Origin of the sequence: Nonomuraea sp. NPDC049624 (genome assembly GCF_040675255.1) — a bacterium.
Taxonomy (GTDB): Bacteria; Actinomycetota; Actinomycetes; order Streptosporangiales; family Streptosporangiaceae; genus Nonomuraea.
The window spans coordinates 1-368,656 of record NZ_JBFAOR010000010.1 but is presented as its reverse complement, the minus strand read 5'-3'; the positions used below and the strand labels follow the sequence as shown (position 1 = coordinate 368,656).

Below are 368,656 nucleotides of genomic sequence, written 5' to 3'. Positions count from 1 at the left end.
GCATGTGTTTCATGCACTGGCTTTTAACACACTGTTGAGTTCTCAAGAAACGGACGCGTACTTCCTCACCAGAACCCGTTCCCGGATCCCCGCTCAGAGGCGCTCACATTTCATTTCCTTCAGTCTACCAGATCCGGACGATTCTTGTCAAACCGCCCGATCCGGGAGCTTCCGGACCCGCTCCGTTTCGGAGCAACCCTGCTAACTTACTCTAACTTCCGGCCTTTGTCCACCGCCAGGTCAGACAGCCCGAAAGTCGGGGTTGATCAGAAGGGGTGTCGGGGCCGATCGGCCTCGCGTTGAAAACTCTAGCAGCCCTGAGGACGTCGAAGGTCCATCTTCGGTAACGAATGGACCTTCCCCGCGTTCGTATGCTCTAAACCCCGAGCCCGGACAGCTGTGCCTCAAGCCGCGCGATGTCCGCGGCGGCCTGCTCGGCCCGGCCCCGGACCTTGGCGACCACGTCGTCGGGCGCCTTGGACATGAACTGCTCGTTGCCCAGCTTGCCGGCCGCCTGCGCGGCTTCCTTCCGGGCGGCGGCCAGATCCTTCTCCAGGCGCTTGCGCTCGGCGACGACGTCGATGGCGCCCGCGGTGTCGATCTCCACGGTCACCGCGCCCACGCTGAGGCGCGCTGTGGCGTTGAACGTCTCCGCCGGCTCGGTCAGCCGCAGCAACGCGCGGATCGCCCTCTCCTGGGTCTCCAGCGGCGTGCCGGACAACCCCAGACGGGCGGCCACCTTCTGGCCAGGCTTGAGCCCCTGGTCGGAACGGAACCTGCGGACCTCGGTGACGAGCTCCTGCAGGGCGTCGATCTCGGCCTCGGCCGCCGGATCCGCGTAGCGCGCGTCGGTCTGGGGCCAGGGGGCCACGACGATCGACTCGCCACCCGTCACCGCTCGCCACAACTCCTCGGTGACGAACGGCACCAGCGGATGCATCAGCCGCAGCAGCGCGTCGAGCACATGCCCGAGCACGAGCCGGGTGTGTTCGAGCCCCTCCCCGAGCTGGATCTTGGCCAGCTCCAGGTACCAGTCGCAGACCTCGTCCCAGGCGAAGTGGTAGAGCAGGTCGGAGGCCTTGGCGAACTCGTACTCGTCGAAGGCCGCGTCGGCGGCGCTGACCACGGTCTGCAGGCGGGACAGGATCCAGCGGTCGGCGGCGGTGAGGTCGAGCCCGTCGAGCGAGCCCACTGCCGCGCCGTTCATCAGCGCGAACCTGGTGGCGTTCCAGATCTTGTTGCAGAAGTTGCGCGAGCCGGCCGCCCATTCCTCGCTCACCGCCACGTCGGCGCCGGGGTTGGCGCCGCGCAGCAGCGTGAAGCGGGTGGCGTCGGCGCCGAAGCGCTCGACCCAGTCGAGCGGGTCGACCACGTTGCCGAACGACTTCGACATCTTCTTGCCGTACTGGTCGCGGACCATGCCGTGCAGGGCCACGGTCTGGAACGGCGGACGGCCGTCCATGGCGTAGAGACCGAACATCATCATCCTGGCCACCCAGAAGAACAGGATGTCGTAGCCGGTGACGAGCACGGAGGTCGGATAGAACTTCTCCAGCTCCGGGGTGGAGTCGGGCCAGCCGAGCGTGGAGAACGGCCACAGTCCGGAGGAGAACCAGGTGTCGAGGACGTCGGAGTCCTGGGTGTAGCCGGCCGGCGGTTCCTCGTCGGGGCCGACGCAGACGACCTCGCCGCCCGGGCCGTACCAGACCGGGATGCGGTGGCCCCACCACAGCTGACGGGAGATGCACCAGTCGTGCATGTCGTCGACCCAGTCGAAGTAGCGCTTGGCCAGCTCCGGCGGGTGGATGCGGGTGCGGCCGTCGCGCACGGCGTCGCCGGCGGCCTTGGCCAGCGGCGAGACGTTGACGAACCACTGCAGCGACAGCCGCGGCTCCACCACGGTCTTGCAGCGCGAGCAATGACCGACCGAGTGCAGGTAGGGGCGCTTCTCGGCGACGATGCGGCCCTCGGCGCGCAGCGCGGCGACCACGGCCGGGCGTGCCTCGAAGCGGTCGAGCCCCTGGAAGGGACCGTGGGCGGTGATGACCCCGCGTTCATCCATGACGGTGAGGGACGGCAGCGAATGGCGGCGGCCGATCTCGAAGTCGTTGGGGTCGTGGGCCGGGGTGACCTTGACCGCGCCGGTGCCGAAGGCCGGGTCGACGTGCTCGTCGGCGACCACGGGGATCATGCGGCCGGTCAGCGGCACCTCGACCATCGTGCCGACCAGGTGGGCGTAGCGCTCGTCGGAGGGATGGACGGCCACGGCCGTGTCGCCGAGCATGGTCTCGGCGCGGGTGGTGGCCACGACGATCTCGTCGGAGTAGCGGATCGAGACCAGCTCGCCTTCGTCCTCGCTGTGCTCGACCTCGATGTCGGACAGCGCGGTGAGGCAGCGCGGGCACCAGTTGATGATGCGCTCGGCGCGGTAGATGAGCCCGTCGTCGAAGAGCTTCTTGAAGATGGTCTGGACGGCCCGCGACAGCCCCGGGTCCATGGTGAAGCGCTCGCGCTCCCAGTCGACGCCGTCGCCGAGCTTGCGCATCTGGCCGAGGATCCGGCCGCCGGACTCTTCCTTCCACTCCCAGACGCGCTCGACGAACGCCTCGCGGCCCAGGTCGTGGCGGGACAGGCCCTGCTTGGCCAGCTCGCGCTCAACGACGTTCTGGGTGGCGATGCCGGCGTGGTCCATGCCGGGCAGCCACAACGTCTCGCGGCCCTGCATGCGGGCGCGGCGGGTCAGCGCGTCCTGGATGGAGTGGTCGAGCGCGTGACCGATGTGCAGGACGCCCGTCACGTTGGGCGGCGGGAGGACGATGCTGTACGGCACGCGCGAGCTGCCCGGGTCGGCGTGGAAGTAGCCTTCGGACACCCAGCGCTCGTAGCTACGGGTCTCGACGTCGGCCGGCGTGTATTGGGTGGGCAGCTCTTGCGTGGTCACAAGGACCAATTCTAGGGAGCCGGACAAGCGAAACGCCCCCAGGACGAACCCGGGGGCGTTTTTCGCGGACGGTCAGGCCGACTTCTCGCGCGGCGTGCGCTGCTGCTTGGCGGCGAGCTGGTCGCGCGGGACGAGCGTCGGGATCGCGTGTTCCAGCACCGACTCGCGGGTGATGACCACGCGGGCGACGTCCTGGCGGGAGGGCACCTCGTACATGACGGACTGGAGCACCTCCTCCAGGATCGCGCGCAACCCGCGGGCGCCGGTGCCGCGCAGGATGGCCTGGTCGGCGATGGCCTCCAGGGCGCCGTCGGTGAACTCCAGCTCCACGCCGTCGAGCTCCAGCAGCTTGCGGTACTGCTTGACCAGCGCGTTGCGGGGCTCGGTGAGGATCTGGATGAGAGCCTCGCGGTCGAGGTTGTGGACCGAGGTGATGACCGGCAGGCGGCCGACGAACTCGGGGATCATGCCGAACTTCAGCAGGTCTTCGGGCATCACGTCGCCGAAGATGTCGGCCGTGTCGACCTCTTCCTTCGAGCGGATGATGGCGTTGAAGCCGATGCCCTTCTTGCCGATGCGCGACTCGATGATCTTCTCGAGGCCGGCGAAGGCTCCACCGCAGATGAACAGCACGTTGGTGGTGTCGATCTGGATGAACTCCTGGTGCGGGTGCTTGCGCCCGCCCTGCGGCGGCACCGAGGCCGTCGTGCCTTCGAGGATCTTCAGCAGCGCCTGCTGCACGCCCTCGCCGGAGACGTCGCGGGTGATCGACGGGTTCTCGCTCTTGCGGGCGATCTTGTCGACCTCGTCGATGTAGATGATGCCCGTCTCGGCCTTCTTGACGTCGTAGTCGGCGGCCTGGATGAGCTTGAGCAGGATGTTCTCGACATCCTCGCCGACGTAACCGGCCTCGGTGAGGGCCGTCGCGTCGGCGATGGCGAAGGGCACGTTGAGCATCTTCGCCAGAGTCTGTGCGAGGAGAGTCTTTCCCGACCCGGTCGGCCCGAGCAACAAGATGTTGCTCTTGGCCAGCTCAAGGCCGTCGTCTCTACCCCGGTCGCCGGACTGCACCCGCTTGTAGTGGTTGTAGACCGCCACCGAGAGCGCCTTCTTCGCCTTGTCCTGTCCGATGACGTAGGCGTCGAGGAACTCGTAGATTTCCCTCGGCTTGGGCAGGTTGTCCCACTTGAGCTCGGAGGACTCGGAGAGCTCCTCCTCGATGATCTCGTTGCAGAGATCGATGCACTCATCGCAGATGTAGACGCCTGGACCGGCAATGAGCTTTTTGACTTGCTTCTGACTCTTCCCGCAGAAAGAGCACTTCAGCAGGTCTCCCCCGTCGCCGATGCGTGCCACCCCAGATACTCCTTTGCGTGGGACCGCCCTGCTCACGCGAGCAGTGTCTCCGGACATCCTCCGGACTAGGCCGAACCGCTCAGGTTTCGACGTTACCGTCTTCTGGGCCCTCAGTGAGCCCCCTAGCGGCGAGTCGCACCGGAACGTGCCCTATTGGGCAGCGCTCCGGTGCGTCACATCTCAACTAGGAAGCGACGGCCTGAGCTCGTTTCTTCCTGGTCGGGATGATGTCGTCGATCAGACCATACGCCTTTGCCTCGTCCGCGTTGAGAATTTTGTCGCGTTCGATGTCCTTGCGGATGTCGGCGGAGGCCTTGCCCGTGTGCTTCGCCACGATGTCCTCAAGGAGGGATCGCATGCGAAGGATCTCGCGGGCCTGGATCTCGATGTCGCTTCCCTGGCCACCGCCCTCGGTGGAGGGCTGGTGGATCAGCACCCGGGCGTTGGGCAGCGCGAAGCGCTTGCCCGGGGTTCCGCCGGCCAGCAGCACGGCCGCGGCGGACGCGGCCTGGCCGAGGCAGACGGTCTGGATCTCCGGCCGGACGAACTGCATCGTGTCGTAGATCGCCGTCATGGCCGTGAACGAGCCGCCGGGCGAGTTGATGTAGATGCTGATGTCACGGTCGGGGTCGAGCGACTCCAGCGTCAGCAGCTGGGCCATCACGTCGTTGGCCGACGCGTCGTCGATCTGCACTCCGAGGAAGATGATGCGGTCCTCGAAGAGCTTGTTGTACGGGTTCATCTCCTTCACGCCGTAGGACGTGCGCTCGACGAAGGAGGGGAGAACGTAACGGCTCTGGATGTTCATGTCAGCTCCCCCTAGGAGACCGGGCCCACGGAGGGCACCTGCCGCGCGCTGCGGACCACGTGATCGATGAAGCCGTAGTCCTTCGCCTCCTCGGCCGTGAACCAGCGGTCGCGGTCGGAGTCGGACTCGATCTGGTCCAGCGGCTGCCCGGTGTGGAAGGCGATCCGCTCGGCGAGCGTCTTCTTCACGTAGAGCATCTGCTCCGCCTGGATGGCGATGTCGGCCGCGGTGCCGCCGATGCCGCCGGACGGCTGGTGCATCATGACGCGGGCGTGCGGCAGGCCGTAGCGCTTGCCGCGGGCGCCGGCGGTGAGCAGGAACTGCCCCATGGAGGCGGCCATGCCCATCACCACCGTGGACACGTCGTTAGGCACATATTCCATCATGTCGTAAATCGCCATACCGGCACTCACCGAGCCCCCCGGCGAGTTGATGTACAGCGTGATGTCGCGCTCGGGGTCGTCGGCCGCGAGCAGCAACAGCTCGGCGCAGATCCGGTTGGCGATCTCGTCGTTGACCTCCTGACCGAGCACGATGATGCGCTCACGCAGCAGGCGCTGGTAAAGCTGGTCCTCAAGCCGGAAGGACGAGCCGTTCTCACGGCCTCGCGACTCAGGCTGATAGAAGGTCGGCGGGCTGGTCACAGCGTCACCTTCCGATGCGTCGTAAGTGATTGGCTTTGCTTGTGACCTTAACGCGCGACGCCCACAGGTCATGCCCGGTCCCCCGTACTGTTCGCTGACGGCGCAGGTCTGGGTGGCCGGTCTTCTGCCAGCCTACGCCGTTCCTCCACGTCCAGCTCATGGTCCGGCTCTGTGGGCGTTTCGGCGGGGTCGGTTCCGTGCTGGTGGGGCTCGTGGAGCTTGGGGGATTGCGTACCGGTGGATGCCGCCCGTGGCCGGGGAAGCGGTCGCGCGGACGGTGGCGGTGAGGGGCTGTCGAGCGGTCGGAGGGCGGCCCCCGTGCCTGAGGGGCCGTTCGCGCCCCGCGGGACCGTCAGGTGCCTTCTGGGCGCGTACACGCGCTCGGCCGCGCTCGCGGACGCGCACGGCGCGCCGACGCGGCCCGGAAAACACGAAGCCCCCGGACCCATCGGGTCCGGGGACTTCGGGGAAGATCAGGCTTCGGCCTTCTCCTCGGACTCGGCGGCCTCGTCGGCCTCGTCCTCGACCGGGGCGCCGTTGATCTCGGCGTAGATGGCCTTGAGGTCGACCTCGTTGCCCTCGCTGTCGACGACCTTGGCGGCGTCGCCCAGCACGGACTTGGCCTTGTCACGGACGATCTCGACCATGGCCAGCGTGAGCTGGTCGTTGTCGGCCAGGTGCTTGGCCAGCTCGTTGGGCTGGACGCCCATCTCCATGGCGCGGCGCACCACGAAGTTGGTCAGCTCCTGCTCGTTGACGCCCAGCTCCTCCTGCTTGACGATCTTGTCAAGCACGAAGCCGACCTTGAGCGCCTTGGCGGCGTTGCTGTCGAACTCGGCGAAACGCTCCTCCTCCGTCGTCTGGTAGAGACGGAAGAAGGCGTCGCGGCTGAGGCCGCTCTCGGCGATCTGGTGGTCGAGGTTGTGCTTGCGGGCATCGACCTCGGCCTTGAGCGCGCTCTCGGGCAGCGGGATGTCGATCTTCTCGAGCAGCGCGTCGAGGGCCTTCTCGCGGGCCTGGACGACCTGGTCGATGAGCTTGTTGCGGCGGGCCTGCTCGCGAATGCTGGCCTTGAGCTCGTCGAGCGTGTCGAACTCGCTGGCGAGCTGGGCGAACTCGTCGTCGAGCTCGGGCAGGACCTTCTCCTTGACCGACTTGACGTTGATGATCACGTCGGCCTCCTCGCCGGCGTTCTCGCCGCCGACGAGCTCGGTCTTGAAGCTCTTCTCCTCGCCCGCGGACATGCCCGCGAGGGCGTCGTCGAGGCCCTGGAGCACCGAACCGGCGCCGACCTCGTAGGAGACCTCGCTGGCCTGCTGCTCCTCGATGTTCTCGCCGTTGATCTCGGCGCGCAGGTCCATCACCACGAAGTCGCCGTTGGCGGCCGCGCGCTCGACGCCGGTCAGCGTCGCGAAGCGCTGGCGCAGCGAGTCGAGCTGGGCGTCGACGTCTTCGTCGGAGACCTCGGCGGAGTCGACGGTGACCTCGGCGCCCTGGTAGTCGGGCACCTCGAAGCTGGGCCGGATGTCGACCTCGGCGGTGAACTCGATCTGCTCACCGTCGTCGATCTTCGTGACCTCGATGTCGGGCTGGCTCACCGGGAACACGTCGACCTCGTCGACGGCCTGGCCGTAGAGCTTGGGCACCGCGTCGTTGAGGGTCTCCTCCAGCACTACCGCCCGGCCGAAGCGCTGCTCGATGATGCGGGCCGGAACCTTGCCAGGCCGGAACCCGGGGACGCGCACCTGCTGCGCGACCTTCTTGTACGCCGCATCCATGCTCGGGCGCAGCTCTTCGAACGGCACCTCGACGGTGAGCTTGACCCGGGTCGGGCTGAGCTCCTCGACAGCGGTCTTCACGGAATGGTCTCCTTGATCAAGCTACGAGTGATCGCGGGCGCGTCCATTCGGTACGGCTCACGCGCCGCGCCCACATGAGCGGCGTTGGGCATGCTCCGCCACGGCGGGATCCAACGCCGATGGCCAGTCTAGGGCAGATGCGTACCGAACAACGACGCCGTCGCCGTCAGAACTCCTCGGCGATCGTCCGCAGCAGATCGATCGTCTCATCAGGAGTGGTGCTCACGGCGCACAGCCGCTCCATGACCTCCGTGTATCGGTCCACGTCCTCACGCTTGTCCAGGTACAGCGCGCTGGCCAGTTGCTCGACGTAGACGACGTCGGGCAGGTCGCGGTCGGGGAAGCGCAGGATGCTGAAGGCGCCGCCCTCGGCGCTGTGGCCGCCGAAGCTGAACGGCATGATCTGGATGGTGATGCTGGGCTGCCGCATGAGGTCGATGAGGTGTTCGAGCTGGGCGCGCATCACCTCGACGCCGCCGATGGGCCGGCGCAGCGCCGCCTCGTCGATCACGGCCCAGAAGACGGGGCCGTCCGGCCGGTCGAAGATGCGCTGACGTTCGAGCCTGAGGTCGACCCTCCTGGCGATCTCCTCCGCCGCGATGCCCGCCGCTCCGGCGGTGACGACCGCCCGGGCGTACTCCTTGGTCTGGAGCAGTCCCGGGACGAACTGGACCTCGTAGGTCCTGATCCGGGCGGCGGCCTCCTCAAGGCCGACGTACGCCTGGAACCACGTGGGCAGGACGTCGTTGAACCGGTGCCACCAGCCGGGTTCGTTCGCGGTGGCCACCAGGTCGAGGACGGCGGCTCGCGCCTGCGGGTCCACGACGCCGTACAGGGTGAGCAGGTCGGCGACGTCACGTTCCTTGAACCCCACCCGGCCCAGCTCCATGCGGCTGATCTTGGATTCGGAGCCCCTGATGAGGTGCCCCGCCTCCTCGCGGGTGACGTTCTTCGCCTCCCTGAGCTTTCGCAGCTGGGAGCCCAGGAGGATGCGCAGCGCCGTCGGCCCGGAACCCGGCTGGTTCTGCGTCACTTTGCCTCCTATCAAGGTCCGCACACACAGTGACACCACATTGCCGGGTATGACAAGGTCTCAACCTCGTGTCCGATTAGGAGAGATTTGCCCCAAAAGGCGCATGCTGTTGCACATTGCAGCTGCACGTGCATTTGGGTCTTGCAGCCGCAGCGTTCGTGACCCATGATGGCTTAGTGCATTGTGGGCCAAACATGCACTAAACCGAGGGCTACGGGGAGGTATCGGCGGCATGGTGGAGGATCCTCTGGCCACTGCCGATTGCCTGCAGATCACCCGTGAGGTGGGGTTCGACCACCTGCTCAAGGGCGGGAAGCCGAACACGACCGCGTGCCCCCTGCCCTTCCAGGCCGACTCGGTGAAGACCGCCAGGGACGTGACCCGCTCCACGCTGCGGGGATGGGGCCTGCACGAGCTGAGCGACGACGCCGCGCTCGTGGTGTCCGAGCTGGTGACCAACGCCGTCAGATACGCCATGTACGCGGCCGGCCGCCGAGAGATCGAGCTCTTGCTGATGCGCGTGTCGCCGCACGTGCTGCTGGCGGTGGCGGACCCGAGCGACGAGGTGCCGCGCCGCAAGGAGCCGGACTTCATCTCCGAGAACGGGCGCGGCCTCTACATCGTCGAGACCTACAGCCAGTGCTGGGGCTGGGACCCGCTCGACCGCGGCGGCAAGGCCGTGTGGGCGTTGTTCCGCGCCGAGGAGAGCCCCGAAGAGGGCTGACCCCTCGCCCCTCTCGGCCTGGCCGCCACTCTGACCCTTCGGCCTGGCCGCCACTCTGGCCCCTCGGGCTGGCCGCTACTCGCCTGTGGCGCCGTCGATGCGCTCGCGCAGCAGGTCGGCGTGGCCGTTGTGGCGCGCGTACTCCTCGATCATGTGGACGAGGATCCAGCGGTGGGTGCAGTCCTGGCCGTTCCGGTCGGCCACGGCGTCGAGGGGTTTGGCGGCCGAGATGGCGCGGGCGCGCTCGATCTCGTCCTGCCAGGTGGCGAACGCCTCCTCCACCGAGGCGTCGTCCACGTCGTTGAAGTCGGCGTCGTTGTCGACGTCCTTGTTCCACAGGCGGGGGATGTCCTCGCCGTTCAGCACGCGGCGGAACCAGACGCGCTCCACGTGCGCCAGGTGCCGGACCAGACCGAGCAGCGACATGCTGGACGGCTCGGCGGAGCGGAGCCTCAGCTGCTCGTCGGTGAGGCCGGCGCATTTGACGGCCAACGTGCCGCGATGCCATTCGAGCCAGTTGCCGAGCACGGTGCGTTCGTCGCCGGTGAGGGGTGGGGGCACACGGTTGTCTGTCACGCCTCGACCTTAATGGGCACTTCGTCCGGGGCCGCGAACCAAGAAGCCCCCTCCGCGCCGGAGGGGGCCGATGACCTGGTCGGGGCGACAGGATGCGAACAGCAGGTCAGCTCACTGGTGGCAGGGCGATCTCGGCGACCCATAAAATCACCCGCATCGGTCGTCCCGGCTGGGGCTCCGCGTGCAGCGCGTGCCACTCCGAATCGTTGAGCAGGCAGGAGCTTCGAGCATGGCAGAAGACCTACCCGCTTCCGCTGCAAGGCCGTCTCAGGCAGACACGATGCTCGGGCCTGCCGAGTACATTGAGCAGCGCCTGGAGCAGTACAGAGGCTGGTACGACGGCAAGGCGGTCAAGACCAAGGCTCTCCACCTCCGCCTCAGAACCTTGGCTGTGGTTGGAGCAGCGGTTGTCCCTGTGCTCGTGAACATCAAGCTGCCCTATGTCGAGATCGCTACGACGCTCATCAGCCTGATGGTCGTGATCTTGGTATCGCTGGAGAGCGTGTACCACTACAGAGAGCAGTGGAAGAACTATCGGTCCACCGAGCAGGCGCTCGGCCAGGAACTGTTTCACTACAAGACCCGGACGGGTGTGTTCGAGGGCCTCGAGGACGAAGCCGCCTTCAAGGTGCTGGTCGAGCGCGTGGAGAACGCCATCGCCTCCGAGAACGCGTCCACCCTCAGCACCATGACTTTGGCCAGCCAGTCCTCCCACCAATCCCTGCAATGAGCCGCAGCACGCCCCTGATGATGGCTTGGGCTCCACGATGCCCTGCGACCGGAGCACTCCCGCTGCCTGGCGGACGGTCGGCAGGCTGACCTTGAAGCGCCCTGCCGGAGCCGCTTCCGCGGGGAGTCGTTCGCCGGGTTCGTAGCGGCCTTCCGGTTCCGCCTCGGCCGAGGCCGGCTACCGCAGGCAGATCCGCCCGATTTCCAAGGCCGGTGCCATCGCCATGGACCGCATCTTCGCGAGAGGCGAGGAGACATGATCTCCGGCTCAGTCACTCAGAAGGCCCCACCCGGATCGAATGGGGCCTTCTGGCTGGTCGGGGCGACAGGATTTGAACCTGCGACTTCTTGCTCCCAAAGCAAGCGCGCTGCCAAGCTGCGCCACGCCCCGCCTCGCCGGGTGCGCATGCGGTCCGTGACTCCGGTACGCTTACGCCCTGACGACCGGATGAAGTCTAGACCAGAGTTCGACCGGTTCGCGCGGACGTAGCTCAATGGTAGAGCCCTAGTCTTCCAAACTAGCTACGCGGGTTCGATTCCCGTCGTCCGCTCCAGGCACGAAGGCCCAGGTCCGGGAGATGATCCCGAGCCTGGGCCTTACTGTTATGCGATCTTGTCCGTCCGAGCTGACGAGACTCGCGCTTCCCCTGGATCACCGCGTCGGCCTTCGTCCGGCACAGACCCGCTGTGGTCGATGCGGTCCTCAAGGGGCCGGGAGCCCGGCCGCATGTGATCTTCGGGGGCGTAGGCTGGCGTCGATGCGTGCACGTCCGATCTCGCGGGAGGCGCTCGTCGAGGAGCTGGCCGAGCTCGTCGCCGCGCGGCCCAGGGACGCCTGGGTGCGGGTGGCGGTCGACGGGGCGCCCGCGGCGGGGCCTGGCGCGCTGGCCGACGAGCTGGTGGCGCCGCTGCGGTTGCGCGGCCGGCCCGTGTTGCGGGTGTCGGCGGGCGATTTCCTGCGGCCGGCCTCGCTGCGGCTGGAACACGGCCGGACCGATCCCGACGTCTTCTACGAGGACTGGCTCGACGTCAAGGGCCTGCTGCGCGAGGTGCTCGAACCCTTGGAGCCGGGCGGCTCGGGGCGGGTGCTGCCGGCGTTGTGGGACAGCGGGATCGATCGCGCGTACCGGCTGCCGTACCGGGAGCTGGCGCCGGGCGGGGTGGTGCTCGTGGACGGGACGCTGCTGCTGGGGCGGGGGCTGCCGTTCGAGGTGAGCGTGCACGTGTGGCTGTCGGCGGGGGCGCTGGTGCGGCGCACGCCGCCGGACGAGCGGTGGCGACTGCCGGCCTACGAGCGGTACGAACGCGAGGCCCGCCCGCAGCGGGCCGCCGACGTGGTGGTCAGGGCCGATCATCCGGACCGGCCGGCGGTGCTGACGGACGGCTGAGCCCGAGCAGCGCGTCCAGCTCGGCGACGGCCTGGGCGTTCGAGGTGAAGTGCACGGCGTGCAGGCCGGCCGCGCGGGCGCCCTCGACGTACGGCTCGTGGTCGTCGAGGAACACCGTGGCGGCGGGGTCGGCGCCGAGGGCGTCGCAGGCCGTCCGGTAGATGCGCGGGTCCGGTTTGCGCACGCCCGCCTCGTGCGAGTAGACGATGTGGTCCACCAGGCCGGCGTATCCGTACGCGGCCTGCTCGCGTTCCCTGGCGCCGACGTAGCTGTTGCTCACCAGGCCCGTGCGGTAGCGCGGACGCAGGGCGCCCAGGTACGCCATGAGCTCGGCGTTGGGGGTGCCGAGGTACTCCGTCCAGACGTCGGCCATGAACGCCCCCGCGTGCGCGCCGAGCACCTTGGCCACCTCGGCATCGGCCTGCTCCTCCGTGATCTCGCCGACCATCCCGGCCAGCCAGGTCGGCTCCAGCTGCGCGTCGATGTGCCCGGCGGCCAGGCCGAGCCGCTCCTCCCATCTGGCCGTCACGCCCAGGGACGGCGTCAGCTCCAGCACTCCGCCGATGTCGAACACGACCGCATCGATTTTCATACACTCCTCCTGTGAACTGTTTCAACCAAGGTAAAGAAGGAACGTGTCCGTGTCCATACCCTTGACGGCTCACAGAGGCGGCTCAAACTGAAACGGTGATCCCTGGCAACTGGTACAACATCGTTCCCGATCTTCCCGTGCCGCCTCCGCCGCCCCTGCACCCCGGCACCCGCCGTCCTGTCGGGCCGGACGACCTCGCGCCGCTGTTCCCCATGGAGCTCATCGCGCAGGAGGTCAGCGGCGACCGCTACGTGCCCATCCCCAAGGAGGTCATCGACGTCTACCGGCTGTGGCGGCCCACGCCGCTGATCAGGGCGCACCGGCTGGAGAAGGCCCTCGACACGCCGGCCCGCATCTACTACAAGTACGAGGGCGTCTCACCGGCCGGGTCGCACAAGGCGAACACCGCCGTGCCGCAGGCGTACTACAACGCCAAGGAAGGCGTGCGGCTGCTGACCACGGAGACCGGCGCGGGACAGTGGGGGTCGGCCCTGGCGTTCGCCTGCGCCCAGTTCGACGTCGAATGCCGGATCTGGATGGTTCGGGCGTCCTACGACCAGAAGCCGTACCGGCGCTCGCTCATGCGCGTGTACGGCGCCACCGTCAACCCCAGCCCCTCACCCCTCACCGGCGCGGGCAGCAAGGCGCTGGCCGACGACCCCGCCTCCCCCGGCAGCCTGGGCCTGGCGATCAGCGAGGCGGTCGAGGTGGCCGCCGCGACCCCCGAGGCCCGGTACGCGCTCGGCTCGGTGCTGAACCACGTCCTGATGCACCAGACGGTGATCGGCGAGGAGGCCCTGGCGCAGCTGCCGGAGCTGCCGGACCTGGTCATCGGCTGCACCGGCGGCGGCTCCAACTTCGCCGGTCTCGCCTTCCCCTTCCTGCGGGAGAAGCTGGCCGGACGGATCGGCATCCGGTTCAGGGCCGTCGAGCCGGCCGCCTGCCCGTCGTTCACCCGCGGCGTGTACGCCTACGACTTCGGCGACACCGCCGGGCTGACGCCGCTGCTGAAGATGCACACCCTCGGGCACTCCTTCGTCCCCGACCCGATCCACGCCGGCGGGCTGCGCTATCACGGCATGGCGCCGCTGCTGTCCCACATGTACGAGCTGGGCCTGTTCGAGGCGGTGACCCGTACCCAGAGCGAGTGTTTCGAGGCGGGTGTGCGCTTCGCACGGACCGAGGGCATCGTCCCGGCCCCCGAGCCCACGCACGCGCTGGCCGAGACCATCGCCGAAGCGCTGCGCTGCAAGGAGAGCGGCGAGGAGAAGGTGATCCTCACCGCGCTGTGCGGGCACGGCCACTTCGACCTGGCCGCCTACGACCGCCACCTGGCCGGCGAACTGGAGGACTACTCGCTTCCGCAGGAGCGCCTCGACCAGGCGCTCACCGAACTGCCCGGCTGAAGACGACATGGGTGGCCGCGAGAGCGCGGCCACCCGTGTTCAGTTCGCGTTCGGGCGCTTCCTGTGGTTCGCCTTCTTCTTCTTGCGCGCCCTGCCCTTGCGTGCACGTTTCGCCATGGGCTCACCTCCAGCGGTCGGGATCGTGACCCTCAAGGTCTCCCCTGCCCGCGGCTCGCACAAGCGATACGCCGTGACCTAACATTCCTCAACAAACTCGTGTCATAATTTGGTGGAATCTGTTGGAAGGGGTGGGCGTGCTCGCACAGCAGCGTCAGCAGACGATCCTGGAACGCGTACGCAGCAGCGGCGGCGTCCGGGTGGCCGACCTCGTGCGCGAGCTCGGCGTCTCCGACATGACGATACGCCGCGACCTTGAGGTGCTGGCCGAGCGCGGGCTGCTGGAGAAGGTTCATGGCGGCGCGACGGCCCTCGGCCCCGGCTCGACCGAGGAGCCGGGCTTCACCGCCAAGTCCGCCCGCCAGCAGCAGGAGAAGGAGGCCATCGCGCGGCACGCGGCCACTCTCGTCCGGCCGGGCACCGCCGTGGCGCTCTCCGCCGGCACCACCATATGGGCGCTGGCCCACCATCTGGTCGCGGTGCCCGAGCTGACCGTGATCACCAATTCGATCCCCGTCGCCGAGGTCTTCCACCGCAACCCGCGCGCCGACCGCACGGTCGTGCTGACCGGCGGCGTGCGCACCCCCTCCGACGCGCTCGTCGGCCCCGTGGCGGTGGCGGCCATCCGCCGCCTGCACGTGGACACGCTCTTCCTCGGGGTGCACGGCATGAGCCTGCGCGCCGGGTTCACCACGCCCAACCTGCTGGAGTCCGAGACCGACAGGGAGCTGGTGGCCGCGGCGCACCGGCTGGTGGTCCCCGCCGACCACACCAAGTGGAACACGGTCGGCATCAGCACGATCGCCGAGCTGACCGAGGCCGACGTGGTCATCAGCGACGCGGGGCTGCCCGAGGAAGCACGCACCGAACTGGCCGAACGGGCCGGAGAACTGATCATCGCGGAGGGCACGCCTTGAAGCGCACCATCACCCACCTGGCAGACGGCCGAGAGCTGATCTACTTCGACCGGCGCGACGACGCCGACCGGAGCGCGATCGACCGGCGGCCGCTCGACCCGCGGCCGGTGGCCTCCGAGCTGCGTTACGACCCGCTGACCGAGGAGTGGATCGCGATCGCCGGCCATCGGCAGACACGCACGTTCCTGCCGCCGGCCGACGAGTGCCCGTTGTGCCCGTCGTCCGACACGCGGGCGTCGGAGATCCCGGCCCACGACTATGACGTGGTGGTGTTCGAGAACCGCTTTCCCTCTTTCTCCGGAAATTTTGGGACTTACGGGGATGTCGGCGGCCTGAGTGAGGTGCGGCCGGGTGTCGGGCGGTGTGAGGTGGTCTGCTTCACCTCCGACCACTCCTCCTCCTTCTCCAGGCTCTCCAACGCCCAGGTCAGGCTGGTGATGGAGGCGTGGGCCGACCGCACGGCCGAGCTGTCCGGCATCGAGGGCGTCGAGCAGGTGTTCTGCTTCGAGAACAGGGGTGAGGAGATCGGCATCACGCTCCCCCACCCGCACGGGCAGATCTACGCCTACCCCTACGTGACCCCGCGCACCAAGCTCCAGCTCGGGGCCGCCTCGCGGCACACGGGCGGCAACCTGTTCGCCGACGTGCTGGCCGCCGAGCGGGCCGCCGGCACGCGGGTGGTGGCCGCCAACGAGCTCTGGACGGCGTTCGTCCCGGCCGCCGCGCGCTGGCCGTTCGAGGTGCACGTGTATCCGCACCGGCAGGTGCCCGACCTGGCGGCGCTGTCGGAGGAGGAGCGGGCCGCGTTCGCGCCGCTGTACACCTCGGTGCTGCGGGCGCTCGACGCGCTGTTCGGGGTGGCGATGCCGTACATCTCGGCCTGGCACCAGGCGCCGGTGCGGTACGGCCGCGAGCTGGCCTACCTGCACCTGGAGCTGTTCAGCATCAGGCGGGCGCCCGGGAAGCTGAAGTACCTGGCGGGCTCGGAGTCGGCCATGGGTGCCTTCGTCAACGACGTGCTGCCGGAGGAGGCGGCACGCATGTTGCGATCACGAATTGATCACTAATTGGTTTCTCATTAAAGTCGCATGACTCGTGATCTACCACTAATATCCCGTTAGACACCGGCCATAACGGTCGTTGTACGCCTAATCCCGGGCGTGTTGCCCGGGAGCCGGGGACCCATCGCATCCGGGGTGAATCCGCGCAAGTGGTAGGGAATGCTCCCGTGCCCGAACCCGTCAGCTAACCCGGCCGGCAGAGGGAGAGGAACAACCACGTGGCGGCTTCGTCCCCCGCGAGTCTTGCCGTCGGTCTCATCACCGCCACCGCCCTGCTCGTCCAGCCGGCCGCCGCCTCAGTCTCGGCGTCAGCCGCGCCCAAGCCGTCGGAGGCGCAGCTGCGGGCCCAGCTCAAGCAGCTCAACCGCAAGGTCGACAAGCTGATCGAGACGTACAACCTCAAGCGGGTCGAGCTGGCCAAGGCCCAGCAGGCCGCTACCGCGGCCCAGCAGCGGCTCACCGCCGCCGAGCAGGCGGTCGCCACGGCCGAGCAGCGGGTCGCCGAGATCGCCCGGCTGCGCTACCAGAGCCGCGACGCCTCCCTGCCGGGCTTCATGCTGACCCCGGACGGCGGCGGCGCGGCCGTGCTCGAACAGCTCACCGCCGAGCAGCAGGCGGTCGTGGACAGCGTGGCCAAGGCCCGCGACGACCAGAAGAAGGCCGCCACGGCCGCCGCCGCGCTCGCGACGCAGCTGAAGGCGGGCACGGCGGAGGTGGCCGAGCAGCGCGACGACGCCCAGGACGTCATCGACGACATCAAGAAGAAGCTCCAGGACCTCGTGCCGTTCGGGCCGGGCAAGAAGTCCGACGGGAGCTGGGCGCCCGAGCTGCCGGCCGGCTCGGACAACATCACGCCGCGCACCCGGCTGATGCGCGCGCAGGTGCAGAAGAACTTCTCGCTGCCGTACGAGGTGGGCTGCTTCCGGGCCGGCTCCAGCGGCGAGCACCCGCTCGGCCGGGCCTGCGACTTCATGATGAGCACGGGCGGCACCATGCCGAGCGCCGTCAACAACGCGCTCGGCGACCGGCTGGCCGACTGGGCCCTGAAGAACAAGGCCAAGCTGGGCGTCAAGTACGTGATCTGGAAGCAGCGCATCAACCAGGGCTCGGGCTGGCGCTCGATGTCCGACCGCGGCAGCATCACCGAGAACCACTACGACCACGTGCACATCTCGATGAACTAGCCGCGGGGCCGGCGGCTCAGCGGATGCCGGTCAGCTTGTCGGGGTTGGTGACGGAGTAGACGGCGGCGATCCGGTCGCCCTCGGGCGTGAGATCGACGACGACCACGGCCAGCGGGCCGTCACCGGAGAAGACCAGCGCGCACGGATCCCCGGCCACCCGCCGGTAGCGCAGGTCCACCGCGCCGGGGGTCAGCGTCGCGGCCACGGACATGAAGATCGCGGCCACCTCGTCCCGGCCGTGGACCGGGTGCAGGCTGGTGGCGGGCCCCTTGCCGCCGCCGTCGGTCCACAGGGTCACCTCCGGCGCCAGCACCTCCAGCAAAGCCCGCAGGTCACCGCCGAGGGCCGCCGCGGCGAACCGCTCGGTCACCTCGGCGTGCACGCCGGGCTCGGTCCGGTGACGCGGACGGCGGGCATGAACGTGGCGACGGGCGCGGGCCGCGAGCTGCCGGACGGCCGCCGGCGTGCGCCCGAGGATGTCGGCCGTCTCCGGATGGCTGAACCCGAACACCTCGTGCAGCACGAAGACGGCTCGTTCCAGCGGTGACAGCGTCTCCAGCACGACCAGCACCGCCATCGACAACGACTCCCCGCTCCCGGCGGCGCCCCCGGCGTTGTCCGGGGCCGTGACCAGCGGTTCCGGCAGCCACGGGCCGACGTAGGTCTCCTGCCGGCGGCTCAGGTCCGCCCGCCGGGCGAGCGCCTGGTTCACCGCGATCCGCACCAGATAGGCCCGGACGTTCTCCACCGGTCCGGCGTCCGGCCTGCGGTGCCGGGCGGACCAGGCCAGCCACGCCTCCTGCAGCACGTCCTCGGTGTCGGCGACGCTGCCGAGCATGTTGTAGACCACGGAGAACAGCAGTTCCCGGTAGCCGAGGAACTGCTCGGTGGCGGCGTCGGCGGGCTGCCGCGGGGTCGGTGTCATGGCGGGCCTCCTCATCTGTCGCAACCGAAGAGTCCCGACGGGCGGAGATTGTGACATGAAGCCATCAAGCGTGATCTATGCCACTCATGTCACAGTTCCCGGCCGGTTGCCCCTCTGTGGTGGCGTCCGAGGGTTCACGACACACGAGGGAGAGCTTCGATGCGTACATTGATCCGCGACGTCAGGGTGTTCGACGGCGAGCACACCATCGCGACGGCCGACGTGGTGATCGAGAACGATCTGATCGCCGCCGTCGGCTCCGGCGCGGACCACCCGGCCGATGCCGAGGTGGACGGCACGGGCAGGACGCTGCTGCCCGGCCTGATCGACGCGCACACCCACGTGTTCGACGGCAGCCTGGCCCAGGCCCTGCGGTACGGGGTCACCACCGAGCTCGACATGTTCTGCCTCCCGCAGATGCTCGCCGGGCAGCGGCGGCTGGCCGCCGAGAACGACGACGTGGCCGACCTGCGCAGCGCCGGCACGCTGGCCACCGCGCCCGGCGGGCACCCGACCCAGCTGCTGGCGGCCCTGGCGGGCACCGTCCTGGACGGGCTCGACGGCACGGCGATCGACTTCGTCTCCGACCCGGCGCAGGCGCCGGCGTTCGTCCGGGCCAGGCTGGCCGAGGGGGCCGACTACCTCAAGATCGTCATCGACGACGGCGCCGTGCACGGGGCCGACCTGCCCGTCATGACGGCGGAGGTCGCCGCCGCCCTGGCAGCGGCGGCGCACGAGGCGGGCCTGCTGGTCATCGCCCACGCGATCACCGCCGCCGAGGTGGGGATCGCGCTGGACGCCGGCGTCGACGGCCTGGCTCACGTGTGGACCGACCTGGCGCCGGACGACCCGGCCTCGCCGCGCCTGGCCGGGCGCGTGCGCGACCAGGGTGTCTTCGTGGTGACGACGCTGGCCTACTTCGAGGCGATCACTGCTCAGCACGTCGAGACCGCCGACTGCGCCCGCCCCGGCAGCTCCGCCAACGCCGTCGGCGCGCTGCGGGCCCTGCGTCACGCGGGTGTGCCGCTGCTCGCCGGGACCGACGCCACCCCGTTCGTGCCCGCCCACGGCGCCGGTCTGCACCGCGAGCTGCGGTTGCTCACCGAGGCCGGGCTCGGCGGGGAGGAGGCGCTGGCCGCCGCGACCAGCGTGCCGGCCCGGCACTTCGGACTGGCCGACCGCGGCCGGATCGCCCCCGGCCTGCGCGCGGACCTGGTGCTGGTCGAGGGCGACGCCACCCGGGACGTCACCGCCGTGGGCGACATCGCCGAGGTCTGGCGTCGCGGGGTGCGTCAGGCCCGGTAGCCCCCTGCCCGTGGCGGGCGGCCGGCTCAGCCGAGCGTGAGGGGGTTGACCAGGTCGGCGTAGACCAGCAGACCGGCCATGATGATCAGCACGAACGCCATCGCGTACGTGAGCGGCAGCACCTTGGCGATGTCGACGTAGCGGGGCTCGGGGCGGCGCATGATCTTGGCGTAGCCGCGCTTGACGCCCTCCCACAGGCCGCCCGCGATGTGGCCGCCGTCGAGGGGCAGCAGCGGGATCAGGTTGAACAGGCCGATCGCCAGGTTGAACCCGGCCAGCAGGCTGACGAAGGTGAACAGCTTGCTCTTGTTGGACATGTCGGAGGCCAGGATCTCGCCGCCGAGCCGGCCCGCGCCCACCACGCCGACCGGGCCCTCGGGGTCGCGCTTGTCGCCGGAGAAGGCGGCGTTCCAGACGCCGACCATCTTCGCCGGCAGGTTGACCATCGAGCCCACCACGCGGCCGGTCAGGTCGGTCATGTAGCCCGGCACCTGGCCGATGCTCTGCTGCTCGAAGACCTGGGAGGGCACGACGCCGAGGAACCCGACGCCCTTGTCGATCTTGGTCTCGTCGGCCGGGTTCGCCATGTCGCGGGCGATGAGCGTGACGTCGAGCGTCATCGGCCTGCCGTCGCGGACGATGCCCAGCTTGACGGGGCCGGCGCCGTGGCCGCGGATCAGGCGGGTGGCGTCCTGCCAGGTCTGGATCTTCTGGCCGTCGAGGGAGACGATGTGGTCGCCGACCCTGACGCCCGCCTTGGCGGCCGGGGTGCGCTCGTCGGTGGGCGCGCACGTCTTGCGCACCTCGGTGGTGGGGATCACGCACGTGTTGGTGTCGGGCGACACGATCGGGGCGGTCTTGGGCAGGCCGATGCCGACCAGCAGGATGCTGAAGAAGATGAAGGCGAGCACGAAGTTCATCGCCGGGCCGCCCGACATGATGATGATCTTCTGCCACCACTTCTTGCGGTAGAAGACGCGGTCCTCGTCGCCGGGCCGCACCTCCTCCATGGCGGCTTCGCGGGCGGTCTCGATCAGGCCCTGCCATGGCCCGGTCGACGCGCTCCGCAGCCTGCCGGGGTCGTCGCCGGGACGCGGCGGCAGCATGCCGATCATGCGGATGTAGCCGCCGAGCGGCAGCCACTTGATGCCGTACTCGGTCTCGCCCCTGCGGATGGACCAGGCCGTCGAGCCGAAGCCGACCATGTACTGGGTGACCCGGACGCCGAAGATCTTGGCCGGCACGAGATGGCCCACCTCGTGCAGGCCGACGGAGACCATCAACCCCACCAGGAAAAGAAGGATCCCGGCGACAAAGAGCCAGTTCATCTACGCGCGCTCCAGGCAGACAGACGGTCTCGACGTTCCCAGACTAGTCGAACTCTGCACAACCCTCGGGCTTGCCCGCACTTTGGTGAATCAACGGACCGCATTGACAGTAAGCGATCAGCCGATCACCCTGGGAGACGATGGAGGGGGACGTCTTGATCCGCATACTTATCGCCGAACACCTGCCCTTGGTGCGACGCGGTCTGCAGGCCACGCTCGAAGCCGAGCCCGACCTGCGGGTGGTCGCCGAGACGGGCTGCCCCGACGGTGTGCTGCCGGCCGCGCGGTCGAGCGCGCCCGACGTCGCGATCGTCGACCTCGACCTGCCGGGCCTGCCGGTCGCCACCCAGCTGACCGAGCAGGTCCCCCGCTGCTCGGTGCTGATCCTCTCCGCGCGGCCGAGCCCCGGCCAGGTGCGCAGGGCGTTCAACGGCAGCGTGCTGGGGTTCATGAGCCTGCGCGTGGCGCCCGAGCGGCTGGCCGAGGGGGTGCGCCAGGTCGCCGCGGGCGGACGGGCGGTGGAGGCGGAGCTCGCGGTGGCGGCCCTGCAGTCGGCCGCCAACCCGCTCACCCGGCGCGAGCTCGACGTGCTGCGCATCGCGGCGGGCGGGGCGAGATCGACCGAGATCGCCGATCAGTTGTTCCTGTCGGTCGGCACCGTCCGCAACCATCTGTCGCGGATCATGTGCAAGACGGGCGCCCGCAACCGGCTCGACGCCGTGCGCATCGCCAGCGACAGCGGCTGGTTGTAGCGGCTGGTCGTGCGGAACCCGACGAGATGACGGGCCCGGTGGAGCCGCGCCGCTCCGCCGGGACCCGAACAGTCGAATGATCTCAGCCCGCCGAACCCGTGGCCAGTGACCGCCATCACGACCTGACCCGTGTGAAACGTCACTACGGACGCCAGATCAACACCAGCGCGCAGTCGTCGTTGTGGCCCGAGGACATCGCGTTGACCAGCGCCCTGGCGCCGTCGCGGAAACCGGAGGGCAGCAGCCGTTCGGCCTCGCCGAGCAGCCGGTCGAGGCCGGCGTCGATGTCGCGCCCCGGCTGCTCGATCAGGCCGTCGGTGTAGAGCAGCAGCGCGTCGCCCTTGCGCAGGGTGCCGCTGTCGGGCTCGCAGTGGAGGTCGGGCACCACGCCGAGCACCACGCCCTTGGCCGAGGCGACCTGCCAATTGCCGGTGCCCGAGTCGAGCTTGACCACCGGCGGATGGCCGGCCGAGGTGATCGTGTAGTCGCCGGTGGCGAGGTCGAGGCGGACGTGCACGGCCGTCACGAAGCCCTCGTCGCCGCGCTGGCGGTGGAGGTAGGCGTTGCAGGCGGGCAGGAAGTCGTCGACCGAGCCGAGCAGCCCGCCGAACGTGCCCGACAGCAGCAGCGCGCGGGTGCCGGCGTCGACCCCCTTGCCGGAGACGTCGACCAGGGCGATCTCCACGGAGTCGCCGTCGCGCATGGAGACCAGGAAGTCGCCGCCGAACGACGAGCCCCCGGCCTGCTTGAGCACCACCTTGCCGCCCCAGTCCTTCGGCAGCGGGGGCAGCTCGCCCTGGCTCCTGAGCCGGTCACGCAGCTCCAGCAGCATCGCGTCGCCGCGCAGCCCCTGCACGCCCAGCTTGCCCCTGGTACGGGCCATGAGCACGGCGAGCACGGTGGTGAACACGATCGTCACCGTGAGCCCCAGCCCCACCCGCGCCACCCCGAGCGTGGCCGCGACGTAGGTCAGCGCGACGCCCACCGCCACCAGCAGCTTGACCAGGCTGCGCAGCCGCAGCTGCAGCCCGCCGATCAGGGTCACCAGGATGAGCAGCGACGGCGAGAACCACTCGGTGGACACCTTCGCCGCCAGCAGCCCGATGACGAGCGAGAGCACGGTGAGCGTGATGAGCAGGTTGCGGTCACGGGCCAGCGGCCCCCTCCGGACGAACCGGACGGCGGACACCAGGAACGGCACCCGAACCAGGACCGCACGGACCCGTGGCGGAATCAGCGGCGCCGGACGGGAACTCATGATGCGTGTGACTGTATCGGTCTGACCCCTGTTTGGGCAGCCCACTTGACCAAGGCCTTGATCATTAAGCACGGATATTGGGTGGCCGTCCCCCTTTGCCCCCTCCTACCGTGGACGGATGACCTATCCGATCCGTCCCATTGACGAATCCGAGTGGCCGGGCTTCGCCGGCGTGCTCGCAGAGGGGTTCGGCTGGACGCCGCATCCCACCCAGGACGAGCGGTACAAGGCCGCCACGGAGTTCGACCGCACCCTGGTCGCCTTCGACGGCAGCACCATGGCGGGCGTCACGTCCGTCTTCAGCCTGACGATGACCGTCCCCGGCGGACGTCAGATCCCCGTGGGCGGCGTGACCGCGGTCAGCGTGCTTCCCTCGCACCGCCGCCGCGGCGTGCTGTCGGCGCTGATGCGCCGGCAGCTGTCCGACATCCGCGACCGCGGCGAGTCGGTGGCCGCCCTCTACGCCTCCGAGTCGCTGATCTACGGCAGGTTCGGTTACGGCAGGGCGGCCAGCGAACTGTCGTACAAGATCGACAAGCACCGCTCGGCCTTCGTGCGGGACGCCCCCACCGACCCGGCGCTCCGGCTCAGGGTGGTCTCCCCCACCGAGGCCAGGGCCGATTTCGAGAAGCTGTTCGCCGCCGTCGTGACCCGGCGTCCTGGCCGGTACGAGCGCACCCGGCACGTCTGGGACGCCTTCCTGGCCGACGAGGAGCACGACAGGGGCGGCTGGGGCTCGCTGCGCGCGGTGCTCGCCGAGGACGACCAGGAGGTGCGCGGTTACGCGCTGTTCCGCACCAAGTCGGCATGGGACGCCAACGGCGTGCCCAGCGGCGAACTGCGGGTGTTCGAGCTGGAGGCGACCGATCCGGCGGCCTACGCCCTGCTGTGGCGCGACATGCTGGACCGTGACCTGATCACCAGGCTGGAGGCGTACGCCCGGCCGGTGGACGACGCCCTGATCGCGCTGCTCGCCGACTCCCGCCAGTTGCGCGCGACCTGGTCCGACGAGCTTTGGGTGCGCCTGGTCGACGTCGACAGGGCCCTGACCGCCCGCGCCTACGCGGCCCCCGTGGACCTGGTGATCGAGATCGAGGACGACGTGTGCCCGTGGAACGCCGGCCGCCGGCGGCTCACCGCCGACGCCACCGGCGCGGAGTGCAAGCCGGTGGACGACGAGCCGCACCTGACGGTGCCGGTGTCCGCGCTCGGCTCGGCGTACATGGGCGACGGACTGCTCGGCGCGCAGCTCGACGCGGGCCTGCTGCGCGAGCACACGCCGGGCGCGGTGCGGGCGCTGGCCGCGGCCATGGCGTGGAGCCCCAAGCCGCTGGCCGGGCTGGTGTTCTGAGACACAGGACGTAGGCTCGGAGCATGGCCCTGCAAAGTCTGCAGATCACCGCGACCATCGCCATGCGGGCCCGCGACGTGTCCAGGCCGTCGAAGGAGCAGCAGGAGGCCGCCGACCGGCGGCCCCTGCGCGACGAGATGCCCCGGCGCGAGGCCAGGCGCAAGACCTAGGGCAGCGAGGGCAGCTGGCCGATCGTCTCGTAGGTGGTCAGCTGCGCGATGCGCCTGCTGTGGCGCTCGCTGCCGGAGAAGGAGGTGGTCAGGAAGACCTCGACGAACCTGGTCGCCTCCTCGGTCGTGTGCATGCGCGCGCCGATGCTGACGACGTTGGCGTTGTTGTGCTCGCGGGCCAGCGAGGCGGTCTCCTCGCTCCAGGCCAGGGCCGCGCGGATGCCGCGCACCTTGTTGGCCGCGATCTGCTCGCCGTTGCCCGAGCCGCCGATCACCACCCCCAGGCTGCCAGGGTCGCCGCCGACGCCCTCGGCGGCGCGCAGGACGAACGCCGGATAGTCGTCCTCGGCGTCGTAGACGAAGGGACCGCAGTCGGTCACCTCGTGGCCGTGGTCCTTGAGCCAGGACACGAGGTGGTTCTTGAGCTCATAGCCGGCATGGTCGGCACCGATGTAGACACGCACCCGCCCAGTCTTCCACAGCCCCGCCGATCCCACTCGCTGGCTAGAGTAAGGACCCCTACCGTTCCCCAGTCCTTACGAAAGTGGAGACGCATGCGTGAGATCCGCGTCATCGGCGATCCGGTGCTGCGCACGCCCGCCGAGCCCGTCACCGACTTCGACCGCGAGCTGCGCCGCCTGATCGAGGAGATGTTCCAGGCGATGTACGCGGTCAACGGCGTGGGCCTGGCCGGTCCGCAGATCGGCGTGTCGCGGCGGCTGTTCGTCTACGACATCGCCGGGCGCAAGGGCCATGTCGCCAACCCCGTCCTCACCGTCGACGACGCCGAGGAGGTCGCCGACGAGGAGGGCTGCCTGTCGGTGCCCGACCGCCGCACCCGCACGCCGATCTACGCCCCCGTCGCGCGGGCCGCCGGCGTCACCGTCGAGGGCGTCGACCGGCTGCAGCGGCCCGTGCGCATCAAGGCCCGCGGCTCGCTGGCACGCTGTTTCCAGCACGAGACCGAGCACCTCGACGGCAAGCTGTACGTCGACCGCCTGCCCAAGGACGAGGCCCGCAGGATCATGCTGCGCGCGTAGCCCGCGGCGGGCCGGGGGCCTACAGCTGCAGCGACTTGATCTCCAGGTACTCCTCCAGGCCGAACTCGCCCAGCTCGCGGCCCACGCCCGACTGCTTGTACCCGCCGAAGGGGGCCAGCGGGTTGAACTGGCCGCCGTTGACGACGACCTGGCCGGTGCGCAGCCTGCGGGCGACCGCGACCGCGCGCTCCTGGCTGCCCGACCAGACCGCGCCGGCCAGGCCGTACCTGGTGTCGTTGGCGATCTCCACGGCCTGGCCCTCGCTCGTGTACGGGATCAGCGCCAGCACGGGCCCGAAGATCTCCTCCTGCTCGATCGTCATGCCCGGCTCGACCGCGGCGAAGACCGTTGGCTCGACGTAGAAGCCGCGCTCGCGGGGGCGCTCGGTGCCGCCGGCGACAAGCCTGGCGCCCTCCTCCTGGCCCCGGTTGATGTAGCGGACCACCCGATCGCGCTGGGCCGCCGACACCAGGGGCCCGACCCTGGTGGCCTCGTCGAAGGGGTCGCCGACGGTGTACTTGCGGGTCGCCTCGACGGCCAGGCGGACGGCGTCGTCGTACTGGTCGCGGTGGACGATCATGCGGGTCCAGGCCGAGCAGGTCTGGCCGGCGTTGATGAAGCAGTTGGCCACGCCGACCTTGACGGCGGTGGCCAGGTCGGCGTCGGGCAGGATGATGTTGGCCGACTTGCCGCCGAGCTCCAGCGCCACCCGCTTGACGGTCTCGGCGGCGAGCGCGGCGACCCGGCGGCCGGCCACGGTCGAGCCGGTGAAGGAGACCATGTCCACCTCGGGATGGGCGGCCATCGCCTCGCCGACGACCTGGCCGCGCCCGCTGACCAGGTTGAACACCCCGGGCGGCAGGCCCACCTCGTCGAAGATCTCGGCCAGCGCGTACGCCGCCAGCGGCGCCACCTCGCTGGGCTTGAGCACCACCGTGCAGCCGGCGGCCAGCGCGGGGCCGACCTTGCAGATGATCTGGTGCAGCGGGTAGTTCCAGGGCGTGATCGCCGCGACGACCCCGATCGGCTCCTTGACCAGCAGGGAGTTGCCGATGCGGGACTCGCGCGGGTAGCTCTCGGCCAGCTGCGCGTAGGAGGACAGGACGGCCGCGGGCATCAGCGTCTGCACCTTGAGCGCGAAGCCGAGGGGCGCGCCCATGTCGGTGGCGATCGTCGCCGCGACGCTCTCGGCGCGCTGTTTGAGCAGCTCGGCCGCGTCGCCGAGGAGCTTCCCGCGCTGGGCAGCCGAGGTGTCGGACCAGGCGGGGAACGCCGCCCGCGCCGCCGACACCGCCGCCTCGACGTCGTCGGGGGTGCCCGCCGGCACCCGGTCGATGATCTCCTCCGTGGCCGGGTTGGCGACCTCGATGGACTCGTCTGACGTAGAGGCGTTCCAGGAACCGCCGATATACAGCTGGCGCATGGGGCCATCCTCGCGTGCACGTCGTGGGGCTGGCGAGACCATGGATCGGGCGGAGGGGGATTCCTCATCCTCCGCGCGCCCGAGAACCTACCGCCAGGGTAGGAGTCTTACCCCGGCGGTGGAGGACATATCTAGTCGAAGGTGGGCTGTCTGGTTCGAGTGCGCTTGAGCTCGAAGAAGTCGTCGAACTCGGTGACGAGCAGCACGCCGTCCCAGAGCCTGCCCGCGTCCTCGCCCTTCGGGATGGACGTGATCACGGGGCCGAAGAAGGCGTTGGCGCCGACGCGGATGACCGGGGTGCCGACGTCCTGGCCGACCAGCGTGATGCCCTCCTGGTGGGAGGCGCGCACGGCGTCGTCCCACTCGGTGGAGTGGGCGGCGGCGACGAGGTCGCGGCTGAGGCCGACGGCCTCCAGGGAGTCCTCGATCAGCTCGCCGAGGCGGCTGAGGTCCTTCATCCCGCGCTCGTTGTGCAGGCGCGTGCCGAGCTCGGTGTAGAGCGGGCCGACGACCGCGTCGCCGTGCGCGGCCCGCGCGGCGGCCACCACGCGGACGGGTTCGATGGCCCTGGCGATGGCCTCACGGTAGGACTCGGGCACGTCCTTGCCCTCGTTGAGGACGTTGAGGCTCATGACGTGCCAGCGCGGTTCGATGGCGCGTACCTTCTCCACTTCGAGAAGCCATCGTGACGTCGCCCAGGCAAATGGGCAGAAAGGATCGAACCACAGGTCCACGGGAATCTTCTCAGTCACGTGGGGCCATAACCTGAGGGTGTCGAGGTCCTATTCCCGGCGTGGCAGGATACCGACAAACTACAACGAAGTGGTGAAAAGGAGCGCAACTTGGCAGGCAACCTGACCCGGGACGAGGCTCGCGAGCGTGCCCGGCTGTTGAAGGTCGAGTCGTACGAGGTCGCACTCGACCTGACGGAGGGGGACGAGCGCTTCGAGAGCGTCACGACGGTGCGCTTCACCAGCACCAGCCCGGGCGCCTCCACCTTCATCGACCTGCACGGCGCCAACGTGCGCAAGGTCACCCTCAACGGCACCGACCTCGACGTCTCCTCCTACGACGCCGACAAGGGCCGCTTCCCGCTCCCCTCGCTGGCGGAGTCCAACGAGCTGCTGGTCGACGCCGACTGCAGCTACATGCGCACGGGCGAGGGTCTCCACCGCTTCGTGGACCCGGTCGACCAGAAGGTCTACCTGCACAGCCAGTTCGAGACGGCCGACGCCCACCGCATGTACGCCTGCTTCGACCAGCCCGACCTCAAGGCCGTCTTCCAGCTCACCGTGCTGGCCCCCGCCGACTGGGAGGTCATCTCCAACGGCGCCGCGGCCAAGGTCGAGGACCTCGAAGGGCAGTCCGGCCGCCACGGCGGCGTCCAGGCGGCCAGGCGCTGGGAGTTCGAGCCGACGCCGGTGATCTCGACGTACATCACCGCGCTGGTGGCCGGGCCGTACTACAAGGTCACCTCCGAGCACGACGGCATCCCCCTCGGGCTCTACTGCCGCGCCTCGCTCGGCGAGCACCTCGACGCCGACAACCTCTTCGAGGTCACCAGGCAGGGCTTCGACTTCTTCCACCGGGTGTTCGGCGTCCGCTACCCCTTCACCAAGTACGACCAGCTCTTCGTGCCCGAGTTCAACGCCGGCGCGATGGAGAACGCCGGTTGCGTGACGTTCCTGGAGGACTACGTCTTCCGCTCCCGCGTGACCGACGCGGTCGTCGAGCGGCGCGCCGAGACGATCCTGCACGAGATGGCCCACATGTGGTTCGGCGACCTGGTCACCATGCGCTGGTGGGACGACCTGTGGCTGAACGAGTCCTTCGCCACGTACGTGTCCGTGCTGGCCCAGGCCGAGGCCACCCGCTGGGGCAACGGCGCGTGGACCACGTTCGCCAACGTGGAGAAGTCCTGGGCCTACCGCCAGGACCAGCTTCCCTCCACCCACCCGATCGCCGCCGACATCCCCGACATGCAGGCGGTCGAGGTCAACTTCGACGGCATCACGTACGCCAAGGGCGCCTCGGTGCTCAAGCAGCTCGTCGCCTACGTCGGCCTGGACAACTTCCTGGCCGGGGTGCGCGACTACTTCGCCGAGCACGCCTGGGGCAACACCGAGCTGAAGGACCTGCTCGCCGCCCTCGAGCGCACCTCGGGCCGCGACCTGTCGTCGTGGTCGAAGGAGTGGCTGGAGACCGCGTGGGTCAACACGCTGCGGCCCTCCTTCGAGGTGTCCGACGGCCGCTTCACCTCCTTCGAGGTGCTGCAGGAGGCCCCGGCCGACTACCCGACGCTGCGCTCGCACCGCATCGCCATCGGCCTGTACTCGCTGATCGACGGCGTGCTCACCCGCACCAAGCGGGTCGAGCTCGACGTGGTGGGCGCCCGTACCGGCGTGGCCGAGCTGGTCGGCGTCGAGCAGCCCGACCTGGTGCTGCTCAACGACGACGACCTGACCTACGCCAAGATCAGGCTGGACGAGCGTTCCCTGCGCACGCTCGTCGAGGGCGGCATCGCGGCCTTCACCGAGTCGCTGCCGCGCGCCCTGTGCTGGTCGGCGGCCTGGGACATGACCCGCGACGGCGAGATGTCCACCCGCGACTACGTCAAGCTGGTCATCTCGGGCGCGGGCACGGTCTCCGACATCACGGTCCTGCAGGCGGTGCTGCGCCAGGCGCGCCAGGCCGTCCAGCAGTACGCCGCCCCGGCCTGGCGGGCCGAGGGCGAGGCGCTGCTGGCCGCCGAGCTGCGCTCGCTGCTCGGCTCGGCCGCGCCCGGCTCCGACCACCAGCTCGCCTTCCTCCAGGCGTTCGCCCCGGTGGCGGTCGCCGATGCCGACCTCGACCTGCTGCAGGCCATCCTCGACGGCACCGGCGTGCCCGAGGGGCTGACCGTCGACGCCGACCTGCGCTGGACGCTGGTGGCCGCGCTGGTCTCCGGCGGCCGGCTGGGCGAGCCCGACATCGCCGCCGAGCTGGAGCGCGACCCTACGGCGACGGGTGAGCGGTCGGCCGCGCTGTGCCGGGCCGCGATCCCGACGGCCGAGGCCAAGGCGGCGGCCTGGGACCGGATCGTGGGCGGCGACCTGGCCAACCACATCGCCCGCAACACCATCGCCGGTTTCCAGGACGCGCACCACGCCGAGCTGCTGGAGCCGTACCGGGAGAAGTACTTCGCCGAGGTCGGGCGCGTCTACCGCGAGTGGACGTTCGAGAAGGCCTCGACGTTCGCCATGAACTGCTTCCCCGTGCTGCTCATCGAGCCCGCCACGGTCAAGGCCGCCCAGGACTTCCTGGCCGCCGAGCAGCCGCCGCAGGCCCTGCGCAGGCTGATCCTGGAGGGCGCCGACGGCGTCAGCCGCGCTCTGCGCAACCGCGAGACCGACGCCGCGTCGGCCTGATCCGTCCGGCTCCCCGCCGAGCCCGGCGGGGAGCCGGCTTCGCGCTGCGCCGAATACGGCCTGAGCACGGAGACCGGGTGTTAGCCTCAAGTACGTGCTAGGCGCCGGTACCACGCTCAACGACCGCTACGTGCTGGCCGACCGCCTCGGCGGCGGCGGCATGGGCGAGGTCTGGCGTGCCGACGACCTGGTGCTGGGCCGGGCCGTCGCGGTCAAGGTGATGATGCCGGCCCTGTCAGAGAACCCCACCTTCACCCAGCGCTTCCAGAACGAGGCCAGAGCCATGGCCACGCTCAGGCACCGCGGCGTGGTCGGCGTCTACGACTACGGCGTCCACGAGGCCGACGGGCGCCGGGTCAGCTACCTGGTGATGGAATACGTCCGGGGCGAGTCGCTCGACCGGGTCCTGCGGCGCGGCCCGCTCGGCGCGCAGGAGGCCATGCGCCTGGTCGCCGAGGTGGGCGACGCGCTGGCCGCGGCCCACGCCCAGGGCATCGTCCACCGCGACGTCAAGCCGGCCAACCTCATGGTCCGGTCCGACGGGCAGGTCGCGCTGACCGACTTCGGGGTCGCCCACTCCGCCTCGGCCGGTCACCTCACGGCCACGGGCACCATGCTCGGCTCGGCCGCCTACTGCGCGCCGGAGATGGCCGCGGGCAACGAGGTCACCCCGGCGGTCGACGTCTACGCGCTGGGCGTGGTGGCCTACGAGTGCCTGACCGGGCGGCTGCCGTACCAGGGGGACACCCCGGTGCAGATCATCTTCAAGCATCTCAACGCGCCCGTGCCCGAGCCGCCCGCCGACCTGCCGCAGGCCGTGCGCCAGGTGGTGACGCGGGCGCTGCAGAAGGCCCCGGCGCAGCGCTGGGCGTCGGCGTCCGACATGGCGCGGGCGGCCCGCGCGTCGGTCAGCGGCGCGGCCCTGCCCGTCCCGCCGCCCACCGCGTCTTCTTCGGCCACCCCGCCCACGACGGGCGCCCACACGGGCCTGTCCACGGGCTCCTACACGGGTCTTTCCACGGACCCCCACACGGGTCTCCCCATCGGCTCCTCCTACGCGGGTCTTCCCACGGGTTCCCAGCCGGGCCTCCAGCCGACGGGCGTCATGCCCGTGGCCGAGAGCGGATCGCCGCTCACCATGCCCTCGGCCCCCGCCGGCGGCAGCTCCCGCCGGCGTCGCACGCTGACGGCCCTGGCCACGATGGCGGCCGCCGTCGTGGTCTCGGCCGCGGTGGCGGGGTCGGTGTGGCTGCGTCCGGCCGAGCCCGCCAGCACGGGCCAGGTGCTGCCGCCCCCCGACGAGACCACGCAGGTCCACAGCCCGAGCAGCCCCGAGCACACCACCAGGGAGCCCGCGCCGCCGACCAAGGCCGTGCCGAGCGCCAAGCCGAGCGGCACCATCAGCGCGACCCCCGGCCCCACCGTGGCCCCCACCACCCCGAGCGCCACGCCCACCGTCTCGCCGAAGCCCACGCCGACCGTGACCACCTCCGAGCCGGAGCCGACCCAGGAGCCCACCCAGCCCCCTGAGGAGCCCACGGACGAGCCCACGGTCACCAGCCCGCCCGAAGACGTCCAATGCGTACGCGCCCCGTGCCCGTAACCACCCCGGAACGTCTGATGTGCGCGCGCCCCGTGCCCGCTCGCCTTCCAGGACGTACGCGGCATACACGCCCCGAGCCCCTGACCATTCCAGGACGCCCAGGGCGTACGCGCCCCGACCCCGTGACCGCTTCAGGGCGTCCGGTGCCTGCGTGCCCCGTGTCCGTGACTGCTGCAAGATCGTGAGAAAGTCTTCGCGTGGATTCGACTCGTGAGCTGCTGATCGCCCTCGCCCGCCGGTACGCCTTCGCCGATCTGGGGGCGCTCGCCCCCACGGCCGAGATCTCCGACGTGTGCGAGTTCGGGCAGCGGCTGCTCTCGCTCGACGCCGAGGACTTCGCCGCCGAGGCTCGATCCGTACCGGCCGACCTGCGCCGGCTCGCCCGCGCCTGCCACATGCCGCAGACGCCGCGGGAACAGCCGCGCGGAGCCCTGGAGTCGCTCAAGCCCGCCTACGGCCTGCTGCTCGAGGCGATCGCCGTCCGCTGGCACCGGCGCGAGCTGAGCCCCATGATCGCGGCCGTGCACATCGCCAGCGAATACCTGCCGCTGCTGGCGTTCGAGCCGCAGCTCGGCCACGCCGGCGACCCGGCCCGCTGGCCCGCCGGGCTGAGCGCGCCCGGGAGCAGGTTCGGCGTGATCGGCGACCGCGAGTGCGACCACACCAAGTCCGAGCAGTCGGCCACCAACCGCACGCTGCGGGTGTCGGTCGAACCCGGCGAGGGCTGGCGGGCCTACTTCGACCGGCAGCACAGCCAGCTGGCGGGCGCGCTCGCGGTCTGCGTCGCGACCTGCCGCAACCCCTGCACGGCCATGGACTGGATCGACCCCGAGCCCCGCGCCGACCTGCAGGTACGCGCCCGTACCGCGCTGACCTTCGCCGAGACGCCGCTCGTCCGGCTGCGGCACGCCGCGCCCGTGGGGCACGGGTTCGGGGTGCCGTCGCCGGAGGAGGTGCTCGACGCCTGGGAGCGCAGCCGGACGGCGCTGGACAAGAACGCGGTGGGCGCCGCCGCCGCCAAGGACGACGGTTTCCCGCTGCCGGGGCTGCCCGCGCTGTTCTCGGCCGTGGCCGGAGCGCCGATCGAACCGTCCAGCCTGCTCGCCGGCGTCAGCGACCACGTCGTCACCCTGCTGCAACGCACCTGACCACACCGCCCGAACACACCTGGCCCCCTCCGGTCCAGGCGGGCGGCGCACCTGACGGCCCCGAGGCACAGGTCGGTGTGCCCGGGTTCGAGGGGGCGGGTCAGTGGTGGGGGGTGGCCTGGGCGCCGAGGGCGGTGATGCCGTACAGGAGGCCGCCGATCAGGTCGCCTGCGCTGAAGGCGGTGGCCATCGACAGGGCGGTGAGCCGGCAGGCGCCGTCGCTCAGCCGCCGCCTCGCGTTCGCGCCGGTCACGATCTCCAGAGCGTGTCCCGCCGGATCGACGAACACCACCACGGCGTCGGCCGACTCGGCGCCCAGGGCGGCGTGCAGGCGCTCGGCGAAGTGCCGTCGCGCGCCGACCGCCTCGCCCAGGAACAGGCCGAAGCGCAACCCGCTGCGCAGCTCGGCCTTCTGGACGGCCCTCCTGAGATCGTCGACCTGAGCCGTCGTCAGCGCCCGCCTCGGCGACCGGGCCAGCGTCCGCATCGGCGACTGCGCAGAAGCCTGTGCCGAAACCTGTGTCGGGGTCCGTTCCAAGGGCTGCCCTGACGCCTGTGTCGGGGGCCGTTCCGAGGGCCGCCCTGACGCCTGTGTCGGTGCCTGCAAGGAGGGCTGCTCAGAAGGCTGGTTCGCGGGGGGCATCGCTGACTCACCAGCCTGCCGAGGCGCCGCCGAGGTGTTCGTCCGGCTCGACGGTCGTGGCCATGGCCGCCCAGTCGGGTTGGGGTGTCTGCGCCCAGGGGGCGGCGCCGTCGGCCAGGATCCGTGCCGACGTGCTCACGCCGTGCTCGCTCCCGGACGGCCCGCCCAGCCACACCGGACCAGGCTCCACCACCCCGGACGAACTCCGCCCCGGCACCATGACCACCAGGCTGATCAGGACGAACAGCCCCAAGGACACCCCGATGAGAAGGAGCAGACTTTCCGCCGCGCTGTTCACACGACGAACGTAATCCTCCGGCGGGCGCCCGGCCAGACCCGTACGGGGCCCTCCTACCAGACGGACGGCCGCCGCTCCCCCCAGAACCCGCCCACGGCCGCCTCGACCTGGGCCGACAGCGAGATCAGGGTGCCCTCCCCGCCGATCCGCCCGGCCAGCATGACGCCGATCGGCAGGCCCTCGGCGCTCCAGTGCAGCGGCAGGTTCACCGCGGGCTGGCCGCTGACGTTGTAGATCGCCGGGAAGGCGGCGAAGCGCTTCATGCGTTCGAACGTCTCCTCGACGTCGTCCACGTCCTCGAACCAGCCGACCGGCCGGGGCGGCTGGGTGAGGGTCGGGGTGAGCACCGCGTCGTAGGCGTTCGTGATCGTGAGCGCGCCCCGGGTGGCGAGCTGGAGGGCGGCCTGGGCCTGGAGGAACGCGGGGGCGGTGGTGGCCAGGCCGCGCTCGCGCAGCCAGCGGGTGAGCGGCCTGAGCAGGTGCCGCTGGTCGTCGGCGACCGGGTGCATGCAGGCGAAGGTGTACCAGAGGGTGACGAACTGCGGCACGAGGTCCGCGCCGAACGGCCTGGGGATCTCCACGACCTCGTGCCCGAGGCCGGCGAGGGTCTCGGCGGCGCCCTCGTACGCGGCCAGCACCTCGGGATCGACCTCGGCCCCCGGCACGACGGGGTCGGCGTAGCGGGCGATGCGCAGCCGTCCGGGGTCGCGGCCGGCGCAGGCGAGGTACGTGCCCTCGTGCCGGGGTGCGAGGTAGAGGTCGCCGGGCTCGTTGTGCGCCATGACGTCGAGCAGGGCCGCGGCGTCGGCCACGGTACGGGCGATCGGGCCGTTCGTGGACATGCCGGCCAGGTCGGGGATGATCGGTGCGAAGCTGATCCGGCCGCGGGTGGGCTTGATGCCGTACAGGCCGCACGCGGAGGCCGGGATGCGGATCGAGCCCGCGCCGTCGCTGCCCTGGGCGGCCGGCGCCAGCCCGGCGGCCACGGCGGCGGCCGCTCCCCCGCTGGACCCGCCGGCCGACGTGCCGAGGTCCCAGGGCGAGCGGGCGGGCGGCGAGACGTCGGTCTCGGTGTAGCAGGGCAGCCCGAACTCGGGGGTGGCGGTCTTGCCCAGCATGACCGTGCCCGCCTCGCGCAGCCGCGTCACGACCGTGTCGTCCACCGGCGCGACGAACCCCCGGTAGGCCGCCGAGCCGAAGGTGATCGGCACGTCCTTGACCAGATTGAGGTCCTTGACCGGGATCGGCACCCCGGCCAGCGGCCCGTCAGGCAGCTCCTTCTCCAGGCGGCGCGCCTGGTCGAGCGCCTGTTCGGCGGTCACGGTGACGTACGCGCCGACCGAGGGGTCGAGCCGCTCGATCCGGTCGAGATAGTGCTGCGCGAGCTCGACCGGTGAGACGTCACGGTCGCGGACGGCCCGGGCCTGCTCGAGCGCGGAAAGCTCGTGAATTTCTCGCACGATCGGCACACTAGGCATCTCTAGAGAAGAACGTAAGACATACCCCGAAAACATGAGTGGAACACGATGAGCTGGGCCATAAAACTATGGACAGGTCAACACTAGGAATCGTTCCGATCTCCGAGCTACGGTGAGTTACGTGGACTCCGACAACCAGCGAGAAGACGGTCACAACGCGTCACCCATCTGGGTGAGCGACCGGCCAGAGGGCGAGCGCACCGCCGCCGCGACACCATCGGCGCCCACCACCACCTACGCGCCCGTGGAACGCGCGTCCGTGCGTGACCTGCTCCAGGAGCCGCGGTTCCGGCGCATGCGCAAGCGCGCGATCGTGGCGATCGGCGTGGCGATCGTGGTGGGTTTCCTGCTGCGCGACTGGCGTCTGGGGGTGACCGCCGGGGTGGTCGCGGCCGTCTTCGAGGCGGTCTACCGCGCCCGTTCGCACTCCACGGTGCCGGCGTGGCGGCGCGCGTCCGTGGCCGAGCGGCGCACCGAGGGGCAGCTCCGCAGGCTGGAGCGCAGCGGCTACCGCACCCTGCACGCCAGGGCGATCCCCGGCAGCGAGGCCCAGATCGACCACCTCGTGGTGGGTCCGACCGGCGTCTACGCCGTGGACTCCGAGAAGTGGGACAAACGGCTTCCCGTCCGCGTCCAGTCGGGCAAGAAGCTCTTCCACGGCCCCTTCGACATGAAGCCGCGGCTGACCGAGGCCAAGTGGGAGGCGTCCCAGGCCAGCGAGCTGATCAGCAAGGCGTTCGGCCGCGAGGTCGTCGTCGTGCCCTCCCTGGCCATCTACGGGCCGCCCGTACCGTGGAAGATCATGACCATCCGCGGCGTGGACGTCTACCAGGGCGACCGGGCGCGCAAGTGGATCACCAAGCGCGAGCGGGCGCTGACCCCGGCCGAGATCGACCGGCTCTACGACATCGCCGCCCAGGTCCTGCCCGCCCGGTACGGCGAGGGCTAGGACGACCGGACGACCGGCCTGACCCCGCGGAGTCACGCTCCGCGGGGCTTTTTCACGCCCGCAGAAGCACCCTCCGAAGCACCCGCCGAAGAGCCCGCCGAAGAGCCCGCCGACAGCCGGGCGCCGAAGGCGTCCAGTTCGGCGGCCAGCACGCCGCTGGGCGGCAGCGCGTCCGGCAGGCGGGACAGCAGGGCCGTGCCCACCCCGGCGATGCGGACGATGTGGTCGATCAGCGCTTCCCGGTCCTCGGGCCAGGGGAAGGACGGCTGGGCGATGAGCAGCGAGACGCAGCCGTGCACGGCCGACCAGAGGCCGAGCGCCAGCTCCTCGGGGTCGCCTTCGAGCACGCGGGCCGCCACGCAGGCGGCGACGGCGTCCACCATGTGACGGAAGCACGCCGCGGCGGCCGGCGGCACGCCCTGCACGGCCGAGGGCCGCATCATCAGCACCCGGTACTGCACGGGATGGTCGAGGGCGAAGCGGGCGTAGGCCCGTCCGCAGCGGCCGAGCGCGAGGAACGGGTCGCCGGTCAGGTTCTCGCTGAACATGCGGCCGAACTCGTCCCACACGCGCAGGCAGACGGCCTCCAGCAGCGCCTCCCTGTCGGCGAAGTGCAGGTAGACCGAGGGCGTGGACACCCCGGCGCGCTGGGCGACGGCGCGCAGGGTGAGGGCGTCCTCGCTGCCGGATTCGGTCAGCAGGTGCTCGGCCGCGCGCAGGATCTCCTCCCGCAGCAGGCCGCCTTCTCCGCGCCGGGCGCGCACACGTCTCGCAGCGGTCATGGATCTCAGATTGACGCCGTCAGGTTGACGGTGTCAATCTGACCTTCTGCTGAACGGATATCTGAAGGGATATCGCGAAAAATGGGGACTTTCGGGGAGGCGACCGCGCTGGTCGCCCGCGGCACGGACGAGTTCGGCGCCACGCTGGACGCCCAGTGGAGCGTGGGCACCAAGCTGCACGGCGGCTACCTGCTGGCGGTGCTGGCCCGTGCCGCCTGCCAGAGCGGCGCCGGCGAGCGGCACCCGCACGTGACCGCCGTGAGCGGCGCCTTCGTCGAGCCGCCCGCGCCCGGCCCGGCGGACGTGCGCGTGGAGCCGCTGCGGATCGGCCGGAGCCTGGCCCAGGTGCGGGTCTCGCTGGCCCAGGAGGGCAGGGTACGCGTCGAGTCGCACGTCACGCTCGGCGTCCTGGACGACGGCGACGCCTGGTGGACCTCGCTCCCGCCGGTCGAGCTGCCGGCCGAGGAGGACTGTTTCCTCGCGCCCATCGACCCGCCCGGCGCGGACTTCGCCGTGCCGCTGATGGCCGTGGTCGAGGAGCGCGTCGATCCGGCGCATCTGGCGTTCGCGTTCGGGGCGCCGACCAGGAAGGGCGAGATCGCGAGCTGGCAGCGCCTGGCCGACGGCTCCGACTGGGACCCGCTGAGCCTGCTGGTGGCGCTCGACCCGGTGCCGCCGGTCTCGTTCGACCTCGGGCTGTCCGGCTGGGTGCCGACGATTCAGCTCTCGGCCTACATCCGCCGGCTGCCCGCCCCCGGCCCGATCAGGGTCCGCCTGTCGGCCACGGACGTCGGCGGCGACCGGATGGACGAGGTGGCCCACGTGTGGGACTCCAAGGGCCGGCTGGTGGCCCAGGCGACCCAGCTCGCGGCCGTACGGTTGCCGGACTGAGCCGTCCGGGTAGTGGACACGCGTCTCAGGTGCCGGGCGGGTGGCCGTAACATGTGAAGACTCGCCTCATGATGGGAGAAGCACAATGCCGGCCCTCAGGTCACGTACGGTCACCCACGGCAGGAACATGGTCGGCGCCCGGGCCCTGCTCCGGGCGACCGGCGTAGCCGGGAGCGACTTCGGCAAACCCATCATCGCGGTGGCCAACAGCTTCACCCAGTTCGTCCCGGGCCACGTGCACCTGCGCGAGGTCGGCGACGTCGTCTCGGCCGCGATCCGCGAGGCGGGGGCGATCCCGCGCGAGTTCAACACGATCGCCGTCGACGACGGCATCGCGATGGGCCACGGCGGCATGCTCTACTCGCTGCCGTCCCGCGAGCTGATCGCCGACGCCGTGGAGTACATGGTCAACGCCCACTGCGCCGACGCGCTGATCTGCGTCTCCAACTGCGACAAGATCACGCCGGGCATGCTGCTGGCCGCGTTCCGGCTGAACATCCCCACGATCTTCGTCTCCGGCGGCCCCATGGAGGCCGGCAAGACGCCGGGCCGCAAGCTCGACCTCGTCGACCCGATGGTCGCCGCCGCCGACGAGTCGGTGACCGACGCCGAGCTGCTGGAGATGGAGGAGAACGCCTGCCCGACCTGCGGTTCCTGCTCGGGCATGTTCACCGCCAACTCCATGAACTGCCTGACCGAGGCCATGGGCCTGGCCCTGCCCGGCAACGGCACGATCCTGGCCACCCACAAGCGGCGCAAGCAGCTCTTCGAGGACGCCGGCCGCCAGCTCGTCGAGATCACCCGCCGCTACTACGAGGACGGCGACGAGTCGGTGCTGCCGCGCTCGGTCGCCAGTCGCGCGGCGTTCGAGAACGCGATGGCGCTCGACGTGGCGATGGGCGGCTCGACCAACACGATCCTGCACATCCTGGCCGCGGCCCGCGAGGCCGAGGTCGACTTCGGCCTCAAGGAGATCAACGAGATCTCGCTGCGGGTGCCCTGCCTGTGCAAGGTCGCCCCGGCCACCAGCAAGTACCACGTCGAGGATGTCCACCGCGCCGGCGGCATCCCGGCCATCCTGGGCGAGCTCGACCGGGCCGGGCTGCTGCACCGCGACGTGCCCACGGTCAACGGGGGCACGCTGGCCGACACGCTGGCCGCCTGGGACGTCAAGTCGCCCACCGTGCTGCCCGAGGCCGTCGAGCTGTGGCACGCGGCGCCGGGCAACGTGCGCACGGTGAAGGCGTACTCGCAGGACAACCGCTGGGACTCCCTCGACCTCGACCGGGCGCAGGGGTGCATCCGCGACCTGGAGCACGCCTACAGCGCCGACGGCGGCCTGGCCGTGCTCTACGGCAACATCTCGCGCGACGGCGCGGTGGTGAAGACCGCGGGGGTCGACGAGTCGATCTGGAAGTTCAGCGGGCCCGCGGTGGTGTTCGAGTCGCAGGAGCAGGCCGTCGAGGGCATCCTCGGCGGGCGGGTCAAGGAGGGCGACGTGGTGGTCATCCGCTACGAGGGCCCCAAGGGCGGCCCCGGCATGCAGGAGATGCTCTACCCGACCTCCTTCCTCAAGGGCAAGGGCCTGGGCAAGGCGTGCGCGCTGGTCACCGACGGCCGCTTCTCCGGCGGCACGTCCGGGCTGTCGATCGGGCACGCCTCGCCGGAGGCGGCCGAGGGCGGCACGATCGCGCTGGTCGAGGACGGCGACGTCATCGACATCGACATCCCCGGCCGATCGATGGAGCTGCGGGTGCCCGAGGCCGAGCTGGCCGCGCGGCGCGAGCGGCTGCTGGCCGACCTGGGCGGCTACCGGCCGCGCGACCGCAACCGTCCGGTGAGCGTGGCGCTGCAGGCGTACGCGGCGATGACCACGTCGGCCTCGACCGGCGCCTCGCGTGATCTGTCGCAGCTGTCCCGATAGTTAGGGTGCGGTGGACCCCCGGTCCACCGCACAGATTTTCGAAAATTGTCGGTGGTCGTCCCTATTCTTGGGGTATGACGACAGTCGTGAAGGACGAGACTCGCCCGCTGACGACCGCCGAGATCGCCGCCATCGCCCTCTCCCTCGCTCACCTCGGAGCGGGCCCGCAGGCCGTCGCCGCACGGCGCGGCCTGCAACACGCGCTCGAGCACCTGGAGCTCGACGACGACGTCATCGCGACCACGCTCGCGACCCTGACCGAGCCGCTGCCCGTGGAGACCGCCTCCCGGGCCAGGCTCATCGCCGACGCCATCACCAGCCGCCTCATGATCCGCCTCCACTACCGCGACGCCTCGGGGACCGTCACCTCCCGCGACGTCGAGCCGGTGACCTGCCTGGTCCACCGCGAATACTGGTACCTGGTCGGCGTATGCCGGATGCGGCGGGCCATCAGGGCGTTCCGGTTCGACCGCATCATCGCGGTCGAACCCACCCTGACCCCGTCGCGGCCGCACCTGGCCGACCGGTTCCTGCCCTTCCAGCGCCGCCGCCGGCGGACCACCGCGGCGTGAGCCGCGAAAAAACCACCGCGGCGTGAGCCGCGGGCAGAGCACTGCGGCGTAACCTGCCGCAAGCTTGACCCTCGGGCCCCCGGGCGTTGGTGCGGGGCGTGACAGGCTCGCGCACATGCGCGTCCGGGGGATCTCGCTCATCGCCGCCCTGCTGCCCGTCGTCGTGCCCGTCGTGTCCGCCTGCGCGGCGGGCCCGCGTCCGGCTCCGCTCCCGATCGTGGCGCACCGCCAGGCGGTGGCCGTGGAGCGCCTGTTGCCGCCGGCCACGCGGCGGGCGCTCGACCGGGCGCTGGAACGTCAGCTGCGGGGCCGTCCGGGGCGGGTGGCGCTGTCGGTGTACGACCGCGCGACGGGCGTGCGGTACTCCTACGCCGAGGGCAGGCCGTTCGTGCTGGCCAGCGTGGCCAAGGTGGACATCCTGCTCGCCCTGCTGCTGCTCAGGCAGAGCGAGCACCGGCGGCTCGGCGCGTACGAACGCAGGCTCGCCTCCCGGATGATCCGCCAGAGCCACAACGAGAGCGCGCACGAGCTGTACATGACGGTCGGCGGCCAGGAGGGGCTCACCCGGGTCCTGGGCGCGCTGGAGGTGCGCGACACCAGGCCGGGCGCGGGCCTGTCATGGGGCATGACCCTCAGCCACCCGTCGGACCAGGTGCGGGTGCTGGAGCGGCTCACCGACCCCGCCGGGCCGGTGCCGGCCGCGAGCCGCCGCTGGGCGCTGGGGCTCATGTCGTCGGTGGACCGGTCGCAGGCGTGGGGCGTCAGCGCCGCCGGCGGCGAGGTGGCGCTCAAGAACGGCTGGCTGCCGGTGGACGCGCACGACGGCCGGTGGACGGTCAACAGCGTGGGCCGGATCGTCCTGAACGGGCACGAACTGCTCATCGCCGTGTTGTCGGAGCGCAGCCCGGACATGGCGACGGGCGTGGCGACCGTGGAACGGGCGGCCCGGCTCGCCGTGGAGGCGTTCACCCGGGCCCGCCGGTCACGAGGAGCAGCAACCTCCGCCGCAGCAGCCGCCACCGCCGCCACCGGCCGGAGGGGGAGCGGCGGCGCCACCGGTCATGGAGACGGTGGACAGCAGCTTGACCGTGTCGCCGTGGCCCTGCGGGCAGGTCGCCGGCTCGTCTGAGGCCGACATGGGACGGGAGACCTCGAACGTGGAGCCGCAGGCGCGGCAGCGGAAGTCGTAACGCGGCATGCGGTAAGCCTAACCCGCTGTGGCCGGTGAGCGGGAGCCGGCGTAGGTCAGGTGCGCATGGTCGGAGACGGGCTCGTAGCCGATCGACCGGTAGATCGCGTTGCTGGTCGGGTTGTCCAGGTCGGTGAAGAGCACGACCTGCTCGGACCGCTCGGCCAGCGCCACTTCGCTGGCGTAGGCGGTGACCGCGGCGCCGTAGCCCTTCCTGCGGCACGACGGTGGCGTGTAGACCGGTCCGACGCGGCACACGCCGCCGGCCGCCCGGCCGAGCCCGGCCACCGAGACCGGCACGCCCCCGGCCTCCCACACGAACAGCTCGCGCCCGGCCACCCGCTGGGCGACGCGCTCGGCGACGTCGTGCGCCTCGCCGAGCCCGACCTCGGCGCCGAACGCCTGGTACCAGCTCACCATCAGCGGGAAGTCGCCGGGCCCGGCGAGCCGGCCGCGGCCGGGCACGGACGGGACGGCGAGCGCGCCGAGACGGTAGAGCCGTTCGGACACCGTCCGGTCGGGCTCGCCGAGCAGCCGGACGACCTCGGACGTCACCTCGACCGGCCCCACGACCATGGGCACGTCGCCGCCGAGCGCCTCGACCAGCGGGGCGACGGCCTCGGCGGGCATGCGCGTGAGGCTCAGGGGGGCGGGCGGCGTGCGAAAGGCGGCGGCGCGCACCTGGCCCCCGGCGGTCCACCAGGCGAAGAAGGCGTCCTGGGCGGGATGGCCGGCGCGCAGGTTGGCGAGGACGGTCAGCGGAACCGTGTTGCCGACCGGGTCGCCGAGCAGGAACGGCTCGGCGACCGCGGCGAATTCCTCCGGATCGGAGGTGAAGGTCCACATACCCGTCATGGTGGCAGGCGGCGGCCTCCGGCTTCAAAAGGGATTGTCAGGCCGCCGCCTCCAGGTAGGGCGCCCATTGAGGATCGCCGACGAGCGAGGCGCCGATGAGCCGCCAGTGGGCGCCCCTAGGCACCGCCGGGAGGACGCGCAGCGTCCATCCCAGCTCCTCCAGGTATTTGTCGGCCTTGCGGTGGTTGCAGGTCGTGCACGAGGCGACGCAGTTCTCCCACGTGTGGGTGCCGCCGCGCGATCTCGGGATGACGTGGTCGATGGTCTCGGCCCGCTGCCCGCAGTAGGCGCAGCGGTAGTCGTCGCGCCGCATGAGGGCGGCCCTGGTCAACGGGATCCGGGACCGGTAGGGGATGCGGACGTATCTGCGGAGCCTGATCACCGAAGGCACGTCGAGGGTGCAACTCGCCGAGCGGAGCTGGGCGCCCCGCCCGTCGCGGTGCACGACGTCGGCCTTCTCCCGCAGCACCAGCACGATGGCCCGGTGGAGCGAGAGCGTGGTGAGCGGCTCGTAGGTGGCGTTGAGCAGCAGGACCTGGCGCGTCATCGGGCCTCTCCCTGCCGCGCGGGTATCAAAGGGGACATGCCGTGGCATGTCCCGCCTGTCGGCCCCTCCTGGGGCACTGTTGCTTCCGTCACATGGACCTCCGCCGGACGGTCCAGCGGATGGTCACCACGGCACCGTCCTGTCACCAAGTCTGGCGTTAGCCGTAGCGTCCCCGCCACCCCATAATCTTCAAGCCGGAATGACCAGAGGGACACACGTTACGTTTTATGCCCGCTTCACCAGCGCTTTACGCCCCCACCTTGGCAGTAGGGTTCCTGGCATGACGCGAGAGCCTTATCCGACGGCACGCCGCGAAGACGTCGTCGACATCCTGCACGAAACGCCCGTCCCCGACCCGTACCGGTGGCTGGAGGACCCTGACAGCCCGGACACCAAGGAGTGGCTGCTCGCGCAGGCCGAGCTGTTCAACGCCAGCCGTGGCGAGCAGCGGTTCAAGGACCGCATCGCCGAGCTGCTGCGGTCCGGCTCGGTGGGGGCTCCGGCCTGGCGCGGGGAGCGCCGGTTCTTCTCCCGCCGCACGCCCGACCAGGAGCACGCGGTCTACTACGTGGTCGAGGCCGACGGCACCGAGCGGGCGCTGATCGACCCGATGGAGATCGACCCGTCCGGTCTCACCACGCTCGACGCCGTGCAGCCCGACAAGGAAGGGCGGCTGCTGGCGTACCAGATCTCGGTGGGCGGCGACGAGGAGTCGGTCCTCTACGTCCTCGACGTCGCCACCGGGATGCGCGTCGAGGGCCCGATCGACCGCTGCCGCTACTCCCCCATCGCCTGGCTGCCCGGCGGCGAGGCGTTCTACTACGTGCGCAGGCTGCCGCGCACCGAGGTGCCGGAGAACGAGGCGCAGTTCCACCGCCGCGTCTACCTCCACCGCGTCGGCACCTCGACCGAGGACGACGTGATGATCTTCGGCCAGGGGCTGAAGATGACCAACTACTACGGCGTCTCCGTCTCGCGCGACGGCCACTGGCTCCAGGTCTCGGCGCACGAGGGCACCGCGCCGCGCAACGACCTGTGGGTGGCCGACCTGACCGCCTCGCCCGCCGACTCCCCTGACCTGAAGGTCGTGCAGGAGGGCGTCGACGCGCAGACCGCCCTGGTGTTCGGCCGCGACGGCCGGCTCTACGTCCACACCGACAGGGACGCCCCCCGCGGCCGGGTGTGCGTGACCGACCCGGCCGACCCCCGCTACGAGACCTGGCGCGACCTGATCCCCGAGGACCCCGAGGCGGTGCTGTCCGACTTCGCGATCCTCGACGACCTGGAGCGCCCGGTCATGCTGGTGGGCTGGACCCGCCACGCGATCAGCGAGATCACCGTCCACGACCTGGCGACCGGCGAGCGAGTCGGCTCGGTGCCGACGCCGGGGCTGGGCACGATCGGCGGCATCTCCGAGCGTCCCGAGGGCGGCTTCGAGGCGTGGTTCGGCTACACCGACAACACCACGCCGCCGACGATCCAGCGCTACGACGCCCGCACCGGCGAGACCACGCTGTGGGCCGCCTCGCCGGGCGCGGTCGAGGTGCCGCCGGTGCGCACGTCGCAGGTGGTGTACCGGTCCAAGGACGGCACCGACGTCCGGATGCTGATCATCTCCCCCGCCGACGAGCGGCCCGGCCCCCGGCCCACCATCCTGTACGGCTACGGCGGCTTCGGCCTGTCGATGACCCCCGGCTACTCGGCCTCGATCCTGGCCTGGGTCGAGGCGGGCGGCGTCTACGCCATCGCCAACCTGCGCGGCGGCGGCGAGGAGGGCGAGGACTGGCACCGCGCGGGCATGCTGGCCAACAAGCAGAACGTGTTCGACGACTTCCACGCCGCGGCCGAGCACCTCATCGAGGCCGGCGTCACCACCCGCGAGCAGCTCGGCATCTCCGGCGGCTCCAACGGCGGCCTGCTGGTCGGCGCCGCGCTGACGCAGCGCCCCGACCTGTACGCGGCGGTGGTCTGCTCGGCGCCGCTGCTCGACATGATCAGGTACGAGAAGTTCGGCCTCGGCGCGACCTGGAACGTCGAGTACGGCAGCGCCGACGACCCCGAGCAGTTCGGCTGGTTGTGGGGGTATTCGCCCTACCACCGGGTCGAGGAGTCGGTGGCCTACCCGGCGACGTTGTTCACCGTCTTCCAGTCCGACACGCGGGTGCACCCGCTGCACGCCTGGAAGATGTGCGCGGCGTTGCAGCACGCCTCGACGGCCGGGCGGCCGGTGCTGCTGCGCAACGAGGCCGAGGTGGGCCACGGCGCCCGCTCGGTGAGCCGGACGGTCGACCTGTCGGCCGACACGCTGACCTTCCTCGCCCGGCACACCGGTCTGTAGTGTCGCAGGCATGAGCAGCCTGGGGCCGGCCATCGTCGAGGCCGTCCCCAGCGCTGGGCTGCGGCCGTACGTCACCCGGCTCTGCGCCTACAGCGAGCACTATCCGGCGCCCGTCACGCGCGCCGAGGCCGCCCTTCCCGGGGCGGTGCTCATCCTGGGCGTCGGCGCGCCGATGGAGGCGTACGGGCAGCGGGTCAGGGCGTTCGCGGGCGGGCTCGCCGACCGGTTCGCGGTCACCCGCGTCACCGGGCCGTGCGAGGGCGTGCAGGTGGTGCTCACGCCGTTCGGGGCGCGGCGGCTGTACGGGCTGCCGATGCGCCACCTGACGAGCCGGGTGGTCCCGGTGGAGACGGTGCTCGGGCCCTGGGCCGGGGAGCTGCTCGACCGGCTGGCCGCGACGCCGTCGTGGCGGGAGCGGCTGGCCCTGACCGACCGGCTGCTGACCGAGCGCATCCTGGCCGGGCCGCGGGTGGGCCCCGAGCTGCCGTGGGCGTGGGCGCGGCTGCTGGAGTCGGGCGGGCGGCTCGGCGTGTCGTCGCTGGCCGCGTCGCTGGGCTGGAGCCACCGGCATCTGGTGGCCCGCTTCCACGACCAGGTCGGGCTGGCCCCCAAGACGGCCGCCCGGGTGATCAGGTTCGGCCGGGCGGCGCGGCTGCTGCGCTCCGGCCACCCGATCGCCGCGGTCGCGGCCGAGTGCGGCTTCTACGACCAGGCCCATCTCAACCGCGAGTTCCGGGCGCTCGGCGGCACCACGCCCGGTCAGATTCGTCCAAGACCGGCGGGCGGGCCGCCGCGCATGCTGGAGCCATGAAACGCACTGTCTACGCACTGGCCCGCTACGAGCACCCGCAGGCGGCCCTCGACTTCCTGACCGGGGCGTTCGGGTTCCGGGTGCACGAGTCGTCGAAGGACGAGTCGGGAGTCGTCGAGCACGCCGAGCTGTTCGTCGAGGACGACCTGATCATGATCGGCCGGGGGAAGCCGGGCGGGCCCGGCGTCTACATCGCGGTCGACGGCGTCGACGCCCATCACGATCGCGCCAGGGCCGCGGGGGCCGTGATCACCATGCAGCTCACCGACCAGCCGTACGGTTCGCGCGAGTACGCCTGCAGGGACCCCGAAGGCAACTCCTGGTTCTTCGGGACCTACCGCCCGTAACCCCCCGGAAAGGGGTCAGCGGGGGAAGACGACGGTCTTGTGGCCGTCGAGCAGGACGCGCTGCTCGGCGTGCCACTGGACCGCGCGGGCCAGCGCCACGCACTCCACGTCGCGCCCGATGCGCACGAGGTCGTCCGGGGAGTGGCTGTGGTTGACCCGGGCGACCTCCTGCTCGATGATCGGCCCCTCGTCGAGGTCGGAGGTCACGTAGTGGGCGGTGGCGCCGATGAGCTTGACGCCCCGGTTGTGGGCCTGGTGGTAGGGCTTGGCGCCCTTGAACGACGGCAGGAACGAGTGGTGGATGTTGATCGCCCGCCCGGCCAGCTTCTCGCACAGGTCCTCCGACAGCACCTGCATGTAGCGGGCCAGCACCACCAGGTCGACCTGGTAGTGCTCGACCAGCGCCAGCACCTCGGCCTCCTGCCTCGGCTTGGTCTCGGGCGTGATCGGCAGGTGGTGGTAGTCGATGCCGTACGACTGCGTGAGCGGGCGCAGGTCGGGGTGGTTGGAGGCGACCGCGACGACCTCGATGCCGAGCGTCTTCGACCTGACCCGGTAGAGCAGGTCGTTGAGGCAGTGGTCGAACCGGCTGACCATGATCAGCACGCGCGGCTTCCTGGCCACGTCGCGCAGCCTGAACTCCATGGCGAAGTCGGGGGCCAGGGCGGCGAAGGCGGCGCCCAGCTCGTCCTCGCCGAGCGGGCCGGAGAACTGCACGCGCATGAAGAACCGCTGGGCGACCCGGTCGCCGAACTGCTGGCTCTCGATGATGTTGCACCCGTGCGCCGCCAGCAGGCCGGAGACGGCGGCCACCACGCCGGGGCGGTCGGGGCAGGACAGGGTCAGGATGTACTCGGCGTGGCTGCTCATGCCTTCACTCTCGCGGACGTGGGATCGTAGGGCGCCTTCAGGCTGATCTGGGCAGAGTACAGGTCGCCGGCCACGTCGACCTCCACCTTCTCCAGCGTGACGCCGCCTTCCTGCGAGACCTCGGTGACGAAGCCCAGCGCCACGGACCTGCCGAGCGTGGGGCTGTGGGCCGCCGAGGTGACGTAGCCCACCGGGACGCCGTCGGACAGCAGGGACTCGCCGCCCCACAGGTGTGCGGCGGGGTCGTCCAGCACGATCGAGACTACCCTGCGCGACGGCGTCTCCAGAGCGTGCCGCGCTCCGCGGTAGCCGCCGCCCTTCTTGCAGGTGAAACGCAGCCCGGCGGCGGCGGGGGTGACCTCGGGGCCCAGCTCGCGGCTCCAGGCGCGGTAGCCCTTCTCGATGCGCATGGCCTCGATGGCGTAGTGACCGGCCTGGGTCAGCCCGCCGGCGCCCATGAGCGTCTCGTGCACGGTGACGGCGAACTCGGCGGGCACGTACAACTCCCAGCCCAGCTCGCCCACGTACGTGACGCGGGTGGCGCGCACGGTGGCGTGGCCGAGGTCGACCAGGCGGGACGTGCCGAAGTCGAAGGCGGAGAAGTCGGACCTGGACACCGACTGCAGGATCGTCCTGGACGAGGGGCCCATCACGCCGAAGACCGCGTACGCGCCGGTGACGTCCACCAGGGCTGCCCGCCGGTCGCCGAGGCCCTTGGAGATGTGGTCGAAGTCCCTGGTGGTCTGGGCCGAGCCGGTCACGATCAGGTACTCGTCGCGGGCCACGCGCGTCACCGTCAGGTCCGACTCGTAGCCGCCCCGGTCGTTGAGCAGGCCGGTGTAGACGACCCGGCCGGGCTCGACGTCCACGTCGGCGGTGCACAGCCACTGCAACGCCTCCATGGCCTCGGGGCCCTTGAGGACGAACTTGGAGAAGGCCGTCTGGTCGAACAGCGCCGCCGCGTTCCGGCAGGCCGCCACCTCGGCGTCCACGTACGGCTGCCATCCCGGCCGCCCGAACGTGGAGGACGTGGCGGGCCCGAAGTAGTTGACCCGCTCCCAGCCCATCTTCGACCCGAAGCGCGCCCCGGCCTGCGCCAGCAGGTGGTGGACCGGCGAGCGGCGCAGCGGCCGGGCGGTCTCCAGTTCCCGGTCCGGCCAGGACATCGCGTAGTGCAGCCCCAGCGTCTCGGTGACCCGGTCGCGCAGCCAGGTGTCGTTGCCGGCCCAGCGGGCGAAGCGCCGGATGTCGGCGGGCCACAGGTCGCCGGTCGGCTCGCCGTTCACGATCCACTCGGCCAGCGCGCGGCCGGCGCCGCCCGCCGAGGCGATGCCGGCCGAGTTGAACCCGGCGGCGACGAACAGGCCGCGCACCTCGGGGGTCTCCCCCAGCAGGAACATGTTGTCGGGCGTGAAGCTCTCCGGCCCGTTGTAGAACATCCTGACCCCGGCGCTCTCCAACGCCGGGACGCGCCGGATCGCGTTCTCCATGATGATCGCGAACTGGTCCCAGTCCTCCTCCAGGAGCTGGAACTCGAAGGGGTGGGGGATGCCGTCCATGCCCCAGGGTTTGGCGTCCGGCTCGAAGCCGCCCACGACCAGGCCGCCGACCTCCTCCTTGAGGTAGGCGTAGCCGTCGGGGTCGCGCAGCACGGGCAGGTCGGGGCGCACGCCGGGGATGCGTTCGGTGACCACGTAGTAGTGCTCGGCCGAGTGCAGCGGGACGGTCGCGCCGGCCATCCTGCCGACCTCCTTGGCCCACTGCCCGGCGCAGTTGACCAGCACCTCGGTCTCGATGTGGCCCTCGGAGGTGTGCACGCCGCGCACGGCGCCGTCGCGCACGGTGACGCCGGTGACGCGGACCCGCTCGATCACCTGGACGCCGTGCCGCTGCGCGCCCCGGGCCAGCGCCTGCGTGAGGTCCGACGGGTTGGCCTTGCCGTCGCCGGGCAGCCAGACGCCGCCCACCAGGTCGTCGGTGCGCATGACCGGCCACAGCTCGCCCGCCTCGCGCGCGCTGACCACCTCGGCCTGGACGCCGTAGTTCCGGGCGGCGGCCGCGGTGCGCCGCAGCTGGATCATGCGTTCGGGGGTGCGGGCCACGCTGAGGCTGCCGCACTGCTTCCAGCCGGTGCCGAAGCCGGTCTCGGCCTCCAGGCGGGCGTACAGGTCGGTGCTGTACTTGATCAGCCTGGTCATGCTCTCGGTGCTGCGGAGCTGGCCGACGAGCCCGGCGGCGTGCCAGGTGGTGCCGCAGGAGAGCTGCCCCTGTTCGAGCAGCACGACGTCGGTCCAGCCCAGCTGGGCCAGGTGGTAGGCCACGCTGCAGCCCGCGATGCCGCCGCCGATGATCACGACCTGTGCCCGGGAGGGCAGGGATGTCACGAGATGCTCCTCAAGCGATTGATCCCCGGCCAGCTGCGGACGTTGCGCAGCATGGCGATGAACGCCTGCTCGGCGGGCCCCAGCAACCGGTCGCGGCGGTGGGCCAGCACGATGGGGCGCGGCTTGGGCGCGGGCAGCACCTCCAGGGCCGCCAGCCGCCCGTCGGCGAGCTCCTGCTCGACGCAGTGCTCGGACACCAGCGAGACGCCGAGCCCCGCGGCGACCGCCTGTTTGATCGTCTCCGGGCCCCAGATCTCGCTGCGGCCGGCCTCTTCGAGCCCCCACGTCTCCAGCGCCTGCTCCTGCAGCTCGCGGGTGGAGGAGCCGGGCTCGCGGATGAGGAAGAACTCGCCCGTCAGGTCGGCGGGCTCGGCGCGGCCTCTGCTGGACAGCCGGTGGCCCGGCTGGGTGATGACGACGAGCCGGTCCTCCAGGATCGGCTCGCTGACGAGCTGCGCCGCGCCGGGCTCGCCGGCCAGCACCGCGACGCCGATCTCGCCGTCCACCAGGCCGCGCTCGACCCGCTGGCCGTTGCCGACCTGGATGCCGAGCTCGATGCCCGGATGACGGTCGCGGAAGGCGGCCAGCAACGGCGGCAGGAGGTACGTGCCGACGGTGGTGGTGCCTCCCGCGACCAGCTTGCCGGTCTGCAGCCCGGAGACCTGCCGGATGGCGGCCACGGCCTCGTCGGCCAGCAGGAAGACCCGCCTGGCGTACTCCAGCATCACCTCGCCCTCGGGGGTGAGCCTGATGCGGGCGCCGCTGCGGTCGATCAGCGTGGCGCGCAGCGCCTGCTCAAGCTGCCTGACCTGGTGTGACACGGACGGCTGGCTGAGGTAGAGCTTCTGCGCGGCGGCCGAGAAGCCGCCGCACTCCACGACCGTCATGAAGATCCAGAGCCGGTGCAGGTTGAGCTGCATGTCGCCGTTAACCCCTAGCTGCCTCGATCGACTCTCGGAGCGCGTCCTCGAGCTGTTCCAGCCGGTGCCAGGGAATCTCGCCCATCGTGCAGATCCTGAAGAAGTCCGCCGAAAGTTGCCCCTGACCGGCATAGATAACGTAACCGCGCTTTTTGAGCTCATCGTGAAGCGCCGCATAAGTTACGTTTTCGGGGAGATGAAGCATTGTTACGGTGTTTGATCTGAATTGTTCATCAACGAGGATTTTCAGGCCGAGCCGGGCGAACTGCCCGCGGACGAGGGCCGCCCGCTCGCGGTACAGCCGGGTCCGCGCCACGAAGCCGCCCGCCTCCTCGTACTCCTTGATCGCCTCGTCCAGGGAGTAGCAGACCTGCACGGCCGGGGTGAACGGCACGTCGCCCTTGCGCTGACCGGCCAGGTAGCTGGCGGCGTTGAGGTAGAGGCTGCGCGCGGGCGCCTCCTGGATCCGCTCGATCGCGGCCTCGCTGCACAGGATGAACGACATGCCGGGCAGCCCGTGCAGGCCCTTGTTGGCGGTGCCGCAGACGACGTCCGCCCTGACCTGCGCCAGGTCCTGGTCCTCGATCGCGGTGCCGCTGATCGCGTCGATCACGAACAGCGCGCCGTGCTCGGCCACCACCTCGCCGATCTCCTTGATCGGGTTGATCAGGCCGGTCGTGGTCTCGTGGTGCACGCAGACCACGGCGTCCACGTCGTCGCGCCCGGCGAGGGCCGCCCGGACGGCCTCGGGGTCGGCCGGGACCGTCCAGTCGCTCCTGACCTCGTGGAACGGGATGCCGTGCGCCTTCGCGATCTTGATCATCCGGTCGCCGTAGACGCCGTTGTTCACCACGAGCACGCCGCGTCCCGCGCGGACGGAGCTGATGACCGCCATCTCCATGGCCGCGGTTCCCGACCCGGTGACCAGCAGCGCCTCGTGCGTGCCGCCGAGGTTCAGGCACCGGGGCAGGGCCTCGCGGATCCTGAACAGCAACTCCGTGAACTCGGGCTCGCGGTGGCAGAGGTCGCCGCGAAGCAGGGCGTCCTTGACCCGCTTCGACGTACCTGCGGGCCCGGGATTCAACAGAATGAGTTCTTCGTCCATCAATCCACTCGATCTTGGGTAGTTATCCGGCATTACGGACGCTATCCGGGGTGGCGCCGCAGGGGCAGCCGCCTTTCCTCTATGAGGGCCATAAGGGAATCGCGCTTGTCCGTGCCGAGCAGCGCCGACTGGGATGGGACACGTGCCGTTGGGGACCGTCGTACTGATCGGGGTCGCGGGGCTGTTCGCCGTCGTGTCCGGGATCAACGACGGCGGGGCGCTGCTGGCGACCGGGCTCAAGCTGCCGGTGATCAGGCCGGCCGTCGGCATCCTCGCGCTGGTGCTGCTCGTCACGGTGGTCCCGCTGGTCACCCACCAGGTGGCGCTGACGTTCGTGAACCGGCTGGCGGGCTTCCACGCCCCGGGTGGCCAGGCCGCGATGACGGTGGCCGTGCTCTGCGCACTGGCGGTGGTTTTCACGCTCAGCGCGAAGGGCCGGCCGACCAGCCTCACGCTGGCCGTGGTGGGCGGGCTCACCGGGGCCGGGCTGGGGTGGGGGCTGCCGGTGTCGGGCGGCTCGGTGGCGCTCGTGCTGGTCTTCGGGCTGGCCGCGCCGTTCGTGGGGGCGCTGCTGTCGTGGCTGCTCATCCGGCTGCTCGTCCGGGTGACCGACGCGCCCGGCCTGGCCCGCTGGCACTGGGCCGGGTTCCTGCTCCAGACGCTCGCCTACGCGGCCAACGACGGGCAGAAGATGCTGGCTGTCTTCATGATCGCGCTCGGCTTCCAGGGCGCGCCCCTGGCCTGCACCTCGCTGGTGGCGGTGCTGTTCGGGCTCGGCGCGCTCTACGGGCTGCCCAGGGCGGGCCGTACGCTCAGCCGCGAGATCATCGTCTCCCGGCCCGCGCACGGCGTCGCCGCCGAACTGGCCGCGGGCACCGCCGTGCTCGGCTGCGCCGCGCTGGGTATGCCCGTGAGCATGACGCAGGCCGTGGCCGGCGGGCTGGTCGGCGCCGGGGTCGCGCAGGGCGGCGGCCGGGTCCGCTGGTACGCCGCCGTCAAGATCGTCGTCGCCTGGCTGCTGACGCTCCCGCTGAGCGGCCTGCTGGCCGCGACGGCGGCGTTCGTCCTGAAGGGGCTGAGGGGGACGTGGTGAAGCGGTGGCGCCGGATCCGGGACCTCATGACCGGCCGCATGGACGGCGCGCTCACCGGCGCCCTGCTCGGCCAGCTCAAGGCCACCAAGCAGGGCGCGTGGCTGGCGATGGCCATGATCGGCGGCGAGGTCGGCAGGACCGGCGCGCACGAGCGGATGCGCGCGATCGAGCACCTCGGCGACGAGGAGCGCGCCCGCCTGGTCGAGGAGCTCAAGACCGCGCTGGTCACGCCCATCGACCCCGAGGACCTGTTCCGCCTGTCGCGCTCGATCGACGACGTGCTGGACTCGCTGCGGGACTTCGTGCGCGAGTCGCACCTGTACCGGGTGCCCGACCAGATCCGCTTCACGCCGCTGCTCGACCAGGTGATCGTGGGCATCGACGCCCTGGAGAGCGCCGTGCGCGGCCTGGCCGCCCGGCCCTCGGCGGTGGTGCAGGACGCCCTGGAGGCCAAGAAGGCCGGCGGCGCGATCCGGCGCATGTACCAGTACGAGATCTCCCGGATCTTCTCCGGCGAGGTCACCTCGGACGCGCTCAAGCAGCGCGAGCTGGTGCGCCGCCTGGAGATCGTGGGCATGGCCATCGGCGAGGCGGCGGACGCCATCGCCGACGGCGCCATGAAACGCTGACCGTCAGGCCGCCCGTCCGGCGAAGGCGTCGACGCCGGTCAGCTCGGCCGACAGCCGCCACAGGCGGGCGGCCTGCTCGGGGTCGGTGGCATGGGGATGCACGCCGCCGCCGGAGCCGTCGGCGGGCTCGGCGATGTCGCAGTCCTCGCAGTAGACGCCGCCCATGCCGTCGAGCTGCGGGGAGGTGGCCGCCCACACCTGGGTGGCGGCGCCCTGCTCAGGGGTCTTAAAGCTGGTGTTGAGCTGGTTGCCCTGCTCGTCGATCCAGCCCGCCTCGACCATCTCCTGCTTGGTCAGGTGACGCTGGAGCGGGGTCAGGATGCCGCCGGGGTGCACCGCGAACGCCCGCACGCCCGCGTCCTCGGCCAGGGCGTCGAGGTGCACGGCGAACAGCACGTTGGCGGTCTTCGCCTGGCCGTAGGCCTGCCACTTGTCGTAGCCGCGTTCGAACATCACGTCGTCCCAGCGCATGCCGGAGCGCCGGTGGCCGGCGGAGGAGACGGCCACGACCCGGCCGCCGCCGCGCTCGACGGCCGGCCACAGGCGGTTGACCAGCGCGTAGTGGCCGAGGTGGTTGGTGGCGAACTGGGCCTCCCAGCCCGGCCCGACCCGCGTCTCGGGACAGGCCATGATGCCGGCGTTGTTGATCACGAGGTGCAGGTCGCGGCCGGAGGCCAGGAACTCCTCGGCGAAGCGCCGCACGCTGTCGAGGTCGCCCAGGTCGAGCTCGCCCACCTCGACGCGGTCGAGGCCGGCCAGGGCCTCCTCGGCCGCGTCGCGACGCCGGGCCGGGACGACGACCTGGGCTCCGGCCTCGCTGAGCGCGCGGGTGGTCTGCAGGCCGAGGCCGGAGTAGCCGCCGGTGACGAGCGCGACCCTGCCGGTGAGGTCGATGCCCTTGAGCACCTCGTCCGCGGTGCTTCTCGCGCCGAAACCCGAACCGATCCTGTGCTGAGGCGTTGTCATGGGACCGACGTTACGAATTGAAGTGCGCTCTAAGTCAAACCGACCCGCCGGGACCGCCCGGATCAGAGGCCGAGCGCCGGGGCCAGGCGCTGGAGCCGGCTCAGGGCGTCGTCGAGGTCGGGCGCGCCCGGCGACAGCGGCTGGACGGCCACGTGGTCGGCCCCCGCGTCGAGGTGGGCCCGCAGCCGCGCGGCGACCTGCCCTTCGTCGCCCCAGGCCACGATGGCGTCGGCCAGCCGGTCGCTGCCGCCGCCCGCGAAGTCGGCGTCGGTGAAGCCCAGGGCGCGCAGGTTGCCCAGGTAGTTGGGCAGGGTCAGGTAGTAGGCCAGGTGGGCGCGGGCGATCTCGCGGGCCCTTGCCGGGTCGGTCTCCAGCACCACGGCCTGCTCGGGCACCAGCAGCCGGTTCGCGCCGAGGACGCGGCGGGCCTGCTCGGTATGCTCGGGCGGCACGAAGTAGGTGTGGGCGCCGTCGGCCCGGTCTCTGGACAGCTCCAGCATCCGGGGCCGCAGCGCCGCCAGCAGCCGGGGCGCCCGCGCCTCGGGCAGGCCCTCCTCGGCGGCGTCCATGCCGTCGAGGTAGGCGCGCATCGCGCTCAGCGGCTTGTCGTAGGCGTGCCCGCGGCTGCCGACCAGCGGGCCGTGGCTGACCCCGATGCCCAGCACGAACCGGCCGGGGAAGGCGTCGGCCAGCGTCTTCGCGCCCGCTGTCATGCCCGTCGCGTCGCGGCCCCAGATGCTGGCGATGCCGGTCGCGACCGCGACGCGGGTGGTGGCGGCCAGCAGGACGGCCGCGGTGGTGAGCGGCTCCTTGCTCTGCCGGCCCTCGTTGATCCACACGGAGCCGTAGCCCAGCCGCTCGATCTCGGCCGCCGCGCGCCGCGCCTGCTCGGCGGGGGCCTTGCCGATCAGCGGATGCCACACCCCGAAGTGCCCGGTCTCCATGGCCGCTCCCTCGACTAGAATGTTCGATCGAGATGGAACACTACACCAATGTTCGACCACCATCGAACAGAACACGCGGCCTGACCCACACCTCGCCCGTCGAGGTGTCGCTGCAGGCCGCCCTCGACGCGCTCGGCGACCCGGTCCGCCGCCGCATCGTCCGCGAGCTGGCCGGGGAGCCCGACTGGGCGCGCGCCTGCGGCACGTTCGCCCACCTGCCGGTGGCCAAGTCCACGCTCAGCCACCACTTCGGGGTGCTGCGCCAGGTCGGCCTGCTGGAGCAGCGCGACGAAGGCGCCCGCCGGCTCAACCGGCTGCGCCGCGCGGAGTTCGACCAACGGTTCCCCGGCCTGCTCGCCCTCGTCGTCGAGGAGCCGGAGGGCGCCTAGGGCATGCGCCGGCCCAGGCGGGTAGGGGCAGGCCCATGCAGATGCGCCCGTTCGCCCGCAACCTCCTCGCCACCACGGCCGCGGTCACCGCCACGGCCACCCTCGGCAGCCTGGCCACCTCCTCCGGCTCGGCCTGGTACCGCCGGCTGCGCAAGCCCCGCTGGCAGCCGCCCACGCAGGCGTTCGGCCTGGTCTGGACGCCGGTCTACGCCCTGATCGCCTACGCCGGAGCCCGCGCGCTGACCAGCGGAGACGACCGGGCCGGCCTGGCCCGCGCCCTGGGCGCCAACCTCGCGCTCAACGCCGCCTGGACCCCGCTGTTCTTCGGCGCCCGCTCCCCGCGCCTGGCGCTGGCCGACATCGTCGCGCTCGACGCGGCCAACCTCGTGCTGCTGCGCCGCTTCCTGCGCGCCGACCGCCGCGCCGGGCTGGCACTGCTGCCCTACGTCGGCTGGACCGCCTTCGCCACCGCGCTCAACGCCTCCATCGCCGCCCGCAACCCCTGACCGGAACCCCGCCCGAAGGCGGGGCCCCGCTCGCGCGGTCAGGAGACGCGCAGGTCGTCCACCGCCCAGTACCAGTTGTTGGTCGCGTCGAAGTAGTGGAACTTGACCCTCATCGACCTCGCCCCGGCCGGCACGGTCACCTTCAGCGACTCGTTCCTGGCGATCGCGTCGGCCGTGTAGTTCTTGACCAGCGTGTCCGCGCCGCCGTCGAACGACACGAGCACCTGCGCCTTCTGCGCGCCGTCCACGCGGTAGTGGGTGGCGTAGGCGAGCGTGACGGACGCCCGGCCGGTCACGGTGTAGGCGGGCGAGACGAGCGTCGAGTCGAACGGGCCGGTCCCGTGCGACTTGTCGTCCCATTCGTCGGAGTCGGCCACCGCGAAGGTGCCCCTGGCCCGGACGTTCAGCTCCCGCTGCTGGTCACGGGCCGTCCGCGACCAGAACTCGTCCGTGGTGAACGCCCAGCCGCGCCACTCCTGGACGCCCCCCGACGGCATCCTGGACGCGTCCACCGACCAGCCCGCGGGCGGCGTGTGCGAGTAGCCGAGCACGCCGGCCGGGACGCCGGTCTCGTCGGTCCTGCCGGACAGCGCGACGCCCTCGAACGGGTCGCCGGTCCTGGTGTCGACGCGCCGCCCGTCGATCCCGTCCGGCACGGCCAGGCCCAGCCCGGTGAAGACCGCGGCCGTCACGTCCACCAGGCGCGTGTCGGCCGGCCGCGCCCCGGCGGCCAGGCCCGGCCCGGAGGCCAGGACGAACGTGCGGCGCTCCTCGATCGAGGACCCGCCGTGCCCGCCCGCGTCGGTGTGCCCGTGGTCGGTGGCCACGATCACCGTCCAGCGCTCGGCCGCGTACGTCGGCCTGGCCCTGACCGCGGCCAGCAGCCGGCCGATCCGGGTGTCGGCGTCGTGGATCGCGGCCAGGTAGGCGGCCGAGCCTGCGCCGCTGTTGTGCCCGGCGATGTCGATCGCGCCCAGGTAGACGAAGGCGGCGTCCGGGTTCTTCGTGCGCAGGACGGTCTCGCTGACCTGGGTGAGGCGTTCGTCCTCGGCCGGGTAGCCGTCGGCGTCGCCGTCCAGGACCACCCTGGCGTCGATCCGGGGGCCGAACGTGCCCTGGTCGGCGAGCGGCTTCCAGTCGAGGGCCGCGTAGGTGGAGTGGCCGGCGCCGGTGTTCTCCAGCCGGGTCAGGAAGTCGGGGTAGCGGTCGTAGTGCTTGCCGGCGAAGGTGTTGTCCTTGACACCGTGCAGGTCGGGCCAGACGCCGGTGGCGATCGTGGACCAGCCGGGGCCGCTGGAGGTGGCGGCCATCGGGCTGGTGTAGAGCAGGCTCGTGCCGAACGTGCCGCCGCTGATCAGGGCGTCGAGGTTGGGGGCGTCGGCGGGGGCGATGCGGTCGTGGCGTAACCCGTCGAGGCCGATGACCAGGACCTTGTCGCTGCTGATGCCGTTCGGGACGTCGGGCACGGGCACGGGCGCGGCCAGGGCGGTCGCGCCGTTGAGCACCTTGCCCTCGGGAGCGGGTGCGGGATCGGCCGCCTGGTTCGCCAGGGCCGCCGGCGCGGGGACCGACACGGCCGCGGCCACGAGAGCGGGCAGGATGCGCCATCGTTGCATGGACGTACTCCTCGCTGAGTGCTGGGGTGATCCGGCTGCAGGATCTCCAGCGTCGGGCGGGTGCGTGAATAGCGTCTTTCCGATGGACGCCATAGAGGGAAAAGGGGGCCCAAATGGGCAGCAGCCAACGTCCCGCCGCCCGCGTCGTCTGCCTCGACCGCGACGGGCGCGTCCTGCTCATGCACTGGTACGACCCGGTCAGCGGCGCGGACGTCTGGGAACCGCCGGGCGGCGGCCTCGACCCGGGCGAGACGCCGCTGGAGGCCGCCCGGCGGGAGCTGACCGAGGAGACCGGGCTGCCCGGCTCGGCCGTCGGCGAGCACCGGGTGGACGTCGAGCGCGACTTCTCCTGGCTGGGCGTGCGCTACGTGAAGACCGAGCCGTTCTTCCTGGCCACCTTCGACCAGGCGCGCCCGCCGGTGACCCCCGCCGCGCTCACCGAGGAGGAGCTCGGCGTCTACCGCGGTCACACCTGGGCCGAGGAGCTGCCGGACGGCGTCGAGCCGCCGGAGCTGGCCGCCGTGGTGGCCGCCCTGCGCGCCGCCGCGCGCCGCTGACCCCACCGCCGACCCCGCCGCCGACCCGCCGCCGAACCCGCCGCTACGGCGGACGGGCCGGTGTCGCCGGTGTAGGCGATCACCCGGCCGCCCGCGCTCAGCCGCAGCCCGGCGTTGGGCACGTGGTGCGGCAGTGAGAAGGCGTCGAGCCGGAAGGGGCCGAGCTCGCGCGGCGTGCCCGGCTCCAGGTCGTGCAGCTCGAAGCTGCCGGCCAGCATGCCGCGCCGGTCGAGCGCGAGCACGGCGTCGAGCGCGCCGGGCGGCGCGTGCACGGGCAGCGCGGCCAGCAGCGGGTTGAGGTCGGAGCAGTGGTCGGGATGGCCGTGGCTGACCAGGACGGCGTCGACCCGCTCGGCCGGCGTGGTTTCGAGCAGCCGCGGCAGCGTGGCGTAGCCGGGATCGACGAGCACGCGGAACCCGTCGTGCTCGACGAGGTAACCGTTGCACGCCTGACCCGCCGCCGACCACGCCCCGCACCCGCCCAGCACCGTGATCCGCATGATCCCCGACTCTAGCGGGGCTGATGCCCCAGCTCGGCCAGCGTGGTGGACATCAGGCCGCGCAGCAGCGGGCCGGCCAGGCCCTCGTGCACGGACTCGACCGGCAGGCCCTGCGCGATGCGGGCGTGGTAGGACTCGCGGTCGCGCTCGCCGGTGTAGGGCAGCGCGGTCATCGCCACGACCACGGTGGCCCGGGTGCCGCCGCGCGGCAGGACGGCGACGGCGTGGGTGCGCAGGCAGGTCTCGTCGGGGGCGCCGTACCAGCCGCACTTGACGCCGGCCTCGGGCGAGCCGAGCGCCTCGCGGGCGCCGAACGTCTGCTCGCCCGCCACCTGCCGCATCCACGCCAGGACGGTGGCCGCCACCGGGTCGCCCGCCGCCGCGGCCTGCGCGAACACGGCGTAGGCGGCGGCGACCTCCTCGGCCGAGACCTCCACCGAGCCGAAGCGCGACGGGTCGCCGCCCGGCTGGGCCCACCGTACGCCGGTGCGCCGGTAGAGGTCGTCCAGCAGCACGCGGGGGCCGATGGACAGCCAGAGGCTGAGCGTGTCGGCGTTGGAGGAGACGACCACGGCGGGCTCGGCGTGGCGGCGCCAGCGGTCGGCGTCGTCGATGTGGGCGGCGGCCACCCAGGCGTAGAGCGGCTTGAGCAGCGAGGCGCAGCGCAACCGGGCGGGGCCGGAGCGCACGCTCATCGTCCGGGCGGGCGGGCCGCCGTAGCCGCGCCTGATGCCCGCGGCCTGTGCTCCGGCGCTGTCTTGGAGGTCTTTCAGCAGGTCATTGAAGGCCACCGTCCCACCGTAGACCTACGGGGCGGTCCGCCAGCGCCCTTCGTACCACTCCGCGCTGGGTGGCTCGCCGGGCAGCGGGGTCGCGCCGGGGGCGCGCAGGCCGTCGAGCGCGATGGCCAGCAGGCGTTCCTTGACCCGCTGGTGCTCCTCGCTCGGCGGGCCGGGGGCGGGCCTGCTGAACTGCTCGATGAGCAGCGAGACGTCGAGCGTGGTGACGTCGGGCCGCAGCGCCCCGGCCTCGCGGGCCCTGGCGACGAGGGTGCCGGCCAGCTCGGTGGCCCGGCGGGAGGTGCGCCACATCTCGTCGGTGACCTCGATCGTGCCCGCCACCGGGGCCAGCGCGCCGGAGCGGCCGGCGACGCAGGCGCGCACGTACGCCTCCAGCCCGGTCCACGGGTCGGGCTCGGCCAGGGCCGACTCCAGGTTGTCGACCACGCGTTCCATGGCGATCAGGCAGAGCCGCTGCAGCAGCTCCTCCTTGGTGCGGTAGCGCCGGTAGAGGCTGCCCATGCCGACGCCGGCCTGCCTGGCGATGGCCGAGACCGGCGCGTCGAACCCCTGGGTCGTGAACACCTCGTGGGCCGCCTGGAGCAGCCGCAGATCGTTCCGCGCCGCCTCGGCCTGCCTGCCGCGTCCTGCCATGCCGTACAGGATATTGCGGAGCGTTGCGCTCCGATATACGGTTCCTTTCGGAGCGAAGCGCTCCGATAAAGGAGGAATGTCATGCGTGCGGTGGTTCTGCGGGAGGTCGGCGGTCCGGGGGCGCTGGTGGCGGAGGAGGTGCCCGACCCCGTTCCGGGGCCGGGTCAGGTGCTGGTCGAGGTGGCGGTCGCGGGCGTCACGTTCGTGGAGACGCAGGTGCGCGCAGGACGGGGGCCGCGCGCGGCCGAGCTGCCCGCGGTCCTGGGCAACGGGGTGGCGGGCACCGTCCTTTCGGTGGGCGAGGGCGTGGACGCGGCGCTGACGGGCTCCCTGGTCGTCACCACGCTCGGCGGCTACGGCGGTTACGCCGAGCTGGCGGTGGCCGCCGCCGAGGACCTGATCCCGGTGCCCGCCGGGCTGTCGCCGCGCGAGGCCGTGGCGTTGCTGGCCGACGGGCGCACCGCCGTGGGGCTCGTCCGCGCCGCCGCGCCGCAGCCCGGCGAGTGGGTGCTGGTGGAGGCGGCCGGCGGCGGGGTGGGCAGCCTGCTGGTGCAGCTCGCCCGCGCCGCGGGCGCGCGCGTGGTCGGCGCGGCCGGCAGCGCCGCCAAGCGCGACCTGGCCGCACGCCTCGGCGCCGAGCTGACGGTCGACTACACCGCCCCCGGCTGGGCCGACGAGGTGCGCGCCGCGACCGGCGGCCTGGACGTCGTCTTCGACGGCGTGGGCGGCGAGATCGGCGCCCAGGCGCAGGATCTGCTGAAGGACGGCGGCCGCTTCAGCGCGTACGGCATGGCCGGCGGCCCGATGACCACCCCCGGCCCGCGCGTGACCGCCGTCGCCTGGCCCGCGGCCGACCCGCGCGAGCTGGCCCGCGAGGCCCTCGACCTGGCCGCCGCCGGCCGCCTGCGTGCCACGGTCGGCAACGTGCTCCCCCTGGAGTCGGCGGCCGAGGCGCACGCCGCCGTCGAGGCCCGCGCGGTCACCGGGAAGACCCTGCTGCTGCCCGCGCGGGCCAGGACGATCCTGGTCACCGGCGCCACCGGCAACCAGGGCGGCGCGGTGGCCCGGACCCTGCTGGCCCGCGGCTGGGCGGTCCGCGCCCTGGTCAGGGACCCCGCCTCGGACGCCGCCCAGGCCCTGGCAGCGCTCGGCGCCACCCTGGCCAAGGGCGACCTGGACGACCCCGCCTCGCTCCGGGCGGCCATGACCGGCGTGCACGGCGTGTTCAGCGTGCAGGCCCTGGCCGTGACGAGGGAGGAACTGGCCCGCGAGGTGCGCCAGGGCGTCGCGGTCGCCGACGTGGCCGCCGGGCTGGGCCTGGCGCACCTGGTCTACAGCTCGGTCGGCGGCGCCGAACGCGACACCGGCATAGAGCACTTCGCCGGCAAATGGGAGATCGAGCGGCACGTCGCCGGGCTGGGCCTGCGGGCGACGGTGCTGCGCCCGGCGTTCTTCATGACGAACCTGCTGTACTACGCCGAGCCCGCCGGGGACGAGCGGGTCATCGCGCTGCCGTTCCGGCGCATGCAGCTCGTCGCGCCCGACGACATCGCCCACTTCGCGGCGGAGGCGTTCGAGCGTCCGGCGGAGTACGCGGGCCGGGCGCTGGAGATCGCCAGCGACGAGCTCACCGGCGCCGAGATCGCCGAGGTCTACCAGCGGGTCACCGGCACGCCCACCCGGTTCGAGCAGACCGCGCCCGGCGGGGAGCGCATGTACGAGTGGTTCCTGGAGAGCGGCTACCAGGCCGACATGGCCGCGCTCCGCGCCCGCCACCCCGGCCTGCGCACGTTCGAGTCCTTCCTGCGCGAGCGGCTGGCCCGCTGACCGCCGCCGTCCCGAGTCAGGACAGCGCCGCCTCGAAGCGGGACCGCAGCTCCGACAGGCGGCCGACCGGCTCGGCGCTGTAGACGAGCCGGACGTACCGGGGGGCCACGCTCTCCCCCCAGGCCGTCATGGGGGTGGCCGCCACGCGTCCGCGGTCCAGCAGCCGGGCCGACAGGTCCTCCGCGGTCAGCCCCATGGCCCCGGCGTCCACCAGGACGGACCAGCCGCCGCCCGCCCGGACCACCGGCAGCCCGTCGAGCTGGGCGAGCACGGTGTCGTGGCGGGCCTGGTACTCGGCCGCCGCCTCCGCCACCCCCGCGCCCGCCGGGTCGGTGAGCGCGGCGGCGGCGCCGTACTGGTGGTATCCGCTGGCCACGGTGGTGTTGTAGATGGTCGCGACCATGATCCGGGACATGATGTCGGCGGGGCCGGCGACCCAGCCGATCCGCCAGCCGATCATCCGGTACTCCTTGGACATCGACCCGATGATGATCGTGCGCTCGGCCAGGCCGTCCACCTGGCAGGGGTTGATCCGCGGGTGTCCGTCGAAGACGATGCGCTCCATGGCGGCGTCATAGATCAGGTACGCGCCCGTACGCTCGCACACCCGCGCGACCGCCTGCCAGTCCTCCCGGTCGAAGACCACGCCCGACGGCATGGACGGGCTCATCAGCAGCAGCGCCGCCGCGGCGGGCACCCGGGCGAGCGCCTCGCGGTCCAGCCGCCAGCGCCCGTCCTGCACCAGCAGCGGCACCAGGTGCGGACGCGCACCCGACAGCCGCACCCGCTGCAGCAGGCCGGCGTAGGTGGGGTCGGTGAGCAGCACGGGCTCGCCCGGCTCGGTCGTGGCCAGCAGCACGGGCATCACCGCCGACGTCCCGCCGGAGGTGATGCACACCTGCCGCAGAGGGTCGTAGTCGAGCCCGGTACGCGCCCGCAGCTCGGCGGCGACCGCCTGGCACAACACCGGCAGCCCGGTGAACGGCAGCCAGCTGTTGCCCGTCCCCTCCTCCAGTGACCGCCTGGTCGCGGCCACGGCGGACGGCGGGGGCGGGACGTCGGTGTCGAGGTTCTCCAGGCGCAGGACGTCGGCGTCCGCCCCGGCGGCCGCGGCCACCTTGTCGATGTCGAACGGCTGCACCTGCGCGAACCGGGAATTGGGCCGCATGACCGCACCTCCGAGCTTCGTTCCGTATATGGAACACCTTGGGGCATCCACGCTCCTCCAGTGGGGACGCGGGTGTCAAGGGGCGGCGCGGAGGCGCCGTCGGCGGTCAGGCCGGGCCGGGTCAGGCCAGCGTGCGGTCGGCCGGGCCGTCGTAGTGGTCCGGCCCCTGCATCGACAGGTCCAGCGGCTGGACCATGTCGGAGTTGGCGGAGGCCCGCCAGCCCTTCTCCCTGGTCATCTCCTCGATCGAGTGCGCGCACAGCGACAACGACCTGCACACGATGAACATGGCCTTGAGCTGCAGCGGCTCGTAGCCCATGTCGAGGCCGACACAGCCCATCGAGCCGGGGCCGTTGAGCCAGATCCGGCGGCCGAAGACGCCTTCGGTGGCCTCCTCCATCGCGCGGGCGATGCGGACGTACCGGCCGGTGACGCCCAGCTCGTCCGACAGCTCCAGCAGGCGGGCGGTACGCGGGTCGCGGATGTGCTGGGCGTGGTGGAACCCGGGCATGCGCTCGCGGCGTTCGCGCATCTCGGCGACGACCTTGGCGGCGGCCTCCTCGTCGCTCAGCCCGTCGCGCTCGGCCCGCTCACCGACCGAGAGGAACATCTCGGCGGGCCGGTCGGCGGTGCCGTGCAGCCGGCCGATGCCGGCGACGCCCGCCGCGACGGCCGCGTTCAGCTCGGCTCCGCCGGAGGTGGCGAAGCGCACGGTGGCCGAGGAGGGCGACATGGCGTGCTCGGCCATGTTCACCAGGATCGCCTCGGTCATCCGGCCCACCTCGGGGGTCGGCAGCTCGCCGCGCAGCACCAGGTGGAAGTGCTCGGCGAAGGAGATGTTGCCGGTCAGCTCGTTCACATCGTACCCGCGCACGACGATCCGGTCCTTGTTCTTCCAGGCGATCGCCGTCTCCCAGGCGAACGGCTTCTTGTCGGTCAACGGGCTTTCCTTTCAGGGAAGTACACGCACGCCGGGTCGATCTCCTCGCGCAGCAGGCGGAGGTCCTCGGGGTCCGGCGGCATCACAATTTCCAACGAATCCCGAAATTTCGGGGTAAAGCCGGTGTTGTTGAGTACGTCCGTGACGCTCGCCCCCGGCATGAGCGCCGTCACGGTCAGCGCCGAGTCCTCGGCCTCCATCACGCACAGGTCGGTGACGACCTTGACGCGCAACGGCCCGAGCCCGGCCTTGGCCCGCTCCCCCGGCCCGCCCAGGAACCCCGGGCTGGTGACGTAGTCGCAGCGGGCGGGGAAGCGCCGCTTCTCGTGGTCGGTCAGGATCACCACCTGCCGGCAGTGGCTGGCGATGTCGTTGGCGCCGCCGCTGCCGGGCAGCCGCACCCGCGAGCCGTCCGGTCTCGGAACCCAGGTGGAGTTGATGTTGGCGTACTCGTCCACCTGGGCCCCGCCGAGGAAGCCCGTACGGACCAGCCCGCGCTGCACCAGCCCGCCCAGCGCCTCGAACAGCGACCCGTGCCGCGCGGCGCCGCGCATCAGCCGCGGGTCGACCACGGACACCGGCGTCGGCACGACCTTCGGGAACATCACCCCCGACTCGATGACGAGCTTGGCCTGCGGCGCGTGGGTGCGCTGGGCGAGCGTGGCGGCCAGCAGCGGCAGGCCGGTGCCGACGATCACCAGGTCGCCGTCGCGGATCTGCCGGGCGCCCTCGACGACCAGCAGTTCCCGCGGCAGGGCGGTCCACTGCGCGCTCACACCAGCCTCCCCATCTGCTCGGTCAGCGCGGCCCTGAGCGTGCCCGCCGGGTCGCGGGCCCTGAGGTGGTCGTCAAAGGACGCGCCCAGGTTGGCCCCGATCCACTCGCGCAGCTCGGCGTCCCCGGCCCGGCCCAGCGCCTGGTACTCCTTGATCTCCGGCTCGGCGAAGTCGTACGCGCGGTAGACGGAGGTCGGGAAGGCGCCGAAGGGCTGGTGGACGACCGCCGTCACGTACGCCTCCGGGATGGTGACCCGCTCGGGCCGGTCGGCGAACGCCCCGGCGGGCAGCACCTCCTCCGCCGACACGATCGTGGCGCGGGCGGCCCTGACCATGTCCACCTCGTGGGAGGTGACCCCCTCGATCACGACGTTCCCGGCCAGGTCGGCGCGGTTCGCGTGGATGATCGCCACGTCCGGCGTCATCGCCCGCAGCAGCACGACCGGCCGGCCGGTCCAGGGATCGGCCGACTCCACCGCCACCCCGTCCGCGACCAGGTCGGCCAGCAGGTCGGTGCCGAGCAGGCTGCGCGTCGGCAGGAAGGGCACCCCGACGGCCCCCGCGGCGAAGCGGGTGGCCATCGCCAGGTGCGAGTGGTCGCCGACGCCGACCTCGCCGCGCTCGACGGCCCGGCGCCAGGCGAACAGCGTGCCGTAACGTTCCAGGTTGCCGGTGCCCTGCTCGGTGCGGACCACCAGGCCCGCGGCCACCAGCATGTCGAGCGGCAGCGACAGGTTGCAGCCGACCACGGTCAGCCCGCCGATCCCCTGCCTGATCACCTCGTGCACCAGCGCCATCGGGCAGCGGTTGATGTTCTGGCCGCCCATCCCGACGACGGCCCCGGCGGGGACGTGCCGGGCGACGGCCTCGGCGGCCGTCAGTAACTTATGCACGCCGACCGCCACTCGGTGTAGAAGTCCCAGACCTGCGGCGAGCACTCGGGCGGGCCGAACTGCGACAGCTTGGCGCCCATGTGCGGCAGGTGCGCGTACGCGCCGACGCCGGGCCGGTTGACGTGCAGCATGCCCGCCTCGAAGCGGTCCAGGGCCTCGAAGATGGTCGCCGGGTCCTGGGTGAAGATCGTGCCGCTCATGCCGTACCTGACCGAGTTGGAGATGCGCATGGCGTCGTCGAAGCCGTCGCAGTCCACCACGGACAACACCGGGCCGAAGATCTCCTCCTGGGCGATCTCGCTGTCCCAGGGCACGTCGCGCAGCACGGTCGGCTGCACGTAGCAGCCGTCGGGCACGCCCTCGGTGTGCCGCTCGCCGCCGACGGCGACCTTGGCGCCGGCCTCCTGCGCGGCCTTGACCGCGTCCAGGCAGGCGCGCATGCGGGTCTCGTTCACCACCGGGCCGATCGTGGCCTCCTCCGACAGGCCCGGCCCCACCTTGAGCCGGGCCACCTCGGCGACCAGCCGCGACAGGAACTCCTCCTTGACGGCCCGGTCGACGATCACCCGGGAGGTGGCGCTGCACCGCTGCCCCGACTGCCCGAACGCGCCGAACACGGTGGCCTTTACCGCCTTGTCCAGGTCGGCGTCCGCGAGCACCAGGACCGCGTTCTTGCCGCCCAGTTCGAGCTGGGTGCGCAGCAGCCGCGGCGCGCCGGCCTGGTGGATGGCCAGCCCCACGGGCAGCGAGCCGGTGAAGCTGATCCCGGCCACGCGGGGGTGCGTCACCAGCGCCTCGCCCGCCGCGATGTCACCCTGCACGAGGTTGAGCACCCCGGCCGGGACGCCCGCGTCCACGAACGCCTCCACCAGCAGCGCCGAGGTCAGCGGCGTGAACGGCGACGGCTTGAGCACCGCCCCGCACCCGGCCAGCAGCGCGGGGGCGACCTTCCACATGGGGATGGCGAGCGGGAAGTTCCACGGCGTCACCAGGCCCACCACGCCGATGGGCGCGCGGAAGGTGTAGGAGAACGTGCGCGGCTCCTCGGCGGGCAGGGTCTCGCCCTTCAGCCTGCGCCCCTCGCCCGCGGTGAAGTCGAGGATGGCCAGGGCCCGCCTGACCTCGCCGCGCGCCTCCTTGATGAGCTTGCCCTGCTCGCGCGTGATCGCCTGGGCGAAGTCCTCGGCCCGCTCCTCGATCAGGCGCTCGGCGGCGCGCAGGTACTCGGCGCGCTTGATCGGCCCGAGTCCCTTCCACGCCGGCATCGCCGCCGCGGCGGCCTCCACGGCCAGCTCGACGTCCGCGCCACCGGACTCGGCGAAGTCCCCGATGTGGTCGGAGAGGTCGCCGGGGTTGATGTTCGGCCGGGTCTGCCCGCTCTCGGGGGCACGCCATTCGCCGCCGATGTGGTTGAGCAGGTAGCGACTCGGGATCGTCGCCATCGGGTTCCTTTCCGGTCAACTTCTGATACGGCAAAGCCTCACGGCCTGGGATGTTCCGGACAAGGGGGATTAGACCGATGCCCCCGATAGGCAGCCGTTATATGGCTCCGCCTATAGCGGCGATAGGCAAATCACGCATTGGCCGGACCGGTCCGCTGCACTAGACATGCCGGGGAAAAGACCTGCTCACGGCACTTGTCGAATTCACCCGGAATTAACCGAGGGTCCATATGAAGCATCGCACATGGGCGGTAATTGCCGCCTCATCCCTTTTCGCCCTCACCGCGTGCGGCAGTTCGGCCGGCGCCGGTGAATACGACTGGTCGGCCGCCCCGGACACCGGCAAGATCGCCGCCCAGGGCAAGGACCTGCCGACCTACGGCCTGGCCCCCGACTGGGCCAACTACGGCGAGGTCGTCAAGACGTTCTGCGCCAAGTACCAGGCCACCTGCGCCCACAAGGACACCGACATGTCCTCCTCGGAGGAGATCGTCAAGTTCGACGCCGAGAAGGACAACCCGATCGGCACGGCCAGCGACATCGGCCTCATGTGGGGGCCGGTGGCCGAGGCCAAGGGCGTGGTGCCGGCGTACCTGCCGCCGTCGGCGGGCAAGCTGAAGGACTGGCAGAAGGGCAAGGGCGGCTGGGTCGCCACGTTCGTGGGCGCGCCCGCGTTCGTCGTCAACACCGACAAGGTGGGCAACCCCCCCAAGAGCTGGCAGGACCTGCTCAAGCCCGAGTACAAGGGCCAGATCGCCATCAAGAACCCGGCCTCCTCCGGCACCGGCCAGGCCATGGTCGTCGCCGCCGCGGTCGCGGCCGGCGGCTCGGTGGACGACCTGACCCCCGCCTACACCTACTTCAAGAAGCTCAAGGACGCCGGCAACCTCAGCGACGTCAAGATGAGCGAGGAGACCCTGGAGAAGGGCGAGGCCCCCATCCAGATCAACTACGACTTCAACGGCCTGGCCCAGAAGGCGGCGCTGAAGGCCAAGAACGTCAACGTGGAGGTGATCATCCCCTCCGACGGCTCGGTCTGGTCGCCGTCCGGAATGATGATCAACAAGTACAACACGGCCAAGGGCGACTTCCTCAAGGGCCTGCTCGACTACGTGCTCTCCGACGAGGCCCAGACGCTGTTCGCCAAGTTCGGCGCCCGGCCCGTCCGCGCGCTCAACGGCGACCTGCAGCTCCCGGCCGAGGCCAAGGCCAACTGGCTGCCCGAGGAGTCGTACGCGCCGGTCAAGGAGATCGAGATCACGAAGGTCAATCCCGAGCAGATCGTCGCCGACTGGGAGGCGAAGGTCCTCGCGTGACGTCCCACATCACGGAGTCCGTGGCGGCTCCACCGGCCGCCGCCCGCCGCCGGTCCCCGGGCAGGCTGTTCACCGCCTGGGGCCCGGCCCTGCCGCTGCTGCTGTTCACGCTGGCCACGCTGGTGCTGCCGGCGCTGCGGCTGCTGCACGACACCTTCGCCCTGCCGGGCGGCGGCTACGGCTTCGACCACATCGTCAAGGTGGCGCGGAACCCGGTGGACCGCCAGGCCATCGGCGGCTCGCTCGCGCTCGGCCTGACCCAGGCCACGCTGGCCACCGCGCTCGGCGCGCCCGCCGCCTGGCTGATCACCCGGATGCGCCTCGGCGGCCGGGCCTTCTGGCTGTCGCTGATGAACGTCGCCTCCAACTTCGCCGGCATCGGCCTGGCCTTCGGCTTCGTCGCGCTGATCGGCTCGACCGGCATGCTGACGCTCGTGCTCAAGGGCCTGTTCGGGATCGAGGACAACCCGTTCCCCTCGCTCGGCTCCTTCAACGGCATGAACGTCGTCTACCTGTACTTCAACGTCCCGATGTTCGTGCTGCTCACGCTGCCCGCGCTCAGCGTGCTCAAGGACGACTGGCAGGAGGCCGCCGCGGTCTGCCACGCCACCCGATGGCAGTTCTGGCGGTACGTCGGCCTGCCGGTGCTCGCGCCGTTCGTGATCGCGGGCTGGCTGCTGGTCTTCACCTGGACGATCGGCGTCTACGCCGTCGCGTACGCCATCGGCTCCTCCCCCAGCGCGACCAAGCTCATCACCCTGCAGATCGGCAGCACGCTGGAGTCCTCGGTGTTCGGCCTCGGCCGGGCCGCCGTGCTGTCGGTGCTGCTCATGATCCTGGCCATCGGGGCGACCCTGCTCTACCGGCTCTCGCTCAGGCGCGCTGCGAGGTGGCTGTGAGAAGGCGCGTCTTCCTCGGCCTGCTGGCGGTCTACTTCGGGCTGCCGCTGCTGGCCGCCCTGCTGTACTCGGTGGCCACCCGCTGGACCGACACGCCGCTGCCCGACGGCTACACCCTGGCCCACTGGGCCGGCGTGTTCGCCGAGCCGGACGTCATGGCCGCCCTCGGGCGCTCGCTCGTGCTCTCGGCGGTCGTCGTGGTGATCGAGATCGTGCTGGTCGTGCCGGCCGCGTACTGGTCGGTCGTGCACAACCCGCGCATCGGGTCGATCGTGCAGACCATCGCGGTGATCCCGTTCGCCGTCCCGTGGGTGGTCGTCGGGGCGGGGATCCAGCTCGTCACCAAGTCGGTCGCGCCCGAGCTGTTCGGCACGTTCTGGCTGCTGGCCGCGGCCACCGCGGCGATCGCGTTCCCGTTCATGTACCGGGCGGTGGAGAGCTCGCTGCTGGCGGCGGGGGCCGTCCAGCTCAGCGAGGCCGCCGCCACGTGCGGCGCCGGGCCCGCCCGCACGCTGGTCGGCGTGATCCTGCCGGCGATCCGCGGCGGCGTCGTCTCCGGCGCGCTGCTGGTCATCGCGACCGCCATGAACGAGTTCGCGCTCGCCAAGATCCTCACCGGCGTCAGCTACGAGACGCTGCCGCTCTGGTCGGCCAGGCAGTTCGTCTCCCGGACGCTCGGCGACCCCAACGCGCTGGCCGTCGTCACCATCTTCACCTTCGGCCTGCTGTTCGCGCTGTCCGCGCTGGTCGTCTGGCTCGGCCGCGGCCGGGTGAGCGCGTCCATGGCCACCGCTCCGGTCCAGAAGGGCACCATTCCATGAGCCACGTCGTCCTCGACCGCATCACCAAGCGCTACGCCGGGCACACCGCGCTGAACGGCGTGAGCGTCAGCGTCGAGCAGGGTGAGCTGCTGGCCCTGCTCGGCCCGTCGGGCTGCGGCAAGACCACGCTGCTGCGCTGCATCGCGGGCCTGACCGGGTTCGACGGCGGGCGGCTGACGATCGGCGGCGCCGACATGGCCGGCGTGCCGGTGCGCAGGCGGCCCATCGGCATGGTCTTCCAGTCCTACGCGCTGTTCCCGAACCTCACCGTGGGCGGCAACGTCGCCTTCCCCCTGACCGTCAGGAAGCGGCCGAAGGGGGAGGTCAGGGACCGCGTGGCCGAGATGCTCGACCTCGTCGGCCTCGACCACCTCGCCGACCGCCTGCCGAACCAGCTCTCCGGCGGCCAGCAGCAGCGCGTCGCCCTGGCCCGCGCACTCTCCCCCCGTCCCGAGGTGCTGCTGCTGGACGAGCCCCTGTCCGCCCTGGACGCCCAGGTACGCCACCGCCTGCGCGACGAGGTGCGCCGCATCCAGCACCAGGTCGGCATCACCACCGTCTTCGTCACCCACGACCAGGCCGAGGCCCTGGCCATCTCCGACCGGGTCGCGGTGATGAACGCCGGCGACATCGAGCAGTGCGGGCCGCCCGCGGAGATCTACACCGCGCCCTCCACCCGCTTCGCCGCCGGCTTCGTCGGCAACCGCAACACCCTCGAACTCGACGCGGTCGGCGGCCGGGTCACCGCGGGCGGCGCGTTCGACGTCGAGGCGCCCGCGCCGCGCGTCCTGTGCATGTTCCGCCCCGAGGACGTCGAACTGGCCGCGGACGGCCCCGGCGCGCGGGCGGTCGTGGACGTGACGGTGTTCCTGGGCGCCACCACCCGCGTGTACGCCCAGGCGGGCCCCTCGGTGATCTTCGCCGACGTGCCGTCCAGGGCCGCCGCCGGCCTGTCGCCAGGAGACGAGGTACGCCTGCGGGTCGCCGCCGACCACGTCCAGGTGTTCCCCGCCTGACCCGGCCCGGGGCCGCCGGTCCCGGGGGTCAGCCGCCGAGCCCGAACCAGAGCACGGCGAACACCCCGCACGGCAGGCCGGCCAGCACCAGCGCGATCAGCACCCGCCACCGCAACGCGAGCCCCGGCCCGGTCACGAACGCCGCGACGGCCCCCGCCCCGGCGAACACGACCGCGGCGCCCACGGCCTGCGCGGCGGTGTACGGCACCGACGGCAGCAGCTTCCCGGCCGCCCAGAACGCCACCGCCGCCCCGGCGGCCACCAGGGCGGCGCGCCGCGCGGGCCGCACGTCCACGCGTTCCAGCACGTACGCGGCTCCGGCGAGCATGACCAGGCTGATCGCCAGCAGCGTGCCGAGTGCCGGGGCCAGGCAGTCCCAGTCGGCGCAGCCGACGCCCGCCCACGCCAGCCGGGCGGTGGCCCACCACAACACCCCCAGTGCCCCGCACACCCCCGCGGCTCGCCCTATACGCCCCGTCATGCATTAATCGTCCCACTGTCAGGAGGAGGCGGCCGCGCGGAGCTCGTCGGCCTCCGCCTCGGCGGTCCTGCCCAGGGCGCGCAGGGCGACGGCGCGGTTGGCGTACAGGTCGGGCTGCGGGTCCAGTTCGACGGCCCGGGTGAGGTCGGCGAGCGCGCCTTCGGCGTCGCCCGTGGCGTAACGCAGCACGCCCCGGTTGCCCCAGGCGGCGGCCAGCTCGGGGGCGTGCTCCAGGGCCAGGTCCAGGGCCGCGGCGGCCTCGTCGAAGCGGCCCGCCGCCGTCTCGAGCTGGCCGAGCACGGTCAGCAGGTGCGGGTTCTCCGGCGCGCGGGCGAGCCCGGCCGTGACGTCGGCCCTGGCCTCCTCGTCCCGCTCCGCCGCCGCCAGCAGCCCGGCGCGGTTGACGTAGGCGTCCAGGTAGCCGGGGTCCAGCTCGATCACCGTGCCGAGGTCGGCGAGCGCCCCCTCCACGTCACCCCGCACGGTACGCAGCTCCGCCCGGTTGTAGTACGCCTCCGGCAGCGGCGGCCCGGCCCGCATGGCCCGTTCGTAGTCGGCCAGCGCCTCCTCCGACTCGCCCAGCCGGAACAGCAGGTTGCCGCGTTCCAGGTAGGTGTCGGGGAAGCCGGGGTCGAGGGCGATGGCGGCGGCGTAGTCCTCCAGGGCCTCCTTGGGGCGGCCGAGCGCGCCGAGCAGCTGGGCCCGGTTGGTCAGCAGCACCATCCGGTGCAGCGGGTGCCGGTCGCCCAGCTCGCCGGCCAGCTCGACGGCCGACTCCACCAGCGACAGCGCGGCTTCCAGCCGTCCGTGCCGCAGCTCGACCAGGGCCAGGCCGTTGCGGTCGAAGCCGAGTTTGAAGGCCCGTTCCAGGGGGTCGGGCAGCAGCCTGGAGATGGCGATGGCCTCGTTGAGCCAGCGGCGGGCCCTGGCCAGGTCGCGCTGCGCCGGGTCGGGGTGGCGGGCGTCGAGCATGGCCGTCCCGTACGCGGCGGCGGCGTGCACGACCGGGTCCTGGCTGGCCGCGCGGGCCCGGTCCCACAGCGTGCGCGCCTCCTGGACGCGGCCGAGCCCGCCGAGCGCGGTGGCGGTGCGCTGGGCGAAGCGCCACCACCGGGCCTCCCCCGGTTCGGTCCGGGCCAGGCCGAGCTCGCCCAGCTCGGCGGCGGCGTGCAGGAAACCCTCGCGCATGCAGCGGTCCACCAGGGACCACAGCTCGTCGGCGCTGCGCTCGTCAGCAGGCGGCTCCGGGCCCTCCGCGTGGACCGTGACGGCCAGCGTGCCGGCCGGGACGCGCCGGGTCAGGACGTCGAGCAGCTCGGTGTCGGTGGGGTCGGCGTGCGCGCCGTTGCACACCGCGAGCCTCGCGCCCGGCCGCACGGCCGCGCGGACGAACTCGGCGATCCCGTTGGCCAGCCTCAGCGTACGGCGGGGCGCCGGCACCAGGATGCGCTCCTCGTCCGGCAGCCCGGCCTCGATGGTCGTCCGCCGGACGGGCACCTGCCCGGCCAGCTCGGGCGCGACCGCCCGGATCTCGATGTCGTAGGCCGCGACCAGCTCGCGCGGGGCGTCCGGCACCAGGTGCCGCAGCAGCGCGGCGCCCACGGTGTAGGGGCCGCGCGGCCGGCGATGCGCGTCGATGACCGGCATCAGCAGCCGCCCGGCCCCCCATCGGGCGGGTGGGCCGCCCTGGACGCCGAGGTGGGAGCTGTGCCCGGTCACCCCTTGTGGATGACGCCTGCGGTCCCTGCGAGCCTCGCGGTGCCTGGCTTACGGACGACGATGCGCTTCATGACGTGCCTCTCCGATGGGTGTGAATATCCATTATTCGGACACCCAACCGGATATCAAGATTTATGGTGAATAAGTGGCGGTTTAACCATTAAGAAGCACCTGGCATTTGCGCGCGTCCCGCAGCCTATTGGGACCGAAACCAATGATCGACCGCCGCGACCCGCGCCTGTTCCGATTCCTCCATCAACGTGCACAGGCACCGCCCGACCAGCGTGACGGACTGGCAGCAGCCGGGCCCCGGCAGTTTCTTGGCTCGCACGATCGCGGTCGCCCGCTCGATCAGCCGCTCCAGGCTCGGCTCCCCGCCGCCCTTGAGCGCGTGGGCGTTCCACGGGCACGCCTCGACGTCCTTGCACGCGCTCTTGGCGATGAACGGCGCCGTCCCCGGCTCGAACCGCAGCCGGTCCTCACGCTTGATCCGCAGGTCGGCCAGCACCAGCGCGGCGCGGCGGGAGACCTCCAGCAGGTCGCGCCTGTCCGGCCGGCTCTCTTTTCCCCCGGCCGCCCGATCGGGCAGAGCCAGCAGCATCGCCGCGGCCATCAGCCCGCCGCCCATCACCATGCTCCAGCCCACCTGCTCGTGGAACCAGATCACCGCGATGGCGGCCACCCAGAGGGGCTGCGAGGACATCATGATCGCGCTCGGCACGGCCGGCACGTGCTTCTGCCCGTACGAGCGGGCCAGGAACCCCAGCGCGCACGACACCACGGCCAGGTGCGCCAGGATCGCCCAGTCGGGCAGGCTGGACGGCAGCGTGATCCCGCCGCGCAGCGCGAAGCCGCCGGTGAGGATGCCGATCGTGAAGAGCTGGATCGTGGTCAGCGCGTACGCGGGGAAACGCTCGCCCTTCTTGGACAGCTCGGCGAGCATGAGCGTGTGGGCCGAGTAGAGCGCCGCGGCCGTGAGCGTGACGCCGAGCGCGAGCAGCGAGACCTCGTGGTCCTCGACCCCGCGCAGCAGCGTGAACACGGTCATCCCCGCCATGGCGAGCACCACCCCGGCCCACACCCGCCGCGGCGCCCGGTTCCTGAACATCACCAGCGCCAGGACCGGGGTGATCACCACGCTGCACCCGACGGCGAACCCCGACACCGCCGAGGGCAGGCTGTGCAGCGCGAGCGCCTGGGCGGTCTGCCCGACGCCGAACAGCAGCCCCAGCACGAGCCCGTTGACCCACGTCCGGCGCGACAGCCCCCGCAGCGAGCGCGGCCGGATGACGAGCAGCGTCACCGCGGCGATGAGATACCGCTCGGCCAGCAGGTCCTCGACCGGTAACCGGAGGATGAGATCCTTCATCAGCGGGAACGCCGACCCCCAAGCGGCGCTGACGAACAACAGAAGCACGGCTCCCAGGAGGGGTCGGGAAGCGGGCACGACTGCCATGGAGCAGAGCATGCCACTACTAAATGCATTCGCCAGAGCACGCGGAGAAGCCGGTGAGGTTACTGTTCCACTTGGAGTTAAGACCCTCACTCCAGGCCCGAAACATCCATACCGGCGGCGGCGAAAACAGCTCTTTCCTGCGGTTACTGCCTGGTACGGCCGAGCTCTCCACATTCGCACTGTGTACGGACGCATACGCGTACCGTGCGAACGGGCCGATGCCTCGCCCCGGAGATGGTCACTCTCCGCGATCAGTCTGAGGCGGTGTGGTCACGCCTGAGCGTAGAGGTCGCAGGAGCCCCGCGGGGGCGGAAAGGGGGAACAAGCCAGGGCCCCAGGAGGGGATGGGGCGTGGCCGCCGGATCCGGAAGCGTCGGACCCCGGCGTCGTCGTCGGAGCTAGAGCTCCATGGCCGGCGCGGGCGCCAGCCGTTTCTCGCCGTAGATGACGACGAGGTCGCCCACCTGGCGGCGCGACAGCTCACGCCAGCCCTGGCGGGCGTACAGCGCGAGGGCCGCGCCCTGGCTGAGCGTGGTGTCACCGCGCAGGCTGCTGAAGCCGAGCTCCAGGGCGCGGTCTTCGAGGGCCGAGAGCATGACGCCGCCGTAGCCGCGCCGCTGGAACTCGGGATGCACCCTGAGCCTGCACACCTCGGCGGTCTCCCGGTCGACGGGCTTCAGGCCGCCCATGGCGACCACCCGCGAGCCGGTCTCGCCCACGATGAAGTCACCTCCGCAGGCCAGGTAGATCTCCTGGATGCGGGGGAAGTCGTCGTCGTAGTAGACGCCGTCGCCGGGTTGGAGACCCACCTCGGCGAGGCAGATCCGGTGCAGCGCGAGGATGGTGTCGAGATCGGACCAGCGGTACCGCCGGATCTTCAACGTCATCCACCGCTCCCTTCCTTCTGGGCCAACTTCCGACGCCGCAGCTGGGCGCTGAATTCAGCCAGCATCTGATGTTTGTCGTCCTTTTTCATGATCTGCTGCTCCAGCGCGAGCGCCGGGCGGATGATGAGGTCCGTAAGGTATTCATCCCCCAGATTGCGCAAGGCGTTCGTACCAATTTGTAGGGCTTCGTCGATGTCACCCTCCAGGAGGCGGCACTGGGCCTGGTCGAGCCTGATCAGGGTCTGGTCGAGGACGTGGTCCTCGTACTTGCCGAGCGCCTGGTCGAGCACCACCTCGGCCTCGATGGTCTGGCCGAGCTTGGTGAGCACGTCGCCCTGGTAGAAGTAGAGCTGCTTCTCGGTGTAGCCGAAGGCCATGTCCTCCTGCTCCTCGCTCTTCATGTGCGAGAAGGCGCTCCTGGCCCGGGCCAGCGCGCGCTTGGCCTGGTCGACGACCTCCTTCTTGCTGTCGGTGCCGGAGAGCATGGCCAGGGCCCGCGCCTCCACGACCGGCGCCATGGCCTGGGCCACGCACGGCGTGGCGCCCGCCAGGTCGCGGCTCTTCTTGGCCAGGTTGAGCGCCTCGCGGGCGTCGCCGTAGTAGAGGGGGACGAGCGACTCCCTGGCCGTGATCCAGGCCCGCAGGGCGCGGTCGCCGGTCTCGTCGGCGGCGATGCGGCCGGTGCGGAAGAACGACCGGGCCAGCCGGTGGTCGCCCAGGTTGATCATCACCATGCCGCTCAGGCCGGCCAGCTGCGCGGCCATGCGGCACAACCGGTCCTGGAGGTCGATCGGCTGACGCCTGGACAACGCCGTGCGGACCGCGCTCAGCTCCAGCAGCACGTCGCACAACAACCGCAGCGGGGGCGTCGTGGTGTACTGGCGGCCGAAGGCCAGCGTCGCCTCCTCCCACTGGTCGAGCATGCCGCCCGACACGGTGGCCGAGACCAGCGTCTCGTCCATCCGCCGCCGGATGCCCTCGCACGCCCCCAGCACCGGCCCGTCGAACTGCTGCTTGAACGACACGTCGGTGTCCAGCAGATTTAACAACGTGCGCCGCAGGATGTTCTCGTCCTCCTGGGCGTCGGCCTCGACGGTCATCGGGTGGATCACCAGGTCGCGCGGCAGCGACGCCGACCCCGCCACGCGATTGGCGGGCTCGCCGAGCACGCCGGGCATCCGGTGGCCGTGGCCGCAGATGCAGGGCCCGTCGAAGCCGAGCTCGATGGGCTCGACCCGGTAGACCGAGCACAGGTAGTGGAGGTATTCGGGGCCCGGCCGCTTGAGCCCGCTCTCGTACGCCGACAGCAACGTCTCGCCGATGCCCGGCGGCGCCTTGGCGTCGCGCTCGAACAACGCCCGCACCTGCTCGATCACGTCCGCGAGCGCGATGCCGTAGGACAGGCGGTGCGCTTTGATGCGGGTCGTGCTGAACTGCGGCGAGCACGCCTCGTGGATCTCTTCAGCTATCTGGGCGGAGGTGCGCCCGGTGGCAAGGCCCTTGGCCCTGATCCGCCGGGCGATCTCCGTTTCCCTGTGCTGCCTGCCGGACATCCCGGCCCCTCTCCCGATGTCTCGACCCGTCAAGACTGGTGACTCAGCGTAGCCCTCAGGTAGCTCTTCGCCTAGAGACGACTATGAAGCAGTGAGGACCGTTTGGAAACGTGCTCATCAAGCCTACGGTTAAGGATCGTCCTCCGAGGGACTGTTTCTTACAACCCATGAGGGAATAGCCACTCCCTGTGATCAGCAGGATGGCGTTGCGTGTGCTGTTGACTTGAGCCATGTTTGGCCCACCAGCAACGATTCCCAGGGAGGACGAGAAGGTGACGGACGACAAGATCGGACATCTGCAGCGCCTCGTAGCCGAGCTCGGCGCTCGCGGTCTGCTCGCACGAGTGGTCCAGACCCAGAGCGGCCGGCAGTTCGTCCGCGTCATCAACCCGAAGGCGACGAGCCTGTCCGAGAACGTCACCTGCCGGCCGGCGAACGCCTCGGACCTTCCCGACTGGTGGTACTGCTGGTCCTGGGGCGAACCCATGCACACGGCCGACGACCCGGCCGGTGCCGCGACCAAGGTCGCACGCGTGCTCGCCGCGGTGGGAGAGTGACCACGCGGTGATCCGGGTGGAGCGCAGCCACCACGGGTCACCGCCCCCACGGCGGCCCCGCGGGGCCGGCGGGACGATCGGTGCGGAGGGCGTCCGGGTTGCCGGGCCCCTGATCGTCCCGCCGGTTCCGGCCCCTTCGCACGGGCGCACGCCCGTGCGCGCAGATCAGCCCGGCGGGTGCGCCCGCCGGGTGCCGGGGGGATCACCTCCCCCCCTTGGAACCGGAACGGGCCATGCTTCCGGGTGTGTGGCCCGTCCGAGCCGACCGTCATCGGAGCGTCCGGTCTCTCCCTCCGCGGCCCAGAGACCGGGCGACCCCGTCTTCCCCGGCGTGATGTGACGGCGGCCGGTTCGGTCAGCGGTATTTTTAGATCCAATTGGACTGATTTGCCGCTGACCGAACCGCTTCCTGAGGGGGAATCCACCCAGTGTTCCTGTTGGTGACATCAGGGCCATCGCCTACGCCCACGCCGGCAGAGTCGTCGCTCGTGCAGGACTTGGACAAAGTGAGCTCGCAGATGGCCCAGGCCTGTCAAGGTGACACGGTGATCTGTGGTCCTCTGGTCGACTGGCTGGGCAACGTGTCATGGGCGCCGTTGCTGGCCAGCTTGATCACCATCGTCCTGATCCTGGTGTTCGGGTTCGTCGTGCGGAACATCTCGCACCGGCTGATCACCAAGGTGGTGAACCGGGCGGCCACCGGCGGCTCGCTCACCAACAGGTTCCGCCGCAACGCGGCCACCGACGGCATCGACGCGCTGCTGCACGAGCGCCGCAAGCAGCGGGCCGAGACCATGGGGTCGGTGCTCAAGCACATCGCCTCCATCGTCGTCCTCGGCACCGCCATCCTGACCGTGCTCGACCGGCTGACGATCCCCATCGCCCCCCTGCTGACCAGCGTCGGCATCCTGGGCGTCGCGATCGGCTTCGGGGCGCAGGAGCTGGTGAAGGACTTCATCGCCGGCATGTTCATGCTGCTGGAGGACCAGTACGGCGTGGGCGACGTGATCGACGCCGGCGCCGCCGTCGGCACCGTCGAGGCGGTCACCCTGCGGGTCACCCGGCTGCGCGACGCCGACGGCCGCGTCTGGTACGTGCGCAACGGCACGATCACCCGCGTCGGCAACGAGTCGCAGGGCTGGTCGCGGGCCTACTTCGACGTCCCGGTGCCCTACGACGCCGACATCACCGCCGTGCGCGCGGCGCTGGAGATCGTGGCCGAGGAGATCTGGGCCGACCCCGAGTTCCGCGAGAGCGTGATCGTGGAGGAGCCCCAGGTGTACGGCGTGGAGCAGCTCTCCGACAGCGCGCTGGTGTTCCGCATCACCGCCAAGACGCTGCCCTCCCGCCAGGCCGAGGTCGCCCGGGAGATCCGGCTCAGGGTGAAGGCCGCCCTGGACTCCGCCGGAATCCCCATGGTCGCCATTGCATAAGGTGAGAACGTGACAGAGACCTCCTTCTACGACGCCGTAGGCGGCGAGGAGACCTTCCGCCGCCTCGTCCACCGTTTCTACGAAGGTGTCGCGGAAGACCCCCTGCTGCGGCCGCTCTACCCCGAGCCCGACCTGACGGGCGCCGAGGACCGGCTGCGCGGATTCCTGATCCAGTACTGGGGCGGCCCCAACACCTACAGCCAGGAGCGGGGCCATCCCCGGCTGCGCATGCGGCACGTGCCGTTCGTGATCGGGGAGGCCGAGCGCGACGCCTGGCTGCGGCACATGCGTGACGCGGTCGACTCGCTCGGCCTGCCCGACGATCAGGCGACCAGACTCTGGGACTATCTGGTCTACGCGGCCCACAGCTTGGTGAACTCGCCGACATAACGGGCATGACGCCCACATGGATATCCCCTGGTGGCGTGATGCCGTCGTCTACGAGATCTACGTTCGCAGCTTCGCCGACGCCTCCGGAGACGGCGTCGGCGACCTGGCCGGGGTGCGGGAGCGGATTCCGTACCTGAGGAGGCTGGGGGTCGACGCCATCTGGCTGACGCCGTTCTACCCCTCTCCGATGGCCGACGGCGGTTACGACGTGGCGGACTACCGTGGCGTCGACCCGCTGTTCGGCACGCTGGCCGACTTCGACGCGCTGGTGGCCGAGGCCCACGGGCACGGGCTGAAGGTGCTGGTGGACATCGTCCCCAACCACAGCTCCTCCCAGCACCCCTGGTTCCAGGCCGCACTGCGGGGCGAGAAACGCGACCGGTACATCTTCCGCGACACGACCAACAACTGGCAGTCCACCTTCAGCGGCCCAGCCTGGACCCAGGTCCCCGACGGGCAGTGGTACCTGCACCTGTTCGCCCCCGAACAGCCCGACTTCAACTGGCGCAACCCCGAGGTGCACGCGGAGTTCCTCGACGTCCTGCGCTTCTGGCTGGACAAGGGCGTGGACGGCTTCCGCATCGACGTGGCGATGGGCCTGTACAAGGCCGAGGGGCTGCCGGACGTCGGCGACCAGTCGTTCACGTCGGTCTCGCCGGTCTGGGGGCAGCCGGAGGTGCACGGCGTCTACCGCGACTGGCGCAAGGTGCTGGACAGTTACCCCGGCGAGCGTATGGCCGTCGGCGAGGTCTGGACCGACAGCGCCGAGGACCTCGCCCTCTACGTCCGCCCCGACGAGCTGCACCAGAGCTTCAACTTCGCCTGGCTGCAGGCGCCGTGGTCGCCGACCGCGTTCAAGAAGGTGATCGACGACACCCTGGCCTCGGTGCCGTACGCCACCTGGGTGTTGTCCAACCACGACGTCGTACGCCACCGCACCCGCTACGAGACCGCCGATCCGGGCACGGGTCTGGCGCGGGCCAGGGCGGCGCTGCTCACGATGCTGGCGCTGCCCGGCTCGGCCTACCTCTACCAGGGCGAGGAGCTGGGCCTGCCGGAGGTGACCGACCTGCCGGCCGAGGCCAGGCAGGACCCGGTGTTCTTCCAGTCGGAGGGCAAGCTGCCGGGCCGCGACGGCTGCCGGGTGCCGCTGCCGTGGTCGGCGGAGTCGCCCTCGTACGGGTTCTCGCCGCCCGGCGTGCGGCCCTGGCTGCCGCAGCCGGCCGCCTTCGCCGAGCTGACGGCCGAGAAGCAGGAGGGCGACGCGGACTCGACGCTGGAGTTCTACCGCCGGGCCCTGGCCTGCCGCCGCGAGCTGGCGGGTGTGATTCCGTACACCCTGGAGTGGCTGGACTCCCCCGAGGGAGCGCTTTTCTTCTCCCGGGGCCCGCTGATCTGCGCGATCAACTGCGGGATGGAGCCCGTACGGCTGCTGGCGCACGACGGGGTGCTGCTGTCCAGCGGCCCGGTCCAGGGCGGGACGCTGCCGCCGGACACCGCCGTGTGGCTGCGCGGGCAGTCATGACCGAGGGCCGGCCCGCTGCTCGCCGCGGAAGGGGATGACGGGCAGCGACACCAGCGCGCAGGCCAGGCCGGCCGCGTACGCCGCCCAGTAGCCCGTCCCGGTGATCAGCGCCCCGGCCAGCGGCGTCACCCCCAGGGCGACGACGTTCTGGACGGTGTTGTGGGTGCCGAGCACCTTGCCCGCCCAGGCGGGGCCGGCCAGCTCGCCCGCTCTCAGGTAGGCCAGCCCGTTGCCGGACACGGTGAGCACCGAGGCCGTCGCGAGCGCCACCGGGCCGAGCAGGCTGTCCGTCGCCGTGCCCACGACCAGCAGGGCGAGCACGGCCAGGCAGGCGCAGGTGAGCAGCAGCAGGGGACGCATCCGCAGGCCGACCCGGTCGGACCAGCGGCCGACGGCCACCCGGACCACGGCTCCGGCGACGGCCGACAGGCCGAAGAGCTGGCCGGCGGCCACGGCGTCCCAGCCGTACAGGCCGACCAGACAGGTGACGCCGTACGTGCTGACCACGATCTGCGGCACCGCGTGCAGCCCGCTGGTCGCGTGCACCCGCCACAGCGCCAGCTGCCGGTACGGCGACCGCTCGGGCCCCGCGCTCCCCCCGGCGATCGAGTGCGGCGGCTCGGCCAGGAACAACGCGGCCAGGACGGCGGCCAGCAGGCTGACGGCGGAGCAGACCAGCAGCACGCCGGGCAGCCCGTGCGCCCGCGCGACGGGCGGCAGCACGAACGCCGCGACGGCCATGCCGAGGGTGTAGGACACCTGGCGCAGGCCCATGGCGACCCCACGCTCGGGCGGCTGGAACCAGCGCAGGACGATCCGGCCGCCGCCGACCATGGCCGCCGACCCGGCCGCGCCCGCCAGCGCCAGCAGCGCGATCACCGCCCAGGCGGGCCCGGCGAAGGCGACGGCGGCGAGCAGCACGGCCGCCAGGCCGACGCCGATGCCGAGCACCAGGCGCTCGCCGTGCCGGTCGGCCAGCGCGCCCCAGGCGACGAGCGCCACCAGAACGCCGATTCCCGGGGCATTCCCAATGACTCCGGCCACTGCCAGCGGAACACCGAAATGTCGCTCAATCTCCGGCATGACGAGAGGCAGGCCGAACAGTCCTAAGGTGACGCTCGCATGGGCGTTGACGCCCAGCGCGAGCATCAGCCAGCGCTTCCTGCCCGGACCGGAGGGCGGCTGCGGTTCCAGGGCGGTCAGCCCTGGGCCGAGTAACGCTTGAGCAGGACGAGCTCGTCCTCGCTGAGCCGGCGCGGCGCGGCCCGCTCGACGTTGTAGGCCACGATCACCGAGGTGGCGGTCGCGTAGACCTGGTCGTCGTCGCGGATCTCGTAGGCCAGGGTGAAGCGGACCGGCCTGAGCTGCGTGACCCAGGTCTCGACCCTGACCGGTTCGGGCCGCAGGCCGAGCGGGCGGCGGTAGTCGATCTCGTGGCGGGTGACCACGAGCCCTCCGAAGGGCGCCTCGCCCGCCCTGACCGGATCGATCGCGAACATGCCGAAGCGGGCGTCCTCCAGGTAGTCGAGGAAGCGCACGTTGTTCACATGCCCTTGGGAGTCGATGTCGGCGAATCTGACCATGCGGAGGAAGACGTGCCGGTGCGCCGGGGAGGGTTCTGCCACGTCCGCCACGGTACCCGTACCGTTCGGCCCGCTGGTCACCGGGCCTTGCGGCGGGCCAGGCAGGCCAGCACGGTCAGCACCGAGATCGCGGCCATGCAGGCGAGCGCCCAGCGGTAGCCGGTCACGAGCAGGCCGACCGCGTCGCCGGAGAGCTCCGACAGCGTCCCGGCGAAGACGCGCCGGTGCAGCACGGCGGGCAGCGGCGCGGTGATGATCGACAACACCAGGCCGGTGCCGACCACGTTGCCGGTGTTCTGCAGCATGAGGCGCATGGCGTTGACGATGCCGAGGCGTTCGGAGGGCAGGCCGTCCAGGATGGCGGTGGTGTTGGAGGGCAGGAAGACGCCCGAGCCGAGGCCGATGAGCACGAGCCCCGCGGCCACCGCCGGGTACGGCGTGCTCGCCGACATCGTGCCGAGCAGCGCCAGCAGCCCGCAGGTCGTGGTGGCGGCCCCGGCGACCGCCAGGGTGCGCGCGCTGGTCAGCCGCTGGAGGAAGCCCGACGTCACCGACGCGACCATGGCCGCCACCGCCAGCGGCAGCACCTTCAGCCCGGCCTGTACGGGATCGTCCCCTCGCACGGCCTGGAAGTAGAGCGCGACGAGGAAGACCATGCCCATCCGCGCGACGGCGTTGAGGAAGGAGGCGAGCGTGCCGAAGGCGAAGGCCCGGTCGTGGAACAGCCGCAGGTCCACCACGGGATGAGCGGCCCGCCGCTCCCTGGCCACGAACAGCGGCAGGCCCACGGCGAACGCGGCGAGCCCGGCGGCCACCACCGGATGCCCCCACCCCAGTCTGCCGAACTCCGACAACGCCAGCAGCAGCCCGCCGAGCGTGACCAGCACGAGCACGCTGCCCGGCAGGTCGAGCCCGCGCTCGCGCCCGGCCGGCTCGACCCGCCGCAGCGTGAGCGCGCCCCACACCAGGCAGACCACCCCGATGGGCACGTTGAACCAGAACACCCAGCGCCAGCCCAGGTTCGAGGCGAGCACGCCGCCGAGCGTCGGGCCGATCAGCCCGGCGATGGAGAAGGAGGCCACGTAGACGCCCATGCCCTCGCCCAGCCGCTCGCGCGGGAAGGCGTCGCTGACCAGGGCGGCGCTGTTGGTGAGCAACATCGCGGCCCCGGCGGCCTGCACGACCCGCATGGCCACGATCATCCACGCGCCGGGGGCCAGCCCGGCGAGCAGGGCGGCCCCGGTGTAGACGGCCAGCCCGATCAGGTACATCCTGCGCCTGCCGAACATGTCCGCCAACCGGCCGAACACCACCATGAGGACGGTCGTGGTCAACTGGAAGCCCAGCAGGATCCAGCCCGCGGCCGTGGCGTCGGCCCCGGTGTGCCGGGCGATCTCGGGCAGCGCGACGTTGATCGCGCTGCCGCCCAGCCCGGTCAGCACGCTGGCCAGGCTCACGACCGACAGCGTGCGCCAGGCGTGGCCGACGGGAGCGGGGGTCGTCGTCACCAAGGGCCTGTCCTTTCTAGATTTTGATACTAGAATCCAGTTCAAATCGTCGGCCGGTCAAGGATCGAGGTGTCGGATGAGCGGGATCGTCGAAGGTCGCGTGGTGATCGTCACGGGTGCGGCCAGGGGCATCGGGCGCGGGCACGCCCTGGAGTTCGCCAGGCAGGGCGCGAAGGTGGTGGTCAACGACCTGGGCGCGGAGGTGGACGGCACGGGCTCGTCCGGGGCCGCCGCCGAGGTGGTGGCCGAGATCGAGGCCATGGGCGGCCAGGCGATCGTCAACGGCGAGGACGTCTCCGACTTCGACGGCGCGAAGCGCCTGATCGGGGCGGCCGTCGAGCATTTCGGCGACCTGCACGTGCTGGTCAACAACGCCGGGATCCTGCGCGACCGCATGCTGGTCAACATGACCGCCGACGAGTGGGACGCGGTGATCAGGGTGCACCTGCGCGGCACGTTCGCACCCCTGCGGCACGCCGCCGCCTACTGGCGGTCCAAGGCCAAGTCCGGCGAGCGGGTCGACGCCAGGATCATCAACACGACGTCGTCCTCCGGCATCTACGGAAACCCGGGCCAGGGCAACTATGGCGCGGCCAAGGCGGGCATCGCCGGGCTGACCGTGATCGCCGCCAGGGAGCTGGAACGCTACGGCGTGACGGTCAACGCCATCGCCCCCGCCGCGCTCACCCGCATGACGGAGAACCTGATCCCGGCCGGGGCGACCGGCGCCGACCCCGACGACATCGCGCCGCTGGTGGTCTGGCTGGCCAGCGCCGAGGCGCGCGGCGTCACCGGGCGGGTGTTCAACGTGCGCGGCGGCATGATCAGCGTGGCCGAGGGCTGGCACGCCGGCCCCGGAGTGGACAAGGGCGGCCGCTGGGACCCGGCCGAGCTGGGCGCGGTCATCCCCGCCCTGGTGGACAAGGCCGCGCCCAACGCCCTGACCAACGGCCGCATCCCCGGGCGGGAGGACTGACATGCCGCTCGACCACTCGCTGATCGGCGTCGAGGGCCCGGCCCACGAGCGCACCTGGACCGCCGAGGACACCATGCTGTACGCGCTCGGCGTCGGCTCGGGCCTGGACGAGCTGGAGTTCGCCACCGAGAAGGGGCAGCGGGTGCTGCCGACGTTCGCGGTGCTGGCGGCGCAGTCGCCGGGACGGCGGCTGGGCGACTTCGACCCGGCCCTGCTGGTCCACGCCGAGCAGGGCTTCGAGCTGCACCGGGAGCTGCCGCCCGCGGGCGGCGTACGGACGACGTCGAAGGTGACCGGCATCTACGACAAGGGCTCGGGCGCGCTGGTGACCACCGAGGCCAGGGCCGTGGACCTGGAGACCGGCGAGCTGGTGATCGCCTCGCGCAGCTCGGTGTTCATCCGGGGCGAGGGCGGCTTCGGCGGCGACCGGGGGCCCCGCGACGAGTGGGCGGCCCCGGACCGGGCGCCCGACCACAAGGTGACCTACCCGACCCGGCCGGACCAGGCGCTGCTCTACCGGCTGTCCGGCGACCGCAACCCGCTGCACAGCGATCCGGAGTTCGCCGCCAGGGCCGGGTTCGACCGGCCGATCCTGCACGGCTTGTGCACGTACGGCGTGACCGGGCGGGCGTTGCTGCACACGCTCGCCGGGTCGGACCCGTCACGGTTCAGGGCGATGTCGGGCCGGTTCAGCAGCCCGGTGTTCCCCGGCGAGCCGCTGACCGTCTCCATCTGGGCCGACGGCGACGACGTGCTGTTCCGCACCGCCAAGGACGACGGGACGGTGGTGATCGACCGGGGCCGGGCGACGATCAGTCGTCACTGAGCCCCCTGAGGGGATCGAGGCGGTGGATGAGCTTCATCGCCGCCTCGATGATCTCCCTCGCCTCCTCCTCGGTGTCGGAGGTGGCCACCTCGCGGGCGGCCTCGCCGATGATGCTGGTCAGCACCGCGACCGTGAACCGGTCGAGGGGGTCTCCGCCGGCGCCGAGCAGGACGGCGTTCTGGCGCACCCACTCGCGCCCGCGGGTGCGGCGGATCAGCTCGAAGCCGGGCGGGCCGTCGCCGTCGATGAAGAGCCGGACCAGGTCGCGCCGGTCCCAGGCGCCGTCGAGGTAGGCGCGGGCCCCGGCGATCAGCAGCTCGACGGGGTCGCTGACGCCCTCCTTCTTGGCCTTGGCGACGCTGGCGGCCGACGCCTGCTCGTGGGCCGCCTGGTGGTCCTCGTAGAGGGCGAGGAACAGCTCGGTCTTGCCGCCGAAGTGGTGGTAGAGGCTGCCGACGCTGGAGCCGGCGCGGGCCACGACCTCCGAGACGTTGGAGTCGGCGAAGCCGTGCTCGCTGAAGACCTCACGGGCCGCCTGCAACATGCTCTTGCGCGTCTGAGCCGTACGGCTCCACTCCCACGAGGACTTGCGTGCCATGCCAGGCATTCTATCGCGCCGAATTCTAGAATCTGATTCTTGACCAGTGCCGCGCGGGGGTTAGAATCGCGTACTAGAGACTGATTCTAGAAATTCAGGAGGCGGCCGTGGACTTCTCGCTCAGCCCGGAGGAACGGCAGATCCGCGACACCGTGCGTGCCTTCATCGAGAAAGAGGTCATGCCGCTGGAGCCGGAGGTCCTGCGCAACGAGCGCGAAGGGCGTCCGGGGCTCGATCCCGAGGTCGTGCGCGACCTGCGCGCCAAGGCCAGGAAGTCGGGCTTCTGGGGCATCAACACCCCCGAGGAGTACGGCGGCGCGGCGCTCGGCCCGATCATGTCCGCCATCATCGCCATGGAGATGGGCCGCACATTCGTGCCCTTCTCCTTCGGCGGCAGCGCCGACAACATCCTCTACGCCGGCACCGACGAGCAGAAGCAGCGCTACCTCCTCCCGACCATCGAGGGCGAACGGCGGTCCTGCTTCGCGATCACCGAGCCGGGCGCCGGCTCCGACGCCCGCAACATCCGCACCCGCGCCACCCGCGACGGCGCCGAGTGGGTGATCAACGGCGAGAAGACGTTCATCACCGGCGGCAGCGAGGCCGACTTCGTCATGGTGTTCGCGGTGGCCGAGGGCCACGGCGTGACCTGCTTCCTGGTCGACCGGGACATGGGCTGGAAGTCCGAGCCCATCCCGACCATGGGCGAGTGGGGGCCCGCGGCGCTGGTGTTCCAGGACGTGCGGGTGCCCGAGGAGAACATCCTGGGCGAGCTCGGCAAGGGCTTCGAGCTTGCCATGCAGTGGATCGGGCAAGGACGGTACATGATCCCGGCCCGTGCCATCGGCTCCGCCGAGCGCATGCTCCAGATGGCCATCGACTACGCCAAGATCCGCAAGTCGATGGGCCAGGCCATCTCGGAGTACCAGGCCATCCAGTGGATGATCGCCGACTCCCAGGTGGAGATCGAGGCGGCCAAGTGGCTCACCCTCCACGCGGCCTGGCAGGTGCAGCAGGGCATGGACGCCAGGCACGCCTCCTCCATCGCCAAGCTCAACGGCGCCGTGATGGCCAACCAGGTCGTGGACCGGGTGCTGCAGATCCACGGCGGCATGGGATACACCAAGGAGCTGCCGGTCGAGCGGTGGTACCGGGAGCTGCGCCTGCTGCGCATCTTCGAGGGCACCGACGAGATCCAGCGCCGCACGATCGCCCGCAACCTCATCAAGGGCCACGCCAGGCTCGGCCTGATCGGAGAGTAGTCCATGTCGGTCGAGGCACTGTTCAACCCGCGCTCGATCGCCCTGGTGGGGGCCACGGACAAGTCGGGCTGGTCGGTCAGCACGCTGCTGAACCTGCGCACCCACGGCTTCTCCGGGCCCGTCCACCTGGTCAACCCCAGGGGCGGGGTGGTGCACGGGTCGCCGGCCTTCCGCAGCCTGAGCGAGATCCCCTCCCCCGTCGACCTGGCCTACGTCATGGTGCCGACGGCCGCCGTGCTCGGCGTGCTGAAGGAGGGCGCCAAGCTGGGCATCGGCTGTTACGTGATCCTCACGGCGGGGTTCGGGGAGGCCGGCGCGGAGGGCGCGCGGCTGGAGGCGGAGATCGCCGGGTTCGCCCGCGAGAACGGCCTGACGATCCTCGGGCCGAACGGCAACGGCTACATCAACGCCGCCGCCGACGTGACCCCGTACGGGCTGCCCATCCCCGAGCCGCTGCTGCGCGGGTCGGTCGGCGTGGTGCTGCAGAGCGGCGCGCTGGCCAGCTCGGTGCTCGGCTTCGCCCAGGCCCGCAACGTCGGCGTCAGCCTGCTGACCTCGATGGGCAACGAGTCGGTCGTCACGGTCACCGACGTCGTCGACTACCTCGTGGACGACCCGGCGACCCGGGTCATCGCCCTGTTCCTGGAGACGATCAGGAATCCGGCCGAGTTCTCCCGGGTCGCCCGCCGGGCGCTGCTGGCGGGCAAGCCGATCGTCGCGCTCAAGATCGGCCGCAGCCGGCTCGCCTCGCGCACCGCGCAGGCCCACACGGGCGCGCTCGTGGGCGACGACGACGTCATCGACGCCGCGATGCGCCAGCTCGGCGTGATCAGGGTGCGCTCGCTGGAGGACCTGATCATCACCTCCGGGCTGCTGGCCGCCACCGGCCCGCTGCCCGGCCGCCGGGTGGGCGTCGTCACCCCGTCGGGCGGCGCGTCCGAGATCATCGCGGACCGGGCCGAGGACGAGGGCCTGGAGCTGCCGCCCTTCTCCGCGGCCACGGTCGAGACGCTGGCCGGGATCGTGCCGTCGTTCGGCACCGTGCAGAACCCGCTCGACGTCACCGGCTATGTCCTCGTCGACCGCACCCTGCTCGGCCGCGCCCTGGAGACGGTGACCGCCGATCCCGGCATCGACCTGGTCATGCTGCTGTCCGAACCGCCCAGGATCGCCCCCGCGGACCCCGCGCCCGTCCTGGCCATGTACGAGGCCAGCGCGCGGCGCATCGCCGAGTCGCCGGTGCCGGTCGTGGTGGTGAGCAACGTGCTGACCGACGTCACGGAGTTCGGGCGGCAGGTGCAGCGGGAGACCGGGTTCCCGTACGTCATGGGCGGGATCGAGCACGGCCTGACCGCGCTCGGCGCGGCGGTGCGCTGGTCGGAGGCCCACCGCAGGGCCCTGACCGGCGACGGCCCGGCCGGGCGGGCGGCGGTCGGCGGCGCATCCTGGGTTGCATCCGGGGGCGCGCCCGAGGGTGCGCACGGCGTGTGGGCCGAGCACCGGGCCGCCGCCCTGCTCGCCGCCGCGGGGCTGCCCGTGGTGCCGTCCGAGACCGCAGCGGACGAGGCGGCGGCGGTGGCCGCGGCCGAACGGTTCGGCTACCCGGTGGTGCTCAAGGCCGCCGCCGAAGGGCTCGGGCACAAGAGCGACATCGGCGGGGTGCGGCTCGGGCTGTCCGGCCCGGAGGAGGTGCGGCAGGCCTATCGGGAGGTGGTGGCCGCGGCGCGGGCGCACGCCCCCGACGCGGGCGTGCTGGTCCAGCCGCAGCGCGGCAGCGGGATCGAGCTGCTGGCGGGCGTGGTGCGCGACCCGGCCTGGGGGCTCACCCTGGCGGTCGGGCTCGGCGGCGTCTGGGTGGAGGTGCTGCGGGACGCGGCCCTGCGCGTGCTGCCGGTGGACGCCGGCGAGGTCCGCCGGGCCCTGTCCGAGCTGCGCGGCGCGGCCCTGCTGGACGGCGCCAGGGGCACCGAGCCCGCCGACCTGGACGCGGTGGCCGACGTGGTGGCCGGCATCGCCGCGTTCGCCGAGAGCCTGGGCGACGACCTGGAGTCCCTGGAGATCAACCCGCTCCTGGTCACCGGCTCCCGCGTCGAGGCCCTGGACGCGCTCATCACCTGGCGTCCGCCGCCCTCCTGACCTGCCCTGGCAGCTCGGGCGCCCTTGCTCAGTGCCCGAGGCTCTTCAGCAGGATCATCACGGCTCCCAGGGCGCCCGAGCCGGCTCCGCAGAGCAACCGGATCCAGAGCCGGTCGGTCTTGGGCGCCGCCGCGAAGAAGCCGAGCACGGTGAGCAGGACGACGGACACGCCGATCTCCAGGTACACCGACGCGTCCACGGACATCACGCCGGTCATCGCCAGGCACAGGATCACCGTGAGCGGGACCAGCCCCCACAACATGCCCGTGGACCGCGTCACCGCGCCGCGCACCGCCGTGCGCACGTCCGGCGACCGGTCGCCGACGATCTCGGCGAACGCGTGCGCGATCCAGAACACGATGACCGTGCCGATCGCGGTCGCCAGCAGCTCGGCCGGGTCGGCGATCCAGTGCGAGAGCCCGGAGACGGCGCCGGCCGTCAGGATGGTCCCGTAGACCGACTCTCCGTTGACGAACCGCCCCACCCCGCGCGCGGCTCCCGTGCTCACCCGACGAATCTAGTACGGCCCCCGCGCGCTGCCGGGCACCCGACGCGCCCGCCCGAACGGTTTTTCGCGCCCGTCTGGACGGTGTTTCGCCCCCTCTCGCGGCAGCTTTCGCGCCCTCGCCCGCCCTTGACCTCGTGGCTCGGGCGCGTGTCGGTGGCGGCCGCCCGTGCCCGCAGCAGCGCGGGCGGCCGTCACCGGTCCGGGGGGCCAGGTGGTGGCTACTCGACCTCGATGGGCAGCTCGTAGACCTCCGTCGTGGGGTGGCCGGCCTTCTCGTGCACCCGCATCACCGCCTCCTTCGACGGCCCCGACGACAGGCAGAACACCTTGCCCGAGTCCGGATCGAGCCAGGCCCGCTCGAAGTGCACGCCCTCGGCCCCCTCGACCGCCAGGTCCCGCTCGTGGGCCTCGCGCAACTGCTCCTCGGTGACACCGACGAAACCACTGTGCACGTCCATGAACTTCGGCATCGCCGTCTCCTCTTCTCAGGATCTTCCGCTTCCGATGGAGAGGCGTTCCATTCCGTTCCATCCCGTTCCATCGGCCCGTCCGGGCCCGCCTGCCCGCAGGGCCGGGTGCGGAACCTAGGGCAACCGGGAGGCCAGGACGAGGGTGGCGGCGGAGGCGAACATGCCGCCGTTGCCCAGCACCACGCTCACCTCCACGTCCGGCACCTGCGCCGCGGCCTCGCCCCGGAGCTGCCGCACCGACTCCTGGATGGCGAACATGCCGTACATGCCGGTGTGCGTGTAGGACAGGCCGCCGCCGTTGGTGTTCATCGGCAGCCGGCCGCCGGGCGAGGTGTGGCCTTCGGCGATGAACGCCCCCGCCTCGCCCCGGCCGACGAAGCCCAGGTCCTCCAGGCCGTAGACGGGCACGTGGGCGAAGGCGTCGTACACCATCAGGTGGTCGACGTCGTGGTGGGAGATCTCGGCCTCGGCGAAGGCGGCCTGCCCGGACAGGCGGAAGCCCTTGGAGGTGGTGAAGTCCTCCATCTGCGAGACCATCGGCGCGTCCATGGCCTCGCCGGAGCCGAGCAGGTACACCGGCGGGCGGCGCGACAGCTCCTCGGAGGTGACGACCAGCGCGCCGCCGCCGTCCGTCACCAGGCAGCATTCCAGCAGGTGGAAGGGGTAGGCGACGAGCTTCGACGCGAGCACGTCCTCGACCGTGATCAGGTCGCGGTACATGGCCCGCGGGTTCCGGGAGGCCCAGCGGCGCTGCGCGACCGCCACCTCGGCCAGTTGCTCGTGGGTGAGGCCGGTCTCCTTCATGTGGCGCAGCGCCGTGACGGTGAACGACGTCGGCGGCCCGACCACCCCGTACGGCAGCTCGAACTGCCCGAGCAGCGAGTCCGCGCCCAGCCCCCACCGGCCGGCGCCGACGCGCGACCGTCCCGACTCGCCGTGCGTGATCAGCACGGTACGGCACAGCCCGGCCCGGATGGCGGCGGCGGCGTGCCGGACGTGGAACAGGAAGGACGACCCGCCCACGCCCGTGCCGTCGAGCCAGGAGGGCGTGATGCCGAGGGCGTGGGCGACCTGGATGGGGCCGGGCGTGCCGACCGTGGCGATGCCGTCGATGTCGTGTTTCGTCATGCCCGCGTCGGCGAGGGCGTTGCGCGCGGCCTCCAGGTGCAGCTGGAAGGTGGAGCGGTCCGGCAGGCGGCCGATCTCGTCGGTCTCGGCCGCCCCGGCGATCACGATGTTCATCGGGCGCCCTCCACGGGCTCGAAGAGCGGCACGTGCACGTCGCCGCGCCGCTCGAACACCACCCGCAGCTCCATGTCCAGCGGCAGGTTCTCGGGGGTGTTGGGCACGCCGACGATGTTGCTCATCATCCGCACGCCCTCCTCCAGCTCCACGACGGCGATGGCGTAGGGCCCATCGCCCTCGAAACCGGGCGCGGGGCGGTGGTTGATCACGTACGAGTACAGGGTCGCGCGGCCCGTCGCGCGCACCCACTCCACGTCGCCGCCGCCGCAGTGGGGGCAGCTCGGCCGGGGGTAGAAGTAGTGCCGCGCGCACGTCTGGCAGCGCTGGATCCTGAGCTCTCCCGCGGCCGTGCCGTCCCAGAACGGCTGGGTCTCGGGCGTTGGCTTCGGTGCCGGTTTCATGGGCCTCCCCATTCTAGTTCTAGAATTGCACTCTAGAGCTAGGTTCGGTTCCGGGGAAGCCTCCGCCGACTCAGGGGCTGGGAATGCCGTCGCCGTTGCGGCCGCGTCCCGCCAGCACCTCCGCCAGCGTCGGGCGGGCCTCGTCCGGGTCACGCAACCCCGGACAGGCGAGCTGGATCAGCACGCCGTGCGCCTCCTTGGGGTGCAGGAACACCTCCTGCCAGCGCACGTCGGCCCTGTTGAGGCCGTGCAGCCGGTAGCCGCGCGCGGTGAGCCGGGCGACGGCCGCGTCCATGTCCCCGACGTGGAAGTTGAGATGATGGACGCCGCCCCGCCCCCGCGTCAGCTCGAAGAAGCTGTCGAAGAACGTGGACCCGGTCAGCGGCTCCATGAGCTCGACCTTGCTCCCGTTGGAGTAGGTGAGCTGCAGCGTGCGGTACCCGCTGACCCGGTTGTCCCCGCCGCCGCCCAGATGGCGGCCGCCGAGCAGGTCGCGGTAGATCGGCAGCAGGTCCCTGATCCGGGGAGCGGCCACGGCCGTGTGGTCGAAGGTCACGTCGAGGCCGTCAAGTTCCAGGTCCACGCCCGGCTCCTTACTACGAACGAATCCTAGAATTTGATTCTAATCATCTGATACCGGGTACGCACTCTTGACGCCGGCCGACGTGAGGAGCAGCATCTCAGAAATGGATTCTAGAGCTAATTTCTAGAACTCATGACGGGGGCCTAGGCTCGACAGAAAGGCGTGTCATGAGGCTGTCCTACGTCCGCGAGCTCGACGAGTACCCGACCGGCGCCCGCCGGATGAAGATCCTCACCATGGCCGTCCTGGCCATCCTCATCGGCTCCTACGAAGGGCAGATCGCGCCCGTCGTACCCCTGCTGCTCAAAGATCTGAACATGTCGCTGGCCACGTACGGCGCGGTGTCGGGGGCGGCGGCGGTGGCCGGGGCCGTGGCGTCCATCCTGGGCGGCCGGCTCACCGACCGGGTCGGCCGGGTCCGCCTGCTCATCCCGCTCATGGCCCTGACCGCCGTGTGCTGCTTCGCCATGACGCTCGTGCACAGCCCGCGCGACCTGCTGATCGCCCGCATCCTGCTGGCCTTCGTGGACGGCGTCGCCATGGCCTCCACCGCCCCGCTGATCCGTGACTTCTCGCCACGACTCGGACGGGCGCAGGCGTTCGGGTTCTGGACGTGGGGCCCGGTGGGCGCGAACTTCCTGGCCGCCGCCGTCGCCGGCTGGACACTGCCGATCTTCGACGAGTCGTGGCGGTCGCAGTTCGTCATCATGGGCTGCTTCTCGCTGGTGATCTCGGCCGTCATCGCGTTCAACATCGCCGACCTGTCCCCCGAACTGCGGGCCAGGATCCAGCACACCGAACGCGCCGCCGAGGAGGTCGTCGACCTGAGGCGCCCGCCCACCGTCCGGTCGTTGTTCGCCCGGCGCAACATCTGGGCCCACGTCGTCGGCATCTCGCTCTGGCTGGTCCTCTACATCACGCTGTCGCTGTTCGGCCAGACGATGCTGGTGGGCGCGCTCGGCATCAGCAGCGCGCAGGCGTCCACGATCATGGCCGCGTTCTGGAGCCTGAACCTGGTCACGCTGATCGTCACCGGCCGCCTGTCGGACCGCCTGCAACTGCGCAAGCCGTTCTCGCTCGCCGGGACCATCGCCGCGGTGCTGGTCACCGCCTACCTCGCCGTCGCGCTCGGCCAGGAAGGCGTCTCCACCGGCACGCTGATGGTGGTCGGCGCCCTGCTCGGCGGCTCACTCGGCGTCGCCTACGCCCCCTGGATGGCCAACTACTCCGAGGACGCCGAGGACGCCGACCCGCGCCTGCAGGGCACGGCCTGGGGGTTGTTCGGCTTCCTGAGCAAGGCGATCGCGGTGGTCGGGCTGCTGGTCATCCCGCATGTGGTGGCGGCCACGAGCTGGCAGACCTGGCTGTTCGTGGCGCTGGGCTGCCTCGTGCTGTTCATCCCCGCGATCCTGCTCTTCAACGGCCCCTGGCGCCGCACCGCCCCGGCTCCCGTACAGGTGCCCCTGACCGAAGCCGAACGCTGACCGTCCCAGCCGAGGCCGAACACTGCGCAGTCCGGCGGCCGAGGCCGACCACTGACCCGTCCCAACGGTGGCCGAACGTTGATCGGCCCTGCCGGGACACGCGAAAAGCGGCGCGCCCCGAAGGGGCCCGCCGCTCGTCGCAGGAATGAGACCTATGTCCCGGTGCCGGGACGAGACGTGTCCGTCAGTCCCGGTGCCGGGACGAGACGTGTCCGTCAGTCCCGGTGCCGGGATGAGACGTCAGTCCCGGTGCAGCTTCCGGTACGTCACCCGGTGGGGACGGGCCGCGTCGGCGCCGAGACGCTCGATCTTGTTCTTCTCGTAGTCGGCGAAGTTGCCCTCGAACCAGAACCAGTTCGAGCCTTCCTCCCACGCGAGGATGTGAGTGGCGATGCGGTCGAGGAACCACCGGTCGTGCGAGGTGATCACGGCGCAGCCCGGGAAGTCGAGCAGCGCGTTCTCCAGCGACGACAGCGTCTCGGTGTCGAGGTCGTTGGTCGGCTCGTCGAGCAGCAGCACGTTGCCGCCCTGCTTGAGGGTGAGCGCCAGGTTGAGCCGGTTACGCTCGCCGCCCGACAGCACCCCCGCCTTCTTCTGCTGGTCGGGCCCCTTGAACCCGAACGCCGCGATGTAGGCCCGCGACGGCATCTCGACGTTGCCGACCTTGATGTGGTCGAGCCCGTCGGAGACGACCTCCCAGACGTTCTTGCTCGGGTCGATGCCGCCCCGGCTCTGGTCGGCGTAGGAGATCTTCACGGTGTCGCCGATCGTGATCGACCCCGTGTCCGGCGTCTCCCCACCCGTGATCATGCGGAACAGCGTGGTCTTGCCGACGCCGTTGGGGCCGATGACGCCGACGATGCCGTTACGCGGCAGGTCGAACGTCAGGCTCTCCATCAGCAGGCGGTCGCCGAAGCCCTTGGTGAGCTGGTCCGCCTTGATCACCGTGGTGCCCAGACGCGGGCCCGGCGGGATCTGGATCTCCTCGAAGTCCAGCTTGCGGAACTTGTCGGCCTCGGCGGCCATCTCCTCGTACCGCTGGAGACGGGCCTTGCTCTTGGTCTGGCGGGCCTTGGGGTTGGAGCGCACCCACTCCAGCTCGTCCTCCAGGCGCTTCTTGCGCTTGGCATCCTTCTGGCCCTCGACCTTCAGGCGCTGGGCCTTCATGTCGAGGTAGGTGGAGTAGTTGCCCTCGTAGGGGTAGCAGCGGCCGCGGTCGAGCTCCAGGATCCAGGTGGCCACGTTGTCCAGGAAGTACCGGTCGTGGGTGACGGCCAGCACCGTGCCGGCGTACTTCTCCAGGTGCGACTCCAGCCACTGCACGCTCTCGGCGTCGAGGTGGTTGGTGGGCTCGTCGAGCAGCAGCAGGTCGGGGGCCTCAAGCAGCAGCTTGCACAGCGCCACGCGGCGGCGCTCACCACCGGACAGCTTGCTCACCTCGGCGTCGGGCGGCGGGCAGCGCAGGGCGTCCATCGCCTGCTCCAGCTGGCTGTCGAGGTCCCACGCGTTGCGGTGCTCCAGCTGGTCCTGGAGCTTGCCCATCTCCTCCAGCAGCTCGTCGCTGTAGTCGGTGGCCATCTGCTCGGCGATCTGGTTGTAGCGCTCGAGCATCGCCATCGTCTCGGCGACACCCTCCTGCACGTTGCCCAGAACGGTCTTTTCCTCGTTGAGCGGCGGCTCCTGCTGGAGCATGCCGACCGTGAAGCCCGGCATCAGCTTGGCGTCGCCATTGGACGGCTGCTCCAGGCCGGCCATCATCCGGAGCAGCGTCGACTTCCCGGTGCCGTTCGGCCCCAGGACACCGATCTTGGCTCCGGGCAGGAACGACAGCGTGACGTCGTCAAGGACAACCTTGTCGCCGTGCGCCTTGCGCACGCGCTGCAGCGTGTAGATGTACTCCGGCATGCTCCCTAGCTTAGAGGCTGCACACGCAGGCTTCCGCCGCCCAGCCCCTTTCACCTCCGCCCTTCCCCGCTCCGCCCTGCACCCCCACCCCTCCAACCCCACGTCCCCCGAACGCCTTGACGTCCGTGGGCCGCCCCCTGGCCACCCTCGCGCAGAAGAACGCCATGACGTCCCATGCCCGGCCCCCGCTTCGGGGGCGGGCGCTGCTCGCACCCCCGACCTCAGCTGACCGCGACCTCTGTCACCCCTCCTTGCCCCCCTTGGTCACGGCCTCCCGCGCGACAGCCGCCTTCACCACGGGCCTTGCGCGCCACGGTTTCCTAAGCCGCGGCCTCCTAGGTCGCGGCGCCTGCGGTGGTCCCCGTGATGGTCCCCCGCGTTGCGAGGAGGGCGGTGGCTGCGGCTCGTGCCTGTTGTGCCGGGTGGGTCGAGTGTTCACGTACTGCCGTGACGATGGCCCCGTCCACCAGCAGGACGAACAGGTGCGCCAGCTCGGCGGCGTCGTCGCGACCGTCGCGCTCGAGCAGCCCCGCGACGTACGCCCGCACGCGCTCCTTGTGCTCGGCCGCCACCCGATGAGCCGCACTGTCCGGATCCGCCGTCTCGATCATGGTGTTGATGAAGGCGCACCCACGGAAATCCGCCCGCGCGAACCGTTCGGCCAGGGCGTCGAAGACGTCCAGCGGATGCCCGCCCAGAGCCTCCACGCGTTCGGCCAGCCAGGCCCGCCACCGCTCGTCCCGCCGCCGCAGTACGGCCACGACCAGGTCGTCCTTGCTCGGGAAGTGCCGGTAGAAGGAGGCGCGGCCCACTCCCGAGACACTCAGGATCCGCTCGACGCCCACCGCCCTGATCCCCTCCGCGTAGAAGAGGTCCTCGGCGGCGTCGAGCAGGCGTTCACGTGCACGTGTGGGCATACCGCCAAGCTATCCCGAACTTCCCTAAAACGGAACCGTTCGGTATCGTCTTGTCTCGATGGAACCGATCAGTACCGTTTTGGAGACGTCATGCCCCGCCTTCCGCAACTGACAGAAGACAATGACGGTTTGCTCGACCAGACCCGCCGCCAGCTCGGCAAGGTCCCCAACCTGTACGCCGCCCTCGCCAACGGCCCAGCCGCCCTGGCCGGATACCTCGCGATGCGCGAGCACCTCAGCTCGGGCGTCCTCACCCCGAGGCTGAGGGAGCAGATCGCGCTGCTGGTCGCCCAGGAGAACCACTGCACGTACTGCGTGAGCGCCCACACCATGCGCGGACGCCGTATGGGCATGTCCGACGAGGAACTTCTCAAGACGCGCCAGGGCTCGGACGACGAGCCGCACGCGGCCGCAGTCCTGGCGATCACTCAGGCGATCATGCACACGGGCGGCGCGGTGAGCGACGCGGAACTGGACGCCGCACGGGCCGCCGGCGTCTCGGGCGCGGAACTCGCCGAGATCGTGGGCCACATCGCCCTGAACACCTTGTCCAACTACTTCAACCACCTCGCCCAGCCCGAGCTGGACTTCCCGGAGGTGCAGGCATGAACCCCACCTGGAGAAACGGCACCGTCGAACTCGTCGACGGCTACACGCTGACCGACTCCGAGGGCCGCCGGGTGTCGACCGTGGAAGGAGTGCGGTTCGCCGTCGAGGGCGGGTATCTCAACGTCGAGGTCCCCGGCGTGCCTCACGTCCAGATCGTCTCGGCTCCCGCCGTCCGCCTGGTCACCTGCGACAGCGTCACCACGCTCTGACGCCCGAGGCGCACCGGCCACGACCCGAGGGCAGGCCCCTGACCCGTTCCCCCTCAGGCGCCTGCCCGCACCCTCGCACATCACACCGTGTGCCTCACGGCAGGTCACACGGCTTGCTCCTCGGGCGACGGCGGTTGTGGCGGCTGGACGACGGGGATGCAGACACGGTCCCGGCCCAGTTCCTTGGCCCGATAGAGAGCCAGATCGGCGGCGGCCAGCAGGTCGATCAGATCGTCGCCGTGCACGCACATCAACGCGACCCCGACCGAGATCGTGATCCGGATCAGAGCCTCGTCCACCGGGATGGCCATGTGCCCGATGTGCGTACGAAGTCGCTCGGCGACCTGCCGCGCCTCGTCGACGTCCGCCCCCGGCAGCAGGACGACGAACTCCTCGCCGCCGAACCGCCCCACCACGTCGGAGTCCCGCAACTCCCTGCGCAGCATGGCTGCCACTCCGGCCAGCACCTCGTCGCCGACCAGGTGCCCGTGGGCGTCGTTCACCCGCTTGAAGTGGTCGATGTCGATGATCAGCAGCGCCAGCGTGTCACCGCTGCGGCGCGCCCGCAGGATCTCGGTGTCGGCCTCCCGCTGCCAGGCGGCCGCGTTGAGCAGCCCGGTCTTCGAGTCGGTACGGGCGGCGGCCTGCAACTGCGCATGCAACAGACTGCGTTGCAGCAGGACGACCGGCGGCAACGCGAGCACCAGCAGAGCCAGATTGAGCCCGCACCCGATCGAGACCGTGACGCCGAGGCACAGCTCGACGACGTCCAGCAGGACGCTCTCCCGGTTCCACAACACCTCCTGCCACGACCCCTCAGGATCGGACGTGTGCGCCGCGACCGCGATGAGACCGATGTTGAGCAGGGAGAACAGCACGGCGGCCGCAACCGCGTAGGCGATCGGCGGCCCACTCCCCCGCGTCAGCACCCAGGGATCGGGCACGACCCAGTGGAAGGCGACCGACGCCGTGCAGCCGGCCAGGCCGATGGCCGCCGAGCTGAACACCCGGCGGTAGAGAACTGTGGCGCGCACGCGCACCTGGAGAAGGATCTGCAGCACGATCGGCGCGAAGAGGGCGTAGACCGGCGGCAGGAGCAGGGCGACCGGCAGCCACCAGGCCGACAACAGGTCACGCGAGACTCCGGCGGGCATGCCCAGACGCCTGCTGGCCTCGATGCAGACCGCGCCGCACGCCATGAGAGCGGCAAAGGTCAGCAAATCCGGCCAGTGGAAATCGGTGGATCTCGTGAACAAGATGATCGCGACGGCATCTAGGGCGACAATGGCGCACAGATACGCCACAAGGGGGCGCCGTTGCCCGAGCAATGGCCAACGACCGGCCAGTCTTGACACACCGTCGCGAGACTTGATCGTGGCGTGACTGGTCGCCGCCATCTCGTCTCCTCCCTGACTAACGATGTGTAACACAATAATTGCGGAGTGTGCGTTATGCGATGGGAACCGCTACGTTGAAACGACCACGCCCGCTCACTCCGCGAGCGGGCAGTGCCGGAAAGGAGCAACCATGGTGCGGGGAGTGACCTGGACATGATCCATGCTCTAGGTATCTGACACGGACAACCACCCCATCGGCCCCCCTTCGGGGTGACATCGGGGCCATCAGCCGATGCCCCTCCCCCTCCCCCTCCCCTCTGGCCGTCCCCTGCGCGGGGCGCCGACCATCGGCTGCTGCCCTCCGCCCCGATCGCCTTCCCCCTGACCCATGGCAGGTGAACCGTCGGTCGTACCACTCCTTCATCCGGTCCATCGGCGAACTCGATGACCAGCAGGTCTGGGCCTACGCGGCACCAAGGAGTGCGTCAAGGCAAGCGGCAGGGCCGGGATCCCGCCTCGCCATTGCGCCAGGCCGGCACTGGCCGCCCGCGTATCTGGGCATCACCGGCAGGCGACTCCTGTGGGCGACGCCTGCCTACAGGCGGCTGATCACGGGCCCCCGCGTCCTCGATATGGGCACACCTGGCGGGTGTGGTTGTGGGGGCGTCGAGGCAAGCAGGCTGCTCGAGTTGGGGGCGGGTGTCTTCACGGCGGTTGAGTAGGTCGCCATGAAGACGCCCGCCTTCGTGGGCAACGGCCACGTATCCGTCACGACGGGCGCATCCACCGGCGTAGATGCTCAAGCCGTCAGGTGACGTCGGTGTCAGGCTGCGGCCTTCTCCGGGGTCTGTGTCTTCGTCCGGGGCTTGCTGGACGCGCCCAGGACGCGGACCGTGGCCGCCTTGGCCGACGAAGCGCGGCCCGGATGCTCCGGCGTGACCGTGTCAGGCGTGGTGTCGTCCGCCACGGCGGGGTCGGGCTGGGGCTCGGGACGGGCGGCGGGTTGCGGGGTGGCGGCGTCGGGGTCGGTGGCCGCTATGGCCAGCGCCGTGTGGCCGGCGTCCGGGCCGGCGTCACCGTCGTGGGGCTGCGCGGGAGCGCTTCGCAGGGCGTCGGCGGCCGCGGGGACCGACGGGTGGGCGCTCGGGTGGGGGGAAGACGGGCGGACGGGCTTGGTGCCCATCGCCCAGTCCTGGGTCTCCTCGTCGAGGCGTTCGCGCATCTCCTTGGTCATCGAGCCCAGGCCGCCCCCGCGCTCCGGCTTGGTGAAGACGCCGGTGCCCCAGCGCAGGTCGTGCCCGACCGCGCTGGCCTCGATCTCCGGCATGAACCGGCGGTCGCCTTCCGCGCCGAACTCGCGGATGCGGAGCTTGCCGGACACGACGACGGGCTGCCCCGCCCGTACGCAGTCGGCGACGTTGTCGCCCAGCGCACGCCAGCAGCGGACCGTGAAGCAGACACGCTCACCGTCGGTCCATTGCCCGGTCTTCCTGTCGAAGTAGCGGTGCGAGGTGAACACCTTCAGCGACGTGACCCTCGTGCCGTCGTCGAAGCTGTACTGCCGTGGCTCTGCTGCGACGTTTCCGGTGAGCGTGATGTAGATGTCGTTCATCCGTGCCTCCCATGCGGCGGGCGGACTGCCCGCGACCTGGGAACACGGTGCCTGAAGCAGGCCGGGCGGGGCGGGGCCGAACGCCGTTCTGTGGATGACGGGACGACGAGGCAGGACGGCTGTGGACGAAGGACAGTGACACAGGGGGCGTACGAGAAGAGAGGCGTCAGGCCGAGAGGTCGCGCAGGGCCGTGTAGAAGGCGTGGTGCCGGCCCAGCTCGCGTTCGACGGGCTCCACCACCATCTTCACCGACACCGTCGACACCCTGCGGCGCATCTCCCGCTCCAGACGTTCCCGCTCGCGCGAGGCCCCCAGCTCCACGAAGTTGCGCGAGGCGATGCCCGACAACGCGCCCAGCCCCAGGACGGAGGCCATCATGAGCGCCACCCACGGCAGCGCCGCGCCGTCGCCGACCAGTTGCAGGGTCGCGGGCAGCTGGGCGGGCACGGTCAGCCCGGCCACCAGCCACACCACCCCGGCCACGAACGCCACCACCAGCAGGTACTGCCAGACCTTGAGCAACCGCCACCAGCCGGGCACCCGGTCGAGGCGCGGCGCCACCTCCGTGAGCTCCTCGGTCAGCGCCTTCGGCAGCCGGGACGCGTGCGAGCGCGCGGCCTGTTGCACCGCGGTCCGCCACACCGGGTCCATCCCGGCCGACAGCCCGTCGGTGAGCGCCTGCACGGCGTTGGCCACCTCGGCGGAATGCGCGCTCACCGAGCCGGTCGTGATGCCGCGGATCTCGTCGCTGACATCTTCCAGACGCAGGCTCTTCAACGGATCCGGACGGAACTTGGCGAACCACCGCGGATACGGCCAGCCGACCCACTGGCTGGAACGCTCGGCGTAGACGTTCTCCATGGCCTCGCCGACGGCGGGGACGCCGATCGCGTCGCAGAGCGCATCGGTGAGCCCCATCCTGCGCGCCTCGTCGACCGACGACGGCACGAGCAGCGCGTCGCCTAGCGGCATGGCCTCGCCGAGCCGCTGCTCCATCCGCTGGAGGTCGGCCTCCAGCTTCTGGATGGCGGCGCGGCGGCGGCCGACGGCGGTCGCGATCACGCTCTTGAGGCTCTCGACGCCGCGCCCGGTGACGGCCGAGGTGGGAACGACGCTGGGGTGCTCGACGCCTTCCCGGCGCAGCAGGTCGTTGAGGTCGATGACCAGCTCGGCCAGCTCCGCCGCGGAGAGCTTGTCGGCCTGGTTGAGCGCGAACACGGTCACCGCGTCGTGCCCGGCCAGTTCGGTCACGTAGCGCCGGTGGGTGGAGGCGTCGGCGTACTTCTGCGGGTCGAGCACCCACACCACCAGGTCGGCCAGCCCGATGAGCCGGTCGGCCTCGTTGTCGGTGAGCGCCCGGATGGAGTCGTGGTCGGGCAGGTCGAGCAGGATCAGCCCGTGGAGCTGGCTGTCGCCCTTGTCGAGCGCGCTGGTCCGGGAGAAGCGGTGGCGCGGCTGGATCTGCAGCCAGTCGAGCAGCGGCGCCGAGCCCTCCAGCCCCCACACGCAGGCATGGGTGCGGGCCGTCGTCGGACGGCGGACGCCCGTGGGCGACAGCTCAAGCCCCGAAATGGCGTTGAACAGGGACGACTTGCCGCTCCCGGTGCCGCCCGCGAGGGCCACCACGGTGTGCTCGGACGACAGCTTGAGCCGGTCGCCGGCCCGCGTCAGCAGCGCGCCGGCCTCGGTGAGCAGTTTCTGATCGAGCCGCCCGGGACCGAGCTCCACCACCTTGTTGAGCGCGGACAACCTCGGCGCGAGGCCCGCCCTCGGGGGCGTGGTCGTCGTCATCGGGCGACCTCAAGGTTGTACGTCGCCTGGTAGAGGCGGGTCGCGACGGACTCGTCCGGGATGCCCGCCGAGTCGAGAGCGTGTACGTAACGCATGGATTCCTCGTCGAACAGCATGCCGATCCTGGCTCGCAGGTCACTGAGCGCCTTGGCGCCGATGCCGCGCAGCGACTCCGCGCCGAGCAGCGCGTTGACGAGCCGGTGCGGCACGCCCGACCCGTCGCCACCGCTGAACATGGCGACCGTGAAGATCAGGGAGAGCGCGTCGGGATCGAACGAGACGAGCTTGGACACCGAGCGCTTGGTCACGCCCTCGGTGCGTACGAGCTCGTTCAGGTGGTCCTGCCAGGACGCGATGGCGCGCCCGGCGTGCCGCAGCAGGTTGTCCGACGGGCGGTCGAGCCCGTCGGCGAGCTTGGCGCCCAGCTCGGAACGGTGCCGCCAGCGCGCGACCACCTCCTCGGCGGCGCGGTTGGCCGCGGCGACGATCACCGACTCCAGCCCGGCCCGGATCGCCGCCTTGAACGCCGTCACCCGCTCGGGCGTCTGCCTGCCCGCCTTGCCGCTCCTGCCGAACTGCAGCGAGCGCATGAGGTCGCCGGAGCCCGCGAAGTCCTGCCAGCGAGCCAGCACCTCGCCGTGCAGCAGCGAGCCGTTCTTGGACGCCTTGTCGATCTCGGCCAGCGCGCCCAGGTAGGCGGCCTCGACGTCGCTGCGCAGCTCGGCCCGGAACGCCGCCTGGCCCTCCAGATGCCTGGCCAGCGCGGGCACGCGGGTGCGGAAGCTGTTGAGCACTCCGTTCAGGGTCTCCTGCACGGCCTGCGCCCGGCGCGCCTCGTCGACCGAGAGCTCGGCCAGCCACATGCGCAGGTCGGTGACCTCGCTGTCGGGCAGCCTGCCGTCGGTCACCGTCGCCTCGTGGATCACGAACCGGTCGATGTCGCCCAGGCCGTATTCGGTCAGCATGCGGACGAAGTGCTTGAGCACGACGTCGGCCGACCGGGGCTGCACCCGCGACAACACGATGGCCAGCCGGGCGCCGCGCTCCTTGGCCAGGCGCAGGAGGCTCCAGGCGGGCGCGTCGGCGTAGCGGGCGGCGGTGGTCACGAAGATCCACAGATCGGCGGCGTCGAGCATGCGGTGGGCGATCTCGTGGTGCTCCTCGACGACCGAGTCGATGTCGGGGGTGTCCAGCAGCGCGACGCCCTGCGGAAGCTTCTCGGTCGTCACGACGACCAGGCCGCTCGTGTCACTGTCGGGCGAGGGCCGGTCCAGCCGTTCGAGCCCGCTGAGCAGCTCGCCCTCCGCGAACCACTTCCTGTCGTCGGGGTGGCAGGCCAGGATGGGCGTGCCGGTGGTCGGGCGGCGCACTCCGGTGCGGGAGATGTTCCGCTCGGCCAGGGAGTTGACCAGGGTGGACTTGCCCGCGCCGGTGGAACCCGCGATCACGATCAGCGCGGGGGCCGTGTTGGTGCGCACCCTCGGCAGGACGTAGTTCTCCAGCTGGGCCAGCAGGTCGGCCCGCGCCTGCCTGGCCTCCTCGGCTCCCGGCAGGTCGAGGCTGAAGCGCAGGTCGGACACGCTTTCGCGCAACGCGCTCAGCGCCGACGTCATCGCCTCGACGACCTCGGCCGGCAGCTCCTCGACCCGCTGCCCTCCCTCCGGCACGCCTCCCGCCTCCGACCCGGCACCGTCCTCAACGCCAGTGTCGGCGTCGCTGTCGGTGTCGGTGTCCGCGTCGATGTCGGTTTCAGCGTCGGCGGCGGCGTTCGCCTGGACGACGGCATCCTCGTCGGAATCCGCGTCGGCGGCGGCGGTTTCGGCGTTCGCCTGGGCGAGGGCATCCTCGTCGGGGTGGACGTCCGGGTCGGTGTCGGTGTCCAGGCCCGCGTCGGTGGTCAGGCCGTCGTCGGAGCCCTGGCCGCCGCCGGTTGCGGCGTCGGCGTCGGCGTCCGCGGCGGTTTCGGCGTCGACTTGGGCGGAGGCGTCCGCGTCGGTGTTCGGGGCGGCGTTGGGGACGGTCTCGCCGCTGTTGGCTACGGCGTCGGAGCCCGCTTCGGTGTCATCGGTCTCTACGGCGGACGTGACGTCGTCGGCGTCGGCGTCGGGCTCGTCCTCCGCCAGGTCTCCTGGGTCGGTCGGGTAGTCGGCGCCCAGGGGGACATCGACAGCCGGGGAGAAGGCGTCGAAGCCGGTGAGGGCTTCAGCTGAGGTGCTGGGGTCGGCGTCGCCTTCCGCAAGGGGCGCCGCTTCGACTTCGGGAGCGGGGGCGTCATCGGGCCGGGGAGTGTCGGCCTGAGGACGGTTCCCGGCATCGGCAGCGGCGTCGGCGTCCTCGGCGGCGGAGGGGGCGGCCTCGTCGTCGTCAGGGGCGGTGTCCGCCGGGGGCGGCGGCTGCTCGGCGTCGGAAGGCGCCTCTCCGCTGTCGGCGGCGGTGGCGTCCGGGGACGCGGGCGTCGGCTCGATCTCCGAGGACGGGGCGGCGTCCTGTTCCTGGGGGCCTCGTTCCCAGAAGGCAGCGGGCCTCGGATGCGTTCCGTCCCCCTCACGCGGCTCGGCGGCGCGCGCGGGGGTGAAGAGGCTCGGACGGTCGGCCGGACGGGACGGCGTGAAGAGGCTGGGCCCCGTGGACGGGCCGGGCTCGTCCGTACCGGCGGAGGGCTCCTGCGAAGCGGCCGGGAGCTGTGGAGCGGTGGGCCGCCGAGGCTGGACGGCCTCGTCAGCGCGCGGCGGCGGCTGGAAGAGCGACGGCCGGGCAGCCGCGGACGACGGCTCCCCCGAGGCCGACGGCCCCCCGGAAGCCGCAGACGGCGAGCCCGAGGGCGCAGCGGGCGGGGCTGAGGGGGCAGCGGGCGGGGAAGGCGTGGGGGTCCGGGGATCGGGCAGGTCGTCGTCCGTCACCGGGCGGAAGCTCAACGTCTGCTCCCCCAGCGACTCGTGCCGCCCGTCATCCATGGCGGTGTTCACGGCAAGCGCTCCGCTCGAACCATCTCGACCTCCTGGCCGACCCGCACGACGTCGCCGACGATGACGATCGCCGGAGGCCGTATCCCAGCCGCGGACACGCGGTCGGCCACGGTGGAAAGCGGTGCGATTACCGCCCGCTGGGTCGGAAGGGTACCGTCCTGTACCACCATTACGGGAGTCTCCGGCGCACGTCCGTCTCGAAGCAGCGCCTCGGCCACCTTCGGCAGCCGTTCGACGGCCATCATGAGCACCAGCGTGCCCTGGGATCGGGCCAGGGCGGGCCAGTCGACGGTGGAGGCCGGGTGGTCGGGCGCGACGTGCACCGAGACGACGTGGAACTCCTGGCTCACGCCGCGATGCGTCACCGGCACCCCGGCCGCGGCCGGGACCGCGACGGCGCTGGTGATGCCGGGGACGACGAGCACCGGGATGCCGGCCTGGGCGCAGGCGATCATCTCCTCGCCGCCGCGCCCGAACACGAACGGGTCGCCGCCCTTGAGCCGGACGACGAACTTGCCCTGCCTGGCCCGGTCGACCAGCAGCTCGTTGATCTTCTCCTGGGACAGCGACCTGCCGTAGGGCACCTTGGCGGCGTCGATCAGCTCGACGTCGGGGGCGAGCTCGTCGAGCAGCGCCCGGGGGGCGAGCCGGTCGGCCACCACGACGTCGGCCTGGGCGAGGAGCTGCCGCCCGCGCACGGTGATCAGGCCGGGGTCGCCGGGGCCGCCGCCGACCAGGGCCACCCCGACGGGCTTGGTGCGGTTGCGGCGGGCGTCGACCGTGCCGTCGCGCAGCGCGCCGACGACCGCGTCGCGGATGCCCGCGGCCCGGCGCGGGTCGCCGCCCGCGGTGACGGCCACGCTGATCTCGTCGACCCGGCCGGAGGCCGGGGTCCAGGCGGCGGAGGCGTCACGGTCGTCGGCGCGCACGCACCACACCCGCTTGGCCTCGGCCTCGGCGGCGACCGCGGCGTTGACGGACCTGACGTCGGTGCAGGCCTGCACGAGCCAGGCGCCGTCGCAGTCGCCCACCTCGTACGGGCGCGCGTGCCAGGTGACCCGGCCGGTCGCGATCAGGTCGTCGAGGGCCGGGGTGACGGCCGGGGACACCACGGTGACCTCCGCACCGGCCTCGAGCAGCGCAGGGACGCGCCGCTGCGCGACGCGGCCGCCGCCCACGACGAGCACCCGGCGGCCGGAAAGCCGCAGGCCGAGGAGGTAGGGACCCATGGGGGGAATCTCCCGTTCGCGAAGGTTGTGTTTGGAGGTAAACCTACCGGCTCACCGTGCGTCGTTCGCTGCGCATGGCTCAACGGCCGTCAAGAAGAGGCTGCGACGGGTCCCAGCGTGGCCCGCCCTGTGCGTCCTTGCGGCGTCTGGCCATGGCCGAGAGTGCCTCAAGAATAACGCGGTTCCCGAGGAACGCGGTGATGTCGGCGTGGTCGTACGGCGGCGAGACCTCGACCACCTCCATCCCGGCCACGGGCAGTTCGTAGCAGATCCGGCGCACGGCGTCGAGGAGCTGCCTGGCCGACAGGCCGCCGGGCTCGGGCGTGCCGGTGCCGGGGGCGTGCCCGGGGTCGCAGACGTCGATGTCCACGGACAGGAAGACCTGGTCGCACTCGTCGAGCGCGATCCCGAACGACTCCGTCAGGCACTCCTCCAGCCCGCGCGTCACGATCTCGGTCATCTCGTACGAGCGCATGCGCTGCGCCGCCATCCAGTCGAGCGTCTCGGGCTCGGGCCAGTAGCCGCGCAGCCCGATCTGCAGGAACCTGTCGCCCCGGATGGCGCCGGACTCGATGAGCCGCCGCATCGGCTGGCCGTGCCCGTGCAGGTGCCCGAACTCGATGTCGCCGGTGTCGGCGTGCGCGTCGAAGTGGATCATCGAGGTCCGGCCCGGCGCGTACGCCCTGGCGGTGCCCCGCGCGTCCGGCAGCGCGACGGTGTGGTCGCCGCCGAGCACCACCGGCACGGCCCCGGAGGAGGCGATCCGGTGCACCGCGTCCTCGATGGCGGCCAGCGATCCCTCGACGTCGCCGGAGTAGCACTCGACGTCGCCCGCGTCGAGCACCCGCAGGTCGCGCAGGGCGTCGACGCGCAAAGCCAGGCTCGGACGTGACCCGTTGTGCGGCAGGTAGCAGGTCTGGCGCAGCGCCATCGGCCCGAACCTGGCGCCCGGCCGGTTGGAGGTGCCCCCGTCGAAGGGCGCACCGATGATCACCACGTCCGCGCCGGCGTAACTGGCCGGGTCGGCGATGTCGCAGCGGTCCACGCCGAGGAACGTGATGTCAGGGCCGAACATGGGACCGTACCGGGACACTGCTCACCTCACGTGCTGTTTCGAGTGTCCCCCATCATCACACGGGCTTTTCCGTGACCCCCGCCGAGTCGAACGTCGCCACGTCGTGCATCACCCGTACGGCCGCGCACACCAGCGGGTGCGCGAGCAGGCCGCCGGTGCCCTCGCCGAGCCGCAGCTCCAGGTCGACCAGCGGGCGCAGCCCGAGATGGTCGAGCGCGGCGGCGTGGCCGGGCTCGGCCGAGCGGTGTCCGGCCACGCAGTGACCGCTGACGTGGGGGTCGAGGGCGGCGGCGACCAGGGCGGCCGAGCCGGCGATGACGCCGTCGAGGATCACCGGCACCCGGTTCGCCGCGCCGCACAGCACGAAGCCCGCGATGGCCGCGTGCTCGAAGCCGCCCACGGCGGCCAGCGCGCGCAGGGCGTCGCTCGGCCCGGTGCCGCCGGGCAGGCCGTTCACCCGCAGCGCCTCCCGGACGACCGCCACCTTGCGGTCGTAGGTCGCGTCGTCGATCCCGGTGCCCCTGCCGGTCACCTCGGCCGGGTCCTTGCCGGTGAACACCGAGATCAGCGCGGCGGAAGCGGTGGTGTTGCCGATGCCCATGTCGCCGGTGATCAGGCAGCGGGCGCCCCCGTCGATCAGCTCCTGCGCCACGGCGATGCCCGCCTCCAGCGCCCTGACGGCCTGGTCGACGCTCATGGCGGGGCCGCGCGACAGGTCGGCGGTGCCGTACGCGACCTTGCGCTTGACCAGGTCGGACGCGTCGGGCAGGTCGGCGGCGACGCCGACGTCCACCACCGTCACGGACGCGCCCACCTGGGCGGCGAAGGCGTTGGCGACCGCGCCGCCGGCCAGGAAGTTGGCGACCATCTGCGTCGTGACCTCCTGCGGCCACGGGCTGACGCCGCGCGCGTGCACGCCGTGGTCGGCCGCGAAGATGGCCAGGGCGGCCGGCTGCGGCATGGGCGGCGGGCAGACGCCGGCCGCGCCCGCCAGGCGTACGGCCACCTCCTCCAGGGCCCCGAGCGCGCCGCGCGGCTTGGTGAGCCGGTCCTGGTGGGCGCGGGCCTCGGCGAGCGCCTCGGGGTCGGCGGGACGGATGGCCGCCAGGGTCTCGGCGAGCACGGACACCTCCACTTGGTGACACTTGGCGAACGAGCTGGAGCGTTGGCGAACGAACTGAACGAGCTTGAGCATCAGTGGACGAGCTGGAGCGCTTCCTCGTACCGGTCGATCACGACGTCGGCCAGCGTCTCGCAGTCGCCGATCACCTCGGCGCAGCGGATGTCGAGGTCGGGATGGCCCGCGCCGTACGCCAGGGCCTGCGCCCACACGCGCTCCAGCAGGCCGCCCGCGAACAGCAGGTACGGCACCACGATCACCCGCTTGGCGCCCAGCCGGCGGCAGCGTTCGAGCCCGCCGGGCACGCCGGGCGGCGTCACCGAGACGAACGCGGTCTCGACGGTCATGTAGTCGTAGGCGTGCGTCTCCCAGAACAGCCGCGACACCCGGTGGACCTCGGCGTTGGCGGCGGCGTCGGTCGAGCCCTCGCCGACCAGCACGACCGCCGTCTCACCCGGCTCGACCTGGCCGGGGACGTCGTCGAGGGCCGGGGTGTCGACGGCGCGCAGCCGGGGCCGGGCGCCGACCAGCTCCAGGGGGCGCGGCCTGGCCATCTCGGCGGCGGCCTCGCCGAGCCGGTCGGCCAGCAGCGCCAGCACGCGCGGGTCGGGGCCGAGGGGGCGGCCGTAGTCGTACATGAGGGTGGGGTGGCGCTGCTGTTCGAGCGCCATCGCGGCCGGGAACTCCTCATCCACCCTGCTGAGGCTGAGCGGCAGCGCGACGAGACGGTGATGGCCGCGGGCCATCAGGGACGCCACGGAGTCGCTCAGGCGCGGCGTGGCGCGTTCCAGGTAGCCGCCGGAGACGTCGACGGCCGTGTGGTCGAGACGGCAGCGCAGCCGGTGTACGAACCTTCCGAACTCCGCGGCGTAGGCGTCATCGTTCGAGCCCTGCCCGATCAGCAGGAGCGGCGGCTTCATTGAGGGATTCTCCGGTGCGTAGACAAAGTCACGCGAGGATAACCGATACGTGCCCGTGGGGGACAGGTCACGCTGCGTGCGCGGGTCTGGCGTGCACGACGAAGACGGGATCCGCGGCGGTCAGGCGGGGGGAACCGCCGGCGCCGGACGTCAGCGCGGACGCCTGGATCCGCGTGCCCTCGCCGCGGTAACCGAGCTCGCGCAGCAGCTCCAGCACGGCCACCGCCCGCTCGGCCGTGCCGAGCGCGCACACCAGCGCGCGGGGGCCGCGGGCGGCGCACGCCGCGACCACGTCGTCGCCGCCCCCGCCGACGAAGACGGCGTCGGGGTCGGGCAGCGGTTCGAGCGCGGCCGGCGCCTGTCCCCTGGTCAGGGCGACCTTGACGCCGTGGGCCAGCACGTTGGCCCGCAGCCGCGCGCAGGCGGCCTGGTCGCCTTCGACCGCCACGACGGCCGCGCCCAGCCTGGCGCACTCGACGGCGATCCCGCCCTCGCCCGCGCCGACGTCCCAGACCAGGTCGCCGAGCCGGGGACCCAGCTTGGCCAGGACGAACGCCCGCACCTCGGCGGGCATCCCGCTCTCCCACGGCAGCGCCCACTCCGCCGGGCCGGGTTGCGCCCCGGCCACCCAGCCGGGCTTCCCGGGCCGGTGCAGCGGGTCGATGACGAGGACCACGTCGGGGTCCTTCCAGGGCCGGGTGGTGGCCTCGCCCATGCGGCTGTGCGTGACGCGCTGCCCGGGGCCGCCGAGGTCCTCGAAGACGATCAGGGCGCGCGGCGTGGTCGGCGCCAGCTCCCTGGCGATCTCGGCGGGGCCGACGCCGGGCGCGACGAGCAGCGCGACCTTGGGGTGGGCGCGGCAGGCGTTCACCACGCGGGCGAGCCGGCCGGGGCCGGAGGGGGCGACGACGAGGGCGTCCTCCCAGTTGAGCCCGGCGCAGGCGAAGGCGCGGCTGATCAGCGAGGTGGCCGGCAGGACGTCCGGCCGCAGGCCGTGCGCCCGTAAGGTGCGGACGACTCCGAAGAAGCCGGGATCGCCCTCGGCGACCACGACGGCCGGGCCCCGGTCCGGGCCGAGATGGCCGTCGAGCGCCTGGAGCAGGTCGCCGTCGTCGGCGGCGCGTCCGTCGACCCCGAGCCGGCCGAGAATGGCGGCGGGGCCCACGACGAGCTCCGCCTCACGCAGCCTGCCCGCGGCCCCGGCCGGCAGCTCGACCCCGTCCCAGCCGACAACCGTGATCATTCAGCCTCACCGTCCTCACCCCCAGGGTGACGGTTCCCGCCGGGTTTCACCATGGGCCGTCGAGGCCAGTCCGCTGTGCCCTCAGGCCAGGTCGGACGGGACCAGGCTGTAGACGATCAGGTCCTCGCCGTCGAGGGCGGCGCGGGCCACGCCCTCGCGGGTGAAGCCGGCCTTCTCCGCCACGCGTTGCGAGGCCGGGTTCGACACCGCGGCCCGCAGTTGCAGCCGGCGGAAGCCGTGGCGCTCGAACAGCCAGCGGGCGATCGCGGTCACGGCCTCGCCCGCGTAGCCCCGGCCGCGGGCCTAGGGCGCGGTCATGTAGCCGACCTCGGCCGTGCCGTTGCGCCAGTCGAGGTCCCTGAGGTCCACGTTGGCCACGAAACGGGTGGTGGTGAACTCCTCCACGGTGAACGCGATGCCCGCGCCCCTCATCCGCATCCGTTCGCAGATGTCGACGAACGCGCGGGCGTGCTCCTCGGTGTAGTCGCGCGGTACGCCGGTCCTGGCCTGGGTGAGCGGGTCGGCGCCGGTGGCGGCCAGGCCGGGCACGTCGGCGGGGACGGGCTGCCGCAGCAGCAGCCGGGGCGTGCGCAGCTCGGTCTTCGGCAAGGCGGGCGCGGGCTCGCCGGAGTCCTCGCGCAGCAGGCCGAGGACGACCAGGTCGTGCGGGCCGTCCTCCTCCAGCACGGCGGCGCGCAGCACGCCTTCCCAGGTGAAGCCCGCTTTCAGCGCGACGCGCAGGGAGGCCGGGTTGTCCAGGTTCGCGGTGAGGTCCACCCTGCGCAGGGCGGTGGTGGCGAACACCCAGGCGGTCAGGGCGCGGACGGCCTCGGTGGCGTAGCCGCGGCCCCGGTACGCCGGGTGGACGCCGTAGCCGACCTCGGTGGTGCCCGCCGTCCACGACGTCCTGAACAGGCTGATGGCGCCCACGATGCGGTCGTCGGCCTCGGTCATGGCCAGGTGCAGGCCCTGCTGCGAGCGGTACAGCTCGTGCACGCCGTGCGCGAGCCACTGGCCGACGCCGGAGGCGTGGACGGGCGCGCCCGGCGGGAGGAAACGGTCGCCGGGCTCCACCGTCTCCACCACCGACCGCACGCGGGCGGCGTCACGGGGGTCGAACCGCCGCAGCACGAGCCGTGCGGCGGCGATGTGCGCATCGGGATCGAACACGTGCGCACCCTACACACTCACGATGTTTGCCCACGAAAGCGGGGGTAGGGGCCGATTCGAGAGGAGTGAGGGAACTATGGAACGTGGGAGCGACAAGCACGGTCCGCGCCTGGACGATCAGCAGAAGCACGAGACCGAGGGCATGGTCCGCGGCGGCGGCAGCACGCACGCCGAGGAGTGGAAGGAGACCGAGTCCATGCCCGGGCCCGGCGAGGAGTCAGGGCAGTCGTACCCCCCGGGACACGAGCCCGGCACCCCCCAGGGCATCACCCAGCGCGGCGTCGACATCCGCAGCGACCTGGCCAAATGGCTCAGCGACACCCCTTGGCCCGCCTCCAAGGACGACCTGCTCCAGCACGCCGAGGACGTGGACGCCCCCGACCAGGTGGCCGACATGGTGCGATCCCTTCCCGACCGCCGTTTTGTGAACATCGCCGACGTGGCCAAGGCGCTCGGCCTCGGCATGGAAGAGCGGAGGTGGTGACCTGTGCGTCTCGACTTCATCAGGCCGCTGTACGAGCGGCGCGGCCCGTACGCCTCGGTCTACCTGGGCGCGCTCACCGAGCCGCAGCGGGAGACGCACTGGCACAGCGTGCGTGACCAGCTCGACGGGACCGACCCCGAGACCATCGACGCCCTGGAGGTGGCCGCCAACCGGCCGGCTCCGGGCCAGGCGCTGTTCGCCACGCACGGCGCGGTGGTGCTGGCCGAGCCGCTGGCGCGGGCGCCGTACGAGATGGCGACCGTGTCGCCGCTGCCGCACGTCACGCCGATGCTGAGGCAGCGCGGCGAGAACGTGCCGCACCTGCGGGTCATCGTGGACCACGCCGGGGCCGAGCTGTCGGTGTTCGGCGGCGGCGCGCCGCGCACGACCACCGTGGCGGCGGCCGACTGGCCGCTGCAGAAGACCGCCCAGGGCGGCTGGTCGCAGAAGCGGTACGAGCGGGGCGCCGAGGAGACGTGGGAGAAGAACGCGGTCGCCGTCGCCCGCGAGATCGACGAGCAGGTACGCAGGATCGGCGCCGAGCTGATCATCGTGGCCGGCGAGCCGAAGTCACGCTCCTACCTGCTGCAACATCTCAGCACCAAGTCCGCCGACCGGGTGATGATGGTCGAGCACGGCAGCCGCTCCGACCACGGCCAGTTCGAGGCCGACGTCGAGCGCGCGCTGGACGACTGGCTCGAACGCCGCCGCGCCGAGCTGCTCGACCGACACCGCGAGTCCTCGGGCCCGGCCGGCCTGTCCCAGGTCGCGCACGCCCTGCGCGAGGGCAGGGTGCACGCGGTGCTCATGCCCGCCCAGCTCGACCGGACCGTGTGGACCGGCGAAGGCGGCACCCAGCTCTCCACCGACCAGGGCGAGCTGCGGCGCTGGGGCGTCGAGCAGCCCGTCGAGGAACGCGCGGACTCGGCCGTGGTCAGGGCCGCCGCCATGACGGACGCCGAACTGTGGTTCACCGACGACGTGCAGGACGTGGCGGCCGTCCTCAGGTACTGACCACCCGGGACGTGCTGATGATCACTTCGAGGGTGCGGGGGCCGTGCACGCCCTCGACCCGGTTCAGCTCGATGTCGCTGGTCGCCGACGGGCCGCTGATCCAGGTGAGCGGGCGGGCCGGCTCGAGCCTGGCCACCGCCTCGGGCACGCCCGCCACGATCTGGTCGGCCCGCACGACGCACACGTGGTGGTCGGGGATCAGCGTCTGCGCCCTGGCGCCCTGGCCGGGCCCGTGGTCGAGGACGATGGTCCCGGTCTCGGCTATGGCCACCGCGCAGGCGGTGATCACCCCGTCGGCGGCGTCGAGGGTGTCCCAGCGCCGGTCGGCGCCGGCGTCCGGGCTGCTCGGGGCCGCCCAGGCGAAGCCGTCCGGGACGATCATGCGGCGGCCGGCGGCCAGCTCGGCCAGCTTGCCGGGCACGTCCGCGTCGGGCAGCACGTGCACGACGGCCCGGTAGTCGCGCACCCGCTCGGCGAACAGGCCCACCACGTCGTCCACGTCCGGGCGGGTGCGGTAGTGCCGGACGACCTCCGTCTCGGGCGCGTCCGCCACCGCCTTCCTGACCTTGGCCAGGATCTCCTCACGCGCGCCCATCGTTCCGCTCCCACCAGTCTCTGAAGGATTCTTCCGGGATGTCGGGCACGTCCCGGGTGTCGGTCCAGGCCGCCAGCGGGCCGGGCAGCCGCCGTCTGGGCACCAGCCTGCGCAGCCGGGCGGCCAGCCGCTGGGCCCTGGCCAGCCGGGCCTGGTCGTCCAGCACCCAGCCGGCGGCCTTCATGCCCGCGCGCTCTGCCGCCGCGTGCGGCGCCCTGGCCCGCAGGTCCACCAGCACCTCGGGGATGTCGATGGCCACCGGGCAGACCTCCAGGCAGGCCCCGCACAGGCTGGAGGCGAACGGCAGCGAGGCGTCCAGGTCCGAGGACATGCCCCTGAGCTGCGGGGTGAGGATGGCCCCGATCGGCCCGGGGTAGACCGAGCCGTACGCGTGGCCGCCCGCGCGTTCGTAGACCGGGCACACGTTCAGGCAGGCCGAGCAGCGGATGCAGCGCAGCGCCTGGCGGCCCACCTCGTCGGCGAGCACGTCGGTGCGGCCATTGTCGAGCAGCACCAGGTGGAAGTCCTGGCCCTCGGTGGCGCCGGTCCACGTGCTGGTGTACGGATTCATCCGCTCACCTGTGGAGCTGCGCGGAAGAAGCTGGAGGAAGACCTCCAGATCCCGCCAGGTCGGCAGCAGCTTCTCGATGCCGACGACGCTGATGAGCGTCTCGGGGAGGGTCAGGCACATGCGGCCGTTGCCCTCCGACTCCAGCACGACCAGCGTGCCGGTCTCGGCGATCATGAAGTTCGCCCCGGAGACGGCGACCTTGCTCCTGAGGAAGCGTTCGCGCAGGTGGAGCCGCGCGGCCTCGGCCAGGGCGGGCGGTTCGTCGGTCAGGCCGTCGGGCACGCCGGGCATGCGGTCGAGGAAGATCTCGCGGATCTCCGACCGGTTGCGGTGGATCGCGGGCACCAGGATGTGGCTGGGGAAGTCGTCCCCGAGCTGCACGATCAGCTCGGCCAGGTCCGTCTCGTACGCGGTGATGCCGCGCCGGGCCAGCGCCTCGTTGAGCCCGATCTCCTGGGTGGCCATCGACTTGACCTTGACCACCTCGGTCTCGCCGGTGGCCGCGACCAGGTCGCCGACGATGCGGTTGGCCTCCTCGGCGTCCCTGGCCCAGTGGACGGTGCCGCCCGCCCGCCGCACGGCCTCCTCCAGCTGGAGGAGGTAACGGTCGAGGTGGCGGAGCGTGTGATCCTTGACGGCCTTGCCGGCCGCGCGCAGCTCGGCCCAGTCGGGCAGCTCGCCGACGACGCCGGCGCGCTTGCCGCGAATGGTGTGGGTGGCTTTCCGGAGGTTGAACCGCAGTTGCGAATCCTCCACGGCCTTCGCCGCATTTTTCGGGAAATTTCCGGGCATGCCGAGGAATGTCGCGCTCATCGGGTCTCCTCCGTGGCTGCGAGGATCTCCGCCAGGTGCATCGTCCTGACCCCCGTCTTCTGGCGGCTCAGGGTGCCGCCGATGTGCATCAGGCAGGAGTTGTCGGCCGCGCAGATCACCTCGGCGCCCGTGTCGAGGATGCCGCGCACCTTGTCGGCCCCCATGGCGGCCGACACCGCCGGGTTCTTGACCGCGAACGTGCCGCCGAAGCCGCAGCACTCCTCCGCGCCCGGCAGCGGCACGAGCTCCAGACCTCGGACCTTCCGCAGCAGCCGGGTGGGCCGGTCGCCCAGATGCAGCCCGCGCAGCGAATGGCACGTCGGGTGATATGTCACCCGGTGCGGGAAATATGCGCCAACGTCGTCGACTTTCAGGACGTCCAGCAGGAACTCGCTCAGCTCGTACACCTTGGGCACGACCTCGGCCACGGCCGCCGCGCCCCTGCTGCCCGGCCGCACCAGCTTCGGGTACTGCTCGCGCACCATGGCCGCGCACGACCCCGACGGCGCCACGACGGCGTCGTACCCGGCGAACACCTCGGTGAACTTCCTGGCCAGCCGCACGCCCTCCGCCCGGTAACCGGTGTTGACGTGCATCTGCCCGCAGCACGTCTGGGCGACGGGGAAGTCCACGTCGCAGCCCAGCCTGCGCAGCAGCGACACGACGGCCTTGCCGGTGCCCGGGAAGAGCGTGTCGTTCACGCACGTGATGAACAGGGCGACTCGCACGACTCTCCCAACGAATGGTCCGACCACTGTATGGTCAGACCATACCTAACCCCACAGTTCCGGGCCAGCACCGGGGAGGCATCGGTGAAACGCACACGGGCGTTCGAGGACGTGCTCGCCCAGATCGAACGGCGCATCGCCGAGGACGGCCTGACCGTGGGCGACCGGCTGCCCGGCGAACGTCAGCTCGCCGAGCAACTGGGCGTCGGCCGCTCGTCCGTACGGGAGGCGCTGCGCGTCCTGGAGACCCTGGGCGTGGTGTCCTCGCAGGTGGGACGGGGTCCGGACGCGGGAGCCGTACTGACCTCGCGGCCCGACACGGCGCTCACCGACCTGCTCCGGCTCAACCTGGGCCTGGCCACCCTGGAGCAGCGCGAGGTCGTCGACGCCCGGCTGATGATCGAACGCTGGTCGGCCGCGCACGCGGCGGCGACCCGGGCCGGCACGGCGGAGCTGGCCGCCGCGATCGAGGGCATGGACCGGGCGGCCACGGCGGAGGAGTTCGTGGAGCACGACACCGCCTTCCACTGCGCGATCGCGGACGCCTCGGGCAACCGGCTCATCGCCGCCATCATGCGCTCACTCCGGGACGCGATGCGCAGGAACGCCATCGAAGCGGTCGAACGCCTCGGCGACCTTTCCGTGCTGCGCGCCGACCACGAGCGCATCCGCGCGGCCGTCGCGGCGGGCGACCCGGAGGAGGCCCAGCAGGCGGTGACCGACCACCTGGCGCACGCCTACCCCGCCCTGTTCCCCGGTCACTGACGCGCGTCGGCCTCCCGGCAGCCCGCCCCCGAGCAGGCCCGCATCGCCTGGAGCCGGGCGTCGAGGCCGGCCAGCAGCGCCGGGTCGGCGGTGGCCGCGAGGTTGTCGAGCTGGTACGGGTCGGCGGCCAGGTCGTAGAGCTGCCGCTCCCCCGTGTCGTACCTGACGTAGGTGTAGCGCTCGGTGCGCAGCGCCTGGTAGGAGGGCACCGGGGTCTGGGCCGCCGACGACCGGTTGACCGGCCTGTTGAACTCGACCAGCACGTTCTTGCGCCACTGGGCGGGCGGGCTGCCGCGCAGCAGCGGCACCAGCGAGCGCCCCTCGCTGAACGCCGGCACGGCGGCCCCGCCCAGCTCGGCGATCGTCGGCGCGATGTCCACGGTCGCGCCGAGCTGCCCGATCGTGGCCCCCGCCCGGATCCCCGGCCCGCGCACCACGAACGGAACCTTGATCGCCTCCTCGAACGGCGTCGTCTTGCCCTGCGCCAGCCGGTGGGTGCCGAGATGGAAGCCGTTGTCGGAGGTGAAGATGATGTAGGTGTTGTCGAGCTTGCCGGACGCCTGCAGCGCCTCGATCACCGAGCGGACCAGGTCGTCGACGCCCAGCATCGACCGCAGCCGCCTGCGGTGGCGCTCGTCGACCCGGTCGATGTCCTCCTGCGTCAGCGAGGGCAGGGAGCTCAGCCACAGCGGCTCCTTGCTCACGTCGGCCTGGTTGAACGAAGGCGTGCGCGGCGCGGTGACCTCGGGCAGGTCGGCGACGTGCCGGACCGCCGGGTTGGCCGGGTTGTGCGGGCCGATGGGCGTCAGGTAGAGGAAGAACGGCTCGTCGGCGCCGGTGATGAAGTCGCGGGCCTTGTCGGCCAGCACGTCGGACAGGTAGTCCTCCTCCGACCAGCCGTAGTCGTACAGGTCGCCGTTCTCGTTGAGGCGGTAGCCGTACTCCTCGTAGAGCTTGCGGACCGGGACGTCCCATTCGTCCCAGCCGGGCGGCACGTAGGAGGCGTCGGCGGTGGCGCCGGGATAGTGGTTGAGGAACTTGCCCATCAGCGCGGTGCGGTAGCCGGCCTGCTGCATCCAGGTGCCGATCGTGGAACGTTCCAGATCGAGGGAGTGGAAGCGGTCGAACCCCCCTTCGGGGGCGGTGTTGGTCAGTACGCCGTGGCTGTGGACGTACTGGGAACGCAGGATCGACGTGCGCGACGGGCAGCACCAGGAGTTCGTCACGAAGAAGCGGCTGAAGGAGGTGCCCTTCGCCACCAGCTCCGAACTGATGGCCGGGAAGTGGGGCAGCGTGCCGCTCTCCAGGTCGTCGGCCATCACGAACACGATGTTCGGCCGCGAGGCGCTCACGGCCATCGTCGGCTCGGTCGCCGGCGACAGCAGGAGCAGCAGGCAGAAGAGACGGCAGAGACTCTTGAGCACAATGTCTGATCTCCCCGGGAGATCACGCATTGACACTGCGGCCTCGGTAATGGAACTTTATTCCGGAGGTGCGTATGAAGCTCGGCCTGAACCTCGGCTACTGGCAGCGCGACGCCGACGACGCCACGGAGACCGTCCTCGCCGCCGAACGCCTCGGCTACGACTCGGTGTGGACCGCCGAGGCGTACGGCAGCGACGTGTTCACCCCGCTGGCCTGGTACGGGGCGCGTACGAGCCGGATCAAGCTGGGCACGTCGGTGGCGCAGATCTCGGCCCGCCCGCCGGTCACGACCGCGATGACCGCGATGACGCTCGACCACCTGACCGGCGGCCGGCTGCTGCTCGGCATCGGCGCCTCCGGCCCGCAGGTCGTGGAGGGCTGGTACGGGCAGCCGTTCGCCAGGCCCCTGGCCAGGACCCGCGAGTACGTCGAGATCATGCGCCGCGTGTGGCGCCGCGAGGAGCCCGTGACCAGCGACGGCGACCACTACCCGCTGCCCCTGCCGGGCGGCCTGGGCAAGCCGCTCAAGCTCATCACCCACCCGCTGCGCCGCGACATCCCCGTTTACCTCGGCGCGGAGGGCCCCAAGAACGTCGCCCTGGCCGCCGAGGTCGCGCAGGGCTGGCTGCCGCTGTTCGCCTTCCCCGGCAAGATCGAGGAGATGTACGGCGACGCGCTGGCCGGCCGCGACCCCGGCTTCGAGATCGCCGCCATGGTGATGGTCGTCATCTCCGACGACGTCAGGGCCGCCCTCGACGGCGTCAAGATGATGCTCACGCTCTACATCGGCGGCATGGGCGCCAAGCAGCGCAACTTCCACGCCGACATCATCGGCCGCATGGGCTTCGCCGCGGCGGCCGAGCACATCCAGGCGCTCTACCTGGCCGGCCGCAAGGACGAGGCGTTCCGGGCGATCCCCGACGAGCTGGCCGACGGCATCTCGCTCGTCGGCCCGCCCGGCCGGATCAGGGAACGGCTCGACCTGTGGCACAAGAGCCCGGTCACCAGCCTGCTGGTGATGGGACCGCGCGACGAGCAGTCGCTGCGCACGGTCCGCGACCTCGTGCTCGGCTGATCCGTGCCGAGCTGACCCGTGCCGAGCTGACCCGTGCCGGACCGGGCCGGGTCCGGCCGGGCGGTCAGTCCGGCCGGGCGGTCAGTCCGGCCGGGCGGTCAGTCCGGCCGGGGCGCCGGGTCGTCGGTCACCGAGCGCAGCAGCGGCCTGCTCAGCGCGCCCGCGCCGATCACGCCCGCGAAGCCGGCGCCCACGCAGACCAGCAGCGTGACCACGCCGCTCGTGCTCACCCCACCGATCATGAACGGCATCGCGCAGAACGCGCCCACCAGGATCGCGCCGCCGCCCATCACGGCCATCGGGATCAGCGTCTCGGCCCGCCTGGCCCGGTCCAGGACCTCCAGGGGCGTGCCCGCCAGCCGCAGCAGCGCGTACGTCTGCCGCCGGTCCAGCACCGACGAGGCCGCGGTGATGCCCGCGCTGGCGATCGCCACCAGGAACGACACCGACAGCACCACGATCGTGCCCACCCGCACGTCGGCCAGGATCTGCAGGCCGAAGCGCTGGTCGTCGGCCTTCGTCGTCGGGGTGCGACCCGGCACGAGGTCGCTCAGCGCGGTGCGCGCCCGGTCGACCACGACGTCGTCGGCGCCGCTGCCGAGCGCCGCGACCACGGTGTGCTTGACGGTCTTCACCGTGGCCGTGATGCCCGCTCCCGCGAGCCGGTCGCGGGCCTGGTCGGCCACCTTCGAGGCCTCGCCCGCCGGTGCCACGACGCTGAGCTGGGCGGGCCCGGCGTCCCCGCCGAACGCGCCGGGGCTGAGCAGGCCGAGGAACCCGGCCACGAAGCCGGTCAGGGCCACGCCGCTGACGGTCCGCCAGGCCGAGCGCGGGTCATCCACCAGCCTGCGGGCCGCCAGCAGCCGCGCGGGCCGGCGCGCGGTCCCGGCCGCGACCTTGCCGATGAGGCCGACCACCCACGGTCCGGCCAGGTTCAGGCACAGGAACGCCAGCCCGAGCGCCACGGCCACGATCGCCACGCTGGTCCCCCTGGTGAGCAGCGGGAACACGGCCAGCACCGCGAGCAGCGCGAGCACGCGGACGAACCGCATGCCGGGCGGCGTCTCCCGCTTGGCCACGCCGAGCGGGCTGACCACGACCCGGCGCAGCCCGACCACCGCCGACAGCCCCACCAGCAGCGGCACCGCGACCAGCACGCCGGCCAGGATCAGCAGGTTCGGGAACAGGTCGGCGACGAACCAGGTGCCGCCCTGGATCGGGATGCGCGCCAGCAGCGGCACGGCCGCCCCGAACGCGACGGCCCCGGCCAGGGCGCCGGCGAAGGCCACCAGCACGGCCTCGGCCACCGTCATGCCGACCACCTGGCCCGGCGTCGCGCCGACCAGCCTGAGCGCGGCCAGCCGCTGGTCGCGCCGGGCGACCGTGAGCCTGGCCGCCGCGCCGCCGAACACCAGCAGCGGCACCACCATGAGCACGCTGGCGATCAGCGCCAGCACCTGGTACGCCTCGGCGTCCTCGCTGGGCGTGCCGGCCAGGGTCGCGACCTTCACCGGCGGCTTGCCGAGGATCCAGTCGTCGCTGCGCTCGGCGGTCATCGCGGGCGCGTCCGGCGCGTGGCCGACCACCGCGACCAGCTCCTCGGGCTGGACCAGCGCCTCCTCGCCGAGCACGCCCTTCGGCGCCGGGTAACGCTTGGCCAGCCGGTCGGCGGGCAGGTCGGCGGCCAGCTCGGACAGGGCGGGCGACAGCCACACCTCGCCGGGGGCCGGGAAGCGCGGCATACCGGGCGGGGCGGGCGCCCCCGGCTTGAGCGCGGCCAGGTCGACGACGGTGATCGTCTTGCCGTCCACGTAGTCGAAGCGGCTCGCCTCGACGGCCACCGCGTCCTTCTGGGCCGCCGCCACGGGGTTGCGCCAGGCGCTGCGGTCGGCCCTGGCGCCGAAGGCGACGTTCGCGGCGACGGCGAACAGCAGCAGCGCCGTGGCCACCGCGACCGCGCCGAAGGTGAGCCAGGTGCCCAGCATGCCCCTGCGGCCGCCGCCCTTGAGCAGCCGCCAGGTCAGGTCGAGGTTCACGCGGTCACCCCGTGGGCGAGCAGGCGGCCGTCGCGGACCTCGACCGTGCGGTCGCACCAGGCGGCCACGTTGGGGTCGTGCGTGACGACGATCAGGCAGGCCCCGTTGTGCCTGGTCGCCTCGGTGAGCAGGCGCATGGTGTCCTGGCCGGTCTGCTGGTCGAGCGCGCCGGTCGGCTCGTCGGCGAAGACCACGGCGGGCTTGCTCACCAGCGCCCTGGCGATGGCCACGCGCTGGGCCTGGCCGCCGGACAGCTCGCCGGGCCGCCGGGTCTCCATCTGGTGCAGGCCGAGCAGCGGGAACCACTCGCGGGCCTGCCGTACGGCCTGGGCGCGCGGCACGCCGCCCAGCATGAGCGGCAGCGCCACGTTCTCCTCGGCGGGCAGCTCGGGCAGGAGCTGGCCGAACTGGAAGACGAAGCCGAAGCGGGTGCGGCGCAGGGCGCTGCGCTGCCGCTCGCCCATGGCGTCGATGCGCTGGCCCAGCAGGTGGACCTCGCCGTCGTCCGGCTTCATGATCCCGGCCAGGCAGTGGAGGAGGGTCGACTTGCCGGAACCGCTCGGGCCCATGATGGCCACGGCCTCTCCCGCCCGTACCGTGATGTCCACGCCGCCCAGGGCGACCGTCTGCCCGAACCGCTTGGCCAGGGCTCGTCCAACAAGCACGTCGTTCATGGGCTCCACCCTTCCGCGGCGGGGGGTGGCGGCGGATCGGCCGTGCGTCCATTTCGGCCTCGGCCGAACGGCTGATCCTTAGAGTTGAGCCGTGACTATTCGGGTTCTCATCGCCGACGACCAGCAGCTGGTGCGCACCGGCTTTCAAATGATCTTGGACGCTCAACCGGACATGGAGGTCGTGGCCGCCGTGGCCGACGGCGCCGAGGCCGTGGCCGAGGCCAGGCGGCTGCGGCCGGACGTGTGCCTGCTCGACATCAGGATGCCCAAGCTCGACGGACTGGAGGTGACCCGCGTGCTGGCCGGGCCGGGCGTGGAGAACCCGATGCGGGTGGTCATCGTCACCACCTTCGACCTCGACGAGTACGTCTACGGCGCGCTGCGCGCCGGGGCCACCGGCTTCCTGCTCAAGGACAGCGGCCCCACGCTGCTCATCGAGGCGGTCAGGGCCGCCGCCGGGGGCGACGCGCTGGTGTCGCCGTCGGTCACCGTACGGCTGCTGCAGCACCTGACCCAGCCCAGGCGGGCGGCCGAGCCGCCGAACGGCCCGCTGACCGACCGCGAGCTCGACGTCGTGCGCCTGGTGGCCAGGGGGCGCACCAACCAGGAGGTGGCCGCCGAGCTGTTCGTGTCGCTGTCGACGGTGAAGACGCACCTGGGCAGCATCCAGGCGAAACTCGGTGTCCGCAATCGGGTGGGAATCGCGGCTTGGGCGTGGGAATCCGGCGTGGTGAGCTGATTAACAGCGGTGCTGACGGGATACAAGTGAGTCAGAACCTCAGCGCATGGCCCGGGGGGAGAACATCGTGCGCTACGCCCAGGCACCGCCAACCAAAGCTGCTTCCGCCGTATATGTGACGCTTGCCGCGCAGGTCCTCTCCCTGGGCGCCCTCGTGGTCTTCGAGCGGTCCCGCGGCCGTCATCTCGCCGTCCAGCTCGCCGCGTTCGGCGGCCGTCCCCACGGGGCGCAGGCGGAGGCGGTCGTGGGGGCGGTGACGACGTTCGCGGTGCTGATGATGCTGGTCGCGGGCACCTCCGTCGCCGCCGGGGCCGCCTACGTGACCTGGCTGGTGCGCGCCCGTCAGGTGAAGGACCGTTCCAGCCCCACCGGGCCGGTCGCGGCCGCCTGGCTGATCCCCGTCGTCAACCTGGTCGCGCCCGCGCTGCTGGTCGACGACATCTGGCGGCGGGCCAAGCCGCCGTCCGGGCGGCGCGGGCGGTGGCTGGTGCTGCTGACGGCGTGGTGGCTGAGCTGGCTGGGCATGCTGACGCTGGTCACGGTCCGCCTCCCGCTGGAGTCCGCCTCCGACGGGCTGACCGGGGTGGGGTTGCTGGAGCTGGGCGGCGCGGTGGTGGCGGCCCTGCTGTGCGCCGCCACCGTCCGCGAGGTCACCCGCGTCCAGCGGCTCGACGTGGCCGGACGGCTGCGCGCGTCGGTCGCCGAGTCCGCGCCCGGCCCCGAGATCGTGACCCGGCTGACCAGCCGGCCCGCCCAGGGCTCGGCCCCGTTCGGCCACACCGGCTGACGGCCGCCGCGCGCCCGGGTACGGGGTCAGGCCGCCGTCGGGCCGGAGCTGCCGGGGCTGGCGTGCCAGAGCTGCCGGGGCGGGGCGGCGATGGCGGGGCCGAGGTCGGAGTAGGGCGAGAGCCGGAAGCCGTTGGCGTACTCGATCCTGCGTCCGCCGACGCCGGGCCGCTCTTCCGGGGCCCGGTCGAGCAGGGCGCGGACGGCCTCCACACCCTCCGCCCGCCACAGCGCGTCCAGGTCGGTCAGGTTCCAGCAGTCGACGGCGCGCATGGAGACCGCGCGGGCCCCCGTACGGCGGACCACTCCCCTGGCCAGCATGAGCCACGAGCCGAACACCGTTGCCGCGCACCTGCCCTGCACCGACTCGAAGAAGGTCAGGTCGACCGGCCCCGTCGAGTCGTCGAGGGTGGTGAAGATGACCCGCTGCCCCGAGCGCACGGCGGGCGTCTGGGTGGCCACCTTCACCCCCGCGACCAGCACCTCCGCGCCGTTGCGCTGGGCGAGCAGGTCCTTGGAGCGCACCACCCCGAGCGCGTCGAGCAGCTCGTCGTGGAAGCTGATGACGTGCCGGCTGACGTCGATGCCGAGGATCTCCAGCTCGGCCTCGACCATCTCCGTCTCCGTCATCTCGGGCAGCTCGCCCGGCGGCAGGTGCTCGCCGAAGCCGAGCGGCAGCTGCGTGGACGGCGGCTCGGCCCGGGGGCGCGGCGGCGCCGCGGTGTAGCGCCTGGACCGGGGCGCGGCCGAGCGCACGCCGATCGACGACGCCCGTTCCAGCGCCCCCACCTGGGCGATCAGGTCGCGCCTGGTCAGCTCGCCCGGACGCCAGCGGGGGCCGCCGGGACGCAGGCCGTGCAGCGCGTCGAGGCCGCCGACCTGGACGATGCGCTCGATGGTCGGCCGCGAGGGCCTGGCCCGGTCCCAGAAGTCGGCCAGCGACGTGTACGGCTGCCCGGCCACCATGCGTTCGACCTCGGCCTCGCTCACCCCCTTGATCGCCGAGAACGGCACCCGCAGCGCGTAACCGCGGCCGATCTCCCCGATCCTGAACTCCTGCCGCACCGGACGCCGCTCCTCCCCCAGCTCCGACGGGCTCACCCGGAGCCGCAGCGGCGGGCGCGGGCCGAGCCGTTCCACCCGCCAGTCCTTGCCGGACCCGTTGACGTCGAGCGGCAGGATCTCGACCCCGCACTGCCGGGCCTCGTCGATGATGACGCGCGGCGGGTACATGCCGGGCTCGTGGGTGAGCACCCCGGCGAAGAACGCCGCCGCGTGGTGCCGCTTGAGCCAGGCCGACTGGTAGGTGGGCAGCGCGAACGCCGCCGCGTGCGCCTTGCAGAACCCGAAGGCGCCGAACGCGTCGAGCACCTTCCAGGCCCGCTCCACCGCCGCGTCGCCGAACCCGTTGGCCCTGGCCAGCGGCACGAACGCCTTGCGCACCCGCTCCCGGCCCTCCGGCGTGCCGAGGGTGCGCCGCAGGGTCTCGGCGAAGGACAGGTCGCGTCCCGTCATCACCGAAATGATCTTCAGCACCTGCTCGTGGAAGACGACCACGCCGTGCGTCTCCTTCAGCGCCTCGCGCAGCCGGGCGTGCGGGTAGTACGGCTGCCGCCACCCGTGCCTGGCCTCCAGGTAGGGGGTGACCATGTCGGAGTTGACCGGCCCCGGCCGGAACAGGGAGATGTCCACGATCAGGTCGTGCATCCGGCGCGGCTCCAGCTTGGCCACCAGCTCCCGCTGGCCCGGCGACTCGATCTGGAAGCAGCCGAGCGTGCGGCTGGCGCAGATCATGTCGTAGGTCTCCTGGTCGTCGTGCGGGACGTACTCGACGCCGGGGTCGTCGCCGGCCTGCTCGTCCAGCCTGACCTCGATGTCGTCCACGCGTTTGATCTCGCTCAGCGTGTACGCCATGGCCGACTGCATCCGCACGCCCAGCACGTCCAGCTTGAGCAGGCCGGCCTCCTCCACGTCGTCCTTGTCGAACTGGGACATCGGGAACTCCAGCAGGCTGCGTTCCACCGGCGTCCTGTCGCGCAGGCCCGAGTTGCCGACCAGCACGCCGCACGGGTGCAGCGCGATGTGCCTGGGCAGGCCGTCGAGCTTCTCGGCCAGCCGGAACACCCGGTCGAGCCCGGCCTCGCCGAGCCGGCTCTCGCGCAGCTCGGGCAGGTCGGCCAGGGACGCGGTGATCTGCCTGGCCCTGATGTGCGGGAACGCCTTGGCGATGGCGTCGATCTCGTGCGGCGGCAGGCCCATCGCGCCGGCGACGTCCCTGATGGCGCTGCGCGCGCGGTAGGTCTCCATCATGGACACGCAGGCCACGCGGGCCTCGCCGTAGCGTTCGAAGATGGCCTTGTAGCAGTCGAGCCGGCGGGCCGACTCCACGTCCACGTCGATGTCGGGCAGGCCGACGCGGCCCTCCGACAGGAAACGCTCCATGAGCAGGCCGTGTTCGAGCGGGTTCACCTCGCCGATGCCGATGAGGTAGTTGACCAGGCTGCCGGCGCCCGAGCCGCGGATGGCGCAGCGGATGTCCATGCCGCGGATCATGTCGGTGATGCCGGCCACGGCGATGAAGTACCCCGACAGACGCTTGCGCTCGATGACGTCCAGCTCGGCCCGCAGGCGTTCCCTGGCCTCCCCCGAACGGTCGAGGCCGCGCCTGACCAGGCCGTCCTCGACGCGGTTGCGCAGCAGCGGCACCGGGTCGCGGCCGACCTCGGGCAGATTGAGGTCGGGCGGGTCGTTCCTGAGCGCGAGCAGCCGCAGCGGGTCCATCGAGCACGCCTCGGCCAGGCGCCTGGTGGTGAACAGCAGCCGGGCCACCCGCTCCCGGTCGGCGCCGCAGACCTTGGCCGCCACCTGCCACATCTCCTTGGTGCTCTTGAGGTAGGCGTGCGAGGTGGTGCTCTCCAGGTGCCGCGGGTGCAGCGGGACGAGCCGGCGGGCCGCGTCGAGCACGTCGCCGACCTGGTGGTCGGCCGGGTCGAGGTAGCGGACGGCGTTGGTCAGCACGGCCGGCACGCCGGCGGACTCGGCCAGGCCGAGCATGCGGACGGCCGTGGTGGCGTCGCGGAAGCCGTACTGGTCGACCAGTTCGATCACCACGCCGGGGACGGCGGCGCGCCACCGGCCGAGCAGCGTCCTGGCCTGCTCGTCGCGGCGTTCGGCGATCGCGCGGCCGACGTCGGAGCGCGGCCCGAGCAGCACCACGAGCCCGTCCTCGGCGCCGAACCCGTGGTCGCCGCCCGCCGGGCCGGCCCAGGCGCCGACCAGCTCGCGGGTCGCCTTGGGCGCGCCGCGCTCACCGGCGGCGTGCGCGGCGGTGACCAGGCGGCACAGCCGCGACCAGCCGCCGGAGCGCGCGAGCACGGTGATCCGGTCCTCGGCGGCCGGCCCGGTCCTGGGCCGCGGCGCGCGCATGCCGGGCGCCGCCGGGACGGCCGGGACGTCGAGCGCCAGGTTCACGCCGACCACGGGGGCGATCCCGGCGTCGGCGCACGCCTGGACGTGCTTGACCGCGCCGTAGAGCCCGTCGCGGTCGGTCAGCGCGAGGATGTCCATGCCGTGTTCTGCGGCCCGTTCCACCAGGGCGTGCGGGAAGGCGGTGCCGTACCTCATGGAGTAGGCCGAGGCCACGTCGAGGTGCGGGAACGGGGGCGCCATCAGTCCCACGCCCGCAGCAGCAGCCAGCCGTCGCCGGCGGTGTCGTAGCGCAGCTCGTACGAGCCGACCTCGCGTCCCGGGCTCGCCTCCACCCGCCAGAAGCGGCGCTCGCCGGGGTCGCCCTCGCCGGTCTTCCACCACTCGCGCGCCACGACCCAGTGGTCGAGCACGTTGCGGACGAGGTAGAGCCGGTCGCGCCAGACGAACTGGGTCGGCTCGCCGTCTCTGGTCCACACCTCTATCGGATCGCCATAGAGTCTGCTCAAGACGCTTCTCCCCGCGGCTCTGGTTCCTTTGCTGAGCCACCCGGGGGAAGACGGGCGCTTATGTATCGAACATATGTTCTTACGGCCCGAAGCGCAAGTCGCCCGCCCGCCGCGTCAGGGGGTTGGCGCCGATCGAGTTGCGGATGCTGAAGGTGACGCTGCCCGCCCGGTAGCGGTCGTCGGAGGACTCCACCGGGCGGCCCTCGTGCGTGGTGGTGACGCGGCGCTGGCGCAGGAGCGGGCTGCCGCGCCGCACGCCCAGCAGCCGGGCGTCCCCGGCGCCGGCGGGCACGGCGTCGATGAGGTGCTCGCCGTAGGCGAAGATCAGGCCGACGGACTCGTACAGGGCCTCGGTGACGGACGCGCAGTCGGCGGCCAGCGCCTCGACGGCGGGAGCCACCCACTCGGCGTAGACGGTCCGCTCGACCAGGACCGGCTCGCCCTCCAGCGAGCGCAGGCGCAGCACCTCCAGCACCTCGTCCCCGCCGAACCTGGCCGACTCGGGCGCGGTGGCGGCCCGGCGGCGCTGGGAGATCACCTGGCCGCCGATGCGGTAGCCGTTGGCCCTGGCCCACTGGGCGAAGCTGTGCAGCTCGGCGAAGCTCTGGCTGCGCGCGTTGCCGAGCACGATGCGCCTGGCGCCCTGCCTCGATCCCACCAGCCCCTCGGCGACCAGCACGGCCACCGCCTGCCGCACGGTCCCGCGCGCCGCCCGGTGCCGGGTGGCCAGCTCGGCCTCGCTCGGAAGCTGGGAGCCGACCGGGTACGCGCCCGCCAGGATGTCATCACGCAGCTCAGCGGCTATCCGTTCATAGCGCGCAACCATTCGCGACCTTCTCCATTCACGAAAGAGCAATGTTTATGCGACTTACTGGTGCTCGCTTGTTTGTACAAGTTCCCCTAAGTTCTTTCCACACCCCCCGGAGAGTGGAGGCGACGTGTTCACACCTCGCGCCCGTGCGGCCGGCGTCATCGCGGCCCTTACCGTTGTCACCGCGGCGTGTGGCGCCGCCCCGAGCAGCCAGCAGACCACCAAGACGGCCGAAGGCGGGGCGAACGCGGCGACCGCCGCCTCCGCCGCCGACTTCGGCGGCTTCGACAAGCTCGTCGAGGCCGCCAAGAAGGAGGGCAACCTCCACGTCATCGCGCTGCCGCCCGACTGGGCCAACTACGGCGAGATCATCAAGTCGTTCGAGGCCAAGTACGGCATCAAGATCGAGAGCGAGACGCCCGACGCGGCCAGCGCGGACGAGATCAACGCCGTCAAGACCCGCAAGGGCCAGGACCGCGCGCCCGACGTGCTCGACCTCGGCCAGTCGTTCGCGATCAGCGGCGCCAAGGAAGGGCTGTTCGCGCCGTACAAGGTGCAGTCGTTCGACAAGATCCCCGAGGGGCAGAAGGAGCCGACCGGGCTCTGGACCAACGACTACGGCGGCTACGTCTCGATCGGCTGCGACGCCAAGAAGATCGCCAACTGCCCGACCAGCTACGCCGACCTGCTCAAGCCCGAGTACAAGGGCAAGGTCGCGATGAACGGCAACCCCACCAAGTCCGGCTCGGCCTTCGCCGGCGTGTACGCCGCCGCGATCGCCAGCGGCGGCTCCTTCGACGACATCCAGCCCGGCATCGACTTCTTCAAGAAGCTCAAGGACGCCGGCAACTACAACCCGGTCGAGACGACCCCGGCGACCATCGAGAAGGGCGAGACCCAGATCAGCATCGACTGGGACTACAACAACGCCGCCTACGCCCCCCAGATGGCCGCCAAGGGCCTCGACTGGAAGGTGAACGTGCCGACCGACGGCAAGTACTTCCAGATGTACGCCCAGGCGATCAACAAGGACGCCCCGCACCCGGCGGCGGCCAGGCTGTGGCAGGAGTACCTCTACAGCGCCGAGGGCCAGAACCTCTACCTCAAGGGCTTCGCCCGTCCGGTGCTGCTGCCGTCCATGACCTCCGACGGCACGGTGGACAAGGCGCTGGCCGCGAAGCTGCCCCAGGTCGAGGGCACGCCCGAGTTCCCCACGCCCGAGCAGGTCGACGCGGCCAAGGCCAAGCTGGCCAGCGGCTGGGACGCCGCGATCTCGGGATGACCCGCCCGCGTTCCAGGGGCTGGGCCGGCGCCCTGCCCCTGCTGGCCTTCTTCGCCCTCGTCTTCGGGGTCCCGGCGGTCGCGCTGGTCGCGGGGGCCTTCACCGTCCAGGGACGGCCGAGCCTGGCCAACCTCGCGCAGAGCCTCCAGGGCGGCTACCTGGTCGCCATGGCCGGGAGCGTCAAGCTGTCGGCCGTGGTGGCGCTGGCCGGGGCCGTCCTCGGCACGTTCCTCGCCTACGCCGTGGTGACCTCGCGCTTCACGCTGCTGCGCGAGGCCGTGCTGACCGCCTCGGGCGTGCTGGCCAACTTCGGCGGGGTGCCCCTGGCGTTCTTCTGGATCGCCACGCTGGGCAACTCGGGCGTGATCAGCGGCCTGGTGGGGCTGCCCTCGGGGTCGTTGTACACGTTCTGGGGGCTGGTGATCGTCTACCTGTACTTCGCGATCCCGCTGATGGTGCTGGTCATGGCGCCCGCGCTGGACGGGCTGAGGCCCCAGTGGCGCGAGGCCGCCGCCAACAGCGGCGCGACCGCCTGGCACTACTGGCGTCTCGTCGCGCTGCCGGTGCTCGCGCCCGCGATGCTGGGCGGGGTGGTGCTGCTGTTCGGGTCGGCGTTCTCGGCGTACGCGACCGCCAACGCCATGGTGGGCACCGTCGTGCCGCTGGTCACCCTGAAGATCGCCAGCGCGCTGACCGGTGACGTGCTGGTCGGCTACGAGAACATCGCGCTGGCGCTCAGCCTGGACATGATCGTGGTGGCCGGGCTGGTGATGGCGATCTACCTGCCGCTGCAGAGGAGGAGCTCCCGATGGCTGCGCTGACCGGGCTGGAGCCCGTCGCCGCGGCGGCGGCGAAGGCGCCCGCCCGGCCCCGCTGGTGGCGCGGCCTGGTGTTCGCCCTGGCCGCGGCCTACTTCCTGATCCCGCTCGGCGCCTCGCTCTGGTACACGGTGCACAACCCGGCCACCGGGGTCTCGTTCTCCGCCTACGGCGAGCTGCTGACGGCCGAGGGCTTCGCGCGCTCGCTGCTGCTGTCGCTGTCGCTGGCCGCCGCGACGATCGTGCTGGTCCTGCTGCTGGCGCTGCCGGCCATGCTGGCCGTACGGCTGTTCGCGCCGCGGCTGCGGCCGGTGATGGAGGTGCTGTGCACGCTGCCGCTGGTGGTGCCGCCGATCACGTTCGTGGCCGGGCTGACGACCTCGTTGCGTGACGGGGCCGACATCCTGGCGCCGACGCCGTTCTGGGGCACGCTGATCGCGATCCAGGACCCGGGGTTCCCCGTCGTGCTCGTGCTCGCGTACGTCGTGCTGGTGCTGCCGTTCGTCTACCGCTCGCTGGACGCCGGGCTGCGCACCATGGACGTGCGCACGCTGGTCGAGGCCGCCCGGAACCTGGGCGCGTCCTGGCCGCACGTGCTGCTGCGGGTCGTGGTGCCGAACCTGCGCTCGGCCCTGGCCAGCGCGTCGTTCCTGACGCTCGCGCTGGTGCTGGGCGAGTACACGGTGGCCAGCCTGCTCGGCTACGAGCCGTTCGCGGTCTGGATCGTGACCGTCTCCGGCTCCAAGGGGCAGTTGTCCGTCGCGGTCTCCATCCTCAGCCTGCTGCTCATCTGGGCGTTGCTGCTCGCCGTCTCCACCGTCTTCAGTGGAAGGAAGAAATCATGACCGCTGCGGTGGAGTTCCGCGGGCTGCGCCGGGTGTTCGGCAGGACGGTCGCGCTCGACGGGTTCGACCTGACCATCGCCCCCGGCGAGTTCGTCGCCCTGCTGGGGCCGTCGGGCTGCGGCAAGACGACGGCGCTGCGCTGCGTGGCCGGGTTCGAGCGGCCCGACTCCGGCGCGGTGCTGCTGGACGGCAAGGACATCACGAACGTGCCCGCCAACAAGCGCGACGCCGGGATGGTCTTCCAGTCCTACTCGCTCTTCCCCAACCTCAACGCCCGCGACAACGTGGCCTTCGGCCTGCGCGTCCGCAAGGCGCCCGCGGCCGTCCGGCACGCCAGGGCCGCCGAGCTGCTCGAACTCGTCGGCCTCCCCACCCACGCCGACCGTTTCCCGCACCAGCTCTCCGGCGGCCAGCAGCAGCGCGTCGCCCTGGCCCGCGCGCTCGCGCTGGAACCGCGCGTGCTGCTGCTGGACGAGCCGCTGTCGGCGCTCGACGCCAAGGTGCGGGTGACGTTGCGCGAGGAGATCCGCCGGTTGCAGCTCGACCTCGGCATCACCACCGTCTTCGTCACCCACGACCAGGAGGAGGCCCTGTCGATCGCCGACCGGGTCGCGGTGCTGCGCGAGGGACGGCTGGAGCAGTGCGGGCCGCCCGCCGAGGTCTACGACCGGCCGGCCACGCCGTTCGTCGCCGAGTTCGTCGGGGCCATGAACCACCTGGCCGGGCGGCTGTCCGGGGACGGCGTCACCGTGCTCGGCCAGCTCCTCCCCGTGGACGGCCCGGCGCCCGCCGAGCCCGACGTGGACGTGCTGATCCGGCCCGAGGCCGTCCGGGTCACGCCCGACCCGGAGGGCGGCGCCGAGGTGCTGGCCGCGTCCTTCCGGGGCGCCTCGGTGCGGCTGCGGCTGTCGCTGGAGGGCGGCGAGGTGCTGGCCGACGTGCCGGGGCACGAGGCGGCCCGGCTGGGGGCGGGGGCCCGCGTCACGGTCCGGCTGGTGGAGCGTCCGGTGCTGGTGGCCGCCCGTACGGTGACGGCGCCCGCGCCGGTGTTGTCGGCCGATGCCTGACAGGCCCGCCGACGCGGCCCTGTCCTCTGCGGACGGCACGCCGGACGCGACCCTGTCCTGTGTGGACGGCACGCCGGACGCGGTTCTGTTCGACATGGACGGCACGCTGGTGGACACCGAAGGGCTCTGGTGGCAGGCCGCGGCGTCGGTGGCCCGGTCGCTGGGCCGGGCGCTGACGGCCGCCGACGCGCCGCACGTGACGGGCCGCACGGTGGGCGACACGGCCGCGTACCTGGTGGACGGGGTCAGTGGAGCGAGCGGCGGGACGAGCGCGGAAGGGGTGGCGGGCGCGCTCACCGAGGCGTTCGCCGAGCGGGTCAGGACCGGGCTGACGGTCGTGCCGGGGGCGCCGGAGCTGCTGGCCGAGCTGGCCGCGGCGGGCGTCCCGACCGCTCTGGTGACCGCCTCCCCCCGCAGCATCGCGGAGCTCGTGCTGCCCCGGCTCGGGCACGCGTTCGACCTGGTGATCGCCGACGAGGACACCGTCCGGGGCAAGCCGCACCCGGACCCGTACCTGGAGGCGGCCCGCAGGCTGCGGGTGGCCCCGGCGCGGTGCGTGGCCGTCGAGGACAGCCCGGCGGGCGTGGCCGCGGCCACCGCCGCGGGCTGCCGCGTGCTGGTGGTGGACCCCGCACACGGGCTGGCCCGGGTGCGGGCCGGGCTGCGCGGCGCTCCCCCGCACGGGGGATGAGCCCGCCTCCCGCAGGGGAGGGACGGGCCCGCGGGCGTCGGCAGGATGTCGTGCATGACCCCGCACGTGAAGATTGTCAGGACGCCCGCCGTCGCGCTCGCGCTGGTCGTCCTCTACGGCGGCCTGCGCGTCTACTGGGAGCTCGGCCACATGCCCGAGCGGATGTCGCCGATCGGGTCGGACCTGATCGTGTTCACCGGCTGGGCCGCGGTGGGCCTGTGCGCGGCGGCCGCGGCGGCGCTGGTCGGCCTGATGGCCGCGCGCCCGGACGGCCCGCTGGGATGGGCGCCACCGGCGCTGGCGTGGGCGGTGGGCGGCGCGCTCAACGTGTCGGGGGCGCTGCTGCTGCTCGACGTGGTGTCCGCGGTCGTCCCGGGGCTCGGCATGCCGTTCTCGTGGGCGGGGGCGCTCAGCAAGGCGGCCTGCGTGGGCTCGGGGGTGCTGCTCTGGCGGTCCGCCGCGGCCTACCGGCGGCGGGCCGCGGGGGCCTGCGCGGCGTGCGGGCGGCGTTCGTCCCGGGTGCTCGCGCGTACGCCGGGGTGGGCCTTCGCCGCGGCCTACGTCTCCGTGGCCGGCTGCCTGGCGCGGATCGCGGCGCAGGCGGCCGTCGGGTTCGACGTCGTGCCGTACCGGGCCGGGGCGGTGGCGTTCGAGATCGAGTTCCTGCTCGCCGGGACGTTGCTGCCGCTGGCGCTCGTCCACCGGTTCGGGCGGGTGTGGCCGGGATGGGTGCCGTGGCTGGCCGGGCGTCCGGTGCCGCGCCGGCTGGTGTTGTGGCCCGGGGTGGGGGTGTCCGGCGGGCTGCTGGCCTACTTCGGGGTGGCGCTCGGGCAGATGGCCGCCGAACGGCTCAGCGGGGGCGTGCCGTTCTCCGGCGGCGATCTGCCCGAGGCGTTCTTCTGGGTGGCCGTGCCCGGGTACGTGGTGTGGGGCGCCGGGATGGCCGGGGCGGCCTGGTCGTACGCGCGGCGTACGCGCGTCGCGTGCGCGTCCTGCGGGCGATAGCCGCCAATCGGTAAGCTGGGCCGCCGTGAGCGGTGAAATATCCCAGATCGGGCGCTACCGGCTGCTGAGCGTGCTCGGGCGGGGTGGCATGGGCACGGTCCACCTCGCCGAGGATCCCGCCGGGCAGCAGGTCGCCATCAAGGTGATCAATCCGGAGCTCAGTCAGCACGAGCAGTTCCGGATGCGCTTCCGCCGGGAGGCCGACGCCGCTCGCCGCGTCCGCAGGTTCTGCACCGCCGCGGTGCTCGAGGCCGCGCTCGACGGCGACCTGCTCTACGTGGTCACCGAGTACGTGCCCGGCCCCAACCTGGAGGAGGCCGTCCGCCGGTCGGGACCGCTGCGCGGGTCCAGCCTCGACGCGCTGGCGGTCAGCGTGGCCACCGCGCTCACCGCCATCCACGGCGCCGCGGTGGTCCACCGCGACCTCAAGCCGTCGAACGTGCTGCTGTCCCCCGTCGGGCCGCGCGTGATCGACTTCGGCATCGCGCGGGCGCTCGACACGCTGGGCGGCGTCACCGGCACCGGCGAGCTGGTCGGCACACCCCGGTACATGGCCCCCGAGGTGCTGCGTGGCGAGCCGGTCTCGCCCGCCTGCGACGTGTTCTCGTGGGGCTGCCTGATCGCGTTCGCGGCGAGCGGGCGGGCGCCGTTCGGCGGCGACACGCTGCCCTCCATCGTCTACCAGGTGCTCAACGCCGAGCCCCGCCTCGACGACGTCGATCCCGGCCTGCGCGAGCTGGTCGGGGCCGCGCTGCGCAAGGACCCGGCCGCGCGGCCCACCGCTCAGCAGCTCCTCGACCACCTCGTGGGCCGCTCGGCGGCGCCGGAGCAGGCGGCGCACACCGTGCAGGTGGCCTGGCAGCACGCCACCACGCCGTTCACCGACGTCGCGCCCACGGCAGCCGGCACAGCGGCCCACACGGCGGCCGGCACGGCGGCGAAGCGGCGCGGCAGGCTGATCGGGATCGGCGCGGCCGCCGCGGCGGTGCTGGTGGCCGGCGCGGCGACGGCCTGGGCGGTGCTCACCCCGGGCGGGCCGCCCGACGACCTGGGCGTCCTGTACCGGGAGGACTTCACGCAGACCTCCGGCGGCTGGCCGGGCACGTACGACCCCGACGCCACGGGCAGCAAGGGCTACCGCGCGGACGGCACGTACGGGCTCGACGTGGAGGACGGCCGCGAGGAACAGCGGGCCAAGGCCCCCATCCCCTTCCTCGTCGCCACGCCCACGACCACCCCCGACCCCTCGGCCACGCCCACGCCGATGTTGCCGTCGTCAGTGGTCGTCGGCGTCACCGCCGAGGTCGGGGAGTACGCGGGCAACGGCGAGTACGGCCTGTACTGCCACAACTCCGACGACGACGACACCTACTACGAGTTCGGCCTCGACACCGAGGGGAACGCCCGGATCCGCCGCGTGTACGACGGCGCGGGCGGCACGCTGACCCAGCCCGCCAAGGTGGCCAAGCCGGAGGGCCGGATGCGCATCGTGGCCTCGTGCGAGCAGCGCGGCGCCGGGGTGCGGCTGACGATGTGGGTGAACGACAAGCGGGTGCAGCAGGCCGACGACCCCAACGGGCTCGGCAACGGGTACGTCGGGCTGTTCGCGCGTACGCCCAAGGACACCCAGTCGCTGCTGAAGATGACGTTCGACGACTTCGAGCTGCGGGGGCAGAAGGAGCCCTAGACCGGCGGGCCCGCGTTCCCGGCGGTCATCGGGGTAGGGGATGTGCATGGCGAAGCTCATGGACCGGGTGCGCGCGTACCTGCGCAGCCCTGAAGGCAGGCAGACCGTCGAGAAGGCCAAGCGCATGGCCAGAGACCCGCAGAACCAGGAGAAGGCCCGGCGTTTCCTCGACCGGTTCCGCACCCGGCGCCCCTGACCAGCCCTGCGGCCGCCCCTTCCAGGCGGCCGCTCCCGTCGGGCCCCTTTTCCAGGTGCTGCTCTGATCGGGGGCTCAGAGGATTCCGGCGCGGGCGGCGGCCAGGGCGGCGTCGGCGGCGCGGTCGGCGTCCCGCTCGCTCACCGGCTCGTGCGCGACGAACAGCCGGTAGTAGACCGGGGCGACGGCCACCCTGATCACCTCCCGGACGTCGACGACGTCGGGCAGCTCGCCGCGGGCGATCGCGCGCCGCACCACCTCGGCCGACTGGTCGTGCCGGGCGGCGAAGAACTCGTGCAGGGCCCGCGCCGCCTCCGGGCTCTGGACGGCCGCCGCCACGAACGCCGACGACACCGGCCCCAGCTCCGGGTCGGCGAACCCGCCGCGCACGAGCTGGACGACCGCCCGCAGGTCGCCCTCGACGCTGCCGGTGTCGGGGATCGGCCACGGCTCGTCCCTGGCCAGCTCCAGGGCGTCGGAGATGAGGCCCTCCACGTTGCCCCACCGCCGGTAGACGGTGGTCTTGTGCACGCCTGACCGCTCGGCCACGTTCTCGACCGTCAGGCCGCGGAATCCATGGGCCGCCAGCTCGGCCAGGGTCGCCTGGCGCACGGCGTCGCGAACTCGCGCGCTGCGCCCTCCCGGACGTCTGCCAGTTTCCAAAAACTACTCCAGTTGCGTTTGCGGCTTCACTTGTGTCAGACTAACGCTACAACAGTTGCGATTGGAGTTCCATCCTGATCAACGTTCGAAGGCTCGGCAAGTCGTACGGCGACCGCGTCGTGCTCACCGATGTGTCCCTGTCCGTGGGTCCCGGCGAGCGCTTGGCCGTCGTCGGCGAGAACGGCTCCGGCAAGTCCACCCTGCTCCGCCTGCTGGCGGGCGTCGAACAGCCCGACGGCGGCGAGATCACCATCACCGGCGGCGTCCCGGGCGATGCCACCGGCGGCGTGACCGCCGGCGGCATCGGCGTCACCGGCGATGTCTGCGATGTCGGTCACCTCGGCCAGACGCTCGGCCTGCCGCCCGGTCACACCGTCCAGCAGGCGGTCGACCACGCGCTGGCCGGCCTGCGGGCCATGGAGCGAAGGCTGCGCGAGCTGGAGTCGGCGCTCACCGACGACGTCATGGGCGAATACGGCGAGCTGCTGACCGCCTACGAGGCCCGCGGCGGCTACGCGGCCGACGCGCGCGTCGACAAGGCCCTCCACGGCCTCGGCCTGGCGCACGTCGCCCGCGACCGGGTGCTGTCGAGCCTGTCGGGCGGCGAGCGCGCCCGGCTGGGTCTGGCCTGCGTGCTGGCCGCCGACCCCGCCACGCTGCTGCTCGACGAGCCGACCAACCACCTCGACGAGCCGGCGCTGACCTGGCTCGAAGAGCGGCTGCGCGGTCACCGGGGGCCGGTGGTCGTGGTCTCCCACGACCGGGTCTTCCTCGACCGGGTGGCCACCGCCGTCATGGAGGTCGAGGAGGGGGCCGTCACCCGGTTCGGCGGCGGGTACAGCGGCTACCTGGCCGCCAAGGCGGCGGCGCGGGCTCGGTGGGAGCAGGCGTACGCGGCCTGGTGCGAGGAGGTCCGGCAGGTGCGTGAGCACGCCGCCACCACCGCCCACCGCGTGGCGGCCGGGCGGGCCATGAAGGACAACAACAAGATGGCCTACGACCGCAACGCGGGCCGCGTCCAGAGCTCGGTGGCCACCCGCGTGCGCAACGCCCACGAGCGGCTGCGCCGCCTGGAGGAGGACCCGGTCCCCCGCCCGCCGGCCCCGCTCCGCTTCCGGGCCGCCTTCCGCGCTCCCGCTCCGACGGGCAACGGCCCGGCGGGCGCCAATCCGACGGGCGGCGATCCGGCGGGCGGCGATCCGGCGGGCGGCGGGCCGGTCACGCCCGCGCCTCTGGTGGAGCTGCGTGACGTGCACGTCGGCGACCGGCTCCACGTCGAGTCGCTGACCGTCCGGCCGGGCGAGCGGGTGCTGGTGAGCGGGCCCAACGGGGCGGGCAAGTCCACCTTGCTGCGGGTGCTGGCCGAGCGCGCCGAGTGCCGGGCCGGCCACCTCGCCCAGGACGACGACCTCGACCCCGGCCTGCCCGTGCTTGCCGCGTTCGGGCACGACGGCTACGCCGACGAGCGGCGCGCGGCCCTGCTGGACACCGGCCTCTTCCCCGCGCACGCGCTCGACCGGCGGGTGGGCGAGCTCTCGGTCGGCCAGCGGCGCCGGCTGTCGCTGGCCAGGCTGCTCATCGGGGAGCACGACCTGCTGCTGCTCGACGAGCCGACCAACCATCTGTCGCCCGTCCTGGCCGACGAGCTCGACCACGCGCTCGCCGCCTACCAGGGGGCGGTGGTCATGGTCACGCACGACCGGGCGCTGAGGCGCCGCTTCACGGGCACCGAGATCCGACTGACAGGGGGACACCTATGTTGACCATGATTTCCGCAGGCTCGCCCTACGGCGTGGCCACCGCCACCGACGGCGCGCTGTGGTTCACGCTCGTCCATCAGGGCCGTGTCGGCAGGCTGGTGCCGGGGCAAGAACCGGTGATCCACCAGCTCGACCCGGCCGACGGGCAGCCCGGCGTGATCGTGCCCGGCCACGACGGCGCGATGTGGTTCACCGAGGGCAAGGGCGGCCGGGTCTGCCGCATCACCGATGACGGCCAGGTCACCGCGTACTCGGCCGACTCGCCGTACGGGATCGTCGCCGGGCCCGACGGGGCGATGTGGTTCACCCAGATGGGCAGCGGGCGCATCGGGCGCATCGGCGCCGACGGCGAGCGGTCCGACTTCGACGTGCCGGTGGAGGGCGGCATGCCCGCCTTCATCACGGTGGGCGGCGACGACGCGCTGTGGTTCTCGATCAACCAGGGTCACGCCGTCGGCCGGATCTCGATGTCCGGGGAGGTCACCGTGCATCCGCTGCCCACCGAGGGGGCCGGCCCCGTGGGCATCACGCTCGGGCCCGACGGGGCGGTGTGGTTCGTGGAGATCGGCGCGGGGCAGGTGGGCCGGATCGATCCGGCCGGCAAGATCACCGAGTTCCCGCTGCCCGATCGGGCCTGCCGTCCGCACGCCATCGTGGCCGGTCCCGACGGCGCGCTCTGGTTCACCGAGTGGGCCGCCGGGCGTCTCGGCCGCATCACGGTCGACGGCGCGATCGAGGAGCACCCGCTGCCCTCGGTGCCGCTGCCGCCGTCCTCGGTGCCGCCGTCCGCGACCGCCGGGCAGGACGAGCCGGAGGCCGCCGAGCAGGGCGAGCCGGAGGCCGCTGGGCAGGGCGAGCCGGGCGCCGCCGGAGGCAGCGAGCCGCACGGGCTGACGGTCGGGCCCGACGGCGCGATCTGGGTGGCCCTCGAAGCCGGCGCCCTGGCCCGCATCATCCCCGCCTCAACCACACCCAACCAGTGACGGCCGCGCCCAGCCGGTGGTGGCCCCGTCCGGCCGGTAGCGGCCCCGTCCGGCCGGTGGCGGGTGCGGTCGGCCCGTGAGCTGCGGGGGTGGGGGCCGGTGGGCGTGGCGGGTGATGCCGGCCCCGGGGCCTGCTGGCGGTGTGGTGGGGGCGGGGTGGCGGGGGGCGGCCGGGGCGGAGTTGACTGGGGGTATGCATGCCATCATCGTCTCCGCCCAGGGCGGTCCAGAGGTTCTCGAATACGTCGAGCGTCCCGATCCGGCGCCGGGTGACGGGGAGGTCGTGGTCGACGTCGCGGCCAGCGGGGTCAACTTCATCGACATCTACCACCGTTCCGGCGCCTACCCGCTGCCGGTGCCGACCCCGATCGGGTCCGAGGGCGCCGGGGTGGTCTCGGCCGTCGGCCCGGGGGTGGACGGGCTGACCGTCGGCGACACCGTGGCGTGGGCCGGCGTGCTGGGAAGCTACGCGGAGAAGGCCGTGGTGCCGGCCGACCGGCTGGTGCCGGTGCCCGACGGCGTGTCCGCCGAGCTGGCGGCGGCGGCGATGCTCCAGGGCATGACCGCCCACTACCTCACCCACTCGACGTACCAGGTCAAGGAGGGCGACCAGGTGCTGGTGCACGCCGGCGCCGGCGGCATGGGCCAGCTGCTGATCCAGGTCGCCAAGCTGCGCGGCGCCAAGGTCTACAGCACGGTCTCCACGCCGGAGAAGGAGAAGCTGGCCCGCGCGGCCGGGGCGGACGAGGTGCTGGGCTACGACGAGTTCGCCGACACGTTGCGCGGCCGGATCCACGTCGTCTACGACGGCGTCGGCAAAACGACGTTCGACGGCGGCCTGGAGGCGCTGCGCCCGCGCGGGCTCATGGCCCTCTACGGCGCGGCCAGCGGCCCGGTCCCGCCGTTCGATCCGCAGGTGCTCAACCGCGCCGGCTCGCTCTTCCTGACCAGGCCCACGCTCGTCCATTACGTCGCCGAGCGGGAGGAGCTGCTCTGGCGGGCCGCCGACCTGTTCGGCTGGATCTCCTCCGGCCAGCTCAGGATCAGCGTGTCCGAGCGTTACCCGCTGGCCGAGGCGCGACGGGCCCACGAGGACCTGGCCGCCCGGCGTACGACCGGAAAGTTGCTGTTGATTCCCTAGCGCTACGCTCGCCCCTTGTGGACATCACTTCGGCGGTCTGGTCGTTCGCTGCCGTCGTCGCGCTCCTGACGATCACGCCGGGGCTCGACACGGCTCTCACCCTGCGCACGTCGCTGCTCACCGGCAGGCGGGCGGCCTGGGGGGTGGTGCTGGGCATCCAGCTCGGCACGCTGGTCTGGGGCGTGCTCACCGCGGCGGGGCTGTCGGCGCTGCTGGCGGCCTCGCGGTTCGCCTACGACGTCCTGCGCTGGGCGGGGGCGGCGTACCTGGTGTGGATGGGGGTGCGCATGCTCCTCGCCAAGGCGCGGGCGGGCGAGGAGGAGGACGGGCAGCGGGCGTTCGGCTTCGGCAAGGGGTTCCGGCGCGGCCTGCTCACGAACCTGCTCAATCCCAAGGTCGGGGCGTTCTACGTGGCGATGTTGCCGCACTTCATCCCGGCCGGCGCGCCGCACGCGGCGATGGGGCTGCTGCTGGCCGGGGTGCACGTGGCCGAGGGGCTGGCGTGGAGCGCGGTGCTGATCGGGTTCGCCTCGCTGATGAGCGACGTCCTGCGGTCGGCCCAGGTACGGCGGATCCTCGACCGGGTGACCGGCGTGGTCATCGTCGGGTTCGGGCTCCGGCTCGCCCTTCACGACTGATCCCACGGCCAGTCCAGCAGCCGCGCGCCCAGGACCGCGGTCTCCAGGGTGAAGCGCTGGGTGGGGTCGTCGGGTGAGAAGCCGGTCAGCCGGCGGATGCGTTCCAGCCGGTACGTCACCGCCCGCGGGCTGATCCGCAGCCTGCGGGCGGCCGCCGCCTGGTTGCCGTGCGCGGCGAAGACCGCCTCCAGCGTCTCGACCAGCGGCTCGTGTCCGCCCCTGGCGTGCAGCAGCGGGCTCAGCACGCTGGTCACCAGGTCCTCGATCGCGCCGCGGTCGCGCAGCAGCACGGGGAAGACCAGCAGGTCGGCGGCCTTGACCACGTCGAGCGTGAGCCGCAGCGCGTCGGCCAGCTCCAGTGCGCCGGCCGCCTCCCTGAAGGAGGTCACGACGCCGCCCGGCCCGCGGTGCGGCCGTCCCACGCCGACCCGCCACCCGGCCGGGAAGCGGGCGCGTACGTGATGGGTGAACTCCCCCACGGCGGCGGGCAGCGTGGCGGGCACGACGCACACCAGCAGCCCCTCGCGCACCGCCACCAGCACGTTGTGCGAGCCGAACCGGGCGATCAGGTCGCGCTCGATGCGGTCCTGGTCCCCGTCGCGCAGCCCGCGGGCGGCGGCCACCACGTACGACTCGGCCAGCCGGAGGCCGAAGTGCTCGGCCCGTTCGGCCAGCCGCTCGGCCCGTCCCTGGAGCAGGTCGTCCACGAACTCCCTGCGGGCCGTCTCCTCGCCCCTGAGGGCGGCGAGCTGGGCCAGCTCGTACCCCTCCATGAGCGCCGAGACGGCCCTGCGCAGCGCGGGCAGCACGTCCGGCAGCCCCTCGGCGGCGGCGAGCGCGCCGTCGACCAGCGTGCGCAGCGGGACGCCCTGTTCGGCGGCGCGCGTGCCGTCGGCGCGGCAGGCGTCGAGCGCCGCCCGCGAGGGCGGACGCCCGGCGGCCGCCCCGGCCAGCACCTGACGATGCCCGCCGAGCAGGTCGGCGGGCATCCTGGAGAGCACCATCACACTCCTACGTCACGCCTGTCGAAGGACAGGATCGCGGTGAGCACGAGCACTGCCGTCGCTCCCGCCAGCACAAGGTAGTCCCCGACCGGCAGGCCCTCATAGAGCGGCCGGCCCTCGGCGTAGTAGTGGAACGGCGAGAGCCACTTCAGCCAGGCGATGGCCGCCACGCCGCGGCCGAGCGTGACGACGATGTACCCGGCCGCCACCCACACGCCGACGACGGCCGAGGCGATCATCCTGCGGCCGGTCACCGCGCCCACGGTCAGGGCCACGGTCCCGAAGAACAGCGCGAGCAGCAGCACCCCGACGTGCGCGGCCAGGACGCGGTCGAACGGCACCCCGAGCTCGGCCGCGTCACCGGCCGCCCACGCCACGGCCAGCGTCACGGCGAACACCGCCAGCAGCGCCAGCGCCAGCGCGCAGAACCGCTGGAGCACCAGCCGCTTGCGGTCCACCGGCAGCGTGACGACGAGCTCCAGCGTCCCGGCCTCCTCCGGCTGGGCGATCGCCCGGTTGGCCATCATGGTGGCGAGCACGACGAACAACATCGGGACGAAGAGCTGGTAGACGACCGTCTGCAGGAAGTTGACGCCGAGCGCCAGGTCGGGCATGCCGCCCATGAGGTCCCTGAGCGGGCCGGGGTACTTGGCCAGGGCCTGCTGGTTGAACGTCCTCGGGTCCTGGCTGACGCTCCGGAAGATGCTGATGTAGAGGGCCATGAACGCGCTGATGCCGACGGTCCACCAGATCAGGGCCCGGCGGTGGTCACGCAGACTCTTGGTGATCATGGTGCCGGTCCTCCTCGCTGTAGTAGGTCAGGAAGATCTCTTCCAGGTCGGGCTCGGCGCTGACCAGGTGCACGACGGTGAACCGGGCGGCGGCCTTGACCAGGGCGTCCGGGCGGCCGTCGATCGTGCACCGGACGCTGGCGCCCTCCACGCGCAGGTCGCGCACCCCCGGCAGGCGCTCGAACGCCGACGCCGGCACCGGGGCGTCGAAGTGCAGCTCCATCCGGCGTACGGCCTTCTCGCGCAGCGCGGCCACGTTCTCCACGGTCACCAGGCGGCCCGCGCGGACGATGCCGACCCGGTCGGAGACGCTCTCCACCTCGGCCAGCACGTGCGAGGACATGAGCACGGTCCGGCCGGCCGCCCGCACCTCCCGGACCATGGCCAGGAACTCCTGCTGGACGAGCGGGTCGAGCCCGCTGGTCGGCTCGTCGAGGATGAGGAACTCCGGCTCGTGCATGAACGCCTGGATCAGCCCGACCTTCTGCTTGTTGCCCTTGGAGAGCTTGCGCATCGGCACCGACAGGTCGGCGTCGAACCGTTCGGCCAGCTCCTCGATGCGGCTGCCCGGCACCCCGCCGCGCACGCGGCCGAGGAAGGCCAGGTAGTCGCGGGCCCGGTCGCGGCCTTCGAGCGCCAGCTCGCCGGGCAGGTAGCCGATGCGGGCTCGGGTGGCGGCGGCGCGCGGGTCGTGGCCGAACACGCGGACCGTGCCGCGGGTGGGCCTGATCACGTCGAGGAGCAGCCTGATCGTGGTGGTCTTGCCGGCGCCGTTGGGCCCGAGGTAGCCGAAGATCTCGCCGGGCCGGATCTCCAGCGTGAGGTCTTCGAGCCCGCGCCGCCCGCCGTAGTACTTGGTCAGCCCTTCGGCCTGTACCACTGCTGTCATGCCGGAATCGTCCCGCCGGGGCGGCGGCGGGGTCACTGGCCGAAGTCGGCAGCGTCCCGGCCGGTTCCCTTCCGGGACACGGCAACGAGAATGGGCCGCGGGCAAGGGGCCCGTGACATGGGCACCGTGACATGGGCGCCGTGAATTGGGCAGGGTGAGGAACGTGGAGACGGCGTTCGTGCTCGGTGGCGGTGGCGTGCTGGGTGCTCACGAGGTGGGCATGCTCCAGGCGCTCGACGACTTCGGCATCCGGCCCGACGTGGTCGTCGGCACGTCGGTGGGGGCGCTCAACGGCGCGCTCATCGCCGCCGACCCGGCGCGGGCGGTCGACCGGCTGACCTCGTTGTGGCGGTCCGACGTCGTGCGCACGGCGTTCGCCGGGTCGTGGGTGACGCGGCTGTCCACGCTGGCCAGGACCGGCACCCACCTGCACCCCAACGGTCCCCTGCGGGAGGTGCTGGCCGCGGCGGTGCGCACGGAGCTGATCGAGGAGCTGGCGGTGCCGTTCCAGTGCGTGGCGGCGTCGGTCGAGCGCGCCGCGGCCCACTGGTTCGCCAGCGGGCCGCTGGTGGAGGCGGTGCTGGCGTCGTGCGCGGTGCCGGGGCTGCTGCCGCCCGTGAAGATCGGCGGGGAGCACTTCTTCGACGGCGGGCTGGTGCACAGCATCCCGGTCGGCCGGGCCGTGCAGCTGGGGGCCAGGCGGGTCTACGTGCTGCACGTCGGCCGGATCGAGCGGCCGCTGACGGCGCCCCGGCGGTTCTGGGAGGTGGGGATGGTGGCGTTCGAGATCGCGCGCCGCCACCGGTTCGCCGAGGAGATGGCCACGTTGCCGCCGGGGGTGGAGGTGCACGTGCTGCCGGCCGGGGTCGCCGCGCCGCTGTCCACCCTGCGCTACCGCGACCTGTCCCAGATCTCCGCCTACATCGAGCGGGCGTACCAGGCTTCTTCCCGCTACCTGCGGACAAGAGGAGGATGAAGGGAGGACCTCAGGGAAGGCAGACCTCGGGGAGGCGCCGTTGTTCCCACCGCGTATCGTGCGCCGGATCGTCCTGGCTCCGCTCGTCGTCGTGGTCACGGTGGTGGTGCTGGTGACGTTGCCGCTGTGGCTGCTGGTCACGTTCGCGGCGTCCTTGCGGCTGCCGCCGCCGCAGCGCAGGGGGCTGCGGTTCGTCTGGTTCGGCGCGGCCTGGCTGACGCTGGAGTCGGCGGTGCTCATCGCCTGCCTCGGGCTGTGGTTGTCGGGGGCGTTCGGGCGGGCCCGGCGCCAGGAGCGGCACTACGCGCTGATCCGCTGGTTCCTGGCCAAGGTGTACGCGGCGGCGGTGCGGATCTTCCGGCTGACCGTGGACGTCGAGGAGCCCGCGCCGACCCCGCAGGAGCGCGCCGCCCGGCTGAGCCGCCCGATCGTGGTGCTGTCCCGGCACGCCGGGCCGGGCGACTCCTTCCTGCTGATCTATCACCTGCTGGCGGTGTACCGGCGGCACCCGCGGATCGTCATGAAGGCCGCCCTCCAGTACGACCCGTCGCTCGACGTCGTGGTCAACCGCCTGCCGAACGCCTTCGTGCCGCGGCGGTCCGGCCGCGGGCGGGTGATCGAGGAGATCCGGCGGCTGTCGGCCACCATGGACGACCGCGACGCGCTGGTGATCTTCCCCGAGGGCGGCAACTTCACCCCGCGCCGGCGGCGGCTGGCGATCCGCCGGCTGGAGGACAAGGGCCTGGCCGAGGAGGCGGAGCGGGCGCGCGGCATGACCCACCTGCTGCCGCCCAAGCCGGGCGGGGCCATCGCCGCGATCACCGCCTGCCCGGAGGCCGACGTGGTCTTCGTCGCGCACACCGGCCTGGACGACCTGGTCACGATCGGCGACGTGTGGCGCAGGCTGCCGTACGCGGCGCGGATCACGGCCAGGTGGTGGCGGGTGCCGGCGGCCGAGGTGCCCAGGGACGACCGGGAGAGCCAGGTCCGCTGGCTGTACTCGCACTGGGAGGAGATCGACGCCTGGATCACCGCCGAGGCCGAGCGTTCCCGGCGGGATCAGGCCGAGGGGGCGCCCGGCGGCAGGTAGGGCACGGGGGCGGGGCCGTCGCGCAGCAGGCCGAGCAGGGCGTCGGTGTCCAGGTGCTGCTCGACCAGATCGCCCAGGGCGTCGAGGCGGGCCTCGCGCAGGCGGCCGAAGTCGGTGTCCGGGGCGGGGACGAAGGCGCGCCCGGCGCGTTCGGCGACGTCGGCCAGGAAGGCCCGGCGGAAGGCGTCGTTCTCCAGGGCGCCGTGCCAGGTGGTGCCCCACACGTCGCCGGCGCGGCAGCCGTCCAGGAAGGGCTCGCCGCCCTCGACGGTCGCCCGGCCGTGGTGGATCTCGTACGCGCTGACCGGCTGCCCGTAGGCCCGTCCGACCGGCCGGGCGAGCCGCTTGTCCGGCGCGAACTCGACGCGCACCGGCAGCAGCCCGAGCCCGTCCACCCGGCCCGCCCGCGACTCGACCTCGTCCACGATCTCCCGGCCGAGCATCTGGAACCCGCCGCAGATCCCGAGGACGGGCCCGCGCCGCGCGAGCAGGGCGTCGGCCAGGCCGGTGCGCCGCAGCCAGGCCAGGTCCTCGACCGTGGCCCGCGAGCCCGGCAGCACCACCAGGTCGGCGTCGTCCAGCTCGACCGGGTCGGTCACGAAGCGCACCAGCACGCCGGGCTCGGCGGCGAGGGCGTCCAGGTCGGTGAAGTTGGAGATCCGGGGCAGCCGGACGACCGCCACGCGCAACGTCTGCCTGCCCAGCGGCCGGCCGGTCGCGACCCGGCGGTTGTCCAGCGCGAGGGAGTCCTCGACGTCCAGCCAGAGGCCGTCGAGCCAGGGCAGCACGCCGTACACCGACCGGCCGGTGAGCTTCCTGATCATGTCGAGGCCGGGTTCGAGCAGCTCGCGGGCGCCCCGGAACTTGTTGACCACGAACCCTGAGACGAGGGCCTGGTCGGCCGCGTCCAGCAGCGCGACCGTGCCGTGGAAGGCGGCGAACACGCCGCCCCTGTCGATGTCGCCGACCACGACGACGGGCAGCCCGGCGGCCCTGGCCAGGCCCATGTTCGCGATGTCGCCGCGGCGCAGGTTGATCTCCGCGGGGCTGCCGGCGCCCTCGCAGATCACCACGTCGTACTGGGCCCGCAGCCGTTCCAGGGACGCCAGGGCGGTGGTCCGCAGGAGGTCCTTCAGCGCGCCGTACTCCATGGCGTCCACGTCCGCGACGGGCTCGCCGAGGAGCACGACCTGGCTGCGGCGGTCGCTGCCCGGCTTGAGCAGGACGGGGTTCATGTCGGCGACCGGTTCCAGCCCGGCGGCCTGGGCCTGCATGGCCTGGGCGCGGCCGATCTCGGCGCCGCCGGCGGTGACGTAGGAGTTGAGCGACATGTTCTGGGCCTTGAAGGGCGCCACGCGCACGCCCTGGCGGGCCAGCCAGCGGCAGATCCCGGCGGTGACCACGCTCTTGCCCGCGTCGGAGGTGGTGCCGGCGACCAGCATCGCGCCCGTGACCTGCCCAGCATTCATGCGATCACCGTACATGAGCCCCAAACTGCGAAATTTCCCAGAAACCGCCCATTTACGAATCGTGTGACTTCTGCCACTCTGGCTAGAACGTTCGCCTAGAACAGCATTCTAGATTTTCCTACGGGAAGGGTGGGCATGGTCAGGACGTTGGGTTCGCCGCGTGCCGGCGTCATCGACGCGGGGACCAGGGCGCCGTTCGGCTGGGCGCCGCTGGTCGTGCTCTTCATCGTCGGGCTCGTGGACCGCATGGAGTACAACCTGCTGTCGGGGGTGCTGCCGCTCGTCCAGAAGGAGTGGGGCTTCAGCGACACCGCCGCGGGCTCGATCCCGACCGCCGCGGCGCTGGCCGCCGCGATCGTCTCCCTGCCGGCGGGCTTCCTGGCCGACCGGTTCAGCCGCACGCGGATCATCGCGGTGGTCGTGCTGCTGTGGGCCGTCGCCACGCTCGGCTCGGGCCTGGCCACCGGCTTCGTGATGTTCTACCTGATGCGGGTGCTGCTCGCGGCGGCCGAGAACATCGACAACCCGGCGGCCGGCAGCCTGCTCGCCGACTACTACCCGCCGGTCAGCCGGGCCAAGGCGTACGGACTGACCCGCGTCACGACCTACCTCGGCGGCATCGGCACGCTGCTGGGCGGCGTGCTGGCCGAGGTGTTCTCCTGGCGCACCGCGTTCCTGGTGATGGTGGTGCCCGGCGTGCTCACAGCGGTGCTCGTCTGGTTCCTGCGCGAGCCGGGCCGCGGCGACCTGGACCGGATGGTCGCCGGAGCCCCCGTCGAGAGCGCCGGATCGTCCGCGGGCGCCGCGGCGCCCAAGGCGCCCTTCTGGCAGCAGTTCGGGCAGGTCATCCGCATCCCGACGCTGCTGTTCGTCTGCGTCGGGCTGGGCCTGCTCACCCTCGGCCTGGCCGGGATCTTCTACTGGCTGCCCACGCTCATGGTCCGCGAGTACGGCGTCGGCGTCGGCGCCGCCGGCTCGCTGAGCGGCCTGATCACCATCGCCGGGACGCTGGCCGGCACCCTGGTCGGCTCCTGGCTCGGCCGCAGGTGGCACGGCACCCGCAAGGGCGGCAGGCTGCTGGCCGGCGGCGGCGGCATCACGGCGGGCGCGGCCGTGCTGGCCGGCGCGCTGGCCATGGACTCGATCGGCCCGATGACCGCGCTGGTCCTGCTGGCCTGCTCGCTCATGTCCATCGCGATCCCGAACATGACGGCCTGCCTGGCCGACGTCGTCCCGGCCGCCGCGCGCGGTCTCGGCTTCGCCGTCCTGCAACTGCTCATCACGGCGGCCGGGGCGTTCGGCTCGCTCGTCGTCGGCATCGCCTCCGACCGGTTCGGCTCGCTGATCGGCGGCATGTACCTGCTGGTCGTCCCCATGATCGTGGGCGGCCTCCTGACGCTCGGCGCCCGCGCCTCCTTCGAGCGCGACGCCGGACGGGTCATGGACGCCGCCCGCGCCGGCTAGGACGGCAGGCAGACGGTCAGCGCGCCCGGGGCCACCTTCGCCTTGATCTTGGTGGTGGCCTCGCGGTCGCCGCCGTCCAGCTCGTACGTCATCGGCGAGCCGAACCGGGCCGACACCTTGCGCGCCCGGGTGATGCGCACGAACGGCGAGTCCTCCGACCGTCCGGCGGCCATCTTGCCCATCACCCGGGCCCACTGGATCGGCCCCTTGGCCGTGGAGAGCCCGACCTCCAGCCAGCCGTCGTCGGGCCGGGCGTCGTCGAACGCCTCGACCCCGCCGGCGATCGTGCCCACATTGCCGAGCAGCAGGCAGCTCGCCTCCCCCTCGAACCAGGTGGACCCGTCGACCTTGACCGTCATCGGCACCAGCGGCCCGCCGACGTGCCGGACGGCGGCCTTGACGTAGCTCAGCTTGCCGAACTTCCGCTTGGCCTTGCCGTCGGCCTCGGCGATCATCTCGGCCTCGAACCCGGCGCCGGCCATGACCGCGAAGTGCTCGCCGTTGAGCACCCCGAGGTCCAGCTCGGCACGGCGGCCCTCGAAGCCGATCCGTACGGACTCCTCCAGATCGGTGGGGATGCCCAGGTTGCCGGCGAACAGGTTCGCCGTCCCGGCGGGCAGGATCGCCATCGGCACGCCGGAGCCGGCCATGGCGTCGGCGCAGCGTTGCACCATGCCGTCACCGCCCCAGACGAACACCAGCTCCGCGCCCGCCTTGAGCGCCTTGCGCACCTTCTTGGGCGCCTTCTTGCTCTTGGGCACCTCGTGCCAGATCAGCTCGCCGACGTCCCGCTCGGTGAGCAGCACGCGCAGCCGGTCCAGGCCGGCGCCGAGGATCTTCTTCTGATGTGCGACAACCGCGATAGTGGGGGACACTCCTCCCTCACTACCCGGCCTTGACCGGGTTATTAAGGGCTTTCATGCGGGTAGCGGTGGCCGAATGCGCATCCAGGACTGGTTCCTCACCGAGGAGGAACGCGACAACCGGGCGACCGGCCTCGACGCGTGGTCCAGCGGCAACGACGTACGGCCGCTGATCCACGGCGCCACGTACTTCGCGGAGCTGAAGACCTGTCTGGAAGCGCTGGGCAAGGACGACCTGCTGCTGTTCGCCGACTGGCGCGGCGACCCCGACGAGCGGCTGACCGACGACGGCCCCACGGTGAGCGCCGCCCTCGGGGCCGCGGCCGAGCGCGGCGCCATCGTCAGGGGCCTCATCTGGCGCTCCCACCTGGACCGCCTGCGGTTCAGCGCGGCCGAGAACCGCCACCTGGGCGAGAAGATCGAGAACGCGCACGGGCAGGCGCTGCTGGACACCCGGACCAAGCCGGGCGGCTCCCACCACCAGAAGTTCGTCATCCTCCGCCACGACCGCGACCCCTCGGCGGACGTGGCCTTCGTCGGCGGCATCGACCTGTGCCACAGCCGCCGCGACGACGCCGAGCACCTGGGTGACCCGCAGTCCTGCCCGATGCCCGACGTGTACGGCCCCCGCCCGCCCTGGCACGACATCCAGCTCGCCATCCACGGGCCGGCGGTCGCCGAGGTGGAGAAGACCTTCTGCGAACGCTGGGAGGACCCGGCCCCCGAGACCAGGGACCCGCTGCGCCGCCTGCGCGACCACTTCAGCAAGCTGGACGACGCTCCCCCGCTGCCCGAGCCGGGCCCGCCGCCCCCGCGCGCGGGCACGCACCACGTGCAGCTCCTGCGCACCTACCCGGCCCGGCACAGCGCGTACCCGTTCGCGCCGGACGGCGAGCGCAGCATCGCGCACGCCTACCACAAGGTGCTCGGCAGGGCCAGGTCGCTGGTGTACCTGGAGGACCAGTACCTGTGGTCCACGGACGTGATCGAGCCGTTCGCCCAGGCGCTGGAGCGCGAGCCGGAGCTGCGCATGATCATCGTGGTGCCGCGCCACCCCGACCAGGACGGCTGGCTGGCCGGCCCGGCGAGCCTGATCGGCCGGGTCGAGGCGCTGGACCGGCTGATGCGGGCCGGCGGCGACCGGGTCGCGATCTACGACCTGGAGAACCACCAGGGCACCCCCGTCTACGTGCACGCCAAGGTGTGCGTGGTGGACGACGTGTGGGCGTCGGTCGGGTCGGACAACGTCAACCTGCGCTCATGGACCTACGACTCGGAGCTGAGCTGCGCCGTCCTGGACGAGCGGGAGGACCCGAGGCCGCCGCACGGCGCCCTGCGGTTCGCCCGCGACCTGCGGCTGGCGCTCATGGCCGAGCACCTGGACGAGGAGTCGGAGTCCGGCCGGGACGAGCTGTGCGACCCGGTCGCCGCGTTCGACGCGTTCGCCGAGTCGGCGGCCCGGCTGGAGGCCTGGCACTCGGCCGGCTGCCGGGGCCCGCGCCCGTCCGGCCGGTTACGCCCCCACCCGGCCCCCACGTTGTCCCGGGTGCGCAGGGCGATGGCCATGCCGCTCTACCGGTTCGCCGTCGACCCCGACGGCCGGCCGCCGGAGCTGCGCAGATCGCGGAGGTTCTGATGAAGACATTCCTGCTCGACAGGCTGGGACCACGGATGACGGTCGCGGCGCTCGCCGTCGCGCTCATCATGATCCCCTTCTCCCTGCTGCTCGTCGTGGCCAAGATGCCGCTCAACCGGCTCGACGCCGGGGTGGCCCGCGAACTGCACGAGTACGCGCTCGCCCATCCCGGCGTGACCCGGGTGCTGATCGTCTGGACCGACCTGTTCGGGCCGTGGCCGTGGCGCGTCGCGGTGGCGGCGTTCACGGTCTGGCTGCTGGTGCGCGGCAGGCGCAGGCTGGCCCTGTGGGCGATCACGACCGTGACCGCGGGCGGCCTGATCGGGCTCGGCCTCAAGATCCTCGTCGCGCGGGTGCGGCCGCACCTGCCCGACCCCGTCGCGCTGGCGCCCGGCGACTCCTTCCCCTCCGGCCACGCGGTCAACGTGACGCTCGGGGCCGGGGTCGTCACCCTGCTCCTGCTGCCGATGCTGCCCCGGTGGGGGCGCCGGCTCGCCTGGGTGCTGGCCTGTTTCGTGGTGGTCTCGGTGGGCTTCACCAGGATCGCCCTCGGCGTGCACTGGGTGAGCGACGTCGTGGCGGGGATCGTGCTGGGCGTGGCGGTGATCGCCGCGACCGCGGCGGCGTTCGAGACGTGGCGGCGCGACACGGGCCGCCGGCCCACCGCGCCGCTGACCGAAGGTATGGAACCCGAACCGGTGAAGGTGCCCGATGAGCAGAGCTGAGCATGTCCGGTACTACGCGTTGTCGCTGGTGTTACCTCTGGTGCTGATGGGCGCCGTCACGTACGGCATGGGGCTGCTCATCGTCGGCGTCCCGCAGCCCGGCGACGTGGCCGTGAGCAAGGACTTCGCCTCGATCCGCACGTCGCTGTGGAACACGCTCACCGACTACGGCACCAGCCTGTCGGACACGCCCTACGTCGTGGCGTTCACGGCGGTGGCGGTGGTCCTGTTCCGGCTGGTCTACAAGCGCTGGCGGGAGTCGATCTTCATGATCGCGGCGGTCTGGGGCCAGTCGCTGGTCTTCCTGGCCACCACCGAGCCCGTCGGCCGCAGCCGTCCGCCGGTGCCCCACCTCGACCCCGCGCCGCCCACGTCCAGCTTCCCCTCGGGGCACGTCAGCGCCGCCGTCGCGTTCTACTGCGGGCTGGCGCTGGTGCTGACGACGCACGTGCGCAACCGGGCCCTGCAGGTGGTGATCTGGACGATCGGGATCGCCGCCCCGCTGATCGTCGCCTTCTCCCGGCTCTACCGCGGCATGCACTTCTTCTCGGACGTGACGTGGGGGCTGCTGCTCGGGGTGTTCTGCGTGGTGGTGGCCGCGCGGTCCATCCTCTACCGCACCTGGGACCGACGGCCGGCGGCCGCGGAGGGCGACCGCCGGCGTCCCGCCTCCGTCCGGGACTAGCGCCGGTGGTGGGCGGGCTCGCGGCGCGCCCGCCGGCGGCCGGTCGGCCGTCCGGCGGGCCGCCCGGCCCGCCTCCTCCGCCGTCCGAGCAGGTAGGCGGCGGCCATGATCGCCAGCCCCCACGGGGTACGGGCCAGCCAGCGCGCCACGAAGATCTTCATGAACTTCCTCATGCCCGCCCGCTGCCCCCACCGGGCCCCGTGATGCGAAAGCCCGGCCCCACCAGGGACCATGCCGCCGCGGCGCCTACCATACGGCCCATGACCACGCACGGATTCACGCTCACCGCGAAGGGCCCGTTCGACTTCGGCGCCGCGCTGCGCTTCGTCGAGGACTGGCCCGCCACCAGCGCGCTGCCCTCCGACGGCCGGACGCTGCGCTTCGCCTACTGCGCCGAGTCCGACTGGCTGCCGATCGGGGTGAGCGTGACCGCCGCGCCGGGCGGCGTCGCCGTCACCACCACCCGCGCCCCCGGCCCGGCGATCCGGGGCGAGATCGCGCGCATCCTGTCCCTCGACGTGGACGGCACCGGCTTCGCCCGACTCGGCGAAGCCGACCCGGTGCTCGGCGACGTGCAGCGGGACCGCCCGGGGCTGCGGCCGGTGTGCTTCTGGAGCCCGTGGGAGGCGGCCTGCTGGGCGGTGATCGTGCAGCGCTCGTCGATGCTCATTGCCTCGCGCGTCAAGCAGCGCATCGCCGACCGGTACGGCGCCGCCGTCACCGTGGACGGGCAGGCGTACCAGGCGTTCCCGCCGCCCGTGAGCCTGGTGGACGCGGGCGGTCTCGGCCTGCCCGCGCAGAAGGAGGAGTGGCTGCGCGGCCTGGCGCAGGCGGCGCTCGACGGCGTGCTCACCACCGAGCACCTGCGCTCGCTCACCCCCGAGGACGCCCTGGCCGAACTGCGGGCGCTGCCCGGCGTGGGGCCGTTCTCGGCCGGGCTGATCCTGATCCGCGGAGCCGGCGCGCCCGACGCGTTCCCCGGCGAAGAACCCCGGCTGTTCGGCATCCTGCGCGAGGCGTACGGGCTGCCCGAGGACGCCCCCGCGGGCGCCTACCGCAGGCTCGCCGAGTCGTGGCGGCCCTACCGGTCCTGGGCCTCCTTCCTGTTCCGCGCCACCGGCTACCGGGCCGCCGCGGACTGACCGGGCCCGCGCGCATGGCCCGCGCGCCCGATGATCCTTAGAGTGGTCGCCATGACGGACGACGCCGACATCCGGGCCGGCGACCACGACCGCGACCAGGTGGCCGACAGGCTGCGGCAGGCGGTCGCCGAAGGCCGCATCAGCCTCGACGAGTTGCACGAGCGCATCGACCGCGCGTACGCCGCCAGGACGGTCGGCGAGCTCGGCGCCCTCGTCGCCGACCTGCCCGCTCTCTCCCCCGTCCCCGCCGCCGCCTCCGCCTCCGACGTGCTGGCGATGCACACCGAGCACTGGCGGGTGAGCAGGACCGGGCGGTGGGTGGTGCCGCCGCGCATCGACGTCCGGCTCGGCGTGTGGGGCACCGCGAAGCTCGACTTCCTGGCCGCCGAGTGTCCCCATCCCGAGGTGCTGGTGCAGGTGGCGATCACCTCGTGGTTCGGCGACCTGCATCTGAAGGTGCCGCACGGCTGGCGGGTGCGCGCCGACGAGGTGGTCTCCCCCGGGCTCGGGCGGGTCCACAACAAACCGGTCGAACCGCCCGCCGCCGACGCGGTGGTCCTCCGCCTCTCCGGCCACAGCCGAGGCGACATCTGGATCCGCTACCGGCCCTCCATGACCGGCTGAACACCCTCTCCCGCCGTGCCGACGGCGGGCCGCCGTCCGGGCCTGGGCGTGGTCGTCACAGGGAGGTCAGGGCGGCGAGCTCGCGCCACTCCGGGAGGGGCAGGTCGCCGGGGTCGTCGGTGAGGACCTGGAGGCACACGTGGTCGGCGCCCGCGTCGAGGTGGGCCCGTACGCGCTTCTCGATCGCCGCCGCGTCGCCGTGGGCCACGATCGCGTCCACCAGCCGGTCGCTGCCGTGCTCGATCTCGTCCTCGCCGAAGCCGAGCCTGCGCAGGCTGGCGGCCTGGTGGGGCGCCCCGGTGCGGTAGAAGGAGACGTGCTCCGTGGCCAGCTCGCGGGCCCTGGCCGGGTCCCGGTGCAGCACGACGGCCTGCTCGACGGCCAGCAACGCGCCGGGGCCCATCGCCTCCCTGGCCCGCGCGGTGTGCTCGACGGGCACGAAGTACGTGTGGGCGCCGAGCGTCCGCCGCGCCGCCAGGCCCAGCATCTTCGGGCCGAGCGCGGCCAGCACGCGGCGCGGCGCGTGCGCCGGGGCCGCCGAGCCCAGCGGGACGGCGTCCATGGCGTCGAGGTAGCCGCCCATCGTGGTCACCGCCCGGCCCAGGCTGGGGATCTGGTAGCCGTCCATCTGGATCGGCTCGTCGCTGATGCGGTGGCCGCCGAGGCCGAGGAGATACCGGCCGGGGTGGGCCTCGTTGAGCGCCCGTTCGGCGGCGGCCATCGCGATCGGGTCGCGCAGGGCGATGTTGGCGATGCCGGCGGCCACCGTGATCCGGCTGGTCGCCGAGAGCAGCAGCCACGACTGGCTCACCGAGTCGCGGCCGAACCCCTCGCCGAACCACAGGGCGCCGTACCCCAGCTCCTCGATCTCGGCCGCGGCCTCTTGCGCCACCCCGGCGGGGTGGGCCTCGAGGGCGAACGTCCACAGGCCCACCTTGCCCAGGCGGGGTCCGTCGTGGTGGTGGACGTCGTCGGTCATGGGTCACCGTCCCGTCTATGCGGAGAGCTTCTCCGGTTACGTCGGGGACTATAATCGGAGACGTTCTCCGATTCAACCCGCGGGAGTGTCCAGTGCCGGCACGGGCCATGCGCGCCGACGCGCGCCGCAACTACGAGCAACTGGTGACGGCGGCCATCGCCGTGGTCGCCGAGGAGGGGCCCGACGCCTCGCTCAACGAGATCGCCAGACGGGCCGGCGTCGGGGCGGGCACGCTCTACCGGCACTTCCCCACCCGCGAGGCGCTGCTCGCGGCCGTGTTCGAGGGGCGGCTGACCCGGCTGTGCGCGCGGGCGGAGGAGGCGGGCCGGACGCTGCCGCCCGGCGAGGCGCTGGTGGCCTGGCTGCGGTCGCTGGTCGCGCACGCCATGACCGACCGGGGGCTCGGGGCCCGGATGATGCTCACGCAGGACGGGGCGGGGGTCGACTGCTGGGCGATGTTGCGCGCCGCCGCCACCCGGCTGCTGCTGCCCGCCCAGGAGGCGGGGGCTGTGCGGGCGGACGTCGAGGTCGCCGACCTGGTCGAGCTGGCGGCGGGCATCGCCCAGGCCACCCCCGACCCGGCCCGCGCCGACCGCCTCCTCACCCTCACCCTGGACGGCCTGCACCCCCGTCCCTGAAGCCCGTACGGCCCGTCAGCGGGCCGCCGTCGTGAACGCGGACATCCCGGCGGTCCAGGCGGCCTCGATGTCGGCGCCGGGCGGGAAACGGCCGTCGAGTTCGAGCATGACCAGCCCGTGGGCCAGCCCCCAGACCGCGCGGGCGGCGGCCTCGCCCCGCACGATCCGCACCAGCGGCAGCGCCGCCCGCTCCTCCACCCCGGCGGGCAGCAGGTCCCGCGGCAGCGCCCCCGCGCTCATCAGCCGGTACAGATGCGGATGGCCCAGCGCGTACGCCCGATAGGCCCGCCCGAGCACCGCCAGCCCGCCCCCGCCGCTGTCGTGCTCGGCGCGTTCGAGGGCGGCGGCCAGTTCGCCGAGGGCGATGGCGATGAGTTCGGCCTCCACGGCGGACTTGTCGGGAAAGTGCTTGTAGAGCGAGGGCGCGCGGATCCCGAGCCGCGCGGCCAGCGCGCGCATGGTCAGCGCCTCCGCCCCGCCCTCCTCGACCAGCTCCCGCGCCGCCGCGACGATCTGTCCCGCGCGCGACGACAGCTCAGCCACGCGCGCTCCGCGGACCGTGCCCGAGGAGACGGGCGACCGCGACGTACGTCAGCCAGGCCAGCCCCGCCGTGAAGACCGGCACCCAGCCCAGCGGCGAGACCGAGTAGCCGACCAGGACGGCCAGCGGGATCCACGGACGGTGGGCGAGGTCGTGCACCACCGCCGGCCCGCCGAACCTGGTCGCGTACGGCGCCAGCACGAACAACGCCGAGCTGACCGGCGTGGCGCCGCCGTGCTTGGCCACCTCGAAGACGAGGAACGCCAGGCAGAAGGCGGCGAGCGCCGCCCACCCTGAACGGCCGGCCACTCGCCTGACGGTCACCGCGGTCATGATGCCCTCCCCAGAAGCTAACGCTGTTAGCCAGACTCTAGGCTAACGACGTTAGCCTGTCCAGGAGCAAATAAGGTGGAACCATGATCGATCGGGAGGTGGCCGTCCTCATCGGCCTGCAGGCCTCCGGCAAGTCCACCTTCTACCGGCGCTGCCTGGCCACCACGCACGCGCACGTGAGCAAGGACGACTTCCCCAACGCGCGCCGCCGTCAGCACCGCCAGCTCCGGCTGATCCGCGAGGCGCTGGAGGAGGACCGGAACGTGGCCGTGGACAACACCAACGCCTCGCCCGAGGAGTGGCAGCCGCTCATCGTGGCCGGCCGCGAGCACGGCGCGCGGGTGGTGGCCTACTGGTTCCCGCCCAACGTCAAGGCCTCGCTCCAGCGCAACGCCGAACGCACGGGCCGGGCCCGGGTCCCCGAGGTGGGCGTCTTCGCCACGCTCAGACGGCTGCGCCGGCCGCGCGCCGCCGACGGCTTCGACGCGGTGTACGCGGTGGAGTTCGACGGCCGCGGCGGCTTCCTCGTCCGCAGACAGGACGGCTGAACCGACGCCGGCTCAGGGACGGCGGGTGGCGAAGCGGTAGGCGATCTTGGCGGGGGTCAGCCAGCGCACGTGGGCGCCGTTCCGCGCCCGGCCGACCACCCGTTCGGCCAGCCACGGCGCCACCGTCTCCACCGGGTCGGCGAGGATCGCGAAGATGCGGGCCGAGCGTTGCCGCTCCGCCTGGGAGTAGCCGTGCGTCAGCAGGTCGGTGAGCACCATGCCGGGGCTGAGCAGGCCCGCCGTCACCCCGTCGGGGGCCTCCTTGGCCAGCGCCCTGGTCAGGTACGTCACGGCCCGCTTGGTGGCGCCGTAGACGGCGAGTCCGGGCACCGTGCGGCCGTCGCCGCCCAGCCCCTCCATGTTCCAGACGTGGCCGCCGCCGTCCTGCGCCGCCATGCCCGCCACCGCCACCGCGCAGCCGTTGACCGTGCCCAGCAGGTTGACCTCGGTCACCGCGCGGGCCTCGGCGGCGGGCAGCCGCCACAACGGGAGGCGGTCGTGGGAGATGCCGGCGTTGTTGACCCAGATGTCCACCCGGCCGTGCCGCCGTACGGCCTCGTCCCAGAGCTCCTGGAGGCGGGCGCGGTCGGCGACGTCGGCCACGACGGCCGGCCCGCCGAGCTCGGCCCCCGCCGCGGCCACGCGGTCCGGGTCGGTGCCGCACACGGCGACCCGGTGGCCGAGGGCGGTCAGCGAGCGGGCGAGGCCGAGACCGAGCCCGCGGGTGCCGCCGGTGATCACGATCGACCGGGACGCGCTCACGCCTCGTGCTCCTTCCTGGCCGCCACGGTCGCCTCGATCGCGTCCGCGAGGAACCTGCCGACGACCTCCCGCTCCGCCGGGGTGAAGGCGTCGATCGCCGCGGTGAGGCGCCGGACGAGCGGCGCGAAGAACGCGCCCGCCAGCTCGACGGCCTGCTCGTTCAGAACGACCTCGACCCTGCGGCGGTCGCCCTCGTCGCGCCGCCGCACGACGTGGCCGGCCTGCTCCAGCCGGCCGAGGAGGGCGGTCGTGGCGGGGGCCGAGAGGTTCAGCGCGGCCCCCAGCCCGCCGGGCGAGAGCGGCCGGCCGGCGAGGTGGGCGTCGAGGATGACCACCAGGGCGTTCATGTCGGTCCTGTGCAGCCGGTGCCCGACCGCGAAGCCCTCCACGAACCGGTCGCTCTCCACGTTGAGCCGGCGGATGAGGACCATCAGGTCGTAGGCCGTCATGTCACCCCTTATATTTCTATCGTGGAAGTATTCCATCGTGGAAAGAAAACGTTAGCCGCGATCCGCCCCGAGACGGTACTCCTCGCGGGGGTGGTCGCGAGCGCCGTCCTGACCGGCCTGATCTGGTTCCTGGGCCGGTGGCTGGACGACGTCGTGCTGCTGCCCGACCAGGGCGCGTCCTGGTACTACTGGAAACTGCCCGAGCCCACCGTGTGGACCAGGCTGTCGGCCTGGGCCGGTTACGCCGCCCACCAGCTCGTGTTCTGGTGGCTCATCCACCACGCCCAGACCCGGGTCCGCCGCTACTCCGCCGGCCTCCACCCGGTCAACGTCGTCGCGCTGGCGGTGAACGCCGGGTTCGTCGCCCTGCACACCGTCCAGACCCAGCTGTTCTACGACGGCCTGGCCCAGGACGTGTCGATCTACAGCTCCCAGGGCTCGGTCGTCCTCCTGCTGGTCGTCGTCCTGATCATGGAGAACCGGCGGCGCGGCCTGTTCCTCGGCAGGCCCGCGCCCATCAGGCGGGAGATCGTCGACTTCGCCCGCCGCTACCACGGCTACCTGTTCAGCTGGGCGGCGGTCTACACCTTCTGGTACCACCCGGCCGAGTCCACGCCCGGCCACCTGATCGGCTTCTTCTACATGTTCCTGCTGCTGCTCCAGGGCAGCCTCTTCCTCACCAGGGCGCACACCAACCGCTACTGGACGGTGACGCTGGAGCTGGCCGTCGTGGTCCACGGCACCCTGGTGGCCGTCATGACCTCGGGCCCGGACGGATTGTGGCCGATGTTCCTGTTCGGCTTCCTCGGCGTCTTCGTGATCACCCAGATGCACGGCCTGGGCCTGTCCCGCGCCGTCCGCTGGGCGCTGACCGGCTGCTACGCGGCGGCCCTGCTCGCCGTGTACGCCCTGCGCGGCGACCTGGCCGGCACGAACGAGGCGATCAGGATCCCGGCCATCGAATACCTGCTGGCCGGCGTGCTGGCCCTGCTCGCCTGGGGAGCCGGCCGCCTGTGGGCGCTCAGAGCGGGAGCGGGATCCGGTCGAGGAACCAGTACAGGCTGACCGCCACGATGGACAGCGACACCGCGGCCACCGTCCAGCGGGCCGCGGCCGTCCGCCGCAGCAGCACGAGCAGCGGGAAGAGCACCGCGATGATCGCGAGCTGGGTCACCTCGATCCCGACGTTGAAGCTCAGCAGCGACAGCAGCAGCTCCCACGACCCGCTCTCGCGGATGTCGAGCGCGCCCGCGAACCCCAGCCCGTGCACCAGTCCGAAGGCGAAGACGACGGGCAGCCGCCAGGCTCCCGGCCGGTCGCGGCCCAGCAGGTTCGCCAGCGCGACGACGACGATCGAGGCGGCGATCACCGGCTCGACCACCGCCGCCGGCACGGCCACCACGCCCATGGCGGCCAGCAGGAACGTGATGCTGTGGGCGACCGTGAAGGCCGAGGCGGTGACCACGACGTCACGCGCGCCGCGGGCGCCGATGATCAGGGTGAGCAGGAAGAAGACGTGGTCCAGCCCGAGCACGAGGTGCTCGACGCCGAGCAGGAAGAACTCCCCGACCTGGCCGGCCGCCGCCCGTTCGGCCAGGCGCAGGGTCGGGCTCGCGGCGGTCAGGACGGCCGACCCCCGCTCGCCGGCGAGGTCGTAGCGCAGGAGCGTCTGGGTGCTGTGGACGAAGGTCTCGGCGTCGGGGAACAGGGCGCTGGAGATCGTGTGCTCGCCGCCGTCCACCGCCGGGCAGGCGTAGGCGAGGGTCAGCGTGGCGAAGGCGGCCTTGCCGCGCGGGTGCACGTCCGCCCCGCCCACCTGCCGGGGGACGCACGGCCGGCCGGCGCGGGCGACGGCGAAGCGGCGGGTGACGTAGCCGAACACGGCGTCGCGGTTGACCGCGAGCTGCCGCAGCTGCTCGGCCCGCTCCACGGCCTCGTACGCCTCGGCATAGAGCCAGGCGGACTTCATCAGCAGGTCGTACTCCAGGTCGAGCACGACCCTGACGTCGGTGGCCGTGCCGGTCACCTCGGCGTGGGCCTTCGTGGTCGCGTCGTGCGCCGCCGCCGGGGCGGGATGCAGCAGGTCGGCCAGCGCCGCGCAGAGGATGACGGCCAGGACGACGGCGTACGGCCAGCGCCAGCGAGGCATGTCTCGGGTCTCCAGGATCAGGGGGAAGGGCGCCGCCCCGGGCGCGGGCCCGGGGCGGCGAGGGGGACGGATCAGCGGGTGAACCAGCGGTACATGGGCGAGTCCTTGTCCCACTTGCCGGGACGGCCGTGCTCGTCCTTGGTGACGAAGACGCTGGGCTCGGACGCGGTGACGCCGCCGCCCGCGGAACGGGCCGTGACGAACCAGGCGTAGGCCGTGTCGTCCTTGAGGTGCCGCCACGTCACCGAGGCGACCTGGCCCGAGGCCGCGGTGCTCCGGCCGATGATCTTCGTCGGCTTGTAGAGCGCCAGGGAGTCGGTCCTGAAGGTCGTCGTCCGGGTGGTGAGGTCCACGGGCAGGACCATGTTGTCCTCGCGCCCGTCGTAGCGGCGCAGCGGGTCGAACTCGCCGGCGCCGAAGTCGCCGAGCAGCGGCGAGTAGGTGTCCACGCTCAGCTCGGCCCGCTTGACGTCGAACTGCAGCAGCCGGAAGTAACTGGCCCCGAACTGGAGCTGGTCCTCCGGCTTGTAGCCGCCGACCTCCGTGAGCCCGAGCCGGTCGGCCGAGACCGTGTAGAACTGGTAGTCGGCCAGCAGCTCGACCACGCCGTTGCCGACCTGGCCGACCTTCGGTTTCACGTTGGTGCCCACGCCGTGCTCGTGACCGGCCAGGATGAGGAAGACGTTCGGGTTCTTCTCCACCACCGTCTTGTAGAGCATCGAGCCGTCGGGGGCGGAGAAGGCGGCGCCGCGGCCGTCGGGATGGGTGCTCGGCACGAGGTAGTCGTGCGAGAGCAGGATGCCGTTGCGGCCCGGGAACTTCTTGAAGACCGAGTCGGCCCACTCGGCCTCCTCCCTGGTCACGCCGTACGACAGGCCGACGACCACGAAGTCCAGGCCGCCCGCGGAGAACAGGTCGTAGTGGTTCTGGTTGTCGCCCTCCTTCCACGGGCCGCCGTACTTCGCGTGCCGCCAGCCCTGGGAGGCGTCCTGGTAGCGGGACGGGCCGTAGTACTTGTTGTAGATCGCGCCGGGGCCGTCCTCGGTGCCCGACTGGTTGTCGTGGTTGCCGGCGATGACGCCGTTCGGGATGTTGGCCTGGTCCAGCACGCGCTGCTGCTTCGACGACACCTCGAACTCGCCGACGACCTCGCGCTGCGTGGCCTCGTCGGCGGGCTTGCGGATGTTGTTCTCGATGATGTCGCCGGTGTGGGCGACGTAGGAGATCTTGCGCTGGTCCTTGTTGGCGGTGATCCAGTTGACGATGCCGGCGTAGGCCGACTCCCATACCGCGCGCTCCTGCGGGGTCTCCTGCTCCACCGCGCCCTCGGAGATGTACTGGGTGTCGGTGAAGTGCACGATCGAGAAGTCGTACGTGGCGGGGTCGGCGAAGCCGTTCGGGTTGCCGGGGTCTATGTCGTCGGCGAACGGGTCCTCGCCGGTCACCATGACGTGCACCTGCTGCCGGTCCACGTACTCGGGGCCGACGACGGCGGTCAGGACCGTCCTGCCGTCGGCCCCGCCGCGGGCGCTGGTCAGCAGGTCCCACGCCTTGGCCTCGGTGGTCCAGGCCCGCAGCGAGGCCAGGCGCTCGGGATCGACGACGCCCTCCCAGCGCAGCACGGGCGCGTCCACGTGGCCCTGCACCTTGACGTCGAAGCGCTGGTAGACGAGGTCGCGGCCGGTGGGGGCGTCGAGCGTGCGGCCGTCGCCGGGCTCCAGCCCGTCGGCCCTGATCCGCTGCTCGCCCGGCACCTTGAGCGTCGTGGGCAGCGTCGTGGCCGTGCCCTGGTACGCCTCGTCCGGGGTGAGGATCCTGGCCTCGGAGAAGGTGGCCGTCACCGGGCCGCCGCCGGGCTCGCCGACCTTGGCCGACAGCGTGACGGGGTCGGTCACGTCGGCCGTCCCGGAGGCCGGGGTCAGCTCGGCGGGGGCGTCCGGGATGCCGGCCGACTCGAAGACGATCTCCCGGGCCGCGGTGTTGCCGAGCCCGTCGGCGCCGGTGACCGACAGCGTGTGCCGGCCCGCCTTCAGCCCGGGGCCGATCCGGGCGCCCAGCTCCACGGCCTGGCCGTCGAGCTTGACGTCCGGCCCGGACACCACGCCGGAGGCGTCTTCGAGCCTGACGTCCAGGACGACCGTCGCGGTGATCTTCTCGTCCGCGGCGGGGACGCTGCGCGCGACCTTCGGCGCGGAGTTGTCGGTGATCAGGACGCGTTCGGCGGTCTGGCCGGAGGTGGACCTGGCCGCCAGGGTGTGCCGGCCGTCCTTGATCGCGGTGGTGTCCAGGTCGGCGCGCAGGCCGCGAGCCGGGGCGTCCACCAGGAACTCCAGGTCGATCTCCGTCAGCAGGTTCGCGGTGTCGCCGCAGTTGCCGTCGCCCATGCTGTAGGACGGCTTGACCATCTGCCCGGCCGCGGTGCCCTGCGCCGGGGTGAGGACGATGTTCGAGATCGCGAAGTCGTCCCGGTTGGCGCCGCAGGACGTCGGGTACGTGCCGGCCACGAAGTCGATCGTGTTCCAGCCGGGCACGAGGTACTCGTTCGGGATCGGCAGGTCCACCCGGCGGCTCACGAAGTCGCCGTCGAGCACCACCTTCTGGCCGTTGACCAGCACGAAGTTCTGGTAGCGGGCCTCGATCGAGTTGCTGCCCACCGTGAAGCCGAGCGTCGCCCGGCCCGCGCCGAGCGTCTCGGTGACGTGCACGGCGGGGGCGTCGATCGTGTAGCGCAGCTCGGCCTCGCGCGGGAGGGCCTGGTCGCTGCCGCAGTCGCCGTCGCCCAGCGCGTACGAGGGCTTGACGTCCTTCCCGGTCACCGTGGCGCCGTCCAGGGTCAGGGCGAGGTTCGCGATCGTGAAGTCGTCCCGGTTGACGCCGCAGGCGTCCTTGTAGTCGCCGGTGACGACCTTGATCGTGTTCTCGCCCGGCGTCAGGAACCTGGCCGGGACCGCGACGGTCACGCGCCGGCTCGCCCAGGTGCCGCCCAGGTCGATGCGCTTGCCGTTGACCAGCAGGAAGTCGTCGTACTTGTCGTCGATCGAGTCCGCGCCGACGTCGAAGGCGAGCATGGCGGCGCCGTTGCCGAGCGTGGCCCTGGTGACCGGCTTGCCGCCGTCCACGGTCAGCGACTCGACGCCGCCCGCGCCGGCCGCCGGGACGGTCGCGTTCACCGTCTTGACGCCGGCCACGAGGGTGCCGTCGGTGGGCAGCAGCCGCGGCGCGCCGGCCGGGGCGTTGTTCACCGTCACGGTGTTCCGGACGGTCGCGCCCGCCGCGGTGGCGGCGCTGAGGACGTGCTCGCCGTTGGCCAGTTCGGTGGTGTCCAGGTCGGCGGCGAGGCCGGTCGTGCCCCGCGGGTCGGACTGGGTGAAGAACGTGAGCGTGGCGCGCTTGAGCAGCGTGGGGTTGCTGCCGCAGTTGCCGTCGCCGAAGTTGAGCGTGTACGGGTTGTCCTCGCCGTCGGCCACCTCGCCGAGCAGTTCGAGGCCCACGTCCGAGAGCACGAAGTCGTCATAGTTCTGCCCGCAGGACGACTGGATCGTGCCGACCACGATCTCGACCGTGTTCTCGCCCTTGACCAGGTGTTCGTTCGGGATCTCGATGATGGCCCGCTGGTTGGCGAAGTTGCCGATCTCGGCCTTGTAGGCGCCGTTGACCTGCACGTAGCTGTGGTACTGCGCCTCGGTGGAGTTCGAGCCGACGTCGAAGGCCAGCTTGGAGACGCCCACCGTCGCGGTGGCGGTGACGGGGTTGCCGTCGAGGTCGAGCTTCGTGACGCTGTCGCCGGCCGTGACCGGGACGGCGGCGACCTTCGCGGTGCCCTCCAGGTAGGAGCCGGTGGCGGGGGTGAGGGCGGGCGGGGCGGGGGTGCTCGTGGGGGTGGGGGTCGGCCGTCCGCGGCCCTGCTCACCCGGGTCGGCGTACGCCGCCGTCACGAAGCCGCCCACCAGCACCGCCGCGAGCGCGGTGGTGACGGCGAGCCGTCCCCTGCTCCTCGAACCGCCTGATAACTGTCGTGCTGCCATCGGCTGCATCGGGTCCTTCCATGACGTTCACGGGCAGCCGATGAGGCGGCGTGCCCTTCGAGCGGACACGTTGGAGCGCACGGGTGAACGTTGTGCATGGAGAGACTGAAGGGGCGGGGAACTGTCTCCTCATTCTGGTCATCTGTCCACAGACAGGAACAACCCCGACAAGAGAGACGGCGTGACCCGCGGCCCGAAGGCCGGGTGTCACGCCGTCGTGCCGGTCAGGCTCAGCTCTGGTGCCCCGGGAGGTTCTTGCCGTCCTGGGGCTTGTTGCCGGAGGACTTCTTGTCGGCGCCGGTGCGGCTCTGGCTCGAGGAGCTCCGGCTCTTGTCCTTGTCCTTGTCGCCCGTCTTCGTCTTGCGGGCCTTGCTCTGCGCCATGACGGTTCCTTTCTTCGATACGCGGAGTCAGCGGGTCGCTTGGCTCCGTAACTGCGCGTGCCCGTGGCCCGGACGGTCATACGGCAGGCCGGTCAAGCTTTCCTCAATAGGCCGAAATATCCATACATGTGCCGCCGGGCGTCAGATCTCGATCACGGCCTTCCCCGGCACCCCGCCGCGCTTGTCACGGAACGCCCGCCCGGTCTCGGCCAGCGGGTACACCGCGCCGACGTGGGCGCGCAGCAGCCCCGCCCCGGCCCGCGCGGCCAGCTCGGCGAGCTGGGCGCGGTCGGGCTCGACGATGAAGAACACCGCCCGCCCGCCCTCGGGCACGACCGGCGGCGGCGCGGTGATCGAGACCAGCGCGCCGCCCGGCTTCACCTTGGCCGCCGAGCGGGCGAGCAGGTCGCCGCCGATCGTGTCGAAGATCAGGTCCACCGGCTCGACCGCCTCCTCGAACGACTGCCGCTCCAGGTCGACGAACTCGTGCGCCCCCAGCTCCACCGCCAGGCCCGCGACGCGCCCCCGTCCGGTGGCGACGACGTGCGCGCCGGCCCGGCGGGCGAGCTGGACGGCGAGCGTGCCCGTGCCGCCGCCCGCGCCGTGGACGACGACCGTCCGGCCCGCCTCCAGGCCGCCGTGCGTGAACAGGCCCTGCCAGGCGGTCAGCCCGGCCAGGGGCAGCGCGGCCGCCTCGGTGAAGGTGACGTTCGCGGGGATCGGGGCCAGGTCGCGCGCCTCGACCGCGACGTACTCCGCCGCGCCGCCGTCACGGTGCCAGTCGGTCAGTCCGAAGACACGGTCGCCCACGGACAGGCCGGTGGTGCCGTAGGCGACCTCGGACACCACGCCGGCCACCTCGTGGGCGGGCACGGACGGCGCCCGGTCCCGTCCGGCCCGGTCGGTCCAGGTGCCCGGCCAGTCCAGCTCGTCGGGCACGAAACCGGCCGCGTGCACGCGCACCACCACGTCACCGGTGGCCGGGCGCGGCACGGGCACGTCCTCCAGGGTCAGGTCGCCGCCGGGCCGGTGAACGCGTATCGCTCTCATGGTCATCGCCTCTCCGTTCCTCGTCATTGTCGGCGACAGGACGGGACAGCGGCCCGGAGTGTGACAGCGACGCGCCGGTCAGGGCCAGGCCCACCGGATGCCGACCAGGCCCGGCTGGAGGGCGGCGGCCATCAGGTGGACGGCGTGCTGGGCGTTCAGCGTCAGCTCGGAGGCGGTCAGCTCGCCGCCGCCCGGTCCGCGGCGGGCGAAGCGGTGGATGCGCACCGGCAGCTCGACCGGGTCGAAGGCGACGCGCAGCACGTACTGGCCGGCCGGGAAGCGGAAGCCGCGCTCGTAGAAGCAGGACTCGGCGCCGCTGAGGTCGGTGATCTCGTACCGCAGCACGTGGGTGTCGCCGACCCGCAGCGACCGGTCGAACAGCAGCTCGGCGACCACCGTGGCGGTCTCGCCGTCCCTGGTGACGCGGCCGACGCGGCAGTCCTCCAGGGCGGCGACGGTGACCCGGTCCACGTCGCAGCCGGCGTCGCCGCGGTAGATCATGATGTAGCGGTCGGCGCCCTCCTCGTGGGCCTGCACCACCTGCGTGGTCTCGCGGGTGGTGAGGCTGCGGTCGGGGCCGATGCGCAGCGACTCGTACATCACGGCGATGTGCAGGCGGCGGTCGTCGGCAACCGCGTCCAGCTCGTCCAGCATGGCGGAGACCACCTGGGCGGGCCGGAACAGGGTCGAGTACGCCACCCCGGGCGCGCGGCCGCGCGGCCTCGGCGGCCCGAGCAGCCCGACCAGCGAGCGCGGCGGCAGGTCGAGGATCTCCTCCAGGGCTCCCACGGCCCGCAACGACTCCTCGCGCTCCGGCCGGCGCAGGCCCTGCTGCCAGTAGCTCAGCGTGCTCACCCCGACGTGCAGGCCGCGCTGCGCCAGCCGGTGGCGCAGCCGTTCGAGGGTCAGCCCCCGCGCTCCGACCGCGGCCCGCAGGGCGACGTGAAAGGGGCCGGCGCGCAGCGCGGCCTGGAGCTCATCCGCCACGTTGTGAATGTTCACAGATTTCCACAGATTCGTCATCACTTCATGAACGTCATGAAATGTCACCTTCCACAGTGATCTGTCAGGGAAATCCGCTCCCCCTTGTACGGCCATCTCCGCAGGTCGAACATCCTTCGCAGCACCCCCCAGCAGAAGGAGCGCCTATGTTCCGCCTCGCCGTGGCCCTCGCCCTAGCGGCGGCCACCTGGATCGCGAGCAGCCCCCCGGCCGAGGCCGCGACCTCGTACAAGCTGAACTTCACCCAGCAGTCGCAGCAGTACTCCAACTGGTGCTGGGCCGCGACGGGCAACTCCGTCGCCGCCTACTACGGGTACTCCTACAGCCAGAACCAGTTCTGCAACCTGGCCTTCAACCGCGGCGTCAACACCAGCTGCCCGAACAACCAGGCCACCCTCGGCAACGACCAGACCGCCTTCCGCCAGATCGGCATCAACCCCGGCGTGTACGTCTACGACTACCTGACCTACGCCGCCATCGTCCGGGAGATCGACGCCCAACGCCCGATCATGGCCCGCATCCAGTGGACCAGCGGCGGCGGCCACATGGAGGTCATCTACGGCTACGACAAGACCTCGTCGTACGTGTACTGGAGCAACCCGTGGCCGTCCAGCACCCGCTACAACTGGTCCACCTACAACTACTACGTCTCCAACTCCTCGTTCTTCTGGACCCACTCGCTCGACTACATCGGCGCGTGAGGGAGGCCATCGACATGAAGCTCTTCGCAGCGGTCGCAGCCCTGACCGCGCTGTTCCTGTGGGTCCCGAGCCCGGCGCTGGCCGACCCCGGCGCGCCCACCCAGGCCGACGTCGACGCCGCCCGGGCCGCGGCCGCGGGCGCCGGCGACACGGTCGGCCGCTTCTTCGCCGGCCAGGGCAGGCAGACCAGCCTGGCGCCGGTGGCGGCGCGGGTCGACGGCCCGACGGTCGCCGTCAACGACCTCAACCCGGACTTCGTGAGCGGACGGTCGGCGGAGATCGCCCGCTTCGCCTTCCTCGCCACCGGCGCCACCGCGCCGGACGGGCAGACCGCCTCCGTCTGGACCACCCGCGACCGCCGGGGAACGTGGGTGGTCAGCAACATCGCCAGCGGCGGCGACGAACAGCGGTACGCGGGCCAGACCGGCACCGTGTTCCGCGAGCCGCAGCTCAACGCCTGGTACGCCCTGCGCGACGGCACGGTCGTGCCGCTCAACGACGAGGCAGCGCAGTCGGTGGGCCGGGCGGGCGTCCCCGTGGCCGACTACCGGCGGCTGGCGCAGCAGCGCTACGCCGCCAAGCTCCCCGGCAGCTCCTATGCCAGGGACGGCTACGCGGGCGGCTACGGCGTCCCCGGCCCCGGGGGCACCCCCCTGCCCTGGGTCGTGGGCGCCGTGGTCCTGCTCGGCGCGGCGATCACCATTCGCCTGCTGCGCGGGCGCCGCACCTGACAAGATCCGGTGCACGGCCCGCGCCTCCGACGGCCATCTCGGCGGAGGCGCGGGCCGCCTTTTTCTGAGTAGCCCTTACTCATGCCGTCCCCCGCCGCCCGCCCGCACCATGGCGGCACAGCTCATCCACGAGGGGGACGACCATGGCAGACATCCACAGCGCGGCGGCCGCGGGGCCGCCGTCCCCGCCGGCCGCGCCGGTGCTGGACAACTCGGCGCGGGAGGTACTGAAGGGCACGCTCGTCCCGCTGCGGGTGCCCAGCGCGCACGACGACGCACCCGGCGGCGGGGGCGCGGGCGGGGGCATCGTCAAGCTGGGGGCGGTCCGGCAGCTCGCGCTGGCCCCCGGCGACACCGACGCGGTCCGTGACCGCCTCCGGGCCGGGGACGACCCGGAAGGCGTCTCCGCCGAGGCGTTCGACCTGCTCAGGCGCTTCGAGGAGCAGCCCGTCGCGGCGCTGCGCCCCGACCCCGCCGCGCTGGCGCGGGTGCCGGCCGCCGAGCTGGCGCTGTTCGCCGGGACGCTCGTCGAGCTGCGCGCCGAACGCCTGCGCGAGGCGGAGGGCGCGGGCGCCAGGGAGGCGGCCGGCCGGGCCGCGCAGGCGCTCAACACCGCCGCGGTGGCCCTGCGCGGCCTGGCGGTCAACACCGCCGCGCCGCCCATCGGCATGCTCAACCTGGAACGCATCGAGATGGTGCCGGTCGGCATCCAGCGCGGCGAGCTCGTCTCGACCATCCCGCTCGCGCCCGGCGAGGTGACCGCGGTCACGCACAAGGAGTGGTCGGTCACCTCGAAGGAGTTCACCACCATCGTCACCGACTCGCTGGAGGAGGTCAGCGAGACGGGCGTGACCGACAACACCGACCTGTCGCAGTCGACGTCGTCGCAGAGCCAGCACTCCAACCAGTTCAACATCACCGGCACGGTCCAGGGCGGCATCCCGATCATCTCCGGTTCGAGCACCACCGGGTTCACCGCCCAGGGCTCGGAGTCGGCCTCGGCCGCCGAGAGCATCAAGCACGCCCGCGCCACCACGCAGAAGGCGTCCTCGCGCTCCCGCCGCGAGCACAAGGTGACCATCTCCACCACCACCGTGACGGGGTCGGAGGAGACCTCGACCCGGGTGCTGAGGAACACCGGCAACGACCCCGTCCGGATCGACTACTTCAGCCTGATGCGCAAGTGGCGGGTCCGGCTCTACCGGTACGGGCTGCGCCTGACGTACGACATCGCGGTCCCCGAGCCGGGGGCGTCGATGCGGCGGGCGTACGCGGAGCTGGAACTGCTGCGCTCGCAGCAGGGCCCCTTCGAGTTCCCGGTCAAGCACGCCGACATCACCACGGAACTGGTCGACCAGGACGGCCACCCGTCGCCGACCGGCGTCCCGAAGTACCAGTGGCTGGCCGACCGGCACGGCGTGACCGTCCGGCCGCACCCCGAGGCGCCGACGCCGCTGACCGTCAGCTCGCACGTCAACACCGACGGGAACTGGTGGTTCCTGGACCTGGAGTTCGACGTGCCCGGCGGCACGCACATCCGGGAGATCATGCTGGACGCGCAGGTCGGCAAGGACGACTCCGACGACAAGATGAACTTCGACGTCATCGGGGCCCGCTCCGAGCCGACGTGGCGCAACCTGTCGGACGCGCTCATCATCCGCGACCACCGGATCATGTCCTTCGACGGCGCCACGCCCTACATGCGCGGCTTCACCGGCCGCCACAAGATCACGTTCTTCTTCCACCACTCCGAGCGGGTGTTCGTCGGGCTCGGCGTGCGGCTCGACCTCACGGACGAGGCCGTCGAGCAGTGGCGCACCGACGTCTGGAACACCCTCTACAACGCCGCCCAGACCAGGTACTTCGCCGAGCAGGAGGACATCGCCGCGCGCATCGCGGCCATCGAGGACAAACTGGCGAACGTCGACACCCTGACGCTGCGGCGCGAGGAGAGCGACGAGATCATGAAGTGCGTCCTGCGGTTCATCCTCGGCAGCGACTTCGACTTCATGCCCGCCGACGTCCTGGCCGCCTTCCTGGCCGCGCACGTCGACCTCCAGCACGGCATCGGCTTCGACGGGCCGAGCCTCGGGCTCACCGCCGAGCAGTGGACGCTGCTGCGCCGGCACGAGGACCTGGTGCGCTTCATCAACCAGGCGATCGAGTGGGAGAACGTGGTGACGTTCCTCTACTCCTACTTCTGGGACGTCCCGCCGAGCTGGCCGTTCGTCCGGCAGTTGCGGCACCCGGACCCGACCAGGCAGGCGTTCCTGCGGGCCGGCAGCGCGCGGATCGTCCTGACCGTGCGCAAGGGCTGGGAGGAGGAGTGGATGCGCTTCGCCGAGGGGGGCGCGGTCGGCGCGCCGATCCCGGCGCCCTACCTGACGATCGCGCAGGAGATCGCGGCCTACGACGACCGCAACTATCCCGGCATCCCGCCCGCCAACCCCGAACGGGCGGCCGCCCGGCTCCAGGACGCCGCCTTCACCACGTCCTCGTCGGACCTGGCGCCGAGCCCGAACCCGGTGAACATCAAGGTCGGCAACAGCTCGGCGTTCGTCGTCGGGCTGCCGGTCGTGCTGGACGCCGAGGACGACCGCCGCGTCCAGGAGGCCCAGCTCGTCGTCGCCATCCCGGACGCCACCCACCTCACGGTCGAGCGGCTGAGCTTCGCCCACCGCGGCACGCAGGCCCCCGTGCCGATCCTCCAGCCGGGCGAGAAGGGGGCGCTCATCGCCGAGTGGCACGAGTACACGCCGTCGTCCGGCACCGACATCGCGCTCACGTCCAACCTCGCGACGATCTCGTAGGGCGGCGGACGGCCCGATGACGTACTTCTGCTTCCAGAGAAGCCAGAACGACCGGGTCTCCCGGATCTCCCTCACCGTCGGCGAGGAGACCCAGCCGATGATGTGGAAGGGCGAGCAGCCCGACGACAATGTGCACGGCGTGCTCTTCCACCACACCTCCGGCCTGGTGTTCCTGGAGGAGACCCGGGCCTCCTACGGCCCGCAGGGCTCCTACCGGGTGTTCGCGCTGACCGGCAGGACACCCGGATCGGGCCGGTTCGAGGCCATAGAGGTGCCTAGGACGGGCGCCCTGCGCACGCTCGGCCGGTTCGACCTCGACGTCCGCGACCCCGCCGACGACCAGGCCGACCTGGTCTACACCGGCAAGTTCCTGTACTGGCGCAGATCCATGCCCGCCTCACTCCAGGGCTCCGGCACGCTGCTGTACGCGGCCACGTCCGGCCTGGTGGGACACCAGATCGGCACCATGCAGAACAGCAAGGACCACGGCCCGCTGCCGGAGGGTCTGTACACGTTCTTCACCCACGTCGATCCCCGGCAGAACTCCGTCGAGGCGGCGAACCAGCGGGGCGACAAGGCCGTCTCCAACCCCGGGGAGGGCATCCAGTTCCTGCCCGTGGGCGGCAGAGGCCCGGTCTTCCCCGACTGGGGCACCTTCCGCGTCCGGCTCACCCCGATCCAGGGGAACATGTACGGGCGTGGCGGCTTCTACCTGCACAACTCGCACAAGGGGTACAGCCACGGCTGCGTGGAGGTCGGGGTGAACGCCGACGGCCTCGACTTCTTCTCGGGCCTGCTGGCCTACGCCGGCAGCCAGCCGCGCAAGGCCAAGCTCGTGCTGCGCGTCCGGTACTCCTACCCCGAGCAGGGCACCCTCGGCAGAACCCTGCGCTGAACCCTGCCCTGAACCGTCGGCCCGCGTCGCGGGGTCACCAGTGACACCGTGCGCGGGCTGCGGAGACCGTCACCTCGTGGGTGTCGTCGGCCGTGACGGGCTGGTTGCCGACCAGGACGGTGAGCCGGCCCGGGGCCGGCACCCGCCAGGTGCCGAGCGGGGCCCAGCGCCCCCGGAAGGCGCGCTGGTCCACGGTCACCGGCGGGCCGAGGTGCGGCGGGTCGGTGTCGTCGTCGTCCAGGTGGTAGAAGGCCAGGCCGGACGAGCGGGGGTCGTCGGGGATGTGCACGTCGATCGTGCAGCGGGCGCCGCCGCGGGTGTCGAAGTACCAGTTGACGACCTGGTTGAAGTGGGCCGGCTCGTTCCCGACCCGCAGCGCCAGCGCCGCGCCCACGCAGCCGTCGCCCTTCCATCCGCCGGTTACGGGACGCCAGGCGGGATCGGCGTAGAACCACTCGGCCGCGCACCGGGGGCCGTGCACCGCCTGCCACCGGACGGGGCCCGTGGGGGCGGGGCCGGGGGGCGGCTGGGTGACCACCACGGTTGCGGGATCGTCCGCCACGGTCGCCCGGACGGCCGCCGGGCCGCCCTTCGTGGTGGGGGTGGGGGTGGGGGTGGAGGTGGTCGTGGGCGTGGTGAGCCGGGGCAACAGGACAGCGGCCGTCACGCCCAGGGCCAGCAGAACGGCCCCGGCCGCCAGCGCGCGGCCCGGCCAGGCCGCCCGCGCGGGCCGCGTCGCCCCAGTGAGGCCGCCCTCGACCGGGTCGCCCTTGGCCGCCTTGCCCACGGCGGGGTCGTGTCCCTTGGGGGCGCTCTCGGCCGGTTCGTCTTCGGTGGGGCCGGTTTCGGCGACCAGGGCCTGGTACTCCGCGTCCCCGGCCCAGGACAGCGGGCCCATGGCGCTTCCGGCGAGGGCCGCCGCCCGGTCGGACGTGATCCGCTCCGCCGGGTCGCGTGCGGCGCACGAGCGGATCAGGCCGGCGAGCGCGGGCTCGACGCCGTCCACGTCGATGTCGGCGTTCAGGCTGCTGTAGAGCACCGCCATCGGCTCGCCGCGCCCGAACGGCGGACGGCCGGTGGCGGCGTAGGCGATCGTGCCGGCCAGCGCGAAGACGTCCGCCGCCGCCGTGACGGGCTCCTGACGTACGGCCTCGGGAGCGATGTAGCCGGGCGTGCCGACGATCTCCCCCGACGTCGTGATCGTGCTCTGACCGGGGGCCCGCGCGATGCCGAAGTCGATCAGCCGCGGGCCCTGCGGCGACAGGATGACGTTGTGCGGCTTGAGGTCGCGGTGCTGCACGCCGTGCCGGTGCACGTCGGCCAGGGCGGCGGCCAGCCCGGCGAGCAACCGACGGCACAGCTCCGGCGGCAACGGCCCCCGTTCCGCAACCGCCCGCAACAACGTCGGCCCTCGCACGTACGCCGTCGCCAGCCAGTACGGCGGCGCCGTCACCCCGGCGTCCACCAGCGGCGCCACGTACGGGCTGCGCAGGCCGCGCAGGGTGGCGGCCTCGCGGCGGAACCGTTCCATGGCCTCGGGGTCGGCCGGGTCGTGCTTGATGACCTTGATGGCCACCAGGCCCAGGCGGAGGCTCCTGGCCAGGTACACGACGCCCATGCCGCCCGCGCCGAGGCGCCCGAGCAGCCGGTGGCCGCCGATCTCGGGTGGGTCCGTCGCCTGTAACGCCTGCACGCTCATCCCAGTCGATCATGACAGACCGGGCGTCCGGGAGGCAGCCCCCGTCACGGCCGGATCGGGGTGGGGCGGGAGGCGGCGTGAAGGGCGGGGGGTGGGGCGTTTGGGGGGTTATGCCGTTGGGGCGCGGTGGGTGGTTCGGGTTTCTTGGGGGTGATGTCTGGCTTATTCGATATCGGGGTGGTTTTGTTCTGGATATCGGTACTAGTCCAGAGATTGCGTGAAAGTTCGTGGTTACTCGGGCTTGATGAATACCACAATTCCCTCGTTCTCGCCCGCCCGTTGCCACCCCAGACGCTCGTACAGGCGAATGGCGTCGGGGGCGTTCACGGAGGTCAGCAGCCAGCTTCGGGAATCGCCGCACAGAAGGTCCAGAATGCGTCCGGCCAGACCGCGGCCGCGGGCGCGTGGAGCCACCGCCAGTTCGTCCACCTGGAGCGCGCCGGCCAGCATCCGGGCCACCCCGTCCGGGCCGAGCGCCGCGAGCACCTTGCCGTAGCTGCGAGTCCGCGGCAGCGGGGTCTCCGTCGGCCAGGCCGTCCCGAACCCGCACGGGCCCGCGTCGTCCACGGCCAGCACCGCGCGGAAACCGGGCCGGGCGGCGTCGGCGGCGAACCGGACGCCGAACTCGGCCACCTCGCCCTCCCCCTCGTTCCACGGCGGCCCGGTGAACACCTCGCGGTAGAGGTCGATCAGCTCCGCCCGGCGCGCGAGCGCCTGCTCGCCGGTCAGCAGTTCCAGCCGCACGTCCGTACGTTCCGTCACACTCAACCTCACTGTCTAGTTGAAGTACGACAGTGACGATAGCGGACGTCCGGCCAAACCGGCACCCCCGCGTCCGCGGCGCGGGCCGCCCGGAGCGCATGTTCCCGGCAGCGCCGCATTTTCGGGGCGACAGTGCTAGGGAATGATCGAGTCACAGTAAAGCGACACCACCGCTTCTTGTCGCAATAAAACTGGACAAGTCGGCTGTAAGGGCCTGGTAAATCTGGTCAAGCTTTAGGAGCTCATGCCTGTCTTGTCAGAACTCCGAACTCAATGCGCGGGTAAGACTGCTCATGCCGGAGACCGACGGCAGTCGAGAAGTCCCGCGGCGGTTCTGGAAACTTCTGAACGGAAAGCGCGATGAAATCAATGATGAAGAAGCCGGCGGCCGTGCTCGCCACGAGCGCGTGCCTGCTGCTTGGTGGCGGCCAGATGCCGGCCGCCCAGGCCAGCACGGCCGGCACGGCGTCGTATCAGAGCCCAGCCGATGAGAAGCCGGTCCTCCGGGGCGGCTGCGGCTGGCGTCACTGCGGTCCTCGCTGGTGGGGCCCGCGTTGGGGCGGCTGGTGGGGCGGCGGTCACCACCACGACCACGACCACGACCACCACCACCGCGTGGGCCCGCGTGGTCCCCAGGGCCCGCGTGGTCCGGAAGGCCCTCCCGGCCGCTCCGTCCACAAGCCGGACCGCCACGACGACGACCACGGCCGCGACGACCATGGCCACGACGACGACCACAACGAGGACGACGACTGGGGCGAGTGGGGCGAGAACTTCGACGGGTTCTAAATGACCCGCGGCGAAGTTCCCGCTGACACACCAGCACGCTGAACGGCGGGGTTCCCGGCGACATGCGCACATCGGCCGTCCGGACGAAGACCGGCTCCCGGTCCGGCGACCGGCCACGCGCCCCTGTCCCGGCGAACCCCGCCCTGCAGCCCCCGCCCAGCACTCCTCCGCACGCCCCCGCCCCGTACGCCCCGCCTCCGCATGTGCCGCACTCCCCCGCACGCCCCCGCCTCCGCACGTGCCGCACCCCCCCGCCGCTGCGGCCCCCCCACCAGCACCGGAAGTCCCTCCGGACGCCCCTGCCCCGCCTCCCCGTCGCCCGCGCGCCGTGCCGCCGGAACGGGAAACCGGACGGTAATGCCTTTTCTCACCGGCTGGGCTATGGTCGGCCTTATGACGGGACCGTGCAGAACGCCACGAGGCCCCATCGCGCTGTGCTGCGTGGTGGGCCTGGTTCTGCTGTCCCTGCTGGTCGCCGGCCCTTCCTACGCCGACGACCAGACGACCCCGCGCCCACTGTCCGCCGGCCACGAATGGACCCCGGACAAGAGCGGCGACCGGATGCCGAGCCTGCCACCCCAGGCGTCCAGCGGCCGTGAGCACCACGTGTTGTCGTTGTGGCCGCCGCTGCGCGGCGCGCGGCACGCCGAGGCCGCCCACCTCGCGCTGCTTCCCGCGCCCGGTTCCGACGCGGCCGCGATCCGCGACCCGCAGCAGGTCGGGCACCGCACCGCGGGCTCGCGCAGCCCGCCGCTGATCTAGCTCCCTCCCTCTTCACGAGTCGCCGCCTCCCGGCCCGCCTTGCGCGCCGCGGGGCCGGTCGTCGCGCCCGGCCCCAGCACGGCCGGGTCCACGCGTTGCCCGGCCGCCCGCGGGTTCCGCGCGTTCCGGTACGGCCGGAGGTCGCCGTCGTCGCGTGCCCGCGTGCGGGATGCGCCCTTTTCTCTCGTCTTTCGCGTACGAGTTCTCCGCGTCAGAGCAAGGAGCCGATCATCGTCATGTCCGACGCCGGATCAGTCCACGAACACTCACCGCGAACATCCGCGGTGCACCGCGCCCACGTGGTGCTCGACCTGGGCACCTCACGCACCCGTTCGCTGTCCCTGGACGGGTTCGCCATCGCCGACCGTCCCTCGGCGGTCGTCGTCCCGTCGCCGGAGAGCGCGGCCGGGGTCCCGGTCCGCCCGATCCGCCGGGGCATGGTCGTCGACCCGGGCGCCTGCCTGCGGCTGGTGCATCTCGTGCTGCAGGACGCCTGGCTGGCCGGCGGCCGGCCGCTGGAGCACGTGATGGCCGCGGTGCCGAGGGCCGCGACGGGCAGCGACCGCCAGGCGGTGCGCGCGGCCGTCGCCGAGGCGGCCGGCTGCCAGGTGACGCTGGTCGAGGCACCGCTGGCCGCCGCCGCCGGCGCCGGTCTGGACGTCGCGGGGCCGGGGCCGTACCTGCTGCTGGACGTCGGGGCGGGCATCGTCGAGGCCGTCGTCGTCAGCGGCGGCGCGGTCAGCGACGCGGCTGCGCTCCAGCTCAGCGCCACGACCAGCGCGGGCCTGCTGCCGGACGCGCTGGACGGCGTCGTGGAGATGACCGCGGGCCTGCTGCGCCGCCAGCCGGCCCACCTCCGCCCGGCCGTCCGCGACAACGGCCTGACCGTCACCGGCGGGGGCGCGCTCCAGACGCGGCTGCTGGATCGCCTGCACACCGCCCTTCGCACGCGGATCAACGCCGCGCCGGAGCCGCAGCACGCCACCGTCCGCGGCCTGCTGCGGCTGTGCCTGCGCCCTGCGGCGCCCGTCATCGCCCTCTGAACCCCCGCAATCACCGCGCGGAAAGGAAACCACCATGACCGACCACCTGAGCACCGTGCAGCTCCAGTCCCTGCGCCAGGACATCGACGAGCAGCTGGAGCGGCGCAGCCGTCACCTGCTCGGCCTGCAGGCCGCGGCCCAGGACGGCAACGGCGCGGACGACACCTGGCAGGAGCTGCTGGCCTCCCTGGCCACCGCCGACCGGGCCATCGCCGAGCTCACCGAGGCCCGCGACCGGCTGACGGCCGGCTCGTACGGCCGCTGCTCGCACTGCGAGGCGGGCATCCCGTTCGAACGGCTCAAGATCCGGCCGCTGGCCCGGTTCTGCATCAACTGCCAGCGCCGGCACGAAGCCGCCTGACCCACGGGACCGGCCGCCCCTCGCGACGTCGGGCGGCCGGTCCACCGCCCGCGGCCGTTGGACAGGAATATGCAGACCGGTCTAGTGTGTGCCGCATGGCGGTCAAGGGGGACGAGACACGGGCGCGCATCGTCGCGGCCGCCCGCACGCTGGTGGAGGCCCAGGGCAGCCACGGCACCGGTCTCAACGAGGTGCTGGCGGTGGCCGGCGCGCCGCGCGGGTCGCTCTACCACCACTTCCCCGGCGGCAAGGACCAGCTGGTGGGCGAGGCGCTCGCCGCCGCCGGGCGCGAGGTCGACGCCATGATCGACGATCTGGCCGGCACGCTGCCGAGCGCCCGTGACCTCGTGCCGGCCGTCCTCGACGCGCTGGCCGACAGGATGGTGGCGGCCGGGTACGCCAAGGGCTGCCCGGTGGCGACCGTGGCCCTGGAGGTCTCCTCCTCCAACGAGCAACTCCAACGCGTCTGCGCCGGCATCTACGAGGGCTGGCAGCGCAGACTGGCCGACGCCCTGCGCGCCGACGGGCTTGCCGCGGCCGACGCCCCGCAGCCCGACGCCCCGCAGCCCGACGAGCACGACATGGCCGGCGACCGGCGCGACACGGCCGACGATCTGGCGGCGACCGTGCTCGCGCTGATCGAGGGCGCGCTGCTGCTGGCCCGCGCGAGCCGTTCCCGGCTGCCCGTCGAACGGGTCCGCCGCCAGGTCGTCAGGCTGCTGGCCTGAGCCGGCGGTTTTTCATGCCCGCAGAATATGTAGATCGGTCTAGAGAGGAAGAGTCATGGAAGACGCCGTGGTGTTCGGCGCGACCGGCTTCATCGGCAGATGGACGGTCCTGCACCTGCTGGAACAGGGCCGCGCCGTGACGGCCGTCGTCCGCCGCGCGGACGGCGGGCTCGGCCGCTGGCTGCGCGAGCGCGGCGCGCCCGGCGCGCGGCTCACCGTCGTCGAGGGCGACGTCACGGCCGGGCCCGGCCTGGGGCTGAGCGGGCCCGCCGAAGGGGCGGCGGGCGTGCGGGACGTGTTCAACGCCGCCGGCGTCTACCGCTTCGGCATGGAACGCGAGGAGGCCAGGGCGGTCAACGTCGAAGGCGCGCTCAACGTGCTGAACTGGGCCGCCGCCCGGCCCGCGCTGCGCCGGCTGGTGCACGTGTCGGGCTACCGCGTCGGGCTGGACCCGCGGCCGCGCCATCCGCTGCCGGAGGCCGAACTGGCGGCCCTGTACCGGGACAAAGGAGCGTACGAGGGCTCCAAGGCCGAAGGGGACGCCGCCGTACGGGTCGCCGCGGCCCGGCTCGGCGTGCCGCTGACCGTGGTGAACCCGAGCAGCGTCATCGGCCATTCGCTGACCGGCGAGGCCGGCCAGTACGTCGGGCCGACCTCGCTGGTCCGCGACCTGTGGGCGGGGCGGCTGCCCGCGCTGCCGGGCGGCGCCCGTACGTTCGTCCCGGTGGTGACGGTGGACGATTTCGCCCGGTTCATGGCCGCCGTGCCCGAACACGACCCCGAGCCGGGCGGCCTGCACTGGGTGCTCGATCCCGCCACGCCCGACCTGCCCGACCTGATCCGGCTGCTCGCGGACCACCTCGGCGTACGCGCGCCGCGCATCCGCGTGCCGGTGGGCGTGATCCGCCGCCTGCCGTCCGCGCTGACCGGCGCCGAGCCCGAGACGCTGGGCTTCCTGACCGAGGACCGGTACGACACCGGCTCGGCCGACCGGGTCGCCGCGTCCGCGCGGCTCCGGCGGCCACCCGTGGAGGACGCGTTGCGCCGCTGGGCCGACCGGCTGGTCGCCGACCGCTTCGGGGCCGCTCCGGCCGCACGTCCCGGCGGTTTCCACAGCGTGGCGGGGTCGCGCACGTACGTGGCGGGTGAGCGTACGTCGCCACGGCTGGTGTTGCTGCACGGGCTGCCGCTCGACGGCGACTCCTGGCACGGCGTGCTCGACGAACTGGACAGCGCCCCGCCCGCGACCCGCCCCGGAACCGCCGCGGACCGGTTCCCCGAGCTTGCCGCCGGCTCCCCTGCTCCGGACCGCTCTCCCACGCTTGCCGCCGGCTCCCCTGCTCCGGACCGCTCTCCCACGCTTGCCGCCGGCTCCCCCGCTCCGGACCACTTCCCCGGGCTCGTCGCCGGGTTCCCCGCTTCGGACCGGTTTCCCGCGCTCGTCGCCGATCTGCCGGGGCTGGGGCGTTCCTCGCCCGCCGGGGCCGCGGCGTCGGACTGGCTGGCCGAGTTGCTGGCGCCCGTGCGCACCCGTCCGGTGATCGTCGCGCACTCGGCCGCCGCCGCCCCTGCGCTGCGGTACGCCGCCGCCCATCCGGGCCGGGTCGCCGCCCTGATCCTGCTGTCGCCGTACTTCCTCCAGCGCCGGCCGTCCGCGCTCACTCTGCTCCTCGCGGCCCCGGTCCTCGGCAGGATGGGCCCCGACCGGCTCGCGGCCACCCTCCTCGGCCCGGCGTCCCCGCCCGAGGGCGCGCGGCGGGCGGTCGCGAGCGCCGCGGCCGGGCTGGCGCGTCCCGGGGTCGCCCGGCGCACCGCCCGCGTGCTGCGCGCCGCGCACCGCCCCGCCGAGCGCGCCGCCCTCCGCACGCTGCTCGGCGGCCCCGTCCCCGTGCACCTCGTGGCGGGCGAGCTGGACCCGCTGACCGACAGCCCCGCCCCTGTGACGGTCATCCCGGGGGCCGGGCACCACCCGCACCTCACCCACCCGGCCGCCGTCGCGGAGATCGTGCGGCACATCCTCCTCCGGCCCGGCGTGGACGATTTCCCTCCGCCGCCCACGCCTGACATCATGACCGGCCCACTTCCTCACCACCCCAGGACATCATGAGCTCCGTCACCTACGCCGAGCCCGCCGAGCCGCAACCCGAGATCCCGCTCACCGGCGGCGACGTCACCGAAGGCGTCGTACGCGTCGGCGACACCGTGCGCCGCACCGTGGGACCCAACGCCCCGCTGGTCCACGCCCTGCTGGGGCACCTGGAGGAGGCCGGGTTCGCGGGCGCGCCGCGGTTCCTCGGCATCGACGCCGCCGGCCGCGAGGTGCTGACCTTCGTGCCCGGGGAGGTCGCCGGGCAGCCGCGGCCCGCGTGGCTGGCCGACGAGGAGCGGCTGGCGTCCGTGGGCCGGCTGATCCGGGCCTACCACGAGGCCGTGGCGGGGTTCGTCCCACCCGACGGCGTGCGGGCGGACTTCGGGTTCACCGAGCCGCCGGGCATGCCGCCCGCGCCGCCGTACCCGCCGGAGCTGGTCGGGCACCTGGACTACACGCCGGACAACATCGTGTTCCGCGACGGCGTGGCGGCCGGGCTGATCGACTTCGACATCGCCAGGCCGTCCACCCGGGTGGAGGAGCTGATGAGCGCGATGGTGTACTGGGCGCCGCTGGCCGACCCGGCCGACGCCGACCCGCCCCTGCGCGGGCTGGACGTGCCGCGCCGCTGCCGGCTGCTCGCCGACGCGTACGGGATGTCCGGCGTCGACCGTTCGCGCCTGGTCGAGGTGGCCGTGCTGCGTACCCGGCGGTCGTGGTTCTCGATGCGGCAGATCGCCGAGGAGCGGGGCGGCGGCTGGGCCCGGATGTGGGAGGAGGGCGTCGGCGACCTGATTAAGCGGCGCGAGGCGTGGCTGGAGCGCCACGGCCCGGCGATCGACGCCGCGCTCACCGCTCCCTGAGCGCCCCGGTTCCGGAGGCGGCTTCCGTCCTACTGCCCGGGCGGCGGCAGGCGCAGGGCGAGCAGCGCGATGTCGTCGGTACGCGGCGACGGCGCCAGCGCGAGCACCTGCTCGCAGAAGTCCTGGAGCGGGCGGCGGGCCAGCGTCGCGGCGTGCCGGCGCAGCCGGGCCAGGCTGTTGTCCAGGTTGACGCCGGGCACCTCGACCAGCCCGTCGGTGTAGAGCAGCAGCGTGCTGCCCGGCGGCAGCGGCGCCAGGGCGTCGTGGCGGGTCACGTCGTCGAGATGCACGCCCAGCAGCAGCGACTGGCCCTCCTCCAGGTAGCGGGCCTGCCCCTGCGCGGTGACCAGCAACGGCGGCAGGTGGCCGGCGCTGGCCCAGCGCAGCATCCGCGTGTCCGGGTCGCCTTCCGGCTGGGGCGGCTCGATCCTGGCCAGGATGGCCGAGGCCGTGAGGGCGTCGCTGGCCACGGCCATGACCTTGTTGAGCCGGTCGAGGATCAGGCTGGGCGACTCCTTGTGGTCGCAGGCCAGGGCGCGCAGCATGTTGCGGAGCTGGGCCATCTGCCCGGCGGCCTCCAGGTCGTGGCCGGCGACGTCGCCGATGGCCAGCGCGGTGACGCCGTCGGGGAGCACGAACGCGTCGTACCAGTCGCCGCCCACCTGCGAGCCGGCCGGGGCCGCCAGGTAGCGGGCGGCGAGCTGGAGGTGATCGACCTGGGGCAGCGCGGTCAGCAGGTGGCGCTGCATGGTGTCGACGATGTCGCGCTGCTGGCCGAACAGGCAGGCGTTGTCGGCGGCCAGCGCCGCGGTGCGGGCGATGTCGGCCACCAGTTCCACGTCGGCCTCCGTGTACGACCGCGCCGGGTCGGTGCGCGCCACCGTCAGCGCGCCCAGCACGCGGCGCGGGGTTCGCAGCGGCGCCACGATCGCCGACGAGCCGCCCAGCACGTTGAACAGGGAGTCGTGGGCGGCGGCCAGCGGCCCGTCGGGCGGCGCGGCGATCTGCTCGGGCCCCAGCAGCAGGGCCTGCTCCCCGCGCAGCACCCGGACCAGCGCCGACCGCGAGGGGCCCTTCGGCAACGACGGCAGCTCGGCGAACCACGAGGGGTCAACCGGCGCGGCCCCGGCGCAGGCCATGGCCAGGCGGCGCAGCTCGCGCGGCCCGAGGAACATGTCCACCGCCGCCCAGTCGGCCAGGCGCGGCACCAGCAGCCGGCCGAGCCGCGTCATCGCCTCGCGCACGTCCAGCGTCTGGGTGAGGACGGTGCTGATCTCGGTCAGCAGGCGGAACTGCTCGGTCAGCTTCTGGGCGCGGACGAGCTCTTCGGCCTGCCGGCCGGCCGCGTCGAGGCGTTCGACGACGTCGATGAAGACCACGACGACGCCGGCCGGCTCGCCGTCGTGGTGGAGGGGCGAGGCCAGCCAGGCGACCGGGAGCAGCCGGCCGCCCGCGGTGGCGAAGGTGGCGAACTCGCTGCGTACGTGCCTGTCCTCCCGGCACACCGTCACCAGCTCGCAGCCGGAGCGGGGCGGGAGGCTGCCGTCGAGGCGGCGGTGCAGCGTCCGGTGCGCGTCGGCGCCGCGCAGCTCGTCGGCGGTGAAGCCGAGCAGGGCCGCCGCGCCCGGGTTGACCCACGTGATGCGGCCGGCGAGATCGGTGAGGTAGATGCCCATGCCCGTGCCGTCGAAGGCCGCCCGCAGCAGCCACTCCGCCGGCTGGGCGCCGGAACCGGAGCCGTCCGGCCGGTGTCCGATGTCGCCCCGATCAGCCATCATCACACTACGTTATCGGATGATTACTGACATGCCGACTTCGTGTACCCGGCAAGGTGCCGGGCCGGCGTCCTCCGGGCTAGGACCAGGGGAAGGCGCCGCCGGCCATGGTGCTGCTGAGACGGCGATCGGCGGCGCCGGGGGTCTCCGCGGGCACCAGCATGCGCAGGCGCAGCCGCGAGCCGAGGCCGGTGCACTCCAGCGCGACCGAGTCGCACAACTGCTGGATCACCCACAGGCCGAACCCCTGGGACGCGGTCGGGTCGACGCCCGCGGCGCCGAGGTGGTCGGGGGTCAGGCGGCCCGCGGTGTCCAGGATCTCCACGCAGACGCCGATCGGGTCCCGGGTCGCGGTGACCAGGCCGGCCGAACCGCCATGGTCGAGGACGTTGGTGACGGCCTCGTTCACCGCGAGCACCAGGTCCTCCAGCCGCTCGCCGGACAATCCGCTGTGGTGGCCGTGGATGCGCACCAGGTCGCGGATGAAGGCCAGATCAGCGCTGATGGGACAGCGCAGCTCGAACTCCACAAGCATGATCGTCTCGTCTGTCGGAGGTCGGAAAGGGGTACGCCGGCCTCGTTCAGCTTTCCCGTCGAGTGATCGTCAAACGCGCCGGCCGCTCGCCGTCGAGCTCCCGGGGCGGATCACGGGATGATCGCCTGGGCGAGGGCGATGCCGCACCAGGCCGCTCCGAGGCCGGCCGCGACGCCGGCCACGGCGTTGAGCGCGGCGTAGGTGCGGGCGCCGTTCTGCAGCAGCCGCAGGGTCTCGTAACCGAAGGTGGAGTACGTGGTCAGCGCTCCGCACAGGCCCGTGCCCAGGAGCGCCTGGACTGCGCCGGCGGCGGGCAGCGCCAGCAGGAAGCCGAGCAGCGCCGACCCGGTCACGTTCACGGTGAAGGTGCCCCACGGGAACAGGCTGTCGTGCCGGGCCTGGACGGCGCGGTCGATCAGGTAGCGGGCCGGCGCCCCCACGGCGGCGCCCAGCACCACCAGCAGCAACGTCATCACGGACGCCTCCCACCGCGCAGAGCCCGCCCGGCCTGGTCGCGAGCGCCCTGGTCGCGAGCGCCCTGGTCGGGGGCGGTCTCGGCGGTGGCTGTGTCGGCGGCAGTGGCGAACCGGCTGAACAGTGCGCGGCCGAGCGTCTGGCCCAGGAAGACCGCCACCAGGGCCGCGACCAGCGTGACCGCCAGGTAGGCGAGCGCCGTGCGGGGCTGCCCCGCGGCCAGCGCTCCTTGGGCGTCGGCGATGGAGGTGGAGAACGTGGTGAACCCGCCCAGCACCCCCACCCCCAGGAACGGCCGGGTGAGCGGATGGGCCTGCCAGACCTCGGTGATGGCCACCATCAGCAGCCCGACCAGCAGGCAGCCGGTGACGTTGACGGCCAGCGTCGGCCAGGCGAACCCGCCCGGCGGCACCGGGAAGGCGGTCAGGACGGCGTAGCGGGCGAGCGCGCCCAGCACGCCGCCGGCCGCGATGACGGCCAGCGTGGCGACCGGGGCGCGGGCCAGCTCGCCGCGCTGGGCGGGCACGTGGAGGTCGACGTCGGGATCGACCGCGGCCCGCGGATCGACCTGCGCACCCCCGACGCCGCCGGGGCCTCCGGCGGCATGCGCGCCGGCGATCTCCAGCCCCTCGGCGGCGTGCACGCGGCCGGGGCCGGATCCAAGGCCGGGTCCGGGTCCGGGTCCTGGTTCGGGGGGACGAGCTTGGGGCATGAGGCATCTCCTACCAGCACATGAGCGTGGCACATCTCTGGCAGGGACCGTTGGCGGCGACACCGCGGTTACCCCCGGACGAACGGGAGGCGGCGGGCCCCACCGCCGCGGCTCCCGGCACGGGAAGCCGCCCCCATCATACCGGCGACCACTTCAGCCCCTGCCGCCGAGGAGCCTCCACGCGGCCCGGAATCGCCGCCCGCCGAGGCACGTCCACCGGCCCGGAATCGCCCACCGCCGAGCTGCTTCCTTCCGGCCGCGACCCCCCGCCGCCGGGAGGCGTCCCCCACAGGCGACCGGCCGCTCAACCGCTGAGCGACAACCAGATGCGGTCGGGCAGGACGCGGGCCGCCTCGTCCAGGTCGATGTCCGGCGCGCCCGCCAGCCACCGTCTGCTCACCTCGGCCACCGGCCCGATCAGCAGCATCTCCACCTGCGCCGCCGGCAGCCGTGCCACCGCCCCCTCCGCCATGCGCGCGCCCATCCAGGCGTTCAGCCGGGCCAGCCGGGACGCCTTGGCCGCGGCGATGCGCTCGGCGTACGGGCCGAGGTCCAGCGCGTACGGCGCCGCGTGGATGAAGCGGGCCTTGTCCGGGTGCGAGGCGGTGAAGCCGAGGTAGGCCGTCACCGCGCGGCGCACGCCGTCACGGGCGTCGGCGGTCTCCTCGGTGACGGTGACCAGCGTGTCGAGCAGCTCGTCCATGCACCGGCCGTACAGCGCGGCGGCCAGCCCTTCGAGGCTGCCGAAGTGGTGGTAGACGCTGCCCATGCTGACGCCGCTGCGCGTGGTCACCGCCCGGAGGGTGAAGTCGGCCGGGTAGACCTCCAGGGCGGTGTCCAGGAGCCTGCGCACGGTCTCCTCGCTGCGCCGGTGCCGGGTCATCGCACCCCGGCCAGCGCCTCGGCCTCGTCCCAGACGCGCCTGGCCAGGCCGGCGTCCAGCGCCGGGCCCTGCAACGGGACCTCGCGGTCCTGGTCGAAGTACCGGCCGGTGCCGGGAGCCGCGGCCAGGGAGACGACGTGCCGCGCGCCTTCCTCGGGCGCGGCCCAGCTGCGCTTGGCGGCCTTGAGCAGCCAGCCGAGCGGGCCGCGGCGGTCGCCGAGCCCGGTGCGGATGACGCCGGGGTGCACGGCGTCGATCGTGATCCCGGCCGTCCGCCAGCGGTCGGCGAACAGGGGCACGGTCAGCAGGTTGCACAGCTTGGTGTCGGCGTACGTGCGCATCGGCGAGAAGGCGGCGCCCACGGCCGTGCGTCCGGGTTCGGCCCGGCCCTTGGCGTACAGGCCGGCGGTGACCTGCACGACGCGTCCGAGCCGGTCCTCCAGCAGGTGGTTGAGCAGGAACGGCGCCAGGTGGTTGACCGCGAACGACTCCTCCAGTCCGTCCTCGGTCAGGACGCGGCGGGCGGGCCACAGGCCGGCGTTGTGGACCAGCACGTCGATGCGCGGGCAGCGGTCCAGCAGGTCGCCGGCCAGCCGCCGGACCGACTCCGCCGTGCTGAGGTCGCCCGCCACGGCCTGGACGTCGCCCCCGATCCGCGCGGCGGCCTGCCGGCCCCGCTCCGCGTCCCGCGCGACCAGCAGCACCTTGTGCCCGTCGCCGGCCAGCCGTTCGCACACCGCGTACCCGATGCCCCGGTTGCCGCCGGTCACCACCATGATCGACATATCAGAGCATTTTTCTAGAGAAATGATCTAATTTCAAGAAGACAGCCGGTCCGGCTTGACCTGGAGTTCGCTCCAGCCCTCAGACTCCCGTTCCGGGGCCTCGTACAGAACGTGACGAACTGGGGAGAACAGCATGAAGTACCGGACGATCGGCACGAACCCGGACACCCGCCGCGAGGTGAGCGTGCTCGCCCTCGGGGCGATGTTGTTCGGCTCGGTGACCGACGAGAAGACGTCGTTCGCCATCCTCGACCGCTACGCCGAGGCCGGCGGGACGTTCATCGACACGTCCGACAACTACGCCTTCTGGGTGGACGGCGGCCAGGGCGGGCAGAGCGAGGAGCTGCTCGGCCGCTGGCGGCGCAGCAGCGGCGCCGGGGACGAGATCGTGATCGCCACCAAGCTGGGCGCGCGGCCGCTCGCGCCGGGCACCAGCTACGTCGACAACGCCGAGGGCCTGTCCGCCAAGATCATCACGGAGTCGGCCGAGCGCAGCCGCGAACGCCTCGGCGTGGACCGCATCGACCTGCTCTACGCCCACATCGAGGACCGCTCGGTGGAGGTGGCCGAGACCGTCGAGGGCTTCGGCGCCCTGGTGGCCGAGGGCACGGTCGGCCTGCTCGGGGCGAGCAACCACGCGATCTGGCGGGTGGAGCGGGCCCGCGCGCTGGCCGCCGCGTCGGGGGTGGCCGGGTACGAGGTGCTGCAGTACCAGCACAGCCTGCTGCGCCCGCGCTTCGACATGCCGGAGTCGATCTTCCAGGACGGCAGCCTCGGCCACGCCGGCGCCGAGTTGCTGAGCTACCTGCGCGCCGAGCCCGCCCTCACGCTGGTCGCCTACTCGCCGCTGCTCGGCGGGGCCTACACCCGGCAGGACAAGCCGGTGCCGCCGGACTACGACCACCCCGGCACCCCGGCCCGCATGGCGGTGCTGCGCGAGGTCGCGAAGGAGTGCGGGGCGAGCATGAACCAGGTGGTGCTGGCCTGGCAGATCGGCTCGGCGTTCCCGGTGATCCCGCTGGTCGGGGCGTCGTCGGTGGCCCAGCTTGAGGAGAACCTGGCCGCCGTGGACCTGGAGCTGACCGACGACCAGCGCGCCCGCCTGGACGCCGCCCACTGAACCGCCGCCGCCCCGGCGCCGCCCGCTGAACCGGGCCCGCCCGACGCCGCGCCTGAGCCCGGTTCGCGCGGGTAAGGATGGGGCTCATGTTCATCAAAGCGTGTCTGAACGGAAGCCGGGCGGCCGACGAGCATCCCCGGCTGCCCCTGACGCCCGCCGAGCTGGCCGCCGACGCCGTGGCCGTGCGGCGGGCGGGGGCGGGGGCGGTACACCTCCATCCGCGGGACGCGGCGGGACGCGAGTCGCTGGCCGCCGCCGACGTCGGGGCGGCGACGTCGGCCGTCAGGGCGGCGGCGCCGGGGCTGCCCGTGGGCGTGTCCACCGGGCTGTGGATCACGGGCGGCGACGCCGCGGCCCGCCTGGACGCGGTGACCGCCTGGGCGGAGCTGCCCGCCGGCGCCCGTCCGGACTTCGCGTCGGTGAACCTGTCGGAGCCGGGGTTCGGCGAGCTGGCGCGGACGTTGCTGGCGGCGGGGATCGGGGTCGAGGCGGGGGTGTGGACGCCGGCCGACGCCGCGACGCTGACCGCCTCGGGGCTGGCCGGGCGGATGACGCGCATCCTCGTCGAGGTGATCGACGCGCCGGCCGAGGAGGCGATCCCCCGGGCCGCGGCCATTCTCGACCGCCTGGACGGGTCGCCGGCCCCCCGCCTGCTGCACGGCGAGGGGCCGGCGACGTGGCCGCTGGTGGCCGAGGCCGTACGGCGGGGCCTCGCGACCCGGATCGGCCTGGAGGACACGCTGCTCGACCCGGACGGCGGCCCGGCCGAGGACAACGCCGCCCTCGTCGGCCACGTCCTGGCCATCGCCCGCCCCGGCGGGTAGCGGGCGACGCGCGCGCCGGGCGGTAGGGACAACCCCCGCACGAGGGCGGGTGGTGCCGTGACTGTGCCGAAGCCGCTGATTCGCCACAGTCGGGACAGAGCTTGATCGACGCGACAAGGAGTCCCGATGCCTTCCTCCACCGCCCGGCGCGCACTCGCCCTGCTCGTGATCGTCCCGCTGGCGCTCGCACCGGTGGCTCCGGCGTTCGCCGCCGAGCGTGCGCCGTCGTTGCAGTCGCGGCTGGACGCCCTCACCGCCTCCCCCGACGTGCCCGGCGCCGTGGCCTACGTCCGCCACCCGGACGGCCGGACCACGACGGTCGTCTCCGGCACCGCGCGGCGCGGCACCAAGCAGCCCATGCCCGGCGCGGACGGCCGGTTCAGGATCGCCAGCGTGAGCAAGTCGATCATCGCGGCCACCGTGCTCAAGCTGGCCGGCCAGGGCAAGGTGAACCTGGACGAGCCGGTCGAGACGTACCTGCCGGGGGTCGTCCGCGGCAAGGGCATCGACGGACGGGACATCACCGTGAAGATGCTCCTGCAGCAGACCAGCGGCCTGCCGGACTTCACCCCCGCCGCCGACTGGTCGAAGATCGGCAAGCAGGACCTGCTCAAGCTGGCCCTCTCCCTCGAACCGACGCCCCGCGGCCGGTTCGCCTACTCCAACACCAACTACCTGGTCCTCGGCCTGGTCGCGCAGGCGGTGACCGGCCGCGACTTCCGCGCGGTCAGCCGCGACCTGGTGCTGAGGCCGCTGGGCATGCGGGACACGTACTGGCCGGCCGAGGGCGAGACCGGCATCCGCGGGCCGCACGCGCACACCTACGGCGTGCACCCGCTGCGTCCCAAGGACGGCGTCGTCGACCTGACCCGGCTGCCCGGCCACGCGTTCGGCGCCAGCGGCGGGCTGGTCTCGACGCCGCGCGACCTGAACACGTTCTGGCGGGCGCAGTCCGTCACATCCGGTTCGTACGTCGACATCGACCGGCCCGGCTGGCCCAAGGGCGCCCGGTACGGCTACGGCGTCATGGAGATCCCGCTGAGCTGCGGCGGGAAGTTGTGGGGGCACGGCGGCGACGTCCCGGGCGTGTCCACCTTCAGCGGCCGCGACCGCGCGGGCCGCGCGGTCACCGTCTACACCACGGGCTCGGCCAACGGCGGCAAGGCCCGCGACCTCCTGATCGCCGCCTTCGACACCGCCCTGTGCACCCGCTGACCGGGGTCCCGCCGGCCCCCGCGCGCCCGCTGAACGGCGGGGTCAGCGGTTCATGTCGCGGCGCAGGGCCGGGAGCCGGGGCTCCTCGTCGGTCCAGGCGGCCGTCCTGATCGCCTCGTACGAGCGGTCCTGGCCGATCGTCGACTCCAGGGCCAGCGGCAGGCCGGTGGCGGTGTCCACGACGAACCGGTACCGCTCGCCCGGCCCGGCCGGCCGGCTGACCGCGTGGCCCTTGCGGCCGAGCGGGTCGGTGGCCTCGCTCTCCGCGCTCACCCCCGGGAGCGCGGCCAGCATGCGGTACGTCGCCGCCCGCACCTCCGGCGAGGTCGGGAAGTTCATGACGAGCCGCACGCCGGTCTCGAACAGCTGGGCGTTCATGTCCACCCGCTCCTTGCCGTACCCCTTGGACACGAGGCGTTCGAGGGTGTCGCGCAGCGCCTCCGGGGTGGTCGGCAGGGCGTTCAGGGTGGCGGGCGTCATGGGCGTGCCGAGCAGGGTGAGGGTCTTGCCGCTGTCGTCGCGTACGGCGTCGCGCTCCCCCGGGCCGGCCTGCAGTTTCACCGGGGGCGTGCCCCGGCTCAGGGTCCAGGTCCGGGGGGAGCCCGCGGCGCGCCAGGCCGTCTCGTCCTCGGGCGTCGCCGGCTCGGCGCCGAGGTCCTGGCGGATCACCCAGGTGGGGCGGCCGGCCGCCTTGGGGAGCCAGAGCTCGATCGAGCGGCTGGTCTTGAGGGTGTAGTGGCCGCCGGGCGCGCGTTCGTACCGGCCGGCGACGCCGTCGCGCCTCCAGTACGCGCCGTCGCCCGCGTCGGGGGTGACCGAGCCGGCGGCGGCCAGCAGGATCTCACCGGCCGAGAGCCGGGCGGGCGCCGCGGACGCCGCGGGTGTCGCGGGTGTCGAAGGCGTCGAGGGTGCGGTGAGGAAGGTGGCGGCCAGGGTGACGGCGGCCGCCCCGGCCAGGCTCGCCCCCACGAGCGGCCAGCGCCGCCGGCCCCTCCCGCCGTCCGGCAGCGCCCGCAGCGGGGGCCGCCGCTCCTCCCGGCGGACGCCGGCGTCCATGGAGGAGGCGTAGGCGTCGGCGAGGCGGGCCCGGCCGTCGGCCAGCACCTCGGGGGTGGGGGGCGGGGCCGCGTAGAGGTCGCGGATCAGGGTCAGGTCCTGGTTCAGGTCAGCCACGGGAGTCTCCAAGCAGGGGATTGACGCCGCCCAGGGCGGCGCGAAGCTTCCTTCTGATGCGGTTCAGCCGGGAACCGACCGTTCCCGAGGGGATGTCGAGGGCCTGGCCGATCTCCTGGTAGCTCAGATCGGCCAGCGCCAGCAGCAGCAGGACGTCGCGGTCGGCGTCCGGCATCGCCTGCAGGGCCGCCACCAGGTCGTCCTTGACGCCCGCCGCCGCCAGCCGTCCGGCGACCAGGTCCTCGTGCCCGTCCTCGGCCTGTTCGCCGGTGAGCGTCCCTTCCGGGGCCCGTTGCATCGCCTGCAACCGGCGCAGCTCGCTCCGGCGGTGCTGGGCGACGACGTTGGTGGCGATGCCGTACAGCCAGCCGCGGACCACCCCACGGCCGGAGTCGAAGCCGGCCCGGCCGTGGAAGGCGGCCAGGAAGATCTCCGCGGTGAGGTCGTCGGCGGCCTGGGTGCCGAGGCGGCCGGCGACGTACCGGTGGATCTCGGGAAAGTAGCGGTCGTAGAGCACCCCGAACCTCTCGGGGAGGCGCAGGGACTCGGCGATCGCCTGCTCGTCCTCGACCGTCATGGTTTGTGTCACACCCCTACTTGGCGGGAGCGCCCGTCCTTCTTCACGCCCTCTCAGCCCGTGAAGAGGGGGCGGGCATTCCGCCAAGAAGACATGTGATCCTCAGAACGACAGCGGTCTCGCTGACCATCGCCCTCCTCGGAGCCGTCCCCTCCGGCCTGCCGGCCCCGCCGGGCGGCCCCGCCCGTACCGTGACGCTGATCACGGGAGACCGGGTGAGCCTCGTCGCCGACGGCGTGCGCGTCGCGCCGGGCAAGGGCCGTACGGGCGTCGTCTTCAGCACGGAGAAGATCGGCGACCGGCTCCGCGTCATCCCGGGCGACGCCGTCCCCCTGCTGGCCGCCGGCCGGCTCGACCCCCGCCTGTTCGACGTGACGACCCTGCTGGAGTACGCCCCCGGCGCCCTGCCCCTCATCGTCGCGGGCCCGGACGCCGCCCGCCGGCCGGGCCTGGCCGCCCATGGCATGGCGGTGACCCGCGACCTGCCGGCCGTGAACGGCGCCGCCGTACGCTTCGACGCCGCCGCCGGCTCCTGGCCGGACCTCAAGGCCTCGCTCACCTCAGGCACGGGGAAGATCTGGCTCGACGGCCGGGCGACCCTGTCGCTGGACGGCAGCGTCAAGCAGATCGGCGCCCCCGCCGCCTGGGAGAAGGGCTACACGGGCGCCGGGGTGAAGGTCGCCGTCCTGGACTCCGGCATCGACGACACCCACCCCGACCTGGCCGGCAAGGTGGCGGCCCGCCGGAACTTCACCGGCACGGACACCGCGGCCGACCTCACCGGGCACGGCACCCATGTGGCCTCGACCATCGCCGGGACCGGCGAGCGTTACCGCGGTGTCGCGCCGGGCGCCACCCTCCTGGACGCCAAGGTGTGCGCCGACCGCTGGTGCGCGGAGTCGGCGATCCTGGCCGGCATGCAGTGGGCCGCCGAGCAGGGGGCCAAGGTGGCCAACCTCAGCCTCGGCTCGCCGGACGTCCCCGGCCTGGACCCGCTGGAGGAGGCCGTCCGGACGCTGACCGAGCGGTACGGCGTGCTGTTCGTCGTGGCCGCCGGGAACTACGGCAAGCCGGGCACCGTCTCCTCGCCCTCCACCGCGGACGCCGCCCTGTCGGTCGGCGCGGTGGACCGTGCCGACCGTCTGGCCGTCTTCTCCAGCGCCGGTCCCCGCGCGGGCGACTCGGCGTTGAAGCCCGACCTCACCGCGCCGGGCGTCGCCATCCGCGCCGCGCGTGGCAAGGACTCCCCCGGCGACGGCCCGTACGTCGAGATGTCGGGCACCTCCATGGCGGCCCCGCACGCGGCGGGATCGGCCGCGATCCTGGCCGGGCTGCGCCCGGACTGGACGCCCGAGCAGCTCAAGGCGGCCCTCATGGCCTCCGCCCGGCCGCAGCCCGGCACCGGCATCTACGCCCAGGGCGCGGGGCGCCTCGACGTGGGCCGCGCGATCGGCCAGACGGTGACCGCCTCCCCCGCGTCGGTCAGCTTCGGCGTGCTCGCCTGGCCGCACGACGACGACCAGCCGGTCACCAGGAAGCTCGCCTACCGTAACGACGGCCCTGAGCCGGTGACGCTGCGCCTGTCGGCGCGGGCCGGCGCGGACGTGTTCGAGGTGTCGCCCGGCACGCTGACCGTCCCCGCCGGCGGCCGGGCGGAGGCGACCGTCACCGCCGACACCCGCGGCGACGCGGCCGACGGGCCGCTCGGCGGCTACCTGGAGGCCACCGCCGAGGACGGCACGACCGTGAGCACGCCGCTCGCCGTGGTCAAGGAGGTCGAGAGCTACGACCTGACCCTCGACCGGCCGGGCGCCGCCGACGCGCTGACCACCCTCTACCGGACCGACGTCGCCCGCAAGGACTGGAACCCGGTCACCGTCCAGGCGGGCGGCAGGGTCACGCTGCGGCTGGCCAAGGGCACCTACGTCGTCGACAGCCGGACCACCGACGGCGAAGGTCTGACCATGCTCGTCCATCCCGGCCTGCGCCTGGACCGGGATCAGTCGCTGCGGCTGGACCCGGCTCGGGCGCGGCCGGTGTCCATCGCGCCGCCCGACCCGGCGGCCAGGCACCTGATGACCGAGGTGACCTACGGCGGCCGCACGCTCGACGGCTTCCCCTACTACCTGGGCGCGGAGGCCACCATGTTCGACGCCGCGCCCGGCATCCGCACCGCGCAGGTCGGGTCCGGCCGGTACGACCTGCTGACCAGGGTCGCCGGCCAGTGGGCGGTGCCGGGCCCGGACGGCGACCTGGCGGGCAGCGCTCAGGCGTACCGGCTGGCGTGGTTCGTCCAGGGCCAGGTGCCGACCGGCTTCAGCCGCCGGGTCGGGCGCGCGGACCTGGCCACGATCCGCAGGGACTACGGCGCGCCGGCGGCCGGCACGGACGCCGGCGCCGCGAGCGCCGCCTGGCCCGCGGAGGGACGGTTCTTCGGCATCATGTTCGTGACCGACTTCCGGCCCCCCTTCACGCACACCGAGTACGTCAACACCGGCGGCGGCCTCCGCTGGCAGAACGTCTACACGGAAATGGGCCCGACGTGGGGAGCCGACCTGATCTCGACCCCCCGCAGGTACGAGGCGGGACACGCCTACGACGAGACCTGGAACCGCGGCGTCTTCGGTCCCGCGCCGGTCACCGAGGACGGCACTCCTCCCGTCTCCCGCATGGGTGACGTGATCTCCGCATTCCCCGCGCTGTACGCCGACGGGGCCGGTCATCCGGGGATGTCGAGCGTGTCCGGCGCGCGGACCGCCCTCTACCGCGACGGCGAGCTGGTGGCGGAGGAGCCCGGTCTGGGGGCGCGGTTCGATGTGCCGGCCGGGGAGGCGGCCTACCGGCTGGAGATGGCGGCCGAGCGCGGCCCGGAGCTGCTCTCCACCCGTACGGCGGTCGCCTGGACGTTCCGCTCGGCCGGTGGCCGGGACGGCGCGCTGCCGCTGCCGGTCGTCGCCTTCTCGCCCGCGCTGGACCCGGCGAGCGGCGCGCCCGCCGGCCGGGCGTTCGCGGTGCCGGTGTCCGTGCGCGGGCAGGCGGGGGCGGTGCGGGAACTGGCCGTGGAGGTCTCCTACGACGACGGCCGCACCTGGCGCGCGGCGAAGGTCGCGGGCGGCGCCGTACGGCTGCGCCACCCGGCCGGGGCGGGCTTCGTCTCCCTGCGCGCCCGCGCCGCCGACACCGGGGGCAACACCGTGGAGCAGACGGTGATCCGCGCCTACCGGATCGGGTGACCCGCCGGTTCGGCGGAGGGCTCGGGGCGCACAGAGCACTCGGGCGACTTTGAGGAAATTTCCGATTTTGCCGTCATTTCCATCCATAAACCGCGATGATCAAGCTCGGCCGGATGCCCACGGGGGGCGCACCGGCCGTTGATTGGAGCCCTATTTTGCGGAGAAGACTCCCACTGTTCGCCACCGCCTTCGTGGCGCTGGCGACCTTGATCCCGGTTCCGGCGGCCAACGCGGCGACGACCGCGAAACCCGCCACGACCACGACGAACGCCATCACCTGGGCGCCCTGCGAGGAGGAGCCCAGCGCCGAGTGCGGCAAGCTCACCGTGCCCATCGACTGGGCCCAGCCGAGCGGGCCCTCGATCGACCTCGCGGTCGCCCGGCGCAAGGCCACCGACCCGGCCGCCAGGGTCGGCTCGCTGGTGATCAACCCCGGCGGCCCTGGCGGGTCCGGCGTGGAGGCCGTCTACGGCGCTCCCGGGTCCTACACCGAGGAGCTGCAGCAGCGGTTCGACATCGTCGGCTTCGACCCGCGCGGCGTGGGCCGCAGCCACCCGGTCATCTGCTCGGCGTCGGTCTACAACCAGATGCCGCCGACCGTCATGCGCAGCCAGGCCGACTTCGACGCCTGGAACGCCTTCACCAAGAAGCTGCACCCGGACTGCCGGGCCCGTACCGGCCCGCTCTACGACCACGTGGACTCCGTCTCCGTGGCCCGTGACATGGACGCCCTCCGCGCCGCCCTCGGCGAGGAGAAGCTCACCTACTACGGCATCTCGTACGGCACCCTGATCGGCCAGATGTACGCCGAGCTGTTCCCCGGCCGCATCCGGGCGCTCGCCCTCGACAGCAACATGGACCACAGCCTCGGCGTGAAGGGCTTCTTCGCCACCGAGGCCCTGGCCGTCGAGGACGGCTTCGACCAGTTCGTCGGCTGGTGCCAGCAGGACACCAGCTGCGTGCTGAACGGCCGCGACATCCGCGCGATCTGGAAGAGCCTGCTGGACAAGGCCCGCCGCGGCGAGCTGGTCTACCCCAGCACCGGTCAGCGGATGACCGAGCTGCAGGTCATCTACAACGCCGCGCTGGGCAACGAGGGGCCCGACTGGCGCACGCTGAGCGAAGTGATCAACTGGCTGAACGGCGGCCCGGCCCCCGAGTGGGTGCCCCCGCTGCCCGGCCGGGGCCCGGTGGAGGGCGACGTCGCCGAACTGCCGACCCGGATCCTCTGCCAGGACTACAACCTCAAGGTGAACAGCTACGCCGAGTACGCCGCACTCATGCGCACCGCCGGCCTGCTGGCGCCGGACACGAAGTACCACCCCTACCCGACCGACGACCTGCCCATCTGCATGAACTCGGGCGCCCCCGTCAACCCGCCGCACTCGCTGCGGTACACCGGCCAGGCCCCGCTGCTGCTCGGCAACTCGATCCACGACCCGGCCACGCCGTGGATCTGGGCGGCCAACGTCAACCGCCAGCTCGGCTCGAAGGCCGTGCTGCTCACGTACGAGGGCTGGGGTCACCGCATCTACGGCAAGGACAAGTGCCAGACCGACATCATCGACCAGTACCTCATCGATCTGAAGGTTCCGCCGCAGGGCACCCGCTGCGCCGTGGGCACGCCTGAGGAGACGTTCAGGAAGCAGACGAAGCGGGCGTGGCCGTCCGACTCGCTGCCCTGGGCCGGATAGTCCGCACGACACGGGTACGGCCCCGCTCGCGGGCCGTACCCGTCCCCACAAAGGGATATTTGCCCTGGCCAACCCCTCGGTATGGACAATTCAGCGTAAGAAGGTAGCTGACGAGGGGGTGAGCCATGATCGAGGTCAAGAGCATCGACAAGCCCGACGAGCGGCGGGACTTCCCGAAGGGCCACCTGGAGATCTGCGAGCTGAGCGGCCTGACTTTCGGGGTCGCCACGTTCGAGCCGGGATGGCGGTGGTCGGAGTCCGTCAGGCCGATCGCCGGCACGTCGTCCTGCCAGGTGCACCACAACGGCTTCGTGGTCTCGGGCCGGATGCGCCTGCGCATGGACGACGGCACCGAGGCCGAGGCGGGGCCGGGCGAGGTCTTCGTCTGCCCGCCCGGACACGACGCCTGGGTGGTCGGGGACGAACAGGTCGTCCTGTACGACTTCGCGGGCGGCGCCGCCGACTACGCCAAGGCGAGTGACGGCTGACGCCGCACGCTCCGGACGGACGCCGCCTAGGCGGGCGCGTGCGTCCGTCTGGGAATGATCTCCTCCAGCGCCTCGGCGACGGTGGCGCGTACGCCGAGACGCCCTTCCAGGCCGGTGATCCGCATCAGTCTGGCCGGTTGCGGGGTCGGCGCGGCGACCATCACCGTCCGTCCCGTGGCGGTGATGCGTTTCCACGCGCCGATCAGCGCGCCGAGTCCGGCCGAATCCATGAAGCCGACGTCGGACAGATCGATCAAAGTGACGGCGGCCGGCGTGCCGTCGAGATAGCCGGTCGCCCAATCCTCGATGGCGCCGGCGGTGTGCAGGTCAAGGTCCCCGGCCGGATGCAGAACGACCGTTTCTCCTGCGGAGTTCGCCAGGAGCCGGAAAGTGTCCACTTTCACTGCTATCACTTCCCTTCTTGGTCCGCTCTCCCCTGCCCACCGGCCGACAAACCCCGTGACCTGCCCGCCGGGCGCAGCGCCGCTGCTCAATGCGGATTTTTTCGCGAAGCAATTAGCGATGCTCCGCGCGGCCATTCCGGATGCGAATGCGCGGCCATTTCTTCGACGCCGGACGCATGCCCATACATGAGTAAAGAAATGCTGGGCAGCGGCAATGAAACGTGATCGCCGACGTTCGAGGAGAGTGAGAACCATGGTCCTGCTCGGCCTGCTGCTCATGGTCGCCGGGTCGGCCGCCGTGGTCGTCCTGTTCACCCAGACGACGACCACCGCCACCGCCGCGCTGACGCTCATGGGCGTCACCTTCCGGGTAGGTGACCTGGAGCTGTTCGCCGCGGGGGCGGCCACCGCCGCCGCGTTCATCTTCGGCGCCTTCCTGATCGCCGCCGGGATCGGCCGCAGGCTGGCCCGCCGCCGCGAACTGCGCCGTCTGCTGGCCGAGCGGGCCGACGACCGGCCCGCCACGGACCAGGACGAGCGCCGCACGACGGACCAGCCCGCCGACCGCCTGGTGGCCACCACCGGGCCCACCACCGGGCCCACCACTGGGCGAACCAGTGGGCGCACCGCCGACCGGCAGCCCGACTCCGCCCCCGCCGCGCGTCACCGGACGCCGGCCGACCGCCTGGTCGCCGGCCGCCGCCGCCCGGCCACCGGCTGACCCCGCGACCGCCCGCCCGGCCCCGAACCGCCACGGGACCGGGCCGGGACCGGGCCGGGACCGGCCGGAACGGGGACGGTCAGGCGGGCAGGGCGTCGATCGTGGGGACCACCAGGCCGAACAGGTCGCCGATCGTCGTCAGGGCGGCCTCGTGCAGCACGTCGGCGGCCAGCGGCGCGCCGCCGGGGCCGGCCAGGGTGCGGGTGGCGCAGGCGTCGGCGACGACCGTGGGGCGGTAGCCCAGCCGGAAGGCCCCCTGGGCGGTGAAGGTGACGCACATGTGGGTCATGAACCCCGCCAGGACCAGGTCGGGCCCGGCCGCCAGGCCCTCCAGGACGTCCTGGAGCCCGGTCTGGTGGAAGGCGTCGGGGAACGTCTTGACCACCACCGGCTCCCCGTCGCGCGGCGCGACCGGCGCGCTGATCGCCCCGATCTCGGCGCGGACGTCGTACGGGCTGCCGGGGCCGCCGTCGTTGACGACGTGCACGACGCGGGCACCGGCGGCTCGGGCGCGCTCCAGCAGGCGGGCGCCGGCCGCGAGGGCCCGGTCGGCGTCCGGCAGGGCCATGACGCCGGTGCGGTAGGTGTTCTGGTAGTCGATCAGCACGAGGGTCGAGTCGGCCAGCCGGGCGGGCTCGGCCGGCAGGCCGACGACCTGGCGCAGGGTGGGCGAGACGGTGCTGCTCATGGCAGGGGTTTCCTTTCGGGCAGGTTCGCGCCGCCGCCCGGCTCGGACGGCGCACGCAGGCAGATGCGGGATCAGGCCACCGTGTGGAAACGGCGGCGGTAGGTGCCGGGGCCGGTGCCCAGACGGCGGCGGAAGGCGCGGTGCAGGGTCTCCACCGAGCCGAGCCCGCTGTCGGCGGCCACCCGGGGCAGCGGCAGGTCGGTGGTCTCCAGCAGCCGGCGCGCCACCTCGACACGCGCCGACTCGACGTACGCGGCCGGGGTGAAGCCGGTCTGCTGCCGGAACACCCGGGTGAACTGGCGCTGGCTCAGCCCCATCCGCGCCGCCAGCTCGACCGTCGTCAGCTCCTCGGCGAGGTGCTCGGCGATCCACAGGCGCAGGTCGTCGATGTCGCGGCGGCCCGAGGCGGCCCGGGTCAGCGGGACGCTGAACTGGCTCTGGCCGCCCTGGCGCTTGAGGTAGACGACCAGTTCGCGGGCCACCGCGAGGGCCGTCTCCTCGCCGTGGTCCTCGGCCACCAGCGCGAGGGTCAGGTCGAGGCAGGCGCTGATGCCCGCGCCCGTCCAGATCCGGCCGCTGGAGCGCAGGAAGATCGGATCGGGATCGACGGTGACCCGGGGGTGGTCGGCGGCCAGTTGCCCGGCGGTGGACCAGTGGGTGGTGGCGGTCAGGCCGTCCAGGAGGCCGGCCTCGGCCAGGATGTGCGCGCCGACGCACACCGAGGCCACCCGGCGGGCGCCCGGAGCGGTCCGCCGTACCCAGGCGACCACCTCGGCGTCCGTCAGGGCGCGGGGCCCGTCGGGCGTGACGGTCACCGCGCCGGGCACCACCAGGGTGTCCACCTGGTCGCCGACCTGGTCGAACGTCAGGTCGGCGACCAGCCGCACCCCGGCGGACGTGGTGACCTGGCCGCCCTGGGGCCCGGCCAGCCGCACGTCGTACAGGGCGCGACCGGGGACCCGGTTGGCCAGGGCGAACACCTCGGCCGGGCCGGTGACGTCGAGCAGGTCGACGTCCGGGAAGAGCGCGATGACGACGCGGTGAGCAGCGGGCATGACCCGATTCTCACCGAACTGGCGGAATGTCCGCAACGACAGTTATCTGTCATATCTGGCCATCGACCAGGCGGCCGGGCCGGTCAGCCGACGTGCAGGTCGGCCGGTTCGCCGAGCCGCAGGGCCAGCAGGGCGACGTCGTCGGTGAAGCCCTCGCCCCGGTGCACGAGCAGCAGCTCGCACATCTCCTCCAGGGGCAGGTGGCGCAGCCGGGAGGCGGTGCGGATCAGGCTCTCCATGCCCCGGTCGAGGCCGTGCGCGGGGTCCTCGACGAGCCCGTCGGTGTAGAGCAGCAGCGTGGACCCGGCCGGGATGACCTGCTCGTGGTCGGGCCGGGGCAGGTCGGGGGTGACGCCGAGGGGGTGGCCGCCCTCGGCCCGCAGGTAGCGGGCGGGGCCCTCGACGGGGAGCAGCAGCGGGGGCAGGTGCCCGGCGGTGGCCCACCTCAGCCGCCAGTCGGTGCCGCCGTACTCCTCCAGGCGGGCCAGCAGCACCGTCGCCATCGGGCCGCCGTGCAGGGCGTGCAGGATCTCGTCGAGGCGGCGCAGGATGTGGGACGGCGGCTCGCAGTGCTCGTAGGCGAGCACCCGCAACATGTTGCTGATCTGGCTCATGACGGTGGCCGAGCGCAGGTCGTGGCCCATCACGTCGCCGACCATCAGGCAGGGCACGCCGTCGGGCAGGACGATCGCGTCGTACCAGTCGCCGCCGATGCGCGGGACGGTGCTGGAGGGCAGGTAGCGGGCGCAGGCCCACAGGCCGTTCAGGTCGGGCAGCGACGGGAGCAGGCTGCTCTGGAACTCCTCGGTGTTGCGGCGGATGCGCTCGTAGAGGCGGGCGTTCTCGATGGCGACGCCGGCCGCGCTGGCCAGCGCCGCGACGATCCGCTCGTCGTCGCCGGTGAACGGCAGGCCCGACCGTTTGTCGGCGAAGTACAGGTTGCCGTACACGGTGCCGCGGACCAGGATCGGCGTGCCCAGCAGGGTGTGCATCACCGGATGGCCGGGAGGGTACTCGCGGAAGCCGGGATGGGCGAGCACGTCGTCCACGCGCAGCGGCCGCGGCCGGGCCATCAGCTCCTGGAGCAGGCCGTGGCTGGTCGGCAGGCGGCCGATGGCGTCGTGCACGTCCTCGGTGACGCCGTAGGTGAACAGGTCGGCGAACTCGCCCTCGTCGTTGAGCACGCCGAGGGCGCCGTACCGGGCGTCCACCAGGTCGGCCGAGACCTCCACGATCGTGCGGAGGGCCGCGTTCAGCTCCAGCTCGGAACTGATCGCGAGGACGGCCTCCAGCAGGCGCGCCATCCGGCCGTGCAGATCCTCGATCTGCGTCAGGCTCGCCTGCAGCCGCCGGAGCTTCTCGGCGCCGAACGGCCCCAGGTCTCCGCCGTACGCGCCGCCCTCCGGCCGCTGTCCGCCCACCCCACCCCCCGAGATGCCCTTGCCCAGGTCATGCCCCCGGTCACCGGCATGACACCTGGTCACGGGCACTGCGGGAGGGCGCTCAGAGCACCTTGGAGGAGGCAGCCGCCCAGGTGTTGCAGGAGCCCGGGTCTCCGGTGGCGAAGCCCTGCTTGATCCAGGAGCGGATGGTGGCGCTCTTGCCGTACCAGCTGTACCTGCCCTCGTTGTCGCCCAAGGGGAGGGCGACGAAGTAGTCCCAGTCCTTCTTGGACCGGCCCTGCAGAGGCCAGACGCTCTTGATGAACGCGCCGGACAGGCAGTCGGTCTGGAGGTTGCCGCGCCGGCCCTGCTCACGCCCCTCGGCCTTGCCGGAGTACGGGATCACGTCGATGGCGTCGGAGATCCCGACGAGGTTCTGCACGTGGTAGGCGTACATCGAGGCCGCCATGTGCAGCAGCCACAGGTCGCTCGGGTCGTCGGTCAAGCTCTTGCCGATCTGGAAGACGAGCGTGCGTGTCTTGTCGCAGTACCACGTCCGCGAGTCGTCGCTGCTCGCCGGGATGCCGCAGTAGTTCTTGGGGATGCGGTTCATGTGCCGGACCTTCACCGGCTCGTACGGCAGCCCCGCCGCGGTCAGGTGCTGCTGCCAGGTGGTCTCCAGGCAGGCGATGACGGCGTCCACGTAGGCGCGGGCCTGCTTGACGTTGTGGCGCTTGACCCGCGGCTCGGCGCAGGTGGTCGTGGGCAGCGGGCCCGCCTCGTAGAGGGGGTTGGCGATCAGCTTGGGGTGCTTGACCGGGTAGGCCGCACTCTCGGCGGCGGCCGTGCCGGCCAGGGAGGCCGTGAGCACGCCCGCCATCGTCAAGATCATGAGGGGTTTCACGAAGGGTGACAATAGGGCCAGAACCCCGCCGCCACAAGCTGGTCAGCCCGTCACGGTGGTGACGTTCAGTTGCGGGGCGGAGCGGATCTCGGCGTCGGTGAAGCGTTCCGTGACCCAGCCTCCCCGGGAGAACAGGGCGGTCTGGTCGGTGTGGTGGGGGGAGCTCGGGTCGGCGGACAGGGAGTAGGTCAGGACGGTGCGGGTGCGCGGCCCGTCCGGGGTGAGCTCGACGGCCATCATGAAGCTGGAGCCGGTGTTCACATCGGGGTAGCGGCCGTCCTTGCCGAGCGGGCCGGAGTTGCGGACGCGGTCGAAGCAGCCCTCCCCCTCGGTGCAGCCGGGGATCGGGACCGACGCGTAGTGCTGGGCCTGGCCGGTGGTCAGGGTCAGGGGCAGGCGGTTGTCGCGGAAGAACAGCACGGCGTCGGCCAGGGCGCGCCGCACGGCGGGGTCGTCCCGCTTGAGGCCGCGCGGCGTGGTGAGCGGGCGGGCGGGGTCGAACGGCACCCGCCACCAGCTCTGCGGCGGCTCTCCGGGCTTGACGGGGGCCTGCAGCCCGTCGAAGAACCGCCGCCATAACACGGCCCCCTCGCCGTCCAGGGTGGCGCGCCCGTCCCAGCGGGTCAGGGTCCGGCAGGCGTCCCGTACGTCGACCCGCTCCCCCGAGGAGGCCCGCAGCTCGCGACGGTCCCGGCACAACGCCTTCAGGTCCGTGCGCATGAGCTCGAAGCCGAGGTTGCGCTTGCTCCGCGCGGTGGCCTGGAGCGTCTCCAGGGTGAAGCCGGGCGCGCCGAGCCCGTCGGCGCCCTTGAGCCGCCGGTCGATCATGTCCAGGCTGACCCGGGGCCGCAGCTCCACGTCGGTCCGTACGGTGCCCCAGACCTGGTCGTAGCCGGTCAGCGGCGCGGCCGGGTTCGTCATCCACGGGCTGTTGTTGGAGTTGGCGACGTAGTCGGCGCGGGTCAGGCCGGGCTGGTTGCCGGGGCCGAAGATGCCCGGCACGACGGCGTCGGCGTCCTTGCCCCACAGGCACGCCGAGGTCGAGCCGTCCAGGACGAAGGCGTCGATCGACGGGTCGGGCGACGGCTTGGCGCACCGGCGGGCCTGGGCGTCGGTGACGTGCGGAACGACGGAGGCGTCGGCGAAGGACGCCGTCCCCCCGACGTCCGCGGCCAGCGTGTAGACGAACGGCAGGCCCTGGTGGGCGTCCTGGGCGGCGCGCAGCCCGCGCAGGTCGCCGGCCTTGGCCATCGCCAGCCACTCGTCGGCCGCCCGCAGGTTGGCGGCGTTGACGTCGGCCAGCGCGTACGCGTACTCCTCGCCGCGCCCGGCGGCCAGCACCGGGCCGTAGCGGGAGGTGAACAGGGTGCGGGAGACGAGGGTGCCGTCCTGGAGCGGGACCACGACCTCCTGGCGGCCCATCGGCTCTGGCCGGCCGTCGACCAGGTAGGTGGTGGGGTCGCCCTGCGCCAGTCGGAGCCGGTAGAGGGTGAACCGCTGGGCGTGGGAGACGGTGTGGGTCCAGGCGACGGTCCTGTTGTGGCCGATCTGCACGACGGGGGTGCCGTACAGGCTGCCGCCGGCGACGTCCAGCACGCCGGGGATGGTGAGCTGCACCTGGTAGAAACGGCGGACGCCGTTCCACGGGAAGTGCGGGTCGGCCAGCAGCATGCCGCGGCCGTCGCGGGTGGCCTCGCGGCCCAGCGCCCAGCCGTTGCTGCCGGGGGCGCGGCGCGGGCCGTCGTCCCCGCCGCCGCCGCCGACGATGGCCTCCTTGAGCGCCGAGCTGCCCGACATGCGGCCGAGGTCGAGGAGGTTGGCCCAGACGTCGTCGGCGGTGATCGGGCCGACCCACGACTTGCCGCGGCAGGTGGGGTCGGGCAGGTCGGCCACGCCGGTGTCGTCGAGGTAGCGGTTGTAGCCGGCCACGTACCCGTCGACCAGCTCGCGCAGCTCCGCGCTCGGCCCGATGGGGGCGGGCCTGGCCAGCAGCCGCCGGACGACGCCGGAGTCGGCGACGCTGCGGTGGTAGAGGTCGCTGGTGAGGTTGGCGACCGGGCGCACCGGGTCGTCGGACAGGGCCCGCGGGCCGAAGTGGCGGGATCGTTCGCCGCGCAACGTCACCACCCACGAGGCCAGCACGCACAGGTTGTCCTGGGCGAAGGCGTACCCGTAGCCGAAGCCGAGGCCGCCGTGGTCCTTGGCGGACACGTGCGGGATGCCGTACTCGGTGCGCCGGATCTCGGCCGAGTAGCGGCCGGCGGCGGCCGCGACCGGCGGGGCCGGCGGGGCCGTGAGCAGGCCGGCGAGCACGGCGAGCACGATCGCCGCGCAGGACGCTCGCAGCTTCATGGGGCTCCTATTCGAAACGCGCGTTGTCGGGCGAGGTCATGCGCCGCAGCAGCGGCAGGACGGTCGAGATCACCAGCAGGGAGGCCACCAGCCCGCCGCCGACGCCGGCGAAGTACGCGGGCCCCGGCATCGCCAGGGAGGCCCCCTTCATGGCGAGGGCGTCGATGAACGGCGCCGCCACCCCGAACCCGGCCCCGGCCGCCACGACGGCCGCCAGGACGAGCGGCAACGCCGACTCCAGCAGCACGACCGCGCCCAGGGTGCGGCCGGGGGTGCCGGCCAGCCGCAGCAGCGTGAACGGCTGGCGGCGTTCCACCAGCCCGCCGCCGACCGCCACCAGCAGGCTGCAGCCGCCGGCGAGCAGCGTCAGCGCGACCATGGCCAGCGCGACGTTCTCGGCCTGCGTGTAGAGCGCCGCCCGGACCTGGGCGACCTCGTCGAACGTCATCGGCGGGCCGGTGCTCTGCCCGGCCAGCAGGGTGCGGATCTCCTCCAGCGTCGCCGGGTCGGCCATGGTGACCAGCACGGAGGCCAGATTGAGCCCGTCGGCGGAGACCGGCTCGCTGCCGGGCCCGGCGAGGGGGATCAGCTTGTCGATGGTGAGCGGGTTGTCGGCCTCCACCACCCGGTCGAACCGTCCGGCGACCGCCCGCGCGCCCGGCGGGCACTGCCCGAGCGCCGGGAAGCGGGCCAGGTCGGCGCACTCGACGACCGCGCGGGGCGGCGGCGGCCGCTCGGGGTCGATCACCCGGTCCTCCGCCTCCTCCTTCGCGGCGTGGATCGGCAGCACGCCGACGCCCGGATACGCGCGCAGCCGGGCCACCAGCTCGGCCCCGGCCTGCGGCGACAACCCGCCGCCGCCGAGGTCGCCGAGCGGGGCGCGCAGCACGCCGGACAGCGTGCCGCCGGCCACCGCCCGCTGGCCGTCCACCACGGCGGGCACGATCCCGGCGATCGCCGTCCCGATGAACACCGCGAGGACGAGCCCGCTCACCGACCTGAAGGCGGCCTTCGGGTCGGCGGCCAGCCGCCGGGCGGCCAGCAGCGTCGCCGCTCCGCCGGTCAGCCGGGCGGCCAGGCGGGCGGCCAGCATCGTCAGCCAGGGGCCGGCCAGGATGAGCCCGATCATGATCAGCGCCAGGCCCGCCGAGGCCGGCCCGGCGTCCGGCTTGCGGTCGTCGGTCTGGAACATCGGCACCGCGAACAGCGCCAGCCCGGCCAGCAGCGGGATCGCCCGCCAGGCGCGCGGCGGCCGTGGGGCGCCCTTCCTGAGCGCGCCCAGCGGCGAGATCCGGACCCGGCGCAGCGACCACAGCGCGCTCACCCCGGCCAGCAGCGGGACGCCGGCGAGCACGGCCGCGTACTGCCAGGCGGCCGGGGTCACCGTGTCGGGGAAGAACCGGGAGCCGGTGACGCGGATGCCGGCGACGGCCGGACGTACCAGGAGGAAGAGCACGATCCCGGCGAGCGTGCCGGTCAGCGCGCCGAGCGCGGAGTCCACCGCGGCGAACAGGTTGACCTGCCGGGACGTGCCGCCCACCAGCCGGATCGCGGCGAAGCGCGCCTCGCGGCGGGCGGCGGCCAACCGGGTGGCGGTGTTGACCAGCACCAGCAGCGGCAGCAGCAGCCCGACGGCCGCGATCGCGAACCCGAAGTGGTAGACGTCGGCGTCGCCGTCGACGGCGGGCTCGTCGGCCGTCGTGTCGACCTGCCGGGTGCCGCGCAGGGCGGCGACCTGCTCGGGCGTGCGGCCGATCACGATGGTCAGGTCGTCGGGGCCGGTGAGCGCGGCGCGGCCGATCGTCCCTGCCCTCGTGCCGGGGAAGCGGTCGGCGAGCTGCGCGCGCGGCGCCGAGTCCAGCAGCCCGGCCAGCGCCGGGGAGACGTAGTACTGGCCCGGCGCGGGCATGCGCGACAGCCCGGGGACGACGGGAGCCTGACCGCCGAGCGCGGCGGCGTCGAGCCGCCTGATCGGGCGTCCGGCGTAGTAGTCCTCGTGGTAGTTCCACAGGGCGCCGGTGGCGGTGGCGTCGAGGGCCCAGCCGCTGGGGGCGGTGCCGCGGGTGCACTCCCAGCAGGTGCGCTCGCCGGCCGTCTGGAAGGCGTTGAACAGGGAGAGCGTGGCCAGCAGCACCGTCACGCCGACCGCCACGCCCGCGACGATCAGCGCGAGCCGGGCGGCCGCCTCCCTGCCTCCGGCCAGCGACAGCCGCAGGCCGAGGGCGATCACCGTACGACCTGACCGGCGAAGGGGTCGGTGAGCCGGCCGTCGCGGACGATGACCTCCCGGTCGGCGCAGGAGGCGACGCGGGCGTCGTGGGTCACCACGAGCACGGTCGTGCCCTCCTCGCGCGCCAGGCCGACCAGCAGTTCCATGACGTGCTCGCCGGTCAGCGAGTCGAGCGAGCCGGTCGGCTCGTCGGCGAACAACACCCGCGGCCCGGTCACCAGCGCCCTGGCGATCGCCACCCGCTGCGCCTGCCCGCCGGACAGCTCGCCGATGCGCCGCCCGCCCAGCTCGGCCAGCTCCAGCCGCTCCAGCCAGCCCGCCGCCCGCCGGTACGCCTCCTTGCGCCCGGTACGCGCGAGCAGCAGCGGCAGGGCGACGTTGTCGGCCGCGGTGAGCTCCGGCACGAGCTGCCCGAACTGGAACACGAAGCCGAACGCGGTGCGCCGCAGCCGGGTGCGCCGGTCGTCGCTCATGGTGTCCAGGCGGCTGCCGTCGAACCACACCTCGCCGCTGTCGGGGGTGAAGATCCCGGCCAGGCAGTGCAGCAACGTCGACTTGCCCGAGCCGCTCGGGCCCATGACCGCCACGATCTCGCCCGCCGCCACCTCCAGGCTCGCCTCCCGCAGCGCCGGGGTGCGGCCGAAGGAGCGGCTGATCCCGCGGGCCTCCAGGATCACGACGACCCCCGCACCAGCTCGGCCAGCGCGTCCAGCCGCGCCTGCGTGACGTCGATCCAGCGCAGGTCGGCTTCCAGGTGGAACATGCCGTGGTCGGCGAGCAGCGCGTCGGCGAGCGAGTCCCCTCGCTTGATCTGCGCGAACTCGCGCATGCGCCGCAGGTGGGTGGCGCGCTGGAGGTCGAGGTAGGCCGCCGCGTCGCGGCCCAGCATCAGCGCCAGCACGACCTTGGTGAACAGCACGGTCTGCAGGTACGGCTCGGCCGCGACCGGCTCGCTCAGCCACGCCTCGACCTCACGCGCGCCGACGGGGGTGATCGCGTAGCGCTTGCGCTCGGGGCCGTCGCCGGGCTCGCTCTCCCCAGCGGTGACCTTGCCGTCCCTAGCCAGCCGGCCGAGGGTGGAGTACACCTGGCCGAAGGGCAGGGACTTGCCGCGGCCGAAATAGGTGTCGTAGTCGCGCTTCAGGTCGTAGCCGTGGCTCGGCTCCCGCTCAAGGAGTCCGAGCAGCGCAAGAGGAACGCTCATGCTCCCGCACTATATACCGAGGGTATATACGGGGGGCATAATCGCGTCGAGCTCGGTCGGCGTCCCTCGGTCGGCGTCCCTCAGGAGGTGGCGCTGGGTGACGGCGTGGGGCGGTGGTCGCCGTGCCGGGGGCCGCCCTTGTCGCCGTGCCAGTCGCCGTTCCTGTCGCCGTTCCGGTCGTCCCAGCGGTCGTCGCCGTGGGGGTGCCGGCCGCGGCCGTCGCGGGCGGTCACGTCGTGGACGGTGACGGCGGTGGCCGTGCCGCCGGTGACCTTGGCGCTGACCATGACCTTCTGGCCGGTCTTGATCGCGTCGATACCCTGGTCGCGGTTGATCCGGGTGCCTGCGTCGACGACGTACTGCTTGGTGTAGCCGTCCGCGCTCTTGACCGTGACGGAGTTCTGGCCGACGGCGGTGACGTCGCCGTACTGGGTGGCCACCGTCACGTACGCGCCCTGCCCGTCGGGCACGACGAACTCGCCGTGGACGGGCGGGCCGCCGAACCCGCGCCCCCAGCCGCGTCCCTTGTCGGACGGCGAGCCCGGCGGGACGGCCGACGGGCTCGCCGCGGGCGGGGGCGTCCCGGTGGGCGACGGCGCCGGCGAGAGCGCCGAGGCGGCGGCCACGCCGGCGCCGGTGGCCAGGACGACCGCGGTGGTCGCGGCGAGCAGTACGGAGCGGGGGAATCGGCGCCTGGGCGGTTCGTGCTCCAGGGTCTCCGCCTTGCCGAATCCGTCAGGCCCAGAGGTCATGGTCTTTCCTCTCCATGGGATACAACACCACAACCCTGCCCCGAACCGCCTAAAACGGTCGTAAACGCCCATCGACCTGCGGCCCGCGTCCCCGCGCGCGGGCCGCGGCCGCGTCAGGAGGCCGAGACGCGCACGAGCGCGCGGTCCCCGTCACGCAGGACGGCGATCCGGGTGCCGGTGTCGGGCACCTTCACCCCGAGCTGCGGCAGATCGGGGTGCCAGTAGACGCCCCGGTGGTCGTCGAACACCGGAACGCCCGGACGCGCCGGGAACACGGCGGGAACGCCCGCCGAGTGCAGCCGCAGCCGGTCCGTGCGGGCATTGCCGAACGGCGCGTCGAACACCTGGAGCCGCGCCCCGGCCGCCGCCCCACTGGCCCAGCGCAGCGGCTCGGGCCGGGCGTCGACGGGCAGGATCATGCCCTCGCCGGGGTGGTCGCGGGTGGTGTTGTCGCCGTACCAGGCGTCCCAGAGCCAGATGAGCACGCCCTGCTGGTACGGGTAGTGCTCGACCCGCTGGCTGCCGGTCCACCCGAAGTTGTACGGCCCGGTCCGCAGGTAGGCGTTGTACCCGGTGTAACGCCGGTTCTCGGCGAGGTAGGCCCGGGAGAAGCGCTGCACGCCCACCTCGCCGCTGCGGGCGAAGCCCACCGCCGTCCACTCGTCCTCACCCTGCTCGACGTCGTCGGCGAACACGCCGGGCACCTGGACGTCGTCCAGCCGGAAGCCGGACTCGGAGGTGTTGGAGTCGGTCGAGTAGCGGAAGCGGAACCAGATCCTGCCGCCCGCGTACGGGCTCAGATCGTAGGCGATCTCCCGCCAGTCCGAGCTTCCGGTGAGCGGCTGCCCGACCGGCGTCCAGGCCGCGCCGTCGCGGGAGACCTCGGCGTACAGGAAGTCGTAGCCCTGCTCGATCGCGTAGGCCGCGTGCGCCCTGAGCGTCGGCTCCGTGGCCCGGGAGAGGTCGATCTGCCGGGTGAGCGTCTGCTCAAGGTTGTCGCCCTTGCCGCTCCACCACTGCCACTCCCCCTGGTACGGCCGGCCCAGCGGGGTGCTGATCTCGCGCGCCGGCAGGTCCACCACGAGCCCCTGCGGATCACGGGTGTTGTAGGAGCCGACGCCGAGGGTGTGCGTGGAGGGGGTGGCGGCGCGGGCCCGGTCGTAGGCCAGCCAGCCGAGCTGGAGCTTGCTCCAGGCGTCCAGGTCGCCGGCGTACTCGCCGAGCGGGCCGGTCCGCGAGCTCAGGTAGGAGCCGGACGACATCAGCGACCAGAAGTTGACCGAGTTGTCGCCGCCGCCCGCGTACAGGTCGGGCAGGCCGAGGTCGTGGCCGAACTCGTGGGCGGTCAGGCCGACGCCGCTGTTCTCGCCGACCGTCAGGTAGTCGCCGACCCAGATGCCGGTGTCGCCGATCTGGGTGCCGCCGTTGCGGTTGCCCTCGGGGCCGGCCTGGCCGCGCTCGGGCCAGTAGGCGAAGTAGCGGTGGGCCCAGACGGCGTCCGCGCCCTGCGCGCCGCCGCCCCAGGTCTCGTCCACGCCGGCGTGCACGACCTGGTAGTGGTCCAGGTAGCCGTCGGGCTCGTCGAAGTCGCCGTCGTTGTCGTGGTCGTAGCGGTCCCAGACGTCGTACTTGGCCAGTTCTGCGCGGATCTGCTCCACCGTCCTGCCCTTGGCCTTCTCGGCCTCGTACCAGGCGTTGGCCGAGTCGCGGACCAGGTCCCAGTTGTTCCAGCAGATGCCGCCCTCCTCGGGGGCGCACCGGTCGCTGCCGTAGCGGGCCTCGTTGTACGGCACGCGTACCCAGTCGCTGACGTAGCCGTCGAGGTCGTAGCGGCCGGAGGACTGGAGGCGGTAGTAGTCGCGCAGGGAGTTGCCGCCGGTGGCGAAGTAGGACTTCGCGTAGGAGGCGCGGTCGAAGTCGGGACGCCAGAGGGTGTGGTTGTCGTCGGTGCCGCGCGGGTCGGGGATCGCGTTGTGGCGGGGGCCGGGCTGACCGCCGTACTTGATCTGGCCGTCGATCTTCGTCTCGTTGTCCACCTTGTCGCCGAACTCGGCCAGGACGACGAAGACCTGGTCCTTGCGCTCCTGGGCGAGCTCGACGTAGCGGTGGCCGACCTTGACCGAGCGGCCGGGCCGCGCCTTGGCCGCCGCCGCGTCCGGGGATAAGACGCCTTCGACGGCCTGCCTGCGCAGCGCCGCCTGCTCGCGTTGCTGCGGGCTGAGCGGGGAGATCTCCCTGCTCACCTTCTTCGCGGGCGCCGCCGCGGGCTCCGCCGCGGCGGAGACGGAAGGGACGCCGAGCGCGGCGATCGCCAGGAGGGCGGCCGCCGCGGAGAGAGTGATTCGCATGGCATGTAACATGTCACACTTCAAGTCTCCCGTCTCTACCTCCGGCCGATCTTCCGGGGAGGCAGATTGCGTCACTCGACGATCAGGTTGACCGGGATGTTGCCGCGGGTGGCGTTGGAGTACGGGCAGACCAGGTGGGTGGCCTCGACCAGCTCGCGGGCGACCTCGGGGGCGATGTCGTCGGGCAGCTCGACGCGGAGCGTGGCGTCGAGCTGGAACCCGCCCGCACCGTTGGGCGACAGGCCGATCTCCGCCGTGACGGCGGCGTCGGAGACGTCGATCCGCTTCTGCCCGGCCACCAGCCGCATGGCCGAGGCGAAACAGGCGGCGTAGCCGGCGGCGAAGAGCTGCTCGGGGTTGGTGCCCTCGCCGTCGCCGCCCAGCTCCTTCTGCAGGGCCAGCTTGACGTCCAGCCTGCCGTCGGAGGAGACCGCGCGCCCGTCGCGGCCCGCCGAGGTGGCGATGGCGGTGTACATGCTCATGACCGGTTGCCCTTCGCTCTATCAGACAGACCTGTCTGTCTAGTTCGTTGAGCCTGAGACTAGACAGGTCTGTCTGGTAGCGTCAAGGGGTGAGCGCAGAGACGGTGAAGGAACCCCGCCCGAGCCCGGCCCGCACCCGGGTCCTGGAGACCGCGGCGCGGCTGTTCTACGCCGAGGGCGTGCACTCGGTGGGGATCGACCGGATCATCGCGGCGGCGGGCGTCGCGAAGGCGACCTTCTACCACCACTTCCCGAGCAAGGACGAGCTGGTCCGGGCGTACATCGCCGAGCAGGGCTCGATGCAGCGGGCCATGGTTGACACGCTGCGCGCTGACTCACCCCGGGAGACGCTGACGGCCGTCTTCGCGTTCATGTGCGAGTTCGGGTCCGGCCCGGGTTACCGCGGCTGCCCGTTCGTCAACACGGCGGCCGAGTACCCGGATCCGGCGCATCCCGTACGGAAGGCCATCGCCGAGCACCGGCGCTGGCACCGCGACCTGTACCGCGACCTCCTGGCCGCCGACGGCCACGCCGACGCCGAACGCACCGCCGACATCCTCCTCCTGGTCAGGGACGGCCTGGTAGTGGGCTTCGACCTGGACGACCCGGCCACCGTCCGCACCACCGTCCAGGAAACCCTGACCCGCATCCTCCCCCCTGACCCACCCCACCCCCGAGACGGCGACCACAGACGCGCAGCGAATTCGAGGCCAGAGCCGGAAGCCGAAGCCCGAGGTCGGACGCTAGAGCCAGGACCGGGCGCCTGAACCATGGGTCGAAGGCGGGGACCGAGGGCCGGGAAGCGCGCCGCGCCCTTCGCGAGCCCACCTTGACATTCCCACGCTCACATCCCTTCGCCTTCGGCGACCCTCGGCTTCTGCACCCTCCGCCTTCTGCGCCTCCCGCGCTCATCCGCCCGCCCCCTCAGCACCCTTGGCGCCCGCCGCGCCCTCCGCGTTCTCCGGGCCTTTCCCCCTCCATCCCCTTCGCTCTTCGCGCCCGAGGCTGCTGAGCTGCGGTGATGGGTGGGGTGGGTGTGGGAGGTTTTGTGCTTTGTGGGTAGTTTGTCTGGTATTAGTGGGCAGCGCCGTTGCTCTCCTACCACCGCTTACGAGGCAGTCATGTCGTTGTCCCGAAATATCAGGAGATGTGTGGCTGCGGCGGTGGCCGCCATCCTCGCTCTGCTCACCGCCTCCCCCACGCCCCCGGCGTCCGCCGACACCCCGCCGGCCCAGCCGAACATCATCTTCTTCCTGGTGGACGACCTGTCCGCCGACCTACTGCCCTACATGGACACGGTCCGCGGGCTCGCCGAGGGCGGCACCACGTTCACCGACTACTACGTGTCCGACTCGCTCTGCTGCCCCTCCCGCGCCTCGATGTTCACCGGCCTGTTCCCCCACAACACCGGCGTACGGACCAACCAGGGCTACGACCGCGGCGGCTACGAGGCGTTCGCCCGGCACGAGGGCCGCACCTACGCCGTCCCCCTCCACCAGGCCGGCTACCGCACGGGCTACCTGGGCAAGTACATCAACGAGTACCCGGCCCGCCCCGGCTACCAGGTGCCGGACGGCTGGGACGAATGGCACGTCTCCGCGGGCGGCGGCTACAACGAGTTCAGGTACCAGCTCACCCGCTACATCAGGGAGGAGTCGGGCGACCGGCGCCCGATCGCCCCCTCCAGGGGCGACTACCTGGTCGACGAGCTGGCCCAGCGGGCGACCGGCTTCATCGAGCGCTCCCGCGAGCACGCCCCCGGCAAGCCGTTCTTCCTCCAGGTCTCGCCCTTCTCCCCGCACAACCGGGTGGACGTCAGGCCCGGCGACACCGAACCGCGTTTCCCGCCCGCGCCGCGCGACCGTCCGAAGGACCGCTTCCCGGACGGCGAGTTCCCGCACGGCGACTGCGGCGGCCCCGACTGCGCCGGCATCGACGTGACCGCCCTGCCCTCCTTCGACGAGGACACCGCCGACAAACCCTCCTGGGTCCGCCGGGCCCCGATCGAGGCCAAACGCGCCGAGGAGCTGCGCGAGGACTTCCGTGACCGGATCCGCATGGTCCAGTCGGTCGACGACATGGTGGGACGGGTGTTGTCCACGCTCACCGAGCCCGAGCGCCGCAACACCTACGTCGTGTTCGCCAGCGACAACGGCTTCCACCTCGGCCAGCACCGGCTGGTCCGCGGCAAGTCCACCGCCTACGACCACGACGTACGGGTCCCGCTGCTGGTCAGGCGGCCGGTCACCGGAGAGCGCGACCGGCTGGTGAGCGGCGCCATCGCCCAGAACGTGGACCTGTTCGCGACCTTCCTCGACATGGCCGGCATCGCCCCGGCGATCCGCGACAGCCGGGACGGCCGCAGCCTGCTCCCCCTCATCCAGGGCCGGCAGGTCGCGGACTGGCGGCAGGCGGCGCTGGTCGAGCACGTCAAGCCCGACCCGCGCACGCCCGGCAGGCCCGACCCCGACGCCGACCGGCTGAGGCAGGGCAACGCGCAACCGCCCACCTACAACGCCGTACGAACCGCGGGCGAGCTGTACGTCGAGTACGAGAACGACCCGAAACCCGAGTACTACAACACCGTCACCGACCCCCGCCAGGAGTCCAACGACCCCGGCAACGCCCGGACGGCGTACCTGGCCGGAGTCCTGCGCGGGCTGACGACGTGCGGCAGATCGGGCACGCCCGACTGCTGGACGGCCGCGCACCTCCACTGAGGCGTACAGCAGAAGCTGAGCCGTACGGCAGAAGCTGGGAACGTACGGCAGAAGTTGACCTCCTTCGGTCCGGCGGTTGACGCGCCGGCCGCCGGTCCCCTCGTAAATTGGGGCGGTCGGGAGCCCGAACCGAAGGAGAGCGATGCGGTTCACGTCCGCCCTTGCCGGATTACTGATGTTCGCAGGCACGTTCGCAGGCACGGGGGTGGCGCAGGCGGCGCCCGCACCGGCGGCCACCCAGTCGGCCGGGTGCGCGGCCGTGCTGCCCCGGCCCGACGGCCATGGCATCACCTGCGTCGACGTACGACGTCGCCCGCAGAGCGACGGCTCGGAGCTGCGGGACGTCACGATGACCTCGACGGCGATCTTCCAGGCGTCCGGCGGCACCCCGGTCATCGACCCGCTGTCGCGCCCGATCAGCGTCCGCGTCTACCTGCCGAAGGACTACGACCCCTCGCGCGCCACCCCCTACCGGGCGCTCTACCTGCTCAACGGCGGCGGCGACAACTACGACTCGTGGACCACCAAGGCCGACCTGGTCTCCCTCGTCCGCAAGGCGGGCTCCTTCGACGGCATCGTGGTGATGCCGACCGGCGGGATGACCGGCTGGTACGCGGACTGGGCCGGCCGTACGGACGGATATTTCGCACCGAAGTGGGAGACGTACCACATCGACCAGCTCATCCCGTGGATCGACGCCAACTTCAACACCGTCGCCGACCGGTCAGGACGCGGCCTGGCGGGCCTGTCCATGGGCGGCTACGGCACGCTGCGGTACGCGGCCGCGCACCCCGACGTCTTCTCGGTGATCGGCGCGTTCTCGCCCGGCATCGACCTGCGCGCCAGGCCCGCCCAGCGCACGATCTCCGACTCCATGTGGCAGTCGGGCGCCGCGATCGAGCTGACCGACCTGGGCGAGTTCCGCGTCAACAAGTACGACAACGGCAGCCCGCTGCCCGTCCTCGACCAGGAGGTGCAGCGCCGCTACCGCCTGGACACGCTGTTCGGCCCGCACACCACCACGGTCTTCCACGGCCGCACGGTCGACGACTGGCCCGCCGCCAACCCCGCCGACCTGGTCACCCAGGGCAGGTACGCCCCCTATGACGGGCGGCTGGCCCTGTACGCCGGCGGCTGCGCGAGCCTCCCGCGCGTCCCGGACGGCACCGAGCCCGCCCCCGCCGCGTGCGGCTACGACACCAGGGCGAGCGACGACGCCGCAGGCGTCAGCGAGCCGATCCTCGGCGCGTACGCGAGCGAGTTCGACGCCACGCTGACCGGCCTCGGCGTCGGCCACCGCTACTGCTACAGCAGGGGCGGCCACGACTGGAACGCCTGGTCGGCCTACCTGGTCGACTTCCTCCGGTACGCCTACGGCGCCGCCCCCGCCCGCTGCCCCGCACTCTGACGCCTCAGCCCGCTTCCAAGTCGGCCACAAGTACCGGCCGGTAGTCCTGGACCGGTGACGAACCATCTTCCGACCCGCGTCCTGACCGCCCTGGGCGCCGCCGTCCTCACGCTGACCGCGCTGAGCACGGCGGCCGCCGCCGACACAGCCGCCGACACCGCCGCCGATCCCGCGAGCTGGAGGTGGGGCGCCCTGCACTCCACCGACGGCCTGGCGACCGCCCGGGGCAAGGTCGTGGCCGGCCAGTCGGGGCTGGCCGTGACCGGCACCCTCGACGACGACCGCGGCAAGGACTGCTCGTGGGTGCTGATCAGGTACCAGAGCGCGAGCAACGGCCGCTGGCGCACGCACGGCGTCTACAACTGCCTGCCGGGCACCGGCTCCTTCCGCAAGAACGTCGGCGGCGCGCTGCAGATCCGGGCGCAGGTGTGCCGCGGCAACGGCGCGCGGCCCGTCGGCCGGTGCTCACGATGGCGGACGATCTACACCCAGGGCGGCTGACGGCCGCCCCGCCGTCCCCCGGGCGTCAGTCGGCGCGCTTCTTGCTGGCGATGATGTAGAGCACCAGCTCGCCGCAGGCGCGGCAGACCGTCCTGTCCCCGTCGGCGCCCAGGTGGGCGGGCACGGCCCGCGCGCCGCAGAAGGCGCACGGCCGCTCCACCGGCTCCCGCTCGCCCCGCATCGCCCCGGCCGTCGCCAGCAGCGCGCAGCCCAGGCAGAGCGAGACCGACTTGCCGACGACGAGATCGGCGGGGTCGGGCGTCGAGCCGCAGAATCCGCACTGGAACACCGCCGTCACCCCGATCCAGTCGCTCGGGCGCGCGTGCTCGCCGGACAGGACCATTCGCAGGATGCGCAGGCAGCGGCCGGCGACCTCGTCCGTGACGCCCGCCCGCTCAAGTTCGGCCCGCAGCTCCGCGCGCGCGCCGGGGTCCTCGGGCGGGAGCGCCTTCAGCAGGCAGAGCAGCGCCTCGTCGAGCGCGCGCAGGGCCTCCGCGGCGGAGGCGACGAGATCACTCATGCCGCGCCGCCGGCGAGCGGCGGTCCCGGAATGCCAGGCGCTTCCTCGCGCCCGGTCCATTTGCCTGTGCGACTTATGCGTAATATCGCGACCGGCCTCCGTCGCGCGTTATCGCCGACCGCATGGGAAACGCTTCCCGGCGATGACCGTTCTAGAATTCCGCACCACCCCGAGTCAATGGACGGGACCTCCGGGCCGAAGGGCATGAATTCATGCGCCCGGAAATCGGCGGCGAACTCGGGGCGGCCGGCGCGAAGGAGCGCCGTGGCGCCGGGCGCTGGCCTCATCTGCTCAGCCCCTGCCACCACCCGCCAAGAACCCGCAGTTCACGGCCATGTTCCGGCGCTCGGCGGGCACGCCGGCAGGCGCCCCGGGGTGTCGAGTATTCGCATCCTTAAGCAGGGTCACGCATTCCCCCATTTCCGGCGGAGGCGCAAGCGCCCCTTTCGCGGCCATCATCGCCCCGGCCCAATAAAGCGTCAACGGGCGACGGCCCTACATTTTCCCTATATTGCGGCGTGGCGCCGTCTTGCGCGCCCCGGGTTGTCCCGGCACGCTGGCAGACGTGGCGGATAACCGTACTGGAAAGAGCCGCGCGCGAGCGGCGCGCAGATGGTCGGCCGCGCCGCGCAGCCAAATGTTCAGCCTTCCGGAAATCCTCGCCAAGATCGCCGACCCCGACGTCGAGGCGCCCGGCGACCCGGAGCTGCGTGACTTGTTCGAACGCGACCAGCACGACCGGCGCGACGGCGTGCCCGGCGACGGCGGCGAGCGCGGCCTGGCCCGGCGGGCACGCTGCATGGAGAAGTTCGCGGCCGGAGAGGTGCGCTCGCCGGGCGACTACTACCACCTGGCCGCGGTGATGCAGCACGGCGGGCTGGCCGAGCACTACCACCTGGCCTTCGAGCTGGCGCGGCGGGCGGCCGGCGCCGGTTGCCGGCCCGCCCGCAGGCTGGCCGCCTCGGCCCTCGACCGGTGGTTGCTGCAGATGGGCCTGCCCCAGCGGTACGGCACCCAGTACGTCGACATCGGCGGCCGCTGGTGCCTCTACCGCGTCGACCCCGTCACCACGGACGCCGAACGCACGGTCTGGGACGTCCCGCCCCTGGCCGAGGCGCTGGCCCGGGCGGAGGAGATGAACCACGCCGACGGCCTGGGCTGACGTCCGCACCTGAAGGGCGAACGGCCGCCCGCGCCGCCTCTCATCAGAAACCGGACACGACCTTTGCCACTGGTTTTCCCGGAATTCCCGGGCCGCGGCGGGCCGGCGGGCGAACCTGACCATGACATGTTCCCGTCCCGGTCGAAACAGGCAGGTTCCCATGGTCAGACGGGCTCTCGGGGCGCCGGTCCCGCTCGCTCTCTCGCTGGTCGCCGTTCTCGCGGTCGCGCCGCCGGCCCAGGCGGTGACGCTGGAGGAGAAGCTCGCCGCACTCTCGGGGTTCACGCAGCCCACCGCGTCCAGCGCCGAGGCCTGGCGGGACGCCTGGGCCGACCAGGGGTCGTGGGCCGACTTCGACTTCGACTGGTCGAGCGACGGCTGTACGAGCAGCCCCGACCAGCCGCTCGGCTTCGACTTCTCGATCCCGTGCCGGCGACACGACTTCGGCTACCGGAACTACCAGGCCGTCGGCGACTTCCCGGCGAACAAGGAGCACATCGACAAGGCGTTCTACTTCGACCTCAAGCAGGTGTGCACCCAGTACTCGCTCTTCCGTCAGCCGAGCTGCAACGCGCTGGCCAAGCTGTACCACCAGGCGGTCCGCCACTACGGCACCCCTCGCGGCACCGGCGGGGAGATCGTACGCGTGCCGGACAGGGACGCGCTAAGGCAGCAGGGCCCCGCTGAGCCCGCAGACGGCGGTGACAAGATGTTCGCCCAGAGCCCGCCAGGATTCTTCGACTGAACCGGCGGCGGCGTGGCCGGCCGCCAGGTCGGCCTCCAGCTCGGCGCTCATGTGCACGACGAGCAGCCGGATCATCGCCGCCTGCCGCTCGGACAGCTGGCGCTCCCGGTCGCGCATCGACGGCGGGCGCAGCAGCTCCAGCCGGCGGAACGAGGGCGTGCTCAACGTCACCCGCGCCGTGTACTCGCGCAGGGACGGCTCCACGACGGCCTGGGCGAGGAACCGCCCGTACCAGGACGGGGTGCCCAGCTCGATGTGGTGCTCGATGCTCGGCGCGATCGCGCACGTGATCCAGTCGCGCAGCGACACCTCGCCCGACGTCTCCAGCGCGGCCACCATCGGCAGGCGGTGCCGGTCGACGGCGGCCGCGTGACGGGACAGGATCGCGTGGATCAGCTCGTCACGGGTGCTGAAGTGGTATTGGACGGCGGACTTGTTCCGCTGGCCCGCGGCCTCGCGGATCATCCTGATCGACACGTGCGCGAAGCCGTGCTCGGCGTAGAGCCGCTCCGCGGTCTGCATGATCCTGTCCTTGGCCCGGATCGAGCGGGGAGACGGCGCGGCGACCGCCGTACTGACGTCCATGACCGGTCCTCGATCTCGTTTCCACCACCGTCCCCGAACGCTATCCCATGCCACCGGCCGAGGTCAGGGGGTCACCAGGTGACCCACACGTCCTGGAGGCCGCCGGACAGGCCGCCCGTGCGCAGCCGCAGCTCGGCGGGGTCGTCGCGGAGCCGCAGGCCGGGCAGCCGCCGCGCCAGCAGGCCCAGGACGACCTGCAGCTCCAGCCTGGCCAGCGGCTGGCCGAGGCAGTAGTGGCGGCCGGCGCCGAAGGTGAGGTGCTGGCTGCTGTTCTCCCGGCGCGGGTCGAACCGGTCGGGGTCGGCGAACTTGGCCGGGTCGCGGTTGGCGGCCGGGATGTTGGGGATCAGCGTGCTGCCGGCGGGCACGGTGATCTCGCTCAGCTCGACGTCCTCGGTGATGAACCGGGGCACGCCGCCGATGGCCGACAACGTGCTGTCCAGCCGCAGGACCTCCTCCACGGTGCCCGGGATCAGGTCGGGGTCGTCGATCACGGCCTCGTAGCGCTGCCGGTCGGACAGCAGCATCGCCGTCATGATGGCGATCATGTTGGACGTGGTCTCGTGCCCGGCCAGCAGCAGCCCGCGCACGGTGGCGATGAGCTCGTCCCGGCTGAGCCTGCCGTCCTCGGCGTCGGTGATCTGGGTCAGCTCGCTGAGCAGGTCGTCGCCGGGGTCGGCGCGGTTGCGGTCGATCAGGTCCGACACGTACGCGTTGAACTCCCGGTAGGCCGTGTCGACCTCCTCCTGCGTGTTGCGCGTCAGGGTCAGCATCGTGCGCGACCAGTGCGCGAACTTGTCCTGGTCCGAGCTCGGCGCGCCGACCAGCGCGCAGATGACCCGTACCGGCAGGGGCAGGGCCAGGCCGGACGACAGGTTGCCCGGGGAGCCCTTGGCCAGCATGGAGTCTAGGAGGTCCTCGGCCATGGCCTGGACGCGGGGGCGCCAGACCTCCATCTTCCTGGCCGTGAACCAGCGGCTCAGCAGGCGCCGCCAGCGCATGTGGCCCTCGCCCTCGCCGATGTCGCCGGCGCCGTCCTTGCGGCGGTTGAACAGGCCGCCGTCCTCGGTGGTGGACAGCCGGGCGGCGCCCTCGCGGGCGAGGTTGCGGCTGAAGCGGGGGTCGGCCATGACGGCGCGGGCGTCGTCGTACCGGGTCACCAGGGCCGCCACGTCGCCGCTGGGCAGGCGTACGTGGGCCACGGGGCACTTCTCCCGCAGGTCGGCGAGTTGTGGGGGCGGTTCCAGCGCCGTGGGGCGGTCGAAGGGGAAATCGGGGATCGCGTCAACGGTCATGCGTCCTCCAGCTTGAAAGCCCGACACATCGGAATATAAGGCGATCGACTTATTTGAGGCAATCGTCTTGACTGGATGGATTACTTCGGGTGCGGGAAATCTACCGAGGCGTTGCCTCCCCTTGAGGAGCCGCGTGGGCGCCGAGCTGGTACGCATCGGATTACCGCGATGCGTCGATGGCTCACTATGCTCGCATCCATGGCGGAGGCTCCACTTTTGACCGATTCAGAGCTGTCCGAGGCGTTGCGGGCGTTGGCGAACCCGACCCGGCTGCAATTGCTGTCGTGGTTGCGGGAGCCGGAGCGCCACTTCTCCCTGGAGGGGGCGATCGCCGACCCGGTGGAGGTCGGGGTGTGCGTGACGCACATCCAGGCCAGGGTCGGGCTCGCGCAGTCGACGGTGTCGGCGTACCTGAGCGAGCTGCAGCGCGCGGGGCTGGTACACGCCACCCGCGTGGGCAAGTGGACGCACTACAAGCGTGACGAGCGCCGCATCGCCCAGCTCGTCGCCACCCTCGGTCGCACCCTGTAGAAGCCGCTCCCCGCCGAGCCCCCCGGACGACAGAGGTCGGTTTTCATATATCGACATTTTGCGATATGTCTATGCTTCTGAGGATCGACACACGATGAGGGGATGTCCCATGGGCACCATCGACGGCCTGGATCTCGGCACGTTCGGGATCTACACGTTCGACTTCGAGCACGTGCCGGCCGCGCACATGCGCGAGTCGATCCAGGAGCTGGAGGAGCAGGGGTGGCGGGCGTTCTGGATGCCCGAGCTGCTCGGCCGCGAGGCGCTCACCCATGCCGGCTTCCTGCTGTCGTGCACGCGAAGGATGCACATCGTGAACGGCATCGCCCAGATCTGGGCCCGCGAGGCCAGGTGGACGTACGGCGCCGCCCTGCTGCTGGCCGACGCCTACCCCGACCGGCACGTGCTCGGCCTGGGTTTCGGCGGCGCCCCCCGCCCCGGGACGACCCCGCTGACGGCCATGCGGGCCTACCTCGACGAGCTGGACGAGCTGGAGACCGTCAACCCGGCTCCCAAGTCGGGCGTGCGCCGCCTGCTGGCCGCGTACGGGCCCAAGATGCTCGAACTGGCCCGCGACCGGGCGGCGGGCGCCCAGACCTACCACGTCAACGTCGCGCACACCGCCGAGTCACGGCAGCTCCTCGGGCCGGACGCGTTCCTGGCCGTCGAGCATCCGGTGCTGTTCGAGACCGACCCCGCCAAGGCCCGCGCCGCCGCCCGCGAGCACCTGCGCCCCTACCTGAGCACGCCGTACAACGTGGCGAAGTTCCGGCGGCTCGGGTACGCGGAGGACGAGATCACCGGCGGCGGCAGCGACCGCCTGGTGGACGACTTCGTCTTCTGGGGCGACCTGGACACCGTCGTCGGCAAGCTGCGGGCCCACGTGGACGCGGGCGCCGACCACGTGGCCGTGCAGGTGATCGGGATCGAGCCGGGCCGGACGGCGATGCCCCACTGGCGCGAGCTGGCCGGCGCCCTCTCCCCCGGCCGCGCCTGACCGCCGCCTTCGATATACAAACGATCGGTCGTTAATATAGTTTGGCGGCATGACGTCCGAGACCGGCCGGTGTGCCGCATGCTGACCTCACGCTGGATCCCCGGCCCCGAGAGCGACCGGCCGGGCCCGCTGGTCGCCGCCCTGACGGACTTCCGCCTGCGGCGGCTCCGGGACCTGCCCGGCATCGCCCGGCACGGCCGGTCGTTGAGCCGCCACTGGCCCGGCCTGCCGGGCGCGGTGGGCATGTGGCTCTGGGCGGATCTCGCCGGCCGCCGGGTCGGCTCGCTGTCGGTGTGGCGGAGCGAGGATGATCTGCGGGGGTTCGTCCGGTTGCCCGAACACGTCACGATCATGCGCGCCTACCGCGACCGGGGCACCCTGCGCTCCCGTACGTGGCCGGTCGACGCCCTCGACCGGAGCGCCCTGCTGCGGTCGTTGCGCTGACCCGCCGGTCGGTCCGGCCGGCGGGCCGGATCATGGCGGACCGTTCCGCGGGCACGCTAGTGTCGGGCGGGAACGGCAGCCGGAAGGCGGGGACGGATGGCGTGGGCAGCCCGGGTGGTCGCCGTCGTCCTGGCCGTGGTCTCGCCGGTGCTGGTGCTCGCGGCGGTCCTGCTGTACGCGGCGCTGCCGCCGGAGTGGCGGCTGCCGGAAATCTTCAGCCCGCTGGCCGCGGCGGGGGTCACCTTCCCGGCCTTCAGCGCGTTCCTCATCGTGCACCGGCCGCGGCTCAGGCTGGCGTGGCTGATGTGCGCGGGCGGCCTCGGCGGCGCGGTCAACACCTTCTGCCAGTCGGCGATGCTGGCCGCCGCGGCGGACGGGGATCTCGCGCTGGCGGGGATGCTGAGGTTCCCCGCGCAGGCCGGCTGGGCGGTGTCCGGGCTGCTGCTGGAGATGCTGCTGCCGCTGTACTCCCCCGACGGCAGGCTGCCGTCGCGGCGCTGGCGCCTGGTGGTGCTGCTCGGCGCGGTGTCGACCGCGGTGGAGCTGACCCACATGTTCCTGCGTCCCGACCCGCCGGCCGAGGGTTATCCGCTGCCCGCGGTCATCCCCAACCCGTCACAGGTTCCGGAGCTGGCGCCGATCTGGCCGGTGGTCACGGTGGTGGCCTGGACCGGCATCCTCTCGACGCTGCCGCTGGCGGCGTGGTCGATGGTGCTGCGCTTCCGCCGGGCCGACCCGGTCGTGCGGCGGCAGATCGGCTGGCCGCTGTTCTCCTTCGGCGGGTACATCGTCTTCATGCTCGCCGGCGTCGTCGTGCCGGAGCTGTACTGGTTGTCGATCGGGTGGGCGGCGGTCATCCCCGTGTCGATGGTGATCTCGGTGACCCGCTACCGGCTCTACGGCATCGACACCGTCGTCAGCCGGACGTTCGTCGCCGCCGGGCTGCTGGCCGTGGTCGGCGGGGTCTACTTCGGGGTGGCCACGCTGTCGAGCCTGCTGGTGTCGGGGTACCACCAGGTCGCCGGGCTCGCCTCCGCGCTGCTCACGGGCGCGTTCTTCCAGCCGTTGCGGCGGGCGCTGCAACGCGCGGTCGACCGCCTGCTCTACGGGCCGGTGGGCGATCCGCGCGTCCTGGCCGAGCGGCTGGCGCAGGAGGTGCGCCGGGGCGATCCGGCGCAGGCGCTGGCGGCGGTGGTCGGCGTGCTGCGCGAGGGCCTGGCGGTACGCGGCGTCGCCGTCGAGGTGACCAGCGGCGAGCCGGGCCACCCGGTCAGCGTGGCGAGCACCTCGCGCGGGCAGGTCGGCGACTCCCCGCGCGAGGTGCCGCTGATCTGGCACGGCGAGTGGGTGGGCCGGCTGCTGGTCGGCCCGCCCGCCGCGCGCCGCTTCGCCGCCGCGCACGACGAGCGGGTGCTGGACACGCTGGTCCCGTACGCGGCCGACGTGGCCCACGCGGTCCGCCTGGCCGCCGACCTGCAACGTTCGCGCGAACGCATGCTGGCCGCCCGCGAGGAGGAGCGCCGCCGGCTGCGCCGGGACCTGCACGACGGCCTCGGCCAGACGCTCAGCGGGCTGGCGATGACCGTCAACATGGCCCGGCTCAGCCTGAAGAGCTCGCCGGAGGCGGCCGACGGGCTGCTGCGCGAGCTGCGTACCGGCATGGACGCCGTCACGGGCGACCTGCGGCAGCTCGTCTACGGCCTGCGCCCGCCCGCCCTGGACGACCTGGGCCTGGCCGCCGCCGTGCGAGCGCTGGCCGCGCCGGACGGGCCGGCCGCGGAGGTGATCGCCGAGGGCGACCTGACCGGCCTGCCCGCCGCCGTCGAGGTGGCCGTCTACCGGATCGCGCAGGAGGCGCTGACGAACGTGCGGCGGCACGCGCGGGCCACCCGCGTCCGGGTCGAGCTGCGCCGCGAGCCCGGCGCGCTGCGCCTGCTGGTCGCCGACGACGGCCGTGGCCTGCCGCCCGAGCACCGGTCCGGCGTCGGCCTGACCTCGATGCGCGAGCGCACGGCCGAGCTGGGCGGCATCTGCCTGGTCAGCGGTGAGCCGGGGACGGGCACCACGGTGGAGGTCATGCTCCCTGTCCAGCCCTGACCGTGCGCCTTACCGGGCGGACACCCTCCTGTCACATAGAGTGCTGGACGATCACTTTCGGTAACTCCCATGGAGGTGTCCATGAAGCTCATGGGCCGTATCACCTGCGCCGTGGCCGGTGGCGCGCTGCTGGCCGTCGCGCTCACCACCCCGGCCACCGCCGACTCGCTGGCCGCCGGCGGGCCCGTCGGCGCGCTGCTCCAGCCGGTGCTGGACGTGCTCAACGCGGTCAACGACACGTCCACCCTCGGCGCCCTGCTGCCCGGCGGCATCATCACCGCCCGCTGACGCTCGCCCTCCCCCCGGGGCGACCGCGCACTGCCGCGCGGGCCCGGCCTGGGCGTACCGTGGTTCGCGGCGGTCACGGCGGAGGGCGGGGAGCAGCGTGCAGGGGTGGGAGCCGTCCACTGTCGTCAGTGACGAGCTGGTCGATCCGTCGCCGGTCGCCGCGCTCGCGGCCCTGTTCGACGACGGCGTGCCGGTCCCGGGGCCGGGCGCGGAGCTGCCGCCGCTGTGGCATTGGGCGGCGCTGGCGCGCTGGCCCGTCTCGTCCGTGCTGGGGGGCGACGGGCATCCCGTACGCGGCTCGTTCCTGCCGCCCGTCGGCCTGCCGCGGCGCATGTTCGCCGGGGGCGAGGTCGTGTTCCACGAGCCGCTGCGGGTCGGCGAGACCGTACGCAGGCAGAGCACGGTGGAGTCGGTCACCGAGAAGTCCGGGCGCTCGGGCCGGCTGGTCGTGGTGGTCGTACGCACCCGCCTGACCGGCCAGGACGGCGATCCCCGGCTGGAGGAGCGGCAGGACCTGATCTACCGGGAGGCCGGGGCGCCCACCGGCCCGGCGGCGGCGGCCGAGGAGGCCGTGGCGGCGCGGGCCGCCGGTTCCCCCTTCCGCAGGGCGGGCGCCTGGGAGTGGCACTTCGACACCGATCCGACCCTGCTCATGCGGTTCTCGGCGGCCACCGCCAACGCCCACCGCATCCACTACGACTGGCCGTACGCCACCCGCGTGGAGGGTTATCCCGGCCTGGTGGTGCACGGGCCGCTGATGACGCTCGCCCTGGCCGAGACGCTGCGGCTGGAGGGGCGTCCCGAGCGGGTGACCCGCATCGCGCACCGCAACATCCGGCCGCTGTTCTGCGGGCGACCGGCGCGGCTGCTCGGCCGCAGGACGGCCGACGGCTTCGCGCTCGACCTGGCCGGCCCCGAAGGCGCGACGACCGGCCCGCACACCACCCTGACCGTGACGGCCCGGTAAGCGCCGCCCCCGGCCCTGGGGCACCACCCTGACCGTGACGGCCCGGTAAGCGCCGCCCCCCGTCCTCGGGCACCGGCCTGACCGTGACGGCCCGCGCGGGCCCGTCAGGGGGTGATGACGTGTTCGGCGAGCTCGCGGGCGGCGGCGGCCGGGTTCGTGCCGGGGCGGGTCGCGCCGACGGCGAGGGTGCCGTCGATGAGGATGAGCAGCTGGTCGGCGGCACGGTCGGGCTGCGGGTGGCCGAGCGCGGCCAGCTCGCGCGCCAGCAGCCCGTGCACCTGCCGGCGGTAGTCGCGGGTGATCTCGTGCGCGGGGTGGCCGGGGTCGGTCAGCCCGAGGTCGGCGGCCAGGTAGCGGCAGCCGTGGAACCCGGGCATGGCGACGATCTCGCCGATCCGGTCGAAGACGGCCAGCAGGCGCTCGCGCGGGTCGTGGCCGGCGGCGTCCATGGTGCGGCGGTAGTCGGCGGCGTCGGCGTCGGCGGCCGACCTGAGCACCTCGACGATCAGGCCGTCCTTGCCGCCGAAGTGCTCGTACAGCGAGCGCCGGGCCACGTTCGCGGCCTTGAGCAGGGCGTCGACGCCGACGTTGACGCCCTGGCTGTAGATCAGCTGGTCGGCGGCCGTCAGCAGGCGCTCCCGGGGGCCCGGTCCCGTACGAACTGTCATGGATCCAGGTTGCCACGGGTTGACGAGTAGATCAACCGGTCGATATACATAGATAGACCGATCGATCTACCCCGCTTCCTTCTGGAGGAACCGTGTCCTTCCCATCCACCGCCGACGTCATGGAGCGCTTCAACCGGGCCTTCGTCGAGCGTGACCGCGGCCTGCTCGACGACCTGGTCGCCGAGGACTGCGTGATGGAGTCCGTGCAGCCGGCCCCCACCGGCGAACGCGTCACCGGCCGCCAGGCGTGCCTGGACTGGTGGGGCGCGCTCGTGGACGACCTGACCAGCGCGTTCGAGCCGCAGGAGGTCATCGTCGCCGGTGACCGCGCCACCATCCACTGGCACTACCGCTACGGCACCGGCCCGTCCGACTGGGTCAGCGGCGTGAACCTCATGCGCGTCCGCGACGGGCGGATCGTCGAGGCGCTCGGCTTCAGCAAGACCGCCGGCGAAGTTCCCCTGGCGACCGCCTGATGGACGTCATGCGCAGCTACCACGTCGACAGCGGAGCCGGCGTCGAGGGCCTGTCGATCAAGGAACACCCCGTCCCCACCCCTGGTCCTGGGCAGGTGGTGGTCGCGGTGCGGGCCACCTCCCTCAGCTTCCGCGAGCTGATGATCCTGCGCGGCGACTACGTGCTCCCGGTGAAACCGGACGTGGTGCCGGTCTCCGACGGCGCCGGCGACGTCGTCGCCACCGGCCCCGGCGTCGAGTCGGTCGGCGTCGGCGACCGGGTCACCGCCACCCTGTTCCCGAGCTGGCAGGACGGCCCGTTCGCGTTGCGGCACCTGCCGCAGCTCGGCGGCTCGCTGGACGGCATGCTCACCGAGTACGCGCTGCTCGACGAGCACGCCCTCGTGCCGATCCCGGCCCACCTGTCCTACGAGGAGGCCGCGACGCTGCCCTGCGCCGCGGTCACCGCCTGGAACGCCCTGACCGGCGAGGGCACCGGCCCGCTGCCCGGCCGGACCGTCGTCACCCAGGGCACCGGCGGGGTGTCGCTGTTCGCGCTGCAGTTCGCCAAGGCGCTGGGCGCCCGGGTGATCGCCACGACCAGCAGCGCGGCCAAGGCCGAACGCCTGTACGCGCTGGGCGCCGACGAGGTCGTCGACTACCGGGCCACCCCCGACTGGGCGGCCCGGGTGCGCGAGCTGACCGGGGGCGAGGGCGCGGAACACGTCATCGACGTCGCCGGTGACCTCGGGCAGTCGCTGTCGGCCACCGCGATCGGAGGCCAGGTCGCCAGCGTCGGGTTCGTCCTGGCCGACCCGCCGCCGCTCGACGCGCGGGCGGTCTTCCGGTCGGGAGCCACGCTGCGGGGCATCGCCGTCGGCAGCCGCGCGCAGTTCCTGGCCGTGATCCGGCTCATCGAGGCCCACCGGCTGCGCCCGGTCATCGACCGCGTCTTCCCTTTCGAGCAGGCTCCCGACGCCTACCGCCACTACATGTCGGGCGGGCCGTTCGGCAAGGTCGTGATCACCGTGTGAGCCGGCCGGACGCGGCGGGCGGGGCGTGCCTGCGCAACACCCCGCCGAGCGGCCCCCTAGCAGGGGGTCTCGTGGAACTCCGGGTACGAGCCGCGGGTGCCCACCCACGTCACGTCGCCCACGCAGTTCTCGTACTTGACGCCGACCACCGTAGTCCGGGTGGAGTCGCTGTAGTAGTACGTCTCGCAGTGGTAGTCGATCTGGCAGGCGCGGGCGTGGGCGGGCGAGCCGGCGACGGTGAGCGTGCCGACGGCGAGCAGGACGGCGAGCGATGCGCGACGAATCATGGAGATCCTCTCTGACGCGAGGAAGCGCTACTGCCCCTGATGATCGATCGCCGGAGCGAACAGTTCAATACGGTTCATCACAGTTCAATATGGTCGATGCCGGGTACCCCATCGCGAAGGCGAAATGATCCCCCCTGCCGCCGACATAGGATCTTTTCATCTGGTAGATGGCTGATTGTCGAAAGGCTTCCATGACCCACCCCCTCAGCCGCCGGTCCGCCCTGCTGGGGGCCGCGGCCGTGGCCGGAATCGCTCTGTGGGAGAGGCCGGCCGAGGCGGTCGGCGCCGCCGCGTTCGACGCGGCCCGGGAGCGATGGGTGAGCCTGCTGGCCGGCGCCACGTACGACCCGGCGTACCTGGACAAGACGCGGGCCGTCGAGGGTTCGGCCAACGCGGTGCTGCGCAAGATGGACCCCGCTCCCGGCCGGCCGAGCCTGTGGCCCGACCTGCCGCTCGACGACCCCCGTACGGGCAACTTCAACCGCGCCTACAACCGCATGCGCACGCTGGCGCTCGGCTGGGCCACGCCGGGCACCGACATGCACCGCGACGAGCGGGTCGCCGAGACCGCGGCCAGGGCCCTGGACTTCCTGTACGAGCACGCCTACCGCGAGGGCCTCGACCGCCGCGGCAGCAACTGGTACTGGTGGGAGATCGGCGTCCCGCGCGCGCTGACCGACACCTGCGCGCTGCTCTACGACGGCCTGCCCAAGGACGACCTGCGCCGCTGGCTGCGCCCGCTGCGCCACTGGTGCCCCGACCCCGAGCGCCGCGTCAGCCACCCCGGCGTGGTCGAGACCGGCGCCAACCGGGCCAGCAAGGCCATGGCGGTGGCGATGCGCGGGCTGCTCACCCACGACGCCCGCCTGCTCAAGCGGGCCAGGAAGGCCGTCTCCGACCTGCTGCGCCCCACCGGCGGGCCGGGCGACGGCTTCTACCGCGACGGCTCCTTCATCCAGCACGGCGTGTTCCCCTACAACGGCAGCTACGGCGTGGACTATCTGGAGAGCGTGGCCAAGCTGATCGCCATGCTGGCCAGGTCACCGTGGGAGATCCGCGACGTCGGGAACGTCTACGACTTCGTCGACCGCTCGTTCACGCCGTTCATCTTCGACGGGTTGATGATGGACTGCGTGCGCGGCCGGCAGATCTCGGTGCAGGGCCACCGCGACCACCATTCGGGGCAGAAGGCGGTCGAGGCCATCCTGACGCTGCTGGAGACGGCGCCCGAGCGCCACGCCCGGCGCTGGCGGCCGATGGTGAAGGGCTGGCTCACCCGCAACCAGGCCGTCCCGTACGCCGCGGTCGCCCCGCTGGCGAGCGTCGCGCGGGCGCAGGCCCTGCTGGCGGACGCGTCCGTGCCGGTCGGCCCCCGCACGACCGGCACGTACGTCTTCGCCGACATGGACCGGGTCGTGCACCGGCGTCCCACCTGGGCGTACGCCATCGCGATGAGCTCCGAGCGCATCGGCGCGGCCGAGGGCATGAACCAGGAGAACCTGCACGGCTGGTACACCGGCGACGGCATGACGTACCTCTACACCGACGACCTGACCCACTGGAACGACGACCTGTGGCCGACGATCGACCCGTACCGGCTGCCGGGCACCACGGTCGACACCCGCGGGCGCGCCGACCTCCCGCACGGCGCGCGCCGCCTGCCGCCCACCCCGTGGGCGGGCGGCGCGGCGCTCGACGGCGAGTACGGCGTGGCGGCGATGAGGCTGATCGCCGACGGCTCCTCGCTGCGGGCCAGGAAGGCGTGGTTCCTGCTCGACGACGGGGTGATCGCCTTAGGGACCGGCATCACCGCCTCCGACGGCCGCCGCGTCGAGACCGTCGTGGAGAACCGCAACACCCACGGCGCCCATCCCCCGCTGACCCGCGGCGACGGCTGGGTCCACCTGTCCGGCGTGGCCGGATACGCGCTGCTCGACGGCGCCGAGGCGAAGGTGATCCGCGAGCGGCGCACCGGCCGCTGGCGCGACATCGACACCGGCGCCACCACCGGCGGCGACACGACCCCCGTCACCAGGCACTACACGACGATCCTGGTCGACCACGGCGTCGATCCGCGCCGGGCCCGCTACGCCTACGCCGTGCTGCCCGCCGCCACCCCCGAGCAGACCGCGGCCTACCGCGGGCGGGTCGAGATCCTGGCCAACTCCCGCACGGTCCAGGCCGTCAGCCGGGACGACCTGATCGCCGCGGTGTTCTGGCGCGCGGGGGCCGTCGACACCCCGCACGGGCCGCTCGCCGCCGACGGGCCGTGCGTCGTGCTGCTCCGCCACGACCGTCACCGGGTCCGGCTGGCCGTCTCCGACCCGTCCAGGACCGCCGACGACGTGCGGATCAAGCTGCCGTGGCCGGTCAGGTCGGTCAAGGAGGGCGACCGGGGGGTGCGCCGGTCCAAGCGGGCGGTCAAGGTCGAGGTCGGCGGCAGCCGCGGGCACACCCGTCAGGCGGTCCTGCGCGTCTGAGCCGGGCCGCCGCCGTTCATGAGGCGCCGGTGGGGACGTGCGGCAGGAGCTCGGCCGCCGGGACGCCGGGGTCGGCCAGCCGGCGCGGATCGGCGGTGTGCCCGGCGGCGACCAGGGACCGCAGGTGGCCGGCGTCCTGGCTGTCCACGGTCAGCGCGGCCACCGGGACGCCGCGGTCGAGCCAGAAGGCGGCGAACCCGGGCTCCCCCGGCTCGCCCCTGGTGACGACGCGGTCGGACGTGGTGGGCAGGCCGACGTATTCGAGGGTGGACCCGTACTGCGTGGAGAAGAAGTACGGGACGTGGTCGATGGTGACCGGCTCGCCCAGCAGCGTGGCCGCGGCGGCGGTCCCGTGGACGACGGCGTTGTCCCAATGCTCGATCCGGACCGGTTTCAGGTAGCGCGGGTGCCGGTGGCGGGCGACGTCGCCGGCGGCCAGCGCGGCCGGGTGCGAGGTGCGCAGGCGGCCGTCGGTGACGATGCCGCCGTCGACGCGCAGCCCCGCCGCCTCGGCCAGCTCGGTGTTGGGGACGGCGCCCACGGCGACCACGACCAGGTCGGCCGGGACGCGCCGCCCGGCGACCGTGCGCACCGCCTCGACCGAGCGCGTCCCGAGCACCGCCTCGACGCCGTCGCCGGTGAGCAGCTCGACGCCGTGGTCGAGGTGCAGGCGGGCGACGGCGCCGCCGATCCGGTCGCCCAGCACGTGGTAGAGCGGCGTGGGCAGCGGGTCGACCACGGTCGTGGGCACGCCGAGCGCGCGGGCGGCGGCGGCGACCTCGCAGCCGAGCCAGCCGGCGCCGACCACGACGACGGCCGAGGCCGCGCGCAGGGCCGCGCCGAGCCGTTCGCTGTCCTCGCGGTCGCGCAGGTAGTGGACGCCGTCGAGGTCGGCGCCCGGCACCCGGAGGCGGCGCGGACGGGCGCCGGTCGCGATCAGCACCTGGCCGAACGGCAGCTCCACGTTGCGCCCCAGCTTCACCCGCCGGCCGTCGAGGTCGAGCAGGGTGGCGGGGGCGCCGAGGGCGAGGGCGACGTCCTGGGCGGCGTAGAACCGCGGGTCCAGGACGTCGAGCTCGGCGGCCTCGGTGGTGCCCAGCAGGTAGCCCTTCGACAGCGCGGGACGCTGGTAGGGCAGGGGGTGCTCGTCGCCGACGAGCGTGAGCGGCCCGTCGTAGCCGTGGTCGAGCCGCAGGGCCCGCGCGGCCTGGGCGCCGGCGAGGCTGGCGCCGATGATGACGATGCCGGGATCGGCGGGCATGGTGACGCTCCTTGTGAACGGTGCCGGGGTGCGCGGGGGGTGTCAGACGATCTGGGTGTCAGACGATCTGGAGGTTGGCCATCATGGCCATGTCCTCGTGCTCGGCGTTGTGGCAGTGGAAGAGGTAGCGGCCGCGGTAGCCGTCGAACCGGGTGATGATCTCCACCGACTCGCCCGGCCGCAGGGAGACGGTGTCCTTCAGCCCCGCGTCGTGCGGCAACGGCGGCCGGCCGCTGCGCGAGAGCACCCGGAAGCCGACCAGGTGCAGGTGGACGGGGTGGTGGACGTCGGCGACCATCCGCCACACCTCGACGTCGCCGAGGCCCACGGTGACGTCGGAGCGGGCGGGGTCGAACGGCAGCCCGCCGATCAGCCAGCCGCGGCCGTCGTGCATCCGGCCGGCGCGGAAGGACAACTCGCGCACCCGTACGGCGTCCGCCCGCCGCCACTCCGGCAGGTCGGTGGACAACACGGGGGGCACCCGGCTGTCGTCGGCCGCGGCGCGCGCGACCCGGAAGGCCATCACGTCCCGGGTGCGGCCCGAGCCGAGCCGGTTGACGATCCGGACGCGCCCGCCGACCGGGACGCGGGCGAAGTCCACGACCACGTCGTAGCGCTCGGCCGGCGCGATCGGCAGCACCCGGTGGGTGACGGGGGCCGCGAGCAGCCCCTGGTCGGCGCCGATCTGCACGAGGTCGAGCCGCCGCCCGTCGTCGAGCACGGCTTCGAGCTCGTAGTGGCGGGCGTTGGAGGCGTTCAGCAGGCGCAGCCGGTAGCGGGCCGCGTCCACCTCGTGGACGGGCCAGGGGGCGCCGTTGACCAGGATCACGTCGCCGAGCACGCCCGCTATGTACGGTTCGAGCACGCCTGGCCGCTCCCGCAGGGTGGGGTCGAGTGCGGGGTAGGCGAGCTCGCCCTCGGCGGTGAACGCCCGGTCGGCGATCATGAGCGGCAGCTCGCGCGGCCCCGCGGGCAGGCCCAGTGCCTGCTCGGCGTCGTCGCGGACGATCTGCAGCCCGGCCAGGCCGCGCCAGATCGCGGGGGCGGTGAAGTCCATCCGGTGGTCGTGGTACCACAGCAGCGTCGGACGCTGGTCCAGCGGGAAGGTGTAGTCCCTGGTCCGCCTGCTCAGCACGGCCCGCGGGTCGCGCATGCCGCCCATGCCGCCCATGCCGGAGCCGTGCGCCATGTGCATGGTGGGCTCCGTCCAGCCCTCGGGCAGCACGAGGTCGGTCGGGTAGCCGTCGGAGGCGGCCGGGGTGCGTCCGCCGTGCAGGTGGACGACGGTCGGCACGGGCAGGTCGTTGCGGTGCGTCACGGTGATCGGCCGGCCCCGGCGCGCCTCGATCGTCGGCCCGGGGAAGGTGCCCCCGTACGTCCAGGCCCTGGTCCGTACGCCGGGCAGGATCTCCAGGGTCGTCTCGCGCTGGACGATCTCGTAACGGTCGGCGCCGCCCGAGGCGCCGGACGGCGCCAGCACGGCGGGGATCGGCAGCGGCACCTGGAACGGCGGCGGCAGCGGCAGGTCGCTGCGCAGCTCGGCGCCGGTGATCGAGGGCCGCCGGGCCATCGCGGCCGAGGTGCCGAGCCCGGTGGCCGCCATCAGCCCGAGCGCGCCGCCGATGCCGAGCGCCTGCCGCCTGGTCACGCCGCGCGCCGGCCGGTCGAGCTCAGGCATCGCGGGCCGCCCGACGCGGGAAGGGCCGGCGCCACACGTCGATGAACTGCACCGTGAGCGCGGCGACGGTCGCCACTCCCAGCGGGATGTGCAGCCACAACGCGCCGTCGAGCCCGGCGAAGTACTGCGCCGTCTCGGCCGCCACCACCGCAGCCGTGGCCAGGAACGGCCCGCTGCGGCGCAGGCGCGCCCACACCACGATCGCCACGATCAGCTGGAGGTAGCCGACGGAGGTGACCACGTCGGCGCCGAAGGAGTGCCAGCGCAGGCTGTCGTAGTCGCCGGTCAGGTACACGCCGGCGAACACCGGCTGGCCGGCGATCGCCACCATGTGGGCGCTGACCGTCGCCCGCAACGTCCAGCCCACGGGTGCCGTGCGGCGCGTGGCATCGGCTCGCGGTCCGTCGACCACGCTGAGCATCGAGGGTCCTCCTCATGTCCGTCCTGATGGAACGCCTCCGACGCTATGGCTCCTGAGTTATCTTGTCCAAGATCTATATTGCTATGGTGTTATGCGTTGGGAGGCATGATGGATCTGAACGCCCTCCGCCAGTTCCTGGTGGTGGCCCGGCTCGAACACCTCAGCGCCGCCGCCGAGGAGCTGCGCGTCGCGCAGCCGTCCCTGAGCCGGACGATCGCCCGCCTGGAGAGCGAGCTGGGCACGCCGCTGTTCGACCGCGGCGGCCGGCTCCGCCTGAACGGCGCGGGCACCCTGTTCCGCGGCTTCGTCGAACGGGCGCTCGGCGAGCTCGACGCCGGACGGCGCGCCGTCGCCGAGGCCGCCGGCGAGGGGTTCGGCACCGTACGCCTGGCCTCGGAGACCTTCCTGACCCTCACCGGGCCGCTCGCGGCCTACAAGCGCGCCCATCCCGCCGCCGAGATCGAGCTCCACTGGGCCCCCGCCGACGACATGTCCCGCCGCCTGCGCGCCCAGGAGTTCGACCTGTGCGTCGCCTCCCAGCCGATCCACGCCGACGGGCTGGAGGCCGCCGAACTGCTGGACGAGCCGGTCGGGCTGGCCACCGCGCTCGACCACCCGCTGGCCGGCCGTACGTCGGTGACCATCGACGACCTCGCCGACCAGCCGTTCGTCACCGCCCGCAAGGGACACTGGCAACGCCGGCTGCTCGACCGGCTCTTCGCCGCCAGGGGCCGCACGCCGCGGATCGTCTGCGAAGGCGACGAGTCCAGCGCCATCGCCGACCTGATCAGCACGGGGCTCGGCATCGGGCTCGTCCCGTCCCTGGCCCGCCGCTCCACCACCCGCGCCCCGCTCGCCTGGGTGGACGTCGACGACCCCGACTGCCGCCGCACGCTCACCCTGTTCTGGGGCGCCGACAGCCACCTGTCCACCGCCGCCCGCCTGATGCGCACCACCATCACCAGCTGGGACTGGCTGGCCGGCGAACCCCACGAGAAACGCTGAGGGGTCGCGGTGTGCACCGGGTTCGCCGTCTTCAGCCTGACGCTCCCCGCGCACCCAGGGCGGGGCTCCGGCGCGGGGCAGAGGGACAGCGGCATGTCGAGGAACAGGGGGTCGATCATCGGGCGTGCCGCCCGGAGCCGAGCCGTGTCGAGCCGCGTCTCCCGCACGGCACGGGAGCGGAGCGACGGCCGGGCCAAGAGAACCCGGACACGCGGCGCGACCGTCCGTACACTTTCTGTCGCTGGTCTGCGGGGCCTTACGGCCCGGTCAAGAGAGGGCGGGGTGCGGAGCGATGAGCGAGGTCCACGGTGGCGGGCTGCCGCCGGGCGCCGCGGAGGCCACCGGGCCTGAGTCGGTGAGCCGTCACGAGGACCTGGTGCGGCTGCTGGCCGAGCAGTTCGCCCGGGCCGACGTGTCGCTGCGGGAGTTGCAGGCGCGGGCCGACAGGTCGGGCGGCGCCCGGTTGCCGCGCAGCACGTGCGCCGACATGCTGGCCGGCCGGCGCTTTCCCAAGAAGGCGGTCATGGTGGCGTTCCTGCGCGGGTGCCGGGTGCCCGACCACGAGCTTCCCGCCTGGGAGCGGGCCTGGGACCGGGTGCGGATCAGCCGGCTGCCCGCCGGGGCCTGGGACGATCGCGGCTCGCAGGCGTCCGACGGCCCCCCGCCGGCCGCGTCCGGTCCGGCGGGACCAGGTCTGCCGGGCGGGGCGGCATCGGTGCTGGGTGGCGGGCCGCGGCGGGCCGTCCTGTTCGCCGGGATCGCCGTGCCGGTGGCCGCCGCGCTGGCCCTGGCCGTCGTCGTCGCCGTACGGCTGACGGGACGGCCCGAGCCGCGGCCCGAAAGCACGTCCGGCCAAATCGTGGACGCCGGTCAGGCCGTGGACTCCGGTCAGGCCGTGGACTCCGGTCAGATCGTCACCGACGACGGCCGCGCGTTCCCCCGCGGCGGGTCGAGCCGGTTCACCGTGAGCGTCAGCCCGGCCAACACCGGCGTACGGCTGATCCGCCGGCTCGACGCCGGCGTCGGCCTGCAGGACGCGACCATCACCGTCGACGGCGTGCCCGCGGCGAGGTGGCGGCCGCTGCTGGAAGACGCCGTCCACAAGTGGCGGAACCAGATCGTCGACCTCCCGCCGGGGCTGACGGCGGGTCGGCGTGCGCTCACCGTCGTCAACACCTGCGTGTCCGGCTCGGGGTTCAACGAGTTCCTCTACACCGTGGAGCACCGGATCAACGGCGTCTGGTCGGTCGCCGACCGGGTCGACGTGGGCCCCGACCACCCCGCGAGCGAGGCCGCGCACGACTACCGCGTCGTGCGCGGCGACTGGGCCCACCGCCAGACCTTCGCCTACCCGCCGCGACGGGAGGACTGGGACGTTCGCTAACATAGCGAAGCACTTCATAATGAAGTACGTAAACAAAGGGATCCCATGGCCTCCATCCGGCACGAAGTCGTCATCGATGCCTCCCCCGACCACATCTGGGACGTCCTGCGTGACGTCGGGGCCGTGCACGAACGGCTGCTCCCGGGCCGCGTCCAGGACACCAGGCTGGACGGCGACCAGCGGTTCCTGACGTTCCCCGACGGGCACGTGATCCGCGAGCTGATCGTCGCGATCGACGACGACGCCCGCCGCCTGGCCTACGCGGTCGTGGAGGGCGCGAGGCCGCCGCTGGCCCACCATCACGCCTCCTTCGAGGTCCACCCGGAGGGCGAGGGGGCCGGCCGGCTGATCTGGATCACCGACGTGCTGCCCGACGCGCGAGCCGCCGAGGTCGGCCAGCGGATGCGGTACGGCGCGACGGAGATGAGACAGGCCATCGAAGCCACGTCCCCACCCCGCCCCTGACCGCCACGGGCCCACCGCTGCCCCCGCCGCCGCCCTGCCTCCCACTGGCCCGGCACCGGACTGGCGGAGGCCGGGGGCAGGGCCCGGCGCGGGGGCGGTGGCGGTGAGGTCACTAGGATGACCGGCGCCGGACGGCCCCCCGTCCCACCGGCCGGCTCCCCCGCACCACCTGAGAGGCGCACACCACGATGGCGGATCCCGACGCCACCCCGCTCGACGACCCGGTAGGCGCGTCACTGCGCGGCCGTCACGCGCACCTCGCACGGCGGCTCGGCGCGGCGGCCACGTACCGGGCCGAGGTGGCGACCTTCTCCTCGGTCCCGGCCGGGCCGGACGAGCGGGCGTGGGCCGACCTGGCCCGGCTGCTCGGGCCGGGCGAGCTCGCCGACCTGTTCAGCTCCCCGGCGACCCCACCGCCCGGCTGGGAGCCGGTGTTCGCCCTCGACGGCCGCCAGCTGATCTGGGACGGCGGCGACCGCGCCCCCGCCGTGCCCGGCGACGTCACCGAACTGGGCGCGTACGACGTCCCGCACATGCTGGACCTCGTCGCCAGGACGCGACCGGGGCCGTTCTGGGCGCGTACCCGCGAAATGGGCACCTACCTCGGCGTCTTCGACGGCGGGAAGCTGGTCGCGATGGCGGGCGAGCGGCTGCGGCCACCGGGCTGGACCGAGATCAGCGCCGTGTGCACCGCGCCCGAGGCGCGCGGCCGGGGCCACGCGGGCCGCCTGGTCGGCGCGCTCGTCTCGCGGATCGTGGCCCGCGGCGAGCGTCCGTTCCTGCACGTGGCCGAGGCGAACACCGGCGCGATCGCCCTCTACGAGCGGCTCGGCTTCCGAACCCGCAGACTTGTGACCTTCCGCGGCTTCCGCACCCCGTGACACCCCAGGTGGTCGCTGGGTCTCCGCACCCCGCGGCGGCCCGGGGCAGCCCGCGACGGCCCGCGGCGGCCCTGGTCTGCCCGGGCGGGCGCTTCGGGCCTGGGGAAAACGTGTTGCCCCGCCCCCCGGTGAAACGTATGGTTTTGCGCTCGTGGTCACAGTCGTGGAACGGGTCCTGCCGGCCCGGTTGGGGACAGGGTTCCGATGGTTGCTGGCGTCGAGCTGGCTGACGAATCTCGGTGACGGGATCGCGGCCGCCGCCGGCCCGCTGCTGATCGCGACGCTGACCCGCGACCCGCTGATGATCTCGCTGTCCGCCCTGGTCAGCTGGGCGCCGCCGCTGGCGTTCAGCCTGTACGCCGGCGTCCTGTCCGACCGGTACGACCGCCGCAGGATCGTGCTGGTCGCCAACGCCGTACGCGCCGTGGTGCTGGCGGCGCTCGTCGTGCTCATGGCGACCGGCACCGTGACCGTGGCGACGGCGCTGGCGGCGCTCACGCTCCGGTCCATCGCCGAGGTGTTCGCCGACAACGCGACGTCCACCCTGACGCCGATGATGGTCTCCAGGGACGACCTGATCGTCGCCAACGCCCGTCTCGGCACCGGGTTCATCACGCTCAACCAGCTCGCCGGGCCGCCGATCGGCGCGGCGCTGTTCGGGCTGGGCCTGACCTGGCCGTTCGCGAGCCAGCTGCTCCTGGTGCTGGCGGGGATGGTCCTGGTCTCCCGGATCGCGCTGCCGGCGCGGGTCCGGCCGGACGACGCGCCGCGCCCGAACACCGTGCGCGAGCTCGTCGCCGGGTTCAGCTGGACGGTGCGGCACCCGGCGGTCCGCACGCTGGCGCTCACCATCCTGATCTTCAACTTCACCTTCGGCGCGGCCTGGTCGGTGCTCGTCCTCTACACCCAGGAGCAGCTCGGCCTCGGCGCGATGGGGTTCGGCCTGATGACCACCATCGGCGGGATCGGCGGCCTGATCGGCACCGGCCTGTACGGGACCATCACCCGCAGGGTCAGCCTCGGCGCCCTGATGCGGATCGGGCTCATCATCGAGACGTTCACCCACCTGGGCCTGGCCCTGACCCGTTCGCCGTGGGTCGCCGGAGCCATCTTCCTGGTCTTCGGCGCGCACGCCTTCATCTGGGGCACCACCTCGGGCACCGTCCGCCAGCGCGCGGTCCCGCAGGAGCTCCAGGGGCGGGTGGGCAGCGTCAACACCGTCTGCGTCTACGCCGGCCTGGTGGTCGGCTCGTTGATCGGCGGCGTGCTGGCCACCCGGTTCGGCGTCGCGGCGCCCTTCTGGTTCGCCTTCGCCGGTTCGGCGGTGTTCGTGGTGCTGCTGTGGCGGCAGCTCATGCTCATCGCCCACGACGACTGAGCAGCCCGCCCGGCGGCGGCCTTCCGTCTCTGGAAAGCCGCCGGTGAGCGCAGGCGCCGCTCACTTGAGCGGGTCGTGCCCCCAGTTCATCAGCGAGTAGCGCCACCGGGTCTCCCGGACGTCACCGGACGGGCGCTGCGCCAGATGCCGGTGGATGTAGCCGATCACCTTGGCCATGTGCTCGTAGTCGTGGCCGGTCCAGGAGGATCTGCCCTTGCGGAGGAGCCGGACGATCTCGCGGCCGGAGGCGTGGCCGGTCGACTCGCCGCCGCCGTCCTGCTTCTGGCCGACCTGCTTCGACTCCTCGGTGTCCAGCCAGCGTTCCAGCTCGTGCGCGGTCATGTTGACGGCCTGGCCGAACTCGGCCGCCACGTCCCGGTCGCCGCTCACTTCGCGTCCTTGCCCTTGCCCTTGCCCTTGCGCAGCGCGGACGGCTTGTGCACGGCCTCGCGCCCGCTCTTGTCGCTGCGCACGACGTACTGCGGGTCGTCGGGCGAGGCAGCCACCGTACGGCCGGCCTCCTTGGTCCTCTTGGTGATCTTCTTCTCCACCTTGCCGCGGGCCGTGGACCCGTGGCTCTTCCAGGACACCTCGTCACCCACGGACGGATCGTCCTTGCGCTTGCCGGTCATAGGATGCGCGCTACCCCGCCCCCCTCCCGCACTCGGCCGGGCGGGCAAAACCTTCCTTTGCCGTCGCCGTCCCGGGGCCGACGCGGGCGTCCTCGGGGCGGGGCGGCTGCTGCTCACGAGTGGCCGAATCGTAAAGTGAGCACGATCGCACCAGTGATGTAGGGAGCCCTTGTTGCACGAGAAACTGTCGTCGACCTACGACAACGTCCTGCGCCGGAACCCCGGCGAGGTCGAGTTCCACCAGGCCGTGCGCGAGGTGCTCGAAAGCATCGGCCCAGTTCTCGGCAAGCATCCCGAGTACGCCGAATCGAAGATCATCGAGCGGATCTGCGAGCCCGAGCGGCAGATCATCTTCCGCGTGCCGTGGCTGGACGACCAGGGCGAGGTGCAGATCAACCGTGGCTTCCGGGTGGAGTTCAACAGCGCGCTCGGGCCGTACAAGGGCGGGCTGCGCTTCCATCCGTCGGTCTACCTGGGCATCGTCAAGTTCCTCGGGTTCGAGCAGATCTTCAAGAACGGCCTGACCGGCCTGCCCATCGGCGGCGGCAAGGGCGGCTCGGACTTCGATCCCAAGGGCCGCTCCGACCGCGAGGTGATGAGCTTCTGCCAGAGCTTCATGACCGAGCTCTACCGGCACATCGGCGAGTACACCGACGTCCCGGCCGGTGACATCGGCGTCGGCGGGCGCGAGATCGGCTACCTGTTCGGCCAGTACAAGCGCATCACCAACCGCTACGAATCCGGCGTGATCACCGGCAAGGGCCTGGTCTACGGCGGCGCCCAGGTACGCACCGAGGCCACCGGCTACGGCTGCACGTTCTTCGTGGAGGAGATGCTCAAGGCCCGCGGCACGTCGTTCGACGGCAAGCGGGTCGTCGTGTCGGGCTCCGGCAACGTGGCCGTCTACACGATCGAGAAGATCGAACAGCTCGGCGGCGTCGTGGTGGCCTGCTCCGACTCCTCCGGCTACGTGGTCGACGAGAAGGGCATCGACCTCGACCTGCTCAAGCAGGTCAAGCAGGTCGAGCGGGGGCGCCTGGAGACCTACGCCGAGCGCCGGGGCGAGCAGTCCGTCTTCGTCCCGGACCGCAGCGTGTGGGAGGTGCCCTGCGAGGTGGCGATGCCGTCCGCCACGCAGAACGAGATCACCGGCCGGGACGCCGCGTTCCTGGTGGACAACGGGTGCGTCGCGGTCGGCGAGGGGGCCAACATGCCGACCACGCCGGAGGGCATCAAGGTGTTCCTGGAGGCGGGCGTCGCGTTCGGGCCGGGCAAGGCGGCCAACGCGGGCGGGGTGGCCACCAGCGCGCTGGAGATGCAGCAGAACGCCAGCCGCGACTCCTGGACGTTCGAGTTCTCCGAGCGCCGTCTCCAGGAGATCATGCAGGACATCCACGGCCGCTGCCTGCAGACCGCCGACGAGTACGGCATGCCCGGCAACTACGTGGCCGGCGCCAACATCGACGGCTTCCGCCGGGTCGCCGACGCCATGCTCGCGCTGGGCCTCATCTGACCGCGCCGGCCCCCGGCCCGCCCTCACCGGCGCGGCGTGCGCGCGAGATCAGGCCGGGAGCCGGGAGGGCAGGCCGGGGGCCGGGGTCAGGACGGGGTGCCGGGAGGCAGTTGGTGGTCGGCCCAGACGTAGGTCTCGGGCAGCAGGTCGGTGACGGGGACCGTACGGAGGCGGTCGCCGTCGCCCACGATGACCTGCAGGGCCGGGAAGTAGTCCAGCAGGACCTGACGGCAACGGCCGCACGGCGGGACTACCCCGCGCTCCCGGTCCCCCACCGCGACGATCGTGTCCAGCTCGTACGCGCCCTGGGCGGCCGCCGCGCCGATGAGGACCAGCTCGGCGCAGGGGCCGCCGGTGAAGTGGTAGGCGTTCACCGCGGTGACGATCCGGCCGTCGCGGGCGCGCGCGGCGGCCGCCATGGTGTGGTTGTCACCCCGGCAACGAGTGCGGGCGACCTCCGCGGCGGCCTGGACGAGTTCGCGGTCGACGTGCCGGCTCACTGCCCCTCCTCGTGACCTGACGCCTCAGGCGCGGGTCTGCTCGCGCAGGAATTCGACGATCAGCTCGGTGACCTCGGCCGGCCGTTCCATGCTCGCCAGGTGGGCCGCCCAGGGCAGCTCGACGTTGCGGGCGGCGGGCAGGTCGGCCTCGGTGTGCCGGAAGTCGGCGACGTCGTGCGCGCCCGACACGGCCAGGCACGGCATCGTCACGGCCGCCGGGTCCACCTGGACCTTGACCGGGCCGACGACCCCCTCGGCGAGCTGGAGCTCGTAGGCGCGCAGCTGCATCTCGTGCACGGCCCGCCCGGCCTTCTCGTCGGCGTCGGGGCCCAGCCAGCGGTCGACCATCAGCTGCGCGGCGCCCGTCAGGTCGCCCGCCTCGACCAGCGCGTCCTCACGCTCGCCGACCGCGCGCAGCTCGGCGCTCGGCTCCCGCCAGGGCAGGGCGGCGGAGAGCAGGACCAGCGCCGCCACCCGCTCGGGGCTGCTCGCGGCGACCTCCAGCGCCACCTTCCCGCCGTAGGAGCTGCCGGCCAGGAAGAACCGGTCGATGCCCAGGCTGTCGAGCAGGCCCAGCACGTCGCCGGAGTTGCTGTACGGCTCGGTCGGCAGCGGGCTCTGCCCGAAGCCGCGCAGGTCGCACCGGACCACCCGGAAACCGGCGGCGATCAGCGGCTCCCACTGGGGGTCCCACATGCGCCGGTCGCAGACACCCGCGTGCAGGAGGAGCAGCGCCGGTCCGTCGCCTGCCACGTCATGAGAAATCGTCATCGCGCAGACGTTACCAGTCATTCACTGACCGGTTTGTCCCACGCGAGACGGCGCCGGGGCTTTTTCCGGCGACCCTGGCCATCCAGGCCGTCACGCCCAGCACCACGGCCGCGTAGGGCAGGGCGAATCGGAGCATGCCGCGACTCCGGGCGCGGGAGGCCGCGCGGCCTCCCGCGCCGGGAGCGCTACGGCAGTGCCACCGCACGGTCCAGGGCGGGCGGGGTCAGCGGGCCCTGCCGCAGGTAGGCGCGCATGGCCTCGTAGTCGCGGCTGCCGCGCACCGCGTCCGTGTACCCGGCGAAGGCGGTGTAGCCGTCGGCGCCGAGCAGCGTGTACGCCAGCGCCGCGAGCCGGTAGGTCCGGCCGGTGTCGAGCGGCCGGCCGTCGATGACCACGTCGGCGGGGTTGATCCGGTCGCCCACGGGCCGGTTCGGGGAGTAGGAGAAGCGCACATTCCTCGACACGGCCAGCGGCGCGAACTTCACGGTGCCGTCGGCCTGCGTCTGCCACTGCTGCTCCAGGGCCTGTTCGAGCTGCGAGCCCTTGACCGACACCGTGACCACCGGGTTGGCGTAACCCCAGGCGGCCCACGACTCGCCCATGAGCACCTTGCCGTCGGCGTCGGCGGCGTTGGCGCCCTTGGCGAACCTCAGGTCGCCGCGCAGCGAGTTCGAGCCCTTGGTCGGCGCCACGGCCACCATGGCCAGGTCGGCCTTGCCGCCCTCGGTCTGCTGGGAGTCGAAGTACTCCACGTCGGCCACGGTGTTGCCGAGCGTGCTCTGCCCGGTGGCGTCGCGGGTCCTGGTGAGGTCGCCGGTGATGGTCCCGTACGGCTTGGCGTAGGTCTCCTTCTGCATGGCGTTCCAGTGGTCGACCAGCTTCACCATGGCGGGGTCGGGGGTGATGTCGCGGGTCACCGGGTGGTTGGCCGCGGTGGTCGCGGTCCTGATGACGTCGCGGGTGCGGCGGTCGAGCCGGAGGTTGATCTCGCTGATGAGGCGGCCGTGGTTGGCGGCCTCGACGACCGGGCGGGGGTTGCCCGCGGGGTCGGGGATCGAGCAGTTGAAGAACCAGTGCCAGTGGCCCGTGACGATGGCGTCGATGTCGGGCGAGGCGTTCTTGGCGAAGTCCCAGATGGGCCCGGACTTCTGGTCCCCGCAGCCGCTGTAGTCCTCGCCGGCCTTGCCGCCCTCGTGCACGTTGGCGACGATGGCCTTGACGCCGCGGCGCTTGAGGATCTCGGCGTACTTGTTGGCCGTCTCCACCAGCGGCAGGTTGTCCAGCGACGGCTGGTAGGAGGTGGAGCCGTCCACGGTGGTGGGCGTGGTCAGGTTGATGAACCCGACGGGGATGCCCTGGAACCGCTTGATCACGTACGGCGGGAGCACCGGGCGGGTGTCGCCCTTCATGGTGATGTTGGCCGTGGAGATGTCGAAGTCGGCGCCGTGGAAGGGCTGCCCGTCGGAGTCGGTGAAGCAGCTGTCGAGGCCGACCTCGCCGAAGCACTCCCCCTTGCCCATGTGGTCGCGCAGGAACTCGAGCGACCGGTCCAGCTCGTGGTTCCCGACCGTGGTGAACTCCACCTTGATCTTGTTCAGGAACTCGATCGTGGGCTCGTCGGCGTGGTACGACACCTCGGTGGGCCAGCCGCTGAAGTTGTCGCCGCTGGAGAAGGTGACCGTGTTCTCGTGCCCCTGCCGGAGCCGGTCGAGATGCGCCGCCAGGTACGGCGCGCCGCCCACCACCAGGGTCTTCCCCTGCGGATCCTTGATCGTGCCGTCGGTGGCGTTGCTCTGCGGGGTGATGTAGCCGTGGAAGTCGGTGAGCGACAACAACTGCACGTCCACGGGCTTGGGCGCGGCCAGTGCCGGTGAGGCGGACGAGGCCAGAGCGACGCCTAAGGCGACAATAATCCACTTACGGAACGAGGACACGCATACTCCTAAATAAGGGGATATAGCGGGAGAAAAGACTTGCCGATCAGCCCTTCGAGCCGGTGAACGCGATCCCGGCGATCAGCTGCCGTTGCATGACCACGAAGAGAACGATCACCGGCAGCGAGGCCACGACGGACCCGGCGAAGAGGATGGGGTAGTTCGTCAGGTACTGGCCGCGCAGCGAGGCCAGCCCGGCGGAGAGCGTCATCATCTCCGGGTCGGTGTTGACCACCAGCGGCCAGAGCAGGCTGCTCCATGACCACATGACGGTCAGCAGCCCGAGCGCCAGCAGGCCGGGCCGGACCAGCGGCAACATGATCCACCAGTAGATCTGCAGCGGGTTGGCGCCGTCCAGCCGGGCCGCCTCGTCCAGCTCCTTGGGCAGGGTCTTGAAGAACTGCCGCAGCAGGAACGTGCCGAAGGCGCCGAAGACGCCGGGGGCGATGAGCGCCTGGAGGCTGTTGAGCCACCCGAGCCCCTGCATGATCTCGTACCGCGGCAGCAGGAACAGCTCCCCCGGCACCATCAGCACGGCCAGGAACAACATGAAGACCGGCCCGCGTCCGGGGAAGTCCAGCCGCGCGAAGGCGAAGGCCGCCAGCGAGCACAGCAGCAGCTGCCCGGCCGTCACCGCGGCCGTCACCACCACGGTGTTGAGGAACTGCCGCCCGAGCGGGACGGTCCGGAACACGTCGGCGAAGTTGTGCCACTGCCAGGACGGCACCGCCGTGGGCGGCACCCGCATCGACTCGGTCATGGTCTGCAGCGAGACCACGAGCTGCCAGACGAACGGCATGACCATGATCAGGCCGCCGGTGAGCAGGACCGCGTGCACGATCCAGCGCCTACTCATAGTGGACCCACCGCCTCTGCAGCCGGAACTGGACGGCGGTCAGCATGAGGATCAGGGCCAGCAGCACGACCGCGATGGCGGCGGCGTAGCCGCGGCTGTTCTGCACGAAGCCCTGCTCGTAGAAGAGGTAGACGATCGTGCGGCTCCCCGCCAGCGCCGGGCTCTTGGTGTCGATCATGAGGTAGACCAGGTCGAAGACCTGCAGCGTGTTGATCAGCGTGATCACCACGACGAAGAACGTGGTGGGCGTGAGCAGCGGCAGCGTGATGCGGAAGAACTGCCGCACCCGGCCCGCGCCGTCGATCGAGGCGGCCTCGTAGTAGTGCCTGGGGATGCCCTGCAACCCGGCCAGGAACAACACCGCGTTGTACCCGAGCGAGGTCCAGATCCCGACCACCGCGACCGCGTAGATCGCGAACTCGGGGTCGGACACCCAGTACGGCCCGTCGATCCCGACCAGGCCGAGCAGGTAGTTGATCGGCCCGAAGTCGCCGTTGTAGAGGTAGCGCCAGGTCAGGCCGACGGCCGCGGGCATGGTGACCACCGGCAGGAAGTACAGCGTGCGGTAGAAGCCGAGCCCGCGCAGCCCCGGCACGTTCAGCAGCGCCGCGATCACGATCGACAGCGGCACCCCCACCAGCACGAGCACGGAGTAGAGCAGCGTGTTGCGCAGCGCGCCGGCCATCTCCTCGTCGCCGAGGAGGGCGGCGAAGTTGTCCAGGCCCACCCACGTCTGCCCGCCGAACACGCCCGACTCGGTGAAGCTGAGGTAGAGCGTCTGGACGATCGGCCACAGGTAGAACACGGCCAGCCCGAGGGCCATGGGCGCGATCAGCCCGTAACCCCACAGCCAGTCGCGCCGCGACCGCCGCCCCGGCGGGGCCGCCGCCTTGACGGCGGCCCGTTCCTCGGTCAGCACCATCGGCTACTCCTTGGCCAGGATCTCGTTCATCTGCGCGGCGATCTCCTTGGCCGCCTCCGCGGTCGGCCGCGTGCCCGCCCACGCCTCGGCCAGGAGCTTGTTCTGCACGTCCTGCCACTTGGCGGTGTTGAGCGAGACGGGGTACGGCACGCCGTTCGGGATGGAGGCGGCGAACGTCTCCTTCAGGTGGTAGTCCGGGAAGGCGGCGAACCAGCCGTCCTGGGTGCCGGCCCGCGAGGAGACCGAGGCGCCGCCGGAGTCGCTGAGGATCTTCTCGGCCTCGTCGGAGGACAGGAACGTGGCGAACTGCGCGGCCTCGGCCGGGTGCTCGCTCTTGGCCGAGACGGAGTTGGCCAGGCCGAGCAGGATGACGGCCTCCTGCGCGGGCCCCTTGGGCAGCGGCGCCACGTCGACCTTGCCGCCGCGCTCGGTGTTGGCCTTGAACGTGCTGGCCAGCCACGAGCCGCCGTAGTACATGGCGTACTTGCCGGTCATGAACAGCTGCACGGGGCTGGTGTCGGTGGTCGCCTGGAGGGGCGGGGCCACCTTGTCCTTGTTGATCATGTCGGTCCAGAACTCCAGGCCCTGGATGGAGCCGGGCTTGTCGAAGCCCGACTTCTTGCCGTCGGCGGAGATGACGTGGCCGCCGGCCTGGATCATCGTGGGGTAGAAGCCGCCCTGGTCCCACAGGGGGGCCAGCAGGCCGTACTGCTTCTTGGCCGGGTCGGTCAGCTTCTTGGCGGCGGCCTTGAGGTCGTCCCAGGTCCAGTCGGCGGTCGGGTACGCGACGCCGCCCTTGTCGAACAGCTCCTTGTCGTACCAGAGCACGGGGACGCCGACGTCGCGCGGCATGCCGTACAGCTTGCCGTCGTAGCGGTAGCCGTCCACGATGGCCTGCGGGAAGGCGCTGACGTCGGCGTTCTCGAAGGGGGCGATGACGCCGCCCTTGGCGTACATGCGCACGTTGAGGCTGTTCATCCAGAAGACGTCGGGGGCCGCGCCGCCGGTGGCCGCGGTCTGGAGCTTGGTCCAGTACTGGTCCCACGGGGTGATCTCAAGCTTGACGGTGACGTCGGGGTGCTGCTTCTGGAAGGCGTCGATGATCTTCTGGGTGCTGGGCTGGTCGTTCTTCTCCCAGATCGCGTAGCTGATCGTGACTTTTCCTGGCTTGGTGGCGGTGGTGTCGGAGCCGGAGCCACAACCGGCCAGTGTCATCGCCAGGGCGGCGGCGAGTGCCATACGCAGGCGCACGGGCAGTTCCTTTTCTCTAGAAGGCGTCGGGGGGATGATGATCAGGGTCTGGATCTCGGCGGGGCGGGGGCTCAGAGTCCGGTGTTCGTGAAGCCGGTCCTGGCCACGACGTCGCCGTATCCGTTGGCGTCGAAGTCCTCGACGTAGAAGAGGTGGAACCCGCTGCCGTCGGCGGCGACGGCGGTGCCCGACTGGTCGCCGGCGGTGTTGGGGTTCATGCGCTCGCAGGGGAAGCGGCCGGTCGTCGTCCCGTCGGCGTTGAACCCGCGGGCGTACACCTCGTGGGAGCGGCCGGCGTTCCACAGGTCGGACTCGGTCCAGCCGACCACGAACCGCCCGGTGTCCTCGACGGCCACGGACGGCGATCCCTGGACGGCGCACCGGTAGGTCTGGTCCACCTTCCCGCAGAGCGGCGGGTACTCCTTGCCGCCGTCGGAGGGCGTGTTCGGCGCGTACCTGCCGAACGCGACGGGGGTCTCCGCGAACCTCTGTCCCAGGGCGGGCGTCAGGCCGCGCGCCCGCACCCGCCAGACGGTCGTCACGTCGCCGCCGGTGACCGCCACGTTGTCGCTCCAGACCACGACGCTGTCGCCGCCGGGGGTCGTCGCCACGGCGGGGGCCAGGTGCTGGGTGGCGGCGTTGGTGTTGATCCGGGTGGCGGCGGCGACGGTCGCGCCGGTCGCCGAGATCCGCCTGCCGTACACGTCGGGCGCCTGCTGCCAGACCACGGTCGCGGTGCCCGCGCCGTCGACGGCCACGTCGGGCCGGTCCCCCGCGCCCACCTGGAGCGGCGCGAAGGAACGGGCGGTCAGCGAGGCGTAGCCGGCCGCGCGGACGGTGTGGGTGGGCCCGTCCTCCCAGGTCACCGTGAACCCACCGGCGCCGCGGACCGCGATCCTCGGCCGGGTCTGGTCGCCGCTCCACTGCGGGTCGTTGGCCCAGATCGTCGCGCTCAGCGTGCCCGACGGCGAGAGCCTGCGCACCGCGATGTTGTGCTCGCCCCGGCAGTCGCCGTCCTCGGCCCAGGCGACGTAGGCGTTGCCCGCGTCGTCGACGCCGGCCGACGGCTGCACGTGGTTCCAGCCGGCGGCGCAGCCGACGCCGCCCATCGAGACCTTGACGGGGCCGGTCACCGGCTGCCCGTCGCGGTAGATGCGCGCGTAGACCTCTGCGCCGTCCACCGAGGCGCGGTCGCGGTCGTCCTCCCAGGCCACGGCCGTGTAGCCGGACCGCACGGCGGCGGCCCTGGGCGCGCGCTGGTCGTCGGGGCCGTTGGCGGTCATCTGGAGCCCGGCCCCGGGGTAGGCCCTGGGGACGATCTTGACGACCTCGTCCTTCATGGCGGTGAAGTCGGCGTCGTAGGCCGCGTAGACGGCCGGGTCGTCGACGCGGACGAAGGAGTCGTCCGAGGCGGTCAGCGAGCCGCCGTTGAGGTTGTGGGAGCCGGTGTAGACGTAGCTGCGCCGCGCGCCGCCCGCCGCCGCCGACGGCCCGTCCACCAGGATGATCTTGGAGTGGATGTTGTCCGGCGCGCAGGTGTCGCCGGCCGGGTAGTGGCAGCCGCCGGGCCGGAAGGTGTGCACCACGATCCCGCCCTTGGCGAGCTCGGCGGCGGTCGCGGCCGTCTGGTTGCCCTCGGCCACGAGCACCTGGACGTCGCAGCCCTGCTGCTTCTTGGCCTTGAGCTCGGCGATGACCAGCGGCCGGTCCGTGGCGAACTGCGACTGCACGACGCGGATCGAGCCGGGGCAGCCCACGTCCCGGATCATGGCCGCGACCAGGTCGGCGCTGCCGTAGGCGCTCTGGTCGTAGGCGGTGTCGCGGGGCTCCATCCAGACCGTGACCCTGCCGCTGGTGGCGGTGAACGGCGCCCGCCAGGAGGTGCGCACCTGGGAGACCAGCGTGTCGAACACCTGCCGGTAGCCGTCGGCCAGCGCGGCGTCGTCCGAGCTGATCAGCATGTTCTGGTGCAGGCCGGTGTCGGGGGCGAGATTCTGCGAGCTCTGCACGACCACGTCGGTCCTGCCGTCCGTGAGCCGGCTGAACACGAGGAACTTGTGGTGGCTGATGTCGGTGTCCGGCCCGTTGCAACCCCTGTCGCAGAGCGTGACGGGCACGCCCGCCGCGGCCAGCTCGTCCAGGAGCGCGTTGTGCCCCGATCCCTCGGACACCACCCGTACGTCGACCCGCCGGTCGTGCGCCGCCACCAGCGCGTCCTTGACGGCCTTGATCTCCAGCACGAAGGTCGCCACGCGCAGCGTGGAGTCCGGGGCGGCCAGCCCGATCAGCTCCAGCACCTTCGCGGGCAGCGGATCGGCGAGCGTGCCGTCCACGCTCGGCCTGCTGAAGTACGCCGACAGCTCAGGAGCCGCCGCCCGGGCCGGGGTGACCAGGCCGAGCAGGCAGGACAGGCCGACGAGGACGGCGGACAGAGGCTTGATCATGCTCGCTTCCCTTCGCTGAGGTTCCGCCGCAGGCCGCGGGTCCAGGCCGCCACCTCGGCCTCGGTCTCCGCCCGCTCCCGGGGCCGGCCGCGGACGTCCGGCCGGGTCTGCCACGGCTCGGGGCCGGTCTCCTTGCGGTACTCCACGCCCAGCGCGGCGAGCCGGCGCTCGTGGTGGCGCAGCCGCGTCAGGAAGTCGTCGAAGTCGCCGCCGGCGGGGCTCCACACGACCTCGGCGAAGGCCGACAGCCGCGGGAAGGCCATGTAGTCGAGCCCGCGGGGCGAGTCGATGTGCTCGGTCCAGAGGTTGGCCTGCGCGCCGAGGACCCGGGCGGCCTCGGCCTCGGTCAGCTCCGGCGGCACCGGCTCGAAGCCGTGGACGTCGCGCAGCGAGATCACGTTGCCGATCGGGACCGGCTCGTCGGGCCGGTCGGACTGCCGGAAGTCCAGGTAGAGCTCGGTGAAGGGGCAGGTGACCACGTCGTGCCCGGCCCGCGCCGCCACGACCGCGCCGTACGTCCCGCGCCAGGACGCCACGGTCGCCCCCGGCGGCAGGCCGCCCTCGATGATCTCGTCCCAGCCGAGCAGGCGCCGGCCGCGCGCCGCCAGGTGGTCGGCGAACTGGCGGACGAACCAGCTCTGCAGCTCCTCCTCGTCGCGCAGGCCGAGCTCGGCCATGCGGCGCTGGGCCGACGGGCTCTGCCGCCACTGCTCCTTGGGGCACTCGTCGCCGCCCACGCAGACGTACTCGCCGGGGAAGATCTCCATGACCTGGTCGAGCACGTCCCGGTAGAAGGCGAGCGTGGTGTCCTCGACGTTGAGCACGTTCGGCGAGACGCCCCACCCGGTGGCGACCTCCAGCCGTTCGTCGAGGTTGCCCAGCTCCGGATAGGCCGCGATGGCCGCCTGGGAGTGGCCGGGCAGCTCGATCTCCGGCACCACGGTGACGAACCGGTCGGCCGCGTACGAGACGATCTCGCGCAGGTCGTCCTGGGTGTAGAAGCCGCCGTGCGGGCGGCCGTCGAACACGCCGTGCCGGCGGTCGCCGAGCGGGCTCTCCCTGCGCCAGGCGCCGACCTCGGTGAGCTTGGGATACCCCTTGACCTCCAGCCGCCAGCCCTGGTCGTCGGTGAGGTGCAGGTGCAGCACGTTGAGCTTGTGCGCGGCCAGCAGGTCGATGTACCGCAGCAGGTCGGGCTTCGGCAGGAAGTGCCGGGCCACGTCGATCAGGCAGCCGCGCCACCGGAAGCGCGGCCGGTCGGCGACGGTGACCGGGGCGAGCAGCCAGTCCCGTTCGCCGACCGCGCCCCTGCGGAAGGCCGCGGGCGGGAGGAGCTGGCGCAGGGTCTGCGCGCCGTAGAACGCCCCGGCCGCGTCGCCCGCCTCGACGCGCACCCCGTCGGGACGCACGGTCAGGCGGTAGCCCTCCGGGCCGAGCCCGGCGGTCAGGACGAACTCGATCGCCCCCGGCCCCGGCGCTCCGGCGGGCAGCGGCAGGCCGGTCGCGGGCGACAACGCGGCCCGCAGCCAGCCCTCCACCCGCGACAGGCCGGGAGGGGCGGCGATCACTGTGGTCGCGGTGAGGGCGAAGGGTTCCCCGCCGTCTGGGGTCACATGGACGGGTCGTGGCAGCAGCAAGACAGGTCCCTGGGGGGTTCGGGGGGCGGGATCGTCGGTCGGTGACAGGGCGGGCGGCGGGTCGTAGCATGGCGCTCGGCTTCCGGTCGCCGCGAGCCGCCCGCGGCCATGCCCGTGATCTGGCCTCTTTTTTCTGGGTGAGCGCCTCGATCAGGATTTATGATGGAGCTCACCATTAAGATTCGTCAAGAAGGGTCATCAGTGACGCTCTCCGTGACCGGCGGCGACCTTCAGCGGCTCCGGCGGCTCAACGCCCTCGCCGCGCTCTCGGCCCTGCGCGCCGGCGGGCCGGCGACGCTGACCCAGCTCGCCGAGCGCGCCGACCTGGCCAGGGCCACCATCAAGGTGGTGGTCAAGGACCTGATGGAGCTGGGCTGGGTGGTCCAGATGGATCCGAGCGGCGGCGAGAAGGGCAGGCCCGCGCGCCGCTACCGGTTCCACGCGGAGACGGGCCGGGTGCTCGGGCTCGACATAGGGGCGCACAAGGTGCTCGTGGTCGTGGCCGACCTCGACGGCAACGTCCTGCACACCACCCGCGAGCCGGTCACCCCCGAGCAGCCGCGCGCCGAGCGGCTGGCCGCCGTCGACCGGGCCGTCGACGCCTGCCTGACCGGCTCGGGCACCGCCGCCTCCGACGTCTGGCTCGCGGTCGCGGGCAGCACGGGCTATGTCGACCTGCAGGGGCGCGTCGTGCTCTCGCGGGCCATCCAGGACTGGTCGGACGTGCCGCTGGCCGACCACCTCGGCGACCGGCTGCGCTGCCCCGTCCTGGTGGAGAACGACAGCAGGCTCGCCGCGCTGGCCGAGTGCCGCAGGGGCATCGCCCGCGACGCGCGGAACCTGATCTTCCTGCACGTCGGCCGCCGGGCCGGCGCCGCCGTCGTGCTCGACGGGGTGCCCCTGCGCGGCAGCGGCGGCGCCGCCGGGGAGATCGGCGTGCATCCGCTGTTCAACCTCGGTCACGTGGGCGAGCTTTTGCAGGCCGTCCCCTCGGTCGAGCCCGGCACGCCGCCTGAGGCGGTCGCGGGGGCCGTGTTCGAGGCCGCCAGGCAGGGTGACGTCGAGGCCCGCCGGGCCGTCCTGCGCTACGTCAAGGTGCTCGCGCTGGCCACCACCGCGATGGCCCTCACCGTCGATCCCGACCTGGTGGTGCTCGGCGGGGGGTTCTCGCGCTCGGCCGACGTGCTCATGGAGCCGCTGCGGGTCGAGCTGGAGACGATGTGCCTGCGCACGCCCGAGCTGCGGGCCTCCGTGCTCGGCGACGAGTGCGTGGCCATCGGGGCCGTGTGCCACGGCGTCGAGCACCTGGCCAAGGTGCTCTTCGACCCGGAGATCGACCTGTCGGTAGCGGCGCCGCCGTCCTCATTAATGGTGTAGCTCACCGAATGTAGCGCATTTATATCGAAGTTCGATATAAGTGAGGCGTGGCGTCCTCTCAGGCGGATCCCGGTCCCGCCCTCGACCTCGACGCGCTGGTCGGCGCGATCGAGGACTTCAACGCGTACTTCATCCGGCTGCCCTCGGTCAGGCGGCTCAACTTCTCGACCCTGTCCGTGCTGCACACCCTGGCGGGCAAGGGGCCCATGCGGCTCACCGACCTGACGGCCACGGAACAGCTCAAGCAGCCCGCGCTCACCAGCCTGGTCGCCAAGCTCGAACGGGACGGGCTGGTCTCGCGCCGCCCCGACCCGCGCGACGGCCGCGCCGTCCTGCTGACCCTCACCGAGGAGGGCAGGGACATCGTCCGCTCCCGGCGCGCCGACCGGGTGGCGCGGGTCGCCCGCCTGGTGGCGCACCTGAGCGACGACGAGCGCGCGGACCTGGCCCGGTACGCGGGCGTCCTCGGCCGCCTGACCGAGATCGCCACGCGGGTCGAAGACCAGGAGGACCGTTCCCTTGACGCATGACCCCTTCCCGTTGCGCCCCGAGCCGCTGCACGTACCGGACGAGGTGCTCGACGACCTGCGCCGCAGGCTCACCATGACCCGATGGGCGCCGTCCGCCGGGAACGACGACGGCTTCTACGGCGTGCGCGGCGAGTACCTGCGTGAGCTGGTCGCCTACTGGGCCGACGGCTTCGACTGGCGGACGGCCGAGCGGGCGATCAACGCCTACGAGCACTACCGGGTGGACGTCGGCGGCGTGCCGGTGCACTTCATGCGCAAGCCCGGCGTCGGCCCCGCCCCCGTGCCGCTGATCCTCAGCCACGGCTGGCCCTGGACGTTCTGGCACTGGTCGAAGGTCATCGACCCGCTCGCCGACCCCGGCGCCCACGGCGGGGTTCCGGCGGAGGCGTTCGACGTGATCGTGCCCTCGCTGCCGGGTTTCGGCTTCTCGGCCCCGCTGGACGGCCGTCCGGACATGAACTTCTGGAAGATCGCCGACGTGTGGCACGAGCTGATGACCGGCGTCCTCGGCCACGACCGGTACGCCGCCGCCGGATGCGACGTCGGGGCGCTGGTCACCGGGCAGCTCGGCCACAAGTACGCCGGCGAGCTGTACGCCATCCACATCGGCTCGGCGCAGAAGCTCACCCTCTTCAACGGCGACCGCGCCTGGGACCTGAGCGGCGGCCTGCCCATCCCGGACGGCCTGCCCGCCGACGTGCACGCCCGGTTCGTCGAGCTGGACCGGCGGTTCGCGGTGCATCTGGCGGCGCACATGCTGGCGCCGGCCACGCTCGGCCACGGCCTGGCCGACTCCCCCGCCGGCATGCTGGCCTGGATCCTGGAACGCTGGACGAAGTGGTCCGACAACCACGGCGACGTCGAGACCGTCTTCACCAAGGACGACCTGCTCACCCACGCGACGATCTTCTGGGCGGGCAACACGATCGACAGCTCGATCCGCACCTACGCCAACAACAACCGCTACCCCTGGACGCCGTCGCACGACCGGTGGCCGGTCGTCGAGGCGCCCACGGGCATCACGTTCGTCGGCTTCGAGAACCCGCCCGGCGTGACCACCGGCGAGCAGCGGATCCGCAGCTTCCTCGACGGCGACCGGGCCGCCTGGTACAACCACGCCGGCATCACCTGCCACGATCGCGGCGGGCACTTCATCCCGTGGGAGATCCCCGACGAGTGGGTCGCAGACCTCCGCCGCACCTTCCGCCCCCACCGCTGACGCCCCCTTCCGGCGCGGCCGGGCCGGGCGGCGTCGCGGCGGGTGCGATCAGAGCTTTCCGGGCAGCACCGGTCTAGCCGGCGAGGGCCTCGGTGATCTGGCGGGTGGTCTGCGCGGCGACCCTCGGGCTGACGGCGGCGTATGTGGTGTAGGCGTTGAGGCCGGTGGCCAGGGCCCAGCCGCGGCCCCTGGTCCAGGTGGCCTCGTCCACGCCGAGCGCGGCGCGGAAGGCGGCCCGGCTGCCGGCCGACATCAGGGTGAAGGCGATCATCAGGTCGGCGGCCGGATCGCCGATGCCGAGCCCGCCGAAGTCGATGACCGCGCTGACGCGGCCCTCGACGGTCAGCACGTTGCCGGTGTGGAAGTCGCCGTGGAACCAGACCGGGGCGCGGTCCCAGCCGGGGGCGCTCATGGCCGCGTCCCACAGCCTGGTCATGGCGGCGCCGTCGAACACGCCGCCGAGCGCCGCGATGGCGGCCCGCGTCGCGCGATCCCGGCCCGCGAGCGGCTGCCCGGCGAGGTCGTACCGGTCCTTCAGCGACGGGACGCACTCGGGCGCGAACCGCTGCAGGGCGACCAGGAACTCCGCCAGCCCCTCGGCGGCCACGGACGAGCCGGCCAGCGCCTCGACGGTGGCCACCTCCCCCTCCAGCCAGCGGGACACCGCCCACCGCCAGGGGTAGCCGAAGCCCGGCTCCCCCACTTCCACCGGCACCGGTACGGCCAGGGTCAACCGCGGCGCGAGCCTGGGCAGCCACTCGTGTTCCTTGTCGGCCTGCCCGACGGCGTCGGCATGGCGGGGCAGCCGGACGGACAGCTCCTCGCCCAGCCGGTAGATCACGTGGTCGGAGCCCGCCGGGTCGAGCAGCCGCAGCGGCAACGCGGCCCACTGCGGGAACTGCGTGTCGACCAGCCTCCTGACCAGGGCGGCGTCGATCGTGGGGCGGACGGGCGCGATTCCCGGGACTGCCAAGGACGACTCCAGCGACGGGCCCGCTCCGTGCGGCGGGCGGCCGGACCATCACAGTGCACCGCGAGCCCGCCTGTCGACCCGATTATCGAAGGCGCGCCACCCGGCGCGAGACTGCGACCCGGCACGGCCGTGGGGCAGGGGCCCTGCCCCACGGGTGTCGCCCGCGTCCTGCACGCGTTCCCGGAGAGGAGACGCCGGGGTCAGCCGGGGCGGTTGCCGGTCGGAATCACGATCTTGGTCTGCGCGCCCTTGGTCAGGTAGAAGGTGGTCCACTTCTTGATCATCTCGTCGAGCAGCCAGGCCGCGGCCGGCACCAGCGGCAGCCCGATCACCCCCTCCCTGAACGCCACCAGCAGCGGCCAGGCGGTCTTGACGACCGGGTCCCACAGCGGCTCGCGCGGGATGCCGTTCCAGTCGGCCGCCTGGTTGCCGGTGAGGTACCTGGAGAACGCGTTGACGAGCGGCTTGTCGATGCTGCCGGGGCTGGTCAGCTCCGCGAGCATGTCGCGCAGGATGTCGTTCAGCTCCAGGCCCTCCGGCGTCGGCCCCATGTTCCTGGGCAGGACGATGTCCGACTGGGCGTAGGAGGTGTCCCAGGTGGCGGGGATGAACTCGTCCCTGATGCCGAGCATGTGCGCCAGCAGCTGCAACGAGTGCAGGTACGCCGCGGACTCGGCGGCGGAGATGCGCACCTTCCACTCGCGCATCCCGCGCATGGAGTAGGTGGCCAGGGTGTGCCACGTGACGAGCATGTCCTCCTGGCTGATCGGGATGGGCCCCGGCCAGTGGGGGGACGACTTGAGCAGGTGCCGCACGGCCGCGTGCACCAGCCGGGTCTTGACGGCCTCGACCACGGCCGTGCCGCCGGGCCCCCAGGCGTTCTGGGGCCTGACCGCGTACGCCAGGACGTTCGTCTTGGCGACCCGGTCCTTCAGGTCGGCGCCGCCCGCGGAGTAGTAGACCGCGCGGGCCTCCTTGGGGATGGCGGTGGCCAGCATGCCGGCCCCGACGATGGTGAGCACGACGATGTAGTTGCCCTTGAGCGCGTGGAACCGCGACGCGGCGTCCAGCTTGGCCTGGTCGGCCCAGGACGGGAGCTGACGCGCCTGCTCGATGAAGGCCCGCAGGTCGGCCGGCAGCCCGGCGGGCAGCGGCTGGTCGTTGCGGTTCCAGTCGTAGAGGAGCCGGTTGACCTCGGGGATGACCCCGCGGTCGAACAGCGAGGCGAGGAGCGGGTCGGCGACGTCGTCCCACACCCAGCGGGGGTCGGCGCCGCTGCCGGAGCCCGCGACCGAGCCGCCGGCCGGCCACTCCCAGCCGTCGGCGAGCGTCTTGGCCTGGGCCGGGGAGGTGATCCCCAGCGCGCCGAGGGCTCCGAGGGCGGTGCCCGAGATCAGGATCTCGCGCCTGCTCAGCTCTGCCATGCTCTGCACTCCTTCGAGATGGGGGTCCCGCTCAGGGCAGTCTCGATCGGCTCGCCGGAGATCCACCGAACAGGGAGCGCGTGCCGTCGCCGTCGCCGGAATCACGCCTGCTGAGTTCTCCCACGCCGCTTCCTCCTTCTCGTCCGGAGCCGAGAAGTGGGTGATACTGAGAAACAAACCATGAGTCTGTGTATCATCATGAGAGCACGTTGTGATGGACATCACAAGACCCGCCCCTGAGGCAGAATCGATCCAGGAGGTGAGCGTGGAATCCGTGCTGTCCGGCTTCATGGCGCCGTCGGGCTCGGCGTCGTTGCTGGAGCGCGCCTTCGTCGACGCCGTCGAACGCGTCGGCGACCCCGACGAGCTGCGGGCGCGCATCCTCGACGCGGCCTACGAGCAGTTCTGCCGGATGGGCATCAGGCGCTCCACCATGGAAGACGTCGCGCGTCTGGCGAAGGTGTCGCGGATCACCGTCTACCGGCGCTTCGACAGCAAGGACACGCTGGTCGAGCATGTGGTGCGCCGGGAGTTCCGCCGTTACTTCGACCAGTTCCTCATCGACATCGAGCAGGCCCGCACGCCGGCCGACCGGGTGGTCCTCGGCTTCGTCAGCTCGTTGCGGGCCATCCGCGGCAACCCGCTGATCGGCGGTCTCATCGCCACCGAGCCCGACCTGCTCGTGCCGTCCCTGATGACCGACGGCGGCCAGACCCTCGCCACGGTGCGGCAGTTCGTCGCCGGCCAGCTCCGCCGGGAGCAACGCGCGGGCAACGTGTCCGACGGCCTCGACGCCGACCTCGTGGCGGAGATGATGGTGCGCATCTCCACCTCCTTCCTGGCCATCCCCAGCGCCGTCATCGACCTCGACGACGACGGGCAGCTCGCCGAGGTGGCCAGGCGCTTCCTCGTGCCCATGCTCCAGCCGCCCGCCTGACGCGCGGGCCCGGGCCTCACTTCCCGCCGGGGAAGGCGGCGCGCAGCGCGGCGCCGCGGGTGACGAAGGCGACGCCGGCCAGGGCCAGTGCCGACAGGCCCTGGAGCACGGCGTACCAGGCCGGGCAGAGGCCGGGGATCAGGTCCACGCCGATGATCGCGATCGGCACGACGGTGGACAGGGTGCGCACCCGGTCGAACGCCTTGTACGACCCCTCCGCGGCGCGGACGGTCATCCGGTGGAGCAGCGGAGCCATCGCGACCAGCACGACCCCCCGGACCCACATGAAGGAGGACGCCTCGCCGCCGGTGAACGCCATCACCGCGACCACGCCGAGCACGATGACACCGACGACCCCGAAGAGCATGACGCACTTCCTCACCGTGGCGAGGGCCTCCTGGGCACGGGCGTCGCCGAGGGCCGTCGTCGCGGGCGTCAGGTCGCCGGGGTTCGTCATGGTCTGTCTCCTCCGTGTCGTTGTGGCAGCGAGCTTAGGAAGCACCCACCGGGCCGGAACATGGGGCTGGCCGTACGGGTGGGTGGGGCTGGCCCCACTTCTGCCGGCGATCCCGTCCCGCCCGTCCCTCTTGACTTATTCTTTTGACCGACATATCTACTTTCCTGAAGGCATATTCCAGCCACGCAATGTTGGCCGATCAGATGAACTCCGAGGCGATCAGACAATTCGTCTGGGACCATGAATCGCGCGTCGTCACGTTCAGCCTTTCGCCGACCACCTGAACAGTGGAATGGAAATTCGCGATGTCTCACGCCCCCGTTCACTCCGACGTCTCCGCCGCCCCGTCCGGATCGAGGTCAGGGCCGTCCCGGCGGGCCGTCCTGGCGGGTGGCGGCGCCGCGCTCGCCGCCGCGCTGGCCCCGGCGGCGCCGGCGCGGGCCCGCGTGGCGCGGGACGCCGGCCGGACGGCCGTCACCTCCGGCACCGACTTCGCCGTCGCGCCCTCGCCCGACGGCCGCCTGCTCGCCCTCGACCTGCTCGGCGTCCTGTGGGTCTGCTCGGCCTCCGGCGGCGCCGCCCGCAGGCTCACCAGCGACCTGTACGACATCGCCCAGCCCGACTGGTCCCCCGACGGCAGGACGATCGTGTTCCAGTCGTACCGCGACGGCGTCTTCGACCTGTGGACGATCCGGCCCGACGGATCCGGGATCAGGAAGCTGACCACCGGCCCGTACGACCACCGCGAGCCCCGCTACAGCCCCGACGGCCGCACCATCGCCTACTCCTCCGACGCGGGCGGCAGCTACGGCATCCACCTGCTCGACGTCGCCACCGGAGCGAGCCGCGTGCTGACCGACGGCTCCGCCGAGGAGTACGAGCCGGCCTGGTCGCCCGACGGAAGCAAGATCGCCTTCGTCGTCGCCGACACCAGGATCGACGTCGTCGAGGTCGCCACCGGCAGGCGCGACACCGCGGTCACGGTGCCCGCCGGGCAGGTCGTCCACCAGCCGTCCTGGTTGCCGAACGGCGTCGACCTCGCCTACCACCACTTCCACTCGGGCGCCAACGACCTGGCCGGCACCGCGGGCGCGCTCGTCACCGGCGAGGAGGTGTTCCCGTTCCGCGCCCGCTTCGCCGCGGACGGACGCTATTACTACACCTCCGCGGGCGCCATCAAGGTCCGCCGCCTCGGCTCCTCCTCTGCCGGCACGGTCGGATTCACCGCCGCGCTGACGACGACCACTCCGAAGTACCGGAAAAAAGCCCGGGTATTCGACGAGCCGGGCTCATTCCCGGTCGTCGGAATCGGCAGCCCGGCCGTTTCACCGGACGGCTCCGCCATCGCCTTCCGAGCGCTCAACGACATCTATCTGATGCGCGCCGGCGGCACCCCAGAACCGCTTTTCCGGGACCGCTGGTGGAAAGCCGACCCGGATTTCTCCCCCGACGGGCGGCGGCTGGCATTCGTCACCGACCGCACCGGCACGCTCAACGTCTGGGTGCGTGAGCTGGACACCGGCGCCGACCGGCAGGTGACCCGGCTGACCGACTCCGCCGCCCTGTCGGTCCGCTGGTCACCGGACGGCAGCGAGATCGCCTACCTGGACCAGGACGGCGCCCTGTGGGTCGTGGAGGTCTCCACCGGCGACCGCCAGAAGATCTACGACGCGACCTTCGAGCCGGGCCGCCCGACCTGGTCCCCCGACGGCAGGACGCTGGCGATGGCCGCGGTGGTGCCGTACTCGCGGCGCTACCGGGAGGGGCTGTCCAAGATCCTGCTCGTGGACCGCGCCACCGGCGCCGGCACGTACGTCGACCCCGCGCCCCACCGGTCCCTGCAGACGCGTGGCGACGACGGCCCCGTCTGGTCGCCCGACGGCACGATGCTCGCCTTCGCCATGGAGTCGCTCCTGTGGGTGCTGCCCGTCGCCCCGTCCGGACGGCCCACCGGCGCGGCCCGTCAGGTCACCCGCGAGGTGTCCGACGCCCCCGTCTGGGCCGGCGACTCGGCCACCCTGCTCTACCTGAACGAGGGCCGGCTGAAGCGGGCGAGCCTCGACGGGAAGCCCGCCCGGCCGGTCCCGGTGCGGCTGACCTGGCGCAACGACCCCGGCCCCGACCAGGTCGTCATCCACGCGGGCCGCATGTGGGACGGCGTCTCCGGCCACGTCGTCCGTGACGTCGACATCGTCGTGCGGGGCCAGCGCATCGCCGCGATCGAGCCGCACCGGGACGGACGGCCCGGCGACCTGATCGACGCCCGCGACAGGCTCGTCATGCCCGGCCTGATCGACATCCACCACCACCGCGAGATGCAGGGCTACGCCTACGGGTCGCGGCAGGGTCCGCTGTGGCTGGCCCTGGGCGTCACCACCACCCGCTCGCCGGGCTCGCCCGCGTACCACATGGTCGAGGAGCGGGAGTCGGTGCAGTCGGGCGCCCGGCTCGCGCCGCGCTACCTGGGCACCGGCGAGGCCATCGACGGGGCGCGCATCTACTACAACTTCATGCGCCCGACGTACTCGCACGAGCAGCTGCGGCTCGAACTGCGGCGGGCCGCCGCCCTCGACTACGACCTGCTCAAGTGTTACGTGCGGCTGCCGGTCGTCTGGCACCGGGAGGTCATCGACTGGGCTCACCGCCAGGGCAAACCGGTCAGCTCGCACTACCACTACCCGGCGATCGCCATGGGCGGCGACCAGACCGAGCACGTCGGCGCCACCAACCGGTTCGGCTACTCGCGCACCGTCACGAACGTCGGCTCGGGCTACTCCGACGTCATCTCCATGTTCAACGCCTCGAAGATGGCCAGGACCCCCACCCTGTTCAACTCCTCGTCCCTGTACCGGGAGGACACCTCGCTGGTCACCGACGAACGGGTGCGCCGGCTCTACCCGAACTGGCGGACGGCCGCGCTCCGGGCGACGGTCACCGCGGCGCAGACCGCCGACCCGGCGACGGTCCAGGTGGTCCGGACGAACCTCGCCAACCAGGTCGCGCAGCTCAAGGCGATGATCCGCGGCGGCGGCGTGGTCACCGCCGGCACCGACGCGCCGATCGACCACCTCGGGGTCAGCCTGCACATGAACCTGCGGGCCATGGTCCGGTACGGCCTGACCCCGCGCGAGACGCTCACCTCCGCGACCAGCACGTCCGGGGCCTACCTGGGCCTCCCGCTGGGCCGGATCGCCGAGGGCATGTACGCCGACCTCGCCATCGTCGACGGCGACCCGCTGTCCCGCATCGAGGACGCGGCCAACGTCACCGCCGTCGTCGTCGGCGGCAGGCACCACACCGTCGAGCAGCTGCTCGCGCCCTACCCGTCCGCCACGACCACTACCGCCACCGCTGCCGCCGGCCAGGCGGCGCCCGCCGGCCGGGTCAAGGCCCGCGTCCCCGTCCATCCGAGCACGGCGGCCCACTGGTGGAACGACCCCGCCCACCTCGACGAAGCCCGCACCGCCTGCTGCGACGGCCACTGACCGAGCCCCGCGCGCGGCGGCCCGGCGCGGGTGTCGCGGGAGAGGCGTACCTGCTGCGGGCCAGGCCGTCCGGGTCAGGACGCCGGAATGTCCGTACGGCCGATCCCGGTCGGCCGTTCGGCCGATCAAGATCAATCGCACGACCCCCTAGCGTCGGTGCCGACATCATCAGAAAAGGGGGCCTTCTGTGCGTGCACGAAAGATCGTCACAGCCGTCGCCGCGAGCGCGACCCTGCTGGCGGGGATGGCGGTCACCGGACAGGCGTCGGCGGACGTCAGGCGCGGCAACGGGACCGACGCCCTGGCGAGGTTCCACCGTCAGGCGCTCGCCTGGCACCGCTGCGCGACCGGTCCTGGCGACGACGCCGGCGCGGCTCTGGACGCGGCGGGCGCCCAGTGCGCCGAGGTGACCGTCCCGCTGGACTACCGCAGGCCCCGGGGGCGGACCGTGTCGGTGGCGATCTCACGGATCAAGGCGGCCGATCCCGGCGCGCGCCGGGGCGTCCTGCTGATCAATCCCGGCGGGCCGGGCGGAAGCGGGCTGCAACGGCCGCTGCTCGGCAGGCTCATGCCCGCCGTCGCGGCCCGCTACGACCTGGTCGGGATGGATCCGCGCTTCGTCGGCCGCAGCACGCCGATCCGCTGCCGGTGGACGACCGACACCCCCACCAGGTCGGCCGGCCCGACCCGCCGCACGTTCGGCGAGAGCGCCACGCTCATGCAGGAGCTGGCCGCCGGATGCGTCCAGGGCAACCGTGACCTGCTGCCGCACGCCTCCACCCGCAACACCGCCCGCGACATGGACGTCATCCGCGCCGCGCTCGGCGAGCCCGGATTGTCCTACCTCGGCTACTCCTACGGCACCTACCTGGGCGCCGTCTACACGCAGCTGTTCGGCGGCCGCGCCGACCGGTTCGTGCTGGACAGCGCGGTGGACCCGGACGTCTACGGCCCCGACCTGCTGTCCGCGAACGGCCCGGCGATCGACGCCGCGCTGAGGCACTGGGCCTCCTGGGCCGCCGCCCGCGACTCCGAGTACGGCCTGGGCGCCACCGAGGCCGACGTCCTGGCCACCGTGGAGCGGGTGAACCGGGCCGCGTCCCGTCGTCCGCTGCGCGTCGGCGGGTACCGGATCGACGCCCACCACGTCCCCTACCTGCTGTTCGTCCGCCTCTACGACGACAGCGCCAAGGCGTACGCCGGCTTCGCCGCGGAGGTGCGGACGCTGGCCGGCGCCGCCCGCGGCGAGGCGGTCACCGTCCCGGCGTCGCTGAAGGAGACGCTCGACGGCCTGTTCACCGGGTCCGGGCCGGCCGAGGACCGGGCGGGCACCCCGATCCTCTGCGCGGACCGGGCCGCCTCCCGCGACCTGGAGTCGTACTACCGCGACATCCAGGCCCACCGCGCGGACGAGCCGCTGTTCGGGCCGATGACCCGCAACCTCGGCCCCTGCTCGTTCTGGCCGACAGCGCCGGTGGAGGCGCCCACCGGGCTCGGCAACGACGTCCCGCTGCTGGTCGTCGGGGCCGACGGCGACCCCGTCACGCCCTTCGCCGGCCAGCGGTCCATGCACCGGGCGCTGAGCGGCTCGCGCATGGTCACCCTGCGCGGCGCCTTCCGCCACGGCGCCTACCTCGCCGCGGGCGACGCCTGCGTGGACGCCACCGTCACCCGGTACCTGGTGGACGGCGTCCTGCCCGGCGAGGACACCACCTGCGACAGGACCGGCCGGGGGTGACCCCGGCCGCGCATCGATCGGCGGGCTGACCCCGACGGGGGTCAGCCGGCGCGGGTCAGCCGGAGCGGGTCAGCCGGAGCGGGTCAGCCGGAGCGGGCGCGCCGGCAGCGGGCCAGCTCGGCGCGCAGGTCGCGGCGGAGCGCCCGGTCCAGGCCGGGCTGGGCGAGCGCGTCGGTGAAGTCGCGGGCCGCCTCCTCCCAGCGGCCGAGCCGGGCCAGCGCGGTGCCCCGGTTGTAGCGCGGCTCGGGCGCGGCCGACAGGGCCACCGCCCGGTCCAGGTCGGCCACGGCGGCGGTCACCTCACCGCGTTCGAAGCGGACGGCGGCGCGGTTGGTCCACGCCTCGACCAGCGTCTCGTCGCCCTCCAGAGCCTGGGTGAACAGGTCTTCGGCCGGTTCGCCGCGCTCGGAGCGGATCAGGCCGAGCGTGCACAGCAGCGCGGGATCCTTGGGGGCCAGCGCGAGGCCGGCCAGCGCCTCCCGTTCGGCGGCGTCGAGCGCGCCGCGCCCCAGGTGGGCGTTGACCAGGGCGATCCGGGCGTCCAGGTGGCCGGGGTCGATGGCGAGCGCGTGCTCCAGGTCCTCGCGGGCCCGGTCGTCGCGGCCGCGTTCCAGGTGCAGCACGGCGCGGTTGTAGTAGGCCTCGGGCAGGTGCGGCCCCAGGCTGATGGCGGTGCCGTAGTCCTTGATCGCTGCCTGGACGCGACCGGCCGCCCGGTGCAGGGCGGCCCGGTCCACGTAGTACTCGCTGTTGTCCGGATCGTGGGCGATCACACTGTCCAGGTCGGCCAGCGCCCGCTCCGGGTCGCCGAGCGCCAGGTGCACCTGGGCGCGGTTGTGCCGCAGGCGGGCCAGGTGCTGCGGGTGCTCGCCCGGCGCGAGCACCGCGGTCAGCCTGGCCAGGCCGTCGTCGACCAGCCGCAGCGCCTGGCCGGGTGCGCCCGCCCTGGCGTCCAGCAACGCCAGGCCCTGCTCGTAGAAGACGGTGGAGATCACCTGGTGGCGCGGGTCGTCCACGCGCCGCGCCAGGTCGAGCGCCTGTTCCAGCCAGTGCCGCGCCTGCGCGGGGTCCTGGCGGACGGCCGGGAGGTGGCGGGCGTACAACATGGCGGTGGCGTACGCGGCGGACATGTTGATCTTCGGGTCGTCGGTGGCGGCACGGGCCTCGTCGTAGAGAGCGAGCGCCTCCTCGGCGCGCTCCAGCGCCGCCAGGGCGGTGGCCAGGCCGGTGGTGCAGGCCCACCACTGCCGCAGGTCGCCGTCCGGGGTGACGAGGGTGCGTCCGTGGGCGGCGACGCGGGCCGCGTGGTGGTAGAAGCCGCGGGCCAGCCCGTCGCCGAGTGCGGCGCGGACGGCGTCCGGGGCCGTGGGGAGCGGCGGCGGCTCGGCTGGGCCGTCGGCACGCAGGTCCAGGTGAAGCGGGGTGGCGGCGGTCCGCGGGACCAGGGTGTCCAGCAGTTCGGCGGTGGTCTCGTCGGCGTTCGCGACGTGGTCGAAGGTGACGGTGACCGGGCGGCGGAGGGTGCCGGCCCAGGCGGCGGCGAACTCGGCGGCGCCGTACGCCAGGCAGGCGGTGCGGCGGGCGGGGTGGAACCTGATCGGCTCCTCCTCGACGGCCGGCCGCGCCGTGCGGTCGAGCCAGGGGGCGATCGCGTACAGCTCGACCCGATGGCGGGCGGCCAGGCGGGGACGGTCGGCGGCGATCGTGGCGAGGAATCCGGCGACCCCGGCGTAGGGCCCGTGGCCGCGATGGCAGTCGTAGCGGTTCACGGCCGCACCGGGAACCGCAGGGGCGGGCACCCGAGAGCGCCCGCCGTCTCGGCACCTACCAGCACCACTCGATCCAGAGCCGGCGGGCCCCGGACATCAGGCGCTGCGTGCTCTTGCGGCGGATGGTCATCTTCTTCATGGGCGCCTCCTGGGGAGTGATCCACTTCGAGATGCCCAGAGCATAAACCGGCTTGTCCGAAATGAGTAGACCATCCGGAATCAAACATGATCTGGCCTCAAAACCGGCGGAACGCGTAGCGGCGATCTTGTCGGTGGCGCGATCTATCGTCCCGGCCATGACTTCAGCGACGCAGGCGTACACGTACGCCGCGCCCTCCTCCCTCATCGACGGTCGCCTCGGGCTCGCGACCTCCGGCGGCCGTGCCTTGTCCGGCCCCGCCGTGGCCCCCCGCTTCTTCAGCGGCGTGGTGACCCAGGCCGCCCCCGCCGCGGCGGCCCTGCTCGGCGTCGCCGACGTGGCGCTGGCCCGCTACCACCAGCCGCAGGAGCGGCCCGGCTGGGTGCGCGACCCGGTGGTGACGTGCAACGGCGACCGCCTGCGCTTCGAGTCGTTCTCGGCCTGCGGCGGCGTGTACGCCCGGCTCGACCTGCTGCAGGGCGCGCTCGACGGCGAGGTCTTCGACCGGGGCACCACCAACGTCGACGTGAACGCCCCGCTGCGGGAGGCGCTGGCGCGCATCGGCGCACGCGACGCGCTGCACCTGGGAGTGGGCCTCGACGAGCTGGTGGTGACCACGACGGACGGCGCGGTGGTGGAGAAGAAGGTGCCGCTGCCCGAGCGCTGGCTGCGCGGCTTCGCCGAGGTGCAGGTCATCGCCTCGGGCATGGACCAGCGCGGCGAGCTGGCCGGCATGGCGGCGGTGCGCTTCGTGCGCGGGCTGCCCAGGAGGGGCACGGTGTGGGTGGCGCAGGCGGGGCGCGACCTGAAGGTCTCCGACCGCCCGGCTCCCGGGTCCGTCCAGCTCGCCGGCCCCAACCGGCTGGCCACCCTGCTGCCGCTGCTCCGCTTCGCCAAGGCCCTGCGGGTGTACGGCCCGTCCGACGCCGCCTCCAGCGCCTGGGAGCTGGAGCTGCCGGGCATGCGCTACACGCTCACCCTCTCCCCCGAGCGCTGGCGCGGCTTCTCCGGCGAGGGCGCGGTGCTCGACGACCTGGCCACCGACGCGGCCGAGAACGACGCCGACCTGGTCGGCATGCTGCTCAACTTCGAGCCCGAGGTCGAGATCGGCCTGCTGGCCGACCGCGCCGGCATCCCCGCCGACCGGGTGCGGGCCGCGCTGACGCAGCTCGGCGTCGCCGGCCGGGTCGGCTACGACCTGGCCGAGGCCGCCCACTTCCACCGCGAGCTGCCCTACGACAAGGACAACGTGACCGTGCTCAACCCGCGGCTGGCCAAGGCGCGCAGGCTCGTCGAGGCGGGCGCCGTGCGGCTCGACGGCGAGTCGGCCACCGTCCGCACCTCGGGCGGCACGCGTCAGGTCTCGCTGGCCGACGGCTCCTGCACCTGCGAGTGGTGGTGGGACCACCGCGGCTCCCGCGGCCCGTGCAAGCACGTGCTGGCCGCCCGGATCGTCGCCCGAGCCGCCGTGGAGGTCTCCCGATGACCACCTGGACGGAGATCCGCGACCTCGTCGTCCGCAACGAGTCCGGCCGCCTGGCCGACCGGCTGGTCACGCTCACCGAGCGGGAGCGCGCCGAGCTGGCCGGGCAGCTGCCCGGCCTGGTCAAGGAGCTGCGCCGGGTCCGCACCGAGCAGGTGCGCGCCGAGCACCCCGACGACTTCGGGGAGATGGTCTCCTGGGAGGTCGAGAAGCTGTTCACCGGCATCGCCAGGGCGCTGCTGGTGGCCGGGGTCGGGCTCATCACCGGCCCGGCCGCCGCGGTGACGTGGATGACCGGCCGCGACGTCAACCGCCGCTGGGGGCCGGCCATCAGGGTCGACCAGGTGTGCCGGGTGGCGGCCGCCCGTCCGCCGGAATGGCGCCGGGACGTCGCGGTGCGGCTGGCCCGGCGGGTGCGCCGTCCCGCCGACCGCATCGCGCCGCTGGCCCTGGAGCTGCTGCGCCGGTCCGGCGCGGTGCCGCCCGACCACGACCCGCTGGTGGCCGCCTGGCTGTTCCTGCCGACCGTGCCCGACGACCCGCTGGCCCCCGTGCTGCTGCCCCGGATCTTCGACGCCGACGGCGCCGGCCGCGTCCTGCGGGAGGAGTCGCTGCAGCCCCGGCCCTCCCGCTGGCTGGCCGCCGTCGCCCGCAAGACACCCAGGGAGCAGGCCCTAGACGGTTGCGTGAGCCGGTTCCTGCGTGGCGGCGAGCAGCAGGACCTGCGGTTCTTCGTCCGGCTGCACACGCTGCTCGATCCCACGCCCGCGGAGTCGGCGGCCCGTCTGCGCGACTACCTGCGGTTGTTGCCGTCGGCGCCCGGCACGGTCGCCGAGTCGGCCGCCGCGCGGGTGCGCGCCGCGATGCCGCTCGACCACGCCGACCTGGTCGAGGCGGTCGACGCGCTCACCTTCCGGGCCGAGGCCAAGCTCGCCGCCACCGGGCTGCGCTGGCTCGACCAGGCGATCCGGGCCACGCCGGAGACCGCCGCCGACTTCGTCACCGCGCTGACCACGGCGTACGGGCACACGTCCTTCGACGTGCGCAACCGCGCGGTCGAGCTGACCCTCAAACACGCCGGCCTGCTCACCGAGCACGCCGAGGCGATCCTCGACGCCGTCCGCGAGCTCCCCGCCGACCTGGGCGCGAAGCTGGCCGGGCGGTTCGGCGGGCAGACCCCGGTCGAGGAACTGCTGGAGCCCAAGGAGTTCCCGCCGCTGCCCGAGCCCGCGCAGGCGCTGCCCTTCCCCGAGCCGTCGATCTTCCCGGACGGGCACGAGCCCTGGATCGACGAGGAGCGCTGGCTGGCGGCCTTCGTCACCGGCGTCGCCGACGACCGGGCTGAGCTGCGCCGCAGGCTCGCGCCCCACGTCGAGCAGGCCCACGTCGCGCAGGCCGGCGGCCACTGGCGGCTCAGGGACGTGTGCCTCGACCCCGGCGACTGGCGGACGGCGCTGGCCGCCGAGCTCGTCACCCCCGGCAGCGTGCCGGAGCTCCCGCCGATCCAGCCGGAGAGGTTCTGGGACCGCGCCGCCCACTCCGTGCGGGTGCGCGCCGTCACCCGCGGGCAGGAGCCCGACCAGGAGCCGTCGCCCAGGCGGATCACACTGGGCGCCCATCGGCCCGGCCGATTCCTCGACGACGACGCCCCGCTGCGCGTCTTCTCCATCACCTGGACCAGCGACGAAGGTCCCGCCAAGGCGGTGGCCCGGGAGGGCGACCGGGAGATCCCCTTTGCCGGAGGCCGGATCAGGCTGAACGAACCCGATGAGCGTCCGGTGCGGAAGAGGCCCGGCGTCCGGTACGACGACTCCGTGGAGGTCATGCCGTACCACCTCCTCGACCGCGCCTACGACGAGATGGCCGCGCTCGGCGTGGATCCCGTCCGGATCGCGGCGATGCGGCTGGGGGAACCGGTGCCCCCGCCGGGCCCGGACGAGCCGCTCGCGCAGGTGACCGTCGTGTTCGTGCCGCCGCGGCGGCGTTCGTACCTGCCGCAGGCGCTGTCCGAGCAGGACGAGTGGCGGCGGCGCAACCGCCTGCCCCGCCTCGGCCGGGTCGCCCCGCTCCACGACTTCCTGCTGCACCGCTACGCGGAGCTGGCCGCGGCCCTGCGCGCCGGCGCCCTCCCGCCGGTGCTGCTGGCCACCCCGACCTGGACGAGCGGCCACCTCGACCCCGACGTGCTGGTCGGCCGGCTGGAGACGTGCGCCGCCGCCGGGGTGGAGCCGCTCCCCGCCGACCTGGCGCAGGCGCTGCTGCGGCTGCCGCGGGGCCGCCATCCGGCGGCGGCCGAGCGGGCCGCCAAGGTCGAGTCGGAGGCGGCGCGGTCGGCCGCCCGCTGGCTCGCCGGTGACGGCATGGCCGACCCCGAGTGCGGCCACGTGTGGCGGCACATGGTCGGCGCGTCCATGGTCGAGTTCGGCGACGGCGAGCCGGAGCACTTCACCGAGGTCAGGCTGCGGCCCGTGCTGCGGGTGACGGCCCCGACCGGCCTTCGGCTGATCGACGAGGTGGTGCTGCGCGAGCCGGTCGAGCGGGCGGGCGGCGAGTCCGGCCACACGCTGGGGGCGTGGCCCGCCGTCCTGCCCTCGCACCGCGAGGTGGTGGCCGTCAACTTCCTGCCCTACCTGCTGCACGGCCACCACTGGGGCGCCTGGACCGCTCCGGCCGAGATCACCCGCCTGGAGCTCGCCCAGGGGCCGATGGGCGAGTCCACGGCGCTGATCCTCGCCTTCCTCCTGGCCGGCGGCGTGCCCGGCATGATCCCGCTGGCCCTGCGCCTGGCCGCCAGGGGCGAGCTGCCCGCCGAGGAGATCGGCCGCCGGCTCGCGCTGGTGCTGCGCCGCACCTGGCAGGAGACCACCCCCGCCATCGCGGCCCTGACCCGGCTGGCCGAGGCCGGCGGCCACCACGAGGTGTGGCGCGTCATGCGGGCCCTGCTGCCCGTGATGTTGCCCGGCGAGGGGCGGCGGGTCACCGTGAGCCACACCCGGCTCGTCGCCTTCGCCACCGACGTGGCGCTCTGGACCGGCGCGCGCGGGGAGATCCCGGTCGTCGCCGAGTTCGCGGGCAGCCGCCGGACGACTCGCTTCGCCCACGCCTGCCGCCGCCTCCACGCCCAGCTGACCGGAGCCACGTCATGACCGCCGACGACGTCCGCGCCGAGATCAGGCGCCTCGTGCTCGCCTGTGACGCCGATCGGCTGGCGGCGCGGTTGCCGGACCTCACCGGCGCCGAGCGGGCCGCCGTCGCCGCCGAGCTGCCGGGCCTGCTCGCCGAGCTGCGCCCGCGGCTGCTCGCCGCCCGCTGGGACGCCTTCGACCAGCTCACCGGTCCCGCCGAGGCGCTGATGATGGTGGGCGCGGCGACCGTTCCCGGCCCGGCCGGCGCGGCCACCTGGCTGATGAAGCGCGACCTCGATCCGGGAACGTCCGGCGTGCCGAGCCCGCACCGGCTGGTCAGAGCGGTCTCCGGCCGGCCGGCGGCCTGGCGGGCCGAGCTGGCGGCCCGGCTCGCGCGCCGCGTCCGCCGTCCCGACGACCGGGCCGTGCCGCTGGCCCTGGCGCTGCTGCGCGACGGCTCGGTCCCCCCGCCCGACCACGAGCCGCTGGTGGCGGCCTGGTTGTCGGCGCCGGTCGTGGCCGACGACCCGCTGACGCCCCACCTGCTTCCGCGGATCTTCGAGGCGGCCGGCGCGGGCCGGGCGCTGGCCGACGAGAAGCTCACCCCCGAGCCGTCCCACTGGCTGGCCCTGGCCGGCCGCGCGCTGCCGCGCGAGCAGGTCATCGCGGGCTGCGTGCGCCGTTTCCTGCTCGGTGGCGACACGCGTGACCTGCGGTTCTTCGTCCGGCTGCACACGCTCGTGGCGCCCACGCCGGCGGAGTCGGCCGGACGGCTGCGCGACTACCTGCGGCTGCTGGCCACCGCGCCGGGCCCGGTGGCCGAGCTGGCCTGGCGGCAGGTGCGCGGGGCCGGGCTCGACCCAGCGGACGTCGCCGAGGCCGTCGAGTCGATGACCTTCCGCCCGGAGGCCGGGCTCGCGGTGAAGGGCCTGACCTGGCTCGACCGCGCCCTCGGCCCCCACCCGGAACGGGTCAACGACCACGTCACTGCGCTGAGCAACGCGTACGGGCACGCCTCCCACGAGGTGCGCGACCGCGCGGTCGCCCTCACCCTCAAGTACGCCGGTCACCTCACCGACCCCGCAGCGCTCCTGGAGGGGGCCGAGCTGCTGCCCCCGGCCTCGGCCCGGCGGCTGCACGAGCGCTTCGGCGCGGGCCGGACCGGCGACTTCACCCCTGGCCTGCTGCCCGAGGCCACCGTGCTGGGCCCGTTCCCGGTCTGCGGCCCGGAGGCCGGTCCGCCGGCGGAGGTGGACTGGGTCGCCGTCGAGGCGTGGCTGGCGGCGGTCGTCCGGGAGGCCCACGCGAACCCCGGTTCCCTGCGGGAGACGCTGGCCCGGCGGTTCGGCGAGGAGCTGCGGCCGGTGCTCTACGACATGCCGGTGTGGGAGTCGCCGCGCGACTGGTGCACCGCGCTGGCCAGGGAGCTGGTCAACCCGGGCGAGGATCCGGGGCCGCCCGGCTCGCGTCCGCCGCGGGAGTGGACGCCGTACCGGAGCACGCCCGGCGACGTCGGGCAGGCCCTGTACGACGGCATGGTGAACCTCGCGGCCACGGCCTTCCGCCTGCTCCCCGGCCTGCGCACGATGCTCCCGCTGCACGATCTGCCCGACGACGTGCAGGAGAAGCTGCTGCGGACGGACGACGTCGAGACCGATCTCTACGACCCCGGCGCCCGGCCGGCGCCCGCCGAGTGGGACCGGCTCCCCCGCCCGGAGGTATGCGCCGGCCCCCACGCCTTCCTGCTGTCCCGCCTCGACGAGCTGCTGCGCGCCGCGAAGGCCGGAGCCCTGCCCCCGGTCCTGCTGGCCACGCCCACCCGCGCCGACGGCCACCTCGACCCCGAGGCGCTGCTCACCCGCCTGGCCGGGTGCGCGCGCTCCGGTCGCGAACCGCTGCCGTTCGACCTGGCCCAGGCCCTGCTGCGGCTGCCGCCCGAGCCTGCCCCCGAGCTGGCCGGACGGGCGCAGGGCATCGGCTCGCAGGCCGCCGCCGCGGTGGCCCGCCGGCTCGGGCGCGGCGCGCCGCCGCCCCCGCGGGTCGAGGTGACCTGGAGCCCCGAGCTCGGCTCGGCGTCCCACGAGCAGGTCCTCGACCGGCGCGGGGTCGCCGCCGTGAGCTGGCCGCCTGCCCAGCCCACCGGCCTCGCCCGCGTCGACGCCCTGCTGGCCGCGCCCTCCGGGAGGGGCCACTTCCGGCGCGGTTCACGTGACTTCTGGCCGCGCATGACGCCGCACCACCGGGAGCTCGCGGCGGCCCATCTGGCGCTCTGTCTGCTCGACTACGCGGTCCCGCCCGGCGTCGACGACCTGCGCGGCCTGGCGCTGGCCGGAGGCGAGTCCGGCCCGGCCACGGCCCTGGTCCTGGCCTTCCTGCTCACCGCGGAGGGCGACGACGCGGTGCCCCCGCTGCTCGAACTGGCGGCCAAGGGCGCGCTGCCCGCCGCCGAGACGGGTCGTGCGCTGGGCATGCTGAGCCGCCGCGGCGGCGTGCGGGCCGACCTCGCCCTGCCGTCACTGGAACTGGCCGCCCGGCAGGGCGCGCACGCCGAGGCGTGGACGATCCTGCGCCACTTCCTGGCCGTCTTCCTCCCGCGCGGGGGCGAGCGTGCCCGGCGTGCGCACACCGACGCCGTCGTGCTGGCCACGGACGTCGCCATGTGGGCCGGCGCGCGCGGCGCGATCCCGGAGGTGGCCGCCCACGCGGACAGACGCGGCTCGACCTCGCTCACCCGGGCCTGCCGGGGCCTGCACCAGGCGCTGACCCGGGAGCCCTGAGCCGGCCCTGCGCCGGTCCCGCCGCCCGAGCCGAACCGGCGGCGGGATCAGCCCCGGACAGGCCGAAGCGGCGCCGGGGTCGGCCCGGCGCCGCTTCGGTGGTCCCGCCTGCTCAGCCGGCCACCAGCTCGTAGCCCGCCTCTTCGACGACGTCCCTGATCTTCGCGTCGTCGAGGGCGTCGGTGGAGGTGACGGTCACCTGCCCCGTGGCCAGCTCGACGTCGACCGAGGAGACCCCGGCGACCTTGCCGATCTCGGTCTTGACGGTGCCCGCGCAGCCGCCGCAGGTCATTCCGGACACCGTGTAGGTCTTCGTGCTCATCGCCTCGCTCCTCTCGTGATACCCCGGCCGGGTATGTCGGAGAACGTACGCCCGATCTTCGGGAAAGGCAAGCCATACGGCGGAGGGGTATGTGAGACGCGCGTCACATTGCCTCTGCTATACCCCCTACCGGTATCGTTGCCCTGCATGAGAACTCTTGACAAGATCGTTGTGATCGGCGCCTCGCTGGCGGGGCTGCGGGCCGTCCAGACCCTGCGCCGGGAGGGCTTCGACGGCGAGCTCACGCTGGTCGGCGCCGAGGCGCACGCGCCGTACAACCGGCCGCCGCTGTCCAAGAGCGTCCTGCGCGGCGACGAGGACGTCACGCTCCCCGGCGCGGAGGAGCTCGGCGACGACTGGCTGCGCGGCAGGCAGGCGGTACGCCTGGACGCCAGGAGCCGCACGGTCGTCCTCGACGACGGCGCCGAGCTCGGCTACGACGGCCTGGTCGTCGCGAGCGGCGCCCGTCCCAGGCGGCTCGACGGCGTGCACACCCTGCGCACCCTTGAGGACGCCCTGGCCCTGCGCGCCGAGCTGGACTCCGGCCACGAGCACGTGCTGGTCATCGGCGGCGGGTTCATCGGCGGCGAGGTGGCGACCACGGCCAGGCAGCTCGGCCGCAAGGTCACCCTGGTCGACTCCGGCCCGCACCCCATGCACGCGGGCCTCGGCGCGGCGGCGGCGCGCTGGCTGGCCGGGCACCACGAGCGCAACGGCGTCGAACTCGTCACCGGTGTCCGCGTCACCGAGGTGACCGGCGGGCAGGTGCGGCTCGGCGACGGCCGCGTCCTGTCCGCCGGCCTGGTCGTGGGCGGCATGGGCGTGACGCCCAACACCGAATGGCTGGCGGGCAGCGGCCTGGCCGTGGACGACGGCGTGCTGTGCGAGCCGACGCTGTACGCCACCGGCTCGGTGAACGTCGTCGCGGCGGGCGACGTGGCCCGCTGGCCGCACCGCCTGTACGGCGACGCCCTGATCCGCGTCGAGCACTGGTCCAACGCCAACGAGCAGGGCGCGGTGGCCGCCCGCAACCTGCTGGCCGGGCCCGACGAGGCGCAGCCGTTCGCGGACGTGCCCAACTTCGCCACCCACGTGCACGGCGCCCGCATCCAGACGGCCGGGCTGCCCCACCTGGCCGACGAGGCGCGCGTCGTCGCCGGCCACCCGGACGAGGACCGCTTCGCCGTGGCCTTCGCCCGCGACGGCGTGCTGGTCGGCGCGGTCGCCGTCAACGCGCCGAAGGACCTGATCAGGCTCAAGCGGTCCATCGCCGCGGGCGAGGCGCTCTGACTACGACCGCGGGTAGCATGACCGGCATGATGCGTGGCCTTGGCGAGCTCGAATCCACGATCATGGATTGGATGTGGGCCAGGCGGCGTCCCGCCTCGGTCCGCGACGTCTTCGAAGACCTCAAGCAGCGGCGGACCATCGCCTACACCACGGTGATGACCGTGATGGACAAGCTGCACACCAAGGGCATGCTCCGGCGGGCGGCCGTCGGCCGCGCCTACGTCTACGAACCGGTCGCCTCCAAGGAGGCCTACACCGCCGACCTGATGCGCCGCGCGCTCGCGGGCAGCGGCAACCAGGCCGCCACCCTCGTGCATTTCCTGGAACGGCTCACCCCCGAGGAGGCCGCGGCGCTGGAGGCGGCCCTTCAGGTCTACCCGCAGCGGGGCCGTCCCGCATGATCGCCGCCGTCGTGCTGGCCTGTTACACCGTGGTGGCGGCCGTCTGGCTGCCCGTGCCGGGGCAGCGGGCCGCGAAGTGGGCCGACCGGGCGCCGCGGCTGGCGATCGCGCTGTGGCAGGCGGGGGCGGCGTCCGTGGTCGCCTCGGCGGTGCTCGCCGCGCTGGCCTTCGCCGTGCCGGCCGAGATCGTGGGCCACGGGCTGGCGGGGTTGTTCGAGGCGTGCGCCGACATGCTGGGCGACGGCTCCAGCGTGTCGCGGGTGGGGTTCGCGGCCATGCTCGCGGCCGGCGCGGTGCTCGCCAGGGTGCTCTGGTGCGGCGGGACGGTGCTGGTGCGGGCCGCCGTGGAGCGTCGCCGGCACGCCGCCATGTTGCGGCTGCTCGGGCGGCGCGACGCCGAGCTGGGCGTGGTGGTGATCGACTACGACGAACGGCTGGCGTACTGCGTGCCGGGCCGGCGGGCGCAGACCGTCATCACCACGAGCGCGTTGCGGGCCCTGACGCCGGAGCAGATCGCCGCCGTGCTGGAGCACGAGCGGGCGCACCTGCGCGGCCGTCATCATCTGGTGCTGGCGGGGGCCGAGGCCCTGGTGCGGGCGTTTCCCGGGGTGCCGCTGTTCGAGCGGGCCAGGACCGAGATCGCCCGGCTGGTCGAGCTGCTCGCCGACGACGTCGCGGCCCGCCGTCACCCGCGCGCCCAGATCGCCGCGGCGCTGGTGAGCCTGGCCACCGGGCGCGCGCCGGCGTTCACGCTCGGGGCGGGCGGGGAGACGGCGCTCAGCCGCGTACGCCGGCTGCTCGGCCCCGAGCAGCCGCTCGGCCGCCGCGAACGGCTGACCGGGCTGCTGGCGGTCAGCGCGCTGCTGGGCGGGCCCGCGGCGGTGGCGCTGGCGCCGGGGGTCGGCTCGTTCCTGGCCCACCACTGCCACTCGCTGCTGTCGCTCTGACCTACTACTGTCGCTAGTATCTAGCTGGCCGGACGGCCTCAGGGGACGCCCCAGCACGTCCAGTGCCGCACGGCCGCCGCGACCAGTTCGCCGTGTCCCCGCCTGTTCATGCCCGCCCGGACGGGGCGGCGGCCGGGCTGTTCCCGAGGTGGACGGACGGCATGGGGGCACGCCTTTGTCTACTATACGTCGTAGTAGCCTGGTCGCTCGCGGGAAGCCGGTCCTCGGACCCTCTCTTCGCCCACGTGCCGCCGACAAGAGGCCCACCTCCCTCTTACCGGCATACCCCATACCCCTAAAATCGGTCACCCCTCCTAAGGAGTATCACCATGGACCATAGTGGACATCACCCTCCCTCCTCCTCGCCGGAACCCCATCACGCCGCTCCGCCCGCCGCCACGTGGGCCATGGCCGCGCAGGCGACCCTGCACTGCCTGACCGGGTGCGCGATCGGCGAAGTGCTCGGCATGGTGATCGGCACCGCGCTCGGCCTGTCCAACCTCGCCACCGTGATCATCTCGGTGGCGCTGGCCTTCGTGTTCGGCTACGCGCTGACCATGCGCGGCGTCCTGCGCGCCGGGGTGGACTTCAAGGCGGCGCTGAAGGTGGCGCTGGCCGCCGACACCATCTCGATCGCGGTGATGGAGGTGCTGGACAACACCGTGATGGTGACCGTGCCGGGCGCCATGGACGCCGGGCTGGGCAACTGGCTGTTCTGGGTGGCGCTGGCCGGGTCGCTGCTGGTGGCGTTCCTGCTGACGACGCCGGTGAACAAGTGGCTCATCTCCCGCGGCAAGGGCCACGCCGTGATCCACCAGTACCACCAGGGCCACGGCGGCCACCAGGGCAGCGACGACCACCAGGGCCACGAGGGCCATCACGGCCATCACGGCCACTGACCGGACGCCGCCCCAGGCACGACATGAGCCGACCCGCCCGCCTTCCGTGATCGCCCACGAATCCCGGACGCGAGGCGGGCCCGCTCGCAGCCCCCGTCCCGCCCTCATGAGCGGGCCTCTCCGACCACCGCACATCCCGGCTCCCGACGCCGACCCCGGAGCGCCCGACGCCTCCGACACGACACCCGGCGCACCTCCACGAGCGGCATGACCCTGACGCCATCGCGGGCCCGCCCCCGAGCCAGGAGGGCACGTCCACCCCGGCATGCCCACGGCTCACCGCCATGAGCAGGCACGTCCTGGCGCCACCATGAGCCGCCCAACGTGCGGCCCGTGCCTCCGGCGGCCCGGCCCGCAAGGCCCGCACACCCCGCGCCGCCGACGCGCACCGCATACCCCTCCCCCGCACAGCCTCGCGCGATACCCCACCCCCCATGCCACGCCCTATCCCGCACCTCCACCCCCGCAGCTCCGGCACACCCCGCCACCCGGACAAGTGCTGCACATCGCAACCCCGTGCACGCGTCAAATGCGCGCCCTTGCCCCCGTGACGCCTCCCGGACGCCTTGAGGCAGAGGCCGCTCGAGCTGCGGAAATGCTGCCGCCGGCCAGGCGTCGTGCCGCCTCGGCGACGTACGTGGGCCCGCCGTCCCGGTGCACTGCCGGAGTGATCTCCGGAGCGCGGACTTGACAGATACCCCCCCGGTGTATGTATGTTCATCGCCAGATACCCCCTACCCGTATTTCAGAGGAACCCAAAAGACCCGCCCGCATCCCCCACCGGGGTACGGCGTAGTGCTGGAGAATGCTCATGTCCGTACCATCCCCCCGGCGATGGACCGCCCTGGCCCTGATCGCCACGGCCCAGTTCATCGTCATCATGGACACGTCGATCATCGGCGTGGCCCTCCCCCGCATCCAGGAAGACCTCGGCTTCTCGCAGGAGAACCTGTCGTGGGTCTTCAACGCCTACGTCGTCGCCTTCGGCGGGCTCCTGCTGCTCGGCGGCCGGCTCTCGGACCTGTTCGGCGCACGCAAGCTGTTCGGCGCCGGCTGGCTCATCCTGCTGGCCGGCTCGCTCGTCGCCGGCATCGCCCCCGAGGTGTGGGTCGAGCTCACCGGACGTGCCGTCCAGGGCGTCGGCGCGGCCCTGATCGCTCCGTCCGCGCTGACCCTGCTGATGATGCTGTTCGGCCACGACCCCAAGGAGCTCACCAAGGCCCTCGCCCTGTACGGCGCGGCCGCCCCGGCGGGCGGCACCGCGGGCGTGTTCCTCGGCGGCGTCATCACCGAGTACCTGAGCTGGCCCTGGGTCTTCTACATCAACATCCCGATCGCGCTCGTCGCGCTCTTCGCCACCCGTCCGCTGATGCCCGCCGGTCAGTCCCAGCGCGGCTCCATCGACATCCTCGGCGCGCTGACCGTCACCGCCGGGCTGGGCGCGGCCGTCTACGCCATCGTCCGGGCGCCCGAGGTCGGCTGGGGCTCCGCCCAGACCTGGGGCGTGCTGGCCGCCGCGATCGCGCTGCTCGTCGCCTTCCTCGCGATCCAGGCCCGCCGCCGCGAGCCGCTGATGAGGCTGTCGATCTTCCGTACGCCGAACCTGGCCGCCGCCAACCTGACCCAGCTCCTGCTCGGCGGCGCCTGGATCCCGATGTGGTTCTTCCTGAACCTGTACCTGCAGCAGGTCCTCGGCTACAGCGCCTTCCCCAGCGGCGCGGCCCTGGTGCCGATGACCGTCCTCATCATGCTCGGCATGATCGTCCTGGCGCCGCGCGCCATCAACCGGTTCGGCCCCAAGGCCGTCACGGTGGCGGGCCTGGTCCTGCTCGCCGTCGGGATGGGCTGGCTGTCGCTGATCAGCCCCGAGGGCAGCTTCGCGGTCGACGTCCTGCCCGCCAGCCTGGTGGCCGCGCTCGGCATGTCGCTGGCCTTCATCCCCTCGCTCGGCACCGCCATCTCCTCGGCCCGTCCCGAGGAGGGCGGCCTGGCCTCCGGCATCGTCAACACCAGCTACCAGGTCGGCTCGGCCCTCGGGCTGGCCGCCATGACGGCCGTCGCCGCCGCCAACGGCGCCGCCCAGCTCGGGAACCTGCCCGCGCTGACCGACGGCTTCTCCTCGGCCTTCGTGGGAGCCGCCGGGATCGCGGTCGCCGGCGCCCTGATCGCCGCGCTGACGCTCCGCTCGCGGGGCGCCGCACCCGCCGAAGCCGCCGACACCGCCGAGACCACCGCCGCCACCCGCGGCTGACCTCGACGCTCACAGCTCCGAAGGAGATCCCCATGTCCATCCTCATCGCCTACGACGGTTCACCCGACGCCCGCCACGCCGTCGAGGAGGCCGCCCGGCTGTTCGCCGGCGCGTCCGCGGTGGTGCTGTACGCCCGTCAGCCCCTGGAGAGCCTGGCCGCCCACCTCGAAGGGCATCCCGCCCTGGAGGCCCTGCGGGACATCGACGCCAGGACCATGGACGCCTCGGAACGGCTGGCCGCCGAGGGCGCCGACCTGGCCCGCTCGCTCGGGCTGCGGGCCGAGCCGCGGGTCGCCTCGGTCCCGGAGGAGGTCGTCGCCGCCGCCATCGTCGACGCCGCCGAGGAGGCCGACGCCTCGCTGATCGTCCTGGGCTCGCGCGGGCGGCAGGGGTTGCGGGCGCTGCTGTCGGGCAGCACGTCCACCCACGTCATGCACGCCACCGCGCGTCCCACGCTGATCGTCCCGTCCAAGCCGCTGGCCGACGCCCGTCGCGCCGCCGAGCACCGCGCGGCCCGCTGAGGTCGTCGGGAAACGCCCGGCTCCTATCGGAGCCGGGCGTTTCGGCGTTCCGGTGAACGCGCCGGACGTGGCGTGCGTATCCCCACACGAGCCGGAACGACGGCCTGTTACGCGGGATAGTACCGGCGAAATGCCAACAAGCAGGGCGTATTTCGGTACTATTCCGGCTCAGGCGTGGAGGCGTACGAGGAGGCATCGTAGTGGTCGTGGCGACGAGGCTGGGGCGAGCGGCAGTGGCCGTGACACTTGCGGCGGTCGCGGCGGTCTCCATCCCAGGCGTCGCCTCGGCCGATCCGTCGCCCGCCAAGGCCAGGGCCAGGCTGGTGAAGCTGAACGAGCGGGCCGACGAGGTGGTCGAGCAGTACAACCAGGCGACCGAGGCGCACAAGAAGGCCAAGCAGAAGTACGACGCGCTCAACGCCGAGGTCGCGCGCAAGAACGCCCAGGCGGACGGGTTACGCAAAGACCTCGTCTCGGCGGTGGTCAGCGACTACCAGTCGGGCCCGCTCACGACCTGGGGCCGCTTCGTCGCCGACGGCACCCCCGACGAGGTGCTGAGCGGCATGGCCGCCCTGGAGCAGATCTCCCGGGCCAGGGCGGCGAAACTGGCGGCGTTCCAGGCGACGACCAAGGACCTGCGCGCCCGGCGCGACGAGGCCCGGGCCGTCCTGGCCGAGGCCGACGCGGCGCGCGACAAGGTGCGGGCGGAGAAGGCGAAGGTCGACACGCTGGTCAAGGCGCAGACGAAGCTCCTGCGCAGGCTGGGCGCCTTCCGCGCGGGCGATCCCAACAGCGCCGGCATCAGGTACACCGGCTCGGCCTCGGGAAACGCCCGCCAGGCGTTGCAGTTCGCCTTCGCCCAGGTCGGCAAGCCCTACCAGTACGGCGCCGAGGGCCCGAACTCCTACGACTGCTCCGGCCTCACCCAGGCCGCCTGGCGCACCGCGGGCGTCGAGCTGCCCCGCACCACCTGGACGCAATGGGCCTGGGGCGCGAGCAGACGCGTCTCGCTCGACGCGTTGCAGCCCGGCGACCTGCTCTTCAGCAAGGGACTCGGCCACATGGGCATGTACGCCGGCAACGGGAAGATGGTCCACGCGCCCCAGACCGGCGACGTCGTCAAGGTGGTCGACCTCGACGACTACTGGCGCACCCGGCTGCTCGGCGCCGTCCGCCCCTGACCGGCGACGGCTGTGCACGGGCCGGGGACGCGAAAGGGGCTCCGGGCGTCGCGCCCAGAGCCCTCTTCACTGGAGGCCGTCGTTCACTTGAAGCGGCGCAGCCGCAGGCTGTTGCTGACCACGAACACGCTGGAGAAGGCCATCGCGGCCCCCGCGATCATCGGGTTGAGCAGGCCGAGCGCGGCCAGCGGCAGGGCGGCCACGTTGTAGGCGAAGGCCCAGAACAGGTTGCCCTTGATCGTGCCGAGCGTCCGGCGGGAGAGCCTGATCGCGTCGGCCGCCACCCTCAGGTCACCGCGGACGAGGGTCAGGTCGGACGCCTCGATGGCGGCGTCCGTGCCGGTGCCCATGGCCAGGCCCAGGTCGGCCTGGGCGAGCGCGGCCGCGTCGTTGACGCCGTCGCCGACCATGGCCACGACCTTGCCCTCGCCCTGGAGCTCCTTGACGACGTCGACCTTGTCGGCGGGCAGCACCTCGGCGATCACCTCGTCGATGCCGACCTCGGCGGCCACCGTCCTGGCCACGGCCTCGTTGTCGCCGGTCAGCAGGACCGGGGTGAGACCGAGCGCCCTGAGCTGCTGGATGGCCTCCTTGCTGGTGGGCTTGATCACGTCGGCGACCACCAGCACCGCGCGGGCCTTGCCGTCCCAGCCGACCGCCACGGCGGTCCTGCCGCCCGCCTGGGCGGCGTGCAGAGCGCGTTCCAGGTCGGACGGCAGGTGCTGGGACCACTCCTCCAGCAGCCTCGGCCGGCCGACCAGGACCGCGTGCCCGTCCACGACGCCCTGGACGCCGAGGCCCTCGACGTTTGCGAAGTCCTCGGGGGTGGGCAGGTCGCCGACCCGGGCGGCGGCGCCCTTGGCGATGGCCTGCGCGATCGGGTGCTCGGAGGCGTGCTCCAGAGCGCCCGCCAGGCGCAGCACCTCGGCCTCGTCCTCGCCCTCGGCCAGGTGCACGCCGGTGAGCGTCATCCGGCCCTCGGTGACGGTGCCCGTCTTGTCGAGCACCACCGTGTCGATGCGGCGGGTGGACTCCAGCACTTCGGGGCCCTTGATCAGGATGCCGAGCTGCGCGCCCCTGCCGGTGCCGACCAGCAGCGCCGTCGGGGTGGCCAGGCCGAGCGCGCACGGGCAGGCGATGATCAGCACGGCCACCGCGGCGGTGAACGCCGCGCCGACGCCGTCGCCGGTGCCGAGCCAGAAACCCAGCGTGCCCAGGGCCAGCGCGATCACGATAGGCACGAAGATGCCCGACACGCGGTCGGCCAGCCGCTGCACCTGCGCCTTGCCCGTCTGGGCGTCCTCGACCAGCTTGGCCATCTGGGCGAGCTGCGTGTCCGCGCCGACCCGGGTGGCCCGCACCACCAGCCGGCCGCCCGCGTTCACCGTCGCGCCGGTGACGGCGTCGCCCGGACGCACCTCGACGGGCACCGACTCGCCGGTCAGCATCGAGGCGTCGACCGCGGAGGTGCCCTCCTCGATCACGCCGTCCGTGGCGATCTTCTCGCCGGGCCGCACGACGAACCGGTCGCCCACGGCCAGCCGGTCGCTGGGGATGCGGGTCTCGACGCCGTCGCGCAGCACCGCGACGTCCTTGGCGCCCAGTTCGAGCAGGGCGCGCAGGGCGGCGCCCGCCCGGCGCTTGGAGCGGGCCTCGAAGTAGCGGCCGGCCAGGATGAACGCGGTCACCCCCGCCGCGGCCTCCAGGTAGATGTTGCCCGACCCGTCGGTGCGCTCGATCGTGAACGCGAACGGGTGGGTCATGCCCGGGGTGCCCGCCGTGCCGAAGAACAGCGCCCACAACGACCAGCCGAGCGCGGCGATGGTGCCGACCGAGATCAGCGTGTCCATCGTGGCGGCGCCGTGGCGCAGGTTCGTCCAGGCGGCCTTGTGGAAGGGCCAGCCGGCGTAGACGACGACCGGCGCGGTGAGCACCAGCGACATCCACTGCCAGTTGGTGAACTGCAACGGCGGGATCATCGCCATCGCGATCACCGGCACCGCCAGCACCACCGAAGTGATCAACCGGCTGCGCAGCGGCCGCAGCTCGTCCTCCGGCTCCCGCTCGCCCGGCTCGCCCTCGGAGCGGGGCGGCGCGGGCAGCGCGGCGGTGTAGCCGGCCGCCTCCACCTGGGCGATCAGCTGCTGCGGATCGACGCCTTCGGGGAAGGTGACCTTCGCCTTCTCGGTGGCGTAGTTGACCGTGGCGGTCACGCCGTCCATCTTGTTGAGCTTGCGCTCGATGCGGTTGGCGCACGAGGCGCAGGTCATGCCGCCGATCGAGAGTTCGACCGCGTTCTGCCGGTCATCGGTGACAGAGGTCATCACCGTTCCCCTTTCCCAGTGGCTTTCTCAGTGGCTGTGGTTGCCGTGCCCGGCGGGGGTCGCCGACGCGTCGGGGGTGGCGGGCCGCGGCCCGGCCGCGAGCGTGAAGTCGGCGGTACGGACCTCGCCCTCGTGCTGGAAGTCCAGGAACAGGCGGTAGTCGCCGCCGCTCGGCACCTCGGCGTAGAAGACGATCTCGGGCCCCGGCTGCGTCTTGCCGTCGCCCGGCTCGCCGTCGGGGTGAACGTGCAGGTAGGCCAGGTCGCGGGCGCGGAGGGCGACGAGGTGGCCGAAGGCGCCGAGGTAGGGCTGCAGGTCGATGACCGGCTTGCCGTCCTTGCTGACCTTGAGGGTGAGCTTGCTGGCCTGGCCCGGCGTCAGGTCGCCGTCGAGGGTGACCTCGTAGCCGTCGACCTTCGAGCTGCGGCCGGTCTCCGGCAGCGGCCTGGGCTGGTAGTCGCCCGCCACGGCCAGGTCGGCGCCCAGCGTCAGGGCCTGGCCGCCGGTCGGCGCGAAGTCGGCGAAGGCCCGGTAGCCGCCCGCCTCGGGGAAGGTGACCTTGACCGACCAGATGCCGTCGGCCGACATCTCCGGATGCACGTGCTGGAAGCTGCCCAGGTCGCGGGAGACCACGATGAAGTGCAGCTTCTTGTCGTGCTGGACCTGGTAGTCGGTGACCGGGCGGCCGTCGGGGCCGGTCACGGAGAAGCGGAAGTCGGCGGGCTCGCCTGGCTTGAGCGACGTGGTGAGCGGGTTGAGGGTGTAACCGTTCTCGGACACTTGGAGCCCCCCGGGGGTATCGTTCTTCTTCGTCGTCGTCTGCTGGGCTGTGTGCTGGTTGTGGCCCGCGCTCTGCGCGGTCTCCGGGGTGGCCGTCATGGCGCTGTGGTCGGCGGCGGGAACGGCCCCGACCGGGCCGACGGCCTTGCCGGCGCCCAGGGCGCCGCCGAAGACGACGGCCAGCCCCAGGGCGTAGGAGCCGAGCTTGGCTGCGGTGTTCACGACTGGTTCGCCACTTCGTACCCGGCCTCCTCGACGGCGGCGACGATCTTCGCCGCGTCGATCGGGCTGTCACTCTCGACGGTCAGCAGGCCGGAGGCCAGATCGACCTCGACTCCGGTCACCCCGGCGACCTCGCCGACCTCTTCCTTGACCGAACTGACGCAGTGGCCGCAGGTCATGCCCTGGACGGTGTAGGTGGTGGTGCTCATATCGGTCTCTCCTTCAATCCGGTCAGGAACGAACAAGTCTGGCGATGGCGTCGGAGGCTTCCTTGACCTTGGCCTCGGCCTCCGGGCCGCCCTTCGCGGTGGCCTCGGCGACGCAGTGGGCCAGGTGGTCCTCCAGCAACGACAGGGAGAACGACTTCAGGGCGCTGGTGGCGGCCGACACCTGGGTCAGGATGTCGATGCAGTACTTGTCGTCCTCGACCATGCGCTGCAGGCCGCGGACCTGCCCCTCGATGCGGCGCAACCGCATCCCTTGGTCCTGCTTGTTACTGCCGTGTCCAGCCATGTCAGCCCTCCCTCGGCTCGTTGCCGTTGAGCACACTATACCCCCCTATGGTATCCAGAAGGCAAGTGGCGGCCCCCGCGACGAGCTCCGGCGGCCGGATGAAAGGCTGAGGGCATGTTCCCGGAGACTCCCGCCGCCGCCGCGGCGCTGTCGGTGGCCGGCCGCTACTGCTCGCCCGCGCTGCTCAACCACTGCGTGCGCGCCTACCTGTGGGGGGCGATGTACGGCGCGGCCCACGGCATCGCCTTCGACGACGAGCTCTACTACGTCTCGGCGCTGCTGCACGACATGGGGCTGACCGAGCCCTTCGACAGCCACCGGCTGCCGTTCGAGGAGGCGGGCGGGCAGCTCGCCTGGGTGTTCGGCGCGGCGGCCGGCTGGCCGGCGGAGCGGGCCGAGCGGGCCGCGGAGATCATCAGGCTGCACATGCGCGCCGACGTGTCCGCCGCCGACGACCCCGAGTCCCACCTGCTGCAGGTCGCCACGAGCTGGGACGTGGTCGGGCGGCGGCCCGAGGAGTTCGCGCCGGACGCCAGGGCGGAGCTGCTCGCCCGCTACCCCAGGCTGGGCTTCGGCGCCGAGTTCCTGGCCTGCTTCGAGGACCAGGCCAGGCGCAAGCCGGACAGCGCCGCCGCCGCGTCGGTCCGGAACGACGTCGCCGGGCGGATCGCCGCCAACCCGCTGGACGGCGGCTGACCCGAGCCCCTGCTCCAAGCCCGGCGACGCCGCAGGTCAGGAACCGGGCCGCAACGAGTTCCGGTACGGCGTCATGAACCGCGTCCTCGGCATCTGGTCGGCCAGCACGCCGCCGTCCACGACCAGGGTGGAGCCGGTGACGTAGCGGGCCGACTCCGAGGCCAGGTACGCCACCGCGCCGGCCACGTCGTCCGGCCTGCCGTACCCGCCGCGCAACGGGATGCGCTCCTCCCACGCCGCCTCGAAGGCCGCGCGGTCGAAGGGGAAGTCGCCGTCGATCGGGGTGGCGATCATGCCGGGCGCCACGGCGTTGACGGTGATGCCATGGGCGCCCAGCTCGGCGGCGAGCGAGCGGGTGATCAGCTCCAGGGCGCCCTTGGAGGCGTTGTAGTGGGCCAGCCCGGCCTCGGCCATGAGGCCGTTCTTGGAGGAGACGTTGACGATCCGCCCCCGCACGCCGTCCGCGATCATGTGCTCGGCCACCCGCTGCGCCAGGAAGAACGGCGCGTCGCAGTTGACCCGCATGACGGCCTGCCAGCCGGCCACGGTGATCTCGTTGAAGTGTTCGAGCCGGGCCACCCCGGCGTTGTTGACCAACACGTGGATCGGCCCGTGGTCGCGGCGGACCGCGTCGGCCAGCCCGGCCAGGCCCTCGGTGTCGGCCAGGTCGAAGCCGTAGGCGCAGCCCGCGCCCGGCCGGTCGACGGTGATCACCCGGTAGCCGTCGGCCGTCAGGCGCGCGGCGATGGCCTGGCCGAGGCCCCTGGCGGCCCCGGTGACCACGGCCAGTTCGGTCATGACAGCCCCAGCAGGTCGAGCGACGGGCGGTGGATCAGCTTCTCGATCTCCTCCCGGTCGAGAGGCGGCAGACCGGGGATGCCGGGGACGGCGCCGACCGCCCGCAGCCCCTCCACCGAGGCGTCCACCGTGGTGAAGGGGTAGTCGCTGCCGAACAGCAGCTTGCCCCACACCCCGTAGTCCTGGGCCAGGCGCAGGCTGTGCCAGAGCTGGAAGGGGCGGTAGTGCAGGGCGGAGACGTCGGCGTAGACGTGGCGGTGCTTGCGGATCACCGCGATGCACTCGCCCTCGTACGGGTGGCCGAGGTGGGCCAGGACCATGCGCAGCTCCGGATGCCTGATGGCGACCTCGTCCAGGTGCACCGGCAGCGCGTAGCGCAGGGGCGCGGCCGAGACGAACGTGGTCCCGGTGTGCACGAGCAGCGGCAGGCCGTGGCGGGCGGCGTAGGCGTACAGGTCGTCCAGCTCGGGTGCGGCCGGGTCGAAACCGGCGTACATCGGCATGAGCTTGATGCCGCGCAGCCCCAGGTCGCGGTGGCCGTGTTCCAGCTCGTCGCGCCAGCCGGGCTGGGTGGGGTCGAGCGACAGGTAGCCGATGAGCCGGTCGGGGTGCTCGGCGGCGTAGGCGGCCACGGCGGCGTCGTCCACCCACAGGCCCGACCGCCTGGCCTTGCCGCCCACCACGACGGTACGGGTGCCGGCCGGCGAGGTGGCGGCGTAGTCCGCCCAGCGCACGGTCAGGTCGACGTGACCGCCGTGCGCGCGGGCGGACTCGGCCGCGAACGGGTCGCCGACGTCGTCCGGGCAGCTGAACAGATGGGAGTGGACGTCAACGATCACGCTTCTCCCAGCCCTCCTTGAACATGTTCCAGAACCGGTGGGACGGCGGGTGCTCGGCGAAGACCTCGTCGGCCAGCTCGACGCCGAGGCCGGGCCGCTCCGGCAGGCCGACGTGGCCGTCGACCACGGGCAGGACGCCCTTCAGCGCGTCGAAGACGTACGGCTCCAGCATGCCGTCGAACGTCTCCAGGACGAGCAGGTTCGGCATGCCGAGCACGGCGTGCACGGAGGCCGTGGTGCACAGCGGGGAGTTGGAGTTGTGCGGGGCGACGAGCATGGCGTGCACGTCGGCCTGCGCGGCCAGCTTCCTGATCTCGGTGAACCCGCCGGCCATCGACAGGTCGGGCTGGATGATGTCGACCGCGCCGGTGGCGAACAGCCGGGCGTACTCGTAGCGGTTGTGGAAGTGCTCGCCGCCGGAGATGGGCATGGCGGCGCGGGCGCGCAGCTCGGCGTAGCGCTCGATGTGCGTCCACGGCAGCGGCTCCTCGAACCAGCCGAGGTCGAACGGCTCCAGCTCGCGCACGAGCCGGACGGCGGTCGGCATCGCGAACCGGGCGTGCCCCTCGACGAACAGGTCGAGGTCGGGCACGGCCTCGCGGACCGCCGCGACGATGTCCACCGAGAGCCGCAGCTCGGCCCGGGACAACTCGCCCAGCCCTGCGCCGAACGGGTCGAACTTCAGCCCGGTGTAGCCGCGGGCGGCGACTTCCTTGGCCTTGGCCGCGAACACCTGCGGATCGCGCTCGCCGGTGTACCAGCCGTTGGCGTAGACCCGCACCCGGTCGCGGCAGGCGCCGCCGGTCAGCCGGTAGGCGGGCACGCCCAGCGCCTTGCCCATGATGTCGTAGAGCGCCTGGTCGACGCCGGAGACGACGATGCCGCCGACGTCGCCGCCGCGCAGGAAGTCGCCCTGGTACATCCGCAGCCAGATCTCCTCGACGTCGAAGGGATCGGCGCCGATCAGGTGGCGCTGCGCCATGGCCTCGGTCAGCGAGCAGGTCTCCCGGCCCCGGTAGGGGTGGGTGATCTCGCCGATGCCGCTCAGCCCTTCGTCGGTGTGGATGCGCACGTAGGAGAAGTCGCGCCAGGCGGTGCCCAGCGAGAGGGTCTCGACGCGGCTGATCCGGCCGGCGGGCCCGGCCGGGCGGCTGGTGTCAACGGTGAGCATCGGCACCGCCCATGGTGCTGGCGTCGGTCAGGTCGAGCACGTCGCCGCGGGCGTGCCGGGCCGCGATGGCGGCCGCCTCCAGCAGGTGGTCGGCGTCGGCGTCGGTGTGGGCGTAGGAGACGTGGCTGCGCTTGAGGTTCAGCGGCAGCTCGAAGACGCCGTGCTCCAGCAGCCGGCGGCGGTACCCGATGAACATGTTGGCATCATTGCGCAGCAGGTCGTCGTAGCTGCGGGCGGGTCCGGTCATGAAATATCCGACGAAGACCGAGCCGTACCCGCTGACCAGCGCCGGGATGTCCAGCGAGGCGAACACCTCGGCCAGCCCGGTCCTGATCCGCTCGCCGAGGCGGAAGACGTGCTCGTGCACCGGCTCCTCGCGCAGCTTGCGCAGCGTGGCCAGGGCGGCCGCCACGACGGCGGGGTGGCCGTTGTAGGTGCCGGCGAAGAAGGCCGGGCCGCCGGGCCGCGAGCTGAACAGCTCCATGAGATCGGCGCGGCCTCCGAGCGCGCCCACCGGGTAGCCGTTCGCGATCGCCTTGCCCATGGTGGTCAGGTCGGGGGTGATCCCGCAGATCGCCTGCCAGCCGCCCAGGTGGTGACGGAAGCCGGTGATGACCTCGTCGAAGATCAGCACGCTGCCCGCCCTGGTGCACTCGGCGCGCAGCGTCTGGAGGAACTCCTGCTCGGGCAGCAGGCAGCCGACGTTGTGCGGCACCGGCTCCAGGATGACGGCGGCGATGTCGTCGCCGTGCTCGGCGAACGCCCGGCGTACCGCCTCGGGGTCGTTGAACGGCAGGATCAGCGTGGCCTGCAGCACCTCGGGCAGGATGCCGGTCGAGATGGGGTCGTGGCTGCCGACCTTCTCCGGCGTGGAGATCACGTTGAGGCTGACCGCGTCGTGCCAGCCGTGGTAGCAACCCTGGAACTTCACCACGAGCCGGCGGCCGGTCGCGGCCCTGGCCACGCGCAGGGCGTGGAAGGTGGCCTCGCTGCCGGTGCTGGTCAGGAGCACCTTCTCCACGCTCGGCACGAGCTCTGCGAGCGTCTCGGCGAGCTCCACCTCGCCGGCGGTGACGCCCACGCCGCACAGGTCCACCGTACGGCCGGCCTCGGCGACGGCCGCGGCGACGTCGGGGTCGTTGTGGCCGAGCAGCGGCGGGCCGAAGGCCGCGTGGTAGTCGACGAACTCCCGTCCTTGCGAGTCGCGGAAGCGGGCGCCGGCGGCATGGGTGATCACCAGGTCGGTGAGCCCGGGGATGCTGCGCTGCCCGCTGTTCACGCCGCCCGGGATGACCTGGCGTGCGCGCTCGGCTAGGTGCTTCAAATCTCTCTCCTCCGACGCGCCTCCCGGCCCGGCCCGGCCTGGGAAGCGCTGATCGTCCGCCACAAATTCCGAACAGTGTTTGGCAATACCGAACAGGTGAGGGAGATTGAAACACGAGAATGGGTGGGGGTCAACGATGAATTCCGCTAAGCTGTTCGGCTGTGACGAACACTGCTGCTGAGGAATCGCGATATTGGGTCCGCAGCGTCGCCCGCGCCGCCGAGGTGCTGGAGGTCCTGTCCCGCGTGGGGCCGGGTGGCGGCATGAGCGTGACCGAGGTCGCCGCGGCCTGCGGGCTGAGCAAGAGCGCCGCCTTCGCCACCCTCTACACGCTGCGCGGCTACAGCCTGGTCGCCGACGACGGCGAGGGCATGAACCGCCGCTACCGGCTGGGCATGGCCCTGTCCAGGCTGGGCGCCAGGGCCCAGGAGCAGCTCTCGCTGCGCGACGTGGCCCGCCCCGCGCTGGTCGCGCTCACCGAACGCACCGGCATGAACTCCAGGCTCGCGGTGCCCGAGGCCGGCCAGGCGGTCGTCGTCGACCAGGTGAGCAACGGCGAGCGCATCCAGGTCGACCTGCGGATGGGCACCAGGGAGCTGCCCCACTGCACCGGGCTGGGCAAGGCGCTGCTGGCCGAGATGGGCGACGAGGAGGTCGCCAGGGTCGTCGGCCACGTCGGCCTGCCGCGCCGCACCGGCAACACGATCACCGAGCTGCCGGTGCTGCTGGCCCACCTGAAGACGGTCAGGGAGCTCGGCTACGCGGTCGACGACGAGGAGGACGCCGACGGCATCTTCTGCATCGGCAGCGCGCTGCGCGACCACACCGGCGCCTGCGTCGGCGCGATCAGCATCACCTCGCTCAAGCGCGACCTGCCCGCCTGGCGCTACCAGGAGCTCGGCCGGGAGGTGAGAGAGACGGCGGCGATGATCTCCCAGCATCTCGGGCATGCCCCGTGACGGCTTGACAGATCCGTTCCCACTGTCTAGCGTCCTCGCCAATCGTTTCGGGCGAAGATCCGACTCCGAGCGCCGCGGCCCCCGGCGCCGGACGTCTGGGCCGCAGCACCGCCGCCTGCCCGCCTTCGCACGTCGCCCGGCCTTCCCATCACCCCGTTCCCCGAAGGCCTCCCCCCATGAACCATGTAGCCGACGTCGCGCGCCTGCTCGCGCTCGACGCCTCCCGACTCGCCGACGGCACGCTGCTGCGTGTCGCGGGCTACCACCGCGCCGGTGACGGCGGCGGCAAGCTCGTCCGCTGGGACGCCGCCGCCACCACCCCCGCCAACGGCGGCACCGTGCTCGGCTCCGCGCCCCAGGGCCGCTGGATCCAGCTGCACGACGGCTGCCTCGACTTCCGCGCCTTCGGCGTCCTCGACGACAGGACCCCCGCCGACGACGCATTGGAGGCCATGGTCAACGACCCGGCCGTCTCCAGGATCGAGGCCCGCACCGATCTCAACTTCGTCAGGCGCCACACCTTCCGGCGCTCCGGCCTGGTGCTCGACTTCGGCGGCCACACCATGACCACTGCCGGCATCGAGAAGAACTCCCACGACAACCCCTTCGGCGCGGTCCTGTTCTTCCAGGGCGAGCGGACCGGGACGACGGTCACCGGCACGCTCACGGCCACGCTCCCCGACCTGGCCGACGTCTTCGAGGTCGACTCCCGGCAGTTCCGGGTCGGCCAGTGGTGGGCCGTGGAGGTCAACGCCCTGGCCGGCACGTACGAGCGCGAGCTCCAGCGCCTGGTCCAGATCACCCAGATCGTCGACGGCCGGCACGTCCGGGTCAACTACAAGAACGGCTGGGAGCTGGCCGCCGGCCGCACGCTGACCTGGACGCTGATCAACCCGGTCGAGCGCGTGCACGTGCGCGACCTGCGCTTCGAGGCGGCCCCGGGCGGCGACGAGTACACCGGCTCGCACCCGGTCGCCTACGAGTACGCCGTCCACTGCGACGTCGAGGACGTGCACGCCACCGGCAGCTTCTGGCCGGTGATCATGCGACGCTGGTGCACCCACTTCCGCACCGAGCGCTGCAGCCTGAAGAACCCCCCGACCGTCATGTACGGCGGAGCCGGCTACCTGACCCAGCAGATCTACTGCCTGTACGGCCACGTCGCCGACTGCACCACCTCCAACGTCCGCCATCTCAACGACTTCACCGCCAGCGCCTACTGCACGGTCGAGAACTGCCACGGCGACGGCGACGACGAGGGCGGCAACCCCTTCACCACCCACGGCCAGTACGAGCATGACCTGGTCTTCACCGGCAACTCCGGCCTGATGGACATCGCCAACAGCGGCGCCCTCTGGGGCACCAGCGCCAAGCGCATCACCGTGCGCAAGCACCTGTGCTCGTGGTTCGTCGCCGGAACCAAGATCACCGACCTGACGCTGGAGGACGTCCGGGTGATCCCGCGCTCGACGTTCGACCCGGCGGGAACGCTCCAGGTGAACGCCGACGGCCTGCACATGCGCGGCTGCTCGGCCAAAACCGTCGCGATCGGCCAGCGGTCCAACCGCTCCGGCCGGCCCAACGTCATCGAGGGCTGCTCCTTCGACCTGCCGAAGGACCAGGTGCTGGTGCAGACGCCGGTGAGCAACGCGCTGCACTTCAAGGAGTGCGCCGTCACCGGTCTCGACGGCGCCACCCTGCGCGGCTCCGGCCCGCTACGCTTCACCGGCTGCGTCCTGAGCGGATCGGGCACGGTCTCGGTGGGCTCGGCCGACGTCGTGATCAGCGGCGGCCGGCTCGACGGCGTGCGCGTCGAGCTGAGCGCCGTCCGCGACCAGCGGCTGCGCCTGGAGGGCGTCACGCTGGAGAACGCCACGCTCGGCCGGGCCGCCGGTCCGGGCGTCCTGACCTGGGAACTGGCCGCCTGCACGGCCACCGGCACCCGCGTCGAGCCGACCACCGGTGACAACCGCTGGCGCGCCACCGGCTCCCGGTTCACCGGCGGCCGCCTCGACCTGACCGCCGCCACCGTCCTGGTGCACACCGGCTGCACCGAGGAGGGCGTCGAGCGCGCCTTCCCGCCCGCCGGCCCCCGCGTCCTCATCGCCGACACCCTCGCACTGTAAGGAACCACCCCATGGAACGTCGTGACATCCTGCGCGTCACCGGTTTAGCGGCTGTCGGCACCGTCCTGATGGCCAGGCCCGCGCTCGCCGAGCCGGACAAGAAGCCCAAGGACGAGGTGCACGCGGTCGCCACCGTGGCCGAGCTGCTCGCCTTCGAGGCCGCCAAACTGGCGGACGGCACGCTGGCGCAGGTCGCGGGCTATCTCAAGCCGGGCGACGGCGGCGGCAAGCTCGTCCGCTGGGACGCCGCCGCCACCACGCCCGCCAACGGCGGCACCGTGCTCGGCTCCGCGCCCCAGGGCCGCTGGATCCAGCTGCACGACGGCTGCCTCGACTTCCGCGCCTTCGGCGTCTTCGACGACAGGACCCCCGCCGACGCCGCGCTGGAGGCCATGGTCAACGACCCCGCCGTCTCCAGGATCGAGGCCCACAGCGACCTCAACTTCGTCAAGCGTCACAAGTTCCAGCGCTCCGGCCTGGTGCTCGACTTCGGCGGCCACACGATGCGCACCGTCGGCATCGAGAAGGCGGGCCAGGACGACCCGTTCGCGGCGGTGATGTTCTTCCGCGGCAAGGTCACCAACACCACGGTCAGCCACAAGCTGAGCGCCCCGGTGCCCGACCTGTCGGACGTCTTCGAGGTGGCCGACTCCGCCGCCTTCAAGGTCGGGCAGTGGTGGAGCGCCGAGGTCAACGCGCTGTCCGGCCGCTGGGAGCGCGAGCTGCAGAAGCTGGTCGAGGTCACCCAGATCGTCGACGGCACGCACATCCGGGTCAACTACAAGAACGGCTGGGAGCTGGCCGCCGGCCGCACGATCACCTGGACCCTGGTCGAGCCGGTCGAGCGCGTGCACGTGCGCAACCTGCGCTTCGAGGGCGTCGCGGACGGCGACCAGTACACCGGCTCGCACCCGCTGGCCTACGAGTACGCCGTCCACTGCGACGTCGAGGGCGTCCACGGCACGGGCACGTTCTGGCCGCTGATCATGCGGCGCTGGGCCACCCACTTCCGCACCGAGCGCTGCACGCTGAAGAACCCCGCCAGCGTGACCTGGGGTGGGGCGGGCTACCTGACCCAGCAGATCTACTGCCTGTACGGCCACGTCCGCGACTGCCACACGGCCAACGCCCGGCACCTGAACGACTTCACCGCCAGCGCCTACTGCTACGTGGAGAACTGCCACGGCGACGGCGACGACCAGGGCCCGTTCGTCACCCACGGCCAGTACGAGCACGACCTGACCTACACCGGCAACTCCGGCCTGATGACCTTCGCCAACTCCGGCGCGGCCTGGGGCTCGGCGGCCAAGCGCATCACGGTGCGCAAGCACGTCTGCTCGTGGTTCGTGGCCCGGGTGAAGGTCACCGACCTGACGCTGGAGGACCTCCAGGTCATCGGCAAGCCGTCGCTGGAGGGCTCGGGCATGATCTGGGTCAACGCCGACGGCGTGCAGATGCGCGGCTGCTCGGCCAGCCACACGCTGATCGTCTCCCAGCAGTCGAAGCTGTCGCGGCGGCCCAACCTGATCGAGGGCTGCGTCTTCACCGTCCCGGCCAAGAGCGAGATCGTCCAGGCGAACGTGACCGCGCCGCTGCACGTCAGCCGCACCACGTTCCACGGCCTGAACGGCAACGCCTTCAACGGCGCCGACCTGCGCCTGTCCGGCTCGACGCTGAACGGCGCCGAGGGCGCGGCCCCGCTGGTGCTGGCCGGTTCCGTGTCGCTGACCGGCTGCACGGTGAAGAACGTGGGCCTGGCCGCCGCCGGCAAGGCCGACCAGCGCATCCGCCTCGACGGCGGCACCGAGCTGGCCGAGGCCGGGCTGTCGCGGGTGGAGGCCGCCGGGCTCGTCTCCTGGCAGCTGGCCGGGGTGCGCAGCCAGAACGCCGGAGCCCACGTCCAGCTCGACGCCGGCCGGAACCGCTACATGGCGACCGGCTGCCAGTTCGGCGGTGGCCGTCTGTCGATCAAGGCGTTCGAGGTGGTCCAGCACACGGGCAACGTCGAGGAGGGCGTCGCCAGGGAGCTGCCGGCCGACGGCCCGAAGGTCCTCACATCAGGAAATCTGGTGATTTAGGTGCGAAAAATAACGCTGGCGGTCGCGGGAGCGGGCAACCGGGGGCAGACCTACGCCTCCTGGATCGCCGCGCACCCCGATCGCGCGGAGCTGGTCGCCGTGGCCGACCCCGACCCCGCCCGCCGGACCAGGCTGGCCGGCCCCGGCGTGCGCGAGTTCGGCGACTGGCGCGACCTGCTGCGCGAGCAGGTGGCCGACGCCGTCGTCCTGGCCACCCAGGACCGCCTGCACGTCGAGCCCGCCATCGCCCTGGCGCGGGCGGGCTACGCGCTGCTCGTCGAGAAGCCCATGGCGCCGACCGAGGAGGAGTGCCGCGAGATCGTCTCGGCCGTCGGCGAGACCGGCGTGCTGCTCGCCGTCTGCCACGTGCTGCGCTACACGCCCTACACCGCGCTGGTGAAGCAGACCGTGGACAGCGGCGTGCTCGGCGAGGTCATGAGCGTCGAGCACCTGGAACCGGTCGGCTGGTGGCACCAGGCGCACTCCTACGTGCGCGGCCCCTGGCGCAGCGAGCGCCTGGCCAGCCCGATGCTGCTGGCCAAGTCCTCCCACGACCTCGACTGGCTGACCTACGTCACCGGGCTCAGGATCGAGCAGGTCGCCAGCTTCGGCTCGCTCGGCCACTTCAGGCCCGAGCGGCGCCCGGAGCAGGCCGCCGACCGCTGCCTCGACTGCGTCCTGGAGCCCCGATGCCCGTACTCGGCTCCCCGCCTGTACCTGAACCGCGGCTACGACTGGCCGACCAGCGTCCTCGGCGAGAACGAGGAGCAGGTCATGGACGCCCTGCGCACCGGCCCGTACGGCAGGTGCGTCTACGCCTGCGACAACGACGTGGTCGACCACCAGGTGCTCGCCATGCAGCTGACCGGCGGCGCGACCGCGACCTTCACCATGACCGCCTTCACCGAGCAGACCCACCGCCAGACCAGGATCTTCGGCACCCACGGGCGGCTGATCGGCGACGGCGAGTCGGTCGAGGTGCTCGACTTCCGCGACGGCCGCAGCAGCCGGCGCAGCGTCGCCGAGACCGGCTCGAACGCCGGCGACGGCCACGGCGGCGGCGACGACGGCGTGATGGACGCCTTCGTCACCGCGCTGGCCACCGGCGACCCCGCACACGTGCGCTCGGGCCCCACCGAGTCGCTCCACAGCCACCTCGCGGTCTTCGCCGCCGAGAAGGCCCGGCACAGCGGCACGGTCGTCACCGTGCCCGCATTCTAGGAAGGAACCATCATGCGACTGCGCGCGCTGGCCGCCGCTGCGGCCGCCCTCGGCACGCTGACCGCCTGCGGCGGCGGCTCCGGAGGCGACGAGAAGCAGACCGTGACCATGTGGATCTACCCGAACATCGCCGACCAGCCCAAGCACCAGGCGTTCTGGGACGAGCAGACCAAGGCGTTCGAGGCGGCCAACCCGAACATCGACGTCAAGGTCGAGATCTACCCGTGGGCCAAGCGCGACGAGGCGCTGTCCACGGCGATCGCCGGCAACAAGGCGCCGGACGTGGTCTACCTCATCCCCGACCAGCTCCCCAAGTACGCCAGGACGCTGGAGCCGGTGGACGCCTACCTCGCCGACAAGGCCGACTACCGGGACAACGCCCTGAAGTCGGTCACCATCGACGGCAAGGTCATGGGCGCGCCGATCCTCATGTCGGCCAACCCGCTGGTCTGCAACCAGAAGGCGTTCGACGCCGCCGGCGTCACCGAGTTCCCCAAGACCTGGGACGACGTGCTCGCCCTGGCCCCGAAGTTCAAGGCCAAGGACATCGACGTCACCAACTACTGGGCCGACCCCGCCGCCACCCTCAACCAGTCGTTCTACCCGCTGCTGTGGCAGGCCGGCGGCGACGTGTTCAGCCCCGACGGCAAGGCGGCGGCCTTCGGCGGCGCCGAGGGCGTCAAGGCGCTGACCTTCCTGAAGAAGCTGGCCGACGGCGGCTACGTGGAGAAGGACCTGCTGACCGGGCTGCCCAAGTTCGAGCAGACCAGGACCGCGCAGAACAAGGTGGCCTGCACCTGGCAGCAGCTGCCCGCCGACGTCGAGTCGTTCTGGGGCAAGGAGAACATCAAGGTCCTGCCGCCGCTGACCGACGCCAAGCAGGTCGCCTACGGCACGGTCGGCTCGCTGTCCCTGCTCAAGGCGTCCGACCACAAGGAGGCGGCGGGCAAGTGGATCGGCTTCGCCACCGGCGCCGCCCCGAGCAAGGCCTACGACCTGGCCTCGGGCTACTTCTCCCCGCGCAAGTCCACCGGCTCGCTGTACGCGGCCGACCCGGTGCAGTCCGAGGTGGAGAAGGCGCTGGACCTGACCACGGCCGGGCCGCTGCACGAGAAGGCGCGTGACGTGATGGGCGTCCTGGCTCCCGAGATCCAGGCCGCGCTGATCGGCAAGAAGACGCCCGAGCAGGCGCTCGCCGACGCGGCCAAGGCCGCGGACGCGCTGCTGGGTGGCTGATGGCGGCGATCGACGTCAGGCGGTGGGAGGCGCGGACCGGACTGCTGTTCGTCCTGCCGTGCCTCCTGCTGTTCCTGCTGTTCCGGTTCGGCCCGTCCGTCGCCGGGGTGCTGCTGGGGTTCTTCGACTCCTCCATCGGCGCCAGCCCGGAGTGGACCGGCGTGGACAACTACCGGCGGATGGCCGCCGACCCCGTCTTCTGGGAGTCGCTGCGCATCACGCTGATCTACACGATCCTGTACGTGCCGGCGTCGATGGCCGCCTCGGTGGGCATGGCGCTGCTGGTGCGCCGCGCCTTCCGCGGGGCGGCCTTCTTCCGCTCGGTCTTCTTCCTGCCCGTCGTCACCAGCCTGGTCCTGGCCGGGACGGTCTTCACCTGGCTGTTCTCCTCCGAGGGGCCGATCACCAAGCTCACCGGGCAGTCGTGGCTGGCCTCCACCACGCTGGTCATCCCGGCCCTGGTGATCGTCTCGGTCTGGTCCAGGTTCGGGTACGGCATGCTCATCGTCCTGGCCCGGCTGCAGGACCTGCCGCGGGAGCTGGAGGAGGCCGCGCTCACCGACGGCGCCTCCACCTGGCAGCGCTTCCGCTACATCGTGGCCCCGCAGCTGCGCCCCGCGCTGTTCTTCGTCGCCGTCATCGAGACGACGAACTCCTTCCAGGTGTTCGACCTGGTCTACGTGATGACCGGCGGCGGCCCGGCGCACGGCAGCTTCACGCTGGTCATGGCCCTGTACGAGCAGGCGTTCAAGAACTTCGACTTCGGCTACGCCAGCGCCATCGGCGTCGCGCTGTTCGTCATGACCCTCGTGGTCGCGCTGATCCAGCGCCTGATGATCGGGAGGTCGAAGTGACGACATACCGCCCGTACAAGGCGCTGGAGCCGACCAGGGGCGGCAAGGTGGCCAGGTTCGTCCTGCTGGCCGTCGCCACGCCGGTCACGCTGTTCCCGTTCTACGCGATGGTCGTGCTGTCGCTGAAGCCGGGCACGGCCGTGACGTTCCCGGAGAGCATGCTGCCCTGGCCGGTCGACTTCAGCGCCTACGGCGAGGTGCTGGGCGGCCGCGACCTGATCACCTGGACGGTCAACACGCTGATCTACTCCGTGGTCAGCGTGGTGGCCGTGCTGCTGCTGGCCTCGCTGGCCGGATACGCCTTCGCCAAGAAACGCTTTCCCGGCCGCGAGCCCATGTTCTGGTCGTTCCTGGCCATGGTCATGGTGCCCTACCACGTGACGCTCATCCCGACCTTCATGCTCATCGCCGAGCTGGGCGGGGTGGACACGTACTGGGGGCTGATCCTGCCGACGCTGGCCAACGCGCAGGCGGTCTTCCTCATGCGGCAGTTCATCATGGGCCTGCCGGACGAGCTGTTCGAGGCGGCCCGGCTCGACGGCGCCTCCGAATGGCGGATCTTCATCAGGATCGTCCTGCCGCTGTGCAAGCCGATCCTGGCCACGCTGGGCGTCTTCGTCTTCCTGTGGCACTGGAACGACCTGCTCTGGCCGCTCATCATCGGCGGCGGCGCCGACATGCGCACCCTGACCGTGGGCATCGCCTCCCTGCAGACGGAGAACGTGCCGCTCAGCGTCGTGCTGGCCGGGGCCACGGTCGCGTTCGTACCGATCTTCGCCGCCTACCTGGTCGGCCAGCGTTATTTCACCGAAGGAGTCACGATGTCGGGGATCAAGGGCTGATGTTCACCTCCGTCGACGATCTGGAAGAACACCTCACCCGCCCGTCCGAGTCGCTCGTCGCCGACCTCGCCGCCGGCTCCGGCGACCTGGTCGTGCTGGGCGCCGGGGGCAAGATGGGGCCCACGTTGTGCCGCCTGGCCCGGCGCGGCCTGGACGCGGCCGGGCGCGGCGCCGACCGCGTCTTCGCCGTCTCCCGGTGGTCCGACCGCGCGGCGGCCGGCGCGCTGGCCGCGCACGGCGTGGACGTCGTCCCCTTCGACCTGCTCGACGGCGACCTGGGCACGCTGCCCGACGCCGCGGACGTGGTCTTCATGGTCGGGGCGAAGTTCGGCACGTCCGCCGCGCCGTACCTGGCCTGGGTCGTCAACGCGGCCCTGCCCGCCCGCGTCGCCGAACGGTACGGCGGCGCCCGCGTCGCGGCGCTGTCCACGGGCAACGTCTACCCGCTGGTGCCCCTGTCGTCCGGCGGGAGCGTCGAGGGCGACCCGGTCGGGCCGGTGGGCGAGTACGCGATGAGCTGCCTCGGCCGCGAGCGCGTCTTCGAGCACGCGGCCGCCACCCGCGGCACGGCCGTGACGATCGTCCGCCTCAACTACGCCGTGGACCTGCGGTACGGCGTGCTGGCCGACATCGGGCAGCGGGTGCTGGCCGGCGCTCCGGTGGACGTGACGACCGGGCACGTCAACGTGGTCTGGCAGGGCTACGCCAACGAGGTCGTGCTGCGCTCGCTGGCCCACGCGACGGCGGGCACGCCGTTCACGCTGAACCTGACCGGCCCCGAGACCGCCTCGGTGCGCCGGGTGGCCGCCGCCTTCGGCGCGCGCCTCGGCAGGCCGGTGTCGTTCGAGGGGTCGGAGGCCGCGACGGCGCTGCTGAACGACGCCACGCTCTGCCACCGCCTGTTCGGCTACCCGCCCGTGCCGCTGGGCACGCTGGTCGACTGGCAGGCCGACTGGCTGGCCGCCGGGCTGCCGACGTCCGGCAAGCCCACCAAGTTCGCCGTACGAGACGGGAGATTCTGATGCCCACGCCGAATCCCGCCCTGCCGAATCCCGCCCTGCCGAATCCCGCCCTGCCGAATCCCGCCCTGCCGAATCCCGCCCTGCCGAATCCCGCGCTCTCGCGCCTGCGGGCGGGGACCGTCATCCCCGCCCACCCGCTGGCGCTCACCGCGGACCGGACGCTGGACGAGCGCCGCCAGGCCGCGCTCACCCGGTACTACCTGGCGGCGGGGGCGGGCGGCCTGGCCGTGGGCGTGCACACGACCCAGTTCGAGATCCGCGGGGCCGGGCTGCTGGAGCCGGTCCTGCGGCTGGCCGCCGACGTCGCTCATGAGTCGGCCCGTGAGTCCGCGCGGGAGCGGCCGGTGCTGGTCGCCGGGGCGTGCGGGCCGACCGCGCAGGCGGTGGCCGAGGCCGAGCTGGCCGCCTCGCTCGGGTACGACGCCGTGCTGCTCTCGCCGGTCGTGCCGGGCGCCTCCGAGGACGACCTGCTGGCGCGGGCGCGGGCCGTGGGCGAGGTGCTGCCGGTGGTCGGCTTCTACCTCCAGGCGGCGATCGGCGGGCCGGTGTTGTCGCGCGGCTTCTGGCGGGCCCTGGCCGACCAGCCCTCCACGGTCGCGGTGAAGGTGGCGGCGTTCGACCGCTACCGCTCGCTGGACGTGGCGCACGGCGTGGCCGCCTCCGACCGGGCCGACCAGGTCGCCCTCTACACGGGCAACGACGACCACATCATCGGCGACCTGCTGGCCGAGCTGCCCGGCGGCCTGCGCTTCGCCGGCGGCCTGCTGGGCCAGTGGGCGGTGTGGACCCGGGCGGCCGTGGAGATGGTCGACGGCCTGCGCGAGGACCCGGCGCGGTGGTGGGGCCGGGCCACGGCGCTCACCGACGCCAACGCCGCCGTCTTCGACAGCGCCAACGCCTTCGCCGGCTGCATCGCCGGCGTGCACGAGGTGCTGCGCAGGCAGGGCCTGCTGGCCGGCACCTGGTGCCTGGACCCGGACGAGGGCCTCTCCCCCGGCCAGGCCGAGGAGCTGACCCGGGTCAGCGCCGCCTACCCGTGGCTGACCGACGACGACTTCGTGGCGGAGCACCGCGATGCCTGGCTCGGCTGACTCCGCCGTGCGCGTCCTGGTCAGCGTTCCGCCGTCGCTGCGCGCGCAGTTCTTCCCCGACCCCGCGGCCCTGCTGGCGCTGGGGGACGTGCGGCTGCTCGACGACCACCGCGCGCTGCCCGAGGCGCTGCCCGGCACCGAGGTGCTGGTGACGTCGTGGGGGGTGCCGCCGCTGACCGCCGACCTGCTCGACCGGGCGCCGGAGCTGCGGCTGGTCGCGCACACCGGGGCGACGGTCAAGCCGTTCGTCACCGGCGAGCTGTGGGCGCGGGGCGTCCGGGTGACGCAGGCGGGCGCGGCCATGGCCCGGTCGGTGGCGGAGGTGGCGCTGACGTTCACGCTGGCGCTGCTGCACCAGGTGCACCGCTTCGACCACGCCCTGCGCGGCGGCGTGCCGTGGGAGGCGGCCGAGCGGGCGCCGGCCAGGCGGGAGATCCTCGGCTGCCCGATCGGCGTCATCGGCGCCTCCAGGACCGGCCGGGCCTACCTCGACCTCGTCCGCGCGCTCGGCGCCGAGGTCACCGTCGCCGACCCGTACCACGAGGGCGCGGTGGAGCTGGACGAGCTGCTGTCCACCAGCCGGATCGTGGCCGTGCACGCCCCGGCGCTGCCGGAGACGCGCCACCTGCTCGGGGCGCGGGAGCTGGCGCTGATGCCCGACGGCGCCGGGCTGGTCAACACCGCCAGGTCCTGGCTGGTGGATGAGGCCGCCCTGCTGGCCGAGCTGCGTGCGGGACGGCTGGACGCGGCGATCGACGTCTTCGACGAGGAGCCGCTGCCGGTCGGGCACCCGTTCCGCGCGCTGCCGAACGTGCTGCTCACCCCGCACCAGGCGGCCGGCACCGATTCGGGGCGGGCCCGTCAGGGCCGGGTGGTGGTCGAGGAGATCGCCCGGTACGCCGGCGGCGTGCCGCTGGCGCACGAGGTGACGCCGGAGCTGCTGGGGAGGATGGGATGACGTCCCTGCGCACCGCCAGTCCGGGCGACCGGGAGGCGCTCTACGCGCTGTGGGCCGCCTGCTTCGACGCCCCGCACGTGGTGCCCCTGTACGAGACCGACCCCGGCCGGTACGGCAGGACGTTCGTGACGGGTGACGTGTCGGCCTGCGTGTACTACCTGCCGCGCCGGCTCCACGACGGCCTGGGCGGCGAGGTGCGGGCAGGTGGCGTGGCCAACGTCGCCGCCCATCCGTCGGTCCGCGGGCGCGGGCACGTCCGGCGGCTGCTGGCGCTGGCCGCCGAGGCGATGGCGGCCGACGGCTGCGCGTGGTCGTTGCTGTTCACCGGCACGCCGGGGGTCTACAAGGAGTGGACCGGCTTCGAGCTGCGGACCGTGTCCGGCCCGTTGCGCCGTACCGGCCCGGCCGGGCGGGGGCTGCGCCGGATCCCGGCGGGCGAGGCGGCGGTGCTGCGGGAGGTGTACGAGCGGCACAACGCGCGGCGTCCGCTGACCGCCGTGCGCGACGAGGCGCACTGGCGGGACCGGCTGCCGATCTGGTACGGCGACCCGGTCGAGCTGCTGGCCGGGGACGCCGGGTACGCCGCCGTGCGGTGGGACGGCGGCGTCCTCGACGTGCTGGAGGTGGCCGGGGACCTGGCCGGGGTGCTCTCCGCGCTGGCCGCCGAGGCGTCGGCCCGAGGCGTCCGTGCCGGCCGGGCCAGGCTGACCTGGGACGAGCCGGCTCTGCCGCACCTGTTCGCGAGCGTCGTCCGGGAGCGGGACCGCACGGGGATGGCCCGCGCGATCCTGGGCGATCCGGGGCCCGTGGTGGGCGCGGAGAACGCGGCCCACTGGCCGGCGGACTACTTCTGACAGCCGCTTTTCTCCAGCAGACATCGGATGAATCTTCGTACAGCTCTTGCCGAGGGAACGGAGATCGGGCTACCTTTCCTCCAATCTCTTCCCCGCTTTGGAGTGGACATGGCCTGCTTACGTCGACTTCTCGCCGTCTCCATGCTCAGTGTCATCGGATGTCTTCCCGCTCCCGCTCAGGCCGCCACGGATGGCCCCTACGAGCCCACCGTCGAATCCCTGAACAGTCACCCGACCCCTAAGTGGTTCAACAACGACAAGTTCGGCATCTTCCTCCATTGGGGGGCGTACTCCGTCCCGGCCTGGGGTCCGCGCGGCAGTTACGCCGAGTGGTACTGGTACTACATGAACTCCCCCGGGAACGCGACCAACAGCTACCACCGGGACACCTACGGGCCGGACTTCGCCTACGACCGCTTCGCCGAGAAGTGGAAGGCCGAGAAGTTCGACCCCGCTGACTGGGTCAAGCTCTTCAACGACGCCGGGGCCAAGTACTTCGTCCTCACCTCCAAGCACCACGAGGGCGTCGCCCTGTGGGACAGCAAGGTGAGCGAGCGCGACACCATGGCGCTGGGCCCGAAGCGGGACCTGGCCAAGGAGCTGTTCACCGCGGCCCGCGCCGACGGCAAGCTGCGCGCGGGCTTCTACTACTCGCTCATGGAGTGGTACAACCCGCTGTTCACCGGCCACCCGGCGACCAACCCGTACACCGGGCAGCCGGTGCCCTACACCGGGGCCCCGCAGCAGGGCGACTACGTCAAGGACTACATGCTCCCGCAGATGCGCGAGCTGATCGACGGCTACGACCCCGACATCCTGTGGTGCGACGGCCAGTGGGACCGCTCGGCCGCCCAGTGGCAGACCGCCGGGGTGATCGCCGACTACTACAACAAGGCGGCCAAGAAGGGCAAGGAGGTGGCGGTCGCCAACCGGTGCAAGATCGAGAGCGGCGCGCTGGAGAGCCACGAGCTGGACTTCCAGACGCCCGAGTACTCCGTCAAGCCGGACATCGACCCCGTCAAGTGGGAGGCCAGCCGCGGCATCGCGCACTCCTACGGCTACAACCAGAACGAGCCCGTCGAGGACTACCTGACCTCCGACCAGCTCGTGGACTCCTTCGTGGACATCGTCAGCAAGAACGGCAACCTGCTGCTGGACGTGGGCCCGAAGGCCGACGGCACCATCCCCGACGTGCAGCGCGAACGGCTGCTGGACATGGGCTCCTGGCTGAAGGTCAACGGCGAGGCCATGTACGGCACCACGTACTGGACGCGCGCCGAGGAGAAGGGCGGCCCCGACGACGTCCGGTACACCGTCAAGGACGGCGTCCTGTACGCGACCGCGCTGAAGTGGCCGGGCGAGCAGCTGACGCTGGGCGCGGACGTGCCGGCGGGCCCCGGGACGCGGATCACGCTGCTCGGCTCCGACGCCGGCCCGCTGCCGTGGCAGCGCGACGAGCAGGGCCGGGTGGTCGTCACCACGCCCGCCGAGACCGGGCAGTACGCCTACTCGTTCAAGATCGAGACGCCCGGCGTGACGGCCCTGCCGCGCTTCGGCACCGACCTGCCCGAGCACGTGCAGGCCGGTGAGAGCGTCACCGGCAAGGTGACCGTCACCAACCCCGGCTCCACGCCGCTGCGCGCGGCCACGCTGACCCTCGCCGCGCCCGACGGGTGGACGGTCACCCCGGCGAGCACCCGGCTCGGCCACCTGGCGGCCGGGGCGAGCACCGAGGTGCCCGTCACCGTGACCGTGCCGCCCGGAGCCCAGCCCGCCGCGCTCGGCATCCAGGCGACGCTCAAGTCCGGACGGCTGCGCGCGGCGTACCGGATCCCCGTCTCGGTGGTGCTGCCGAACCTGGCCCAGGGCAAGCCGGCCACCCAGCAGAGCACCGGCTACGACGCCCCGGCCGCGCGGGCCGTGGACGGCAACACCGACGGCGGCTTCTGGAACGGCTCGGTCACCCACACCCAGGAACCGGCCAGGGAAGCCTGGTGGCAGGTCGACCTGGGTGCCTCGGCCGCCCTGGACAGCGTCGAGATCTGGAACCGCACCGACTGCTGCGCCGAACGGTTGCGGGACTACTGGGTGATGTCCTCCGAGCAGCCGATCACCGCCGACGGCCTGGAGGCGGCCCGCACGACGCCGGGCGTGACCGCCGTGCACGTGCAGGAACAGGCCGGCCGGCCCAGCACGGTCAAGCTGCCCGCCGGCACCACCGGCCGGCACGTGCGCATCCAGCTCTCCTCCGGCACCGACCCGCTCGCCCTGGCCGAGGTACGGGTGAGAGGCCGCTGACGCAGGCGGCGGACCACCAGCCCCTGACCGGCCTGCCCATCGGCGGGGCGGTCAGGGGCGGCAGGTCTGGTCGGCGGCGGGGAGTGCGCCGGTGGCCAGGTAGGCGTTGACCTTGGCGTCCACGCAGGCGTTGCCGTACTCGCCGTAGATCCCGTGGGCGATGGCGCCGCGCAGGGTGAGCAGGCGGGAGCCGGTCAGCGCCCGGTGCATGGCCTTGCTGCCCTCGTAGGTGGTGGCGGTGTCCCCGGTGGCGGACACGATCAGCGCGGGGGTGGGGTTGGCGACGTGCGTCAGCCGCTCGCGCGGCGGGGCGGGCCAGAAGGCGCAGGGCCAGATGTTGTTCCTGACCGGGCCGAAGAGCGGGTGCCGCGCCCGGCTGCGCTGGACGTCGTCCCAGTAGACGTCGGGGTCGCCCGGCGCGGCCCGGTCGCCGCAGGTGATCGCGGCGGCCGGGCTCGCCAGCGGCGAACCGGCGCTGGTCAGGACGAACGCGAGGAACCCGGCCAGCTCGGCGCCGGGTTCGGCCGGGCGGCCGTGCGCGGCCTCGTTCAGGGTCCGGACGGTGGCGGCGAACTCGGCGCGGGCCTCGGGACGGTCGTTCGCGGAGCCGACGGACAGCAGGTACGGGACCGCCTGGTCGTCCACCTCGTACGCGCCGACGCGCAGCGGACGCTCCGCCGCGGCGACGACGATCGCGTCCACGGTGGCGAGCACCCGGGCGGGGGTCGCGCCGAGCCCGTAGGCGCCGTCGCGTCCGGCGGCCCAGGACGCCCAGGCGCGCAGCGCGCGGTCCGCCTCGTCCTCGGTGCCCCGCATGGCCCTCGGGCCCCACTTGTCCGGGTCGCCCGCGCTGTCCAGGACCACCCGGTCGGTGCGGCCGGGGAACATCTGGGTGTAGACCGCGCCCAGGTAGCTGCCGTAGGAGTAGCCGAGGAAGGAGATCCGGCGCTCCCCCAGGGCGCGGCGCACGAGGTCGATGTCGCGGGCCGTGTCGCGGGTGTTGACGTACGGGAGCACGTCGGCGTGCCGCCGGGCGCAGCGTTCGGCCAGGTCGCGCTGCACCGCCACCTGGTGGTCGAACCGGGCGCGGGTCGAGCCGGCCGAGCGCAGCCACAGGCCGATGGGCCAGCCGCAGTCGAGCGGCGTGCTGCGCCCGACGAAACGCGGGTCCAGGCCGATGACGTCGTACCGGGCGGCGAGGTCCTTCATGGCCGCGCGCGTCCGCAGGGGCATGCCGAGCGTGCTCTCGCCGGGGCCGCCGCTGTTGAGCACCAGCGTGCCGATGCGATGGGCGCGGTCGCTCGCGGGGATGCGGGACAGCGCGAGCTTGATGCTGCGGCCGCCCGGCCTGGAGTGGTCGAGCGGGACGGCGAGCTCCGCGCAGCGCCCGCCCGCCTGGTCGAGCTGCCTGCCGACGGCGTCGTCCGGGCCCTGGGAGCAGCGTCTCCAGTCGAGCGCCGGAGGTTTCCGGCCGGTCGCCGCGGGCGCTCCGGCGGCGGCTGCGGCCGGGGGCGCGACGGCGGCGGACAGGGCGATCGGGGCGATCAGGGCGACGGCCCGGACCAGACGGCCGAGCGGCCGCACACGGGTCGGTTTCATGGCCGGGGACGCTATTCCGGCCGGCCGCCCGGCACGATACAGCCGGCCGCACGCCCTTGGTACAGCCCGCTGTAGTGTCCGGCCGCGAACGGTGACGGGATACTGGTGCCCCGGTGTACGCAGGTCAGGAGGAGGTGCGCATGCGTGACCGCGCCTTCCCCGGTTCGAGGTCCTGGCCGTCGTCCGGCTCGCTCGCCCGGCCGGCGTCCGGCTCGGCCTACCTGCTGGGCACGCTGGCCACCGCCGTGGCCACGGCGCTCGCGCTCCCGGTGCTGCTCGCGCCGGCGGCGGGGCGGGGCTGGGCGGCCTGGCACCGCCGGCGGGCCGGCCGGCTGCTCGGCGTCCCGGCCGGCGGGGCGCCGGGCGGGCGGCGGGATCTCGCCTGGGCGCTCGCGCACGTCGCCACCGGGTTCCCGCTCGGGCTGGCCGCCCTGCTGTGCCTGGGCAACATCGTGGTCGCCGCCGTGGCGATGGTCGCGTGGCAGGCGTTCCCGGCGGACGCGCGTCCCACGCTGTTCTCGTTCTTCGACGTCCCCGTCGACGATTGGGCGACCGCGCTGGCCGGAGGGTCGGCCCAGATCGTCGTCCTCGGCGCGGCGGCCTGGTGGGGGCTGCCCGCGCTGGCCCGGCTGCACGCGCGGCTGTCCCTGGCGCTGCTGGCGCCGTCGGCCCGCGAGCGGCTCACCGAGCGGGTCGACGTGCTGACCAGAAGCCGGGTCGGCGTGGTCGACGCCCACGGCGCCGAGCTCCAGCGCATCGAACGCGACCTGCACGACGGGACGCAGGCCCGCCTGGTCACCATCGCCATGCACCTGGGCCTGGCCCGCGAGTCGCTCGCCGACGACCCGGACACGGTCGCCCTGCTGCTCCAGGAGGCGCACGAGACGACGGAGGAGGCGATGGCCGAGCTGCGCGCGGTGCTCCAGACGATCTACCCGCCGATCCTGGCCGACCGCGGGCTCGACGGCGCGCTGACGGCGCTGGCCGCCCGGTCGAGCGTGCCGGTGCACATCGAGCTCGCCGACCTGGGGGCGCTGCCGCCGTCCATGGAGACGGTGGCCTACTACGTGATCGCCGAGGCGCTGACGAACGTGACCAAGCACGCCGCCGCCACGCGGGCGTCCCTGCGGATCGAGCGGGCCGGCGACGTGCTGTCCATCGAGGTCGCCGACGACGGCAGGGGCGGCGCCGACGAGACGCGCGGCACCGGGATCCCCGGGATCCGCCGGCGGGTCGCCGCCCTCGACGGCACGCTGCGCCTCGACAGCCCGCCGGGCGGCCCGACCACGCTCGCCGTCCGGATGCCGTGCGCGCCGTGACCGTCGAAGGAGGTCCCTTGCGGGTCGTGATCGCCGAGGACAACGTCCTGCTGGCCGGCGGGCTGAAGCTGCTGCTGGCGGCCAGGGGCTGCGAGGTCGTCGCGGTCGTCGGCGACGGCGAGGCGTTCCTGCTCGCCGTCGCCGAGCACCACCCCGACATCGCCATCGTCGACGTGCGGCTGCCGCCGTCGTTCCGCGACGAGGGCATCCACGCCGCGCTGCGGGCCCGCCGCGAGCACGGCGCGCTGCCGATCCTGGTGCTCTCGCAGTACGTCGAGCGCGAGTACGCCGGCGAACTGCTCGCCGACGGCCGCGGCGGCATCGGCTACCTGCTGAAGGACCGCATCGGCCGGGTGGCCGAGTTCGTCGACGCCCTGCGGCGGGTCGCGGCGGGCGGCACCGCGATGGACCCCGAAGTCGTCGCCCAGCTCTTCGCCCGCCGCGCCGACGACCCCCTCGCCGCCCTGACCGCCCGCGAGCGGGAGTCCCTGGCCCTCATGGCGCAGGGGCACGACAACGCCACCATCGCCGAGCGCATGCGCATCTCCGACAACGCCGTCCACAAGCACATCGGCAACGTCTTCGCCAAGCTCGGCCTGTCCCCGGACGACTCCGGCCACCGCCGCGTCCGCGCCGTGCTCGCCTACCTGGACGGCACGCCGCGCCCGCCCGAGCAGCCCCCCGTCCGCGGAAAGCCGCGCTGACCCGGCCTTTCCGGCACCCGGGGACGTCAGAGCAGCGCGGCGAGCTCGGCCGGGCGCGAGAACATCGGCCAGTGCCCGGTCGGCAGCTCGGCGAACGTCCACTCGGGCGTGCCGAGCGCGGCGAACGCCGGGTTCCCCGAGTCGATCAGCTCGCGGATCATCGCCATCGGCATCGTCGAGGCGACCAGGGTCTTCGGCGTCGTCGGGATCCGCTCCGGCCGCTGCGCCGGTTGCACGGCCGCGCCCCACGGCTGGGGCGTCGCCTTCGCGCGGATCTGCTCCCATCGTTCCTCGGTCAGGCCCGCGAACTTGCCCGCCCCCTGCTCGTAGGCGGGCACGTCGAGCGCGTGGCCGTCCCCGACCTGGGCGCGCCAGGCCTTCTGGGTGTCCTCGTCGTTGAAGTCGATCACCGCCGCCCCGGACGGCAGCGGCCCGGCGTCCACGTAGACGACCCGGCTGAGCCGCTCGGGATGCCGGTCGGCGACCGCGGTCACCGGGACGTTCGCCCCGCTGTGCCCGACCAGGACGACCTCGTCCCAGCCGTCCATCGCCGCCAGGATGTCGGCGACGTGCGTCTCCACGCCGACCTCCGGCGACAGCTCGCCGGCCCGCTCCGCCACCCCCGTCAGGGTGACCGCCCGCACCTGGTGCCCGGCGGCGCGCAGTTCGTGCGCCACCTCGTCCCAGGCCCAGGCCCCGAGCCAGAATCCGGGCACCAGCACGTAGTTCGCCATCTCGTCGTCCTTCCAAGTGAGCCGATGTCGCTACGCTAAAGCCGAAAGCGGACAGAACCCGCCCGGATTGAGAGGGTGACCTGTGTCATATCCGGCGACCCGGATGCTGGCGATGCTCGAACTGCTCCAGGCGCACCACGTGCTGGGCGGCCGCGACCTCGCCCAGCGGCTCGGCGTGGACGAACGGACCGTCCGCCGTTACGCCGTCCGGCTCGCCGACCTGGGCATCCCGGTCGCCGCCGAGCGCGGCAGGTACGGCGGCTACCGGCTGATGCCCGGCTACAAGCTGCCGCCGCTGATGCTCACCGACGATGAGGCCACCGCCGTGGTCCTCGGCCTGCTCGCCGGACGCCGCCTGGGCCTGGCCGCCGAAGCCACCGAGGCCGCCCTGGCCAAGATCCGCCGGGTGCTGCCGGCCACGCTGCGGCAGCAGGCCGGCGCGCTGGAGGAGACCCTCGACTTCACCCTCGCCGCCCGCGCGGCGCGGACGCCCGCGAGCCGGGCCGTGCTGACGCTGGCCGCCGCGATCCGCGACCGCCGCCGGGTCACGCTGGGCTACCGCTCCTGGAAGGGCTCCACCACCGAACGCGAACTGGACGGCCACGGCCTGGTCTTCCACTCCGGCCGCTGGTACGTGACCGGCCTCGACCACCTGTCCGGCGAGCTGCGCACCTTCCGCCTCGACCGGATCTCCTCCGTCGTCCCGGGGACGGCCTCCTACGAGATCCCGCAGGAGTCCGACCCGGTGCGGCAGGTCACCGCGTCGCTGGCCCGGGTGCCGTACGCGCATCCCGTCGAGGTCGTCCTGGGCGTGCCCCTCGCCGAGGCGGCCCGTCGCGTCCCGCCGTCGGTGGCCACGCTCACCGAGACGCCGGACGGCGTCCTGCTGCGGATGCGCGCCGAGTCCCTGGACGGCATGGCCACCATGCTCGCCGGGCTCGGCTTCCCGTTCACGATCCTGTCGCCGCCGGAACTGCGCACAGCCGTCCGCCGCCTGGCCCAGAGCCTGCTGGACCAGACCCCCGAATGAGGGGGGCCGGCGAAGGCGCCAGCCGGGTCCGTCCGGGTCCGTCCCTGATCGCCACGTCGGCCCGTCCCGCCTTCGTCGGTGGTCAGCCGATGGGGGCGGGGAGGACGCCGGTGCGGTGGAGGTGGCGGCGGGCCGCCGCGATGGCCTCCGGGGTCGAGGCGAACACCTGGCCGGCCTCGTCCAGGCGGGCGATCGCGCCCAGGGCGCGCAGCGGCCGGTGGTGGCCGTCGCGGATGCCGGAGACGTACACGGTGATGCCGCGTCGTTCCAGGCGGGCGACGGCGTCGCCGAGCACCAGGGCGCCGCTGGCGTCGATCGTGGTGATGCGGGACATGCGCAGGATCACCACCGAGACGTCGGCGACCTCCGACAGCTCCAGCAGGAAGCGGTGCGCCGCGGCGAAGAACAGCGGCCCGTCCAGCCGGTAGGCGACGATGTGCTCGGCCAGCAGCTCGTGCTCCTCGGCGGCGTGGTCGCCGGGCAGGTCGGCGTGCAGGGGGACGGTGTCCAGGCGCACGTTCCCGGCGATGGCGCGCAGCGCGAGGGCCCCGGCGACGATCAGGCCGAGGATGACCGCGGTGACCAGGTCGAGGACGAGGGTGGCGACCGCGGTCGAGGCCAGGACGACGGCGTCGGCCCGGGTGGAGCGCAGCATCGACGTCACCGAGCCGACCTCGACCATCCGCGCCGCGGTGGCCAGCAGCACCCCCGCCAGGGCCGCCAGCGGGATGCGGGCGACCAGGCCGGAGGCGGTGAACACGATGACGCCGAGGATCGCGGCGTGCGCGAGCGCGGCCAGCCGTGAGGACGCGCCCGCGCGCACGTTGACGGCGGTGCGGGCGATCGCGCCGGTGGCCGGGACGCCGCCGAACAGCGGGGCGACCAGGTTGGCGACGCCCTGGCCGAACAGCTCGCGGTCGGGGTCGTGCCGGTGGTTGACGCTCATGCCGTCGGCGACGGCGGCCGACAACAACGATTCCAGCGCGGCGAGCGCGGCCACGGCGAACGCGGGGGCGACGAGCGAGCTCAGCGCGGCGACGTCCAGGAACTCCAGGGACGGGGCGGGCAGCCCCGCGGGCAGGGCGCCGATGCGCGTCACCGGCAACCCCGCCAGCTCCGCGACGAGCGTGGCGGCGGCGACGGCGAGCAGCGAGAACGGCACAGCGGGCCGCCGGCGTCCGCCGACCAGGATCAGCGCCGTGACCGCCGCGGCCATGGCGAGGGCGGCCCAGTGCGGACGGGCGGCGAAGTCGCGCACCGCCTGCCAGGCCACGGCCAGCACCTTGTCACCCTCAGGCGTGGGCACGCCGAGCGCGGCGGGCACCTGCTGCATGCCGATCACACAGGCGATGCCCAGGGTGAACCCCTCCACCACCGGCGCGGGCACCAGCATCATGAACCGGCCCGCCCGTGCCAGGGCCAGGCCGAGCAGCAGCAGCCCGGCCAGCAGCCCCACCGTCAGCACGCCGGTGGCGCCGTGCGCGTGCATGATCGGGACGAGCACCACCGTCATCGCGCCGGTCGGCCCGGACACCTGCAGGGCCGAGCCGCCGAAGACCGCCGCCAGCGCGCCGGCCACCACCGCGGTGGCCAGCCCCGCCTGCGCGCCCAGCCCGCTGGAGATGCCGAAGCCGAGCGCCAGCGGCAGCGCCACGATGGCCACCGTCAGCCCGGCCAGCAGGTCGCGGCGCGGATGACGGCCGAAGGCGGCCAGATCGGCCCGGCCGGGCAGGACGGGGCGCAGACGGGCCCAGCCCGCCCGGAGCACTGAGGTCACCGTTCGCCGGCCTCCGACTCGAGCAGCTCGTTCAGCAGCGCGTGCCGGCCGGAGAGCTTGGCCTGCAGCAGGTGGCGGGCGGCGCGCAGCAGCTCCGCCACGTCGCCGCCGGACAGCGCGTACACGACGGTCGATCCGTCGCGGCGGGCGGTGACCAGCTCGGAGCGGCGCAGCACGGCCAGATGCTGCGACAGACCGGTCGGCTCCACCTCGATCTCGGCCAGCAGGTCGCGCACCGGCATCGGGCCGTCCTGGAGCAGCTCCAGCACGCGGATCCGCACCGGATGTCCGAGCAGCCGGAACAGCTCGGCCTTGGCCTCGTACAGGGGGACGGACATCAGCGCGCCTCCCGTCCCTCGCGGGCCGAGGCGGGGTCTGCGCCGGGGTCTGCGCCGGGATTTTCGTCCGTGTCCACGCCGTGGGCGCGGGCCATCCGCAGCACCTCGTCCAGCCCGCCGGCGGCGGACAGCGCGGCGTCGGCGTCGCCGTCCTGTTCGGCCGCGCGCAGCGCGCCGGCCGCCTCATCCACCCGGCGCCGGATCGCCGCAGCGAACGCCTCGCTCACACTGTCCCCCGCCTTCATGCCTGTCTTGACGAGATAAGTGTTAAACGAATTGCGAAAATTCGCAACTCCTATACCTCAGAGCCGAAACTTGCCCATTTGTTATCTATCCAGATAACGTTATCTCCATGGATAACAGCGAACGCCCGCCAGGCCCTCACCAGGCGGCGACCGCGGCCCGCAGGAAGCAGATCATCCGGGCCGCGATCACCCTGCTCGGCGAGCGCGGTTACCAGGCGACCACGTTCGACGCCATCTGCAAGGAGGCCGGGCTCAGCAGCAGCCGGCTGATCACCTACCACTTCTCCAGCAAGGACGAGCTGTTCGCGGCCGTCGCCGACCAGATCGCCGCCGACGCCGACGCCCACGTGCGTCCCGCCGTGGAGGCCGCGACCGGCGCCCGCGAACTGCTCGCCACCGCCATCCGGGCGAACGTGGCGTTCATCGCCGCCCACTCCGCGCAGGTCCGGGCGCTCCAGCAGATCCTGCTCAACAGCGGTCAAGACGTCTGGGAACGGCACCACACCGAGTCGCTGAACCGGCTGGCCGGCCTGTTCACGGACGGGCAGCGCGCCGGCGTCTTCCGCCCCTTCGACCCGCGGGTCATGGCGGCGGCGCTGCGGGCGTCGATCGACGGCGTCGTCCCGCTGCTCGCCGCCGGGCTCGAACCCGGCCGCTGCGCGGACGAACTGGTCGAGCTCTTCGACCGCAGTACGAGCCAGAGGTCCTGAGACCGGTGCGGAAGGGAAACACGATGTCAGCTGAAGGGATCGCCGGGCGGAGGTACGTCGTCACCGGTTCGGCGTCGGGCATCGGCGCCGCGACCGCCGCCCTGCTCCGCGCCCGCGGCGCCACGGTCATCGGCTGCGACCTCGACGACGCCGACGTGCAGGCCGACCTGTCCACGCCCGAGGGCCGGCGGTCGCTGGTCGAGCAGGTGAGCGCGGCCGGGGCCGTCGACGCGGTGCTCGCCGTCGCCGGGGGCGGCAGGACGGGGCTGCTCGCGACGAACTACTTCGGGGCGGTGGCGACGCTCGAAGGTCTGCGTCCGCTGCTGGCGCGGAGTCAGGCTCCCCGGGCCGTGGTCGTGTCGTCGACCTCGTCGCTGGCCCCTGCCGACGAGCGCGTCATGCGGGCCTGCCTGGACGGCGACGAAGCCGCCGCCGTCGCCCTCGTCGAGGCGGACCCGTCCGGCGGCGGCCCGGCCGGCGCCTACGGGATCGCCAAGCGCGCGTTGAACCGATGGGTGCGCAGGGCCGCCCCGACGCCGGAGTGGGCGGGCGCCGGCATCGCGCTCAACGCCGTCGCGTCCGGGGTCGTGGACACGCCGGCGGCCGCCTGGATCTTCGCGAGCGAGGAGGTGCGGGCCGCGGTGGAGGCGGCGGCGCCGCAGCCGTTCGGCGGCTTCCCCGGGCGGCCGGAGTGGGTCGCCGAGCTCCTGTGCTGGCTCACCGGCGCGGACAACCGCTTCGTCACCGGCCAGATAATCTTCGCCGACGGCGGCGCGGAGGCGTCACTGATCGGCGACCTCCATTGGCGCTGACGGCGCAGACGCGCTTGGGGCCGCCGATCGGCCCTGCTTGCGGCGGCGTGACCTGATCTCGTAGGCGAGCAGCGTGCCGCCGACGGCCACGGCGACCGCCCCGACCACCGGCAGCGCCTCGGCGGAGGAGGCCACGGCGGCGAACGCCAGCACCAGCAGCGCCACCACCACCCGGCTCAGCCAGGGAAAGCCCCACATGCGCAGCCGCAGCAGTTCGGGCGACTCGGCCTCCATACGCCGCCGCAGCCGGAGCTGGCTGAGCGCCACGAAGACGTAGAGCAGCAGCACCAGCAGCCCGGCGGTGTTGATCAGCAGGTCGAAGGCGTCGTCCCCGACCGCGAACGCACCGGCCATCAGGGCCAGCGCGAGCGCGCCGCCGCCGAGCAGCGCGGGCGCGGGCACCCCGGACGCCCGCACCCGCACCGCCGCGGCGGGAGCGTCGCCGCGGGCGGCCATCGCGCACAGGACGCGCGAGGCGGCGTACAGCGCGGCGTTCATCACCGACACGACCGCGACCAGGATCACCCACGTCATCAGGGTCGCCGCGCCGGGGACGCCGAGCTCGGCGATGGCGGCGGCGAACGGGCTGTCCGCGCCGCCCGCCGGGACGCGGTCCCACGGCACGACAGCCACGATGACCAGCACCGAGCCGACGTAGAAGATCAGCACCCGCCAGACCACCCGCAGGGTGGCCCGCGCGACCTCCTTGGCCGGTTCGGCCGACTCGGCCGCCGCGATGGTGACGATCTCCGCCCCGAAGTAGGAGAACAGCACGGTGACGAGCGCGGTGAGGACCGCCCCCCAGCCCTTGGGGGCGAACCCGCCGTGCCCAGTCAGCGCGGTCAGGCCGGCGCCCCCGCCGGACGGCCACAGGCCCAGGACGTACAGCGCCCCGGCGGCGAGGAACGCCACGATCACCACGACCTTGACCGAGGCCAGCCAGAACTCGGTCTCGCCGAACAGCCGTACCGAGACCAGGTTGGCCGCGGTGAGCGCCGCCAGCAGCGCGACGGCCGTCGGCAGCACGGGGACGGCGCCGGACATGGAGTGCAGCAGCTTGGCCCCCGCCACGCCCTCGAACGCGACGGCGACGATCGCGAACAGCCAGTAGCACCAGCCCACCAGGAACCCGGCGCGCGGCCCGAGCGCGGTACGGGCGTAGTCGGCGAACGAGCCCGCCGAGGGCCGGGCGGCGGCCATCTCGCCGAGCATCCGCATCACCAGGACGACGATCAGGCCGCCCAGGGCGTAGGCGACCAGCGCCGCCGGGCCGGTGTCGGCGATCACCTTGCCGCTGCTGACGAACAGGCCGGCGCTGATGACGCCGCCGAGCCCGATCATGGTCATGTGGCGTCGTTTGAGTCCGCGGTGGAGCGATCCCCCGCTGTCGTGCCCGGTCATGGCGTTCGGCTCCCTGCTGTTCTCGGATAGGGGAGGTCGGACCCCGGCCCATGCACGGGCCGGGGTCTGGTTGATCGCGGGGGCGGTACGGGCGGCGCCGGTCAGTGGCCGCGGTCAGTGGCCGCGGTCAGTGGCCGCGGTAGACGGCGGGGCGCCGTTCGACGAAGGAGCGGACGCCTTCGAGCACGTCCTGGCCGCGCAGGCAGGCCAGCAGCCCTTCGGTCTCCAGGTCGAGCACCTCTTCCAGGTCCAGCTCCCAGACCTGCCGCATGGCCTGCTTGATCAGGCGTACCGGGGTGGGCGCCGCGGCGGCGACGCGTTCGGCCAGCTCCAGCGCCGTGTCGAGCAGGTCGGCGTCGGGGACCAGCCTGCTGACCAGCCCGGCGCGGTACGCCTCGGCGGCGCCGACGGTCTCGCCGGACAGCAGCAGGTCCACCGCGCGGCCGTGGCCGATCAGGCGGGGCAGCGAGTACAGCACGCCGTTGCTCGGGAACAGGCCGCGGTGCACCTCCTTGAAGGCGAACGAGGCGGCGTGGCCGGCCAGCCGCAGGTCGCTGGCGATGGCCAGCTCCACGCCGACGCCGACCGCGATCCCGTTGACCGCCGAGATGATCACCTTGGGGTGGGTGGTGAAGCGGCGGGTGAGGTCCTGGAGGGCGGCGATCCGTTCGACCAGGTCGGCGTCCGACCTGGCGGCGAGCTGCGCGCCGGCCTCCTTCAGGTCGGTCCCGGCCGAGAAGGCCCGGCCGGTGCCGGTGAGCACGAGCGCGCCCACCGTGTCGTCGCGGGCGGCCTCGTCCAGGACGGCGACCAGCTCGCCGTAGGTGCGCTGCCGGAAGGCGTTCAGCACCTCGGGCCGGTCGAAGGCGACCACCAGGGCCGAGCCGGCGCGGCGCACCCGCAGATCGGTGCTCATCGGTTTCCCTCCCGGGCGTCGTAGGCGCCGTCCCGTCCGGGCGGCAGCAGGTGCTTGGCGATGCGTTCGGACGGCGTCATCGGGAACGCCTCGACGAACTCCACGAACCGCGGCGTCTTGAAGTCGGCCAGCCGCGCCCGGACGTAGGCCACCAGCTCGTTCGGCTCGACGGGCTCGGCGACCTGCACCAACGCCTTGACCTCCTCGCCGTACAGCTCGTCGGGCACCGGGATCACGGCGGCGGCGCGCACGGCCGGGTGGCCGGCCAGGACCGCCTCCACCTCGGCGGCGGCGATGTTCTCGCTGCCGCGCCGGATCATCTCCTTCAGCCGCCCGACCAGGTGGTAGTGGCCGCGGGCATCCCGGTGGCCGAGGTCGCCCATGGGGTACCAGCCGTCGCGCAGCAGCGGCTCGTCCCGGTTCCAGTAGCCGGTCAGCATCGGCCGGCCGCGGACCATGATCTCGCCGACCTCGCCGTCCGGGGCGTCGGATCCGTCCTCCAATACGATCTTGACCTCCTTGCCGGGCACGGGCCGTCCCATGGCGCCGGTGCCGACGCACGCGGTGTCCTCCGGCCGGACGGCCAGCACGACCCCGGCCTCGGTGCTGCCGTACGCCTCCCGCCAGGGCGCGCCCCAGCGCGCCTCGATCGCGGCATGCAGGGCGGGCGCGATGCCCGAGCACAGGACGAGCCGGACGCGGTGGGCCCGATCCCGTTCGGGGTCGGGCGGCTGCTTGAGCAGCAGCAGCGGCATCGTGCCGAGGACGTAGAAGAAGGTGGCGCCGTGCTCGCGCACCGACGGCCAGAAGCCGGAGGCGGAGAAACGCGGCAGGATCACCAGCGGGATGCCGGTCAGCAGGCACAGCACCGTGTTCCACTGCGGGTCCATGTAGTGGAACGGCTGGGCGGTGAGGTCCACGTCGTCCGAGGTGACGGCGGCGACGTCGGCCGCCAGCTCGGCCAGGTGGAGCCAGTAGCGGTGGGTGAGCATGCAGCCCTTGGGGAACCCGGTGGTGCCCGAGGTGTACTGGAGGTTGAGCAGGTCGTCCCAGCCGACGCCGGGCAGGTCGGGGGCGCCGGGCGCGGCGGCGGTCTCGGCCCCCGCGTCGAAGGCGCCCGCGGGGACGGGTTCGGGCGCGGGCCCGGCGTCGGCGGGGTCGAGCAGCCCGACCTCGCCCAGGCCCAGCGCCAGCAGCGCCCCGGCCGCGGCGGCCGAGCCGGCCAGGGCCAGCACCGGCGCCGAGTCCTTGACGACGTGGGCCAGGTCGGCGCTGCGGTACCCGGGGTTCAGCGGGACGATCACCGCGCCCAGCTTGGCGATCGCCAGCCAGGCGACCGGGAAGCCGACGCCGTTGGCGAGCATCACCGCGACCCGGTCGCCGCGGCGGACGCCGTGCGCGGCCAGCACCTCCGCCAGCCGGTCGGTCCGCTGATCCACCTGCGCGACGGTGGTCTCGACACCGTCGAAGCGGAACAGCACCCGGTCGCCGTGGGCGGCGGCCCGGTCCCGGAGCAACCCGCCGAGGCCCCCGGGGATCCGCCGGGCCGCTCCCCCGCCGGGGCCGCCCGCGATCGGCCCGGCCGCTCCCCCGCCGGGCGGCGGCGCGGCCGTCACGCCCGCCGCCGGGTGGCCATGTCGAACATCATCACCAGCTCGGCGGCGCAGTCGGGCAGGTCGACGGCCTCCTCGTCGAAGACCCACTGGAGCATGACGCCGTCGATCGCCCCCTGGACGGTGGCGGCCAGCGTGCGCGGCGAGAAGTCGCGGAAGTCGCCGCTGTCCTGGCCGCGCCGCAGGATGCCCTCCAGGTGGTGGCGGCACGGGTCGTACATGTCGGCGTTGAAGCGGCGCTTGGCCTCGGGCGATCCGAAGCTGCCCCAGATGTCCACCAGCGCGACGAAGTTGGCGCGGTTGGCCGCCATGAACTCGAAGCTCGCCTCGATGAAGGCGCGCAGCCGGTGCGGGGCGTCCGGCGCCCGATCCACCCGGGCCTTGATGAACCGGTTGGTCTCGGTGAACAGGGCGTTGACGACCTGCTGGATCAGTTCGTCCCGGCCGGCGAAGTGGTAGGAGATCACGCCCCTGCTGACGCCGACGTCCTGGGCGATCCGGGCCAGCGACGCCTGAGGCAGCCCGGCGGTGGCGATGGTGGAGATGGCGCCCTCCACGATCTGCCGCCGCCGGGCCTCCTCGATGAACGAGGCCTTCTTCTGGCCGTCCTGATCGATTCTTGACCGCATGGCCAGGATTCAAGCCCGGCGGGCGGCGTGCGGCAAGCCCCGTTCACCGACTGTGCGGTTTCCCCCACCCCTCGCCCGGCCGTTTCCCGGGCCGTCTCCCGGGCCGGCCGGTCGCCGCGAGGTAGTGCAGCACCGCCAGCACCCGGCGGTTGCCGGCCGCCGACGCGGGCAGGCCGAGTTTGGCGAACACCGCGGTGACGTGCTTCTCCACCGCGCTCAGCGACACGTACAGCTGGTCGGCGATGCCGGTGTTGGACCAGCCCTCGGCCATCAGGGCGAGCACTTCGCGCTCCCGGGGCAGCAGGGACTCGTCCCAGCCGGGGTCGGGCATGGCGGCACCTCCTCGGTGCGGGAAACCGCAAGATCCGGGTGAACCTCTTGTCTCACTCATACCATCTGGATTAAATCCTGGCCATGCGGTCAAAAAATCATCACCATGCCCAGAAAACCTGCGTGCTCGGCGCCGTCCTGGCCGGCGTGGTGCTCGGCGGCGGCCTCGCCGTCCCGGCCCACGCCCGGACGGCGCACGCTCCCGCCACCGCGGCCCGGAGCGCCACGAACGCCACCGACGCCACCGACGCCACCGACGAGCAGCTGCGCTGCCTGCTGGACGGCGTCGTCAAGCCGCCCGTGCCCGGCGCGATCCTCACCGTGACCGGCCCCGGCCGGGCCTTCGACGGCGCGGCCGGCGTGTACGAGCTGGGCGGACGCGCCCTGCGCAGCTCCGACGCCTTCCGCGCGGCCAGCGTCACCAAGACGATGACCGCGGCCGTCGCGCTCCGCCTCGCCGAACGCGGCGACCTGCGCCTGGACGCTCACATCAGCGAGTACCTGGACCGGAAGCTGGTCGCGCGCATCCCGTACGGGTCGCGGATCACCGTCCGGCAGCTCCTCGACCACACCGCCGGTCTGTACGACTACGTGGGGGACGAGAAGTGGTTCCAGTACGTGCTCGACCATCCGGACAAGACCTGGAAACCGCTGGAGCTGGTGGACTGGGCGCTTCGGTCGGGCAAGCCCTACTTCGCTCCCGCCAAGGGCTACCACTACTCCGACACGGGCTACGTCCTGGCCGGGATGGTCATCGAGAAGGCCGGCCGCGAGCCGCTGCACCGGTTGTACCGGTCGTTGCTGCTCCAGCCGCTGAAGATGGACCGCACGTACCTGGAGTGGTGGGAGCCGCACCGCGGCCCGCGCGCCCACAACTACCTCGGCGAGCGCGACACCTACGACTACAACCCGACCTTCGACACGTTCGGCGGCGGCGGCCTGGTCTCCACCGGGGCCGACCTCAACCGGTTCATGCGCGGCCTGTTCGAGGGCAAGGTCTTCAAGAACCCGGCGACGCTGCGGACGATGCTGCGCAGCACCCCGCAGAGCGTCAAGGCCGGCTCGCCGTACGGGCTGGGCATCGCCCGGCTGACCGCGACGGGCGAAGCCGTCTACGGGCACAGCGGCTTCTTCGGCGCGTTCCAGGTCTACCTGCCGAAGCAGCGGCTCGCGATGACCGGCACCCTCACCCAGGCGGAGACGGTGTCCAAGAAGCAGAACAGCGAGTTCATCGAGAACGCCCTGCGGGTGAGCCTCGGCAAGGCGCCCACCGGCCCCTGCGCGCGCCCGTAGCTCAGGCCACGCAGGAGTCGGCCAGCTTCCCCGACGACGCCATCGCCGTCCTGGTGGGCGTGCCGGACGGCCGGGTGGACGGCGAGAGGGTCGGCCGGGCGGACGGCGTGCCCGCGGCGACAGTGGCGGGCGCGCGGTGCGAGCGGACGATGGCCTTGCGGACGTCGGCCCGGATGCGCGGGAAGTCCGGATAGGCCGGGTTGTAGCGCGGTGGGACGATCGACAACGTCCCCACCCGGGCGCCCTTCACCTTGTCGGCCAGCGGCACCAGGTCCTGCAGCAGCCCGCGCGGGATGTCGGTCCGGAACGTCTGCCGGGCCGCCCCGGCCAGCTGCTTGAACTTCAGCAGCACGTTGGCCGGGTCGAGCTGGTCGAGCATGGCGGAGATGACGCAGTGCTGGCGGCGCATCCGGGTGTGGTTGTCGCCTCCGGCGCAGTTGGAGCCGTCGTGGTCGCGGGCCCGGCCGTACCAGAGCGCGTCGTTGCCGTTCAGCCGCCGGGTGCCTGCCTTGATCACGCCGCCGTCGCTGCGGCCCACGCCGTAGCAGATGTCCTGCTCGACGTGGATGCGCACGCCGCCGAGCGCGTCGATCAGCCGGGCCACGCCCCACATGTTGACGAGCACGTAGTAGTCGATCTTGAGGCCGAGGATCTCGCCGACCGCGCCCTTGACGGCGTCGGGGGCCCGGGTGGGCGAGTTGCGGAACAGCGCGGGGTGGGTGTCGGCGTAGGCCCAGACGCCGTTCAGCAGGTCCTCCGACTCCCGCCCGGCCCCGGCGATGTAGAAGCCCTTGGGCGGCGGGAACAGCCGGCCCATCACGCTCCCCCTGGGGAAGGGCGCGTTCTCCATCTCCCTGGGCAGCGCGAACAGCACGGTGTCGCCGGTCCTGACGTCGATGCTGGCGACGTTGACGCTGTCGGTGCGGATGCTCGTCCCGTTGCGGCCGCGCGCGCCGTCGCCGCCGAGCAGCAGGATGTTCACCCTCGTGCGGCCGGCCCACGGGTCGGCGTGGTTGATGGGCGTGGGCTCGGGCGCGTTGAACACGTCGGTCAGCGTGGCGTCGACCTCCGACACCGTCTGCGAGGCCACCACGAACGGCGACACGACGGCCGCGACCAGCAGCAGCGCCACGCCGTCCGACCAGACCAGCCGCCGCCGCGGCCGCAGCACGGTGTAGGAGGCGACCACCAGCAGCCCCCACGCGACGCCGACGCCGATGGCGCCACCGCTGATCGCCGAGGCCCAGGTGGCCTGGGTCGCCATGGCCACCCCACCCGCCGAGGCCACGACGAGCGCCACCGCCACGCCCGCGGCCAGGAACAGCCCCAGCAGCCCGAACCCGAGCAGGCGGTACCCGGCCCGCAGATGGGCCGCGCCCGGAATGACGATCGACAGCGCTGCCCAGCCGATGGCTGCCCCCGCGCCCCGTTTGGTGCCCATCCGCCCTCATGATCTCTATGTGGTACGTCCCCCGAGATCATAGGTTCGGGGCTGATTGCCCATGTACGCAACTTATCCGGCGGAATATGCGGAAGAAGGGCGTCAGTCCACGTACGCCCACAGGTCGTAGGTGGTGGAGCCCGGATAGTTCTGCGGGTAGTGCGTGCTGCACCACCAGGTCTGCCAGCGCCCGTTCTGCTGGCCCGACCGGCCGAAGGAGACGCAGACGTCGTACGGCAGGCTGGTGTAGACGACCTGGAGCGTGGACGTGGCGTCCGCCGGCGTGCTCATGGCCAGGACGGGCGCCAGGGCGCTGACCGCGGCAAGCGCCAGGGCGGTGATTGCGCGACGCATCGGCTCTCCCCTCATCAAGGGTCGGATGGTGTGAAGCGATCACCGTGAATTGCACGACAGGGCTTGTCCGCACCGCAAGGACGACCCTCGCGCGGTCGCGGCGACCAGCGCGAACGTCCCGCAGGCGATGAAAGGTTCATTCCGCCGCGCCTGACGGCGTCAGAAGGCGGCCGCGCCGTGTCAGCACGGCGTCCGCGCGGTGTCAGCGCCGCCCGCGAAGGTGAACGCCATGAACATCTGGACGATCACAGCTATTCGGTGTTGCTAGGTACCAGTACTTCGTGACACTATATAGCCGGTAGTCAGCACCACCGAGTAGTTGCGGCCGCCGACGGCGAGACCCCCCGGAAGAGAAGACAGGGCCAAGTGATGACGACACAACAAGCTCCGGCGATCCAGGTGCACGGCCTGGAGAAGTCGTACAAGGAACTGCACGTGCTGCGCGGCGTGGACTTCGAGGTGACGCGGGGCAGCATCTTCGCCCTGCTCGGCTCGAACGGCGCGGGCAAGACCACGCTGGTGAAGATCCTGGCCACGCTGCTCAAGGCCGACGCCGGCACGGCCATGGTCAACGGCCTCGACGTCGCCGGGCAGGCCGCCCAGGTACGCGAGTCCATCAGCCTCACCGGCCAGTTCGCCGCCGTGGACGAGATCCTCAGCGGGCGGGAGAACCTCGTGCTGGTCGCCCGGCTGCGCCACCTGAAGAACCCCGGCAAGATCGCCGACGACCTGCTCGAACGGTTCTCGCTGACCGACGCGGGCGGCCGGAAGGCGGCGACGTACTCGGGCGGCATGCGCCGCCGTCTCGACATCGCGATGAGCCTCATCGGCGACCCGCCGGTCATCTTCCTCGACGAGCCGACCACCGGCCTCGACCCCCAGGCGCGCATCGAGGTGTGGCAGGCCGTCAAGGAGCTCGCCGCCCAGGGCACCACCGTACTGCTCACCACCCAGTACCTGGACGAGGCCGAGCAGCTCGCGGACCGGATCGCGATCCTGCACGAGGGCCGGATCATCGTCAACGGCACCCTCGCCGAGCTCAAGCAACTCCTCCCGCCCGCCAAGGTCGAGTACGTCGAGAAGCAACCGACCCTGGAGGACGTCTTCCTCACCCTCGTCGGCACGAAAGCCTAAGGACCACCACCATGAGCAAGCACTTCTTCGGTGACACCACCGTCCTGCTGGGACGGTCCCTGCGCCACATCTCCCGCAGCCCGGACACCATCGTCACGACCGCGATCATGCCGATCGCCATGATGCTGATGTTCGTCTACGTGTTCGGCGGCGCGATCAGGACGGGGTCGGACTCGTACGTGAACTACATGCTGCCCGGCATCCTGCTCATCACGGTCGCCTCCGGCATCGCCTACACCGCCTACCGGCTGTTCATGGACATGAAGGGCGGCATCTTCGAACGGTTCCAGTCCATGCCGACCGCGCGCTCGGCGGTGTTGTGGGCGCACGTGCTGACCTCGCTGGTCGCCAACCTGGTCTCGCTGGTGGTCGTGATGCTCGTCGCCCTGCTCATGGGCTTCCGCTCCAGCGCGGGCCTGTCGGCCTGGCTGTCGGTCGCGGGCATCCTGATCCTGTTCACCCTGGCGCTGACCTGGATCGCCGTCATCCCCGGCCTGTCGGCCAAGACCATGGAAGGCGCGAGCGCGTTCTCCTACCCGCTCATCTTCCTGCCGTTCCTCAGCTCGGCGTTCGTGCCCACCGACACCATGCCCACCGTGGTGCGCGTCTTCGCCGAGAACCAGCCGGTGACCTCCATCGTCAACGCCGTCCGCGCCCTGTTCGCCGAGCAGCCCGTGGGCAACGACATCTGGATCGCCCTCGCCTGGTGCGTCGGCATCCTGGTCGTCGCCTACGTCTTCGCCATGAACACCTACCGCCGCAAGATCTCCTGAAAGGACGACCATGACCGACTCCCTCCACACCGTCACGCCGATGCCCGCCGAACGCCGTCCCGGCTGCCCGTTCGACCCGCCGAAGGAGCTCGTCGAGGCCCGCGAGCACGGCCCCATCAGCCGCTTCCCCTTCGCCGACGGACACCAGGGCTGGCTGGTCACCGGCTACGACCTGGCCCGCTCGATCCTGGCCGACCCCCGCTTCAGCTCCCGCAAGGAGCTCATGAGCCACCACCCGACCATCGACTACGGCGACATCGAGGTGCCCCCGGCCCCGCCCGGCGAGTTCCTGCTCATGGACGAGCCGCAGCACAGCCGCTACCGCAAGCCGCTCGTCGGCAAGTTCACCGTCCGCCGGATGCGGCTGCTCACCGAGCGCGTCGAGCAGATCACCGCCGAACACCTGGACGCCATGGAGCAGGCCGGCCCCACCGCCGACCTGGTGACCGCGTTCGCCAAGCCCATCCCCGCCATCGTCATCTGCGAACTGCTGGGCGTGCCGTACGAGGACCGGGGCCGCTTCCAGGAGAACATCGACAAGTTCCTCGGCGGCGAGGCCAGCGACGAGGAACTGATCGCCGCCTACCTCGCCACCCAGCAGTACCTGGGCGAACTCGTGGCCGCCAAGCGCGCCCACCCGACCGACGACGTGCTCAGCGACCTGCTCGACAGCGACCTGACCGACGAGGAGCTGCAGGGCATGGCCCTGATCCTGCTGTCGGCCGGGTTCGACACCACCGCCAACATGCTCGCCCTCGGCACCTTCGCCCTGCTGCAGAACCCGGACCAGCTCGCCGCGCTGCGCGCCGACCCCACGCTCACCGACCAGGCCGTCGAAGAGCTGCTGCGGTACCTGTCGGTCGCCAAGCAGTTCTACCGGGTCGCCCTGGAGGACGTCGAGCTGGCCGGCCAGACCGTCAAGGCCGGCACGATGGTCATCCTGTCCCTCAACACCGCCAACCGCGACCCCGGCCGTTTCCCCGACCCCCACACCCTCGACCTGCGCCGGCAGGACGGCGGCCATCTGGCCTTCGGCCACGGCATCCACCAGTGCCTGGGCCAGCAGCTCGCCCGCGTCGAGATGCGCGTCGCGTTCCCCGCGCTGCTCAACCGCTTCCCCACCCTGCGCCTGGCCGTACCGGCCGACCAGGTCGCCCTGCGGCCGGAGATCGCCGACATCTACGGAGTCAAGAGCCTCCCCGTCACCTGGGACGCCTGACCTCCGTACCAGGTGTTACCGTACAGCAGTACTCGGTGGCACCGAGTAGCACAGGAGGGGCGGACGAAGAGCCACCATGGAGAATCTGACGGAGATGCTGAAAGGCACGCTTGAAGGCTGCGTGCTCGAGATCATCGGCAGCGAGGAGACCTACGGGTACGCCATCACCCGCCGGCTGAACGACCTCGGCTTCGCCGACGTCGTCGAGGGGACGGTTTACACGATCCTGCTGCGGCTGGAGAAGAACGGGCTCGTCCAGGTGACGAAACGACCGTCCGAACAGGGCCCGCCGCGCAAGTTCTACGCGCTCAACGACGCGGGACGCGCGGAGCTCGCGACGTTCTGGGCGAAATGGGCGTACATCACGTCCCGGATCGACAAGCTCAAGGAGGGCGGGAAATGAGCTTCTGGGAGACCATCACCGGCAGCGATCTCACCAGGGACTACAAGGCGTTCGAAGCCCGGGCCGCGGCCCTGCCGGCCGACCACCGGGCGGCATGGGACCAGATCAAAGGACATCTCTTCCACTACTCGGACTTCACCGGCCGGAACCTGATGCCTATCTTCGACGGCGTTCTGGGCCTGCTGGAGGAGACCGCGGCCGACGGGCAGGGCATCCACGAGGTGCTGGGCGACGACATCCCGGGATTCTGCGCGGCCCTGGCCGGCGAGACCGGGGGCCGCAGCTTCCGCGACCGGTGGCGCGAGCAGCTGAACAGGAACGTCGCGAAGAAGCTGGGCCGGCTGGGAGGCTGACGTGGGCATCCAGGACATCATCGAGGGCAAGAAGCAGTGGCGGGCGCACATGGCGCGGGTCAAGGCCCTGCCGCCCGACTACCAGATCGTCTACATGGAGATGCAGCGGTACTTCTTCAAGGTCGGGCCGGTCGGGCTGACCGACGGGCCCCTGCTGCCGGGGATCGTCGACTTCTTCGAGGAGGGCGTCGCGGCCGGCAAGGGAGTCCTGGAGCTCATCGGCGAGGACGTCGCCGCCTTCGCCGATGAGCTGATCAAGGACTCGCGCACCTACGCGGACCTCTATCAGGAGTCCGTCAGCCGGAAGCTCGGCGGCACCGGCAAACCTCACCGGTCGTAGAGCCGGCGGGCCCACAGGTACCCGCCCAGCGCGATGGCCGCGCTCCAGAGTGCCGCCGCCGCGAGGCTGGGCCCCGCCGGCCGCCCGGCCAGCAGCGCGCGCAGGGTCTCGATGACCGGCGTGAACGGCTGGTGTTCGGCGAACCAGCGCAACGGGCCCGGCATCGACTCCGGCGGGACCACGCCGCTGCCCAGGAACGGCAGCAACATCAGCGGCATCGGCAGGTTGCTGGCCGTGGCCACGTTCTTGGTGACCATGCCCAGCGCCGCCGACAGCCAGGTGACGGCGAAGGTGAACATCGCCAGCACGCCCACCCCCCCGAGCCAGTCCAGCGCCGAGGCGGCGGGGCGGAAGCCGATCAGCAGGGCCGTCAGCGTCACGGCCGCGATCGCGGTGAAGTTCTGCACGAGCGCGCCGAGCACGTGCCCGGTCAGGACCGAGACGCGGGCGATCGCCATGGTCTTGAACCTGGCGACGATGCCCTCGGTCATGTCCATCGCCACCGCGATCGCGGTCCCCTGCGCGGCGCTCGCGATCGTCATGATCAGGATGCCGGGGGTGATGTAGGCGACGTAGGCGGCGCGGTCGCCGCCGATCCCGGCCCCCATGATGCCGCCGAGGACGTAGACGAACAGCAGCAGGAACACCACCGGTACGCCCGCGTAGGTGAGGATCAGCGTGGGGTACCGCCACATGTGCCTGATCTGGCGGCGCAACATCGTCGCCGAGTCGGTGGCTGAGCAGCGCGATGCGGTCGGCGAGCTCGTCGGCCTCCTCCAGGTACTGGGTGGTCAGGAAGATGGTCACGCCGTCCTGCCGGACGAGGTCCCGGACGAACTGCCACATCGTGCGGCGGCTGCGCGGGTCCAGTCCCGTGGTGGGCTCGTCGAGGAAGATGAGCCTGGGCGTGCCGACCATGGTCATGGCCAGGTCGAGCCGGCGGCGCATGCCGCCCGAGTAGGCGGCCGCGGGCGTGCGCGCGGCGCCGGTGAGGTCGAAGCGCTCCAGCAGTTCGCCGGCTCGGCGGCGGCCCTCGGCGCGGCCGAGGTGCAGCAGGTCGGCCATGAGCCGCAGGTTCTCCTCGCCGGTCAGCAGGCCGTCGACCGCGGAGAACTGGCCGGTGACGCCGATCGCGGCCCGCACCTTGTCGGGCTCCCTGGACAGGTCGTGCCCGGCGACCCGGATCTCGCCGGCGTCGGCCTTGATCAGGGTGGACAGGATCTGCACCGTGGTGGTCTTGCCCGCGCCGTTGGGGCCGAGCAGCGAGAAGACGGTGCCCTGGGGGATGGACAGGTCGATGCCGTCGAGGACGCGGTGGGGACCGTAGGACTTGCGCAGCCCCGCCACCGACACGAAGGCGCGCGACCCGTCGCGATAGTACGTGTTCATCACGATTGAAAGCTACGTTGCTTTCAGAAAATGTGCCAATCAACGGAAACATATAATCCCAGCTCACACGGGATAAACCGATACGTTGACGCTGAAGCTGAATGCAATGAAACGTTGCATTGTGTGGAGCCGAACGCAATAGTGAGGTCGTGGCACAAGGAAGGTTGACCCTGCACGACCGCCGGCGCATCGCGACCGGTCTCGCCGAAGGCCGCTCCTACGCCGAGATCGCCAGGCGGCTCGACCGGCCGACCTCGACGATCAGCCGCGAGGTGAGCCGCAACGGCGGCCCCGGCGACTACCGTCCCGAGCGGGCGCACCAGGCGACGGCGCGGCGGGCGCGGCGCGGCGCCCCGGCGCGTCCGGCCGAGCCCCGGGACCGCGAGGTCTTCGAGGCGGAAGAGGGGGCCGTCGAGATGGCGGTCGCGATGGGCCTGCCCAAGATGGTGGCGCGCGTGCTCATCGGCCTGTGGCTGAGCGAGGACGGCCGGCTCACCGCGGCCGAGCTGGCGCGCGGGCTGAAGGTGAGCCCCGCCTCGATCTCCACGGCGGTGGGCTACCTGACCCAGCAGGGCCTGATCAGGCGCGAACGCGATCCGCAACGACGGCGCGACGTCTACGTGGTCGACGACGACGCCTGGTACCACTCGACCGTGATCAGCGCGCGGCAGACGCTCGCGGCGGCGGAGGTCGCCAAGGCGGCGGGGCGGACGCTCGGGCTCGACACGCCCGCGGGCCGGCGTCTGGCCAGGGGCGGCGCGTTCCTGGAGCGGATCAGCCTGGACGCCCTGGCGTCGGCGGAACGCTGGCGCGACCTCCTGCCGTGACCGAAGCGCGGCCCGTACTGCGCAATCCCCCCGAACCCGGACCGCGCGATCCTCCCGAACCCGGACCGTGCACGATCCTCCCGACCCCGGACCGGGCCGCGTAGGGAGGCCGTCAAGATTCGGCCGACGGCCGTATGGAAACCGTCAAGAACGACAAAACACCCCATTTTCCGGCGTTTGCTGGACCTGCGGCCGCCCGTCGAGGGGCGGCGGCGATCTCATCATCGAGCTGAGGAGTGGGGATGGCCGACGTCGTCTTCGTCGCCCTGACGATCGCGATCTTCGTGGTCTTCGGGCTGGTCGTGCAGGCGGTGGAGCGGCTGTGAGCGCCGTCAACGCCGCCGGTCTCGTCGTGGTCGCCGGCCTGGTGATCTTCATGATCGCGGCCCTGCTGTTCCCGGAGCGGTTCTGATGAGCACGACCCTGGCCGGAATGATCTTCATCGTCTCCCTGATCGCGGCGCTGGCCCTGGTCTGGAAGCCGTTCGGCGACCACATGCACCGCGTCTACTCCACGACGAAGCACAACGTCGTCGAGCGCGGCGTCTACCGCCTGCTGGGAGTGCGGGCCGACGCCGAGCAGAGCTGGCCCGTCTACGCCCGCAGCCTGCTGGCCTTCTCGGTGGTCTCGGTCCTGGTCGTGTACGGCCTCCAGCGCCTGCAGGACAAGCTGCCGCTGAGCCTCGGCATGGAGCCGGTCACCGATCACATCGCCTGGAACACCGCGATCAGCTTCGTCACCAACACCAACTGGCAGGCGTACTCGGGCGAGTCCACGATGGGCCACCTGACCCAGATGTCCGCCCTGGCCGTGCAGAACTTCGTCTCGGCGGCCGTCGGCATGGCGGTCGCGGTGGCCCTGGTCCGCGGGTTCGCCCGCCGCAGGTCGGGCACGATCGGCAACTTCTGGGTGGACCTGGTCCGCGGCACCCTGCGCATCCTGCTGCCGATCGCCTTCGTCGGCGCGCTGGTGCTGGTGGCGGGCGGCCTGGTGCAGAACTTCTCGGGCGTGCACGAGGTGACCACGCTGACCGGCGGCACGCAGGGCGTCACCGGCGGCCCGGTCGCCTCCCAGGAGGTCATCAAGGAACTGGGCACCAACGGCGGCGGCTTCTACAACGCCAACTCGGCCCACCCGTTCGAGAACGCCACGAGCTGGACGAACTGGTTCGAAATCTTCCTGATCCTGGTGATCCCGTTCTCGCTCACCCGCACCTTCGGCCGGCTGGTCGGCCAGGTCCGGCAGGGGTACGCGATCCTCGCGGTGATGGGCGCGCTGGCGCTGGCGAGCGTCCTGCTCACCAACGTCTTCGAGCTGTCCGGGAACGCCACCGTGCCGCACGCGGCGGGGGCGGCGCTGGAGGGCAAGGAGCTGCGCTTCGGCGTCTCGAACTCGGCCACCTTCGCCGCCGCCACCACCCTCACGAGCACCGGGGCGGTGAACTCCTTCCACGACTCCTACACGCCGTTCGGCGGCATGATGACGCTGGTCAACATGATGCTCGGCGAGGTCGCGCCCGGCGGCGTCGGCTCGGGCCTGTACGGCATGCTGATCCTCGCCGTGATCACGGTGTTCGTGGCGGGCCTGATGGTCGGCCGCACGCCCGAGTACCTGGGCAAGCGCATCGGCGCCCGGGAGATCAAGCTCGCCTCCCTGTACTTCCTGGTCACCCCGGCCCTGGTGCTGGTCGGCACGGCCTGCGCGATGGGCTCGGCGGAGCGGCGCGCGAGCATGCTGAACGGCGGCCCGCACGGCCTGTCGGAGGTCCTGTACGCCTTCACCAGCGCCTCCAACAACAACGGCTCCGCCTTCGCCGGCCTCACCGTCAACACCCCGTGGTACGACGTGGCGCTCGGCCTGTGCATGGCCCTCGGCCGGTTCCTGCCGATCATCCTGGTGCTGGCCCTGGCCGGTTCGCTGGCGGCGCAGTCGCCCGTCCCCGAAGGCGCCGGCACGCTGCCCACGCACCGGCCGCAGTTCGTCGGCCTGGTCGTCGGCGTGACGGTCGTCCTCGTCGCCCTCACCTTCCTCCCGGCACTCGCGCTCGGCCCGATCGCAGAAGGACTGTCCTGACATGTCAACCCCCGTACTGGAAAAACCCTCCCCCGCGCGGCGGGACGGCCGCGTGGGCGGCGGCCTGCTGGATCCCCGGCAGCTCGTCAGGTCCCTTCCCGACGCGGTCAGGAAGCTGAACCCGGCCACGCTGTGGCGCAACCCCGTCATGCTGATCGTCGAGGTCGGCGCGGTGTTCACCACCGTCCTGGCGATCGTCGAGCCGTCGTTCTTCGCCTGGGCGACCGTCGTGTGGCTGTGGCTGACTGTGATCTTCGCCAACCTGGCCGAGGCCGTCGCGGAAGGGCGCGGCAAGGCGCAGGCCGCGACGCTGCGCAGGGCCAAGACCGACACCCGGGCCCGCCGCCTGCGCGGCGACGCCGAGGGCGGATGGGACACGGTCGGCGCGCCCGAGCTGCGGCAGGGCGACCTGGTGGTGGTCGAGGCCGGCGAGATCATCCCCGGCGACGGCGACGTGGTCGAGGGCATCGCCTCGGTGGACGAGTCGGCCATCACCGGCGAGTCCGCACCCGTCATCCGCGAGTCGGGCGGCGACCGCTCGGCGGTGACCGGCGGCACGAAGGTGCTCTCCGACCGGATCGTCGTCAGGATCACCCAGAAGCCCGGCGAGAGCTTCGTCGACCGCATGATCGCCCTGGTCGAGGGCGCCAACCGGCAGAAGACGCCCAACGAGATCGCGCTCAACATCCTGCTGGCCGCCCTGACGATCGTCTTCCTGGTCGCCACCGTCACCATGCAGCCGCTGGCCGTCTACTCCAAGCAGATCAACCCCGGCGTGCCGGACTCGATCGCGCTCGACGCGAACGGCGTCACCGGCATCGTGCTGGTCTCGCTGCTGGTCTGCCTGATCCCCACCACGATCGGGGCGCTGCTGTCGGCCATCGGCATCGCCGGCATGGACCGTCTGGTGCAGCGCAACGTCCTGGCCATGTCCGGCCGCGCGGTGGAGGCGGCCGGCGACGTGTCCACGCTGCTGCTGGACAAGACCGGCACGATCACGCTGGGCAACCGGCAGGCGGCCGAGTTCGTCCCCGTGGCCGGGGTCGGCGAGCGGGAGCTCGCCGAGGCCGCCCAGCTCTCCAGCCTCGCCGACGAGACGCCCGAGGGCCGCTCGGTCGTGGTGTTCGCCAAGGAGCGGTACGGCCTGCGCGAGCGCGAGATCCACGGCGCCGAATGGGTGCAGTTCACCGCCCAGACCCGCATGTCCGGCGTGAACCTGGACGGCCGCGAGGTCCGCAAGGGCGCGGCCACCGCGGTCATGAAGTGGGTGCGCGACAACGGCGGCCACCCCACCGACGACGTCGGCCACATCGTGGACGGCATCTCCGCCTCCGGCGGCACCCCGCTGGTCGTGGCCGAGCGGGGCCGCGTGCTCGGCGTCATCCACCTCAAGGACGTCGTCAAGCAGGGCATACGGGAACGCTTCGACGAGATGCGCCGCATGGGCATCCGCACCGTCATGATCACCGGCGACAACCCGCTCACCGCCAAGGCCATCGCCGACGAGGCCGGCGTGGACGACTTCCTGGCCGAGGCCACCCCCGAGGACAAGCTCGCGCTGATCAGGAAGGAGCAGGAGGGCGGCCGGCTGGTCGCGATGACCGGCGACGGCACCAACGACGCCCCCGCCCTGGCCCAGTCGGACGTCGGCGTGGCCATGAACACCGGCACCTCGGCCGCCAAGGAGGCCGGGAACATGGTCGACCTGGACAGCAACCCGACCAAGCTCATCGAGATCGTCGAGATCGGCAAGCAGCTGCTGATCACGCGGGGCGCGCTGACCACGTTCTCGATCGCCAACGACATCGCGAAGTACTTCGCGATCATCCCGGCCATGTTCGCGGCCGTCTACCCGGGCCTGGACGCGCTCAACGTCATGCGCCTGTCCAGCCCCCAGTCCGCGGTCCTGGCCGCGGTGATCTTCAACGCGCTGGTCATCGTCGCGCTGATCCCGCTGGCGCTCAGAGGCGTCCGGTACCGGCCGTCCAGCGCGTCCAAGCTGCTCTCGCGCAACCTGTACGTCTACGGCCTGGGCGGCATCGTCGCCCCCTTCATCGGCATCAAGCTCATCGACCTGCTGATCCAGTTCCTTCCGGGGATGTCATAAATGGAACGCCTGCCAAGCCGGCTCCGCCGGCACCTCGCCGCCCTGCGCGCCGTCGCCGTCCTGACCGCGCTGCTCGGCATCGTCTACCCGCTGGTCACCACCGGGGTCGCCCAGGCCCTGTTCAACGGGCACGCCAACGGCTCGATCGTGGAGAAGGGCGGCAGGGCCGTGGGCAGCGCGCTCATCGGCCAGTCCTTCACCGACGCCGACGGCAGGCCGGTCAGGAAGTACTTCCAGTCCCGCCCGTCGGCGGCGGGCGACGGCTACGACCCGATCGCGTCCGGCGCGAGCAACCTGGGCCCGCAGGACGTCGTGGACACGCTGCCGGTCGCGGGTGAGGAGGGCCGGCAGTCGCTGCTCACCCGGGTCTGCGCCCGGTCCAAGGCGGCCGGCGAGCTGGAGGGCGTCAGCGGCGCCCGCCCGTACTGCACCCCGGACGGGGTCGGCGCGGTGCTCAAGGTCTTCCCCGACCGGGCCGTCAGCGTCAACCAGCCGTGCCCGGCCACCCCGTTCGTGGCCGCCTACCAGCGGCTGAGGGTGGAGTGCGCGAAGCCGGGCGAGGACTACGCGGCCGGGCGGACCGTCCCCGTCCGGGGGAACGCCACGGCGGTCGTCCCCGCCGACGCGGTGACCGCAAGCGGCTCGGGGCTCGACCCGCACATCTCCGTCGCCTACGCCGAGCTGCAGGCCCCCCGCGTCGCCGAGGAGCGCGGCCTGGACCGGGCCGAGGTCGAACGGCTCATCCAGCGGCACACCACCGGCCGGGCGCTCGGCTTCATGGGCGAACCGGTGGTCAACGTGCTCGACCTCAACCTCGCCCTCGACGGGCAGTGACATGAGGGGGCGGTTGCGGGTCTACCTCGGGGCGGCGCCCGGGGTCGGCAAGACGTACGCGATGCTCGGCGAGGGCCGCCGCGCGCGGGAACGCGGCCGGGACGTGGTCGTGGGCCTGGTCGAGACCCACGGCCGTCCCCGCACCGCCGCCCTCCTGGAGGGCATGGAGATCATCCCGCGGCGGACCGTCGTCCACCGCGGCGCCACCTTCACCGAGCTCGACGTGGACGCGGTCATCGCGCGCCGGCCCAAGGTGGCGCTGATCGACGAGCTGGCCCACACCAACGTGCCCGGCTCGAAGAACGTCAAGCGCTGGCAGGACGTCGACGAGATCCTGGACGCCGGCATCGACGTCGTCTCCACGGTGAACATCCAGCACCTGGAGTCGGTCAACGACGTCGTCCAGGAGATCACCGGCGTGCCGCAGCGCGAGACCGTGCCCGACGAGGTGGTGCGCCGCGCCGACCAGATCGAGCTGGTGGACATGTCGCCGGAGGCGCTGCGCCGCCGCATGGCGCACGGCAACGTGTACGCGCCGGAGAAGGTCAGCGCCGCCATGTCCAACTACTTCCGCGTCGGCAACCTCACCGCGCTGCGCGAACTCGCGCTGCTGTGGGTGGCCGGCAAGGTGGACGACCAGCTCGACCGCTACCGCGCCGACCACGGCATCGCCACCACCTGGGAGACCCGCGAGCGGGTGGTGGTCGCCCTGACCGGCGGGCCCGAGGGCGACACACTGGTCCGGCGGGCCGCCCGCATCGCCGCCCGCACCAAGGGCGCCGACCTGCTGGCGGTGCACGTCACCAGCGCCGACGGGCTGGCCGGCGCCGACCCGGCCAGCCTGGCCCGCCAGCGCACGCTGGTGGAGGACATGGGCGGCAGCTATCACCAGGTCGTCGGCGACGACGTCCCGCGGGCGCTGCTGGACTTCGCGCGCGGCGTCAACGCCACCCAGCTCGTCCTCGGCGCCTCGCGCAGGGGGCGGTTCGCGCAGATCTTCTCCCGGGGCGTCGGCGTGGAGACCACCGCCCGGTCCGGCTCGATCGACGTGCACATGATCACGCACGAGGAGGCCAAGCGCGGACGCCGCCGGCCCGCCCGCACGCGCGCCGCGCTCACCCGCACCCGGCGGGCGAGCGGCTGGGCGCTGGCGGTGGCCGGGATGCCGCTGCTGACGGCCGCGCTGGCGCCGTTCCGCGACCTGTTGTCGCTGCCCAGCGAGATCCTGTTCTTCCTGTGCCTGACCGTCGGGGTGGCCCTGGTGGGCGGCATGTGGCCGGCCATCACCGCGGCCGTCGGCGGCTCGCTGCTGCTCAACTGGTTCTTCACCGCGCCGGTCGGCCGGTTCACCATCGCCGCCCCGGAGAACCTGTTCGCGCTGGTCGTGTTCGTGCTGGTGGCGGCGGCGGTGAGCACCATCGTGGACATCGCGGCCCGCCGGACGAGGGAGGCCGCGCGGGCCGGCGCCGACGCCGAGCTGCTGTCCACCATGGCCGGTCACGTGCTGCGCGGCGAGGCCGCGGTGTCCTCGCTGCTGGAACGCATGCGCGAGACCTTCGGCCTGACCTCCGTCACCCTGCTGGAACGGCGGCCCGAGGCCGCGCGTGTGCCCGACCAGCAGTCCGACCCGGACGCCTGGCGGATCGTCGCCACCTCCGGCGGCGCCCCCGCCACCTGCCCGGGGCGGTCCGACACCGACGTCGTCATCGACGAGGAACTGGTCCTGGCCGCCAGGGGCGAGCCGCTGGAGGCCGCCGACCGCACGGTGCTGGAGGCGTTCGCCGCCGAGACCGCCGTCGCGCTGCGCCAGGAACGTCTGCGGCAGGAGGCCGAGCTCGCCCGCCCGCTGGCCGAGGCCGACCGGATGCGCACCGCGCTGCTGGCCGCCGTCAGCCACGACCTGCGCACGCCGCTCGCCTCCGCCAAGGCCGCCGTCGAGAGCCTGTGCAGCACCGACGTCGCCTGGTCGGAACGGGACCGGTCCGAGCTGCTCGCCACCGCGAAGGAGTCGCTGGACAAGCTGGACCGGCTGGTGGCGAACCTGCTGGACATGAGCCGACTGCAGGCCGGCGTGCTCGGGGTGAGCGCGCAGCCGCTGGCGCTCGAAGAGGTCGTGCCGCGTGCCATCGACGATCTCGGCCCGCTGCGGGACCGCGTCGAAGGCGACGTCTCCGTCGAACTGCCCGACGTGCTGGCCGACCCCGCGCTGCTGGAACGCGTCCTGGTCAACCTCATGTCCAACGCCGTGCGCTTCAGCCCGCCGGGCCGGACCGTGCTGGTCACCGCGAGCGGGCACGGCGACCACGTCGAGATCCGGGTGATGGATCGTGGCCCCGGCATCCCGCCGGAGGCGCATGACCGCGTCTTCCAGCCGTTCCAGCGGCTCGGCGACCGCGACAACCACTCCGGCGTCGGGCTCGGGCTCGCCCTGTCCCGCGGGCTCGCCGAGGCCATGGGCGGCACGCTCGTGCCCGACGAGACCCCCGGGGGCGGCCTCACCATGATCCTCACCCTGCCCGTCGCCACTCCACGACGGTGAGCGTCGCTCGGCGACCCGTCCCAACTGCTGTCACACGACGGCCGGTACGGCGGGCTCGGCCACGCGGTGGCGGCCGTCGGCCGCACGGGACGCGCGCGACACCCGGGCCATCGCCAGGAAGGAGACCAGCAGGCAGGCGGCGCCCAGCGGCATGAGGTCCTTCTCCACGAACGGCACCAGGACGTCGGCGACCACCAGGACGGGCGTCCACGCCTTGACGCGGCGCTGGACGGCGAGCTGGAGGACGAGGCCGATCTGGGCGACGAAGAACAACATCGGCCCGAAGTCGTAGACCACCTGCTGCACCCCGGGAACCGACTGGACCTGGTCGAAGAGCACGCCCATCGCGGCGTGGTCGGCCGAGCGGAATCCCACGACGATGTCGATGGAGAACTGGGCGATCAGCGTGGCGATGCCGACATGCCCGGCGACGGCCAGCCCGGTCGCCAGGCGGCCACGACCGGCCAGCCGGCGCATCTCGTGGAAGGCCACGGCGAAGAACGCCAGGGCGCCGATGAAGGCCAGGTGCCCGGCCGTCCAGGCGAGGCCGGGGCCGCGGCTGCCGTCCAGGCCGTCCAGGATGCGGAGGACGCCGTAGGTGAAGGTGAGCACGGGGGCGGCGACGAAGGCGATGCGGGGGTTCATCTCGTTGACTCCTTAGCGGTGACGATCTCCCCCATCCTGGTTTTCGGCGGCCTTGCGGACATCGCCGGGGCGGGCGAAGTCCCGTCTCGCTCTTGAGCGGGATACGGGACCTCGCCTCCCTCCTGAGAGTGATCATTCCCCGGCCGGGCCGACCAGGCCGAGCTCGTAGGCGAGCACCGCCGCCTGGGTGCGGTCGCGGGCGCCGAGCTTGTCCAGGAGGTTGCCGACGTGCGTCTTGACCGTCTCCCTGGTGACGTGCAGCGCGGCGGCGATCTCCGCGTTGTTCCGCCCGAGCGCGATGTGCCGCAGGACGTCCAGCTCGCGCGGCGTCGGCTCGACGGGCAGGCGCTGCCGGGCGCTGCCGACGTGCGGCGCGGCGATGCGGCGCAGCGCGTCGGGGAAGAGCACCGCGTCGCGCCGGTGCACCAGGCGGATCGCCTCCACCAGCTCGCCGGCGGGCGAACGTTTGAGCACGTAGCCGGCGGCCCCCGCGCGCAGCGCCCCCCAGACGAGCTGGTCGCTCTCGAACGTGGTCACCATGACGACGCGCGTCTTCGGCGAGCGGCGGGCCAGCTCCCGGGTCGCGGCCAGGCCGTCCAGGACCGGCATGCGGATGTCCATCAGCACGACGTCCGCGCCGGCGCCGGCCGTGACCGCCGCACGGCCGTCGGCGGCCTCGGCCGTCACCTCGATGTCGTCGTGCAGGGAGAGCATGGTCGCCCAGCCCGAGCGGATGAGCTGCTCGTCGTCGGCCAGGACGACCCGGATCACAGCGGCAGGCTCGCCCGGACGCGCCACGTTCCGCCCACCTCCTCCCAGGTGCACGTCCCGCCGGCGAGCCGGGCCCGCATGCGCATGCCGGTCAGGCCGCGCCCCGGCTCCCCCGGCGTGCTGAGGGTCGCGTTGTCCATGGTCAGGGTCAGTCGTTCGGCGGCGGCGACGGCGAGCGTCACCGGGCCGTGGCCGTGCCGCAGGGCGTTGGTGAGCGCCTCCCTGGCGATCGCGAAGGCGGCCCGCGAGGTCGCGGGCGACACCTTGCCGAGGTGGCCGACGCTGACCCGGACGTCGAGGCCGCGGGTGAGCGTGCCGAGCGCCTCCAGGGTGGGCGTCCGGCCGGCCGCGCCGTCGTCGAGCACGCCGAGCAGCACGTCGAGCTCCTGCTGAGCGTTGCGGGCGGTGGTCGTCAGGTGGCCGAGCGACTGGGCGGCGAGCTCGGGGGCGGCGCGGCGCAGCGCCGCCTCGGCCGCCATGGCCTGCACCAGGACGACGCTGAGGGCGTGGCCGACGGAGTCGTGCAGTTCCAGGGCGAGCGACTGGCGGCGGCCCAGCTCGTCGATCAGCCGGGACGGCTCGGAACGCAGCAGCCGCCGCGCGACCCAGCGCTGGCCGAGCCCGGCGGCGACCATCGCGGCCAGCACGACGGCGATGAGCAGCAGCACCTCGGCCACCTGGCCGGGCGCCGCCTGCCAGGCCCGCGGCAGCAGCCCGGGGGACAACGCCAGGACGGCCGCGCTGAGCGTCCCGCCGACGAACAGGTGCAGGCTGGTCAGGGCCACCAGGTAGAGGCGGTCACCGCGTTCGGGCACGTCCACGTCGAGCAGGTCCGACAGCGCGATCACCTCCAGACGGCGGGTCAGCGGCAGCAGCGCGAGCAGCACCGAGGCGGGCAGGCACGCCGCCCACAGCACCAGCAGGCGGCCCGGCGTCAGCTCGGTCAGGATCGGCAGGCCGAGCCCGGCGGCGACCGGAGCCAGCAGCGCGGCGCCCAGGAGCTGGTAGACCCCGGCCCGCACGGCCTGGGTGAGAGGGCGTTTCACGTGGACCGACGTTAGCCGACGCCTCCGCGGCCGCACTCCCCCGCCGGGGGGAGGCAGGGCGGCCCGGTCGTTCCTAGCGTGAGCGCCATGACGAGAACTGATCGTTCGCGCGGCGCCGCGGCGCCGCTCCCCGTGGCCGCCGCTACCGCGGGATCGCCGGTGACCGGCGGACGGCTGCGCACGGCGTGGCGGGCCGCCCACGCGCCGGTGGCCGGGGTGCCCCGCTGGGCGCGGATCGCCGCCTACGCCGTGCCGTTCACCGTGCTGCCGTCCAGCCTGTGGCGGTTGCCCGCGGCGTTCGACCGCGGGATCGGGCTCGGTGAACGGCTGTACGTCGTGTTCCTGTCGATCCTGTCGGAGCTGGCGGCGTTCACCGCCGTCGGGCTGGTGGCCGCGTGGGGTGAGCGGTTCCCCCGCTGGGTCCCCGGGTTGCGTGGCCGCAGGGTGCCGACGCCGGCCGCCGTCGTTCCGGCGGCGGCGGGCGCCGTGCTGCTGACGGCCTTGTGGACCGCGGCCTTCGTGACCCAGCTCGCCGGGGTGACCATGCGCGGCGAGCCCATCCCGCCGGACTTCCCCAGCCGGGCGGGCGGCTGGGAGGCCGCGATCTTCGCCGTCTGCTACCTTCCGCTCCTGCTGTGGGGGCCGCTGCTCGCCGCCGTCGCCTACGCCTATCACCGGCGCCGGAGCCCGCGGCCCGGCGTGCCGGCGCTCAGTGGGCGAGGGCGGCGGTGAGGCGGTTGCTGAAGCGGGCGAGCAACCCGCTCTGGGACGTCTCGGAGACCATCCGGCCGACGAACGGCGGGATGCGCCAGTTGGCCGGGCTGCGCCGGGCCAGCCTGGACACCAGGTTGACGTGCGGGTAGCGGGCCCGCTCGTAGGCGCGCAGCCGCTGCGCCGGGTCGCCGCCCTCGGCCAGCTCGCGGCCGAGCACCCACACGTCCTCCAGGGTCTGGTTGGCGCCCTGTCCGAGGGTGGGCGGCATGAGGTGGGCGGCGTCGCCGAGCAGGGTGACGCGGCCCTTGCCCCATTCCCGGCGCACCTTCTGCCAGTGATGGCCGAAGAAGTCGAGATCGGCCTCCGACGCCTGGGCGAGCAGCTCGGGGACGGGCGACGCCCAGTGGCCGAAGCGGCGCCGCAGCTCGGCCAGGGGCTCGGCCGGACGCGGCTCGCCCGGGGACCAGCGCACGTCGAACCACCACTGGAGCTTGCCGTCACCGGCGGGGATGATCCCGCAGGCGCCCTCCTTACCGGTGATCATGAGGTGCAGGTGGGTGCGGGCGAGGTCGATGTCGATCCGGCTCAGGGCCTGCCAGGTGCCGAACGTGGCCGTCCGGATGGGGACGTCGCCCCACAACTGGCGCCGGACGACCGAGTGGTGGCCGTCGGCGCCGATCAGCAGGTCGCCCGTGGCCGTCGAGCCGTCGTCGAAGGTCGCGGTCACCCGGTCGGCGTCCTGGGTCACGGTCCGGCAGGCCGTGCCGTAGCGGATCAGGTCGCCGGGCACCCCGTCGGCCAGCCGGTCCAGCAGGAGACGGCGGGAGACCGACTTGTTCGGGAAACCGTAGAGCGCGGCCGCGTGGGCCATGTCGGAGGTGAGCCGCAGCCGGCCGTCGGCGGTCAGCGCGTCGATCCGGTCGAACCGGCCGCCGACGCCGTCAAGGGTGACACCGAGATCGTGCAGCACCGCGGCGCCGTTGCTGAAGATGCTCAACCCGGCGCCGCCCGTGCGCATCGCGGGGGCCTGTTCGTAGATCCGCACCTGGTGGCCGGCGGCGAGCAGGCTGCGCGCGACGGCCAGGCCGCCCACGCCCGCGCCGATGACGACAACGTCCATTTTATCTCCAAAACGAAGTTACTTCGATTCAAAGATACATCGCTGTGAAGTACATTGGGGCGAGTGACCGACAACCACCCAGAAGCGGACGTCTACCGCGAGTTCCTGATCGCGGTCATGCTGCACATCGAGGCCATCGCCGACCGGCTCGGCGTGCACCATGTGGACGTGGCCGCGCTCATCCTGCTGGAGATGCGCGGCCCCCTCCCGGTGGGCGCGATCTCCGAGGAACTGGGGCTCCCGTCCGCGTCCGCGACCCGGCTCATCGACCGTCTGGAGAAGGCCGGCTACGTGCGGCGGGTACGCGGCGAGCGCGACCGGCGCATGGTCACGGTGGAGCTGCTGGAGGGTGGCATGGCCGAGTACCACGCCACCCGCGTCACCTCCGAGCGGCACCTGGAGCAGATTCGGGGGCAGTTCACGCAGGAGCAGGTGCCGCTGATGCTGGGCATGCTCGGCGGCGTCGCCCGCGCCTACCGCTCGGCCACCAGGGAGATCCGCGAGCAGTCCGGCTGAGCAGCCCCGGCTCGTGGCGTCAGGGCGTGTCGCCGGCGGTGTCGCCTGCGCGGTCGACCTCGTCGGCGAAGGCGAGGACCCGGGTGTTGACGCGGTCGGGGAACTCGCCGTTGAGGGCGTGGGAGGCGTCCGGCCACAACTCGACGACGCCCCGGGCGAGCAGGCGGCGGGCCCGCAGGGCGGCCTTGCGCGGGTTGTGGATGATGCTGCGCCCGGCGATCAGCGCGAGCACCGGCACGTCGAGCCCGGCGACCTGGTCGTCCGTGGGGTACGCAGGCGGCGGCAGGAACGCGGTGAAGTCCCGCATCCCGGCCGAGATCAGGTTGGCGACGGGCTCGTCGGCGGAGGCGTCGGCCCCGCCGGAGATCCAGCTCAGCAGCTTCCTGCGCCACGACTCGGGAAAGAACGGCACCACCGAGCCCAGCGAGAAGACGACGACCTTCCAGGTGATCCGGCCGAACAGGTTGGCGGGATCGAGCACGCTCACCGAGGCGATCCGCTCCGGCACGCGCAGGGCCAGGTGGAAGGCGCTCCACCCGCCGATGGACACCCCGACGAGGTGCACCCGGTCGAGGCCGAGCCGGTCCAGCAGCTCGGCCAGCCAGGCCGCCTGGTCCGCCGCGCCCGTGAACGGTCGGGTCTGCACCGACAGGCCGGGCTCGCCGAGCAGGTCGACGGTGTAGACCGGCCGCCGGGCGACGAGGCCGGCCAGGTTCGCCTCCCACATCGGGGTGGCCGAGGTGCGCCCCGGCAGCAGGAGCAACGGCACGCCGTCGCCGCCGCCGAACCGGTAGACCCGGACGGATCCGAACTCGGTCACCACGTCGTGGGTCTGGCCGGGTTCGGGGAGCCTGGCCATGGCGTCGTCGTAGGCGTCGCGGTAGCGCGCGAAGGCGGGGGCGTCGCGGAAGTGGCCGAGCCGCCGCGCGCGGAACGCGGCTCCGATGTTGGGTTCGACAAGGTCGTTCACGTGCGGGATCCTTCGTTCGCCCTTCGCGATACGATCGTATCGCAACAACGTCACGATACACTCGTACCGCAAAGAGAGGGGGGCCGTGCCGAAACAGGTGGACCACGCGGCGCGGCGGGCCGAGATCGCCCATGCCGCGCTCAGGCTGTGCGCGCGCGACGGCCTGGCCGGCGTGAGCATCGGAGGCGTCGCCCAGGAGGCCGGCGTCTCCAAGGGGCTCGTGCAGCACTATTTCGGGGCGAAGGCCGATCTCATGCGGGCGAGCGCGCGGCTGCTCAGGCAGGAGATCGAAGGCCATGTCCGGGCGGCCCTGCGGGAGGCCGCCGGACCGGCCGACACGCTGCGGCGCACGCTGCTGGCCGTCGTCGAGCTGGGCTCGCGCGCTCCCGTGCTGCTGCTGGCCGGGCACGCGTTCCTGGCCAGGGCCGTCGCCGATCCCGACGTACGCGAGCTGTACCGCGCGGGCGGCGACGCGGTGCACCGCGAGATCGCCGCGCTCGTGGCCGCCACCGCCGCGGACCCCGGCGTCGAGGCGGGCGCCGAGGCCCACGTGCTGCTCGCGCTCGCGCGCGGGCTGGCCGACGGCGTGCTGGTCGGGGACCTGGACATCGCCGAGGCGACCGCGGTCCTCGACCACCAGCTCCGCCGGCTCGGCCGGCCGGCGGGCTCCTGACGGCACGCCGCGGACGGCCCGGGGAGCTCCTCCGCCGGGCCGCCCGCGGCGCTCTCACCCGCCGATCGCGGGCATGCCCTCCGGTACGGCCTCCGCCGCCGCCTCCGGCCCGGCCGCCACGAGCAGCTCCACCAGCCGGTCCGCGATCGCGGAGATGGTGGGCTGCTGCCACAGCAGGGTCGCGGGCAGCCGGCAGCCGAAGCGCTTGTCCAGACGCCGCCGCACCATGACCGTCATCACCGAGTCCAGCCCCTGCTCCACCAGGGGACGGCGGACCGCCAGGCCCTCGGGGGCCAGCCGCATCACGGCCGCGATCTCCGCCCGCACCTCGGGCAGGACGCGCTCGCGCAGGTCCTCCGCCGTCAGCCCGGCGAACGACCCCGCGGGCCCGCGCAGCTCCTCCTCCGCCGGGACGGGCGCGTCGATCACCGGGTAACGCAGCCCCGTGAGGTGACCCACCACCCGGCCGTCCGGGTCGGCCAGCAACACTCGCACGGTGTCGTCGGCGGCCGGGTCCACGGCCGCGTCGACGACCACCGTCGCGGGTGGGGCGCCGGTCAGCACGACCTCGTCGATGTGCACGACCATGCGCAGCACCGGGTCGCCGGGGAACACGCAGGGCGCGACGGACATCGCCGCGTCCAGCGCCGGGGCCCAGCTCTCGGCGTCCCCGGTGCGGACGGTGGCGCGCAGCGCGCCGTCGCCGCCCAGCAGCGTCTCGATCGTCCAGTCGAAGCCCGTCGAGGGCACGCCGACGGCGGCCAGCCGCCGCTGCACGAACCCGGGATCGATCGCGGTCAGAGCGCCGGCGCCGGGCAGCACGTCGGGCTTGACCTGGCCAGGAGCGGCCACCTCCGCGGTGACGTGCACCAGCCAGGCCGGTTCCGGCTCGCCGGGGCCGGCCGGCGTACGGGCCGCGAGCCGTACCGCCGGAGGCTCGTGCACGACCTGGACCTGCCGGCGTTCCGCGGTCATCAGCGGATGCGTCATCTCCACGCCGGTGAGCGTGACGTCCTCGTCCTCGGCCGCGTGCAGGAACGTGTTGACCAGCACGGCGGCGGGCACGATCTCGATCCCGTTGAGGGTGTGACTGCCCGGGTAGGGCCGGTTGGCGTCCTCCAGGCTGGTCCGCCACACGCGGGTCCGGCTGCCGGCCAGGCTGGTCCCGGCGCCGAGCAGGGTGTGGGAGCGCACGTCGTGCCCGCGGTTGTCGTCGTCGCCGGAGTCCTCGCGCCAGTGGCGGCGGTGCTGCCAGGCGTACGGCGGCAGGTCGGCGAGGCCGCCGTACGGCTGCAGCCGGTTCCAGTCCACCTCGACGCCGTGACAGTGGGCCGTGCCGACCGCGGCGAGGAAGGCCGGCAGCTCCGGCTGGTTCCGGCGCAGCGTGGTGCCGACGAACACGTCCTCGAACCCGTTCTCCGACAGCGTCTCGGTGACGGAGTGCGCGACCACCGGGTGGGGGGAGACCTCCAGGAACACGCGGTGGCCGTCCTCGGCCGCGGCCGTCGTCGCCGCGGTCAGCCGCACGGGGTCACGGAGGTTCGCCGCCCAGTACGCGCCGTCCAGCACCGGCGTCGCCCGGGGGTCGGCCAGCGCGGTCGTGTACATGGGGATGCGCGGCGGGCCGAACGACAGGCCGGCGACGGCGGCGGCCAGCTCGACGGCCAGCGGTTCCATCTGCGGGCTGTGGAAGGCGACGTCCGAGGCCACCCGCCGCACCACGATGCCCTCGGCCGGCCAGTCCTCGACCACGGCCTCGACCGCGGCGACGTCGCCGGACAACACGGTGGAGCCGGGCGACGACGAGATCGCGGCCACCAGGTCGGTCCGCCCGGCCAGCCGCTCGGCCGCCTCCTCGAAGGACAGGCCGACCATCACCATGGCCCCCTTGCCCTCGGCCTGCCGCAGCAGCCGCGAGCGGCGGCAGATCAGGCGGGCGCCGTCGGCGACGCTCATCGCGCCGGCCGTCACCGCCGCCGCGATCTCGCCGACGGAGTGGCCGATGACGGCCCGCGGCGCGACCCCGTACGCGTTCCAGAGCCGGGCGAGGCCCAGCTGCATCACGAAGATCATGGTCTGCACGCGGTCGATCGTGTCCAGATCGCCGTCGGCCAGGACCTGCCGCGGGGAGAAGCCGATCTCCTCGGCGAAGATCGGCTCGACCTCGTCGACCAGGGACGCGAAGTCCGGCACGGCGAGCAGCTCCCGCCCCATCCCCGGCCACTGGCAGCCCTGCCCCGAGAACACCCAGACCGGGCCGGGGCCGAGGTCGGGCAGCACGTCCCCGGTGAGGACCGCCTCGGCCGGCACGTCGTCGGCCAGCCTGCGCAGGTGGGCCGCCAGCTCGTCGCCGTCCGTCCCGATCACGACGGCGCGGCGGGCCAGATGGGTGCGCCGCAGCGCCAAGGTGTGCCCCGCCGACGCCGGGTCGAGGCCCGTGCCGAGGCGCTCGGCGAGCCGGCCCGCGTACTGCCGGAGGGCCTGCTCCGACGCCGCCGACAGCGGGAACAGCCGCTCCGCGCGGGGAGGCGGCTCCTCCTCCGTGGCCGCGTGCCGGGCCGGCGGGGCCTGTTCGAGCACGATGTGCGCGACCGTGCCCCCGTACCCGAAGCTGGAGACGCCCGCCCGGCGCGGGTGGTCGCGCTCCGGCCAGGACGATCGCCGCGTCACCACGCGCAGGCCCGAGGACTCCCACGGGACGGCCGGGTTGAGCGAGGACAGCACGCTCGGCGGGATCTCCCCGCGGTCGAGGGCGAGCACCGCCTTGATGACGCCGGCGATGCCGGCGGCGCCTTCCAGGTGGCCGATGTTGGACTTGACCGAGCCGATCAGGCACGGGTCGCCGGCCGGCCGCCCCGCGCCGTACACCGAGGACAGCGCGCCCGCCTCCAGCGGGTCGCCGAGCCGGGTGCCGGTGCCGTGCGCCTCGACGTAGTCCACGGTGGACGGCGCGACGCCCGCCTGCCGGCACGCCCGGGCCATCACGTGCTCCTGGGCCTCGCCGCACGGCGCCATGATGCCGTTGGTGTGCCCGTCCTGGTTCACGGCGCTGCCGATGACCAGCGCGAGCACGCGGTCGCCGTCGCGCTGCGCGTCGGACAGGCGCTTGAGCACGACCACGCCGCAGCCCTCGCCGCGGCCGTAGCCGTCGGCCGCCGCGTCGAACGACTTCGACCGCCCGTCGGGCGCCAGGGCACCGGCGGTGCCCAGCGTGAGGGTCTGGCCGGGGGTGACCAGCAGGTTGACGCCGCCGGCGAGGGCGACGTCGCTCTCGCCGAGCCGCAGGCTCTGCGCGGCCAGGTGCAGCGCGACCAGCGACGCCGAGCAGGCGGTGTCGATCGCCATGCTGGGGCCGCGCAGGTCGAGGGAGTAGGAGATGCGGTTGGCCACGGCGCAGGTCGCGGCGCCGATCCCGGTCCACGCCTCGATCTGGGGCAGGTCCTCCAGCAGCCGGCCGCCGTAGTCGGCCGTGCAGACGCCGACGAACACCCCGGCGTCGGTCCCGGCCAGCTCGTGCGGCGGCAGGCCGGCGTGCTCCAGGGCCTCCCACGCGGTCTCCATGAGGATGCGCTGCTGCGGGTCCATCAGCTCGGCCTCGCGGGGCGACAGGCCGAAGAACTCCGCGTCGAAGCCCTCGATGTCGCTCAGGAAGCTGCCGTGCCGTACGGCGTCGCGCAGTGCGGCGGCGTGCTCGGGGCTCCGGGTCTCGTAGCCGCGCCAGCGTTCGGCGGGCAGCGGCCCGGTCGTGTTGCGGCCGGCGCACAGCAGGTCCCAGAACTCGTCCGGCGAGTGGACGTCGCCGGGAAGACGGCATCCGATCCCGACCACCGCGACTGGTTCCACCCGGGCTCCGCGCGGAGTGTCGACCATCTGCGTTCGTTTCCCTTCGATGTCAGGCCCAATGAGGAGTTTCGAGGATTTCGAGCACGGCCCCGGAGACGGTCACCCCGGGCCCGGTGCCGAGCATGAGCAGGTGGTCGCCGGGGCCCAGCTGCCCGGTCGTGAGCAGGTGGTCGAGGGAGAGGACCTGGTCGCTCGCCCCGCAGTGGCCGATGGTGCGGCCGTAGTCCCAGGTGGAGCGGGACATGGGCAGGTCGACCACGGCCATGCACCGCTGTTCGACGATCTCCTCGGAGTAGTTCATGAACGCCACGCGGGTCAGGTCGCGGGCCTCGATCCCGCTCTCGTCCAGCACACGCTCGACGATCTCCATCAGCGCCCGCTGGATGTTGAACAACGCCGCGGTGGCCTCGCCCTTGGGCATGACCTGCTGCCGGAACTGCTCGTTGCGGGCCGCGAAGCTCATCCGGCGCCCGACCGTGACGCCCGGCGGGAACAGCGGTTCGCTGCCCCGGTGCAGTTCCTCGGCCCCGGCCACCGTCGTCGTGCAGACCGAGGCCAGGCGGGCGAACCCGCGGTCCTTGGTGAGCACGAGCGCGGCGGCGGCGTCCCCGCCGATGTAGCCGGGGCCCATCCGCCACCGGTCCATCAGCGGGGTGCCGTAGTTGTCGGCGGCGACCAGCAGGGCGGCCTGCCTGCCGGGCGCGGCGGCCAGGTGACCGGCCGCCAGTTCCAGGGCGATGAACATGCCGTTGCAGCCCTGCCGGATCTCGGTGGCCAGGACGTCCCCGCCGACGAGATGACGTTGCAGGTGGGAGTGCGGAGGCCAGCCGTCCGGGCCCTGGTGCCAGGTCGAGGCGTACAGGAGGAGATCGAGGTCGCCCGGCGCCCGGCCGCTGCGCTTGATCGCGCTGCGCGCCGCGTGCAGGGCCATCTCGGGAGCCGGCACGTCGCCGGCGACCACCGTCCCCGCCAGGTTGTGCAGCTCGGCGTCCTCCGCCGGGTACCAGCCCTTGGCGACGGCCTTCTCGACGCTGACGACGGTCCTGGGCAGGTAGGTTCCCACGCCGCCGATGTAGGTGTCCGCGTACCGCATGGCTTCCGTCCTCGTCCCGGCTAAGCGGATCGGAGTTCTCTGACCATCGTCACGATGGTCGCGACGTCCCTGAAGTTCTCGGGGTCGAGCATGGCGGCGGTGACCCGGACGCCGACGTCCTTCCTGAGGAAGTTCAGCAGCCGCGCCGTGCGCAGGGAGTCCAGGAGGCCCGACACGAGGAGCGGGGTGGTCTCGTCCACCTTGACGTCGTCGCCGTCCAGGACGAGGTTGTCCTGGACGAAGTCGACCAGCCGCCGGGTGAGGTCGTCGCTCACGCGCGTGCTCCTCTCGTGACGGGCGTGGTGGACAGGACCCGGAACGCCGCCGCGGCGACCGACGTGCCGGAGCCGAAGCCGACCATGAGCAGGTGGTCGCCGGGCACGAGCCCGCCGGTGGCGATCAGGTGCTCGAAGGCGATGAACTGGTCGACCGCGCCGCAGTGGCCGACGCGCCGGCCGTAGTCCCAGGTCGTCTGGTCCTCGTCGATGCCCAGCCAGGACATCTGCCCGTCCAGGTCCTCGCGGCGGCCGTGCGGGAAGGCCACCCGGGTGATGTCGCCGAAGCCGATCCCGGCCTCGTCCACGGTCTGCTCGACCTGCTGCATCATCGTCTTCTGGATCGTCAGGTGGATGCCGGTGCCCTGCGCCTTGAGCAGCCGCTGGCGGAACTCCTCGTGCCGGTCGCCGAAGCTCAGCCCCCTGCCGACGGTGGCGTCCGGGGGGAAGAGCGGGTAGGCGCCGTCGTTGACCGCGTCGGCCTCGGGGATCACCGTCATGTTCACCGACAGCAGCTCGGCCATGCCGTAGTCCTTGCCGAGGACGAGCGCGGCCGCGGCGTCGCCGATCAGCGCCCCGGGGGTCATCCGCCAGCGGTCCACCAGCGGAGTGCCGTGGTTGTCGGCGGAGACCACCATGGCCGTCCGCCGGTCGGCGTCGGCCTGGAGGTAGCTCGCCGCCAGCTCCAGCGAGCTGATCATCCCGACGCAGCCGCTGCGGATCTCGTGCGCCGGCACGCCGCCGCCGAGGAGGTGCATCTGCAGGTAGTGCTGGGGCTGCCAGCCGTTGGGGCCCTGGTGCCAGACCGACGGGTAGAGCAGCAGGTCCAGATCGCGCGGGGAGGACTCGCCCCATCGCTCGTACGCGTCCAGGACCGCGAGCCGCGCCATCTCCGGCGCCGGCATGTCGCCGGCCACCGCCGCGCCGATCTGCCGGTATTTCTCGGCGTCCGCGGCCGGGTACCAGCCCTCGCGGACGGCCTGTTCGACGCTCACGCTGTCAGGCACGTAAACGCCCAGGCTCCTGACGAACATGTTGGGTGTACGCACACGCCCCCTAACTCATCGACGAATCCCGGACAACGGCCCGCGCCAGGGAAAAGCGCTTATCCGATTTATTTCCGGCCAGGAGTCACGTGGCCCCCGGCCGGTCGGTGAATACGACGGTAAATGAGCCGGCGGGCCGTCCCGGGTAAGGATAGGGGCGGCCCGCCGAATAACGCAATAAGGTGATCCGCGACCTTCCGTGACCGAGGTTCGACGGAACGTGGCGCAATAAGGGAAAGCCGCTATTCAGCTCCCCGCCCGCGGATTTCGCCGAATAAAATTCGGGAATCCACGGCGGCGGAACCCGGGTCGGCTCAGGGCACTCTCGTGCAGACGATGTTGTTGAGCTTGAACTGGGCGGGAATGTCGTTCGTCCCGGTGACGGACGCCGAGAAGCCGAGGCTCTGGCTGGAGCCCGGGCCGATGTAGGTGTTGGTGCCGGCGTCGCGGGCGGTCACCTGCGTGCCGGTCTGGGTCACCGTGGCGTTCCAGGCGTTGGTGATCAGCTGGTTGCCCGACCAGGCCCACGTGACGGTCCAGCCGTAGATGGGGGTCGTGCCGGTGTTCCTGATGGTCAGGCTGCCGTTGAACGCGCCGTTCCAGACCTCGGTGGCGTAGCTGACCTCGCAGGAGGTGCCCATCTTGAGCCCGCCGCGCAGGAAGGTCGTGAAGTTGGGCCAGGTGGGGTCGAGGGTGCCGGTGCCGACGGTCTCGCCGCAGTTCTTGGTGGTGCGGACGGTCTGCGTGCCGTAATGGGCGGGGTCCATGACCTGGGGCATCATGTGGTCGGCGCCGGGCACCGAGACGAAGGTGGCCGACCCGCACTGAGCCTTGATCTTGTTGTAGAGCAGGACGCTCTGCCCGTGCGGCACCAGGAAGTCGGCCTGGCCGTGCAGGAACATCAGCGGCGGGTCGTTGGCGTCGACGTACGTCATCGGATTGGCCTGGGCCACCGTGGCCGGGCAGGTCTGGATGGGACAGCCGACCAGCAGGGACTCCGGCGAGGCGGGAGAGTTGTGGTCCAGCCCGCCGGTCGGCAGGTTCTGCGCGTTCATCTGCAGGAAGTCGGTCGGGCTGTAGAAGGCGAGCCCCGTCTGCACGGCGCTGGAGACGCCGGTCGTGCCGATGGCGCCCTCCAGCGCCGACACGCCGCCGGACAGCGTGGCCATCTCCGTCAGCCAGCCGCCCGAGGAGTCGCCCATGATCGCGAATCGGTTGGGGTCGAGCTGGTACGTGGCCGCGTTCGCGCGCAGCCAGCGGATCGCCGCCTTGATGTCGTGCACCTGGGCCGGGAAGATCGCCTGGGCGCTGGAGCGCACGCTGACGCCGGCCACCGCGAAGCCCAGAGGGTTGAAGATGGCGGCGATGGCGTCCGCGCCGGCTTTGCCGTCGTCGCTGCTCCACGCCGAGCCGGTGTGCCAGATGATCAGGGGGCGGGGCGTGATGCCGGTGGCGGGCAGGTAGAGATCCAGCAGATGCCCTCTGCTGCCGGCCGGTTGCGCGGGCGCGTAGGCGATGTCGGTGATCGTCTGCGTCGCGTGTGCCGGCGGCGCGAAGGCCGCCGGCACACCGACGGCGGCCAGCACGGTCATCGCCAAGCCGACGGCGGCCGTGCGGATTCGAGCTTGCATGGTGCGACTCCGGTTGGGTCGGATGGTCGCCGCTTCCCCGGGTGGCCGTCCGTGTCTCGGTCGATGGCAGGGCGGCCGTGATGAGCACGCCGGCCTGTCGCGCCTGTGAGAACAACGTCCTGTTCGAGTGTCGCGGCTCACATCGATATGGGCGGGGCGACGATATGCCACCAACGCGACGATGGTCAAAGTTTTCGAAGTTTCGTTTCCCTTAGAACGGGAAAGCGGCATAAATCGTACTTTGGGGCTGTAAGGCGCGGAGACGATCCCAGATCATCCATGGCGTGCACAGGCGGTCGGATACACCCCCACGGCGTCTTTCACGCCAATGAAAGTTTCATGACCCGGCGGCCCAGGATTCCTACGCGACAATCCCGCCGGAGCGGTGAGTGATAATGTCCACCGACATGATCTCCCCAGTCGCAGGAGGACGAATGCGAAAGGCACGCGCTGTTCTCGTCTCGGCCGTCATGGTCCTTGGAGTGTCGCTGACGATCGGCGCCGCCCCGGCGAACGCCGAGAAACTGGCGGGCGTCTTCAGGGAGCACGCGGAGTGCGAGCGGATCGGCACCCAGGGCGTCGACCAGAACTGGTGGGACGACTATTCATGCCAGTGGGAGAGCAAGTACAGCTACTACTTCCTCTACGCCTGACCCCGTGCGGCGCACGCCCCCCGGGCCCGCGGATCGAACCGGGGGCGCGTGCGCCCGCCGCGATCGGCGGGAGCCGGACGGCCGTCTCAGCGAAGGGCGGTCAAGGTGGTGAGGGGGTTGTCCAGGAGACCGGCGAAGGCGAGTTCGGCGGCTCCGGCGAGCGTGGTGTCGTCGCCCAGGGCCGTCACGGCCAGGCGGACGCGTTCCCGCGACACCGGCAGCACGTGCGCGTCGATCCGGGCGCGGACGCGTGGCTCGGCGCCGGGGTAGACGTCGCGCAACATCCCGCCGAAGACCACGAGCGCCGGGTTGAACAGGTTGATGAGGTTGACGACGCCGACGCCGAGCCAGTCGCCGACGCGGTCGAGGGCGTCCCGCGCCCTGGCGTCACCGGCGCGGGCGAGGGCGACGACGGACCGGATGCCGTCGCGGCCGACCAGGTCGCCGGACCGTCCCGCGTAGTCGAGCAGCGCCTCCTCCCCCACCTCGGCCTCCAGGCAGCCGCGCGACCCGCACAGGCAGGGCCGGCCGTCGAAGGGGTTGACCAGCATGTGCCCGAGTTCGCAGCCGTAGCCCGTGTCGCCGTTCAGGAGTTCGCCGCCGACGATGATCCCGCCGCCGACGCCGACGTCCCCGTGCAGGTAGACGAGGTTGTCGACGTCTCGTCCCGCGCCGCGCACGTGCTCGGCGATCGCCCCCAGGTGGGCCTCGTTGCCCACCTCGACGGGCAGCCCGAGGCCGAGCCCGGCGCCGAGTTCCGCGCCGAACGCCTGGTCCACCCAGCCGAGGTGCGGCCCGTACCGCACGGCGCCGTCGGTGCGTCTGATCAGCCCGCAGTACGAGGCGCCGACCCCCACGCACAACGCGTCCGGCCCGGCCCCGGCGACCAGCTCGCGGCCGAAGGCGGCCAGCACCCCGACGACGTCCTCCAGGTCGACCCCGGCGCGGGCGCGCACGGCCTCCCTGCGGTCGAGGACCCGGCCGCCCAGCCCGACGCGGGCCGCGACCAGCCGGTCCACGGCGACGTCGAACGCCAGCCCGTACACCGTGCCCTGCTCGGGCATGACGACGATGGACGGCCGCCCCGCCCGCCCCCGCCCGGCGGGCACGCCCTCGCGGACGAGCCCGGCCGCGGCCAGCTCGGCGGTCAGGTCCATGATGGTGCTGCGGTTGAGCCCCATCAGGCGGCCGAGCGCCGCGCGCGACACCGCCCCTTCGTGGTGGACGCGCCGCAGCACCTCGCTCAGGTTCCGCTGCCGCACCTGCTCCTGCGTCCGCACGACCACCGCCGATCCCGCCATACCGTCACCCTAGGACCCGTCCTCACAGGATCACGGTCGTGCCGGAAGGCGCAAGGTGAAGGTGGTGCGCACGCCCGGGGTGCTGGCGGCCGTGGCGGTGCCGCCGTGCGCCTCGGCCAGGTCGCGGACGATGGCGAGGCCCAGGCCGCTGCCGCCGGTGCGGCGGTTGCGGGACTTCTCCGCCCGCCAGAACCGGTCGAAGACGTGCGGAAGGTGCTCGGCGCGGATGCCGATCCCCGTGTCGGTCACCTCGATGACCACGTGGTCGCCGTCCCGGCGGGCGCCCAGCGTGATGCGGCCGCCGGCCGGCGTGTAGCGCAGGGAGTTGGTGACGAGGTTGCCGACGGCCTGGCGGAGCCGTACGGGGTCGGCGGTCAGGGCGGGGGCGCCGATGACGCCGGTGGTCAGGGTGAGGCCGGCGGCCTCGGCGCGGCCTCGGTGGGCGGTGGCCACCTGGTCGAGGAGGTCGCCGAGGTGCACGGGTTCGAGGTGCAGGCGCAGTTTGCCCGCGTCGGCGAGGGCGAGGTCCTGGAGGTCGTCCACGATGTGCTGCAGCAGCAGGAGCTCCTCGACCAGGGAGGCGATCAGCGCGGGGTCCAGCTCGGCGACGCCGTCCTGCGCCGCCTCCAGCCAGCCCCTCAGGTTGCTCAGCGGGGTGCGCAGCTCGTGGGAGACGTCGCTGACCATGGCCTTGCGCTGCTCCTCCATGCGCTGGAGGTGCTCGGACATCTCGTTGAACGCCGTGGCCAGCTCGCTGATCTCGCCGGTCGTCCTGACCTGGACGCGGGCGGAGCTGTCCCCGTCGCGCATCCGCCGGGCGGCGTGGGTGAGCGCGTTGACCGGGCCGACCAGGCGCCTGGCCGCCATGACGCTGACGCCGACGGTCAGCACGAGCACGAGGAGAGCGGCGCCGGCGATCGAGGGCAGCGGGATGCGCGGGCCGGTGGCCTCGGCGGGGGAACCGATGTACAGGTAGGCGGCGGGGGCGACGTAGGGGTCGAGCTGTTCCTTGCGGGCCGCGACGATGCAGGAGGAGATCGTCTGGCCGGGTTCGGCGACCGCCGGACCCGGCCGTTTCTCCTTGGGAACCCAGGTGAAGTCGAGGCCGACCGAGCCGCGTTCCGCGCCCTTGCCCTTCAGACAGCTGCCGACCAGGAGGTTGAGCTGCTTCAACGCGGCCTTCTCGGTGCGCGTCGGCGTGTTGAAGGTGACGGCGTCGCAGGGGGCCTTCACCGCGGGGACCGGGCTCGGCTCCTGCGGGATCCCTTCGCCGGTCGTCGTCACGGACGGCCTGCCGGTGCGGGAGACGGTCGTCCGGACGGCCTGCCCGGTACGTCTCATGCAGGCGGCGTAGGCGTCGGCCGCCTTCCCCAGCCGGACCCGGTCACGGTCGGGCAGCAGGAAGGGGCCCACCGCGCGCGGATCGATGCGGTCCTCGGCCGCCCCCGGCACCAGCGTCACGTCCACGGCCAGCGGATCGACGACGGCCGACACCCTGGCGGGCAGCGGGGTCCCGGCGGCCGCCGAGTCCGCGATGAGGGCGCCCTTCTCGGTGGTCAGCGCGACGCGGCGGTTGTTGGCGGCGGCGAGGTCGCGGACGGTGGCGGCGACGCCGGACCAGTCGGGATGGCGGGCGGCGTAACCGAGCAGGCTGTTGTTGATCTGGGCGTCGCTGGCCAGCGTCTGGCCCTGCTCGCGCTGGATCGCGCCGGAGGTGCTGCTCGCGGCCAGCCACGCCGTCGCCGTGATCGAGCAGACCGCCACGACGGCCGAGCTGGTGAGCAGCCTGACGAACAGCGACCTCATGCCTGGGTCAGCTTGTAGCCGACGCCGTACACGGTCAGCAGCCGGGACGGGCGGCGCGGGTCGGGCTCGATCTTCTTGCGCAGGTTCATCACGTGCACGTCGACCGTGCGTTCGGTGATGAAGCGGTCGAAGCCGTGGACGCGCTCCAGCAGCTGCTTCCTGGTGAACACCCGTTCCGGCTCGGCGGCCAGCGTCTCGATGATCCGGAACTCGGCGAGCGTGCAGTCGACCGGCGTGCCCGCCACGGTGACGGTGTGTCTGACCGGGTCGACGACCAGGTCACCGGCCCGGAACAGCCGGCCGGCCTCCGGCGACCTGCCGGCGCGGCGCAGCAGCGTGCGCACGCGGGCCATCAGCTCGCGCGGGCTGTACGGCTTGGTCATGTAGTCGTCGGCGCCGAGGTCGAGCCCGAGCAGCAGGTCGTCCTCGGTGGACCTGGCGGTCAGCATCAGGATCGGCAGGTCGGACTCGGCGCGCAGCACCCGGCAGACGTCCAGCCCGTCGACCTTCGGCATCATCACGTCGAGCAGCACGAGGCCGGGGTCCCCCTGCCGGGCCTCGTCGATCGCCGAACGTCCGTCGTGCACGACGCGGACCTCGTGGCCCTCCCGCTCCAGGTAGCGCCTGAGCAGTTCGGCCTGCTTGGGGTCGTCCTCGGCGACCAGTACGTACGCGCACATGGCCCGAGGTTATGCGCACTCCGCGAGTGCATACGGGATCCGCATGACAGGCAAACAGGTTCCACACATTCTGCCGCCAGGCTGCGCCGGGTGAGAACCAACCTGCTTCGTACGGCCGCGGCGACGGCACTCGCCCTCCTGACTGCGGGCTGCGCGGGCAGCGCGGACAGCGCCGTACGGCCCGCGGGCGCCACGGCGGCCACCCCGGCGAGCACCACGGCGAGCAGCGCCGCGCGCACCGAGCCGGCGGGCGGCGCCGGAGCGAAGATCGCGGGCGTCAGGGGAGCCCGGATCACGATCTACCGCGACAAGAAGGGCGCGCCCCAGAGGACGATCACCAGTCCCAACGACTACGGCGCGACGCGCGTCTTCCTGGTGGACCGCGACGAGGGCGACTGGCTCCGGGTGCTGCTGCCGATCCGGCCCAACGGCAGCAAGGGCTGGATCAAGGCCGCCGACGTGACGCTCGCGGAGACCTCCCACCGCGTGGAGATCGACCGCGGGGCGTTCCGCTTCACGGTCTACGACGGCGACCGGCCCGTCAGGACGGGCAGGGTCGCGACCGGCGAGGCCGGGACGCCGACGCCGCCGGGCCGCTACTTCTTCACCGAGCTGGTGAGGCCCACCGGTGACGGCGGGGCCTACGGCGCCTACGCGTTCGGGCTGAGCGGCTTCTCGCCGGTGCTGAAGAGCTTCGCCGGCGGCCCCGGCCAGCTGGCGATCCACGGGACTAACAAGCCTTCCGCCATCGGCACGCGGGCCAGCCACGGCTGCGTCCGGGTCAGCAATGACGACATCACCTGGATGGCGAAGAACCTGGCGATCGGCACTCCGGTCGTCGTCAAGGGCTGAGGCCCTGCTCGAAGGATGAGAGGAACCCTATGAAGATCAGAACCATGCTCGTCGGCGGCGTCGCGGCGCTGGCCCTCGCGGCGGGTCTCGCCGGGCTGTCGGGGACGGCCTCGGCCGAGCCCAAGAAGCCCGCCGCGGTGCCCGCCGCAGTGCCCGCCGCTGTGCCCGCCGCTGTGCCCGCCGCTGTGCCCGCAGCCGTGCCCGCCGGGGGCCCCTCCGCGGCGCCCTCCCCGGTGCCCGCCGAAGGCCGGCCCACGGTGGAGCAGACGGCGGGGCCGAAGGAGCCGGTCGCCGTCAAGCCGCGTTACACCGGCTGATCACGACACGTCGCAGCACGACACGTCCCAGCACGACACGTCGCAGCCGCGTGACGTCCCTCCGCTCCTGCCCGTCGGCCGCGTCCGCGGCCTGGCCATCACGGGCGGGAGCAGGGCCCGGACGCCGCGGCGCCACGTGCGGGCGGCGAGCGGGACGGCCACGCCGTCCCTGACCACGCACATCACGGCGTCCGTGACACCGCGGTCTCGCGTGCGGCGGCCGCGCCGTCCCTGACCGCGCGCACCACGGCGTCCGTGACGCCGCCCCTCCCCCGCCGGGGTCTGCCCCCGGCGGGGGCTTTCCTTTCAAGCCCTCTCGTGCGCCGACGCCCCGAGGGCCGGGCCTTTCCCGTCGCGCTCCCCACCTCACCGTCCCGTGAGGTCGCGCGACGGATGTGCTTGCCCGTCCACGGTTTTCGCGCCTTTCAACCCCGATTGCGGGACCGCCCCGGCGAAGAGGATCATGTCGGTGTGGCGTTCCGGAGCAGTGGCGAGAAGGCCGCACTCCTCGCCCACGTCCGGAGCCCGGGGTTTGCCTGTCGCCGGTCCAGGAGGTTCGCGCGCTCCGGCCGACGCCGGGCGCCGGGACGTCGCTGACCGCCTGCCGAGCCGTCCGGCCGCCACCGGCCGATGACGCCCCTCCTGCAAGCAAGATCATGGCAGGTTCCAAGTCAGCGGCAAGCCGGGTCACCGATCCTGTTGCGCGGACGACCATGGGCGAAAGGAGCACGTAACCGCAGACCCCGACATTTGCCGCGAAAGCCCCCCGCCACCCCCGCGACCGCGCGACACTGAACCGCCCGCACGAACCCGCACGACCCCACGCGCCCAGCGACGACCTCGCCCGGGCTCGCGTGCGTCCCCGAGGAACGGGCTGTTCCGGACCGCCCACCCGGGCACGTTTGATCTTTGCTGGAAAGAGGACACATGACTACGGATGTGACGGGCGCGAACCGCCCTCCCACCGACTCGCCGGGACGCCTCCACGAGGCCCTGGAGGCGCAGTGCCGGCGGACACCCGATCGCCTCGCCGTCGTCGCGGGCACGAGCCGGATGACCTACGCCGAGCTCGACCGCAGGGCCAACGGGATCGCCAACGCCCTGGCCGCGCGGGGTGTGGCACGCGGCGACCTGGTGGGCATCTGCCTCGACCGCGACGAGTGGCTGGTGCCCGCGCTGATCGGGGTGCTCAAGGCGGGCGCGGCCTACGTGCCGCTGGACCCGGCCTACCCGGCCGAGCGCTTACGTTTCATGGCCGAGGACGCCGCCATGACCGCGGTGGTCACCTCGGCGGCGCGGCGCGAGACCGCGGCGCCGACCGGCGCGGACACCGTGCTCGTCGACGACGTGACGCCCGCCGCGCACGGGCCGCGGGTGCCCGGCGAACCGGGCGACGCCGCGTACGTCATCTACACCTCCGGTTCCACCGGCCGTCCCAAGGGCGTGGTCGTGGAGCACCGCAACACCCTCAACCTGGTGCGCTGGGAGGCGTCCGCCTACACCGCCGAGGAGCTGAGCGGCATGCTCGCCGGCTCCTCCATCTGCTTCGACGCCTCGATCACCCAGATCTTCACGCCGCTGTTCGCGGGCGGGACCGTGATCATGGCGGACAACGTGCTGGCGCTGCCCACGCTGCCCGCCCGCGACGAGGTGCGCACGGTCTTCGGCGTCCCGTCCGCGCTGTCGGTGCTGCTGCGCGAGCCGCTGCCGGACGGCGTGCGCATGGTGCTGTCCGGCGGCGAGCGGCTGACCGCCGCGCTGGTCGCGCGCGTGTACGCCAACCCCGGCGTGCGCCGCGTGCTCAACATGTACGGCCCCACCGAGTGCACCACCGGCTCCACCCTGTTCGAGGTGAGCCGCGACCACCAGGGCGACCCGCCGCTGGGCGGGCCGATGGCGGGCGCGCTGCTCAGCGTGCGCGACGCCGACGGCAGGCCGGTCCCCGACGGCGAGGTCGGCGAGTTGTGGATCGGCGGGCCGAACGTGACCCGCGGCTACCTGGGCCACGACTCGCAGGCGTTCGGCACCGACCCGGACGGCACCCGCGTCTACCGCACCGGCGACCTGGTCCGATGGGTGGACGGCGAGCTGCGCTACGTGGGCCGCGCCGACGACCAGGTCAAGATCCGCGGCTACCGGGTGGAGCTGGGCGAGGTCGAGTCCGCGCTGGACCGCCATCCCGCGGTGCGCCGCGCCGTCGTCCTGGCGCACACCGACGACGACGGCATCGCCTACCTCGTCGCGCACGTGGCCGCCTCCGGCGTGAGCGAGCCCGAGCTGCGCGACTGGCTGCGTGACCGGCTGCCCGACCACCTGGTCCCGGCCAGGATCGGCGTGACCGGCGACCTGCCGATCGCCCCCACCGGCAAGGTGGACCGCGCGGCCCTGCCCAAGCTGGGCGCCGCCCGGACGGGGACCGCGGCGCCGGTCGCGCCCCGGACGGACGACGAGCGCCAGGTGGCCGAGGTGATCGCGAACGTGCTGGGCCTGCCGGAGGTGGGGGTGCACGACCGGTTCGCCGACCTGGGCGGGCACTCGCTGGCCGCCGCCCGGGTGGTGACCGAGCTGTCCCGGCGGCTCGGGCACACCGTGCCGCTGGCGACGTTCCTGACCGAGCCGACCGCGGCCGGGCTGGCGGCGCGCCTGCGCGAGCCGGGATCGGCGCCGGTGCGGCGGACCGGCCGGACCCGGCACCCGCTCACCGCCGCGCAACGCGAGTTCTGGACGTTGCGCCAGCTCCACCCGCACAGCCCGGTCACCACCGTGTCGATCCGGCTGCGCGTGCGCGGCCTGAGCGGGAGCGCGCCGCTGCGCCGGGCGCTGGACGCGGTCCTGCGCCGGCACGAGGCCCTGCGCAGCACGGTCTCCGTCGGCGAGGACGGCGTCCCGTACGCGGTCGTGCACCCGCCCGTCGCCGTCCCCCTGGTCGAGCATCCGGCGGGCGCGGACCCGGTGAAGGTGGCCCGGGCCGCGGTGGAGCACGTGTTCGACGTGACGACCGAGGTGCCGTTGCTGCGCGCGAGCCTGTGCCCCGTCGGAGAGGGCGTGGCCGAGCTGGTGCTCGTGACGGACCACATCGCCTTCGACGGCGGTTCGACCGGCGTGCTGATGGACGAGCTGGCCGCCGAGCTGGCGGGCGAGCCCGTCCCCGAGCCGGCGGTGCAGCTCGGCGACGTGGCGGTGCGCGAGCAGGAGGACCGGCCCGACCTCGCGCGGCTGCGGGAGTTCTGGCGCGGCGAGCTGGCGGGGGCGCCGGTGGCGGGGCCGCCGCCCGGCGACCTGACGACGTGCCGGGTGATCAGGCCGCTCACCGAGGAGTTCACGGACGGCGTGGCCGCGCTGGCCCGCGCGTGCGGCGCGACGCCGTACGCGGTCTACCTGGCCGCGCTCGCCCTGGTCGCCGGGGAGCCGGACACGCTGGTCGGCATGGTCGCGGCGCGGCGCGCCCGGCCGGAGCTGGCCCGGGTCGTCGGGCCGCTGATCGACACCGTGCCGGTGCGGCTGCGGCCGGACGCCGCGCCGACCTTCCGCGACCTGGTCCGGCAGGCCGGGCAGGCCGCCACGCGGGCGCTGGTCCACCAGGAGGTCCCGCCCGCCGACGTGCCCCGCGCCCCGGTGCTGCTGGCCATGCAGCACGCCGAGGTGCCGGTGCGCGCCGGCTGCCTCGAACTGCTGACCGAGATCGGTCCGGGCGCGGCGGTCCACGAGTTCAGCGTGCTCGTCAACCGCACGGCCGCCGGCGCCGAGCTGCACCTGGAGTACGCGGTCGCGCTGCTCGGCCGGGAGGCGGCCGGGGCGTACCTGGACCGGCTGCTGTGGCTGCTGCGCCGCGTGGTGGCCGAGCCGGACCTGGCGATCGCCACGTTCGAGCCGGTCACCCCGGACGAACGCGCCGCGCTGCTGGCCCGCGCGGCCGGCCCGCTGCTGCCGGACGACCTGCCGCCGGTGCCGCTGTCGCTCGCCGCACACGCCACCGGCACAGCGGGCGGGGCGGGCAGGGCGGTGGTCGGCCCGGACGGCGTCACCCTGAGCCACGCCGAGCTGAACGACCGCGCCGACCGGATCGCGGCCGGGCTGCTGGCGCACGGCGTGTCGCGCGGCGACGTGGTCGGCGTCCACGTGCCGCGGGACGAGATGTTGCCCGCGGCGCTGCTGGGCGTGTGGCGGGCGGGTGCGGCGTACCTGCCGCTGGACCCGGAACACCCGGCCGAGCGGCTGCGCCTGCTGGCCGCGGACGCGGGCGCCCGCGTGGTCCTCACCCGCGGCCAGACGCCCCTGGAGACGGCGCCCGGCGAGGACGGGCCGGTGCCTCTCGACGCGGACCGGCTCGCGGCCGGCCCCCGCGCGGACCTTCCCGAGGTGCGCGCCGAGGACCTGGCGTACGTCACCTACACCTCCGGCTCCACCGGCACGCCCAAGGGGGTCGAGGTCACCCACGGCGCCCTGGCCGCCCTCGTGGCCGGCATGATCTCGACGCTCCGCCTCGGCCCGGCCGACGTGCAGCCCGCGGTCGCGCCGCTGAGCTTCGACGTCTCCGCCTCCGAGCTGTGGAGCGTCCTGGCCGCCGGCGGCACGTCCGTGGTGGTGGACAGGGCCACGGCCACCGACGGGCACGCGCTGGCGGAGCTGATCGCCACCAGCGCGGCCACGGTGGTCGACCTGGTGCCGACCGCGTACCGGATGCTGATCGCGGCCGGCTGGGCGGGTGACCCCGCGCTGCGCGCCGTCGCCGGCGGGGAGGCGCTGGACCCGGCGCTGGCCGAGCAGGTCCTGCTGCGCGTCGGCGAGTTGTGGAACGCCTACGGGCCCACCGAGACCACCGTCACCTCCCTGCTGCACCGGGTGCGCGCGCACGAGGGCGACCGGGTGCCGATCGGGTCGCCGATGCCGGGCGAGCGGGCGTACGTGGTCGACGCGCGGCTGCGGCTGGTGCCGCCGGGCGCGGTCGGCGAGCTGCTGCTAGGCGGCGCCGGGGTGGCCCGCGGTTACCGGGACCGTCCGGACCTGACCGCGGCCGCCTTCGTCGCCGACCCGTTCGCGCCGGACGGCCGCTGCTACCGCACCGGCGACCTGGCTCGCTGGCGGCCGGACGGCACGCTGGAGTTCCACGGCCGCCGCGACCACCAGGTGAAGGTCCGCGGCTACCGGATCGAGCTGGGCGAGGTCGAGGCCGTGCTGCGCGAGGTCGCCGAGGCCGCGGTGACCGTGGCGGGCACGGACGCGCAGGCCCACCTGGTCGGCTACGTCGCGCCGGAGACGGCGGACCTGGCCGCGGTCGAGCGGCACGCCCGGTCCCGGCTGCCCGGCCACATGGTGCCGCGCCGCTGGGTCGTGCTGCCGGCCCTGCCCACGCTGCCGAGCGGCAAGGTCGACCGCCACGCGCTGCCCGAGCCGGACACCGGCCCGGCCCCGGCGCGGGTCGAACCCGCCACCGAGGCCGAGCTCCTGGTGGCCGCCGTCTGGGCCGAGGTGCTCGAACGGCCCGAGGTGTGGGCCGGCGACGACTTCTTCGCCCTCGGCGGAGCCTCCTTCGCCGCGACCAGGGTGGCCGCCCGCCTGCGCGAGATGTTGCAGCTCACCGTGCCCGTGCGGTTGGTGTTCGACCGGCCGGTGCTGGCCGACTTCGCCGCCGCGCTGGAGGAACTGCTGGCCGCCGACCTGATGGAGGGGAACGAGGGATGACCGAGGTACGTGAGGACCGGATCGCCGAACTTGTCCGGTCCAGGCTCGCCGCCGCCCTGAAGCAGAAGGAGCAGGCCGCCGTCCCCCGGATCCCGGCGACGTCGGCCGCGGACATGCCGCTGTCGCCGGCGCAGGAGCGGCTGTGGTTCCTGGCCCAGCTCGAACCCGGCACACCCGCCTACAACGTGCCGCTGACGCTGCGGCTGCGCGGCCCGGTGGACGTCGCCGCCCTCACCGGCGCGGTGGCCGACCTGGCCGAGCGGCACTGGATCCTGCGCGGCGTCATCGAGGACGGACGCGTGCGGCCCGTCGCCGCCGTGCCGGTGCCCGTGGTCGACCTGTCGGACGCGGGCCCGGCGGAGCTCGAACGGAAGCTGGCCGAACACGCCTGGCGGCCGTTCCGGCTGGACGCCGAGCCGCCCCTGCGGGCCACGCTCTACCGGCTCGGCGACGAGGAGTGCGTGCTCGCGCTCACCCTGCACCACATCGCCACCGACGCCTGGTCGGAACGCGTGCTGCTGGACGATCTCGCCCACCTGTACGCCGCCCGCCTCGGCCTGGAGCCGCCCCCCGCTCCCCCGGCCCTGCAGTACGCGGACGTCGCCGCGTGGGAGGCCGGGCGGCCCGACGCCGACCTCGACTGGTGGGCCGCTCGCCTGGCGGGCCTGCCGCCGGTGCTCGACCTGCCGCTCGCCCGCCCGCGCCCGGCCGTCCCCACCTGGGAGGGGGCGGCGGTCGCGGTGGAGGTGCCCGAGGCGTTGTCGGCGAAGGTGCGCGCGGTGGCCGGGACGTCGCCGTTCATGGTGTTCCTGGCCGGGCTGCAGGCGCTGCTGAGCCGCCTGTCCGGCGTGGACGACATCGCCGTCGGCGTGCCGCACGCGGGCCGCCACCACCCCGACGCCGAGCGGGTCGTCGGCTGTTTCATCAACACGCTGGTGGTGCGCGGCGACACCTCGGGCGACCCGACCGGCGCCGAGCTGCTGGCGCGGGCGCGCACGGCGGCGCTGGACGCGTTCGCGCACGCCGGCACGCCGTTCGAGCGGATCGTGGAGCGCCTGCAGCCGGAGCGGAACCTCGCGGTCACGCCGCTGTTCCAGGTGATGCTCAACGTCTACGACACCGGCACGCCGCCGTCGCTGCCGGGGCTGGCGGTCGAGACCGGGACGCCGCCCGCGCCGACCGCCAAGTTCGACCTGAACCTGGAGCTCGGCGACGACGGCACCCGCTTCTCGGGCGAGTTACGCTTCCGCACCGACCTGTTCGACGAGGCCACCGTGCGCCGGCTCGCCGGCTGGTACCTGGAGCTGCTGGACGGCATGCTCACCGACCCCGGCGCGCCGGTGCGGCTGCCGGCCGGCGACGACCTGCGCGGCCGGGACGCCGTCCTGCCCGTGGACGTGCCGCTGCACACGCTGGTCGAGCGCATGGCCGACGCCCGTCCCGACGCGGTCGCGGTCGGCCCGCTCAGCTACGCGGAGCTGGACCGCCGCGCCAACCAGGTGGCCCACTGGCTGCTGGAGAACGGGGTGCGGCCGCAGGAGCCGGTCGGCGTGCTGCTGGAGCGGCGGCCGGAGCTGGTGGTCGCCATGCTCGGCGTGCTCAAGGCGGGCGCCGCCTACCTGCCGCTCGACCCGGTCTACCCGGAGCGGCGCAACCAGGCGGTGGTGGCCGACGCCGGAGCGCGGATCGTGCTCACCGGCGCCGAGCTCGCCGCCGCGGCGGAGGCGTCCGGCGAGCGTCCCGGCGTGGCGGTGCGGCCCGAGCACCTGGCGTACGTGATCTACACCTCGGGCTCGACCGGGCGGCCGAAGGGCGTCGCGGTCGAGCACCGGCACATCACGCACTACCTCGGCGCGGTGGCCGAGGTCCTCCCCGCGGGGCTGACGTCGTTCGCGCTGGTCTCCACCGCCGCCGCCGACCTGGGCATGACGAACGTGTGGTGCGCGCTGACCACGGGCGCCGCCCTCCACCTGATCGACCACGAGACGGCCACCGACCCGGCCGCGTTCGCCGCCCGCCTGGCGGCGCACCCGGTGGACGCGATCAAGATGGTGCCCAGCCAGCTCGAACTCCTCGGCACGGCCGCCCTGCCCGGCAGGCTGCTGATCCTGGCCGGCGAGGCGGTGCCGGCGGACCTCGTCGCGCGGGTGCGGGCGGCGCGGCCGGACCTGGAGGTGCAGATCCACTACGGCCCCACCGAGACCACGGTGTCGGTGCTGGCCTGCGACGCGGGCGAGGCACTGGCCGAGCTGGGTCCGGGCCGGGCCCCGCTGGGCCGCCCGCTGGCCGACGTGGTGTGCCGGGTGGCCGACCCGTCCGGACGGGCGTTGCCGCCCGGCGTGCCCGGTGAGCTGTGGATCGGCGGGCCGAGCGTGGCCCGCGGCTACCTGGGCCGTCCCGACCTCACCGCGGAGCGTTTCACCGGCGGCTGGTACCGCACCGGCGACCGGGTCCGGGTGACCGGTACCGGGCTGATCGAGTTCCTGGGACGCATCGACGACCAGGTGAAGGTGCGCGGCTTCCGCGTCGAGCTGGGCGAGGTCGTCGCGGCGTTGCGGGCTCTGCCGCAGGTCGCGGAGGCGTACGTGCAGCCGGTCGGCGACGGACTGGAGCGCCGCCTGGCCGCCTGGGTGACGCCCGCGACCGTGGAGGCCGCGGCCGTGCGCTCGGCGCTGCGCGAGCGGTTGCCCGACTACATGGTGCCGGCCGCGATCGGCGTGCTGGAGGCGTTGCCGCTCACGCCGAACGGCAAGGTGGACCGGGCGGCGCTGCCCGTGCCCGAGGCGGCGCCCGCGGTGCGGGTGCCGCTGGGCACGCCCGCCGAGCGCCTGGTCGGCGAGGTCTGGGCCGACGTGCTCGAACTCGCCGAGGTGTGGGCGGACGACGACTTCTTCGCCCTCGGCGGGCACTCGTTCGCCGCGACCCGGGTGGCCGGGCGGCTGCGGGAGCGGCTGGGCGCGGCGGTGCCGGTGCGGCTGCTGTTCGAGCACCCGGTGCTGGCCGACCTGGCCGCCGCGCTGCCCCGTCCGGCCGCTGCGGCGCGCGTGCGGCGCGCGCCGGCGGACGGGCCGGTGCCGCTGTCCGGGGTGCAGGCCAGGCTGTGGTTCCTGGCGCAGCTCGAACCGGACAGCAGCGCCTACAACGTGCCGGTGGCGCTGCGGCTGCGCGGCCCGCTGCGCGCGGAGGCGCTGCTGGACGCGGTGCGCGACCTGGCCGAACGGCACCACGTGCTGCGCGGCGTGGTCGACGACTCCGGCCCCGAGCCGGTCATGGTGGTGCGGGACGCCGCCGAGGTGCCCGTCTCCACCGCGCGCGTGGACCGGTCCGAGGTCGAGGACGTGCTGGCCGGGCACCTGGCGACGCCGTTCGCGCTGGACCGCGAGCCGCCGATGCGGGCGGTGCTGCTCGCCGTCGGCGATCCTGGGCACGACGACGAGCACGTGCTCTCGCTCACCTTCCACCACATCGCCACCGACGCGTGGACGCGCGGGCTGCTGCTGTCTGAGCTGTCCGGCCTGTACGCCGCCCGCCTGGGCCTGCGCCCGCCGCTCGACCCGCCCCCGGCGCAGTACGCCGAGGTGTCGCCGGTCCCCGACCCGGCCGACCTGGACTGGTGGGCCGGGCACCTGGACGGCCTGCCGCCGGTGCTCGACCTGCCCACCGACCGGCCGCGACCCGCGGTGCCCGACCCGGGCGGAGCCGCGCTCGACCTGGAGCTCCCGGCGGAGCTGAGCGAGCGGATCAGGACGGTGGCCGCCGCCTACCGGTCCACGCCGTTCATCGTGCTGCTGGCCGGGTTGCAGGCGCTGCTGGCCCGGCTGTCGGCGAGCGCGGACATCGCGGTCGGCGTGCCGGTCTCCGGACGCGACCACCCGGACACCGAAGGCGTGGTGGGCTGCTTCCTCAACACCGTGGTCGTGCGGACCGACGTGGGCGGCGACCCGACCGGGCGCGACCTGCTGGCCCGCGCGCGGGAGTCCGCGCTGGGCGCGCTCGCGCACGCGGGCACGCCGTTCGACCGGGTGGTGGACCGGCTGCGGCCGGAGCGGAACCTGGCGGCCACGCCGCTGTTCCAGGTGATGCTCAACTACGTCCCCGGCGTGGCCGGGGCGGAGCTGCCCGGCCTGGAGGCGTCCGAGATCCACCTGCCGGAGCTGACCACCAAGTTCGACCTGAGCTGGCACGTCGTGGACGACGGGCCGGGCGCGCCGCTGCGCGGCGGCCTCGCCTACCGGATCGACCTCTTCGAACCGGGCACCGCGGCCAAGCTGACCCGCTGGTACGCCGCCCTGCTCGACGGGCTGCTCGCCGACCTGGACGCGCCGGTGGGCGCGGTGCCGCTGGAGCCGGTGACCGGCCCGGCGCTGGCCGGCGGGCCGCCGCCGGAGCCGCCCGCCGGGGCGGTGCACCACCTGATCGAACGCTGGGTGGACGAGACCCCCGGCGCGCCGGCCGTGGTGGGCGCCGACCGCGCCCTGACCTACGCGGAGCTGGAGTCGGCCGCCAACCGCATCGCGCACTGGCTGATCCAAGCCGGGGTGAGCGCCGACGAGCCGGTCGGCGTGCTGCTGGAGCCGGGGGCGGACCTGGCGTGCGCGTTGTTCGGCATCCAGAAGTCGGGCGGCGGCTACCTGCCGATGGACCCGGCGTACCCGGCGGCGCGGATCGCCGCGATGCTGGAGGCCGCCGGGGTGCGCGCCGTGGTGACGGTGAGCGAGTTCGCGCCCCTGATCGGGGACGGCAGGCGGGTGCTGGCGCTGGACCGGCCGCCGTCCCTGCCGGACACCCGGCCCCGGGTGGACGTGCTGCCGGAGCACCTGCACCACGTGATCTTCACGTCGGGGTCCACCGGCACGCCCAAGGCGGTGGCCGCCGAGCACGGCGGCGTCCTGAACTACCTGGGCGGCATGCTGCCGCGCATCGGCGTGCCCGGCGGCTCCTTCGCCGTGGTCTCAACACCGGCCGCCGACTTCGGCCTGACCTGCGTGTTCGGTGCGCTGACCACCGGCGGGACGGTGCACCTGGTGCCGCGGGAGACCGCGATGGACCCGGCCGCGTTCGCCGGCTACCTGGCCGAGCACCGGGTGGACGTCGTCAAGTGCGTCCCGAGCCACCTGGAGCTGCTGGCCTCGGGCGGCGACCTGGCCGCCGTGCTGCCGGGCCGGCT

At 72.6% G+C, this 368,656-nt stretch carries 332 protein-coding genes, 2 tRNA genes, 5 pseudogenes and 1 riboswitch; of the genes and pseudogenes, 167 read left to right on the top strand and 172 right to left on the bottom strand.

The genetic code is table 11. The annotated features are described in order from the left end of the window. Nucleotides 1–376: 376 nt before the first annotated feature. The 6 genes from AB0J76_RS38235 to AB0J76_RS38210 all read right to left on the bottom strand — a co-directional run bounded on the left by AB0J76_RS38235 (nucleotide 377) and on the right by AB0J76_RS38210 (nucleotide 8,641). Nucleotides 377–2,941 carry a valine--tRNA ligase gene (locus tag AB0J76_RS38235; RefSeq protein WP_352323603.1) on the bottom strand — a complete coding sequence of 855 codons (2,565 nt, stop codon included), beginning with the start codon at nucleotides 2,939–2,941 and terminating at the stop codon, nucleotides 377–379. Between the two features lie 72 nt (nucleotides 2,942–3,013). Then, complete coding sequence (clpX, locus tag AB0J76_RS38230; protein WP_185067261.1) at nucleotides 3,014–4,297, bottom strand: ATP-dependent Clp protease ATP-binding subunit ClpX; 1,284 nt, start codon at nucleotides 4,295–4,297, stop codon at nucleotides 3,014–3,016. Between the two features lie 184 nt (nucleotides 4,298–4,481). After that, on the bottom strand, nucleotides 4,482–5,105 hold the full coding sequence (locus AB0J76_RS38225; protein WP_352323604.1) for an ATP-dependent Clp protease proteolytic subunit: 624 nt from the start codon (nucleotides 5,103–5,105) through the stop codon (nucleotides 4,482–4,484). 11 nt (nucleotides 5,106–5,116) lie between these two features. Then, nucleotides 5,117–5,749, bottom strand: a complete 633-nt coding sequence (locus AB0J76_RS38220; RefSeq protein WP_352323605.1) for an ATP-dependent Clp protease proteolytic subunit — start codon at nucleotides 5,747–5,749, stop codon at nucleotides 5,117–5,119. A 473-nt stretch (nucleotides 5,750–6,222) separates the two neighbouring features. Beyond that, on the bottom strand, nucleotides 6,223–7,608 hold the full coding sequence (gene tig, locus AB0J76_RS38215; protein ID WP_352323606.1) for a trigger factor: 1,386 nt from the start codon (nucleotides 7,606–7,608) through the stop codon (nucleotides 6,223–6,225). Between the two features lie 166 nt (nucleotides 7,609–7,774). Further along, a complete protein-coding gene (locus AB0J76_RS38210; protein WP_352323607.1) occupies nucleotides 7,775–8,641 on the bottom strand; it encodes a helix-turn-helix transcriptional regulator in 867 nt (288 codons plus the stop codon). A gap of 232 nt (nucleotides 8,642–8,873) precedes the next feature. Here AB0J76_RS38210 and AB0J76_RS38205 point away from each other — a divergent pair, with 232 nt between their 5' ends. Then, entirely contained in the window at nucleotides 8,874–9,365 is a 492-nt protein-coding gene (locus AB0J76_RS38205; RefSeq protein ID WP_352323608.1) for an ATP-binding protein, read from the top strand. A gap of 75 nt (nucleotides 9,366–9,440) precedes the next feature. Here AB0J76_RS38205 and AB0J76_RS38200 read toward each other — a convergent pair whose 3' ends face one another. Further along, on the bottom strand, nucleotides 9,441–9,941 hold the full coding sequence (locus tag AB0J76_RS38200; protein ID WP_352323609.1) for a DinB family protein: 501 nt from the start codon (nucleotides 9,939–9,941) through the stop codon (nucleotides 9,441–9,443). Nucleotides 9,942–10,170: 229 nt separating this feature from the next. On the opposite strand from AB0J76_RS38200, the gene AB0J76_RS38195 reads away from it, so the two are divergent. Continuing rightward, the gene (locus AB0J76_RS38195) at nucleotides 10,171–10,671 is read left to right on the top strand and encodes a DUF4231 domain-containing protein (protein ID WP_352323610.1); all 501 of its coding nucleotides are present in this window, start codon (nucleotides 10,171–10,173) and stop codon (nucleotides 10,669–10,671) included. Nucleotides 10,672–10,692: 21 nt separating this feature from the next. Here AB0J76_RS38195 and AB0J76_RS38190 read toward each other — a convergent pair. Further along, nucleotides 10,693–10,812, bottom strand: a pseudogene (locus tag AB0J76_RS38190) (GntR family transcriptional regulator); the annotation flags it as partial. 172 nt (nucleotides 10,813–10,984) lie between these two features. Next, nucleotides 10,985–11,061, bottom strand: a tRNA-Pro gene (locus tag AB0J76_RS38185). Nucleotides 11,062–11,150: 89 nt separating this feature from the next. Between AB0J76_RS38185 and AB0J76_RS38180 the strand changes: the two genes are divergently transcribed. Then, nucleotides 11,151–11,224, top strand: a tRNA-Gly gene (locus tag AB0J76_RS38180). A gap of 204 nt (nucleotides 11,225–11,428) precedes the next feature. Beyond that, nucleotides 11,429–12,058, top strand: a complete 630-nt coding sequence (locus tag AB0J76_RS38175) for a uridine kinase (protein WP_352323611.1) — start codon at nucleotides 11,429–11,431, stop codon at nucleotides 12,056–12,058. Here the strand turns inward: AB0J76_RS38175 and AB0J76_RS38170 are convergent. Then, nucleotides 12,012–12,650 carry an HAD family phosphatase gene (locus AB0J76_RS38170; protein WP_352323612.1) on the bottom strand — a complete coding sequence of 213 codons (639 nt, stop codon included), beginning with the start codon at nucleotides 12,648–12,650 and terminating at the stop codon, nucleotides 12,012–12,014. The genes AB0J76_RS38175 and AB0J76_RS38170 overlap by 47 nt on opposite strands. An 89-nt stretch (nucleotides 12,651–12,739) precedes the next feature. Here AB0J76_RS38170 and AB0J76_RS38165 point away from each other — a divergent pair. From AB0J76_RS38165 to AB0J76_RS38150, 4 genes and pseudogenes are all read left to right on the top strand, one after another. Further along, a pseudogene (locus AB0J76_RS38165) lies at nucleotides 12,740–14,056 on the top strand (TrpB-like pyridoxal phosphate-dependent enzyme); the annotation flags it as partial. 254 nt (nucleotides 14,057–14,310) lie between these two features. After that, complete coding sequence (locus tag AB0J76_RS38160; protein ID WP_352323613.1) at nucleotides 14,311–15,090, top strand: DeoR/GlpR family DNA-binding transcription regulator; 780 nt, start codon at nucleotides 14,311–14,313, stop codon at nucleotides 15,088–15,090. Continuing rightward, entirely contained in the window at nucleotides 15,087–16,157 is a 1,071-nt protein-coding gene (gene galT, locus AB0J76_RS38155) for a galactose-1-phosphate uridylyltransferase (protein ID WP_352323614.1), read from the top strand. Before AB0J76_RS38160 ends, galT begins: the two co-directional genes overlap by 4 nt. A gap of 68 nt (nucleotides 16,158–16,225) precedes the next feature. Further along, a riboswitch (cyclic di-AMP (ydaO/yuaA leader) is annotated at nucleotides 16,226–16,364 on the top strand. Between the two features lie 5 nt (nucleotides 16,365–16,369). Further along, complete coding sequence (locus AB0J76_RS38150) at nucleotides 16,370–17,335, top strand: hypothetical protein (protein ID WP_352323615.1); 966 nt, start codon at nucleotides 16,370–16,372, stop codon at nucleotides 17,333–17,335. A 16-nt stretch (nucleotides 17,336–17,351) separates the two neighbouring features. Here the strand turns inward: AB0J76_RS38150 and sigJ are convergent, their stop codons facing one another. After that, entirely contained in the window at nucleotides 17,352–18,260 is a 909-nt protein-coding gene (gene sigJ / locus AB0J76_RS38145; RefSeq protein ID WP_352323616.1) for an RNA polymerase sigma factor SigJ, read from the bottom strand. A gap of 159 nt (nucleotides 18,261–18,419) precedes the next feature. On the opposite strand from sigJ, the gene AB0J76_RS38140 reads away from it, so the two are divergent. After that, the gene (locus tag AB0J76_RS38140) at nucleotides 18,420–19,565 is read left to right on the top strand and encodes an amidohydrolase family protein (RefSeq protein WP_352323617.1); all 1,146 of its coding nucleotides are present in this window, start codon (nucleotides 18,420–18,422) and stop codon (nucleotides 19,563–19,565) included. A 26-nt stretch (nucleotides 19,566–19,591) separates the two neighbouring features. Here the strand turns inward: AB0J76_RS38140 and AB0J76_RS38135 are convergent, their stop codons facing one another. Further along, complete coding sequence (locus AB0J76_RS38135) at nucleotides 19,592–20,893, bottom strand: M50 family metallopeptidase (protein WP_352323618.1); 1,302 nt, start codon at nucleotides 20,891–20,893, stop codon at nucleotides 19,592–19,594. A gap of 155 nt (nucleotides 20,894–21,048) precedes the next feature. Here AB0J76_RS38135 and AB0J76_RS38130 point away from each other — a divergent pair, with 155 nt between their 5' ends. Further along, on the top strand, nucleotides 21,049–21,645 hold the full coding sequence (locus tag AB0J76_RS38130; RefSeq protein ID WP_352323619.1) for a response regulator transcription factor: 597 nt from the start codon (nucleotides 21,049–21,051) through the stop codon (nucleotides 21,643–21,645). 142 nt (nucleotides 21,646–21,787) lie between these two features. Here the strand turns inward: AB0J76_RS38130 and AB0J76_RS38125 are convergent, their stop codons facing one another. Then, nucleotides 21,788–22,903 carry a PP2C family protein-serine/threonine phosphatase gene (locus AB0J76_RS38125; RefSeq protein ID WP_352323620.1) on the bottom strand — a complete coding sequence of 372 codons (1,116 nt, stop codon included), beginning with the start codon at nucleotides 22,901–22,903 and terminating at the stop codon, nucleotides 21,788–21,790. A 118-nt stretch (nucleotides 22,904–23,021) separates the two neighbouring features. Between AB0J76_RS38125 and AB0J76_RS38120 the strand changes: the two genes are divergently transcribed. After that, entirely contained in the window at nucleotides 23,022–24,254 is a 1,233-nt protein-coding gene (locus AB0J76_RS38120) for a GNAT family N-acetyltransferase (RefSeq protein ID WP_352323621.1), read from the top strand. A gap of 23 nt (nucleotides 24,255–24,277) precedes the next feature. Beyond that, entirely contained in the window at nucleotides 24,278–24,424 is a 147-nt protein-coding gene (locus AB0J76_RS38115; protein WP_352323622.1) for a hypothetical protein, read from the top strand. On the opposite strand, the gene AB0J76_RS38110 is transcribed toward AB0J76_RS38115, so the two are convergent. Further along, nucleotides 24,421–24,888 carry a ribose-5-phosphate isomerase gene (locus AB0J76_RS38110; RefSeq protein WP_352323623.1) on the bottom strand — a complete coding sequence of 156 codons (468 nt, stop codon included), beginning with the start codon at nucleotides 24,886–24,888 and terminating at the stop codon, nucleotides 24,421–24,423. The two genes, AB0J76_RS38115 and AB0J76_RS38110, sit on opposite strands and share 4 nt — an antisense overlap. 90 nt (nucleotides 24,889–24,978) lie before the next feature. Here AB0J76_RS38110 and def point away from each other — a divergent pair, with 90 nt between their 5' ends. Continuing rightward, entirely contained in the window at nucleotides 24,979–25,464 is a 486-nt protein-coding gene (def, locus tag AB0J76_RS38105) for a peptide deformylase (protein ID WP_352323625.1), read from the top strand. Nucleotides 25,465–25,483: 19 nt separating this feature from the next. On the opposite strand, the gene AB0J76_RS38100 is transcribed toward def, so the two are convergent. Next, on the bottom strand, nucleotides 25,484–26,887 hold the full coding sequence (locus AB0J76_RS38100) for an aldehyde dehydrogenase family protein (RefSeq protein WP_352323626.1): 1,404 nt from the start codon (nucleotides 26,885–26,887) through the stop codon (nucleotides 25,484–25,486). Between the two features lie 131 nt (nucleotides 26,888–27,018). Then, complete coding sequence (locus AB0J76_RS38095) at nucleotides 27,019–27,639, bottom strand: disulfide bond formation protein DsbA (RefSeq protein ID WP_352323627.1); 621 nt, start codon at nucleotides 27,637–27,639, stop codon at nucleotides 27,019–27,021. A 90-nt stretch (nucleotides 27,640–27,729) separates the two neighbouring features. Between AB0J76_RS38095 and pepN the strand changes: the two genes are divergently transcribed. The 3 genes from pepN to AB0J76_RS38080 all read left to right on the top strand — a co-directional run bounded on the left by pepN (nucleotide 27,730) and on the right by AB0J76_RS38080 (nucleotide 33,045). Further along, complete coding sequence (gene pepN / locus AB0J76_RS38090) at nucleotides 27,730–30,294, top strand: aminopeptidase N (RefSeq protein ID WP_352323628.1); 2,565 nt, start codon at nucleotides 27,730–27,732, stop codon at nucleotides 30,292–30,294. 94 nt (nucleotides 30,295–30,388) lie between these two features. Then, nucleotides 30,389–31,897: a protein kinase gene (locus AB0J76_RS38085; protein ID WP_352328584.1), complete on the top strand. Its 1,509-nt coding sequence runs from the start codon at nucleotides 30,389–30,391 to the stop codon at nucleotides 31,895–31,897. A gap of 197 nt (nucleotides 31,898–32,094) precedes the next feature. After that, nucleotides 32,095–33,045, top strand: a complete 951-nt coding sequence (locus AB0J76_RS38080; protein ID WP_352328585.1) for a hypothetical protein — start codon at nucleotides 32,095–32,097, stop codon at nucleotides 33,043–33,045. A gap of 100 nt (nucleotides 33,046–33,145) precedes the next feature. Here the strand turns inward: AB0J76_RS38080 and AB0J76_RS38075 are convergent, their stop codons facing one another. The 3 genes from AB0J76_RS38075 to AB0J76_RS38065 all read right to left on the bottom strand — a co-directional run bounded on the left by AB0J76_RS38075 (nucleotide 33,146) and on the right by AB0J76_RS38065 (nucleotide 35,446). Then, complete coding sequence (locus AB0J76_RS38075; protein ID WP_352328586.1) at nucleotides 33,146–33,532, bottom strand: DUF5130 family protein; 387 nt, start codon at nucleotides 33,530–33,532, stop codon at nucleotides 33,146–33,148. Nucleotides 33,533–33,695: 163 nt separating this feature from the next. Beyond that, entirely contained in the window at nucleotides 33,696–33,986 is a 291-nt protein-coding gene (locus AB0J76_RS38070) for a hypothetical protein (protein WP_352328588.1), read from the bottom strand. Nucleotides 33,987–34,039: 53 nt separating this feature from the next. Then, on the bottom strand, nucleotides 34,040–35,446 hold the full coding sequence (locus AB0J76_RS38065) for an amidase (protein ID WP_352328590.1): 1,407 nt from the start codon (nucleotides 35,444–35,446) through the stop codon (nucleotides 34,040–34,042). A gap of 139 nt (nucleotides 35,447–35,585) precedes the next feature. Here AB0J76_RS38065 and AB0J76_RS38060 point away from each other — a divergent pair, with 139 nt between their 5' ends. Beyond that, on the top strand, nucleotides 35,586–36,413 hold the full coding sequence (locus tag AB0J76_RS38060; RefSeq protein WP_352328592.1) for a nuclease-related domain-containing protein: 828 nt from the start codon (nucleotides 35,586–35,588) through the stop codon (nucleotides 36,411–36,413). A 32-nt stretch (nucleotides 36,414–36,445) separates the two neighbouring features. On the opposite strand, the gene AB0J76_RS38055 is transcribed toward AB0J76_RS38060, so the two are convergent. After that, nucleotides 36,446–37,195 (bottom strand): TetR/AcrR family transcriptional regulator, encoded by a 750-nt coding sequence (locus AB0J76_RS38055; protein WP_352328594.1) that lies wholly within the window; start codon nucleotides 37,193–37,195, stop codon nucleotides 36,446–36,448. 81 nt (nucleotides 37,196–37,276) lie between these two features. On the opposite strand from AB0J76_RS38055, the gene AB0J76_RS38050 reads away from it, so the two are divergent. From AB0J76_RS38050 to AB0J76_RS38040, 3 genes are all read left to right on the top strand, one after another. Continuing rightward, on the top strand, nucleotides 37,277–38,086 hold the full coding sequence (locus AB0J76_RS38050; protein ID WP_352328596.1) for a thioesterase family protein: 810 nt from the start codon (nucleotides 37,277–37,279) through the stop codon (nucleotides 38,084–38,086). Nucleotides 38,087–38,171: 85 nt separating this feature from the next. Then, on the top strand, nucleotides 38,172–40,010 hold the full coding sequence (gene ilvD, locus AB0J76_RS38045) for a dihydroxy-acid dehydratase (protein ID WP_364392464.1): 1,839 nt from the start codon (nucleotides 38,172–38,174) through the stop codon (nucleotides 40,008–40,010). A gap of 74 nt (nucleotides 40,011–40,084) precedes the next feature. Beyond that, nucleotides 40,085–40,582, top strand: coding sequence for a WYL domain-containing protein (locus AB0J76_RS38040; RefSeq protein WP_352322824.1), 498 nt, complete (start codon nucleotides 40,085–40,087; stop codon nucleotides 40,580–40,582). 982 nt (nucleotides 40,583–41,564) lie between these two features. Here the strand turns inward: AB0J76_RS38040 and AB0J76_RS38035 are convergent. Genes AB0J76_RS38035 through AB0J76_RS38025 form a run of 3 tightly spaced genes read right to left on the bottom strand, consistent with a single transcriptional unit; the run spans nucleotide 41,565 to nucleotide 43,173 of the window. Next, on the bottom strand, nucleotides 41,565–41,780 hold the full coding sequence (locus tag AB0J76_RS38035; protein ID WP_352322825.1) for a zinc ribbon domain-containing protein: 216 nt from the start codon (nucleotides 41,778–41,780) through the stop codon (nucleotides 41,565–41,567). Nucleotides 41,781–41,789: 9 nt separating this feature from the next. Beyond that, on the bottom strand, nucleotides 41,790–42,617 hold the full coding sequence (locus AB0J76_RS38030; protein WP_352322826.1) for a GNAT family N-acetyltransferase: 828 nt from the start codon (nucleotides 42,615–42,617) through the stop codon (nucleotides 41,790–41,792). Nucleotides 42,618–42,663: 46 nt separating this feature from the next. Next, on the bottom strand, nucleotides 42,664–43,173 hold the full coding sequence (locus AB0J76_RS38025; RefSeq protein ID WP_352322827.1) for an HNH endonuclease: 510 nt from the start codon (nucleotides 43,171–43,173) through the stop codon (nucleotides 42,664–42,666). 280 nt (nucleotides 43,174–43,453) lie between these two features. Between AB0J76_RS38025 and AB0J76_RS38020 the strand changes: the two genes are divergently transcribed. Genes AB0J76_RS38020 through AB0J76_RS38010 form a run of 3 tightly spaced genes read left to right on the top strand, consistent with a single transcriptional unit; the run spans nucleotide 43,454 to nucleotide 46,669 of the window. After that, nucleotides 43,454–45,511: a prolyl oligopeptidase family serine peptidase gene (locus AB0J76_RS38020; protein WP_352322828.1), complete on the top strand. Its 2,058-nt coding sequence runs from the start codon at nucleotides 43,454–43,456 to the stop codon at nucleotides 45,509–45,511. Between the two features lie 10 nt (nucleotides 45,512–45,521). After that, nucleotides 45,522–46,322 carry an AraC family transcriptional regulator gene (locus AB0J76_RS38015; protein WP_352322829.1) on the top strand — a complete coding sequence of 267 codons (801 nt, stop codon included), beginning with the start codon at nucleotides 45,522–45,524 and terminating at the stop codon, nucleotides 46,320–46,322. Next, nucleotides 46,319–46,669, top strand: coding sequence for a VOC family protein (locus AB0J76_RS38010; RefSeq protein ID WP_352322830.1), 351 nt, complete (start codon nucleotides 46,319–46,321; stop codon nucleotides 46,667–46,669). Before AB0J76_RS38015 ends, AB0J76_RS38010 begins: the two co-directional genes overlap by 4 nt. Before the next feature lie 15 nt (nucleotides 46,670–46,684). On the opposite strand, the gene purU is transcribed toward AB0J76_RS38010, so the two are convergent. The 4 genes from purU to AB0J76_RS37990 are packed head-to-tail and all read right to left on the bottom strand — an operon-like array spanning nucleotide 46,685 to nucleotide 51,948. Continuing rightward, nucleotides 46,685–47,539 carry a formyltetrahydrofolate deformylase gene (purU, locus tag AB0J76_RS38005; protein WP_352322831.1) on the bottom strand — a complete coding sequence of 285 codons (855 nt, stop codon included), beginning with the start codon at nucleotides 47,537–47,539 and terminating at the stop codon, nucleotides 46,685–46,687. After that, entirely contained in the window at nucleotides 47,536–49,923 is a 2,388-nt protein-coding gene (locus tag AB0J76_RS38000; RefSeq protein WP_352322832.1) for an FAD-dependent oxidoreductase, read from the bottom strand. Before AB0J76_RS38000 ends, purU begins: the two co-directional genes overlap by 4 nt. Next, entirely contained in the window at nucleotides 49,920–50,843 is a 924-nt protein-coding gene (locus AB0J76_RS37995; RefSeq protein WP_352322833.1) for a LysR family transcriptional regulator, read from the bottom strand. Before AB0J76_RS37995 ends, AB0J76_RS38000 begins: the two co-directional genes overlap by 4 nt. Before the next feature lie 7 nt (nucleotides 50,844–50,850). After that, on the bottom strand, nucleotides 50,851–51,948 hold the full coding sequence (locus AB0J76_RS37990) for an aminotransferase class V-fold PLP-dependent enzyme (protein WP_352322834.1): 1,098 nt from the start codon (nucleotides 51,946–51,948) through the stop codon (nucleotides 50,851–50,853). 142 nt (nucleotides 51,949–52,090) lie between these two features. Between AB0J76_RS37990 and AB0J76_RS37985 the strand changes: the two genes are divergently transcribed. Both AB0J76_RS37985 and AB0J76_RS37980 read left to right on the top strand, forming a co-directional pair. Further along, nucleotides 52,091–53,041 carry an inorganic phosphate transporter gene (locus tag AB0J76_RS37985; RefSeq protein ID WP_352322835.1) on the top strand — a complete coding sequence of 317 codons (951 nt, stop codon included), beginning with the start codon at nucleotides 52,091–52,093 and terminating at the stop codon, nucleotides 53,039–53,041. Then, nucleotides 53,035–53,670 carry a DUF47 family protein gene (locus AB0J76_RS37980; protein ID WP_352322836.1) on the top strand — a complete coding sequence of 212 codons (636 nt, stop codon included), beginning with the start codon at nucleotides 53,035–53,037 and terminating at the stop codon, nucleotides 53,668–53,670. Before AB0J76_RS37985 ends, AB0J76_RS37980 begins: the two co-directional genes overlap by 7 nt. Before the next feature lie 3 nt (nucleotides 53,671–53,673). On the opposite strand, the gene AB0J76_RS37975 is transcribed toward AB0J76_RS37980, so the two are convergent. Both AB0J76_RS37975 and AB0J76_RS37970 read right to left on the bottom strand, forming a co-directional pair. After that, a complete protein-coding gene (locus AB0J76_RS37975) occupies nucleotides 53,674–54,636 on the bottom strand; it encodes an SDR family NAD(P)-dependent oxidoreductase (protein ID WP_352322837.1) in 963 nt (320 codons plus the stop codon). 62 nt (nucleotides 54,637–54,698) lie between these two features. After that, entirely contained in the window at nucleotides 54,699–55,580 is an 882-nt protein-coding gene (locus AB0J76_RS37970) for a TIGR03620 family F420-dependent LLM class oxidoreductase (protein ID WP_352322838.1), read from the bottom strand. A 32-nt stretch (nucleotides 55,581–55,612) separates the two neighbouring features. On the opposite strand from AB0J76_RS37970, the gene AB0J76_RS37965 reads away from it, so the two are divergent. Continuing rightward, nucleotides 55,613–55,969: a helix-turn-helix domain-containing protein gene (locus AB0J76_RS37965; RefSeq protein ID WP_352322839.1), complete on the top strand. Its 357-nt coding sequence runs from the start codon at nucleotides 55,613–55,615 to the stop codon at nucleotides 55,967–55,969. 35 nt (nucleotides 55,970–56,004) lie between these two features. After that, the gene (locus AB0J76_RS37960) at nucleotides 56,005–56,475 is read left to right on the top strand and encodes a TspO/MBR family protein (RefSeq protein ID WP_352322840.1); all 471 of its coding nucleotides are present in this window, start codon (nucleotides 56,005–56,007) and stop codon (nucleotides 56,473–56,475) included. 38 nt (nucleotides 56,476–56,513) lie between these two features. Here the strand turns inward: AB0J76_RS37960 and AB0J76_RS37955 are convergent, their stop codons facing one another. Then, the gene (locus AB0J76_RS37955) at nucleotides 56,514–58,091 is read right to left on the bottom strand and encodes an alkaline phosphatase family protein (RefSeq protein ID WP_352322841.1); all 1,578 of its coding nucleotides are present in this window, start codon (nucleotides 58,089–58,091) and stop codon (nucleotides 56,514–56,516) included. 113 nt (nucleotides 58,092–58,204) lie between these two features. On the opposite strand from AB0J76_RS37955, the gene AB0J76_RS37950 reads away from it, so the two are divergent. Continuing rightward, a complete protein-coding gene (locus AB0J76_RS37950; RefSeq protein ID WP_352322842.1) occupies nucleotides 58,205–58,648 on the top strand; it encodes an NUDIX domain-containing protein in 444 nt (147 codons plus the stop codon). Here the strand turns inward: AB0J76_RS37950 and AB0J76_RS37945 are convergent. The 3 genes from AB0J76_RS37945 to AB0J76_RS37935 are packed head-to-tail and all read right to left on the bottom strand — an operon-like array spanning nucleotide 58,558 to nucleotide 60,581. Then, nucleotides 58,558–59,148: an MBL fold metallo-hydrolase gene (locus tag AB0J76_RS37945; protein WP_352322843.1), complete on the bottom strand. Its 591-nt coding sequence runs from the start codon at nucleotides 59,146–59,148 to the stop codon at nucleotides 58,558–58,560. The genes AB0J76_RS37950 and AB0J76_RS37945 overlap by 91 nt on opposite strands. Before the next feature lie 11 nt (nucleotides 59,149–59,159). Then, nucleotides 59,160–59,939, bottom strand: a complete 780-nt coding sequence (locus AB0J76_RS37940) for a hypothetical protein (RefSeq protein ID WP_352322844.1) — start codon at nucleotides 59,937–59,939, stop codon at nucleotides 59,160–59,162. A gap of 15 nt (nucleotides 59,940–59,954) precedes the next feature. After that, a complete protein-coding gene (locus AB0J76_RS37935; protein WP_352322845.1) occupies nucleotides 59,955–60,581 on the bottom strand; it encodes a helix-turn-helix domain-containing protein in 627 nt (208 codons plus the stop codon). Nucleotides 60,582–60,662: 81 nt separating this feature from the next. Between AB0J76_RS37935 and AB0J76_RS37930 the strand changes: the two genes are divergently transcribed. Beyond that, the gene (locus AB0J76_RS37930) at nucleotides 60,663–62,408 is read left to right on the top strand and encodes an NmrA family NAD(P)-binding protein (protein WP_352322846.1); all 1,746 of its coding nucleotides are present in this window, start codon (nucleotides 60,663–60,665) and stop codon (nucleotides 62,406–62,408) included. A 16-nt stretch (nucleotides 62,409–62,424) separates the two neighbouring features. Here AB0J76_RS37930 and AB0J76_RS37925 read toward each other — a convergent pair whose 3' ends face one another. The 5 genes from AB0J76_RS37925 to AB0J76_RS37905 form a co-directional block, all read right to left on the bottom strand. Further along, complete coding sequence (locus AB0J76_RS37925; protein WP_352322847.1) at nucleotides 62,425–63,576, bottom strand: pyridoxal phosphate-dependent aminotransferase; 1,152 nt, start codon at nucleotides 63,574–63,576, stop codon at nucleotides 62,425–62,427. Between the two features lie 121 nt (nucleotides 63,577–63,697). After that, the gene (locus tag AB0J76_RS37920; protein ID WP_352322848.1) at nucleotides 63,698–64,516 is read right to left on the bottom strand and encodes a citrate/2-methylcitrate synthase; all 819 of its coding nucleotides are present in this window, start codon (nucleotides 64,514–64,516) and stop codon (nucleotides 63,698–63,700) included. Continuing rightward, nucleotides 64,513–65,292: a CoA-transferase gene (locus AB0J76_RS37915; RefSeq protein WP_352322849.1), complete on the bottom strand. Its 780-nt coding sequence runs from the start codon at nucleotides 65,290–65,292 to the stop codon at nucleotides 64,513–64,515. Before AB0J76_RS37915 ends, AB0J76_RS37920 begins: the two co-directional genes overlap by 4 nt. Then, nucleotides 65,289–66,185: a CoA-transferase gene (locus AB0J76_RS37910; protein ID WP_352322850.1), complete on the bottom strand. Its 897-nt coding sequence runs from the start codon at nucleotides 66,183–66,185 to the stop codon at nucleotides 65,289–65,291. The genes AB0J76_RS37915 and AB0J76_RS37910 overlap by 4 nt, the downstream gene beginning before the upstream one ends. Continuing rightward, entirely contained in the window at nucleotides 66,170–67,627 is a 1,458-nt protein-coding gene (locus tag AB0J76_RS37905; RefSeq protein WP_352322851.1) for an aldehyde dehydrogenase family protein, read from the bottom strand. The genes AB0J76_RS37910 and AB0J76_RS37905 overlap by 16 nt, the downstream gene beginning before the upstream one ends. 230 nt (nucleotides 67,628–67,857) lie before the next feature. Here AB0J76_RS37905 and AB0J76_RS37900 point away from each other — a divergent pair, with 230 nt between their 5' ends. The 4 genes from AB0J76_RS37900 to AB0J76_RS37885 are packed head-to-tail and all read left to right on the top strand — an operon-like array spanning nucleotide 67,858 to nucleotide 71,679. Next, a complete protein-coding gene (locus AB0J76_RS37900; protein ID WP_352322852.1) occupies nucleotides 67,858–68,943 on the top strand; it encodes an extracellular solute-binding protein in 1,086 nt (361 codons plus the stop codon). Then, nucleotides 68,940–69,842 (top strand): ABC transporter permease subunit, encoded by a 903-nt coding sequence (locus tag AB0J76_RS37895; protein ID WP_352322853.1) that lies wholly within the window; start codon nucleotides 68,940–68,942, stop codon nucleotides 69,840–69,842. The genes AB0J76_RS37900 and AB0J76_RS37895 overlap by 4 nt, the downstream gene beginning before the upstream one ends. Continuing rightward, on the top strand, nucleotides 69,839–70,663 hold the full coding sequence (locus AB0J76_RS37890) for an ABC transporter permease subunit (RefSeq protein ID WP_352322854.1): 825 nt from the start codon (nucleotides 69,839–69,841) through the stop codon (nucleotides 70,661–70,663). Before AB0J76_RS37895 ends, AB0J76_RS37890 begins: the two co-directional genes overlap by 4 nt. Next, complete coding sequence (locus AB0J76_RS37885) at nucleotides 70,660–71,679, top strand: ABC transporter ATP-binding protein (RefSeq protein ID WP_352322855.1); 1,020 nt, start codon at nucleotides 70,660–70,662, stop codon at nucleotides 71,677–71,679. The genes AB0J76_RS37890 and AB0J76_RS37885 overlap by 4 nt, the downstream gene beginning before the upstream one ends. A gap of 28 nt (nucleotides 71,680–71,707) precedes the next feature. On the opposite strand, the gene AB0J76_RS37880 is transcribed toward AB0J76_RS37885, so the two are convergent. From AB0J76_RS37880 to AB0J76_RS37860, 5 genes are all read right to left on the bottom strand, one after another. Next, entirely contained in the window at nucleotides 71,708–72,160 is a 453-nt protein-coding gene (locus tag AB0J76_RS37880; RefSeq protein ID WP_352322856.1) for a hypothetical protein, read from the bottom strand. A gap of 18 nt (nucleotides 72,161–72,178) precedes the next feature. Continuing rightward, nucleotides 72,179–73,879, bottom strand: coding sequence for a tetratricopeptide repeat protein (locus AB0J76_RS37875; protein WP_352322857.1), 1,701 nt, complete (start codon nucleotides 73,877–73,879; stop codon nucleotides 72,179–72,181). Nucleotides 73,880–74,075: 196 nt separating this feature from the next. After that, entirely contained in the window at nucleotides 74,076–75,296 is a 1,221-nt protein-coding gene (locus AB0J76_RS37870) for a DMT family transporter (protein WP_352322858.1), read from the bottom strand. A 437-nt stretch (nucleotides 75,297–75,733) separates the two neighbouring features. After that, on the bottom strand, nucleotides 75,734–76,222 hold the full coding sequence (locus AB0J76_RS37865) for a GNAT family N-acetyltransferase (RefSeq protein ID WP_352322859.1): 489 nt from the start codon (nucleotides 76,220–76,222) through the stop codon (nucleotides 75,734–75,736). Continuing rightward, the gene (locus AB0J76_RS37860; RefSeq protein WP_364392442.1) at nucleotides 76,219–77,775 is read right to left on the bottom strand and encodes an XRE family transcriptional regulator; all 1,557 of its coding nucleotides are present in this window, start codon (nucleotides 77,773–77,775) and stop codon (nucleotides 76,219–76,221) included. The genes AB0J76_RS37865 and AB0J76_RS37860 overlap by 4 nt, the downstream gene beginning before the upstream one ends. Before the next feature lie 272 nt (nucleotides 77,776–78,047). Between AB0J76_RS37860 and AB0J76_RS37855 the strand changes: the two genes are divergently transcribed. From AB0J76_RS37855 to AB0J76_RS37840, 4 genes are all read left to right on the top strand, one after another. Beyond that, a complete protein-coding gene (locus AB0J76_RS37855; protein ID WP_352322861.1) occupies nucleotides 78,048–78,332 on the top strand; it encodes a hypothetical protein in 285 nt (94 codons plus the stop codon). 545 nt (nucleotides 78,333–78,877) lie between these two features. Next, nucleotides 78,878–79,765 carry a mechanosensitive ion channel family protein gene (locus AB0J76_RS37850; protein ID WP_352322425.1) on the top strand — a complete coding sequence of 296 codons (888 nt, stop codon included), beginning with the start codon at nucleotides 78,878–78,880 and terminating at the stop codon, nucleotides 79,763–79,765. Between the two features lie 9 nt (nucleotides 79,766–79,774). Beyond that, a complete protein-coding gene (locus AB0J76_RS37845; protein ID WP_352322426.1) occupies nucleotides 79,775–80,155 on the top strand; it encodes a globin in 381 nt (126 codons plus the stop codon). A 16-nt stretch (nucleotides 80,156–80,171) separates the two neighbouring features. After that, nucleotides 80,172–81,680, top strand: a complete 1,509-nt coding sequence (locus AB0J76_RS37840) for a glycoside hydrolase family 13 protein (protein WP_352322427.1) — start codon at nucleotides 80,172–80,174, stop codon at nucleotides 81,678–81,680. Here AB0J76_RS37840 and AB0J76_RS37835 read toward each other — a convergent pair. The 3 genes from AB0J76_RS37835 to AB0J76_RS37825 all read right to left on the bottom strand — a co-directional run bounded on the left by AB0J76_RS37835 (nucleotide 81,675) and on the right by AB0J76_RS37825 (nucleotide 84,771). Continuing rightward, nucleotides 81,675–82,829, bottom strand: coding sequence for an MFS transporter (locus AB0J76_RS37835; protein WP_352322428.1), 1,155 nt, complete (start codon nucleotides 82,827–82,829; stop codon nucleotides 81,675–81,677). The genes AB0J76_RS37840 and AB0J76_RS37835 overlap by 6 nt on opposite strands. A 50-nt stretch (nucleotides 82,830–82,879) precedes the next feature. Then, nucleotides 82,880–83,263 carry a thioesterase family protein gene (locus AB0J76_RS37830; RefSeq protein WP_352322460.1) on the bottom strand — a complete coding sequence of 128 codons (384 nt, stop codon included), beginning with the start codon at nucleotides 83,261–83,263 and terminating at the stop codon, nucleotides 82,880–82,882. A gap of 77 nt (nucleotides 83,264–83,340) precedes the next feature. Next, the gene (locus AB0J76_RS37825) at nucleotides 83,341–84,771 is read right to left on the bottom strand and encodes an MFS transporter (protein WP_352322461.1); all 1,431 of its coding nucleotides are present in this window, start codon (nucleotides 84,769–84,771) and stop codon (nucleotides 83,341–83,343) included. Between the two features lie 76 nt (nucleotides 84,772–84,847). On the opposite strand from AB0J76_RS37825, the gene AB0J76_RS37820 reads away from it, so the two are divergent. Both AB0J76_RS37820 and AB0J76_RS37815 read left to right on the top strand, forming a co-directional pair. Next, nucleotides 84,848–85,747, top strand: a complete 900-nt coding sequence (locus AB0J76_RS37820) for an SDR family oxidoreductase (protein WP_352322429.1) — start codon at nucleotides 84,848–84,850, stop codon at nucleotides 85,745–85,747. Between the two features lies 1 nt (nucleotide 85,748). Further along, nucleotides 85,749–86,573, top strand: coding sequence for a MaoC/PaaZ C-terminal domain-containing protein (locus AB0J76_RS37815; protein WP_352322430.1), 825 nt, complete (start codon nucleotides 85,749–85,751; stop codon nucleotides 86,571–86,573). Here the strand turns inward: AB0J76_RS37815 and AB0J76_RS37810 are convergent. Continuing rightward, nucleotides 86,560–87,171, bottom strand: a complete 612-nt coding sequence (locus AB0J76_RS37810; protein ID WP_352322431.1) for a TetR/AcrR family transcriptional regulator — start codon at nucleotides 87,169–87,171, stop codon at nucleotides 86,560–86,562. The genes AB0J76_RS37815 and AB0J76_RS37810 overlap by 14 nt on opposite strands. 107 nt (nucleotides 87,172–87,278) lie before the next feature. Between AB0J76_RS37810 and AB0J76_RS37805 the strand changes: the two genes are divergently transcribed. Continuing rightward, entirely contained in the window at nucleotides 87,279–88,433 is a 1,155-nt protein-coding gene (locus tag AB0J76_RS37805; protein WP_352322432.1) for an acyl-CoA dehydrogenase family protein, read from the top strand. 3 nt (nucleotides 88,434–88,436) lie between these two features. After that, entirely contained in the window at nucleotides 88,437–90,569 is a 2,133-nt protein-coding gene (locus AB0J76_RS37800) for an acetate--CoA ligase family protein (RefSeq protein WP_352322433.1), read from the top strand. Between the two features lie 28 nt (nucleotides 90,570–90,597). On the opposite strand, the gene AB0J76_RS37795 is transcribed toward AB0J76_RS37800, so the two are convergent. From AB0J76_RS37795 to AB0J76_RS37775, 5 genes are all read right to left on the bottom strand, one after another. After that, nucleotides 90,598–91,077 carry a hypothetical protein gene (locus AB0J76_RS37795; RefSeq protein ID WP_352322434.1) on the bottom strand — a complete coding sequence of 160 codons (480 nt, stop codon included), beginning with the start codon at nucleotides 91,075–91,077 and terminating at the stop codon, nucleotides 90,598–90,600. Between the two features lie 218 nt (nucleotides 91,078–91,295). Continuing rightward, nucleotides 91,296–91,547, bottom strand: coding sequence for an SCO4226 family nickel-binding protein (locus tag AB0J76_RS37790; RefSeq protein WP_125636368.1), 252 nt, complete (start codon nucleotides 91,545–91,547; stop codon nucleotides 91,296–91,298). Nucleotides 91,548–91,661: 114 nt separating this feature from the next. Next, nucleotides 91,662–92,789, bottom strand: a complete 1,128-nt coding sequence (locus AB0J76_RS37785) for a thiolase (RefSeq protein WP_352322435.1) — start codon at nucleotides 92,787–92,789, stop codon at nucleotides 91,662–91,664. Beyond that, complete coding sequence (locus AB0J76_RS37780) at nucleotides 92,786–93,193, bottom strand: Zn-ribbon domain-containing OB-fold protein (protein WP_352322436.1); 408 nt, start codon at nucleotides 93,191–93,193, stop codon at nucleotides 92,786–92,788. The genes AB0J76_RS37785 and AB0J76_RS37780 overlap by 4 nt, the downstream gene beginning before the upstream one ends. Before the next feature lie 70 nt (nucleotides 93,194–93,263). Further along, nucleotides 93,264–93,776 (bottom strand): VOC family protein, encoded by a 513-nt coding sequence (locus AB0J76_RS37775; protein ID WP_352322437.1) that lies wholly within the window; start codon nucleotides 93,774–93,776, stop codon nucleotides 93,264–93,266. Between the two features lie 167 nt (nucleotides 93,777–93,943). On the opposite strand from AB0J76_RS37775, the gene AB0J76_RS37770 reads away from it, so the two are divergent. Beyond that, nucleotides 93,944–95,260 (top strand): MFS transporter, encoded by a 1,317-nt coding sequence (locus AB0J76_RS37770; protein ID WP_352322438.1) that lies wholly within the window; start codon nucleotides 93,944–93,946, stop codon nucleotides 95,258–95,260. A gap of 240 nt (nucleotides 95,261–95,500) precedes the next feature. Here the strand turns inward: AB0J76_RS37770 and ettA are convergent, their stop codons facing one another. After that, nucleotides 95,501–97,165, bottom strand: coding sequence for an energy-dependent translational throttle protein EttA (ettA, locus tag AB0J76_RS37765; RefSeq protein ID WP_352322439.1), 1,665 nt, complete (start codon nucleotides 97,163–97,165; stop codon nucleotides 95,501–95,503). A 335-nt stretch (nucleotides 97,166–97,500) separates the two neighbouring features. Then, nucleotides 97,501–98,082 carry a TetR/AcrR family transcriptional regulator gene (locus AB0J76_RS37760; protein ID WP_352322440.1) on the bottom strand — a complete coding sequence of 194 codons (582 nt, stop codon included), beginning with the start codon at nucleotides 98,080–98,082 and terminating at the stop codon, nucleotides 97,501–97,503. Nucleotides 98,083–98,211: 129 nt separating this feature from the next. Between AB0J76_RS37760 and AB0J76_RS37755 the strand changes: the two genes are divergently transcribed. Next, a complete protein-coding gene (locus tag AB0J76_RS37755; RefSeq protein ID WP_352322441.1) occupies nucleotides 98,212–98,691 on the top strand; it encodes a carboxymuconolactone decarboxylase family protein in 480 nt (159 codons plus the stop codon). Further along, complete coding sequence (locus tag AB0J76_RS37750; RefSeq protein WP_352322442.1) at nucleotides 98,688–98,900, top strand: hypothetical protein; 213 nt, start codon at nucleotides 98,688–98,690, stop codon at nucleotides 98,898–98,900. Before AB0J76_RS37755 ends, AB0J76_RS37750 begins: the two co-directional genes overlap by 4 nt. Nucleotides 98,901–99,004: 104 nt before the next feature. Here AB0J76_RS37750 and AB0J76_RS37745 read toward each other — a convergent pair whose 3' ends face one another. From AB0J76_RS37745 to AB0J76_RS37700, 10 genes and pseudogenes are all read right to left on the bottom strand, one after another. Beyond that, a complete protein-coding gene (locus AB0J76_RS37745) occupies nucleotides 99,005–100,120 on the bottom strand; it encodes a GGDEF domain-containing protein (protein WP_352322443.1) in 1,116 nt (371 codons plus the stop codon). Between the two features lie 940 nt (nucleotides 100,121–101,060). Beyond that, nucleotides 101,061–101,849 carry a single-stranded DNA-binding protein gene (locus tag AB0J76_RS37740; RefSeq protein ID WP_352322444.1) on the bottom strand — a complete coding sequence of 263 codons (789 nt, stop codon included), beginning with the start codon at nucleotides 101,847–101,849 and terminating at the stop codon, nucleotides 101,061–101,063. A 166-nt stretch (nucleotides 101,850–102,015) separates the two neighbouring features. Next, nucleotides 102,016–103,641: a YfjP family GTPase gene (locus AB0J76_RS37735; RefSeq protein WP_352322445.1), complete on the bottom strand. Its 1,626-nt coding sequence runs from the start codon at nucleotides 103,639–103,641 to the stop codon at nucleotides 102,016–102,018. Continuing rightward, nucleotides 103,638–106,607: a dynamin family protein gene (locus AB0J76_RS37730; protein ID WP_352322446.1), complete on the bottom strand. Its 2,970-nt coding sequence runs from the start codon at nucleotides 106,605–106,607 to the stop codon at nucleotides 103,638–103,640. Before AB0J76_RS37730 ends, AB0J76_RS37735 begins: the two co-directional genes overlap by 4 nt. Beyond that, nucleotides 106,604–107,836 (bottom strand): uroporphyrinogen-III C-methyltransferase, encoded by a 1,233-nt coding sequence (gene cobA / locus AB0J76_RS37725; protein ID WP_352322447.1) that lies wholly within the window; start codon nucleotides 107,834–107,836, stop codon nucleotides 106,604–106,606. The genes AB0J76_RS37730 and cobA overlap by 4 nt, the downstream gene beginning before the upstream one ends. A 79-nt stretch (nucleotides 107,837–107,915) precedes the next feature. After that, a complete protein-coding gene (gene speB / locus AB0J76_RS37720; RefSeq protein WP_352322448.1) occupies nucleotides 107,916–108,911 on the bottom strand; it encodes an agmatinase in 996 nt (331 codons plus the stop codon). 55 nt (nucleotides 108,912–108,966) lie between these two features. Next, a complete protein-coding gene (gene cobT, locus AB0J76_RS37715; RefSeq protein WP_352322462.1) occupies nucleotides 108,967–110,040 on the bottom strand; it encodes a nicotinate-nucleotide--dimethylbenzimidazole phosphoribosyltransferase in 1,074 nt (357 codons plus the stop codon). A gap of 65 nt (nucleotides 110,041–110,105) precedes the next feature. Then, a complete protein-coding gene (locus tag AB0J76_RS37710; protein ID WP_352322449.1) occupies nucleotides 110,106–110,951 on the bottom strand; it encodes a sirohydrochlorin chelatase in 846 nt (281 codons plus the stop codon). Between the two features lie 67 nt (nucleotides 110,952–111,018). Further along, nucleotides 111,019–112,194: an SAM-dependent methyltransferase gene (locus AB0J76_RS37705; protein WP_352322450.1), complete on the bottom strand. Its 1,176-nt coding sequence runs from the start codon at nucleotides 112,192–112,194 to the stop codon at nucleotides 111,019–111,021. 81 nt (nucleotides 112,195–112,275) lie between these two features. Further along, nucleotides 112,276–113,325: pseudogene (locus tag AB0J76_RS37700) on the bottom strand (GNAT family N-acetyltransferase). Nucleotides 113,326–113,440: 115 nt separating this feature from the next. On the opposite strand from AB0J76_RS37700, the gene AB0J76_RS37695 reads away from it, so the two are divergent. Together AB0J76_RS37695 and AB0J76_RS37690 are read left to right on the top strand one after the other, a co-directional pair. After that, the gene (locus tag AB0J76_RS37695; protein ID WP_352322451.1) at nucleotides 113,441–113,848 is read left to right on the top strand and encodes a DUF2795 domain-containing protein; all 408 of its coding nucleotides are present in this window, start codon (nucleotides 113,441–113,443) and stop codon (nucleotides 113,846–113,848) included. 3 nt (nucleotides 113,849–113,851) lie between these two features. Next, nucleotides 113,852–114,862, top strand: coding sequence for a Vms1/Ankzf1 family peptidyl-tRNA hydrolase (locus AB0J76_RS37690; RefSeq protein WP_352322452.1), 1,011 nt, complete (start codon nucleotides 113,852–113,854; stop codon nucleotides 114,860–114,862). Here AB0J76_RS37690 and AB0J76_RS37685 read toward each other — a convergent pair. Genes AB0J76_RS37685 through AB0J76_RS37675 form a run of 3 tightly spaced genes read right to left on the bottom strand, consistent with a single transcriptional unit; the run spans nucleotide 114,852 to nucleotide 117,569 of the window. Then, nucleotides 114,852–115,457, bottom strand: a complete 606-nt coding sequence (locus AB0J76_RS37685) for a lactate utilization protein C (protein ID WP_352322453.1) — start codon at nucleotides 115,455–115,457, stop codon at nucleotides 114,852–114,854. The two genes, AB0J76_RS37690 and AB0J76_RS37685, sit on opposite strands and share 11 nt — an antisense overlap. Beyond that, a complete protein-coding gene (locus AB0J76_RS37680; RefSeq protein WP_352322454.1) occupies nucleotides 115,444–116,841 on the bottom strand; it encodes a lactate utilization protein B in 1,398 nt (465 codons plus the stop codon). Before AB0J76_RS37680 ends, AB0J76_RS37685 begins: the two co-directional genes overlap by 14 nt. Continuing rightward, nucleotides 116,838–117,569 (bottom strand): (Fe-S)-binding protein, encoded by a 732-nt coding sequence (locus tag AB0J76_RS37675; protein WP_352322455.1) that lies wholly within the window; start codon nucleotides 117,567–117,569, stop codon nucleotides 116,838–116,840. Before AB0J76_RS37675 ends, AB0J76_RS37680 begins: the two co-directional genes overlap by 4 nt. An 84-nt stretch (nucleotides 117,570–117,653) precedes the next feature. Between AB0J76_RS37675 and AB0J76_RS37670 the strand changes: the two genes are divergently transcribed. Next, on the top strand, nucleotides 117,654–118,334 hold the full coding sequence (locus AB0J76_RS37670) for an FCD domain-containing protein (RefSeq protein ID WP_352322456.1): 681 nt from the start codon (nucleotides 117,654–117,656) through the stop codon (nucleotides 118,332–118,334). Here the strand turns inward: AB0J76_RS37670 and AB0J76_RS37665 are convergent. After that, nucleotides 118,328–119,758, bottom strand: coding sequence for a sulfatase (locus tag AB0J76_RS37665; protein WP_352322457.1), 1,431 nt, complete (start codon nucleotides 119,756–119,758; stop codon nucleotides 118,328–118,330). The genes AB0J76_RS37670 and AB0J76_RS37665 overlap by 7 nt on opposite strands. A 74-nt stretch (nucleotides 119,759–119,832) precedes the next feature. Between AB0J76_RS37665 and AB0J76_RS37660 the strand changes: the two genes are divergently transcribed. After that, complete coding sequence (locus tag AB0J76_RS37660) at nucleotides 119,833–120,834, top strand: LLM class F420-dependent oxidoreductase (protein WP_352322458.1); 1,002 nt, start codon at nucleotides 119,833–119,835, stop codon at nucleotides 120,832–120,834. A gap of 98 nt (nucleotides 120,835–120,932) precedes the next feature. Here AB0J76_RS37660 and AB0J76_RS37655 read toward each other — a convergent pair whose 3' ends face one another. Further along, nucleotides 120,933–122,870: an FtsX-like permease family protein gene (locus AB0J76_RS37655; RefSeq protein ID WP_364392422.1), complete on the bottom strand. Its 1,938-nt coding sequence runs from the start codon at nucleotides 122,868–122,870 to the stop codon at nucleotides 120,933–120,935. Continuing rightward, nucleotides 122,867–123,544, bottom strand: coding sequence for an ABC transporter ATP-binding protein (locus AB0J76_RS37650; RefSeq protein WP_352323488.1), 678 nt, complete (start codon nucleotides 123,542–123,544; stop codon nucleotides 122,867–122,869). The genes AB0J76_RS37655 and AB0J76_RS37650 overlap by 4 nt, the downstream gene beginning before the upstream one ends. A 91-nt stretch (nucleotides 123,545–123,635) precedes the next feature. On the opposite strand from AB0J76_RS37650, the gene AB0J76_RS37645 reads away from it, so the two are divergent. After that, nucleotides 123,636–124,283, top strand: coding sequence for a response regulator transcription factor (locus AB0J76_RS37645; RefSeq protein ID WP_352323489.1), 648 nt, complete (start codon nucleotides 123,636–123,638; stop codon nucleotides 124,281–124,283). A 115-nt stretch (nucleotides 124,284–124,398) separates the two neighbouring features. Beyond that, on the top strand, nucleotides 124,399–125,070 hold the full coding sequence (locus tag AB0J76_RS37640) for a DUF4328 domain-containing protein (RefSeq protein WP_352323490.1): 672 nt from the start codon (nucleotides 124,399–124,401) through the stop codon (nucleotides 125,068–125,070). A gap of 26 nt (nucleotides 125,071–125,096) precedes the next feature. Here AB0J76_RS37640 and dnaE read toward each other — a convergent pair whose 3' ends face one another. From dnaE to AB0J76_RS37625, 3 genes are all read right to left on the bottom strand, one after another. Next, a complete protein-coding gene (dnaE, locus tag AB0J76_RS37635; RefSeq protein WP_352323491.1) occupies nucleotides 125,097–128,738 on the bottom strand; it encodes a DNA polymerase III subunit alpha in 3,642 nt (1,213 codons plus the stop codon). Then, on the bottom strand, nucleotides 128,738–129,004 hold the full coding sequence (locus AB0J76_RS37630; protein ID WP_352323492.1) for a DUF6504 family protein: 267 nt from the start codon (nucleotides 129,002–129,004) through the stop codon (nucleotides 128,738–128,740). Before AB0J76_RS37630 ends, dnaE begins: the two co-directional genes overlap by 1 nt. 79 nt (nucleotides 129,005–129,083) lie before the next feature. After that, nucleotides 129,084–129,830 (bottom strand): GntR family transcriptional regulator, encoded by a 747-nt coding sequence (locus tag AB0J76_RS37625; RefSeq protein ID WP_352323493.1) that lies wholly within the window; start codon nucleotides 129,828–129,830, stop codon nucleotides 129,084–129,086. A 112-nt stretch (nucleotides 129,831–129,942) separates the two neighbouring features. Between AB0J76_RS37625 and AB0J76_RS37620 the strand changes: the two genes are divergently transcribed. From AB0J76_RS37620 to AB0J76_RS37585, 8 genes are read left to right on the top strand one after another with little or no spacing between them, the layout of a single operon-like run. Beyond that, nucleotides 129,943–131,097, top strand: coding sequence for an ABC transporter substrate-binding protein (locus tag AB0J76_RS37620; RefSeq protein ID WP_352323494.1), 1,155 nt, complete (start codon nucleotides 129,943–129,945; stop codon nucleotides 131,095–131,097). Beyond that, nucleotides 131,094–131,918 (top strand): ABC transporter permease subunit, encoded by an 825-nt coding sequence (locus tag AB0J76_RS37615; RefSeq protein WP_352323495.1) that lies wholly within the window; start codon nucleotides 131,094–131,096, stop codon nucleotides 131,916–131,918. The genes AB0J76_RS37620 and AB0J76_RS37615 overlap by 4 nt, the downstream gene beginning before the upstream one ends. Then, on the top strand, nucleotides 131,906–132,760 hold the full coding sequence (locus tag AB0J76_RS37610; protein ID WP_352323496.1) for an ABC transporter permease subunit: 855 nt from the start codon (nucleotides 131,906–131,908) through the stop codon (nucleotides 132,758–132,760). Before AB0J76_RS37615 ends, AB0J76_RS37610 begins: the two co-directional genes overlap by 13 nt. Continuing rightward, complete coding sequence (locus tag AB0J76_RS37605; protein WP_352323497.1) at nucleotides 132,757–133,827, top strand: ABC transporter ATP-binding protein; 1,071 nt, start codon at nucleotides 132,757–132,759, stop codon at nucleotides 133,825–133,827. The genes AB0J76_RS37610 and AB0J76_RS37605 overlap by 4 nt, the downstream gene beginning before the upstream one ends. Continuing rightward, a complete protein-coding gene (locus AB0J76_RS37600; protein WP_352323498.1) occupies nucleotides 133,820–134,518 on the top strand; it encodes an HAD family phosphatase in 699 nt (232 codons plus the stop codon). Before AB0J76_RS37605 ends, AB0J76_RS37600 begins: the two co-directional genes overlap by 8 nt. 54 nt (nucleotides 134,519–134,572) lie before the next feature. Continuing rightward, the gene (locus AB0J76_RS37595; protein WP_352323499.1) at nucleotides 134,573–135,523 is read left to right on the top strand and encodes a hypothetical protein; all 951 of its coding nucleotides are present in this window, start codon (nucleotides 134,573–134,575) and stop codon (nucleotides 135,521–135,523) included. Between the two features lie 25 nt (nucleotides 135,524–135,548). Next, on the top strand, nucleotides 135,549–137,210 hold the full coding sequence (locus AB0J76_RS37590) for a serine/threonine-protein kinase (RefSeq protein ID WP_352323500.1): 1,662 nt from the start codon (nucleotides 135,549–135,551) through the stop codon (nucleotides 137,208–137,210). A 46-nt stretch (nucleotides 137,211–137,256) separates the two neighbouring features. Then, nucleotides 137,257–137,406, top strand: a complete 150-nt coding sequence (locus tag AB0J76_RS37585; protein WP_352323501.1) for a hypothetical protein — start codon at nucleotides 137,257–137,259, stop codon at nucleotides 137,404–137,406. A 75-nt stretch (nucleotides 137,407–137,481) separates the two neighbouring features. Here AB0J76_RS37585 and AB0J76_RS37580 read toward each other — a convergent pair whose 3' ends face one another. Further along, nucleotides 137,482–138,018: a TetR/AcrR family transcriptional regulator gene (locus AB0J76_RS37580; RefSeq protein WP_352323502.1), complete on the bottom strand. Its 537-nt coding sequence runs from the start codon at nucleotides 138,016–138,018 to the stop codon at nucleotides 137,482–137,484. A gap of 170 nt (nucleotides 138,019–138,188) precedes the next feature. Here AB0J76_RS37580 and AB0J76_RS37575 point away from each other — a divergent pair, with 170 nt between their 5' ends. The 4 genes from AB0J76_RS37575 to AB0J76_RS37560 all read left to right on the top strand — a co-directional run bounded on the left by AB0J76_RS37575 (nucleotide 138,189) and on the right by AB0J76_RS37560 (nucleotide 142,591). Further along, nucleotides 138,189–139,832 (top strand): ABC-F family ATP-binding cassette domain-containing protein, encoded by a 1,644-nt coding sequence (locus AB0J76_RS37575; RefSeq protein ID WP_352323503.1) that lies wholly within the window; start codon nucleotides 138,189–138,191, stop codon nucleotides 139,830–139,832. After that, the gene (locus AB0J76_RS37570; RefSeq protein ID WP_352323504.1) at nucleotides 139,826–140,812 is read left to right on the top strand and encodes a virginiamycin B lyase; all 987 of its coding nucleotides are present in this window, start codon (nucleotides 139,826–139,828) and stop codon (nucleotides 140,810–140,812) included. The genes AB0J76_RS37575 and AB0J76_RS37570 overlap by 7 nt, the downstream gene beginning before the upstream one ends. A gap of 193 nt (nucleotides 140,813–141,005) precedes the next feature. Then, entirely contained in the window at nucleotides 141,006–141,953 is a 948-nt protein-coding gene (locus AB0J76_RS37565) for a quinone oxidoreductase (RefSeq protein WP_352323505.1), read from the top strand. A gap of 17 nt (nucleotides 141,954–141,970) precedes the next feature. Continuing rightward, nucleotides 141,971–142,591, top strand: coding sequence for a LysE family translocator (locus AB0J76_RS37560; RefSeq protein WP_352323506.1), 621 nt, complete (start codon nucleotides 141,971–141,973; stop codon nucleotides 142,589–142,591). On the opposite strand, the gene AB0J76_RS37555 is transcribed toward AB0J76_RS37560, so the two are convergent. Genes AB0J76_RS37555 through AB0J76_RS37545 form a run of 3 tightly spaced genes read right to left on the bottom strand, consistent with a single transcriptional unit; the run spans nucleotide 142,582 to nucleotide 145,275 of the window. Next, nucleotides 142,582–143,595: a helix-turn-helix domain-containing protein gene (locus AB0J76_RS37555; RefSeq protein WP_352323507.1), complete on the bottom strand. Its 1,014-nt coding sequence runs from the start codon at nucleotides 143,593–143,595 to the stop codon at nucleotides 142,582–142,584. The two genes, AB0J76_RS37560 and AB0J76_RS37555, sit on opposite strands and share 10 nt — an antisense overlap. After that, nucleotides 143,595–144,386 (bottom strand): ABC transporter permease subunit, encoded by a 792-nt coding sequence (locus AB0J76_RS37550; protein ID WP_352323508.1) that lies wholly within the window; start codon nucleotides 144,384–144,386, stop codon nucleotides 143,595–143,597. The genes AB0J76_RS37555 and AB0J76_RS37550 overlap by 1 nt, the downstream gene beginning before the upstream one ends. Beyond that, nucleotides 144,364–145,275: an ABC transporter ATP-binding protein gene (locus AB0J76_RS37545; RefSeq protein ID WP_352323509.1), complete on the bottom strand. Its 912-nt coding sequence runs from the start codon at nucleotides 145,273–145,275 to the stop codon at nucleotides 144,364–144,366. Before AB0J76_RS37545 ends, AB0J76_RS37550 begins: the two co-directional genes overlap by 23 nt. A gap of 163 nt (nucleotides 145,276–145,438) precedes the next feature. Here AB0J76_RS37545 and AB0J76_RS37540 point away from each other — a divergent pair, with 163 nt between their 5' ends. Together AB0J76_RS37540 and AB0J76_RS37535 are read left to right on the top strand one after the other, a co-directional pair. Next, on the top strand, nucleotides 145,439–146,251 hold the full coding sequence (locus AB0J76_RS37540) for a patatin-like phospholipase family protein (RefSeq protein WP_352323510.1): 813 nt from the start codon (nucleotides 145,439–145,441) through the stop codon (nucleotides 146,249–146,251). A 40-nt stretch (nucleotides 146,252–146,291) separates the two neighbouring features. Further along, nucleotides 146,292–147,341 carry a 1-acyl-sn-glycerol-3-phosphate acyltransferase gene (locus tag AB0J76_RS37535; RefSeq protein WP_352323511.1) on the top strand — a complete coding sequence of 350 codons (1,050 nt, stop codon included), beginning with the start codon at nucleotides 146,292–146,294 and terminating at the stop codon, nucleotides 147,339–147,341. Here AB0J76_RS37535 and AB0J76_RS37530 read toward each other — a convergent pair. Further along, nucleotides 147,311–148,810 (bottom strand): cobyric acid synthase, encoded by a 1,500-nt coding sequence (locus AB0J76_RS37530; protein ID WP_352323512.1) that lies wholly within the window; start codon nucleotides 148,808–148,810, stop codon nucleotides 147,311–147,313. The genes AB0J76_RS37535 and AB0J76_RS37530 overlap by 31 nt on opposite strands. Nucleotides 148,811–148,945: 135 nt before the next feature. On the opposite strand from AB0J76_RS37530, the gene AB0J76_RS37525 reads away from it, so the two are divergent. Then, a complete protein-coding gene (locus AB0J76_RS37525; RefSeq protein ID WP_352323513.1) occupies nucleotides 148,946–150,274 on the top strand; it encodes an MFS transporter in 1,329 nt (442 codons plus the stop codon). Here the strand turns inward: AB0J76_RS37525 and AB0J76_RS37520 are convergent. After that, nucleotides 150,271–151,149 carry a diacylglycerol kinase family protein gene (locus AB0J76_RS37520; RefSeq protein WP_352323514.1) on the bottom strand — a complete coding sequence of 293 codons (879 nt, stop codon included), beginning with the start codon at nucleotides 151,147–151,149 and terminating at the stop codon, nucleotides 150,271–150,273. The two genes, AB0J76_RS37525 and AB0J76_RS37520, sit on opposite strands and share 4 nt — an antisense overlap. Nucleotides 151,150–151,213: 64 nt before the next feature. On the opposite strand from AB0J76_RS37520, the gene AB0J76_RS37515 reads away from it, so the two are divergent. From AB0J76_RS37515 to AB0J76_RS37505, 3 genes are read left to right on the top strand one after another with little or no spacing between them, the layout of a single operon-like run. Continuing rightward, entirely contained in the window at nucleotides 151,214–152,773 is a 1,560-nt protein-coding gene (locus AB0J76_RS37515; RefSeq protein ID WP_352323516.1) for a phospholipase D family protein, read from the top strand. Then, the gene (locus AB0J76_RS37510; protein ID WP_352323517.1) at nucleotides 152,773–153,498 is read left to right on the top strand and encodes a phosphatase PAP2 family protein; all 726 of its coding nucleotides are present in this window, start codon (nucleotides 152,773–152,775) and stop codon (nucleotides 153,496–153,498) included. The genes AB0J76_RS37515 and AB0J76_RS37510 overlap by 1 nt, the downstream gene beginning before the upstream one ends. After that, nucleotides 153,485–154,183, top strand: a complete 699-nt coding sequence (locus AB0J76_RS37505; protein WP_364392406.1) for a phosphatase PAP2 family protein — start codon at nucleotides 153,485–153,487, stop codon at nucleotides 154,181–154,183. Before AB0J76_RS37510 ends, AB0J76_RS37505 begins: the two co-directional genes overlap by 14 nt. Here AB0J76_RS37505 and AB0J76_RS37500 read toward each other — a convergent pair. Continuing rightward, nucleotides 154,180–154,356 carry a DUF6203 family protein gene (locus tag AB0J76_RS37500; RefSeq protein ID WP_352326064.1) on the bottom strand — a complete coding sequence of 59 codons (177 nt, stop codon included), beginning with the start codon at nucleotides 154,354–154,356 and terminating at the stop codon, nucleotides 154,180–154,182. The two genes, AB0J76_RS37505 and AB0J76_RS37500, sit on opposite strands and share 4 nt — an antisense overlap. A gap of 87 nt (nucleotides 154,357–154,443) precedes the next feature. Between AB0J76_RS37500 and AB0J76_RS37495 the strand changes: the two genes are divergently transcribed. Both AB0J76_RS37495 and AB0J76_RS37490 read left to right on the top strand, forming a co-directional pair. Further along, a complete protein-coding gene (locus tag AB0J76_RS37495) occupies nucleotides 154,444–155,325 on the top strand; it encodes a hypothetical protein (RefSeq protein WP_352326065.1) in 882 nt (293 codons plus the stop codon). Between the two features lie 51 nt (nucleotides 155,326–155,376). Continuing rightward, the gene (locus AB0J76_RS37490) at nucleotides 155,377–155,949 is read left to right on the top strand and encodes a DUF1707 domain-containing protein (RefSeq protein ID WP_352326066.1); all 573 of its coding nucleotides are present in this window, start codon (nucleotides 155,377–155,379) and stop codon (nucleotides 155,947–155,949) included. Between the two features lie 55 nt (nucleotides 155,950–156,004). Here AB0J76_RS37490 and AB0J76_RS37485 read toward each other — a convergent pair whose 3' ends face one another. Next, nucleotides 156,005–156,928, bottom strand: coding sequence for a TIGR03620 family F420-dependent LLM class oxidoreductase (locus tag AB0J76_RS37485; protein ID WP_352326067.1), 924 nt, complete (start codon nucleotides 156,926–156,928; stop codon nucleotides 156,005–156,007). A gap of 92 nt (nucleotides 156,929–157,020) precedes the next feature. On the opposite strand from AB0J76_RS37485, the gene AB0J76_RS37480 reads away from it, so the two are divergent. Then, the gene (locus AB0J76_RS37480; protein ID WP_352326068.1) at nucleotides 157,021–157,566 is read left to right on the top strand and encodes a helix-turn-helix domain-containing protein; all 546 of its coding nucleotides are present in this window, start codon (nucleotides 157,021–157,023) and stop codon (nucleotides 157,564–157,566) included. A 15-nt stretch (nucleotides 157,567–157,581) separates the two neighbouring features. On the opposite strand, the gene AB0J76_RS37475 is transcribed toward AB0J76_RS37480, so the two are convergent. Beyond that, nucleotides 157,582–158,109, bottom strand: coding sequence for a TetR/AcrR family transcriptional regulator (locus tag AB0J76_RS37475; protein WP_352326069.1), 528 nt, complete (start codon nucleotides 158,107–158,109; stop codon nucleotides 157,582–157,584). After that, nucleotides 158,102–158,440 (bottom strand): hypothetical protein, encoded by a 339-nt coding sequence (locus tag AB0J76_RS37470; protein ID WP_352326070.1) that lies wholly within the window; start codon nucleotides 158,438–158,440, stop codon nucleotides 158,102–158,104. The genes AB0J76_RS37475 and AB0J76_RS37470 overlap by 8 nt, the downstream gene beginning before the upstream one ends. A gap of 83 nt (nucleotides 158,441–158,523) precedes the next feature. On the opposite strand from AB0J76_RS37470, the gene AB0J76_RS37465 reads away from it, so the two are divergent. Beyond that, on the top strand, nucleotides 158,524–158,988 hold the full coding sequence (locus AB0J76_RS37465; RefSeq protein WP_352326071.1) for an AAA family ATPase: 465 nt from the start codon (nucleotides 158,524–158,526) through the stop codon (nucleotides 158,986–158,988). A 12-nt stretch (nucleotides 158,989–159,000) separates the two neighbouring features. Here AB0J76_RS37465 and AB0J76_RS37460 read toward each other — a convergent pair whose 3' ends face one another. Both AB0J76_RS37460 and AB0J76_RS37455 read right to left on the bottom strand, forming a co-directional pair. Beyond that, complete coding sequence (locus AB0J76_RS37460; protein ID WP_352326072.1) at nucleotides 159,001–159,750, bottom strand: SDR family oxidoreductase; 750 nt, start codon at nucleotides 159,748–159,750, stop codon at nucleotides 159,001–159,003. Continuing rightward, on the bottom strand, nucleotides 159,747–160,199 hold the full coding sequence (locus AB0J76_RS37455; protein WP_352326073.1) for a MarR family transcriptional regulator: 453 nt from the start codon (nucleotides 160,197–160,199) through the stop codon (nucleotides 159,747–159,749). The genes AB0J76_RS37460 and AB0J76_RS37455 overlap by 4 nt, the downstream gene beginning before the upstream one ends. A gap of 90 nt (nucleotides 160,200–160,289) precedes the next feature. Here AB0J76_RS37455 and AB0J76_RS37450 point away from each other — a divergent pair, with 90 nt between their 5' ends. Further along, nucleotides 160,290–161,264 (top strand): hypothetical protein, encoded by a 975-nt coding sequence (locus tag AB0J76_RS37450; RefSeq protein WP_352326074.1) that lies wholly within the window; start codon nucleotides 160,290–160,292, stop codon nucleotides 161,262–161,264. On the opposite strand, the gene AB0J76_RS37445 is transcribed toward AB0J76_RS37450, so the two are convergent. From AB0J76_RS37445 to AB0J76_RS37425, 5 genes are all read right to left on the bottom strand, one after another. After that, nucleotides 161,221–162,348: a HupE/UreJ family protein gene (locus tag AB0J76_RS37445; RefSeq protein WP_352326075.1), complete on the bottom strand. Its 1,128-nt coding sequence runs from the start codon at nucleotides 162,346–162,348 to the stop codon at nucleotides 161,221–161,223. The genes AB0J76_RS37450 and AB0J76_RS37445 overlap by 44 nt on opposite strands. Nucleotides 162,349–162,419: 71 nt before the next feature. After that, entirely contained in the window at nucleotides 162,420–166,373 is a 3,954-nt protein-coding gene (locus tag AB0J76_RS37440; RefSeq protein ID WP_352326076.1) for a metallophosphoesterase, read from the bottom strand. 230 nt (nucleotides 166,374–166,603) lie between these two features. After that, nucleotides 166,604–166,756, bottom strand: coding sequence for a hypothetical protein (locus tag AB0J76_RS37435; RefSeq protein WP_352326077.1), 153 nt, complete (start codon nucleotides 166,754–166,756; stop codon nucleotides 166,604–166,606). Nucleotides 166,757–166,897: 141 nt separating this feature from the next. Next, a complete protein-coding gene (locus tag AB0J76_RS37430) occupies nucleotides 166,898–167,806 on the bottom strand; it encodes an NADP-dependent oxidoreductase (RefSeq protein ID WP_352326078.1) in 909 nt (302 codons plus the stop codon). A gap of 78 nt (nucleotides 167,807–167,884) precedes the next feature. Next, nucleotides 167,885–168,793 carry a hypothetical protein gene (locus AB0J76_RS37425; protein ID WP_352326080.1) on the bottom strand — a complete coding sequence of 303 codons (909 nt, stop codon included), beginning with the start codon at nucleotides 168,791–168,793 and terminating at the stop codon, nucleotides 167,885–167,887. Between the two features lie 161 nt (nucleotides 168,794–168,954). Here AB0J76_RS37425 and AB0J76_RS37420 point away from each other — a divergent pair, with 161 nt between their 5' ends. The 4 genes from AB0J76_RS37420 (at nucleotide 168,955) to AB0J76_RS37405 (ending at nucleotide 173,945) form a co-directional block, all read left to right on the top strand. Next, the gene (locus tag AB0J76_RS37420) at nucleotides 168,955–169,509 is read left to right on the top strand and encodes a papain-like cysteine protease family protein (RefSeq protein ID WP_352326082.1); all 555 of its coding nucleotides are present in this window, start codon (nucleotides 168,955–168,957) and stop codon (nucleotides 169,507–169,509) included. A gap of 14 nt (nucleotides 169,510–169,523) precedes the next feature. Continuing rightward, nucleotides 169,524–170,240, top strand: a complete 717-nt coding sequence (locus AB0J76_RS37415; RefSeq protein ID WP_364392394.1) for a hypothetical protein — start codon at nucleotides 169,524–169,526, stop codon at nucleotides 170,238–170,240. Between the two features lie 143 nt (nucleotides 170,241–170,383). Continuing rightward, a complete protein-coding gene (locus AB0J76_RS37410; RefSeq protein ID WP_352325698.1) occupies nucleotides 170,384–173,050 on the top strand; it encodes a hypothetical protein in 2,667 nt (888 codons plus the stop codon). A gap of 16 nt (nucleotides 173,051–173,066) precedes the next feature. After that, nucleotides 173,067–173,945, top strand: a complete 879-nt coding sequence (locus AB0J76_RS37405; RefSeq protein WP_352325700.1) for a hypothetical protein — start codon at nucleotides 173,067–173,069, stop codon at nucleotides 173,943–173,945. 34 nt (nucleotides 173,946–173,979) lie between these two features. Here AB0J76_RS37405 and AB0J76_RS37400 read toward each other — a convergent pair whose 3' ends face one another. Then, nucleotides 173,980–175,644: a serine/threonine-protein kinase gene (locus AB0J76_RS37400; RefSeq protein WP_352325701.1), complete on the bottom strand. Its 1,665-nt coding sequence runs from the start codon at nucleotides 175,642–175,644 to the stop codon at nucleotides 173,980–173,982. A gap of 231 nt (nucleotides 175,645–175,875) precedes the next feature. Continuing rightward, nucleotides 175,876–176,406, bottom strand: coding sequence for a GNAT family N-acetyltransferase (locus AB0J76_RS37395; protein ID WP_352325702.1), 531 nt, complete (start codon nucleotides 176,404–176,406; stop codon nucleotides 175,876–175,878). A gap of 360 nt (nucleotides 176,407–176,766) precedes the next feature. Between AB0J76_RS37395 and AB0J76_RS37390 the strand changes: the two genes are divergently transcribed. The 7 genes from AB0J76_RS37390 to AB0J76_RS37360 all read left to right on the top strand — a co-directional run bounded on the left by AB0J76_RS37390 (nucleotide 176,767) and on the right by AB0J76_RS37360 (nucleotide 183,041). After that, the gene (locus AB0J76_RS37390; protein WP_352325703.1) at nucleotides 176,767–177,195 is read left to right on the top strand and encodes a hypothetical protein; all 429 of its coding nucleotides are present in this window, start codon (nucleotides 176,767–176,769) and stop codon (nucleotides 177,193–177,195) included. Nucleotides 177,196–177,636: 441 nt separating this feature from the next. Next, nucleotides 177,637–177,957, top strand: coding sequence for a hypothetical protein (locus tag AB0J76_RS37385; protein WP_352325705.1), 321 nt, complete (start codon nucleotides 177,637–177,639; stop codon nucleotides 177,955–177,957). 284 nt (nucleotides 177,958–178,241) lie between these two features. Beyond that, nucleotides 178,242–179,000 carry a rod shape-determining protein gene (locus AB0J76_RS37380; protein ID WP_352325706.1) on the top strand — a complete coding sequence of 253 codons (759 nt, stop codon included), beginning with the start codon at nucleotides 178,242–178,244 and terminating at the stop codon, nucleotides 178,998–179,000. A 34-nt stretch (nucleotides 179,001–179,034) separates the two neighbouring features. Next, nucleotides 179,035–179,361, top strand: a complete 327-nt coding sequence (locus AB0J76_RS37375) for a TraR/DksA C4-type zinc finger protein (protein WP_352325707.1) — start codon at nucleotides 179,035–179,037, stop codon at nucleotides 179,359–179,361. 95 nt (nucleotides 179,362–179,456) lie between these two features. Then, nucleotides 179,457–180,089, top strand: a complete 633-nt coding sequence (locus tag AB0J76_RS37370) for a TetR/AcrR family transcriptional regulator (protein ID WP_352325708.1) — start codon at nucleotides 179,457–179,459, stop codon at nucleotides 180,087–180,089. Between the two features lie 55 nt (nucleotides 180,090–180,144). Then, nucleotides 180,145–182,196 carry an alpha/beta fold hydrolase gene (locus AB0J76_RS37365; RefSeq protein WP_352325709.1) on the top strand — a complete coding sequence of 684 codons (2,052 nt, stop codon included), beginning with the start codon at nucleotides 180,145–180,147 and terminating at the stop codon, nucleotides 182,194–182,196. Beyond that, a complete protein-coding gene (locus tag AB0J76_RS37360; protein WP_352325710.1) occupies nucleotides 182,193–183,041 on the top strand; it encodes a phosphotransferase in 849 nt (282 codons plus the stop codon). Before AB0J76_RS37365 ends, AB0J76_RS37360 begins: the two co-directional genes overlap by 4 nt. A 29-nt stretch (nucleotides 183,042–183,070) precedes the next feature. Here AB0J76_RS37360 and AB0J76_RS37355 read toward each other — a convergent pair whose 3' ends face one another. From AB0J76_RS37355 to AB0J76_RS37330, 6 genes are all read right to left on the bottom strand, one after another. Next, complete coding sequence (locus AB0J76_RS37355) at nucleotides 183,071–184,819, bottom strand: SpoIIE family protein phosphatase (RefSeq protein WP_352325712.1); 1,749 nt, start codon at nucleotides 184,817–184,819, stop codon at nucleotides 183,071–183,073. A 76-nt stretch (nucleotides 184,820–184,895) separates the two neighbouring features. Beyond that, nucleotides 184,896–185,351, bottom strand: a complete 456-nt coding sequence (locus AB0J76_RS37350; protein ID WP_352325714.1) for an ATP-binding protein — start codon at nucleotides 185,349–185,351, stop codon at nucleotides 184,896–184,898. Between the two features lie 110 nt (nucleotides 185,352–185,461). Beyond that, on the bottom strand, nucleotides 185,462–185,824 hold the full coding sequence (gene crcB / locus AB0J76_RS37345) for a fluoride efflux transporter CrcB (protein ID WP_352325715.1): 363 nt from the start codon (nucleotides 185,822–185,824) through the stop codon (nucleotides 185,462–185,464). After that, on the bottom strand, nucleotides 185,824–186,468 hold the full coding sequence (locus AB0J76_RS37340; protein ID WP_352325716.1) for a CrcB family protein: 645 nt from the start codon (nucleotides 186,466–186,468) through the stop codon (nucleotides 185,824–185,826). Before AB0J76_RS37340 ends, crcB begins: the two co-directional genes overlap by 1 nt. Before the next feature lie 373 nt (nucleotides 186,469–186,841). Further along, nucleotides 186,842–187,420 (bottom strand): TetR/AcrR family transcriptional regulator, encoded by a 579-nt coding sequence (locus AB0J76_RS37335; RefSeq protein ID WP_352325717.1) that lies wholly within the window; start codon nucleotides 187,418–187,420, stop codon nucleotides 186,842–186,844. Then, on the bottom strand, nucleotides 187,417–188,205 hold the full coding sequence (locus AB0J76_RS37330; protein WP_352325718.1) for an SDR family NAD(P)-dependent oxidoreductase: 789 nt from the start codon (nucleotides 188,203–188,205) through the stop codon (nucleotides 187,417–187,419). Before AB0J76_RS37330 ends, AB0J76_RS37335 begins: the two co-directional genes overlap by 4 nt. Nucleotides 188,206–188,338: 133 nt before the next feature. Here AB0J76_RS37330 and AB0J76_RS37325 point away from each other — a divergent pair, with 133 nt between their 5' ends. The 3 genes from AB0J76_RS37325 (at nucleotide 188,339) to AB0J76_RS37315 (ending at nucleotide 191,364) form a co-directional block, all read left to right on the top strand. Beyond that, nucleotides 188,339–189,325, top strand: coding sequence for an aldo/keto reductase (locus tag AB0J76_RS37325; protein ID WP_352325720.1), 987 nt, complete (start codon nucleotides 188,339–188,341; stop codon nucleotides 189,323–189,325). 86 nt (nucleotides 189,326–189,411) lie between these two features. Then, nucleotides 189,412–190,149, top strand: a complete 738-nt coding sequence (locus tag AB0J76_RS37320) for a 3-keto-5-aminohexanoate cleavage protein (protein ID WP_364392381.1) — start codon at nucleotides 189,412–189,414, stop codon at nucleotides 190,147–190,149. Between the two features lie 126 nt (nucleotides 190,150–190,275). Further along, on the top strand, nucleotides 190,276–191,364 hold the full coding sequence (locus tag AB0J76_RS37315; RefSeq protein ID WP_352329918.1) for a serine hydrolase domain-containing protein: 1,089 nt from the start codon (nucleotides 190,276–190,278) through the stop codon (nucleotides 191,362–191,364). Nucleotides 191,365–191,406: 42 nt separating this feature from the next. Here the strand turns inward: AB0J76_RS37315 and AB0J76_RS37310 are convergent, their stop codons facing one another. Continuing rightward, nucleotides 191,407–192,537 carry a CU044_5270 family protein gene (locus AB0J76_RS37310; RefSeq protein ID WP_352329916.1) on the bottom strand — a complete coding sequence of 377 codons (1,131 nt, stop codon included), beginning with the start codon at nucleotides 192,535–192,537 and terminating at the stop codon, nucleotides 191,407–191,409. Then, nucleotides 192,530–193,126, bottom strand: coding sequence for an RNA polymerase sigma factor (locus AB0J76_RS37305; protein WP_352329914.1), 597 nt, complete (start codon nucleotides 193,124–193,126; stop codon nucleotides 192,530–192,532). The genes AB0J76_RS37310 and AB0J76_RS37305 overlap by 8 nt, the downstream gene beginning before the upstream one ends. An 83-nt stretch (nucleotides 193,127–193,209) precedes the next feature. On the opposite strand from AB0J76_RS37305, the gene AB0J76_RS37300 reads away from it, so the two are divergent. The 3 genes from AB0J76_RS37300 (at nucleotide 193,210) to AB0J76_RS37290 (ending at nucleotide 198,529) form a co-directional block, all read left to right on the top strand. Then, nucleotides 193,210–196,347 (top strand): S8 family serine peptidase, encoded by a 3,138-nt coding sequence (locus AB0J76_RS37300; RefSeq protein ID WP_364392376.1) that lies wholly within the window; start codon nucleotides 193,210–193,212, stop codon nucleotides 196,345–196,347. Between the two features lie 155 nt (nucleotides 196,348–196,502). Next, nucleotides 196,503–198,041 (top strand): alpha/beta fold hydrolase, encoded by a 1,539-nt coding sequence (locus AB0J76_RS37295; protein ID WP_364392373.1) that lies wholly within the window; start codon nucleotides 196,503–196,505, stop codon nucleotides 198,039–198,041. A gap of 125 nt (nucleotides 198,042–198,166) precedes the next feature. Continuing rightward, entirely contained in the window at nucleotides 198,167–198,529 is a 363-nt protein-coding gene (locus tag AB0J76_RS37290; RefSeq protein WP_352330345.1) for a cupin domain-containing protein, read from the top strand. A 26-nt stretch (nucleotides 198,530–198,555) separates the two neighbouring features. Here AB0J76_RS37290 and AB0J76_RS37285 read toward each other — a convergent pair whose 3' ends face one another. Next, the gene (locus AB0J76_RS37285; RefSeq protein WP_352330347.1) at nucleotides 198,556–198,927 is read right to left on the bottom strand and encodes an STAS domain-containing protein; all 372 of its coding nucleotides are present in this window, start codon (nucleotides 198,925–198,927) and stop codon (nucleotides 198,556–198,558) included. A gap of 250 nt (nucleotides 198,928–199,177) precedes the next feature. On the opposite strand from AB0J76_RS37285, the gene AB0J76_RS37280 reads away from it, so the two are divergent. Continuing rightward, the gene (locus AB0J76_RS37280; RefSeq protein WP_352330349.1) at nucleotides 199,178–199,654 is read left to right on the top strand and encodes a hypothetical protein; all 477 of its coding nucleotides are present in this window, start codon (nucleotides 199,178–199,180) and stop codon (nucleotides 199,652–199,654) included. Nucleotides 199,655–199,733: 79 nt separating this feature from the next. Here AB0J76_RS37280 and AB0J76_RS37275 read toward each other — a convergent pair whose 3' ends face one another. The 11 genes from AB0J76_RS37275 to AB0J76_RS37225 all read right to left on the bottom strand — a co-directional run bounded on the left by AB0J76_RS37275 (nucleotide 199,734) and on the right by AB0J76_RS37225 (nucleotide 213,051). Next, a complete protein-coding gene (locus AB0J76_RS37275) occupies nucleotides 199,734–200,342 on the bottom strand; it encodes a cysteine hydrolase family protein (RefSeq protein ID WP_352330351.1) in 609 nt (202 codons plus the stop codon). 71 nt (nucleotides 200,343–200,413) lie between these two features. Then, nucleotides 200,414–201,397, bottom strand: coding sequence for a helix-turn-helix domain-containing protein (locus tag AB0J76_RS37270; protein WP_364392367.1), 984 nt, complete (start codon nucleotides 201,395–201,397; stop codon nucleotides 200,414–200,416). Nucleotides 201,398–201,480: 83 nt separating this feature from the next. After that, nucleotides 201,481–202,881, bottom strand: a complete 1,401-nt coding sequence (locus tag AB0J76_RS37265) for a GAF domain-containing SpoIIE family protein phosphatase (RefSeq protein ID WP_352328443.1) — start codon at nucleotides 202,879–202,881, stop codon at nucleotides 201,481–201,483. Nucleotides 202,882–202,900: 19 nt separating this feature from the next. Beyond that, a complete protein-coding gene (locus AB0J76_RS37260) occupies nucleotides 202,901–203,683 on the bottom strand; it encodes a neutral zinc metallopeptidase (protein ID WP_352328444.1) in 783 nt (260 codons plus the stop codon). Nucleotides 203,684–203,725: 42 nt separating this feature from the next. Next, entirely contained in the window at nucleotides 203,726–206,035 is a 2,310-nt protein-coding gene (locus tag AB0J76_RS37255) for a penicillin acylase family protein (protein WP_352328445.1), read from the bottom strand. A gap of 7 nt (nucleotides 206,036–206,042) precedes the next feature. Next, complete coding sequence (locus AB0J76_RS37250; RefSeq protein WP_352328446.1) at nucleotides 206,043–208,265, bottom strand: FtsX-like permease family protein; 2,223 nt, start codon at nucleotides 208,263–208,265, stop codon at nucleotides 206,043–206,045. Continuing rightward, nucleotides 208,262–208,942 carry an ABC transporter ATP-binding protein gene (locus AB0J76_RS37245; protein ID WP_352328447.1) on the bottom strand — a complete coding sequence of 227 codons (681 nt, stop codon included), beginning with the start codon at nucleotides 208,940–208,942 and terminating at the stop codon, nucleotides 208,262–208,264. The genes AB0J76_RS37250 and AB0J76_RS37245 overlap by 4 nt, the downstream gene beginning before the upstream one ends. Then, complete coding sequence (locus AB0J76_RS37240; protein WP_352328448.1) at nucleotides 208,939–209,469, bottom strand: PadR family transcriptional regulator; 531 nt, start codon at nucleotides 209,467–209,469, stop codon at nucleotides 208,939–208,941. Before AB0J76_RS37240 ends, AB0J76_RS37245 begins: the two co-directional genes overlap by 4 nt. A gap of 80 nt (nucleotides 209,470–209,549) precedes the next feature. After that, a complete protein-coding gene (locus AB0J76_RS37235; RefSeq protein WP_364392360.1) occupies nucleotides 209,550–210,221 on the bottom strand; it encodes a hypothetical protein in 672 nt (223 codons plus the stop codon). Nucleotides 210,222–210,334: 113 nt separating this feature from the next. After that, the gene (locus AB0J76_RS37230; protein WP_352326631.1) at nucleotides 210,335–212,569 is read right to left on the bottom strand and encodes an immune inhibitor A domain-containing protein; all 2,235 of its coding nucleotides are present in this window, start codon (nucleotides 212,567–212,569) and stop codon (nucleotides 210,335–210,337) included. 71 nt (nucleotides 212,570–212,640) lie between these two features. Continuing rightward, entirely contained in the window at nucleotides 212,641–213,051 is a 411-nt protein-coding gene (locus AB0J76_RS37225; RefSeq protein WP_352326629.1) for an organic hydroperoxide resistance protein, read from the bottom strand. An 89-nt stretch (nucleotides 213,052–213,140) separates the two neighbouring features. Here AB0J76_RS37225 and AB0J76_RS37220 point away from each other — a divergent pair, with 89 nt between their 5' ends. The 4 genes from AB0J76_RS37220 (at nucleotide 213,141) to AB0J76_RS37205 (ending at nucleotide 217,680) form a co-directional block, all read left to right on the top strand. Next, nucleotides 213,141–213,818 carry a TetR/AcrR family transcriptional regulator gene (locus tag AB0J76_RS37220; protein WP_352326628.1) on the top strand — a complete coding sequence of 226 codons (678 nt, stop codon included), beginning with the start codon at nucleotides 213,141–213,143 and terminating at the stop codon, nucleotides 213,816–213,818. Between the two features lie 384 nt (nucleotides 213,819–214,202). Next, nucleotides 214,203–215,771, top strand: coding sequence for a sulfatase (locus AB0J76_RS37215; RefSeq protein WP_352326626.1), 1,569 nt, complete (start codon nucleotides 214,203–214,205; stop codon nucleotides 215,769–215,771). 142 nt (nucleotides 215,772–215,913) lie between these two features. Further along, entirely contained in the window at nucleotides 215,914–217,179 is a 1,266-nt protein-coding gene (locus AB0J76_RS37210) for an alpha/beta hydrolase-fold protein (RefSeq protein WP_352326625.1), read from the top strand. A 54-nt stretch (nucleotides 217,180–217,233) separates the two neighbouring features. Next, nucleotides 217,234–217,680, top strand: a complete 447-nt coding sequence (locus tag AB0J76_RS37205) for a hypothetical protein (RefSeq protein WP_352326623.1) — start codon at nucleotides 217,234–217,236, stop codon at nucleotides 217,678–217,680. Nucleotides 217,681–217,705: 25 nt separating this feature from the next. Here the strand turns inward: AB0J76_RS37205 and AB0J76_RS37200 are convergent, their stop codons facing one another. Beyond that, complete coding sequence (locus AB0J76_RS37200) at nucleotides 217,706–218,200, bottom strand: hypothetical protein (RefSeq protein ID WP_352326621.1); 495 nt, start codon at nucleotides 218,198–218,200, stop codon at nucleotides 217,706–217,708. A 637-nt stretch (nucleotides 218,201–218,837) separates the two neighbouring features. Here AB0J76_RS37200 and AB0J76_RS37195 point away from each other — a divergent pair. Further along, a complete protein-coding gene (locus AB0J76_RS37195) occupies nucleotides 218,838–219,362 on the top strand; it encodes a hypothetical protein (RefSeq protein WP_352326620.1) in 525 nt (174 codons plus the stop codon). A gap of 160 nt (nucleotides 219,363–219,522) precedes the next feature. Then, nucleotides 219,523–220,107, top strand: coding sequence for a phospholipase (locus AB0J76_RS37190; protein WP_352326618.1), 585 nt, complete (start codon nucleotides 219,523–219,525; stop codon nucleotides 220,105–220,107). Here the strand turns inward: AB0J76_RS37190 and AB0J76_RS37185 are convergent. Together AB0J76_RS37185 and AB0J76_RS37180 are read right to left on the bottom strand one after the other, a co-directional pair. After that, entirely contained in the window at nucleotides 220,027–220,692 is a 666-nt protein-coding gene (locus tag AB0J76_RS37185) for a helix-turn-helix domain-containing protein (protein ID WP_352326617.1), read from the bottom strand. The two genes, AB0J76_RS37190 and AB0J76_RS37185, sit on opposite strands and share 81 nt — an antisense overlap. A 71-nt stretch (nucleotides 220,693–220,763) precedes the next feature. Continuing rightward, the gene (locus tag AB0J76_RS37180) at nucleotides 220,764–221,987 is read right to left on the bottom strand and encodes a cytochrome P450 (protein WP_352326616.1); all 1,224 of its coding nucleotides are present in this window, start codon (nucleotides 221,985–221,987) and stop codon (nucleotides 220,764–220,766) included. Between the two features lie 216 nt (nucleotides 221,988–222,203). Here AB0J76_RS37180 and AB0J76_RS37175 point away from each other — a divergent pair, with 216 nt between their 5' ends. The 6 genes from AB0J76_RS37175 (at nucleotide 222,204) to AB0J76_RS37150 (ending at nucleotide 227,311) form a co-directional block, all read left to right on the top strand. After that, nucleotides 222,204–222,518, top strand: coding sequence for a metalloregulator ArsR/SmtB family transcription factor (locus AB0J76_RS37175; protein WP_352326615.1), 315 nt, complete (start codon nucleotides 222,204–222,206; stop codon nucleotides 222,516–222,518). A 109-nt stretch (nucleotides 222,519–222,627) separates the two neighbouring features. Then, nucleotides 222,628–223,515: a TIGR03620 family F420-dependent LLM class oxidoreductase gene (locus AB0J76_RS37170; protein WP_352326613.1), complete on the top strand. Its 888-nt coding sequence runs from the start codon at nucleotides 222,628–222,630 to the stop codon at nucleotides 223,513–223,515. 78 nt (nucleotides 223,516–223,593) lie between these two features. Beyond that, nucleotides 223,594–223,959, top strand: a complete 366-nt coding sequence (locus AB0J76_RS37165) for a hypothetical protein (protein WP_352326612.1) — start codon at nucleotides 223,594–223,596, stop codon at nucleotides 223,957–223,959. 96 nt (nucleotides 223,960–224,055) lie between these two features. Further along, complete coding sequence (locus AB0J76_RS37160) at nucleotides 224,056–226,056, top strand: sensor histidine kinase (RefSeq protein WP_364392349.1); 2,001 nt, start codon at nucleotides 224,056–224,058, stop codon at nucleotides 226,054–226,056. An 81-nt stretch (nucleotides 226,057–226,137) separates the two neighbouring features. Then, nucleotides 226,138–226,344, top strand: coding sequence for a hypothetical protein (locus tag AB0J76_RS37155; RefSeq protein ID WP_352327767.1), 207 nt, complete (start codon nucleotides 226,138–226,140; stop codon nucleotides 226,342–226,344). Between the two features lie 97 nt (nucleotides 226,345–226,441). Beyond that, the gene (locus AB0J76_RS37150; protein WP_352327768.1) at nucleotides 226,442–227,311 is read left to right on the top strand and encodes a MaoC family dehydratase N-terminal domain-containing protein; all 870 of its coding nucleotides are present in this window, start codon (nucleotides 226,442–226,444) and stop codon (nucleotides 227,309–227,311) included. Nucleotides 227,312–227,415: 104 nt separating this feature from the next. Here AB0J76_RS37150 and AB0J76_RS37145 read toward each other — a convergent pair whose 3' ends face one another. Continuing rightward, entirely contained in the window at nucleotides 227,416–227,979 is a 564-nt protein-coding gene (locus AB0J76_RS37145) for a TetR/AcrR family transcriptional regulator (RefSeq protein WP_352327769.1), read from the bottom strand. A gap of 92 nt (nucleotides 227,980–228,071) precedes the next feature. Between AB0J76_RS37145 and AB0J76_RS37140 the strand changes: the two genes are divergently transcribed. Beyond that, nucleotides 228,072–228,455 carry a nuclear transport factor 2 family protein gene (locus AB0J76_RS37140; RefSeq protein WP_352327770.1) on the top strand — a complete coding sequence of 128 codons (384 nt, stop codon included), beginning with the start codon at nucleotides 228,072–228,074 and terminating at the stop codon, nucleotides 228,453–228,455. Nucleotides 228,456–228,463: 8 nt separating this feature from the next. Continuing rightward, nucleotides 228,464–229,468 carry an NAD(P)-dependent alcohol dehydrogenase gene (locus tag AB0J76_RS37135; protein ID WP_352327771.1) on the top strand — a complete coding sequence of 335 codons (1,005 nt, stop codon included), beginning with the start codon at nucleotides 228,464–228,466 and terminating at the stop codon, nucleotides 229,466–229,468. Nucleotides 229,469–229,524: 56 nt separating this feature from the next. Here the strand turns inward: AB0J76_RS37135 and AB0J76_RS37130 are convergent, their stop codons facing one another. Continuing rightward, nucleotides 229,525–229,755 carry a DUF6289 family protein gene (locus AB0J76_RS37130; protein ID WP_352327772.1) on the bottom strand — a complete coding sequence of 77 codons (231 nt, stop codon included), beginning with the start codon at nucleotides 229,753–229,755 and terminating at the stop codon, nucleotides 229,525–229,527. Nucleotides 229,756–229,946: 191 nt separating this feature from the next. On the opposite strand from AB0J76_RS37130, the gene AB0J76_RS37125 reads away from it, so the two are divergent. Continuing rightward, nucleotides 229,947–232,235 carry a polysaccharide lyase 8 family protein gene (locus tag AB0J76_RS37125; RefSeq protein WP_352327773.1) on the top strand — a complete coding sequence of 763 codons (2,289 nt, stop codon included), beginning with the start codon at nucleotides 229,947–229,949 and terminating at the stop codon, nucleotides 232,233–232,235. A gap of 16 nt (nucleotides 232,236–232,251) precedes the next feature. Here the strand turns inward: AB0J76_RS37125 and AB0J76_RS37120 are convergent, their stop codons facing one another. From AB0J76_RS37120 to AB0J76_RS37110, 3 genes are read right to left on the bottom strand one after another with little or no spacing between them, the layout of a single operon-like run. Then, nucleotides 232,252–233,496, bottom strand: coding sequence for an FAD-dependent oxidoreductase (locus AB0J76_RS37120; RefSeq protein WP_352327774.1), 1,245 nt, complete (start codon nucleotides 233,494–233,496; stop codon nucleotides 232,252–232,254). Nucleotides 233,497–233,554: 58 nt separating this feature from the next. Further along, on the bottom strand, nucleotides 233,555–235,174 hold the full coding sequence (locus tag AB0J76_RS37115; protein ID WP_352327775.1) for a multicopper oxidase family protein: 1,620 nt from the start codon (nucleotides 235,172–235,174) through the stop codon (nucleotides 233,555–233,557). Continuing rightward, on the bottom strand, nucleotides 235,167–235,595 hold the full coding sequence (locus AB0J76_RS37110) for a hypothetical protein (RefSeq protein ID WP_352327776.1): 429 nt from the start codon (nucleotides 235,593–235,595) through the stop codon (nucleotides 235,167–235,169). Before AB0J76_RS37110 ends, AB0J76_RS37115 begins: the two co-directional genes overlap by 8 nt. A gap of 105 nt (nucleotides 235,596–235,700) precedes the next feature. Between AB0J76_RS37110 and AB0J76_RS37105 the strand changes: the two genes are divergently transcribed. The 5 genes from AB0J76_RS37105 to AB0J76_RS37085 all read left to right on the top strand — a co-directional run bounded on the left by AB0J76_RS37105 (nucleotide 235,701) and on the right by AB0J76_RS37085 (nucleotide 240,708). After that, entirely contained in the window at nucleotides 235,701–236,600 is a 900-nt protein-coding gene (locus tag AB0J76_RS37105; protein WP_364392342.1) for a LysR family transcriptional regulator, read from the top strand. 292 nt (nucleotides 236,601–236,892) lie between these two features. Further along, on the top strand, nucleotides 236,893–237,984 hold the full coding sequence (locus tag AB0J76_RS37100) for a hypothetical protein (protein WP_352322794.1): 1,092 nt from the start codon (nucleotides 236,893–236,895) through the stop codon (nucleotides 237,982–237,984). A 45-nt stretch (nucleotides 237,985–238,029) separates the two neighbouring features. Beyond that, the gene (locus AB0J76_RS37095; protein ID WP_352322795.1) at nucleotides 238,030–238,449 is read left to right on the top strand and encodes an SRPBCC family protein; all 420 of its coding nucleotides are present in this window, start codon (nucleotides 238,030–238,032) and stop codon (nucleotides 238,447–238,449) included. 188 nt (nucleotides 238,450–238,637) lie between these two features. Beyond that, entirely contained in the window at nucleotides 238,638–239,330 is a 693-nt protein-coding gene (locus AB0J76_RS37090; RefSeq protein ID WP_352322796.1) for a GNAT family N-acetyltransferase, read from the top strand. A 208-nt stretch (nucleotides 239,331–239,538) separates the two neighbouring features. Continuing rightward, nucleotides 239,539–240,708, top strand: coding sequence for an MFS transporter (locus tag AB0J76_RS37085; RefSeq protein WP_352322797.1), 1,170 nt, complete (start codon nucleotides 239,539–239,541; stop codon nucleotides 240,706–240,708). Between the two features lie 60 nt (nucleotides 240,709–240,768). On the opposite strand, the gene AB0J76_RS37080 is transcribed toward AB0J76_RS37085, so the two are convergent. Both AB0J76_RS37080 and AB0J76_RS37075 read right to left on the bottom strand, forming a co-directional pair. After that, nucleotides 240,769–241,098, bottom strand: coding sequence for a DUF3140 domain-containing protein (locus AB0J76_RS37080; RefSeq protein WP_352322798.1), 330 nt, complete (start codon nucleotides 241,096–241,098; stop codon nucleotides 240,769–240,771). Further along, complete coding sequence (locus tag AB0J76_RS37075) at nucleotides 241,095–241,340, bottom strand: DUF2945 domain-containing protein (RefSeq protein ID WP_352322799.1); 246 nt, start codon at nucleotides 241,338–241,340, stop codon at nucleotides 241,095–241,097. The genes AB0J76_RS37080 and AB0J76_RS37075 overlap by 4 nt, the downstream gene beginning before the upstream one ends. Nucleotides 241,341–241,509: 169 nt before the next feature. Between AB0J76_RS37075 and gdhA the strand changes: the two genes are divergently transcribed. Continuing rightward, complete coding sequence (gene gdhA / locus AB0J76_RS37070) at nucleotides 241,510–242,853, top strand: NADP-specific glutamate dehydrogenase (protein WP_352322800.1); 1,344 nt, start codon at nucleotides 241,510–241,512, stop codon at nucleotides 242,851–242,853. A gap of 86 nt (nucleotides 242,854–242,939) precedes the next feature. Here the strand turns inward: gdhA and AB0J76_RS37065 are convergent, their stop codons facing one another. The 8 genes from AB0J76_RS37065 to AB0J76_RS37030 all read right to left on the bottom strand — a co-directional run bounded on the left by AB0J76_RS37065 (nucleotide 242,940) and on the right by AB0J76_RS37030 (nucleotide 253,168). Then, entirely contained in the window at nucleotides 242,940–243,353 is a 414-nt protein-coding gene (locus AB0J76_RS37065) for a cytidine deaminase (RefSeq protein ID WP_352322801.1), read from the bottom strand. Nucleotides 243,354–243,377: 24 nt separating this feature from the next. Beyond that, nucleotides 243,378–244,124, bottom strand: coding sequence for an alpha/beta hydrolase (locus AB0J76_RS37060; RefSeq protein WP_352322802.1), 747 nt, complete (start codon nucleotides 244,122–244,124; stop codon nucleotides 243,378–243,380). 185 nt (nucleotides 244,125–244,309) lie between these two features. Further along, complete coding sequence (locus AB0J76_RS37055) at nucleotides 244,310–246,058, bottom strand: bifunctional metallophosphatase/5'-nucleotidase (RefSeq protein WP_352322803.1); 1,749 nt, start codon at nucleotides 246,056–246,058, stop codon at nucleotides 244,310–244,312. A 46-nt stretch (nucleotides 246,059–246,104) separates the two neighbouring features. Continuing rightward, complete coding sequence (locus AB0J76_RS37050; RefSeq protein WP_352322804.1) at nucleotides 246,105–246,914, bottom strand: carbohydrate ABC transporter permease; 810 nt, start codon at nucleotides 246,912–246,914, stop codon at nucleotides 246,105–246,107. After that, nucleotides 246,907–247,836 carry a sugar ABC transporter permease gene (locus AB0J76_RS37045; RefSeq protein ID WP_352322805.1) on the bottom strand — a complete coding sequence of 310 codons (930 nt, stop codon included), beginning with the start codon at nucleotides 247,834–247,836 and terminating at the stop codon, nucleotides 246,907–246,909. Before AB0J76_RS37045 ends, AB0J76_RS37050 begins: the two co-directional genes overlap by 8 nt. Before the next feature lie 3 nt (nucleotides 247,837–247,839). After that, nucleotides 247,840–249,087, bottom strand: coding sequence for a sugar ABC transporter substrate-binding protein (locus AB0J76_RS37040; protein WP_352322806.1), 1,248 nt, complete (start codon nucleotides 249,085–249,087; stop codon nucleotides 247,840–247,842). 71 nt (nucleotides 249,088–249,158) lie between these two features. After that, nucleotides 249,159–251,531, bottom strand: coding sequence for a phospholipase D-like domain-containing protein (locus tag AB0J76_RS37035; protein ID WP_352322807.1), 2,373 nt, complete (start codon nucleotides 251,529–251,531; stop codon nucleotides 249,159–249,161). Beyond that, complete coding sequence (locus AB0J76_RS37030) at nucleotides 251,528–253,168, bottom strand: beta-N-acetylhexosaminidase (protein ID WP_352322808.1); 1,641 nt, start codon at nucleotides 253,166–253,168, stop codon at nucleotides 251,528–251,530. Before AB0J76_RS37030 ends, AB0J76_RS37035 begins: the two co-directional genes overlap by 4 nt. A 201-nt stretch (nucleotides 253,169–253,369) precedes the next feature. On the opposite strand from AB0J76_RS37030, the gene AB0J76_RS37025 reads away from it, so the two are divergent. The 3 genes from AB0J76_RS37025 to AB0J76_RS37015 are packed head-to-tail and all read left to right on the top strand — an operon-like array spanning nucleotide 253,370 to nucleotide 256,294. Further along, the gene (locus tag AB0J76_RS37025) at nucleotides 253,370–254,545 is read left to right on the top strand and encodes an ROK family protein (protein WP_352322809.1); all 1,176 of its coding nucleotides are present in this window, start codon (nucleotides 253,370–253,372) and stop codon (nucleotides 254,543–254,545) included. A gap of 47 nt (nucleotides 254,546–254,592) precedes the next feature. Then, entirely contained in the window at nucleotides 254,593–255,075 is a 483-nt protein-coding gene (locus AB0J76_RS37020; protein WP_352322810.1) for a MarR family transcriptional regulator, read from the top strand. Further along, nucleotides 255,065–256,294, top strand: coding sequence for an epoxide hydrolase family protein (locus AB0J76_RS37015; protein WP_352322811.1), 1,230 nt, complete (start codon nucleotides 255,065–255,067; stop codon nucleotides 256,292–256,294). Before AB0J76_RS37020 ends, AB0J76_RS37015 begins: the two co-directional genes overlap by 11 nt. Nucleotides 256,295–256,367: 73 nt before the next feature. Here the strand turns inward: AB0J76_RS37015 and AB0J76_RS37010 are convergent, their stop codons facing one another. Both AB0J76_RS37010 and AB0J76_RS37005 read right to left on the bottom strand, forming a co-directional pair. Next, the gene (locus tag AB0J76_RS37010) at nucleotides 256,368–257,267 is read right to left on the bottom strand and encodes an aminoglycoside phosphotransferase family protein (RefSeq protein WP_352322812.1); all 900 of its coding nucleotides are present in this window, start codon (nucleotides 257,265–257,267) and stop codon (nucleotides 256,368–256,370) included. A gap of 200 nt (nucleotides 257,268–257,467) precedes the next feature. Continuing rightward, nucleotides 257,468–258,691, bottom strand: coding sequence for an oxygenase MpaB family protein (locus AB0J76_RS37005; protein WP_352322813.1), 1,224 nt, complete (start codon nucleotides 258,689–258,691; stop codon nucleotides 257,468–257,470). 289 nt (nucleotides 258,692–258,980) lie between these two features. Here AB0J76_RS37005 and AB0J76_RS37000 point away from each other — a divergent pair, with 289 nt between their 5' ends. After that, nucleotides 258,981–259,628 (top strand): TetR/AcrR family transcriptional regulator, encoded by a 648-nt coding sequence (locus tag AB0J76_RS37000; RefSeq protein WP_352322822.1) that lies wholly within the window; start codon nucleotides 258,981–258,983, stop codon nucleotides 259,626–259,628. Between the two features lie 16 nt (nucleotides 259,629–259,644). On the opposite strand, the gene AB0J76_RS36995 is transcribed toward AB0J76_RS37000, so the two are convergent. Then, the gene (locus AB0J76_RS36995) at nucleotides 259,645–260,085 is read right to left on the bottom strand and encodes a hypothetical protein (RefSeq protein WP_352322814.1); all 441 of its coding nucleotides are present in this window, start codon (nucleotides 260,083–260,085) and stop codon (nucleotides 259,645–259,647) included. Nucleotides 260,086–260,390: 305 nt separating this feature from the next. Here AB0J76_RS36995 and AB0J76_RS36990 point away from each other — a divergent pair, with 305 nt between their 5' ends. Then, complete coding sequence (locus AB0J76_RS36990) at nucleotides 260,391–263,570, top strand: amidohydrolase family protein (protein WP_352322815.1); 3,180 nt, start codon at nucleotides 260,391–260,393, stop codon at nucleotides 263,568–263,570. A 187-nt stretch (nucleotides 263,571–263,757) separates the two neighbouring features. Beyond that, nucleotides 263,758–265,308, top strand: a complete 1,551-nt coding sequence (locus tag AB0J76_RS36985; protein ID WP_352322816.1) for an alpha/beta hydrolase — start codon at nucleotides 263,758–263,760, stop codon at nucleotides 265,306–265,308. Between the two features lie 83 nt (nucleotides 265,309–265,391). Here the strand turns inward: AB0J76_RS36985 and AB0J76_RS36980 are convergent, their stop codons facing one another. Continuing rightward, the gene (locus tag AB0J76_RS36980) at nucleotides 265,392–267,077 is read right to left on the bottom strand and encodes a tetratricopeptide repeat protein (RefSeq protein WP_352322817.1); all 1,686 of its coding nucleotides are present in this window, start codon (nucleotides 267,075–267,077) and stop codon (nucleotides 265,392–265,394) included. 55 nt (nucleotides 267,078–267,132) lie between these two features. Then, nucleotides 267,133–267,375, bottom strand: a complete 243-nt coding sequence (locus tag AB0J76_RS36975) for a hypothetical protein (protein WP_364392329.1) — start codon at nucleotides 267,373–267,375, stop codon at nucleotides 267,133–267,135. Here AB0J76_RS36975 and AB0J76_RS36970 point away from each other — a divergent pair. The 3 genes from AB0J76_RS36970 to AB0J76_RS36960 are packed head-to-tail and all read left to right on the top strand — an operon-like array spanning nucleotide 267,374 to nucleotide 274,601. Continuing rightward, entirely contained in the window at nucleotides 267,374–268,702 is a 1,329-nt protein-coding gene (locus AB0J76_RS36970; RefSeq protein ID WP_352322819.1) for an SWIM zinc finger family protein, read from the top strand. The genes AB0J76_RS36975 and AB0J76_RS36970 overlap by 2 nt on opposite strands. Beyond that, entirely contained in the window at nucleotides 268,699–271,845 is a 3,147-nt protein-coding gene (locus tag AB0J76_RS36965; RefSeq protein WP_352322820.1) for a hypothetical protein, read from the top strand. Before AB0J76_RS36970 ends, AB0J76_RS36965 begins: the two co-directional genes overlap by 4 nt. Continuing rightward, nucleotides 271,842–274,601, top strand: coding sequence for a hypothetical protein (locus tag AB0J76_RS36960; protein ID WP_352322821.1), 2,760 nt, complete (start codon nucleotides 271,842–271,844; stop codon nucleotides 274,599–274,601). The genes AB0J76_RS36965 and AB0J76_RS36960 overlap by 4 nt, the downstream gene beginning before the upstream one ends. A 112-nt stretch (nucleotides 274,602–274,713) precedes the next feature. Here AB0J76_RS36960 and AB0J76_RS36955 read toward each other — a convergent pair whose 3' ends face one another. After that, nucleotides 274,714–274,923 carry a heavy-metal-associated domain-containing protein gene (locus tag AB0J76_RS36955; RefSeq protein ID WP_352329364.1) on the bottom strand — a complete coding sequence of 70 codons (210 nt, stop codon included), beginning with the start codon at nucleotides 274,921–274,923 and terminating at the stop codon, nucleotides 274,714–274,716. 147 nt (nucleotides 274,924–275,070) lie between these two features. On the opposite strand from AB0J76_RS36955, the gene AB0J76_RS36950 reads away from it, so the two are divergent. From AB0J76_RS36950 to AB0J76_RS36920, 7 genes are all read left to right on the top strand, one after another. Then, nucleotides 275,071–276,213: an FAD-dependent oxidoreductase gene (locus AB0J76_RS36950; protein WP_352329366.1), complete on the top strand. Its 1,143-nt coding sequence runs from the start codon at nucleotides 275,071–275,073 to the stop codon at nucleotides 276,211–276,213. A 26-nt stretch (nucleotides 276,214–276,239) separates the two neighbouring features. Further along, entirely contained in the window at nucleotides 276,240–276,614 is a 375-nt protein-coding gene (locus AB0J76_RS36945) for a BlaI/MecI/CopY family transcriptional regulator (RefSeq protein ID WP_352329368.1), read from the top strand. Then, nucleotides 276,611–277,561, top strand: coding sequence for a M56 family metallopeptidase (locus AB0J76_RS36940; protein WP_352329370.1), 951 nt, complete (start codon nucleotides 276,611–276,613; stop codon nucleotides 277,559–277,561). The genes AB0J76_RS36945 and AB0J76_RS36940 overlap by 4 nt, the downstream gene beginning before the upstream one ends. Before the next feature lie 329 nt (nucleotides 277,562–277,890). Beyond that, nucleotides 277,891–278,460 (top strand): DUF4396 domain-containing protein, encoded by a 570-nt coding sequence (locus AB0J76_RS36935; protein WP_352329372.1) that lies wholly within the window; start codon nucleotides 277,891–277,893, stop codon nucleotides 278,458–278,460. An 811-nt stretch (nucleotides 278,461–279,271) separates the two neighbouring features. Next, nucleotides 279,272–280,711 (top strand): MFS transporter, encoded by a 1,440-nt coding sequence (locus AB0J76_RS36930; protein WP_352329374.1) that lies wholly within the window; start codon nucleotides 279,272–279,274, stop codon nucleotides 280,709–280,711. A gap of 32 nt (nucleotides 280,712–280,743) precedes the next feature. Next, entirely contained in the window at nucleotides 280,744–281,232 is a 489-nt protein-coding gene (locus AB0J76_RS36925; RefSeq protein ID WP_352329375.1) for a universal stress protein, read from the top strand. 233 nt (nucleotides 281,233–281,465) lie between these two features. After that, entirely contained in the window at nucleotides 281,466–282,413 is a 948-nt protein-coding gene (locus AB0J76_RS36920; RefSeq protein WP_352331469.1) for an NlpC/P60 family protein, read from the top strand. A gap of 83 nt (nucleotides 282,414–282,496) precedes the next feature. Here the strand turns inward: AB0J76_RS36920 and AB0J76_RS36915 are convergent, their stop codons facing one another. Genes AB0J76_RS36915 through AB0J76_RS36900 form a run of 4 tightly spaced genes read right to left on the bottom strand, consistent with a single transcriptional unit; the run spans nucleotide 282,497 to nucleotide 286,252 of the window. Next, a complete protein-coding gene (locus AB0J76_RS36915) occupies nucleotides 282,497–284,737 on the bottom strand; it encodes a heavy metal translocating P-type ATPase (RefSeq protein ID WP_364392320.1) in 2,241 nt (746 codons plus the stop codon). Nucleotides 284,738–284,764: 27 nt separating this feature from the next. Next, a complete protein-coding gene (locus tag AB0J76_RS36910; RefSeq protein WP_352330524.1) occupies nucleotides 284,765–285,739 on the bottom strand; it encodes a hypothetical protein in 975 nt (324 codons plus the stop codon). Further along, nucleotides 285,736–285,948 (bottom strand): copper ion binding protein, encoded by a 213-nt coding sequence (locus AB0J76_RS36905; protein ID WP_352330522.1) that lies wholly within the window; start codon nucleotides 285,946–285,948, stop codon nucleotides 285,736–285,738. Before AB0J76_RS36905 ends, AB0J76_RS36910 begins: the two co-directional genes overlap by 4 nt. Before the next feature lie 22 nt (nucleotides 285,949–285,970). Further along, nucleotides 285,971–286,252: a metal-sensitive transcriptional regulator gene (locus AB0J76_RS36900; RefSeq protein WP_352330520.1), complete on the bottom strand. Its 282-nt coding sequence runs from the start codon at nucleotides 286,250–286,252 to the stop codon at nucleotides 285,971–285,973. A 114-nt stretch (nucleotides 286,253–286,366) separates the two neighbouring features. Here AB0J76_RS36900 and AB0J76_RS36895 point away from each other — a divergent pair, with 114 nt between their 5' ends. Beyond that, nucleotides 286,367–286,948: an HD domain-containing protein gene (locus tag AB0J76_RS36895; RefSeq protein ID WP_364392316.1), complete on the top strand. Its 582-nt coding sequence runs from the start codon at nucleotides 286,367–286,369 to the stop codon at nucleotides 286,946–286,948. A gap of 36 nt (nucleotides 286,949–286,984) precedes the next feature. Here the strand turns inward: AB0J76_RS36895 and AB0J76_RS36890 are convergent, their stop codons facing one another. Genes AB0J76_RS36890 through AB0J76_RS36875 form a run of 4 tightly spaced genes read right to left on the bottom strand, consistent with a single transcriptional unit; the run spans nucleotide 286,985 to nucleotide 291,080 of the window. Beyond that, entirely contained in the window at nucleotides 286,985–287,746 is a 762-nt protein-coding gene (locus AB0J76_RS36890) for an SDR family oxidoreductase (protein ID WP_364392313.1), read from the bottom strand. After that, nucleotides 287,743–288,585 carry an amidohydrolase family protein gene (locus tag AB0J76_RS36885; protein ID WP_352329128.1) on the bottom strand — a complete coding sequence of 281 codons (843 nt, stop codon included), beginning with the start codon at nucleotides 288,583–288,585 and terminating at the stop codon, nucleotides 287,743–287,745. The genes AB0J76_RS36890 and AB0J76_RS36885 overlap by 4 nt, the downstream gene beginning before the upstream one ends. Beyond that, nucleotides 288,575–289,756, bottom strand: coding sequence for a mandelate racemase/muconate lactonizing enzyme family protein (locus AB0J76_RS36880; RefSeq protein ID WP_352329130.1), 1,182 nt, complete (start codon nucleotides 289,754–289,756; stop codon nucleotides 288,575–288,577). The genes AB0J76_RS36885 and AB0J76_RS36880 overlap by 11 nt, the downstream gene beginning before the upstream one ends. Next, nucleotides 289,743–291,080, bottom strand: a complete 1,338-nt coding sequence (locus AB0J76_RS36875; protein ID WP_352329132.1) for an aspartate aminotransferase family protein — start codon at nucleotides 291,078–291,080, stop codon at nucleotides 289,743–289,745. Before AB0J76_RS36875 ends, AB0J76_RS36880 begins: the two co-directional genes overlap by 14 nt. 161 nt (nucleotides 291,081–291,241) lie before the next feature. Between AB0J76_RS36875 and AB0J76_RS36870 the strand changes: the two genes are divergently transcribed. The 12 genes from AB0J76_RS36870 (at nucleotide 291,242) to AB0J76_RS36815 (ending at nucleotide 306,619) form a co-directional block, all read left to right on the top strand. Beyond that, nucleotides 291,242–292,039 carry an IclR family transcriptional regulator gene (locus AB0J76_RS36870; RefSeq protein ID WP_352329134.1) on the top strand — a complete coding sequence of 266 codons (798 nt, stop codon included), beginning with the start codon at nucleotides 291,242–291,244 and terminating at the stop codon, nucleotides 292,037–292,039. A 176-nt stretch (nucleotides 292,040–292,215) separates the two neighbouring features. Then, nucleotides 292,216–294,165 (top strand): hypothetical protein, encoded by a 1,950-nt coding sequence (locus AB0J76_RS36865; protein ID WP_352329136.1) that lies wholly within the window; start codon nucleotides 292,216–292,218, stop codon nucleotides 294,163–294,165. An 11-nt stretch (nucleotides 294,166–294,176) separates the two neighbouring features. Beyond that, nucleotides 294,177–296,243 (top strand): hypothetical protein, encoded by a 2,067-nt coding sequence (locus tag AB0J76_RS36860; RefSeq protein WP_364392307.1) that lies wholly within the window; start codon nucleotides 294,177–294,179, stop codon nucleotides 296,241–296,243. Continuing rightward, nucleotides 296,244–297,464 (top strand): Gfo/Idh/MocA family oxidoreductase, encoded by a 1,221-nt coding sequence (locus AB0J76_RS36855; protein WP_352328749.1) that lies wholly within the window; start codon nucleotides 296,244–296,246, stop codon nucleotides 297,462–297,464. A 12-nt stretch (nucleotides 297,465–297,476) separates the two neighbouring features. Beyond that, nucleotides 297,477–298,700, top strand: coding sequence for a sugar ABC transporter substrate-binding protein (locus AB0J76_RS36850; RefSeq protein WP_352328751.1), 1,224 nt, complete (start codon nucleotides 297,477–297,479; stop codon nucleotides 298,698–298,700). Next, nucleotides 298,700–299,554: a sugar ABC transporter permease gene (locus AB0J76_RS36845; protein ID WP_352328753.1), complete on the top strand. Its 855-nt coding sequence runs from the start codon at nucleotides 298,700–298,702 to the stop codon at nucleotides 299,552–299,554. The genes AB0J76_RS36850 and AB0J76_RS36845 overlap by 1 nt, the downstream gene beginning before the upstream one ends. Continuing rightward, nucleotides 299,551–300,396 (top strand): carbohydrate ABC transporter permease, encoded by an 846-nt coding sequence (locus AB0J76_RS36840; protein WP_352328755.1) that lies wholly within the window; start codon nucleotides 299,551–299,553, stop codon nucleotides 300,394–300,396. Before AB0J76_RS36845 ends, AB0J76_RS36840 begins: the two co-directional genes overlap by 4 nt. Beyond that, entirely contained in the window at nucleotides 300,396–301,418 is a 1,023-nt protein-coding gene (locus tag AB0J76_RS36835; protein WP_352328756.1) for an NAD-dependent epimerase/dehydratase family protein, read from the top strand. Before AB0J76_RS36840 ends, AB0J76_RS36835 begins: the two co-directional genes overlap by 1 nt. Continuing rightward, nucleotides 301,418–302,509 carry a dihydrodipicolinate synthase family protein gene (locus AB0J76_RS36830; protein WP_364392301.1) on the top strand — a complete coding sequence of 364 codons (1,092 nt, stop codon included), beginning with the start codon at nucleotides 301,418–301,420 and terminating at the stop codon, nucleotides 302,507–302,509. Before AB0J76_RS36835 ends, AB0J76_RS36830 begins: the two co-directional genes overlap by 1 nt. Beyond that, nucleotides 302,493–303,467, top strand: coding sequence for a hydroxyacid dehydrogenase (locus AB0J76_RS36825; protein ID WP_352327132.1), 975 nt, complete (start codon nucleotides 302,493–302,495; stop codon nucleotides 303,465–303,467). Before AB0J76_RS36830 ends, AB0J76_RS36825 begins: the two co-directional genes overlap by 17 nt. Next, nucleotides 303,464–304,321, top strand: coding sequence for a GNAT family N-acetyltransferase (locus AB0J76_RS36820; RefSeq protein WP_352327133.1), 858 nt, complete (start codon nucleotides 303,464–303,466; stop codon nucleotides 304,319–304,321). Before AB0J76_RS36825 ends, AB0J76_RS36820 begins: the two co-directional genes overlap by 4 nt. Before the next feature lie 141 nt (nucleotides 304,322–304,462). Beyond that, the gene (locus AB0J76_RS36815) at nucleotides 304,463–306,619 is read left to right on the top strand and encodes an alpha-L-fucosidase (protein ID WP_352327134.1); all 2,157 of its coding nucleotides are present in this window, start codon (nucleotides 304,463–304,465) and stop codon (nucleotides 306,617–306,619) included. 51 nt (nucleotides 306,620–306,670) lie between these two features. Here AB0J76_RS36815 and AB0J76_RS36810 read toward each other — a convergent pair whose 3' ends face one another. Continuing rightward, a complete protein-coding gene (locus AB0J76_RS36810; RefSeq protein ID WP_352327135.1) occupies nucleotides 306,671–308,218 on the bottom strand; it encodes an alpha/beta hydrolase in 1,548 nt (515 codons plus the stop codon). 140 nt (nucleotides 308,219–308,358) lie between these two features. Between AB0J76_RS36810 and AB0J76_RS36805 the strand changes: the two genes are divergently transcribed. Together AB0J76_RS36805 and AB0J76_RS36800 are read left to right on the top strand one after the other, a co-directional pair. Continuing rightward, nucleotides 308,359–309,537, top strand: coding sequence for a sensor histidine kinase (locus tag AB0J76_RS36805; RefSeq protein WP_352327136.1), 1,179 nt, complete (start codon nucleotides 308,359–308,361; stop codon nucleotides 309,535–309,537). 17 nt (nucleotides 309,538–309,554) lie between these two features. Beyond that, nucleotides 309,555–310,241 carry a response regulator transcription factor gene (locus AB0J76_RS36800; RefSeq protein WP_352327137.1) on the top strand — a complete coding sequence of 229 codons (687 nt, stop codon included), beginning with the start codon at nucleotides 309,555–309,557 and terminating at the stop codon, nucleotides 310,239–310,241. A 26-nt stretch (nucleotides 310,242–310,267) separates the two neighbouring features. Here the strand turns inward: AB0J76_RS36800 and AB0J76_RS36795 are convergent, their stop codons facing one another. After that, a complete protein-coding gene (locus AB0J76_RS36795) occupies nucleotides 310,268–310,975 on the bottom strand; it encodes an alpha/beta hydrolase (protein ID WP_352327138.1) in 708 nt (235 codons plus the stop codon). A gap of 82 nt (nucleotides 310,976–311,057) precedes the next feature. On the opposite strand from AB0J76_RS36795, the gene AB0J76_RS36790 reads away from it, so the two are divergent. Further along, complete coding sequence (locus tag AB0J76_RS36790; protein ID WP_352327139.1) at nucleotides 311,058–312,005, top strand: YafY family protein; 948 nt, start codon at nucleotides 311,058–311,060, stop codon at nucleotides 312,003–312,005. Nucleotides 312,006–312,087: 82 nt separating this feature from the next. Here the strand turns inward: AB0J76_RS36790 and AB0J76_RS36785 are convergent, their stop codons facing one another. The 3 genes from AB0J76_RS36785 to AB0J76_RS36775 are packed head-to-tail and all read right to left on the bottom strand — an operon-like array spanning nucleotide 312,088 to nucleotide 314,347. Further along, complete coding sequence (locus AB0J76_RS36785; protein WP_352327140.1) at nucleotides 312,088–313,782, bottom strand: SulP family inorganic anion transporter; 1,695 nt, start codon at nucleotides 313,780–313,782, stop codon at nucleotides 312,088–312,090. Continuing rightward, complete coding sequence (locus AB0J76_RS36780) at nucleotides 313,779–314,120, bottom strand: metalloregulator ArsR/SmtB family transcription factor (RefSeq protein ID WP_352327141.1); 342 nt, start codon at nucleotides 314,118–314,120, stop codon at nucleotides 313,779–313,781. Before AB0J76_RS36780 ends, AB0J76_RS36785 begins: the two co-directional genes overlap by 4 nt. Then, a complete protein-coding gene (locus AB0J76_RS36775) occupies nucleotides 314,120–314,347 on the bottom strand; it encodes a hypothetical protein (RefSeq protein ID WP_352327142.1) in 228 nt (75 codons plus the stop codon). The genes AB0J76_RS36780 and AB0J76_RS36775 overlap by 1 nt, the downstream gene beginning before the upstream one ends. A gap of 125 nt (nucleotides 314,348–314,472) precedes the next feature. Between AB0J76_RS36775 and AB0J76_RS36770 the strand changes: the two genes are divergently transcribed. Together AB0J76_RS36770 and AB0J76_RS36765 are read left to right on the top strand one after the other, a co-directional pair. After that, entirely contained in the window at nucleotides 314,473–315,075 is a 603-nt protein-coding gene (locus AB0J76_RS36770; protein ID WP_352327143.1) for a TetR/AcrR family transcriptional regulator, read from the top strand. A 23-nt stretch (nucleotides 315,076–315,098) separates the two neighbouring features. Further along, complete coding sequence (locus AB0J76_RS36765; protein WP_364392293.1) at nucleotides 315,099–315,887, top strand: SDR family oxidoreductase; 789 nt, start codon at nucleotides 315,099–315,101, stop codon at nucleotides 315,885–315,887. On the opposite strand, the gene AB0J76_RS36760 is transcribed toward AB0J76_RS36765, so the two are convergent. From AB0J76_RS36760 to AB0J76_RS36740, 5 genes and pseudogenes are all read right to left on the bottom strand, one after another. Then, complete coding sequence (locus AB0J76_RS36760) at nucleotides 315,858–317,234, bottom strand: amino acid permease (protein ID WP_352323790.1); 1,377 nt, start codon at nucleotides 317,232–317,234, stop codon at nucleotides 315,858–315,860. The genes AB0J76_RS36765 and AB0J76_RS36760 overlap by 30 nt on opposite strands. A gap of 181 nt (nucleotides 317,235–317,415) precedes the next feature. Then, nucleotides 317,416–318,204, bottom strand: coding sequence for an enoyl-CoA hydratase/isomerase family protein (locus AB0J76_RS36755; RefSeq protein ID WP_352323789.1), 789 nt, complete (start codon nucleotides 318,202–318,204; stop codon nucleotides 317,416–317,418). Further along, nucleotides 318,201–319,820 carry an AMP-binding protein gene (locus AB0J76_RS36750; protein WP_352323788.1) on the bottom strand — a complete coding sequence of 540 codons (1,620 nt, stop codon included), beginning with the start codon at nucleotides 319,818–319,820 and terminating at the stop codon, nucleotides 318,201–318,203. The genes AB0J76_RS36755 and AB0J76_RS36750 overlap by 4 nt, the downstream gene beginning before the upstream one ends. Then, complete coding sequence (locus tag AB0J76_RS36745) at nucleotides 319,817–320,446, bottom strand: TetR/AcrR family transcriptional regulator (protein ID WP_352323787.1); 630 nt, start codon at nucleotides 320,444–320,446, stop codon at nucleotides 319,817–319,819. Before AB0J76_RS36745 ends, AB0J76_RS36750 begins: the two co-directional genes overlap by 4 nt. A gap of 43 nt (nucleotides 320,447–320,489) precedes the next feature. Continuing rightward, a pseudogene (locus AB0J76_RS36740) lies at nucleotides 320,490–320,744 on the bottom strand (helix-turn-helix transcriptional regulator); the annotation flags it as partial. 155 nt (nucleotides 320,745–320,899) lie between these two features. Between AB0J76_RS36740 and AB0J76_RS36735 the strand changes: the two are divergent. Beyond that, nucleotides 320,900–322,069: a serine hydrolase domain-containing protein gene (locus AB0J76_RS36735; RefSeq protein ID WP_352323786.1), complete on the top strand. Its 1,170-nt coding sequence runs from the start codon at nucleotides 320,900–320,902 to the stop codon at nucleotides 322,067–322,069. A 1-nt stretch (nucleotide 322,070) separates the two neighbouring features. Here AB0J76_RS36735 and AB0J76_RS36730 read toward each other — a convergent pair whose 3' ends face one another. Together AB0J76_RS36730 and AB0J76_RS36725 are read right to left on the bottom strand one after the other, a co-directional pair. Continuing rightward, nucleotides 322,071–323,510 (bottom strand): LCP family protein, encoded by a 1,440-nt coding sequence (locus tag AB0J76_RS36730; protein ID WP_352323785.1) that lies wholly within the window; start codon nucleotides 323,508–323,510, stop codon nucleotides 322,071–322,073. A 102-nt stretch (nucleotides 323,511–323,612) separates the two neighbouring features. Beyond that, on the bottom strand, nucleotides 323,613–323,864 hold the full coding sequence (locus AB0J76_RS36725) for a hypothetical protein (protein WP_352323784.1): 252 nt from the start codon (nucleotides 323,862–323,864) through the stop codon (nucleotides 323,613–323,615). Between the two features lie 369 nt (nucleotides 323,865–324,233). Between AB0J76_RS36725 and AB0J76_RS36720 the strand changes: the two genes are divergently transcribed. From AB0J76_RS36720 to AB0J76_RS36695, 6 genes are all read left to right on the top strand, one after another. Next, nucleotides 324,234–324,998, top strand: a complete 765-nt coding sequence (locus AB0J76_RS36720) for an ATP-binding cassette domain-containing protein (RefSeq protein WP_352323783.1) — start codon at nucleotides 324,234–324,236, stop codon at nucleotides 324,996–324,998. Between the two features lie 11 nt (nucleotides 324,999–325,009). Continuing rightward, a complete protein-coding gene (locus AB0J76_RS36715) occupies nucleotides 325,010–325,771 on the top strand; it encodes an ABC transporter permease (RefSeq protein WP_352323782.1) in 762 nt (253 codons plus the stop codon). 10 nt (nucleotides 325,772–325,781) lie between these two features. After that, nucleotides 325,782–326,990 (top strand): cytochrome P450, encoded by a 1,209-nt coding sequence (locus AB0J76_RS36710; protein WP_352323781.1) that lies wholly within the window; start codon nucleotides 325,782–325,784, stop codon nucleotides 326,988–326,990. A 76-nt stretch (nucleotides 326,991–327,066) separates the two neighbouring features. Next, nucleotides 327,067–327,393: a PadR family transcriptional regulator gene (locus AB0J76_RS36705; protein WP_352323780.1), complete on the top strand. Its 327-nt coding sequence runs from the start codon at nucleotides 327,067–327,069 to the stop codon at nucleotides 327,391–327,393. Next, complete coding sequence (locus tag AB0J76_RS36700) at nucleotides 327,390–327,746, top strand: DUF1048 domain-containing protein (RefSeq protein ID WP_352323779.1); 357 nt, start codon at nucleotides 327,390–327,392, stop codon at nucleotides 327,744–327,746. Before AB0J76_RS36705 ends, AB0J76_RS36700 begins: the two co-directional genes overlap by 4 nt. A gap of 1 nt (nucleotide 327,747) precedes the next feature. Then, entirely contained in the window at nucleotides 327,748–328,086 is a 339-nt protein-coding gene (locus AB0J76_RS36695; RefSeq protein WP_352323778.1) for a DUF1048 domain-containing protein, read from the top strand. Here the strand turns inward: AB0J76_RS36695 and AB0J76_RS36690 are convergent. Together AB0J76_RS36690 and AB0J76_RS36685 are read right to left on the bottom strand one after the other, a co-directional pair. After that, complete coding sequence (locus tag AB0J76_RS36690) at nucleotides 328,074–328,781, bottom strand: ABC transporter permease (RefSeq protein ID WP_352323777.1); 708 nt, start codon at nucleotides 328,779–328,781, stop codon at nucleotides 328,074–328,076. The genes AB0J76_RS36695 and AB0J76_RS36690 overlap by 13 nt on opposite strands. Before the next feature lie 43 nt (nucleotides 328,782–328,824). Beyond that, a pseudogene (locus tag AB0J76_RS36685) lies at nucleotides 328,825–329,475 on the bottom strand (ATP-binding cassette domain-containing protein); the annotation flags it as partial. A 164-nt stretch (nucleotides 329,476–329,639) separates the two neighbouring features. Between AB0J76_RS36685 and AB0J76_RS36680 the strand changes: the two are divergent. The 6 genes from AB0J76_RS36680 to AB0J76_RS36655 all read left to right on the top strand — a co-directional run bounded on the left by AB0J76_RS36680 (nucleotide 329,640) and on the right by AB0J76_RS36655 (nucleotide 337,855). Then, nucleotides 329,640–330,302: a helix-turn-helix domain-containing protein gene (locus AB0J76_RS36680; protein ID WP_352323776.1), complete on the top strand. Its 663-nt coding sequence runs from the start codon at nucleotides 329,640–329,642 to the stop codon at nucleotides 330,300–330,302. 322 nt (nucleotides 330,303–330,624) lie between these two features. Further along, on the top strand, nucleotides 330,625–330,714 hold the full coding sequence (kdpF, locus tag AB0J76_RS36675; protein WP_352323775.1) for a K(+)-transporting ATPase subunit F: 90 nt from the start codon (nucleotides 330,625–330,627) through the stop codon (nucleotides 330,712–330,714). Then, nucleotides 330,714–332,375, top strand: a complete 1,662-nt coding sequence (gene kdpA, locus AB0J76_RS36670; protein ID WP_352323774.1) for a potassium-transporting ATPase subunit KdpA — start codon at nucleotides 330,714–330,716, stop codon at nucleotides 332,373–332,375. Before kdpF ends, kdpA begins: the two co-directional genes overlap by 1 nt. Before the next feature lies 1 nt (nucleotide 332,376). Continuing rightward, entirely contained in the window at nucleotides 332,377–334,482 is a 2,106-nt protein-coding gene (gene kdpB / locus AB0J76_RS36665; protein ID WP_352323773.1) for a potassium-transporting ATPase subunit KdpB, read from the top strand. Next, a complete protein-coding gene (locus tag AB0J76_RS36660; RefSeq protein ID WP_352323772.1) occupies nucleotides 334,483–335,316 on the top strand; it encodes a potassium-transporting ATPase subunit C in 834 nt (277 codons plus the stop codon). It begins immediately after the preceding gene. 1 nt (nucleotide 335,317) lies between these two features. Continuing rightward, nucleotides 335,318–337,855 (top strand): ATP-binding protein, encoded by a 2,538-nt coding sequence (locus AB0J76_RS36655; RefSeq protein ID WP_352323771.1) that lies wholly within the window; start codon nucleotides 335,318–335,320, stop codon nucleotides 337,853–337,855. Nucleotides 337,856–337,885: 30 nt separating this feature from the next. On the opposite strand, the gene AB0J76_RS36650 is transcribed toward AB0J76_RS36655, so the two are convergent. The 3 genes from AB0J76_RS36650 to AB0J76_RS36640 all read right to left on the bottom strand — a co-directional run bounded on the left by AB0J76_RS36650 (nucleotide 337,886) and on the right by AB0J76_RS36640 (nucleotide 340,317). After that, the gene (locus AB0J76_RS36650) at nucleotides 337,886–338,500 is read right to left on the bottom strand and encodes a hypothetical protein (RefSeq protein ID WP_352323770.1); all 615 of its coding nucleotides are present in this window, start codon (nucleotides 338,498–338,500) and stop codon (nucleotides 337,886–337,888) included. 132 nt (nucleotides 338,501–338,632) lie between these two features. Beyond that, entirely contained in the window at nucleotides 338,633–339,271 is a 639-nt protein-coding gene (locus tag AB0J76_RS36645; protein ID WP_352323769.1) for a response regulator transcription factor, read from the bottom strand. Then, nucleotides 339,268–340,317 carry a histidine kinase gene (locus AB0J76_RS36640; protein ID WP_352323768.1) on the bottom strand — a complete coding sequence of 350 codons (1,050 nt, stop codon included), beginning with the start codon at nucleotides 340,315–340,317 and terminating at the stop codon, nucleotides 339,268–339,270. Before AB0J76_RS36640 ends, AB0J76_RS36645 begins: the two co-directional genes overlap by 4 nt. 87 nt (nucleotides 340,318–340,404) lie before the next feature. On the opposite strand from AB0J76_RS36640, the gene AB0J76_RS36635 reads away from it, so the two are divergent. After that, entirely contained in the window at nucleotides 340,405–341,049 is a 645-nt protein-coding gene (locus AB0J76_RS36635; RefSeq protein WP_352323767.1) for a hypothetical protein, read from the top strand. On the opposite strand, the gene AB0J76_RS36630 is transcribed toward AB0J76_RS36635, so the two are convergent. Beyond that, the gene (locus tag AB0J76_RS36630; RefSeq protein WP_352323766.1) at nucleotides 341,027–342,151 is read right to left on the bottom strand and encodes an FAD-dependent monooxygenase; all 1,125 of its coding nucleotides are present in this window, start codon (nucleotides 342,149–342,151) and stop codon (nucleotides 341,027–341,029) included. The two genes, AB0J76_RS36635 and AB0J76_RS36630, sit on opposite strands and share 23 nt — an antisense overlap. A gap of 63 nt (nucleotides 342,152–342,214) precedes the next feature. On the opposite strand from AB0J76_RS36630, the gene AB0J76_RS36625 reads away from it, so the two are divergent. Then, complete coding sequence (locus AB0J76_RS36625) at nucleotides 342,215–342,667, top strand: MarR family transcriptional regulator (RefSeq protein WP_352323765.1); 453 nt, start codon at nucleotides 342,215–342,217, stop codon at nucleotides 342,665–342,667. Nucleotides 342,668–342,686: 19 nt separating this feature from the next. On the opposite strand, the gene AB0J76_RS36620 is transcribed toward AB0J76_RS36625, so the two are convergent. Then, the gene (locus AB0J76_RS36620) at nucleotides 342,687–343,637 is read right to left on the bottom strand and encodes an alpha/beta fold hydrolase (RefSeq protein WP_352323764.1); all 951 of its coding nucleotides are present in this window, start codon (nucleotides 343,635–343,637) and stop codon (nucleotides 342,687–342,689) included. A gap of 85 nt (nucleotides 343,638–343,722) precedes the next feature. On the opposite strand from AB0J76_RS36620, the gene AB0J76_RS36615 reads away from it, so the two are divergent. Further along, nucleotides 343,723–344,310 (top strand): TetR family transcriptional regulator, encoded by a 588-nt coding sequence (locus tag AB0J76_RS36615; protein ID WP_352323763.1) that lies wholly within the window; start codon nucleotides 343,723–343,725, stop codon nucleotides 344,308–344,310. A 54-nt stretch (nucleotides 344,311–344,364) separates the two neighbouring features. Here AB0J76_RS36615 and AB0J76_RS36610 read toward each other — a convergent pair whose 3' ends face one another. The 5 genes from AB0J76_RS36610 to AB0J76_RS36590 all read right to left on the bottom strand — a co-directional run bounded on the left by AB0J76_RS36610 (nucleotide 344,365) and on the right by AB0J76_RS36590 (nucleotide 352,198). After that, a complete protein-coding gene (locus AB0J76_RS36610; protein WP_352327655.1) occupies nucleotides 344,365–348,153 on the bottom strand; it encodes a beta-ketoacyl synthase N-terminal-like domain-containing protein in 3,789 nt (1,262 codons plus the stop codon). 49 nt (nucleotides 348,154–348,202) lie between these two features. Continuing rightward, on the bottom strand, nucleotides 348,203–349,246 hold the full coding sequence (locus tag AB0J76_RS36605; RefSeq protein ID WP_352327656.1) for a ketoacyl-ACP synthase III family protein: 1,044 nt from the start codon (nucleotides 349,244–349,246) through the stop codon (nucleotides 348,203–348,205). Nucleotides 349,247–349,266: 20 nt separating this feature from the next. Beyond that, nucleotides 349,267–349,521, bottom strand: coding sequence for a hypothetical protein (locus tag AB0J76_RS36600; RefSeq protein ID WP_352327657.1), 255 nt, complete (start codon nucleotides 349,519–349,521; stop codon nucleotides 349,267–349,269). Next, on the bottom strand, nucleotides 349,518–350,528 hold the full coding sequence (locus tag AB0J76_RS36595) for a ketoacyl-ACP synthase III family protein (RefSeq protein WP_364392272.1): 1,011 nt from the start codon (nucleotides 350,526–350,528) through the stop codon (nucleotides 349,518–349,520). Before AB0J76_RS36595 ends, AB0J76_RS36600 begins: the two co-directional genes overlap by 4 nt. A 353-nt stretch (nucleotides 350,529–350,881) precedes the next feature. Then, entirely contained in the window at nucleotides 350,882–352,198 is a 1,317-nt protein-coding gene (locus tag AB0J76_RS36590) for a cellulose binding domain-containing protein (protein ID WP_352327659.1), read from the bottom strand. A 434-nt stretch (nucleotides 352,199–352,632) separates the two neighbouring features. On the opposite strand from AB0J76_RS36590, the gene AB0J76_RS36585 reads away from it, so the two are divergent. Continuing rightward, nucleotides 352,633–352,851: a hypothetical protein gene (locus tag AB0J76_RS36585; RefSeq protein WP_352327660.1), complete on the top strand. Its 219-nt coding sequence runs from the start codon at nucleotides 352,633–352,635 to the stop codon at nucleotides 352,849–352,851. An 86-nt stretch (nucleotides 352,852–352,937) separates the two neighbouring features. Here the strand turns inward: AB0J76_RS36585 and AB0J76_RS36580 are convergent, their stop codons facing one another. Genes AB0J76_RS36580 through AB0J76_RS36570 form a run of 3 tightly spaced genes read right to left on the bottom strand, consistent with a single transcriptional unit; the run spans nucleotide 352,938 to nucleotide 356,638 of the window. Further along, nucleotides 352,938–354,152, bottom strand: coding sequence for an ROK family transcriptional regulator (locus AB0J76_RS36580; RefSeq protein ID WP_352327661.1), 1,215 nt, complete (start codon nucleotides 354,150–354,152; stop codon nucleotides 352,938–352,940). Between the two features lie 30 nt (nucleotides 354,153–354,182). Beyond that, the gene (locus AB0J76_RS36575) at nucleotides 354,183–355,958 is read right to left on the bottom strand and encodes an ATP-binding protein (protein WP_364392268.1); all 1,776 of its coding nucleotides are present in this window, start codon (nucleotides 355,956–355,958) and stop codon (nucleotides 354,183–354,185) included. Beyond that, nucleotides 355,955–356,638 carry a response regulator transcription factor gene (locus tag AB0J76_RS36570; RefSeq protein WP_352330464.1) on the bottom strand — a complete coding sequence of 228 codons (684 nt, stop codon included), beginning with the start codon at nucleotides 356,636–356,638 and terminating at the stop codon, nucleotides 355,955–355,957. The genes AB0J76_RS36575 and AB0J76_RS36570 overlap by 4 nt, the downstream gene beginning before the upstream one ends. 90 nt (nucleotides 356,639–356,728) lie before the next feature. Between AB0J76_RS36570 and AB0J76_RS36565 the strand changes: the two genes are divergently transcribed. Further along, complete coding sequence (locus tag AB0J76_RS36565; RefSeq protein ID WP_352330463.1) at nucleotides 356,729–357,490, top strand: L,D-transpeptidase; 762 nt, start codon at nucleotides 356,729–356,731, stop codon at nucleotides 357,488–357,490. 29 nt (nucleotides 357,491–357,519) lie between these two features. After that, nucleotides 357,520–357,807 carry a hypothetical protein gene (locus AB0J76_RS36560; protein WP_352330461.1) on the top strand — a complete coding sequence of 96 codons (288 nt, stop codon included), beginning with the start codon at nucleotides 357,520–357,522 and terminating at the stop codon, nucleotides 357,805–357,807. Here the strand turns inward: AB0J76_RS36560 and AB0J76_RS36555 are convergent, their stop codons facing one another. Beyond that, the gene (locus AB0J76_RS36555) at nucleotides 357,808–357,990 is read right to left on the bottom strand and encodes a hypothetical protein (protein WP_364392263.1); all 183 of its coding nucleotides are present in this window, start codon (nucleotides 357,988–357,990) and stop codon (nucleotides 357,808–357,810) included. Between the two features lie 744 nt (nucleotides 357,991–358,734). Between AB0J76_RS36555 and AB0J76_RS36550 the strand changes: the two genes are divergently transcribed. Both AB0J76_RS36550 and AB0J76_RS36545 read left to right on the top strand, forming a co-directional pair. Beyond that, the gene (locus tag AB0J76_RS36550) at nucleotides 358,735–363,489 is read left to right on the top strand and encodes an amino acid adenylation domain-containing protein (protein WP_352329140.1); all 4,755 of its coding nucleotides are present in this window, start codon (nucleotides 358,735–358,737) and stop codon (nucleotides 363,487–363,489) included. Beyond that, nucleotides 363,486–368,656, top strand: a 5,171-nt coding sequence (locus AB0J76_RS36545; RefSeq protein WP_364392260.1) for an amino acid adenylation domain-containing protein, incomplete at its 3' end; no start/stop codon positions are given. The genes AB0J76_RS36550 and AB0J76_RS36545, both read left to right, overlap by 4 nt.

What these genes read in the sequence shown, in the direction of transcription:
- AB0J76_RS37530 (WP_352323512.1), bottom strand. Translation starts at nt 148,810, where the DNA reads ATGAATGCTGGGCAGGTCACGGGCGCGATGCTGGTCGCCGGCACCACC.
- AB0J76_RS37155 (WP_352327767.1), top strand. Translation starts at nt 226,138, where the DNA reads ATGAAGCTCATGGGCCGTATCACCTGCGCCGTGGCCGGTGGCGCGCTG.
- AB0J76_RS36725 (WP_352323784.1), bottom strand. Translation starts at nt 323,864, where the DNA reads ATGCGTCGCGCAATCACCGCCCTGGCGCTTGCCGCGGTCAGCGCCCTG.
- AB0J76_RS37500 (WP_352326064.1), bottom strand. Translation starts at nt 154,356, where the DNA reads ATGAGGAAGTTCATGAAGATCTTCGTGGCGCGCTGGCTGGCCCGTACC.
- AB0J76_RS37760 (WP_352322440.1), bottom strand. Translation starts at nt 98,082, where the DNA reads ATGCCCACACGTGCACGTGAACGCCTGCTCGACGCCGCCGAGGACCTC.
- AB0J76_RS38140 (WP_352323617.1), top strand. Translation starts at nt 18,420, where the DNA reads ATGCGTACATTGATCCGCGACGTCAGGGTGTTCGACGGCGAGCACACC.
- AB0J76_RS36865 (WP_352329136.1), top strand. Translation starts at nt 292,216, where the DNA reads ATGAACCATGTAGCCGACGTCGCGCGCCTGCTCGCGCTCGACGCCTCC.
- AB0J76_RS36575 (WP_364392268.1), bottom strand. Translation starts at nt 355,958, where the DNA reads ATGAGGTCGCTGTTCGTCAGGCTGCTCACCAGCTCGGCCGTCGTGGCG.
- AB0J76_RS36850 (WP_352328751.1), top strand. Translation starts at nt 297,477, where the DNA reads ATGCGACTGCGCGCGCTGGCCGCCGCTGCGGCCGCCCTCGGCACGCTG.
- AB0J76_RS38035 (WP_352322825.1), bottom strand. Translation starts at nt 41,780, where the DNA reads ATGCCGCGTTACGACTTCCGCTGCCGCGCCTGCGGCTCCACGTTCGAG.
- AB0J76_RS37735 (WP_352322445.1), bottom strand. Translation starts at nt 103,641, where the DNA reads ATGACGACGACCACGCCCCCGAGGGCGGGCCTCGCGCCGAGGTTGTCC.
- AB0J76_RS36715 (WP_352323782.1), top strand. Translation starts at nt 325,010, where the DNA reads ATGAGCAAGCACTTCTTCGGTGACACCACCGTCCTGCTGGGACGGTCC.
- AB0J76_RS37885 (WP_352322855.1), top strand. Translation starts at nt 70,660, where the DNA reads ATGAGCCACGTCGTCCTCGACCGCATCACCAAGCGCTACGCCGGGCAC.
- AB0J76_RS36635 (WP_352323767.1), top strand. Translation starts at nt 340,405, where the DNA reads ATGACGAGAACTGATCGTTCGCGCGGCGCCGCGGCGCCGCTCCCCGTG.
- AB0J76_RS36825 (WP_352327132.1), top strand. Translation starts at nt 302,493, where the DNA reads ATGCCTGGCTCGGCTGACTCCGCCGTGCGCGTCCTGGTCAGCGTTCCG.
- dnaE (WP_352323491.1), bottom strand. Translation starts at nt 128,738, where the DNA reads ATGGCGCCCCCGTTCCCGCACCTCGACGTGGCCTCGGCCTACTCCATG.
- crcB (WP_352325715.1), bottom strand. Translation starts at nt 185,824, where the DNA reads ATGACGTTGCTGCTGGTGGTGCTGGGCGCCGCCGTGGGGGCGCCGGCC.
- AB0J76_RS36705 (WP_352323780.1), top strand. Translation starts at nt 327,067, where the DNA reads ATGGAGAATCTGACGGAGATGCTGAAAGGCACGCTTGAAGGCTGCGTG.
- AB0J76_RS36710 (WP_352323781.1), top strand. Translation starts at nt 325,782, where the DNA reads ATGACCGACTCCCTCCACACCGTCACGCCGATGCCCGCCGAACGCCGT.
- AB0J76_RS38225 (WP_352323604.1), bottom strand. Translation starts at nt 5,105, where the DNA reads ATGAACATCCAGAGCCGTTACGTTCTCCCCTCCTTCGTCGAGCGCACG.
- AB0J76_RS36795 (WP_352327138.1), bottom strand. Translation starts at nt 310,975, where the DNA reads ATGGCGAACTACGTGCTGGTGCCCGGATTCTGGCTCGGGGCCTGGGCC.
- AB0J76_RS37440 (WP_352326076.1), bottom strand. Translation starts at nt 166,373, where the DNA reads ATGGCAGCACGACAGTTATCAGGCGGTTCGAGGAGCAGGGGACGGCTC.
- AB0J76_RS37950 (WP_352322842.1), top strand. Translation starts at nt 58,205, where the DNA reads ATGGGCAGCAGCCAACGTCCCGCCGCCCGCGTCGTCTGCCTCGACCGC.
- AB0J76_RS38020 (WP_352322828.1), top strand. Translation starts at nt 43,454, where the DNA reads ATGACGCGAGAGCCTTATCCGACGGCACGCCGCGAAGACGTCGTCGAC.
- AB0J76_RS37605 (WP_352323497.1), top strand. Translation starts at nt 132,757, where the DNA reads ATGACCGCTGCGGTGGAGTTCCGCGGGCTGCGCCGGGTGTTCGGCAGG.
- AB0J76_RS36820 (WP_352327133.1), top strand. Translation starts at nt 303,464, where the DNA reads ATGACGTCCCTGCGCACCGCCAGTCCGGGCGACCGGGAGGCGCTCTAC.
- AB0J76_RS37865 (WP_352322859.1), bottom strand. Translation starts at nt 76,222, where the DNA reads ATGACGTTGAAGATCCGGCGGTACCGCTGGTCCGATCTCGACACCATC.
- AB0J76_RS38170 (WP_352323612.1), bottom strand. Translation starts at nt 12,650, where the DNA reads ATGAAAATCGATGCGGTCGTGTTCGACATCGGCGGAGTGCTGGAGCTG.
- AB0J76_RS36700 (WP_352323779.1), top strand. Translation starts at nt 327,390, where the DNA reads ATGAGCTTCTGGGAGACCATCACCGGCAGCGATCTCACCAGGGACTAC.
- AB0J76_RS36925 (WP_352329375.1), top strand. Translation starts at nt 280,744, where the DNA reads ATGTCCATCCTCATCGCCTACGACGGTTCACCCGACGCCCGCCACGCC.
- AB0J76_RS37990 (WP_352322834.1), bottom strand. Translation starts at nt 51,948, where the DNA reads ATGGACGAAGAACTCATTCTGTTGAATCCCGGGCCCGCAGGTACGTCG.
- AB0J76_RS37900 (WP_352322852.1), top strand. Translation starts at nt 67,858, where the DNA reads ATGAAGCATCGCACATGGGCGGTAATTGCCGCCTCATCCCTTTTCGCC.
- AB0J76_RS37330 (WP_352325718.1), bottom strand. Translation starts at nt 188,205, where the DNA reads ATGTCGATCATGGTGGTGACCGGCGGCAACCGGGGCATCGGGTACGCG.
- AB0J76_RS37490 (WP_352326066.1), top strand. Translation starts at nt 155,377, where the DNA reads ATGACGGACGACGCCGACATCCGGGCCGGCGACCACGACCGCGACCAG.
- kdpB (WP_352323773.1), top strand. Translation starts at nt 332,377, where the DNA reads ATGTCAACCCCCGTACTGGAAAAACCCTCCCCCGCGCGGCGGGACGGC.
- AB0J76_RS37585 (WP_352323501.1), top strand. Translation starts at nt 137,257, where the DNA reads ATGGCGAAGCTCATGGACCGGGTGCGCGCGTACCTGCGCAGCCCTGAA.
- AB0J76_RS37420 (WP_352326082.1), top strand. Translation starts at nt 168,955, where the DNA reads ATGTTCCGCCTCGCCGTGGCCCTCGCCCTAGCGGCGGCCACCTGGATC.
- AB0J76_RS37545 (WP_352323509.1), bottom strand. Translation starts at nt 145,275, where the DNA reads ATGACAGCAGTGGTACAGGCCGAAGGGCTGACCAAGTACTACGGCGGG.
- AB0J76_RS37550 (WP_352323508.1), bottom strand. Translation starts at nt 144,386, where the DNA reads ATGATCACCAAGAGTCTGCGTGACCACCGCCGGGCCCTGATCTGGTGG.
- AB0J76_RS36930 (WP_352329374.1), top strand. Translation starts at nt 279,272, where the DNA reads ATGTCCGTACCATCCCCCCGGCGATGGACCGCCCTGGCCCTGATCGCC.
- AB0J76_RS37660 (WP_352322458.1), top strand. Translation starts at nt 119,833, where the DNA reads ATGAAGCTCGGCCTGAACCTCGGCTACTGGCAGCGCGACGCCGACGAC.
- AB0J76_RS37625 (WP_352323493.1), bottom strand. Translation starts at nt 129,830, where the DNA reads ATGGTTGCGCGCTATGAACGGATAGCCGCTGAGCTGCGTGATGACATC.
- AB0J76_RS38010 (WP_352322830.1), top strand. Translation starts at nt 46,319, where the DNA reads ATGAAACGCACTGTCTACGCACTGGCCCGCTACGAGCACCCGCAGGCG.
- AB0J76_RS37515 (WP_352323516.1), top strand. Translation starts at nt 151,214, where the DNA reads ATGCGCATCCAGGACTGGTTCCTCACCGAGGAGGAACGCGACAACCGG.
- AB0J76_RS38125 (WP_352323620.1), bottom strand. Translation starts at nt 22,903, where the DNA reads ATGAGTTCCCGTCCGGCGCCGCTGATTCCGCCACGGGTCCGTGCGGTC.
- AB0J76_RS37455 (WP_352326073.1), bottom strand. Translation starts at nt 160,199, where the DNA reads ATGACGGCCTACGACCTGATGGTCCTCATCCGCCGGCTCAACGTGGAG.
- AB0J76_RS37390 (WP_352325703.1), top strand. Translation starts at nt 176,767, where the DNA reads ATGAAATCAATGATGAAGAAGCCGGCGGCCGTGCTCGCCACGAGCGCG.
- AB0J76_RS37435 (WP_352326077.1), bottom strand. Translation starts at nt 166,756, where the DNA reads ATGGCGCAGAGCAAGGCCCGCAAGACGAAGACGGGCGACAAGGACAAG.
- AB0J76_RS37185 (WP_352326617.1), bottom strand. Translation starts at nt 220,692, where the DNA reads ATGGACGTCAGTACGGCGGTCGCCGCGCCGTCTCCCCGCTCGATCCGG.
- AB0J76_RS37240 (WP_352328448.1), bottom strand. Translation starts at nt 209,469, where the DNA reads ATGAGCGTTCCTCTTGCGCTGCTCGGACTCCTTGAGCGGGAGCCGAGC.
- purU (WP_352322831.1), bottom strand. Translation starts at nt 47,539, where the DNA reads ATGAGCAGCCACGCCGAGTACATCCTGACCCTGTCCTGCCCCGACCGC.
- AB0J76_RS37115 (WP_352327775.1), bottom strand. Translation starts at nt 235,174, where the DNA reads ATGCCTGAGCTCGACCGGCCGGCGCGCGGCGTGACCAGGCGGCAGGCG.
- AB0J76_RS36860 (WP_364392307.1), top strand. Translation starts at nt 294,177, where the DNA reads ATGGAACGTCGTGACATCCTGCGCGTCACCGGTTTAGCGGCTGTCGGC.
- AB0J76_RS37740 (WP_352322444.1), bottom strand. Translation starts at nt 101,849, where the DNA reads ATGAACGACATCTACATCACGCTCACCGGAAACGTCGCAGCAGAGCCA.
- AB0J76_RS37315 (WP_352329918.1), top strand. Translation starts at nt 190,276, where the DNA reads ATGCCTTCCTCCACCGCCCGGCGCGCACTCGCCCTGCTCGTGATCGTC.
- AB0J76_RS36880 (WP_352329130.1), bottom strand. Translation starts at nt 289,756, where the DNA reads ATGCTCACCGTTGACACCAGCCGCCCGGCCGGGCCCGCCGGCCGGATC.
- AB0J76_RS37050 (WP_352322804.1), bottom strand. Translation starts at nt 246,914, where the DNA reads ATGAGTAGGCGCTGGATCGTGCACGCGGTCCTGCTCACCGGCGGCCTG.
- AB0J76_RS36990 (WP_352322815.1), top strand. Translation starts at nt 260,391, where the DNA reads ATGTCTCACGCCCCCGTTCACTCCGACGTCTCCGCCGCCCCGTCCGGA.
- AB0J76_RS36955 (WP_352329364.1), bottom strand. Translation starts at nt 274,923, where the DNA reads ATGAGCACGAAGACCTACACGGTGTCCGGAATGACCTGCGGCGGCTGC.
- AB0J76_RS37695 (WP_352322451.1), top strand. Translation starts at nt 113,441, where the DNA reads ATGGAACGTGGGAGCGACAAGCACGGTCCGCGCCTGGACGATCAGCAG.
- AB0J76_RS37035 (WP_352322807.1), bottom strand. Translation starts at nt 251,531, where the DNA reads ATGATCAAGCCTCTGTCCGCCGTCCTCGTCGGCCTGTCCTGCCTGCTC.
- AB0J76_RS38195 (WP_352323610.1), top strand. Translation starts at nt 10,171, where the DNA reads ATGGCAGAAGACCTACCCGCTTCCGCTGCAAGGCCGTCTCAGGCAGAC.
- def (WP_352323625.1), top strand. Translation starts at nt 24,979, where the DNA reads ATGCGTGAGATCCGCGTCATCGGCGATCCGGTGCTGCGCACGCCCGCC.
- AB0J76_RS36760 (WP_352323790.1), bottom strand. Translation starts at nt 317,234, where the DNA reads ATGACCATGATCGGGCTCGGCGGCGTCATCAGCGCCGGCCTGTTCGTC.
- AB0J76_RS37095 (WP_352322795.1), top strand. Translation starts at nt 238,030, where the DNA reads ATGGCCTCCATCCGGCACGAAGTCGTCATCGATGCCTCCCCCGACCAC.
- AB0J76_RS37815 (WP_352322430.1), top strand. Translation starts at nt 85,749, where the DNA reads ATGCCGCTCGACCACTCGCTGATCGGCGTCGAGGGCCCGGCCCACGAG.
- AB0J76_RS37365 (WP_352325709.1), top strand. Translation starts at nt 180,145, where the DNA reads ATGGAAGACGCCGTGGTGTTCGGCGCGACCGGCTTCATCGGCAGATGG.
- AB0J76_RS37960 (WP_352322840.1), top strand. Translation starts at nt 56,005, where the DNA reads ATGCAGATGCGCCCGTTCGCCCGCAACCTCCTCGCCACCACGGCCGCG.
- AB0J76_RS37905 (WP_352322851.1), bottom strand. Translation starts at nt 67,627, where the DNA reads ATGGCGACGATCCCGAGTCGCTACCTGCTCAACCACATCGGCGGCGAA.
- AB0J76_RS37230 (WP_352326631.1), bottom strand. Translation starts at nt 212,569, where the DNA reads ATGCGAATCACTCTCTCCGCGGCGGCCGCCCTCCTGGCGATCGCCGCG.
- AB0J76_RS36580 (WP_352327661.1), bottom strand. Translation starts at nt 354,152, where the DNA reads ATGGCGGGATCGGCGGTGGTCGTGCGGACGCAGGAGCAGGTGCGGCAG.
- AB0J76_RS37005 (WP_352322813.1), bottom strand. Translation starts at nt 258,691, where the DNA reads ATGGCAGAGCTGAGCAGGCGCGAGATCCTGATCTCGGGCACCGCCCTC.
- AB0J76_RS36720 (WP_352323783.1), top strand. Translation starts at nt 324,234, where the DNA reads ATGACGACACAACAAGCTCCGGCGATCCAGGTGCACGGCCTGGAGAAG.
- AB0J76_RS36755 (WP_352323789.1), bottom strand. Translation starts at nt 318,204, where the DNA reads ATGAGCACCGATCTGCGGGTGCGCCGCGCCGGCTCGGCCCTGGTGGTC.
- AB0J76_RS37370 (WP_352325708.1), top strand. Translation starts at nt 179,457, where the DNA reads ATGGCGGTCAAGGGGGACGAGACACGGGCGCGCATCGTCGCGGCCGCC.
- AB0J76_RS36835 (WP_352328756.1), top strand. Translation starts at nt 300,396, where the DNA reads ATGTTCACCTCCGTCGACGATCTGGAAGAACACCTCACCCGCCCGTCC.
- AB0J76_RS36590 (WP_352327659.1), bottom strand. Translation starts at nt 352,198, where the DNA reads ATGCAAGCTCGAATCCGCACGGCCGCCGTCGGCTTGGCGATGACCGTG.
- AB0J76_RS37840 (WP_352322427.1), top strand. Translation starts at nt 80,172, where the DNA reads ATGGATATCCCCTGGTGGCGTGATGCCGTCGTCTACGAGATCTACGTT.
- AB0J76_RS37430 (WP_352326078.1), bottom strand. Translation starts at nt 167,806, where the DNA reads ATGAGAGCGATACGCGTTCACCGGCCCGGCGGCGACCTGACCCTGGAG.
- AB0J76_RS37145 (WP_352327769.1), bottom strand. Translation starts at nt 227,979, where the DNA reads ATGACAGTTCGTACGGGACCGGGCCCCCGGGAGCGCCTGCTGACGGCC.
- AB0J76_RS38175 (WP_352323611.1), top strand. Translation starts at nt 11,429, where the DNA reads ATGCGTGCACGTCCGATCTCGCGGGAGGCGCTCGTCGAGGAGCTGGCC.
- AB0J76_RS37200 (WP_352326621.1), bottom strand. Translation starts at nt 218,200, where the DNA reads ATGAGTGATCTCGTCGCCTCCGCCGCGGAGGCCCTGCGCGCGCTCGAC.
- AB0J76_RS37125 (WP_352327773.1), top strand. Translation starts at nt 229,947, where the DNA reads ATGACCCACCCCCTCAGCCGCCGGTCCGCCCTGCTGGGGGCCGCGGCC.
- AB0J76_RS37445 (WP_352326075.1), bottom strand. Translation starts at nt 162,348, where the DNA reads ATGCCTCGCTGGCGCTGGCCGTACGCCGTCGTCCTGGCCGTCATCCTC.
- AB0J76_RS38100 (WP_352323626.1), bottom strand. Translation starts at nt 26,887, where the DNA reads ATGCGCCAGCTGTATATCGGCGGTTCCTGGAACGCCTCTACGTCAGAC.
- AB0J76_RS36900 (WP_352330520.1), bottom strand. Translation starts at nt 286,252, where the DNA reads ATGGCTGGACACGGCAGTAACAAGCAGGACCAAGGGATGCGGTTGCGC.
- AB0J76_RS38135 (WP_352323618.1), bottom strand. Translation starts at nt 20,893, where the DNA reads ATGAACTGGCTCTTTGTCGCCGGGATCCTTCTTTTCCTGGTGGGGTTG.
- AB0J76_RS37470 (WP_352326070.1), bottom strand. Translation starts at nt 158,440, where the DNA reads ATGACCGCGGTGACCGTCAGGCGAGTGGCCGGCCGTTCAGGGTGGGCG.
- AB0J76_RS38120 (WP_352323621.1), top strand. Translation starts at nt 23,022, where the DNA reads ATGACCTATCCGATCCGTCCCATTGACGAATCCGAGTGGCCGGGCTTC.
- AB0J76_RS37180 (WP_352326616.1), bottom strand. Translation starts at nt 221,987, where the DNA reads ATGACCGTTGACGCGATCCCCGATTTCCCCTTCGACCGCCCCACGGCG.
- AB0J76_RS37465 (WP_352326071.1), top strand. Translation starts at nt 158,524, where the DNA reads ATGATCGATCGGGAGGTGGCCGTCCTCATCGGCCTGCAGGCCTCCGGC.
- AB0J76_RS37110 (WP_352327776.1), bottom strand. Translation starts at nt 235,595, where the DNA reads ATGCTCAGCGTGGTCGACGGACCGCGAGCCGATGCCACGCGCCGCACG.
- AB0J76_RS37255 (WP_352328445.1), bottom strand. Translation starts at nt 206,035, where the DNA reads ATGAAGCTGCGAGCGTCCTGCGCGGCGATCGTGCTCGCCGTGCTCGCC.
- AB0J76_RS37325 (WP_352325720.1), top strand. Translation starts at nt 188,339, where the DNA reads ATGAAGTACCGGACGATCGGCACGAACCCGGACACCCGCCGCGAGGTG.
- AB0J76_RS37970 (WP_352322838.1), bottom strand. Translation starts at nt 55,580, where the DNA reads ATGGAGACCGGGCACTTCGGGGTGTGGCATCCGCTGATCGGCAAGGCC.
- AB0J76_RS37830 (WP_352322460.1), bottom strand. Translation starts at nt 83,263, where the DNA reads ATGGTCAGATTCGCCGACATCGACTCCCAAGGGCATGTGAACAACGTG.
- AB0J76_RS37165 (WP_352326612.1), top strand. Translation starts at nt 223,594, where the DNA reads ATGCTGACCTCACGCTGGATCCCCGGCCCCGAGAGCGACCGGCCGGGC.
- AB0J76_RS37120 (WP_352327774.1), bottom strand. Translation starts at nt 233,496, where the DNA reads ATGCCCGCCGATCCCGGCATCGTCATCATCGGCGCCAGCCTCGCCGGC.
- AB0J76_RS37100 (WP_352322794.1), top strand. Translation starts at nt 236,893, where the DNA reads ATGAGCGAGGTCCACGGTGGCGGGCTGCCGCCGGGCGCCGCGGAGGCC.
- ilvD (WP_364392464.1), top strand. Translation starts at nt 38,172, where the DNA reads ATGCCGGCCCTCAGGTCACGTACGGTCACCCACGGCAGGAACATGGTC.
- AB0J76_RS37785 (WP_352322435.1), bottom strand. Translation starts at nt 92,789, where the DNA reads ATGAACATCGTGATCGCCGGGGCGGCCGAGACCGACGAGATCGGCCGC.
- AB0J76_RS36730 (WP_352323785.1), bottom strand. Translation starts at nt 323,510, where the DNA reads ATGGGCACCAAACGGGGCGCGGGGGCAGCCATCGGCTGGGCAGCGCTG.
- AB0J76_RS37810 (WP_352322431.1), bottom strand. Translation starts at nt 87,171, where the DNA reads ATGGCACGCAAGTCCTCGTGGGAGTGGAGCCGTACGGCTCAGACGCGC.
- AB0J76_RS37335 (WP_352325717.1), bottom strand. Translation starts at nt 187,420, where the DNA reads ATGACCCGGCACCGGCGCAGCGAGGAGACCGTGCGCAGGCTCCTGGAC.
- AB0J76_RS37495 (WP_352326065.1), top strand. Translation starts at nt 154,444, where the DNA reads ATGACCACGCACGGATTCACGCTCACCGCGAAGGGCCCGTTCGACTTC.
- AB0J76_RS38115 (WP_352323622.1), top strand. Translation starts at nt 24,278, where the DNA reads ATGGCCCTGCAAAGTCTGCAGATCACCGCGACCATCGCCATGCGGGCC.
- AB0J76_RS36830 (WP_364392301.1), top strand. Translation starts at nt 301,418, where the DNA reads ATGCCCACGCCGAATCCCGCCCTGCCGAATCCCGCCCTGCCGAATCCC.
- AB0J76_RS36630 (WP_352323766.1), bottom strand. Translation starts at nt 342,151, where the DNA reads ATGGACGTTGTCGTCATCGGCGCGGGCGTGGGCGGCCTGGCCGTCGCG.
- AB0J76_RS37400 (WP_352325701.1), bottom strand. Translation starts at nt 175,644, where the DNA reads ATGAGCGTGCAGGCGTTACAGGCGACGGACCCACCCGAGATCGGCGGC.
- AB0J76_RS37570 (WP_352323504.1), top strand. Translation starts at nt 139,826, where the DNA reads ATGTTGACCATGATTTCCGCAGGCTCGCCCTACGGCGTGGCCACCGCC.
- AB0J76_RS37235 (WP_364392360.1), bottom strand. Translation starts at nt 210,221, where the DNA reads ATGACCTCTGGGCCTGACGGATTCGGCAAGGCGGAGACCCTGGAGCAC.
- AB0J76_RS36940 (WP_352329370.1), top strand. Translation starts at nt 276,611, where the DNA reads ATGATCGCCGCCGTCGTGCTGGCCTGTTACACCGTGGTGGCGGCCGTC.
- AB0J76_RS37290 (WP_352330345.1), top strand. Translation starts at nt 198,167, where the DNA reads ATGATCGAGGTCAAGAGCATCGACAAGCCCGACGAGCGGCGGGACTTC.
- AB0J76_RS37350 (WP_352325714.1), bottom strand. Translation starts at nt 185,351, where the DNA reads ATGCTTGTGGAGTTCGAGCTGCGCTGTCCCATCAGCGCTGATCTGGCC.
- AB0J76_RS37650 (WP_352323488.1), bottom strand. Translation starts at nt 123,544, where the DNA reads ATGAACGACGTGCTTGTTGGACGAGCCCTGGCCAAGCGGTTCGGGCAG.
- AB0J76_RS36945 (WP_352329368.1), top strand. Translation starts at nt 276,240, where the DNA reads ATGATGCGTGGCCTTGGCGAGCTCGAATCCACGATCATGGATTGGATG.
- AB0J76_RS37975 (WP_352322837.1), bottom strand. Translation starts at nt 54,636, where the DNA reads ATGACAACGCCTCAGCACAGGATCGGTTCGGGTTTCGGCGCGAGAAGC.
- AB0J76_RS37225 (WP_352326629.1), bottom strand. Translation starts at nt 213,051, where the DNA reads ATGAGCATGTACACCGCCATCGCCACCTCGGCGGGCCGCGACGGGCGC.
- AB0J76_RS37995 (WP_352322833.1), bottom strand. Translation starts at nt 50,843, where the DNA reads ATGCAGCTCAACCTGCACCGGCTCTGGATCTTCATGACGGTCGTGGAG.
- AB0J76_RS37790 (WP_125636368.1), bottom strand. Translation starts at nt 91,547, where the DNA reads ATGCCGAAGTTCATGGACGTGCACAGTGGTTTCGTCGGTGTCACCGAG.
- AB0J76_RS37820 (WP_352322429.1), top strand. Translation starts at nt 84,848, where the DNA reads ATGAGCGGGATCGTCGAAGGTCGCGTGGTGATCGTCACGGGTGCGGCC.
- AB0J76_RS37770 (WP_352322438.1), top strand. Translation starts at nt 93,944, where the DNA reads ATGAGGCTGTCCTACGTCCGCGAGCTCGACGAGTACCCGACCGGCGCC.
- AB0J76_RS36995 (WP_352322814.1), bottom strand. Translation starts at nt 260,085, where the DNA reads ATGACGAACCCCGGCGACCTGACGCCCGCGACGACGGCCCTCGGCGAC.
- AB0J76_RS37685 (WP_352322453.1), bottom strand. Translation starts at nt 115,457, where the DNA reads ATGGGCGCGCGTGAGGAGATCCTGGCCAAGGTCAGGAAGGCGGTGGCG.
- AB0J76_RS37945 (WP_352322843.1), bottom strand. Translation starts at nt 59,148, where the DNA reads ATGCGGATCACGGTGCTGGGCGGGTGCGGGGCGTGGTCGGCGGCGGGT.
- AB0J76_RS37965 (WP_352322839.1), top strand. Translation starts at nt 55,613, where the DNA reads ATGGAACACTACACCAATGTTCGACCACCATCGAACAGAACACGCGGC.
- cobA (WP_352322447.1), bottom strand. Translation starts at nt 107,836, where the DNA reads ATGGGTCCCTACCTCCTCGGCCTGCGGCTTTCCGGCCGCCGGGTGCTC.
- AB0J76_RS37355 (WP_352325712.1), bottom strand. Translation starts at nt 184,819, where the DNA reads ATGATGGCTGATCGGGGCGACATCGGACACCGGCCGGACGGCTCCGGT.
- AB0J76_RS37135 (WP_352327771.1), top strand. Translation starts at nt 228,464, where the DNA reads ATGCGCAGCTACCACGTCGACAGCGGAGCCGGCGTCGAGGGCCTGTCG.
- AB0J76_RS36655 (WP_352323771.1), top strand. Translation starts at nt 335,318, where the DNA reads ATGAGGGGGCGGTTGCGGGTCTACCTCGGGGCGGCGCCCGGGGTCGGC.
- AB0J76_RS37090 (WP_352322796.1), top strand. Translation starts at nt 238,638, where the DNA reads ATGGCGGATCCCGACGCCACCCCGCTCGACGACCCGGTAGGCGCGTCA.
- AB0J76_RS36805 (WP_352327136.1), top strand. Translation starts at nt 308,359, where the DNA reads ATGCGTGACCGCGCCTTCCCCGGTTCGAGGTCCTGGCCGTCGTCCGGC.
- AB0J76_RS37505 (WP_364392406.1), top strand. Translation starts at nt 153,485, where the DNA reads ATGAGCAGAGCTGAGCATGTCCGGTACTACGCGTTGTCGCTGGTGTTA.
- AB0J76_RS37955 (WP_352322841.1), bottom strand. Translation starts at nt 58,091, where the DNA reads ATGCAACGATGGCGCATCCTGCCCGCTCTCGTGGCCGCGGCCGTGTCG.
- AB0J76_RS38025 (WP_352322827.1), bottom strand. Translation starts at nt 43,173, where the DNA reads ATGACGCGCCAGGTCCTGCTGCTCAACGCCACCTACGAGCCGCTCACC.
- AB0J76_RS37045 (WP_352322805.1), bottom strand. Translation starts at nt 247,836, where the DNA reads ATGGTGCTGACCGAGGAACGGGCCGCCGTCAAGGCGGCGGCCCCGCCG.
- AB0J76_RS36950 (WP_352329366.1), top strand. Translation starts at nt 275,071, where the DNA reads ATGAGAACTCTTGACAAGATCGTTGTGATCGGCGCCTCGCTGGCGGGG.
- AB0J76_RS36970 (WP_352322819.1), top strand. Translation starts at nt 267,374, where the DNA reads ATGACTTCAGCGACGCAGGCGTACACGTACGCCGCGCCCTCCTCCCTC.
- kdpA (WP_352323774.1), top strand. Translation starts at nt 330,714, where the DNA reads ATGAGCACGACCCTGGCCGGAATGATCTTCATCGTCTCCCTGATCGCG.
- AB0J76_RS36890 (WP_364392313.1), bottom strand. Translation starts at nt 287,746, where the DNA reads ATGACCGAACTGGCCGTGGTCACCGGGGCCGCCAGGGGCCTCGGCCAG.
- AB0J76_RS37485 (WP_352326067.1), bottom strand. Translation starts at nt 156,928, where the DNA reads ATGACCGACGACGTCCACCACCACGACGGACCCCGCCTGGGCAAGGTG.
- AB0J76_RS37835 (WP_352322428.1), bottom strand. Translation starts at nt 82,829, where the DNA reads ATGCTCGCGCTGGGCGTCAACGCCCATGCGAGCGTCACCTTAGGACTG.
- AB0J76_RS37780 (WP_352322436.1), bottom strand. Translation starts at nt 93,193, where the DNA reads ATGAAACCGGCACCGAAGCCAACGCCCGAGACCCAGCCGTTCTGGGAC.
- AB0J76_RS37705 (WP_352322450.1), bottom strand. Translation starts at nt 112,194, where the DNA reads ATGATCACGGTTGTCGGCTGGGACGGGGTCGAGCTGCCGGCCGGGGCC.
- AB0J76_RS37415 (WP_364392394.1), top strand. Translation starts at nt 169,524, where the DNA reads ATGAAGCTCTTCGCAGCGGTCGCAGCCCTGACCGCGCTGTTCCTGTGG.
- AB0J76_RS37410 (WP_352325698.1), top strand. Translation starts at nt 170,384, where the DNA reads ATGGCAGACATCCACAGCGCGGCGGCCGCGGGGCCGCCGTCCCCGCCG.
- AB0J76_RS37610 (WP_352323496.1), top strand. Translation starts at nt 131,906, where the DNA reads ATGGCTGCGCTGACCGGGCTGGAGCCCGTCGCCGCGGCGGCGGCGAAG.
- AB0J76_RS36975 (WP_364392329.1), bottom strand. Translation starts at nt 267,375, where the DNA reads ATGGCCGGGACGATAGATCGCGCCACCGACAAGATCGCCGCTACGCGT.
- AB0J76_RS37210 (WP_352326625.1), top strand. Translation starts at nt 215,914, where the DNA reads ATGCGGTTCACGTCCGCCCTTGCCGGATTACTGATGTTCGCAGGCACG.
- AB0J76_RS36650 (WP_352323770.1), bottom strand. Translation starts at nt 338,500, where the DNA reads ATGAACCCCCGCATCGCCTTCGTCGCCGCCCCCGTGCTCACCTTCACC.
- AB0J76_RS37860 (WP_364392442.1), bottom strand. Translation starts at nt 77,775, where the DNA reads ATGTCCGGCAGGCAGCACAGGGAAACGGAGATCGCCCGGCGGATCAGG.
- AB0J76_RS36745 (WP_352323787.1), bottom strand. Translation starts at nt 320,446, where the DNA reads ATGCGGTCAAGAATCGATCAGGACGGCCAGAAGAAGGCCTCGTTCATC.
- AB0J76_RS36765 (WP_364392293.1), top strand. Translation starts at nt 315,099, where the DNA reads ATGTCAGCTGAAGGGATCGCCGGGCGGAGGTACGTCGTCACCGGTTCG.
- AB0J76_RS36960 (WP_352322821.1), top strand. Translation starts at nt 271,842, where the DNA reads ATGACCGCCGACGACGTCCGCGCCGAGATCAGGCGCCTCGTGCTCGCC.
- AB0J76_RS36550 (WP_352329140.1), top strand. Translation starts at nt 358,735, where the DNA reads ATGACTACGGATGTGACGGGCGCGAACCGCCCTCCCACCGACTCGCCG.
- AB0J76_RS37275 (WP_352330351.1), bottom strand. Translation starts at nt 200,342, where the DNA reads ATGAGCAGCACCGTCTCGCCCACCCTGCGCCAGGTCGTCGGCCTGCCG.
- AB0J76_RS36815 (WP_352327134.1), top strand. Translation starts at nt 304,463, where the DNA reads ATGCTCAGTGTCATCGGATGTCTTCCCGCTCCCGCTCAGGCCGCCACG.
- AB0J76_RS37405 (WP_352325700.1), top strand. Translation starts at nt 173,067, where the DNA reads ATGACGTACTTCTGCTTCCAGAGAAGCCAGAACGACCGGGTCTCCCGG.
- AB0J76_RS37565 (WP_352323505.1), top strand. Translation starts at nt 141,006, where the DNA reads ATGCATGCCATCATCGTCTCCGCCCAGGGCGGTCCAGAGGTTCTCGAA.
- AB0J76_RS36560 (WP_352330461.1), top strand. Translation starts at nt 357,520, where the DNA reads ATGAAGATCAGAACCATGCTCGTCGGCGGCGTCGCGGCGCTGGCCCTC.
- AB0J76_RS36570 (WP_352330464.1), bottom strand. Translation starts at nt 356,638, where the DNA reads ATGTGCGCGTACGTACTGGTCGCCGAGGACGACCCCAAGCAGGCCGAA.
- AB0J76_RS37190 (WP_352326618.1), top strand. Translation starts at nt 219,523, where the DNA reads ATGGTCAGACGGGCTCTCGGGGCGCCGGTCCCGCTCGCTCTCTCGCTG.
- AB0J76_RS37195 (WP_352326620.1), top strand. Translation starts at nt 218,838, where the DNA reads ATGTTCAGCCTTCCGGAAATCCTCGCCAAGATCGCCGACCCCGACGTC.
- AB0J76_RS37595 (WP_352323499.1), top strand. Translation starts at nt 134,573, where the DNA reads ATGACCCCGCACGTGAAGATTGTCAGGACGCCCGCCGTCGCGCTCGCG.
- AB0J76_RS36690 (WP_352323777.1), bottom strand. Translation starts at nt 328,781, where the DNA reads ATGTGGCGGTACCCCACGCTGATCCTCACCTACGCGGGCGTACCGGTG.
- AB0J76_RS37750 (WP_352322442.1), top strand. Translation starts at nt 98,688, where the DNA reads ATGAACCCCACCTGGAGAAACGGCACCGTCGAACTCGTCGACGGCTAC.
- AB0J76_RS38055 (WP_352328594.1), bottom strand. Translation starts at nt 37,195, where the DNA reads ATGACCGCTGCGAGACGTGTGCGCGCCCGGCGCGGAGAAGGCGGCCTG.
- AB0J76_RS37270 (WP_364392367.1), bottom strand. Translation starts at nt 201,397, where the DNA reads ATGCCCGCTGCTCACCGCGTCGTCATCGCGCTCTTCCCGGACGTCGAC.
- AB0J76_RS37925 (WP_352322847.1), bottom strand. Translation starts at nt 63,576, where the DNA reads ATGCGGCCCAATTCCCGGTTCGCGCAGGTGCAGCCGTTCGACATCGAC.
- AB0J76_RS36915 (WP_364392320.1), bottom strand. Translation starts at nt 284,737, where the DNA reads ATGACCTCTGTCACCGATGACCGGCAGAACGCGGTCGAACTCTCGATC.
- AB0J76_RS38050 (WP_352328596.1), top strand. Translation starts at nt 37,277, where the DNA reads ATGGGGACTTTCGGGGAGGCGACCGCGCTGGTCGCCCGCGGCACGGAC.
- AB0J76_RS37000 (WP_352322822.1), top strand. Translation starts at nt 258,981, where the DNA reads ATGGCGCCGTCGGGCTCGGCGTCGTTGCTGGAGCGCGCCTTCGTCGAC.
- AB0J76_RS37320 (WP_364392381.1), top strand. Translation starts at nt 189,412, where the DNA reads ATGTTCATCAAAGCGTGTCTGAACGGAAGCCGGGCGGCCGACGAGCAT.
- AB0J76_RS36780 (WP_352327141.1), bottom strand. Translation starts at nt 314,120, where the DNA reads ATGTCCGTCCCCCTGTACGAGGCCAAGGCCGAGCTGTTCCGGCTGCTC.
- AB0J76_RS36905 (WP_352330522.1), bottom strand. Translation starts at nt 285,948, where the DNA reads ATGAGCACCACCACCTACACCGTCCAGGGCATGACCTGCGGCCACTGC.
- AB0J76_RS37075 (WP_352322799.1), bottom strand. Translation starts at nt 241,340, where the DNA reads ATGACCGGCAAGCGCAAGGACGATCCGTCCGTGGGTGACGAGGTGTCC.
- sigJ (WP_352323616.1), bottom strand. Translation starts at nt 18,260, where the DNA reads ATGACACCGACCCCGCGGCAGCCCGCCGACGCCGCCACCGAGCAGTTC.
- AB0J76_RS37360 (WP_352325710.1), top strand. Translation starts at nt 182,193, where the DNA reads ATGAGCTCCGTCACCTACGCCGAGCCCGCCGAGCCGCAACCCGAGATC.
- AB0J76_RS36935 (WP_352329372.1), top strand. Translation starts at nt 277,891, where the DNA reads ATGGACCATAGTGGACATCACCCTCCCTCCTCCTCGCCGGAACCCCAT.
- AB0J76_RS37510 (WP_352323517.1), top strand. Translation starts at nt 152,773, where the DNA reads ATGAAGACATTCCTGCTCGACAGGCTGGGACCACGGATGACGGTCGCG.
- AB0J76_RS37600 (WP_352323498.1), top strand. Translation starts at nt 133,820, where the DNA reads ATGCCTGACAGGCCCGCCGACGCGGCCCTGTCCTCTGCGGACGGCACG.
- AB0J76_RS37680 (WP_352322454.1), bottom strand. Translation starts at nt 116,841, where the DNA reads ATGAGCGCGACATTCCTCGGCATGCCCGGAAATTTCCCGAAAAATGCG.
- AB0J76_RS36810 (WP_352327135.1), bottom strand. Translation starts at nt 308,218, where the DNA reads ATGAAACCGACCCGTGTGCGGCCGCTCGGCCGTCTGGTCCGGGCCGTC.
- AB0J76_RS36585 (WP_352327660.1), top strand. Translation starts at nt 352,633, where the DNA reads ATGCGAAAGGCACGCGCTGTTCTCGTCTCGGCCGTCATGGTCCTTGGA.
- AB0J76_RS37615 (WP_352323495.1), top strand. Translation starts at nt 131,094, where the DNA reads ATGACCCGCCCGCGTTCCAGGGGCTGGGCCGGCGCCCTGCCCCTGCTG.
- AB0J76_RS37160 (WP_364392349.1), top strand. Translation starts at nt 224,056, where the DNA reads ATGGCGTGGGCAGCCCGGGTGGTCGCCGTCGTCCTGGCCGTGGTCTCG.
- AB0J76_RS37170 (WP_352326613.1), top strand. Translation starts at nt 222,628, where the DNA reads ATGGGCACCATCGACGGCCTGGATCTCGGCACGTTCGGGATCTACACG.
- AB0J76_RS38015 (WP_352322829.1), top strand. Translation starts at nt 45,522, where the DNA reads ATGAGCAGCCTGGGGCCGGCCATCGTCGAGGCCGTCCCCAGCGCTGGG.
- AB0J76_RS36605 (WP_352327656.1), bottom strand. Translation starts at nt 349,246, where the DNA reads ATGCGGTACGCGGACACCTACATCGGCGGCGTGGGAACCTACCTGCCC.
- AB0J76_RS36845 (WP_352328753.1), top strand. Translation starts at nt 298,700, where the DNA reads ATGGCGGCGATCGACGTCAGGCGGTGGGAGGCGCGGACCGGACTGCTG.
- AB0J76_RS37555 (WP_352323507.1), bottom strand. Translation starts at nt 143,595, where the DNA reads ATGGTGCTCTCCAGGATGCCCGCCGACCTGCTCGGCGGGCATCGTCAG.
- AB0J76_RS38040 (WP_352322824.1), top strand. Translation starts at nt 40,085, where the DNA reads ATGACGACAGTCGTGAAGGACGAGACTCGCCCGCTGACGACCGCCGAG.
- AB0J76_RS38030 (WP_352322826.1), bottom strand. Translation starts at nt 42,617, where the DNA reads ATGTGGACCTTCACCTCCGATCCGGAGGAATTCGCCGCGGTCGCCGAG.
- speB (WP_352322448.1), bottom strand. Translation starts at nt 108,911, where the DNA reads ATGTTCGGCCCTGACATCACGTTCCTCGGCGTGGACCGCTGCGACATC.
- AB0J76_RS37930 (WP_352322846.1), top strand. Translation starts at nt 60,663, where the DNA reads ATGCGTGCGGTGGTTCTGCGGGAGGTCGGCGGTCCGGGGGCGCTGGTG.
- AB0J76_RS37800 (WP_352322433.1), top strand. Translation starts at nt 88,437, where the DNA reads ATGTCGGTCGAGGCACTGTTCAACCCGCGCTCGATCGCCCTGGTGGGG.
- AB0J76_RS36555 (WP_364392263.1), bottom strand. Translation starts at nt 357,990, where the DNA reads ATGTGCGTGGTCAGGGACGGCGTGGCCGTCCCGCTCGCCGCCCGCACG.
- AB0J76_RS37130 (WP_352327772.1), bottom strand. Translation starts at nt 229,755, where the DNA reads ATGATTCGTCGCGCATCGCTCGCCGTCCTGCTCGCCGTCGGCACGCTC.
- AB0J76_RS38205 (WP_352323608.1), top strand. Translation starts at nt 8,874, where the DNA reads ATGGTGGAGGATCCTCTGGCCACTGCCGATTGCCTGCAGATCACCCGT.
- AB0J76_RS38075 (WP_352328586.1), bottom strand. Translation starts at nt 33,532, where the DNA reads ATGCGGACGCTGGCCCGGTCGCCGAGGCGGGCGCTGACGACGGCTCAG.
- AB0J76_RS36965 (WP_352322820.1), top strand. Translation starts at nt 268,699, where the DNA reads ATGACCACCTGGACGGAGATCCGCGACCTCGTCGTCCGCAACGAGTCC.
- AB0J76_RS37060 (WP_352322802.1), bottom strand. Translation starts at nt 244,124, where the DNA reads ATGACGATTTCTCATGACGTGGCAGGCGACGGACCGGCGCTGCTCCTC.
- AB0J76_RS37935 (WP_352322845.1), bottom strand. Translation starts at nt 60,581, where the DNA reads ATGGCAGGACGCGGCAGGCAGGCCGAGGCGGCGCGGAACGATCTGCGG.
- AB0J76_RS36895 (WP_364392316.1), top strand. Translation starts at nt 286,367, where the DNA reads ATGTTCCCGGAGACTCCCGCCGCCGCCGCGGCGCTGTCGGTGGCCGGC.
- AB0J76_RS37710 (WP_352322449.1), bottom strand. Translation starts at nt 110,951, where the DNA reads ATGAAGCCGCCGCTCCTGCTGATCGGGCAGGGCTCGAACGATGACGCC.
- AB0J76_RS37525 (WP_352323513.1), top strand. Translation starts at nt 148,946, where the DNA reads ATGGTCAGGACGTTGGGTTCGCCGCGTGCCGGCGTCATCGACGCGGGG.
- AB0J76_RS37375 (WP_352325707.1), top strand. Translation starts at nt 179,035, where the DNA reads ATGACCGACCACCTGAGCACCGTGCAGCTCCAGTCCCTGCGCCAGGAC.
- AB0J76_RS36770 (WP_352327143.1), top strand. Translation starts at nt 314,473, where the DNA reads ATGGATAACAGCGAACGCCCGCCAGGCCCTCACCAGGCGGCGACCGCG.
- ettA (WP_352322439.1), bottom strand. Translation starts at nt 97,165, where the DNA reads ATGCCGGAGTACATCTACACGCTGCAGCGCGTGCGCAAGGCGCACGGC.
- AB0J76_RS37880 (WP_352322856.1), bottom strand. Translation starts at nt 72,160, where the DNA reads ATGACGGGGCGTATAGGGCGAGCCGCGGGGGTGTGCGGGGCACTGGGG.
- AB0J76_RS37105 (WP_364392342.1), top strand. Translation starts at nt 235,701, where the DNA reads ATGATGGATCTGAACGCCCTCCGCCAGTTCCTGGTGGTGGCCCGGCTC.
- AB0J76_RS36660 (WP_352323772.1), top strand. Translation starts at nt 334,483, where the DNA reads ATGGAACGCCTGCCAAGCCGGCTCCGCCGGCACCTCGCCGCCCTGCGC.